The organism is Pseudomonas flavocrustae, from assembly GCF_029872515.1.
GTDB classification, from domain to species: domain Bacteria; phylum Pseudomonadota; class Gammaproteobacteria; order Pseudomonadales; family Pseudomonadaceae; genus Chryseomonas; species Chryseomonas aestiva.
In genome coordinates, this window is record NZ_JAPDIQ010000001.1 from 113,221 (window position 1) to 564,817 (window position 451,597).

The window sequence follows — 451,597 nt, forward strand, 5'->3', positions numbered from 1 at the left end:
GTAGTTGGAGGCGCCGATCACCCGTACCTTGCCTTGCTCCACCAGCCGGGCGAAAGCGTCCAGGGTTTCCTCCAGCGGGGTATCCTCGTCATCGCAATGCGCCTGATAGAGATCGATGCGATCGGTCTGCAGGCGCTTGAGCGAAGCCTCCACCGCCTGCTGCACATAGCTGGCCTTGAGGCCCTTGCGGCCTTCGCCCATGTCCATGCCCAACTTGGTGGCCAGGATCACCTGGTCGCGCTTGCCGCTGCGGGCGAACCATTTGCCCAGCAGGGTCTCGGATTCGCCACCGCTGTTGCCCGGTGCCCAGCGCGAATAGACGTCGGCGGTGTCGATGAAGGTCAGGCCTGCCTCGAGCAGGGCGTCCAGCATGCGAAAGGACTGGGCTTCGTCCAGCGTCCAGCCGAAGACGTTGCCACCGAAGCAGAGTGGCGGCACCTGGAGGTCTGAGTGGCCAAGGGTACGAGTGTGCATGGAATCCTCATCCGGTTGGGGGCGTCATGCAGGTTACGACCGATGGCCGCGGCTCAAGGTTCGAGGCGTGATGACCCCGGCCACTCCCGCAGGGGGAGGGGTTTGCCGAGGGCGTAGCCCTGGGCGTAGTCGACGCCGATGGTGCCGAGCAATTCGAAGGTGGCCTGGGATTCGACGAATTCGGCGATGGTCTCGGCGCCCAGGTGATGGGCGACCTGGTTGATGGACTCGACGATGGCGCGATCCAGCGGATCCTGATCGAGGGTGCGGATGAAGCTGCCGTCGATCTTCACGTAGTCGACGCGGAAGTGCTTGAGGTAGGCGAAGGAGCTGAGGCCGGCGCCGAAGTCGTCCAGGGCGATGCGGCAGCCGCGTTCGCGGACCTGGCTGATGAGCGCGGAGGCCACCGAGAGCTTGTTGATCACCGCGGTCTCGGTCAGCTCGAAGAGCAGGCGCTGCGGATCCAGCGGCGAGGCGGCGATCAGCTCCAGCAATTCGGGCAGAAAGTCGGGATCGCTCAGGCTGTTGCCCGAGAGGTTGATGCCCACGTGCAGCTCGGGTCGTTCCTGCAGCCAGGGCACCAGCTCGACCAGCACCTGACGCACCACCCAGCGGTCGATGCTGCTCATCAGGCCGAAGCGCTCGGCGGCCGGGATGAAGGTGGCCGGCGAGATCAGCTGACCCTGGACATCGCGCAGGCGCAGCAGCAGCTCGACGTGCTGCGCGGTGCTGCCGGTGGCGCGAGTGGGGACGATGGTCTGGGCGTGGAGCTCGAAGCGGTGCTGCTCCAGGGCCTCGCGCAGGCCGCTGGCCATGAGGATCTCGCGGTGCTGGCGCTCCACGTCCTCGCTGCCGGCGCGATAGAGCGCCGCGCGATTGCGCCCGGCGTGCTTGGCGGTGTAGCAGGCCACGTCGGCCTGGCTCATCAATTCGGCCGGGCTGCGGGTCTCGGCGGTGATGGCGACGATGCCGGCACTGGCGCCGACGTCGTAGATCCGGTTCTGCCAGTTGAAGCGCACGGCACCTATGCTGGCGATGAGTTTTTCGGCGACGGCCTCGGCCTGTACCAGGTCGCAGTCGCGCAGCAGCAGCGCGAATTCGTCGCCACCGATGCGCGCCACCGCGTCCGAGCCACGCAGGGAATCGCGCAGCAGGGTGCCCAGTTCGCGCAGCAGCAGGTCGCCGGCGGCATGGCCGGCGGAGTCGTTGACCACCTTGAAGCGGTCCAGGTCGATGAAGCACAGGGCATGCTGGGTGGTGCCGGCCTGGGCCTGCTGCCAGGCGGCGTCCAGCTCCTGCTCGAACTTCAGGCGGTTGTAGAGACCGGTAAGGGCGTCGTGGGAGGCGTTGTAGCTCAGCTCGCGCTGCAGGTTGCGGGCATGGGTGACGTTCTGGAACACCAGCACCGCGCCGATGATGTGGCCATCCACCGTGCGTACCGGTGCGGCGGAGTCCTGCACCTCGTGTCTTTCGCCCTGGCGGCTGAGCAGCACCGCGCCTTCGTCCAGGGAGGTGATGGTCTGCTCGCGCAGGCAGCGGGTCACCGGACTGGGCAGCACCTCGTCGCTCTGGCTGTCGTGGATACGGAAGACCTCTTCGTGGGGTCGACCCTGGGCATCCGCCAGCGACCAGCCGGTCAGCTGTTCGGCGACCGGATTGAGAAAGAGGATGCGGCCGTCCATGTCGGTGGTCAGCACGGCGTCGGCGATGGAGGCCAGGGTGACCTGCAGCCGTTCCTTTTCCTCGTAGAGCGCCGTGGTCAGCTGGTGGTGCTCGGTGACGTCGCGGTTGCTGCCGACCAGGCGTACATGACCGTCGGCCTCGACCACCGAGATCAACTCGGAACGGATATGGCGGACCTCGCCGCCGGGACCGCCACGGTTGATGCGAAAGTTGAAGGTGTAGAACATCGACTCGCTGACGACCTTCTCGAACACCTCCAGCGAGCGCGCCTTGTCGTCCGGGTGGATGAAGGTGAGCCAGAAGTCCATGTCCCGGCTGAGATTGTCGGGGGCGATGCCATAGAGATCGCGCAGCCGGGCGTCGGCATTGAAGCCCGGACTGCGGGTGTCCCATTCCCATATCCCCACGTTGCTGGCACGGATGGCCAGTTGCAGCCGCTCGCGCAGCCTGGCGTTGGTCGCCTCTGCGCGGCGCTGGGCGTCGATGTCGCGGGCCTGCAGCAGATAGCCGGTGAGCAGGTCGCCGTCGTCATGGTCGGGCGACAGTGCCAGTTGCATCCACAGCCCCTGGCCGTCGCGGTGCAGCAGACGGCGGGTCTGTTCGCCTTCCTCGATCGTCAGGGACTCTTCGGCGTCGGCGCTCAACTCCTTGAGCAAGCGGCCGTCGAGACTGTGGCGCGGATAGCCGAGCATGGCCTCCAGGGCCAGGTTCACCTGGCTCAGGCGGCCCTCCACCGACAGCAGCGCCATGCCATAGGGCGCGGCGCTCAGGGCATGGCGAAAGCGCGCCTCGTTGCGCGCCAGGCGCTGGTTGTGATGACGGCTCTGCTGCACGGCGGCGGCCAGCAGCAGCGGTGGAATCTGCATCAGGGCCACGGGAATGTAGGTCAGGGCTTCCTGTACCAGGGAGGCGCCGCGGACACCGAGCAGATAACCGTGGGCCACCAGGTAGGTGAAGATCAGGATGTTCAGGCCGCCCACCACTGCGGTACCCGCGGCGCTGAGCCTCAGGGTCATCAGCAGCAGCAGGGTGGAGACGTAGACGAAGGGATAGGGCACGTAGGCCAGCAGGGCGAGCACCAGCCCGGGGCTGATCAGCAGCAGGACGACGAATTCGCGGGCGCCCTGGCGGCTGAACTGCTGCCACTGCAGCGGACGGCGGAGAAAGGCCAGGGGCATCACCACCAGCAGGCCGAGGGCGTCGCCGAGGTACCAGTGCAAGGCGACCCGCAGCAGCTCGGGATTGCCCTGCTGGGCGGCGATCAGCGTTCCCAGAGCGGTGCCGGCCAGGGGTGTCACCAGTACCCCGTAGAACAGCAGGCGGCCCATGGCCGCGACATTGCGTTCGGGATGGAGGATGCGATCGTGCAGCAGCCAGGTGCCGAACAGGATCTCGGCCAGATTGGGTAGGGAATAGAGCGCGCCGATGGCCGGCTGGCCACTGAAGGGCAGCTCGGCCAGGGTGCCGGCCAGCCAGATCGCCAGCAGTTGCAGCGGCCAGCGGCGGGGCGCCGAGCGCAGCAGCCAGGCGATCGCCAGGCCATTGGGCAGCCAGAGGGTGGCCACGGTGGTGGACGCCTGGCGGGTGAAGAGGATGCACAGGACCGAGCTGAGCAGGAACAGCAGTGCCAGCGCGGTGGCGTCACGCAGCGGAGAGGTATTTCGCGACAGAGTGGAAGTCATTGCCTATCCAGACACACTGCTCGGCCGGCAGGTGCCGGGCAGACGAGACGATCCCGAGGAAGTGGGGAGTATCTCCGCTGGTTGGCCATAAAAAAAGGGAATACCGGTCGGTATTCCCTTGGGCTTGACCAACGTCAGCGTCAGGCGGCCTTGGCCTGGGCCTGAGTGACCGCGCGGTTCAGGGCGCTGAGCAGGGCGCGGAAGCTGGCGGTGGTGATGTTCTCGTCGATGCCGATGCCATGCAGCGGACGCTGGCCTTCCAGGCGGACCTCGATGTAGGAGGCGGCCTTGGCGTTGGCGCCGGCGCCGATGGAGTGCTCGTGGTAGTCCATGATCTCCACCGCCTGGGGCAGGCTGGCGACCAGGGCTTCCAGCGGGCCTTTGGCGGTGCCGTGCCAATGCTCGGTACGACCCTCGACGGCGACTTTGATGTCGACGGTGGAGGTACCATCTTCCTCGCGCAGCTTGTGGCTGACCAGAGCGTAGGGGCTCTTGGCCTGCAGGTATTCCTGTTCGAGCAGGGCATGGATCTGCGCCGCGCTCATCTCCAGGCCCAGGCGATCGGTCTCGCGCTGCACCACCTGGCTGAATTCGATCTGCATGCGACGCGGCAGGCTGATGCCGTATTCCTGCTCCAGCAGGAAGGCGATGCCGCCCTTGCCCGACTGGCTGTTGACGCGGATGACCGCCTCGTAGTCGCGGCCGATGTCGGCCGGGTCGATGGGCAGGTAGGGGACCTCCCAGAGGGCGTCCGGCTTCTGCTGGGCGAAGCCCTTGCGGATGGCGTCCTGGTGGGAGCCGGAGAAGGCGGTATGGACCAGGTCGCCGACATAGGGGTGACGCGGGTGCACCGGCAGCTGGTTGCACTCCTCGACGGTCTTGCGCACGGCGTCGATGTCGGAGAAGTCCAGCTCGGGATCGACGCCCTGGGTGTAGAGGTTGAGCGCCAGGGTCACCAGGCAGACGTTGCCGGTGCGCTCGCCGTTGCCGAACAGGCAGCCTTCGACGCGATCGGCGCCGGCCATCACCGCCAGTTCCGAGGCGGCCACGCCGGTACCGCGATCGTTATGGGTGTGGACGCTGATCAGCACGCTGTCGCGGCGGTCGATGTGGCGACCGAACCACTCGATCTGGTCGGCGTAGTTGTTGGGCGTGGCGCACTCGATGGTGGCCGGGAGGTTGAGGATCAGCTTGTTGGCTGGGGTCGGTGCGAACACCGCGATCACCGCGTTGCACACCTCGACGGCGAAGTCGGTCTCGGTGGAGCTGAACACCTCGGGGGAATACTCGAAGCCCCACTGGGTCTCCGGCCGCTCGGCGGCCAGGCGCACGATGGTCTGGCCGGCGGCCACGGCGATGGCCTTGACACCGGCCTTGTCCTGGCCGAAGACGATGCGGCGGAAGCTCGGCGCGCAGGCGTTGTAGTAGTGGACGATGGCGCGCTTGGCGCCCTTGAGCGATTCGAAGGTGCGCTCGATGAGGTCGTCACGGGCCTGGGTCAGCACCTGGATGGTGACGTCGTCGGGGATATGACCGCCCTCGATCAGCTCGCGGACGAAGTCGAAGTCGGTCTGGGAGGCGGAGGGAAAGCCCACCTCGATCTCCTTCAGGCCCACGGCGACCAGGCACTTGAAGAAGGCCATCTTCTTCTCGGCATCCATCGGCTCGATCAGCGACTGGTTGCCGTCGCGCAGGTCGGTGGACAGCCAGATCGGCGCCTTGTCGATGACCTTGTCCGGCCAGGTACGGTCGGGCAGGGCGACGGGCGTGAAGGGACGGTACTTCTGCGAGGGATCTTTGAGCATGGTCATGGGGATTCTTTCCTTGGGCGGGGTCGGGACTTACGAAGCGAACGCGGTCGAGCTTCGCAGTCGTGGACTGACCAGTCGCAGGCAGCGGTGCTGCCGGAGGAGGATGAGGGTATGGGCGTTGTGCATGGCGCTAACGTTAGTCCGCCCAGGGCAGGTCTCGCAATGTTCTTTTTAAAATTGGCAGGAATGTTCGCATAAGGGGTTTTGGTGGAGATTTATTGCCGGTTGTGGCTGTGTATTGGTGATTTATAAATGGGAGGAGAGGTGTTTTTTGTGTAACCCGAGATCGCCGAAGCGACCCCTGGCGCCGGGCCGGGGTCAATGCTGGACGATTCCCGGCAACCGAACGAAAGGAAGGCGTCCATGAAGACTCTCGCACTGGTAGGCCTGGCGACCACCCTGGTCGCCGGTCTGGCCTCAACGGCCCAGGCGGCCGACAACCCTCTGGAGGCGGAACGCTGGAAGACGCGACCACTGATCCTGGTCGCGCCGACGGCCAATGATCCCCAGGTCGCGAAGCTCCGCGAGGAACTGGCGCAGCCGGCCAACCGCGAAGCCTTCGTCGAGCGCGAGATGGTGCTCTATACGGTGGTGGGCGACGCTGGTAGTCGCAACGACGAGCCGCTGCGGCCGGAGCAGACCCGGGCGCTGCTCAAGGCGCTGGACGCCCGTACCGGCCAGCCGGCGACGCTCTATCTGGTCGGCAAGGACGGCGGGGTCAAGGTGCGAGAGCAGCAGGGGTGGTCGCTCAAGGCGCTGTTCGGCACGGTCGACCGGATGCCGATGCGGCGGTAGGGCAGGACCCTCACCCCAGCCCTCTCCCGGGGGGAGAGGGGGTTTTCCGAGACCAGCCGGACGCCGTGTAGGGTGGACAACGGCGCAGCCTTGTCCACGCGGCTAAGGCACCGGGCCGTCAGTGGAAAACGCTGGCGCGGTTTTCCACGCTACGGGGCTGGAGTTTCCCCTCACCCCAGCCTTTCCCCGAGGGAGAGGAGGCGCAGGACCCTAGGTTGGGTTGAGCGTTTAGCGCGGCCCAACAGACCCAGCTTCAAGCGTAGACGTAGGGCCCGCCCTGTTCCAGCGCGCGCTGGTAGGCCGGACGGGCATGGATGCGCTTGAGGAAGTCCACCAGCTTGGGGCGCTTGCCGTTGTCCAGACCGGCGCGGCTGGCGGCGGCTTCCAGCGGGAAGCTGAGCTGGATGTCGGCCGCGGTGAAGCGGTCGCCGACGAACCAGCCGCTGGCGCCCAGCTGGCTTTCCAGGTAGTCCAGGTGCAGGTCCAGTTGCGGCTGGATGAAGCTCGCGGTGGCCTTGGCGGCGATGCCCTTGGCGATGGGCCTGGCGAAGAAGGGCATGGGCGAGGTGGCGATGCGGTCGAACACCAGCTTGAGCAGCAGCGGCGTCATGGCCGAGCCTTCGGCGTAGTGCAGCCAGTAGGTGTAGCGCACGAACTCCGGACTGTCCTGGGCGGGCAGCAGTTGCGGCCCGTAGCGCCGTGCCAGGTAGTCGACGATGGCGCCGGATTCGGCCAGGGTCAGCTCACCGTCGACGATCACCGGCGACTTGCCCAGCGGATGCACCTTGCGCAACTCCGGCGGGGCGAACAGGCCGCCCGCCGCTCGCTCGTAGCGTTGCACCCGATACTCGATGCCGAGTTCTTCGAGCAGCCAGAGCACCCGCTGGGAGCGGGAGTTGTTCAGGTGGTGGACGACGATCATGGTCTTTCCTTAGGCCGGGGCGGGCGATCAGGGCGCCGGGGTGCCCGGTTCGCCGAGGGAGGTCATGGCCTCGCGCGGTTCCAGCCGCCCGCGGAAGTCGCGTCCGCTCGGGTGCTGGAACACATGAAGGCCGAATTCCGGGAGGATGGAGAGCAGGTGATCGAAGATGTCCCCCTGGATGCCCTCATATTGCGCCCACACCGTGGTGTTGGTGAAGCAGTAGATCTCCACCGGCAGACCCTCGCCGGAGAGCGGCATCTGGCGGACCAGCAGGGTCATGCCTTGATGCACCCCGGGATGGGCGCGCAGGTAGCGTTCGACATAGGCGCGAAAGGTCCCCAGGTTGGTGACCCGGCGGGTGTTGACCGGCTCCTGGCCGCGCTTTTCCAGCTTGCGATTCCAGTCCGCCAGTTCCTGCTCCTTGGCGGTGAGGTAGTCGTCCAGCAGGTTGAAGCGGTGCAGGTGCTCGCGCTCGGCGTCGCTGAGGAAGTGCACGCTGTTCTGGTCGATGTTGAGCGCGCGCTTGATCCGGCGGCCACCGGCTTCCTGCATGCCGCGGTAGTTGCGGAAGGAGTCGGTGATGAATCTCTTGGTGGGGATGGTGGTGATGGTCTTGTCGAAGTTCTGCACCTTGACCGTGTGCAGGGCGATGTCGATGACGTCGCCATCGGCGTTGAGCTGGGGCATCTCGATCCAGTCGCCGACGCGGATGATGTCGTTGCTGGAGATCTGCACGCTGGCCACCAGGGAGAGCAGGGTGTCCTGGAAGATCAGCAGCAGCACCGCGGCCATGGCGCCGAGGCCGGAGAGCAGGATCAGCGGCGAGCGATCGATCAGGGTGGCGATCATCAGGATGACCGCGATGGCGTAGATGACGATCTTGCTGACCTGGACATAGCCCTTGATCGGCTTGAGCCGCGCCGAGGGCCGGCGCGAATAGAGCACGTTGACCACGTTCAGGGCGCTGCCCAGGGCCAGGGCGATGGTCAGCACGATGAAGGCGCTGCAGACGTTCTGCACCACGGTGACCAGGGCCTCGGGACGCCCGGGCACCAGTTCGATGCCGATCGACAGCACCAGGGCCGGGACGATATTGGCCAGCCTACCGATGACGCGATGGTGATTGAGTTCGTGATCCTGGCCGAAGGAGGTGCTGCGCAGCAGGCGATAGAAGCCGCGCACCAGGATGCGCTTGACGATCCAGTTGAGCACCCAGGCCGCCAGCAACAGGCCGAGGCAGGCGACCAGGGTGAGCAGTTGCGGGTGTTTTTCGAGGTCGTCGATCAGTCGGGTCAGGGCCGTGGGCATAGGGGGTCTCTTGACGGGATACTACGGACGCCACGTTAGCAAAGCTGCGCCCCGCTTGCCGTATTCGGCGCCCGGGGTCGGTCCAAGGTTCAGCCCTTCCAGGAAAATTTCCATGCGCGTCCTCCCTGCCTTTTTTACCCTCGTCGCCGTGCTGCTGCTCGCCGGTTGCGCCGGACGTCCCTTCGGACCGCCGACCCTGGACGATCGCCTGGCCGAACTCGGCTATCGGCAGGGTGCGGCCATGGACACCATACTGGGCTTCGACCTCTCCGGCTGGCACTACCTGGATACCCGGCACCTGGCGCTGGGGACGGGATTGGGCCGCGCTTACCTGGTGGACTTCGCCGTGCCCTGTCGCAACCTGGCCGCCGGCAATCGCCTCGGCTATCGCTCGCGCGCCGCCGGCCTGCGTCCGGGCGACTTCCTGGTGTCCACCGATGCCCGGGGCAGCCGGATGGAGTGCCCCATCGGCGGCCTGTATCGCCTCGATCCCGTGCGCTGAGTGGCGCAGGGCTGACCAGCTCGCACAGCCCGGAATCCGGTTGTGGCCGGCGATCCGTCTTGCCTGCGAGCGGCCTAGCGCTCCACCGGCTCGCGCTTCTTCCACCAGCCGGCGAACAGGCCGACCGGATAGATCGTCACCATGACGGCGAACACCACCCAGGTGCGCCAGGACCAGGCCGACAGCACGAAGCCCTGGGAGAAGCCTACCAGCAGGTAGCAGGCCGCGGTGACCAGCAGGATGCTGCCGAGGGCGCTGCCGAAGCTAGGTCTTGGGGTCATGGCGGCGGTTCCAAGTCGGGCCAGAGGAGGGCGTCCCTTTTAAGCCAGCGCCGGACGCCTGGCAATGCCCCCGACTGCAACCAATTGTTTGCTGCCGGTCAGGGCTTGAAGGCGCCGATGAAGATGCTCGGGTCGACCCGCACGTCATTGAGACTGACGTTCCAGTGCAGATGCGGACCCGTGGCGCGGCCGGTGCTGCCGACGCGGCCGACCACGCCGCCGCGCGGGACCTCCTGGCCGATCTGGACATCGATGCGCGAGAGGTGGCAGAACATGCTGATCAGGCCCTGGCCGTGATCGACGAACACCGTCTTGCCATTGAAGAAGTAGTCACCCACCAGTACCACCTTGCCAGCGGCCGGGGCCTTGACCGGCGTGCCGGCGGGCACGGCGAAGTCCAGCCCTGAATGCGGGTTGCGTTCCTGGCCGTTGAAGAAGCGGCGCAGGCCGAAGGGGCTGGAGAGCGGACCCTCCACCGGCTTGTCCAGCAGCAGGTTGCTGGGCTGGTTCGGCGAGAACAGCCGGTAGGCGGCCTGCTGTTCGGCCAGTTCGCGCTCGAAGCGCTTGAGGTCCTCCGGGTTGGGCGTGACCTGGCGCTGGTTCTTCAGGGTGATGCGCTGCTCGGCGTAGTGCCGGCTGCCGACCGTGAAGGCCTGGGGCGCGGCGCCGGCGACCTCCAGCGGCTGGCGACCCGCGGCGGTGCCCAGGGGGATGCCGACGATGGCCACCCAGCCGTTGCCATCCTTGACCACCAGCACCGGCTTGCCCTGGTAGCGCACCCGCGGCGCGGCGTCACCCGGAATGGGGACCACGGCGACGCCGCCCGGCACGGGCTTGTCCAGCAGGCGTTGCAGGTAGGTGCCCGCATGGGCGGGCAGGGTCAGCAGCAGGCAGCAGAGCAGGGCGAACAGGCGGGGCATGGGCGCATCCGGTGGCGAAAACGCCCATGCTGGAGCAGGCGAGGGCCCCGGGGCAAGGTGCCCCAGGCCCCCTTGGTCAGTTGGGGACGATCTTGTAGAGCACGGTTTCCAGCGCCGGCTTCTGCTTGGGATCGAAGAAGCTCATCTCGGGGATACGCGAATCCGTGACATAGACGGTGCCATCCGGACCACGGCCGAAGGTGTCCGGCCAGACCAGTTTCTTGTCCTGCACCAGGGTGGTGAGCTGGCCGTTCTCGCGGATCTTCACCGCATGCTCTTCCACCGCGCTGACATAGAGGCGCCCTTGCGGGTCCATCAGCAGGCCATCGGCCGGACCGTTCTCGCCGACCTTTTCCACCTTGGCCGGCAGGCTGCCGAGTTCGTCGCCCTGCAACGCCGCGGTAGGAATGCGGTAGAGGGTATTGCCCTTGACCGCCTGCCAGTAGAGGTAGTCGCCGGCCGGGGAGAGGGCGATACCGTCGGCGGAGAATTCCACGCCACGGCCATCCGGACGCACCAGCGGCTCGCCATCGGCCTTGACCTTGACGCCCTTCTCGGCCTGGGTGCTCGGATCGCCATCCAGGGCGCGGCGGGCCTTGCCGCTCTCCAGATCCAGCACCACCAGGGCGCCGCGGGCACCGGAGTCGGTGATATAGGCGTGGCGGCCATCCGGGCTGAATCTGACGTCATTGAGGTAGCTGCCCTGGGGTGCCACGCTCTCGTCCAGTGCATAGACCTTGCTCACCTGATTGCTGGCCAGGTCGATCTTGACCAGCTTGGGTGCGCCGGGCACCACCAGCGCCTGGGCGGGAGCGCCCGGGTCGATCACCCAGAGACTGCCACGACCGTCGGCCACCACGGATTGCACGCAGACCCAGTGATTGCCCGGGGTCAGCTCGTCGCGCTTGGCATTGCGCCAGCCGTTCCAGGCCGGGTCCGGATAGGGCACCAGGCTGCCGTCGGGCCTGAGTTCGGCCACCGAGACCTCGCTGTCTTCGGTCCAGCGCGGGAAGTTGACGAAGATCCGTCCGCTCTCGCTGACGGTCACGCCGGTGACCTGGTGATCGAAGCTGGCGACCTTTTCCAGTTTGGCGCCGGATTCGGCGGCCAGGGCGACGGGTGCCAGGGGCAGGGCACTCAGCAGGGTGGCCAGGGCGAGGCGGGAAAGGGCAGGTCTGGGCATGGCGGATTCCTGATAGGTGACCGGAGAAGCCGGTCCTGCAGGTAAGACTGCGCCATCCACCTGGAAGATCGCCAGGGCCGACCGCCGGCTTGGCGGTGACCTGGGCGGGAACGCCCGGGGAAATCCCGGGGTCCTTCTTCAAACCCCAGGGAGAAGACCATGCCTCGTACTCTTGCCAGCAGCTTGGCGCTGCTGACCCTTGGTGCCCTGCTCGCCGGTTGCGACAAGTCACCGGAAACGCCTTCACCCCAGCGCAGCGAGGTGGTACAGAAAAGCGCGCCGGGTAGCGATCCGGCCGCCCAGTCACCCGAGCGGACCGTGGAGCAGCCCCGCCGGTAGGGCTCAGAGTCTCAGCTCGCCGGCACGCCCTTTTCCCAGACGTCCCAATGTTCGACGATCTCCTGCACCAGCGGATTGCCGGTGCGATAGAGATTTTCCAGGGCCGGAGCGAAACCGCCCTGCTTGGCGTAATCGAGCAGATTGGCCACCTCGGAGGCGCCCTTGGCCGGGCGGTCGAAGTCGGAGCCGGCGCGGACCACCGCCAGACGTTGCAGGTCGACCTTGCCCAGGCGGCTAGCGCGCAGCAGCGCTTCGTAGGTGGCGTTGTCTTCCTGCTGGGTGGTGCAGTAGCGGCCCTGGCCGTCGGTGACCAGGCGGGTCCATTCCTCGGCCCGTTCGGAGAGGCGGGTGCCGGAATACCAGGTATCGCCGGCCAGGGTGTCGCAACGGGTCACCACCGGCGGCTGGTTGGCCGGGGCGTAGTCGTAGGTCTGGCGCCAGGCCTTGGATTCCGCACTTTCCGTCAGCTCGGCCTGGCGGGACAGGGCATAGGCCTTGTCTCTCAGCTGCACATTGAGTTCGAACACCTCAGTCTTGTAGTCCAGCGGCGGTTTCTCGCCAGGCCCGCGGGTATTGATGCCCAGGTAACCGGTGGGCCAGTCCTTGGGTACGTCACGGGGATCGAGCTCCCACTGGATGCCGAAGTCGACCAGGTAGCGCGCCCAGGCGGTGGTGCCCAGGGTGCCTTCCTTGGGACTGATCCCGGCGATACCGGCGACCAGGAAGTAGGTGTGCTTGAGGTCGAATTTGGGCGACAGGGTCAGCGCCAGGGTCGAGGCGGCGGCGTTGGCATGCCCCATTCCGGTGGTCATCAGGCACACCCGTGCCTCATTGCAGAGCACATCGGGATAGTCGGCGGACAGCCCGTCGACGGCGACCTTGTGGGTGAGCTTGAGGCGATCGATCCAGGTCTGGGCCTCGGGGGCGAACATCGCCACGAGCATGACCTTGGGTTGCAGCGGCGCGGCGGGCGGGGTCGTGGCCTGGGCCGCGCCGGCCAGCAGGGCGGTGGTGAGGGGAAGCAGGGAAGCGCGCAGAAGGGAATGCATGGAGGGCCTCGGTAGGGGAAATCCTGACCGAGGGTTCAAGATGCATGCCACCATCGGTCCGGGTTGGACCGATTAGTCCAACAGAGACAGAGTGGTGGGTTCCTGGTGATTGTCCAGTACCCGCACCGCCAATTCACCCTCGGCGAGCCGGGCAGTGAGCTTCTGCCCATTGGCGACCTCGGCGGCGGCACGCACGGCGTGACCGTGTTCGTCGAGCAGGATGCTGTAGCCGCGACCCAGGGTGGCCAGGGGGCTGACGATCTGCAGGGTCTGGACGGTACCGGCCAGGCGCTGCTGGCGCTCCTTCAGCTGCCGCTGCATGACCCGCGGCAGGCGTTCGGCCAGTTGCTCCAGCCGTTGGCGCAGCAGGGCCAGCTGGCGCCCGGGATGCTGGCCGGCCAGGCGGGTGTCCAGGTGCGCCAGGCGATCGCGGCGGCGATTCTGGGCGATGACATAGGCGCGGCGCAGGCGCAGATCCAGGTCGTCCAGCCGTTGGGCCTGCTGGCGCAACCGCTCGCCGGGGTGACGCAGGCGCCGGCTGCAGGCGTCCAGGCGCAGCCGTTCGCGGGCCAGCCGTTCGCGCATGCGCAAGAGCAGTTGGCGATGCAGGCCGTCCAGGCGCTGGCGCAGGTCGGCGCTATGAGGCGCGAGCAATTCCGCCGCCGCCGACGGGGTAGGGGCGCGGACATCGGCGACGAAGTCGGCGATGGAGACATCGGTCTCGTGCCCCACGGCGCTCACCACCGGGGTCTGGCAGGCGGCCAGGGCGCGGGCCACGGGTTCTTCGTTGAAGCACCAGAGGTCTTCCAGGGAGCCGCCGCCGCGCGCCAGGATCAGCGCATCGAAGCCCTGGCGATCGGCCAGTTGCAGGGCGCGGACGATCTGGGCAGTGGCCTCGCGGCCCTGCACCGCGGTGGGGATCAGCGTCAGTTCGACCTGGGGCGCCCGTCGCTTGAACACGCTGACGATGTCGCGGATCACCGCGCCGGTGGGCGAGGAGACGATGCCGATGCGCTGCGGATGGGCGGGCAGTGCGCGCTTGCGTTCGGCGGCGAACAGTCCTTCGGCGGCGAGGCGCTCCTTCAGCGCCTCGAAGGCCAGGCGCAGGGCGCCGTCGCCGGCCGGCTCGACGCTGTCGAGAATCAGCTGGTAGTCACCGCGGCCTTCGAACAGCGAGACCTTGCCGCGCACCTTGACCGCCAGGCCGTCGCGTAGCGCCTGGCGCACCCGGCTGGCGTGCTGGCGGAACAGCGCGCAACGCACCTGGGCCTGGCCGTCCTTCAAGGTGAAATAGAGGTGGCCCGAGGCGGGCTTGGCCAGGTTGGAGATCTCGCCCTCGACCCAGACCTGGGCGAAGACATCTTCCAGCAGCACCCGGGCGCGGCTGTTGAGCTGGCTGACGCTGAGCACCTCGCGATCGAGACCGAGGCGGGCGAAGGGATCCTTGAACATGGGGCGCTTTCTGTGGCTTTCGTCGGCCTCACCTTAGCAGCTCTGGGCGCGCGGCGAGCAGCCCATTAAGCTGCGCGCCCCTTCCTTCGAGACGCGTGTTCCATGACCCTGCGCCAGACCATCCTCGCTCCCCGCATTTCCAGCCATCCGCGGGTGGAGCGCACCGCCGTGGAGATTCTTGGCTGGCTCGCCGCCAGCGGCGTGGTCAGGGCCGAGGCCTCGCCCTGCCTGCCCAGTCGCGGCCGGCGTGGCCATGCGCCGGGGCCGCGACTGACCGAGGTGCTGCGCCTGGCGCCAGGCATGGACGATCCGCGCGACTTCGCCGACGGCGGCCTGGAGATCGTCACCGAACGCTGCATCTTCACCCCGCTGGCCGGCTTCGAGGGTCGCGCCCGCTGCCCCGCCTGCCGCCGCGAGATTGGCGAGGCGCTGTTCGAGCACCTGGAAGTCTGGATGCCGGCGGAAAGCGACAACTTCGCCTGCCCGGAATGCGCTCACGAAGACGACATCAACGGCTTCGATTTCCCCCAGCCCTGCGCCTTTTCCGACCTGGGCTTCATCTTCAACCACTGGCCGGCGCGGGCCTTCGCCCCGGCCTTCCTGGAGGAATTCCGCCGACGCCTGGGGCAGCCGTTGGCGGTGGTGGAGGTGTAGGGGCGAGCGTTTTTAGCGCGGCCATGGCGGTCCGCGATAGCCCCGTAGGGTGGAAAACCGCACAGCGTTTTCCACCGGGCCTAGGTGCCTGACGGTGGACAAGGCTGCGCCGTTGTCCACCCTACAAACCTAATCGTAGGTTGGGCTGAGACGGCTCTATCGTCGAAGCCCAACAGGGACTCAGGCCTTGAGCTTGCGCAACCACTCCAGCCCGGCCGAGGTGTCGCCGCGGGGGCGATACTCACAGCCGATCCAGCCGTCGTAGCCGAGGGCGTCGAAGCGCTCGAACAGATAGGGATAGTGCAGCTCGCCCAGATCCGGTTCGTGGCGATCGGGTACCCCGGCGATCTGCACGTGGCCGATGCCGGCGAAGTCGCGCTCGAAGGTCTTGCTGACGTCGCCCTCGACGATCTGGCAGTGGTAGCAGTCGAACTGCACCTTCAGATTGTCAGAGCCTATGGCCTGGCGGATGGCCTGGGCGTCATCCTGGCGATTGAGGAAATAGCCGGGCATGTCGCGCGGGTTGATCGGCTCGATGAGAATCGTCACCCCGGCCTTGGCCGCCTGTTCGGCAGCATGGGCCAGGTTGCCCAGGTAGGTGTCGCGGGCTCGGGCCCGGTCGACTCCGGCGGGCAGCAGGCCGGCCATCACATGCACCAGGCGATTGCCCAGCACGGCGGCGTAGTCCAGGGCGCGGTCGATGCCGGCGCGGCATTCGGCTTCGCGACCGGGCAGGGCGGCCAGGCCACGTTCACCCGCGGCCCAGTCACCGGGCGGGGCGTTGAACAGCACCTGGGTCAGGCCCGCGGCGTCCAGGCGTGTCTTGATCTCGGCGGCGGTGTGCTCATAAGGAAAGAGGTATTCCACGGCCTGGAAGCCATCCGCCGCGGCGGCGGCGAAGCGGTCGAGGAAGGCATGCTCGGGGTAGAGCATGCTGAGGTTGGCGGCGAAACGGGGCATGGCTTGTCTCCCAGATCAGACGAAGGGCCAGAGCAGCAGGGTGATGGCGAAGCCCAGGCACCCCAGCAGGGTGGTCAGGACGGTCCAGGTACGCAAGCCGTCGGCGACGCTCAGGCCGACCAGCTTGGTGAAGATCCAGTAGCCGGCGTCGTTGATGTGCGACACGGCCAGACCACCGGCGCCCATGGCCAGGCAGAGCAGGGCCATGTGGTTGGCCGAGAGGTCCAGGGTGGCGATCAGCGGGCCGAGGATGCCGGCGGTGGTGACCAGGGCCACGGTGGTGGAACCCTGGACCGCGCGCAGCAGCAGGGTCAGCACGAAGCCCAGCGCCAGCACCGGCAGGCCGGTAGCGCGCAGCAGCTCCGAGACCACCGCGCCGATACCGGTGTCCACCAGCACCTTGCCGAAGACGCCGCCGGCACCGGCGATGAGGATGACCATGGCTACGCCGGGCAGCGCCGAGCCGATGACGTCCGAGACCTGTTCGCGCGACCAGCCGCGGCGGAAACCCAGCACATAGGCGCACAGCAGGGTGTCGATCAGCAGCGCCACCAGGGGCGCGCCAATCACGGTGAAGATGTCGCGCAGCAGGTTGCCGGCCGGTAGCCAGCTGGTGGCCAGGGTGCCCAGCAGGATCAGCACGATGGGCAGCAGGATCAGGGTCACCACCAGGCCGAAGCCAGGGGCCGGGGCGGGCGGCAGGCCGGCGGCGAGGCCGGCCGGGGTCTCGTCGACCTTGACCGCGGCGGCGCCGAGGCTGGGCAGGCCGGGGGCCATGTCCTGACCGCGGCCCCACTGCTGCAGGTGGGTGTCGGTGATCTGCGGACCATAGACGTCGCTGCGGATGTCGTCGGTCATGGGGTAGTGACGACGGGTCATGCGCCCGGCCACCCACCAGCCGATCAGGGCCAGCACGGCGGTGATCGGCAGGCCGAGCAGCAGCACCCGACCCAGGTCGGCGCCCAGCTGGCCGGCGGCGGCCACGGCGCCCGGGTGGGGCGGCAGCATGGCGTGCACGGTGAGCATGGTGGCGCACATCGGCAGGGCGAAGACGATCAGCGGCTTGCGCGCGGTGCGGGCGATGCCATAGGCCAGCGGCATCAGCACGATCACGCCGACTTCGAAGAACACCGGGATGCCGACCAGGAAGCCGGCCAGGGTCAGGGCCAGCGGCGTGCGTCTGTTGCCGAAGCGCTCGATCAGCGTCTTGGCCAGGGCCTCGGCACCGCCGGAGAGTTCGATGATGCGGCCGATCATGGCGCCCAGGGCGATGATGATGGCGATGTGGCCGAGGATCTTGCCCATGCCGCCTTCGATGGTGGCGACCAGCTTGGACGGTTCCACGCCAGCGGCCAGGGCCACCAGGATGCTCACCAGCATCAGCGCCACGAAGGGCTGGAATTTGTACTTGAGAACGAGGAACAGCAGCAGGGCGATGCCCGCCGCGGCGATGAGGACCAGCAGCAACGGACTCATGAGCGGGACTCCGGGCGGGTAGGGCTGACGACGTGGGACATGGCACTTTCCTCGCTATTGTTGTTTTTCCAGGGCAAGCCGATCCCGCGACGGCCGGCGAGGGCCATCGTGGGGTGTTGCGGTAGCGCGGGCTTTAGGTCACCAGACGGCGCCGAAGGTCTCCGCCAGTTCGGCCAGGGCGGCGGCATCGAGCGGCGCCGGGCGTGGCTCGCTGAGCAGCCACAGCCGCGCGGTTTCTTCCAGCTCCTCAAGGGCGAAGCTGGCCTTGCTCACACTGCTTTCCCAGACCACCGGACCGAGGCGTTCGAGCATCACGCCCCTTACCCGGTTGGCCAGTTGCGCCACCTGCTCGGCGACGCTGGCGGCGCCGGGGCGGGCATAGGGGATCAGCGGGATATGGCCGACCTTCATCACCTGGTAGGGGGTGATGGGCGGCAGGATGTCGTCCGGGCGCCAGACCCCGGTCAGGGTCAGGGCCACCAGGTGGGTGGAGTGGGTGTGCACCACGCCGCCCACGCCGGGATTGCGGTCGTAGACCTGGCGATGCAGGGCCAGGGTCTTGGATGGCTTGTCCCCAGAGACCCAGTCGCCTTCCAGGCCGACCTTGGCGATGGCCGCCGGATCGAGGCGACCCAGGCAGGCGTCGGTAGGGGTGATCAGCCAGCCGTCTTCCAGGCGGGCGCTGATGTTGCCGGCGCTGCCCACGGTGTAGCCGCGGGCATAGAGGCTGGCGCCGACGGTGCAGATCTCTTCGCGCAGACGGGCTTCGACGCTCATGCCTGCTCTCCTGCCAGCTGGCGCAACGCCTTGGCGAAGAAGTCGCGGCTGCCGAAGTTGCCGGACTTGAGCGCCAGGGCCAGGGGTTCGCCCTGCACCTGGCCGAGGGTGGCCGGCACGCCCGGATCGATCTGGGCGCCGATGCGCAGGGCCTGTACGCCCAGGGCCTGGACCACGGCGCCGGAGGTTTCGCCACCGGCCACCACCAGACAGCGTACGCCTTGGTCGAACAGGCCGCGGGCGATCAGGCCGAGGGCGCGCTCCACCAGTTCACCGGCGCGCGCCACGCCCAGCTCGCGCTGGATGGCCTTGACCTCGTCGGCGGGACTGGTGGCATAGATGAGCACGGCCTGGCCCTGCTCGCGCGCCCAGGCGAGGGCGGCGTCGATACTGTCGTCACCCCGGGCCAGGGCCAGCGGGTCCAGGCGCAGGGCCGGGCGACCGGCTTCCAGCCAGGCGGCGACCTGGCCATTGGTGGCCTGGGAAGCGCTGCCGGCCAGCACGGCTTCGCCACCGGCGGGCAGCGCCAGGGCGGCAGCGTCATGGGCCTGGAGCAGGCCGGCGCGGCGGAAATTCTCCGGCAGGCCCTGGGCGATGCCCGAACCACCGGTGACCAGGGGCAGCTCGGCACAGGCCGCGCCCAGGGTATGCAGATCGGCGTCGGACAGGGCATCGGCGATGGCCAGGCGATGACCCGAAGTACGCAGTTCGGCGATGGCCGCGCGCACGGCCTCGGGGCCCTTGGCGACCTGATCGTAGCGCAGCAGCCCTACCTTGCCACGGCTCTGCGCCTGCAGCACCCGCACCAGGTTGGCGTCGCCCATGGGCGTCAGCGGGTGGTGCTGCATGCCGGACTCGCTGAGCAGCTGGTCCTGCACGAACAGGTGGCCGCGGAACAGGGTACGCCCGGTTTCCGGGAAGGCCGGGCAGGCCAGGGTGAAATCGCAGTCCAGTGCCTCCTGCAGGGCCTCGGCTACCGGGCCGATGTTGCCTGCGGCGGTGGAATCGAAGGTCGAGCAGTACTTGAAGAAGAATTGCCGGCAGCCGCGCTGGCGCAGCCAGGCGAGGGCGGCCAGGGATTCGCTCACCGCCTCGGCGGCCGGCGTGGTGCGGGATTTCAACGCCACTACCACGGCGTCGGCCGCTTCGAGTTCGGCGTCGGCCGCGGGCACGCCAATCACCTGCACGGTGCGCATGCCGCCACGTACCAGCATGTTGGCGAGATCGGTGGCGCCGGTGAAGTCGTCGGCGATGCAGCCCAGCAGCGGGCGGGTCTCGGTCTGGCTCATGGGTTTCACTCCGCCGCCTTGGGCAACTCGATGCCCGGGAAGATCTTGATCACTGCCGAGTCGTCTTCACGACCGAAGCCTGCGGTGGAGGCCTGCATGAACATCTGGTGGGCGGTGGCCGACAGCGGCAGCGGGAATTTCGAGGTGCGCGCGGTATCCAGCACCAGGCCCAGGTCCTTGACGAAGATGTCCACGGCGGACAGCGGGGTGTAGTCGGCCTTGAGGATGTGCGGTACGCGATTCTCGAACATCCAGGAATTGCCGGCGCTGTGGGTGATGACCTCGTAGAGGGCGTCCGGATCGACGCCTTCGCGCAGGCCCAGGGCCATGGCCTCGGCGGAGGCGGCGATATGCACCCCGGCCAGCAGCTGGTTGATGATCTTGACCTTGGAACCCTGGCCGGGTGCATCGCCCAGGCGATAGACCTTGCCGGCCATGGCGGCCAGTACCGCCTCGCCCTTGGCATAGGCTTCCGCAGTGCCGGAGGTCATCATGGTCATCTCGCCACTGGCGGCCTTGGCGGCGCCCCCGGAGAGCGGGGCGTCCAGCAGCAGGATGCCGCGCTCGGCCAGGCGCTCGCCCAGCTCGACGGCGTAGGCCGGGGCCACGGTGGCGCAGGCGATCACCAGGCTGCCCGGACGCAGGGCAGAGGCGGCGCCGCCTTCACCGAACAGCACGGCTTCGGTCTGCTCGGCATTGACCACCACGGTGATGAGGATGTCGCAGCTGTCGGCCAGGGCCGCAGGCGAGGTGCAGGCTACGCCGCCTTCGCTGGCGAAGCTTTCCAGCACGCTGGCGCGCACGTCACAGGCATGCACGGCGAAACCCGCACGCAGCAGCGAACGGGCGACGCCCAGACCCATGGCCCCGAGACCGATGACACCGACGTTGTCTTGCATCTTGTTGTTCTCCGTAAAAAGGTCAGGCGAAGCCGGCCTGCCGCAGGCGGCGGGCGGCGTTGTAGATGTGCTGGCGGGCGGCGTTGGCGGCGGCCAGGGGATCGCCGAGGCGGATGGCGGCGACGATGGCCTGGTGTTCTTCATGCACCTGGCGGGAGAAGTCCTCGCGCCGCGCCTCGTTGGTGCGGGTGATGCGCGTGGCCGTCTCCAGGTACTGGCTGACGAATTCCAGGGTCCTGATGAAGTAGGGATTGCCGGTGGCCTGGGCGATGGTGCGATGGAAGGCCACGTCGGCCCGTACCCCGTCATGGCCGTCGGCGACCTCTTCGTCGATGGCGGCCAGGGCCTCGTCGATGGCCACCAGATCGGTCTCGCTGCGATTGATGGCGGCTTCGGAGGCGATCTCGGCCTCGATGGCGCGGCGCAGGTCCAGCAGGTGGAAGACGCTGCCGGGCAGGCTGGCTTCGTCGGCGTCGATGCGCAGCGGGCGGATGCTGGCGTGGGCCGTGACGAAGATGCCGCGCCCCTGCTGGGGCTGCAGCACGCCTTCGTTCTTCAGCCGCGAGATGGCCTCGCGCACCACGGTGCGGCTGACACCGAAGGCTTCGGAGAGCAGGGCTTCGCTGGGAATCTTGCTGCCGGGGGCGAAGACGCCGGCTTCGATCTTGTCCAGCAGCTGCTGAGCGACGCTGTCGCTCAGCACATTGGCGGGAACCTTGGCGAACATGGAGACCTGCTTATGTGGTTGTAAGGTTGTCATACAGGTTGTGACGCTACTTTCGCACAGGCTTTTGCCGTTGTGTAGTGGTTTTGGCGGAGGCACTACGGAATTTTTGTGATGGGTTCTACGACTGGCAGATGCAAGCTAGAGCCACTGATAAGTGTTATAATATAACATTTACCGGTTGAGGGCTGCCTCATGACTTCTGAAGAACTCCTGGCACAACCTGCCGCGGACTACATGAACGAGGTCCAGCGGGAATTCTTTCGTCGACTGCTGCTGACCCAGCGTGGCGACCTGCAACGCCTGATCGACGAGCAGGTGGAGGACCTGCGCGGCCTGGACACCCACGGCGATCCGGCCGATGTCGGCAATGCCGAGCGGGAACGCCAGTGGCAACTGCGCCAGCTGGAACGGGAAAAGAAGCTGCTGGACAAGATCGACGAAGCCATGGAGCGCCTGGCCCGCGACGACTACGGCTGGTGCGAGGAGACCGGCGAACCCATAGGCCTTGCCCGCCTGCTGTTGCGGCCTACTGCGACCCTCAGCGTAGAAGCCAAGGAGCGCCAGGAGCAGCGCGAGCGGCATCTGCAGTCGTCGTGAGCAGCGGTAGCCGGGCTTTCCCTCACCCCAACCCTCTCCCAGGGGGAGAGGGGGCAAAGCGGACCCGCAGGTTGGGTTGAGACAGCCCCATCGTCGAAGCCCAACAGAGCGGGTAGGGTGGAAAACCGCGCAGCGTTTGCCACGCGCTCAGGAGTTACCCTCACCCAACCCTCTCCCAGGGGAAGAGGGGGCAAAGCACACCCGTAGGTTGGGTTGAGACAGCTCCATCGTCAAAGCCCAACAGGCGGGTAGGGTGGAAAACCGCGCAGCGTTTGCCACGCGTTCAGGGGTTACCCTCACCCCAGCCCTCTCCCAGGGGGAGAGGGGGCAAAGCGCACCCGTAGGTTGGGTTGAGACAGCTCCACCGTCGAAGCCCAACAGGCGGGTAGGGTGGAAAACCGCGCAGCGTTTTCCACGCGTTCAGGGGTTACCCTCACCCCAGCCCTCTCCCAGGGGAAGAAGAGGCAAAGCGAACCCGTAGGTTGGGTTGAAACAGCCCCATCGTCGAAGCCCAACAGCGCCCGGCACCCTTGGGCTTCGCTGGCGCTCGACCCGACCTACGAAAGCCGCTGCGCTTCGAACAATTCGCCTGGCCGCACGATCTGCTCGCGGGCGGCGATCAGCGGCAGGTCGCGGCTGCCGGGGCCGGTGCGGGCGACCAGGGCGTAGAGGGCGCTGACCGCATGGGACGCCGCGGCGGGTGTGGACTGGCCGTTGAGCAGCTGGCCCAGCAGCACCGCGGAGAAGACGTCGCCCATGCCATTGGGCAGCGGCTGCAGGTCCAGGTAGGGCGTCTGCACCAGCCAGGCATCCGCCGCCTCCACCACCAGGGTGCTGAGGACGTCGGTGGGCAGGTCCGGGGTGCGCAGGCTGGTGATGACGATGGTCGTGGGGCCCGGTTGGCCGCGGCGACCGAGCAGCAGCCGGGCGGCGTTCACGGCGTCGGCGGTGTCGGCCAGTGGCTGGCCGTGCAGCAGCTCGAATTCGTACTGGTTGGGAGTGATCAGGCTGGCCTGTTCGATGGCGCGGCGGCGCAGGAAGTCGGGGATGCCGGGGCGCACGAAGATGCCGCGGCCGACGTCGCCCATCACCGGATCGCAGAGATACTGCAGGTCGCCGCGCTGACGGCGGATCTCCTGCACCACGCCGAGGATCACCTCGCCGATGGCGGCGTCGCCCAGGTAGCCGGAGAGCACGGCCACGCAGCGTTCCAGCACGCCGCGGGCGCGCAGGCCGTCGAGCACGTCGTGGATGTGTTCGGGCGGAAAGACCTGGCCCTTGAATTCGCCGTAGCCGGTGTGATTGGAGAATTGCACCGTGTTGACCACCACCGGCTGCAGGCCGAGCAGTTGCAGCGGCAGGGTGGCGGCGGCATTGCCGACGTGGCCGTAGGCGACATGGGACTGGATGGACAGCACCAGCGGCGGCTGGGCGGGCAGGGCGGCGGGCATGGCGATCTCTCGGGCGGCGGGCTCGGGGCAGGAGCCGGAAGGGTGGAGGCCTGCAGCTTACCCCAGCCCTTCCGGCGAACCCTAACCCGCCTGCGGCGGTCTGCATCGGCAGTGCAGATCGCTCCCGGCGCTGGCTACACTGGAGCGGCTGTCATTCGTCTCTAGCCCCAAGGAGAAACGGGGAATGTCCGAGCTTCGCTTCGCACGTCTGGTGTTGGGTCTGCAGGCCCTGGTCTGGTTTGGCCTCGCCCTGGCGCATTGGTTCTATCCCTACGAGATGGCCAATGCCCGCGGCATGGTACTGATGGATTCGGCGTCGGTGGCCGAGGCGCGGGTCTGGTACGGCGGCATGCAATTCGCCCTGGCGCTGTTCGCCGTGCTGGCCTTTCGCCGAGCGGAATGGCTGTCGGCCGGCCTGCTGCTGGTGGCCTTCGTGCAGCTGACGCTGTTCGTGGTGCGGCTGATCAGCGGCGTACTGGGCGAGTCGGCCACCGCCGAGCTGGATCTCTATTCCCAGGGCTATCGCCTGGTGATCGGCATCCTGGCGCTGCTGGCGCTGCGCGCCCACCGTCGCCACGAGCAGCGGGAGCTGGAGAATCGCCGCCTCTACCAGGGCCAGTAGGCGGACCGGCGCCAGCCGCTAGCGTCCGGGGCGGGGCCGCGCGGTGTCGATCTGATCGCTGCGGCTCAGGCCCAGGGTCAGTTGGCGACAGAGGTCGAGAAATTCGACCATGGCCCCGGTCTGGTACTTCTGCTTGTGCCAGATGAAGCAGAACTGGCGACGCAGATCCAGGGTCGGCGTCGCGATGGGCACCAGGGTGCCGCGGGCGAAGGCATCGCGCAGCGCCAGCCGCGACAGGCAGCCGATGCCCAGCCCCGACTCCACCGCGCGCAGGATGGCCTCGGTGTGTTCCAGTTCCAGGCGCACATCCAATGGCTGGGCATGGTGCCGCATGGCCTGGTCGAAGGTCAGGCGGGTGCCGGAGCCCTGTTCGCGCAGGATCCAGGCCTGGGCTTCCAGCTCGGCCTGGGCGGCCTGTCTGCCTGCCAGGGCGTGTCCGGGCGCGCAGAACGCCACCAGTTCGTCCTCGATCCAGGGTTGCACCTCCAGATCCGGATGCTGGCAGTCGCCCTCGATCAGGCCGAGGTCGATGTCATGGTTGGCGATGCGCTGCACCACGCTGGCGGTGTTGTGCACGTGCAGCCGCACCCGGCAGTCGGGATGGCGCTGCATGAAGTCGCCCAGCAGCAGGGTGGCCAGGTAGTTGCCGATGGTAAGGGTCGCGCCGACCTCCAGGGAGCCGAAGCCGGTCTTGCCGCGCAGCAGATTTTCCACCTCGGCGCTGCGATCAAGCAGGGCCACTGCCTTGGGCAGCAACTGGCGGCCCAGGGCGTTGAGCGTCAAACGCTTGCCGGCGCGGTCGAACACCCGGCAGTCGAATTGCCGTTCCAGTTCGCCGAGGGCGGTACTGGTGGCCGACTGCGACAGACTGAGCGCCTCGGCCGCCCGGGAAACGCTTTCCTGGCGGGCCACGGCGACGAAGACCTCGAGTTGACGCAACGTAAATCTCATATCTGGCTTTTGGATAACCTATATTCGAATTATTCATTTCACGGATATTTTCCCCCTCTATAAACTGTCGCGCAATTTCTATCCAGCCCCGGGCTGTACCGATTTTTCCTGGAGTCATCGATGAGCAACCTGTACACCGAGCGCGTCCTGAGCGTTCATCACTGGAACGAAACCCTGTTCAGCTTCAAGACCACCCGCAATGCGGGCCTGCGTTTCGAGAACGGTCAGTTCGTGATGATCGGCCTGGAGACCGAAGGCGGTCGTCCGCTGATGCGTGCCTACAGCATCGCCAGCCCCAACTATGAAGAGCACCTGGAGTTCTTCAGCATCAAGGTACCGGACGGCCCCCTGACCTCGCGCCTGCAGCACCTCAAGGAAGGCGACAACCTGATGGTCAGCCGCAAGCCCACCGGCACCCTGATCCTCAGTGACTTGAAGCCCGCCAAGCACCTCTACCTGCTGAGCACCGGCACCGGCATGGCGCCCTTCCTGAGCACCATCCAGGATCCGGAGACCTACGAGCGCTTCGAGAAGGTGATCCTGGTCCACGGCGTGCGCTACGTGAACGAACTGGCCTACGCCGACTTCATCACCAAGACCCTGCCGGAGCACGAATTCATCGGCGACCTGGTCCGCGAGAAGCTGGTCTACTACCCCCTGGTCACCCGCGAAGAATTCCGCAACCAGGGTCGTCAGACCGACCTGATGCGCAGCGGCAAGCTGTTCGCGGACATCGGCCTGCCGCCGATCAATCCGCAGGACGACCGCGCCATGATCTGCGGCAGCCCGAGCATGCTGGACGAGACCAGCGCCGTGCTGAACGAATTCGGCCTGACCATCTCGCCGCGCATGGGCGATCCGGGCGACTACTTGATCGAGCGCGCCTTCGTCGAGAAGTAACGCGACCCGGCTCCCCGAAAACCCGCCCTCCGGCGGGTTTTTCGTTTCCGCGGCCCGGTGGGCTGAACTCCCCCGGCGCCGGACCGGTCGGTTGCTGCAAGGCGTGTCATGGCGACACGCCATTGCCGGGAGCCCCCATGAAGCCCTATGTGATCTGCCATATGATGTCGTCGGTCGACGGTCACGCCCTCACCGACGGCTGGGACCGCGCTGTCAAGAAACAGGCCGATGCCACCTACGAGCGCCTGGCCGAGCGCTTCGCCTTCGATGCCTGGGCCTGTGGCCGGGTGACCATGGAAGAGATCGCCCACGGCGAGGGTTATCCCACCGGCGTCGCCCAGGCGCCCATCCCGCGTACCCACCATTTCGCCCGGCGCGACGCCGCGAAGTACGCCATCGCCATCGATCCCCAGGGCAAGGTGGCCTGGAAGAAGAACGAGGCCCTGGATTCCCATGTGGTGGCAGTGCTCACCGAAGGGGTCAGCGACGACTACCTGACGCACCTGCAGAACATCGGCGCCTCCTATGTCTTCGGCGGCAAGGACGAACTGGATCTGAGCGCCGTGCTGGAGCTGCTGAACGCCGAACTGGGCATCGAGCGCCTGGTGGTGGAGGGCGGCCCCCACGTCAGCGGCTCCTTTGTCGCCGCCGGCCTGGTGGACGAGATCAGCGTGCTGATCATCCCGCTGGTGGACGGCCGCGGTGCCCATCCGGCCTCCTTCGAGATCGCCGAGCAGGCCTGGCAGCAGCCGCTTTACCTCAAACTGGACGCGGCCGAAGCCCAGGACGACGGCAGCGTCTGGCTGCGTTATCGCCGCGGCTAGCCGAGCGCCTTGGCCAGGGCCAGGGCGTCGGCATCCGCTTCCGCCTGGGCTTCTGCCTGGGCCTGCAACGGACAGACCCCGCTGGCATAGCGGGCGATCACCTCGGGCACCTGGGCCAGGGGCACCGGGTGGCTGATGTGGTAGCCCTGGATGAAGTCGCAGCCCAGGGCGCACAGCAGCCGTAGCTGCTCCAGGTGTTCGACGCCCTCGGCGGTGACCTTGAGCTTGAGCGGTCGGGCCATGCCGATGATGGCCTGGACGATCTGGTGATCGGCATTGCCCTCGGCCAGCCCGGTGACGAAGGAGCGATCGATCTTCACCGTGTCGATCGGCAGGCGCTTGAGATAGGCCAGCGAGGAGTAACCGGTGCCGAAGTCGTCGATGGACACCGTCACGCCCAGGTCGCGGATGCGCTGCAGCAATTCGGCGGTGGGCTGGACGTTCTTGACCAGGGCGTTCTCGGTGACCTCCAGCTCCAGCCGTCGCGGCGATAGCTGGTGGTCGTCCAGGCGCCAGGCGATCTGCCCGGGCAGGGCGTCGTTGCTCAGGCTGAGCGCCGAGCAATTCACCGCGATGCGCAGGTCCGCCAGGCCGGCGGCGCTCAGCTCGGCCAGGTCTTGGCAGGCGCGCTTGAGCACCCAGGCGTCCAGCTCCTCGATGAAGCCGTTGGCCTCGGCCACGCCGAGAAAGCAGTTGGGCGCCAGCATGCCCAGGCGCGGATGATCCCAGCGGATCAGGGCTTCGGCCTTGTCCAGCTGGCCGCTGGCGACGTCGAGGATCGGTTGGTAGTAGAGCTGCAGGCCGCGTTCCTCGACCAGCGCCTCGCGCAATTCGGCTTCCAGCTCCAGTTGCAGCGAGATCTTCTCGCGCAGGGTCTCGTCGAAGAAGCTGTAGGTGTTGCGGCCATTGCCCTTGGACAGATAGAGCGCGAGATCCGCGCTCTTGAGCAGTTCTTCGCAGCAGCCGCCGTCGCGGGGATAGAGGCTGATGCCGATGCTGGTGGTCATCACCAGGGTGCGGTTGCCGATGGTGACCGGATTGCGCAGCCGCTCCAGGATGCGCTGGGCCAGGTGGCGGGCCTCGTCGGGGCCGGCGAGGCTGGCGAGGATGCAGAATTCGTCGCCGCCGAAGCGGGCCACCAGATCGCCTTCGCGCACCGCGTCGCGAATGATCCTGGCCATGGCCACCAGCAGCTGGTCGCCAGCGTCGTGGCCGAGGCTGTCGTTGATGCGCTTGAAGTGATCGATGTCGAGAAACATCACCCCCAGGCTGCGCCCCTGCTGGGCGTGGCGTTCGAGGATCTCGGCGAAGGCCTGGTTGAAGGCGCGGCGATTGTGCAGGTCGGTGAGGGGATCGTAGTGCGCCGCCTGTTGCAGCGAGGCGCGGGCTTCGTCGAGCTGGCCGACCAGGGAATTGACCCGCTCCAGGTCGTTTTCCTTGCGCTGCAGCTGGCGATCCGCCCAGGCCGCGCCAAGGCCGCCGATCCCCAGGAGCAGGGCGATGATGGCGATGCCGACGCCGAGCTGCCAGGAATTGCTGGCGCCCTGCAGGGTGCTTTCGGTCTCGGCGGGGGCGATCAGCACCATGGACCACATGCCGGTGAAATGCATGGCGGCGATGGCCAGGCCCATCACCAGGGCGGTGGCAATGCGCAGCCAGCGATAGATGCCGGTGTAGTGGCGGCGAAAGATCTGGATCAGTTGCAGGGCGGCGAAGCTGGCCCCTACGGCGATGCCGATCGACAACAGGAAGGGTAGCGGGCGATAGAGCACCACCGCCTCGGTGTGTACCGCGGCCATGCCGGTGTAGTGCATGAGCACGATGCCCAGGCTCAGCACCGTGCCGGCCTTGAGCCGCTGACCCAGGGTGAGGTCGGGCTGACTGAGGGCGGGCATGGCCATGAGTCCGGCCAGCACCACGATCAGTAGCGAGGCCACGGTGATGAAGAGGTCGTAGTGCACCCGGGTGGGCACGTTGAAGGCCAGCATGGCGATGAAGTGCATGCCCCAGACGCCAAAGCCAAAGCTCAGGGCGCCCATCAGACTCCAGGCACGGCGCCGCGCCAGGGTACGGGTCTGGCCGATGCGCTCGGCGAACACCAGGGTGACGTAGCAGGCACTGACCGCGACGAGATAGGCGAGCGTCACCAGCCAGCCATCATGCTGGCCGTGCAGGTGCACCTGCTCCTGGGCAAGAGGGGCGACAAGGAAGTCGAGTCCCAGCCAATTGTTCATTCCGTGGCCTCGGCAGGAAGTCTGGCGCGGCTGGAGGAAGACGGCCCGGCGGGATCTCCGTCCGGGTAGGTTTCACCACGGCAACCTGCGCTCTGAGGTTAGCTTGCCTTGCCCTATCGGCGTGGTGAAGAGGGGCTTGAGGCCAGCGTCATGCAGTTAGCGCGCGAGGTGTTTTTGGAGCGGAAAAGTCACTTCGCCACCCAGAAGACGCAGGTCAGCGAAGCGCTCTGGATAGCTAGCTAGGGACTTTTTGATATCACCTGGCTAGCATAATGACCGTTCGTCGAACAGGGTGCTGACGAACGGTCATGGAAGCGGAAAACCGGCCAGAAAGAGTCGACGTGAAAGGATTCAGCTGACCACGCGGTAGCAGGGCTCGTAGGCCGCGCCACCCGGCAGCTTCATGCGGTGCTGCTCGACGAAGGCCTGCAACAGCCGATCCAGCGGACGCATGATGTCGGGATCGCCATGGATCTCGTAGGGCCCGCGCTCCTCGATCAGCTGGATGCCCTTGGCCTTGACGTTGCCGGCAACAATGCCGGAAAAGGCGCGGCGCAGGTTGGCGGCCAGCTCATGGGGCGGCACGGCATGGGTCAGCTGCAGCGCGGCCATGTTCGCGTGGGTGGGATCGAAGGGGCGCTGGAAGCTTTCCTCGATACGGAGCAGCCAGTTGAAGTGGAAGGCGTCGTGGCGCTCGCGACGGAATTGCTTGACCGCCTTGAGGCCCTGGGCCATCTGCCGGGCCACCTCGACCGGATCGTTGACCACGATCTGGTAGTGGCGCTGGGCGGCTTCGCCCAGGGTGGCGCCGATAAAGGCGTGCAGCTGCTCCAGGTAGGGCGCGGCGCTCTGCGGCCCGGTGAGCACCACCGGGAAGGGGATGTCCTGGTTGTCCGGGTGCATGAGGATGCCCAGCAGGTAGAGGAACTCCTCCGCTGTGCCGGCGCCGCCCGGGAAGATGATGATGCCGTGACCCGCGCGGACGAAGGCCTCCAGGCGCTTCTCGATGTCGGGCAGGATCACCAGTTCGTTGACGATGGGATTGGGCGCCTCGGCGGCGATGATGCCCGGCTCGGTAAGGCCCAGGTAGCGACCGCCCTGCAGGCGCTGCTTGGCGTGGGCGATGGTGGCGCCCTTCATCGGCCCCTTCATCACGCCCGGGCCGCAGCCGGTGCAGATGTCCAGGCTGCGCAGGCCGAGTTCGTGACCGACCTTCTTGGTGTACTTGTATTCCTCGGTGCTGATGGAGTGACCACCCCAGCACACCACCATCTTCGGCTCGACGCCCGCGCGCAGGGTGCGGGCGTTGCGCAGCAGGTGGAAGACGTAGTCGGTGATGCCTTCGGAGCTTTCCAGATCGATGCGCAGGCTGCTCTGTTCGCTCTCGGTGTAGACGATGTCGCGCAGGGCGCTGAACAGCATCTCGCGGGTGCTGGCGATCATCTCGCCGTCGACGAAGGCGTCGGCCGGGGCGTTGATCAGTTCCAGGCGTACGCCGCGGTCCTGCTGATGGATGCGGATCTCGAAGTCCTGGTAGGCCTCGAGGATGGTCTTGGCGTTGTCGCTGTGGGCGCCGGTGTTGAGGATGGCCAGGGCGCACTGGCGAAAGAGCTGGTAGAGGTTGCCCGAGCCGGCGGCGCTGAGCTGCTGGACCTCGCGCTGGGAAAGGGTCTCCAGGCTGCCCTTGGGGCTGACCTGAGCGTTGATGACCTGTCTGCTTGGAGCCATAGATGCTTCCCTATCGGTGATACGGCCGAACGGCGGCCGTAGCCGGGTGCGGATCGCCTCATGCGATCCGGCAATGTCATTGTTGGGGCCTTGGCCGCCGGAATGCAAACCGGGCGGCGTCAGGACGCCGCGGTCACATCCAGCACCCGGATCTGATGCGCGGTCGGATAGTGCCAGTGCACCTCCACATCCCAGAGGCGCACCCCGTAGCGGCGCTCGGGCGCCGGCATCTGGTAGGCCGGCCGGGGGTCCTGGGCCAGGCACTGCTCGATCAGCTCGGCCAGGGGCTCGCCCAGGCGCTGGCCGTGGGCCTCGGCCTGGACCCGCGCCGCATCCGCCCAGCCCACCGCCAGGGCTGGCGGCGGCGCCTCGGCGATGGCGTTGCGGGCGCCCGGCGGGCTGTCGGCGTAGGGGACATAGGGCTTGATGTCCAGCACCGGGGTGCCGTCGAGCAGATCGATCCCCGAGAGCAGCAGCCGCCCCGGTTCCAGGCCGTCGAGGCGGACTACCGACTGGCCGATGCCGTTGGGCCTGTGGGTGGCGCGGGTGGCGAAGACGCCCAGGTAGCGATTGCCCCCCAGGCGCGGTGGCCGCACCCGCAGGCGCGGCTGGCTTTCCAGCGCCTGGTGGAAGAGGAACAGCAGCCAGACATGGCTGACGCCTGCCAGGCCCTCCACCGCCTCGGGCCGGTCGAAGGGCGGCAGCAGTTCCAGCACGCCACGGGCGGCCGGGGCCAGCGCGGGTTGCCGGGGAATGGCGAATTTCTCCTTGAAGCAGGAGCGGACGTGGCCGATGGGGGTGACGCTGTACTGCATGGGGCGGGGCCGTCTGACGCAGGGCCGGTCATTATGCCCTGCCCGAAGCCTCCGCGACCGCCGCGGCCGACGCCTCGCCGGCGTTGCGGCGCACCCCACGCAGATTCATCGCCGCCAGGCCCAGCTGCAGCACGATCAGGGCATAGGCCTCGGCCTGCAGGCCCCAGGCGATCCACAGGCCGTTGCTCAGCAGGAAGACCCAGAAGCCGAGGTTGCGCCGGCCCTGGCGCTGGGAGGCCACCAGCCAGGCGGCGAGCAGGGTGATGGCCATGGCCGGCCATTGCAGCAGATCGAGCGCTTCCATGGAGAACCTTCAAAAGAATGACTAATGAAGGTGAGCCTTGGAAAGCGTTCCGAGTTCCGGGCGCCGGATTCAGGGCGCCGGGTGGCGCGCTCGGGCGTAGGCGATGAAGCCGTCGATATCGGCGCTGCACAGGTGTTCGCCGGCAGCCAGGATCTCGGCTTCGGGCCAGTCCCACCAGGCGATGTCGAGCAGCGCCTGGCAGGTGGCCTCGGCAAAGCGCCACTTGATGAAGCGCGCCGGATTGCCGCCCACCACCGCATAGGGCGGTACGTCGCGGGTGACCACGGCACCGGCGGCCACCACGGCGCCATGGCCGATGGTGACGCCGGAGAGGATCAGCGCATCGGTGCAGATCCAGCAATCGCTGCCGATCACCACGTCGCCGCGGGTGCCGCCGTAGTCCCTGATGTGGGCCAGATCGTCGACGAAGGCGGGGAAGGGATAGGTGGTCACCCAGTCCAGCCGGTGCAGGCCGCCGAGAAGGATGCGCACGCCCTCGGCGATGGAGGTGTAGCGACCCAGGCGCAGGGTAGCGCCTTCCTTGAGATCGAATACCTTTGGCGCACCATAGGTGCCGGCGCCGATCTCGTAGTCGGGCAACTCGCGGCGCAGGCGCGCCGTGCGCTGATGCAGGCGGGGCAGGGCGGCCAGGGCCTGGCGTTCACGTTTCTTGCGCAGCTTGTCGAGAAAACTCATGGCGATGCCCTGGCGAAAAGTATCCGGCAGGATACCGAAGCGCCCGGGCCGCGCTCAATCGTCGGGGTCAGGTTGATCGCCCGCGAGCACCGGTAGGCCCAGCTGGTCGGCGAGATCCTGGAGATCACTGGCTTCCAGATCCCAGCCGCCGCTGGACACCTCGCCACCGGCCGGGCCCTTTTCCCGGGGGCGCTGGATGAAGGCGGTGGCCAGCCCAAGCTCCTTGGCCGCCTGCAGGTCGCCGTTGTGGGCGGCGCAGAGCATCACCTGTTCCGGTTGCAGGTCGAGCAGGGCGCAGGCACCCAGGTAGACCTCAGCGGCCGGTTTGTAGCGCTGGAAGAGGTCGGCGCCAAACAGCATGTCCCAGGGCAGTCCGGCATGACGGGCCATGTCCAGCAGCAGGCTGACGTTGCCATTGGAGAGGGCGCAGACCGGATAGCCCTGGCGCAGCCGCGCGAGACCCGGCACGGCATCGGGCCAGGGGGTCAGCTGGTGCCAGAGGCGATTGATCCAGGCCACCTCGGCGGTGGTCAGGCCGACCAGCCCATGGCGTGGCAGCAATTCGTCCAGCGCCAGGCGATGGACCTCGTCGAGGGGCAGCCAGGGCAGGCTGCGCGCGGCGATCTGCGGCAGGATGGCCTCGTAGGCTTCGGCGCGCCAGGCATCGGCCAGCCGCTCCCAGTCGCCCCGGACGCCATGCTTGGCCGACAGCCCCTGCAGGCCCTCGACCAGGCTGCCGCGCCAGTCCACCACGGTGCCGAAGACATCGAAAAGTAGCGCCCGAACGGTCGTCGTCATGGGTAGACTCCTGCGGAAGGTTGTCTCCACCAGACGGAGCACGCATGACCGGGGTTCCCCCGGAGTGCCCGAAGGTCACCTCTCGCCAAAGGATCCCTGCATGACACTGCGTCACCTCAGCCACTGGGTGTTCGACCTGGACGGCACCCTGACCCTGGCGGTACACGACTTCGCCGCCATTCGCCGGCACCTGGGCATTCCCGAGCAGGCCGACATCCTCCACCACCTGGCCGAGCTGCCGGCCACCGAGCGCGAGGCCAAGCACGCCTGGCTGTTCGAGCACGAACGCGAACTGGCCGTCGCCGCCCGCCCGGCACCGGGTGCGGTGGCCCTGATCCGTCGCCTGCACGAAGAGGGTCGCCCGCTGGGCATCCTCACCCGCAATGCCCGCGACCTGGCGCTGCTGACCCTGGCCGCCATCGGCCTGGAGGACTGCTTCGATCCGCCAGCCGTGCTGGGGCGCGACGAGGCGGCGCCCAAGCCCGATCCGGGTGGCCTGCTGCGGCTGGCCGACCTCTGGCAGGTGGCGCCGGCCCGCCTGGTGATGGTCGGCGATCACCGCTACGACCTGGAGTGCGGACGGGCCGTGGGCTGCCACACCCTGCAGGTCAATCAGCCGGGCGATCCCTGGCCGGCGGCGCGTGACCAGCGCTTCGACACCTGCGCGGAGATCCTGGCGGCGCTCTGACGCTGGAAATCTGCCCGTTAGGCGTAAATAGTCTGTTGTTTGCCGGGTCGCTGGCTAAGATGCCGACTTCGGGTCCAGGTCGTGCCAGCCGTATGAGCCTCCACACGCTTTCGAGCGATCAGCCGTTCTCCGGCGATCTGCGCCAGTACGAGCGCCAGACGCTGGAAAGCCTTGCCACCGGGCTGCCCCTGACCCAGGTGCTGCACGCGCTGCTGCAGCGGGTGGAGGCCCTGGCCCAGGTCCGCCTGCATGCCTGCATTTTGTTGCTCAGCGAGGATGGTCGCTATCTGCAGGACGGCATCGCGCCGAGTCTGCCGGACGCCTACAGCCGCGATCTCGGTCGCCTGGAGATCGGCCCGCTGGCAGGCTCCTGTGGCACCGCCGCCTATCGCCGCGAAGCCGTCTATGTCGAGGACATCGCCTGCGATCCGCTATGGGCTGGCGCTCGCGACCTGGCGCTGCGCTATGGCCTGCGCGCCTGCTGGTCGATGCCGCTGCTGGCCCTGGATGGTCGGTTGCTGGGCACCTTCGCCAACTATTTCCTCGAGCCGCGACGCCCCCTGGCCGCCGAACGCGACGCCTTCCGCCTGGTCACCGAGACCGCCGCCCTGGCCATCGAGCGCCATCAGGCGGATCTGCTGCTGCGCGAGAGTGAAGACCACTATCGGCACCTGGTGGAACTCAATCCCCAATACACCTGGACCTGCGATCCCGGTGGTCGGCGCATGGTTTTCTCGCCGCGCTGGCAGCAGCTGACCGGCCAGCCGGTACTGGAAGCCGAGAGCTTCTGGGCGCTGCTGCATCCGGACGACCGCCGGCCGACCCGGCAGGCCTGGGACGCCGCGCGCAGCGCCGGTCAGGCCTACGACCGGGAGCACCGGGTACGGGTGGCGGACGGCAGCCACTGCTGGCTGCGCACCCGTGCCTATCCGCGGCGCGATGATGCGGGCGCCGTGATCCGCTGGTATGGCACCAGCGAAGACATCGATGACCGCCGCGAGGCCGAGGAAGCCCTGCGCCGCGAACGCGCCACCCTGGAGCTCCAGGTGCGGGCACGAACCGCCGAACTGGAGGAGCGCAATCGCCAACTGCGCGAAGAGATGCAGAATCGCGCCCAGGCCGAGGAGCTGCTGCGCCAGGCGCAGAAGATGGAAGCCGTGGGCCAGCTCACCGGCGGCATCGCCCATGACTTCAACAACCTGCTGGCCGGCATCCAGGCCAGCCTGGATCTCATGCGCCGCCGCCTGGCGCCGGAGGCGCTGAGCGGGGTCGGCGGTCTGCTCGATACCGCCACCCAGTCGGTGGGCCGGGGCGCCAGTCTGACCCATCGGTTGCTGGCCTTTTCCCGCCGCCAGACGCTCAATCCCCAGGCGGTGGATGTCACCCGGCTGATCGGCGATTTCCAGGAGTTGCTGCGGCACAGCCTGGGGCCGCAGATCCGCTGCCAGCTCGAACTGGACGCCGAACTCTGGCTGGTCGATGCCGATCCGCACCAGCTGGAAAATGCCCTGCTCAACCTGGCCATCAACAGCCGCGATGCCATGCCGGCGGGGGGCAACCTGACCATCCGCGCGCGCAACTGGGTGCAGCCCGACGCCGATCCGGCGCTGCCGGCGGGCGACTACCTGCTGATCGAGGTGGGCGACGATGGCGTGGGCATGACGCCAGCGGTGCTGGAACGGGTCTTCGAGCCCTTCTTCACCACCAAGCCGGTGGGCCAGGGCTCGGGCCTGGGGCTGTCCATGATCTATGGCTTCGTGCGCCAGTCCCGCGGCCAGGTCAGCGTGACCAGCGCGCCGGGGCAGGGCTGCCGGGTGAGGCTGCTGCTGCCGCGCCACCCGGCCCTGGCCGTCCAGACGTCCCTTGCCATGGCCAGCGCCCCGACCGCCCGTGCGCTGCCCGATGTGCGGGTGCTGCTGGTGGAAGACGATGCGGTCATTCGCCAGTTGCTGGTGCAGGTGTGCGTCGACCTCGGCTGGCGCTATCGCGACGCCGTCGATGCCGAAGCGGCGCTGGCGGCGCTGCGCGAAGGCGAGGGCTTCGACCTGCTGATCACCGATGTCGGATTGCCGGGGTTGAACGGCCGCTTGCTGGCCGGGGCGGCCCGTACCCTCAGACCCCACCTGCCGATTCTCTTCATCACCGGTTATGCGGCGGGCAACGAACCGCCCGTGCCCCTGGTCGGCGAGCGCATGGCGCTGCTGGGCAAACCCTTCACCCTGGAGGCCCTGGTCGCCCAGGTGCAGGAGCTGCTGGACGCGCCTGCGGCCCTGGAGCGCTGAGGCTAGTCGTCGGCGCCGAACAGCGCCCGGCGTCCGGCGGGCGAGGTGAAGATGGCGTCGCCGTTGTGGCCGACGCCGGGGACCTCGACCAGCCGCTGGCGCAGCCCCGGATGACGGCCTTGCAGGTAACGGTAGTAATTCAGCCCGCGGGCCAGGCGATAGGGACCCTGGGCCTCGGCGGCGCAGCCCTTGTCCAGCGCCGGATGGTTGGGATTGGTGTCCTCGGCGCCCAGCAGATAGGTGAGGTCGAGTCCCGCATAGTGCTGCTCCAGGCTCGCCGCCGGGCGTCCTTCGGCATAGGCCGGCAGGCCCTGCATGCCGTATTTCCAGGTGTCGAAATCCGGGCAGCTGGCGGCGTCGGCGAAGGGCCCGGGCTGGCCCTGGGCATCCGGACGGCGGGCATCGAAATAGGCATAGGACGACGGATTGGCCACCACGTATCTCAGGCGGATGCCGCGGGCGGCGAGGGCGCGCTCGCCCTGACCGAGCACGGCATAGCGCTGCACCACCTGGCCACCGCCGGAATGCCCGGCGATCACCACCTCCTGCAGATTGGGCAGCAACCGGCGCTCCGCCAGCCGTGCGAGCAGGGCGTCGAACACGGCGAAGCTGCTCAGCGGCTGCGGACCCAGGGCGGGTTCGCCACCCATCCAGGCATTGCCCTGCCAGCGCAGCAGGGTGTCCGGCAGCTGATGCCGCTGGACATCCGTTTCGTTGAGGAACTGTGGGGCGATCACCAGGGTGTCCGCCGCGGCGCCGGCCGCCGCCGTGGCCGTCTCGCCGGAACGGAAATAGGTCGCGGCATTGCGCAGACGGCCATGCACGATCACCAGGGCGCGGCGGATTTCCGGATGGGGCTGGCTCCAGTCCGCCGACAGCTGCAGGGTAGCCTGCGCCTGGCCGATCGGTAGCCGGTCGCTGACGATGCGGGCGACCCCCTCACGAGGCGCCGCCAGGGCGGAGCCCCAGGCCAGGGCCAGGCACAGCGCGAGCAGGCGACGCATCGAGGGCTCCCGGTAGAGGTCAGAGCGTCTTGGCGGCGAAGGTGTCGCAGCTCTCCACCTTGCCACTGTCGAAGCCCGCGCGGAACCACTTGACCCGTTGCGCGGAGCTGCCATGGGTGAAGGAATCCGGTACCACGCGGCCCTGGGACTGGCGTTGCAGGCGGTCGTCGCCAATGGCGTTGGCGGCGTTCAGCGCCTTCTCCAGGTCACCCGGCTCCAGCCAGTTCAGCCGCTTCTGGGCATCGTTGGCCCAGACCCCGGCATAGCAGTCGGCTTGCAATTCCAGGCGCACCGACAATCCGGTGGCACCCTCGGTGGGAATGCCGCGACGGCGCGCCGCTTCCATCTTGCTGGTGGTGCCGGTGAGGTTCTGCACATGGTGGCCGACCTCGTGGGCGATCACGTAGGCACGGGCGAAATCGCCATCGGCGCCGAAGCGCTGCTGCAGTTCCTGGAAGAAGGTGAGGTCCAGGTAGACCTTGCTGTCGACCGGGCAATAGAAGGGACCGCTGGCCGCGGTGGCGCCACCGCAACCGGACTGCACCTGGCCGTTGAACAGCACCAGCTTGGGCGGCTGATACTGCTCGCCATGGGCCTGGAAGATGCGCGTCCAGGTGTTTTCGGTCTCGCCCAGCACCACGCGGACGAAGTCCACCTGGCGATTGTCGGCCGGCGCGGTGGTCTCCTGCTGGCTCGGCGCGCTCTGGCCGCTGAGGCTGATCAGGTTGCCGAGGATCTGCGTCGGACTCTGGCCGCTGAGCAGGCCGAACACCACCACCAGGGCCACGCCACCCAGCCCGAGGCCGCCGCCGATCTTCATGCCGCGTCCACCGCTGGCCTGTTGCACGTTGTCGCTACGTTGTCCCTTGTCCCACTGCATGGCGGCCGCCTCGTGATTGTCGTCATCGCTAGGACCGCAGGGCACGCCAAAAATGCGTTACCGGAAATGACAACGCCCGCGACGGGCGCGGGCGTTGACTGCGGAGCGGAGCGCGGGATCAGGCCGCGGTCTGGCCCTGCTTGAGGCTTTGCATGTCGATCACGAAGCGGTACTTCACATCGCTCTTGAGCATGCGCTCATAGGCTTCGTTGATGTCCTGGATGGCGATCTGCTCGATATCCGAGACGATGCCGTGCTTGGCGCAGAAGTCCAGCATCTCCTGGGTCTCGCGGATGCCACCGATGAGCGAACCGGCCAGCTGGCGGCGCTTCATCACCAGGTTGAACACGCTGGGCGCCGGGTGCGGCTCGGCGGGTACGCCGACCAGGGTCATGGTGCCGTCCCACTTGAGCAGGGTGAGGAAGGCGTCCAGGTTGTGCGGCGCGGCCACGGTGTTGAGGATGAAGTCGAAGCTGTTCGCGTGGGCGGCCATCTCGTCTTCGTTCTTCGACACCACCACCTCGTCGGCGCCCAGGCGCAGGGCGTCGTCCTTCTTGTTGGCGCTGGTGGTGAAGAGCACCACGTGGGCACCCATGGCATGGGCGATCTTCACGCCCATGTGGCCCAGGCCACCCAGGCCGACGATGCCGACCTTCTTGCCCGGACCGACCTTCCAGTGGGCCAGCGGCGAATAGGTGGTGATGCCGGCGCACAGCAGCGGCGCCACGGCGGCCAGGTTCTCGGTGTGGCTCACCTTGAGCACGAACTTCTCGTTGACCACGATGTGGTCGGAGTAGCCGCCCTGGGTGTTCTCGCTGCCGCCGTAGAGGTTGCCGTTGTAGGTGCCGGTGAAGCCGTTCTCGCAATAGGATTCTTCGCCGGCATCACAGGGGGCGCAGTGCTGGCAGCTGTCGACCATGCAGCCGACGCCGACGCTGTCGCCGACCTTGAAGTTCTTCACGTGGGCACCGACCGCCGTCACCTTGCCGACGATCTCGTGGCCGGGCACGGAGGGGAAGAGGGTGTTGTTCCACTCGTTGCGTGCGGTGTGCAGGTCCGAATGGCAGACGCCGCAGAAGAGGATGTCGATCTGCACGTCGTGGGCGCCGGGTTCGCGCCGCTCGAAGGAGTAGGGCGCCAGGGGCTGGTCGGCGGACTGGGCAGCGTAGCCTTGGGCTTGGCTCATGAGATACCTCATCTAGGTGGTGGAACCGGGGGGTGGAACGTCGCGGCCAGGCGGACCTGGCCAGGTGACAAACCGCCGATCCTGCTGAGCCAGAGCCGACGGCGCCAATCGATCGTCTCGATAATCGTCATGCCGCCCATCGATGGAACTCATGGACGGGCGGTGGTGCGAGAGTTTACGACCGGGGTGCCCGCGCGGATGTTCCCGCTCCCGGCGCGGCAGCCGGGGCCGGTCGTCGCGCGGTCGTGGCTAGTGCGCAAGCTTTGGTGCCACGGTAGGCAGCAGGCGACTGGCCAGATGCTCCAGCAACAGCCGGACCCGCGGCAGGGTCTCGCGACTGCGCGGCCACACCAGGTTGATCGGCGAGCCCTCGACGCCGTGCTCGGGCAGCACGTCCACCAGGGCGCCGCTGGCCAGGTGCGTGGCGATCAGCCAGGTCGGCAACTGGGCGATGCCATGCCCGGCCAGGGCGGCCAGCACCTCGCCTTCGCCATCACCCACCACCAGGCGCGGCTGGAACACCCAGCGTTCGCTGTCGCCCGGCTGCTCGCCGCGCAACTGCCAGGGGCTGATCAGGCCGTCGGCCTGGCGAAAGCCGATGCACTGGTGATCGACCAGCTCCGCCGGGGTCCGGGGTCGGCCATGCTGGGCGAGATAGGCCGGAGCGGCGCAGAAGACCTGGCGCTGGGTGCCGAGGAACCGATGCCCCAGGCTGGCCGGCCAGGCGTCGGAGCCGCCGATGCGCACCAGGATGTCGATGCCCTCGTGGACCGGATCGACGAAGCGATCCGACAGCGACAGATCCGGTTGCAACAGCGGATAGCGATGCAGCAGCTCCAGGATCAGTGGCAGCACATGCAGGCGGCCATAGGAGGCGGGCAGGTCGATGCGCACCCGGCCATGGGGCTCGCCCTCCTGAGCGGTCAGCCCCAGCTCGGCCTGTTCCAGCTCGGCCAGCACCCCGGTGCAGGTGCGATAGAAACTGGCGCCGGCCTCGGTCAGGGTCAGGCGGCGGGTGGTGCGCTGGAACAGCCGCACGCCCAGGCGGCTTTCCAGGCGGGCCACGCTCTTGCCGATGGCCGAGCCGGTGAGATTGAGGCGCTCGCCGGCCGCGGTGAAGCTGCCGAGGTCGGCCACGGTGACGAAGACGTCGAGGCCCTTGAGGCGTTCGGAGGAATACAAGGCTGGCTCCCGATTGCGGAATCTGATTCCTGTTAAACAGGAATTTATACCCAGGATACGCCGTTAATTCTCCAATAGGCTGGAATCAACCCTGAGACAAGGCACTCCCTTATCTACAGCGCCTGCGACCGTCGCAGGCCGTCTCTCACCCCTATCTGGAGGTTTCATGCGCAAGGGCACCGCTCTCATCGTCGGCGTGACCGGCATTTCCGGCTACAACCTGGCCAACACCCTGGTCGCCTCAGGCTGGACCGTCTACGGTCTGGCACGCAAGCCGGTGGCGCAGGAAGGCGTCATCCCGGTCGCCGCCGACCTGCTCGACGCCGCGTCCACCCGCCAGGCCCTGGCCGGTCTGCCGATCAGCCATGTGTTCTTCTGCACCTGGACCCGGCGTGCCACCGAGAAGGAAAACGTCGAGGCCAATGGCGCCATGATGGACAACCTCTGCCAGGCCCTGGCCGGCGCGCCGCTGCAGCACCTGGCGCTGGTCACCGGTACCAAGCACTACCTGGGTTCCTTCGAGGAATACGGCAGTGGCAAGGCCGAGACGCCTTTCCGTGAAAGCGAACCGCGCCAGGCCGGCGCCAACTTCTACTACACCCTGGAAGACATCCTCTTCGCCGCCGCCGAGCGGCACGGCTTCGGCTGGAGCGTGCACCGCTCCCACAGCATGATCGGCCAGGCCAAGGGCACCAACGCCATGAACATGGGCCTGACCCTGGCGGTCTATGCCTCCCTGTGCAAGGCCACTGGCCAGCCCTTCGTCTTCCCCGGTTCCCGTACCCAGTGGGACGGCATCACCGACGTCACCGACGCCGGTCTGCTCGCCGAGCAGCTGGAATGGGCCGCCCTGGCGCCGGCCGCGCGCAACCAGGCGTTCAACACCGTCAACGGCGACGTCTTTCGCTGGCGCTGGCTGTGGGGCGAGATCGCCGCCTTCTTCGACCTGGAGCCGGCACCCTATCCCGAGCAGCCCATGCCGCTGGAAGCGCGGCTGAAGGACGTGGCGCCGGCGCAGTGGCGCAAGCTCGCCGAGGAGCACGACCTGGTGGAAGCCGACGTCGACAAGCTGGCCTCCTGGTGGCACAGCGACGCCGACCTGGGCCGCGAGATCGAGTGCCTCAACGACATGACCAAGAGTCGTGACCTGGGCTTCTTCGGCTATCGCGACACCCGGGCGAGCTTTCTCGACCTCTTCACCCGGCTGCGGGCCCAGCGCCTGATTCCCTGAGGCGCTCTAGATCGCCGGTTGCCGTGAACGCGGGCAGCCGGCGGTTTTCACCGGCTGTTTCCGGGGCGCAGAATGAGCTTTCTGTCGCAGGATGCGCCCCATGCTCGAAACCCTCGCTGCCCTGATTCCCGCCTTCAGCCCCATCGACTGGCTGTTCATCGAAGCCATCGTGGTCCTGGCCTATCTGATCTTTGGCGTCGCCGGCTTTGGCAGCGCCCTGGTCGCCGGTCCCTTGCTCACCAGCTGGATGCCCCTGTCGCGCATCGTGCCCTTGCTGGTGATGCTGGATTTCCTCGCCTCCTTCCACAACTGGCTGCCGGATCGCCGCGCCATCGCCGGCCGCGAACTCGGACGGCTGCTGCCGATGCTGCTGCTCGGCGCGGCCCTGGGCACCTACCTGCTGATGCGCACCGATGCCCGGCTGCTGATGCTCTGGCTGGGCCTCTTCGTGGTCGTCTATTCCACCTACAGCCTGCTCACCCCCAAAGGCTTTCGCCAACTGGCGCCGGCCTGGTCGATCCCGGCGGGCGGGGTCGGGGGCCTCTGTGGCGCCCTGTTCGGCAGCGGCGGCTTTCTCTATGCGCTCTATCTCAACGGTCGCTTGGAAGACAAGAACGCCATCCGCGGCACCCAGAGTTTTCTCATCGGCTGCAGCGCCTCCATCCGCATCGTCCTGCTGCTGATCGCCGGCGCCTACAGCGACGGCCGCCTGCTGCTCCTCGCGGTCTGCCTGCTGCCCGCCATGCTGCTCGGTGGCTGGATCGGTCGCCACCTGCAACGGCGCCTGTCCCGCGAACGCTTCACCCGCCTGGTGACCTGGCTGGTGCTGGTCTCCGGCGTGACCCTGATCGGGCGGTATCTGGCGGGGTAGCGGACCTGTCATGGTCATGTCGATCGCGGCCATGGGCCGCTCCTACGGAGTCACCCTTCGCTGTAGGAGCGGCCCATGGCCGCGATGCTCTCAGACGCCGTAGCCCGGTAGGGTGGAAAACCGCGCAGCGTTTTCCACGCGAAGTGGCCACCTTGGGAACTCCCAGGCCCACCCACCTCTCCGCTCTACAACACCCTTTGCGGAGAACTCTGATGCTCATCTCCATCCAGGCCGGCGTCTTGGACGTGGCCTATCAGGTCCAGGGACCGGACGGCGGCGCGCCGGTCCTGCTGCTACATGGCTTTCCCTACGACATCCACGCCTACGCCGAGGTGACCGATGAACTGGCCGCCGCTGGCTGCCGGGTCTATGTGCCCTATTTGCGCGGCTACGGCGCCACTCGCTACCTGAGCGCCGATACCCCGCGCTCCGGCCAGCAGGCGGCCCTGGCCCATGACGTCCTGGCGCTGCTCGATGCCCTGGGCCTGGAGCGGGCGACCCTGGCCGGTTACGACTGGGGTGGCCGCGCCGCCGGCATCGTCGCCGCCCTCTGGCCCGAACGGGTCGCGGGGCTGGTGCTGGGCGACGGCTATCCGATCCAGGACATCGCCGCCGCGGCGACCCAGCCGGCCGAGCCGGCGGCGGAGCTGCGCTATTGGTACCAGTACTATTTCCACGGTGAACGAGGGCGCGCCGGCCTGGCGGAACATCGCCGCGACTTCTGTCGACTGCTCTGGTCGCTGTGGTCACCCAGCTGGCGCTTCAGCGACGCCACCTATGCGCTTACCGCCGCGGCCTTCGACAATCCCGATTTCGTCGACACCGTGATCCACTCCTATCGCCACCGCTACGGCCTGGCCCCGGATGCTCCGGCCTATGCCGAGACCGAGCGCCGGCTCGCCGCGCAGCCACCCATCCCCGTGCCCACCACGGTATTGGCGGGCGCCGACGATGGGGTCACCAAGGTGCAGGGTGAAGCCAGGGTGGCGCAGCACTTCAGCGGACCCTTCCGCTACGAGGTGCTACCCGGCTGCGGCCACAACATCCCCCAGGAAGCCCCCGCCGCCTTCGCCGCCGCGGTAAGGGAGCGGTTGTCGTAGGTTGGGTTGAGACGGCTTCATCGTCGAAACCCAACAGCGCTCAAGCCTGGACAATGGTGGGCTTCGCTGCGCTCAACCCAACCTGCGAGGTGTACACCGCTTTTCCCCCTCTCTTTCTGGGAGAGGGCTGGGGTGAGGGTGCAGTTGTCAGGCCTCGCTGCGCCCAACAGAGCGCTGCGTAGAGTGGATAACGGCGCAGCCTTATCCACGCGCCCCCAAGCCTACCGCCCCAACACCTCCGGATTGGCCAGTCCCGTCGGTTCGCCGGCGAAGAAGCCCACCAGGTTGGCGAAGGCCTCGCCGAAATAGAGTTCGTAGCTGTGCTTTTCCACGTACCCCAGGTGCGGGGTGCAGAGCACCTGGGGATGGGCGAGCAGGGGATCGTCCGGCGCCACCGGCTCCTGCTCGAAGACATCCAGCGCCGCCTGGCCGGGATGACCCTGTTCCAGCGCCGTGAGCAGGGCGCCGGGTTCGATCAGGCCGGCGCGGGCGGTGTTGACCAGCAGGGCGCTCTTCTTCATCCGCGCCAGGTCTTCGGCCCGCACGCAGCCGCGGCTGCGCTCGCTGTATCTCAGATGCAGGCTGATGACATCGGCCTCGGCGAAGAAAGACGCCTGGCTGGTCGCCGCGCGATGGCCGTCGGCTTCGGCGCGGGCGCGCGAGGCCTCGCTGCCCCAGACCAGCACCGGCATGCCGAAGGCCTGCCCGTAGCGCGCCAGGCGCTGGCCGATCTTGCCGTAGCCCCAGATGCCGAGGAGCTGCCCGTCCAGCCGTTCGCCCAGGTTGACCTGCCAGCGCCCGGCATAGAGGGCGTCGATGGCCGGCTTGAGCTTGCGCCGGGCCATGAGGATCAGCGTCCAGGTCAGCTCGGCGGTGGAGACCGGCGAACCACTGCCTTCGCAGACGGCTATTCCCCGGTGGGTGCAGGCGGCCACATCGAGGTGGGCGGTGGCCTTGCCGGTCTGGCTGATCAATTTGAGGCGTGGCAGATGCGCCAGCAGCTCGGCGTCGATACGGGTGCGCTCGCGGGTCAGCACCAGGGCATCGGCATCGCGGAAGCGCTCCACCAGCACCTTGGGATCACGCTCGGCGTCGTGATAGAGCGTCACCTGATGCCCGGCGCGCTGGAGCAGGGGGTAGCAATCCAGGGTTTCGACGACGTGCTGGTAGTCGTCCGGGATGACGATATGCATGGCGGGCTCCGTTGTTGTTCTGGATCGCCAGTGGAGCACCTGCGGGGTCGTCCGACAAGATGGGGTGCAACGGTGGACGAGGCGGCGCCCTTGTCCACCCTAGCGGTAGCCTGGAAAACCGCGCAGCGTTTTCCGGGGCCTGCGGCTAATAGGGAATCACCAGCGGCGTGCCCGCCAGGGGATTCTCGATCACCGCGCACCTGAGGCCGTACAGCGCCTCGATCAGCTCGGGGGTGATGATCTCCGCGGGTGGCCCTTCGGCGAGGATGCGGCCGGCGCGCAGGGCGATGATGTGGTCGGCGTAGCGACAGGCCTGGTTGAGGTCGTGCAGTACCGCCACCAGGGTGCGGCCACCCTCCCGATTGAGCCGGCAGAGCAGCTCCATCAGCTCCACCTGGTGGGCGATGTCGAGAAAGGTGGTGGGCTCGTCGAGCAGCAGCAGCGGGGTCTCCTGGGCCAGCGCCAGGGCGATCCACACCCGCTGGCGCTGGCCGCCGGAAAGGCTGTCCACCGCGCGCTCGGCCAGTGCCAGGGTATTGGTAGCTTCCAGGGCGTGCTGCACCGCGCGCTCGTCGGCCTCCGTCCAGCCGGCGAAGGCCTGGCGATGGGGATGGCGCCCGCGGGCCACCAGGTCGCTGACCAGGATGTCGTCCGGCGCCACCGCGCTCTGCGGCAGCAGGCCGATACGGCGGGCCACCTCGCGGGTCGGCAGGTCCTGGATCAGCCGGCCGTCCAGGCGCACCTCGCCGGCGCTGGGGCGGATCAGCCGCGCCAGGCTGCGCAGCAGGGTCGACTTGCCGCAGCCGTTGGGGCCGATGATGACGGTGAAGCGGCCATCGGGCAGGCGCACATCGAGGTCGGCGCAGATCGGCTGGCCGCCGTAGCCCACGGTGAGGCGGTGGGCGGCGAGGCGACTGGAGGGGGCGTCTTGGCTCATGGGGTCCGCCGCCATTCGCGGCTCAGCAGGAAGATCAGATAGAGGCCGCCCAGGGCGCCGGTCAGCAGCCCGACCGGAATCTGGAAGGGCGCCAGCAGCCGCTGGGCCAGCAGGTCGGCCAGGGCGGTGAGGCAGGCGCCGAGCAGGGCGGGGGCGAGGATGCCGAGATCGGCGCTGCGGGTCAGGCGGCGGGCCAGCTGGGGCGCCGCCAGGGCGACGAAGCCGATGGGGCCGGCGGTGGCGATGGCCAGGGCGGCCAGGGCCACGGCGACCGCCAGCAGCAGATTCTGGCTGGGCAGCACGGCCAGGCCCAGGGCGCGGGCCAGGTCGTCGCCCAGCTCCAGCAGGCGCAGCCGCCGCGCCAGCCAGGCGGCCAGCGGCAGGAGCAGCAGGCAGCCGGCGAGCAGGGTCAGGGTGCGACTCCAGGTCAGCATGTCGAGGCTGCCGAACAGCCAGAGCCGGGCCTCCTGGGCTTCATCCAGCTCGGCGCGGGTCAGCAGGTATTCGTTGAGCGAGGCGAGCAGGGCGCTGACGGCGATGCCCAGCAGGATCATCCGCTCGCCACGGATACCCGCCAGAGCCGCCAGGCCGGCGACCAGTGCCGCGGCCAGCAGCCCGCCGCTGAGGGCGCCCAGCATCAGCGCCGCGCCGCCCAGTTGCAGCCAGAGCAGGGTGATCAGCGCACCGCTGGCCGATCCGACGGTGAAGCCCACCAGATCCGGACTGGCCAGGGGATTGCGCGCCAGCCGCTGGAAGATGGCGCCACTGGCACCCAGGGCCGCGCCGACGCCAAAGGCCGCCAGCAGTCGCGGCAGGCGCAGCTCCAGCAGGATCAGACTGGCCAGGGCGTCGCCCCGACCGAGCAGGGTGGCCGCCACCCGGTGCGGCGCCGGAGCGAAGGCACCGCCGCTGAGGGTCAGGGCACAGATGCCGATGGCCGCCAGCAGGAGCAGCAACAGGCAGGCCTTGAAGCGCGCCGAGCGGCGGGGGGCGAAGCGATGACGACTCAAGGGCGCACCCGCCGGGCGGAACGGATGATCAGCGCGAGGAGCACCGGGGTGCCGAGTAGGGCGCAGACGATTCCGGCCTCCAGTTCACCTGGCAGGGCCACGCGGCGGCCCAGGGTGTCGGCCAGCAACAGCAGATTGGCCCCGGCCAGGGGCGCCAGGGCCAGAATCCAGCGCCAGTCGGCGCCCACCAGCAGGCGCAGGGCGTGGGGCACCACCAGGCCGAGAAAGCCGATGGGTCCGGCCACCGCGGTGGCGGCGCCGCACAGCAGCACGATGGCGACGAAAGCCAGCAGCCGCAGTTGCCCGGGGCGGGCGCCCAGGGCGCGACCGAGGTCGTCGCCCAGGGCCAGGGCGTTGAGGCGGCTGCCCAGGGGCAGACCCAGCAGCAGGCCGATCAGCAGCAACGGCAGGATGCCGAGGGCGCCGCCCGGCGTCTGGCCGCTCAGGGCGCCCACCGCCCAGAAGCGGTAGCTGTCGAACACCGCGCTATCGAACAGGGTAATGATGCCGGTGCAGGCGTTGAGGCTGGCGCTGAGGGCGATACCGGCCAGGATCAGTCGCAGCGGCTGGCCACGGGCCGGGGCGCTGCCACCGAGCAGATAGACCAGGCCGGCGGCCAGGGCCGCCCCCAGCAGGGCACAGGCCAGGCGCGTCGGGGCGTCGTCAAGCCCTGCCAGCGACAACCCGGCCACCACGGCGAAGGCCGCCCCGGCATTGATGCCCAGCAGTCCGGGGTCGGCCAGGGGATTGCGCGTCAACGCCTGCATCAGGGCGCCGGCCAGGCCGAGGGCCGCGCCCACCAGCAGCCCGAGCAGGGTACGCGGCAGACGCAGCTCCCAGAGCACCACGGCCTCGGTGGAGTCATCGGGCGCAACCAGCAGGTGCAGGATCTGCGCCGCCGACAGCGACCGTGCGCCTATGCCCAGACTCGCCACCACCGCCAGCGCCAGGACGCTCAGCAGCAGGACCAGCACCAGGCCACCGCGGGCGGCGGATGCCCGTTGCGCAAGAGGCGCGGGGCGGGCCGGCGGGGTCATGTCATCCCCAGGGCGCCGGCGACCGTGCCGATCACCTGGCGGGCGGCGAGGGGCCCGGCGTTGAGATAGAAGGCGTCGGTATCCACGCGAACGGCCCGGGACTGACTCACCGCAGTCAGCCGCGGCCACAGCGGTTGCCGCGCCAGGCTGGCCAGGGCGGTGCCCTGCTCGGCGTAGAACAGCCAGTCGGCGTCCGCCAGATCCAGCAACTCGGCGCTGACATCCCGCGAGGTGCCCTTGAAGCGCTGCGCCGCCGGGCGGGTCACGCCCATGGCCTGCAGCAGGCCGCCGGCAAAGGAATCCGCGCCCATCAGCCGCAGCCGGGCGCCACTGGAAAACAGCAGCGAGGCGGAGGGTGGCTGAGCGCCGAAGCGCTGCGCCAGGGCGGCGAGATCCCGATCCAGCTCCGCCAGCAGGCGCTCGGCCTGTTGGCGCCGCCCCAGGGCATCGGCCAGCACGAGGAAGTCCGGCCGCCAGTTGCCACCGGTGCCGCGCGCCACCACCGTGGGGGCGATGCGCGAAAACAGCTCCAGGCCACCGGCCTTGAGCACGGTGCGGTTGAGCACGATCAGATCCGGCGCCAGGCGCGCCAGGGCTTCCAGATCCGGCGCCTGGCGACTGCCCAGATCGACCATGGCGTCCAGCTCGCCGGCGCGGCTGGCGAGGGCGCTGCGCAGATAGCCGGGGGCCAGTTCGCGATTGTCCACCCGGGTGGTGCCCGCCGGGATCACGCCCAGGCTCAGGGCGGCGTCCAGCTGGCCGGTGGAGATCACGGCCACCCGTTGGGGCTGGCGGGGGATGAGGGTGCTGCCCACCACATGCTCCACCTGCCGCGGGAACTCGCCATCGACGACCGCTGCACGCGCGAATACCCGACCGGACAGGCCGGCGAGCAGGACGGTACCGGTGGCGAGCTGGAGAAAGGCGCGACGATCGAGCATGAAGGCGACTGGCTGAAGACTGAAAGAGCCCCGTCAGGCGGGCCGAGGCCCCGAGCGGGGCGGCTAGGATAGAGCATCGCTACGGGCCTGGCATCCGCTAAGGACGCCGGGCCGGTCCCTCTCCCTTTGGTGTGAGCGCAGGCTGCTAGCGGATCGCGGCCATGGGCCGCTCCTACAGGTGATGCAAACTTGGGCGTAGCGTGGAAAACCGCGAAGCGTTTTCCACTGTGTTGCACGTTTCGATCCGCCCCCTCTCCCCCTGGGAGAGGGCTGGGGTGAGGGTAGGCCGCTGGCTTAGAAGCTCACCGTGGCACTCAGCCGCGCCGTCCGCGGCTCGCCCACCGCCACCTGCAGCGGACTGTTGGCGCTCGACGGGTAGTACTGCTTGTCGAACAGGTTGTCGACGTTGAGCTGCAGGCGGGTCTGGTAGCCGGTCACCGGCAGGTCCCAGCGCAGGAAGGCGTCGGCCACGGTGTAGCTGCTCATGTAGAAGCTGTTGGCCGCATCGCCGGCCCGCTCGCCGACGTAGCGCGCGCCGCCGCCGAGGTGCCAGCCACCGAGGTTGGAGGGGACCAGCAGGTGGTGGGTCAGGTAGAGACTGCCGCTGTGCTTGGGTGCCTGGGGCAGGCGCTTGCCCTCGTTGCTGGGATCATCGAGCACCTCGGTGTGATCGTAGGCATAGGTGGCAATCATGTCCCAGCGCTCGGCCAGATGGCCGGTGAGGTCCACTTCGAGGCCCCGCGAGCCGACCTTGCCGGCGGCTTCGCTCACGCTCACACCCGCCACGTTGCTGGTGGTCACCACGTTCTTCTTCTGGATGTCGTACAGCGCCACGTTCAGATTCAGACCAGGCGTCAGGTCGTACTTGGCACCCACCTCGAAGCTGCGGCCTTCTTCGGGATCGAAGGTGTTGCCGCGGTCGTCGACGGTGGTGTTCGGCACGAAGGATCGACTGTAGTTACCGTATAGCGACAGGGTATCGGTGGCCTGGAACACCACACCGGCCAGCGGCAGGGCCGCGTGATCGCGCTTGTCCAGATTGACGACGTAATCCCGGCCCAGGCCTTGATTGCTGTACTGCTTGAAACTTTGGTAGCGGCCGCCCAGCACCAGGATCCAGCGATCGTTCAGGTGCCAGTTGTCCTTGAAGTACAGCGAAGTGGATTCCAGGCTGCTGTCCTGATCGCTCTGGGTCGTGCTCAGGAGGCTGGGTGCTGCCAGGCTGCCGTACACCGGCGCGTTGATATTGATGTTGCGGCGCGAGGCATTGTTGTTGCGGTAGGTGTTGCCACGGTATTGGTCGTTATCCTCGTGATCGAGGCCCACTAGCAGATCATGGCGTTGGCCCAGCAGATCCTGCCGGCCGATGAAGTCCCAACTGGCGTACGTCGTCTCGTAATCGTAATGGGCGCCATTGGCCGTCCGCAGCAGATTGCCATTCGCGGCCAACGAGACCGGCTGGGCGAAGTCCAGGCTGTACCTGTCGTTGTTCCAGGCGTAGATCAGCCGCGTCTTCCAGTCATCACTGAGCTGGTACTCGTAGCGAGCGCTAGCCGTCTCGGTGATGCCTTTGCTCTCGGACCATTTCTCGTCGAGGCGCTTGTCGTAGCTGGCGCTGCTGGGATGCCCATTGACGAACACCGTCCCGCGATCCACCGGGCCGGTGTAATCGTTATAGGAATAGGCCAGGGTCAGGCTGGCGCGCTCGCCGGTCCAGGACAGCGACGGCGCCACCAGGCTGTGCTGATCCACGCCATAGTTGCGCCAATAGTCTTCGCTCTGGCGCTCGGCGATCAGCCGATAGGCGAAGCCGCTGTCACCCAGGGGGCCGGTGGTGTCGATGCCGAGATTGCCGCCGCCTTCGCTATAGGCCGAGCCGCTCAGGGTGGTGCGTTGCTGGTACTGCGGCTGCTTGCTGACCACGTTGATCAGACCGCCGGGCTCCAGGGCGCCATAGAGCAGCGAGGCGGGGCCCTTCAGGACTTCCACGCGCTCGCCGGTGGCGTCGAAGTTGTGCGACAGATTCGAGCGCACCCCATCGCGAAAGATGGAGCCATCGGCGTTGCTGCCGAAGCCGCGTTTGACGAAGGCATCCTTGGCCCCGGCCAGGGTGTTGCCCTGGGTCACGCCGCTCACGAATTTCGAGGCGTCGTCCAGGGTCCGCACCTCGTAGTCCTGGATCAGCTGCGGGGTCACGGTCTGCACCGATTGCGCCTCTTCCCTGATCGGCACATCGCTCTTGCTCGCCGTGGAAGCGGTAGCCGCCCGATAGCTGTCGTCCGCCTCGCTGGCCGTGGCGGAAATGTCCATGGGGGCGAGACTGGCGTTTTCCGCGGCCAGCAGGCCTGAACTGGTTGCCAGGGCCAGGGTGCTGAAGGCGAAGGGCGCGAAACGGCGAAGGGCTCTGGGCGGCGTGTTCAAGGGCGTTCTCGGCAGGGGCGGGTAAAGTGGCGGCGATTCTATGTTGATAGTCATTCTCACGTAAATCGAATCCTCTTACCGTTGGTGTCCGAGTGCGTTGCCGCCCATCCCCAAGCGCAGGTATAATGTCGCGCTCCTAAATTTTCCCGCCCGGGAGCGCCCGCCATGCTGCGCATCAGCCAAGAAGCCCTGACGTTCGACGATGTTCTCCTCATCCCCGGCTATTCGGATGTCCTGCCGAAAGACGTCAGTCTCAAGACCCGCCTGACCCGTGGCATCGAGCTGAACATTCCCCTGGTGTCCGCCGCCATGGACACCGTGACCGAGTCCCGTCTGGCCATCGCCATGGCCCAGGAAGGCGGCATCGGCATCATCCACAAGAACATGACCGTCGAGCAGCAGGCCGCGGAAGTCCGCAAGGTCAAGCGCTTCGAGGCTGGCGTGGTGAAGGACCCCATCACCATCGACGCCGACGCCAGCGTGCGCGATCTGTTCGACCTGACCCGCCTGCACAACATCTCCGGTGTCCCGGTGATCTCCGGCCGTGACCTGGTGGGTATCGTCACCTCCCGCGACGTGCGCTTCGAGACCCGTCTCGACGTGCCGGTGCGCGAAGTCATGACCCCCAAGGATCGCCTGGTCACCGTGCGCGAAGGCGCCGACAAGCAGGAAGTCCGCGAGCTGCTGCACAAGCACCGCATCGAGAAGGTGCTGATCGTCGACGAAGCCTTCGCCCTCAAGGGCATGATGACCGTCAAGGACATCGAGAAGGCCAAGGCCTACCCCAACGCCAGCAAGGACGACGCCGGTAGCCTGCGCGTCGGTGCCGCCGTCGGTACCGGTTCCGAGACCCCCGAGCGCGTGGCCGCCCTGGTCGCCGCTGGCGTCGACGTCATCGTCGTCGACACCGCCCACGGCCACTCCAAGGGCGTGATCGAGCGCGTGCGCTGGGTCAAGGAAACCTATCCGCAGGTGCAGGTGATCGGCGGCAACATCGCCACCGCCGAAGCCGCCAAGGCCCTGGCTGACGCCGGCGCCGACGCGGTCAAGGTCGGCATCGGCCCGGGCTCCATCTGCACCACCCGCATCGTTGCCGGTGTCGGCGTGCCGCAGATCTCCGCCATCGCCAACGTCGCCGCCGCCCTCGAAGGCACCGGCGTGCCGCTGATCGCAGACGGCGGCATCCGCTTCTCCGGTGACCTGTCCAAGGCCATCGTCGCCGGTGGCTACTGCGTGATGATGGGCTCCATGTTCGCCGGTACCGAAGAGGCCCCGGGCGAGGTCGAGCTGTTCCAGGGCCGCTCCTACAAGTCCTATCGCGGCATGGGCTCCCTGGGCGCCATGTCCCAGACCCAGGGCTCCAGCGACCGCTACTTCCAGGACTCCGCCTCCGGCGCCGAGAAGCTTGTCCCGGAAGGCATCGAAGGCCGCGTCCCCTACAAGGGCCCGCTGGCGGCGATCATCCACCAGCTGATGGGCGGCCTGCGTGCCTCCATGGGCTACACCGGTTGCGCCACCGTCGAGCAGATGCGTACCAAACCGCAGTTCGTGCGCATCACCGGCGCCGGCATGGCCGAATCCCACGTCCACGACGTGCAGATCACTAAGGAAGCGCCTAACTACCGCGTTAGCTGATTCCTGATTCAAGAGCCTGTTAAAAGCGCCGCGAGCTAGTGACAAACAAGGCGAAAATGGCTGAGGAAGCGAAGTTTACAAAGGGTAAATGAGCATTCCGAAGCCATTTTCAACGCGGTTTGGCCGACGCGCAGCGGACTTCTAACAGGCTCTTAGTTCTTACGTTGCGATTCGGGGCTGTCTTACAGCCCCGAATCGTCTGAACCTAGCGCTATCGAGACCTGGCCATGTCCCAAGACATCCACGCCCACCGCATCCTCATCCTCGACTTCGGCTCCCAGTACACCCAGCTCATCGCCCGCCGCGTGCGCGAACTGGGCGTCTATTGCGAGCTGCACCCCTTCGACATGGACGACGCCGACATCCGCGCCTTCGCTCCGCGCGGCATCATCCTCGCCGGCGGGCCCGAGTCGGTCCATGAGGCCGGCAGCCCGCGCGCACCCAAGGCGGTGTTCGACCTGGGCGTACCCCTGTTCGGCATCTGCTACGGCATGCAGACCATGGCCGAGCAGCTCGGCGGCAAGGTCGAAGGCTCCAACATCCGTGAATTCGGCTATGCCAAGGTCGACGTGGTCGGCAAGAGCCGCCTGCTCGAAGGCATCCAGGACCACCTCGACGACGACGGCGTGCTCGGCCTGGACGTCTGGATGAGCCATGGCGACAAGGTCGGCAAGCTGCCGGAAGGCTTCCACATCGTCGCCAGCACCCCGAGCTGCGCCATCGCCGCCATGGGCGACGACGAGCGCGGCTGGTACGGCGTGCAGTTCCACCCCGAGGTGACCCACACCAAGCAGGGCGGGCGCATCCTCTCGCGCTTCCTGAAGGACATCTGCGGCTGCGAAGCCCTCTGGACCCCGGCCAACATCGTCGAGGACGCCATCGCCCAGGTGCGCGCCCAGGTCGGCAGCGCCAACGTGCTGCTGGGCCTCTCCGGCGGAGTCGACTCCTCTGTGGTCGCGGCCCTGCTGCACAAGGCCATCGGCGAGCAGCTGACCTGCGTCTTCGTCGACAACGGCCTGCTGCGCCTGCACGAGGGTGACCAGGTGATGGCCATGTTCGCCGAGAACATGGGCGTCAAGGTGATCCGCTCCAACTCCGAGCAGCGCTTCCTGACCAACCTGGAAGGCGAAGCCGACCCGGAGAAGAAGCGCAAGATCATCGGCCGCACCTTCATCGACGTCTTCGACGCCGAAGCCAGCAAGCTCGACAACATCAAGTTCCTGGCCCAGGGCACCATCTACCCCGACGTCATCGAGTCGGCCGGCGCCAAGACCGGCAAGGCCCACGTCATCAAGTCCCACCACAATGTCGGCGGCCTGCCCGAGGAGATGAACCTCAAGCTGGTCGAGCCGCTGCGCGAACTGTTCAAGGACGAGGTGCGCAAGATCGGCCTGGAACTGGGGCTGCCCTACGACATGGTCTACCGCCACCCCTTCCCGGGTCCGGGCCTGGGCGTGCGCATCCTCGGCGAAGTGAAGAAGGAATACGCCGACCTGCTGCGTCGCGCCGACGATATCTTCATCAGTGAACTGCGCAAGGCCGACTGGTACCACAAGGTCAGCCAGGCTTTCGTCGTCTTCCAGCCGGTGAAATCCGTCGGCGTGGTCGGCGACGGCCGCCGCTACGCCTGGGTCGTCGCCCTGCGCGCGGTGGAAACCATCGACTTCATGACCGCCCGCTGGGCCCATCTGCCCTACGAGCTGCTGGAAAAGGTCTCCAACCGCATCATCAACGAAATCGACGGCATCTCCCGCGTCACCTACGACGTCTCGAGCAAGCCGCCGGCGACGATTGAGTGGGAATGATCCCGCGTCCGGCACTGCCCGGCACGATCTAGCAAAAAATGCCCTGAAGCCCGCATAATTGCGGGCTTTTGGCTTTTTGGGTCTGGCAAGTTCAGGTAGCGTTCTGCATCGCCAAGCATGGTTTTTTTATGGCATGGTACGGGGTACCAACTGCATCCGATGCCATGCATGACGCTTGATACCATGTCCCTTGTTTCAGGATGGGCATGGTATCGGGATAGCCAGGAGGCCCGGTTTTACTGGGGTTAAGCCCCATTCTTCTGCGCTTTTCAGAGCATGGTATTTTTTCATGGAATAAACGGAAGCCATGCTCACTGATACCAAGCTTCGAAACCTCAAGCCGCAAGACAAGCTCTACAAGGTGATTGACCGTGATGGCTTGTACGTGGCGGTTACACCGGCCGGCTCAATTTCCTTCCGCTACAACTACTCCATCAATGGCCGGCAGGAGACCGTCACCTTCGGTCGTTATGGCTTGGGCGGGATCACCCTGGCAGAGGCGCGTGAGAGGCTAGGGGAGGCGAAGAAGATGATCGCCGCAGGTAAGTCGCCAGCTAAGGAAAAGGCGCGTGCGAAGGCTCGCACCAAAGGTGCTGAGACCTTTGATGATTGGGCTGGAAAATGGCTGCGCGGCTATCAGATGGCGGACTCGACACGAGACATGCGCCGTTCAGTCTACGAGCGCGAATTGAAGCCGAAGTTTGGCAATCAGAAGCTGGCTGAAATTACTCACGAGGATCTGCGGGCGCTGACTGATGCGATAGTGGAGCGGGGTGCACCTGCAACTGCTGTCCACTCCCGTGAGATCGTGCTGCAGGTCTACCGTTGGGCTATTGAACGTGGTCAGAAGGTTGAAAACCCGGCGGATCTGGTGAGGTCTGCCAGCATCGCCAAATTTGAGCCGCGTGATCGGGCGCTGACACCTGATGAAATTGCGCTGATGTACCAGTACATGGATCGGATCGGGACAGCGACGTCGGTTCGTGCCGCAGCCAAACTCCTTCTGCTTACGATGGTACGCAAAAGCGAGCTGACCAATGCGACGTGGAGTGAAATCAATTTTAGCGAGGCGCTATGGACGATCCCTAAAGAGCGGATGAAGCGCCGAAACCCTCATTTGGTGTTTCTGTCCCGTCAGGCATTGGATTTCTTCATTGCGCTGAAAACTTTGGCTGGAGGTTCTGAGTACATCCTGCCGTCACGCTACGACTCCGATTTGCCAATGAGTGCCGCCACGATCAACCAGGTACTGACACTCACCTATCGCCTTGCCCAAAAGGAGGGGGTGCCGCTAGTAAAATTCGGCCCCCATGACCTACGCCGCACAGCTAGCACGCTGCTGCACGAGGCGGGTTACAACTCTGACTGGATCGAGAAGTGTTTAGCGCACGAACAGAAGGGCGTGCGAGCCGTTTACAACAAGGCCGAGTATCGGGATCAGCGTCGTGCAATGTTGCAGGATTGGGCTGATATGATTGATGAATGGACGCTTAAGAAACCTCGGAAAACAAATGGGTAGGCGCTGCCCAGACACCCGTGGTCAGCCATGCTCCACGCCCGCACCTTCACATCACGCTCATCACAAAAAATTCAAGAAATTGGAAAATCAGTCGAAGCAGGTATGACCAACTATACCCAGAGGTGATCGCAAGTGAATGTAATCAATCTTCCTAGTGAAGACGAGACCCTTGGGCCATTAGTGCTTGATCACATTTACGTGACAGAAGATGCTCTAGTCGAACACGTAGAGGGCTCGCTTAGCCCAATTGCACCAGATGAGAAAAGCTGGGATAAGCTGGCGTTGAGCGGATTGAGCCTTGCCGCTATCGCTACGATGCGGACCACTCCGATTGGACTTTTAGCCTCTGCAGTCGGCGCAGCGGCAGTAAGCCCGTTTTTTGTTCAGTTGTTATCCCGCTATTCAGTAGCGAATGCGGAAGAACAAAAACAGTTGAACGAAGCTCAGGCGCTAGAAGCTGCTCGATTTGCAGCGTATATGCGTAAGCACTCTATGACTCCCGTCCAGGCCGAGAAGGCGGGGTTCCGATTCGAGCCAGGGCACCCGCTGGTTGGAAAGGTTTATAAGCGTCATCCGCTGGCAGGTGCCGCATCCCATGACAAGCATAACCTGTACATTCCAAGCGAGCGGTATGACCAAATTTTGCTCGCTGAGCGTGAAGCAGAGCTGATCAAAATGCTGGTCGACATGGGGGCGACCAGAATCCAGATCTCAAAAAAATCCGCTGAGGTGGCTCGTAGCTCAATCGACGGATCTGCATCCACTGACGTTGCTGGTTACGGCGGTGGTAGTGCGTCCTACTCCAGCAAGAACGATCATTCCAGGAATGCGATGGACTCCAGGGAGTTTCGGCTCAGGGGTAAGCAGTGGCATGAGGGCGACCGCCTGACTAGGGCGGATTATTTCTGGCTGGCCTTTGAACCATCTTGGGCGGCGGTGGTGATGGCTCGTGAAATCGGTGCGTGTGAAGCAGCGTCGCTCGTAATCAAAGAGACCACGTCGTTCTCGAACGACCGCAACATAGAGTTCCAAATCCAAGCTCAAATGCTGCAAGCAGGCGCAAATGCGCAGATCACCGCAAACACGAAGGAGGAGACTGAGTACTTTATTACGGTGGAATTCGCCTCCGCTAAAGAGCCTCGAAATCAGGATGCATAGCCCTGGTCACCATTTGCTAATCAGGTTGAATGGGGAGCAGAAAAGCATTTTGAATTACGATGGAGCGCCTCGGGGGTAAGCCTCCACCTTTGAGCGAGATTCTGCTTTGGTAGTTATCTACCGAGCGTTGATGGCTGCTGTCGTTCCTCAGTCATGCGACAGACTGATTGCGTCGAATACAGTCGCGTGGCCACGTGTATGCAATTACCCCGTTCAATGCTCTCACGGCGTCGAAAGTCGAAAGCAATCAGGAACTGAGCGAAGAGCTTTAGATACTGCTTGGCGCTCGATCGCTAACCTGCGAGCAATGTCTGACTGGTTGAAGCCAAGTTTTTGAAGTGCGAGGATTTGTTTTTTTCGGTCTGTCAGCTTCATGTCTACCATCAGGCGAGCAAGGTTTCTTAGCTGCGATTCGTCCGCTAGGTGCAAGGTTTGGCCAAGCATGTATCGAAAGATATACGCGTCGACGAGCTCGTCGCCTGACTTCGCTAGAGGCTCTGTTCGTATTGCGCACTGCCTACTGAGTCTGGCCAGCTCTATATCGAACTGCGTTACAGATCTCATTGCTTGCCTGTATGCCGGATTCCAGATCCCATCTGGCGTCCTTGGACGATGAGCACTGCAGTACAGGTTGCTCAGGCGTAAGTGTTCGTCGATATCACGCTGGCTCTCACCTTCAGCGAACAATGCAAGTTCCGCTCGCGCGCCGCAGAACCTACAGAATCCTTTCAAACGCTGACCGTTTAGACCGCCCATATCTTTTGTCGACGGCTGCTTGCGTCTACATGCCATCACCAATTCTATCAACGTCTCAAGCGTTGCAATGAAGCAACGATCAACCCCTGACTGCTTGTCATGCGTCAGAACAAAAGCTCGCAGCAATTGGCGCTGTAGGCGAACCATGGCGGCATTACCAACCAGCTGCATAATCGTGCTGAACGCTACGTTCGTTCCCGCTCCGGGGATGTGGCCCTGATAGCTCGATGGAAGGGTTTTGGCGTATGCCGCTACGGCAGGATCGATAAGCTCTTCGACCAGGCGAAAGATCGAATAACGTTTAGATGCTGTGGAGTAGGGCTGCCAGCGATCGAGGAATCTGTGTAGGGCCTCTTTGACGGAGGCGTCACACCCCTCCCAAATAGCGATGGTCGACTGTTTCTTCATGTCAACCATTTTAGCCAATTATTCCGTCGAAGCAATAGGCACCTACAGGCACGATCAGGCACACATTCGTTGTGACTGATAGGGCCTCGCTATGCATTCATCGAGCAAAAAACTGATCGACAAAAAGACTCTCCTGGCGATGATCCCGCTGTGTGAGCGCACGATCTATAACTTTGAAATGAAGGGTAAATTCCCGCGCCGCATTGCGGTGAGTAGTCGCAAGGTTGTGTGGGATTTGGCCGAGGTAGAGGAGTGGATTGATTCGTGTAGGGAGGCTGGCCCCGCTCCAAGGCCAGGAATGGCAGTCTGAACGGTGCGGATCGGGCCTGAGACAAGGTCGATATCGATTCCTCGTTCAGACACTGCCAACGCTCTGGTAGAGCTGACGGGCGCAAGCTCACAGCTCGCCCTTTTCGGGTCTCAGTACGAAGCGGAGATGTACCACGACAGCAAGAGACCCGGCTTTTTTTCCTTGCTCGTAGATTCCCGAGGTGAAAAGCGCCAGTCTTCTCATCGCTTGGCTGATATGCCGAAGGTGCTCACGTTGTTGGACAAAGAACGTGACACATGGATGTCCCAAGCTGAGTTCATTCGGCCTAGTAGGCGAGTCGTCAACCTTCTGCGGCTAGGCCTGCTGTTTGTCGACCTCGACACCTACCGAGTGCCAGCACTGACTGGACGCAACCCAGAGGCATTAGCGGCATCTGTACTGTATTTTTGCGGCGAGGAGGGCTTGCCGTTGCCATCCGTGCTGATTTACAGCGGCCGGGGCATACAGGCCAAATGGCTGCTGGATGGCACGATTCCGCGTCAGGCTCTGCCTCGTTGGAATGCTTGTCAACAATACCTTGTGGATCGCCTTGCGCACGTTGGCGCTGACCCAATGGCCAAGGACGCCAGCCGTGTGCTGCGCATCGTGGAGACGGTCAACAGCAAGAGCGGGGAAGTCTGCCGCGTTGTTCATATCCAGAGAGGCGCAGACAGCGAACCGATTCGCTACAACTTTGAATATCTGACCGAGGCGCTGCTACCAGCGGCACGCTGGACGATCGAGCAGCAGCGGCAGGAGGTTGCCGAGCAGCGCGCCAGGAAAAAGCCTTTCCTTTTGGTGTCCGGCGGCAAAGACAGCAATTTGCGTGGATTCTCCGGTAGACAGCTGGCATGGGATCGCCTCGAAGACCTGCGCAAGCTCGCCGAGCTGCGAGGCGGCGTTAGCGAAGGCAGCCGGATGCAGCATCTGTTTTGGCGGCTGAATTTCCTGTTGCTGTCAGGGGCGACTAACAGCAAGCAGATGTACCACGAGGCGGCCGCGCTAGCCCGCGAGCTCGATCCGCAATGGAACAGCCGCTCGAAGGAGCTTATGACGCTGTTCAGTAAGGCCAAAGCCTACGAAGCTGGGGAAAAGATCAGCTTCGGTGGCAAGGACTACACACCGCTTTACACGCCGCGAAACGACACGCTTATCAACCTGTTCGGGATCACCACCGACGAGCAGCGTCAGCTTAAAACCATCGTCAGCCAGGCCGAAGCCGCGGAACGGCACAGGAAGCGCGAGGAAGGTCGCAGACGCGCCTCCGGTGCGGTAGACCGGGAAACCTACCTTGAAGCCGCGAACTCCAAGCAGGCGAAGGCACAGTCCCTCAGGCGCGAGGGCTTGAGCGTACGGGCCATCGCTAAGCAAATGGCTGTATCAGTCATGGCGGTTTCTAGATACATAAACGCACCGGCGATTCAGTGTACCAAGTCCGTGCGTATTACTAATGGCGAAGCCCCTGCGCATTAGACCGTATGCTGTACGAGCTGAGGGTCGAGGTGTTTAAAGTCCGTGCGTGCTACTAACGGCAGAGTCCTCCGCGCTTTTGATCAAGGCTGTCTGGGGGCGTCGCTCTGATGGAGTACCGGTAGGGGGCTTGTCCGAAAGGGTGAGTTGAGACAGGTCCGTGCGTACTACTAAGATTTGGTATCTCCGGAAAACAACACCCCGCACTCTGGCGGGGAATTGGAGGGTCAGCGGTTACCGGGGGAGTCAAGCCTTTAGGCTTCCTGCGCCCCTCGGATCGCCACCAGGATTTGCTGGGCTTGATCAGCATTGCTCTTGCTACCAAGCAGTGGGAGGCGATTCAGGTGTTGCACCCCGGAAAACATGTGATTGGAAGCCGAAAGGGCCAGCGGGCTAACTCGAAGCCGCAAGGCGGCGCATTGTCGATCCAGTCTATCGAGCAATGGCCCGTAGCCTTCGCTTCGTAGCCTAAGGCCGAACGCCTACATGGCAATAGCCAGGGTGGAGGCGAGTAAGACGAATCCAGCGAACATCAGAATGCTATTCATGGTTCTCCGGTTGGTCATTGCTTGAGATTGTGCTCGGAACATCGGTGCGTCCGGAATTCGAGCTCGTGTTCGTATCTGGTCGAATGACATTGGTTTCCATGTCTGGGGCTTCCGCAGCGGCGCTGCGGATTTGAGCGAGCTGGAGTCACCGTAAGCTGGTTGTGGAAGACCAGCACCAAGCGTCGCTGAGTAAGCATCTTCCATGCCCAATACTGTCAGTGATGCAATGATGCCAAGCGCTTTTGCGCCACCATTGGCCGCTTGGGACAGTGCGTTGCCGGAAATAACAGCTCCGCCTTTCGGCGTTGCCTTCTGACCATTGTCACCGCTGCTCTTCGCGGCCTTCCCGGTCTACTTAGCGATCTGCTGGTCGTCGTTGCTGGACGTAGCCGATGGGGTAGCTGTACCGCCATCAGTGCTGGCCCCTACGGCCGGGGACGTAGCGCCACCTACTGGCGAGGCAGCACCAGCGGAGCTTGCACTGGTAATACTAGAGTTGATCGCTCCTGCCAGACCGCCGCCGCTGATGCCTCCGGCATCCGCCGCACCTGCAGCAGCAGGGGCTGCCGCAACCAATGGCTGATCCGCCACCCTCGCCACCAATCAGTCTGTTTTGGTGCCCGGCGTTAGATAATTCAGTCGACCTCGTTCGCTGTGACGGCTTTATGCGATTCTGCGCGACTCTATGCGATTGAGGCCGTTTATCAATGCGACGCTATGCGAATGTATGCGAATGTATGCGAATGTATGCGAACTTGCGCGAATCTACGGGATTAGATGAGATGCAAATGGCATCTCTGCTGCAGTTGCATAGAATCGCATAGGAATAGACGGCAAGATGTGTGTTGTACGGGTACGGGCAAGCCCGTCCCCATCTAACACCGCCCCTTATTCGCCAGCGGCTCAATGGCATCGGGCTCTGCGAGGCGTACAGCCGCTACCGCGTCTAAAGGCAAAACATCGCTATAAATGGAGCGCCTATGAAAAGCAGCGCTAAAGAGAAAACGACGATTTTACGACGCGGCAAGCCAATCGAAGTTTGGGTTACTGACGAGGAAAAGGCGGCGATTACTAATGAGGTCAGAGAAGCCGGCATGTCCCCTTCGGGTTACCTTTGCACCATAGGCATGAGCACGCCTATTCGGTCGGTCGTTGACCTGACCACTGTGGGTGATTTAGCTAAGGCGCGAACGCGATTGATGTAGGAGGTGTAATGATGGAATTCAGAAGGTTACAGGTGGCCATCGAAATGAAGATGGGAAACATTGTCGAAACTCGCAAATAAACTCCCAGGTCTGATCGGTTCTGGTATCTAGAACCTCTAAAAATTGGTGGCTGATTTGCTGCCTTCCGTTCGACTCCTAGGCTCGATGCCATCCTGCCTTGCTCACTGTATGCTGGGTTGCCTTGGTTCATTTGTTTCGAAGCGAGAAGGCAAGACCGAATGAGAGATCGATCGCACGACGAGGCGATGGCCGAGCAGCTCAGAGCAGACCCTGCATATGCATTTGAATTGCTCGCTCATGTAATGCGCGATGGCGACCCAGCAGAGCTGGATATTTTGTTGCGACAGCTAGCCCTCGCGGTTGGAGCGCACGACCAGGCCAGGCACGAATAGTGTTTGTACACCATCCTCTTATTTTTTCAAAAAAACGCTCATTCCAAACTTCCTGCTGCCTCCTCGAGCGACCTCGGTGCGCTTGCAGGTCGTAGCGGGAGCCTCAAGAGGGCCAGGTGTTCACAAAACGGTAGTTTTCTGAACACCTGTGGCCAGTACTCGGTCGTCTGTCCAGACTGCCATTAGGTTGTTAATATTTCCGTCAATTTTTCAAAGTCCGCCAAACATGCGTTTGCTGGACATCTTCCTGTACGACGGAACCGAACGGCATGGGGCAACGCATCGGGTACGCCCGAGTTTCGACAGATGACCAGAACCTTGACTTGCAGGTTGACGCGCTGCATCGGGCTGGCATTGCCGACGGCTGCTTGTACTCCGACACCGCCAGCGGTAAAGATGCCGAGCGCAGAGAACTGGCAGCGTGCCTGAAAACCCTGCGCGAGAGTGACACCCTTGTGGTTTGGCGTCTTGACAGGCTGGGGCGCAGCTTGCCCGACCTTGTGCGCATCATCGGTGAGCTAGAGAAGAAGGGCGTCGGTTTTGAAAGCCTAACCGAAAAAATCGAAACAAATAGCGCAGCGGGCAAGCTGGTTTTCCATGTTTTCGCCGCACTCGCCGAGTTCGAGCGGAACCTGATCCGAGAACGCACTCGAGCAGGGCTTGTAGCTGCACGTGCCCGTGGCCGGTCGGGTGGCCGCAGGCCAAAGCTGACACCTCAGCAGGTCAAAGAGATTAAGCGACTCATGTCTGATCCGACCATTCCGGTCAGCCAGATCGCTGAACGCTACAACGTATCCAGAACGACAGTCTACAAGGCCGCACCACGCCGGGAGCTTGGAGTGGTCGAGGCCCAACCAGTGAAGAAAACACCATGATCCGTGACATCCTCCAGCAATACAGGAATGAATCCGCTTTCAACCGTGACCTAGGCGACCGCTTCGAGCGGCTGATGCGTACCTACCTCAAACTTGACCCGCAGTACCTTGCATTGTTTGAAGACGTCTGGTTCTGGAAGGACTGGCCTCAGCGGGAAGCCCTTGGTTATAAACTGCCGGACACCGGTATCGACTTGGTGGCGAAGCTGCGCGATGAGGATGGTTACTGCGCGATCCAGTGCAAGTTTTACGACTCCCAGATTCCAATGGGCGATCTGGGTAACTTCTTCACACTCTCTGGCAAGGGGGGCTTTACCCAGCGACTTATCGTGGCAACTGCGCCGCTCTCCAAGCACGCGGCGGATGCATTGGAAGGCCAGACCATACCGGTCGAACTGATGACCTTGGAGGACCTGGAAGCCTCCCCGATTGACTGGTCACAGTTCTCGCTGGACAAGCCCGATCAACTGCGCAAACTGCCCAAGAAAGACCCTCGCCTACATCAGAGCGAAGCCCTGCTCAATGTCACCAAAGGCTTCCAGGCCCACGACCGTGGCAAGCTCATCATGGCCTGCGGCACAGGTAAAACCTACACCTCGCTCATCATCGCCGAGCAGATGGTTAAGCCGGGCCAGAACATACTGTTCCTAGTGCCATCCATCGCGCTGCTGTCGCAGACGTTGCGGGCGTGGACAGCCGATGCCAGTGTACCGTTGCGCTGCTTTGCTGTGTGCTCGGATAGCAAGGCCAGCCGGAATGAAGAGGACATGCGCATCTACGAACTGGCTTATCCGGCCACGACGAATGCAAACAAGCTGGCGGCCTCCCTCACCGCAACGCAGGACGAGAGCGCCATCACGGTGATCTTTTCGACCTATCAGTCCATCGAAGTGGTACATCAGGCGCAGCAGAAAACCGGCATGGCGTTCGACCTGGTGGTGTGCGATGAGGCTCACCGCACTGCGGGCTATACCGCTCCCGGCGAAGACCATTCTGCATTCGTGCGCGTCCATGACAACGCCTACATCAAGGCTGGCAAGCGGCTTTACATGACAGCCACGCCGCGCATCTATGCCGAAGCCAGTAAGAGCAAGGCTGAAGAAAACGATGTGCAAGTTTTCTCGATGGACGATACGACCACCTTCGGCCCTGTGTTCCATCAGCTTCGCTTCGATGAAGCTGTCCGTCGCGATCTGCTGTCCGACTACAAAGTGCTGGTGATCGCTGTTGATGAATTGCACGTCAGCAGAGTGCTCAACAGGCGCATCGCCGACAGCGGCGACGAACTCAAGCTGGATGACGCGGTGAAGATCGTCGGCTGCTGGAATGGCTTGGGTAAGCACGTCGCCGCCGAGGATGGCATGGATGTCAGTGTCGATCCGCAACCAATGCGCACTGCCATCGCTTTCGCGCAGTCGATCAAGCATTCCAAGCTGCTGACCGCCGAGTTCGAGCGCATTTCCGACGACCTGGGCAACCAGATCGACTACCTGCCCGCACTGGAGGCGAAACACGTCGATGGCACCATGAACGTGGTCGAGCGCAACCAGAAGCTCTCCTGGCTCAAGGACAACATCGGCAAGGAAGAGCCGCTATGCCGCATCCTGACCAACGCCCGCTGTCTTTCCGAAGGCGTGGATGTCCCGGCACTGGACGCTGCCATTTTCCTGAACCCCCGCGATTCCGTGGTGGACGTGGTGCAGTCGGTCGGTCGTGTGATGCGTAAAGACCCGACTGGTCGTAAGAAGTACGGTTATGTGATTCTGCCCATCGGTATCCGCAAGGACACCTCACCCGAGACGGCACTTGATGACAATAAGAAGTACCGCGTGGTTTGGCAGGTGCTCAACGCCTTGCGTGCCCACGATGACCGGCTGGACAAGCAGTTCGCCACCATCGACCTGACCGGCAAAGGTAATGGTGTGGTGAACGTCATTGGCGTGGGCGGCGGCAACGAGAAAGCCGATGCCTTTGGCGGGGAACAGCTTGGCTTTGCCTTCGATCCAGAGGAGCTCGGCAAGTGGCAGGACGCCATGTTTGCCAAGATCGTCAACAAGTGCGGCAACCGCCGCTACTGGGAAGACTGGGCCAAAGACATTGCCGAGATTGCCGACCGTCACCAGATGCGCATTCGCGCCCTGCTGGAGAAACCGTATTCCAAGGGCAAAAAAGCATTCGATGAGTTCCTCAAGGGGGTCAGGAAGAACCTAAACCCTAGTGTTAGCCAGAACGACGCCATCGAGATGCTGGCGCAGCACATCATCACCAAGCCGGTGTTCGATGCGCTGTTCGAGGGCTACGCTTTCACCAGCAAGAATCCCGTGTCGCAGTCCATGCAGAAAATCATGGACGTCCTCGACGCGCAGGCGCTGGACAAGGAACATGAGACGCTGGAGGGCTTCTATGCCAGTGTGCGCGAGCGGGCATCCGGCATCACCGACCCGAAGGGGCGGCAAAAGATCATCGTCGAGCTGTACGACAAGTTCTTCAAGAGCGCTTTCCCGCGCATGGTCGAACGGCTGGGCATTGTGTACACGCCGGTCGAGATCGTGGACTTCATCCTGCAAAGTGCCGATGCCGCCCTCCAGGCGCACTTCGGCACCCGGCTGGCTGACCAGAACGTTCACATCCTTGACCCCTTCACCGGCACAGGTACCTTCCCCGTGCGGCTGATCGAAACGGGGCTGATTCCGCCTGACAAGCTGGCCTACAAGTACCGCCATGAGATGCACGCCAACGAGATCGTGCTGCTGGCCTACTACATCGCGGCAATCAACATCGAGGAAGCCTTCCATCGCGTCACAGGGCAGGAATACGAGCCGTTCCCCGGCATCGTGCTGACTGATACCTTCCAGATGAGCGAGCCCCAGAACGGCGACATCGACGAGGGCCTGCCGGAGAACCACGAGCGGGCCGACCGCCAGAAGGCACGTGACATCCGTGTGATTGTGGGCAATCCGCCCTACTCTGTTGGACAGGATGGCGGGAACGACAACAACCAGAACCTCAAGTATTCACGGCTTGACGGGCGCATTGCGGTGACCTACGCCGCGCACTCGACCGCGACGCTCAAGAACAGCCTGTACGACTCCTATATCCGTGCGTTCCGTTGGGCGACCGACCGAATCAAGGATGAAGGCATCGTTTGCTTCGTCACCAATGGCGGCTGGATCGACGGCAACACGATGGATGGGTTCCGCAAGACCGTTCAGGACGAGTTCTCGGATGTCTATGTGTTCAACCTGCGAGGCAATGGTCGAACCCAAGGTGAGCTTCGCCGCAAGGAGGCGGGCAACGTCTTTGGCTCTGGTTCCCGCACGCCGGTCGCCATCACCCTGCTCGTCAAGCGCAAGGCGCACACAGGCAAGGCGACGGTTCGCTATCACGACATCGGTGACTACCTTACTCGCGAACAGAAACTGGACATCATCACCGGCTTCGGCAGTCACCAAAGCGTGCCGTGGCAGACACTTGAGCCGAACGAGCACCACGATTGGATCAACCAGCGCAGCGGTGACTTCAACGCCTTCGTGCCCTTCAATGACGCGCCGGATGCCATTTTTGTGATGCGCTCAAGCGGCGTGAAAACCAACCGCGACACATGGGTCTACAACCCGAGCCGAGCGGCCCTCGAAGGCAACGTCAAGCGGATGATCGACCGCTACAACGAGCAGGTGGCGCTACATAGCGAGCGCTGCAAGGCGGCTGGCATCGATGCCTATAAGATGGCGATGGACTTGGCTGACCCGAACCCGCGAAACATCAAGTGGACGCGCGAGCTCTACACCGATCTCAGTCGTGGGAAGCTGTGCGAGTTCGACCCGGACGGAATTCGCGTGGCCGAGTACCGCCCTTTCTGCAAGCAGTGGGTGTACTTCAACCGGCGACTCAACAACTGCGTTTACCAGCAGCCGAAGCTGTATCCCACGGCGAAGCACCGGAACTTGGCCATCCAGCTCACCGGCAATGGAGCGAGTAAGGATTTCTCATGCCTGATGGGGAACATCCTGCCTGATCTTGAGGTGATCTCGAAGGGCCTGTGCTTCCCTCTCTACTGGTATGAGCCTGCCACTGAGAAGGCCGCGCAGTCTGGATTCAGCTTCGATGGTGACGATGCCGATGACGCCGAGGCCCACGGGTATGTAAAGCGTGATGGCATCACCGACGTGGCTTTGGCCAACTTCCGCAAGCACTATGCGGACGCGACCATCACCAAGGAAGCCATCTTCTACTACTGCTACGGAGTGCTGCACTCTCCCGAGTACCGGGAGCAGTACGCATCCGATCTCAAGAAGGTGCTGCCACGGATTCCCTACACCCCTGACTTCCGGGCATTTGAGCAGGCCGGGCGTGCTCTTGCCGCGCTGCATCTCGACTATGAGGTAATCGAGCCGTGGCCGGTGATCGAAGAGGCCAAGGAAAAGGGCGACCTCAACGACTTCGCGTACTACCGGGTTGAGAAAATGCGCTTTGCCTCGGCAGGTGGCCGGGAGAAGGACAAGAGCGTGCTGATCTTCAACGGCCGCATCACTCTCAAGAATATCCCGCCAGAGACGCACGAATACGTGGTCAACGGCAAGAGTGCGCTTGAGTGGGTGATGGAACGCTACGAGCCTTACACCGACAAGGACAGCAGCATCAAGAACGACCCGAACGACTGGTGCCGCGAGCACGACGATCCGACTTACATCCTGAATCTGGTCAAGCGCGTGATTCGCGTCAGCGTGGAGACGGTCAAGATAGTCGGAGGCCTGCCTTCGATCCGGTGATGTCAGTTATTCATAGGGGGAAGGCTGCATAGATAGCTGCGCCATGTCGAGCAACTCAGGGATGAATAGGCGCATGGTATTTTTCATGGTCTTGAGCGATTTGTCTCGCCAGAGGTTCAGTTTTGAAAGATGTTTATATGATTATTGATAATAGAGTGGGAGTGATCCCGCGTCCGGCATAGACCGGTACGTCTAGCAGAAGAAACCAAAAGCCCGCGTAATTGCGGGCTTTTGGTTTTTGGTTTTTGGCTTTTGGCTTTTTGATGAGGGTGAATCCTGGCAGGCTCTACGAATTGCGCCGCACGGCCAGCAATCATACGTCGAGCGCGCCACAGGAGTGTCTAGACTCTTAGGTGGAAAGTTGCATCTGACTTGACCAGCCATTTGCATCGGATGTGACTAACCCCGCGGGTAGGTCTTGACCGGCAGGAATCGACCCAAAGCAGCCGTTAGCGTAGGGCGGCTAGCGGCCAGAAGCGGACGTCGACCAGCGCCCGCTACCGAGCCGTAGCTTCCGTACAGGTGGATGCTCGCCTGAGGTGTGCGAGGTAAAATCGGAAGCCACATCCAGTAGGCCTGAAAGATCGTAACGCATGCCTTCCTACTACCTGCGGTTGAGTCGTATACAAGACACGGCGGATTTATGTCGTATCTCAGCTGAGGCACGCTTGCGCTACAGGGCTTTTCCGTCTCTTGCGCACATCGCTGAGACACCTGCATTGTCACCTGCAAGGCTTGAAGCCTGTCGTGTCGTGGTTGCGCTCGATAGCGAGAGCCAGAAGATACTTGGATTTGTCGCAATGCGGGTGCTGGACGAGCTTTTGTATCTAGACAACATATCCGTTGAATCGAGTGCTTCAGGGATGGGCATTGGGGCAACGCTGCTTTCGGTAGTCATAGAGCATGCTAAAAGCCTTGGGGTTCGCGCGGTAAGTTTGACGACCTTTCGTGAGCCTCCTTGGAATGGGCCTTGGTTCCGAAAGCACGGATTTTTTACGATGCCCGCTGCTTGCATAGGTGAAGGATTAAAACAGGTTATGGCTCGCCAACGGCTAACCCTGGATGCCACAACCCGAGAAACGTTATGGCGCATCCTATGCGATTGATAAGCGAATCATTCCAGGCACCCTAGGACTTATTTGCCATCCGCTCAACGCACTCAGGAGAGCGGCAGCCTGTCATCACTAGCTGTAGAGCGCCAAAGCTGTTATTGCCTTAGGGCGGCTAGCGGCCAAAAGCGGACATTCTCGCCCGCTTCTGACATTGCTATTAAGCCAAAGTCAGCTCGCTACTCTTGATGTTCGCGATAGGCCCCAAGATCGAGGCGTCAAACTCATCTAGAGGTTCTTTTCTGGCTAGCCGCTGCGGCAGATCCGGGTTTGCAAGCGCAGCCTTTCCGATTGCAATGATATCGGCACCTTCCTCCATCACGGATGACGCATGCTCAGGCGTATGCAAGCCACCATTTGCAATCAACGTCACCTGCGGGGCATAGCGACGAGAGAGAGAGACAAGGGTGCTCTGGCCGGAAGGAAATGCCGGTTTCCAGGCTTCGTGTTCCGTGACGTGAACGAAGTCCACTCCAGCATCGTTGAGTGAGCCAAAGATCACATCAGCAGCCTGCTCTCCCTCGGCCCATTTGTGCTCGTAATCATTGACCTTGCTCTGCGAGATTCGAACGCCCACAGGCACAGTGCCTACCGCCTTCCTCACCGCTTTTATCACTTCGAGGGTCAGGGAGATTCGAGCCTGTACGGAGCCGCCCCAACGGTCGTTACGTTGATTTGTGTAGTCAGTGAGGAATTGATCAAGCAGGTATCCGTTCGCTCCGTGGATTTCGATGCCATCGAAATTAGCGGATTCGATGGCCAGGGTTGCAGCCCGAGCAAAGCCCTCGATGGCGTCGGCAATATCTTCTTCTTTCATGGCGCGGGGTAGGGGGTACTGACCCTCGCCGTAGTAAAACTTCATCTGTTCTCCTTTCGGGCGCAGTGCCGAGGGTGCAGCCGGAGCGTCGACGAAGCGGTTGCCCTGGCTGAGGGCCCCTGCGTGCATGATCTGCGCGAAGACTGCACCGTGGTGAGCGTGGATACTGTCGGTAACTGCTCGCCAAGCCTGTGCCTGCTGATCATCGGTAATGCCGGGCTGGAAGGGGTAACCCTGCGAGTGCTTTTGATCGGTATAGATGCCTTCCGTAATGACCAGGCCAAAGCCTCCTCGGGCAAAACGCTCGTAGTACCGAGCCATTTCCTGGGTTACGTGACCTGTCTCGGTGGCGCTGACGCGCGTCATTGGAGCTACCGCCAAGCGGTTCCTCAACAAGCGGCCTGCAATATCATATGGAGTTAGAGTTTGTGGGTTAGGCATCGTCGTATCCTCTCTGTGCTTTTTTGCCGATCAAGGCAAGGTGAAAAGGCTAGACATTGATGACGGTAATGGGAATCGGGCGAACCGGATAAGGCGCTTTAACAGAAAGCGATACAAACATGCAGATTTCAGACGTTGAAGTGTTTGCGGCTATTGCTGAAAGCTACAGTCTTTCTGGTGCGGCTCGGCGACTTGGGCTGTCTCCCATGACCGTGTCACGGCGGCTTGCTTCTCTTGAGCAAGATTTGGGTGTGCGATTGGTGCACCGCACCACTCGCTCAGTTTCGCTCACGCCTGAAGGGGAGGTTTTTCTGCCATTTTCAAAGACGCTTGTCAGCGCGAGCGAGGCGGCGAGAGTCGCCCTGAAGACAAACGCAGGAACTGCCAGCGGCGTGTTGAAGGTGACTGCGCCGACAGTGTTCGGCCAGGCCGTCGTCATGCCGCTTATCTCGTCATTGCTGGCCGAACATCCTGCGCTGCAAGTCGACCTGCACCTTTCGGACAGCATCGTGGATATTGTTAGCCTGGGAATCGACGTGGCCATTCGTATCGCGACCCTGCGCGATTCCGCTTTGGTTGCTCGCCCGCTGGCTCCCAATCCCCGCGTGCTGTGCGCAAGCCCCGCTTACCTAGAGCAGCACGGCGTGCCTAGGACGTACGACGACTTGTACCGCCATCGCTGCATAGCGCTTCACGGTATGCCGCATTGGCCTTTCGTACGGGAAGGGAAAATAGTCGGCTTCAAAGGTGAAAGCGTATTTTCTGCGAATAGCGTCGAAGCAGTACGCACCGCGAGCAAACAGGGGCTGGGGTTAGCAATGCTCACCTATTGGGATGTTCGTGACGATATTGAGACGAGCAGCTTGCGGCTAGTGGAGCTGGACGACGCTACTCCCGAGCAACTCTTTATCACTGCTGTGCTTCCAACCCGGCAACAGGTACCGCATCGTGTACGTATTTTCCTCGACCAGCTAGAGGCATCCCTGAGCCGTCCGAAGTGACCGCTATTGGCCGGTAGCTGCTCACCGCCAACGTCCGCTATGGATCGATAGCGGTCGCTTGTCGACGTCCGCTTCTTGTCGCCAGCAGCCATGGGCTGATCACATCACGGTATTCATGTTCTAGGCCCGGCGGGCCAAGTGTGTCGCGTAAGCGAGTATGTCTCTATCGGCTTTCCGGGGGCTTCAGGATTGCAGGGTTAAGCCCATGCTCAACGGCCTAACCTAAACTTCTTGAAGATTCTGAATGAAGTGGCATGAGTGCCTAAGTAACCCAAGCAGAGCAAGGTGTTGAGGGGTACGGTTGTGAACGGGCGTGGCTGAACCAGAGGTCGCTGCCTGGACAAGAGCTCGCGTCGCACCTGATACCTTTGCGAATCAAACCGCCAACACCTCAGCCAAATGCTCCCCTTCCAACCAACCCCTGATATCACTCGCGCGCATAGGCTTGGCGAACAGATAGCCCTGGGCCCAAGTACAGCCTAGATTCTTCAGCGCCCCCAGTTCCGCAGCGGTCTCCACCCCTTCCACGATGCATTCCAGCTGCATGTCCTGGCACAGGGCGATCAGGGATTTGACGATCTTAAAGCTGGCCGGGTCGAGGTGAAGGTCGGTGACGAAGGTGCGGTCCACCTTCAGTTTGGTCAGCGGCAGGGCGTGGATCTGGCTGAGGCTGGAATAGCCGGTGCCGAAGTCGTCGAGGGAGATGCCGCAGCCCAGTTCGCGAAAGCGGCTGATGGCGCGCTGGGTCTGGGGCAGGTCCTGGATAGCGGCGGTTTCGGTGATTTCCAGGTCGAGGCAGGCCGGGTCGAAGCCGCTGTGCTTGATCAGTTCGACGATCTGCTGGGCCGCCTCTTCCGAGCCGCAGTCGTGGGCGGAGAGGTTGAAGGCCAGGCGGATGCCCGTGGGCCAGCGCACGGCCGCGTTCAGGGCCTTGCTCAGCAGGGGTAGGGTGAGGCGATTGACCATGCCGACGCGCTCGGCGGTGGCGATGAAATCACCCGGTGGCACGTTGCCCAGCTCCGGGCTTTCCCAGCGCGCCAGGGCCTCGAAGGCCACCGTCTGCTTGCTGTGGATGTCCACGATGGGCTGGAAGACCATGTAGAACTCGCGCTCCAGGTCGGCCCGGCGCAGGGCCTGTTCGGTCAGGCCTTCACGATTGAGTTGCTGGCGATGGGCGGTGCTGAACAGGCAGGCCGTGCCGGGGCGGTGGCGCTTGCTCTGGTACAGGGCGTAGTCGGCGTGTTCATAGACGTCCGTGGCGGTAAAGGCCTGGTCGGGAAAGGTCGCGATGCCCAGCGAGCCCCCGATCTGGATGGGCATGTCCACCAGCAGGAACGGCTCGCGCAGGCTCGCGCAGACCTTTTCGCCAAACGCCCGCAACTGCTCGTCGTTCAAGACCCGGGTGATGATCAGGCTGAATTCGTCGCCGCCCAGGCGGGCCAGGTGGACGTCCTCGTCGAGCAGTCCGCTCAGGCGCTGGCCGACCTGATAGAGCAGCCGGTCGCCCACGCTATGGCCATAGATATCGTTGACCGGCTTGAAGCCGTCCAGGTCGATCAGGCCCACGGCGAGACGGGTTCCCTGCGCGCGCGCATCGGCCAGCAGGCTATCGAGGCGGGCAAAGAACTGCCGCCGATTGGCGAGGCCGGTCAGGCTGTCCTGATTGGCGAGCTTGAGATTTTCCTCGCTGAGCTTGGCTGTTTGCGCCTGCATGTTCACCAGGCGGGTGAAGTCACCGTATTGCGCCTTGAGGATGACCAGCATGGCGATGGACACCAGCAGGACGTCGATCGCCGTGGCCACGAAGGTGCTGATGGTGGTGGAGGCGAAGAACACCACGAAGGCGGTGTTGACCACGGCGGTGGTGGCCAGGGCCGCGGGCAGCAGGTGCATCATGCAGAAGATGCAGCCGATCACGGTGATCGCCATGTAGAAGCCCACATGCGCCTGGGTATAGCTGTCGCCATAGGGAAACAGTGCCAGCGCCCAGGCGGTGAAGGCCGAGGCCACGATGGGCGCGAGCCTGTTGGTGCGCTTCAGGGCCGTCAGCATCTGCGCCGGACTGCGTGGCTGGTTGCGCGTGCGGAACCATTCGGCCGCCCGGATCACGCCGAACAGCGTCATGATCAACGGGCAATACAGCACCAGCCAGCGTGGCGCCACGGCATAGTGGGTGCCGGCCAGCATCAGGGTGTTGGTCAGCAGGATGAAGTACATCATCGGCAGCTGGCGCGACAGCGCGAGGTATTGCGCCTTGACCAGGCCGGGATTGTCCTTGGGCACGGACATCAGGACGCGCACGCCGAGCAGGATTCTCTTCATCGGGCAATGCTCTGAAAATACGACCAGGTAACCAACTGCACGGATATCCTTTCCAGCCTGGGCGGAGCAGGGTTGAAGGCTGCGCTCATGGGAGGATGTCGGCTGGCGCTTGGATTTCTGCAACCTTGGCGACTAATGGCACTTTGATCTTGTTCGAATTGCCAATCGTCATAGTTATAGGCGAGGCGAGCGCTGGTGAACAGCCTCGACGGTTGCCGGCGATCAAACGCTTGGCGTAGACCTCCAGTTGTCGTTCAGCGATGAAGACAGGGGCACCTGGCCGGTCCGCCTGAGTAGTCGGGAACGGGACGCAGCCTTGTGCTCAGCTCTCCCGCGCAGGAGCGGCCAGGTTGGTGGTGATGGACCACAACGAAAAGCCCGCCATTAGGCGGGCTTTTTCAGGTTCGGGTTGCTCAGCCCAGCTTGGTCAACAGGGCATCCGCCGCCGCTTCCGAACTGGCCGGATTCTGGCCGGTGACCAGGTTGCCGTCCTCCACTACGAACTCGCCCCAGTCCGGGCCTTTTTCGTAGCGGGCGCCAAGCTTCTTCAGCTCGTCCTCCACCAGGAAGGGCACCACGTCGGTGAGTTGCACGCCGGCTTCTTCGCTGTTGGTGAAGCCGGTGACGGTGCGGCCCTTGACCAGCGGCGTGCCGTCGGCGGCCTTGACGTGGCGCAGCACGCCGGGGGCGTGGCAGACCAGGCCGAAGGGCTTGTTGGCCTGGGCGAAGGCTTCGAGCAGGGCGATGGAGTCGCGGGACTCGGCGAGGTCCCAGAGCGGGCCGTGGCCGCCGGGATAGAAGACGCTGTCGTAGTCCTCGGCCTCTACCTCGGCGAGCTTGACGGTATTGGCCAGGGCCTGCTGCGCTTCGGGATCGTTCTTGAAGCGTTCGGTGGACTCGGTCTGGGCGTCGGGGGCGTCGCTTTTGGGGTCCAGCGGCGGTTGACCACCGGCGGGGGAGGCCAGGGTGATCTCGGCACCGGCATCCTTGAAGACGTAGTAGGGGGCAGCAAATTCTTCCAGCCAGAAACCGGTTTTCTTGCCGGTGTCGCCGAGCTGGTCGTGGGAGGTCAGGACCATCAGGATCTTCATCGCGCGCTCCTCGTGTTCGGAAGGGTATCGCTAGACAGACCCTGGGTTCCTGCCGTGAGTGCCCGGCTCTTGTGGTAAGACACGAGTACCTCACAGAAGCGGCCGGCGAGCCGCCCGGTTGGGGCGGCCGTGGCATTCAGGGGCGATCAACCCCAGCCAAGCGTGCCGCCCGGCTCATAGCGCTCACGAGCGGAGACGGTGCTGGCGACGTCATCGAGGTTATGAACGCCTACCAGTTTGATCAGCGAGTCCAGGTTGTCGACCTGGCCTTCGTAGCCTGCGTCCCGGAAGACATAGGTGTCCTGGCCGTAGTGGAAGACGGCGGCATTAACCAGGCCGGTGGTGGACTGGGTCACGGTGTTGAGCGCGGCGAACAGGCTGGTCGCCTTCGCCAGGGCGGCGTCCTGGATGGTGACCACGGCTTTCTCGTCGTACACCGCGAAGCCGAAGATGATGTGGTCATCGTTCGCGTTGTAGTCGGTGACCGTCACATGGTTGGCGGCCAGGGAACGGTTGGCGGCGGCGCTGCTACTGCCATCGAAGTTGACCAGACTGGGTTCGAGGCTCAGGTAATCGGGCCCTTCGCCCAGGGTAATGGTGGCCCCGTGACCGTAGCTGCCGCTCAGGTTGGCGTTGTGGGCGGCCACGCCTTTGGTGAACAGCAGGTCCACGTAATCGTTGCCAGCGCCGGCGTTGATGGTGACATCAGCCTGCTGGATATGGGCGCTGATCTGATCGCTACCGGCGCCGGTATCGACGGTGATGGCCTTGACCCGCGAGTGGGCGAGGGAGGCGACGCTATCCAGTTCCGCGGCGGCGATGGTGCTGACACTCACCGAGTCCTTGCCGCTGCCGGTGATCACGCTCTTCAGGAAGGCGCTCTGGCTGGCATAGGTGTAGTCATGGCCTTCGGTGTAGCCATGCAGGAAGTCAATCGACAGGCCGGCAGTGGAAGTAGAGCCGTCGAAGGTCTGCAGGCCATCGAAGTTGTCCAGGGTGATGATGTCGCCTTCATTGAACTGATTGGTCGGCACGTCGGTGAGGCTGACGGTCAGCTTGGCGATGCTCGAATCCAGGGTGCTGTCGCTGGTGGTGGCGCCGCGAGTATGGCCTTCGAGGCGGGTGATCTGGTCTTCCCAATGACCGGTCAGGGTCAGTTCGTTCAGGGTCGAGCCGGCCGCATAGTGCGGGCCCTTGGCGTCGAAGGTCTTGGCGAAGCCGACGTATTCGGGCGCGGCATTGATATCCAGGGTAAGGCGCGGCTGGCTCTGGAAGGCGTAGTAGGTAACACCATCAAAGGTGCCGGCCGGCTTGGCGGGCGCGGCGGCCAGGGGCGCCTTGGCAAGGGCAGCGGTGAACAGGGGGGCGGTGGTGTCCAGGGGATTCTTGTAGGTCATGGCGGTCATCCTTAATGCAGGTCAGGCCGAGCGCTCGCTGGACACGTTCTCGCGCAGGGCAAGACGTTTCATACAGCTGAACGTCACGCCGACAGTGCCTAGCTTTCCACGGAGCTACAGCGAACCACGCCGCAATTTCATCGGGCCACTAGTGGCACGCCGCTAAACGGTAGTGCGCTAAAAGTTCAACAACCAGGCGGCCAGAACGACCAATAGCGCGATCAGCACGGGCGACCAGCGGGTGCTCAGGAGCAGCACCAGGGCCAGCGCGGCCAGCGCGACGTCCAGCGGGCCGCGGATGCCTCCCGTCCAGACCGGATCGTAGAGGGCCGCCAGCAGCAGGCCGACCACCCCCGCGTTGAGTCCGGTCAGGGCGCGTTGCCAGCCGGGGTGCTGGCGCAGGGTCTGCCAGAAGGGCAGGGCGGCGAGCAGGATGAGCGCGCCGGGCAGAAAGATCAGCAGGGTCCAGAGCAGGCCATTGAGCCAGGCGGGCAGGGTGGCGGGCACCAGGGCACCCAGGTAGGCGGCAAAGGTGAACAGCGGTCCGGGCACCGCCTGGGCCAGGCCGTAGCCGGCCATGACCTGACCATCGCTGACCAGGCCGACGGGCACCACCACCGCCTGCAGCAGCGGCAGCACCACATGGCCGCCGCCGAAGACCAGGGCCCCCGCTCGATAGACACCCTCGGCCAGGTGGCTCCAGGCGGGCAATAGCAGCAGCGGCAGCAGGAACAGCAGCAGGGCGACGACCCCAAGGTGCCGGGAGAGTCCGGTTCGCAGGACCAGGGCCGGCGGCGTGGCGGTCGGCGCCAGTGCCAGGCGACCGACCAGGGCGGCCAGGCCCAGCCCCAGCAGTTGCCCCGCCGAACCGGGCAGCCAGAGCGCCAGGCCGGCGGCGACCAGCGCCAGGACGCGACGCGGCGTATCCGGGCACAGGCTGCGGCCCATACTCCAGACCGCCTGGGCCACCACGGCCACGGCGAAGACCTTGAGGCCATGCACCGCGCCCGAGTCGGCCAATCCTGGAAAGTGGCCAAGGCCTAGGGCGAACAGGATCAGCAGCAGGGCGGAGGGCAGGGTGAAGCCGAGCCAGGCTGCCAGCAGACCCCAGCCGCCGGCGCGCCCCAGTCCCAGGGCCATGCCGACCTGGCTGCTGGTCGGACCGGGCAGCAGCTGGCAGAGCGCGACCAGCTCGGCATAGGCGGCTTCATCCAGCCATTGGCGGCGGGTGACGAAGGCCTGGCGGAAATAGCCCAGGTGGGCGATGGGCCCGCCAAAGCTGGTGCAGCCCAGGCGCAGAAAGATCATGAAGACCTGCCAGGCGCTGTCCTTATCGCGGGCGATGTCGCGCATGGCGGCCCGATCAGCCGCGCGGCGTCGCAGAAGGAGCCACCACCTCGCCGTCTTCCTTGACGAAGGGTCCGCGCTGCGGCTCGGGCAGGATCTCCAGCACCCGTTCCGAGGGGCGGCAGAGCCGCGTACCCAAGGCGGTCACCACGATGGGCCGATTGATCAGGATAGGGTGCTGGAGCATGGCGGCGATCAGGGCCGCGTCATCCAGCCGCGGATCGTCCAGGCCCAACTCGGCGTAGGGCGTACCCTGCTGGCGCAGCAGCTCCCGTACCGGCATGCCCAGGTCGGCGATCAGCCGCTCCAGCCGCTCCAGCTGCGCCTGGTTGGGCGGTGTCTCCAGGTAGTGGATGACCGTCGGCTCGACGCCGCTGTTGCGAATCAGGCCCAGCACGTTGCGCGAGGTGCCGCAGGCGGGGTTGTGGTAGATCGTGACGGCGTCGTTCATGGGCGATCTCGACGGGAGGAAAGGGCGCCGCGTTCGTACCAGCCGCGCGAGCCGTTCACCAGGCGCACGACCAGCAGCATCAGCGGTACCTCGATAAGGACCCCCACCACGGTAGCCAGGGCGGCGCCCGAGTGGAAGCCGAACAGGCTGATGGCGGCGGCCACCGCCAGTTCGAAGAAGTTGCTGGCGCCGATCAGCGCCGACGGACAGGCGACGCTGTGGCTCTCGCCCACCAGGCGATTGAGCCAGTAGGCCAGGGCCGAATTGAACAGCACCTGGATCAGGATGGGCACGGCCAGCAGGGCGATCACCAGCGGCTGCGCCAGGATCGCCTCGCCCTGGAAGGCGAACAGCAGCACCAGGGTGGCCAGCAGGGCACCCATCGAGAAGGGCCCCAGGCGGGCCAGGGTGCTGTCGAAGGCGGCCTGGCCCTGGCGCAGCAGCGTGCGCCGCCAGAGCTGGGCGAGGATCACCGGCAGCACCAGGTAGAGGATCACCGAAAGCAGCAGGGTGGCCCAGGGCACGGCGATCGACGACAGACCCAGCAACAGACCGACGATGGGGGCGAAGGCGAACACCATGAGGGTGTCGTTCAGTGCGACCTGGGACAGGGTGAACAGCGGATCGCCCTGGGTGAGGCGACTCCAGACGAAGACCATGGCCGTGCAGGGCGCCGCCGCCAGCAGGATGAGCCCGGCGATGTAGCTGTCCAGCTGCTCGGTCGGCAGCCAGGGCGCGAAGAGTTCCCGAATGAACAGCCAGGCGAGCAGCGCCATGGAGAAGGGCTTGACCGCCCAGTTGACGAACAGGGTGACGCCGATCCCGCGCCAGTGCTGGCGGACCTGACCGAGGGCGCTGAAATCCACTTTGAGCAGCATCGGCACGATCATGATCCAGATCAGCAGGCCGACCGGCAGATTGACCTGGGCCAGCTCGATCCGGCCGATGAAGCGGAACAGGCCCGGTGCCAGCTGGCCGAGGGCGATGCCGGCGACGATGCAGAGCGCCACCCAGAGGCTGAGGTAACGCTCGAAGGTGTTCATGGCGGGTGCTGCCGGTGGGCAGGCGTGGGGACTGTGCATGGCGGGCCTGGTCGGATGATCGGTGGATGGGTGCGGGTCAGCGGATCAGCAGGCACAGCGCGGCGATTCGCTGACCACGCAGTCGCCGCCGGCGCAACAGTGCTCGGTCAGATAGCCGAGCAGCGCATTCATGTGCTCGTAGGCCGCCCGATAGATCAGGTTGCGTCCCTGGGACTCCACCGTGACGAGACCGGCGTTGGCCAGTTCCTTGAGGTGGAAGGAGAGGTTGCTGCGGGCCACCTCGAGCTGGTCGGCCAACTGGCTGGGCATGAGGCCGGCCGTGCCGGCGACCACCAGGGCGCGGAAGACCCTCAGGCGCTGGGCATGGGCCAGGGCGGCGAGGGCGGATACGGCGAGTTCTTCCTGCATGATTCGATAATTCAATGATCGTTAAATTATCGAATCATAAGCCGTGGCGGCCGCGCGGTCGAGCCCTGCTCAGCGACGCAACCGCCGGAGCGCTTCCAGCACCTGCTGCAGCGGGCGGCTCAGGGGTTTGTCGCGGCGCAGCACCAGGGCCAGGGTGCGGGTCAGGGGCGGCGCCAGTGGCTGGACCCTCAGGCCGTGGCGATGGTGCTCGGTGGCCACGGCGATGCCGGGCACCAGGCTGTAGCCGAGGCCGGCGGCCACCAGTTCCTTGAGCGCCTCGATGCTGCCCAGCTCCATCACCGGCCGGCTGGCCTGGCCGGCGCGGCGAAACCAGTCGTCGATCAGCAACCGGGTGCTGCTGCCGGTCTCGAAGGCCAGCAGCGGCGCCTCGGCCAGTTCCGCCGGGGCCAGCGCACCTGTCGGTAACGGACTGGCAGGCGGGAGCAGGGCGACGAAGGCATCCTCCAGCAGCGGTTCCACCTGCAGGTTGCGGCCACTGGCGGGCAGGGTGACCAGGCCCAGGTCGAGGCGGTTGTCTTCCACCGCCCGCAAGACGTCCAGGGTGTTGCCGGTGCTGACCCGCACATCCAGCTGGGGAAAGCGCTGGCGCAACTGGCCCAGCAGCAGCGGCAGGAGATGGATGCAGGCGGTGGCGCCGGTGCCGATGGCGACCCGACCGCTGACCGTCTCGCCATGGCTGGCCAGGGCCTGCAGGGCCTGGTCCACCGCCGTCTGGATCCGTTCGGCGTGGTCCAGCAGCAGACTGCCCGCGGCGGTGGGCTTGAGTCCGCGCCCCAGGCGTTCCAGCAGCTTGAGACCCAGGCGCCGTTCCAGCTGGCGGATCTGCAGGCTGACCGCCGGCTGGCTCAGCCCCAGGCGATCGGCCGCGGCGGAAAAGCTGCCGGTGGCGACGACCTGGACGAAGGTCTGCAGCTGGGTGAGATTGAGGTCGGCCATGCCAAGGTTTCGCTTATACCGGTGATAACCGAGCATAGCTTTATCTTTGGCTGGCCGTCCCGGCATGATCGCTTCATCGACCCCGCGAATGGACCTCTCCCGTGAACACCGCTCTGCAGTTGCGCGATGCCACCCCCGCCGATCTGCCGGCCATCCAGGCCATCTATGCTGAACACGTGCTGCGCAGCTGCGCCAGTTTCGAGCTGGAGCCGCCGGACCTGGCCGAGCTGGAGCGCCGGCTGGCAGCGGTGCGCCAGGCCGGGCTGCCTTACCGGGTGGCCGAACGGGACGGCGCGGTGGTGGGCTATGCCTATGCGGTGCTCTATCGCCCGCGACCGGCCTATCGCCATACCGCGGAAGACTCGGTGTATGTGCGCGACGGCCTGGGTGGCCAGGGTATCGGCCGGCGGCTGCTGGAAGAGATCGTCGCGGCCTGCACGGCGGCGGGCTTTCGCCAGTTGGTGGCGGTGATCGGTGACAGCGCCAACCAGGGCTCCATCGCCCTGCACCAGCGCCTGGGGTTTCGCACCGTTGGCACCTTCGAGGCGGTGGGTTTCAAGCATGGGCGCTGGGTGGATACGGTCCTCATGCAACGTAGCCTGGGTGAGGGCGAGCGGACCCCGGGTACGCGCTGATGACGCCGATGCCGAGCGATCGCGCCATCTGGCAGCTGGGGCTGATGCAGTTGCTGGCCTGGGGGCTGGCCTTCTATCTGCCGGGTGTCTACGGCCCGGCGATGGCCGCGGGACTGGGCTGGGACGCGCGCTGGGTCTATGGCGGCTTTTCCCTGGCGATGCTGACCATGGGGCTGGTCTCGCCCTTCAGCGGCGCGGTGATCGAACGCCTGGGCGGCTGTCGCACCCTGCAACTCGGCCTGGTGCTCGATGCCCTGGGTTGCCTGGGCCTGGCGGCGGCCCAGTCGGCGCCGCTGTTCTACCTGGCCTGGGTGACCCTGGGCGTGGGCATGCGCCTGTCGCTGTACGACGCCGCCTTCGCCACCCTGGCGCGCCTGGCCGGCGAGCGCTCGCGGGCGGTGATGGTGCGCATCACCCTGCTCGGCGGGCTGGCCTCGGCGGTGTTCTGGCCGCTGGGGCACTGGCTGCTGGAGGTGCTGGGCTGGCGCCTGGGGCTGGTGGTCTATGCCGGCATCGCCCTGGCCGGCGTGCTGCTGCTCTTGCCGCTGCCCAATGTGCGTGGGCGCCTGCCCTACGCCGAATTGCCGCCCGCGGCAGGGGGCGGCTCGCCGCGCCTGGCCGGCGTGCTGTTCGCCACCGGGATGGCGTTGATCGGCTTTCTGTCGGCGGGACTGTCGGCCCATCTGCCGGCGCTGCTGGCCGAGCGTGGGGTGCCGGTGGGGGTGGCGGCGCTGTGGGGGATCGGCCAGGTCTGCGCGCGGCTGGCGGAACTGGCTTCCGGCCAGCGGCTTTCGGCGCGTCAGCTCAATCTGGTGCTGGGCCTCGGCCTGCCGCTGAGTTTCGCCCTGGCGCTGGCGAGCGAAGGCCATCTCGGTCTCACCGCCGGCTTCGTCTTTCTCTATGGCGCCCTCAACGGCCTGGTGGCGGTGCTGCGGGCCAGCCTGCCGCTGGAGTTGTTCGATCGGGCGCTCTATGCGCGCCTGACCGGCAAGTTGCTGGCGCCGAGCTTCCTGCTCTCGGCGGCCGCGCCCTGGTGCTATGCCCTGGCACGGGAGAGCTGGGGTGACCGTGGCCTGCTCGGGCTGTGCCTGCTGGTCAGCCTGGGGGTAACCCTGGCGGCGCTGGGGCTGCTCGGGTGGCGGCGTCCGGCGCCGGCCTGAGGCGGGCGCCGGTCCGTGGGCTAGTTCAGGCGGCGGGCGAACTGCCCCACCGCCCCGACCACGCGCTGGGCCCCGTCCTGGATCTCGGTGATGCGGGTGCCCGCGGCGTTGGCCAGTTGCAGGCCCTGTTCCGCCTGGTGCTTGCTCGCCGCCATGTTGGCCACGGCGGTCTGCGCCAGTTGCTGGTTCTGCTGCACCACCCCGACGATCTCCTCGGTGGCCTTGCTGGTGCGGCCGGCCAGTTGGCGTACCTCGTCGGCCACCACGGCGAAACCGCGGCCCTGTTCGCCGGCCCGTGCCGCCTCGATAGCGGCGTTGAGTGCCAGCAGGTTGGTCTGTTCGGCGATCCCGCTGATGGTCTTGACGATGGTGCTGATCACCAGCGACTGCTCGCCCAGGGCCTCGATGCCGTTGGACGCGACCTGCAATTCCTCGGCGATCTTGCGCATCACCGCGACGGTGTCCTGCACCACCTCGGCGCCTTCACGGGCGCTTTCATCGGTCTGCTGGGAGATGTCGAAGGCGACCTTGGCGGCTTCAGCCACCGCCTGTTCCTGTTCCACCTGGGCGGTGATGACGGTGGCGAATTTCACCACCTTGTACAGCTCGCCACGGGTGTTGAGCACCGGGTTGTAGGAGGCTTCCAGCCAGACGGTGCGACCGTGGCTGTCGATGCGCTTGAAGCGGCTGGCGATGAATTCGCCGCGATTCAGCCGTGCCCAGAACGCCTGGTAGTCGGCGGAGTGACTCTCTTCGCTGGTGCAGAACATGCGGTGGTGCTTGCCCTGGATCTGCTTGAGCGAATAGCCCATGCCCTGCAGGAAGCGGTCGTTGGCGGTGAGCACCTCGCCGGCCAGGTTGAATTCGATGACCGCGGTGGATCTCAGCAGGGCGTTGATCAGGCCGGAGTGCTCGGTGGAGGTCTCCACCTGTTCGGTACGGTCGTTGCCGTAGCAGATGGTCTTGTGGATGCAGCCATCGGCGTCACGCAGCGGCTGCCAGGTGGCATAGAGCCAGGCTTCCTGGCCGTTGGCCCGCAGCAGGCGATACATGCCGCTGGTCTGCTGGCCCTGGCTGAGCGCGCTCTTGAGATCGCGATAGCAGGGCAGTTGTTTGACGTATTCGGGAATGAAGGCATCCAGCGGACGCCCCACCACGTTCTCGGCGCGATAGCCCATCTCGCGGCAGAAGCGCTCGTTGACCTTCTCGATGTTGCCACGGTCATCCACGGTAAGACTGAGCGCCTGGCTTTCGAAGCCCGCGTGCAACTGACGCAATTCGGCGACTTCGGCACGCAGTTGGGCGAGTTCGGTCTTGAGGGGGCGATTGAACATGGCAGGGCACCGAGAGGAGTGAAAGTATGACTTCCACTACTTCGACGGTGCCGGGATTTTCTTAAGGGAAGCTGAGCGACTTTCGACTAAAGCCGCAGGCGTCAGGCCTGACGGCTGGCGATGAAACGGCGGAAGACGGCCAGGGTGGCCTCGCTGACATGGTGCTCCATGCCCTCGGCATCGCGCCGTGCGGTATCGGCGTCCACGCCCAGGGTCAGTAGGAAGGTCTCCACCACGTGGTGGCGCGCGCGACTGGCTTCGGCCAGGGCTTCGCCTTCGGGGGTGAGGAAGACGCCGCGATAGGGACGCTGCACGATCAGGCCGGCGGCGGCCAGGCGCTTGAGCATCTTGGCCACGGTCGGCTGGGCGACGCCGATGCGCGCGGCGATATCCACCTGACGGGCTTCACCGCCGTCCCGGATGAGGTCGGAAATGAGCTCGACATAGTCTTCGATCAGCTCCTGACGATGGGCTTCGCGGACCTGTTGAAAACCTTCCATATGAATGGATGGATCGACCAACCGATTCAGCAGTTCGTCGTCCTTTGTCATGTTGCCCACCTGAATGACCTTCTCCGCAAAGACCTGAGGCGCGTCGAGAGGACGCGTGCGGGCGCCATTTTGACCGAGTTGCGAGCGAATACCAAAGATTCCTTCGCCAATGGGCGTTATCGACGGATGAGATAGAGATTTTTTATTGCTGGATGTGTGAATTTTAGCCTAGGCTAAATTCTCCAAAGGGTAGTCCTACCTTGCCGCACGAGTCCGCCATGAAAGAGTCCGCCAGCTACGTCGAGCCTGCCTGGCAGGAGCCTGCGCCGTCCGCCCGGCCCAGCCTGGGGCGGATGAATGCCAGCGTGCCGGTGCCCGAAGGCGGCAGCTGGCTGCGCCGGCTGCTGGCCTTTATCGGCCCCGGCTACATGGTCTCGGTGGGCTACATGGATCCGGGCAACTGGGCCACGGACCTGGCCGGTGGCTCGCAATTCGGCTACCTGCTGCTGTCGGTGATCCTGCTCTCCAATCTCATGGCCATCCTGCTGCAGGCCCTGGCCGCACGCCTGGGCATCGCTACCGGGCTGGACCTGGCCCAGGCCTGCCGCGCGCGCTATTCGCGGCCGGTGAGCCTGCTGTTGTGGATCGCCTGCGAGATCGCCATCATCGCCTGCGACCTGGCCGAGGTGATCGGCACCGCCATCGCGCTGAATCTGCTGTTCGGCATCCCGCTGATGTGGGGCGCCATCCTCACGGCGCTGGACGTCTTTCTCATCCTGTTGCTGATGAATCGCGGCTTTCGCTGGCTGGAAGCCTTCGTCATCGCCCTGCTGACGCTGATCTTCGTCTGCTTCGGCGTGCAGATGGTGCTGGCCCAGCCGTCACTGGCGGCGATTGCCGACGGCTTCCTGCCCAAGGCGGAGATCGTCACCAATCCGGCCGCGCTGTACCTGGCCATCGGCATCATCGGTGCCACCGTGATGCCCCATAACCTCTATCTGCATTCGTCCATCGTGCAGACCCGCGCCTATCCGCGCACCGAGGCCGGGCGGCGAATGGGCCTGCGCTGGGCGGTGGCCGACAGTACCCTGGCGCTGATGCTGGCGCTGTTCGTCAACGCCGCCATCCTGATCACCGCCGCGGCGGTGTTCCACAGCGCCGGGCGCACCGACGTGGCCGAGATCCAGGACGCCTACCACCTGCTGTCGCCGATGCTGGGCGTCGGCATCGCCTCGCTGCTGTTCGCGGTGGCGCTGCTGGCGTCGGGCATCAACTCCACCGTCACCGCGACCCTGGCCGGCCAGATCGTCATGGAGGGCTTCCTGTCGCTGCGCATTCCCGACTGGGCGCGGCGGCTGATCACCCGGGGCATCGCCGTGATCCCGGTGGTGGTGGTGACCGGCCTCTATGGCGAGAGCGGTACGGCCAAGCTGCTGGTGCTGAGCCAGGTGGTGCTGTCCATGCAACTGCCCTTCGCGGTGATCCCGCTGGTACGCTTCGTCTCGGACCGCCAGCTGATGGGCAGCTTCGTGATCGGTCGGGTCACGCAGGTGCTGGCCTGGGCGATCGCCGGGCTGATCGTGGTGCTCAATGTGAAGCTGCTGGCCGACATCCTGCTCGGATAGCGGACAACTGAGGTCCTACGACCTCTGAGGGCTCTGGAACAAGGGTCTTGGAACTTCCGAAAGCGTGACGGTATCAATCCGTTACCACAATAAGTTCTTCCCATAACCACCCGGAGCACTTGCCATGTCCTATGACGCCCGTCACACCCCAGCCTATGCAGCCACCACGGCCACCGCCACCGCGCCTCTGCTGAAGCGCATTTCCTGGAGTTCGATCATCGCCGGCGTGGTCATCGCCCTGACCGTTTCGCTGCTGCTGAGCCTGCTCGGCACCGCCATCGGCTCGGCTTCCATCGATCCGCAACAGGAAGCCAATCCGCTGTCCGGCCTGGGCAAGGGCACCGGTATCTGGGTCGGCGTCAGCGCCGTGGTCTCGGTCTTCGTCGGCGCCTGGATCGCCGGTCGCCTGGCGCAGCGCGAAGGCGCCCTGCACGGCATCCTGGTCTGGGCCAGCGTGACCCTGGTCAGCGTCTATCTGGTGTCCAGTGCCGTGAGCGGCGTGGTGCGTACCGGTCTGAACGTGGCGGGCAGTGGCCTGTCGATGGTCGGCAGCGGCCTGTCCCAGGCGGCACCGGCCCTGACCAACCAGGTTCAGGACCAACTGCGTCAGCAGGGCATCCAGCTCGACCTGGGTGATCTGCAGAACGAACTGGAAACCGCGCTGCGCCAGACCGGCAAGACCGAGCTGCAGCCGGAGAATCTGCAGCAGCAGGCTCAGGGCGCCGAACAGGATGCCAAGAACACTGCCCAGAACAGCGCCAACAATCCGCAGCAGACCGATGACCAGCTGGGTGCCCTGCTGGATCGTCTGAAGCAGCGTGGCGACCAGGCCTGGAACGCCGCTGACCGTCAGGCTCTGGTGAACCTGATCAAGGCCCGCACCGGCAAGAGCGACGCCGAGGCCAATGCCATCGTCGACAAGGCCCAGCAGACCTACCAGCAGGCCTATGCCAAGTACCAGGAGCTCAAGGCCCAGGCCGAGCAGAAGGCCCGCGAAGCGGCTGACGTGGCTGCCCGCAAGGTCTCCCAGGCCAGCTGGGTCCTGCTGATCAGCCTGGTGATCGGTGGCATCGTCGGTGCCATCGGTGGTGCCCTGGGTCGTCGTACCCAGCCGGCCAACAAGGTGGTCGCCGCCTAAGCGCAACCTCTGGCGGATCCCCTGGGACCCGCTGACAAGGCACGAGGCCCGGACTGGCGACAGTCCGGGCCTCGTCGTTTAGGGGCCGGTGCTTTTCCTAGCGGTCTGGCCGCAGTACCCGGGCGAGCAGCTGCAGGCACAGCGCCAGGTCGGGGCGTTCGGCGCCGAACAGGGTGCGATAGATCAGCGGAGCGACCAGGCCGTCGAGCAGGGCGTCCAGGGGCGGTGCCGGCTCGCCACGTCGGTGGGCGCGTTCGAGCAGCAGCTCCAGGCGCTCTCGGGTCGGCTCGGTGCAGCGCACCGCGCATCCCGGATCGGTGGCGGCCAAGGCGTCCCTGAGCATGGCCTGGCCAGGGGTGGAGGCAAGGTCGTCGACATAGTGTTCCAGCCAGCGTTCGAGATCGCCTTTCAGGCTACCGGTGTCTTCCGGCGGCTGGTCCGGGCGCAGGCGCTGTAGGTCGACGTCGGCCAGCAGGCTGGGCAGGTTGCCCCAGCGACGATAGAGGGTCGAAGGCGTGACCCCGGCGCGCGCGGCGATCAGGGGGACGGTGAGGGCTTCCCGGGGCTGCTCCTGCAGGAGCGCCAGGACGGCCTCGTGGATGGCTTGCTGAACGCGGGCACTGCGGCCGCCGGGGCGGGCTTGCTTGTTGGTCATCCTGACAGGATACCCGGCTCTTAACGCAAACGCATTGCTTTTGCTGCAGGAAGGGTTCAGGCTTTAAAGCAATTAATTAGCTTTAAGGTGTGGGCATGTCTTCACTGAACGGCTCTTCCTCCGCACGCCTGGCGCTGCTGGGCTCGGTGCTGCTGACCTTCCTCGCCGCGTCCAGCGCGCCGACCCCCCTTTATGCCAGCTACCAGCAGGCCTGGGACTTTTCCACCTTCTGGCTGACGCTGGTGTTCGCCGTCTATGCCTTTGCCCTGCTGGCCGCCTTGCTGGTGGGCGGGCGGCTGTCCGATCACCTGGGGCGCCAGCCGGTGATCCTGGCGGCGCTGGTGCTGGAAGCGGGCTCCATGCTGCTGTTCCATCAGGCCCACGGTCTGGCTGATCTGGTCCTTGCCCGCGCCCTGCAGGGCCTGGCGACCGGGATCGCCACCAGTGCCCTGGGTGCGGCGCTGCTGGACGTGGATGCCGAGCGCGGCCCCTGGTTGAACAGCCTGACGCCCCTGCTCGGCATGGCGGTCGGCGCGCTGGGTTGCGGTCTGCTGGTGGAATTCGCGCCGGCGCCGCTGCAACTGGTCTATCGGCTGTTCCTGCTGCTGTTCGTGTTGCAGGGCCTGGCGCTGCTGCGCCTGCCCGATCGCGTACCGCGCCGGCCGGGCCTGCTCGCCGCCTTGCGTCCCCAGCTGGTGGTGCCGCCCCAGGCTCGCGTCATGCTCTGGCGGGTATTGCCGCTGGAACTGGCGGTCTGGGCGGTGGGCGGCTTTTATCTGTCGTTGATGCCGGGGCTGGTCAAGGCGGCGACCGGTACGACGTCGATCCTGGTCGGCGGGGTGGTGGTGGCCGGTCTGACGCTCACCGGTGCGGCCTGTCTGCACGGCCTGCGTGGCTGGCCGCCCATGCGCCTGCTGCGCCTGGGCGCGGTCACCCTGGTGGCCGGTCCGGCCGTGCTCTGGTTGGCGGTGGCCAGCGGTCAGCTGGGTTTCTTCGCCCTAGGTACCCTGGTGACTGGCGTCGGCTTTGGCAGCGGTTTTCTCGGCGCCACCCGCAGTCTGCTGCCGCTGGCCGAACCGACCCAGCGCGCCGGGTTGCTGGCCGCCTTCTATGTGCTCAGTTACCTGGCGTTCTGCCTGCCCGCCCTGGCGGTCAGCGCCCTGGTGCCGCTGCTGGGCCTGGCCGGCGCCGCCGAACTCTATCTGGGCGGGGTGATCCTGCTGGCGGCGCTGGGCGTGCGCAACAGCCTGCCGCGCGCCTGCGTGCAGCCGGGATAGGCTTTGTCTGAAAAGTGCCTGCGCTTGGTCATGCGGCGTTAAAAATCCGTTCGGAATGCTCATTTACCATTCGTAAACTCCGCTTCCTCACGGATTTTTGCCTTGCCTGACCTTCGCTCGGCGACTTTACAGACAAGCCTTAGAGCAGGATGTCGGTAGGACCGAAAATGGCCCGCTCGACGGGGCTGCCGGTGGCCCGCTCTTCATTGGAAAAGCCGTCGTGGTCGCGCAGCGGGCCGAAGTCGATGCCGGTCAGCTGCTCGATACGCAGGACGCTGCATTGATAGGTGCGCAGGCGGCCGAAGGTGATGGACAGCTCGTCGAGTTCGCGGCGCTGATCGATCAGATAGGCGCTGGCGGAGGGCTTGCCGTCGTCACCGAGAAAGGCCACCACCTTCCAGAAGGCCTCGGGAATCCGGGCCTCGCGGTAGGAGCGGTCATCCGCGCGCAGGACCGGGCCGCTGAAGACGGTGATGCACGCCTGCCAGCGCTGGGTGTTTTCGAGCAGATAGTCCTCCAGCTCCAGCCAGGTCCGTTGGTTGAAGGCGGCCATCTGTGGTGCGCAGTTGGTGAAGTGGAAGGTGTCGCGGTTGGCCTGGGTGGCGGCGGCGCCCCAGTTGGGGTCCTGGCGGCGCACCAGGTGGCCGCGGTCGAGCAGGTTGTCGGCATAGAGCGCCTCGCCGAGCTGAGCCTCTAGCGGCACCCGGCCGTCGTAGGCCCAGGCATCGCGGCTACGGGGCACCTCGACGTGCTGGTCGCCGTCGATATTGACGCCGACCCAGAGCGCCATTCGCCGGCTGCGCGAGAGCGTGACCGAGAAGTGGGTGTAGTCCAGGCGATCGCCGGAGGCGGGCAGCGGATAGACGTCGCCGGCCAGGGCCGCGCTCGGACGGGGCCAGGGGACCTGGAAGGCGCCCAGGAAGTCGGCCTGGTAACCCTGGCGATCCGCCAGGCTGGCGGCGGGGGTGATGCGCGGCTCGGTGCTTCTCAAACCGGCGGGTTGCGCCGGCAACAGGGGACGCAGGTCGGCGAGGCGCGGGCGATAGGCGAGATCGACGGCAAAGGGCTGGCTGGGCATGAGTTATCTCGGGCGCAGAGGGCGAACCGTCAGCGCAGCACAGGAAGGTGACCGGACGATGACCACGGTCAGCGAAGTGGTATGCGCCGGCGCTAGCTGGCAAACTCGTTCGCGACCTAACGATTCCCACCGAGATCCCCGAGTGAACCGCCCATGAAGCTATCGCTGTTTTCCCCCCTTGCCCGTCGGCGTACCTGGCTGCTCGGCGTGCCCGGCCTGCTCCTCAGCGGCGCCGCCCTGGCCAGTCAGCAGTCCGATGCCAAGGGCTTCGTCGAAGACGGTGACCTGACCCTGCTGCTGCGCAACTACTACTACCTGCGCCAGAACGAAGGCGACGGTCATGGCGCCGCCGCGCGCAACAGTCGCGATCCGCGCAGCTGGACCCAGGCCTTCCTGCTCAATTACACCTCGGGCTTCACCCAGGGCACCGTGGGCGTGGGCGTGGATGCCTATGGCTACCTGGGCCTCAAGCTGGATGGCGGTGATGGCCACGCCAATACCCCGAACATGCCGGTGGACGGCGACGGCAGCCAGCGCAGCGAATTCAGCAAGGGCGGGGCGGCGGTCAAGCTGCGCGTCTCCAACACCGTGCTCAAGTACGGTGACCAGCAACCCACAGCGCCGGTGCTGGCGGCGGGCGGCAACTGGCTGTTTCCCCAGACCGCCCGTGGCTGGAGCCTGGTGAGTCAGGAAGTCGATCATCTGATGCTCGAAGGTGGTCACTTCACCGCCGCCACGGCGCCGCGCACCACTGGCTCGGACGGTGGCATCTTCGCCGGCTACGCGGGTGTCGAGGCGGCCTCGGCCAGCTATGCCGGGGGCGTCTACAAGTTCAGCGATCACCTCAGCGCCTCGCTCTACGCCGGGCACTTCGAAGACGTCTGGGACCAGTACTACGGCAACCTCAACTATGTTGTACCGCTGGCGGCCGAGCAGAGCCTGACCTTCGACGCCAACCTCTATCGCACCCTGGACGCCGGCAGCGCCAAGGCCGGCAGCATCGCCAACACCGCCGGCTCGCTGGCCGCCGCCTTCCAGACCGGCGGCCACACCTTCACCCTGATCCACCAGCGTATCCATGGCGACCAGCCTTTCGACTACGCGGTCTTCGGCGCGCCGGTGCCGGGGTCCTTCGGTGACTCCATCCTGCTCGGCAACTCGATGCAGTTCTCCGACTTCAACGGTCCGGGCGAGCGCAGCTGGCAGGCCCGCTATGACCTGGACATGGAAAGCTACGGCGTGCCGGGCCTGAGCCTGATGGTGCGGCATACCCGCGGCAGCGGCATCGACGGCAGCCACGTGGCCGCCGATTCGGCCTATGCCGGCCTCTATGGCGACGGCGACAAGGAACACGAGACCGATCTGGAGGCCAAGTACGTGCTGCAGAACGGCCCGGCCAAGGACTTGAGCTTCCGCCTGCGCCAGGCCTGGCATTCCGGCAGCCAGAGCACCGGCGGCACCGTGGCCGAGACCCGGCTGATCACCGAGTACCCGCTGAATATCCTGTAATTGATCGCGCTCCGTAGGTTGGGCCTTTTAGGTTGGGTTGAGCGTCGCGAAGCCGAACAGTCCATTGGCCATCGGCATGCCCGGGAATGCCCTCACCCCAGCCCTCTCCCAAGGGGAGAGGGGGTAGTTCGGTGTGAGCAGGTGCCTGGTAGGTTGGGTTGAGCGCAGCGAAGCCCAACAGTCCATTGGCCATCGGCATGTCCGGGATACCCTCACTCCAGCCCTCTCCCAAGGGGAGAGGGGGGTTAGTTCGGTGTGAGCAGGTATCTCGTAGGTTGGTTGAGCGCAGCGAAGCCCAACAGTCCTTTGGCTATCGGCATGTCCGGGAATACCCTTACCCCAGCCCTCTCTTAAGGGGAGAGGGGGTAGTCGCGTAGAGTCGATAACGGCGCAGCCTTATCCACGTTCAGGTGCGTTGATCAGTGGAAAACGCGGCGCGGTTTTCCACGCTACGGACGCCCTGGCAGCGTGATACCAGGGGGCAAGCCACCACCTGCGCCGGACCCAATCGCCCCCTCTCCCTCCGGGAGAGGGCTGGGGTGAGGGTTGCCCCCACCAACGGCGCCAGGGTCGAGCGCGGATCGTTGGGCTTCGGCGATAAGGCCGCCTCAACCCAACCTACGGGTGTGGGCCTGGTAGGTTGGGTTGAGCGCAGCGAAGCCCAACAGACCTCACCCTCAACCCTTCGTCCGCGACGCCTCCAGCAGCTTCTCGATCTCCCCATGCAATCGTTCGGTCGCCCCGGGGCGGTCGATCCACCATTCGGTGGACCAGACGCGCAGGAGGGTCCAGCCGAGGCCCTGGAGGATGGCGCTGCGGGTCTTGTCGCGGTCACGGGCGGTGGCGGCGCTGTGGTAGGTGGCGCCGTCGCATTCGATACCGACCAGGTAGTCGCCCGGGCGGTCGGGATGGACGATGCCCAGGTCGATGCGGAAACGCGACACGCCGATCTGCGGCACCACCTGCCAGCCCTTGGCCTGCAGCGCCTGGGCCACGGCTTCCTCGAACGGCGAGTCATGGCCACCCAGGGAGCCCTTTACCGCCGCCGCCAGGGCCTGGGGGCCGCGCTGGGCGAATTCCAGGAACAGCTTGAGATCGCGCACGGCGCGGGCATTGGTGCGATTGAGGTCGATCAGCCCCGGATCGAAGGAGGAGAACACCAGCATTTCCCGCCGCGCCCGGGTCACGGCGACGTTGAGGCGCCGCCAGCCACCGTCCTTGTTCAGCGGACCGAAATTCATCGACATCGTATTGGCGCCGGGCTCGGTGGGACCGAAGCCGATGCCGAGCATGATCAGGTCGCGCTCGTCGCCCTGGACCGTTTCCAGGTTCTTCACCACCACCGGCTCGGCCAGGTCTTCGGCGAAGTGCGCCTCGATCTCCGGGTGCTGCTGGCGCGCGCGGTCGAGCAGGTCGGTGACCAGCCGCTGCTGTTCGCTGTTGAGGGTGATGATACCCAGGCTGAGGCCGGCAAAGGCCGGATCGAGCAGGCGCTTGACCGCTTCGGCGACCATGGCCTGGGCCTCGATGGCATTGTGGCGGCCCTTGCCCTTGGCGTAGACGCCATCGACCCGCCGCCATTCCACCGCGCTCGGACGGATCTCCGGGGCGGGGAAGGTGATGAGCTTGCCGTCGTAGTAGTGGTGGTTGGAAAAGGCGATCAGGCTTTCATGGCGACTGCGGTAGTGCCAGTTGAGGCTGTGGCTGTAGATGCCGGCGCCCAGGCATTCGTCGAGGATGCTTTCCAGGTCCTCGGCGGTGTCGTCCTCGCCGGCGGCGCGGTCGAAGAAGCGCGTTGGCGGCATCTGCCGGGGGTCGCCGGCGATCACCACCTGCACGCCGCGGGCGATGGCGCCCACCGCGTCCCAGGGCGCGATCTGCGAGGCTTCGTCGAAGATCACCAGGTCGAACAGACCGCCATCGGGCGGCAGGTACTGGGCGATGGACAGCGGACTCATCAGCATGCAGGGCGCCAGTCGCGCCAGGGCGTCGCCCATTTCCAGGGCCAGCTGGCGCAGCGGCTTGTGTCGGCGCTGCTTCTGCAGTTCGTGCTTGAGCACGGCGAAGCCGCCACCCTGACGCGCCGCGTCGTTCTTCGCTGGCAGGCCGTGGCAGAGCAGGGCGCGGATATGGCGCACGGCCAGGGTCTGCAGGCGATCGTCCAGCCGGCGATAGGCCTGGATATCGCTCTCGTGCTCGGCCGGGACGAAATCGCGCAGCAGCGGCTCGGCGTCCAGCGCGGTGGCGGCGAACCAGCGGGCATAGGCGGTCTCGAACAGGGCTGCCAGGTCCTCGACCGGGGCGGCCGTGGCACGCGCGATCAGAGTTGCCAGGCCGAGGGCGTCGGCTTCTTCGCGGACGCGCTGCCAGTCGCACCAGGCCTTGAGCCGACCCGGCTGACGCAGCAGCGCGGCAGCGGTACGCACCAGCTCGGCGGCGGCGGTGTCACCGGCCAATCCCGCCTGAGTGGCGAATGCCTGGCGGGCGGCTTCGGCCGCGTCGAGGGCCTCGGCGAAGGCACCGCTGGCCGGGGCCAGGGTGGTGTCCACCGGCTGATCCTCGGGATGCTGCAACCGGCGCGCTGCCGCCTGGCGCAGGGCCAGCAGCTGCTCGGGCGTTTCCGCCAGGGTCGGCAGCGCCGCGCTCAGTCTTTCCGCCAGGACGCGGCGCGCGAGCAGGGCGTCGAGATCGCTGGTGACACCCTGCCAGCCACTGATGCCGGCCAGGGTGGGCGTCAACTCGTCCAGTTCGGTGAGCAGGGTGCGCTGACGCCGCAGCCGCGGCAGATCGGCAGCCACATCGGGCTGACCCTGGGTTTCGCCCTGGCGGGCGAGATCCTGGGTGACCTGTCGCTGGGCGCGGCTGGCGAAGATCCAGAAGCGCTGCCCGGCGGCGTCCCACGTGGTTTCCAGCTGGGTCAGGGCGACACGGCGACAGGCTTCGGCGGCATAGGGCACCGACAGCTCGCGCTCCAGTATCTGGTAGTCGCGCAGCAACTCCAGGGCGCGCCCCAGCTGGCGCTGACGCTCGGCAGCGCCAGGCCCGAAGGCGAAGGCCAGGTCCTGGCCAGCGGCGTTCTGCAGCAACTCGGCGAAGTCCAGCAGGCGACGGGGCGCCACCTGGTCCGCCAGTGGCAGACCGAGGACATCACGCAGGCGTTGCCGCGCCTGCTGCAGTGCCTGTTGGGTGTCGCGTAGCCGTTCGGCGGCGCTGACCAGGGCATCCTGCCAGGCGTTGGACCAGGGATGGGCCGGCAAGAGCGCGAAATCCGCCGCCAGGCTGCGGCCGGTCTCGGCGTGCAGGGCCAGGCGCCGCACGGCGTTGCGCAACTCGGCCAGGCCCTCGGCGTCGTGGGCGTCGGCCTGGGACCAGGCGAGGCGCGGGGTATCGGGGGCGGCGTCGCGCAGTACCCGACCGATGCTCTGTTGCAGGGTCAGGCCGTTGGGCCAGCGTCGGTGCAGGCGCTCGACCACGGCATTGAGACGATCGCGCAGGCGTTCCACCTCGGCGGCCTCGACCAGCCATTCCTCTTCGTCGAGGCCGTCGCGGGTATCCCAGGCGCGCTCCAGCTGCTTGAGCACCTCGGCCTTGGAGGCCTTGCTCGAATGCAGTTCCAGGCAGAACTCGCCAAGCCCCTGGGCCTCCAGGCGGCGATATACCACGTCCAGCGCCGCGCGCTTCTCGGCGACGAACAGCACCCGCCGACCGAGCGCCAGATTGTGGGCGATCATATTGGCGATGGTCTGGGACTTGCCGGTGCCGGGCGGGCCGTCGAGCACGAAATCCTGGCCACCGGCCGAGGCCAGTACCGCCGCCAGCTGCGAGGAATCCGCCGGCAGCGGGGTGAAGAGTTCGGCCGGGGTCACCTGGCGATCAAGCTCGCGCTCGCGAGGAAAGCTGCCGCCGCCCAGGTAGGCGCCGGATTCCGCGGTACGTTCCAGCAGGTGGCGCACCAGTGGGCTTTCCAGCAGCTGGTCGCTGCGTTCGGTGAGGTCCTTCCACATCAGGTACTTGGCGAAGGAGAACTGGCCCAGCAGCAATTCGCTGCTGACCTCGAAGCCGGGCAGGTCGCGCACCGCACGCCGCATCCTGGTCCAGATGCCGTCCACGTCGATGCCGTTGCCATCGCCGGGCAGCGGGCCGTCGAGCCCGGGGATGTCCAGGTCGAAGTCGTGGCGCAGGAGCTCCAGCAGGGTCAGGTTGAAGCGCGGCTCGTCCTCGAACAGGTGCAGGGTAATGCCGCTGGCGGCGCTCTGCCGTTCCAGGCGCACCGGCAGCAGGATCAGCGGCGCGCGGTAGTGCTTGGGATCGTCGGCGGCCTTTTTCCAGCGCAGGAAGCCCAGCGCCAGGTAGAGGGTGTTGGCGCCGCCCTCGTCGAGATCGCTGCGGGCGCGGCGATAGAGTTCCACCAGCGCCGCGTCCAGCTTGGTCGCATCCAGGGGGGCGACCACCTCGCCGCGGGCCAGGGCGCCGCGGGCGTATTCGTCGTCGAGATTCTCGTGTTCGCGGGCCTCGTGCAGCACGGCGTCGCGGCCGCTCACCGCCAGGTCCGGCAGCGGCACCAGGCGCAGCGCCCGGCCCTCGGCCAGGCGATCTTCCAGCGCGGCCGGCTCGGGGCAGAGCAGGGGCACGCTGCGGGCGTTGTCCGGCACGTGCAGCAGGCGATTGCGGGTGGTGAGGTCGAGCAGCTTGCGCTGCCACAGCGCCAGGCGCCCGACCGGGGTGGTCGGCGCCGCCTCGACGTCCACGTCGAAGGCCGGCAGCGGCGGGGCCTCTTCCAGGGTCTCGCCCGGCAGCAGCAGACCGTCCGCGTTGCTGGCCGGCTGGCCGGGCACCGCCAGCGGGCGGATGCGTTGCAGGCGGGCACGGCGGACGTCCAGGGCCAGTACGAAGGTCTCGTCGTCCAGCTGCCGCTCGGCCAGTTGCATGGCCTGACTGAAGGACGGCGGCGGCGAAGCGGTGGCCTGGGTGGTCTCGAAGACCAGCAGGTCCTTGAGCGCCACCCGCTTGCGCACCGGCTCGGCGTCGTCGGTGAGCAGCTGGGCGAATTCCTGGGGTTGCAGCCAGACCCCGGCGAAGGCATGGCCGCGGGTGATGACCAGCAGTGGATTGAGGCCGGCCTGTTCCAGCGCCGCGCACGCGAGCAGTGCGAGATCCAGGCAGGTGGCCAGGCCACCGTCGAGGATGCTGCCCGGCGTGCGGATCTTCTGGCCCTGGCGCTCGAAGCTGGCGGGCGGCACCGCATAGGTCAGCTGCAGACCGCACAGCGCCGACCAGAGCGCCGAGCCCAGTTCCCAGACGCGCCGCCGCGAGCCGCTCTCGTACCCGTCCAGCGCCGTGGACTTGCCGGCGCGACGCAAGACCTCGGCGGCTGCGCCCAGCAGGCGATCCACCGCCGGATCATTGGGCATGACGAAGGCCGCCGCCAGTTCCGGCATGCTGTCCACGCCACCCCATTGGTTGCGTGCCAGCAACTCGACCGGATAGCGCCGCGTCTGCAGGATCGTCTCGCCCTGGCGCACCGTGAAGGTCAGCTGGGCGACCAGGCTCTCCTGCAGGCTGCCAAGCAGCGCGGCGTCGAATTCGAGGTCGCGATCATCGAGGTAGAGGGTGCCCTGGGGATCGAGGCGCTCCAGGTGCCAGGTGCGCGGGACCACGAAGGCCGGCTCGGCCGTGACCGTCAGACTGAGGTCGGCGAGGGCTTCCTGGCCACTGTGGGTGAGGCGCAATTCGCGCAGCACGGGCACCGCGTTCTGGTGCGCCGCGAAGCCGATCTTGCCGGCCAGCACCAGTTCGACATCCACGCTCATCGCCTACCACCCTTGCTTATTGCCTAAGGTAGATGAATGTACAGTAGTGGGCGGGTCGATGCAGCCCATAGCCCGCCTGGGCAAGCGGAAAAAGTCCTTTGGTGACGGGCGGTTGCGTGGTTTGAGCGATAGGTCGCGGTTCAGGCTGCCGGGGTCGGGAAGACCAGGCTGAAATGGATGCCCCGTTCATTCTGCTCGACCTCGGCACGACCGCCATGCAGACGCATGATCGCCGCGACGATGGCCAGGCCCAGGCCGTTGGAATCATGGGGTTGATGGCGGGAGGGATCGGCGCGATAGAAGCGGTCGAACAGCCGTTGCAGATGCGCCGGCGCCAGGGCGGGGCCGGTGTTGCTGACGCGAATACGCTCGCCCTCCGCCTGCAGGCGGATCTCGCCATCCGGTTCGGCGTAGCGGATGGCGTTGGCCACCAGGTTGCTCAGGGCGCGGCGCAGCATCAGCGGATCGGCGACCACCTGGCCGCCACCGGCCACCACCAGGCGCAGGCCGCGCTCGTCGGCCGGGCCTTCGAAATAGTCGGCGATGCGCGCCAGTTCTTCGTCCAGTTGCAGCGGCTGCGGGGTCAGCACCGCCTGGGCGTCGTCGGCGCGGGCGAGGAAGAGGATGCTCTCCACCAGCCGCGAAATGCGCTCCAGCTCTTCCAGGTTGGATGCCAGCAGCGTCTGGTAGTCCTCGCTGCTGCGCACCTGACGCAGGGCGACCTCGGTATGGCCCATGAGGGCATTGATCGGGGTGCGGATCTCGTGGGCGAGGTCGGCGGAAAACTGCACCAGCCGGCCATAGCCGTCGGCCAGCCGCGCCAGCATGGCATTGTAGTTTTCCACCAGCGGCTGCAGTTCACGCGGAGCATCGGCCAGCTCCAGGGGCGCGGCCAGTCGGGTCGGGGTGATGCCGCCGGCATGGCGGGCGATGCGCCGCAGCGGCGCCAGGCCGCGCCGCAGCAGCAGATAGCCGAGCCCGGCGGTGGCGAGGAAGGCCAGGGTCACGGCGCCGAGCAGCCCCAGCCGGAAATCGGCCAGGGTGGTGTCCTCGTTGCGCAGCACATGGGCGGCGGTCAGTTCCACCGGGCCTTCGGGGGTGTTGACCGCGACCCGCGCCGCGCGCCAGCGGGTCCCGTCGGCCAGCTGGCCTTCGCGCAGATCGGCCCGTGTCGGTCGTCGTGTCTGTGGCACCACGGCCAGGTCGGGGAGGGCGATCTGCAGCGGATTGGAGGCGATCACCGGCTTGGCGCCCGGCGTGCCGATGAGAAAGACGTCCTGCTCGTTGCCCAGCATGTTGGCGAACAGCTGCGGACTGCGGCCCAGGGTTTCCAGCGACAGGTCGGCGCTGAGCAGGCTGCGAAAATGCGCGAGCCGGCCGAGCAGGGCGTAGTCGGCGCGCTCCAGCACGGTACGTTCCAGGCTTTGGTAGAGAAAGGCCCCCGCGCCGCCCACGGCGAGCAGCGCCACCAGGGCGAAACCCAGGGTGGCGCGCAGGATCAGCGAGGGTGACCGCGCGCTCAAGGCCGCACCTCGCAGACGTAGCCGATGCCGCGCACGGTATGGATCAGCTTGACCGGGTAGGGGTTGTCGACCTTGGCGCGCAGCCGCTTGATGGCCACGTCCACCACATTGGTGTCGCTGTCGAAATTCATGTCCCAGACCTCGGCGGCGATCAGGGTGCGCGACAGCACCTCGCCTTCACGGCGCAGCAGCAGGTGCAGCAGGGCGAATTCCTTGTTGGTCAGCACGATGAGGTCGTCACCGCGGGTCACCCGTCGCCGCAGGAGGTCCAGCTGCAGGTCGGCCAGGTGGAAGTGCTCGGGCTCGCGCACCACGCCACGGCGCAGCAGGGTGCGGATGCGCAGCAGCAGCTCGACGAAGGAGAAGGGTTTGACCAGGTAGTCGTCCGCGCCCAGCTCCAGGCCGCGGATGCGATCCTGCAGACCGTCGCGGGCGGTGAGAAAGAGCACTGGCACGTCGAGCTTCTTGCGCAGGACTTCCATGATCTGCCAACCGTCGATGCCGGGCAGCATCACATCGAGGATGACCAGGTCGTAACGGCCGTCCAGCGCCAGGTGCAGGCCGTCGGCGCCGTGCTGGGTCCAGTCGACCGCGTAGCCGGATTCGCCGAGGCCCTTTTTCAGGTACTCGCCGGTCTTCTGGTCGTCTTCGATGAGGAGAATATGCATGACGTCATGGTAGGGCCTCCGGTCGCTTCGCTGGGTGACATTTTTGTCATTCGCCGGTCATCTTGCTGACCCCCCACGCGTCGCACTGTGGCGGGGCGATTCCCTATCCCAGGAGGTTTCATGCGTACCCAGACTCTGCTCCGCGGTTCCCTTGCCCTGCTGCTCGCCAGCAGCGCCCTGTTGGCCCAGGCCGCGCCCATGCCCACCGTCAAGCCCATGCGTGGCACCGTGGACAGCGTCCAGGGCGACACCCTGGCCTACACCACCCGCAACGGTGCCCACCAGACCCTGATGCTGGATGACAAGACCAGCTACCGCGCCGTGTCCAAGGCCAATCTGGACCGCATCGAAGCCAACAGCTTCATCGGTTCGGCCGCCACGCCGCAGCCGGACGGCACCCTCAAGGCGCTGGAAGTGACGGTGTTCGAGGCCAGTCTGCGCGGCTCCGGCGAAGGCCACTACGGCTGGGAAAACGCCGATGGCAGCACCGGCACCATGACCAACGGCACCGTGGGCGAACTCAAGAAGGCCAACGGCCGCACCCTTACCGTGCAGTACAAGGGCGGCGAGAAGCAGCTGGTGGTGCCGGAAGACGTGCCCATCGCCTATGTCGAGAAGGGCGACCGCAGCCTGCTCAAGCCCGGCGCCAAGGTGGTGCTGTTCCCCGCCGAAGACGGCAAGCACGCCAAGGGCGTGGCTGTCGGTAAAGACGGTTTCACCCCGCCCATGTAAGCCCCACGCGGTCGCCTGGTTTGACGGCGACCGCCTCCATCTCGCGGTGAAGAGGGAAATGTCATGACCACCTCGCGACGGCGTCTGGTGCACCGCTGGCCGGTGCGCCTCACCCATTGGCTCAACGCCCTGGCGATGCCCTGCATGTTCATGAGCGGCTGGGCGATCTACAACGCCTCGCCGCTTTTCCCCTTCACCTTTCCCGCCTGGGCAACCCTTGGCGGCTGGCTGGGCGGCGCCATCGCCTGGCACCTGGCGGTCTTTTGGCTGCTGCTGGTGAATGGCCTGATCTATCTGCTCTATGGCCTTTTCAGCGGCCACTTCCGGCGCGATTTCCTGCCGCTGTCGCCACGCGCCATCGGCCGCGATTTCGTCGCCGCCGCACGGCTGCGCCTGGGTCATCGGCTGGGCACCTACAACGCCGTGCAACGCCTGCTCTACTTGGGCGTGCTGGCGCTCGGTGTGCTGGTAGTGCTCTCGGGCCTGGCCATCTGGAAACCCGTGCAGCTGCAGGGATTGGCCGCTCTGCTCGGCGGTTTCGACGCCGCCCGCTACGTGCACTTCTTCGCCATGGCCGGCATCGGCGCCTTCGTCGTCGTGCACCTGGCCCTGGTCATCCTGGTACCCCGCACCCTGCCGCCGATGATCACCGGTCGGGCGCACGAGGAGGTTAACGATGAGTCGGCGTGAACGTCTGCGCCTGGAGCCGGCGCAACAGCGGCAGGTGGAAAATCTGCAACGACGCCTGCTGCTCAAGCAGGGTTTGACGGTGGGCGCCCTGGCCATGCTCAGCGGCTGCAACCTGCAGGACGGCGACAGCGTCGACAAGGTGCTCTGGTCGATGTCGCGCTTCAACGACCGGGTGCAGGCCTGGCTGTTCGGCCGCGAGCGCCTGGCGCCGACCTATGCCGCTAGCCAGATCACCAATCCCTTTCCCTTTAACGCCTTCTACCCCGAATACAACGTTCCGGAAGTGGACCTCAGCGACTATCGCCTGGAGGTCTCCGGCCTGGTCGCCAACAAGCAGGCCTGGACCCTGGAAGACCTGCGCCGCCTGCCGCAACGCGCCGACATCACCCGCTTCATCTGCATCGAAGGCTGGAGCGCCATCGGCCAGTGGGGCGGGGTGCCGCTGCGCACCTTCCTCGAACGCATCGGCGCCGACACCAGCGCCAAGTACGTCGGCTTCAAGTGCGCCGACCGCTATTACTCCAGCATCGACATGGCTTCGGCGCTGCATCCGCAGACCGTGCTGGCGCTGGACTTCGGCGAGGTGGCCCTGCCGCCGGACTACGGCTATCCGCTGCGGCTGCGGGTACCCACCAAGCTCGGCTTCAAGAATCCCAAGCACATCCAGGCACTGTTCGTGACCAACGACTATCCCGGTGGCTACTGGGAAGACCAGGGCTACAACTGGTTCAGCGGGATCTAGGGACAACCTCTGCTGCGCGTCGGCCAAACTGCGTTGAAAAGACCCTGGGTCGCCAGCCCGGCCTAGGCGGTCCCTGCAGAAGGCTCATTTACCACTCTCAAACTGCGCTTCCTCAGATCTTCTCGCCTGGTCTGGCTCTAGCTCGCGAGACGTTGACTAAGCTTCTGGTGGCGGAACCCCGGCCTGGAGGTAGAGTCGAGATACCACCATCCTCTACCGGGAGCTCCCCTCATGTCCGCTCATCCTTCGATCGGTTTCATCGGCTTCGGCGCCATGGCCCAGCGCATGGGCGCCAACCTGCGCGAGGCCGGTTATACGGTCAGCGCCTATGCCGAACACCAGCAGGACGGCGAGCGCCATGGCACGCCGATGGAATCCCTGGCGACCCTGCTGCCCCAGGCCGAGGCAGTGATCGTCTCCCTGCCCAACGACGCCATTCTCGAACAGGTGCTGCTCGGCCCCGACGGCGTCCTCGCCCGTCTGGAAAGCGGTCGGCTGCTGATCAACACCAGCACCAATTCACCCGCGCTGTCGCTGCGTCTGGAAGCGGCCGGCCGGGCCCGCGGTATCGCCGTGGTCGAGGCGCCGGTGTCCGGTAGCACACCCGAAGCGGAAAAGGCGCAGCTGGTGGTCCTGGCCGCCGGCGAGCCCGAAGCGGTGGAGCGGGCGCGGCCGATCCTCGAAGTCCTGGGCAAGACCGTGCACCACGTCGGTCCGACCGGGCAGGGCGCGGCCATCAAGCTGGCCATCAACGGCCTGATGGGCGCCGGGCTCGCCGCCCTGGCCGAGGCGCTGGCCTATGCCACCCGCGCCGGCCTGGATGCCGAGGTGCTGTTCGAGGTGTTCGGCGACCTGGCGGTGCTCTCGCCTCATCACCAGCGCAAGCTGGCGGCGCTGCGCGACGGCGACTTCGCCCCGCAATTCCCGGCGGCGCTGATGCACAAGGACATGGGCCTCCTGCTGGCCGAGCTCAACGCCACTTTCCAGGGTGCGCCGACCCTGGCCGCTGCGGCGCAGCAACTGGCGCTGGGCGCCGAGCTGCATCCGGATGCCGATTACCTGATCACCGCCGACATCCTGCTGGAAGAAGCCGAAGACGCCGCCACCCGCTGACGCCTGGCTTTCCCCCTCTCGGGACGACGTCTAGACTGATCCGGTCCGTCGTCCCGGAATCCCTCCCACATGACCGCTAGCGGTGCCGTCCCCCAATTCTGGCGCGATCCCGCGCTGCCTTTCCTCGAAGCCCGTTCGATCCAGGATGGCCGCGCGCTGTGCTATGCCCCGCATTCCCACGAAACCTTCTCCATAGGTACCGTGCTGGGTGGTCGCAGTCGCTATCACAACGGCTCGACCCGCGAACTGGTGGGGGCGGGCACCCTGGTGCTGATGAATCCCGGTGACGTCCATGCCTGCAATCCGCAGGGCGAGGACGCCTGGCGCTATCGCATGCTGCACGTGGACGCCGGCTGGCTGGCCGAGCTGCAGCGCCCGGGTGCCGACGACTTCCAAGCGCTGGGCGTACAGCTGTCCCGTGACCCCTAGCTGTACGCCGGGCTGGAAGCCCTGCATGCCTGCCTGATCGACCCGGATAGCTTTACCCTGCAGCGCCAGAGTCAGGCGCTGCTGTATTTCGAGGCCGTACTGGCGCGCCTGGGGCGTACCCCGGTCGCGGCAGCGCGGGCCCGCGAGGATCGCCGCCTGAGGCGCGCCGCCGAATTTCTCGATGCCCACTGCAGCGAGGGTGTCAGCCTGGACCAGCTCAGCCAGGTGGCGGATCTCTCGCCCACCCAGTTGATTCGCAGCTTTCGCCGGCGCTATGGCCTGACGCCCCATGCCTACCTTATCGACCGGCGCATTCGCCTGGCACGGCAACACCTGCGTCAGGGCGATGGCCTGGCCGAGGTCGCCCTGGCCACCGGCTTCGCTGACCAGGCCCATCTGCAGCGCACCTTCAAGCGCCTGGTGGCGGCCACCCCCGGTCAGTACCGCGCCGCGTCAGCCCTCCCATAGCAGCGAAGCGGCGCACAGCACCAGCAGCGCCGCGAGGGCGCGATTGAGCAGGCGCAGGCGGGCCGCCGACGGTGAATGGCCGCGCAGCCATTGGCCGGCCATGGCCCAGCAGGCCAGGGAGGCGAAGCAGATCACCAGGTAAAGACCGGCGAACAGCATCAGGCGCCCGCGATCTTCGGCGACGAACAGCGCCACCCCGGCCGCGGCGGCGAGCCAGGCCTTGGGATTGAGCCACTGCAGCAGGGCGCCGTCGCGAAAGCCCGGGCAGGCGGCCACCGCGCCACTGCCCAGGTCTCCCGCGGCCCGTGCCAGTTTCCACGCCAGGTACAGCAGGAAGAGCGCGCCGGCCACGCGCAGGATCCAGAGCAGCGCCGGCCAGGCGGCCAGTATCTGGTGCAGGCCGAGGCCGACCGCCAGCAGCAGGACGACGAAGCCCAGGGTGGCGCCGGCGACATGCCACAGGGCCGGTCGCCAGCCATGGACAAGGCCGGTATTGAAGCCCACCAGATTGACCGGGCCAGGAGAAAGGGATGCCACCAGGGCAAAGGCGGCCATGGACAGGATCAGGGTCATCGCAAGGTCTCGACAGTTGTGGAGACCTGAACCTAGCGAGGGTGACCCCTGGCGGTATTGAAGAAAATGACCCTTCCGACCCGACGAAAGGCGGGAATTCGCAGCGTTTCGCTGACGTCCATTACAGCGAGCTTAGCGCTCCCCCGGTGGTTTCAACGTCGCTGTCGGCCACCGGGGCTTTCTCTTCTCGGATCCTGGCGCGCTAGGGTGCGATAGGCAGGGTAAATCTGAAGGTGCTGCCCTGACCCAGGGCGCTGGTGACGCTCAAATCACCGCCGTGGGCCTCGACGATGCCCTTGGCGATGTACAGTCCCAGGCCGTGACCGGTGGGATTGTCTTCCTGCACGTGCCAGAAGCGCTCGAATACCCGTGCCTGTTGCGCCTGATTCATGCCGCGGCCGTTGTCGGTCACGCTGATCTCGGCCAGGTTGCCGATCTGGCGCATGCTGAGTTGCACCAGACCACCTGGCGCGGTGAACTTGATGGCATTGCCCAGCAGGTTCATCAGCACCTGGAAGATGCGCTCGGCTTCCACCAGCACCTGGAGATCCGGATCGGCGGCGTATTCCAGACTGATGTTCTTGATCTCCGCCAGTGGCCGCGACAGCAGGATGGGTTGCGCGCAGACGTCCGCCAGGCGCGCCGGGTTGAGGTTCAGTGCCAGGCGATCCGACTCGATCTTCGACAGGTCCAGCAGGTCGCTGATCAGGGCGTTCATGCGGTTGGCCGCGGTCTCTATCACCTGCAGCGAACTGGGCAGGCGGTCATCGCCCAGCGCCAGCTTTTCCAGTTGGCGCTGCAGCATCCCGACCTTCATCAGGATGATGGTGATGGGGCTGCGCAGGTCATGGGAAACCGCCGCGACGATCTCGTCGCGCAGGCGCACCGCCTGGCGTTCGCGTTCGACCTGGCGCGCCAGGTCCAGCTCGATGGCCGAGCGGCGCAGGTCCTTGGCGGCAAACAGATCGGCCGGGCGCCAGCGCTCCGAGCGCAGGCGGACCAGTTCCTTCCAGGCATCGAAGGAACGCCGCGGATGCGGATAGTTGAGCCCCGGTCCCGGCGTGGGCGACGTGGCTTCAAGCTTGGCCGGATTACCACTCCAGACCACGGTTGTGACGATCTCCGGGCGGAACCAGAGCACCAGATTGCGCACCGGCTTGGGCAGCGCCAGTGCCAGGACGCCGCTGACCCGATCGCTGTAGCGACGGGCCTCGGGCAGTTCGTCGGCCAGGCAGCGGGTCGCATAGATGCCCGAGGCATCCATCTCGGCCGTCACCCAGGCGGCGAGGATGCGAATGTCTTCCGCGCTCGGGCATTCGCCCAGGGTGCTGAGCTCATCCTCCACCAGCACCGCGACACCGGCGGCATTCACCAGCTCCAGGAGATCGGTGGGTCTTTCGCTGAGGCCACTGAGTACCTCGCCACGGCTGTCGCACATGCCCTGGATCAGCGCCGCCAGTTGCGCCTCGCGCGCATCGATCTCGCGTTGCACCTGGCGGTTTTCCAGCGCGCGAATCATCAGCGACACCAGCACCCCGACCGAGCGGCAGGCCATCCGGGTACGGAAGGGCAGATAGAGCGGTTCGCGATGGCCACAGCTGATCAGTCCCCAGAGCTTGTCGTCGCTGATCAGCGATACGCTCATGGACGCACGCAGGCCCTGGTTGCGCACGTACTGACAATGGATGGGCGATACGCTGCGCAGCACGGCGTGGGTGAGGTCGATCGGATCCCGCCCGGTGCCATGCAGAAAGGCCGGTACCAGCGGGACCGCCTCGTACTGAGCGTCGGGGATGTTGCGAATCCAGTTCTCGTGATAGAGCGCGCGGGCCTGGGCAGGAATATCGGCCGCCGGAAAGTGCATGCCCAGATAGCTGTCGATGTCGTCGACCCGGTCCTCGGTCACCACCTGGCCATCGCCGCCGTCATCGAAGCGATAGACCACCACCCGATCAAAGCCGGTGAGGGCACGCACCTCGCGCACCGCACCTTCGCACAGCTCAGGCAGGGTGCGAGCCTGCTGCAGGCGGGCCAGGGCGCGCGCCAGCCCGGCGGGCTCGACACCGCCATGGTCGTCCGGCTCGAATTCCAGAAACACCAGGCCGCGGCTGCGATGCAGGATCACGTCCATGTCGCGGACCGGACGTGTCCAGCTCAGCGGATTGGCTTCTTCCAGATGCTCCAGGGTCAACGCCTGCCGCACCTGCTCGAACAGCTCGAGCGGCAGCACCTGCTGCAGTGGCCGACCCAGCAGCTCGACCTGCGGCTTGCCCAGCAACTCGGGCAGATTGCGGCTGACATGCTTGGTCAGCCACTCCGCCTCATCGAAGGCGATGAGGTAACCGTGTGCCTGGATGGCGCCTGGAATGCGGATCGGCTCGCTTTCGCAGCTTTGCAGCGACTGACCGGAAGGTGCAGCAATCATGCGACTGTCTCAGATGAACTCTTGAATAGGACCGCACCAAGGCGGTCCTGTTAAAGCTTTAGCACCGAATGGCTGTGAATGTGATGCCGATCACGCACGGCTCCCAGACCTCGCACCAGTTTCGCATCGGCTGTATCCAATAACCATTATTGCGATCATTTTTTGCCGAAGGATTCATTCTTGGTGTCGGATCCCATGGCTGGCCTCCCGGGCTGACGGCGGTATCATGGCGCTTTGCGCAGAGTTCAGTCATGGCCCGCTTCCGCCCCTTGCCCATCATCGATCGCAGCCGGGATGACCTGTTCATGCGCGAGGCCCTGGTCCTGGCAGAGCAGGGCGCCGGGCAGGGCGAGGTGCCGGTCGGAGCCGTGGTGGTGCTCGACGGAGAGGTCATCGGCCGCGGTTTCAATCGGCCCATCGGTGCTCACGATCCCAGCGCCCATGCCGAGATGGAGGCCATCCGCGATGCCGCCACGCGTCTGGCCAATTACCGGCTGCCCGGCGCGACGCTCTATGTGACGCTTGAGCCCTGCAGCATGTGCGCCGGCCTCATCGTCCACAGTCGCATCCAGCGGCTGGTCTATGGCGCCAGCGAGCCACGCGCCGGCATGGCCCAGAGTCGCGGGCGCTTCTTCGAGCAGGACTTTCTCAATCACCGGGTCCTGGTGGACGGCGGGGTACTGGCCGAGGCCTGTGGCCAGGTACTGACCGAATTCTTCCGCGCGCGGCGCAATCCCGCGGCCAGCGAAGGCTAGGCCGCCAGTTCGCGCATCCGCGTGAGCACGGCGTTCAGGCCGTTGCTGCGCGATTGCGACAGCTGCCGTTCCAGCCCGAGTTCGCTCAGCCAGCCGTGGATGTCGAGGCGGCCCAGCTCTTCGCGGGTCAGGCCATTGGCGCGCACCAGCACCACGGCGAGCAGTCCCTTGAGCACCCGGGATTCGCTGCTGGCGCGAAAGAAATGACGATCACCCTGGGCTTCATGGGTCAGGCGCACCCGACTCTCGCAGCCTTGCACCAGATCCTCGTCGCGTTCCGCGAGCACCGCCGGCAGGCGCTCGGCCCACTGCAGCAGCAGTCGCGAGCGCGCTTCCCAGCCCTTGGCGATGATGAAGGCGCGGCGGGCTTCCGCCGCATCGGGAAGCAGATTCATCGCAGCAGCTCCAGGGCGTTGTCGAGGGCAGTGAAAAAGCGCTGCAGGTCCTCGGCATCGTTGTACAGGCCAAGGGAGACCCGCAGCGCACCGGGGGTCTGCAGGGTCTGGAACAGCGGCATGGCGCAGTGCTGACCGGCGCGCACCGCTATGCCCTGTTCACCCAGCAGGTGAGAGAGGTCGCCGACATCGATGCCCGCGACCTGGAAGCTGGCCAGGGCGATCTGGGGTTCACCCAGCACCTGGACGCCGTCGCGGGCGGCCAGCCCGGCCAGGAGCTTCAGACTGAGCGCCTGCTCGTGACCGCGGATCAGCGTCTCGTCCTGACCCTGTAGCCAGTCGACCGCGGCGCCCAGGGCGATGGCCGCGCCTATGGGCGGCGTCCCGGCTTCGAAGCCCATGGGCGCGGCATGGAAGCGGGCGTCGGTGAAGGTGGTGTGCTGCACCATCTCGCCGCCGAACTGCCAGGGCTTGAGCCGCGCCAGGCCAGCGGCCTTGCCCCAGAGCACGCCAATGGCCTCGGGGGCATAGAGCTTGTGCCCGGAAAAGACATAGAAGTCGGCGTCGAAGTCGCCCGGGCGATGACGGCCATGGACCGCGCCCTGGGCGCCGTCCACCACCAGCCAGGCCGGCGAGCGCGCCCGTACCAGGGCCGCGAGTTCCGCCAGTGGCTGCCAGGTGCCGAGCACATTGGACAGCTGGCTGACCGCGACCACGCGCGTTCGTGGGCCCAGCAGCCGCTCGGCGGCTTCCAGGTCCAGATGACCGCTCGGGGTCAGCGGGATGACCCTGAGTTCAAGGCCCCGACGCCGGGCCAGCTGCTGCCAGGGCAGCAGATTGGCATGGTGCTCAAGGGCGCTGATGAGAATCTCGTCACCCGCCGCGCAGGCGTCTTCCAGCCCATAGGCCAGCAGATTGAGGGCTTCGGTCGCGCCGCGGGTCAGCACCACCTCGTGCGGCGCGGCCGCGCCCAGCCAGGCGGCGATCCGTCCACGGGCGCCTTCGTAGGCAGCGGTGGTCCGCTCGGCGGCCCAGTGCTGGGCGCGGTGCACATTGGCTGCACCCAGACTGTAGCTGGCCAGCAGGGCATCCAGCACCACCTGGGGCTTCTGCGCCGTGGCGGCGCTGTCGAGGTAGGTGATGCCGTCGGCGGCGAAGGCGGTGAAAGCCGGAAACTCGGCTCTCCAGGGAGAGGGTAGCGACATGGCGACAGCTCCGGGGTAGCCCGCGTGAGGCAGGCTGCCCGGTTGTGGACTCAGTTGTGCGCGTGCAGCGCTTCGTTGAGTTCGATGGCGGTCTTGTTGGTCTTGCACTCGACCGCGCCGGTTTCCGAATTGCGGCGCAGCAGCAGGTCGCTCTGACCGGCCAGTTCGCGCGCCTTGACCACCCGTACCAGCTGGTTCTGGTCATCCAGTACGGCGACCTTGGTACCCGCGGTCACATAGAGGCCGGATTCCACGGTGCAGCGATCGCCCAGCGGGATGCCAATGCCGGCGTTGGCCCCGATCAGGCAGCCTTCGCCGACGCTGATGATGATGTTGCCTCCGCCCGACAGGGTGCCCATGGTCGAGCAGCCGCCGCCCAGGTCCGAGCCCTTGCCGACGAAGACGCCCGCGGAGACGCGGCCTTCGATCATGCCCGGGCCGGCGGTACCGGCGTTGAAGTTGACGAAGCCTTCGTGCATCACCGTGGTGCCTTCACCCACATAGGCACCCAGGCGCACGCGGGCGGTATCGGCGATACGCACGCCGGCCGGCACCACGTAGTCGGTCATCTTGGGGAATTTGTCCACCGAGAAGACTTCCAGCAGCTTGCCGCGCAGACGGGCTTCCAGCTGCTCGGCCGGCAGCTCGGCCAGGTCCACGGCGCCCTGGTTGGTCCAGGCCACGTTGGGCAGCAGGGCGAAGATGCCGGTCAGGTTCAGCCCATGGGGCTTGACCAGGCGATGGGACAGCAGATGCAGCTTCAGGTAGGCCTCGGGGGTAGAAGCGGGTGCGGCGTCTTCGGCCAGCAGGGTGGCCACCAGCGGCTTGTTGCTTTCCGCCAGGCGGGTCAGCAGCGCCGACTGCACGGCATCGATGCCCTTGAGGGCTTCGGCCAGACCGCGGGCCTGGGCCGGAGCGAAGGCGATGGCCTGGTTGCCACCCTGGTACTCCAGCAGTGGCGCGACCGCCTCGACCAGCGCTGCCGGGGGATTCAGCAGAGGCTGTGCATAGAAGACTTCCAGCCAGGCGTCCTGGCGATTCTGGGTGCCGACACCGAAGGCGATACTGAAGAGGGCATTCGACATGTGACTGTTCCTTTGCAAAGGCACCGATCCGGTCGGTGCGAGATGTGCGGTAGTGGGGGCGGTGGCCGCGGAGTCAGTTCAGGGCCGCGGCATAGAGCTCGGGCTTGAAGCCCAGCAGGGTACGGTCGCCGAGATCGAGCACGGGTCGCTTGATCATCGAAGGCTGCGCCAGCATCAGGTCGATGGCCCTGGCGGTATCGAGGTCGGCCTTCTGGGCGTCGTCGAGCTTGCGGAAGGTGGTGCCGGCGCGATTGAGCACCTTGTCCCAGCCATGTTCCGCGCACCAGGCCGCCAGCCGTTCGCGGTCGATGCCGCTCTGCTTGTAGTCATGGAAGTGATAGGCCTGGCCATGCTCATCAAGCCATTGGCGGGCCTTCTTCATGGTGTCACAGGCCTTGATGCCGTAGAGGCTCAGGCCACTGGCCGCTGCGGGCATGGCGTTCTCCTGCGAAAGACTGCAACCGCAGATTATGCCATGACGGGCCGGAAAAGGGCCGGGCGTCGCGCCCCGAGTGAAGAGGGCAGGCGCCGGAAAGCAGAAGGCCGGGGAGTCCCCGGCCTTGGCGATCAACCGCGGCTTTTCACGCCGTAGGTTTCGTCGAGGGTGCCCGGGGTGCCGTCACCCTTGGGCGCATAGTCCCGCGGCGCTTCGGTCGGACCGTCGATGCGCTCGCGACTGGAGGGGTAACGCTGCTCGGCGCTGTGCAGCGAGGCCAGCAGGTGCTGACGGGTCAGCTCGTCCTGGGCCAGACGCTCGGCGCCTTCGGACAGGTGCGACTGCATGTCCTGGTAGGTCTGGGTGAGCTTGCGCACCAGGCCGGCGGTGGTGCTGAAGTGGCTGGTGACCTCGTGCTGGTAGTCGTCGAACTTCTTCTGCAGGTCATCCAGCTGGCGCTGCACGCGGCTCGGCGCGGCACCCGGCACCAGGCGCGCCAGCAGAAAACCTATCCCGACCCCGATCAGCAGCGCGATCAGGGGCAACAACCAGGTAGTGAGCGACTGTTCCACGAAACTTCCTCTATGAGCGGCTTTGCTTTACGGTAACGGCAGACCGGCGAGCCTGTACACTGGGTTGCGTCATCTGCCATTCGCTGGGCGTCATCATACCCCGCAGTCAGGCATCGCGCAGGATCGACCCTATCAAAATCAACTCCTTGGATGAGCACTGTTCGTCCGGGATCACGGAGTCAAGCGTGTCAGCCCGTGAACAAACCCTGCTGCTGGAGGGCCCCGCCGGCACTCTGGAAGCGCTGTACCAGAGCCCGGATGCCGCCACCGGCGCGGTCCTGCTCTGTCATCCCCATCCGCTCCATGGCGGCGCCATGCAGAACAAGGTGGTCGCCACCCTGCAGCGCATCGCCCGGGACGCCGGCCAGGCGACCCTCAGATTCAACTTTCGTGGCGTCGGCGCCAGCACCGGCGTGCATGCCGGCGGTGAAGGCGAGATCGACGATGCCGCGGCCGCTGTGGCCTGGTTGCGCGACCGCCACCCCGACCTGCCGCTGACCCTCTGCGGTTTCTCCTTCGGTTCCTGTGTCGCCGCCTGCCTGGGCGGCCGCCTGGAAGGCGAAGGCGTGGCGGTGGAACGGCTGTTCATGCTGGCGCCGCCGGTGGAGCGTTTCGCGGTCGACGGTCGCCTGCCACAGCGGGCGCGCCTCACGGTGATCCAGCCCGAAGCCGACGAGGTGGTGACCCCCGAGCGGGTCTACGCCTGGTCCGCCGCGCTCGAACAGCCGCACGAATTGCTTCGCGTCGCCGAGTGCAGTCATTTCTTCCATGGCAAACTCGTCGAACTCAAAGATCTGGTCCTGCCGCGCCTGCAGGCCTGACCCTCGTTAGTCTCTCGGATTCCCAGCGCCTCCATGACCACTCGCATTCTCACTGGCATCACCACCACCGGCACCCCGCACCTGGGCAACTACGCCGGGGCCATCCGTCCCGCCATCCGCGCCAGTCTGGCCGCCGATGCCGACTCCTTCTATTTCCTCGCCGACTACCATGCCCTGATCAAGTGCGACGACCCCGCGCGCATCCAGCGTTCGCGCCTGGAGATCGCCGCCACCTGGCTGGCCAGCGGCCTGGATCCGGAGCGGGTGACCTTCTATCGCCAGTCCGACATCCCGGAGATCCCCGAACTGACCTGGCTGCTCACCTGCGTCGCCGGCAAAGGCCTGCTCAATCGCGCCCATGCCTACAAGGCCGCGGTCGACCGCAACCTGGAACAGGGCGAAGACCCCGACGCGGGCGTGACCATGGGCCTCTACAGCTACCCGGTGCTGATGGCCGCGGACATCCTCATTTTCAATGCCCTGCGCGTGCCGGTCGGGCGTGACCAGATCCAGCACGTGGAGATGGCCCGCGACATCGGTCAGCGCTTCAATCACCTGTTCGGCAACGGGCGCGACTATTTCGCCCTGCCCGAGGCGGTCATCGAGGAAAGCGTCTCCACCTTGCCCGGTCTCGATGGCCGCAAGATGTCGAAGAGCTACGACAACACCATCCCGCTGTTCGGCAGCGCCAAGCAGCTCAAGGACGCCATCGCCCGGATCGTCACCGACTCGCGCCTGCCCGGCGAGCCCAAGGATCCTGACAGCGCCCATCTCTTCGCCCTCTACCAGGCCTTCGCTACCCCCGAGCAGAGCGCGGCCTTCCGCGCGGCCCTGCAGGATGGCCTGGCCTGGGGCGAAGCCAAAGGTCAGCTGTTCGAGGTACTGGATGCCGAGCTGGGCGAAGCCCGCGAGCGCTATGCGGCGCTGATCGCCCGTCCCGACGATCTGGAAGACATCCTGCTGGCTGGCGCCGCCAAGGCCCGCCGCGATGCCACGCCCTTCCTCGGCGAACTGCGCGAAGCCGTGGGCCTGCGCTCGCTCAAGACCCAGGTCGCTGCCGGCAGCACCAAGAAGAAGGCCAGCAAGACCGCCCGCTTCGTCAGCTTCCGTGAAGGCGATAGCTTCCGGTTCCGCCTGCTCGACGCCGACGGCACTGAATTGGCGCTGTCGATCCCCTTCGCCGAAGCCAAGACCGCCGGCATCACCAGCAAGCAGCTGGTCGCGACGCCGGCCAGTGTCGTGGCAGGCGAGGGCAACGGCTTCCAGCTGCTGCTGGACGATCAGGTGATGGCTGAGGGCGTCGCCAGCGATTCCCCCGCCGCGCGCGATGCCCTGATCGAGCGCACTCGGGCCGCCCTCGCACAACTGGCCGAGTCCTAAAGGGCACCCGTGGTCCCCGGCGTTGTCAACGCCAGGGACCGCCATTACAGTGACCCCCCTTTTTTCCCACCCGACCAGAAGCCGCCATGACCCCCCTCGAGCGTTACCAGGCCGACCTCAAGCGCCCGGAGTTTTTCTACGATGCTGCCCAGGAAGAGGCCGTCCGCCATCTGCAGCGCCTCTATGACGAATTGCTCGTCGAGCCCGCGTCCAAGGGTGGCCTGTTCGGCAAGCTGCTCGGGCGCAAGACGGTCACGCCGGTCAAGGGGCTGTATTTCTGGGGTGGGGTAGGGCGTGGCAAGACCTACCTGGTCGATACCTTCTATGACGCCCTGCCGTTCAAGCAGAAGATGCGCACCCACTTCCACCGCTTCATGAAGCGCGTGCATGAAGAGCTGCGCACCCTCAAGGGCGAGAAGAATCCCCTGACCATCATCGCCCGGCGCTTCGCCGACGAGGCGCGGGTGATCTGCTTCGACGAATTCTTCGTTTCCGACATCACCGACGCCATGATCCTGGCGACCCTGCTCGAAGAGCTGTTCAAGAACGGTGTAAGTCTGGTCGCCACCTCGAACATCGTACCCGACGGCCTCTACAAGGACGGCCTGCAGCGCGCGCGCTTCCTGCCGGCCATCGCGCTGCTCAAGGAACATACCGAGATCGTCAACGTCGACAGCGGCGTGGACTATCGCCTGCGCGCCCTGGAGCAGGCCCAGCTGTTTCACTATCCGCTGAGCGAAGCCGTCGAGGCGGCGATGGCCAAGAGCTTCCGTTCGCTCACCGTCGAGTGCAACGACCTCTGCGAAGACGTGCCGCTGATGATCGAGAATCGCGAGATCCGCGCTCGCCGCACCTGCGAAGACGTCGCCTGGTTTGATTTCCGCGCCCTTTGCGACGGTCCGCGCAGCCAGAACGACTACATCGAGCTGGGCAAGATCTTCCAGACGGTGCTGGTCAGCAATGTCGAGCAGATGGATGCGCTCAAGGACGACATGGCACGACGCTTCATCAACTTGGTCGATGAGTTCTACGATCGCCAGGTCAAGCTGATCCTGTCTGCCGAGGTCGAGCTCAAGGACCTCTATTCCGGTGGCCGCCTGGAGTTCGAATTCCAGCGCACCCTCAGTCGCCTGCTGGAAATGCAGTCCCACGAATACCTGGCGCGTCCGCACAAGCCGTGAACCCTGCCTGGGTTGAGGGATCAACCCCTTGACCCAGGTTTTCGGGAGGTACGCGTGAATTCCGATCCCTTCGCCGATTGGGATGGCTCGCCCACTCAGGCGCGCATCCTGCAAAGGCAACTCGCCAGGCAGGTCCTGCTGCACGACGACTTCGGCTCGCCGCGGCGTTACGCCGGTGTCGATGTAGGTTTCGAAGAGGGCGGCGAGATCACCCGTGCGGTGGCCGTCCTGCTGGATGCCGAGACCCTCCAGCCGCTGGCCCATGCCGTCGCGCGCATCCCCACGGTGATGCCCTATGTCCCGGGACTGCTGTCCTTTCGGGAACTCCCTGCACTGCTCCAGGCGCTGGCGGAATTGCCGGAGACTCCCGATCTGGTGTTCTGCGATGGCCACGGCATCGCCCACCCGCGCCGGCTGGGCATCGCCGCTCATCTGGGTGTGGTCACCGGTCTGCCGACGATCGGTGTGGCCAAGAAAATCCTTACCGGCCACCACGGCGAACTCGCCGAGACGCGCGGCAGCCAGGTCGACTTGCTGGATCGCGAGGGTGGGGTGATAGGTACGGTGCTGCGCAGCAAGGATCGGGTCAGGCCGCTGATCGTGTCGCCCGGGCACCGGGTCGGTCTGGCCACTGCACCCGCGCTGGTCATGGCCTGCGTAAGGCGTCACCGCCTGCCGGAACCCACGCGACTGGCAGACCACCTGGCCTCACGCCGTCAGGGTTCGGCGGCTACCCAGGCGCTATTTCCCTTCTGATTCTCTGCTTGCTTTTTTACCCTGAGCGGGTATCATGCCGCAGCTTTCTTGGCGGGGGATGCCTAAGCCTGCCGAGATCGCCGTAGCGGACGCCGACCCGAGCCCCCGAAGAGCGTCTGTTTCCGGCTGCCCCCGACTTGTCTGGGGTTGCACTGTTGTGTAGAATTTGCCGTCTTTTTACCAGGGCGGCCTCTGAGGCCATAGAGAATGAAAACTTTCACCGCAAAACCGGAAACCGTTAAGCGCGACTGGTACGTCGTCGACGCTGCTGGCCAGACTCTGGGTCGTCTGGCTACTGAAATTGCCACTCGCCTGCGTGGCAAGCACAAGCCCGAATACACCCCTCACGTTGACACCGGCGACTACATCGTCGTCATCAACGCCGAGCAGGTTCGTGTGACCGGTGCCAAGACTACCGACAAGATGTACTACCATCACTCCGGTTTCCCGGGTGGCATCAAGTCGATCAACTTCGAAAAGCTGATCGCCCGTGCTCCCGAGCGCGTCATCGAGACCGCCGTCAAGGGTATGCTGCCGAAGAACCCGCTGGGCCGCGACATGTATCGCAAGCTCAAGGTGTACAAGGGTGCGAACCATCCGCACACCGCTCAGCAGCCCCAAGAACTCAAGTTTTAATCGGGATAGTACAACATGTCGGCAACTCAAAATTACGGTACCGGCCGTCGTAAGACTGCCACCGCTCGTGTCTTCCTCCGTCCGGGCACTGGCAAGATCTCCATCAACGATCGCGCTCTGGACACCTTCTTCGGCCGCGAAACCGCGCGCATGGTCGTGCGTCAGCCCCTAGAGCTGACCGAGACCCTGGAGAAGTTCGACATCTACGTTACCGTCGCTGGCGGTGGTGTGAGCGGTCAGGCCGGTGCTATCCGTCACGGCATTACCCGCGCTCTGATCGAGTACGACGAAGGCTACCGCAGCTCCCTGCGCAAAGCCGGTTACGTCACTCGTGACGCCCGTGAAGTCGAACGTAAGAAAGTCGGTCTGCGCAAAGCGCGTAAGCGTCCGCAGTACTCCAAGCGTTAATCCTTCGGGATACGCTCGAAAAACCCAGCCAATGGCTGGGTTTTTTTATGCCCAGGATTTTTCCCGCATGGGCGCTGGAGCCTTCGGCAGACAGGCTATCTCGCCCGGCGTTGGGCTTCGCTGCGCTCAATGCCAGCCTACCCGGTATGCTGAGGCATGGTAGGTTGGGCTGAGGCAGCTCCACCGCCGAAGCCCAACAGTCCGGCCATTCCTCCCAGCGATGGGCTTCGCCGCACTCAGCGCCAACCTACCGGCTATGTCGGAGCACCGTAGGTTGGGTTGAGGCGGCTCCATCGCCGAAGCCCAACAGTCCTGCTATCGCGCCAGCGTTGGGCTTCGCCGCGCTCAGTGCCAACTTACACAGTATGCAGGGCACCGTAGGCGGGTTGAGGCAGTCCCACCGTGGGGTTTGGCACGAAGGTCATCTTCCCCTGCTGCTGGCTAAGTGCTCGCCTTCGCGAGGCTGCTATGGCATGTCCAGGGTGGCGTCGAGCGCGTACCGGCGCCTGTACGGATTCCAGGCATAAAAAAAGAGGCGCCTAGGCGCCCCTTTTCATGGGTGGCTGAGATCAGCCGGGATGATTTTCCCGGGAGTCCTTGAGCTTGCGATCGAGTTCGGCCTGAGTGGCCTCGTCCTCTTTCACGGCATCGGCCTTGGGCGCTTCGTCAGTGACACTGTCCTGACCGGTCAGGGCGACACTGGCCGCTTCTTCCTGGGCAGGGCTGGGTACGACCTCGACGGGCTCTTCCATCACGATCGGTGCCGACTCGGCCTCGGCTGCGGGCAGCTCCTCGGTCGCCTGGGCGGGCTGGACCTCGGGCGCCTGCTGCGGCTCCACGGTGCCTACCGCTGCGGTAGCGAAGGTTTCCTCGGTTTCGGCTATGGCGCCCAGCGCGGGTGCCTCGGCCTGCTGCTCGGGCTGGCTGGCGCGAGCGGCTTCAGCTTCACGAGCCATGCGCTCACGGCGACGACGCTCGCGCGGGTCGTTGGAGGCGCGGCCTGCGGCCGACTCTGCGGTTTCAGCTTCGACCGGTGCGGTAGGAATGGCGGCAGGGGTCGCGACCGGGGCGATCTGCTCGGCGGCAGGTGCGGCAATTTCCACTTCCTGGTGCGGCGCACGCTCGTCCTGCAGCTGGCTCACGTCGGGCGTGAGGATCTCCGGCTGGGCCGGCGCTTCGGCGGCAGGCTGCTCCACCGCGGTTTCCCGGGTGACTTCAGCGACAGGGGTGTCGGCAGCAGCCACTGGCTCCTGCTGATGAGCCTCACGAGCCGCTTCCTGGGTGGCGACGGCAGTCACGCTCTCGCTCACCACGACAGCGGTGCCCAGAGCTATGGCGGCGGGCGCTACAGGGGCATCGGTACCCGGCTCTTCGTCTTCGATGAAGTTGCCATTGGCATCGCGCTGACGCTCACGACGGTTGCTGCGGCGACGCTGACCGCGGGAACGGCGACGCGGACGCTCTTCGCCTTCTTCCAGCTCGTCATTGCCTTCCAGGACTTCTTCTTCGTTCAGCTCTTCGGCACTGGCCGCTTCCTGACGCTCTTCGCGAGCCTTGCGCTCCTCGCGGGGCTGACGCTCTTCACGTGGCTTGCGTTCCTCGCGAGGCTGACGCTCCTCACGCGGCTGGCGCTCTTCGCGAGCCGGACGCTCTTCGGCACTCACGCGCTCTTCGCGCGGCTGGCGCTCTTCACGGGGTTGACGCTCTTCACGCGGCTGACGCTCTTCGCGAGAGGCGCGCTCCTCACGGGGCTGACGCTCTTCGCGAGCCGGGCGGTCTTCGCGCGGCTGGCGTTCTTCACGCGGTTGACGCTCTTCGCGAGTGGCGCGCTCTTCGCGGGGCTGACGCTCTTCGCGAGCCGGGCGGTCTTCACGGGCCTGACGCTCCTCGCGGGGCTGACGCTCTTCCCGCGGCTTGCGCTCTTCACGGGCCGGGCGCTCGCTGCGCTCGCCACGATCGGCGCGGGGCTGACGCTCTTCGCGCGGCTTGCGCTCGTCGTCACGACGACCTTCGCGGCGGCGATTCTGCTGACGGCCGTTGCGGCGCTCATCCTGGCTGCGCTGCTCGTCGCTGCTCTTGGCGGCGACCGGCGCGGCAACGGCCTTGTCGGCCATGGGCTGCTCTTCGGTCTTGCCGGCGAACAGGCTGACCAGGGACTTGACCAGGCCCTTGAACAGATTGGGCTCGGCGGTGGCCTTGGCTGCAGGGGCGACGGACGCCACGACTTCGGCCGTGACCGGGGTGGGGGCCGGTGCGCGCTCGGGCGCAACCTTCACCGCCGCTTCCTGGCGCACCAGGGTGCGGGTGGAGCTGACCGGCTGCACCTCTTCGGCTTCGGTGTTGGCCATCTCGTAGCTGGACTGGCTGTTCAGCAGCTCGGGATTGTCGTCACGCAGACGCTGCACTTCGAAGTGCGGGGTCTCGATGTGATCGTCCGGCAGGATGATGATGCGCACGCGGGTGCGCAGCTCGATCTTGGTGATGCTGTTGCGCTTCTCGTTGAGCAGGAAGGACGCGACCTGGATGGGTACGTGGGCACGAACCTCGGCGGTGCGATCCTTGAGGGCTTCTTCCTCGATCAGGCGCAGGATGGCCAGCGACAGGGATTCCACGTCGCGGATGATGCCCTGGCCGTTGCAGCGGGGGCAGACGATGCCGCTGGTTTCGCGCAGGGAAGGGCGCAGGCGCTGGCGGGACATTTCCAGTAGGCCGAAGCGGGAGATGCGACCGATCTGCACGCGGGCGCGGTCGGCTTCCAGGGCTTCGCGGACACGATCTTCCACGGCGCGCTGGTTCTTGACCGGGGTCATGTCGATGAAGTCGATGACGATCAGGCCGCCGATGTCGCGCAGGCGCAGCTGGCGGGCGATTTCCTCAGCCGCTTCCAGGTTGGTCTGCAGGGCGGTTTCTTCGATGTCGCCGCCCTTGGTGGCGCGCGCCGAGTTGATGTCGATGGACACCAGGGCTTCGGTGGGGTCGATGACGATGGAGCCGCCCGAGGGCAGCTTCACTTCACGCTGGAAGGCGGTCTCGATCTGGCTTTCGATCTGGAAGCGATTGAACAGCGGGACGCTGTCCTGGTACAGCTTGATCTTGCTGGCGTACTGCGGCATCACCTGGCGGATGAAGCTCAGGGCTTCTTCCTGGGCTTCGACGCTGTCGACCAGCACCTCGCCGATGTCCTGGCGCAGGTAGTCGCGGATGGCGCGAATGATGACGTTGCTTTCCTGATAGATCAGGAAGGGACCCTTGCGCTCGCCCGAGGCTTCGTTGATGGCGGACCAGAGTTGCAGCAGGTAGTCGAGGTCCCACTGCAGTTCTTCGGTGCTGCGACCGAGACCGGCGGTGCGCACGATCAGACCCATGTCGCCCGGGGCGTTCAGGCCGTTCAGGGCTTCGCGCAGTTCGTTGCGCTCTTCACCCTCGATGCGACGGGAGATGCCGCCCGCGCGGGGATTGTTGGGCATCAGCACCAGGTAGCGACCGGCGAGGCTGATGAAGGTGGTCAGGGCGGCGCCCTTGTTGCCGCGCTCTTCCTTTTCGACCTGGACGACTACTTCCTGGCCTTCGGAGAGCACTTCCTTGATGTTGACGCGGCCTTCCGGGTTCTTCTTGAAGTATTCCCGGGAGATTTCCTTCAGCGGGAGGAAGCCGTGGCGGTCGGCGCCGAAGTCGACGAAGGCGGCTTCCAGGCTGGGCTCGATGCGGGTGATGCGGCCTTTGTAGATGTTGGCCTTTTTCTGTTCGCGGGCTCCGGACTCGATGTCCAGATCGAACAGACGTTGACCGTCGACCAGGGCAACCCGCAATTCCTCGGGCTGGGTCGCGTTGATGAGCATTCTTTTCATGTAATACCACTACGTTCCAGGCTCTCGGCCCACGTGGTGGCAACAGGATTCAGGAGAAGGGTGCACGGGGTCGTATCGAAGCCGGTCCAAGCCGGCCTTCGTGTCCAGCAGCAGGCCCGGGGGCGTGCCGCGACTACGTCTCCTGCAGGCGCTTGAGCGACTGCCGTTGCAGCTCCACAAGAGGAGGAATCAACCAGGCATGGTGCGGGCGTGACAGCCGAAAGGCTCAGGCAGCCGGGTCGTCGCGGGATTCGTGTCAGGTGTCGCGGTTGGAGCATCGGCCGTTGGCCTTGAGGCTTCCACCTGCGATCGTCACCTTGGCCGAAGCTGGGCGCGAAGCGGGCTGCAGGCGTACTGTCAGGCTACGCGATACGCTGGTTGTGCATCTCCATCCTGCACACAATCTTCAGGAATCTGGTGCCGCCCGCAAGGTCCGGAGCGGTTGTCGTTTTACAGCTGACACCCTGGGTGCCGCTGCCTTGGTTACCAGGCGGATCGCAGCTCGCCACTCACCCCCTTGGGCAGAGTCGGCGGTCTGCTGGACGGCCAGACGTCCAGTGACTATTGCATTTGCAGCCTATTATTCGCGGGCGGAATCTACGGCCTCGCGAGCGGTGCCATCCAGACAGGACTGATAACCGCCTCCGGACTATAGCAGCAAGCTTTAAGTGCTTCAAATAAGGGAAAATTGCTATCATCTGTCGATGACTAAGCCTCCTTCTCCCAGCACCGGCGTTCAACTGCTCGATGTGCCCGCCGACTATGCCGGCCAGCGTATCGACAACTTCCTGCGTACCCAGCTCAAGGGCGCGCCCAAGACCCTCATCTATCGCATCCTGCGCAAGGGCGAAGTACGGGTGAACAAGGGGCGCATCAAGCCCGACTATCGTCTGCAGGCCGGCGACCAGATCCGCGTACCGCCACTGCGCCTGTCCGAGCCCGACGAGCCAGCACCCCTGGCCAAGGGACTGCTCGAGCGCCTGGAAGACTCCATCGTCCACGAGGACAAGACCCTCATCGTCATCAACAAGCCGGCCGGCATCGCCGTGCACGGCGGCAGTGGCCTGTCCGGCGGGGTCATCGAGGTCTTTCGCCAGCTGCGTCCCGACGCCCGCGACATCGAGCTGGTCCATCGTCTCGATCGGGATACCTCGGGCCTGCTGATGATCGCCAAGAAGCGCAGCATGCTGCGCTTCCTGCACGAAGCCTTGCGCGGCGACGGCGTGGACAAGCGCTATCACGCCCTGGTGCGCGGCCATTGGCCGGCGGCCAAGAAGAAGATCAGCGCGCCGCTGCTGAAGAACACCCTCAGGTCCGGCGAGCGCATGGTCGAGGTCAACGACGAGGGCAAGGAGGCGCTCACCGAATTCCGGGTGCTGCGGCGCTATGGCGAATTCGCCACCCTGGTCGAGGCGCGGCCGGTGACCGGGCGGACCCATCAGATCCGAGTCCATGCGCGCCATGCGGGGCACGCCATCGCCGGCGATCCCAAGTACGGCGACGAAGCCTTTTCCCAGGAGATCCGCGAACTCGGCGGCAAGCGACTGTTCCTGCACTCGGCGAGTCTGGTGATCCCCTTGCCCGAAGGCGGTGAGCTGCGCCTGGAAGCGCCGGTCGACAGCACCTGGAGTCAGACGCTGGAGCGTCTGGATGCCTGACTACCAGCTGCTGATCTTCGACTGGGACGGCACCCTGGCGGATTCCATCGGCCGGATCGTCGAGGTCATGCACGTGGCGGCCGAGCAGTTGGGGTTGCCGCCGCGCAGCGACGTGGCCATCAAGGGCATCATCGGCCTGGAGCTGGTCGCGGCGATCCAGACCCTCTATCCGCAGCTGGTGACCCCGGCGCAGATCGAGGGCTTTCGCGATGCCTACAGCGCCGAATTCGTCCGTCGCGAGCAGGCGGCCTCGCCGCTGTTTCCCGATGTGCTGAGCGGGCTGCAGCGCTTTCGCGCCCAGGGTTATCAGCTGGCCGTAGCGACGGGCAAGAGCCGGCGCGGGCTGGCGCGTTCGCTGCAGCAGCATGGCCTGAGCGATTTCTTCGACATCACCCGCTGCGCCGACGAGGCCGCCGGCAAGCCCGATCCGCAGATGGTGCAGGAGATTCTTGCCCACTGTGGCGTGGCGCCGGAGCGGGCCCTCCTGGTAGGAGATGCGGTCTTCGACCTGGAAATGGCACGGCGCGCCGGGGTCGCGGCGGTCGGGGTCGCCTATGGTGCCCAGCCGGCCGAGGTCCTCAGGGATTTCGGACCGCGCCTGGTGATCGAAGCTTTCGCGGACCTGGCGCTATGGCTGGGTGACAATGTGGTGTGCAGGAGTGATAGCGGGCATGGCTGACGAGTGGAAGGAAGACAGCGGACGTACGCGTCCGGCGGACGACAAGACCTGGGCCCTGATCGAGAAGACCATGCTCGCCAGCGTGCGCGAGCAACGGCGAGCGCGGCGCTGGGGCATCTTTTTCAAGTTTCTGACCTTCGCCTATCTGATTGTCATGCTGGTGCTGTTCACGCCCCTGCTGTCCCTGGGCAAGAAGGGCGGGGTGACCGAGTCCGGCGCCCATACCGCGCTCATCGAACTCAAGGGCGTGATCGCCGACGACGAGAAGGCCAGTGCCGACAATGTCGTGACGGCGCTGCGCAAGGCCTTTGACGACAGCAACACCCGCGGTGTGGTGCTGCGTATAAACAGCCCAGGCGGCAGTCCGGTGCAATCCGGCTACATCTATGACGAGATCAAGCGTCTGCGCGGTCTGCACCCGGACATCAAGCTGTACGCGGTGATCACCGACCTGGGTGCCTCGGGCGCCTACTATGTGGCCAGTGCGGCCGATGCCATCTATGCCGACAAGGCCAGCCTGGTCGGCTCCATCGGCGTGACCGCGGCTTCCTTCGGTTTCGTCGGCACCATGGAAAAGCTGGGCGTGGAGCGGCGGGTCTATACCTCCGGCGAACACAAGGCCTTCCTGGATCCCTTCCAGCCGCAGAAGCCCGAAGAGACCCGCTTCTGGCAGCAGGTGCTGGATACCACCCATCAGCAGTTCATCGACAGCGTCAAGAAAGGCCGCGGCGATCGACTCAAGGTCGAGGGTCATCCCGAGTTGTTCTCCGGACTGGTGTGGTCCGGCGAGCAGGCGCTTTCCCTGGGGTTGATCGATGGCCTCGGCAGTGCCAGCTACGTGGCACGGGATGTGGTCAAGGAGGAGCGCCTGGTGGACTTTACCCAGGAGGACTCGCCCTTTGATCGCTTCGCCAAGCGCTTGGGTGCCAGCGTTGCCGAGCGTCTGGCGCTCTATATGGGCTGGCAGGGTCCGGCGCTGCGTTAATTGGTGCCAGCTGCAGGTGGCCTAGGGCACCTGCACTCCTGCCTGGCGCAGCAATGCGGCCAGGCGGATCAGCGGGAGGCCGATCAGACTGGTCGGATCCTCTCCCTGCATGGCTTCGAACAGGGCGATGCCGAGGCCTTCGGCCTTGAAGCTGCCGGCGCAATCATAGGGTTGCTCCGCCCGCAGATAGCGATCGATCGTCGCAGCATCCAGCGGGCGAAAGCGCACCTGGAAATCCACCACCTCGCTGCTGCACTCGCCGGTTCGACTGTCCAGTACGGCCAGGCCGGTATGGAACACCAGGGCGCGACCGCTGGCCCGGGCCAGTTGCTGATGAGCCCGTTCATGAGTCAGGGGCTTGCCAAGAATCTCGCCGTCGATGGCGGTCGCCTGATCCGAGCCGATGATAAGTGTCGGCTCCCGCTGATCGGCCAGGGCGGCGGCCTTGGCGCGGGCCAGGCGTTCTACCAGCGCCCGCGGGCTCTCGCCGGGTAGCGGCGTCTCGTCGATGTCCGGCGACTGGTGGGCGAAGGGCAGCTGCAGCCTTTCCAGCAATTGGCGGCGGTAAGGCGAGCTGGAAGCGAGTAGAATGAGAGGCATCAGTTTGTTCTCGGGCGAGATCGACCAAAGGTCGGTCGGAGTCGCTTCGGGGTTAATTTCCTTTGACAGCCGTAAGGCCGTCCCTATAATGGCGCGCTTATGTTGAATGGGCCAATTCCACCTCAGGTCGATCCTCGCAAATTGGCGGATCGCGGCGTAACCCTCAAGGGTGAGCTGCCTCTCGCGAACATGCGGCGTGTCGGCGAGCAGCTCGTGAAGTCCGAAGGCGCGGTTGCCGTCGTCCTCGACTTCGGGCGTGATCAACAAAAGCAATTCGTCATCCATGGTGTCCTGGATACCAAGGTCGAGATGATTTGCCAGCGTTGTCTGGAGCCGGCAGTGCTTCCCATTAGCAGCGAATTCGATTTCGCCGTGCTCTGGGAAGGGAAGTCGGCCGATGCCTTGCCACAGGGTTACGATGCCCTGGAGGTTGGTGAAGAGCCCCTGGATCTGCATAGTCTGATCGAAGAAGAGCTGCTGCTCGCGCTGCCGATCATTCCCGTGCATCCAGAAGGTGCTTGCCAGCATCCGGAAGGTTTCGAGGCGCCCGAAGAGCCGGCGGACGAGGAAAAGCGACCCAACCCGTTCAGTGTACTTGCGCAGTTGAAGCGTGACCCAAACGTTTAGGAGTTAAATCATGGCTGTTCAGCAGAACAAAAAATCCCGTTCCGCTCGCGACATGCGTCGTTCGCACGACGCCCTCGAAGCGAACGCTCTATCCGTGGAAAAGAGCACCGGTGAAGTTCACCTGCGCCACCACGTGTCGCCCGACGGTTTCTACCGCGGTCGCAAAGTGATCGACAAAGGTTCCGACGAGTAATCCTCGATCGAAATCGTCATCGCGATCGATGCAATGGGCGGGGACTTCGGTCCCCGCTGCATTGTTCCTGCTTCATTCGACGCTCTCGAGCGTTTCCCCGCCTTACACCTCCTTCTCTGTGGTCAGCGCGACGCCCTGTCGGCCTGGTCACCGCCTGCCTCTCTTGCCGCTCGCCTGCAGTTCGAATACGTCGATGGCCTCGTCGGGCCCGATGAGCGACCCGCCAGTGTGGTGCGCAGTCGCACCCGTACGTCCATGCACGCTGCGCTCGAAGCGGTGCAGCAAGGCCGCGCCCAGGGCTGCCTGAGCGCCGGCAATACCGGGGCCTGGATGGCGCTTGCGCGCCTGCTGCTCGGGACGCTGCCGGGCATCGATCGCCCGGCCATGATGTCGGCACTGCCCGGGCAGGGCGGGCATCAGACGCTGCTGCTGGATCTTGGCGCCAATCTCGACACCACCGCCGAACAGCTGGTGCAATTCGCCTATCTGGGGGCAGGTGCGGCCCAGGCCCGGGGCCTGGCGCGGCCAAGGGTCGCGCTGCTGAATGTCGGTCGCGAACCGGGCAAGGGCACGCCGGTGATCCAGGACGCCGCACGGCGCCTCGCCGAGAGTCAGGCTTTCGACTTCATCGGCTTCGTCGAGGGCAGCGATCTCTATGCGGCGGTGGCGGATGTGGTTGTCTGCGATGGCTTCACCGGCAATGCCGTGCTCAAGTCCGGAGAGGCGCTGCTGCGCCTGCTGGTCGAGCGCAGCGGCACGGCTTCCTGGCTCGAGCGTCAGTTGCTGCAGCCCTGGCTGGCCCGGCGTTTCCGCCACTGGGATCCGGAGTTGCGCAATGGCGCGAGCTTTCTCGGCCTGAATGCGGTGGTGGTGAAAAGCCATGGCGCGGCAGGCGAAGTTGGTCTCGTTCAGGCCATCGAGCGTGCCCTGCGCGATGTGGAGACTGATCTCCCCGGGCGGATCCGGTTAAACTTGGCGGTTCTGAAAGCGGTGTGACCGACCGGTCGACACCGACATCTCAGTCTGTCAGTGGCGGAACCGCGGTTTCGCCGGCAATGGACCTACAAGAGACCTGCCTATGTCCGCCTCTCTCGCTTTCGTCTTTCCCGGTCAGGGTTCCCAGGCCCTGGGCATGCTGGGTGAGCTGGCCACGCACCACGCGCTGATCGGCGAAACCTTCGCCGAAGCGTCCGCTGTCCTCGGCTATGACCTCTGGGCGCTGACCCAGCAGGGCCCGCAGGAGTCGCTCAACCAGACCGACCGCACCCAGCCCGCCATCCTGGCCGCCTCCATCGCATTGTGGCGTCTGTGGCTGGCCGAAGGCGGCGCCAAGCCGGCCTATGTCGCCGGTCACAGCCTGGGCGAATATTCGGCGCTGGTCGCCGCGGGCAGCCTGCCGTTCGCCGAGGCGGTACGCCTGGTGGCGCGCCGCGGTGAGCTGATGCAGGAAGCCGTCCCCGCCGGGCAGGGCGGTATGGCCGCCATCCTGGGTCTGGAAGATGCCCAGGTGCTGGCCGCCTGTGCCGAAGCCGCCCAGGGTGAAGTGGTGAGCGCGGTCAACTTCAACGCTCCGGGCCAGGTGGTGATCGCCGGTGCCGCCGCTGCGGTGGAGCGCGCCATCGAGGCCTGCAAGGCCCTGGGTGCCAAGCGCGCCGTGGCGCTGCCGGTCAGCGTGCCCTCTCACTGCGACCTGATGCGTCCGGCGGCCGAGCGCTTCGCCGAGGACGTGCGTGGCTGCACCTGGAGCCAGCCGGAAATTCCGGTGGTGCAGAACGTCAATGCCGGCGTCAACACCGATCTGGCCAGCCTCCAGCAGGATCTGCTGGCCCAGCTGTACAGTCCGGTGCGCTGGGTCGAGTCCGTGCAGTACCTGGCTGCCCAGGGCGTCACCCACCTAATGGAGTGCGGCCCCGGCAAGGTACTGGCCGGTCTGAACAAGAGATGCGTCAAGGGCGTGGAAACACTGGCCCTGGACACCCCCGACGCCTTCGCCGCCGCGCGCGCGGCTTTTTGAATCGAGGAAAACGAGATGAGTCTGCAAGGTAAGGTCGCCCTGGTCACGGGCGCCACGCGTGGTATCGGTCAAGCCATCGCCCTGGAACTGGGTCGGCTCGGCGCCACCGTGATCGGCACCGCGACCAGCGAGGCGGGTGCCCAGCGCATCGCCGAGTCGCTCAAGGCCAATGGCATCGAAGGTACCGGTCTGGTGCTCAACGTGTCCGACAACGCCTCCGTCGCGGCTGCCCTCGAGCAGGTCCAGACGCAATTCGGCGCGCCGTCGATCCTGGTCAACAACGCCGGTATCACCCGCGACAACCTGATGCTGCGGATGAAGGACGATGAGTGGTTCGACGTGATCGATACCAACCTCAACAGCCTGTTCCGTCTCTCCAAGGCCGTGCTCAAGGGCATGACCAAGGGTCGCTGGGGTCGTATCATCAGCATCGGCTCGGTGGTCGGCGCCATGGGCAACGCCGGTCAGGCTAACTATGCCGCCGCCAAGGCCGGCCTCGAGGGCTTTACCCGGGCGCTGGCCCGCGAGGTGGGTTCGCGCAACATCACCGTCAATGCCGTGGCCCCGGGGTTCATCGATACCGACATGACCCGTGAGCTGCCCGAAGCCCAGCGCACCGCGCTGCTGACCCAGATCCCGGCCGGCCGCCTCGGTCAGGCCGACGAGATCGCCAAGGTGGTCGGCTTCCTGGCGGGCGAGGGCGCGGCCTATGTGACCGGCGCCACGATCCCCGTGAATGGCGGAATGTACATGAGCTGACCGACGTTACCCCCCGCGCGGCTATTGCGCTAAGCTGGTAAACTGTCGGACCAGCAATGGCCGCGCATACGTCTTGATGTCGCGTCAGCTTGAAATACGGAAATCCCTTTCTATACACTTACGCGCAATCCGTTGTGCGGATTTTTCCTTTAGGAGTGAGAACACGGTATGAGCACCATCGAAGAACGCGTTAAGAAGATCGTCGCTGAGCAGCTCGGCGTGAAGGAAGAGGAAGTTACCAACAGCGCTTCCTTCGTCGAGGATCTGGGCGCCGACTCCCTTGACACCGTCGAACTGGTGATGGCTCTGGAAGAGGAATTCGAGACCGAAATCCCGGACGAGCAGGCTGAGAAGATCACCACCGTCCAGGAAGCTATCGACTACATCGTTGCTCACCAGCAATAAGTAGTCGCCAGTTTCGGACAAAAGAAGCCGCACGTCCTGTAGGGCGTGCGGCTTTTCTTTAGGTCCTGGGTCAAGATCGATGCAATCGGCTGTTTTTAAGAGGGGTGGCCGCCCCGGAAGGACAAGAGGAGTTGGGTGTGTCGCGTAGACGTGTCGTGATCACGGGTATGGGCATGGTATCGCCGCTTGGCGCCGATGTGGCGAGCAGCTGGGAAGGCATCCTGGCCGGTCGCAGCGGTATCGCGCCGATCGAGCATATGGACGTCTCTGCCTTCAGCACGCGGATCGGCGGATCGGTCAAGGGATTCGACGTGGAGCAGTACCTGTCCGCGAAGGAAGCCCGCAAGCTGGATCTGTTCATCCAATACGGTCTCGCCGCCAGCTTCCAGGCCATGCGTGACAGCGGTCTCGAGGTCAACGATGGCAATCGCGAGCGCATGGGTGTCGCCATGGGTTCCGGCATCGGTGGACTGACCAATATCGAGGCGAATTGCCAGTCGCTGCTCGCCCAGGGTCCCCGCCGTATTTCCCCCTTTTTCGTACCGGGCTCCATCATCAACATGGTGTCCGGCTTCCTGTCGATCCACTTGGGTCTGCAGGGCCCCAATTACGCCATCGCCACTGCCTGTACCACGGCAACGCACTGCATCGGCATGGCGGCGCGCAACATCGCCTATGGCGAAGCCGACGTCATGGTCGCCGGCGGTTCGGAGATGGCGACCTCGGGTCTGGGTCTGGGTGGCTTCGGCGCGGCGCGTGCCCTGTCGACCCGCAATGACGATCCGACCCGCGCCAGCCGTCCCTGGGATCGCGATCGCGATGGCTTCGTGCTGTCCGACGGTGCCGGCGCCCTGGTGCTGGAAGACTACGAGCACGCCAAGGCGCGGGGCGCCCGCATCTATGCCGAGCTGATCGGCTTCGGCATGAGCGCGGACGCCTTCCACATGACCGCCCCGCCGGAAGATGGCGCGGGTGCTGCTCGCTGCATGAGAGCGACGCTCAAGGATGCCGGTATCGCGCCGGAAGCGGTCGACTACGTCAACGCCCATGGCACCTCCACGCCAGCCGGCGACCTGGCCGAAGTGGCGGCCTTGAAGCAGGTGTTCGGCGAGCAGGCCAAGCGTCTGAGTGTGAGCTCCACCAAGTCCATGACCGGTCACCTGCTGGGCGCCGCGGGCGCGGTGGAAGCCATCTTCACGGTGCTCGCCCTGCGCGACCAGGTGGCGCCGCCCACCATCAATCTGGACAATCCCAGCGACGGCTGCGATCTGGACTTCGTGCCCCACGAGGCACGGCAGCGGCCCATCGAAGTGGCCCTGTCCAATTCGTTCGGCTTCGGTGGCACCAACGGCAGTCTGGTGTTCCGGCGCTTCGACGCTTGATCCAGGACTGGCTCAACGGCCAACCGCTGGACCCCGGTCTGCAACGCGATCGGGGTCTGGCCTATGGCGATGGGCTGTTCGAGACCATCGCCGTACGCCGGGGCCAGCCGCGTCTGCTCGACCGTCATCTGCAGCGGCTGGCCACCGGTTGCCAGCGGCTGCGTATTCCCTGCGACATCGCCCAGCTGGACGCCGAGATTCGCGCCTATGCGGCGCTGCTGGGGGAGGGCGTGGCCAAGCTGCTGCTCACCCGCGGCGATGGCCTGCGCGGTTACGCCCCGCCGGCCGAACCCGAGGTGCGGCGCCTGCTGCTGGGATCGCCCACGCCGGCCTATCCACCGGCTCACGCGACCGAGGGTATCGCCCTCTATCCCTGCACGACGCGTCTGGCTACCCAGCCGTTGCTGGCCGGGCTCAAGCACCTGAATCGACTCGAGCAGGTCCTGGCGCGCGGGGAATGGACCAGCACCGACTATGCCGAAGGCCTGATGCTGGATCAGGACGGCCGGCCGATCGAAGGGGTGTTCAGCAACCTGTTCCTGGTCTGCGCGGGGCGGCTGCAGACCCCCGCGCTCGATCGCTGTGGCGTGGCCGGGGTATTGCGCGGTCTGTTGCTCGACCTCGCCGCCCAGGCAGGCATCCCGAGCGAGATCCGGCCGCTGGCGCTGGACGAACTGCTCGGTGCCGACGAAGTTTTCCTCTGCAACAGCCAATACGGTATCTGGCCCGTGCGCCGGTACGCAGCCGCGAACTGGTCCGTGGGGCCGGTGACCCGTAAACTGCAAGGTTCGATAAACGAGATTCTGGAATAGCCGATGCGCAAGGCGAGAGCTCTGCTTACGGCGGTCTTGGCCGCCGGTGGCCTGCTGCTGGTCCTGGCCGGTTGGCGCCAGCACCAGGCACTGATTCAGCCGTTGAAAGTCGATGGCGAGCAACTGATCGAGATCCCCAAGGGCGGGACCCCGGGCGGCAGTCTGCTGCGCCTGGAAGAGCAGGGCGTGCTCGATGGCGCCTTCTGGCTGCGCCTGTACTGGCGCTTCAATCTGGCCGGGCAGACGCTGCACAGTGGCGAATACCGCCTGACCCCGGGCATGACGGTGGAGCAATTGTTCAGCCTCTGGCGCAAGGGCGAGGTGGTGCAATACGGCCTCACCCTGGTGGAAGGCTGGAATATCCACCAGGTCCGCGCTGCCCTGGCGCGCCAGCCCAAGCTCGAGCACGACACCGCCGAGCTGGACGATGCCGCCCTGATGAAACGCCTGGGGCTGGACGGCCAGCACCCCGAGGGGTGCTTCTTCCCCGATACCTATCGCTATGTGAAGGGCCAGCGCGAATCCGACCTGTTGCGCCAGGCCAACCAGCGCCTGCAGTCCGTGCTCGATCAGGAATGGCAGGCGCGGGATCCCGCGGTGCCCTACAAGGACGCCTACCAGGCGCTGATCATGGCCTCGCTGGTGGAAAAGGAAACGGGCGTCCCCGAGGAGCGCGACGAAATCGCCGGGGTCTTTGTCCGGCGCCTGGCGGCCGGCATGCTGCTGCAGACCGATCCCACGGTGATCTACGGCATGGGCGAGCGCTATAACGGCCGGATAACCCGCGCCGATCTGCGCGAGCCTTCGCCCTACAACACCTATCTCAACGCGGGACTGCCCCCCACGCCGATCGCCATGCCCGGTCGCGAGGCCATCCATGCGGCGCTGCATCCCAAGGACGGCGACAGCCTGTATTTCGTCGCCCGTGGTGATGGCAGCCATGTCTTTTCCAGGGACCTGGAAGCGCACAACCAGGCGGTCCGCGACTTCCAGCTCAAGCGGCGCTCCGACTATCGCTCCAGTCCCGCTCCGCAGACGCCCGAAACCAAGGAAACCCCATGACGGCAAACGGCCTGTTCATCACCCTCGAAGGCCCCGAGGGCGCGGGCAAGAGCACCAACCGCGACTATCTCGCCGAACTTTTCGGCGCCAGCGGGCGTGAGGTGGTGCTGACCCGCGAGCCGGGTGGCACGCCGCTGGCCGAGCGCATCCGCGAGATCCTGCTGGAGCCGGCGGCCGAGCCCATGGCCGTGGATACCGAATTGCTGCTGATGTTCGCCGCCCGCGCCCAGCACCTGGCCCAGGTCATCCGGCCCGCCCTGGCGCGTGGCGCCCTGGTGCTCTGCGATCGCTTCGTCGATGCGACCTATGCCTACCAGGGCGGCGGCCGCGGCGTACCCGTCGAGCGCATCGCCACCCTGGAAGCCTTTGTGCTGGGCGATCTGCAACCCGATCTGACCCTGGTGTTCGACCTGCCGGTGGACATCGGCCTGGCCCGTGCCGCCCGCCGTGGTGCCCTGGACAGATTCGAGCAGGAGCAGCGCGCCTTCTTCGAGGCAGTGCGCCAGACCTATCTGGATCGCGCCCGGGCCGTGCCGGCGCGCTATCGCCTGATCGATGCCTCGCGCAGCCTCGCCGAGGTGCAGACGGATCTGCGCGCCCTGGTCGCCACCCTGGAGTCAACGTTTGGTGGCTGACGTCTATCCCTGGCAGCAGGACCTCTGGGCGCGGATCTCGCCCCGGCGGCAGCATCCCCATGCCTATCTGCTGCATGGCCCGCGCGGCATCGGCAAGCGTGATCTGGCCGAACGCCTGGCCGCCCTGCTGCTGTGCCAGGCGCCCCAGGGGGATGCCGCCTGCGGCCAGTGCAAGGCCTGTTCCCTGCTCAGGGCCGGGACCCACCCCGATTACTGCGTGATCCAGCCGGAAGAGGCCGAGAAGCCTATCCGCGTCGACCAGATCCGCGGGCTGGTGGACTTCGTTACCCAGACCGCCCAGATGGGCGGGCGCAAGCTGATCCTGCTGGAGCCGGTCGAGGCGATGAACCTCAATGCCGCCAACGCCCTGCTCAAGAGTCTGGAGGAGCCCTCGGGCGCAACGGTGCTGCTGCTGGTGAGTCACCAGCCGAGTCGCCTGCTGCCCACCGTGCGCAGCCGCTGCGTGCAGCAGGCCTCTCCGGTGCCCTCGCGCGCCGAGAGTCTCGCCTGGCTGGGCGAGCGCCTGCCGGAGCTTGAGGAAGAGATCCGCATCCAGTTGCTGGTGCTGGCTGGCGGCTCGCCGCTGGCGGCCCTGCGCCTGCATGGCGAGGACGTGCTCGTCCGCCGGGCCCTGGTGGTGGAGGGGGTGAAGCGCCTGCTCAAGCGCCAGGCGGCGCCCAGTCAGCTGGCCGAGAGCTGGAACGCCGTGCCGCTGCCGTTGCTGCTCGACTGGTTCTGCGAGTGGACCCATGGCGTCCTGCGTCAGCAGTGGGGTGGCGCCGATGCCGAAGCCGCACCGGACATGGCCAAGGTGCTGGGTTATCTGGCCGAGAAGAGCGCGCCGCAGGCAGTGCTGACCCTGCAGGAATGGCTGCATGCCGAGCGGCAGAAGGTGCTGGGCAAAGCCAACCTCAACCGCGTATTGTTGCTGGAATCGTTGTTGATCCGCTGGGCCGGCCTGGTGCCCGGACGCTAGCGATCCGCGCGTTCGTCTTGCCTGTCTCGAGAGAATCTCATGAGTTTGCCGCAGAACCTGGGCCCCCGTAATGGCATCCTGTCCCTCACCATCAAGGACAAGTCGGTGCTCTACGCCGCCTACATGCCCTTCATCCGCAACGGTGGCCTGTTCATTCCGACGGGCAAGACCTACAAGCTCGGCGACGAGGTCTTCATGCTGCTCAACCTGATGGACGAGCCGGACAAGATCCCGGTCGCCGGCAAGGTGGTCTGGATCACCCCCAAGGGCGCCCAGGGCAATAGAGCCGCCGGGGTCGGCGTGCAGTTCAACGAAGGCGACAATACCGCGCGCAACAAGATTGAAACCTATCTGGCCGGCTCGCTGAAGTCGGACCGTCCCACCCATACCATGTGATGCCTGCGCCGTCCCGCTGGGGCGGGGCGTCGCTGCTGATTCAAGGCTATTTCTCGTGCACTTCGTCGACTCCCACTGTCACCTGGATCGACTCGATCTTTCCCTTCACGACGGCTCCCTGGACGCGGCGCTGGATGCCGCGCGCGCCCGGGGTGTCAGCCAGTTCCTCTGCATCGGCGTCGATGCCGGCAACGCCCCCACGGTGCAGGCCCTGGCCGAACGCTATGCCGACGTCCACTGCGCCGTGGGTATCCACCCGCTGGATGCGGCCCAGGGCAGTGCCATCGATCTCGACTGGCTGCTCGCGCGGCTGGCCCATCCCCGCGTCGCCGCCATCGGCGAGACCGGGCTGGACTATCACTATCAGCCGGACACCGCCGAGATCCAGCAGCGGTCCTTCGCCCTGCACCTGGAGGCGGCCCGCCGCACGGCGCTGCCCCTGGTGATTCATACCCGCGAGGCGCGGGCCGACACCCTGGCCATGCTGGGCGCCGCCGACCTGCCAGGCGCCGGGGTGCTGCACTGCTTCACCGAGGATTGGGCGACGGCCAAGGCGGCGCTGGACCTGGGCTTCTACATTTCCTTTTCCGGCATCCTGACCTTCCGCAATGCCGCCGACCTGCGCGACGTCGCGCGCCAGGTGCCGGCCGATCGCCTGCTGGTAGAAACCGATTCGCCCTATCTGGCTCCGGTGCCCCACCGCGGCAAGGCCAATCTGCCGCAATTCGTGGTCGAGGTCGCCCAGTGCCTGGCCGACGTGCGAAGCGTCAGTCTGGAGACCCTGGCCGAGCAGACCACGGCCAACTTCCGGCGGCTGTTTCCCCGCGCCACCCTCTAGGCAAAAAAATGGCCCGGGTATCCAGGGATACCCGGGCCGGACCAGCGGTTCGCCTGGACGGAGAGCCGCCTCCCTGGCCCGCGCCGCGGGGGTCGACGCGGCCAGTCACTTGAGTATTGGTCAGCTCGGAGAAAGGTCCAGTCGGGATTGGACGTTTTTTAAACAGTTTTGGAATAGCGCTGCCCCGACACTGGCTATCCCGGGCCTTTCAGGCCATCAGAAGCGCGCCAGCGCCCCGACCAGATCCAGCGTCTGTTCCAGGACGTGCTCGCTGGTATAGAAGTGTGGCGACAGGCGGATGCCCGGACCCCGCTGGGCGCAGACCACGTCGGCGGTCTTGAGACGTTCGAACAGTTGGCGGTTGTCCCAGCCTTCGAGCGAGAAGGTGAGGATGCCCGAGCGCCGCTCGACGTTGGCCGGCGAATGCAGGACGGCACCGGGTAAGCGGCGGATATGACTGTCGAGCAGCTCGATCCGCGCCAGCAGGTCCTTGCCCACCTGTTCCATGCCGGCATCCTCCAGCAGCGACAGACTCGCCTCCAGGGCCACCGCACCGAGCATGTTGGGGCTGCCGCACTCGAAGCGCATCGCCGTCCTGGCCGGTTGCCATTCGCGCTGGCTGTAGTCGCCGGCGTTGTCCAGCATGTGCCAGCCGTACTCGTGCAGCTTCAGCTGCTCGCGCAGATCGGCGCGGCAATAGAACACCCCCAGGCCTTCCGGGCCGAGCATCCACTTGTGACCGTCGGCCATGGCGAAGGCGCAGTTGCAGGCCTGGGCATCGAAGGGCAGGGCGCCCAGTTGCTGGATGGCGTCGACGCACAGCAGCACGCCCTTGGCGTCGCAGCCCTGGCCCAGCTGGGGCAGGTCCAGGCGCAGGCCGCTGGCGTATTGCACGGCGCTGATGGCCATGAGTCGGGTGCGCGGGCCGCAGGCCGCTAGCAGATTGGCCTCGGGGGTGTCACCCAGGCTGACTTCCACCACCTCGACGCCAAAGCGGGCCAGGGCTTCCCAGACCACCCGGTTGGAGGGGAACTCCTCGTCGCTGATCACTACCTGGTCGCCGCTCTGCCAATCCAGGCCGAAGGCAACGAAGGAGAGCGCTTCCGAGGTGTTCTTCACCAGGGCGATGTCGCTGCTGGACGGCGCATTGAGCAGGCGGGTCAGGCGATCGCGCAGGCGCTGTTCCATGACCAGCCAGGTCGGATAGTTGCGCGCACCGTATTGGCAGTTTTCGGCGGCGAATTCGGTGACGGCCTGCGCAGCGCGCTTGGGCCACGGGGCCACGGCCGCGTGGTTGAGGTATCTCATGGCGTAGGCCTGAGGGAATTCGTGCTTCCAGGAAGACATTGACTCGATCCGTACAATCTGGGTGTGATGGGGCATAATAAGGGGCGCGCCCGCGCGGTTCACCGATGCTTTCGGTGCAGCTCGCCCAAGGTGTGACGAAGTGCCGGTATGCCGAGGGGTGACTGGCGATTCGAAGGCCCTATCCCTTTTCAAAACAACAAGTGGGCTGCCATGCAGAAAGAATCCCGCAAAGTCCGCGAGTTCCGTCGCCGCGAACAGGAAATCCTCGATACCGCCCTGCAGCTGTTTCTCTCCGAAGGAGAAGACAGCGTCACCGTCGAGATGATCGCCGAGGCGGTCGGTATCGGCAAAGGCACCATCTACAAGCACTTCAATTCCAAGGCCGAGATCTATCTGCGGCTGATGCTGGATTACGAGCGGGACCTGGCCGAGCTGTTCCAGTCGGACAACGTCGCCCGCGACCGCGAAGCGCTCTCCCGCGCCTATTTCGAATTCCGCATGAGCGATCCGCAGCGCTACCGCCTGTTCGATCGACTCGAGGAGAAGGTGGTCAAAACGCGTCAGGTGCCCGAGCTGGTCGAGCAGCTGCACAGCATCCGCACTTCCAACTTCCAGCGGCTGACCAGCCTGATCGAAGGCCGGATCGACGAAGGCAAGCTCGAGGACGTCCCGCCCTATTTCCATTACTGCGCCGCCTGGGCGCTGGTGCACGGGGCCGTGGCCCTTTACCATTCGCCCTTCTGGCGCGACGTGCTGGAGGATCAGGAAGGTTTCTTCCAGTTCCTCATGGAGATCGGCGTGCGCATGGGCAACCGCCGCAAGCGAGACGTCGAAACGCCTGTCCGATCCTAGGGTCCGATAGAGGCAAGGGATGCCGCGCCATCCCTTTTCTCTTGTCCCACTGGAGTACCCCCAAGATGATCGTTGACCGCCAGGGTAGGGCGTTTCGCAACTTGCGGATCAGCCTCACGGCGGCCTGCAACTATGCCTGTACGTACTGCGTGCCCGATGGCAAGCGGCTCGTGGCGGCGCAGGACGAACTCAGTGCCGAAACCATGGCCCGGGGTGTGGAATACCTCATCGATGCCGCCGGTATCGAACGGCTGCGCATCACCGGGGGCGAACCCCTGGTCACGCCGCGGCTGGAGCCCTTTCTCGCCCGTGTCTCCCAGCTCGGCCTCAAGGACATCAGCCTGACCACCAACGGTCAGCTGCTGCCGCGCAAGCTGGACTTCCTCATCGACCACGGTATCCGTCGCCTCAACGTTTCCCTCGACACCCTCGATGCCGAAGCCTTCCCGCGTCTGGCGCGGGGGGGCGATCTGGCCACGGTGCTGGCCGGACTGGAAGCGGCGCGGGCCGCTGGTCTCAAGATCAAGCTCAACATGGTGCCCCTGCGCGGCCAGAATCTCGACCAGGTGCTGCCGCTGCTGGACTATTGCCTGGAGCGGGGTTTCGAGCTCAGATTCATCGAGCTGATGCGCATGGGGCACCTGGCCAAGAATCCCGCGACCTTCAACAACCAGTTGGTACCCTTGGCCGAATTGCTGGAGATCATAGGTTCGCGCCATGCCTATGTGCAGGCCGATGCCCCGGTGGATTCCACGGCGCTGCGCTATCGCGTCGAGTCGGGCGGCCACTTCGGTGTCATCGCCAACGAAAGCGTGCCCTTCTGCCGGACCTGCTCGCGACTGCGCCTGTCGTCCACCGGCTGGCTGCATGGCTGCCTGTCGTCGAGCAACCGCCACTATGTCGGCGATCTGCTGGACAAGCCGCGTCACCTGGCATTGCCAGCGCTGCAGCGGCTGCTGGTCAAGGCATTGGGCGACAAGCAGGAGGTGGCCTTCTCGGGGGGCGTGACCGTCATGAAGATCATCGGCGGCTGATCTAGCAGCTGCGCCTCGAACTGGCGCGAAAGCTGCTAAGGCCCCTGTATCGACGACAACTTGGCGCCGGACAGGGGTCTGCTCTTCATGGTCAAACTGCGTTTTCTCTTCATTTCCGTGCTGCTGGCCTGCCTGGGTGGCTGCATGAACGTCAGCGACATGGCGTCCGGTGTCGAGTACCACCTGCGCGACGCGGGGCTGCTCGACTACAGCAGGACCCAGCGGCTGAACAACTTTCGGCTACAGGCCGACTCCTACATCTACATAGCCCAGGGGGCCTTCGTGCCGGTGGGCCATCCCTATGCCCGTCCGAACGTGGTAGCGGAAGAGGCCTTCAAAGGCTTTGTGGAATACTTCCCGCGGGTAAGGCGGGCAGACAAACCTGAGGGTTTCGACGAGGCCATGGCCAAGGCCCGGCAGCTGGGTGCTCACTATGTGCTCTATACCCGCTTCGCCGGCGCGGACGATCGCATCGGCACCTGGGAGGAATGGGAAGATCAGGACGACATCGGGAGGGTCGGGCGCGATCGCAGCGTCGTGCAGATGATGCTGGTGGAGACCGCTACCTTCCGCCTGGTGGACACGGCGCGGATTCGCAGTCGTGGCGGCTTCCTGACGTTCTATGACGAGCGCCCGGAAGACCTGCTCGGGCCGGCGCTCAATGAATATGCCCAACGCCTACTCGGTTTGGGCTCCCGATAGAGGAGAAGGGCGTGACCCAGGTTGACGTGACGAGGAATCTGCTGGCGCAGCTGCCAGCCGCCGAGGACGGCAAGCTGCCGCCCGTGGAGCTCTGGTACCCGCCGTACTGCGGCGACATCGACATGCGCATCGCCCGGGACGGTACCTGGTATCACCAGGGCACGCCCATCACCCGCCCGGCCATGGTCCGGCTGTTCTCCACCATCGTGAGGCGCGACCCCGAGCGCTATGTACTGGTGACGCCGGTGGAGTGCGTGGGCATCCAGGTCGAGGATGTGCCCTTTCTGGCAGTGGATGTCGAATGGAGCGGCAGCGGCAGGGAGCAAGCCCTGGATTTCCTCACTAACGTCGGGGATCGAGTCGCCGCGGGCGCCGAGCACCCGCTGCGATTCGAAGAACAGGATGACCAGCCTGCACCTTATGTCCGGGTACGTGGCGGGCTGGAGGCGCGGCTCAATCGGGCGGTGTTCTATCGGCTGATGGAGAGGGTCGAGGAGGGCACCCACGAGGGCCGCTCCTGGCTCGGCCTCTGGAGTCGCGGCAGCTTCTTTCCCGTCGCGCCCGCTGAATAGCGAAAGGGCCCCGCAGGGCCCTTTTTTACGCTTACATGTTGGGGTAGTTGGGACCACCGCTGCCTTCCGGCGCTACCCAGGTGATGTTCTGCGCCGGGTCCTTGATGTCGCAGGTCTTGCAGTGGACGCAGTTCTGGGCATTGATCTGGAAGCGCGGCTCGCCGCCATCGCGGACCACCTCGTAGACCCCGGCCGGGCAGTAGCGCTGGGCGGGTTCGTCGTACAGCGGCAGGTTCTGCGCGATGGGAATCGAGGGATCCCTGAGTTTCAGGTGAACCGGCTGGTCTTCCTCGTGGTTGGTGTTGGAGAGGAACACCGAGGACAGCTTGTCGAAGCTCAGCTTGCCATCCGGCTTGGGATAGCTGATGCGCGGCGCCTCGTCGGCCTTCTTCAGGCAGGTGTGGTCCATGCGCCGATCGTGCAGGGTGAAGGGCAGGGCGCCACCCAGCAGGTTATGTTCGACGAAGGCGAAGGCCGGGCCCAGTAGCGGACCGAACTTGTGCATGGCCGGACCGAAGTTGCGGCTGGCGTGCAGCTCTTCCTGCACCCAGCTGCCCTTGAAGCCGTCGACGTAACCCTGGAGTTCGTCGCCTTCGCGACCGGCCGCCAGGGCGGCGACGATGGCGTCGGCGGCGAGCATGCCGGACTTCATGGCGGTGTGGCTGCCCTTGATCTTGGCCGGATTGAGGGTGCCCAGGTCGCAGCCGATCAGGGCGCCACCGGGGAAGACCATCTTCGGCAGGGAATTCAGGCCGCCCTTGACCAGGGCACGGGCGCCGTAGGAGACGCGCTTGCCGCCTTCCAGGTACTGGGCCACCACCGGGTGGTGCTTGTAGCGCTGGAATTCATCATAGGGCGAGAGGTGCGGATTGCTGTAGGCCAGGTCGACGATCAGGCCGACCACCACCTGGTTGTCTTCCAGGTGATAGAGGAAGGAACCGCCCGGGTTTTCCTTGTCCAGCGGCCAGCCGGAGGTGTGGATCACCAGACCCTGCTCGTGCTTGGCCGGATCGATCTCCCATAGCTCCTTGATGCCGATGCCGTAGTGCTGCGGATCGGCGCCTTCGCCGAGCTTGAATCTCTGGCCCAGCTGCTTGCCCAGATGGCCACGGCAGCCTTCGGCGAACAGGGTGTACTTGCCGCGTAGCTCCATGCCGGGGGTGTAGACCCCCTCCTTGGGCTGACCTTCGCGATCCACGCCCAGATCGCCGGTGATGATACCGCGCACCACGCCCTGCTCATCGATCAGCGGCTCCTGGGCGGCGAAGCCCGGATAGATCTCCACGCCCAGGGCTTCGGCCTGCTGGCCGAGCCAGCGGCAGAGATTGCCCAGGGAGATGATGTAGTTGCCCTCGTTGTGCATGGGCTTGGGCACGAAGAAATTCGGCACCTTGGTCGCCTGGCGATCATCCTTGAGCAGGTAGATGTCGTCGCGTTTGACCGGGGTGTTCAGGGGCGCGCCGAGTTCCTTCCAGTTGGGAAAGAGCTCGTCCAGGGCGCGGGGTTCGAAGACCGCGCCGGAGAGAATGTGGGCACCGACCTCGGAGCCTTTCTCGACCACGCAGACACTGATCTCCTGGCCGTTTTCGGCCGCCTGCTGCTTGAGGCGACAGGCCGCGGACAGGCCCGCGGGGCCGGCCCCGACGATCACCACGTCGAATTCCATGTATTCGCGTTCCACGGCTCACTCTCCTCAGGCAAAACTCACGATCTGGTTATTTATGTAAGGGTGCAACAAAAGACTTCATTATATCCGGCGTGCTCCCTGGCACCCATTCAAACGTTTGTTTAAATTTTCTGCAAGCCTGTTAGACTCGGGAGTTACCAGCCCCTGACGGACTGTCGCGTTGACCCCTGCTGCCGTGGAGGTCAACATAAGAAGAATTTGCAACAAGTTTGGAGCGGCAGGGGTCGTGTCCAACGCAAGGTCGCCTTGGCGTCCTGTTTATTCACCAGAATAAATCGAGGGATTCATGAAGGTTCTCGTAGCTGTCAAACGCGTGGTGGACTACAACGTCAAGGTCCGCGTCAAGGCCGACCAGACCGGTGTTGACCTGGCCAACGTCAAGATGTCCATGAACCCCTTCTGCGAGATCGCCGTGGAAGAAGCGGTGCGCCTGAAGGAAAAGGGTATCGCCAGCGAGATCGTGGTCGTGACCGCGGGTCCCGCCCAGGCGCAGGAACAACTGCGTACCGCCCTGGCACTGGGCGCCGATCGCGCCGTGCTGATCGACACCGGTACCGCCGAGCTGTCGTCGCTGACCACCGCCAAGCTGCTCAAGGCCGTGGTGGACAAGGAACAGCCGCAGCTGGTGATCCTCGGCAAGCAGGCCATCGACAGCGACAACAACCAGACCGGCCAGATGCTGGCCGCTCTGACCGGCTTCGCCCAGGGCACCTTCGCCTCCAAGGTGGAGCAGGCCGCTGACGGCCTCAGCGTGACCCGCGAGATCGATGGCGGTCTGCAGACCGTGGCGCTCAAGCTGCCGGCGGTGGTGACCACCGACCTGCGCCTCAACGAGCCGCGCTACGCCTCGCTGCCCAACATCATGAAGGCCAAGAAGAAGCCGCTGGAAACCCTGACCCCGGATGCCCTGGGCGTGGCGGTGAAAGCCTCCTACGAGGTGGTCAAGGTGGAAGCCCCGGCGGGTCGTCAGGCGGGCATCAAGGTCAAGTCCGTGGCCGAGCTGGTCGAAAAACTCAAGAACGAAGCTAAGGTGATCTGATGGCCATTCTCGTCATTGCCGACCACGACAACGCCAACCTCTTCGGCGCTACCCTGAACACCGTTGCCGCGGCCCAGGCCATCGGCGGCGACATCCATGTGCTGGTCGCCGGGCAGAATGCCCAGCCGGTCGCCGACGCCGCCGCCAAGCTTGCCGGCGTCGGCAAGGTGCTGCTGGCCGACAACGCCGCCTACGCGCACCAGTTGCCGGAAAACGTCGCGCCGCTGGTTGCCGAGCTGGCCGCCAACTACAGCCACGTACTGGCCGCTGCCAGCACCAATGGCAAGAATTTCCTGCCGCGCGTCGCCGCGCTGCTGGACGTCGACCAGATCTCCGAGATCATCGCCGTCGAATCCGCCGACACCTTCAAGCGGCCGATCTATGCCGGCAACGCCATCGCCACCGTGCGCTCCACGGCGCCGGTCAAGGTGATCACCGTGCGCGCCACCGGTTTCGATCCGGTCGCCGCCGAGGGCGGTTCCGCCGCCATCGAAGCCGTGAGCCTGGTCAAGGATGCCGGCATCTCCAGCTTTGTCGGCGAAGAGCTGGCCAAGTCCGACCGTCCCGAGCTGGGCGCCGCCAAGGTGGTGGTCTCCGGTGGTCGCGGTCTGCAGAACGGTGACAACTTCAAGATCCTCTACGCCCTGGCCGACAAGCTGGGCGCGGCGGTGGGTGCCTCGCGCGCCGCGGTGGACGCCGGCTTCGTGCCCAACGACATGCAGGTCGGCCAGACCGGCAAGATCGTCGCGCCGCAGCTGTACATCGCCGTCGGCATCTCCGGGGCCATCCAGCACCTGGCGGGCATGAAGGATTCCAAGGTGATCGTCGCCATCAACAAGGACGAGGAGGCGCCGATCTTCCAGGTGGCCGACTACGGTCTGGTGGGTGACCTGTTCGAATTGATCCCCGAGCTGGAAAAGGCCATCTGAGGCCCACGCCCGTGCAAGAGCCCGCCCTTTGGCGGGCTTTTTCATGGGCGCGGCAAGGCCTCTGGCAGAGCCGCTGGCGTCAAGGTGGGGTGCGCCGGTTCCTTGTCGTTTTTGGACATTGCCGCCCCGGGAAGGGAAGGGTTAAGGTCAGGCCTAGCTGTACCGGTATACCTTCAGGGTAGCCTGCTACTGTTCCGCTTTCGTCCAGGAAGACGCCATGACCAATCTGTTGCTCTATCAGCGTATCGCCCAGCAACTGGCGAACGACATCCGCACGGGGGTCTACAAGCCCGGCGAACGGGTGCCTTCGGTGCGCAAGCTGAGTCAGCAGTTGGGCGTCAGCCATGCCAGCGTGCTGCAGGCCTATGCCACCCTGGAAGACCAGGGGCTGATCCGGGCCCGGCCGCAATCGGGCTTCTATGTGCACCAGACCCCGGCGCTGACCGCGCCGACGCCGGACATCGCCACGGTGGAACGGCCCAGCCTGGTGACCCGCGCCGGCATCATCAACCAGGTGCTGGCGGAATCGCGGCGGGAAGGCGTGGTGCCCCTCGGCATGGCGGTCCCCCAGCCCGACTACCTGCCCTTGCGGGCCCTGCACCAGCAGCTGTCCAAGGTGACCCGTTTCCAGGCCCGCGCGGCCTTTTCCTATCTGCACAGTCCGGGCTACGAGCCACTGCGCCGCCAGGTGGCCATCCGCCTGCGCGATGCGGGGGTGGTAGTGGGTCCGGAAGAGGTGGTGATCACCCATGGCTGCGTGGATGCGCTGCAGATGTCGCTGCGGGTGCTGACCAAGCCGGGCGACCTGATCGCCACCGAATCGCCGTCCTACTACGGGCTGCTGCAGCTGGCCGAGGTGCTGGGCCTCAAGGTGATTGAGATTCCCTGCGATCCCGAGACCGGGCTCAGCGTGGAGGCGCTGCAGCTGGCCGCGAGCCAGTGGCCGGTCAAGGCCCTGGTGGTGGCCGCGCGGCTGAGCAATCCCCTGGGGGGCAGCATGCCGGAGGCGCGGCAGAAGCAGCTGCTGAGGCTGGCGGCCGAGCGCAACATCGCCATCGTCGAGGACGATATCTATGGCGAGCTGACCTACGACAGCGGCTCCAAGGCGCTCAAGGCGCTCGACAAGCAGGGTCGGGTCATCTACTGCTCGAGCTTTTCCAAGACCCTTTCGCCCGGTGTTCGCATCGGCTGGGTGGTGGCCGGGCCCTACCAGGAAGACATCTGCCGCCTGCAGACCTTTACCACCCATTCCGCCTGCAGCGTGACCCAGATGGGGGTCTCCGCCTATCTGGAGAACGGCGGCTATGACCGCCACCTGCGAGCCATCCGCCAGGAATACCGGCGCAACATGACCGCCTTCCAGCTGGCGATCCAGGAGCACTTTCCCGAAGGCACCCAGATGAGTCGGCCCAATGGCGGCTTCATCCTCTGGGTCAGCCTGCCGGTGCGGGTGGACACCCGCCTGCTGCACCAGCGTGCCCTGGATCAGGGGGTGAGCATCGCGCCGGGCATGATCTTCAGCAACACTGACCAGTTCAATCACTGCATCCGTCTCAATTGCGGTCTGCCCTGGGGGCGCGACGCTCAACGGGCGCTGATGATCCTCGGGTTGCTCGCCCGTCAGCTCTGCCAGGAAAGCCTGGCCGCCTAGCGGCACGCCTGGAACCCGCCACGGGACAGCGGAGTCGGTTGTAGAGACTGCGCCCTGTCGCGCCTGGTGCCTCGCTCCGGGGGCGATATCCTGAGTGTGGTGAGCCTATGCGTGGATACCTGGCAACGACGGTGCTGGCCGTGACCCTGCTGCTGGCGGGCTGCGATAACGAGTCACCGCCCGCCACCGCCAAGGCGCCTTCGGCAGCGGCGCCAGCGCCAGAGGCGCCGAAGTCATCGGTGGCAACCGAGCCCCAGGGCAGCGCCGCCGATCTGCGCGCCTACCGCCTGGACCCGCTCCCGACCAGGGCCTTCGTGCTGCCTGCACCGCCACCCAAGAAACAGGACCTGGCCAGGAACAGCCAGCTCAAGAAGCCTGCCGTGTCCAAGCCGGCGCCGGCCGTCGTCCATCCGCTCGACCTCAGTGTGCCCGGCGAAGCGGCGGCGTCCCCGTCGGTGAGCGCTCGCCGCCTGGGCTCGGGCAAGGCCGACAACAACGTCGCCGAGGCGGGTCTGCTGCCCCAGCTGTTTCGCAAGGAAGGCGACCCCGGTCGTTTTGAACTCGGTGGTCGGGTAATCAGTCGCGATCGCAGCGACGACTTCGAAGGGGCGGAGGTCGAATTGCGCTTTCGGCGCTAGTCCCTGGGTGCCAGGTAGTCGGTGCTGAACATCGGCCCGGAACTTCATCGCCGCAACGCTTGCCGACAGTTCAGGTGGCGGACACAACGTCTGCCCGGATTCGGGAGCGTTCCATGCCCAGTGCGACAGGCAAGATTCGTTATGCGGTGGTAGGCGGTGGCTGGATTTCCCAGGGCGCCTTCATGCCCGGGGTCGGCCAGACCCGCAATTCCGAGATGACCGCCCTGGTCACCGGCGATCCCGTCAAGGCGCGGGATCTGGCCGCCAAGTACGGTCTCAAGAGCTATACCTACGAGGAATTCCCGGCGCTGCTGGCTTCTGGCGAGATCGATGCGATCTACCTTGCCACGCCCAATTTCCGCCATCTGGAATTCGCCGTACCGGCGTTGGACGCCGGCATTCACGTCCTGCTGGAAAAGCCCATGGCGATCAGCGAGGAAGAATGCCAGGCGATCAACGCGGCGGCTGCGCGCTCCGGCGCCAAGCTGATGATCGCCTATCGACTGCACTGCGAGCCGGGCACGGTGGAGATGATCGAGCGGGTGCGCAACGGCGAGATCGGCGATCCGCGCCTGTTTACCTCGACCTTCACCCAGCCGGTCGACACGGCCAACCACCGTGCCCAGAGCGGCTTCTGGGCCGGTCCCGTCACCGACATGGGGCCCTATCCACTCAACGCCGTGCGGGCGCTGTTTGGTGACGAGCCCATCGAGGTCAGTGCCGTCGGGGTGCAGACACCCGGGCGCGACATCACCACCTGGGATGCCGTGACCGTGACCCTGCGCTTTCCCGAGGAGCGGCTGGCGACGTTCTCCGTCAGCTTCAGCGGCCCCAATACCGAGCGCTTCCAGCTGGTGGGCCGCAAGGGCGAGATCGAGGCGTCGCCGTGCTTCGGTTTCGGCGAAGGCGTCGCCATCGGCTATCGCCTGACCGTGGACGGGGAGACGGAGGAATTCAAGGCGCCGGTGGTGGATCACTTCGGCGGTGAGACGGCCTATTTCTCCGATTGCATCCTCGAGGATCGCCAGCCGGAGATGGACGGGGAGGAGGGCTGGCGCGACGTGCGCGTGCTGGCGGCCATCGAGCGCGCCCTGCAGAGCGGTCAGCCGCAGTCCCTGGAGCCGCTACCCAAGCGCCAGGGACCGACCCGCGAGCAGGTGCGCAGCCTGCCACTGGCGGAAGTGCCGGAATACGTCAACACCAAGGTCCCGCTGGAGTCTTGAGACCACGAAGCCCTGCCGCACGGGACGCGGCAGGGCTTCGTCTGGACAACCCGGAGCGCGATCAGCGGTCCTGGGCCTCCTTGGCATCCATCTCGGCATTGCGCTGCCGGATCTTGGTTTTCTGTTCGTCGGTCAAGGGCACCTTGCGCGCCGTGTCCTTGAGCATGAGCAGGCTGCCGACCACCGAGCCGATGGCAACCAGCAGGATCAACCAGGCATACCAGGGCATCTTTCTTCTCCTTGAATGGCTATATCGCTTCGACCACGGGAGAGGCCGTCAGTGCGCCCGGCAGCTCGCATTCGTGCGCCTGACCCAGGCGGCGTAACCCAGGTCGTAGAGCCAGTTGAACGCCAGGGTATAGGGCAGGAAGAACAGGATCAGTCCCAGGTCCAGCAGCAGCGCCTGCCAGAGACCGATGGACAGCCACCAGGCGGCCAGTGGCACCAGCACGACGATCAATCCCCCTTCGAAGCCGAGGGCGTGCAACAGCCGGACACCCAGGCCACGGGTGAAGCCCAGGCGCTCCTGCAGGCGATCAAAGCCCAGGTTGAAGACCAGATTCCAGAGCATGGCGATGGCGGAAAAGGCGGCGGTGAGCAGGCCCATATGGCCCAGGGAACGATCCAGCAGCCAGGCCAGGGTCGGGGTGGCGAGCAGCACGGCGATGCCCTCGAAGAGCAGGGCGTGCAGCACGCGGGCACTGGCGGGACGCTGGTTGAGCGAATTGGACATGAGACGACTCCACACTGGACAGGCCCTCAGTCTCATCGGTTAAGCTGGGGAGATAAAAGTGGAATCCATAGGCTGAGCCGATATGTATCCCAACGCCGAAGCTCTCGAGGCCTTCGTCGAGGCGGCCGCCGCCGGCTCCTTCAGTGCCGCAGCGCGGGTGCTGGGCAAGCGACAGTCCAGTATCAGCGAAAGCATCGCCCGGTTGGAGGACGATCTGGGGGTGCCGCTGTTCGATCGTCAGGGTCGCTACCCCGTGCTGACGGCAGCCGGCGAGCAACTGCTCGACCAGGCCCGCGCCGTACTCTCGGCCCATGACCGCCTGGCCAATCGCGCCACTCAGCTGGCGGCCGGGGTGGAGCCACGCCTGACCCTGGTGATCTCCGATACCTACCAGCCCACCCGCTATGAGGCGCTCCTGGCCGAGCTGGACCAGCGCTATCCGGATCTGGAATTCGAATGCCTGATCGCCGAAGACGCCGATGTGCTCAGCCTGGTGCAGGGGCGCGCTGATCTGGGCTTGCTGGCGGGCCAGCCGCCTTATCCGGCGGACATCGAGGCGGCGACCCTGGATGGCCTGGTCACCTTTGGCCTGTACGTGGCTGCCGATCACCCGCTGGCGGCGCTGGAAAGGGTTACACCCGCCGACCTGGCGCCCTATCGCCTGCTGCGCCTGAGCACCGTGACCGAAGCCTCCCAGCAGGTCAGTCGCCTGCCGGACACCCGCGGTCGCTGCTGGTCGGCGCCCGACTATCTGCTGCTGCTGGACATGGCGGTGCAGGGGTTCGGCTGGGCCGAGCTGCCGCTGTGGCTGGTGGCGACCTTCGGCCAGGGACGGCTGGTGGAACTGGCCGTTCCCGGCTGGCCGCAGCGGGTGGCGGTGGATGTGGTCTGGTCGCGGCGGCGGCCGCTGGGTCCGGCGGGCAACTGGCTGCGCGAGCGATTACTCAGGCCGAGTTGAAGGAGGGGGACGCGGGCAGACCGCGGCCAAGTGCCGGCGCGGCGCTTTTCTGCGAAAATGCCGGCCTTTGCCGTTTTGCCGAGAGCTCCCATGTCCGCCTGCCAGTCTCCCATCATCGTCGCCCTGGATTTCCCTTCATCGTCCGCCGCCCTGGCGCTGGCCGACCGCCTCGACCCCGCCACCTGCCGGGTCAAGGTCGGCAAGGAGCTGTTCACCGCCAGCGCCGCCGGGGTGGTGGAAGCCCTGCGCACGCGCGGCTTCGAAGTCTTCCTCGACCTGAAATTCCACGACATCCCCAACACCACCGCCATGGCGGTCAAGGCCGCGGCGGAGATGGGCGTCTGGATGGTCAATGTCCACTGCTCGGGCGGCCTGCGCATGATGACCGCCTGCCGCGAGACCCTGGAGGCCATGAGCGGTCCCAAGCCGCTGCTGATCGGTGTCACCGTGCTGACCAGCATGGAGCGCGAGGACCTGGCCGACATCGGCCTGGACGTGGATCCCCAGGAGCAGGTCCTGCGCCTGGCCGGTCTGGCCGCTCGCGCCGGCCTGGACGGGCTGGTCTGCTCGGCCCAGGAGGCCTCGGCGCTCAAGGCCGCGCAGCCGGCGCTGCAACTGGTCACCCCCGGCATCCGTCCGGCCGGCAGTGCCCTGGACGACCAGCGCCGCATCCTCACCCCGCGCGAAGCCCTGGATGCCGGCTCCGACTACCTGGTGATCGGTCGGCCCATCGCCCGCGCCGCCGATCCGGCCCGCGCCGTGGAAGAGATCCTCGCCACCCTGAAATAAGCGGTAAACCTCCGGGGCGGCGGTCGCCGGCAAAAGGTGCTGCTATTCTCGTTCTGCAGGCCGACCCCTTCTCGGGTCGGCGCAAGGCAAGAGACCTCAGGGCATGCACGATAGGTTGAACGCCTGTCTCAAGGCGGTAGACGGCGTTTTGTTGGGCAAGGAAACCCAGGTCAGGCTGGCGCTGGCCTGCCTGCTGGCGCGGGGTCACCTGCTGATCGAGGACCTGCCCGGCATGGGCAAGACCACCCTCAGCCATGCCCTGGCCAAGGTGCTGGGGCTGTCCTTCCAGCGCATCCAGTTCACCTCGGACCTGCTGCCCGGCGATATCCTCGGCACCTCGGTGTTCGATCGCGACAGCGGGCAGTTCGTCTTCCATCCCGGGCCGGTGTTCGCCGAGTTGCTGCTGGCCGACGAGATCAATCGCGCCACGCCCAAGAGCCAGAGCGCGCTGCTGGAAGCCATGGAGGAGGGGCAGGTGACTATCGAGGGCGCCACCCGGCCCTTGCCCGACCCCTTCTTTGTCATCGCCACCCAGAATCCCATCTCCCAGGGCGGCACCTTCGCCCTGCCGGAATCCCAGCTCGATCGCTTCCTGATGCGCCTGTCGCTCGGCTATCCCGGCCGCGCCGCCGAGCGGGCGCTGCTGCTCGGCGGTTCCGGACGCGAGCAGCTGCCGCGGCTGGAGCCCCTGCTGGATCACGCCCAGCTGCGGCTGATGCAGGCCGAGGTGCCGCGCATCCACGCCAGCGAGGCGGTGGTGGACTATGTGCTGCGCCTGGTGGAGGCCACCCGCACCCAGACCTCCTTCGCCCTCGGCCTGTCGCCACGCGGCAGCCTGGCGCTGCTGGCCGCGGCGCGGGCCTGGGCGCTGCTGGCGGGGCGCGACCACGTGCTGCCCGAGGACGTCCAGACGGTGCTGCCGGCGGTAGCCGGCCATCGCCTGCGCGACATCGCCGATCCTGCCGGGCACGGTGGCGGCGCCCTGGTGCAGTGGCTGCTGCGCGAAGTCCCGGCGCTGTGACCGGCGGCGCTTGGCAGCGCTATCGAGATGGCTGGCTGACACGGCGGATTCCGCCAGCCAATCGCATCACCCTCGATCAGCGACGCATCTTCATCCTGCCCACCCGCCAGGGCGGCGCCTTCGCCATCGCCCTGCTGCTGATGCTGCTGGCCGGCATCAACTACCAGAACAGCCTGGCCTATGGCCTGACCTTCCTGCTGTTTTCCCTGGCGCTGGTGGCCATGTTGCACACCTATCGCAACCTGGCCGGCCTGCAACTGGTCGGCGGCGGCGCCAGCCCGGTGTTCGCCGGGGAGGTCGCCGGATTTCGCCTGCGCCTGGAGAGCAGTGGCCGCGCGCACCAGGGCATCGCCCTGGGCTGGCGTAACGAGCCGCTGGTGCTCAGCGACGTACCGGCGGAGGAGAGCGTCGCCCTGCAGATCTTTCACCCGGCGCTGAGCCGCGGCTGGCTGAGACCCGGACGGCTCCGGGTGGAGAGCCGCTTTCCCCTCGGCCTGTTCGTCGCCTGGAGCTGGCTGGACCTGGACGTGCGCGCCCTGGTCTATCCGCAGCCCCTGGCGACCACGACGCCACTGCGCAGCGGCCAGGATGCCGGCGGCGAGGAGGTCCAGCGCCAGGCCGGACAGGGCGCCGACGACTTCCAGGGTCTGCGGCCCTATCAGCCCGGCGATTCACGCCGGCGGCTGGACTGGAAGGCCTTTTCCCGCGGGCAGGGCCTGCTGGTCAAGGACTTCACCGCCCTGGCCGGCAGCGAACTCTGGCTGGATTTCAGCGTGCTCGATGGCGACACCGAGACCCGGCTGTCCTGGCTGTGCCAGGCAGTGCTGGACTGCAGCGCCCGCCAGCTGCGCTTCGGCCTGCGCCTGCCCGGGGTGGAGCTGGCGCCGGCCACCGGCGAGAGCCAGCGTGACGCGGCGCTGCAGGCCCTGGCCCTGTTCGGACGGCCGACATGAGCACCGCCGTGCCGCAACCCATTCCGCGCATCGCCCTGATCTGGCTGCTGGTGGCCCAGGCCCTGGTGATCCTGCCGCACCTCACCCATCTGCCGCCCTGGGTCGGATTGCTCTGGGCCTTGTGCGCTGGCTGGAGGGTGCTGCTGTTCCGCATGCAGGTGCGGGCGCCGACGCGGATCGAGAAGGGCGGCCTGCTGCTCTTGACCATGGGCGGCATCTGGCTGTCGCGCGGCTCCTTCATCGGCCTGGACGCCGGTGCCGTGCTGCTGCTGGTGACCTTCGCCCTCAAGCTGATCGAGATGCACAGTCGCCGCGATGCCCTGGTGGTGATCTACCTGGGTTTCTTCGCGGTGGTGATCGCCTACCTGTTCGAGGACGGCCTGCTCGCCGCGCTCTACAGCCTGCTGCCGGTGACCGCCCTGGTGGCGGCGCTGATCGGTCTGCAGCAGAGCGCCCTGGCCAGTCGGCCGCTGGCGACGCTGAAGGTCGCCGGTACCCTGCTGCTGCAGGCGGTGCCCCTGATGCTGCTGCTGTTCCTGGTGTTTCCGCGCATCGGTCCACTGTGGTCGCTGCCGCAACCGGGCGACCAGGCGCGCACCGGACTGGGCGACAGCATGGCGCCCGGCGAGATCGCCCAGCTGTCGCAATCCGCCGAGCGGGTGTTCCGGGTCAGCTTCGCCGGCGACCGGCCCGCGCAGCGTGATCTCTACTGGCGGGCCACCACCTACGAACGCTTCGATGGCGCGCGCTGGTCGGTCGATCCCGACACGGCCTGGAGTCCGGAACCGGCCTGGACGCCGCGCGGACTCCAACTGGATTATCAGGTGGTCATGGAGCCGAGCGGTCGGCCCTGGCTCTATGGCCTGGACGTGGCGCGCAGCGATCAGCGCGACGTGCGCCTGGCCAGCGACTTCCACCTGCAGCGCCGCCGCCCGGTGGACCAGGCGCTGCTCTACCGGGTTTCCAGCTGGCCGCAGGCCATCCGCGAGCCGGAGCGGCTGTCCGCCTCCAGCCAGCGGCGCGCGCTGCAGCTGCCCAGTGGCGGCGAACCGCGTACCCGTGCCTGGGTAGCCCAGCTCAAGACCCAGGCGTCGACGCCCGAGGCCCTGGCCCAGGCGATCCTGGCCTATTTCCGCCAGCAGCCCTTCGTTTACACCCTGCAGCCGCCTACGGCGAGCGTCGATGCCATCGACGCCTTTCTCTTCGACAACCGTCGCGGTTTCTGCGCCCACTATGCCGGCGCCATGACCTTTGCCCTGCGGGTGGCGGGCATCCCCGCGCGGGTGGTGGCGGGCTACCAGGGCGGCGAATTCAACGCGGCGGGTGGCTATCTGCTGGTGCAGCAATTCGATGCCCATGCCTGGGTGGAATACTGGCTGCCAGGGCGCGGCTGGATCAGCGTCGATCCCACCGCCCAGGTAGCGCCCGAGCGGATCGAGCGCGGCTTGCAGGAGGCCCTGGCGGCCCAGGGCGCGGCCAGTGAATTCCTCGCCGACAATCCCTTCGCCGCCAATCGCTATCGCAACCTGGCCTGGCTCAATGAACTGCGTCTGGGCTGGGACCGCGTCAACTACGGCTGGCAGCGCTGGGTGCTCAACTACCAGGAAGACACCCAGGGCGAACTGTTCAAGCGACTGCTCGGCGAGGGCTCGCTGCAACGGCTGGGACTGCTGTTGGCAGTGGTGGTGCTGGGCGTTCTCGGAGTGATGGCGCTGCTGGTGCTCAAGCCCTGGCAGCGGACCCGCGATCCCCTGCTGACGCGCTTCGGCCAGTTCGAGCGCCTGCTGGCGCGCCAGGGGATAAAACGGCAAGGCGGGGAGCCTGCCGGCAGCTTCGCCGGGCGCGCCATGGCCGAATTGCCGGCGGCACGCGCGGCGATAATGGCGTTCTCCGCGGAGTTCCAGGCACAGCGCTATGCTGGTCGACCTGCGGATCCGGCGGCGCTATCGAGGGCGCTTAAAGCCTTGAAACGCCAGCTGCGTGAGCGTCAGACGCGCAACGACTGAGGCACGGGGAGGGCGTCGGGTTCCTGCAGGGCGAAGGCCACCAGACAGACGACGGCCGCCAGGATCAGCGGTTGCGGATGCGGATTGCCGAGTGCCTGGGCGATGCAGCCCAGGCCCAGTAACAACAGAACGGCAGAAATGAGGGTGGTGACCGAGCGCATGGCGGTTCTCCAAAAACGTGCGGGCATCTTGCCGCCTGTCGGGCAACCGCGCGAATGCGCTCTCGCTATGGAGGCTATAGGCGCAACTGGCGGATCGCCTGATTCAGGGTTCCTGCGAGGGCGGCCAGTTCGGTGCTGGTGCTGGCCGACTCCTGCGTCAGCAGCATGGTCCTTTCCGTGACATCGCGGATGCCTACAACCGACCTGCTCATCTCTTCCGCCACCTGGGCCTGCTGCTCCGCTGCCACGGCGATCTGGGTGTTGCTGTCGCGCATCAGGGTCACGGCGGCGGTGATGTCGGCCAGGGCCTGCCCGGCGGCGCCGGCCTGGACCACGCAATCGTCGGCCTTGAGCGAACTCTCGCGCATGAATTCCACGGCATCGCGGGTGCCGGCCTGGAGGCTGTCGACCATGCGCGTGATCTCGTCGGTGGAGCCCTGGACACGCTTGGCCAGGTTGCGGACCTCGTCGGCCACCACGGCGAAGCCACGGCCGGCCTCGCCGGCGCGGGCCGCCTCGATGGCGGCGTTGAGCGCCAGCAGGTTGGTCTGCTCGGCGATGCCGTGGATGACGTTGACCACGCTGGTGATACGCTCGCTGTTCTCGGCCAGCTCCTGGATCATCACCGCGGTCTGCTGCACGCCTTGGGACAGGTCGGCGATGGAATGGCCGACGCGCTCCACCGCCTGCTGGCCGGCGCCCGCCAGGCGATCGGCCTCCTGGGACTGGTCGCGGGTGCCGGCAGCGTGCTCGGCGATCTGCTGCACGGTGGCGCTCATCTCGTTGATCGCGGTGGCGGCCTGGTCGGTCTCGTGCTGCTGATCGTGCATGCCGCCACGGACGCCCTGCATGCCGCTGGCCAGGCGCCCGGCGCCTTCGTCCAGGCGCGAGGCGCTGGCGGCCACGGTACCGACGACGCGGGTGTAGCTGTCCTGCATGGCGTTGAAGGCCTGGGTCATCTGCCCGACCTCGTCACGCCCGCGCACCTCGACCCGGGCGGTGAGATCGCCGTCGCGCTCCACCCGCAGCATGGTGTCCTTGAGGCGCTGCAGATTGCCGAGGATGAAACGGATCAGCAGCTGCGAGGCCACCAGCAGCACCAGCATCAACACGCCCACGGCCAGAGCGTATTCCGGCGCCCGGGCGATAAAGATGTCGCCGAAGGTCGGGGCGCTCAGCCTGGCCGCCGCGTCGCCCACGGCGGCCTTGACCGCCTTGAGCTGTTCGGCGCGACCGGAGACTTCCAGCTGCATGGCGAACAGCACCAGCAAGAGGCTGGTGACGAAGGCGACGGCGTTGACCGCCCAGAATTTGTACTTGAGGGAAATATCGCGCAGCCAGGCAAACATAGGGGGCATCCAGTCGGCGGGGCCGCACAGCCTGGCAGGCCGGCGCGCCCCGGATCTTGACTGGCGTCAACGTCCTGTAGGGAGGAGGGTGACGCCGCGGAACAAGCCCTGAGGTTAACGGCTCCGGCCTGCGCGACTTTAGCGCAGCGGCGTCCTGCGCCTAGTCGTAGTCCTCCACCCGCTCTGGCTCGGCGATCTCCGGCAGATCGAAGAAGGCACGAGCGGTGGCGGTGGTGTGCAGGGCGGTCTGCTCCGGCGTTTCGTTGCGCAGGCGCGCCACGGTGCGCAGGATCTCCGGCAGGAAGGCCGGTTCGTTGTGGCCATGGCGCGGCTTGGGTCTGAGGGTACGCGGCAGCAGGTAGGGGGCATCGGTTTCCAGCATCAGCCGACCGACCGGAATCTGCCCGACCAGCTCGTGCAGGTGCAGGCCACGGCGCTCGTCGCAGATCCAGCCGGTGATGCCCAGGTGCAGGTCGAGATCCAGATAGCCGTAGAGCGCCTTGCGCTCGCCGGTGAAGCAGTGCACCACGGCGGCCGGCAGATGGTCGCGATAGTCGCGCAGGATCGCCAGCATCCGCTCGCTGGCGTCGCGTTCGTGGAGAAACACCGGGCGGCGCAATTCGGCGGCCAGGGCCAGCTGTTCCTCGAAGCAGCGCTCCTGCTGCGGTCGCGGGGTGAAGTCGCGATTGAAGTCCAGGCCGCATTCGCCCAGGGCCCGTACCTTGGGCTGGCCGGCCAGTTCACGCAGGGTCCTGGCCGCGGCTGCGTTCCAGGTCGAGGCTTCGTGGGGATGGACGCCCGCGGTGCTGAACAGGGCTTCGCCGGCGTCCAGGCGCAGGCAGAGATTGAGGGCGTTCTCGCTGTCTTCCAGGGTGGTACCGGTCAGCACCAGTTGCATCACACCGGCGGCCTGGGCCCGCTCGATCACCGCATCCACCTCCTTGAGCAGGCTGGGGTGGGTAAGGTTGACGCCGATGTCGATCAATTGCATGGTGCGGACCTTCTACAGACTTGGTCCATCATTCTATCCGTAGTCCGGGTGCTATCGGCGCTGTCCCGGCCAGGTCAGGAGTCCTGGATGCCGTTTCGATTCACCCTTGTCATCCTCGGCTGCCTGCTCGCCGGTTCCGCCCAGGCACGGCTCGGCGCGCTGCCACCCGAAGCACCGCGGCATGTCGCGGCCCGCGACCTGACTGCCATCGAGCGTACCGGCGAGTTGCGCGTCCTGGTCAACCAGAGTCGGCACAGCTCCGGCGAATGGAACGGCCAGGCGCTGGGCATCGAGTATCGGCGCCTGGAGGCCTTCGCCCGCTACCTGCGGCAGCAGCCCGGCGGCCGGCCGCTGCGCCTGGTCTTCGTGCCCAAGGCCAAGGACGACCTCCTGGCGGCGCTGCAAAGAGGCGAGGGCGATCTGGTGGCGCCGGGCGAAACCCTGCTGCCACCGCCGCATTCGGCCCTGATCGCCGCGTCGGTGGCGGCGCCTGCCAGCCTGGTGGTAGTGGGCGGACGTGGTCAGCGCCTGCCACGGCATCTGGAACAACTGGCCGGGCGCCGGGTGGTGCTGCCCCAGGGCAGCGCCGCCGGCCCGGCCCTGGAACGGCTCAATGCCCAGCTGGAGAAGCGCAGGCTGCGGCCGGTACAGGTCGAGTGGGCCGATCCGAGCCTGGCGGTGGAAGATGTACTGGAGCTGACCCAGGCCGGCATCTATCCGCTCAGTGTCGTCGAATCCGGCCTGGCGCATCGCTGGACACGGGTGCTGTCGCGCCTGCGGGTCGCCGATCGGGTAGTGGTGGCCCATGACCAGGCGCAGCTCTGGTATCTGCGTGCCCCTGCGCACCAGCTCGCCGAGCGGATACGGGCCTTCGCCCGGCAACCCCAGGCGCGCGACGACGACAAGGCCTTTCGCCAGGGCTATGCGCGCCGCTATCAGGTGCGCGATCCGCTACAGGCCCATGACCGCAAGCGCCTGGCCCAGGTGCGGCCGCTGCTGCAGCGCTATGCCAATGCCTACGACTTCGACTGGCTGACCCTGGCCGCCATGGCCTACAAGGAGTCCGGCCTCGATCCCCATGCCCGCGGTGCCGGCCGCGCCGCGGGGCTGCTGCAGATCACCCCGCGGGCGGCGCGCAGCGTCGGAGTGCGCAACCTGCATTCCGCCGAGGACAACGTCAAGGCCGCCACCCGCTATCTGGCGCGCCTGCGGCGAGAATTCTTCTCCAGTCCGCGGCTTGCCGAGCGCGAGCGCCGCGCCTTTACCCTGGCGGCCTACAACCTGGGCCCGGAGCGCGTTCAGGCGCTGCGGGCCAAGGCGCGCAAACAGGGCCTGGACGGCGATCGCTGGTTCTTCCAGGTCGAACGCATCGCCGCCGAGGAGGTGGGTATCGGGGTGGTCAACTACGTCGCCAGCGTCAACAAGTACCGGGTGGCCTTCAGTCGTGAACGGGCGCGCCTGGAAGCACCGGCCGTGGCGGCGACGAGCGCCAGGGCGATCCGCCGCGAAGACGGGTGAAGCCCGCTTGACAGGGCAGTCTGGCCCTCCCTAGGATGATCCTGCGCCGATTTAAACAGCAACTTGCGGGGCGCTTACAAATACCGCTAAAGCGTTGGACGGAGCAGGCCTCGTACTACCGCCCAGCTGGATCCACGAGGCGGAATTTCGTCCATGCTACCTCTCCCGCTACGCCTTACCCCCCTGACCCAGGGCAAGCTCGCCAGTCATCCCGCCATCCTGCTCGGCGGTCCCGATCAGCCCACCCTGCTGCGCTATCTCGAAGGCTGGCCGAGGCGCTGGCCCCACAGCCGTACCCTGCAGATCCGCTTCGCCGACCGCGCCGAACAGTTGCGTGGCTTTGCCGACGGCAGCTTCGACTTCGCCGTGGTGCAGTCGCCCGGCCAGGCCGGTCTTGCACCCCTGGTGCGGGAATTGACGCGGGTGGCGCGTCAGGGCGTGATTACCCGGCGGCGCTAGCGCGGGCATCAGCCAGACTGAAGCCTCCCTTGCCGGCAAGCTTGGCGGTGTAGAGCGCCTGGTCCGCCCGCGCCAGCAAGGCCGGACTGTCCTCCGTGGTCCGCTGCAGGGCGATGCCGATGCTCACGCTCGTACCCTGAGGCACCAGACGGCCGAGGATACGCCGGGCCAGATCCTGAGCCCCGTTTTCGGTGGCGTCCTGCACCACCAGCAGGAACTCGTCGCCGCCCAGGCGTCCGGCGAAATCACTTTGCCGCACGCTCAGAGTCAATACCTCGCCGCAGGTTTGCAGCAAACGATCGCCGGCGGCATGGCCCTGGACGTCGTTAACACCCTTGAAGTCGTCCAGATCGATATAGAAGACCGCCACGCGCCCAGACCCTGAACGAGGTCGGTGCAGGGCGCCCTCGAGCAGCGCGAGGATGCCCGCACGGTTGTAGAGTCCGGTCAGGCTGTCGTGAGTGGCATGCCAGCGGCTATCGAGTTCGGCCGTCAGTGCGCGGACCAGGGTGCGATTGAGCCTGTCCAGCAGTATCCAGTTGGCCGTGAGATAGAGCGGTGCCTGCAGCAGGAACAGCCGCAGCATGGGCTCGGGCTGGAACAGGGTGGCCAGTTTCATCGGGACGTCGGTGAGCAGGATCTGCAGGAAGGCATAGCGTGGAATGCCCTGGTTGCGCATGGTGATGGCCCCGTTCATGGCCACTGCCGAGGTGCAGCCCAGCACCTGCAGCACCCCATCGCCGCTGAGAACGCAGGCGGCCGTGCCCACACCCAGGATAGCCGTCCAGAGCAGCCCGAGTACCAGTGAAACCTCGCTGAGCCATGGCGGCGCCAGGCCGTCCATCAGCTGGATGCAGTGCAGCAGCACCAGGCGGGTGAGCCAGATCAGGGTATCGAGAATCATCCAGCCGAGGAACAAGGGCGTGGGATGCAAGAAGGCGCAGGTCCAGCTGATCAACAGACTGTTCAGAGCGCCGACGAACATGGCGCTCCGTGAGGAAAACGGGCCGGCCAGCAGCTGCTGTTGCAGATTTTCGTCGAGCGAGTCCCGCGTGGTCACGAGCCAACGTAGTGCAGGCTGATTGGGCAAAGCGTAAAGCGTCGGCGCTCTCATGCCGCGAATCCTTGCTTGAGAAGGGGGCGGTCCTCCGCCGTATGCGCCGTGGATGTTGCCTTATTTTTGTGATGTAAATCACGTTTTTCGGACGGAAGTATCTGCCGACTCGATCAGTTATCGAGGTATTCGATGTCGACGATGTACCAGCGCTGTTCGCCAGCCGGCGTCTGCAGGCGGACTTCCGCGTCCAGCGCCTTGCCGACCAGCGCCCGCGCCAGGGGCGAGTCGATGCTGATGAGGTTCTGCCGGAGGTCCAGTTCGTCCGGGCCGACGATGCGATAGCGCTTCTCGGCGCCGTCATCGTCTTCCAGGGTGACCCAGGCGCCGAAATAGACCTTGCCCGGATCCGCCGGGCGCTCGCGGATCACCTTGAGATTCTCCAGCCGCTTGCGCAGGAAGCGCACTCGGCTGTCGATCTCGCGCAGCATCTTCTTGCCATAGATGTACTCGGCGTTCTCCGAGCGATCGCCCAGGGCGGCCGCCTCGCTCACCGCCTGGGTGACCTGGGGCCGGCGCACGTTCCACAGTTCGTGGAGTTCGGCGCGCAGCCGGGCTTCGCCGGCGGCGGTGATCAGGGGCGTGCCGGCGGTGCGCGGCGGACGGTAGCGACTCATGGATCAGCTTTCTCTCAGGATCAGTAACGGACTGGCGGTGAGGGCCCGCCGCGTGCCCAGCAGCCCCGCCGTGCCGACCAGCAGGGCGCCCAGCACCGGCAGGAGCAACAGCCAGGGGTGGGGTTGCCAGTCCAGCTCGAAGGCCAGCCGGTAGAGCAGGGCGCTGACGATCTCGCAACCGAGCGCCGCGAGCAAGCCACTGGCACCGCCGAGCAGGATGAATTCGGTGCGCCGCGCCCGTTGCAGCAATTCGCGCCGGGCACCCAGGGCGCGCAGCAGGGCGCCCTGGCGGATGCGTTCGTCGAGGGTCGCCTGCAGGCCGGCCAGCAGCACGGCGATACCGGCGGCCAGCACGAACAGCAGCACGAATTCCACGGCCACGCTGACCTGGCGCAGGATGCTGCGCAGCTGGTCGAGCAGGGCATCGATGGGCAGCAGGGTCACCGCCGGGAATTGCCGGGCCAGGTTCAGCAATTCGCGGTCGTGGCCGGGCGGCAGGTAGAAGCTGCCCAGGTAGGTGAAGGGCACGTCCTGCAGGGTGCCCGGGGCGAAGATGACGAAGAAGTTCGGCTGAAAGTTGTCCCAGCTGACCTGCCGCAGGCTGGTGATCCGCGCTTCGATCTGGCGGTCACCGATGATGAAGCCCAGGGTGTCGCCCAGGCCGACGCCAAGGCTGCGGGCCAGCTCGCTTTCCAGCGAGACGCCGGGCAGCTCGCCGGCGGGCAGCGCATCCCACCACTGACCGGCTTCCAGGCGGTTGCCGTCCGGCAACCCAGCCGACCAGGTCAGATTGAGATCGCGCCGGGTGGCACGGCCACCGCGGGAGTCGTCTTCCAGGCCTTCCTGGGCCGGATGCCCCTTCACGCTGACTAGCCGCCCCTGCACGATGGGATAGAGCGGACTGGCGTGGGGCGAGAGATTGCCCACTGCCGTGGCGAAGGCCTGGCGCTCGTCCGGCAGGACATTGAGGGCGAAGTGATTGGGTGCCTCGGGCGGCAATTGCGCCTGCCAGCGTTCCAGCAACTCGCCCCGCAGCAGCACCACCAGACTCATGGCCAGCAGGATCAGGCCGAAGGCCAGGGTCTGGCCCACCGCCGCCAGCGGATGGCGCAGCAGTTGGCCCAGCCCCAGCCGCCAGGCCAGTGGCGCACCCTGCATCCCCCGGCGCAGGCCACGCAGGGCCAGGTACAGCAGGCTGCCGAACAGCAGCCCGGCGAGCAGGCCGCCCACCAGCAGCGCCAGGGTCAGGCGCAGGTCCAGCGACAGTCGCCACATGATCAGCCCCAGGGCCAACAGGGCGCAGCCATAGACCAGCCAGGTGCGCAGGGGCACCGGCTGCAGGTCGCTGCGCAGGACCCGCAGTGGCGGGACCCGCCCCAGGGCGGCCAGTGGTGGCAGGGCGAAGCCGACCAGGGCGACCATCCCGGTGCCCATGCCGGCCAGCGCCGGACCGATCCCGGCGGCCGGCAGGCGCGCCGGCAAGAGTCCGTGCAGCAGCTCGAACAGCACCAGCTGCGCCAGCCAGCCGAGCAGGGCGCCGAGCAGACTCGCCGCCAGGCCCAGCAGTCCCAGTTGCAGGCCGTAGAGCATCAGGGCGTCGCGCCGGGTCAGGCCCAGGCAGCGCAGCAGGGCGCTGGCGTCGAAGCGCCGCGCGGCGAAGCGATTGGCCGACAGCGCCACCGCTACACCGGCCAGCACCACCGCCACCAGACTGGCCAGGCCGAGATAGCGCTGGGCGCGCTCCAGGGCGTTGCCCAGTTGCCGATTGCCGTCGCCCGGTCCCTCGAAGCGCTGGTTGGCGGCCAGGGCCGGGGTGAGGGCCTGGCGATAGGCGGCCAGTGCCTGGGATTCGCCGCGCCAAAGTTCGCGATAGCGCACCCGACTGCCGGGTTGGATGACCCCGGTGGCGGCCACGTCGTCGAGATTGATCAGCACTCGTGGCGTCAGGCTGTAGAAGTCACCGGCACGGTCGGGTTCATAGGTGAGCACCCGGGTAATGGTGAGGGCCTTGCGGCCGATGTCCAGGCGATCGCCGACCTTGGCATCCAGCGCCAGCAGCAGGCGCGGCTCGACCCAGGCCTCCCCGGGCGCCGGAGCGCCGCCCGGCTGTTCGGGACCGTCCGGTACCGCGGCGCTGCGCACCTCGCCGCGCAGGGGGAAGTTGGCCTGGACCGCCTTGACGCTGGCCAGTTGCAGGGCCTCGGCACCTGCCGCCATGGTGCTGAAGTTGAGCGAGCGGCTGTGTTCGAGGCCGAGCTGCAGGCCGGCGTCCACCTGTTCCGGACGGGGCGGTTCGCTGCCCAGCAGCACCAGGTCGGCGGCGAGGAATTCGCTGGCGCGATTTGCCATGCCCGCGCCGAGGCGGGCGGTGAAGTAGCCGATGGCGACGCTGGCCGCGACGGCGATCACCAGCGCCAGGCAGAGCATGCGGATCTCGCCGGCGCGGAGTTCTCTCAGACTCTGGCGCCAGGCCAGGCCGAACAGCCGGGCGAAGGGTAGACCGGTGCGCCTCATGCCGCGACCTGCCGACCGCCTTCCAGGCGCAGTTGGCGGGCGCAGCGCGCGGCCAGGCGTTCGTCATGGGTCACCAGCACCAGCGTGGTGCCCCGCTCACGGTTGAGTTCGAACAGCAGATCGCTGATATGGGCGCCGGTGCGGCTGTCGAGATTGCCGGTGGGTTCGTCGGCGAAGAGGATGCTGGGTCGCGGCGCGAAGGCGCGGGCCAGGGCCACCCGTTGCTGCTCGCCACCGGAGAGCTGGCGCGGATAGTGCCGCAGTCGCTCGCCCAGGCCGACCCGTTCCAGCAGGGCTACCGCCTGTTCCCGGGCCTGGCGCACGCCCTCCAGTTCCAGCGGCAGCATGACGTTTTCCAGCGCCGTGAGGCTGTCCAGCAACTGGAAGGACTGGAAGACGAAGCCCACCCGTTCCGCGCGCAGGCGGGCGCGGGCGTCTTCATCGAGGGTGTCTAGCCGCTGACCGGCGAGATGGACCTCGCCGCCGCTGGGCAGGTCGAGACCGGCCAGCAGGCCGAGCAGGGTGGACTTGCCGGAACCCGAGCTGCCGACGATGGCCAAACTGTCGCCGGCCTCCAGTTGCAGATCCAGCGCCTGGAGGATCGGCAGCGCGCCTTCCGCGCCCGTGACGACCTTGCTAAGGTCGCGTGCCAGCAGTATGACTTCGCTCATGAGGATTCCGATGCCGTATTCGAAGGGCCCGCACGCGGGCGGCTGTGGCGAGTTAGAGTCAAAAAGCCGGGCGAAGTCCAGTGCGCCTTTGCGCCAAGGCATTGCCTGGCTGCTGGCCGTGCTTTGCCTGACCCTGGCGCCCCTGGCCATGGCGCGCACCCTGCTGGTGGTGGGTGACAGCATCAGCGCCGGCTACGGCCTCGCCGAAGGCCAGGGCTGGGTGCGGCTGCTGGAGCGGCGCCTGCAGGAGCAGAAGCTCGATTATCAGGTGGTGAATGCGTCCATCAGTGGCGATACCACCGCCGGTGGCCTGGCGCGCCTGCCAAAGCTGCTGGCCGATCATCAGCCCACGGTGGTGGCCATCGAGTTGGGCGGCAACGACGGCCTGCGGGGCCAGCCGCTGGCCCAGTTCGAGCGCAACCTCACCGCCCTGGTGGAGCAGGCCAAGGCCAGGGGCGCCCGTGTCCTGCTGCTGGGCATGCGCCTGCCGCCCAACTACGGACCGCGCTATACCGACGGCTTCGCCCAGGTGTATACCGACGTGGCCAAGGCCCAGCAGGTGGCCCTGGTGCCCTTCCTGCTCGAAGGAGTGGGCGGCGATCCCGCCTTCATGCAGCCGGATGGCATTCATCCTCAGGCCAATGCCCAGCAACGTCTGCTGGACAACGCCTGGCCCCAGTTGCAGCCGCTGCTGCGCGACTGAACGTCGGACTTTTCCCCGGCGGGGCTTTCCGCTAAGGTTGCGCGCCCCGCCGGTCCGGCCAATCTACCGCCCGGCGGATCCGCCCCTGGAGTATCCCGATGTCCCGCCTTTCCCGGTCCATGCACGGCTATCAGCTGATCCAGCCCGATGCCCAGCTCGACCTGTTCGCCTGCCGCGAGGGGCGGGTGCATATCGTCGCCCGGCAGCTGGAGCTGGGCTCGCCCACCGACCGGACCCTGTGCGGCACCCTGTTGCCGGCGCGGCCCCGCTTGCATCCGCTGAATCGCCGGTCGCTCGGTCTCAAGACCCTCTGTCCGGCCTGCATGCAGCGGCTGCAGGGTGCCAAACGAGGCCTGCCGAATCCATTACAGGTCTTTTGAGGCCCTGCCGGACGCCGATCGAGGCGTGTACAATTCGCGCCGTCACCTTTTTGCTTCTTGCAAGGATTCATCCCATGCCCGCGCGCGTTTCGACCCTGGTCGGTTCCCTCTCGCTGTTTGGTCTGTTGAGCGCGGGTACGGCGCAGGCACTGGAGTTGCCGCTGCCGCCACCCGGTGAAGACGTGGTCGGCGAGGTTCAGGTCATCAAGGCCGCCTACGAAGACACCTTCGCCGATCTCGGCCAGAAGTACGATCTGGGCTACACCGAGATGGTGGCCGCCAATCCGGGCGTGGACGCCTGGCTGCCGGGCGCCGGCACCGAGATCGTGCTGCCGACGCGCTTCATCCTGCCGCCCGGGCCGCGCGAAGGCATCGTCATCAACATCGCCGAATACCGCATGTACTACTACCCCAAGGGTGGTCATTCGGTGTTCACCTACCCGTTGGGCATCGGTCGTGATGGCTGGGGCTCGCCGGTCGGCGTGGCCAAGGTGGTGGACAAGATCAAGGATCCGGCCTGGTATCCGCCGGAATCCATCCGTGCCGAGCACGCCGCCGAAGGCGATCCGCTGCCCAAGGTGGTGCCGCCCGGTCCGGATAATCCCCTTGGCCCCTATAAGATCCGTCTGACCCTGCCGGGCTATCTCATCCACGGCTCGGACAAGAAGTTCGGTATCGGCATGCAGGTCAGCCATGGCTGCTTCCGCATGTACAACTTCAACGTCACCGAACTGGTTGGCATGCTGCCAATCGGCACGCCGGTGCGCATCATCGACGAGCCCTACAAGTTCGGCGTGAGCCAGGGCAAGCTCTATCTGGAAGCTCATCAGCCGGTCAACCTCAAGGGCGACCCGACCGATATCGACCGTCAGGCCGCGGTGGTCAATGCGCTGATCAAGCGTGACGACCTGCTGCAGGCCAACAGCGCGGTGAACTGGAACACGGTACGGGACGTGGTCCAGGGCCAGGACGGCCTGCCGGTGGAAATCGCCGACCTGCCTGCCGGCATGGTTACCGGTACGGTGGCCAAGGCGCCCGCCAAGACCCTGTGATCGCGACCGGCCGAGCGCACTCGGCCGGTTAGACAAACAAAAAGCCCGCCATCTGAGATGGCGGGCTTTTTGTTTGCTCCGGGAAAGGCGACTGTTGCCACTCGCCTTTCCAGCCGAGGCGCTTACTTGCGGCTGGCTTTTTCCAGCATACGCAGGGCGCGCTCGTTGGCTTCGTCAGCGGTCTGCTGAGCTTTCTGAGCGGCGGCCAGGGCCTCGTCAGCGTGACGGTAGGCTTCGTCAGCACGAGCCTGAGCGCGGGCAGCGGCGTCTTCGGTAGCGGTCAGGCGAGCTTCGCTTTCCTTGTTAGCGGTGCTGCAACCAGTGGCCATAGCAGCGGCCAGAGCCAGGGCGGCGAATTTCAGAGCGTTGTTCATCGTAAACCCCTTGAGGTAGACATCCTGTTTTAAGATCAATTTCCCAGGTGGAAAATTGCGGCTACATACTACTCATTACCGGTCGTAAGTAAACTGAGCTAAACCCGTTGAAGAAAGATTTTTTGCGGAAATCCTGCTTCGCTCCCCGAGTTCGTCCCCGAATGCCCGCACCCGGTACCAGCAACTGCTTGGATGGCTGAAAGCCACGAACGTTTCAAAACGTTAGAGGATGACCGGAAGTTGTCAAGGTCAAAGCCGCGCCTGCTCCCGCGTGAACAGCCCTGATATAGTGTGATTTCTCGGTGCGACGGCTGGTCAGAACCTGCTTCTTCCGGAGGGGTCTGACGCGCTGTGGCTCAGTCCCGCACAGGAAGGGTGCGTTCTCGTCTTCGGGTATCATCGATAACAATGGATAAGGCGGAGCCAAACCGCCAAGGAGTAGTCATGAACGAATCCCTGCACGTGGAACACGATGAGGCCAATCATCAATTCCAGCTTTCTGTCGACGGTCAACGCGCCTATCTCGCCTACATGGATCTGGGTAAGCAGACGATGGATTTCTATCGCACCTTCGTCCCCGATGCCCTGCGTGGGCGCGGCCTGGCCGCCAGGCTGGCCGAGCACGCCTTGAACTACGCCGAGAGCCGCGGCTACAGCGTCATACCGTCCTGTTCCTATGTGGAGCACTATCTGGAGCGGCGTGGCCAGGTGACGCCGCTGGCCTGAGAGCCTGTCCTAAGTCTGCTGCGCGTCGGCCAAACGGCGTTGAAACTGGCCTGGGTCGCCAGCCCGGCCAAGGTGGCCCCGTCGCAATGCTCATTTACCATTCGTAAACCCGAGCGCGGGTCCGATCCGCTTCCTCAGCCAGCTTCGCCTTGTTTGTCTCTAGCTCGCGAGACTTTGAACAGGCTCTGGTGCGGAAGAAAAACGCCGGGCTGAGCCCGGCGTTTTCGTATCCGCTGGCGGATCAGCTGCGCGCGCGGCGCGGCAGCACATCCTTGAGCTTGCGGTGCATGTCGAGAATGCTCTTCTCGGTCATCGCCCAGTCGATGCAGGCGTCGGTCACCGAGACGCCGTACTCCAGTTGCGACAGATCCGCCGGAATCGGCTGGCTGCCGAAGCCCAGGTGGCTTTCCACCATCAGGCCGACGATGGAGTTGTTGCCCTCGACGATCTGGTTGGCGACGTTGTCCATCACCAGCGGCTGCAGGGCGGCATCCTTGTTGGAGTTGGCGTGGCTGCAGTCGACCATGATGTTCGGCTTGACCTTGGCCTTGACCAGCGCCTGCTCGCACAGGGTGACGCTGACCGAGTCGTAGTTGGGCTTGCCGTTGCCGCCGCGCAGGACCACATGACCATAGGCATTGCCCTTGGTCATCACCACCGAGACCTGGCCGCGCTGGTCGATACCCAGGAAGCGGTGCGGACTGGAGACCGACTGCAGAGCATTGATGGCCACCGTCAGGCTGCCATCGGTGCCGTTCTTGAAGCCGACCGCGGAAGAGAGGCCCGAAGCCATTTCCCGGTGGGTCTGGGATTCGGTGGTGCGGGCACCGATCGCCGACCAGCTGATCAGGTCCTGCAGGTACTGCGGGGAGATGGGGTCCAGTGCCTCGGTGGCGGTGGGCAGGCCCATTTCCGCCAGGTCCAGCAGCAGCTGGCGACCGATGTGCAGGCCGTCCTGGATCTTGAAGGAGTCATCCAGGTAGGGATCGTTGATCAGGCCCTTCCAGCCCACGGTAGTGCGGGGCTTTTCGAAATAGACGCGCATGACCAGATAGAGGCTGTCGCTGACCTGGGCGGCCAGTGCCCTGAGCCGCTCGGCGTATTCGTGGGCAGCCTTGATGTCATGGATCGAGCAGGGGCCGATCACCACGAACAGGCGATGGTCCTTGCCGTCGAGGATATCGCGGATGACCTGGCGGCCCTGGGCGACGGTGTCGGCGGCGAGATCGCTCAGCGGGATCTCCTGCTTGAGCTGCTCGGGCGTGATGAGCGGCTCGTTGGCTTCGATGTTGAGGTCGTTAAGGCGGGGCTGTGCGGCCATGGTGCTACTCGTCGGTCACGGCGCTGCGACAGGACGGGGCCCGTGCAGGCAAAATACGGTGGAGAGGGTGGGGCACCTTAACGCGTGTCCCGCCCGGTCACAATGGTTACGACGCTATTGGCGAGCCTGAGGGCGCGCCTTGGCGATGAGCGTGGCGAGGAAGCGATGGAATTGGACGATGGGACGGCGGATGCCGTCCTGCTGGCGGCGCCCGGGCGCTCGCTGCTGATCTTCACCAGCGTCGGTTGCGCCACCTGCCGGTTGGCGCGCCAGGTGCTACCTGCGGCGAGGCTGCCGGTCGACCGACTGTACTGGGTGGACGCCGAGCGCAGCGGCGGCCTGGTGCAGCGCTATGGCGTCTTTCATCTGCCGGCGCTGTTTCTGGTCCGGGACGGCGAGCTGCTCGGCCCGGTACAGGCGCCGCTACGCGAGCCGGCCCTGGTGGCAGCGATCCAGGCGGCGGATGGGCGCGCGTCCGAGGAACTGCCCTGAGCGTCCTGAGCAGGCTCTAAGGCGCGGGTTGCAGCGCAATCGGTGATCCCCTGCTACGCTGGTGAGGCTATCCCGCGTCGTACCGGCCTGATCGGCTGATCTGGCCAGGAGGAATCGTGATCCGCTCGCTGCTTTACGCCACGGACCTGGGCCTGTGTTCGCCCTATGTCTTTCAGCATGCCTTGAATCTCGCCCGTATCCATCAGGCCCAGCTGTATGTCGTCCATGTGGTGGAGCCGCTCGGCCTGCTGGCGTCTACCCTGTTGCAACAGCATCTGGACGGTGAATCCCTGGACCGCCTGCGCAATGGCGGTCTGGATCTGGTGCTGGAGACCATCGAGCAGCAGGTGTTCGAATCCCTGCGCGAGGACCTGCTGGAAACTCCCGCCACCGTGGGGCTGGTGCGTGCCGTGCGGGTGGTGCAGGGCGATCCGCCAGCGGCCATCCTCAGGCAGGCCCAGGAGTTCGCCGCGGATCTGCTGGTAATCGGCAGTCGCAGCCAGGGCGACGCCCAGGTGACACCTCTGGGGCGGACCGCCAGCTGCCTGCTGCAGACCGCGCGCATCCCGGTGTACCTGGTTCCGCTGCGTCAGGGCTGATCCATGAGCGTCAGCCTTGCCCCTTCGCGACTTAATTCGATTTCGGTCTAGAAAAAGCTTAAGGGCTGCATTACTGTTATATGCTTGCGCACGGGGTCAGCGAGGAGCCGGCATGAAGCTGCAACAGTTGAGATATATCTGGGAAGTCGCCCACCACGATCTGAACGTATCCGCCACGGCCCAGAGTCTCTATACCTCGCAGCCCGGCATCAGCAAGCAGATCCGCCTGCTCGAGGACGAGTTGGGCGTCGAGGTCTTTGCCCGCAGTGGCAAGCACCTGACCCGGGTGACCCCGGCCGGCGAGCGGATCATCCAGACCGCGGGCGAGATCCTGCGCAAGTGCGAGAGCATCAAGCAGATCGCCCAGGAATTCTCCAACGAGCGCAAGGGCACCCTGTCCATCGCTACCACCCACACCCAGGCGCGCTATGCGCTGCCGGACGTGATCAGCGAATTCATCAAGCAGTATCCGGACGTGGCCCTGCACATGCACCAGGGTTCGCCGACCCAGATCGCCGAGATGGCCGCCGACGGCACCGTCGACTTCGCCATCGCCACCGAGGGTCTAGAGCGCTTCAACGACCTGGTGATGATGCCCTGCTATCGCTGGAACCGCTGCGTCATCGTGCCCCAGGGCCATCCCCTGGCCAAGGTGGAGCACCTGACCCTGGAGCATCTGGCGGAACAGCCGCTGGTGACCTACGTCTTCGGTTTCACCGGGCGCTCCAAACTCGACGAGGCCTTTGCCCGCCAGGGCCTGGAGCCCAATGTGGTGCTGACCGCGGCGGACGCCGACGTCATCAAGACCTATGTCCGCCTCGGCCTGGGCGTGGGCATCGTCGCCGACATGGCGGTGGACCACAAAGCCGATGCCGACCTGGTCTGCCTGGACGCCAGCCACCTCTTCGAGGCCAGCGTGACCAAGATCGGCCTGCGCCGCGGCACCTTCCTGCGTGGCTTCATGTGCGACTTCATCGGCCGCTTCGCGCCGCACCTGACCCGCGATGTCCTCACCGAAGCGATGCAGACGCCCTCGCGACAGGAGCTGGAGACCCTCTTCCACGGGGTGACGTTGCCGACGTATTGAGGTTGGTTTTTTTGATGGTTTATCGCGGCCATGGCGGTCCGCCGATGCATTTCAGGCCGCAGCAGTACGTAGCGTGGAAAACGGCGTAGCCTTTCCACTGGAGACTGCGCTGAAGGGGACAACCCTCACCCCAACCCTCTCCCGAGGGGAGAGGGGGCTATCCGAGTAGGCGTTTAGTCGCGTCAGACTCGGCGAAATCGCAACAAGCCGTAGTGCTTTCATCTATAGGAGCGGCAGCATCGGCGGACCGCCATGGCCGCGATAGATGTTTCACGCTTCCAGCCGCCACTGCTCCAGCAGCAGCTGCGCGGCCGCCGACAATCCCGCGCCCTGGCGCACCAGAATGGAATAGGGCTCGTTGCGGGTGCGCTGGACCACCGGCAGGCGGCGCAGCAGGCCGTGTCTTTCGCCGAACTGGGCGATGTCGCTGGGCAGCATGGCCACCTGATTGGCGTCTTCCTGCAGCAGGCCGAGCAGGGTGAAGGTGGAGGAGGTTTCCACCGGATAGCGGGGAAACTCCAGTTCCGCGGCGCGAAATTCCCGTTCCAGGGTCAGGCGCATGGGCAGGTTGGCCGGATAGACGATCCAGCGACTGTCGACCAGTTCGGCCAGCCCCAGCGTCTCCGACTCCGCCAGTGGATGGCGGGGATGGCAGACGATCTCCAGCCGCTCTTCGCGCACCTCCAGACAGTCATAGGCATCCGGCCGGCGGCTGACGCTGCTGCGGCAGATGGCCACTTCGATGCGGCCGGCGTCGAGCAGGTCGAGCAGACGCACACTGGTGTCCTCGATGATCTCGATCCCCAGCTGGGGTTGCGCCGCACCCAGGCGCGACACCGCGGCGATCAGGCGGGGCACGGCGCCCATGATCACCCCTACCGCCAGCCGGCCCCCTTCGCCCTGGAGAATGCCGAGCATCTCTTCGCGCAGATGGGCCAGGTCGCTCTCGATCAGCCGCGCATAGCGAATCACGCAGCGGCCCAGGTCGTTGGGCTGCAGGCCCTGGTGGGTGCGCAGGAAGAGGGTGGCGCCCAGGGTGCTCTCGATTTCGTGCAGCGCCTTGGTGGCCCCGGGCTGGGAGATGGCGATGCGTTCGGCGGCCTTGTGCAGCGAGCCTTCCTCGTCGAGGGCGATCAGCAGGCGCAGTTGCCGCAGGCGCAGACGGGAGGCGATGGAGCCTAGGGATGGCAGCATGGGAATAACCGTTGGTTATCGCGGGATAGGGAGCTCTCATTAGGCAGGCCCCGTAGCGCCGAGTAAAGTCTCCTTCAGGCGATAACCAACAAGGAGAATGCCATGCACCTGATTCAGTTCGAAGACCAACAGGGCCAGCGCCGCGTCGGCGTGGTCGAGCGCGGCGAAGTCCAGCAGGTCCGGGGTGCGACCAGCACCCGGACCCTGGCGCTGCAGGCCATCCGCGCTGGCGTGTCGCTGGAGTCTCAGGTGCAGACCCTGGGCCTGGAGCCCGGACCGGCCTATGCCGAGCTGCTCGATGGCGGCCGCCTGTTGCCGCCGCTGGACCACGAGGACCCCGCACACTGCCTGGTCACCGGGACCGGTCTGACCCACCTGGGCAGCGCCGCCACCCGCGACAAGATGCACCAGCAGAACAGCCAGGAGGAGGCCAAGCTGACCGACTCCATGCGCATGTTCAAATGGGGCGTGGAGGGCGGTCGGCCTGCAGCGGGTAGCGCGGGTGCCCAGCCGGAATGGTTCTACAAGGGCGACGGCGGCATCCTGGTGCGTCCCGGTGCCGATATCCCGCTGCCGGAATTCGCCGAGGACGCCGGTGAAGAGCCCGAGCTGACCGGTCTCTACGTGATCGGCGACGACGGCATGCCCTATCGCCTGGGTTATGCGGTGGGCAACGAATTCTCCGACCACGTGATGGAACGCAAGAACTATCTCTATCTGGCCCATTCCAAACTACGCTACTGCAGCTTCGGTCCGGCGCTGCGTACCGGTGAGCTGCCGCGTCATCTGGCGGGCACCAGCCGGATCCGTCGCGGCGAGCAGGTGATCTGGGAGAAGGAGTTCCTCTCCGGCGAGGACAACATGTGCCACAGCCTGGAGAACCTCGAGTATCACCACTTCAAGTATGCGCAGTTCCTGCGGCCGGGCGATGTCCATGTGCATTTCTTCGGCACGGCGACGCTGTCCTTCGCCGACGGTGTGCGCGTCGAGCCGGGCGACAGATTCGAGATCGCGGTGCCGGAATTCGGCGAGCCGCTGAGCAATGGCGTCAAGGCCGGCACGGCAGCCTTCCAGCCCGGGCAGGTCCAGCCGCTCTGATAGTTGTATGATGACTGCTGACTATGCGAATGCTAGAGTGGGTATCGCACAGGCTGGCCCGGCCGCTCTGAGACTGAGCGTGCCACCCCTTCGAAGACTACCCCAGTCGGGTGGTCTTCCCTGAACCCCTAGGTATAAGGAGTCGAGAACAATGCAGATCCAAGGCAAGAACTACATCGGTGGCGCTCGCAGCGGCGAGGGCGAGGTGCGGGTCTACAGCATCGACGCCACGACTGGCGAAAAGCTGCCCTACGAATTCTTCCAGGCGTCCGCGGCCGAGGTCGATGCCGCCGCCCGTGCCGCCGAGCAGGCCGCGCCCCTGTACCGCAAGCTGAGCGCCGAGCAGCGCGCGGCCTTCCTCGATGCCATCGCCGACGAACTGGACGGCCTGGGCGATGATTTCGTCCAGCTGGTCTGCCAGGAAACCGCACTGCCGGCTGGCCGTATCCAGGGCGAGCGCGGCCGTACCAGCGGCCAGATGCGCCTGTTCGCCAAGGTGCTGCGCCGCGGTGACTTCCACGGTGCACGCATCGACACCGCGCTGCCCGAGCGCAAGCCGCTGCCGCGTCCTGACCTGCGTCAGTACCGCATCGGCCTGGGTCCGGTGGCCGTGTTCGGTGCCAGCAACTTCCCGCTGGCCTTCTCCACTGCCGGTGGCGACACCGCCGCGGCCCTGGCCGCCGGTTGCCCGGTGGTGTTCAAGGCCCACAGCGGCCACATGGTCACCGCCGAATACGTGGCCGATGCCATCCTGCGCGCCGCGGAGAAGACCGGCATGCCCAAGGGCGTGTTCAACATGATCTATGGCGGTGGCGTGGGCGAGCAGCTGGTCAAGCACCCGGCCATCCAGGCAGTGGGCTTCACCGGCTCGCTGCGCGGCGGTCGCGCCCTGTGCGACATGGCCGCGGCCCGTCCGCAGCCGATCCCGGTGTTCGCCGAGATGTCCAGCATCAACCCCGTGGTGATCCTGCCCGAGGCACTCAAGGCCCGCGGCGAGGCCATCACCGGTGAACTCGCGGCCTCCGTGGTCCTGGGCTGCGGCCAGTTCTGCACCAATCCGGGCCTGGTCATCGGCGTGCGTTCGCCCGAGTTCAGCAGCTTCCTCGAGCGCCTGGCCGGTGCCATGAACGAGCAGGCGCCCCAGACCATGCTCAATCCGGGCACCCTGAAGAGCTACGAGAAGGGCGTTGCGGCGCTGCTGGCCCATTCCGGTGTGCAGCACCTGGCCGGTGCCAGCCAGGAAGGCAATCAGGCGCGTCCGCAGCTGTTCAAGGCTGATGTGAGCCTGCTGCTGGAAAACGACGAGCTGCTGCAGGAAGAAGTCTTCGGTCCCACCACGGTGGTGGTGGAGGTGGCTGACGAAGCTCAGCTGCACCAGGCGCTGCAAGGCCTGCACGGCCAGCTGACCGCCACCTTGCTGGCGGAACCGGCCGATCTGCAGCGTTTCGAGGCTATCATCGGCCTGCTGGAGCAGAAAGCCGGTCGCCTGTTGCTCAACGGCTATCCCACCGGCGTGGAAGTCAGCGATGCCATGGTCCATGGCGGTCCCTATCCGGCGACCTCCGATGCCCGCGGCACCTCCGTCGGTACCCTGGCCATCGATCGCTTCCTGCGTCCGGTGTGCTACCAGAACTATCCGGATGCCTTCCTCCCGGAAGCCCTGCAGAACGCCAATCCGCTGGGTATCCAGCGTCTGGTGAACGGCGAGAACACCAAGGCCGCGATCTGATCCTAGTGCTTTGAGGTGGTAAGAAACCCGGCGTCGCGAGGCGCCGGGTTTTTTATTGGGGGTGGGAAGGGGAGTGGCAGGACAGTGGAAAAGGCTGCGCCGTTTTCCACGCTACGGAACACGGAACACGGAGCACGGAGGCGAAAGGCGCTCCGCTCCTGCCCCCTCTCCCTCTGGGAGAGGGTTGGGGTGAGGGGAGCACCAAAGCAAAGGCCGCTCCCGGGAGCGGCCTTTGCTTGAGTCAGAGCAGGCCCTACTTGCCGGCGAACTTGAAGATCGTCGTCTGGGTGTAGGTCTGGCCGGGATCCAGGCGGGTGGTGGGGAAGTTCGGCTGGTTGGGGGCGTCCGGGTAGTGCTGGGTTTCCAGGGTGAAGGCGCCCCAGTGGCCGTAGGTCTTGCCGGCCTTGCCCTTGATGTTCCCTTCCAGGAAGTTGCCGGTATAGAACTGCACGCCCGGTTCGGTGGTGTAGAGGGTCAGGGTGCGACCGGAGCCGGGGTCGGTCACCACGGCAGCGGCTTTCTGCAGATCGCCAGCGGTGTTGAGCACCCAGTTGAAGTCATAGCCACCCTGCTTGGGTTCGGCGTACTTCAGTTGCTGATTTTTGTCGGCGATGTGCTTGCCGATGGCGGTCGGCTTGCGGAAGTCCATCGGCGTGCCGGCCACGGGCGGCAATTCGCCGGTGGGGATCAGCTTGGCGGTCACCGGCGTGTATTTGTCGGCATTGAGCATCGCCACCTGCTTGAGCACGGTGCCACTGCCGGCGCCGGCCAGGTTGAAGTAGCTGTGGTTGGTCAGGTTGAGCACCGTCGGCTTGTCGGTGGTGGCGCGGTACTTGAGGGTCAGCTGGTTGTGCTCGTCCAGCTGGTAGGTCACCTGGGTGGTGAGGGTGCCGGGAAAGCCCATCTCGCCATCGGGGGAGACATAGCTCAGGGTCACGCCGACCCAGCCGTCACCCTTGGCCGGCTCGGCCTTCCATACCTTGGTATTGAAGCCCTGGGGGCCGCCGTGCAGGGCGTTGGTCTTGTCGTTCTGGGGGATCTGGTAGCTCTTGCCGTCAAGACTGAAGCGGCCCTCGGCGATGCGGTTGCCGAAGCGGCCGATGGTGGCGCCAAAGAATACGGTGGGGTTGTCGAGATAACCCTGGACGTCATCGAAGCCCAGGACCACGTCTTCGCTGTGGCCCTTGCGGTCGGGCACCTTGAGCGCCTGCAGCACGCCGCCGTAGGTGATGACGGTGGCCTGCATGCCGTGGCTGTTGGTCAGGACGAACTTCTCGATGGGGGTGCCATCGGGCAGCTTGCCAAAGCTCGACTGCTGGCTGCTGAGGCCGGCCGCCTGGGCGGTAAGGGTGCTGATCATGAGTGACAGTCCAAGTCCGGTGAGGGCTAACGTGCGTTTCATCTCGACCACCTTTTCGGTTTGTTGTTGTGCAAGAGTGGGGCAGAGGGCCCCGAGTTCCGGAAAGAGAGGCTGCGCCAGCCCCTCACCCCGACCCTCTCCCGGTGGGAGAGGGGGTAGAGCCGGTCAATGGGAGTGGCGAGGCACCTCGGCGCCGCGGCAACCGACTAGGAAGTCGAAGTCGCAGCCTTCGTCGGCCTGCAGCACATGGTTGACGTAGAGGCGGCGATAACCGCCGGCCAGCAGCTGGTCGGCCGGCGGTTGCCAGTCGGCCAGGCGCGCGGCCAGTTCTTCGTCGGGGATATCCAGGTGCAGGCGCCCGGAAGCGCAGTCCAGTTCGATCATGTCGCCTTCGCGGACCACTGCCAGAGGGCCACCGGCCGAGGCCTCGGGTGCCACGTGCAGGACCACGGTGCCGTAGGCGGTGCCGCTCATGCGGGCGTCGGAGATGCGCACCATGTCGGTGATGCCCTTGGCCAGCAGCTTGGCCGGCAGGCCCATGTTGCCCACCTCGGCCATGCCCGGATACCCCTTGGGTCCGCAGTTCTTCAGCACCATCACGCAGGTCTCGTCGATATCCAGGTCCGGGTCGACGATGCGCGCCTTGTAGTCTTCCAGGTTCTCGAACACCACGGCGCGACCGCGATGCTGCATGAGTGCCGGGGTCGCGGCCGAGGGCTTGAGCACCGCGCCCTTGGGCGCCAGGTTGCCGCGCAGCACGCAGATGCCGCCGTCGGCGCGCAGCGGGTTGTCCAGGGCGCGGATGACCTCGTCGTCGCCGTAGATGGGCGCCTCGGCGCAGTTGGCCCAGAGGCTCTTGCCGTTGGCGGTCAGCGCCTCGGGGTGGGGCAGCAGCTTGGCTTCGCCCATGCGGCGGATCACCGCCGGCAGGCCGCCGGCATAGTAGAACTCTTCCATCAGGAAGCGTCCGGAGGGCTGCAGGTCGACGATGGTGGGGGTGCCGCGGCCGACCCGGGTCCAGTCGTCCAGCTCCAGGTCCACGCCGATGCGGCCGGCGATGGCCTTGAGGTGGATCACCGCGTTGGTGGAACCGCCGATGGCGGCGTTGACGCGAATGGCGTTCTCGAAGGCTTCCTTGGTGAGGATCTTCGATAGCCGCAGGTCTTCTTCCACCATCTCGACGATGCGCATGCCGGACAGGTGCGCCAGCACGTAGCGCCGCGAATCCACCGCCGGAATGGCGGCGTTGTGCGGCAGCGAGGTGCCCAGGGCTTCGGCCATGCAGGCCATGGTGGAGGCGGTGCCCATGGTGTTGCAGGTACCGGCCGAACGCGACATCCCGGCTTCGGCGGAGAGGAATTCGTTGAGGTCGATGGCACCGGCCTTGTAGGCCTCGTGCATCTGCCAGACGATGGTGCCGGCGCCGATGTCGCGGCCGTGGTGCTTGCCGTTGAGCATGGGGCCGCCGGTGACGACGATGGCCGGCACGTCGCAGCTGGCGGCGCCCATCAGCAGCGCCGGCGTGGTCTTGTCGCAGCCGGTGAGCAGCACCACGGCGTCCACCGGATTGCCGCGAATGGCTTCTTCGACGTCCATGCTGGCCAGGTTGCGGGTCAGCATGGCGGTGGGTCTGAGGTTGGATTCGCCGTTGGAGAACACCGGGAATTCCACCGGGAAGCCGCCGGCTTCATAGATGCCGCGCTTGACGTGTTCGGCGATCTTGCGGAAGTGGGCGTTGCAGGGGGTCAGCTCGGACCAGGTGTTGCAGATGCCGATGACGGGCTTGCCCTGGAATTCGTGGTCCGGGATGCCCTGATTCTTCATCCAGCTGCGGTACATGAAGCCGTTCTTGTCGTTGCTGCCAAACCACTGGGCGGAGCGGAGCGGGCGTTTGGGCGTGGTCATTGTCTTGTCCTCGGGCATTTCACGGGCAAAGCGGTCCCCGGCACGGCGCCCGTGGCGCCGCGGGGGGAGGGCACAGTCTGGGTTTAGCGCTGCTTGAAGCGGTCGATGACCACGGCCAGCAGCAGGATGGTTCCGCGGATGACGTACTGGTAGAAGGTGTCGATGTTCTTCAGGTTCATGGCGTTTTCGATGATCGCCAGGATCAGCACGCCGGCGATCACGTGGCGGATCATGCCGATGCCGCCGGCCAGGGAAACCCCGCCCAGCACGCAGGCGGAGATCACCGTGAGTTCGAAGCCCTGGCCGATCATCGGCTGGCCGGAGGTCATGCGCGAGGCCAGCACCACGCCCGCCAGGGCGCCGATCACCCCGTGCATGGCGAAGATGATGATCTTGGTGCGATCGACGTGGACGCCGGCCAGCAGCGCGGCTTCCTCGTTACCGCCGATGGCCATGGTGTTGCGGCCGAAGGTGGTGTAGTTGAGCAGCCAGCCAAAGAACAGGATGCACAGCAGGGTGATGACGATGGGCACCGGCAGACCGAACAGCTGGCCGTTGCCGAACACGAAGAACTGCTCCTGAGAGACGCCCACGGCCTTGCCGTCGGAGAAGATGTAGCCCAGGCCGCGCACGATCTGCATGGTCGCCAAGGTCGTGATCAAGGCGTTGATCTTGAGCTTGGCGATCACCAGGCCGTTGATCAGGCCGACCACCAGGCCCATGGCCAGGGCGGCGGCGACGCCGAGAAAGACGCTGTCGAGTTCGCGCATCACCACTGCGGCGACCACCCCGGCACAGGCGATGACCGAACCCACCGAGAGGTCGAAGTGGCCGGAGGCCAGGCAGAACAGCATGGTGCAGGCGGCGATGCCCACGGTGGAGATCGCCAGGCCCAGACCGCGCATGTTCAGCGGCGAGAGGAAGTTCTGCACGAACAGCGCGCAGAGGGTGAAGATGACGACGGCGGCCAGCATCATGGCCCAGTCGTCGAGGAAGCGACGCATGTCGAAGCCGCGGCGCGGCGGGGTCAGGCTTTGGGGTTGGGCGGACATGGACTGAACCTCTTTTCTTGTTTTCATCAGGCCCGGGTACGGGGCAGGGCGAGCTGCAGCAGGCGCTCGTCGTTGAATTCGGCGCGGGTCACCTCGCCGGTGATGGCGCCTTCGCTCATCACCAGGATGCGATCGGCCACGCCCATGACTTCCATCAGGTCGCTGGACACCACCACCACGGCGATGCCGCGGGCGGCGAGGTCATGGATGATGGCGTAGATCTCCGACTTGGCGCCCACGTCGATGCCGCGGGTGGGTTCGTCGAGCAGGAGCACCTGCATGGGCATCGACAGCCAGCGACCGAGGATGGCCTTCTGCTGGTTGCCGCCGGAAAGGTTCTTGATCTTCTGCCCGGCGTGGGGCGTCTTCACGTTCAGCGCGCGAATCTGCTTTTCGGCGTTGGCCTTTTCCCAGCGCCCCTGGATCAGGCAGCCGAGACTGGCGTGATGGGCGCGGGCGCTGATGTTGATGTTCTCGGCCACGCTGGCCAGCGGCACGATGCCTTCCTTCTTGCGATCTTCCGGGCAGAGCAGGATGCCGGCGGCGATGGCGTCACGCGGCGACCTGAGGCTGATCGGGGCGCCCTTGAGGCTCAGGCTGCCAGCCTTGTGCTTTTCCAGGCCCGCCAGTAGGCGCAGCAGCTCGGTGCGACCGGCACCGACCAGGCCGAACAGGCCGAGAATCTCGCCCTGGCAGACCTCGAAGCCCACCGGCTGCTGCAGGCCCTGGCCGAGCAGGCCCTCGACCTTGAGGCAGCCGCCGCCGATTTCGCGCGGGCGGTAGTCGTAGATGTCGGCGAGGTCGCGGCCGACCATCAGGGTGATCAACTGGTCGGGGGTGATGTCGGCCAGACGCTCGATGGTGCGCACGTGGCGACCGTCCTTGAACACCGTCACCGCGTCGCAGATGCGGAAGACCTCTTCCATGCGGTGGGAGACATAGAGCACCACCCGGCCTTCGTCGCGCAGCCGGGCGATGATGGTCATCAGCCGATCGGTCTCGCGGGCGGACAGCGAGCTGGTCGGCTCGTCGAAGGCGATGACGCGGGCGCCACGGGAGAGCGCCTTGGCGATCTCGACCAGCTGGCGCTGCCCGAGCGACAGGCGCCCGACCTTGGTGTTGGGGTCGATCTCTTCGGCTAGACCCTTGAGCAGGTCCAGGGCCTGGCGGCGCAGGTGGCCGCGATTGACGATGCCGTAGCGCGCCGGCAGGTGCCCGAGAAAGAGATTTTCGGCGACGGTCATCTCCGGCACCAGCTGCAGTTCCTGCTGGATCACGGCGACGCCGGCGCGGATGGCTTCGGCGGTGCTCTTGAACACCAGTTCCTGGCCGTCGATGTTGAGGTGGCCAGTGGTGGGGGCGTGGTAGCCGCTGAGGATCTTCAGCAGGGTCGACTTGCCGGCGCCGTTCTCGCCCATGAGGGCGTGCACCGAGCCGGGACGCACGTTGAAGGAGATGTCGGCGAGCGCCTTGACGCCGGGAAAGGTCTTGCCGATGCCGACGAAACCGAGGCTGTCGGCGCTCTGGGCGGTGGTGTGTTCCAGGGCTGCCATGAAGCACTCCTGTCAGACGAAAGAGGAGGGCGGCGCCAGGACCGGCGCCGCCGGGGTCATCACTTCCAGAGGCCGATCTTTTCCAGCTCTTGCTGGAAATTGGCGCGGGTGATGAGGGTGACCTTGTCCATCGCGGTGTACTTGGGCGGTTCCTTACCGGTAGTCACCCACTCGTACATCATGCTGGCGGTCTGGTAGCCCTCTTCGTGGGGGCTGGGCAGCATGGAGCCGAAGAAGCCGCTGTTGGCTTTCTTCAGTTCGCCGATGGCATCGGTGCCGTTGATGCCGATGCCGATCACCTGCTCGGCCTTGAAGCCGGCGCTTTCGGTGGCGCGGACGCCGCCCAGCACGGTGTTGTCGTTCATGCCGCCGATGATCAGGTGCTTGGCGCCCGAAGGCAGCTTGACCAGCGCGGAGGTGGTGGAGTCCATGCTGCCGGGCACGTCCAGGGTCTTCTGCGGCGCGAAGATGATGTGGTCGGCGGGCAGGCCGGCCTTCTTCAGGGCTTCCACCGAACCGTCGGTGCGCTTCTTGCCGGTATCCAGCTCGTTGTAGGTGTTGATCACCGCATAGGTGTCGTCCCACTTCCAGCCACGCTTCTCGGCTTCGGCGGCCATGGCGGCGCCCTGCTGCTGACCGACCTCGAAGGCGGCCATGCCCAGGTAGGGCACGTCTTCCATGAATTTGCCCTTGGCGTCGACGAAGCGGTCGTCCACGGCCATGACCTTGAGGTCGTTGAGCTTGGCCTTGGCCACGATGGCCGGGCCGAGGGAGACGTCGGGCGGGCAGATCACGAAGCCCTTGGCGCCGTTGGCGGCCAGGCTGTCGATGGCGGCGAGGGTCTTCTCGCCATCCGGCACGGCGATCTTGAGCAGGGTGAAGCCCTTGTCCTTGGCGGCTTTCTCGGCGAAGGCCCACTCGGTCTGGAACCAGGGTTCCTCGGGTTGCTTGACCAGGAAACCGATCTTGACCGGATCGGCAGCGAAAGCGGAAAGGGACAGGCTGACAGCGCCGGCGGCGAGGGCGGCACGCAGCAGAGAACGAACTCCCGGAACACGGAACATAGCTGGAACTCCTTGTTTTTATTGGTGTGGCCAGGCAATGCGAGGCGGCGGGCTGCCGTCGTGGAGGTCAGACGACGCCGCTCTGCATTGATATTATGATTGGATGGATGCGGGCGCAAGAAAAAGGTGACGAGATTTTTCGTCACCTCTGTCACCAAGCTGTTACATAGGGCCCGAAGCGGAAAGGCGCCGCGGAAGGGCGCCTGGGTCGGTAGGATGAATCAGCCGGCGAACCTGTGGCAGGGCATGCCGGCGACCGGCGCGGTCGCCTTGAGCAGGGCGCCGTCGAGGGTACCGTCGGCGGCGGCGCTGGTGACGTAGAGGGTGCGCAGATCCGCTCCGCCAAAGACGCAGCTGGTGGGCCGCTGCACTGGCAGCTCGACGATCTCCAGCAGCTCGCCCTCCGGCGAGAAACGCAGCAGGCAGTTGCCGTCCCAGCGCGCGTTCCATACGCAGCCTTCGCTGTCGATGGCCGAGCCGTCCGGCGAGCCGCGCTCGTGGGGACCGGCCCAGACGGTGGGTGCACCCAGGTTGCCGCTGGCATCCAGCGGATAGCGATAGAGGGTGTCCTTGAGGGTGTCGGCGCTGATGACGTGGTTGTCCGCCGCGCTCCATACCAGGGTGTTGGCGATACCGAGGTCGCTGGCGTGCCGGCTGACGCTGCCGTCGGGATCGATGCGGAACAGGCCGCCCGAGTGTCGGTCGATGGCCACGTCGCGGCCCTGGGCATCGAGGTTGTTCTGCATGGTGCCCAGCCACAGACGCCCCTGGGCGTCACAGCGGGCCTCGTTGCCGCGATTGCCCGGATCGGGATCGGCGACGCAGAAGAGTTCCAGCGCGGGACGCTCTGGCGGGGAATCGAGATCCAGGCGGAAGACGCCGTTCGGCAGGGTCACCAGGGCATCGCCGCGGACCGTGGGCACGAAGGCGGAGCAGGGACGATCCAGCTGCCATTCCTGATACTGCTCGCCGCGCAGGCGGCAGGCCTTGAAGCCGGCGATGTCTACCCAGTAGAGCGCCTGGGTCTCCTGGTCCCAGAAGGGGCCCTCGGCCAGTTTGAAGCGCTGGGGAAGCAGCGGCTGCCAGTCCATCGTTCACCTCTCTTGTTGTGGCAGGACGAAAAGCTTAGGCATGGGAACCCGAAAGGCTGCGCAGGTTGCGCCAGGCACGACGTCAGTCGGTATAGCGCGCCAGGGTCACCGCCGCGCTGTCGATCAGCATCATGCAGGCCCAGACGGCACGCGCCGCATCGCGCGAGGCGATGCCGTCGGCCAGGGTCTTGTGCAGGGGGAGGGTACGCCGCAATTCGTCGGGATCGGCCGACGACAGGGTGAAGGAGGCTGCCAGCAGCGCGCCCAGGGCGGGTACCATCTGCTCGATGAACTGATTGTGGCTGGCCGCCAGGACGCATTCGTGGAAGCGCTGGTCGGCGGTGTTGTAATCGCCGCCATCGAGCGACGCTTCCAGGTGCTGGTAGGCGACCTGGATCGCCTGGACCTGCTCGGGGGTGGCCCTTTCACAGGCCCAGCGCACTGCTGCCGGCTCGATGGCGTGACGCAGATCCAGCAGGTCCTTGACGAAATGGGCGGGCAGACCGCCCGTGGCCAGCCAGCCCACCACCTGGGTATCGAACAGATTCCAGCGACTGAGCGGCAGGACCCGGGTACCGACCTTGGGGCCGACTTCCAGCATGCCCTTGGCCGCCAGGGTCTTGATCGCTTCGCGCAGGATGGTGCGACTGACACCCAGTTCCTGGCAGAGATCCGCCTCTACCTTGAGGGCGCTACCGGGTGGAAATTGCCCGGCCGCGAGTCGCTGGCCGAGTTGTTCTACGGTAGAGGCATGGTAGCTGCTGGACATGAGGGCATACCGCGAGTGGGTTCTTGCCCTCAATGATCATACGAAATTTCACCTTCAGACAAGGGCTGCGGCCGGAAGGCTTCGGCGACCATGTCATCGACACCGGCCAACTGGGCGATGGCGGCGTGGCGGGCGGTCAGCGGATCACGGTGCTGGATCGCGGTGAGGATCGCCTTGTGCCGGGAGACCAGCAGGTTGAGGCTGTCTCCGGCGGCGAACAGCGCCGAGGAGCGTTCCAGATAGTCCCGCACCGGCAGCAGCATGATGCTGTAGAGGTGAGTCAGCAATTCGTTGTGGGTGGCCGTGGCGATGGACAGATGGAAGGCCATGTCCGGCTCGGCCATGTTGGCGATGTCCGCCGCCTGCTCCATCCGCTGGTAGGCGTCCTCGATGGCCTTGACGTCTTCGGGCTGGGCGTTGGCAGCCGCCATGGCAGCGACCTCCGGCTCGATGATGTTGCGCACCTTGACCAGGGTCTCGTAGAAGCTGTGCCGCGAATCGCTCTCCAGCAGCCAATGGAGCACGTCCGGATCGAGCAGATGCCACTCGTTGCGTGGTTTGACTACGGTTCCGACCTTGGGCTTGGACCTGACCAGACCCTTGGCCACGAGCACCCGGGTGGCCTCACGCAGGACGGGGCGGCTCACTTCGTACTCTTCGCACAGCTGCGCCTCGGGGGGCAGGCGCTGTTCTGGCAGGAAGTGCCCGGACACGATCTGGGTGCCGAGCTCATGAACGATGCGAGCGTGTCTGCTTTTGCGCGGCAGCGGTGTCTTGTAATTCATCGAAAGGCATCCGAAGTCGTCGTGCCATCACTATAACACCATCAGCGCGATAACCGATGTTATCGCGGGCCAAGCGGCTCTGTAACGGGGATCAGCGGAAATCAAGAGGTAAGATCTCCCACTTCGTAACAATATTTTAGTATTATCAAAATAACCTTAAGAGCCGATTAATGGCCTGATCAGGGTATTTAACGATTCAATGATAGTACGTTAGAATTTTGAGCGATCTGCGCTTCAACCGCACAACAACAACAAGTCGGAGAACGCCATGCACCCTGAATCCGCCCTCATCCGTCGGATCACGCTCAAGCTGGTCCCCTTTCTCGTATTGCTCTATCTGGTCGCCTACATCGACCGCTCTGCCGTGGGCTTTGCCAAGCTGCACATGGGCGCCGACATCGGCATCGGCGATGCCGCCTATGGCCTCGGTGCCGGACTGTTCTTCATCGGTTATTTCCTCTGCGAGGTGCCCAGCAACCTGCTGCTGGAGCGCTTCGGTGCGCGCCGCTGGTTCGCCCGCATCCTGGTGACCTGGGGGGCGATCACCATGGGCATGGCCTTCGTCCAGGGACCGAACAGCTTCTATGTCATGCGCTTCCTGCTGGGTGCAGCCGAGGCCGGCTTCTTTCCCGGCGTGCTCTACTACCTCACCCAGTGGTTCCCGGTACGCCATCGCGGCAAGATTATGGGGCTGTTCATCCTCTCCCAGCCCATCGCCATGCTGGTGACGGGACCGCTGTCGGGCATGCTCCTGCAACTGGATGGCGCACTCGGTCTGCACGGCTGGCAGTGGCTGTTCCTCTGCATCGGCGCGCCGGCGGTGCTGCTGGCCTGGCCGACTCTGACCCGGTTGCCGGATGGTCCGCAACAGGTCGCCTGGCTGGACGTCGATGAAAAGCGCTGGCTGGCAACGGAGCTGGAAAAGGACCTGCACCTCTTCGACCAGACCCGCCATGGCAATCCCCTGCATGCGCTCAAGGATCGCCGCGTGCTGCTCTTGGCGCTCTATTATCTGCCGGTGACCCTGAGCATCTATGGCCTGGGGCTGTGGCTGCCGACGCTGATCCACCAGTTCGGCGGCAGCGATCTCACCACGGGCTTCATTTCCGCCATTCCCTACGCCTTCGGCATTCTCGGCCTGCTCATCGTGCCGCGCAGTTCCGATCGCCTGGGCGATCGCTATGGCCACCTGGCCGTGCTCTATGGGGTGGGTGCCCTGGCCATGGCCGGCAGCGCCTGGTTCGGCACTGCCGTGCTGCAACTGGCGGCGCTGTCGGTGGTGGCCTTCTGTCTGTTTTCCCTCACCGCGCTGTTCTGGACCCTGCCGGGGCGCTTCTTCGCCGGGGCCAGCGCCGCCGCCGGTATCGCCCTGATCAACTCGGTGGGCAATCTCGGCGGTTATCTCGGCCCCTATGGTATCGGCGCGCTCAAGGCGGCCACCGGCACCCTGGCCTCGGGGCTCTATCTGCTGGCCGCGGTGCTGCTGTTTGGCCTCTTGCTCACCGGCCTCGTCTACGCCCGCCTGGAGCGCAAGAATCGGCGGGAAGAGGGTTATGCCGCGGAGCGTTCCGCCGGCTGACGCCCCGGACAGGTCTCGGCGGCGAACCAGGCGGCGCCGAGACACACCAGGTTGGCCACCAGCAGGTAGGCGGCCGGCGCCATACGGTCGCCGGTGGCGCCGATCAGCCAGGTCACCACGATCTGGGCGGTGCCGCCGAAGGCCGCCACCCCCAGCGCATAGACCAGCGAGAAGCCGGTCGCCCGCACCCGCTGCGGAAAGCTTTCCACCAGCAGCACGATCAGGGCGGCGCCACTCATGCCGTGCAGGCCGGAGAGCACCGCCAGGGTCAGCAGGAAGGTGCCCGGCCCGGGTGCCTGGGTGATGAGCTGCAGCGCCGGATAGAGCAGCACCAGCAACAGCAGTCGCGGCAGGATCAGTACGATGCGCCGGCCATAGCGATCGCTGAGCACCCCGCCCAGGATCGAGCAGACCGCCATGGCCGCGCCCATCACCAGGGTGGCGAGCATGGCGGTCCCGGTCGGCAGCTTCAGTTCCACCAGGGCGAAGGTGGTCATGTAGTTGAGGAAGTACTGGGTGATGGTGCTGCCGGAGAGGATCAGCAGCCCCAGCAGCAGTGGCCGCCGCTGGGTGGCCAGCACCTCGCCCAGCACCGCGCCGGCGCCCCGGCTTTCGCCGACGTGGGTATCCACCAGGCCCCGGCGGATATAGAGGCCGATGGGCAGGATCGCCAGGCCCAGCAGGAAGGGCAGGCGCCAGCCCCAGGCCAGCAGTTGCTCCGGCGTCAGCCAGAGGGTCAGGCCATAGCCGATCAGCCCGGCCGCTACCGCGGCCAGCCCCTGGGCCACGACCTGCCAGCAGGCGTAGGTGCCTCTCTTGTGCAGCGGCGCCGCCTCCAGGATGTAGGTGGTGGCCGGGCCGGCCTCGCCACCCCAGGCCAGGCCCTGCAACAGCCGCGTCAGCACCAGCAGGATGGGGGCGGCGATGCCGATCTGCTCGTAGCCCGGCAGCACGGCGATGCCACCGGTGCCCAGGGCCATCAGCACCATGGTCAGCAGCATCGCCGGCTTGCGCCCGACGCGGTCGGCCCAGGCGCCGATGAGAATGGCGCCCAGCGGCCGGACGACGAAGCCGACGCCAAAGGTGATGACGCTGGCCATCAGGCTGGCGAAGGCATTCTGCGAAGGAAAGAACACCTGGCCGATCAGCACGGCGAAGGTGGCGTAGACGCCGAAGTCGAAAAACTCCACGGCGTTGCCGAGCACCACGGCAAAGACGCCCTTGCGGGAGTGGATAGGGCGGGAAGCAGTCATGGGCGATGGTTCAGCAGGAGCAGAGCGCGCGCCCGGAACCGAGCGCGCGGGAGGTATCGACTCAGTGGGCGAGGTGCAGGCCGCACTCGCGGTTTTCGTCACCCTTGGTGGGGTCGAAGTAGTCGAATTCGTTGGGCAGGTCGTGGGCGGTGAGGTACTGGTAGAGGTCCTTGGAGGTCCAGTGCAGCAGCGGCGCGACCTTGATCAGGCCGTCCGGATTGACGCTGACCGGGTCCATCTGGGCGCGTACCGCGGTGTCGGTGGCGCGCAGGGCGGTGAACCAGACTTCAGGCGCCGTCTCGCGCAGGGCGCGGGCGAAGGGTTCCAGCTTGACCTCTTCGGTGAAGGCGGTGTGGCGCGGATCGTCCAGCCCCGGCACCGGGCCGTCGATGGCCTCGCGATGGGCGCGGGAGCGCCTGGGCAGGTAGGTCACCAGGTTGAGATCGAGCTTGCGCACGATCTCGTCGGCGCAGCGGTAGGTGGCGGGGGTGTTGTAGCCGCTATCCATCCAGACCACCGGGATATCCGGCTTGACCTGGCTGACCAGGTGCAGGATCACCGCCTCGAAGGGGCGGAAGTTGGTGGTGACGATGGCGCTCTTACCCAGGCCCAGGGCCCAGGCGACGAGCTTTTCGGGATCGCGGCCGAGGTCGGCGTTGATGCGGGCGAGATCGAGAGACATGGCGGGCTCCAGCCGGGGAAGGGATGCCGCCATGGTAGCAAAGCCGGATCAGCTGTGGGTCTCCAGCGTCTCCAGCAGCACCCGCACCTTGGCCAGGGATTCGGCGTATTCGTCGGCCCAGTGGGAATCCATGACGATGCCGCCGCCGCCCCAGCAGCTAAGCATGCCGTCTTCGGCCAGCAGGCTGCGGATCAGGATGGAGCTGTCGCTCTCGCCGCGCACGTCCAGATAGAGCAGCGAGCCGCAGTAGGGGCCGCGGCGGGTTTCCTCCAGCTCGTCGATGATCTGCATGGCGCGGATCTTCGGCGCGCCGGTGATGGAGCCACCGGGAAAGCTGCCGGCCAGGAGGTCGAGGGCGTCCAGGTCCGTGGCCAATTCGCCGGTGACGGCGCTGACCAGGTGATGGACGTTGGGATAGCTCTCCAGGGCGAACAACTCGGGCACCCGCACCGAGCCGATGCGGCAACTGCGCCCCAGGTCGTTGCGCAGCAGGTCGACGATCATCAGGTTCTCGGCGCGATCCTTGGGGCTGGCCAGCAGCGCGCGGGCTTCGCCGGCATCGGCGGCCGGGTCGGCGCGGCGCGGGCGAGTACCCTTGATCGGGCGGGTTTCCACCTGGCCACGGCTCACCCGCAGGAAACGCTCTGGCGAATGGCTGAGCAGGGCGCCGCGCTCCAGTGCCAGATAGCCGGAGAAGGGCGTCGGGCAGGCCGCGCGCAGGGCCTGGTAGGCGGTCCAGGGCGAACCCTGGAAGGGCGCGCGAAAGCGCTGGGCGAAGTTGACCTGATAGCAGTCGCCGGCGGCGATATAGGCCTGGATGGCCTCGATGCGCTGGCGATAGGTGGGCTGGTCGATCTCGGCGGCGAAGGGGGCGGTCAGCCGGAAGCCCTCGGCCCTGGGCGCCGCCCCGGTGTCGAACAGGGCGATCAGTCGCTGGCGTTCCCCGGCGTCCAGCGCCGGATGGCAGACCAGTTGGCTGGTGCGGGCCTGGTGATCACTGACCAGCGCCCAGGCATGGAGGCCCAGGTGCGCATCGGGTAGTGCCAGGTCGGCGCGGGCGCCCGCGGGCAGGCGCTCCAGGCGCCGGCCGAAGTCATAGCCGAGATAGCCCAGCAGGCCACCGGCGAAGGGCAGGTCCGCACCAGCCGGCAGGTCGGCGCGACCCAGGCTGGCCAGGGCCGCGCGCGTCCGCGTGAAGAAGGCCTGGCCCGTTTCACCGGCAGCGGGCTGCAGCACCTGCAGCGGCCAGGCCGCCATGAGGTCGTAGCGACCCCGCTCGGCAAGCGGCCGCCCTGAATCCAGCAGCACCGCGCCGGGTTCGCCCTGCAGCAGGGTGAAACGCACCGTGGGATCGGCGTGGTAGGGCAAGGGATGCAGGTGGCAGAGGGGCATGGCGAAATCGGCTGGGAGGGACGGCGCGCTAGTGTAGCGAACCGCCTCTGGCGGAGCGAGATACAGGCTGTCACAGCCGGATTGTCGACAAATATTGACTGATAAGGCGTTAAGGCGTAGTTATTCAGCCCATAAACACAAAAGGTGTCGACAATGATCGATAGCCCCCTCCCGGCCGAAGCGCCCGAGACCGACAGCGGGACCCTCTCCGAGCAGGTGTTCCGGCGGATCCGCGAGGCCATCGTCCGTGGCGACGTGGCGCCGGGTAGCAAGATTTCCGAGCCGGAGCTGGCCCGCACCTATGGCATCAGCCGCGGACCGCTGCGCGAAGCCATCCACCGGCTGGAAGGCCAGCGCCTGGTGGTGCGGGTGCCCCATGCCGGCGCCCGGGTCGCCGCCCTGAGCCTGGCCGAACTGGTCGAACTCTACGAAATCCGCGAATCCCTCGAAGGCATGGCCTGCCGCCTGGCGGCCGAACGCCTCACGCCCCAGGGCATCGACGAATTGCGCCAGTTGCTGGACACCCACGAGCGCGACCCGGCGTTCCAGGCCGGCACCGGCTACTACCTGCAGGAAGGCGACCACGACTTCCACTACCGCATCATCCAGGCCAGCGGCAACGGCATGCTGGTGCGGCTGCTCTGCGGCGAGCTCTATCATCTGGTGCGCATGTATCGGCTCAAGGTCTCCGCCACTCCCAATCGACCGCGCCAGGCCTTCGCCGAGCACCATCGCATCCTCGATGCCCTGGCCGAGGGCGATGGCGAACTGGCCGAGCTGCTGATGCGCCGCCACATCGCCGCCTCCAAGCACAATCTGCAGCACCATCCCCTAGTCCAAGATCAGTCGAGGTAACGCCATGCCTGCCGTCAGTCCCGGCCAGAAATTCCGCGCCGCCGTCGCCGCCGAACGCCCGCTGCAGGTGGTCGGCACCCTCAACGCCAATCATGCGCTGCTGGCCAGGCGCGCCGGCTTCCAGGCCGTCTACCTGTCCGGCGGCGGCGTCGCGGCCGGCTCCCTGGGGCTGCCGGACCTAGGCATCAGCGGCCTGGAAGACGTGCTGATCGACGTCCGCCGCATCACCGATGTCTGCGACCTGCCATTGCTGGTGGATGTCGACACCGGCTTCGGTGCCTCGGCCTTCAACGTGGCGCGCACCACCCGCGCCCTGATCAAGGCCGGCGCGGCGGCCATGCACATCGAGGATCAGGTGGGCGCCAAGCGTTGCGGCCATCGGCCGGGCAAGGAAATCGTCAGCCAGCAGGAGATGGTCGATCGCATCAAGGCGGCGGTGGATGCCCGCACCGATCCCGACTTCGTCATCATGGCGCGCACCGACGCCCTGGCGGTGGAGGGCCTGCAGGCCGCCATCGACCGCGCCTGCGCATGCGTCGAGGCCGGCGCCGACATGATCTTTCCCGAGGCCATCACCGAGCTGCCCATGTACCGCCAGTTCGCCCAGGCGGTAGAGGTGCCGATCCTGGCCAACATCACAGAGTTCGGTGCTACGCCGCTGTTCACCACCGAGCAACTGGCCGGCGCCGACGTGAGCCTGGTGCTCTATCCGCTGTCGGCCTTCCGCGCGGCCAATCGCGCCGCCGAGAACGTCTATACGGCGATCCGCCGCGACGGCAGCCAGCAGGCAGTGGTCGACACCATGCAGACCCGCGCCGAGCTCTATGACCGCATCGACTATCACAGGTATGAGGACCAGTTGGATCGCCTGTTCCAGCAGCAGAAATCCTAACGATCTGCTGCGCGTCGGCCAAACTGCGTTGGAAGTGGCCTGGGTCGCCAGCCCGGTCGGAATGCTCATTTACCACTCGTAAACTCGAGCGCGAGTCCGATCCGCTTCCTCAGCCACTTCCGCCTTGTTTGTCGCTAGCTCGCGAGATCGTAAAGAAAGCTTTGAACGCCCGCTTTTTCGCACAACAACTCCAAGAGGAGCGAGACGATGGCAGACAGCAAAACCCTCGGCGGCGCCGGCCTGCGTGGCCAGGTCGCCGGCCGCACCGCGCTTTGCACCGTCGGCAAGACCGGCGCCGGCCTCACCTACCGGGGCTATGACATCCGTGAACTGGCGGCAGGAGCCGACTTCGAGGAAGTCGCCCACCTGTTGCTCTATGGCGAATTGCCCACTCAGGCGCAACTGGACGCCTATCGCCAGCGCCTGGCGGCGTTGCGCGACCTGCCGCAGCCGCTCAAGGAAGGCCTGGAGCGCATTCCCGCCGGTGCCCACCCCATGGATGTGATGCGCACCGGCGCCTCCTTGCTCGGCACCCTGGAGCCGGAGCACAGCTTCGCCGACCAGCAGCAGGTGGCCGATCGCCTGCTCGGCGCCTTTCCGGCGATCCTGCTCTACTGGTATCACTTCAGTCAGCGCGGCACTCGTATCGACTGCAGCAGTGACGCCCCGGACATCGCCAGCCACTTCCTCACCCTGCTGCACGGCAAGGCACCCAGCGATCTGCATGCCCGGGTGATGAACGTCTCGCTGATCCTCTATGCCGAGCACGAATTCAACGCCTCCACCTTTACCGCCCGGGTCTGCGCCTCGACGCTGTCCGACCTCTATTCCTGCGTCACCGGCGCCATCGGCTCCCTGCGCGGCCCACTGCATGGCGGCGCCAACGAGGCAGCCATGGCGCTGATCGAGCGCTTCGCCTCGCCCGAGGAAGCGGTCACCGGCCTCAAGCAGATGCTCGAACGCAAGGAAAAGGTGATGGGCTTCGGCCACGCCATCTACCGCGACAGCGATCCGCGCAACGAGGTGATCAAGGACTACGCCCGGCAACTGGCGGCGGAGGTGGGCGACAGCGTGCTGTTCCCGGTCTCGGAGGCCATCGACCGCACCATGAAGGAAGAGAAGGGGCTGTTCCCCAACGCCGACTTCTACCATGCCTCGGCCTATCACTTCCTCGGTATCCCGACGCCGCTGTTCACGCCGATCTTCGTCTGCTCGCGCACGGCCGGCTGGTGCGCCCACGTCTTCGAGCAGCGCGCCGACAACCGCATCATCCGCCCCAGCGCGGACTACATCGGTGTCGAGCAGCGGGCCTTCACGCCCATCGCCAATCGCTGAATATCTCTGATCGCGGCCATGGGCCGCTCCTGCGGGAGCGCCTACGGCTGCCAATCCCCTGTACGAGCGGTCCATGGCCGCGATAGACGCGATATAAGGAAAATTCATGAGCGCCAACGTCGATCTCAACAACCGACCCGATTACGACCAGGTCATCCAGGACCTGGCCGATTACGTGCTGACCTACCAGGTCACCTCCCGCGAGGCCCTGGACACCGCCCGCAACTGCCTGATGGACACCCTCGGCTGCGGCCTGCTGTCCCTGCGCTTCCCCGAGTGCACCAAGCTGCTCGGCCCGCAGGTGGAGGGCACCGTGGTGCCCCAGGGCGCGCGGGTGCCGGGCACCAGCTATCGCCTGGACCCGGTCAAGGCGGCCTGGGACATCGGCTGCATCATTCGCTGGCTGGACTACAACGACACCTGGCTGGCCGCCGAATGGGGCCATCCTTCCGACAACCTCGGTGCCATCCTGGCGGTGGCCGACCACCTCTCCCAGCGCCGCGTGGCCCAGGGCGAAGCGCCCCTGACCATGCGCCAGGTGCTGGAAGCCATGGTCATGGCCCACGAGATCCAGGGCGTCTTCGCCTTGGAAAACTCCTTCAACCGTGTCGGTCTCGACCACGTCTTCCTGGTCAAGCTGGCTTCCACCGCGGTCAGCGCCAAGCTGATGGGCGCCAACCGCGAGCAACTGCTGGCGGCGCTGTCCCACGCCTTCGTCGATGGCCAGGCGCTGCGCACCTATCGCCATGCGCCCAATGCCGGCAGCCGCAAGTCCTGGGCCGCCGGTGACGCCTCCAGCCGCGGCGTGCGCCTGGCCGACATCGCCCTGCGCGGCGAGATGGGCATTCCCGGCGTGCTCAGCGCACCCCAGTGGGGCTTCTACGACGTGCTCTTCAGCCACACCAACAAGGACCTGGCCACCAAGCCGGCCGACCAGCGCCAGTTCAGCTTTCCCCAGGCCTTTGGCAGCTACGTGATGGAACACGTGCTGTTCAAGATCAGCTTCCCGGCGGAATTCCATGCCCAGACCGCCGCCGAAGCCGCAGTGATCCTGCATCCCCAGGTGCGCGATCGCGTCGATCAGATCGAGAAGATCGTGGTGACCACCCACGAATCGGCCATCCGTATCATCTCCAAGCAGGGCCCCATGGCCAATGCCGCCGACCGCGACCACTGCCTGCAGTACATGATCGCCATACCGCTGCTGTTCGGCGACCTGGTCGCCGAGCATTACGAGGATGCCTTCCATCAGGCCCATCCGCGCATCGACCAGCTGCGCGAGAAGATGGAGATCGTCGAGGACGAGCGCTACAGCCGCGAGTACCTGGAAGCCGACAAGCGTTCCATCGCCAACGCCCTGCAGGTGTTCTTCACCGACGGCAGCAGCACCGAGAAGATCGCCGTGGAATATCCCATCGGTCATCGCCGTCGCCGCGAGGAGGGCATTCCGCTGCTGGAGCGCAAATTCCAGAGCAACCTGGCGACGCGCTTCCCGGCCGCTCGCTGCGCCCAGATCTTCGAGCTGTGCAAGGACCAGGCGGGACTGGAAGCCACTCCGGTGCATCGCTTCGTCGATCTGTTCGTTCTATGAAGAGAAGAGGTGACTCGCATGGCCCTGCAGGGCCATGCAGGACCAGGCGAGTCACCTCATAGGTGGGGCAGGGCGCGCCGGGTGGTCAATCACCCGGCGCGCCCTTTTTCCATGGCTAGCAGTAGCGATCCACATAGGCCGGCTGTTGCTGCCGACCGGCCAGGCGCCAGTGCTCCTGCAGGGCGGCGTGGACGCTCCTGATGAAGTTGTCGTCCGCCGCGGCCGACTTGCCGACGTAGCCGCCGCCCTTGTTGTAGGTCTTGAAGCGGATGCGCAGGCTGGGATGGCGCTCCTCGAACTGCTCGGGCGTCTCGCCGCCGGGCAGGCGGTCGACGTGCACCGCGCCGCTCTCGCAGACCCAGAGGATGTGGGTGTGGTTCTTGTCCTTGAGCCGGCCGAACAGTTGCTTGAGATCGTCCAGGCTGGGGTTGTCGTTCAGGTTCATGAGCGTGTCCTCCGCAGTGGCCGTGATCAATGGAACTGGTTCATGGTGTTGTCCTTGCCCGCCGCCTTGAGCGCGGCCTCCCCGGCAAAGTATTCCTTGTGGTCGTCGCCCATGTCCGAGCCGGCCATGTTCTGGTGCTTGACGCAGGCGATGCCCTGGCGGATCTCCTGGCGCTGCACGCCCTTGACGTAGGCCAGCATGCCTTCCTCGGCGAAGTAGCCCTTGGCCAGGTTGTCGGTGGACAGGGCCGCGGTGTGGTAGGTGGGCAGGGTGATCAGGTGGTGGAAGATGCCCGCTTCCCGCGCCGCATCGCGCTGGAAGCTCTGGATCCGCGCATCGGCTAGACGCCCCAGTTCGGTGTCGTCGTAGTCCACGCTCATCAGCTTGGCGCGGTCGTAGGCGGACACGTCCTTGCCTTCGGCCTGCAGGGCGTCGAATACCTGCTGACGGAAACTCAGGGTCCAGTTGAAGGAGGGGCTGTTGTTGTAGACCAGCTTGGCGTTGGGCACGACTTCGCGGATGCGGTCGACCATGGCCTTGATCTGGCCGACGTGGGGCTTCTCGGTCTCGATCCACAGCAGGTCGGCGCCGTTCTGCAGCGAGGTGATGCAGTCCAGCACCACCCGGTCCACGCCGCTGCCGGCACGGAACTGGAACAGGCCGCTGGCCAGACGCTTGGGCCGCAGCAGCTTGCCGTCGCGGCTGATCAGCACCTCGCCGTTGCTCAGCTGGCTGGCATCCACCTCATCGCAGTCGAGGAAGCCGTTGTACTGGTCGCCCAGGTCGCCCGGCTGCTTGCTCACGGCGATCTGCTTGGTCAGGCCGGCGCCCAGGGAATCGGTACGGGCGACGATGACGCCCTCGTCCACGCCCAGCTCCAGAAAGGCGTAGCGCACCGCGTTGATCTTGGCCAGGAAGTCCTCGTGGGGCACCGTGACCTTGCCGTCCTGGTGGCCGCACTGCTTCTCGTCGGAGACCTGGTTTTCCAGCTGGATGCAGCAGGCGCCGGCTTCGATCATCTTCTTGGCCAGCAGGTAGGTGGCCTCGGCGTTGCCAAAGCCGGCGTCGATGTCGGCGATGATCGGCACCACGTGGGTCTCGTAGTTGTCGATCTTCGCCTGGATGGCGGCGGCCTTGGCGTTCTCGTCGGCGGCGCGGGCGGCGTCCAGGTCGCGGAACAGCATGGCCAGCTCGCGGGCGTCGGCCTGGCGCAGGAAGGTGTAGAGCTCTTCGATCAGCGCCGGCACGCTGGTCTTCTCGTGCATGGACTGATCGGGCAGCGGGCCGAATTCCGAACGCAGCGCGGCGATCATCCAGCCCGACAGGTAGAGGTAGCGACCTTTCGTGCTGCCCAGGTGCTTCTTGATGGCGATCAGCTTCTGCTGCCCGATGAAACCGTGCCAGCAGCCCAGCGACTGGGTGTAGGCGCTGCTGTCGGCGTCGTAGGCGGCCATGTCCCGGCGCATGATGGCCGCGCAGTGGCGGGCGATGTCGAGACCGGTCTTGAAGCGATTCTGCAGGCGCATCCGGGCGGCGTATTCCGGATTGATGGCGCTCCAGTGATTGCCGGTGCTGTTCTTGAGGGCGGCGATGGCCTGAACGTCGTTCTCGTAAGCGGACATGAGTCGATCCTTCTCGATGAGGTTGGCTTGGGTACCAGTCTTTTCCCAACGTCCGGCAGCGGGATGGCGGTTGCCATCCGGATGCCGGTCGCGAAGGCGAAAGGTCAGCCCAGCTGTCGAGTCATGTCGCCGTACGTACCTGCATGGATCCGGACGTCACCTCTGGCGACGCTGCCTCGAGCAGCGCGGCATTTCAGTCGTCTTCTTTTGTAGTGCCTCTTGAGCATCACTACGCAAGACGGCCCGAGGGTCACCCGGAGCCCAGGCGCGACCCGCATGGATAGGGGGTTCGCGTCCGGTGCAGCTAGAGATTTGCAGGAGATCAGGCCGTCGTCAATCGGGTTTTGTAGTGCTTTCGTATAGTAACTACAAAAGTCGTAGACGCGGCCGTGAGTGGGTTTGGGGCGTCTATTGCTGACTCATGGGTCGCTGGCAGGGGCAAAATGGGGGTGCAAGCCACGGCGCTGGCCGTGACCCTGCGGTCACTCGGAAGGTGATCCGACGCCCACCGGTATCTGCCCCTGGTGAGGGGCAGCTACGGGGGCGGCGGGTGCGACTTGCCGGTCAGTGCCGACGAACGGTAAGTCCTTGCGGCCTAGGACGACGTGGCGGCGGTAAGGCCGGTGAGGGTATCGGCGATGTCCTTGGTGCGATGGGAGGTCTGGGCGGTGAGCCGACCGGATTCGCGCAGGACGGCGAGGAGCTCCTGCAGCGAGCCCACGTCCTCGGCCTGGCCGGCGATATGGGCACCGACCTCGCTGATGGCGCGGGACAGCTGGTCGATGTCGGCGCCGATCTCGGCGGCGTTCTTGTGAGTGATGGCCGCCAGGTTGCGCACCTCGTCGGCCACCACTGCGAAGCCGCGACCGCTCTCGCCAGCGCGCGCCGCCTCGATGGCCGCGTTGAGCGCCAGCAGGTTGGTCTGGCCGGCGATCTGCTGGATCACCTGGACGATGGACTGGATGCGCAGACTCGACTGGCTCAGTTCGTTGGCGCTGCGCACCACGTCCTCGGCCTGTTCGGTGAGGTGCTGCACGGTGCTGTCGGCCTGGCGGGTGACCTCGCCCTGCTGCAGGATGTTGCCCGCCAGATCGTCCATGCTGCTGTGCAATTCGCCCGAGTAGTGCCGCAGCTGTTCGCCGATCTCCTGGCGACTCTGGTGGGCCTGGCGCAGGACCTGACCCAGATCGGCGAGTCCGCCGAACACCGCCTGGATGGAGTCGTCGAGGCCCTGAGCATCCACCACGCCGGTGAAGTTCTGCCGCTTAAATTCGTTGATCTGATTGACCACCACCTGGCTCAGGCCGGCCAGCTTCTTGATCTGTCGACGCAGGAAGAAGGCCTTGAACTCGCCATAGTGGGCGGCGAAGTTGTCGACGTAGTCGTCGCGGAAGGGCGCGCCTTCGGGGGTGCGGAAAAAGAACACCGCGGTGAGCGTCTGGTTGAGATTCAGGCCAAGGATCTCGCCAAAGGTGGAGAAGCCCACCACCGGCGTCTGGCCGAACACCTCGCCCATGCGCGGCAGCTCGGCGCCGTTGTTGGCGCGGCGCAGGATGCAGTCGTTGAGCACGCCCACCAGCGGGGTGCCGCTCTTGCCCTGCAGGAAGCGCGCGAAGTCCTGGCGGGTGGTGTCCACCAGCGAGGTGCGCTTAACCATCACCAGCTCTTCGCCGGGCGCCACGTCGCAGAACAGATGGATGCGCTCGCGCGCGTAGTCGATGCGGGCGATGGAGCGGACGAACAGCTCCTCGCCCACGCGGATGGCGAAGGAATAATCCGCCAGGCGCTGCTCCAGCTGTTCGGCGCGGCAGCTCAGGGCCTCGCAGAGGGCCGCCACCATGCTCTTGATCTGGCCGCGGCTGTCGACCACCTGGCTGATGTAGCGCTCTTCCAGGGAGGCGGTGAGGACACTGAGGCTGAGCGGCGTGGCGCTGAAATTCTGGCTCTTGAACACCCCGAAGCGGGTGTTCCTGGCCATCTTCAGAAAGACCAGCTGGGCATGGTTTTCATAGGCCTGGCGGCCATCGTGCAGCAGCGTCTGACGGAAGTCGCCCTTGCCGCCGGCGGAGCCGCCGACGAACAGGCAGGGGAAGCGGCCGGACTCGTACAGTGCCTCCATGAAGAAGGATTCCGAGGCGGACAGGCCGTCGAACAGCACGAAGGCCAGGGTATCGCGGTGATCGATGGGCGTGCGCACCTGCAGGCGCTTGAGCGACTCGGTCAGGCGGGCAAGGCGTTCCTTCATGCTGCGCCGCGGTCCGCCGCGGCGGATGTCTTCGCTGTCCAGCGGGACGTGCACCACCTCGGCCGAGGCGATGACCGAGGCGTCGAAGAATTGCAGCACCAGCCGGTCCCAGGCGCCGTCGGCGGCGCAATACAGGCGCTGCTCGCTGCCACAGAGTTCGCCGGAGGTGGTGCACAGGCTGATGGACGCCGCGGGGAAGCGTCCGGCCAGTTGCCGGGCGATGGCGTCCAGGTCCAGGTGCGGCGAGACGAAGCCGGCGATGTAGGTGGGCTTGAGGGCGACGCCGCCGAGGCGGTCGCCTAATTCGCGAGCGGAGCAGGTCAGGCTGAACACGCCGCTACCGCCCTGGCGGGCACGCGCGCCGAAGCGTTGCAGAAACCCCATGATTGTTCCTCTTGTCTGGCAGGCTGGGAAAGGGAGCTCACCCAGGCATCGGCGCGTTTGGCGGCGGCTTGATAGGGGTGTGCGCCCAGGCCGCAGGCACGCGGGCAAGATGGCTCAGGGGTGGGAAAGGGAAGGGGGCTCTGGCACGAGCCATGGCGCGCTAAGCGCCTTGCCCGGAGGCGCCCGGGGTCAGCCGACCAGCGGTCATGGCTGGCGCCCGGGGGCGAACCCGGGCCGCGAGTCCCGGTTGTCGTGCTCGGCCAAGGCTTCGGTCCCGGTCAGCTGGCGGCGCGAGTGCGTGAAGCAGTACCAGGCCGGCTGTTCCTCGATGAAGATTTCGCTGTCCAGCAACCAGTCCGCGCCTTCGAGCAGGCCGACCGGGATGGCGTAGTGCGGTTCGGCCTTGAGGCGGTAGAACAGGTGGGTGCCGCAGTGGCGACAGAAGCCGCGCTCGGCCCAGGCGGACGAGGCATGGACGGTCAGGGCGTCGCCGCCACCGATCACCGGCGGCTGGGCGCATTCCACCGCCAGCAGCGGGCCGCCGCCCCAGCGGCGACAGGTCCGGCAATGGCAGGCCGAAACGGCGAGGGTGTCGAGGCGACAATCCAGCTGAACAGCACCGCACAGGCACTGGCCGTGACGTTCGAGGGGCAGGGGCATGGCGCTATCCTCGGGAGGCAGGAAGTCTGCAGGATAGTCGTTTGGAGGCAGGGCGGGGAGGGTACTCCCGCCTTCAGCGGGAGCACCGGCGCGATCAATCCTCGCGGCTGGTGACTTCCACCAGGTGATAGCCGAACTGGGTCTTTACCGGACCCTGGACCTGGTGCAGCGGCGCGCTGAACACCACGGTGTCGAATTCCTTGACCATCTGGCCCGGGCGGAAGGTGCCCAGGTCGCCGCCCTGGCGGCTGGAGGGGCAGCTGGAATTGTCCTTGGCCACCTGGGCGAAGTCGGCGCCCCCTTCGATGGCGGCTTTGAGTTCGTTGCACTTGGCTTCGTCGGAAACCAGGATGTGGCGGGCAGAGGCTTTGGCCATGGGAGAGACTCCTGTTGAATGAGCCGGCGAGCCTACCCCAATCACCCCTGCAAGCAAACTGCCATCCGTTCCTCGGTTGGCCAGGCGGCTGGCTTGCGCCTCGGGTTCAGGCCGGGTACATAGCGCTTCCCTGTTTTCCGGATCCGCTCGCGCATGCCTCGTCTATCTGTCTTTTCCCTGTTGCTGACTACCAGCCTGCTGGCCCAGGCCGCCCTGGCCGCGACGCCCGAGGAGGCGCGGCTGGTCAGCCTGATCAACGCCTATCGCGCCGCGCCCCAGGGCTGCCCCGGCACCCGCGCCGCGGCGCCCCTCGCCGCCGACGGTCGCCTGGCGGCGGTGCGCCTGACCGGTCGTGATCGGCTGCAGAGCGATCTGCGCGCCGCGGGTTATCAGGCGTCCGCGGTGCAGGTGATCATGCTGGCAGGCGCGCCGACTGCCAAGGCGGCCATGGCCGGGCTGCGCCAGCAGTATTGCCGACCGCTGGCCAGCAGTGACTATGCGCAGATCGGGGTGAGTCAGCAGGGACCGCGCTGGCAACTGGTGCTGGCGCGGCCGGTGGTGAGCGCCGGCCTGGGCGACTGGCAGACCGCCGGCAAGGCGGTGCTCGCCGAGGTCAATCGCGCCCGGGCCCAGGCGCGCACCTGCGGCACCCGCCGCTTCGCCGCGACCACGCCGTTGCGCTGGAATCCGGCGCTGGCCAATGCCGCCCTGGCCCACAGCCAGGACATGGCCGGGCGCGACTACTTCTCCCACACCGCCCCCGGTGGCGGCACCGTGGCCGAGCGGGTAGCCAGGCAGGGTTACGGCTGGACCCGCATCGGCGAGAACATCGCCGCTGGCGCCGGTTCGGTCACCCAGGCGATGCAGGGCTGGCTGGCGAGTCCGGGCCACTGCGCCAATCTGATGAATCCGGAATTCACCGAAATGGGCGCGGCCTATGCCCTGAATCCGCGCAGCACCCACAGCCTCTACTGGACCCAGGTGTTTGGCCGGCCGCGCTAGGCGCTGTACGAAAAGTGCCTGCACTCGGTGATGCGTCGTTGAAAAAGCCTTCGGAATGCTCGTTTACCATTCGTAAACTCGGTCGCGAGCCCGGTCCGCTTCCTCAGGCTTCTTTTCGCCTCGCCTGACCTTCGCTCGGCGACCTTTCGCGCAGCGCCTAGGTCGGGTATTCGGCGATCTCGATCAGGTTGAGGTCGGGATCGCGTACATAGACCGAGCGAATCGGTCCGGTGGCGCCGGTGCGCGCCACCGGGCCTTCGATGATCGGCCAGCCTTCGTGCCGCAGATGGGCGATCACTCGCTCCAGCGGCTCACGGGCGATGAAGCAGAGGTCGAGGGCGCCCGGCACCGGCAGGTGGGCCTTGGGTTCGAATTCGTGCCCCCGCTCGTGCAGATTGATCTTCTGGTCGCCATAGCGCAGCGCCTTGCGCCCCGCGCCGAATGTCTCCAGGCGCATACCCAGCACCCGGGTGTAGAAATCCTCGCAGGCGACGAGGTCCGTGGTGGTCAGGACCAGATGATCCAGATGGTCGATCAGCATGGTGGTCTCCGTGTCGGGACTGGCAGCTCACTGTGCCAGTCCCAGACGCGGCGCACCATCACTTGGCGTGGGCCTTGATCCAGCGGTTGAGCTGGTCGATTTCCTTCTGCTGGGCCTGGATGATGTCTTCGGCCAGCTTGCGCATCTCCGGGTCCTTGCCGTACTGGAGCTGGTAGCGGGCCATGTCCACGGCGCCCTCGTGGTGGGCCAGCATGCCCTTGGCGAAGGCCAGGTCCGGGTCCTTGGCCTTGAGCCCTTCTTCCATGCCCTGGTGCATGGTCTCCATGCTCTTCTGCATGTCCTGGTGGGCCGGGTGCTGGGTCTCGGCGGCCTGGGCGACGCCGCCCGCCAGCAAGGTGAGGGCGAGCAGGGTGGAGGTAAGGGTAATACGCATGTTCAAAGCTCCTGCCTGGGCTGATGACGCGAGGCTAGAGCTTGCCCCTGGGGCAAGGTCAATGACCCGCTGCCTTTCGCCAACAGCTTGAGCCGGGCAAAAGGTTTCGCGATGTTTTGTCGCAGCGACGGGCAGCTGCCAGGCCGGTTACCAGGCGAAAAAGCGCCGCCGATCAGCCAGTTGGGTACTCTGGACCGCCAATTGCGGCAGCCGGGCGCAACTGCGGGTGGTTGTGAGGGTCCGAATCGACAGCGTAGAATTTTTACCACATCCAATTCCAATCCCTACCTACAGCAGACTTCTCGCTCGCGAACAGGCGTCGCAGGCGGGCCAAGCCTTTGCTCGTGGGTTTTCGTCGTCGGCTTTCCGCCTGGAAGTCGCTGTCCACCCTTTCGCTCTGGAGTAGAAGACCCCCCATGGATGCTACCACCGAAGCCCGGAAATCCAGCTGGTCCGGTGTCATCGCCCTGGCCCTGGCCGCCTTCATCTTCAACACCACGGAATTCGTCCCGGTGGCGCTGCTCAGCGACATCGGCCGCAGTTTCGACATGCGTCCCTCGCAGGTCGGGTTGATGCTGACCATCTATGCCTGGGTGGTCGCCCTGATGTCGCTGCCGATGATGCTCGCCACCCGCTCCATCGAGCGGCGCCGCCTGCTGATGTTCGTCTTCGTCGTTTTCATCGCCTGCCACGGCCTCTCCGGGGTGGCCTGGAGCTTCGAGGTGCTGGTGGCCAGCCGCATCGGCATCGCCTTTGCCCATGCGGTGTTCTGGTCGATCACCGCCTCGCTGGCGGTGCGCATCGCCCCGGCCGGCAAGCAGACCCAGGCGCTCGGCCTGCTGGCCACCGGCACCTGCCTGGCCATGGTGCTGGGCATTCCACTGGGTCGGGTACTGGGCGAGTTGCTGGGCTGGCGCTACACCTTCGTCGCCATCGCGGCGTTGGCGGTGGGTACGGTCCTGTGGCTGGCGCGCAACCTGCCGCTGCTGCCCAGCGAGAACTCCGGTTCCCTGGCCAGCCTGCCGGTGCTGTTCAAGCGCCCGGCGCTGCTGTGCATCTACCTGCTCACCACCCTGGTGGTGACCGCCCACTTCACCGGCTACAGCTACATCGAGCCCTTCGCCGTGGAAGTGGCGGGCATGGGCGGCATGCAGATCACCGCCTTGCTGCTGCTGTTCGGCGGTTCCGGCGTCATAGGTTCGCTGCTGTTCAGCCGCTACAGCCTGAGATTCCCCAATGGCTTCCTGGTCGCGGCCATCGCCGGCATCGCCCTGTCGCTGCTGTTGCTGCTGCCCTTCGCCTGGAAGAGCTTCATGCTGGAAGGGCTGAGCGTGGTCTGGGGCATCGCCATCATGAGTTTCGGCCTGGCGCTGCAATCCAAGGTGCTGGCGCTGGCCAAGGACGCTACCGACGTCGCCATGGCGCTGTTCTCCGGCATCTACAACGTCGGCATCGGCGGCGGCGCCCTGCTCGGCAGCGTGGTGGGGACCCATGTCGGCATGCCCTACATCGGCCTGGTGGGTGGCAGCCTGGCGGTGGCCGGCCTGCTGTTCGCGATCTTCATGACGCGGCGCTACACCGAGCAGCTCAACGCCAATCCGCTGTAAGGCCCGCGGGCGCCTCCTCGACGAGGCGCCCCGGCCACGCGACCCGGGGGTCGCGAACTGTCTGCCGGGCCGCGTCCGCCAGTCGTGGAGCAGCCCGGGACGAAGCGCTAAGCTGCGGACACCTGGCGCTCCGGCCAGGCTGCCGGATGCGCTCGCCATGAATCGACTGCTGTTCAATCTCTTCGTCTGGACCAAGGTGCCCATCGCCAAGATCGCCGGCCTGCGCCTGCGGCACCTGGACGATGCCGGCTGCCAGATGCAGGTCACCCATGGCTGGCTGAACCAGAATCCCTTCAAGAGCATGTTCTGGGCGGTGGAGGGCATGGCGGCGGAATTTTCCACCGGCATCCTCGCCGACCGGCACATTCGCCGTTCCGGCAGCCGCTACGCCATGCTGGTGGTGGCCATGAGCGCGACCTTCAGCAAGAAGGCCGTGGGCACCCTCGTCTTTCGCTGCGACCAGGGCGCGGCCATCGCCGCAGCGCTGGTGCGCGCCCGGGAGACCGGCGAGCCGCAGCAGGTCGAGCTGCGAAGCGTAGGCACCGACGAAAGCGGTGAGCAGGTGTCGGAGTTCTTCTTTACCTGGAGCTTCAAGGCGCGGGTGCCGCTAGGGACGTCCCGGTAGGAGCGACTGTCTTTATCGCGGCCACTCCTATAGGAATATCCGTTTCACGTAGGAGCGGCCCATGGCCGCGATCGGCAGCGTGATCCACGGGCAGGATGCTTCGAGGGGTGGATAAGGCTTCGCCGTTATCCACCCTACGCGGTTGATCGCGGCCATGGGCCGCTCCTACGGTTACCATGGTACCTGTGGCAGGCGGACCGCCATGGCCGCGATTGGTAGCGTGACCCCCGGTGGCTTTCCGCGCCGCCTAACGCCCGAAGCGCCCACTGCGCCGCTCGCCCCGTCCCTGGCGGCGCTCGCCCTTGCCTTTGCCCTGACCCTTTTCCTGGCCGCGTGGCCGCCGCCGGCGCGACAACTCCCGGGTGATGGCGTCGTTGAGCAGGTCGCGATGGTCCTGGCCGCGTTCCAGCGCCGGAAACAGCTCGGGCAGGCTGCGCGACAGGTGCAGATAGGTCTCCACCACGTGCAGGGCGCTTTCCAGCCCGGCGAGATCGGTGCCCATGGGGATGCGCGGCAGGTCCACCGGCTCGCCACGGGCGACGCTGCGCAGCCAGCGCTGGGCCTGGCCGCTGGCCGGGCCTTCCAGGCCGCCGCGGATCGGCGTGCAGGCGAAGATCCAGCGCAGCTGGAAATCGATGCCGGGCAGGTCGATCAGCTTGATCCACTCGGCCAGCTCGTCGGGCAGTACCGAGACGAAGGCGTCGCCATAGTTGATGTTGCGATTGAAGGTCAGCCAGGTGCGCAGCAGGCTGGGCTCTTCCATGAACTCGGACAGCGCGCGCAGGTGCTCCAGACTCGGCCGCACCTGGAACTGGTGCAGGTCAACCGGATCGTCCGGACTGTGGAACAGCCGCTTGATGTTGCGCAGCACATGGGGTTCCAGCGCGGTGATCTCGCCTTCGGCATGGTGACCGAAGCGCCCGGCGCGCCCGCCGATCTGCTTGACCTCCTGCACCCGCAGTGGACGATTCTCCACCCCGTCAAATTTCTCGTCGGTGTAGAAGCACAGGGTGTGGGCCGGCAGGTTGAGGCCCATGCCCACCGCATCGGTGGCGACCATGATCTCGGTCTCGCCTTCGCGGAAGCGGCGTGCCTGCTCCCGGCGCACTTCCGGCGAGAGGGCGCCGTAGACCACCGAGACCCGGCGGCCGGCCATCTCCAGCAGTCCCTTGAGTTCCAGCACCACCCGCCGGCTGAAGGCCACCAGCAGCGAACCCGGTTCCAGGCGTTCCAGGGTGGTGGCGTGGCGCGCCACCGTGACCGGTGACAGGCGCTTGGTGGGCTTGATCTCCAGACGGTCCTCGCAGAGGGCGCTGAGGGTGCGCAGCGAAGGTTCGATCAGCGCCGGACCGGTCATCAGCAGGCGTTTGGTGTGGGCACTGACCAGGGCATCGACCCAGGCCCAGCCGCGCTGCGGATCGGCCAGCATCTGCACCTCGTCGACCACCACCACCTCCCACTGCTGGCGGCGGAAGCGGGCGAATTCCTCGACGGTGCAGCAGAAGTGGGTGGCGCCCGGACGGATGATCTCCTCCTCGCCGGTGACCAGCGAGCAGGGTACGCCGAGGGATTCCAGGCGCTCCTGGTTTTCCAGGGCCATCAGCCGCAGCGGCGAGAGGTAGATGGCATGGGTCACCGCCGCCATGGCCTCGATGGATCTGTGGGTCTTGCCGCTGTTGGTGGGGCCGAGCAGGGCGGTCCAGGTGCGGGTCAGCCGCCGGGCCGGATAGTTCTGGTGGTACTGGCCGAAGCGCGGGTTGTTTTCCAGCAGCACGGCGAAGGCCATCTTCTCGCGCTGCTGGGCCACCGCATGGCGCAGGGCGCGGCGCAGCTTGTCGGCTTCCAGGCGCATCAGCTCCTGCAGACGCGGCGTGCCCAGCTGGTGCAGGTCGAAGTCCAGGGCGTCGGCTTCGCCCACCAGCACGGCGAAACGCTCGCGCAGGTCCCTCTCGGCTTCGGCCCTGAGCGCGGCGACATCGGCAGCGCCGAGCAGGCGGCCCTGGTTGGCCGCCAGCCGCCGGGGGATCTCCAGGCGAATGTCGTCGTGGGTCAGGACCACGTTGAATCTCAGTTCGTGGCGCGTCTCGTTGAGCACCTCCACCGCCCGCGGCAGGAAGTCGTCCAGACGGATCAGCGCCTGGGGCACCCGCTCCAGCACCCGCTGGCGATCCTCGTCGGCCATCTCGGCGAAGGGCACCGCCAGGAGGCCCAGACGCTCGCGCACAGCGTCACCCAGGCGCTCGCCGACCGCGGCGGCGAAGGCTTCGGCGCAAGCGCTGTCAGCCAGATTGAGCGCCCAGTGGGGTTCGAGCAGTTCGCTTGCCGCGCCGCCGGTAAAGAGCTTTTCACTGCCGAAGACATCCACCGGATAGCCGAAGGTCTTGCCGGCATTGAGCAGCGCCTGGCCCAGCAGGCTGTCGGGATCGGGCGCGCTGCCTGCAGCCACCGCGGCGGCTTCGTCCAGACCCAGCCAGAAGGCCTTGGCGATCCGCCCCAGGTGCGGCAGGGGATAACCCGAATAGGGCTTGAACCAGAGTTCCTGGTGCTGTTGCCTGGCGACGAAGTCGGAATGGGTGCGGCCGGCCCAGTCGAGGAAGCGCTGCAGGCGTTCGAGGCGGCGTTGCTTGCGGAGGCGGTGATCGCTCATGCGAGGAGAGATTTTCCTTGGGGACTATAGGGCATGGGACCCCGGCGATGGGCACGGGGTCACGGCTGCACGCGCCATTCGGCAGATAGGGGGCACCGTGGCTGCGTTTGCGCAGTCTCCATCACAAGGGTGGCGTTCGCTACCCGCTCTCCTTCTTCTGTTCTGGATCACGCTACCCACATGACATTTCTCGTCTGGGTCGGGGTATTGGGATCGCTGTTGATGATCCTGGCCCTGACATCCGCCTATCTGCGCTGGCTGCCGGTCACCACCTCGGTGGTCTGTCTGGCCTTCGGCATGCTGATCAGTCCCATCGGCCTGGGCCTCGCCGAGGTCAATTTCCAGGAGTCGGCGACCTGGATCGGTCACCTCACCGAGGTGGCCGTGCTCTTTTCGCTGTTCGTCAGCGGCCTCAAGCTGCGCCTGTCCTTTCATCGCTCCTCCTGGCACGGCGCCTACCTGCTGGCCGGGCCGGTGATGATCCTCAGCATCGCCGGGGTCTGCCTGGTGGCCCACTATCTGCTCGGCCTGCCCTGGGGCGTGGCCCTGCTGATCGGCGCCATCCTCGCGCCCACCGATCCGGTGTTGGCCGGGCTGGTGCAGGTCAACCATGCCCAGGATTTCGACCGGGTGCGCTTCGGTCTCTCCGGCGAGGCGGGCCTCAACGACGGCACCGCCTTTCCCTTCGTGCTGCTCGGCCTGCTGCTCCTGCAGCACGGCGAACTGCAGTGGGGTTGGACCCTGGAGTGGTTCCTCAAGAATGTGGTCTGGGGCGTGCCGGCGGGCCTGCTGCTGGGCTATTTCATGGGCAAGGGGGTCGGACGGCTGATGATCTTCCTGCGCACCCGGCACGGCGACAGCACCATCTCGCCCAATGACTTTCTCGCCCTGGCGTTGATCGCCCTGTCCTATGTGCTGGCCGACGAGATCGGCGCCTTCGGCTTTCTCGCGGTGTTCGCCGCCGGCCTGGGCCTGCGCCAGGCCGAGGTGCAGACCTCCGGCCATGCGGAAGTGCCTTCCGAGCACCTGGCGCAGCCGGTGATCGGTCATCTCACCGGCGCGCCGGAGCGCGCCACCGTCGCCAGCGCCGAGGACATCGAAGAGCCGCGGATGGCGGCCGGGGTGATGATGGGTGACATGCTCGCCTTCGGCAGCCTGGTGGAGCGCTCCTTCGAGGTGCTGCTGGTGACCCTGCTCGGAGTGGTGCTGATCACCCACTGGGACAGCCGCGCGCTGCTGCTGGGCGCCTTGCTGTTCGTGGTTATCCGCCCGCTGGGCGTGGCCACCATGCTGCCCTTCACGCGCATCGATCGCCACCAGGGTGCGCTGATCGGCTGGTTCGGCATCCGTGGCATCGGTAGCCTGTATTATCTGTGCTACGCGCTCACGCATCACGTCACGGCCGACTGGGCCGGGACCATCGTCGACCTGACCCTGTCGGTGGTGGCCTTGAGCATCGCGGTCCACGGGATTTCCATCCAGCCGCTGCTCGACCGCTACGAGCGCCTCACTGCCCGTCGCGAGGGCTCGGCGAGACCCTGAGCCCGTTTGCGACCCATACCGGAGGACGCATGTATCACGGCGAACGTCTCAATGCCTGGACCCATCTGGTCGGCGCCCTGCTGGCCCTGGCCGGCGCCATCACCCTGGTGGTGCTGGCCAGCCTGCAGGGCGATCCCTGGCGCATCGTCAGCGTGGCCATCTACGGAGTCGCGCTGGTGATCCTCTACAGCGTCTCGACCCTCTACCACAGCGTGAAGGGGCGCGCGAAACGCCTGCTGCAGAAGCTCGATCACCTGTCGATCTATCTGCTGATCGCCGGCAGCTACACGCCGTTCTGCCTGGTCACCCTGCGAGGGCCCTGGGGCTGGACGCTGTTCGGCATCGTCTGGGGCCTGGCGCTGATCGGCATGGCGCAGGAGCTCAAGCCGCGCTCGGAGGCGCGCATCCTGTCGCTGGTGATCTACGCCGTCATGGGCTGGATCGTGCTGGTGGCGGTGGGACCGCTGCTGGATCGCCTGGGCGGTGAAGGCTTCGCCTGGCTGGCGGCCGGCGGCGTGCTCTATACCGTGGGCATCCTGTTCTTCGTCTTCGACGATCGCTTCCGCCACTGGCATGGCATCTGGCATGGCTTCGTCATGGCCGGCAGCGCGCTGCACTTCGTCGCCATTCTCAGGTACGTGCTACCGGCGCCCTAGGGCGGTCTTGAGGCGCTCGTCACAGATAGGATGGCCGCTGGCCATCCCTGGCGAACCTCCGGGGGACGCCCGGGTTCAGAGCTAGCTGAACCCGATCCCCGAGCGTTGCTTTCCCGAAAACGAAGAAAAAGAGGAAGGTGAAACGTGTTCATCCGTCCCAGATCCCTCGTATTGCTCCTGTTGCTCGCCTGCAGCGCCTGCCAGGAAAAGGATGCCAAGACCGTCGCCGCGCCAATCAAGAAGGAAGCCAGCTTCGAACAGCGCGGCAAGGCCTCCTTCTATGCGCGCAAATTCCATGGCAAGGAAACCGCCAGTGGCGAGACCTTCAACAACAACGAGCTGGTCGCCGCTCACAAGACCCTGCCGCTTGGCACCCGGGTCAAGGTGACCAACCTGGAAAACGATCGCGCCGTGGTGGTGCGCATCAACGACCGCGGCCCCTATATCCGCGGCCGCATCATCGATCTTTCGCGCGCCGCTGCCCGGCGGGTGGACATGGTCGACGACGGCACCACCGCGGTGAAGGTGGAAAAGCTGGAGTAGCGACCCTCAACGGATCCAGACGGTCTGGTCCTTGCCCTGACGCTTGGCCCGATAGAGCCCTTCGTCCGCCTGGCGCAGCAATTCGTTCAGCGACAGCTCCGGCGTGAGCCGTAGCGCCCCGGCACTGAAGCGGATACCCAGGGGCTCGGCTTCAGCCAGGCGCCTGCGCAGGGTTTCCAGCAGCTGACTGACCCGCGCCTCGTCGAGGTCGCGGATCAGCAGCCCGAATTCCTCGCCGCCCAGCCGGCCGCCTTGCAACCGCGGATCGAGTTGATCGAGTTGCCGCGCCGTGGCGAACAGCACCTGGTCACCGACCTGATGGCCGTGGCGGTCGTTGATCTCCTTGAAGTTGTCGATGTCGAGCATGACGAAATGCCTGGGCGCCTGCCCGCTCTCGCCGCGGGCCGCGTCGACCCGCTCGAGGAGCTTGCGGCGGTTGGCGATTCCGGTGAGTTCATCGGTCTCCGCGAGAATCCGATAGCGCTCCTTGAGAATGAAGGTCCGCCGCATCCACTGGCTGTTGGCGTGGTTGTAGGCGATGCCGATGGCCAGGGTGGCGCCTACCAGCAAACCGACCAGTTGCACCGGCATGGCGGCGGGTATCAGCTGGGCCTGACCGGCGAAGAGGATGAAGGCGGCGCCGGCGAGGGTGGTCAGGTAGTGGGAGAGGCGATAGGTCAGGCCGCAGGTGCCCAGCACGACGACGATGGCGATGGGGAGATTCCAGTAGTGACCCACGGCGCCGCCATCCTGGATCTGGATGCGAAAGGCGAGGATGAGCGCCCAGATGTTGCCCGTGAAGGTCAGACTCATCATGCGCGCGCTGCGCGCCACGCTGAGCAGGGCGCTGATCCCCAGCAACAGCAGCATCAGCGCGAAATAGCGCGCCTTGTAGGGACTGCCGATCAGCGGATTGCTCCACAGGCTCAGCGGCCACATCGCCAGCATCAGGGGCTGCAACACCAGCAGGGGCGTGCGCAGCACCCGGCGGACATGCTGTTCATAGCGAATATCGTCGTCCATCGACATCTCGGAAAGGGGTAGGGCCGCTGGACGATGGCAAATCGGCCGATGGCTCGGCCAGGGTGCGTCACTGTAATGGCTAAGTGCTAGCGCTTCCAAGTAGGGCAGGGGTGCTATTGCCCGCCTTAGAGCGGTTTATCGATGGCCGGCCTGACTGTATGGCCAGCCTGGCGCGGCACTGTATCTGGCCGACGCCCGCCCGTGAGGCCGAGACTCTCGCTTCACCCCGCGCCTCTGGTAGCCCCATGCACCTCGCCATCCTCACCTTCGACGGCTTCAACGAACTGGACTCCCTGATCGCCCTGGGCCTCCTCAATCGCATCAAGCGTCCGGACTGGCGGGTCTCGCTGATGGCGCCGACCCCCTGCGTGACCTCCATGAACGGCGTTCGCCTGGAGCGTCAGGCCGGCTTCGACGAACTGGCGGACTGCACCGCCGTGCTGGTGGGCAGTGGCAGCCGTACCCGGGAACTGGCGCGAGACGCCGCCCTGCTGGAACAGCTGGCGGTGCTCGACCCCGGACACCAGCTGATCGGCGCCCAGTGCTCCGGCACCCTGTTGCTGGCGCGCCTCGGCCTGCTCGACGGTGTACCCGGCTGCACCGATCTCACCACCAGGCCCTGGGTGCAGGAAGCCGGCATCGAGGTGCTGGCGCAACCCTTCTTCGCCCGCGGCAACCTGGCCACCGCCGGCGGCTGCCTGGCCTCCAGCTACCTGGCGGCCTGGGCCATCGCCCGGCTGCTGGGCCGCGAGGCCGCGGCCGAGGCGTTGCATTAAGTGGCACCGGTGGGCGAGAAGGAGGACTATGTGCAGCGCGCGCTCGGCAATATCGAGCCCTATCTCAGCCATCCATCCCGGGAGGTCGCCTCGGCATGCTGAAAATTCTCGGTCGCGTCTCTTCGATCAACGTCCGCAAGGCGCTCTGGTGCCTCGACGAACTGGGCCTGGGCTATGAGCGCGAGGACTGGGGCGCCGGCTTTCGCTCGGCGCAATCCGCCGAGTACCTGCAGTGGAATCCCAATGGCCAGATCCCGGTCCTGCTGGACGGCGACTTCGTGCTCTGGGAATCCAACAGCATCCTGCGCTACCTGGCCAATGCCCATGGTGGCGAAGCGTTGTATCCCACCGCGCCGCGCGCCCGGGCGCGGGTCGATCAGTGGCTGGACTGGCAGGCCTGCGAACTCAATCCGGCCTGGAGCTACGCCTATCTGGCCCTGGTGAAGCAGCAGCCGCCGCAGCCCGATCCGCAGCGCCTGGCGCAAGGTGTCGCCGCCTGGAACGGGCGCATCGCCATTCTGGAAGCGCACCTGGCGCAGCACGGCCCCTATGTGGCCGGCGAACACTTCAGCCTGGCCGACATCGCCCTCGGCCTGTCGCTGCACCGCTGGCGGTGCACTCCGATCGAGCGCTTCGCGACGCCGGCAATCGCGGCCTATCTCGAACGTCTGGCCACGCGCCCGGCCTGGGCCTGCTATGCCAGCGACGCCACGCCCTGAGACGCAGCGTCCGGCCTAGTGGGCCGACTCCTCCGGCTGGCTCTTCTCAGTAGGAGGGAACAGCGGATTGCCGCAGCGATTGCAAAAGGAGGAGTCGGGCTCGTGGGTAGGCTTCTGGCAGCGTGGACAGTCGCGCTGTAGCGTGGCGCTGCGCATGGCGTTGGCCAGCTCCGCGGTAAAGATGCCGGTGGGCACGGCGATGATCGAATAACCGGTGATCATGATCATGCCCGCCAGGGTCTGGCCCAGTGCCGTCTTGGGCACCATGTCGCCGAAGCCCACGGTGGTCAGGGTCACCACCGCCCAGTAGATGCTGCGCGGGATGCTGGTAAAGCCGTTGGCCGGTCCTTCGATGACGTACATGAAGGTGCCGAACATGGTCACCAGGGTGCAGATGGCCAGCAGGAAGACGGTGATCTTCTGCCGGCTGCTGCTCAGCGCCACCATCAGGAAATCTGCCTGGCTCAGGTAGGGCGTCAGCTTGAGCACGCGGAACACCCGCATCATCCGCAGCACCCGGATGACGAGGAAATACTGGGCATCGGGCATCAGCAGGGCGATAAAGGCCGGCAGCACGGCCAGCAAATCGATGAAGCCATAGAAACTGGTGACGTACTGGCGCGGCCGGGGCGCGCAGATCACCCGCAGCAGGTATTCGATCGCGAAGAGACCGGTAAAGATCCATTCCAGCCCATAGAGCCAGCTGCCGTAGCGCAGATGGATGGCCTGGATGCTGTCCAGCATCACCACGCCCAGGCTGGCCATGATGACCGCCAGCAGCAGGGTGTCGAAGAGTCTTCCGGCCGGGGTGTAGGTGTGGAAGATGATGATGTACAGGCGCTCGCGCCAGGTGCCTGGGCGAGGGTAGGGATCCATGGGAGCTCCTTAGCAGGGATATCCAACGGATCAGCATAGCAAGACCCTTCCCGTGGACCGAGTGAAAGCGCCCTAGAGCCGCGCGGTTACCTCGGTGGTCGCCAGCAGATGCTGGAAGCCTTCCAGCAGCGCCGTTTCCGCCTGGGTCATGCGCTGCTCGCGGTGCCAGAGCAGGTGCACGTCGACATCGGCCACGCCTTCGCCGGGCGGCAGTCGCCAGAGTTCGCCGGCGGCCACGTCATCGGTCACTACATGCTGGGGCAGACAGCCGATGCCGTAACCGGCGCCGACCAGACGGCGGATTTCTTCGAGGCTGGGTGAGGAAGCGACGATCCGTCCGGTGAAGCCCTGCTGATCGCGAAAGATGGTGAGCGGCGAGAGGCTGCCGCCAATCTGGTCGCTGGTGAAACTGACGAAGTTCTCGCCCTGCAGATCGGCCAGCGACAGGTCACTGCGCCCGAACAGGGGATGGCGACGTCCGCAGAAAAAGGCATAGCGCTGCTGCAACAGCACCCGTTGCTCCAGTTTTGGCTGAGGAATACGGCAGAGGGCGAGGCCCAGGGTCGCGGTCTTCTGCAGCAGGGAGCTGATGATGTCCGAGCTGCGCATCACGTCGATCTCCAGTTCCACCCGCGGAAAGCGGCGGTGGAAGTCGGCGAGGAAGTCGTCGTAGCAGCGCGACTGGATGCGGCTGATGGTGAGCATCCGCACCTTGCCCACCACGGTTTCCGTTGAGCGCTCCAGCGCAGCGCCGAGACGGGAGACGTTGCCATAAAGGTCGCTGGCGATGCGGGCCACCTCTTCGCCGGCCTCGGTGAGGGCGAAGCGCGGCCCCCGGCGAATGATCAGCCCGCGATCGAGTTGTTCCTCCAGCCGCTTGAGGGCTTGGCTGACGGCTGGCTGAGTCAGGTGCAGCCGCGCGGCCGCACGACTCACGCTGCCCTCCTGAACGATCACCAGATAGGTGCGCAGGAGATTCCAGTCCAGCCGATCGTTGAGAAAGCGGCGGCCGTCTGGCAAGGGCGCGGGGGAGAGCGGTTCATCCTGATTATTAGCCATGCTTATAGATAGGTATAAGAATTAGAAAATTGACTAATCTTAGCCTGCCAAGGGATAACGACGTCAAGGCGCCCTAGAACGCTCCTGCATTCTTCATCCTCTCCTGCCCAACAAGAACGATATCCCCAGGAGTGCTGCGTCCATGTCTCCCTGATCGCCCCTGCCCATCGCTCTCCGTGCGTCCGGCCTTTGATCCGCCGCGCCGCGTCCTTTTCCGGCAGTCGATAGGAGCACCCTGCATGCCGTCCACCTCACCGCGTCGCCAACCCAGGCGCGCCGCCGCCGCTGCCTTCGTGGGCACCACCATCGAGTGGTACGACTACTACATCTTCGCCACCGCCGCCGCGCTGGTCTTCGGCCAGCTGTTCTTTCCCTCCGAAGACCGCTTGCTGAGCACCCTGGCCGCCTTCGGCACCTTCGCCGTGGGGTTCTTCGCCCGGCCATTGGGTGGCCTGGTCTTCGGCCATATCGGCGACCGCATCGGCCGCAAGAAATCCCTGATCGTCACCCTGCTGATGATGGGCGTGGTCACCGTGCTCATCGGCGTGCTACCCACCTACAGCCAGGCCGGCGTCTGGGCGCCGATCCTGCTGATCCTGCTGCGGGTGGTGCAGGGCATCGCCGTGGGTGGCGAATGGGGCGGCGCCGTGCTGATGGCCGGCGAGCATGCACCGGCCGGTCGACGGACCTTTTTCGCCTCCTTCGCCCAGTGGGGCAGCCCGGCCGGCCTGATCCTGTCGATCATCGCCTTTCGTAGCGTCACCAGCCTGCCGGAAGAGGATCTGCTCGACTGGGGCTGGCGCCTGCCGTTCCTGGCCAGCGCGCTGCTGCTGGTGGTCGGCCTGGCCATCCGCCTGGGCGTGGACGAGTCCCCCGAATTCGCCGAGATGAAGGAGCGCCAGGAAACGGCCAAGGCGCCGGCGGCCGAAGTGCTGCGCACCGCCTGGCGTCCGCTGCTGCTGTGCATCGGCGCCAATACCCTGGGCATCGCCGGAGTCTATTTCACCAACACCTTCATGCTCAGCTACACCACCCAGGTGCTGGAGTTGTCGCGCTCGCTGATCCTTGATTGCCTGCTGTTCGTCGCCCTCATCCAGTTCCTGGTCCAGCCGCTGGCCGCGCTGCTCGCCGAGCGTATGGGCAGCGCACGTTTCCTGCTGTTGATCGCGGCCCTGGCCATGGCCTCGCCCTATCCGATGTTCGTGCTGGTCAAGACCGGCTCGGCGCCGCTGATCGTGCTGGGAATCGCCCTGGCGGCCGCCTGCATGGCGTCCTTCTATGCGGTGATCGCCGGCTTCGTCAGTGGCGTCTTCGCTACCCGGGTGCGCTACACCGCCATCTCCATGGCCTACCAGGTCTGTGGCGCCATTGCCGGTGGCCTGACCCCCATGGTCGGCACCCTGTTGGCCCATCGCTTCACGGGCGAGTGGTGGCCGCTGGCGGTCTTCTACTCCCTGCTGGCCGGCCTGTCGCTGCTGTGCGTGGCGGCTCTGGCGCGCCGTCGGGAGGCCACTGCCCATGTCTCTCCCGCCTGATTACAAGGAATCCAGCATGTATCGAATTGATGGCGAGCGCCTCTGGCAGAGTCTGGCCGCCATGGCCGAGATCGGTCCGGGCGAGGCCGGGGGCAGCAGTCGCCTGGCCCTGAGCGAAGAAGATCGCCAGGGGCGGGCGCTGTTCAGCCAGTGGTGCGGGGCCGCCGGCCTCAGCCTGGCGGTGGACCCCATCGGCAACCTGTTCGCCCGTCGTCCGGGGCTTGATGACCAGGCCGCGCCGGTGGTCATGGGCAGCCATCTGGACACCCAACCCAAGGGCGGGCGCTTCGATGGCGTCTATGGCGTGCTCGCCGGGCTGGAGGTGATGCGCAGCCTGAACGACGCGGACATCCAGACCGACCGACCCCTGGAACTCGCCGTCTGGACCAACGAGGAGGGTGCGCGCTTCACGCCGGCCATGCTGGGTTCCGCAGTCTTCACCGGGCAGTTGCCCCTGGCCGAGGCCCTGGCGACCTGCGACCGTGACGGCATCTCCGTGGCCACGAGTCTGGAACGCACCGGCTATGCCGGCGACCAGCCGTTGGGGCGGGCCTTCGATAGCTATTTCGAGGCCCATATCGAGCAGGGCCCGGTGCTCGAAGACGAAGGCCTGGCCGTCGGCGTGGTCACCGGGGGCCAGGCGATCTGCTGGCTCGACGTGTGCGTCCGCGGCACCGCGGCCCACGCCGGCACCACCCCCATGGCCAGGCGCCGGGATGCCCTGTTCGGCGTCGGCCGGATGCTGGCGGCGCTGGAGGATCTGGCTTCTCGCTTCGGTGACGGACTGGTCACCGTGGGGCAACTGGACGTGGCGCGCTCCTCGCGCAACACCATCGCCGGCGAGGTGCGCTTCACCCTGGACCTGCGTCACCCCCAGGACCAGACCCTGGCAGCGCTGGAAACCGCCGCACGCGATTGCCTGGCCGCCGTGGCCGACGAGCGCGGCTTGTCGCTGGACGTCCAGCGGCACTGGCTGAGCCCTGCCACCCCCTTTGCCGCCGACTGCGTCGGCGCCGTGCGCGAGGCGGTCCAGGCGCTGGGCTATCCCCACCGCGACATCATCAGCGGCGCCGGTCACGACGCCATCCACCTGGCCAGGCACTGCTCCACGGCGATGATCTTCATCCCCTGTGCCGGCGGCCTGAGCCACAACGAGGCCGAATCGGCCAGTTTCGATGACGTCCGCCGCGGCGCCGACGTCCTGTTCAATGCCGTGCTGGCCCGCGCGGGCCGTCAGGAGAGATGACATGAAGACCTTTTTCCATCCCGATCAGCGCCTGCATCATCCGCGCAGCTACCTGTCCCGTGGCCAGATGCGCACCCCCCAGGAAGTGCCGGCCCGCCTCGACGCCCTGCTGGCCGCGGTGGAGCGGCTGGGCTATCCCCTCGAACAGCCGGCGGATCACGGCCGCGCGCCGCTGCATGCCGTGCACGGCGAGGCCTATGTGACCTACCTGGAGAATGCCTATCGCGACTGGCACCAGGTGCCCGAGGACTGGGGTGACGAGGTGATGTCGAACATCTATGTCCGCGAGAACAACCCATTGCGTGGCATCCTTGGCCAGACCGCCCGCTACCTGGCGGACGGCAGTTGCCCGATCGGCGCCCAGACCTGGGCCGCCGTCTATGGCTCCGCCCAGAGCGCGGTGGCGGCGGCGCGCTGCGTACGTGACGGCGAGCCGGCCGCCTATGCGCTGTGTCGCCCGCCAGGCCACCATGCCCGGGCCGAGGCGGCTGGTGGTTTCTGCTACCTGAACGGAGCGGCCATCGCCGCCCAGGAGCTACGGACGCGCTTTGCCCGAGTCGCCATCCTGGATACCGACATGCACCACGGTCAGGGCATCCAGGAAATCTTCTACGAGCGCGACGACGTCTTTTACCTGTCGATCCACGGCGATCCGACCAACTTCTATCCGGTGGTGGCCGGCTTCGCCGACGAGCATGGCAGTGGGCAGGGCGAAGGCTGCAACCTCAACCTGCCGATGCCCCATGGCGCTTCCGAGGCCGACTTCTTCGCCCGGCTTGAGGAAGCCGAGGCGGCGCTACGGCAGTGGGCGCCGGACGTGCTGGTGCTGTCCCTCGGCTTCGACATCTACGAAAACGATCCGCAGTCCAAGGTGGCGGTGAGTCAGGCGGGATTCGGCGTGCTGGGCGACAGGATCAAGGCCCTGGGACTGCCCACGGTGATCGTGCAGGAAGGGGGGTACGACCTGGACACCCTGAGCGACAACGCCGAGCGCTTCTTCCGCGGCTTCGACGGTCGCTGAAGCCTGGGCCGCCGGCAGCGGTGCCGGGGCCTGGCGGGATCAGGCGAAGACGAAATACTTGCGCACCGTCTCGACCACTTCCCAGGTGCCCTTCATGCCGGGTTCGACGACGAAGATGTCGCCGGCCTTGAGGTGAATGGGTTGCTGGCCATCGGGGGTGATGATGCAGTACCCCTCCTGGAAGTGGCAGTACTCCCACTTCACGTAGTCGACGCGCCACTTGCCGGGGGTGCAGATCCAGGTGCCCATGATCTTGCTGCCGTCATCGGAGGTGTAGGCATTGAGGTTGACGGTATGGGGCTCACCTTCGATGCGCTCCCATTTGCAGGCATCGACCACGGGCAGGGGTTGGGTGTCGCGCAGAACGGTGATGGGCGGGTTGGCCATGGCGGCTCTCCTGGTGATGGAAGCCGTCAAGGGTGAGGGGTCGCCCCGGACCGGAGTTGTCCAGGGTCGACATCCAGCGGTGCGTTTGCGCTGTTCGAGCGACTAGCGCTCCACCTGCCGGTTCCAGCGGGCGTTCCACTGCGGCCGCACCTTGTTGACCTCGTCCCAGTCGATGGTCACGGCGGTCTTCAGGTAGTTCTGCATGGCGTCCACCTGGCCGCGGGTCTTGTCGGTGGTGGGGGTGTTGGGGTTGGACGGGATCTGGTCGCCCAGTTCCAGCGCCGGCGCCTGGGCTTCGGGCGTCAGCAGGTATTCCGCCAGCTGCTGGGCCAGCTCCGGCTGGTCGTTGTTGGCGGTCACGCATTCGGCGACGTTGAGCACCACGGCGCCTTCCTTGGGCGGCGCGTATTCCACCGGGATGCCCTTGAGCTTGAGCGCGGTGACCTGGGTGGGCGTGAGCGGGAACAGCGCCGCCTCGTCGGTCTGCACCATCTCCGAGAGCTTGGCCGAACTGGGGATGTACTCCAGCACATTGGGGCCGACGGTGGTGGGCCAGGCCTTGAAGCCGGGGTCGACGTCCTGCTCGGTGCCGCCCTTGAGGCGGTTGAACATCAGGAAACCGTGCAGCCCGAAGGTCGACGAGGACAGCGACTGGAACACCACCTTGCCCTTGTACTTGGGATCGGCGAGGTCCGCCCAGGAGGTCGGCGCTGCCCAGCCCTTGTCCTTGAACAGCCGGCTGTTGTAGGCCAGACCGGTCACGCCCAGGCTGACGGCGGCCGCCTGGTCCTTGATCTTGGCCTTGTCGGGGATCTGCGCCAGGCTCGCGCTGGGCTTGAGCGTGCTGCACAGATTCATGCCGATGGCGCGGTACATGATGCCGTCGTCGAGAAACATCACGTGGATCGGCGGCTTCTGCGGACTGGCCTGGACCTTGGCGAGGATGTCCGCCGAGGTGCCGGGCACGATCACCACCTTGACGTTGTGCGCCTTTTCGAAGGCGGGCAGCACGCTGTCGGCATAGAGGCGCTCCATGGTGCCGCCGTTCATGCCGAGGTAGAGCGTCGGTTCGGCCACGGCGGCCAGGGGCAGGCCGGCGAGGGCCACGAGCAGGGCGGGGGTCAGGCGCATGATTGGGAACTCCTGGGCTGGGAAGGGAAACGGGCGATGGAAAAGGCCTGCAGGCTGTGCCGGGGCGCGCCCTGCAGGATGCACTCGGCCAGGGCTTCGCCAGCCGCCGGCCCGATCTGGAAGCCCGCGCCGGCAAAGCCGAAGCCGTGCAGCAGGCCGGGGGTGGTAAGACTGGGGCCGAGCACCGGCTGGTGATCCGGTAGATAGCCCTCGACGCCGCTCCAGGTGCGGATGGCCTGGGCACCGGTGAGAGCCGGATAGAGTTCGGCGGCGTTTCTGAGGATGTCGAGGATGGCCAGCTGGCCGGGGCGGGCGCGATCGGCGTCGAGGGCGAAACCGCGCCCGCCGCCCAGCACGCAATTGCCGCGCGCCACCTGGCGGGCATAGATGCCGCCGCCTTCCACGCCGGTGCTGGCGGTCATGAAGGGCGGCAGCGGTTCGGTCACCAGCATGGCCGGATGGGCCGCGGTGAGGGGGACCGGCTCGCCGAAGCGGGCGGCCAGCTCCGCGGCCCAGGCGCCGGCGCAATTCAGCAGCCAGGGCGCGCTCAAGGTCAGGCCGCTGTCGGTACGGAGCTGGAAGCGCTGGCCGTCGTGCTCGACGGCGGTCACGGCGGTACGCTCGAAAATCTGCGCGCCGGCACGCGCGGCTGCCCGGGCGAAGGCCGGCGAGACCAGCCGTGGATTGGCGTGGCCGTCCTCCGGGCAGAAGGAGGCGCCCACCGCGATGTCGCCGACCCAGGGAAAGCGCCGGCGCAATTCGCTCCGGTCGAGCAGTTGCAGATCGAGGTCGAAGCCCTGGCTGGCCTGGGCATAGGCCTGCAGGGACGCGAAGTCGGTGTCGCTGCGGGCCAGCTTGAGGTGGCCGGATCTGAGGTATTCGCCATCGGTACCTAGCAGGTCCCGCAGACCGCCCCAGAGCTGATGGGCGCGACTGGACAGTGGCAACTGCACCAGCGGGCGGCCCTGGCGGCGTACCCCGCCGTAGTTGACGCCACTGGCCTGGGCGCCGCAGAAGTTGCGCTCCAGCAGGGCGACGCGCTGGCCGCCCTGGGCCAGGAACAGCGCCGCGCTGCTGCCGACGATGCCGCCGCCGATGATCAGGACATCCACGTCCAGCCGGCTCATGGCGCCAGCTCCACACCGAAGGGCAGCGGCTTGATCGGCGCCTGGGCGCGCAACCGGCCGATCTGGTCCAGCGGGCGACCACTGGCGCAGGCGATCAGCTCGGCCGCCGCCGCGCCGCAGATGCGGCCCTGGCAGCGGCCCATGCCGACCCGGCAGGTGGCCTTGACTCTGTTGATCTCCCAGTGCCCCTGATCCACCGCGGCGCGGATCTCGCCGGCGCTGACCTGTTCGCAGCGACAGACCATGAGTTCGTCCGGCGCCTTGGCCGCCCAGTCCGCGGGGAAGGGGAAGGCCCGCTCCAGACCCTGGCGAAAGACCTCGAAGCGCGCCAGGCGTGCCTGCAGGGCCTGGATACGCGCCCTGTCCACCGGCACGCCACGATCATCCAGCAGACTCAGGGCCGCCAGTTCGCCCGCCAGTTCGGCAGCATCGGCGCCCTGGATGCCGGCGCCGTCGCCGGCCAGGTAGACCCCGGTCTGACTGCTGCGTCCACCACTGTCCCGTACCGGCAACCAGGCCCGGTTGAGAACACTCCAGGCGAAGTCGCACCCCAGCAGGTCGGCCAGCTGGGTCTCGCTGCGCAGCGTCTGGCCGAAGCCCAGCGCATCGCACTCCAGCCGGTGCGCTTCGCCGTCGGCGGCGCGCCAGCGCACGGCTTCCACCCGGCGCTCGCCTTCGACGGCAAGGAGTTCAGCGCCCTGATGCACGGGCACGCCATGCAGCGCCAGCCAGCTGCGGTAATAGAGCCCTTTGGCGAAGGTGGCCGGCTGGCCGAGCAGCGCCGGGGTAGCCGCGGCCTGGTCGCGGAAGGGCGCGCTGTCCAGCACCGCCAGTGGCTTGGCCCCGGCCTTGGCGTATTGATAGGCGACGAGATAGAGCAGCGGACCGGTACCGGCCAGCACCGGGCGGCTGCCGATGGCGCAGCCCTGGAACTTGAGCGCCACCTGGGTGGCGCCCAGGCTGTAGACGCCCGGCAGGGTCCAGCCCGGCACCGGCAGGATGCGGTCGGTGGCACCGGTGGCGACGATCACCTGGTCGAAGGCCAGGCGATCGACATAGCGGCCCTGGCTGAGGGTATCCAGGGCGCGCGCTTCGGCATTCCACACCAGGGTGTCGGGTCGATAGTCCAGCTTTGCCTGCGCGGCCTCCAGCGCGCCGTGCAGCGCCTGGGCCTTGCCCGCTTCGAAGCCGTACAGCGCCTTGCTCGGACGCTGGAAATTGCCCGGTTGCTGGCGATAGATCTGGCCACCGCCGCGGGCGCTTTCGTCCAGCAGCACCGGCTCCAGGCCATGGGCGACCAGGGTCTGGGACGCGCGAATGCCCGCCGGCCCGGCGCCCACCACCACGACGGCGCTCACAGCGGCCGCCCTGGATCGCGGCTGACCTGCTGGCCCGCTTCGAGAAAGGTGGCGCAGGCACGCACCCGGCGGCCGTCGGCCAGGCGTACCCAGCAGTCCTGGCAGGCGCCCATCAGGCAGAAGCCGGCGCGGGGTTCGCCGCCGAAGTCGCTGCCGCGCAGGTGATCGCTCTGGGTGAGGATGGCGGTGAGCAGGGTGTCGCCCTGCAGGCCCTCGGCCGGCTGGCCGTCGAGGGTGAAGGCCAGGGTCGGGCGGTCGCGTTCGGCCACCCGCTTGAGCAGTGCCATGGACGGGTCTCGGCTGTTCATTGTTTGCCCACCAGCACGCGATCCAGGCCATAGATGCGGTCGAGCAGGATCATGGTGGCCGCGGTCAGGGCGATCACCAGGGCCGACACCGCCGCCATCATCGGATCGATGGATTCGGTGGCGTAGACGTACATCCGCACCGGCAGGGTCTGGGTCGCCGGAGAGGTGACGAAGATCGACAGGGTGACCTCGTCGAAGCTGTTGATGAAGGCCAGCAGCCAGCCGCCGGCCACCCCGGGCAGGATCATCGGCAGGGTGATGCGGCAGAACAGCGTGGTGCGACTGGCGCCCAGGCTCTCGGCGGCCTGCTCGGCGCTGCGGTCGATGCCGATGGCGGCGGCGATCACTAGGCGCAGCACATAGGGGGTGATCACCACCACGTGGGCCAGCACCAGCCAGCTGAAGCTGCCATTCACCCCCAGCAGGGCGAACAGCCGCAGCATGGCCACGCCCAGCACCAGGTGCGGGATGATGATCGGCGAGAGGAACAGGCCATTGAGAAAGCCCTGGCCGGGAAAGCGGTAGCGGGTGATGGCCAGCCCCGCCGGCACCGCGATCAGCGTTGCCAGGGTGGCCGACAGCGCCGCCAGCTGCAGGCTGTTGTAGAAGGCGGTGAGGAAATCCGCCCGCTCGAACACGGCGGCGAACCAGCGCAGCGAGAAGCCGGAAGTGGGCAGGCTGAGGGTGTTTTCCGGGGTGAAGGCCACCAGGCAGACCACCACCAGCGGCGCTAGCATGAAGACCATCACCAGGGTATGGAAGGCGAGCCCGAGCGGGCCGTTGCGGGTCATGAGGTCAGACTCCCAGGGCACGTTTGTAGCGGCGTTCCACCAGGCGATTCCAGCCCAGCATCACCAGCAGGTTGAGCAGCAGCAGGGCCACCGCGAGGGTGGCGCCCATCGGCCAGTTGAGTTCCGCCAGGTACTGGTCGTAGATCAGGGTGGCGACCATCTTCAAGCGGCGTCCGCCGAGCAGGCCGGGAATGGCGAAGGAGCTGGCGGCCAGGCCGAAGACGATCAGCGTTCCGGACAGCACCCCGGGCATCACCTGGGGCAGCACGATGCGCCGCAGCACCGTCAGGTGACTGGCGCCCAGGGACAGCGCGGCCTGCTCGGCGGAGGGATCGAGCTTCTGCAGGGAGGTCCATACCGGGATGATCATGAAGGGCAGCATCACGTGGACCAGGCCGACGATCACCGCGAAGGGGGTGTAGAGCAGCTTCAGCGGCCGCCCGCCCAGGGCCACGATGGCCTGGTTGACCAGGCCGTCGGCGCCCAGCAGCAGACTCCAGCCAAAGGCGCGCACCACCACCGAGATCAACAGCGGCGTCAGTACCAGGATCAGGAAGATAGAGCGCCAGGGCGCGCCCATGCGACTGAGGACGATGGCCTCCGGCACCCCGATCAGCACGCAGAGCAGGGTGACCAGGGCGCTGATCCAGAAGGTGCGCAGGAAGATCTCGTAGAAGTAGGGATCGCCCAGCAGGCTCAGGTAGTGCGCCAGGGTGTAGCTGCCTTCCTTGATCCCGGTTTCGTAGTCGAAGACGTTGAACGACAGCGCCAGGGTCAGCGCCAGGGGCGCCAGCAGCAGTCCGGCGAACAGCACCAGGGCCGGGGCGCTGAGCAGATAGGCGCGACCGGTGCCGCGCAGCAGGGTGCTCATGCGGCGGCCTCCGCGGCTTCCAGTCGGCGCAGCAGACCGTCGTCCCAGTGCAGCCCGACGCGCTGGCCCTCGTCCAGCGGCGGCAGCCCATCGTTGCTGCGCAGCACCGACACCTCGCCCAGCGCCGTCTCCAGCCGATACAGCCACTGGCTGCCGAGGAAGAAGCGGGTCAGCACCCGTCCTTGCAGACGCCCCTCACCGGCGGGGCGCAACTCGATCTTTTCCGGCCGCAGCGAGATCGCCAGGGCGCCGCCCGCGGTGATCTGTGGCCGACCCTGGGCATCCAGGCTGCCGGGCAGCAGATTGGCCTTGCCGACGAAGTCGGAGATGAATCTGTTGCGCGGGTGTTCGTAGAGGCGATAGGGCGCGTCCACCTGGGTGATGCGCCCGGCCTCCATCACCACCACCCGGTCGCTGATGGACAGCGCCTCGGACTGGTCGTGGGTGACCATCAGGGTGGTGATGCCCACCTCGCGCTGGATGCGGCGGATCTCGAACTGCATCTCTTCGCGCAGATGGGCGTCCAGGTTGGACAGCGGCTCGTCCAGCAGCAGCACCGGGGGGGCTATCACCAGCGCTCTGGCCAGTGCGACCCGCTGGCGCTGGCCACCGGAAAGTTCGCGCGGATAGCGCTCGGCGTGCTGGCCCAGGTGCACCAGGCCCAGGGCTTCCTCGACGCGGCGCGCCAGCTCGGCGCCCGCCACCTTGCGCATGCGCAGGCCGAAGGCGACGTTGTCGCGCACCGTCATGTGGGGGAACAGCGCATAGCTCTGGAAGACCACCCCGAGGCCGCGACTGGCCGGCTTGGCGTGGGTGATGTCCTGGCCGTCGAGCAGGATGCGCCCGCTGCTGACGTCGACGAAGCCGGCGATCATCTGCAGGGTGGTGGTCTTGCCGCAGCCGGAGGGGCCGAGCAGGGAGACGAATTCGCCGCGCTCGATGGCCAGGGTCGAACCGGCCACCGCGTAGCTGTCGCCGTAGCGCTTGCTGAGATTGTCGAGAGTCAGGAAAGCCATGGCCGCAATGCTCCTCCGGTCGCGCCCACCGGAGAGGTGGGCAAGGTTTTGGCAGGGCGAAAGACAGCCTGGATCTGGGACGTTGGCGCTCGCTCGATTGGCGGCGTCCGGTGATTGTGAGTATCGCCCTATGGACCTGAAGGTAAGGGCGACCTAGGATGCGGGACAAGCAGGTTTTTCACTGAATGAACTCTTTTTTCAGATTTATTCACTCAGTGGAATATTTTGGAGTGCGGTAGATGGAAGATTCCAGTGAAAGAAAGACAGCGGCAGGTGAGGTAGGTGTTGGCGCCATCAGCCGGGTGTTCGCCTTGGTGCGCGCCCTGGGTGAGGGTGATCCCGAGGGGGAAAAGGTCACCCGCCTGGCCGAGCGCGTCGGCCTGTCGCAACCCACCACCCACCGGCTGCTGCGTGGCCTGGTGGAAGAGGGCATGGTCGAGCAGTGCGCCCGTAGCAAGAGATACCGCCTGAGCCTGGATTTCTTCGCCCTGGCGGCCCGCGCCGGCCAGGTCGGCAACCTGCGCGACCTGGCGCGGCCGAGTCTGCTGCGGCTGTCGGCGTCCCTGGGCGATTCGCTGTTCCTGCTGGCGCGCAGCGGCTTCGACGCCATGTGCCTGGACCGCAGCGAGGGGCCCTATCCGATCCGTACCTTCACCGGCGACATCGGCGGTCGCGTGCCGCTGGGCGGCGGCCAGGGCGCCCTGGCGATCCTGGCCTTCCTGCCCGAGGAAGAGCGCGACGAGGTGATCCGCTACAACCTGCCGCGGCTGCGCGATGCCCATCATTACGACGAGGTGCTGCTGCGCGCCGAGATCGACAACGTCCGCCAGCAGGGCTACGCCGCGCGCAACACCGGGGTGCTGGCCGGCATGGCGGGCCTCGCCGTGCCCATCCTCGACCGCAATGGCCGGGCGGTGGCGGCCCTGAGCGTGGGCACCCTGAGCGAACGCCTCAACCCCCAGCGCCTGCCCACGGTGATCGAACTGCTCCGCCGCGAAGCCGGGGTGATCGCCGCGCGCATCAACCCCTTCGATCCGGTCTTGCGCCGGCCGACCCAGGGGTTTGGCTGAAAGGGGTTAGAGCCTGTTCAAAGTCTCGCGAGCTAGAGACAAACAAAGCCTGGGCGGCCCCACGAAAATAGCTGAGGAAGCGGACCGGGCTCGCGCGCGAGTTTACGAATGGTAAATGAGCATTCCGAAGCCATTTTCAACGCAGTTTGGCCGACGCGCAGCAGGCTTTGAATAGGCTCTTAGAACAGCGGACCGGAGCGGGTGTTATTACCCTTCGCCAGGCGGTCATAGAGCACCACATTGACCGTGGCCGCCAGATTCATGCAGCCCTGGGTGGGGATGTACACCACGTCCTCGCACCAGTCGCGCAGCTCCTGGCTCAGCGAACCGTCCTCCGAGCCGAACAGATAGAGTGCGCGATCGGGATGGGTGTATTCGGGCAGCGGCCGGGCGCCCTCCACCAGCTCAACCGCCACCGGTACGCACCCCAGCGGCAGGATGCGGCGCAGGTCGTCGATGTTGATCAGCGGGATGTCCTGATGGACTTTCTTGGTGTCGGTGACGAAGTCCTTGGCGCGGTCGTAGCGGGTGCCGGTATAGAACACCGAGGCCACCCCGTAGCAACCCGCCGCCCTCATGATGGACCCGACGTTGGACGGCGACTTGGGGTTGCTCAGGCCGATGCAGGCGTATCTCTTGTTGCTCACGTCAGAGGACTCTCGGGAAAACCGCCAGTATAAGGCGTCGAAGCGTGCAGAAACCGACTAAGATGCGCGCCCGCGTCTCCAGCCCCGAGCCCCTGCGATGTCCGCCACCGCCCTCTACACCGACCTGTCGGCCTACTACGACCTGCTCTGCGCCGACATCGACTACCGGGCCCAGAGCCAGGCGGTGCTGCGCCTGCAGCGACTGTTCGGCAACGGTGGCAGCCGTCATCTCGACCTCGCCTGCGGCACCGGTCCCCATGTGCGGCACTTTCTCGATGCCGGCTTCCAGAGCAGCGGGCTGGACCTCAATCCACCCATGCTGGCCCAGGCCGCGCTGCGCTGCCCCGAGGCCGAATTCTCCTGCCAGGACATGTGCGCCTTCGAGCTGGAGCAGCCGGTCGATCTGATCACCTGCTTTCTCTACTCCCTGCACTACAGCGGCAGCCTTGCACACCTCCAGGCGTGCCTGACGCAGGTCCGGGCGGCCCTGACCCCCGGTGGCCTGTTCTGCTTCAACGCCGTCGACAAGCGCCGTATCGACAATGCCTCCAGCGTCGGCCACAGCGTCGAACGGGCCGATGGCCACTTCAGCTTCGCCTCCGCCTGGCACTACCCGGGCGAGGGCGAACACCAGCAACTCCGCCTGCGCATCGAACGCCGCCACGCCGGCGCGCAGCAGACCTGGCAGGACGAGCACCCCATGGTGGCGGTGGACTTCCCCGAACTGCTGGCCCTGCTGGAGCCGCACTTCGAGGTGCAGATGCTGGAGCACGACTACCAGCGCATCGAACCCTGGGCCGGCGAGGCGGGCAATGCGCTGTTCGTCTGCGTCAAACGCTAGAGGGTGTTAGTGGGCATGGGCATGCATCCCGCCATCCACCGCGATCACATCGCCGGTGAGGTAGCGCGCCAGCGGTGAGGCGAGAAAGGCCACCACCTGGCCCACGTCTTCCGGCTCGCCGAAATAGCCGATGGGAATGTGCCGGGCGATAAAGGCCTGGCGCGCCTCGGGCGTCGGATGCAGCCGCTGCAGGATCTGCTCGGAATTGATCCGCCCCGGGGCGATGGTGTTGACGGTGATGCCCTCGGCCGCCAGCTGACTCGCCAGCCCCTTGGACCAGAACTGGATCGCCGCCTTGGCCGTCCCGGCGCCGTTCACGTCCCGTGGCTCCATGCTGCCGCTGAAATTGACGATGCGTCCCCAACGCCTTTCGCGCATTCCACCCAGCAGCGCCTGGGTCAGGCGGCGCGTGGCGGTGAAGTTGAGATTCCAGGCTTCGTCCCAGGCCGCATCGTCCGCCGTCACTGAAAGCGGTCGTGTGCCGCCGGCATTGTTAATCAGGATGTCCACCCGGCCCAGCCCTGCCTCCGCTTCCCGCGCCAGGCGCTGGACGTCTTCGGCGTCGGTGATATCCGCCGCGATCACCAGCGGCCGGGCATGACCCGCCGCGGCAATCTCCTCGGCCAGGTCCTCCAGGGCGTCCCGCCGCCGCGCGGTGATCGCCAGCCGAACGCCTTCGGCCGCCAGGATGCGGGCGATACCAGTGCCTATGCCCATGCTGGCGCCGGTCACTAGGGCAGTACGGTCGTGTAGTTGCAGATCCATGATCGATTCTCCACTTCAGGGTCGTAGGGTGGAAAACGGCGCAGCCTTTTCCACGCGGTTGGCTGAGCGCAGCGAAGCCCAACACTCTGCCACCTCATCCACGCCACTAGCCTCACCCACCACCCAAATGAGATAAACGCCGTCTCAGTGCGAGGATTCCTTAACAGGAGTGTGGAATGGATCTGCTCGATAGCATGCAGGTGTTCGTCGCCGTGGTGGAGCGCGGCAGCCTGGCCGCGGCGGCCCAGGCCCAGGGCATCTCGCCGACCATGGCCGGCAATCACCTGCGCGGCCTGGAAAAGCGCCTGGGCCTGCAACTGCTGGTACGCACCACCCGGCGTCAGCGGCTGACCGCCTTTGGCGAGGGCTACTACGCCCGCTGCCGCGAGATCCTCGTCCTGATCGCCGACACCGACCGCCAGGCCGAAACCCAGCGCCTGGCGCCCGCCGGCATCCTGCGCGTGTCGGCGCCGGTGTCCTTCGGCACCTACGGCCTCACGCCTCGGCTGGGCGACTATCTGGCGCGGCAGCCCCAGGTCACCCTCGATCTGGTGCTGAGCGACCGGGTCCAGGATCTGGTGGAGGAGAGCATCGACATCGCCATCCGCATCGGTGAACTGGCCGATTCTTCCCTGGTGGCGCGACCCCTGGCGCCCTATGTGATGTGGTGCTGCGCCGCGCCCGGCTATCTCGCCCAGCGCGGCACGCCCGAGCGACTGGCCGATTTGGAGGCCCATGACTGCCTCGGCATGGACCCTCGCGCCCTGCACCAATGGCGCACCCAGACCGGCACCAACTTCGGCCCGCTGCCACCCGGCCGCCTGCACCTCGCCAACGGCCCCGCCCTGCGCCTGGCTGCCTTGCAGGGCCTCGGCATCATCCTGCAGCCGGCGTTCCTGCTGCAGGACGACGTCGCCGCCGGCAATCTGGTCCGCCTCTTCCAAGGCCAGGAACTCACCCGCCCCTTGACCGCGCTCTATCCCCAGACAAGATGGCGCTCGGTGACGGTTAGGAGCTTCGTGGAATTCCTGTTAGCGGAGTTCACTCCGTAGCGTGGAAAACGGCGCCAGCCTTTTCCACTGGCGCCACCAACGCACGACCCAAAACTTCCGCGTGGACAAGCTGCGCGTCGTCCCCCTACGGCGCTATTCCCCCCAACCTCCTGTCTCTACCGCGAAGTCTCCACCCCAATCCTGCGGATAGAGCCCCTCCCGCACCGCTCGGTGGAAACTCGAATAAGGCCAGTCCTTCACTGCGCCAACGTGGCCATGCTTGACCGGATTGAAGTGAATGTATTCCACATGACGCTGGTAATCCTGCTCGTCTCTTATCAGGTGCTCCCAATATCGACGCTGCCATATCCCACGTTCACCCCGGGCCCTTTGCGTCGCCGTACGCACTTCGCCTACCGGCAGCCGCTTGGAGAAACCGAACTTGATCACCTTCCAGCGCAAGGCGAAATTCGCATCGCCCTCCGGTAGGGTCCAGATGCAATGCAGATGATCGGGGAGGGTGACCCAGGCATTGATATGAAAGGGATGGCGCAACTGCGTTGCCCGCACGGTCTCGCGGAGCAGATCAATATGGCGCGTAAGCAGATCGCTACGCCGATCCGCCAGGACAACGGTGAAAAAATAGGAAGCCGCCGGAACACGGGCACGACGAAATCGAGACATGGCAGCTCTTCCTTGAGCAGAGACAGAAACGATAACTCAACCCGTAGCGTGGAAAACGGCGCAGCCTTTTCCACCGGCGCCACCAACGTACGCCCCCAAAACTCCCGCGTGGACAAGCTTCGCGTTGTCCACCCTTGTATCTCGACGACAGCCTCCTCAGGGGGCATAGTCCCCGACTGATCATCGGGGGAGGATGGCAGGCCGTGTCCACCCTTAAGCCTTTGAGCTTGCAACGTAGATAGGCTGCCTCCTCCACACCCATCCCCGAGTCCGAACGGTATCTAGAGCCTCCAGAGCTCGTATTGCACAAGGTTGGACGGGATGACGTGATCGTGTCGCATCTGAAGGAGGAGACATCATGGCCGTAATCGGTGTTGATATCGCCAAGCGCAGCTTCGATCTGGCGGTCCTGCAATCCAATGGCAAGCACCGGACGAAGGGCAGGCTGAGCAACGATCCGTCAGGCTTCGCGGTCTTTGCCGACTGGCTGCAACAGCATGCCGAGCCAGGCGCTTGGATCGTGATGGAGGCCACGGGCACCTATCACGAAGCGCTCGCCGAGCATTTCCATGCGCTGGGCTACCGAATCGCCGTGCTCAATCCGGCACAGATCGCTCGCTATGCGCAAAGCCAGTTGCAGCGCAGCAAGACGGACAAACTCGACGCCAAGCTGATCGCCACCTATGGCCAGCGGCATGAAGACAGCCTGCGGGCCTGGCACCCGGAGCCTGTGTCCATCCGCACGCTTCGCGCGCTGACCCGGCGCCTGGAGGATCTCCAATCGCTACGGCAGATGGAGCTCAATCGGCTCGAGGTCAGCCCGGAAAAAGTCCAAAACTCGATCCAGGCGGTCGTGCAGCGGCTCGATGAGCAGATCGCCTGGACGCTCGAACAGATCAAACGGCATATCGACGATGACCCGGACCTGAGCGGCAAACGTGATCTGCTGGTGAGCATAGACGGCATCGCCGACAAGACCGCCGCCCTGATCCTGGCGGAGCTCGGTGATATCGGTCGCTTCGCCGATGCCCGCGCCGTGACCGCCTTTGCCGGTTTGAACCCACGCCTACAGGAATCAGGTCTTTACCGCGGCCATATCGGCATCTCGTGCATGGGATCGGTCCGCTTACGAAGTGCGCTATACCTACCCGCCGTCGTGGCGCTGACCTACAACCCGGCTATCAAGGCGCAAGCCGAGCGTCTGAAAACCAGAGGGAAGAAAGGTAAACAAACCGTCTGCGCCGCCATGCGCAAGCTGCTGACCATCGCCTATGGCGTGCTCAAATCGGGCAAGCCTTTCGACCCTGCTTTAGCGATTGCACACTGAGGGGCGAAGACGGTATCTACGCCTCCAGCCGCTTCTCCATGAAGACACTCAACGGATCGTCCCGATACGCTCCAAAAGGACCACGCCGCTGGTAACCCGCCGTCTCATAGAGCCGCAAGGCCTCTGGCTGATAGGGCCCTGTTTCCAGTCGCGCCAACTCACACCCGCGGCCTGCCGCTTCACGCTCCAGCTCCGCCAGCAGGCGACCACCCAGCCCCTGCCCGCGACCCCTGGGGCTCACATACATCCGCTTGATCTCGCCATAGTCGTCCTGCAACACCATGGCCCCACAGCCCAGGGCACTGCCGCTGTCATCCCGGGCGACCAGGAACAGCACGTTCGGCTGCATGAGCGACGTCAGATCCAGGGCATGACGACTCTCGGGCGGATAGAGGTCGTCCTGATAGGCATCCAGTTCGGCGATCAGGGCGGTCACCTCGGGTTGGTCGGGGGATTCGAGGGCGATGGGCATGGTGGCTCCGGTCAGGCAATCGCCCAAGCCTAAGCCATTAGCGCGGCCTCATCCCAGGCTCATCCGCAAGCCATCCCGCCCGCCGCGCTTGGCGGCGTAGAGGGCACCGTCCCCGCGCTCCAGCAAGGCCGCCAGACTTTCCGGCGGTTGATCGAACAGTACGGCGCCGATACTCAGGGTGACGGGCTCTGGCGTCCGCAGGCGCTGCGCCGCCAGCTGGTTGAAGCGCTGGCGCAGTGTGTCTGCCAAACGCACGACATCCGCATCGGCCGCCTCACCCAGCAGCACCACGAATTCATCGCCCCCCAGCCGGGCGGCCAGCGCCTGGCGGGGCAGGGAGCTGCGCAGCAGCTCGCTCAGGGCGATCAGCAGGCTGTCGCCCGCCGCGTGGCCATGGAGGTCGTTCACCAGCTTGAAGTTGTCCAGATCGATCAGCAGCAGGGCGCCGGGTCGGGCCGGGGTCGCCTGGCCGAACAGTCGCGGCGCCTCGGCTTCCAGGGCGCGGCGATTATGCAGACCGGTCAGGGGATCGCTGCCGGCCAGGCGCTCGATATGCTGCTCGCGGCGATAACGCACCGTGCCGGTCATCGACAGGGCGATCAGCATCACCGCCATCACCCCCTCCACCAGCGAGACCTGGATGATGACGCCGCGATAGACCGCCAGATCGATCAGGGCGCCGGGGGTGAGTGGCGGAATCATCTTGATCAGGTAGAAGAGTCCATGGATCAGCAGCACCGCGCGCAGCTGCCGCTCTCCGGCATTGCGCCGCCGCAGCAGCAGGCTCGCCCGTATCGCCAGGATGCCGATCATGAGCGACTGCACCACCAGCAGCACCTTGGACCACCAAGGCTCATTGGGCAGCAGCAACATCCCTAGCCAGATCGCAGCGAAGGCCCACCAGCCCAGACTCAGGCGCCGCCCGGTAAAGCGCGCCACGCCAAGCAGAAAGAGGCCATGCACGAAGATCAGCAGCCCGTTGGCGAACCAGATGCCCACCAGCAGCAGCCCCTGGCTACGCAGCAGCGCCAGGGTGCTCCCCACGCAAATGAGGGCGAAACCCGAGCTCCAGTACAGCAGCGCCGACTCGCGGACCGACCGCCACTCGATGGCCAGATAGCCCGCCGCGGCAGCCGCCAGGGCGATGGTAAGGGTCAGCATGGTGGGGGCATCGAGTGCCATGGGCGAATCGGACCTGTCTGGATACGAGAAGGGCGCTCCCTGCCGGGGGCGAGCACACACCAAGGCGGAGCCGCACCGCAGTCTTATCGACACGGCAGGCGCGGGCTTGAGGCAGAGGATTGCGCGCCATGATGACGGGCCGATAAAGCTAATTCAAACCTGACCTGAGGCTGGCCAGGCGGACCGTCCGTTACTGGGGTTTCACCAGCGCCCGAATCGCCATGGCCGGCAACCGCGCCGTGCTGCCATCCGCCAGCCGCAGTACGAAGGCCTCGCCCAGCGACCAAACCACCTGCACGTCCTTGAGCACGCACTGGTCATCGGTAGGCAGCACCCTAGCCTGCTCCTTGGCGCAATAGGAGGTATCGAGCACGATGGCCCTGGCCTGGTAGTTACCCAGGCCGAGCATCCTGACCATGGTCTCGGGAAGGGTGGTGAGCACACCGCTATAGCCGGCCAGAAAAAGGGCGAAGAACAGCGAAAACATCATCGCCGCCTTCCAGCCAGCGATGAACAGCATGGAAGTCATGGTCGTGACGAAGGCGATGATGAAGGGGGCGATGGCCAGAGCGCCCCACTTGAGCAGCGGCTGCCAATCGCTCACCAGCGGATAGGCCTGGGCCAGCATCCAGACGATGAACAGACCGACCACCATCGTCGACAGGTAAGCCTCCCAGACGAACTTCAGGAAGCTGAAGCGGCGCAAGTCGAACAGCCCCTGAATGGCCATGCCCGCCAGTAGCGTGATGGGGATGGGCGCAAGCAAGGCAACGCTGACGAATAGCTCAGGATCGACGAAGAGAATGGCCGCATTACTGAACCCCGCCAGCAGATAGGGCACGAAGAACACCAGCGCCATCAACAGCATGATCTTGCGAAAGCGCCCCTCGCCGCGATAGGGCAGGGCGTAGGTGATGTCCTCCTTGATCGCCGCCGTATTGATGAAGCGGTAATAGACCCAGGCACCTGGCAGAAAGAGCGCGGCAACGAAGGCGCCGATGGTCAGGAGCCCCAGACAGGCAGCGGCCAGCAGCAGCGACGAGAATTGGAAGAGATCGAAGCTGGGATAGAAGTGATTACGCGCGAAATGGCCAGGAACATCCCGAAGCCAAGGGTCGGCGGCAGCCCCTTGGCCAGCAGCGAGGCATGGCGCCGCAGGAAGGTGCCGGAGAACTTGAGGATGAAATCGAAGACGGCATCCGTGTCGGTGGCGGGTTGGTCGGTCCAACGGGGCATGGGTCGTCCTTGATTACAAAAGCACTGTGCCGCTATACGCCAGGCTCTCTTAAAATGTAAAGAGCGCAGTTATTTTCACGCTACGGCATGCCCTAGCGTGATGATTAAGATAAGGTCTAGGTACGCGCAAAGGAAATTTTAATAGCTATGTATTAGTCAGAATATATTAAGGAGGATTTTCTGATTAGCTCGTCCTTGTCTGGTGCATTCAAGTCTATAATCTGAAAGCGATGGACTTTTCGAGATGCAGTGTACTGACTAAGGTCTAGCATATATGCTTCGTAAAGCTCTCCAGCAGCACCTTTTTTGAGTGTTACTCTTGATTTTACAGGGTGGATGAGTCTTAGATCGATAAGTTGATCGATAGATTCTCTAGTGTTGCCAGTAAGTTTTTGTGATACTAAAAATATGTTGCACTTGGATTTTTCTGTACAAAAGGCAACTAGCCTTTGGAATGCGGACTCTAGCGATTCTCTATCTCCCGCAGTGTCAAGTTTGAATTCTTCACGCTTTATTGGGTCGTAGTCGCCTGTGGCCAAGTTTACATCTTCTGCGCCGATTTTAGGACCTCGATGACTTTTTTCGCCACGCTCTCTTGCTTGATTTATGGCATTGGAAAATATGCCAATGAAATCCCTTACGACACCGCCAGATGCAAGAATCAATCTATCTACAGCTGTCGGGTTCATAAGCTCCTTGATAGATAATGGTTTGGTTTCTTCCATTAATCCTGAAAGGATTTTTTTTAAAAATTCTCTTAGAGTTTCAAATCTTTCAAGTGATATATCTAGATTTATTTATTTGGCATCGTCGCCTAGCTTCATTCCTATTGGAGGCTCGGAATGCTCATACCATTGACTTCTGTGTTTTATAGTGCCTACCTTGAGCCATACGCCATTACCTTTTGCCACTCTATGAAAATAGTCCAGAACTTTTGATTGATCTGATTTTTTGATGTGATATAGGTCGTCAAGTATTAGAAAGGAAGAGCCGTCAGAGATTTTAGAAAGCTCTTGGAAAAAATTTTGGAATTTAATTATATTTTGATGCAGATATTCGATTTTTTGAGATGTATAGGTAGTCTGCTCTTGTATGGAGTCTTCAAGCTGTGAAGAGTTTTCAGTTGATGCTTTAAGAGGTATTTTTTTATTTTCTAGGCCAAAGTCTAATTTGCTGTTTTTTTGGTTTTTTTGTAGAACGATGATCTGTTTTGAAGCCTGTTCTGGAGCGCAAAGCTGATCTTCGAGGTCCTTTATTAGTGATGAAAGTGAAAGGGATATTTCTAGTGTCTTTGATTTATTGAATGGAGGGCGGCGAGGAAGTGAGCCGAATAGTTTTTGCCAAAATCTTTTCTTCGTGGCAGGTGTTGTAGCGGCAGTATCTATCCATTTTTTGAATTCATAGAGGCTTTTTATTAGAACGCTTATCAATACATCGGGATAGGTATGTCCTTTGAATGTCTCCATATCAACAAAAGCGATAGGGCGCCTATCGACAGTCAAGTCGGCAGCAGTCTTTCTTAGTAGGCTGGATTTTCCCGATCCGCGCCTTCCAAAAATAATATTGTGCTGCTTGGATTTTGCCCTTGAGAGGACGCTTGGTGCGGGCTCTATAAACCGTTTCGATCCTTCTGGAGTCGCACGCATCACTTCCTCACACAGGATTAGAAGTTCATCTACCTGTTCTAGATCTAGTTGTGAGGATTGTATATGTGGTGCTGTAGGCTGGCTGGGGAGTAGCTCGAGTTGATGTTCGCTATTTTTGCCATTTTCTACTTCCTTGTGAAATACAGCTATGAAAAAGCCCCGCATAGGCGGGGCTTTTTCATCCCAACATCCATGGCAGGTGTCAGGTCAATTTACTCTGTGAATTGCTTCACATCAATCCCAGCTCAACGCTCCACCTGTCTGATACTCGATCACGCGGGTCTCGAAGAAGTTCTTCTCCTTCTTGAGGTCCATGATCTCGCTCATCCAGGGGAAGGGGTTGGTGGCGCCCGGGTACTCTTCCTTGAGGCCGATCTGGGTCAGACGGCGGTTGGCGATGAACTTGAGGTAGTCCTCCATCATCGCCGCGTTCATGCCCAGCACGCCGCGGGGCATGGTGTCGCGGGCGTATTCGATCTCCAGCTGGGTGCCCTGGAGGATCATCTGGGTGGCTTCGTCCTTCATCTGGGCATCCCACAGCTGCGGGTTCTCGATCTTGATCTGGTTGATCATGTCGATGCCGAAGTTCAGGTGCATGGACTCGTCACGCAGGATGTACTGGAACTGCTCGGCGGTGCCGGTCATCTTGTTGCGGCGACCCATGGAGAGGATCTGGGTGAAGCCGCAATAGAAGAAGATGCCTTCCAGCACGCAGTAGTAGGCGATCAGGTTCTTGAGGAACTGGCGATCGGTCTCCGGGGTGCCGGTCTTGAACTCGGGGTCGGAGATGGAGCGGGTGTACTTCAGGCCCCAGCTCGCCTTTTTCGCGACGCTCGGGATCTCGTGGTACATGTTGAAGATCTCGCCTTCATCCATGCCCAGCGACTCGATGCAGTACTGGTAGGCGTGGGTGTGGATCGCCTCTTCGAAGGCCTGGCGCAGGATGTACTGGCGGCATTCGGGGTTGGTGATCAGGCGGTAGACGGCCAGCACCAGGTTGTTGGCGACCAGCGAGTCGGCGGTGGAGAAGAAGCCGAGGTTGCGCTTGACGATGCGGCGCTCGTCCTCGGTGAGGCCGTCCGCGCTCTTCCAGGTCGCGATGTCGGCGTTCATGTTCACTTCCTGGGGCATCCAGTGGTTGGCGCAACCATCCAGATACTTCTGCCAGGCCCAGTCGTACTTGAAGGGCACGAGCTGGTTGAGGTCGGCGCGGGCGTTGATCATCTGCTTGTCGCCGACGTGCACGCGCGCGGATGAGCCTTCCAGGTCGTCCAGGCCTTCCTGGATGTCCAGGTCGTTCAGCGCGGCCTTGGCGCGGGCGACGGCATCAGAGTCGTCAGCGGAAGGGGCACGGGCGTCGTGGACCAGGGCGTCGCCCTCGGAGTCCAGGCGTTCGGTCTGGGCGGGCGCCTGCTGGCCGGCGGCCTGCGCGGGCTTGGCGGTGGCGGTGTCGTCGTCTTTGTCGAATTCTTCCCAGTTCAGCATAGGGTGTCTCCTGGGTGGCTGTGCGGTGGGGGCGGGGCGGCAGGCCCTCACCCTAGCCCTCTCCCGGAGGGAGAGGGGATAAGAGCGGTGCGCGGGTGGGGGATTCGGCCCTCACCCTGGCCCTCTCCCGGGGGAGAGGGGATAAAGAGCAGCCCTCTACTGGGAGAGGGCTTGGGGTGTTACTGGCAGGCTTCGCACTCGGGATCGTCGAGGCTGCAGGCCTTGGGCACCGGAGCCGGTGCCGCGGCGGGCGCCGCTTCGAACTTCTGCGCCGGGGCGGGAGCCGCGCTGGCCTGGACGCCGGTGATGGGATCGGCGCTCACGGCGTTCAGCTTGCCGGTGTTGATGGTGGACTTCTCGGTGCTGGTGGCAGCCAGGGCACGGAGGTAGTAGGTGGTCTTCAGACCGCGGAACCAGGCCATGCGGTAGGTCACGTCGAGCTTCTTGCCCGAGGCGCCGGCGATGTACAGGTTCAGCGACTGGGCCTGGTCGATCCACTTCTGGCGACGGCTGGCGGCCTCGACGATCCACTTGGTCTCCACTTCGAAGGCGGTGGCGTAGAGGTCCTTCAGATCCTGCGGGATGCGCTCGATCTGCTGCACGGAGCCGTCGTAGTACTTGAGGTCGTTGACCATCACCGAATCCCACAGGCCGCGCGCCTTGAGGTCGCGTACCAGATAGGGGTTGATGACGGTGAATTCGCCCGAGAGGTTCGACTTCACATAGAGGTTCTGGTAGGTCGGCTCGATCGACTGGGATACGCCGGTGATGTTGGCGATGGTCGCGGTCGGCGCGATGGCCATGATGTTGGAGTTGCGGATGCCTTTCTTGGCACGCTCGCGCAGCGGGGCCCAGTCCAGGGTCTCGGACAGGTCGACCTCGATGTACTTGGCGCCGCGCTCTTCGATCAGGCGCTTCTCGGAGTCGATCGGCAGGATGCCCTGGGACCACAGCGAACCCTGGAAGCTGGAGTAGCTGCCACGCTCTTCGGCCAGGTCACAGGAGGCCTGGATCGCGTAGTAGCTGATCACTTCCATGGAGGTGTCGGCGAACTGCACGGCGGCATCCGAGCCGTAGGCGATGTGCTGCAGGTACAGCGCATCCTGGAAGCCCATGATGCCCATGCCGACCGGACGGTGCTTGAGGTTGGAATTCTCCGCCTGGGGCACCGAGTAGTAGTTGATGTCGATGACGTTGTCGAGCATGCGCACGGCGGTCTTGACGGTACGGGCGACCTTGGCCACGTCCAGCTTGCCGTCGACGATGTGGTTCACCAGGTTCACCGAACCCAGGTTGCACACGGCGATCTCGTCCTTGTTGGTGTTCAGGGTGATCTCGGTGCAGAGGTTGGAGCTGTGCACCACGCCCACGTGCTGCTGCGGGCTGCGCAGGTTGCACGGGTCCTTGAAGGTCAGCCACGGGTGGCCGGTCTCGAACAGCATGGACAGCATCTTGCGCCAGAGGTCCTTGGCCTTGATGGTCTTGTGCAGCTTGAGCTTGCCGTACTCGGTCAGGGCTTCGTAGTACTCGTAGCGCTCTTCGAAGGCCTTGCCATAGAGGTCGTGCAGGTCGGGCACGTCGGCGGGGGAGAACAGGGTCCAGTTGCCGTCCTCGAAGACGCGCTTCATGAACAGGTCGGGGATCCAGTTGGCGGTGTTCATGTCGTGGGTACGCCGACGGTCGTCACCGGTGTTCTTGCGCAGTTCGAGGAATTCCTCGATGTCCAGGTGCCAGGTTTCCAGGTAGGCGCAGACCGCGCCCTTGCGCTTGCCGCCCTGGTTGACCGCCACGGCGGTGTCGTTGACCACCTTGAGGAAGGGCACGACGCCCTGGCTCTTGCCGTTGGTGCCCTTGATGTAGGAGCCCAGGGCGCGCACCGGGGTCCAGTCGTTGCCTAGGCCGCCGGCGAACTTCGACAGCATGGCGTTATCGTGGATGGCGCCATAGATGCCGGACAGGTCGTCGGGCACGGTGGTCAGGTAGCAGCTGGACAGCTGCGGACGCAGGGTGCCGGCGTTGAACAGGGTCGGGGTGGACGCCATGTAGTCGAAGCTGGCCAGCAGGTTGTAGAACTCGATGGCGCGGGCTTCTTTATCTTTCTCCATGTGCGCCAGGCCCATGGCCACGCGCATGAAGAACAGCTGCGGCAGCTCGAAGCGGGTGCCGTGGCTGTGCAGGAAGTAGCGGTCGTACAGGGTCTGCAGACCCAGGTAGGTGAACTGCTGGTCGCGCTCGTGATTGATGGCGGCGCCCAGGCGCTCCAGGTCGAAGCTGGCCAGTTTCGGGTCCAGCAGCTCCAGCTCCACGCCCTTGGCGACGTAGGCGGGCAGGGCCTTGGCGTAGAGGTCGGCCATCTCGTGGTGGGTGGCGGACTCGGCGACACCGAGGAAGCTCAGGCCTTCGGCGCGCAGGCTGTCCAGCAGCAGGCGGGCGGTGACATAGGAATAGTTCGGCTCACGCTCGACCAGGGTGCGGGAGGTCATCACCAGGGCGGTGTTGACGTCCTTCTCGGCCACGCCGTCGTACAGGTTCTTCAGCGTCTCCTTCTGGATCAGCTCGCCGTTCACCTCTTCGAGACCTTCGCAGGCTTCGGTGATGATGGTGTTCAGGCGGCCCATGTCCAGCGGCTGGGTGGTGCCGTCGGCCTTGGTCACGCGGATGCTCGGGTGCGGCTCGGCGATGTCGCTGACGGCGCCCTGCTTGCGCTCCTGGCTGCGGGCTTCACGGTAGATCACGTAGCTGCGGGCGACCTTCTGCTCGCCGGCGCGCATCAGGGCCAGTTCGACCTGGTCCTGGATTTCCTCGATGTGGATGGTGCCACCGGAGGGCATGCGACGCTTGAAGGTGCTGCTGACCTGGTCGGTGAGCTGCTTGACGGTGGTGTGGATGCGCGAAGAAGCCGCGGCGTTACCGCCTTCCACGGCGAGGAAAGCCTTGCTGATGGCCACGGTGATCTTGTCGTCGGTATAGGGGACGACGGTACCGTTGCGCTTGATGACGCGCAGTTGACCGGGGGCGGTGGCGCCCAGGTCCTGGCTGTCATCTTGCGCCGGGCGGCCCTGCTGGGCTTGCTCGCGGGTCAGGTCGGTGTGCATGCGGAACTCCCTTGATCGGAAAGAGGGAATCGTCGGCGAGCCGGCGATCCGGAAAAGTGTTGGTCTGGGCCTGCGCGACGACTGCCGATCGCGTCCTTACCCCTGAAGATTCCAACGAAAAGCCGTACTGTCGCCGATTCCCGAGGGAATCGGCGTTCGGGGTCAGGGACCCTGGAAATTCATGATTCGGGCAACAGGATAAGCCCTCCTCGCTAGGGAAGACAGTCTTGACAGAGGGGTGTTTCGCCGTCCCGGGTCATACCGACGAACTGCTATATATGGTGGTGCAGGGGTGCAAGGGCCACTAGATGTCGCGTTTGTCACGTTTCCGGCTGTGGATAAGACGTGGATAAGCTGTTCGGGACTGGGGGGTATCCTGGGGTGGTACCTAGCCAACGCGCGTGAAGGCTGGGCTCAGAGCGCAGTGGTCAAATAACGTACAACACGACGGGTGTGGTGAGACGCAAGCGGCAAGGGATATACCGGTTCGCTATGAGCACCTTCTCCACCATAAGAAAACGTTCGATGCCCGCTGCGACGTTCTGCCCCGGCCGGCGTCCGTGCGCCTGATCGACCAGCGCAGGCTTCCTCTATATAGCGTCACTCAGTGACGAGGCGCGACCAGCGTCAACAGCCGATCTTCTTCGTCCAGGCGGAAGTGACCGCGTAGCGCGGTCCCGGCGGACCAGCGCGGCGACAGCTTGATCAGCAGCCGGAGATCGAAGCTGCCGCCGGGATCCATGGCGAGGATCTCGGCGTCCTGGAAGAAGAACATCTGTCCGACCTGGGGATGCAGCGCCTTGAACAGACTCTCCTTGGCGGAAAAGGCCAGGGTGATGGCAAAGGCCTGCTGCCTATCGTCCAGCGGCTGCAGCCGTTCCCGTTCGGTCGGGGTGAGGATCTGCTCGGCCAGGCGCTGGGCCTTGTCCGGTTCGAGCAGGGTTTCCACGTCCAGGCCAAGGCCCAGGTAGTCCCCTGCCTTGCCCACCGCGGCGGCCGCCCAGCCATGGCTATGGGTGATGGCACCGACCCAGCCGGAAGGCCAGGCGGGGCCGCGGTCCGTAGTGCGATGGCCGGGGACGGCGGCGGTACCGCCCAACTGGCGCAGGGCCTCGCGGGCGCAGAGACGACCGGCCAGGTATTCGGCCTGGCGCTTGGCCACGGCGCGACGGATGTTGTCCGGCGGCAGGACGCCGAGGCGCAGGGCGTCACGCTCGAAGCTCACCTGGGCGGGATCGAAGCGGCATTGCCGCAGCGCCAGGGCGCCGAGTTCCCCAGCCAGGGGCGGCAGCGGCTCGGGTGGCGTGCAGCAGCCGGGCAGGTCGGTGATGGGGAGGGCGGGCATCTCAGCCGACCACTCGGGGAGGGCAGCAACGGATCACGACGGGCTCCGATGAAAAGGCGCGCAAAGAATAGCCGACTACCGACTCTGGCTGGCGGAAAACCGCCTCGGGCCCGGGGGATTTCCGCCGGTTTCCGTCGGATGGCGGGGTTCCGCCCGCTTCTGGCAACTAGACTTTCGACTGAAAGGTGCATGAAAGCTGGCCCTTTGATTGCGCACCAAGAAGTGGAACGGCGATTGCTTATATCTCGCCAGATGCTGGTGTCACCGTCGCACGGCCACCGGATCCACAACAAAAAGCTCTCAGGATGAGAGAGCCACTTTCAGCAGTGCCCACTCAGACAGGACGTCAGGCAGTGGCCACAAGGGATCGAGCCATGACAGCAACCGTCGACACAACAACAACTACCACAGCTCCCGCGCCCAAGGTGCCCGTCAAGCAGCCGCTCTACAAGAGTCTCTACTTCCAGGTGATCCTGGCGATCGTCCTGGGCATCTTGCTCGGCCACTTCTATCCCCAGACCGGCGCTGCCATGAAGCCCCTGGGTGACGGTTTCATCAAGCTGATCAAGATGGTCATCGCACCCATCATCTTCTGCACCGTGGTGACCGGTATCGCCGGCATGCAGAACATGAAGGCCGTGGGCAAGACCGGCGGCATGGCGCTGCTGTACTTCGAGATCTTCTCCACCATCGCGCTGCTGATCGGTCTGATCGTGGTCAACATCGTCCAGCCGGGCGCCGGCATGAACGTCGACGTCAGCACCCTGGACACCAAGGGCATCGCGGCCTATGCCGCTGCCGCGGAAAAGCAGACCACCATCGATTTCCTGCTGAACATCATCCCCTCGACGGTCGTCAACGCCTTCGCTACTGGTGAGATCCTGCAGGTCCTGTTCTTCGCCGTGCTGTTCGGCTACGCCCTGCATCGCCTGGGCGAGACCGGTCAACTGGTGTTCAACTTCATCGACCGCATCTCCCACGTCTTCTTCAACATCATCAACGTCATCATGAAGCTCGCCCCCATCGGCGCCTTCGGTGCCATGGCGTTCACCATCGGCAAATACGGCGTCGGCACCCTGGTGCAGCTGGGCTACCTGATGGCCTGCTTCTACATCACCTGCCTGCTGTTCGTGCTGCTGGTGCTGGGCACCGTGACGCGCCTACACGGCTTCAGCATCCTCAAGTTCATCAAGTACATCCGTGAAGAACTGCTGATCGTGCTGGGTACCTCGTCCTCCGAGTCCGCCCTGCCGCGCATGCTGACCAAGATGCAGAAGCTGGGTGCCGAGAAGTCGGTGGTTGGCCTGGTGATCCCCACCGGCTACTCCTTCAACCTCGACGGTACCGCCATCTACCTGACCATGGCTGCGGTGTTCATCGCCCAGGCCACCAATACCCAGATGGACATCACCCACCAGATCACCCTGCTGCTGGTGCTGCTGATCTCCTCCAAGGGCGCTGCGGGCGTCACCGGTAGCGGCTTCATCGTGCTGGCCGCCACCCTGTCCGCCGTCGGTCACGTACCGGTCGCCGGCCTGGCGCTGATCCTGGGTATCGACCGCTTCATGTCCGAAGCCCGCGCCCTGACCAACCTGGTCGGCAACGGCGTGGCCTCCATCGTGGTCGCCAAGTGGTGCGGCCAGCTGGACGAGCAGACCCTGAAGACCGAACTCGCTCGCGGCCCGAACGCCGTCGAAGTCGAGGAAGCCCGCCAGACTGCCTGAGCCTGACGCAAGGCCGTTCCTGGAGCGGTCCTGCGGTAACTACCAAACGCCCGTATCGAAAGATACGGGCGTTTTCTTTTGTGCAGGATTCAGTGGGGGGGGGCGGCGGTGGCGTGCCTGGCTGAGAGTGCCGAGCGGTCAGTCGACGGGGCTCAGGGTGACGGCCAGGGTGTCAGGGCGGCAGCTCCGTCACGAGCGGAGCGGCAGCCGGGCTGGGCGAAGGGCAGCAGCGCGTCCTGGGCGGGTCTTGCGAGCGCCCTCTTGCCGAGGGTTTGGTAGGGGCTGAGGGAATGACCCGCGAGCTTAGGGCCGGCGCGTACGACCCGCCAGGCAGCCTGGTCGCAGCCGGGTTGTCGAGGCAGAGGGATAGGGGGTAGGAACGGGTAGCGGCAGGAGGGGCGAAGCGCTGGCAGGCCGCCAGCGCTTCGGGGGAGGATCAGCGACGCAGGGTGGGGCGATAGCCCATCACGCCGTAGAACAGGATGTAGAGGTAGCAGACCAGCGGGATCAGGAAGGAGGGTAGCAGGCCGATGGTGTCAGCGAAGTAGCCCTGGATGGCCGGCACCAGCGCGCCACCCACGATACCCATGCACAGCAGGCCCGAACCCTTGGAGGTGAACTTGCCCAGGCCCTTGAGTGCCAGGGAGAAGATCGTCGGGAACATGATGGAGTTGAAGAAACCGATGGCCAGCAGGGACCACATGGCGACCTTGCCACCCTGCAGCACGGCGATGGCCAGCAGTACGCCAATGGCGATGGCGTTGAAGGTCAGCACCAGATTCGGCCGTACCTTGGTCATGATCACGCCGCCGATGAAGCGACCGATCATGGCGCCACCCCAGTACAACGACAGGTACTTGGCGGCGGTGGCGGCGTTCAGGCCGGCTACGTCCGGGCTTTCCATCAGGCTCACCAGGTAGCTGCCGATGGAGACTTCCGCACCCACGTACATGAAGATGCCGACCACGCCGAGCAGCAGGTGGCGATAGGCCCAGACGCTGCTGGCGGTCAGGGCGTTTTCGTCAGTGGTGTTGTCCTGTTCGGTGTCCTTGATCTGCGGCAGGCGGAAGAGGCCGATGATCACCGCCAGGGCCACCAGCATGCCGGCCAGGATCAGGTAGGGCAGCTGCACCGAGTGGGCGGCGGAGTCTTCGCCGACGAGTGCCAGGATGGTCACCGCGCCCACCAGCGGGCCGACGGTGGTACCCAGGGAGTTGAAGGCCTGGGTCAGGTTGAGGCGCGAGGCTGCGGTTTCCGGCTTGCCGAGGATGGTGACATAGGGATTTGCTGCCACCTGCAGCACGGTGATACCGGCCGCCAGCACGAACAGGGCGGTCAGGAAGAAGCCGTAGGACTGGGCTCCGGCTGCCGGGTAGAACAGCACGCAACCGACGCCGGCGGTGAGCAGGCCAACGATGATGCCCTTCTTGTAGCCCAGGCTTTCCACCAGGCGACCTGCCGGGAAGGACACGATGAAGTAGGCGGTGAAGAAGCAGAACTGGATCAGCGAGGCCTGCAGATAGCTGAGGGTGAAGACCGCCTTGAGGTGGGGAATGAGGATGTCGTTCAGTGAGGTGATCAGACCCCACATGAAGAACAGCATGGTGAGGACGATCAAGGGTCCGCGGTAGCTCTGGTTTTGATTGTGCATTGGGGCTCCATGGGTACTACAGTTTCTTGTTTCTGCCCGGCATGGCCAGACAGCGCTGTCTAGGGCGGCTGCGCAGACACAGCGAAGCGGCGCGAGATTAAGCTATTCACGCTGCTGAATCCATTCTTCCTGGAGGTTCGCAGGCGAAGTGCCGGCGCCTTCGACCGCGGGGCCTGTGACCGGTTCAGCCGGGCAGGGGCGGAAATGAAAAACGGCGCCAGAGGCGCCGTTTGGGTCACACAAGCGAGGGCTGTCAGCCCTGCCAGCGCTTCAGGACCAGGGTGGCGTTGGTGCCGCCGAAGCCGAAGCTGTTGCTCATGATGAGGTCCAGCTTGGCGTCTTCCTTGGTCTCGCGCAGGATCGGCAGATCGGCGACCTCCGGATCCAGTTCGTCGATGTTGGCCGAGCCGGCGATGAAGTTGCCTTCCATCATCAGCATGCAGTAGATGGCCTCGTGCACACCGGCCGCGCCCAGGGAGTGGCCGGACAGGCTCTTGGTCGAGCTGATGGCCGGAGCCTTGTCGCCGAACACAGCGCGCACGCCCTTGATCTCGGCCACGTCGCCCACCGGGGTGGAGGTGCCGTGGGTGTTCAGGTAATCGATCTCGCCATCGACGGTGGACAGCGCCTGCTGCATGCAGCGAATGGCGCCTTCGCCGCTCGGGGCGACCATGTCGTAGCCATCGGAGGTCGCGCCGTAGCCGACAATCTCGGCGTAGATCTTGGCGCCACGGGCCAGGGCGTGTTCGAGTTCCTCGACCACCACCATGCCGCCGCCGCCGGCGATGACGAAACCGTCACGCTTGCTGTCGTAGGCACGGGAGGCCTTTTCCGGCGTCTCGTTGTAGTCGCTGGAGAGCGCGCCCATGGCATCGAATAGCATGCTCTGGGTCCAGTGCTCTTCCTCGCCGCCGCCGGCGAAGACGACGTCCTGCTTGCCGAGCTGGATCTGCTCCATGGCCAGGCCGATGCAGTGGGCGCTGGTGGCGCAGGCCGAGGCTACGGAGTAGTTCAGGCCCTTGATCTTGAAGGGGGTGGCCAGACAGGCGGAAACCGTGCTGCTCATGGTCCGGGTCACGCGGTAGGGACCGACGCGCTTGACGCCCTTCTCGCGCAGGATGTCCAGGGCTTCCATCTGGTTGAAGGTGGAAGCGCCACCGGAACCGGCGATCAGGCCGGTACGGGGGTTGGAAACCTGGTCTTCGGCCAGACCGGAGTCCTTGATCGCCTGCTCCATCGCCAGATAGGCGTAGGCAGCGGCATCGCCGACGAAGCGCTTGACCTTGCGGTCAATCAATTCTTCGAGGTTCAGGTCGATGGAACCGGAAACCTGACTGCGCAGACCCATTTCGGCATATTCCGGATTGTGACGGATGCCGGCACGGCCTGCGCGCAGGTTGGCGGAAACGGTGTCTTTATCATTGCCCAGGCACGAAACGATACCCAGACCGGTAATGACGACGCGACGCATGCGAAAAGCCCTTAGAAGCTATCGGTGGAAGTGAACAGGCCGACGCGCAGACCTTCGGCGGAGTAGATCTCGCGGCCGTCCACGCTTACGGTGCCATCGGCGATGGCGAGAATCAGCGACCTGTTGATGGTGCGTTTGATATGGATATTGTAGGTGACCTTCTTGGCGGTCGGCAGTACCTGGCCGAAGAACTTCACTTCACCAGAGCCCAGGGCGCGACCGCGACCCGGATTGCCCTGCCAGCCAAGGTAGAAACCAACCAGCTGCCACATGGCATCCAGGCCCAGACAGCCCGGCATCACCGGATCACCTTCGAAATGGCAGCCGAAGAACCAGAGGTCGGGACGGATATCGAGTTCCGCTACCAGTTCGCCCTTGCCGTATTTCCCGCCTACCTCACTGATATGCACGATCCGATCGATCATCAGCATGTTCGGTGCGGGCAATTGGGCATTGCCCGGACCGAAGAGCTCGCCACGGCTGCAGCGCAGCAAGTCTTCGTAGGTAAAGGCGTGTTGTTTGGTCATGCAAGCTCCTGTAGCTGGCCTAGGTCCAGGCTCTGGCGACTCCAATGGTCGCTCTGGGTATGGCTTCGTGTAGCAGTAGACTGCCGGGGCATGGGGAAAGTCACAGGCCAGCGCCCCGCTCGTTAACGGACCATTGTGCACTTTCCGCAGTCAATTCTCCATCCTGGGCCGCGCGAGCGGCTACCGTATACTGGCGACGAGGCCGCGCGATCGCGGTGAAGCCGAGAGTTTCGATGACAGTCCAATCCCCCATCGCCGTCCTGGGCGGCGGCAGTTTCGGTACCGCCCTGGCCAATCTGGTCGCCGAGAACGGGCTGCCGGTGCGCCTGTGGATGCGTGATCCGCAACAGGCCGAGACCATCCGTCGCGAGCGCGAGAATCCGCGCTATCTGAAGGGCATCAAGGTGCACGCCGCGGTCGAGGCCACCAGCGACCTGCAGGGCGCCATCCAGGGCTGCGAACTGATCCTGGTGGCGCTGCCGTCCAGCGCGCTGCGCCAGGCGCTGGCGCCCATTGCCCCGCAACTGGAAGGGCGTTTTCTGGTCAGCACCACCAAGGGCATCGAGGCGCATTCCTTCATGCTGATGAGTGAGATCCTCGCGGAAATCGTGCCGCGGGCGCGCATCGGCATCATCTCCGGGCCCAACCTCGCCCGCGAGATCGCCGAGCATCAGCTCACCGCCACGGTGGTGGCCAGCGAAGACGAAGAGGTCTGCCGGCGGGTCCAGGCGGCGCTGCACGGTCGCACCTTCCGTGTCTATGCCAGCGCCGACCGCCTCGGCGTGGAGCTGGCCGGTGCCCTGAAAAACGTCTACGCCATCATCGCCGGCATGGCCGCGGCCCTGGCAATGGGTGAAAACACCCGCAGCATGCTGATCACCCGCGCCTTGGCCGAGATGACCCGCTTCGCCGTGCAGCGTGGCGCCAATCCCATCACCTACCTGGGCCTGGCCGGGGTGGGGGACCTGATCGTGACCTGCTCGTCGGAGAAGAGCCGCAACTACCGAGTGGGCCATGCCCTCGGTCGGGGACAGACCCTGGACGAGGCGGTGGCGCAGATCGGCGAGACCGCCGAGGGCGTCAACACCCTGCGCGTGCTCAAGGAAAAAGCGGATGAGCTGGGCGTCTACATGCCCCTGGTCAACGGCCTCTATGCGATCCTGTTCGAGGGTCGCAGTCTGGGCCAGGTGATCGAGGCCCTGATGGGCGGCGAACCCAAGACCGATGTCGATGTGGCGGACGCCCTTTTTACTTGAGCCGCTACACTGTCTGAAAAGAGGAATTCCCATGTCTCAACCCGAGCATTCCCGCGAGCTGCTGGGCCTGCGCCTGATCTGGATGCTGCTGTTCCTGTTCGTCTGGCTGGGTGCGCAGTACGTGCTGGCGGTGGTGGTACTGGTGCAACTGGTGGTGCGCCTGATCAAGGGCGAGGCCAATCCCGGGCTGATCGCCTTCGGCGCCGCCCTGGGCACCTATCTGGCGCAGATCGTCCGCTTCGGCACCTTCGCCAGCGAAGTGAAGCCCTGGCCCTTCGCCGACTGGCCGGCCACCGCGCAACCCGACGACCGCTCCGCCACCGCGCCATGAGGCTCTGGCTGCTGCGCCATGGCGAAGCCGAAGCGCGGGCGCCGAGCGACGAGGTGCGCGAGCTCACCGCGGCCGGTCGCGCCGAGGTGTTGCGCAGCGCCCTGCAGCTGCAGGAAGCAAAGCTGCAGCTCATCCTCGCCAGTCCCTATGTCAGGGCGCAGCAGACGGCGGCCCTGGTCCGGCAACAACTGGGCTGGTCGGGCGAGGTGCGCAACGTCTCCTGGGCCACGCCCGACGGCGCGCCGGAACATGCCCTGCAGGAACTGGCGCTGCTGGAGGTGGAGGAGCTGTTGCTGGTCACCCACAACCCCTTCGTCGGTGAACTGGCCGGCTGGTTGCTGCACGGTCATCGGCAGGCGCCGGTGGCCATGGGCACCGCCTCCCTGCTGTGCCTGGAAGCGCCACTGCCACTGGCCGGCGGTTTCGATCTGGTCAGTCGCTTCCACGGCTGACGCCCTTGCAAGGAAAGTACATGAGCATCTGGCAGACTCTTCCGGATCCCGCGGACCTCGAGCGTGCGCTCGAGAACACCCTGGCCGAACACCTGGACATGCGCATCGAGGCCTGGGACGACAGCAGCCTGACCGCCAGCATGGTGGTCGACCGCCGTACTCATCAGCCGATGGGGCTGCTGCATGGCGGCGCCTCGGTGGCCCTGGCGGAAACCGTGGGCTCGATCGCCAGCATGCTCTGCGTGGATCGCTCGCGCTTCTATTGCGTGGGTCAGGAAATCAATGCCAACCACCTGCGCGGCGTCCGGTCCGGGCGGGTGACGGCGGTGGCCCGGCCCCTGCATCTGGGGCGCAGCAGCCATGTCTGGGATATCCGTCTGAGCGATGAGGAGGGACGCCTGACCTGCGTCTCGCGCCTGACCGTGGCCGTGGTGCCGTTGCAACGGGACGCCTCCTAGCCATGACCAGCGTCTGGCTGGCAGGGGAGGCCAGCGCATGACCGCCCAGGTGCAGGAGTTGCGCCTGGAGCTGCCCCATATCGAGCTGAGCGCCCGGGTGTTCGGTCCGGAAAACGGCTATCCGGTGCTGGCGCTGCATGGCTGGCTCGACAATGCCATGACCTTCGCCCAGCTCGCCCCGCGGCTGCACGGTCTGCGCATCGTCGCGCTGGACCTGCCCGGACATGGCCTGTCGGCACATCGCCCCGCGGGCGTCGGCTATGCCATTCAGGACTATGGGCTGGATGTGCTCGCCGCCGCCCGGCAACTGGGCTGGGACCGCTTCGGCCTGCTCGGGCATTCCATGGGGGCCATCGTTGGCGTCATCGCCGCCGCCGCCCTGCCGGAGCATATCGAGCGCCTGGCGCTGATCGATGGCCTGCTGCCCTACACCACGCCGGCGGAGGAGGTCGCCGAGAAGCTGGGCAGGGCCCTGCTCGCCGAACTGGAAGTGCCCAATCGGCGCAAGCCGGTCTACGCCACGGTGGAAGACGCCGTGGCGGCGCGGTTGAAGGGCGCCCTGACGGTCAGTCGCGATGCCGCCGAGTTGCTTGCCGAGCGCGGCCTGATGGCGGTGCCCGGCGGCTACACCTGGCGCTCCGATCCGCGCTTGCGCCTGCCCAGCCGTATCCGCTTCACGCCGGAACAGGCCGCCGCCTGCCTGGGCGCCGTCCGCTGCCCGACGGCGCTGGTGGTGGCCGCGGGCGGCCTGGTGGCGCCCCATGCCGAGGCCATGCGCCTGGCGCGGCAGCAGCCGAATGTCCGTCTCCATGAACTGCCGGGCGGGCACCATCTGCATCTGGACGATGCCGCGGGCGCCCAGGCCGTCGCAGATTGTTTCAATGCCTTCTTTGCCGCCGGCACCGGGCGCGACGAATAATGCGGCATGCCTAGCCGTCCGTTTTACCCGCGCTTTTCCTCCGTTCGACGCTCTCTGCTGATCGGCCTGCTGTTGTCCACCGGGATGGCGCAGGCGGAGGTATTGCCGGAGATCGCGCCCATGGATCATGCCCAGCTCGTGCGCGAAAGCGGACCGGCCAGCGCCGAACGCCTCTATCCACTGGGACCGGTCAGTCGCATTGGCGGTCGTCTGCGCCTGGAGGACTCGCTGCAGCTGGAAGGCCAGTTGCTGACCCAGACTTTCGAACTGGCCAGCGGTCATCCGCCGCTGGCACGGTTGGACAGCGAACGGCAGCGCCTGCAGCAGCAGGGCGCGACGCTGCTCTACTGGTGCGAAGGGCGTGATTGCGGCGCCAGCAGTGTCATCGCCAACAGCCTGTTGGGCGAGGCCATGCTCTATGGGCCGGATGATCAGCAGGGGCTGCTGGTGCTGCAACTGGCGGAGCCGCAGACGGTGCTGACCCTCTATGGCATCACCCGAGGCAATCGTCGCGGCTACCTGCATGCCGAACGGCTGCAGGCCGACCAGCCCCTGCCTGAACTGTTGCCGAGCGCCGCCACCCTGCTCAAGGAATTGCAGCGCGACGGCCAGCTGCTCTTGTCCGCCCTGGAGCGGGCGCCAGAGCAACCCTGGATCGCCCGCCTCGCGGCGGCCCTGGCGCTCAATGGCGATGTGGCGGTGACCCTCGGCGGCGACCAGGCCACAGCCTGGCAGAGCGCCCTGCGCGAGGCGGGAATCCGCGCGCCGCGGCTGCAGACCGAAGCCGGTCGGGCCGCCGGGCTCTATCGCCGCTAGACGTCGTTGACGTAGCGGGTCCGCCCGGCGCCCAGGCCGAACAGCGTGGCCAGCACGGCGATCAGGGTGAAGAGCACGCCCATGGGCGCCCAGCCGTGGGTGGCGTCGTGGATGATGCCCACCAGCAGTGGACCGAGCGAGGCCAGGCTGTAGCCCGCGCCCTGAGCCATGCCCGACAGCCGCCCGGCGGTTTCCGCATCCCGCGAGCGCAGCACCAGCAGGGCGAGGGCCAGGCTGAAGGTGCCGCCCTGGCCCAGGCCGAGGATCACCGCCCACAGCCAGAGACTGCCGACGGGGGCGTACAGGCAGCCGAGCAAGCCGGCGAGGGTCAGACTCATCACCACGACGATGGCCAGGCGCTGGTCCTGGCCGCGGGTCGCCAGCCAGGGGGCGGTGAGGGCGCTGACCAGCTGGGTCATCACCGAGCCCGACAGCATCAGGCCGGCCTGCACCATGCCCAGGCCGCGATCCATCAGCAGGGTCGGCAGCCAGCCGAAGACGATATAGGCCAGCGACGACTGCAAGCCCATGTAGAGGGTGATCTGCCAGGCCAGCCGATTGCGCCACAGCGAGCCGCCAGCACCCCGCGTTGGCGCGGTCATGGGCGCCTGGCGCAGTTGTGGCAGCCACACCAGCAGCGCGATCACGGCGACCAGGGCCCAGGAGGCGAGGGCGGGCTGCCAGTGGCCGTCGAAGGCTTCGGCAAGGGGCGCGGTGGCCCCGGCGGCCACGGCGGCGCCAATGCACAGCATCATGGTGTAGAGCCCCATCAACTGGCCGGCCTGGGCGGGAAAGTCGCGCTTGACCAGGGCCGGCAGCAGTACGCCAAGGATGCCGATGCAGGCGCCGGCGATCAGGCTGCCGAGAAACAGCCCAAGGGGCGGCAGCAGGCTGCGCAGGACGATGCCACAGGCGAGCAGCGCCAGGATGGCGCCCAGGGTGCGTTCGCTGCCCCAGCGGCGCGCCAGGCGCGGAGCCAGGGGCGCGAACAGCCCCAGGCAGAGCACCGGCAAGGTGGTGAGCAGGCCGATGGCACTGCTGGACAGGCCCGTGCTGGCCTCGATCTGCCGCAGCAGGGGCGCCAGGCTGGAGAGGGCCGGGCGCAGGTTGAGGGCGATGAGCATGAGGCTGGCGAGCAGCAGGCCGCGTTGCCAGGACGTGAGATGGGAAGTCGCTGAGGAAGACATGAGCACTGCTATGACCGGGGAAACCGCCAATGCTAGCGCACCCTGGCCATAACGCACGGCGCTTCCATTCGCTACCCTGCAGCGGGAAAAAATAGTTGGCGGACCGGCTAAAAAATCGCCAGTTCGTCAATCGCCGCACCGCCGCTCGCTTGTCCGGGGTCAGCTGGAGGTTTTCCACGAGGTTATCCACAGCAACTGTGGATTACCCTCGGAAAACAGCCCTTTTGCTTTGGCGGGCGATCTGTTAAGCGCGGCCGGTGCCCGCCAGCAGACGGGCATTTGCTACTATTACGCCCCTTAGCGCTGCCTGTCGAACCAGCGCCACCGCTGAACCGGAGTAACGATGACCGATCCCATTCGCCTCACCCAATACAGCCACGGTGCCGGTTGCGGCTGCAAGATCGCCCCCAAGACCCTGGAGACCATCCTGGCCGGCAGCGGCGCCCAGCACCTGGATCCACGGCTGTGGGTGGGCAATGCCTCGCGCGACGACGCGGCGGTCTATGGCCTGGACGACGAGCGCGGGGTGGTCTCCACCACCGATTTCTTCATGCCCATCGTCGATGACCCCTTCGATTTCGGCCGCATCGCCGCCACCAATGCCATCAGCGACATCTACGCCATGGGGGGCGATCCGCTGCTGGCCATCGCCATCCTCGGCTGGCCGGTCAACGTGCTGCCGCCGGAAGTGGCGCGCGAGGTCATCGCCGGTGGTCGGCGGGTCTGCGACGAGGCCGGCATTCCCCTGGCTGGCGGTCATTCCATCGACGCCCCCGAGCCGATCTTCGGCCTGGCCGTCACTGGGATCGTGGAAAAGCGCCATCTCAAGCGTAACGACACCGCGACCCTGGGCAGCCGCCTCTATCTGACCAAGCCGCTGGGCATCGGCATCCTCACCACCGCCGAGAAACGCGCCCTGCTGCGGCCCGAGGATCGCCATCTGGCGCGCGACACCATGTGCCAGCTCAATCGTCCGGGCAGTCGCTTCGGCCGCCTGGCCGGGGTCACGGCGATGACCGACGTCACCGGCTTCGGCCTGCTCGGCCACCTGGTGGAGATGGCCGACGGCAGTGGCCTCACCGCCGAACTCGACTTCGCTGCCATCCCCCGCCTCGAAGGGGTGGAGTTCTACCTCCAGCAGGGCTGCGTGCCCGGCGGTACCGAGCGCAATTTCGACAGCTACGGCAGCCGTATCGCCCCGCTGGCCGAAGACCGCCGCCAACTGCTGTGCGATCCCCAGACCAGCGGCGGCCTGCTGGTGGCCGTGGCGCCCGAGGGCGAGGCGGAATTTCTCGCCGTCGCTGCGGAACTGGGCCTGGCCCTGCAACCCATAGGGCAACTGGTGGACCGGCGCGCCCATACGGTCGAGGTGGCCTGATGAGCCAGCGTGAGGATGCCCGCGACCTGCAGGCGCTGTTCCTGAGCGATATTCCCCTGGTCGATGTCCGCGCCCCCGTGGAGTTCGGCAAGGGCGCCTTTCCCCAGGCGACCAATCTGCCGCTGATGAATGACCTGGAACGCCAGCGCGTCGGTACCCGCTACAAGCAGCAGGGTCAGCAGGCGGCGTTGCAACTGGGTCATCAGCTGGTGTCCGGGACAGTGAAGGAGGCGCGCATCCAGGCCTGGGCCGACTTCGCCCAGGCGCATCCCGAGGGCTATCTCTATTGCTTCCGTGGCGGCTTGCGCTCGCAGATCAGCCAGGAATGGCTGCGCAGCGAAGCCGGTATCGCCTATCCGCGGGTGGTAGGGGGCTACAAGGCCATGCGCACCTTCCTCATCGACACGCTGCAGCAGGCGCTCGCCGAGTGCGGCTTCGTGGTGGTGGGCGGCATGACCGGCACCGGCAAGACCGAAGTGGTGGCCCAGCTCGCTAATGCCGTCGATCTGGAGGGGCATGCCAACCACCGGGGCTCCAGTTTCGGCAAGCGCGCTACGCCGCAGCCGGGGCAGATCGATTTCGAGAACAGCCTGGCCATCGACCTGCTGCGGCGTCGCCATGCAGGGCAGGCGCAATTCGTGCTGGAAGACGAGTCGCGCCTGGTCGGTCGCTGCTCCCTGCCGCTGGAATTGCACCAGGGCATGCAGCAGTACCCCTTGGTCTGGCTGGAGGACAGCCGGGAAAACCGCATCGAGCGCATCCTGCGCGACTATGTCATCGACCTGGCAGCGGAATTCATCGGCCTGCACGGCCCCGAGCAGGGCTTCGCGCTGTTCGCCGAGCAGTTGCGCAAGAGTCTTTCCGGTATCGCCAAGCGTCTGGGCGGGGAACGCTTCCAGCGCCTCTCGGCCATTCTTGAAGAGGCCCTGGCGGAGCAGGCGCGCTCGGGCGACGTCGCGGTCCATCGTGGCTGGATCGAGGGACTGCTGGTGGAATACTACGATCCCATGTACGCCTATCAGCGCGAGAGCAAGGCCTCCCGGGTGATCTTCAGCGGCGATCAGGCCGCCGTGGTCGAATTTCTGCGCGACCGACGCTGAACAGCCTCCGCGCTTGGCGGTCTACGCTGCGGTTATCCGGCCGTTCCGGCCGGCTGCAGGTCGCAAGGAGACAAAGAGATGAACGCGAAACTGGTTCCTGTTCTGGCCGCCACCCTGGCTGCCGTGGTACTCGCAGGGTGCTCGGGCAAGGTGGTCAATCGCGATAGCTGCGCCGCCCAGACCCGTTCCGCCTGGCAGGAGCTCGACCTGGCCAAGGCCGAAGGCTTTTCCGGTACGGTGAGCTATTCCAAGGCGCTGGCGCTGCTGTCCACCGCCAAGACGCAACAGCAGGTCGAGGCCTACACCGGCTGTGTGAAGAATGCGGAAAAGGCGAGCTTCTATATTCGCGAGTCCCGCGCCGGTCGTTGAGTGGTCGTACGGATGGCAAACGGCCACCATTCAAAGCGACGTCGGCATAACCGCGTGCGACGGATAACGGCCCGTTAGCCCCCAACCCCTCAAGAATAGGCTTCTGCGGACGACAGCGTCGGTAGAACTCATTCCGTTGGGGTGCCGTATGAAAGGGATTGCCCGCTATCGCCTGGCCAATTGGCGAACCGCGACCAAACTGGCCGTGGGCTTTGGCCTGGTGCTGCTGCTGACCCTGGTGGTGGCCTTGCAGGGCGGGCTCGCGCTCAAGGACGTGGAACATCGCTTCGGTTCCCTGCGCGACATGGCCGCGGTCAACCGGCAGGTGATGCAGCTCCGCGCCCTGGAGCAGGGTTTTCGCCTCAGCGGCGAGGCCACCCAGGCCGAGCACCTGCGGCAGGCGCTGCCGGCGGTACTCGATCACCTGGGGCAGCTCGCGGCCGAGGTGGGCAGTGCCAACGCGGCCGATATCGACGCCGTCCGCGCGGTCACCCAGGCCTACGGCGCCGCCTTCGCCGACTATGAACGCCTCAACACCTCACGCCGTCTGGCCATGGAGGGGGCGGCCTTCCTCGTGGAAGGCGCGGCCAACAGCCTGGACATCCTCCAGTCCGGCCTGCTGGATGACGGCGCCTATGCCCTCAAGGACTCCGGCGGCAAGCAGGGCGCCGAACTCCTGACCCTGTCGCAGCAGGTCGGCGAACTCTATCGCCTGATGCTCAAGAGCCTCGACGAAGCCCAGGCGCGGGCCAGCAAGAGCACGGTGGACGACCAGCCGCTGCCTTCGGCCAGCGCCGCCCTCGAATTGCTGGCCAAGGTGGAGCCGCAACTGAGCGATCCGACCTATTCCTCGGTCATCCAGGACGTCTCCACCAATATCAAGGAATTCATCCGCCGCCTGGGCGACTATGCCGCCGCCCTGGCTCAGGAGCAGGCCGCCGGCGCACGCATGACCAGCCTGGCCGAGACCGCCGTGCAGCGGGTCGATGCCCTCTATGGCCAACAGGAAGTCGAACTGCAGGCGATGATGACCAAGCGCCTGCTGACCATCGGTGGCGTGGCCCTGCTGGCGTTGATCGTCGGCGCCCTGGCCGCGCTGATCATCACCCTGGCCATCGTTCGGCCGCTGCGCAAGGTGATCGCCGCTGCCGAACGCATCGCTCAGGGCCAGCTGGATGTCGAATTGACGGTTGATCGGGGCGACGAGATCGGCCAGTTGCAGAGATCCAGCGCCAGCATGGTGGCGGCGCTGCGCGGCATGGTCTTGCAGTTGCAGAGCGGTATCGGCCGACTCGGCCAGTCCGCGGCCGCCCTGGCCGAGCAGGCGCGCGAGGCGCAGCTGGGCGTGACCCGCCAGCGGGAGGAAACCGATCAGGTGGCCGCGGCCATGGCCGAACTGGCCGCCACGGCCCAGGGGGTCGCCGCGGACGCCGAGGCCGCTGCCGGTGCCGGCGATCAGGCCGAACGCCAGGTCAGCGATGGCCAGGCGGTGATCGGCCGCAGCCTGGCCGGTATCGAGACCCTGGGGGTGGACGTTCGCGCCGCTGCCGAGCGGCTCCAGGGCGTGTCCCACGACAGCCAGGCGATCAGCAGCGTGCTCGACGTGATCAAGGCGGTGGCCGAGCAGACCAATCTGCTGGCGCTCAACGCGGCCATCGAGGCGGCGCGCGCCGGGGAACAGGGTCGCGGCTTCGCCGTGGTCGCCGACGAGGTCCGCGCCCTGGCGCGCCGTACCCAGCAGTCGAGCGTCGAGATCGAACAACTCATCGTGGTGCTGCAGAAGGGCAGTGGCGAGGCGGTCGCGCGGATGCAGCAGAGCGAGACCCTGCTGGCCGGGACCCTGGGCAGTGCCGGTGACACGCGGCGCGCCTTTGCCGGTATCGCCACGGCGGTGGCCAGCATCCAGCAGAAGAATCAGCAGATCGCCGCGGCGGCGGTCCAGCAGCGTGGGGTGGCCGAAGAGGTCGCGGTCAATGTGACGCGCATTCGCGACGGCGCCGATCAATCCAGTCAGGCGATGGCGGCGACGGCCTCGGCCAGCCGCGAGCTGGCCGAGCTGGGTGACGAACTCTCGCGCCTGGTGCAGCGCTTCCACGTCTGACCGGCGCTGTTACTGAGCGTTGAGCGCCTGGCCGGTAGTGCCCTGGCTGGCCGGGCCAAGCAGATAGAGATAGACCGGCAGGATGGCGTCCGCCGCAGGCACCCGGGCCGGGTCCTCCTCGGGATAGGCCGCCGCGCGCATGGCGGTACGGGTACCGCCCGGGTTGACGCTGTTGACCCGGATACCGGCTTCTCCAAGCTCCTCGGCCCAGACCTGCATCAGGCCCTCGGTGGCGAATTTGGACACCGAATAGGCGCCCCAGCCAGCCCGGCCCTTGCGACCGACACTGCTGGAGGTGAAGATCACCGAGGCCTCACCGGCCGCCTTGAGCAGGGGCAGCAGGGTCTGGGTCAGGGCGAAGCCGGCCTGGACATTGACCTGCAGCACCTGCGCCAGGGCCGTGGCGGGCGTCTGCTCCAGCAGTACCCGCGGCCCCAGCAGGCCGGCGTTGTGCACCAGTCCATTCAGACGACCATGACGTCGCTGCAAGCGCTCAGCGACGGCAGCATAGGCCGCCGCATCGGCCTGTTCGAGATCCAGCACCAGGGGCTCGGCCCGGCCGCCGCCGGCCTGGATCTCCTGGCACACCTGATCCAGCGCCGCGGCATCGCGGCCCTGGAGAATGAGGGTCGCGCCCAGGGCGGCGCAGCCCTTGGCCAGGGCGGCGCCGATGCCGCGACTGGCGCCGGTGACGAGGATGATACGGTCTTTGAGCAGCTCGGCCGGAGCCTGGTAGTCGAACATCTGAACCCCTAGCAGCCGCACAGTGCGCGATCGAGCAGCGCACGCAATTCCAGCGGATGGTCGATGATGGCGTCGGCACCCCAGTGCTCGGGGTGGTCGTCCGGATGGATGTAGCCGTAGCGCGCCGCCACCGTCTTGCTGCCGGCGGCGCGGCCCGACTCGATGTCGCGCAGGTCGTCGCCGATGAACAGGGCGGTCTGGGGATCGACATCCAGTTGCCGGCAGGCCAGCACCACCATCTCCGGGTCCGGCTTGCTGTGCGTGACGTGGTCCGGGCAGACCAGGCAGGCCGAGCGCTCGGCCAGGCCCAGGCGCTGCATGATGGGCTCGGCGAAGCGCACCGGCTTGTTGGTCACCACGCCCCAGCGCAGCCGGGCGGCGTCGAGATCGCGCAGGATCTCCTGCATGCCGTCGAACAGCCGGGTATGGACCGCGCACTGCGTCTGGTAGCGCTCGAGGAATTCCAGGCGCAGCGGTTCGAGTTCGGCGCCCAGCGGATCGACCTCGAAGCCGGCCAGGATCATCGCCTTGGCACCGCCGGAAATGACGCCACGCAGGCGGGCCTCGTCGGCCGCTGCCAGGCCCTGGTCCTGGCGCATGGCCTGGATGATGGCGATGAAATCCGGCGCCGTGTCCAGCAGGGTGCCGTCCATGTCGAAAAGGACCGCTTGCAGACGCATGGCCTAGTCCTCGCGCTGGGTGCGCACCATGTAGTTCACCGTCACGTCGCCTTCCAGCTTGTATCTCTTGGTCAGCGGGTTGTAGGTGAGGCCGATGACGTCACGCAGATTGAGGCCGGCCGCACGCGCCCAGGCCCCCAACTCCGAGGGGCGGATGAACTTGCGAAAATCGTGGGTACCGCGCGGCAGCAGGCGCAGCACGTATTCGGCGCCGACGATGGCGAACAGATAGGCCTTGGGATTGCGGTTGATGGTGGAAAAGAACACCTGACCGCCCGGCTTGACCAGGTCGTGGCAGGCCTTGATCACCGACGAGGGATCCGGCACGTGTTCGAGCATCTCCAGACAGGTCACCACGTCGTAGGTGCCGGCGTGCTTGCGCGCGTGGTCCTCGGTGGTCTCCTGGATGTATTCCACCGGCACGCCGGATTCCAGCTGGTGCAGCCGGGCCACCGCCAGGGGCGCCTCGGCCATGTCGATGCCGGTCACCTGGGCACCACGTTGGGCCATGGCTTCGCTGAGGATGCCGCCACCGCAGCCGACGTCCAGCACCTTCTTGCCGGCTAGGCCGGCGTGCTGGTCTATCCAGTTGACGCGCAGCGGGTTGATGTCGTGCAGCGGCTTGAATTCGCTCTCGCGGTCCCACCAGCGGTAGGCGAGGGCCTCGAACTTGGCGATCTCGGCGTTATCGACATTGGACATGGTGTTCTCCAGAGGCAAGGGAGCGGGGCGCGTCAGGCGCCCTGCTGGATACGGGTGGCCCACTGCTGCGCATTGGCTATGAGTTCGGCCTCGTCCAGGCGCACGAGTTCGCTCTGGCGCAGCAGCGGCACGCCGCCGACCCAGACGTCGCTGACGCGATCGCGGCCGGTGGCGTAGATGAGTTGCGAGACGGGATCATAGAGCGGCTGCTGGGCGAGGCCGCTGAGGTCGACGGCGGTCAGGTCGGCCGCCTTGCCGATCTCCAGCGAGCCCAGGCAGCGCTCCAGGCCCAGGGCGCGGGCGCCGTTCAGGGTGGCCATGCGCAACGCGCGATGGGCATCCAGGGCGGTAGCCGAGCCGGCGACGGCCTTGGCCAGCAGGGCCGCGGTACGGGTCTCGCCGAGCAGATCGAGGTCGTTGTTGCTGGCCGCGCCGTCGGTGCCGATGGCGACATTGACGCCGGCCTGCCAGAGGCGCTCCACCGGGCAGAAGCCGCTGGCCAGCTTGAGGTTGGACTCGGGACTGTGGATGACGTGGCTGTTGGTTTCGACCAGGTTTTCCAGGTCCTCGTCGTCCACCTGGGTCATATGCACGGCCTGGAAACGCGGGCCGAGCAGACCCAGACGGCGCAGCCGGCTGAGCGGCCGTTCGCCGGTCTGCTCCAGCGCCTGCTCCACCTCGAAGGCCGTCTCGTGGACGTGCATCTGGATCGGTGCCTGCAACTGCTCGGCCAGCACCAGGATCTCTTCGAGCTTGGCGTCGGCCACGGTGTAGGGCGCATGGGGGCCGAAGGCCACGCTGATGCGCTCGTGCAGCTTCATGTCGTCGAACAGTTCCAGGCCGCGGCGGATCATGTCGTCGGCGGTACGGGCGCCGGGAATCGGGAAATCGAGGATTGGCAGGCAGACCTGGGCGCGTACGCCGGTGCGATGGATCGCCTCGCAAGCCACCTGGGGATAGAAGTACATGTCCGAGAAGCAGGTGATGCCGCCACGGATCTGCTCGGCGATGGCCAGGGTGGTGCCGTCACGGACGAAATCCTCGTCGACCCAGCGGCCTTCGGCGGGCCAGATGTGATCCTGCAGCCAGGTCTGCAGCGGCAGGTCGTCCGCCATGCCGCGAAACAGCGTCATGGCGGCGTGGCCGTGGGCATTGATCAGTCCGGGGATCAGCACCTTGCCCGGCAGCTCCAGGGTCTCCTTGGCCGGATGGCGCAAGGCCTCGCTGCGCGGGGCGAGCAGGGCGATGCAGCCGTCGCGCACACCCAGCGCGTAATCGCGCAGGACCACCCCGGCCGGCTCCACCGGCACGATCCAGCTGGGGAGCAACAAGAGGTCCAGGGGCGCGGGGGTGGGCATCTGCGGCGGTTCCAAGAGGGGCGAGCCGGCAGTATAGCGGTCCTTGCGGCGCTACCGCTAAATCCGCACGCCGATGCCGGTATACTGGCGGGCTACAGATTCAGGTCGAGGAAAGATCATGCGAGAGCGTCTGCTGGCGGCGGAAAAGATCAAGGCGATCGAGTGGCGGGACGGTGCCCTGCACCTGCTCGACCAGCGCCTGTTGCCGCTGCGCGAACACTGGGTCGCCTGTCACGGCGCCGCCGAGGTGGCCCAGGCCATCCGCGACATGCTGGTGCGAGGCGCGCCGGCCATCGGCATCAGCGCCGCCTATGGCGTGGTGCTGGGTGCCCGCCAGCGCGCCGCGGCGGGCGAGGACTGGCAAGCGACCGTCAACGCCGACTTCGAACTGCTGGCGGCCTCGCGGCCCACCGCGGTCAACCTGTTCTGGGCGCTCAACCGGATGCGCGAGCGCTTGGCGCGCACCGCGGGGGAGGGTGCCCTGGCGGCGCTGGAAGCCGAGGCGATAGCCATCCACCTGAGCGATCGCGAAGCCAACCTGACCATGGCCCAGCTGGGTGTCGAGCTGATCCGCAAGCACGACGCCAGCAAGCAGACCTTCCTGACCCACTGCAATACCGGCGCCCTGGCCACCGGCGGCTTCGGCACTGCCCTGGGCGTGTTGCGCGCGGCGCACCTGGATGGTCTGGTGGAATGCGTCCACGCCGACGAGACCCGTCCCTGGCTGCAGGGCTCGCGCCTGACCGCCTGGGAACTGGCCGGGGAGGGCATCCCGGTCAGCCTCAACGCCGATGCCGCCGCGGCGCACCTGATGAAGACGCGCAACGTCGCCTGGGTGATCGTCGGCGCCGATCGCATCACCGCCAATGGCGACGTGGCCAACAAGATCGGCACCTACAACCTGGCGGTCATTGCCATGCACCACGGGGTGCGCTTCATGGTGGTGGCGCCCAGTTCCACCATCGACATGAAGCTCGCGTCCGGTGACGACATCCCCATCGAGGAACGCGCCGGTCACGAGTTGCTGGAAGTGGGCGGGCAGCGCATCGCCGCCGGCGTGGAGGCCTTCAATCCGGTGTTCGACGTCACCCCGGCCGATCTCATCGACGCCATCGTCACCGAGCGCGGTGTGGTGGAGCGTCCGGACGCCAAGAAGATGGCCGAGCTGATGAATCGTCGACGCCTGCATTGAGGTGATCGCCAGGGGCGGATACATCCCTGAATGTGTTAGAATTTCGCTCTTTGCACAGGCTTTGTCCGAAAGCCCTCGGCAGGCGGTGATGCAGTACCGAAAACCGGTTGGAGCGCCCCTTGCGCCGCCGGTGGCAGGCACCGCCAGACGGGCTTTCGCCTCTCCTATATCAGGCTCGGCCGACGTGCGGACGAGCCCTAGCGCTTTTCAGATCAGAAGGAACCAGGCTTCTCATGGGTGAACTGGCCAAAGAAATCCTCCCGGTCAATATCGAAGACGAATTGCGGCAGTCGTATCTCGACTACGCGATGAGCGTCATCGTCGGCCGGGCCCTGCCGGATGTGCGCGACGGCCTCAAGCCGGTGCACCGGCGCGTGCTCTACGCCATGAGCGAGCTGGGCAACGACTGGAACAAGCCGTACAAGAAATCCGCCCGTGTGGTGGGTGACGTCATCGGTAAGTACCACCCCCACGGCGACACCGCCGTCTACGACACCATCGTGCGGATGGCCCAGCCCTTCTCGCTGCGCTACATGCTGGTGGACGGCCAGGGCAACTTCGGTTCGGTGGACGGCGACAACGCCGCGGCCATGCGTTACACCGAAGTGCGGATGTCCAAGCTCGCCCACGAACTGCTGGCCGACCTGGACAAGGAAACCGTCGACTGGGTGCCCAACTACGACGGCACCGAGCAGATCCCGGCGGTGATGCCCACGCGCATCCCCAACCTGCTGGTCAATGGTTCCAGCGGCATCGCGGTCGGCATGGCCACCAACATCCCGCCGCACAACCTCGGCGAAGTGATCGATGGCTGCCTGGCGCTGATCGAGAACAGCGAGCTGACCGTCGACGACCTGATGCAGTACATCCCCGGTCCGGACTTCCCGACCGCGGGCATCATCAACGGTCGTGCCGGCATCATCGAGGCCTATCGCACCGGTCGTGGGCGCATCTATGTGCGGGCCCGCGCCGAGGTCGAGGACATCGATAAGAGCGCCAATCGCCAGCAGATCGTCATCACCGAGCTGCCCTACCAGCTCAACAAGGCACGGCTGATCGAGAAGATCGCCGAGCTGGTGAAAGAGAAGAAGATCGAAGGCATCACCGAGCTGCGCGACGAGTCCGACAAGGACGGCATGCGCGTGGTCATCGAGCTGCGTCGCGGCGAAACCCCCGAGGTGGTGCTCAACAACCTCTACGCTCAGACCCAGCTGCAGACGGTGTTCGGCATCAACGTGGTGGCCCTGCTCGACGGCCAGCCGCGGACCCTGAACCTCAAGGAACTGCTGGAAGCCTTCATCCGTCACCGCCGTGAAGTGGTGACCCGGCGGACCGTCTACGAACTGCGCAAGGCGCGCGAGCGTGGCCACATCCTCGAAGGCCAGGCGGTCGCCCTGTCCAACATCGATCCGGTCATCGAGTTGATCAAGAGCTCGCCGACCCCGGCCGAAGCCAAGGAGCGCCTGATTGCCACGCCCTGGGAATCCAGCGCGGTACGCGAGATGGTCGAGCGCGCCGGCGCCGATTCCTGCCGTCCGGACGAACTGCCGGAGCAGTATGGTCTGCACGAAGGCAGGTACCACCTCTCGCCGGAACAGGCCCAGGCGATCCTCGACCTGCGCCTGCACCGCCTGACCGGCCTGGAGCACGAGAAGCTCATCGCCGAGTACCAGGAAATCCTGCTGCAGATCGGCGAGCTGATCCGCATCCTGACCAACCCCGAGCGGCTGATGGAAGTCATCCGCGAGGAGCTGGAAAAGGTCAAGGCCGAGTTCGGCGACAAGCGTCGCACCGAGATCATCGCCTCCCAGGTGGACCTGACCATCGCCGACCTCATCACCGAGGAAGACCGCGTCGTCACCATCTCCCATGGCGGCTACGCCAAGTCCCAGCCGCTGCACGCCTACCAGGCCCAGCGCCGGGGCGGTCGCGGCCGTTCGGCCTCGGCGGTCAAGGAAGAGGACTACATCGAGCACCTGCTGGTCGCCAACAGCCATACCACCCTGCTGCTGTTCTCCAGTCTGGGCAAGGTGTACTGGAAGCGTACCTACGAGATACCCGAAGCCTCCCGCGCCGCCCGTGGCCGGCCGCTGGTCAACCTGCTGCCGCTGGCCGAAGGCGAGCGCATCACCGCCATGCTGCCGGTCGATCTGGAAGCCGTGCGCCAGCAGGCGCCGATCGGTGAAGAAGACCTGGGCGAGCAGGACGACAACCTGGACATCGAAGACGCCGTGCTGGTGGAAGACGATGTCGAGAGCGAAGGTGAAGGCGAAGAGGGCGAGCTCCTCGATGCCGGCCAGGACGAGCCCACCGGCGCCTACATCTTCATGGCCACCCGCAACGGCACCGTGAAGAAGACCCCGCTGGTGCAGTTCAGCCGTCCGCGCAGCAATGGCCTGATCGCGCTGAAGCTGGAGGAGGGCGACAGCCTGATCGCCGCCGCCATCACCGACGGTGCCCGCGAAGTCATGCTGTTCTCCGACGGTGGCAAGGTCATCCGCTTCAAGGAGCGCCATGTGCGCACCATGGGCCGTACCGCCCGCGGCGTGCGCGGCATGCGCCTGGCCGAAAGCCAGCGCCTGATTTCCATGCTGATCCCCGAGCCGGGCGCCGAGATCCTCACCGCCAGCCTCAACGGCTTCGGCAAGCGCACCGCCATGGCCGAATACCCGCAGCGCGGCCGCGGTGGCCAGGGCGTGATCGCCATGGTCATCAACGAGCGCAACGGTCCCCTGATCGGCGCCATCCAGGTGCTGGACGGCGAAGAGATCATGCTGATCTCCGACCAGGGCACCCTGGTACGGACCCCGGTGGAAGGCATTTCCCGGACCAGCCGGAATACCCAGGGCGTTACCCTGATCAAGCTCGGCAAGGGCGAGAAGCTGGTGGGGCTGGAGCGGGTGCAGGAGCCTTCGGTGGACGAAGAGCTGCTGGATCACGAAGCCGAACTGGACGACGAGGTGCTCGACAAGGAGTTGCCGGTCGACAGCCACGAGCCGGACCAGGACGATGTGCTGCCCGGTGCCAGCGATGTACCGAGCGATGACCTTCCCGACGAGGATGACGAGTGATGAGCAAGCGTGCCTACAACTTCTGCGCCGGCCCGGCGGCCCTGCCTGAAGCTGTGCTGCGCCAGGCCCAGGCCGATCTGCTGGATTGGCAGGGCCGTGGCCTGTCGGTAATGGAGATGAGCCATCGCGGTGAAGATTTCACCGCCATCTCTAGCCAGGCCGAGGCCGATCTGCGCGAGTTGCTGGGTGTCCCCGGCAACTACAAGGTGCTGTTCCTGCAGGGCGGCGCCAGTCTGCAATTCGCCCAGCTGGCGATGAACCTGATGCCCGAGGGCGGCAAGGCCGACTACATCGACACGGGCATCTGGTCGCGCAAGGCCATCGAGCAGGCGCAGCACTATGGCACCGTCAATGTCGCCGCCAGCGCCAAGGGCTACGACTACTTCGCCATCCCGGGGCAGCACGAGTGGCAGCTGTCCAAGGATGCCGCCTACGTTCACTACACCCCCAACGAAACCATCGGCGGCCTGGAGTTCGACTGGATTCCGGACGTGGGCGATGTGCCCCTGGTGGCGGATGCTTCTTCCGACATCCTCTCGCGTCCGCTGGACGTCTCGCGCTTCGGGCTGATCTACGCCGGTGCGCAGAAGAACATCGGGCCCAGCGGCCTGGTGGTGGTGATCGTCCGCGAAGACCTGCTGGGTCGCGCCCGCGCCGCCTGCCCGACGCTGCTGGACTACAAGGTCGAGGCCGACAACGGCTCCATGTACAACACGCCGGCGACCTTCTCCTGGTACCTCTCGGGGCTGGTGTTCAAGTGGCTGAAGGAGCAGGGCGGTCTGCCCGCCATGGAGCGCCTGAATCGCCAGAAGAAAGAGCTGCTGTACGGCTTCATCGATGCCAGCGACTTCTACAGCAACCCCATCGCCCAGGACGACCGCTCCTGGATGAACGTACCCTTCCGCCTGGCGGACGAGCGCCTCGACAAGGCGTTCCTCCAGGGCGCCGAAGCGCGCGGCCTCCTGTATCTGCAGGGGCATCGTTCGGTGGGCGGCATGCGCGCCTCCATCTACAATGCCGTCACCCTGGAAGCCGTCCAGGTGCTGGTGAATTATCTGGCCGAATTCGAGAAGGAGCACGGCTGATCATGTCGGAACACGAGCTCAAGGCGCTGCGCCTGCGTATCGACAGTCTGGACGAGCGCATCCAGGACTTGATCAGCGAACGCGCTCGCTGCGCCCAGGACGTGGCGCGGGTCAAGATGGGAACGCTGGCGGAAGGCGAAAAGCCCGTGTTCTACCGGCCCGAGCGCGAAGCCCAGGTCCTCAAGCGGGTGATGGAGCGCAACGGCGGTCCGGTCCGTGACGAAGACATGGCGCGACTGTTCCGCGAGATCATGTCCTGCTGCCTGGCCCTGGAAGAGCCGCTGCACGTGGCCTATCTCGGCCCGGAAGGTACCTTTTCCCAGGCCGCGGCGCTCAAGCACTTCGGCAAGGCCGTGGTGACCCGGCCCATGGCGGCCATCGACGAAGTCTTTCGCGAGGTCGCCGCCGGTGCCTCCCAGTTCGGCGTGGTGCCGGTGGAGAATTCCACCGAGGGTGCGGTCAACCACACCCTGGACAGCTTTCTCGAGCACAACCTGTCGATCTGCGGCGAGGTGGAACTGCGTATCCACCATCATCTGCTGATCGGCGAAAACACCAAGGCCGACAGCATCACCCGCATCTATTCCCACGCCCAGTCGCTGGCTCAATGCCGCAAGTGGCTGGACTCCTATTACCCGAGCGTCGAGCGGGTGGCGGTGGCCAGCAACGCCGAAGCGGCGCGGCGGGTGAAAGGGGAATGGAACAGCGCGGCCATCGCCGGCGACATGGCGGCCTCGCTCTACGGCCTGACTCCGGTTCAGCAGAAGATCGAGGATCGCCCGGACAACTCCACGCGCTTCCTCATCATCGGCAACCAGGACGTGCCGCCCAGTGGCGACGACAAGACTTCCATCATCGTTTCCATGCAGAACAAGCCGGGCGCCTTGCACGAGCTGCTGCTGCCGTTCCACACCAACAACATCGACCTCAGCCGGATCGAGACGCGGCCTTCGCGCAGCGGCAAGTGGACCTATGTCTTCTTCATCGACTTCCTTGGCCACCAGGCTGATCCGCTGATCCGCGATGTCCTGGAGCGTCTGTCCACCGGCGCCGTGGCGCTCAAGGTCCTCGGTTCCTATCCCCGCGCCGTACTTTGACGGAGCAGGCGTTGGTTGCGGGCGTCAGCGGCGACGCACGCAGCCGTGTTCGTCGAAGGTCACCAGCCGCGTGCGGTCCTTGCGCTGGCGCGCCTCGTAGTGATAACGGGTCAGGGCATCCAGCTGGGAAATCCGCTGCGGTGGCCCCAGGGCGCTCTCCACGTCCGCCCGGCTCATGCCGACCTTGACCTGTCCGCGGATGATCGCCTGGCGCCTTGCGCTGGCGCTGAGCAGATCGCCACAGCCGTCCGTCTTGGCTGCCACCACCGTGGGTGTGCGCGCGACTTCCTTGCGGGGAGCGGCCTTGGGTTTCGCCATCAGCGTGGGTTTGGCGCCGCCCGGACGGGGATTGTCCGCGCGCTGCAGACGGCTGTCGCTGTCCGAGGCGCAACCGCTGGCGGAAAAGGTGAGGTGGCCGCTGGCATCTTCGCAGCGATACACCGTGGCCGCCTGGGCGCTGGTGCAACCCAGCAGCAGGCCGAGCACGAGCAGCTTCTTCATGGGACGTCCTCCTTGACGTAGGGGCTCAAGCTTAGCGAAGGCGGGGAGGTTCGGCGAGGGTCGGAAGCGTGCCCTCGGGGCCTTGCGGAAGCCTTGCAAATAGCTGTTTTGAAACCCTTTTGCCTTCGCACCCGCCAGCGGTCCGGTGTATCATCCCCGCCGTCAGCCCCGCCGGGGCAGTGGTTATCCCCCCCTTATGGACTTACCCAGTCAATACTCAATCGCCTTTTTCGTCCCGTTGTTGAGTTAGGGTTCGTCGGTGCGCTCCGCCGGCGGGCCGGAGTGCGCTATGACCGTAGTGAACGAAGCAGAAATCAGAAAGCCCCACGAGACGCTGCAGGAGCGGCTCGCCCAGGTCGTGGAGTTGTTGGAGCGCTACGACCTCGCTGTCGAGGCGCGTGAAGACCACGATCGCGCCCCCGTATCCCCCGCCGATATTCCCGAAGAAGGCCTCGAAGAGCTGCGTGCCCGCCTGGACGAGCTGCACCCGGCTGACGTCGCCTTCATCCTCGAAGCCTTGCCACGGGAAGACCGCCTGACCGTCTGGGGTCTGGTCAAGACCGAGCGCGATGGCGAGATCCTGCTCGAAGTCTCGGACGCGGTCCGCGAGACCCTGATCGCCGACATGGACGACCAGGAAATTCTCGCGGTAGCCGGCCAGCTCGACGCCGACGAACTCGCCGACCTGGCGCCGGATCTGCCGCGCGATGTCGTTCACGAGCTCATGGACGCCCTCGACGCCCAGCAGCGCGAGCGGGTGCGCTCCGCGCTGTCCTACGAAGAGGATCAGGTCGGCGCGCTGATGGACTTCGAGATGGTGACCATCCGTGATGACGTGGCCCTGGAAGTGGTATTGCGCTACCTGCGGCGGCTGAAAGAGCTGCCCGACCATACCGACAAGCTGTTCGTGGTCGATAACGACAGCATCCTCAAGGGTGTGCTGCCGATCAAGCGCCTGCTGGTCAACGATCCGGAAAAGCTGGTGGTCGAGGTCATGGCCAAGGAGGCGGTGGCCTTCCATCCCGACGGCGATGCCTATGACGCGGCCCAGGCGTTCGAGCGCTATGACCTGGTTTCGGCACCGGTGGTGGACAAGAACGGCAAGCTGATCGGTCGTCTCACCATCGATGAGATGGTCGACCTGATCCGTGAGGAAAGCGAAAGCGAAGTCCTCAACATGGCCGGTCTGCGCGAAGACGAAGACGTCTTCGCCTCGGTGTGGAAATCGGTGGGCAACCGCTGGACCTGGCTGGCCACCAACCTCATCACGGCCTTCATCGCTTCGCGGGTCATCGGTCTGTTCGAGGGTTCGATCGAGAAGCTGGTGGCTCTGGCCGCACTCATGCCCATCGTGGCCGGTATCGGCGGCAACTCGGGCAACCAGGCCATCACCATGATCGTCCGCGCCATGGCGCTGGGGCAGATCAGTGTCACCAGCACCGCACGGCTGCTGCGCAAGGAAATGGGCGTCGCCCTGTGCAATGGCGTTATCTGGGGTGGGGTGATAGGGCTGGTGGCCTTCTATCTCTATAGCAGCTGGTCATTGGGCCTGGTGATGATGGGCGCCATGACCCTCAATCTGCTGCTGGCTGCATTCATGGGGGTGTTGATTCCCATGACCCTGCAGCGCTTCGGCCGTGATCCGGCCATGGGGTCGAGCGTGCTGATCACCGCGGTGACCGACAGCGGCGGCTTCTTCATCTTCTTGGGACTCGCCACCCTCTTCCTGATGTAGGACAGGGTAGGGGGCAAAGGGCTACCCAGGGGCAGGGCAGCCCGGACGCCGTCAGGATGCGGCGTCGATGTCGTGGGCGATCAGCGAGATCAGGGCGTTCTGCTGCCGACCCGACAGCTGGCGAAAGCGCTGCAGCAACTCCCGCTCGCTGGCGGTGATCTCCGGACTGTCCAGGCGAAGCCCGGGTTCGTCGCCAAGGGCGCCCTCTTGCTGCAAGCTCTGCTCGAGACGCGCGATGATTTCGGAGTTCATGCTGCGATGATGGTTGCGGGCCACATCCGCGATGCGCTCTCGCATGCCCTCGGGCAGACGCACGACGAATTTGTCAGCGGTACGGCTTGAGTAGGATCTAATGGCCTGGGTCATTGAGGTACTTCATCTGGAGTCAAAAATCAGTGAAGGCGTTAGCCCTCGTCTCGTTCCGCTAGCACTCACGGCACCTTGGACTCTGTAACCACCTGTCCCTAGGTATCTGTTTTTATTGACGTCAATTTACCGACGTACGCAACAAATTGCAAAGCTGCCGAAGAACTTCCTGCCGTTGTCCGTCCTCGCGCACTGCGGCGCTGCCGAACCGGAACATGACAAACCTTCCACTGCTCGTTACCATGAGCGCCCTTTCCTGTCCCAGTAGCTCAATTGGATAGAGCATCCCCCTCCTAAGGGGAAGGTTGGTGGTTCGACCCCACTCTGGGACACCAGATTCCTTTCCAGTACCTCTCCTCGCGATCCGACGCCTTCGGGTGCCCTTGCCGAACCGTTACAGCAGTTTGGAGGATAGGGCAAAAACGGCGACCTTGTCCGACTTCCAGGCTCTTCCAGTAGCGATTTGTGGCTGTGATCACAGCATAGAGCAGCAGACGAAAACCTGCCGAATTTATCTGTACTCTCCGTTGGCTAACCGTCTGCATTGCTTGTATCTGGAGCGCCTCTGGAGGTTCGCGTCATGGCCTTTTATCCCGTCCTACTTTCAGTCGTGTTCGTCGTTCGTAATCAGGCTGCCGAGTTGCAGAGCGTCCTCGAACGCGCGGCAACTGTTATCGGTCCCTTGGTAAGTGACTACGAACTTATCATTGTCGATAACGCCTCCGCTGATGACAGCGTAGCGCGACTCAAACAACTCACCAGTATCACCGGCCTGCCCAATCTGCAGGTATATGCCCTGACCAAGGAAGTGGATTCCGATACCGCTGCCTGGGTGGGTCTGGAAAATGCGCTTGGTGACTTCGCGGTCGTCATAGATCCGGAAACCGATGACATCGCCTTCTTGCCTGACATGTTGCAACAGGCGGCCGGCGGCATCGACGTGGTGTTCGCCAACAATCAGCAGAAAGTTCGCCAGACCCTGTCCTACAGTCTTTGCTCCAGAGGTTTCAACAGCCTCTACCGGCAATTCAACGGGGTCGATCTGGCCAAGGATGCGCCCCAGTACCGGATGCTCAGCAAGAAGGTCATCAATTATATCCTGCGCCATCCCGCGCCGGCCTTGACCTATCGGCACCTGCCGGCGACGGCGGGCTTCTCCCGTACCAATCTCGAATACAGCATGCCGCCGCGCAGTAGCAAGCCCAAGCGGCTGTCCGGCAGCTTTGATCGCGGTGCCCGCCTGCTGGTGTCCTCCACCCGCAAGCCGATGCGCATGGTCAGCTTCCTGTCCATCGTGGGTGCCCTGTCCAATCTGCTCTATTCCATCTACGTCATTGCCATCGGCCTGTTCAAGGATGACGTCGCACCGGGTTGGGTGACGATTTCATTACAGCAGTCCGGCATGTTCTTTCTCATTTCGCTGGTCCTGCTCGTCCTTGGCGAATATGTCCTGCAGTTGACCCACAGAGTCAACGAAGGGCCGCTCTATCATGTCGCCCAGGAGTTCACGAGCGCCGTCATGACGCGCCGTGACAAGCTCAATGTCGAAGTAGTGCAGGGCGGTAATGCCGCAGGACCGGCTACTCAATTTGGCATGGCCTGACGATCATGAAAGATGCGATCGTCATCGGTGGTGGATTTTACGGGGCCATGACGGCCCTGTATCTCATGCGCGTGAGGGGCTTTGCGAAAGTCACCCTGATCGAGCGGGAAGACGGGCTGTTGAAGCGTGCCTCTTACAACAATCAGGCACGTGTTCATAACGGTTATCACTATCCGCGCAGTTTCGTCACGGCCTTTCGCAGCCGGGTCAACTTGCCGCGCTTCTTGCGCGACTATCCCGATGTGGTAGTGCGGGATTTCACCAAGTTGTATGCCATTGCCCGCAACAACTCCAAGGTAACGGCCAAGCAGTTCGAACGTTTCTGTCAGGGGATCGAGGCTTCCCTGCAGCCGGCATCCGAAGAATTAAGTCGATTGTTCGACGATCGATTGATCGAGGCGGTGTATCTGACGGAGGAATATGCCTTCAACTCCGCCGTACTTGCCGCCGAAGTGAGTCGCGAGCTCGATGCCGTCGGCGTCGAGGTGCGCCTCAAGAGTCGCGTGATGGCGATCCGCGGTGAAGCGGGGGGACTGGGTGCCGAGGTCGTGGATGAAGCCGGACGACAGGAGGAGCTGCACTGCCGCTACCTCTTCAACTGTACCTACAGCGGGCTCAACCAGTACGGCGGCGATTTTCCCGGCACCGCTACCCGGTTGCGCCATGAGATCACCGAGATGGCCCTGGTGGAGATGCCTCCGGAGCTGCGCAACCTCGGCGTGACGGTCATGGACGGTCCGTTCTTTTCCATGATGCCGTTCCCAGCGCGCGGTCTGCACACCCTGTCCCATGTGCGTTACACCCCGCACCTGAACTGGGAAGACGCCAATGGCACCGATCCCTATGCCCTGCTCGACGACTACGACCGTGCTTCGCGAGCGGACTGGATGGTGCGCGACGTGGCCCGCTACATGTCGGCTGCGGCACGGGTGGAGTACCGGGATTCGCTGTTCGAGGTGAAGACCATCCTGATGAAGAACGAAGGTGACGACGGCCGTCCCATCCTCTTCGAACAACATTCCCAGCTGCCCGGCTGCTATTCGATGCTGGGCGGCAAGATCGACAACATTTTCGATGCCCTGGAGCGCCTCGATGCCGAACCCTTCCACTGAAGCGACACCCAGGGGGGTGTCCGGCGTCGCCGGCTTCATCAGCGTTCTGATCTTTTCCATCATCAATTTCTTTCTGTTCGGCAAGGGCGTCATCCTCGACCCCTTCCACCAGGGGGAATATTTCGCCACGCTGCCGACGCTGCTGCACAGTCAGCCAGGCGCCCATGCCTTCACCATCCATGGCGGGCTGGATTTCATCCCGGTGTGGCTGGCGGAGACCTGGTTCGGTGCCCAGCACACCTTCCTGGTGACCCAGATCCTCTATGGACTGTGCAACACCGGCGCGGCCCTATTGCTGTGGGGAACGGCCGTTTTGCTGTGCCCCGTGCCCAAGGGCCGCGCTCGCCTGATCCTGCTGGTCGCCGTGGGCGCCGTGGCGACCCAGGTGGTGGGCTATCGCGATCTCTTTCTGCTGCTGTCGCTGTTCCTCTTCTGTCTGCATCGCAAGGTGGAGACCACGCCGCGGCGATTGGTCTGCGAGGTGCTGCTCGGCCTGGCGGCCGGCTTCAATCTGTTCTGGTCCTATGACCGCGGGATCGCCGGGGTGCTGGCCATCGGCTCGGCGGTACTGCTCACGCTGCTTCTGCATCGGCGCCATTTCCTGTCGCTGCTGACCTTCGTGGCAACGGTTGGCTGGCTTGGCTTTGGTACCGATTTCTTCGCCCTGACCGATTACGTCAAGAACCTGACCTTCCTTCTGGAAACCTCGTCCCAGTGGGGCTATGGCCTGAATGCCCGGCCGCTGGCGCTGAGCCTGCTGCTGGCAGTGCCTACGGCGCTGGCCGGTTTCGCCCTGATCCGCTGTCTGCCCTGGCCGTGGCGCTGGAGCGAGGATCTGCCGCTGATTGGTGCCCTGGCAGTGCTGCTCGCGATCTTCTTCAAGATCGGGGTCAATCGCGCGGACTTCCAGCATATCCAGATGGGCTTCTGGGTACCCCTGCTGAGCCTGCTCTATGCCGCCCGCCGGCAGCGGCTGGCCCGCAACGGCGGCTGGGACATCTCGGCGCATCCGCGCGCGGCGGCCGCGGCCATTGCCGCTGCCGTACTGATGGGGCTGGTCGGACTTAATCCCTCGCCGTTCTTTGCGGTGCTGCTGGCGGGTGCGCTGCTGGCCTTCAGCCGGCGTCTGCTGGTACCGGCCCTGGCGGCGCTGCTGGTGCTGCTCGCCGCCTTCAATCTCTACAAGTCGCCGGTCGAGCGCGTGTGGGCCCAGGGGCTCGCCTGGGTGCCGGCGCTGACCGCCTTGCCGGATGACGCCGCCTTGGCCACGCCCGGGGTGCAATGGGCCTCGCGGCGCCTGCTGGAAAGCGGCGCCCACTGTGTGTTCGATCTGGCCAACAACGGGGTCATCAACGGCGTGACCGATCTGCCGGCCTGTACCAAGTACATCTATCCGGTCTATGCCACGCCACCCTACGAGGCCGATCTGCTCAGCGATCTGCAGCAGGCCGATCCGCCGGCGGTGGTGTATTCGACGACCTTCTGGTCATTCAAGCTGAACAACATTTCCATGCACGACAAGTTTCCACGACTCAAGGCCTACCTGGACGAGCGTTATCCCGTCGAGGAGTGCCAACCGGACTATTGCCTGAGATTCAAGACCAAGGGGTGAGCTACATGAAGACCGACGCATTGATAGGGTACAGCGGCTTCGTGGGGTCGACGCTGCTCAAGCAGAAGGCCTTCGGCGCGCTGTTTCGCTCCACCAATATCGACCAGATCGGCGATCAGCCCTATGGCCAGGTCATCTGCGCCGGAGCGCCGGCGCAGAAGTGGATCGCCAATCGCGATCCTGCGGCCGATCGCGAGAAGATCGATGGCCTGATCAGTCATCTGTCGCGGATCCAGTGCGATTCCTTCGTGCTGATCAGCACCGTGGATGTCTTCAAGCAGCCGCTTGGCGTTGATGAGACCACCGCGGTGGACGCAGAGGGATTGCACGCCTATGGCGCCAATCGCTATCGACTGGAGCAATTCGTCCGAGAGCATTTCGCCAACGCCCTGATCGTCCGCCTGCCGGGCCTGGTCGGGCCCGGGCTGCGCAAGAACGTGATCTACGACCTGCTCAACGACAACAACCTGCACGCGGTGGAAAGTCGCGGCGTCTTCCAGTTCTATCCGATGGTCAATCTCGGCTATGACATCCAGACCGCCCAGGCTGCCGGGCTGGACTTGGTGCACCTGACCGCCGAGCCCATCAGCGTGGCTGACATCGCCAGCCAGGGTTTCGGACGCGACTTCGGCAATACCCTGGAGGGTACGCCAGCGCGCTACGATTTCCGCAGCGTGCATGCCGAGGTCTTCGGCGGGCGTGACGGCTACCAGTACAGCGCGCGCGACACCCTGCTCGCGGTCCGCGCCTATGCGCAGTCGGAACCCCCGGTCATCAAGGCGGAGGGTCAGTGATGCGCATCGCCATCTCCAATATCGCCTGGGATCCGACCGATGACGCCATGGTCGCCGAGATCCTGCAGCAATACCGGGTGGATGCCATCGACATCGCCCCCGGCAAGTATTTCGCCGATCCCAAGACGGCCACCGCCCAGGAAATCCAGGTCGTGCGTCAGCAGTGGCAGGCCCGCGGCATCGAGATCACCGGCATGCAGGCGTTACTGTTCGGCACCAGCGGTCTCAACGTTTTCGGCGCCGACGACGTGCAGCGCGCGCTGCTGGCGCAGCTGGAGGGCGTCTGCCGGGTCGCCGAGGGGCTGGGCGCGACGCGCCTGGTGTTCGGCTCGCCGCGCAATCGCGATCGCTCGGGGCTGAGTGACGACCAGGCCCTGGCGCAGGCACGGGACTTCTTCCGCCGCCTGGGTGATGTAGCCGCGGCGCACCGGGTGCAGATCTGCCTGGAGCCGAATCCGCTTCGCTATGGCGCCAACTTCATGATCGACAGCGATTCCACCGCCGCCGTGGTACGGGCCGTGGAGCATCCGGCGATCCTCATGCAACTCGATACCGGCGCCCTGACCATCAACGAGGAAGATGCCGCCCGCGTCCTCGAAGAGCATGCCGAACTGATCGGCCACGTCCATGCCAGCGAACCGGATCTGGTGACCCTGGGGGAGGGCGGTACCAATCACGAGGGCATCGCCTTCGCCCTGACCCGGCGGCTGCCGGAGCAGGTAGTCAGCATCGAGATGCTGCCGGCCAAGCAGGGCTCCAACCTGGCCGCGCTGGAGCGTGGCGTTCAGGTCGCGGTCAAGGCCTATCGCGACCTGCCGGAGGCCGCCGCATGAAGTGGCTGATCCTGATCCTGGGCATTGCCTCCAACGCCTCGGCGAGCGTGCTGGTGAAGCTGGCCATGCTGCCGCCGCGACGCTTTCCCAGTCTGAGCGATCCCATGGCCGCGCTGGCCAACTGGCCATTCTGGCTGGGACTGTTCATGTATGGCCTGGCCTTTCTGCTGTATGCCGCCGCCCTTGCCAAGCTGCCGCTGAACGTGGCGCATCCGGTGCTGACGGCCGGGGCCATCGCCAGCGTCGCCTTGTTGTCGGTGGTGATCTTTCGCGAAGCCTTTCCCTGGACCACGGCGGCAGGCATCGTCCTGATCATCGCCGGCGTCGCCCTCATCACGGCCCGTGTCGGTTGAACCTGGAGGACCTATGACTACTGCAATTCCCGCCACCGAGCGCGCCCTCTGGCAGGTGCCCAGCTATTCGACGACCTTCTGGAACGGTCGCAGCCGTCCGCATTGCGTGGTGATCCCGGTCATCAACGAAGGCGAGCGGATTCTCAACCTTTTGCGGCGCATGGCGGCGGTCAGGATCGCCGACATCGCCGATGTCATCATCGTCGACGGTGGCAGTACCGACGGCTCGCTGGAGCCGCAGCGGCTGCAGGAGCTGGGCGTGCGTGGGCTGCTGGTCAAGACCGCACCGGGCAAGCTCAGCTCCCAGCTGCGCTGCGCCTATGCCTTCGTGCTCGACGAGGGCTACACCGGCATCGTGACCATCGACGGCAATGACAAGGACGATCCGGACGCCATCCCGCGCTTCATCGACGCCATCGAGCAGGGCTACGACTTCGTCCAGGCCTCGCGCTTCCTGGCCGGCGGCGTGGCGGAAAACACCCCCAAGTCCCGTGACTTCGCCATTCGCTTCATCCATGCGCCCATGCTGAGCCTGGCCTCGGGTTTCCATTGGACCGACACCACCCAGGGTTTCCGCGCCTACAGCCGGGCCATGCTGCTGGATCCGCGCGTGGCACCGTTCCGCGACGAGTTCACTACCTACGAGTTGCTGGCCTATCTTTCCTATCGGGTACCGAAATTGGGCTATCGCTGCGTGGAACTCCCCACCGTGCGGCGCTATCCGAAGGGCGAGGTACCCACCAAGATCAGCAGCGTCAGAGGTAATCTGTCGGTGCTGCAGGTACTGATGAAGGCCTGTGCAGGCCAATACAACCCACGCCTGGGCGAGGACGCCCAGCTGCCGGCGCAACGACGAAGCTGATTCCGTCGCGCTTGCCGGGTGTGCAAGAGACGATGGAGTAGGCAATGGTGCGTGTGCTGTCGGCGTTTCGCGGGCTCTATTTCGCGACGCTGTTGATGTTGATCGGGACCGGTCTGCTGAGTACCTATCTCGGTCTGCGACTGGCCGCCGATCAGGTGCAGGGACTCTGGGTCGGCGCCCTGACCGCTGCCTATTACGCGGGCCTGGTGATAGGCGGCAAGTTGGGGCATCGACTGATCGCCAAGGTCGGCCATATCCGTGCCTATGTGACCTGCGCCGGCGTAGTCGGCGCAGCGGTGCTGGGGATCGGCCTGCTGCCCTGGCTGCCGATGTGGTTGGCACTCAGGGTGCTGATCGGCATGGGCATGATGTGCCAGTACATGGTGCTGGAGAGCTGGCTCAACGAGCAGGCCGGCCCAGGCGAGCGCGGCAAGGTCTTTTCCGGCTACATGACCGCTTCCTACCTCGGCCTGGCGCTGGGGCAGGTGGTGCTGGTGCTCTCGCCGGATCTCGGCGTCGACAAGCTGATGCTGGTCGCCATCTGTTACGCCCTGTGCCTGGTGCCGGTGGCGGTCACCGGCAAGATCCACCCGGCACCGCTCAAGCCGGCGCCGCTGGAACCCACATTTTTTATCCAGCGGATTCCGCAGTCGTTGACCACGACCCTGGTCGCCGGACTGGTAATCGGCTCCTTCTACGGCCTGGCGCCCCTCTATGCCAGCGCCCAGGGCCTGCCCACCGAGCGCATCGGCCTGTTCATGGCCTGCTGCATCTTCGCCGGCCTGATCGCCCAGTGGCCAATCGGCTGGCTGTCGGATCGGCATGATCGCAGCTGGCTGATCCGGGTGGTTGCCATCGCCCTGACGCTGGCTGCCCTGCCACTGGCCGTGCTGCCCCATGTGCCGCCGGTGGTGCTGCTGCCGCTCGGCCTCATTGCCAGCCTGTTGCAATTCGTGCTCTATCCCCTGGCGGTGGCGCTGTCCAATGACCATATCGAAGGAGAGCGGCGGGTATCCCTGAGCGCCATGCTACTGGTGACCTTTGGCATCGGTGCCTGTATCGGTCCGCTGGTGGTGGGTGCGCTGATGAATCTGGTCGGACCCAACATGCTCTATGCCTTTGTCGTGCTCTGCGGTGCCATCCTGATCTGGCGTATCCGCCCGGATGCGGTCACCGGCAAGCACCTGGTCGACGAGGCGCCGCTGAGCCACGTACAGATGCCCGAAGGGTCGACCAGTTCGCCGCTGGCAGCGGCCCTGGATCCACGGGTCGATAGCCAGGTGGTGCATGACCAGATGCACACTGAGCCGGTCGTAGAGGAGGAGCCTGTCGAGGAGGGAGCACCGCTGCAGGAAGAGATCGAGTTCCTGCAGAACCCGCCTGAATCCAGGGCGCCCTGAGCGGTGGAGGAGGGCGTCCAGCAGTCGTGGACGCCCGGTCGGTCACTCGAACCGGCGGTTTTCCCGCTGCAACTGGTAGATGAAGCGCTCGATCTGGCGCTGGGCTGCGCCGGTCAGGCTGTTGAAGCAGACGCCGACGTCGCTGTATTCCATACGCTCCGGACAGGCCACGTGGCGAATGGTCACCGGGGTGTTGATCGTTCCGATGGGCAACTCCGCGCTGAAGCTCTGTACCTGCTGCCCCGGTTGCAGCAGATGAGTGACGTTGCCAGGGAAACGCAGCTTGCAGCCCGTGGCCGACAGGTCGATCAACTGGCCTCGCAGCTGGATCGGGCTGTTGCCCTGGCTCAGCTCCGCCGTCGCCGGCTGGGTCAGCAGCAACTTGACCCGATAGGCATTGCGCCGCTGGTGATAGGTGAGTTCGGTGGGCAGGCCGATCCAGTAGCAGCGATTGCCATCCAGCTCGCTGAACTCGACCGGATGATTGATCTGCCAGGTGACCTTGATGCCTTCGTGAAAACTGTCCACCCGGAACGACTGGCCCTGTTCGAGCAGGCGTTCGGCTTCGCGCGGAATGAATTCGTCCAGTGCGATCCGCCCCTTGGCCTCGTCAATCTCGACGACAAAGCTCTGGAATTGCTGCCCCTGGCGACTGAAGGTGATCCGCAACGGAATATGCTGCTGTTGCGCCGGCCGCAGGCAGGCCAGGATCTCGCCCTTGGAGCGGTAGACCTGGGGTGGCTGAGCGGCATTGTCGCTAGCGGAAGAGCCTTGCACCTGGAAACTCCTGTAGACAGCGGTCAGCAAGAATACTGGCTAAACGCCATCTGTACAGCGAAAAAAGCTGGCATGAGAATGTCCGTGATCAAGCCGAGCTCAGCGGACGCTGATAGCCGCTGCGGGTTTGGCTGCCGCGACTGTTGTAGAGCGCGGGCGCCGAACTGCTGCCTTGCAGGAGGTTGAGCACCCGCGAAGTGCCTATCTGGCTGGCCTGGATGATCTGGCCATTACGGACATTGCGCTGCTTGCAGGCCTCGATCAACTCGCTCAGGCGCGCGGAAGCCGCCAGTAGCGCCTGACCTTCGTCCTGGCCGGCGGCGTACTGCTGCAAGCCGGCGAGATCATTGCTCAAGCTGGCCGAGCGAAGCAGAGCAGAGCGATGCTGGGCATGCTGATCGAGTTGTTTGAGCAGGATCTGCTTGCCACCGAGCAGACTTTCCAGCGCGACGAGGTCGCGTTGTGCGAGGGCTTGGAACTCCTCTTCGAGGAGCGCCAGCAACTGGTCGGCAAGCTCGACATCGTTAAGGGTAATGGCGAGGAGCGGCGTGACGGGCATGGCTCGGAATCTCTTGGTTAATGTTTCTCACCAGGTCCGCCCGACGTCATAGCCTCAGGACTCGAAGGCGAGCAGCTTATCGGCGACCTTTTGGTTATCGACTTTGTAGGAGCCATCGGCGATAGCCTGCTTAAGGCGACTGACCTTGTCGCTGTCGACCACCGGCAGATCCTTCAACCCGGCAGTCAAGGAATTCAGCTGCTGAGCCGCGGGACTCAGGTTCACCGATTCGCCTAACTTCTGGCTGGTGGCTGTGGAGGTGACATCCTTGCTTTCCAGGCTGACACCGTCTTTCGGGGCCGAGGCGCTACGGGTGCTGATGCCTGACGTCGATGTTGAGTTCAGGCGATTGATGTCTATAGCCATTCGTGAAATTCCTCGGGATGTATCGCTCACATGTCCGGTTTATCGGCCCGCTGGGCGGAAACTTTAGCCGTAGACCTGTGCAGCGGTTCACATCTTTGGACAGGGTCTCTTCTAGTCGTTCGAAGCGCTTGGATGACTAGAAGTTACTCCTTTATCACGTCGAGCTAAAGAGCAACCTCGACTTGCCCCTGATCGACCACGCGCCCACGTATCACCCGGTTGGAGCTTAAATTACGGATGCGGATCTCCTCGTCCTTGGCACCGTCGGCGAGGGCCTCGCCCTGCATGCGAATGCTGAAAGACGAGGTGCGGGCATTGATTACCACCTGTTCGCCTTTGTGAACGAGTTCGGCCTGTTCGAGATAGGCCGGTGCCAGGGGCTGATCGGTCATCACCTGGCGCTTGAGCTTAGCACCAAGCACCGTCTCTAGGCTGGTCAGGTAGCCCTGGCCAAGGTTACCAACGTCACGCTCCACGAGCGCCACGTTGCTGTTGTCCAGTAGGGCTCCGCGCATCAGGGGCTGGAGGGCGACAACTATCGGTCGGTATAGCTTGACCTGGGCGGGCACGAATACGGTCCACGGACTGGAGCCCTCGCAGCGAACCTTGATGTTGATACGACCGACGGGAGTCGGTTCGCCCTGCTGGGTAAGCGTCAGAGGTTTGTCGCACTCTGCCAAACGCAAGCGTGGGTCGATCGTCTTAACCTGGGTTTCATGGCGAGCGTTGAGGCTGGTATCCAGTAAATATTCCTGTACCCGTTCCTCAAGAAAACTTTCGACAGCGCCGATAAGTTCGTCAGGTGAAGTGTAGGCGTCTTCCGCAAAGGCTCTGCTTTGCAGACAGCAGAGTAGGGTCAGGAGGCCAAGGGTCAGTCTTCGAGCTAGAGTCATGGTCGGAAACACGTCGCTGCGATCTTTGTGATAAACCCATAAGCAAGCCCCGTGCCGCGTTGTGATAACCCGCTCGTGGGCATTTAAAGGAGTCATCTAATGGCTGGTGTATTGGACGCAGTCAACCAACGTACCCAACTGGTGGGCCAGAACCGTCTGGAACTGCTCCTGTTCCGCCTGGACGGCTCGCAGCTCTACGGCATCAACGTTTTCAAGGTGAAGGAGGTGCTGCAGTGCCCCAAACTCACCGTGATGCCCAAATCGAGTCCGGTGGTACGGGGCGTGGCCAGCATTCGTGGCGGCACCTTTCCCATCATCGACCTGGCCATGGCCACCGGTCGTCGTGGGCTGGAAGACATCAACAACTGCTTCGTGATCATCACTGAGTACAATACCAAGGTGCAGGGCTTCCTGGTGCGCTCGGTGGAGCGAATCGTCAACATGAACTGGGAAGGCATTAACCCGCCGCCCAAGGGCACCGGTCGTGATCACTACCTGACCGCCGTCACTCGGGTCGACAACCAGCTCGTCGAGATCATCGACGTGGAAAAGATCCTCTCCGAAGTCGCACCGTCGGTCGAGACCGTGTCAGCTGGTGTCATCAGCGAAGTGGTACAGGCCAAGGCCGTCACCAAGCGCGTCCTGATCGTCGACGACTCGTCGGTGGCCCGCAAGCAGGTGAGCCGCTGCCTGGAAACCGTCGGGGTTGAGGTCATCTCCCTCAACGACGGTCGCCAGGCCTTGAATTTCCTTCAGGCGATGGTGGCTGAAGGTAAGCGTCCGGAAGAAGAATTGCTGATGATCATTTCCGACATCGAGATGCCGGAAATGGATGGCTACACTCTGACGGCAGAAATCCGTCATGATTCGCGGATGCAGAAAGTGCATATACTGCTGCATACCTCCTTGTCCGGCGTCTTCAACCAGGCGATGGTCAAGAAGGTCGGTGCGGACGACTTCCTGGCCAAGTTCCGTCCCGATGATCTTGCCTCCCGGGTAGCCGAGCGCATCAATGCGGTCGATAGTCACTAGGTGAAGGCGTCTCTATCCCGGTATCCAGAAGGCGGAGCGGCAGTGTCAGCAGTCAACGCGGATTTTGTGCTTTTTCGTGATTTCCTCGAGAAATCCAGCGGGATCCTGCTCGGTGACAACAAGCAGTACCTCGTCTCCAGTCGGCTCAACAAGCTGATGGAGACCGAGGGGATCAAGACGTTGTCGGAGCTGGTGCAGCGCATCCAGATGCAGCCCCGTGGCGGTCTGCGGGAAAAGGTCATCGATGCGATGACGACCAATGAAACCCTTTGGTTTCGCGACACCTATCCCTTCGAGGTGCTCAAGAACCGCCTCTTGCCGGAGTTGATCAAGAACACCTTCGGCCAGCGCCTACGGGTCTGGTCGGCGGCCTGCTCCTCGGGTCAGGAACCCTATTCGCTGTCCATGACCATGGACGAATTCGAGCGGAGCGCGGCAGGGCAGGGGCGTGGCGGCATGCAGATCGTGGCGACCGATCTGTCTGGCGCCATTCTCACCGCTGCCAAGTCCGGCGAGTACGATTCGCTGGCGATCGGCCGGGGGCTATCCCAGGAGCGCTTGCAGCGCTACTTCGACGTGCTCCAGCCGAATCGCTGGGCGGTCAAGCCGGCGATTCGCAGCCGTATCGAATTCCGTGCGCTGAATCTGCTGGACAGCTACGCCAGCCTCGGCAAGTTCGACATGGTGTTCTGCCGCAATGTGCTGATCTACTTCTCCGCCGAGGTGAAGAAAGACATTCTCACGCGCATCCATGGCACCCTCAAGCCGGGCGGCTATCTGTTCCTAGGTGCCTCCGAGGCCCTCAACGGCCTGCCGGATCTCTACCAGATGGTGCAGTGCAATCCGGGCATCATTTACAAGGCCAAATAAGCGGTTGTTGATGGGCGGCCGCAAAAGCTGAAGTGTAGCATGGGCAAAGTAGCGCCATGCCATAGAACTATGGCATGGCGCTCTAGCATTGATCTGGTGGCTTTGTTGCTTCAAGAACCCCTAGCCACCCAGCCTCAAACGTAGCCTCAAAATCTTCACGCGGGCTGGACATTGGTTGCCGATGTCACGAAGGGTGAGGAACTGACGCAATTTAAACGGCGGGGATTGGTAGCGCTAAAATTATCTAACTGCGATGAGCAGGTTTGAGCGTCTCGCTTATGCACTGTATTGCTGGCATCCAGTTACAAAAGTCGGGCTTGTTCTAGGGCTGCACGCTCGCAGGCAGAAGTGCGGAACGCGCGTATTAGGCCATGGTGTCAAAATCAGAGAACTCTGTCGCTCACTCAACCGCGTCCCAGTCGCTGAATCAGACTTTCAAGCAATTCCATGACCAGTTGGCGATCCTCGGCGCTGAGGGTAGCCAGGCGTGTTTCGAGATGTCGCGCTTGATCCTGTGGCCGGGCACTTGCCTCGGTCAGCAGGTCCGCTGCTTCACAGCCGAATACCTCCGCCAGGGACAATAAGCGCTCGATGTTAGGCATGACCAAACCGCGCTCGATGCGCGATACCGCCTCGTTGCCTATCCCCAATCGTTCGGCGATCTGCTCTTGGGTGAACCCGCAGCGAATGCGCTGCCGAGCAATAGCTCGCCCCACCAGACCTGCCAATGCCGCCGTATCGTACTCAGCCATGACGCTCTCCCTTCAACCTCAATGGTCGAGCGACACCCTGTTGACATGAAGAGCTATCTAGGTTGAATATCAACCTTATAGGTTGTCTTGCTGAAGCTTGCCTAGCCGCTCTTGGGCAGTTAGTTGGGGAGTCCGGAATTCTCCTGGTCACCCAGGACAAGGCTGGTCCGGCACCTTGGGCGGCAGCGCTTTTAAGGCTGCCGCTTAGGCTGAAGTCCCTCCAAGCCATCGAGTGCAGGCTGAAGTGCTGAGCGACCTGCCCGGACAGGATTGATTAATCGCCCCCAAACGGACGTCAGGAAAATCGAGGTATACGCATCATGATGCACACCAAGAACACCCGTATCTATTCGCTTCCTCGGAAAGGTATCGACGCCAGCCACCTCGCAAGCGACCTGTCGGGCCTTTCAGATGACATCGAACTGCGCTTTTCCATACTGAAGGACCTACTCGATCAGCTTGACGCCAGCACCCTGGAAACAGATTCGCTTCGCGCCACGATTATCAAGATGACTGCGCAAGATCTGTTGGATGAGACGGTCATCATCCATCGCCGCAGCAAAAGCATTACGAACGCCTCCGCACTGGGCCTATGAGCAGTCCAAGCCCGCAGCGTGGCTCAATCATTCTAAACACCGCCACTGGCTTCTTCGCCGCGCTGCTCGGACCCAGCTTTGATGTCGGCGAGCACACGCGACACCCTGACAGGCATGTTGAGCATCTTGCGAAGCGTCGCAATGTGGTTTTCAGCGACTTCGGGCGTTGAGTGCTTTGCGGGGGCTACTCGATGTGCCGGGCGTGGACAATGGTCCATGCTGGAGGCTTTGTTCGCCACGGTCTGCACTGCCGGCCTGTCCCGGAGTGCATAAGGCCGGAAACCTCCCGACTGCACGCGTCTGATCAAGCCAAAGGCATAGGCCACCACATTGCGTACACCGCCGTTACGGTGTCTGGCGTCAAGCTCTGCCAATACCTGCTGACGCTGCTCCAGGGACAACTCCTCAAGTGCCGTCAGCAGCTCCTGCAACTGCCCGTCATCAACTCCCGTGAGACAGGGTGGAAGCGGAGCACTGCCGCTTGTGCTTTCGACCTCTGTAGAGAACGTACGTACTTTATACGTCTTACTACTGTACGTACTGTATTGGCCAATTGGTTCGTCGTGGACCTCGTTGGTCTGTGGCAGACCGGTATGGCCTATACCAGACCCCACAGGCACTGCCTCAGAGATAGAGCCCATAAAGTCACCAGGGCTCGGAGCTCCATTAGTCTCTGCATCGTCGCTGCGCTGCCCTTGTTCGAACACCTGACTTAGATGCTGCGCGATCCGCTGGATCGGATGGCCTGTCTCGTAAAGGCACGCCTGCAATAGACGGGTAAGCGTGTGGTCGGCATTGCATGCCTGATCAAACGCTAAGGCACGCTCATGCACCCTGTAGCGCTCGCTCATCACCTTGCCCGTCATAGGGTCACGCTGCACACCGACCAGCGTGATCCATCCCGTCAGACGCAGCACTTTCAGAACGCGGCGCGCCGTCTCATAGCCCGCCCGCTGTCCTAATGGTGTGGTGGTGAGATAGCGCCGTAGCTGGCTCAGGCTCGTAAGCGAACTGATGCCATCAGGGCCGCTGAGCATGCGCAAGACCTGCCAGCCGTTGCGCTCCAAGGGCGTCAGCCGCGGATCTACCAGCAGCAAGGTTGGCGTAGTGAACCAATCAGTCGATGCGTAGCGCTCGTGTGCGGAATAGCTTGCCATTTCCTCTCCCCTACCAAGGCCTTTCGGCTGCCAGGCAAGTCTCTTTGGCACCAACTGGTCTGTCCCGGATAAATCCGGTTTGGCCCGTTACCGTATTTCTGTTGCATACCAAATGGTCTGCCGTAGACCAACCAAGATAAGTCTTAGGTAGCTAGCGTTGCCCCGGGTTGCTAGGGCGCGTTCCAAAGCATTAAATTTGCATCGTCGTGGTCAATCCCACGACCGGGTGTGACAACCCGATTCGTTCGAGACGCGGTAGCGCTGTAGCTAGACCACATCTGTGGTTTTCTATGGCGGGCCGTGTGGGGCAGGCTTTTGCCTGGCCGGTTCCCTCGGACGCCGGTTTGTCACCCCCTCACGGTCCGCCTCCCATCACCGAGTGACAACGGCGGGTGGCGGCTCCTTAATCGTCTGAGGAGCAGTTATAATGCCTGTATCTCCTTTTAAGCCCGAGCTCCGCCTCGGCGCTACCTGCATGCCATGTACTCCTCCAACGGAGGTGTGCCATGGCTGAGAAGAGGCCCTCTGTTTTTCCGTTCCCAAGCAAGCCAATCGCGCTTAACCAAATGTATCTTTCCACTCGGTCCATCGAAGCAGATGCAAATCTTCGTGCGTCAATGCTAGGTGATCTACTGGTTCAGTTGGCAGAGTGTGGTTCTGGCCACCCTGAAGAGCTCCGACTAAAGATTGCTTGTAATGTTGCTCAAGAGTTGCTGGACGAAATGGTCACGCTCTACCGTCGGGCACTATCTGATGTACGCCACAATAGCCCCTAGCAAATACGTAATGTTCGATTGCTCGCGGTCTTTGGTCTAAGTTCTTCTTTGCAATGGTGGGCAGTAGTCTGCCATCGCATTGATAGAAACTGCCCGCAGTCAAAGAGTTCTTTTGTTACTCTCCCAGTTCTCGTGGCGGCGCGGAGCACTCATAGTCGATGAGTATTTTTTTTGAGGCCATAGATCGGGCGCTCTATTAGGTGATTTTCCAAGAATTTACTTGGACTGCTCACGCTCTGTTTATGGCCGTTTTCGAGTGCAGTTGGCGGAAACATTGAATTTTATTTTAGCTACCCGCTTATCATGAAAGGGCGTCTCTTAGAGGCTGTCGTGTTGCTCGTGTGCTCTATTAGATACCTAGGAGTGCCTAGAGCACACTAAGTGTCTCCAATGAGTATTATAAAGAGACATGCTCGAAAATCACGGCCTAAATATCGATCGTTACGAGAGTTTTTGCGCTTGTGTCAGGCAGTTAGACATTTGGCAGCTGTCTGGGGGAATCCGAGTAACCCTACGGCGTTCAGAGCTGAACTATTCGCGTTTTTTGCGCCAAAGTTTTGCCGCGCCCGATCCCAAGGCTGGCAAAGGCGGCGGAAAAACCTTGCCGCTTGCCGTCGTTCTAACTGCCGCGCTGCGCTAAGCCCTTGATTTATATGGATTCTGGAAGCTGGCACGGGCCTTGCTAAATCGGTTGCAAGCCACGTCAAAGGTCTCTCGACATGAGCATCAATTTCGACAAAGCACTCGGGTTGCATGAGCAGGCGCTGAATTTCCGTTCGCAGCGCGCCGAGGTGTTGGGCAACAACCTGGCCAATGCTGATACCCCCGGCTACAAGGCGCGGGATCTGGACTTCAGTGCGGTGCTGGCCGAACAGGCGGCCAAGGGTACTGCCGGATCCACCAGGCACTATCAGCTCGAGACCACCAACAGCCGGCACATCGCCGCCGAAGGCTTCGACATGGGCATGGGCGACGCGGCGCTGAAGTACCGCATTCCTAGCCAGCCATCGGTCGACCAGAACACCGTGGATGCCCAGGTCGAGCAGGCCAACTACGCCGAGAACTCCATGAACTTTCAGGCCAGCTTCACGCTGCTCAATAGCAAGTTCAAGGGGCTGATGTCAGCCATCAAGGGGGAATAACCATGTCCTTGAGTTCGTTGTTCAACATCGCCGGTAGCGCGATGAGCGCCCAGAACGTCCGTCTCAACACCGTGGCCAGCAACATGGCCAACGCCGAGTCGGTTGCTTCCAGCGTCGACCAGACCTACAAGGCTCGCCATCCCGTGTTCGCTGCCCAGCTCAGCGAGGCCCAGGGCGGTTCCTCGCTGTTCGATGACCAGAGCCAGGCCGGGGTCGGGGTGGAAGTGAAGGGCATCGTCGAGGATAAGAGCGAAGTGCAGAAGCGCTACGAACCCAACCACCCCATGGCGGACAAGGACGGCTACGTGTACTACCCGAACGTGAACGTGGTGGAGGAAATGGCCGACATGATCTCGGCCAGTCGCGCCTTCCAGACCAACGCGGAAATGATGAATACCGCCAAACAGATGATGCAGAAGGTGCTGACCCTGGGTCAGTAATCGCTAGGGAATTGAAATGACCACCACCTCTTCCACCACGAGTTCCAGCTCGCTGCTGTCGTCGGCGCTGGCCAACAGCAAGGTATCGAGCAGCTCGGCGACGTCCAGCGGTGCGACCACCTCGGGTAGTACCACAAGCAGCCTCGGGAAGAACGACTTCCTGAAGCTGCTGGTCACCCAGCTCAACAACCAGAACCCGTTGAATCCCCAGGACAATACCGAGTTCGTCGCGCAGTTGGCGCAGTTCAGCAGCGTCGAGTCGCTGCAGAACCTCAACACCTCGGTGGACTCCATTGTCAGCAACTACAACTCGTCCCAGGCGCTCCAGGCTTCCTCCCTGGTAGGGCGCTCGGTGATTTCCGCCGGCAGCTCGGCAGTGGTCGATACCACCGCCGGCATGACCGGCAGCGTGGTGCTGCCGTCGTCCGGCAGTGATCTCTCGGTGGGTGTCTACAACAGCGCCGGTTCCCTGGTCGACACCATACCCCTGGACGCCAAGAGTGCCGGCACCCATTCCTTCAGCTGGGATGGCAAGGACAGCTCCGGCCAGACACTGGCCTCCGGAACCTACACCTTCAAAGCCACGGCCGCCATCGGCGGTACCTCCACCGCGTTGACGACCTACCTGCCGAATACCGTGAGCAGCGTGACGCTGGGCACCAGCGGCGGCGACATGACCCTCAACCTCGCCGACGGCACCAACGTCGCCTTGGCGAATGTCAAGACCATAGGCCAGTGAGCCGGCACCGCCGGACAGGAGTAACACCATGAGCTTCAATGTCGGCCTCAGTGGCCTGAATGCCGCCGCAACCGATCTCAGCGTGACCGGCAACAACATCGCCAACGTAGGCACCACGGGCTTCAAGTCGTCGCGCGCCGAGTTCGCCGATGTTTATTCTAGTTCCATGTACCTGGGGTCCAGCGCCAATCAGCCGGGTGCCGGCGTGCGTACCGCGGCCGTCGCTCAGCAGTTCACTCAGGGCAACGTGACCAGCACGGGCAATGCCCTGGACCTGGCGATCAACGGCGGCGGCTTCTTCGTGATGAACAACAACGGCTCGAATCTCTATTCGCGAGACGGGACGTTCAAGACCGATGCCAACGGTTTCGTCGTGAACAACTCCGGCTACAACCTGCGTGGCTACGCCGCGGACAGTGATGGCAACGTGATCAGCGGCATCGCGTCAAACTTGAAGATCGACACCACCAACCAGGCGCCCAAGGCGACAACCAAGGACACCGAGGTATTGAGCCTCAACTCCTCGGCTACGGTCCCTACCACCACGACCTTCAGTCCCAGCGATGCCACGAGTTTCAACAACTCGACGTCCACCAGCATCTACGATTCCCAGGGCAACGCCCATACCTTGACGTACTACTTCGCCAAGACCGACACCAATACCTGGAACATGTACAGCCTGGTCGACGGTCGCAACCCGGCCGACCCGACGTCCACCACGCCGCTGAGCAACACCCTGACGTTCGACAGCACCGGCAAGCTCGGCGCCAGCGGTGGCACAGGCCTCACTGTCACCAGCACCGGCAAGTTCGCGCTGAACAACTGGGTGCCGGCCACCGTGACCAACAGCTCGACGACGCCCGCGACCTATGGCGCCAACGGCGCGTCCGCGTCCACTACCGGCATCGCCATCGACCTGAGCAGCACCACGCAGACGGCGACTCCCTTTGCGGTGACCAGCAAATCCCAGGACGGCTACACCACCGGCCAACTGTCGGGCCTGTCCATCGATACCGAAGGCAAGCTCTACGCCAGCTTCACCAATAGCCAGTCCAAGGTGATCGGCCAGGTGATCCTGGCCAGTTTCACCAACAACCAGGGCCTGACCCCGATGGGCAGCAACAACTTCGCCCAGTCGTCCACCTCCGGCCAGGCCGTGGTCGGCACGCCGGCCTCCGGTACGCTGGGAACCCTGACCTCCGGTTCGCTGGAAGCCTCCAACGTCGACCTCAGTACCCAGTTGGTCAATCTGATCGTGGCCCAGCGTAACTACCAGGCCAACGCCAAGACCATCGAGACGGAAAACACACTGTCGCAGACGATCATTCAGATCCGTTAACGGTTCTTTGACGGTATTTCTGGAAAAGCCCTCCTTGCGAGGGCTTTTTTTTAACTAAATCAAGGGATTGGCAAGAGTGGCACGTGCCTTGCTCAGCGGGTCTGGACAGTTTCAGGCCTGTGGCGATGTTGATCGCCTCGCGAGGACGATATGGACCGATTGCTTTATCTCGCCATGACTGGCGCCAGCCAGAACACCATGGCCATCCAGGCGCATTCCAACAACCTGGCCAACATCTCCACCAGTGGTTTCCGCCGTGATTTCGAGCAGGCGCGCTCGATGCAGACCTTCGGCGAGAGCTATCCCTCGCGGGTGTACTCCATGAGCGAGCGACCGGGGACCGACTTCACCCCGGGCACCCTGCAGGAAACCGGTCGGGACCTCGACGTGGCCATTCAGGGCAATGGCTGGATCGCGGTGCAGGGCGCCGACGGCAAAGAGGCCTATGTGCGTACCAGCAGCCTCAAGGTGGATGCCCTAGGGATGCTGCGCACCGGCAATGATTTGCCGGTACTCGGCAATGGCGGGCCGATCGCCGTGCCGCCCAACCAGCAGATCGAGATCGGTCAGGACGGCTCCATCACCGTCCGTGGCGCCGGAGAAAACACCAACGCCCTGGCGGTCGTCGACCGCATCAAGCTGGTCAAGCCGGATCCGAAGACACTCGAGAAGGGCCTGGACGGCACCATCCGCACCAAGGATGGCAAGCCCGCTGCGGCGGATGCCAGCGTGCAGGTGGTGTCCGGTTTCACCGAGTCGAGCAACGTCAGTGCGGTGGAGGAGATGACCTCGATTCTCTCCCTGTCGAAGCAGTTCGAACTGCAGATCAAGATGATGAAATCCGCCGAGGACAACGATGCGTCCATGGCAAAGGTTTTGCAATTCAGCTGATTGAACGCTGTTGACGCCTGATTCCCGGCGCCGAAGGAGAAAAACGATGATATCCGCCCTTTATGTCGCCAAGACCGGCCTGGCCGCTCAGGACACCAACCTGACGACCATCTCCAACAACCTGGCCAACGTCTCGACGACCGGTTTCAAGCGCGACCGCGCCGAATTCCAGGACCTGCTCTATCAGATCCGTCGCCAACCCGGCGCGCAGTCCACCCAGGACAGCGAGCTGCCCTCGGGTCTGCAGCTGGGTACCGGCGTGCGGATCGTCGGCACGCAGAAAACCTTTACCCAAGGCACGCTGCAGACCACCGAGCAGCCTCTGGACATGGCCATCAACGGCCACGGTTTCTTCCAGGTCCAGATGCCCGATGGCACCACCAACTACACCCGTGATGGCACCTTCCACCTGAACGCCGATGGCCAGATCGTCACCGCCAACGGCTTTCCGGTGCAGCCGGCAATCACGGTGCCGGCCGATACCCAGACGTTCACCGTGGGCCAGGACGGTACCGTCTCCGTGACCCAGGCCGGCGCCTCGACGGTGACCACCATTGGCACCATCCAGACCGCCCAGTTCGTCAACCCGGGTGGCCTGCAGGCCATGGGCAACAACCTGTTCGCCGAGACCACTAGCAGCGGCGCGCCCCAGGTCGGCACGCCGGGCAACAACGGCTTGGGCACCATCCAGCAGAACACCCTGGAAACCTCCAACGTAAGCACCGTGGAAGAGATGGTGAACATGATCACCACCCAGCGCGCCTACGAGATGAACTCCAAGGTCATTTCCACCGCCGATCAGATGCTCGGCTTCATCACCCAGAACCTGTAATCGCTTTCCCTGCGAGGTAGCGCTCCATGAATCGTCTCTTTGCCGTCGCGCCGCTGTTCGGAGCGCTCGTTCTCGCAGGATGCGTAGCCCCGGCCGCCAAGCCGGACGACCCCTACTACTCTCCCGTGCTGCCACGCACCCCGGTGCCGGCGGCGCAGAACAACGGCGCCATCTTCCAGTCGGGCTTCGAGCAGAATCTCTACACCGATCGCAAGGCCTTCCGCATCGGCGACATCATCACCATCTCCTTGCAGGAGAAGACCCAGGCCAGCAAGAACGCCAGTTCCGACATCGCCAAGAACAGCAAGGCGACCCTCGGCCTCACGTCGCTGTTCGGCGCCAAGCCGTCGATTCCCAATCCGCTATCCGATGGTGACCTCAGCCTGGACGCCGGCTATTCGGGGGCGCGCTCCAACACTGGCAAGTCGACCGCGGCCCAGGGCAACAGCCTGACCGGCTCCCTGACCGTGACCATCGCCGAGGTGCTGCCCAACGGCATCCTGGTGGTGCGAGGCGAGAAATGGCTGACGCTCAATACCGGCAACGAGCTGATGCGTATCCAGGGCATGGTGCGCGCCGACGACATCGCTACCGACAACACCGTGCTTTCCACCCGGGTGGCCGATGCACGGATCACCTACTCGGGGACCGGCTCCTTCGCCGATGCGAGCCAGCCGGGCTGGTTGAGCCAGTTCTTCGGCAGCGCCCTGATGCCGTTCTGAGGATGATCGTCATGCGCAAGACTCTGTTCGGCGTGTTCGCCCTGCTGCTGGCAATGCCCTTCGCCCAGGCTGAACGTCTCAAGGACATCGCCAATATCCAAGGCGTGCGGACCAACCAGCTGATCGGCTACGGCCTGGTGGTTGGCCTGCCTGGGACGGGCGACCAGACCACCCAGACGCCTTTCACCATCCAGACCTTCAATAACATGCTGGCGCAGTTCGGCATCAAGGTGCCGGCAGGAACGAGCTCGGCCCAGCTCAAGAACGTGGCGGCGGTATCCATCCATGCAGACCTGCCGGCCTTCGCCAAGCCTGGCCAGACCATCGATATCACCGTGGCCTCCATCGGCAACTCCAAGAGCCTGAGAGGCGGCAGCCTGCTGCTGTCTCCGCTGAAGGGGATCGATGGCCAGATCTATGCCATCGCCCAGGGCAACCTGGTCGTCGGTGGTTTTGACGCCGAAGGCCGCGATGGCTCGAAGATTACCGTCAACGTTCCGTCGGCGGGTCGCATTCCCAACGGCGCCACTGTCGAGCGGCCGGTACCGAGCGGCTTCGACCAGGGCAACAGCATCACGCTGGACCTGAAGCGCAGCGACTTCACCACGGCCAAGCGAGTGGTCGACAAGATCAACGAGACACTTGGCGCGGGTGTTGCATCAGCTGTTGATGCCGGATCGATTCGTGTCACGGCACCGGTCGATCCTGGCCAGCGCGTGGACTACCTGTCGATCTTGGAGAACATGGAGGTGGATCCGGGGCAGGCGGTGGCGAAGGTCATCGTCAACTCGCGAACCGGGACCATCGTCATCGGCCAGAACGTCAAGGTTTCGCCGGCGGCGGTGACCCAGGGCAGCCTGACCGTGACCATCAGCGAGGACCCCCAGGTGAGCCAGCCCAATCCCTTGTCGGGTGGGCAGACGGTGGTGACTCCCCAGTCGACCGTCAAGGCCAAGCAGGAGGCCAAGCCAATGTTCAAGTTCGGTCCGGGCACCACGCTGGACGAGATCGTGAGGGCGGTGAATCAGGTGGGCGCTGCGCCCAGCGACCTGGTGGCCATTCTCGAAGCGTTGAAACAGGCCGGCGCGCTGCAGGCCGACCTGATCGTAATCTGATGGAGTAATGGCGATGACGGCACGCCTGGGCGGGACCTTCGATTCGGTGGATTCCGGTGCCTATACCGACCTGAATCGACTGAACAATCTCAAGAACGGGGCTGATCGCGATGGCGAAGGCAACGTGCGCAAGGTCGCTCAGGAATTCGAGTCGGTGTTCCTGAACCAGATGCTCAAGTCGATGCGCTCGGCCAATGAGGTACTCGCCCAGGACAGCCCGTTCAACAGCCAGACCACCAAGCAGTTCCAGGACATGTACGACCAGCAGCTGTCGGTCAACCTCGCCAAGAACGGCGGCGGCATCGGCCTGGCCGACATGATGACCCGGAGCATGCTCAAGGATGCCGGCAAGACCCCGTCGACCGAGGTCGCGGCCACCAAGACCGCCACCCCGGCGATGGCCGCCACCGCCCAGTCCGGTACCGGCATCGCCATGGACATGCGTCGCGCCCTCTGGGATGGCAAGGCCTCGCAAGCAGCGGCGGTTGCCAGCGCAAACGGTAGTGCCGGTACCAGCGAGCGCAAGGACGTATCGGCGCTGCTGAACTCCCGGCGCCTGGCCATGCCCAGCAAGGCCAGCGCGGCCCAGAGTCAGGAAGCCCTGCTGGCAGCGGCGGCCAACACCGCCAAAGCCACGGGCAATAGCGCCACCGCTGCCAACGCCACCAACTGGAAGGCCGTGCAGCAGCTAGGCAAGCCTGCCGTAGCCAGCGTGAGCGGCAGTGCGCAGCTCAACGGCGGCGGTGCCGTCTCGCTAGGCCAGACCACCGGGAAGTCGGTATTCCGCTCGCGTCAGGAATTCGTCGACGCCATGCTACCCATGGCCCAGGAAGCCGCCAAAAAAATCGGTGTGGATGCCCACTATCTGGTTGCGCAGGCCGCCCTGGAGACCGGCTGGGGCAAGTCCATCATCCGCGAGCGGGACGGCAGCACCAGCAACAACCTGTTCGGCATCAAGGCTCATTCGAGCTGGGACGGTGACGTCGCCACCACCCTGACCACCGAATACCGCAATGGCAAGGCGAGCAAGGAAGCCGCGGATTTTCGCTCCTACGATTCCTTCAAGCAGAGCTTCGACGACTACGTGAGCTTCCTGCAGAGCAACGACCGTTACGGCAAAGCCCTGGCCAAGGGTGGCGATTCCAGCCAGTTCATGCACGAGCTGCAGCGGGCCGGCTATGCGAGCGATCCGCAGTACGCCCGCAAGGTCACCCAGATCGCCCGCCAGATGAAGAGCACCTACGAAAACATCGCTGCGGTCGATACCTCGGTAAAGCGTACCTAAGGACAATCCATGGCCAGTCTCATTTCCATCGGGCTTTCGGGTATCCAGGCCAGCCAGTCGGCGCTCAGCACGACCGGCAACAACATCACCAACGTCGATACCGCCGGCTATTCCCGACAGACGACGGAGCAGTACGCGGCTCCGGCGCAGAGCGTCGGCGTCGCCTACATCGGCAACGGCACGACCCTGGCGGACGTGCGTCGCTCCTACAGCCAGTACCTGACGACTCAGCTGCAGACCAGCACCGCGCTGGACAACGAGGCCCAGACCTTCTCCACGGCGGCCAGCTCGGTGGATTCACTGTTGGCCGACAGCACCACCGGGATCAGCACTGCCCTGAGCAAATTCTTCTCGGCGTTGCAGACGGCCTCGGCCACGCCCACCGATAGCGCCTCGCGTTCCCTGGTGCTGACCAGCAGCTCCACGCTCAGCCAGAGATTCAATTCGCTCTCCAGCCAGCTTTCCGACCAGAGCAGCTACATCAATACCCAGCTGAGTGCCTCGGCGACCCAGGTCAATACGCTGGCGAACAAGATCGCCCAGTACAACCAGGCCATCACCGTGGCCTCTGCCGGCGGCACCACCCCCAACTCGTTGCTGGACGCGCGGGACCAGGCCATCAACGATATGTCCAAGCTGGTCGGGGTGAGCGTGGTCAACCAGGATGGCAACTACAACGTCTACATCGGCTCCGGTCAGCCGCTGGTGGTGGGTGGCTCGGTGAGCTCGCTCAGCGCCCAGTCCAGTACCCTGGATCCCTCGCAATATGCCCTGACGCTGAAAATGCCCAGCGGGATCTCGGTGAATGTCACCCAGTCGATTTCCGGCGGCTCCATGACCGGGCTGGTGCGCTATCGCGACGAGGTGGTGAATCCATCGCTCAACAGCCTGGGCCGGCTGGCCCTGGTGGCTTCGGACTCGATTAACAAGCAGCAGGCCCAGGGGCTGGACCTGAAGGGAAATTTCGGCTCCAAGGTGTTGAATGACATCAACAGCGCCACGGCCATCGCCTCGCGCAGTATCGGGCGCTCCACCAACAGCGACGTCAACGCCAACCTCAATGTCACCATCGCCAACAGCAGCGACCTGACCGTCAGCGACTATCGCGTGGTCTTCACCAGTGCCACCCAGTACAGTGTCACGCGCCTGTCCGACGGCCAGGACCTGGGCAGCCACAACCTCGGCGCCTCGCCCGCAGATGAGATCGATGGCCTGCAGTTGGGTCTCAGGACCGGCAGCGTGGCCGTCGGTGACACCTTCACCGTCCAGCCCACGCGCCTGGCTGCCAGCCAGGCGGCGGTCACCATGACCGATGCCCAGGACCTGGCGTTCGCCTCGCCGCTGAAAGCGGCGAGCAGCGCCGCCAACACCGGGACCGGCACCGTGAGCGCGCCGTCCCTGGTCACCCAGCGCAGCATCTACGACAGCGCCTCGGCCAGCAGCCTGGCGACCAGCGTGCAGAACGCCATGCCGGTGAAACTCCAGTTCGCGGCCGCGGCGAGCGATGGCAGCCAGGGCTACATGATCTACGACGCGGGCGGCAATAGTCTCGGTGCCGGCTCCATCGTCGCCGGCCAGAGCAACACGGTGAACGTCAACATCGCGGCCAACGGCTCGACGATACCCAGCGCCTTCACCTTCCAGCTGACCCTGGCGGGCAAGCCTTCCAGTGGGGATACCTTCAGTGTTTCCTTCGGCGCCGCTGGCAGCACCGACAACACCAACGCCCTGGGTCTGTTGAACCTGCAGACGTCGGCCACCGTCGGCAACGCGAGCATGAACAACACCTACAGCAGCCTGGTGGAAACGGTCGGCGCCAAGACCAACCAGGCCAGCCTGGATGCCAGTGCGACGTCGGCGATCCTCAAGCAGGCGCAGGCGAGCCAATCCTCGCTGTCGGGCGTCAACCTAGACGAGGAGGCGGCCAACCTGATCAAGTATCAGCAGTACTACAGTGCCTCGGCGAAGATCATCGAAATCTCGCAGACCGTCTTCAATACATTGATTCAAGCCTTCTAAGGGACGTCGGCCATGCGTATCTCCACCCCCCAGATGTTCTCGTCCAGCACCCAGGGCTACTCCGACGGCTATTCCAACATGACCAAGACCCTGGAGCAGATCTCCAGTGGGGTGCGCATCCAGACGCCGGCGGACGACCCGGTCGGCTCGGCGCGTCTGCTGCAGCTGGATCAGCAGAAGACGCTGTTGACCCAGTACAGCGGCAACATGACCACCGCCAACAATGCGCTGACCAATGAAGAGTCGGTACTGACCACCATCACCAACGTGCTGCAGAATGCGCGCGCCCTGGCCGTGCAGGCCGGCAACGGGTCCTACACCGACGCCAACCGGAGCGCCATCAGCGACCAGTTGGGCGACATCCAGGATCAGCTGTTCTCGCTGATGAACAGCAAGGATGCCAACGGCAACTACCTCTTCGCCGGCAGCAATGGCACGGTGCAGCCCTTCGTCAAGAATCCCGATGGCAGCTACAGCTACAAAGGTGACCAGAGCTCCCTGTCGGTACAGGTTTCCGACACCCTCAACCTGGCCATCAGCGACAACGGCTGGAGTACGTTCCAGAGCGCCCAGAACGCCGACCTGACCACCTCGAGCCTGACCACCAACCCCAATGCCGACGGGACCCAGCGCGTCTTCCTGTCCCAGGGCACGGTAACCGACGACAACAGCTTCAACAGCAGCTTCCGTAGCGGCGCGCCCTACAAGCTGCAAGTCCTCAGCAGCACCCAGTTTAAGATATTCGATGCCAACAACACCGACGTGACCAGCGAGGTCAGTGGCAACGGCTCCTACCAAACGACCACGGGCGATGCGGTAACCGTCAATTTCCGTGGCGCGCAGCTGGCCCTGGACGTGTCCCTGAAGTCCACTGACGACAGTACCGCCACCAGTTCGCTGGTAGCGGGGTACAGCTTCAGTTTCGGGGTCAAGCCGGAGACCTTCGACATCACCCGGACCGCGTCCAACACATCGACCGCCCAGCTCAGCGGTGGCAGCGTTACCAACGCCACCACCTACAGCACTACTTTCCCCAACAACGGCGTGCTGTTGAAATTCAGCTCGGCGACCGACTATTCGGTGTATGCGCTGCCGACCACCACCAGCAGCACCCCGTTGTCCACGGGTACCCTGGGCGGTACCTATCCGGCGTCCATCACCATCAATGGCGCCCAGTTCAGCATCAATTCGGCGGCGGCCAGCGGTGACCAGTTCACCGTGGCCGGCAGCAGCAACCAGACGCAGAACATCCTCGACACCATCAAGAACCTGCGGACCGCCCTGGATACGCCCACCACCAACGATCCCCAGGCCGAACTGAATATCCGCAACGCCGTGGCCTCGGCCATCACCAACCTCGACAACGGCATGAACCAGGTCTACAAGGTCACCTCGTCGCTGGGCGCGCGGCAGCAGACCATCGACACCCTGACCACCGAGAGCCAGAGTCTGTCGTTGTCCAACGCCACCACTCAGTCGTCCATTCGCGACACCGACATGTCCGAGGCCACGTCGAAGCTCACCTTGCAGCAGACCATGTTGCAGGCCGCCCAGGCCGCCTTCGCCAAGGTTTCCCAGCTAAGCTTGTTCGACAAGATCTGAAGGGGACGCCCGGCGCCATGAGCCAGCCATTCGATACCGCCAACATCGAGATCAAGAAACTCTTCGTCACGCCCTTGGCGCAGCTGGTGCATCCCGACGCCGAGCGGCTCAATGCCGAGCTCAGGGCCGTGATCCTGGCGCGTCGCGCGCAGGATGCTGGGACTCGACACAGCAATGAGGGGGGCTGGCAATCGAGCCATGACTTCGATAGCTGGTCCGGCGCACCCGGAGCGGAACTCACGGCCTTCGCCCAAGCCTTCGCGACCCAGCTCACCGCCGTCCACTCCGCGGAGCACGGCCTCATCGAGCCGTCCTTCCAATGGCGGTACAACGCCTGGGCCAACGTCAACGAAGCGGGGCAGGGCAATGCGCTGCATGGCCATCCCGGAGCCTTCTGGTCGGGCGTCTATTGGGTGGACGACGGCGGCGCTCAGTCCGCCGACTGTGCCGGCGAGCTGGAATTCGTCGATCCGCGCGGCCTGATGCCTTCGGTCTACAATCCCGAATTGCGCATGCGCATCGAAGGCTGCCTGAGCGCGGGCTACTCGACTACCATCAGCCCATCCAGCGGCACCTTCGTGATATTCCCCTCGTGGCTGATGCACGCGGTACGCCGGTTCACTGGCCAACGGCCACGCATTTCGGTGGCGTTCAACTTCGGTATTTAGGATCGGCTCGATGATGGAACGCCGATCATGGAGGATGACATATGAAGGCAGTTATCTTGGCCGGAGGCCTTGGTACGCGAATCAGTGAAGAATCCCATCTGCGGCCCAAGCCAATGATCGAGATCGGAGGCAAGCCGATCCTCTGGCATATCATGAAGCAATACGCCTTTCACGGCGTGAACGACTTCATCATTTGTCTGGGCTACCGGGGCTATGTCATCAAGGACTTCTTCGCCAACTACTTCCTGCATACTTCCGACGTTACCTTCGACATGCGCGAAAACCGCATGGAGGTGCATCAGAACTACAGTGAGCCTTGGCAGGTAACGCTGGTCGATACCGGAGAGGCGTCCATGACCGGTGGTCGGCTAAAGCGAGTCCGCCGTTATCTGCAGGACGATTCAGCCTTTTGCCTTACCTACGGCGATGGCGTGTCGGATCTGAATATCACTCAACTGATCGATTTCCACCACAGTCATGGTCGCCTAGCTACCGTGACGGCCGTGCAGCCCCTGGGCCGTTACGGATCGCTGGACTGTGTCGGTGATACGGTGCGGGGGTTTATCGAGAAGCCTCGCGGAGACGGCGGCTGGGTCAATGGTGGCTTCTTCGTCCTTTCCCCGGCTGTGCTCGACTTCATCGAGGGTGACGATACGATTTGGGAGGACACTCCCTTGTCTCGCCTGGCAGCCGAGCAGCAACTCCACGCCTTCCAACACCAGGGGTTCTGGCATCCGATGGATACGCTAAGGGACAAGAACTATCTCGAGCAGCTCTGGCAGGAGGGCGTAGCGCCTTGGCGGGTCTGGCAATGAACCCAGCCTTCTGGGTAGGCAAACGTGTGCTGGTCACCGGGCATACGGGGTTCAAGGGAACCTGGTTGCTTTGGTTGTTGCATCGGCTCGGCGCGAAGGTGGCCGGGTTGGCGTTGCCAGCGACTTCGCCTAGCATGTTCGAGCTGACCGGCGCACGCTCCGTCCTTGATCATCATGAAGGCGATATCCGTGATCTCTCCACTGTGCGCCGGGTCATGGGAGATGTGCGTCCCGAGATCGTTCTCCATCTCGCTGCCCAGGCGTTGGTCCGCGAGAGCTACCATGACCCGGTAAGTACCTATGGCAGTAACGTCATGGGTACGCTCCATGTGCTGGAAGCGATCAGATCCGTTGGCGGTGTCAGTGCCTGCGTAGTGGTGACTACTGACAAGATCTATGCAAACCGCGAGTGGCAATGGCCTTACCGTGAGAACGAGGCGCTGGGTGGACATGATCCCTATAGCGCCAGCAAGGCTTGCTGCGAACTCTTGGCGGAGTCCTATGCAGCGTCGTTCTTCGCTCCGGAGCGTTACGCTGAGCATGGTGTGGCGATTGCCACCGCGCGTGCCGGTAACGTACTGGGTGGTGGTGACTTCGCAACCAATCGACTGATTCCCGACGTGCTTGCCGCCTGGAGCAAAGGGATTTCGGTCACCCTGCGTTACCCGGCGGCTGTCCGTCCCTGGCAACACGTCCTGGAACCACTGTCGGGGTATCTCCTGCTGGCCGAACGTTTGACCGCCACCGCCGAGCGTGCCCGCGGCGCCTGGAATTTCGGCCCCGCCGAAGACGCCACCTGTACTGTCGAGCGGCTGGTCCAGTTGCTCGCCCGCGACTGGCCCCAAGCGCCCGGCGTGCGAGTCGATCCGGCCGGATTGCACGAAGCCGGGTTGCTCAAGCTTGATAGCAGTCGCGCGCGTGAGTACCTGGGTTGGCGGCCCCGTTGGTCGCTGGAGACGTGCCTCTCTCAGACCCTCGCTTGGCATCGAGCGTGGCACGCCGGACTGGATCCGCGGCACACCACTCAAGCCCAGATCGATAGCTATTTGGGCGCGTCATGACGGACATGGCCCTGCGCGATCTTCCGCTCCCTGGCCTCCGGCTTTTAACGCACCGGACGCATCAGGACGCGCGGGGGCGCTTTTCACGTCTCTACTGCCTCACCTGGCTGAATCAGGCGACAACCCCATTCACCGTACGGCAGATCAATCTGTCGCAGACGTCACGTTGTGGCAGCGTTCGCGGGTTGCATTATCAACTCCCGCCCTTCAGCGAAGATAAGTTGATTACCTGTCTACGGGGCAGCGTTTGGGATGTCGCGGTGGATGTTCGCCAGGATTCGCCTACCTTTCTGAAATGGCACGCCGAGCGTCTGGAGGCGGGAGATGGTCGCAGCCTGTGGCTACCACCCGGCTTCGCGCATGGCTTTCAGGCGCTCAGCGACGACGTCGAGTTGCTCTACCTGCACAGTGCCGACTACGTACCCGATCAGGAGTTCGGGCTTGCACCCGGCGATTCGCGGCTGGCGATCTCGTGGCCGTTGCCAGTCGTCAACCTGTCATCTCGGGATGCGGCACATCCGCCGCTAACGGACGCTTTTCGAGGAATAGTTGTATGAATTGCCGTGCCTGCCAGTCACCCCTGAGGCTACCGCTGATCGACTTGGGAACGGCACCGCCATCCAACGCCTTCCTGGTCCAATCAGCCCTGAACCAGGTCGAGAACTGGGTGCCGTTGAAAGTGATGGTCTGCGAGCATTGCTGGCTCGTGCAGACCGTGGATTATCGCAGCGCCGAGACGCTCTTCGATGCGGATTATGTCTATTTCAGCTCCTACTCGTCGTCCTGGTTGGCTCATGCGCGACGCTATGTAGAGGGCGTCATCGAGCGCTTTAGCCTGGATGAGCGCCATCGGGTGGTCGAGATAGCCGCCAACGATGGTTATCTGCTGCAATACTTCGCCGCCGCGGGTATTCCATGCTGGGGCGTGGAGCCCACGGCGAGTACTGCCCGAGCTGCTCGCGCCAAGGGCCTGGAGATACGCGAAGCGTTCTTTGGTGCTGGCAGCGCCGGGGAACTAAGCGCCGAGTTGGGTAGAGCCGACTTGATCATCGCCAACAATGTCTTGGCTCACGTCCCAGACATCAACGACTTTCTCGCCGGGTTCTCCTTGCTGCTGGCCCCTACGGGAGTGATCACTTTCGAGTTTCCGCATCTCCTCCGACTGCTGGAGGCACACCAGTTCGATACGCTGTACCACGAGCACTACTCCTATCTTTCCCTGAGCGTGGTCGAGCGCCTGGCATTGACGCAAGGCCTGGAGGTGTTTGACGTCGAACAGCTGGCGACTCATGGTGGTTCGTTGCGTCTCTACCTCCAGCATCGGGACGACGGTCGCCAGCAGGTGACCGCAGCGGTGGCGCGACTGCGGCAGGAAGAGCAACTCGCAGGGCTCGATAGCGCCGCTCGGTATGCCACCCTGGCACCTGCTGCGGAGCGGATCAAACACGACTTTCTGCGCTTTTTGCTCGAGGCCAAGGCCACTGGCAAGCGGGTCGTTGGCTACGGTGCCGCGGCCAAGGGTAATACCCTGCTGAACTATGCCGGTGTCCGTCAGGACCTCTTGGCCTGGGTGGCTGATGCCAGTCCGCACAAGCAGGGGCGCTACCTGCCAGGTAGTCGTATTCCCGTGGTGTCGCCCGCTCGGCTACTCGAGGAGCGTCCGGATTATGTGGTGGTGTTGCCCTGGAATCTGGTCGATGAGATTTCAGCCGAATGGGCGTCCATCCAGACATGGGGCGGACGCTTCGTGACGGTTGTTCCAGAGCTAACCATCCGATGAGCGTTGTGCTGCTGACAGGAGCCAGTGGTTTCATTGGTAGCCCCTTGGTCAGGCAGCTCCTTGAGCAAGGACATCAGGTTCATGCCACCACGACAAGAACGCCGGAGTTTTGCACAACACAACCCGGATTGTACTGGCATCGGATCGATCTGCTTGCAGGAGAGGCTGGTATTCAGTCGCTCTGCCGTCGGGTGGGCGCCGACCACCTGATCCATCTGGCCTGGTGCGTTGCGCCGAGCAACTACTGGACGACACCGGACAATCTCAAGTGGATAGTTGCCACTCAACAACTGGTGAGCGCCTTTCATGCCCAAGGCGGACGCCATGCGGTACTGGCAGGAACGTGCGCCGAGTACGACTGGCGCCAGGGTCTTTGTCGCGAGGATGTCACGCCGCTAACGCCGGCGACGCCCTATGGACGCAGTAAACGATTGGTCCAGGAATGGACGATGCTGTTCGGCGAAATGCATGGGCTGAGCGTTGCCTGGGCGCGCATCTTTCACTTGTTCGGGCCTTGGGAAGCGGAGACGCGCCTGGTGCCCTCGGTCATCCGGGCCCTGCTCAGGGGAGAAGCCGCCCAGTGTTCTTCGGGTGAGCAGTGGCGTGATTTCCTGCACGTGGAAGACGTTGCTGCGGCACTCGTCCATCTGAGTGAGCAGCAGGCAACCGGCGTATTCAACGTGGGCAGCGGAGAGCCGGTACAGCTTAAGACCGTCATTGGATACCTGGCCCGGTCCCTGCAGGCGGAAGGTCTCGTACGACTGGGCGCCAGAAAAGCGTCGGAGAACGATCCGGCCTTTCTGGTCTCCGACTCGCGACGTCTGTACGCGTTGGGCTGGCGACCGTCATTTTCTCTGCATGAAGGCTTGGACGATGCGATGTCGTGGTGGCGCTCAAGGCTTCTGACCCACTGAATCTTGCACGTCCGTCGTGCGAAGGAAGGCTATGCAGCTGCAAGGTATGGATCGAGTAGGGCTACGTGATTACGTGACGCGCCAGCTAGAACACTTCTTTCCCGACGGCCAAGCGCCGGGACCGAGCGTGGACATAGCCCTAGATAAGGCCCTGCAACGGCTGCAGCATTGCATAGCCCACGTCAAAGCCTGGCACCCGGATCGCTTCGATTACTTGCACTCCAGCCAATATGCGACGTTTCTGTACTTCCTCGCGAACAGCCTTTGGCAAGTCGACCCGGATGCGCGCGCCTGTACCAAGCTCTTCCTGCTCAACAAGGCACTCAACGGTATCGATCTCTTCTACGAGATCGAGCTGCCACCCGTATTCTTCATTGGTCATTCGGTGGGGATCGTGCTTTCCAAGGCTCGCTATGGAAACTTCCTCGTGCTCTATCAGAATACCACCGTAGGCCGAAACCACGGCATCTATCCCGAGCTGGGAGAAGGTGTCGTCCTCTATCCCAACAGCGCTGTCATCGGTCGTTGCAACGTCGGGCCGCGCAGTTACATCGGTCAGGGGGTGAGCGTGATCAACCGGGATTTACCCGGGCACAGCTGCGTCTTCCAAGCCGAGGCTGGTGACCTACTCTGTCGTGAGCCGAAGCACGACATCCTCGACGATTTCTTTCGCTTCTGATTGCGCGTCAGGTTTCGCGCTTTCTTCCCATATTTGCCAGAGTGTCCACCATGAACGATCTCCTGACACTGGTCTTGCTCACCCACAACCGTCCCGCCTTTCTGGAACGTGCCTTGCGGTACTACGCGCGATTTCCCTGTCGCTTGTTTGTACTGGACTCTTCCGCCGTTCCTCAGCAAGCCTTGGTAGAGAGTTTCTCACGGGCTGAATACCGGCATTTTCCAGGTGATACGTTCACCTTCCTGGACAAGCTCAAGGCTGGCGTTCCGCATATCCAGACGCCACTGATGGCTTTCGTGCCAGACGATGATTTCATCCTGGGTGATGCATTGCAGGCGAGCGTGGAGTTTCTGACCGCTCATCCGGACTATTCGACGTGCCACGGCTATTGCCTGATGTATCTTGCCGAAGCAGCTTGTACCGTATATCTGCGGCGCGATAAGAAGGTTTGCGAGGACCACTCTGCGTCACGGATTGCACAGCGATTGCACACGGGCTTCGGTGAGTACATTCCGCCGTTCTATTCGGTGGTCCGCACTCAGGTCGTTCAAGACTGGTACCGGTTGGTTCCGCAAGACACCACGCTCGAGTACCAGGAGATCGGCCACGCGTTCTATCTGCTGGCGCGAGGCAAAGTGAGGATCCTGCCGCAGCCTTATGTGATTCGCGAACTCAACTACCCGGTTTCGGACCACAACACCGATGTCCGGCTGGCACTGCAGGACAGTACGCCTGCGGGACTTCAACGCAAGCGGCAGTTCGCCGACCTCTTCGGCCAGTTGCTGGCGGCACTGGAAGGAGGCGGCACGTCGCCGGGTCAGGCGCGCGATATCCTGTTGGGCGCCTTCCAGCGACTTGCCGATTGCCTGCAGCAGGAGCGCTCCCTCACTGCCGAACGGCTGTTTCGGTCGCAGTGGGTGGCGCCCGTGGCCGAGCCGCAGTGGCTGTTCGAGCCCCGCCAAGTGCCGGAGATGCCCTTTTACCGGCCTGAGTTCTTCGCGTTTCTGGCACGCCTGGATTTCATGGTGCAGGGTTTGCCGGCTGGCAAGCTGCAACTGCAGCAGCGCGCTGAAATGCAGGCGTTGTTGGCTCCTCTGCTAGATGCCGTACAGCACGACGGATTCGCGCAAGCCACCGTGGAGCAGCACCAAGGCGATATCCGTAAAGCCGTGGCCGCCTTGCCTTTCCATTCGGTCCTGGTGAAATGCATGACCCTTCTGGGATCCGCCGAGGAGCGCCAACGGTGGCTGGAATGGCAGCAGGCTATCGCCGAATTGCAGCAGGAAGCACCGCAGGCCATCGAAAAGGGTACCGGCTTGCCGGCCGAGGTGACGACTGGGCGGCTATCCATCGACTTGGACGATGTACTGGTACTCAATAGGCCCGTCAAAGACGGCGAGCGCGACCCGGTAGCGGTAGTGATTCACGCGTTCTATCCGGACGTCTTGGCGAGCATTCTCGACCGGCTCGTCCGACTCCAGCAGCCCTTGCATCTTTATGTGACGTGTCCGCCAGAGGCGGCGGAGGCTGTGCAGCTCCTGCTGGCCCAGAGCGGCTATCCGCACAGCCTGCTACGCACCGAGAATCGTGGCCGCGACGTCTTGCCTTTCCTGCGCATCCTGCATCTGGTACGGAAGGATGGGCTGCCGGTCGTGTTGAAGCTGCACACCAAGAAGTCGTTGCATCTGGAGCTGGGTGCCGAGTGGGCGGATGCACTGTTTGACGATTTGCTGGCGCCTGCCCGTTTCGAGAAGAGTGTCGCTCAGCTGGAAAGCGGGCAGGGCGTCCTGATGGTAGGGCCGGAAAACGGTCTTCTGCCAGTTTCGCAGTTCCTCAAAGGTAACAATCTGCCCAACCTCCAGCGGCTTGCCCAACGGGCGGGATTGGCCGAAGACCAGATCCTCAATGGCGAGTTCTTCGCCGGTACCATGTTCTTCGCCCACCTTGATGTACTTCAACGCGTCCTGGATCTGGGCCTGGTGGCGGCGGATTTCGAGGCGGAGGCCGGTCAGACGGAAGGTACCCTGGCGCATGCCCTAGAGCGCTTTTTCTATCCTCTTGCCTGTGCGAGCGGCGGTGACCGCCAAGGCCAGGATTATCGTAATTGGTTGAAGACGCGGGTACTTGCAGACGTCGAGTACGAGCGTGTTCCGGCGCGCATCCAGCGCTGGGCGTTCCAGCCGAGCTTGCTGGCGGTGATAGTCGACGAGGTCGGCGACCCGGCCTGTGTTCAGCAGACGCTGGATAGTCTTGCCGCGCAGCTCTATGACTGCGCCGCGATCCTGGTGCTATCGGATGCTGAACCCAGCGGCATAGCCGCGGCAGACAACCTAGTCTGGCAATCGCTCGGTGCCGGATGGGCGGCGCAGCTCAACGGCCTGCTGCCGCAAATCGAAGTGGACTGGTTCTTCGTCGTACGTAGCGGTGACCACCTTGATCGCCACGCGTTGTTAGCTGTGGGCGATCGGATCGATAGCCATCCTCAGGCGCTCTGCTATTACACCGACGAGGACGAGATCAGCGGCGATCTCTATCGCGAGCCCGTGTTCAAGCCGAGATTCAATCTCGACCTTCTGCGTAGCTACCCCTATGTCGGGCCCGTGTTCTTCATGCAGCGTCAAGCCTTGATCGAGATAGGAGGTTTTACCGAGGTACACGGCGCACTGGCCGGAGTGGACGTCATGTTCCGCTTGGTGGAGCAATGTGGGCTGGACAGCGTCGGGCATATCGCCGACGTTCTGCTGCACGCTCGTCTTCACCTGGGTCGCTGGTTGTCGAACGATCGGATACCAGAACTATCGCGCCAGGTAGTGGGCGCCCATCTGGATCGACTAGGCGTGTCCCACCAATTCATGGTGGGTGCCATGCCGTTGATCAACCGTATAGCCTATCTGAGAGAGAGCTCCCCGCTCGTTTCCATAGTCATCCCGACGAAGAATCAACTCCCCATGCTGCGGCGCTGTGTGGAGTCGCTTCTCGAGCGTACCCAGTACCAGAACTACGAGATCCTCGTGGTGGATAACGACAGCCAAGAGGCGGATGCCCGCCAGTGGTTGGCTGGCATGGAAGAGATGGGTAGCTCCAAGGTACGCATCTTGCGCTATCCCTATCCGTTCAACTACTCGGCTATCAATAACTTCGCGATTACCCAGGCACTGGGCGACTATGTCGTTCTGCTGAACAACGATACCGCGATCTTCGACGGGGGCTGGCTCAGCGCCTTGCTCAATCATGCCCAGCGACCCGAGGTGGGTGCCGTGGGCGCCAAGCTCTATTATCCCGATGGCCGCATCCAGCACGGTGGCGTGGTCCTGGGCCTGCGTGGCGTGGCGGACCATCCCTTTATCGGTGAGCCCGGCCAGGCGCCCGGCTACATGCACCGCCTTCAGGTCGATCAGAACTACAGCGTGGTAACGGCTGCCTGTCTGATGATACGGAAAGCTACCTATCTCGAAGTAGGAGGAATGGACGAGCAGGCCCTTAAAGTCTCGTTCAACGACGTGGACTTCTGCCTCAAGCTCACCGCGGCGGGCTATCTGAATGTCTGGACGCCGTACGCCGTGGTTATGCACGAAGCGAACGTGAGTCAAAACCTGGTCGATACCACGGCCATGGAAGCCAAGATCAAGCGTTTCCAGGGCGAGCAGGCGGTCATGTATCAGCGCTGGCTGCCGCGCATCGCTCGTGATCCGGCCTACAACCCCAACCTGAGCCTGGACGGTAGCGGCTTTGCCCTGGACCACCGCGGCGAAACCGGGTGGAATCCCTTCGCCGTTCGCCAGCTACCCTATGTGCTCTGCCATCCTGCCGATCCCTATGGATGCGGCCACTACCGGATACGCAAGCCCTTCGAGGCGATGCAACGCTCCGGATTGCTAGAAGGCGGACTTAGCGAACGCCTCCTGACACCCGTGGAAAAGGAGCGGCTAGCACCGACCAGCATCGTCTTCCAACGCCAGATCATGCCTTTGCAGATCGAATCGATCCGAGAGGCCAAGCGCTTTTCCCAGGCCTTCAGGATCTACGAGCTCGACGACTATATCGTCGATCTGCCAATCAAGAATCGCCACCGGGCCCATATGCCCAAGGATGTCGCCAAGCAGCTTCGGCGCGGTGTTGCGCTGTGCGATCGATTCGTCGTCTCGACGGCTCCGCTGGCCGAGGCGTTCAAGGATCTGCATCCAGATATCCGTGTCGCCGAAAACCTGTTGCCGGTGGACTGGTGGCAAGGCGTCAAGGGGCAACGCCGCGACACTCGCAAGCCGCGTGTAGGCTGGGGCGGTGGCGTCAGTCACGATGGTGATCTGGAGCTGATCCGCGACGTGGTGAAGGACTTGGCGGACGAGGTGGATTGGATCTTCTTCGGCATGTGTCCCGACGAGCTCCGGCCCTATATCAAAGAATTCCACGCTGGCGTCCCCATTGACCGCTACGCTGCAAAGTTGGCGAGCCTGGATCTGGATCTGGCGTTGGCCCCGCTGGAAGAAAATCTGTTTAACGACTGCAAGAGCAATCTGCGGCTGCTCGAATACGGGGCCTGTGGCTTCCCCGTGGTCTGCTCGGACTTGGTCTGCTATCGGGGCGACTTGCCGGTGACCCGAGTGAAAAACCGCTATCGCGACTGGATAGACGCTATTCGCATGCACCTCACCGACCGGGAGGCCAGTCATAAATCCGGTGAGGCGCTTCGCGAGGCCGTGCAGCGTGACTGGATGCTGACCGGCCCGCGCCTGGAGCGATGGGGTTCTGTCTGGCTGCCGGATTGAGCCAGCCCCCGTACCGAAACCAACGGCCAGAGAAATCTGGCCGTTCGCGTTTGCGGAGCCATCAAGTTTCTCGCCTTCCGCCCGATAACAAGAGGGAGTGAAGACATACGCCTTCGCTGTCTCGTCCAGAGTCAAGGTTTTTCCAAAAAAACCTAAAGAAATCTCCAGGCAAGACGATAACCATATCGAAGGTTCTCCAGGTCACATCGGGCGGTCCCCTTGGCCGGGAGCTAAAGCAGTATCCTAATCCACGAGGTTCTCCATCATGATGACCGTCAATACCAACATCGCTTCCTTGACCGTTCAGAAGAACCTGAACAACGCATCGGGCAACCTGACCACCGCCATGACCCGTCTGTCCACCGGCCTGAAGATCAACAGCGCCAAGGACGATGCCGCCGGCCTGCAGATCTCCAACCGCCTGACCAGCCAGGTCAAGGGTCTGGACCAAGCCGTCTCCAACGCCAACGATGCCAACGCCATCGCCCAGACCGCCGAAGGCGCCCTGCAGGAATCCACCAACATCCTGCAGCGTATGCGTGTCCTCGCCGTCCAGTCCTCCAGCGGCAGCAACAGCACCGAAGACCGTACCTCGCTGAACCAGGAATTCGAGTCGCTGACCTCGGAACTGACCCGTATCTCCAGCACCACCACCTACGGTGGCGGCAGCAGCGGCATCAACCTGCTGGACGGTACCGCCGGCACCAACGGCACCCTGACCTTCCAGGTCGGCGCCAACGCCAACCAGACCGTCAGCTTCACCCTGAGCAACATGAGCGCCAGCAGCCTGTCCGGCTCCTCGTCGGTAGCCACCGGCGGCCTGGACCTGAGCAGCCTGGGCGTCTCGGCTTCGGGCGGCACCACCAGCTCCAGCGGTACCCTGAGCATCGCCGGCCAGACCGTGACCTACGCCTCCGGCGCCAGCTTCAACGACATCGTCAGCTCCATCAACAACAACATCAGTGGTGTCTCGGCTACTGCGGCCAGCTCGGGTAGCTCGACCATCAACCTCAGCTCCGCCAAGACCATCGACATCGGCGCGGGTACCGGTGGCGCCACCGGCGTATCCAGTGGTTCCTATGCCTCGGTTACCACCACCGGCAGCGTCCAGTCGCTGGACATCACCACGGCGGCCAACGCCCAGAGCGCCATGCAAGTCATCGACGGCGCCCTGAAGCAGATCGATACCCAGCGTTCCACGCTCGGTGCCGTGCAGAACCGTCTGGACTCCACCATCTCCAACCTGCAGAACATCTCGGAAAACGCCACGGCAGCCCGCAGTACCATCCAGGATGCGGACTTCGCGGCGGAGACCGCCGAGATGACCAAGCAGCAGACCCTGCAGTCGGCAGCGACCTCGGTACTGGCCCAGGCCAACCAGCAGCCCGCCTCCGTACTGAAACTGCTCCAGTAATTCTTATCAGGGAAAGGGGAGGGCGCTGCGGCGCCCTTTCCGCGTTGTTAGGTTTTTTGGGAGGGTTGCACCATGAGCATCAACGTGAATTCGGTCGTTACGGGAACTGCCACGACGACCAGCGCGGCAGGGACGCCATCAGGCAACGTCGTTGGCGCCCCTTCTGCTACGGCCAACGCCAGCGGTAACGGAGCGACACCGGCCGACCAGGCCAAGACCGCCCCTGTATCGCCTAGTCGGGAAGAGCTGGAAAAGGCCGTTAAGGATTTAAGTTCCAGCGCCCAAGACTTGCATCGCAACCTTGAGTTTTCCTTAGATCAGGATTCCGGCGTTACCGTGGTCAAGGTGGTGAACAGCGCCAATGGCGAGTTGATCCGGCAGATCCCGTCGGAGGTCGTGGTCAAGTTGGCTGCGGACTTCAAGGAGTCCCGTCACCTGCTCAGCGAGAAAGCCTAGTTGGTGTGTCTTTTGCTTTAGTGATGCTACAGCAGCTGGACCGTCAATGTTTTGAGGACAGATCATGACCACTATCTCGTCAACTTCTTCGACTAGTTCGACCACTTCAAGCAGTTCGACTAGCTCGACGACGAGCAATTCTGCGTCCAGTGCCTCCGCCACTTCCGGGGCGATCAAGTCATCCACCGGTCTCGGTTCCGGGATCAACATCGGTTCGATCGTCGAGGTGCTGGTCAACGCGCAAACTGCTGGCAAGCAACAACAGATCACGACCCTGCAAAATTCGGCGCAGAATCGCCTGACTGCAGTAGGTACCCTGACCTCGGCGTTGAACGATTTCCAGTTGGCCGTGGCCAACCTGAATACCACGACTTCCTTTGCCGGATTGACCACGACTTCCAGTACCCCCGCAACGGCGACGGCAACGGTGGATGCCACCGCGGTAGCGGGTACCTATGCGTTGGATGTATCAAATCTTGCGACCGCGTCGAAGGTCGGCACCCAGTACATCTCGTCCGGGACCACCTTCGGCTCAGGCAGCCTGACGCTGAGCCAGAATGGCAAGAGCTACAATATCAGCGTGAGTGACGGTGCCAGTCTGTCCAACATCCGCGACAGCATCAACAAGCAGAGCGCCACCTCGGGCATCTCGGCGAACGTCGTCACCGACTCCACGGGATCACGGTTAGTCCTGAGCTCCACCACTACGGGCGCCAACTCTACGATCGGCGTGTCCACCACCGGTAGCAGCTCTCTGGCGTCTTTAGCTATCGATGGCACTAAGGCCTATTCGACGTCGGGCGGCGGTTATCTGGTGCAGGGTACCGACGCCAAGTACACCCTAGACGGTTTGAGCATGACTAGCTCCAGCAATACCCTGGATACCGCCGTCACCGGAGTGACCTTTACGCTGGCGGCGCCAGGAAAGACCGACGTTACCGTGGGAGCAAATACCTCTGGGTTGCAGACCAACATCCAGACGTTCGTTGACGCCTACAATACGCTGGTTAATACCATCGGTACCCTTACCAAGGTCAGTACCACGACCGGAGAAGACGGCGCTTCCAGCACGAGCTCCGGGGCCCTGACTAGTGACGCCATGACCCGCACACTCATGCGCAGCCTGCAGAGTACGGTTTTCGGTACGTCCGCCGGCAGCGGCAATCTAAAGAACCTTACACAGCTTGGGATTTCCATGACTAACTCGGGAAACCTGACGCTGAACTCTTCAGCCCTGTCCACGGCCCTCGCGACTAACGCCAGCGATGTGCAGAACTTCTTCTCGGCTAAGTCGGGGCTGCTGAACAACATGAACAAGCTGGTCAATACCTATACCCAGAGTGGTACGGGGCTGATCGCTCAAGAGAAGTCGACGATCCAGACCAACCTGACGGATCTCAAGACGCAGCAGACCACGCTCACCGCGCGTCAGGCCAAGCTTACCGATATCCTCACCGCGAAATACAATGCGATGGATAGCCTGGTCGCCAAGCTGAACAGCACCAGCAGTAGTGTGCTGACTACCCTGAACGTGCTGAACAAGAACTCGTCTTCAAGTTGATCCTAGCTGTTTATTAAGGCTAAAGATTGCAGGGCGCGAGCCGATAGCTTGGATATCCAACACAGCATCATCTGTTGAATCCAAGGTAGCCAAGTCATGTACGCACAATCTGCAGCGCTGCGCCAATATCAGAATATTGGTGTTCAATCCGGGGTCTTCGAGGCTTCACCGCATCGCCTGATCCAGATGTTGCTGGAGGGTGGTTTGAGCCGCATCGCCCAGGCCAAGGGCGCCATGCAAAACCAGAGGTACCTTTTGAAAGGCCAGTTGATCGGCAAGGCCCTGGCCATCATCGCCGGCCTTCGTGATGCCTTGAACTTCGATGCGGGCGAACTGGCGTATCGCCTCGACGCCCTGTACGGTTACATGGCTACCCGCTTGGCCGAGGCCAACCGTACCAACAATGCTCGCATCCTGGACGAGGTTGCCCAGCTGCTGCGTAATATCAAAGAAGGTTGGGATGGCATAACCGCTGCCTGACCGGGAGGGTGAGAGCCATGGCTACCATCGTTGTTCGTATCAATCAGCTTCGCGGTCAGCTGGAGCAGGCCCTCGTCGAACAGGACTGGGAGGCCATCGGCCGTCTTGATCTGGATTGCCGCCTGGCGGTCGATGTCGCCATGCAGGAAGCGCCGGGTGGTGAGACCGAGCTGACGTTCGCCTTGCAAAATCTTCTCAAGACTTACAAGGCCTTGATCGCCGCCACCACGGCCGAACGTTCTGCCATCGCGGTCGAGCTGACGCAGGCGCAACGCGCCGACAAGGCCGCCAAGGTCTATCAGCTGTTCGGTTGACTGTCATCTGTTGGACAGTAATTCAAAGTTTGAATATTTCGCCGCCATAAAATTGACCCCGCATCACAATTTGTCTTAACTTGCGCAAGATGCCGACCAGTTGGCACTTGGATGCAGGCGACACCTGCGCGTAGCGAACCGACAAGCCGAATTGGGGCAGGGACATGTGGCGTGAAACCAAGATCCTTCTGATCGACGATGAAGCCGAGCGGCGCAAGGCGGTATCGGTCATTCTCGATTTTCTCGGCGAAGATCACCTCGCCTGTACCAGTTCCGATTGGCAACCCTCCCTCGAAGCGCTCGACAGCAGTCGCCAGGTCAGCTGTGTGCTGGTCGGCCGCGTCGACAGCCGCGGCAACAGCGTCGAGCTGCTCAAGCAGGTCGTCGCCTGGGACGAGATGGTCCCGCTGCTGCTGCTGGGCGAATCAGCGCAGCCGGAGTGGCCAGATGACGTTCGCCGCCGCGTGCTGGTTTCTCTCCAGTATCCGCTGGCCTACAACAAGCTGCTGGACTCCCTGCACCGCGCCCAGGTCTATCGCGAGATGTACGACCAGGCCCGGGATCGCGGGCGTCAGCGCGAGCCCGAGTTGTTCCGCAGCCTGGTGGGTACCAGCCGCGCCATTCAAGGGGTGCGCAAGATGATGCAGCAGGTGGCCGATACCGAGGCCACGGTGCTCATCCTCGGCGAATCGGGTACCGGCAAGGAGGTGGTGGCGCGTAACCTGCACTTCCACTCCAAGCGGCGCGAAGCGCCCTTCGTACCGGTCAATTGCGGTGCCATCCCGGCGGAGTTGCTGGAGAGCGAGTTGTTCGGCCACGAGAAGGGCGCCTTTACCGGTGCCATCACCAGTCGCGCCGGGCGTTTCGAACTGGCCAACACCGGCACCCTGTTCCTCGACGAGATCGGCGACATGCCGCTGCCCATGCAGGTCAAGCTGCTGCGGGTACTGCAGGAGCGGACCTACGAGCGGGTGGGCAGCAACAAGACCCAGAGCGTGGACGTGCGCATCATCGCCGCGACCCACAAGAACCTCGAGCAGATGATCGCTGCGGGCACCTTCCGCGAGGATCTCTACTACCGCCTCAACGTCTTTCCAATCGACATGGCGCCGCTGCGCGAGCGGGGCGAAGACATCCCGCTGCTGATCAACGAACTGATCGCCCGGATGGAGCACGAGAAGCGTGGTTCCATCCGCTTCAACTCGGCGGCGATCATGTCGCTGTGCCGCCACGAGTGGCCGGGCAACGTCCGCGAACTGGCCAACCTGGTGGAACGCATGGCGATCATGCATCCCTATGGCGTCATCGGCGTGGCCGAATTGCCGCTCAAGTTCCGCTACGTGGAAGACGAAGCCGATCCCATGGTGGAATCCCTGCGCGAGGAACTGCAGGAACGCGAAGCCATGGCCGGCATTGGGACGCTCGAGGTGTCTTCCTCGGCGCTGTTGCCCAGTGAAGGCCTGGATCTCAAGGACTACCTGGCAAATCTGGAAAAGAGCTTCATCCAGCAGGCGCTGGATGATGCCGGTGGCGTAGTGGCGCGTGCCGCTGAGCGGCTGCGCATCCGTCGCACCACGCTGGTCGAGAAGATGCGCAAGTACGGCATGGGGCGCCGCGACGACGAGTTTGAAGAAGAGATCTAAGGTTCGCCTGAAAATTCGTATTAGGTAGGCTAAGTCTGTGATTGCAGCAGAGGCAAGCAATAACACCAGCTAGCGTTACGGCCTTTTGAATGAGTGCTGGCGTTGAGCGAGGAGATCGTTTCCCCGCCCGAAGGATGGGACGCCCACGTCGTGATGATCGGCAAATGCTCAATGGCATCCTCTGGATCCTACGCTCGGTCGCAAAATGGCGTGACCTACGCAATCACTATGGTCCTGAAAAATGGTCTGCCAGGGCTGCCAACAAGTGCGATGACGGTACCTTCGAGTCCCTTCTGGCGCCCGCTGCATCTGAAGCTGCGTCAGGATTGTTATGTAGACCTGGACATCTAAATGATCGATGCCAGTACAATCCCCGTACCTCACGAGCCCTCATGTTAGGCAGAAAAAGCCTACCCAGACGAACCGCTAGATCATGCGCTAGGCAGTAACTGTGGCGGACTAGGTACCGCTCCATCTGCTCTGATAAGTCCAGAGGTATCCGCTGACCTCAAGGTTTTGCTCGGGCAGCAGGCCGACTCGCAGCGCGCTTCTTTCCCTGCTCGAAAATGTGCGGTGGCGAGGTACCAAAGATGGACCATGCGAATGCTGCCGACGTGTCTTGGTCAACGCGGGATATGATAGCGAAGCGCTTTGGCATCATTGGGACTGCGTGGGTATTAATCTGTCGTTGCCCAACGCAAGAGGCGTCGTAAGCCTTGTTTCAATCAATTCATGTACCACCAGCGCAATGCGGTCGAACGCCTACTCAGCCAGCCAACGGAAAAACGCTGCCTCTCCACTCGGTTCGAGAAGCCAGCTAGCAGCTTCAAGGCAATGGTCATTCTGGCCTGTATGGACTGCTACTGGCACACCGACTTTTCGAAAAAAGCTTAGGTTCTTTGAGTCAAGCATCGACTTGACGGGGCGTCGTTACCCAGCTTGACAAGAGCCAGTTCAGAATTACGGTTCTGCCTACTCCGGAGCCGGCGAGGCTTAGTCTCATGCTGCGCTCAAAGCGATGAATCCATAGTCCGTTTGCGTCAAGGCCGAAGCGATCAGCGCGCCGGTCGCCTTGAGCTGCTCCGCTAATTCGCGGTGCGATACATGAAGCGTCCAGTCCGTGGCCGCATCCATCGGTGGGTTGGTCATCACCTGCTCGGTCGCTGCCAAAAAATCTGGACCGTAAGGTCGGTAGGCGGTGAAGCCATCGCCTTTGAGTGCCGATGTGCGAATGCCTAAGGCGGCGCAAATCGCCGCCTTCTGACTTATTTCATCCTGATCAGCCTGTCGTGACCGCTCGATGAGCGTAATCAGCTCCACGTCCTGCAAACGCCCACCATGAATCAACGTCGGCCCCTGTTCCCAGGCATGCGGCGGACAATCTTTCATATGAGGCCTCAAGGGAAGATGCGGATTAATCTCCATTGGATAGATACGGCAGACCAGGGGTCGCTCGTCATAAATCGAGCAGCGGTTGTCTGCATCTAGTCGCATGCAACGCCCTGGATTATAGGCGGCGAAGGTGATAGCGACATAGGCGCGCGTCTCCCCGCACCACACCGGCAGAGAGCGCTGCTCAGCATGCTCGCGCTGCACCGGCGAGATCCCTTGACCGTCCTCAAGAAACGCTTCGACCAGGACGAGCAACTCACCCTGCTGCTGAACCCAGCGGATCGCCTCGCTCAACGTTAGCGGGATATGGTGCGATGTGCAGCATTTGCCGCATCCTACGCAAGAAAAGTGAGTGGACATCAGCGTAGCCTCTGGTGTGCAGGTAGATTAATGATCGGCAGAAAAATGTCGCCTTCGGTCTGGAGTGTGATCCAAAGCAAGTCTTGCGCCAGCTGAGCTCGGCGCGAAGGGCCATGCGGCTTCGCTAACTAACAGTACGACGCTTTAGCCAAACTCAAGGCTGGTAGGTAAAGCTGAGCGCAGCGAAGCCAAGCCCAACTTTTCCAGCGCCGACCTCCTGTGTTGGGCTTCGACTGTAGAAGGCTTCCGGTCCAACGTGTGCCTGGTAGCTCCCTGCCGGACCTCCCTCATCTACTTCTGCCTATGTGGCGCTCCAAAAGTGGAAAAGGCCATGCCGTTTTCCACGCTAAGGCGCCTTCGCCAGGCCGGCATGGGTCTTGCTCCGGCCTGGATGATGTCAATTGTCCGTCGCGAGTCCTAGCCGATGCCTGCGCAAGCCCTTTCTTCCTCTGTCTCCATAGACGCTGCCGTGGAGGCTTCCGCCTCCGCGCAAGCCCGTGAAGCCCTGGGGCAGATGTCGCGCCAGCTGAGCGAATCCTTCCAGTTGCTCGAAGCCCGGATGATTTCGCTGCAGGGCGAACTGGAGTGGGTGTCTGCCCAGCGCCTGCAGGAGCTAGCGGAAAAGGAACGCCTGGCCAGCCGGCTGCAGAATCTGCTCGATGTGCTGCCCGCCGGCATCGTGGTGGTGGATGGTGCCGGACGCGTGCGCGACGCCAACCCGGTGGCGGAGGCGCTGCTCGGCAAACCCTTGGCCGGCGAGCTGTGGCGAACTGTGATCGCGAGGGCCTTTGCGCCGCGTCATGACGACGGCCACGAGGTATCCCTGCGCAACGGCCGACGCCTGTCCATCGCTACCCGCTCCCTGGATGGCGAACCGGGGCAACTGGTGCTGCTCAACGACCTTACCGAAACCCGCCATCTGCAAGGCGAACTGGCGCGGCACGAGCGGCTTTCAGCGCTGGGGCGAACCATGGCCTCGCTGGCGCATCAGATACGGACCCCGCTGACCGCGGCGCTGCTCTATGCCAGCCATCTGGAGGAGGGCGGGCTGGCGCTGGCGCAACAGCAGCGTTTCGCCGGCCGTCTCAAGGAACGGCTGCACGAACTGGAAAACCAGGTCCGCGACATGCTGGTGTTCGCCCGGGGCGAATTGCCGCTGGCGGATCGGCTGACGCCGGCCGCTTTGTTCACTGCCCTGCGCGAGGCCGCTAACCCGCATCTCGGCGACTGCCCGGTGCGCTGGCAACTCGATGTCCAGGCTGGGCTGCTCGCCTGCAACCGCGACATGCTGGTGGGCGCCGCCTTGAACCTCATTCACAACGCCTTGCAGGCCATGGCCGGCAGTGGCCGCCCGGGACGACTCAAGGTGCATCTCCATCGTCGTGACGGGGAGCTGCGCCTGGCGATCAGTGACAGCGGTCCCGGCATTCCGCAGGCGGTCCGGCAACGGCTGGGCGAACCCTTTCTCAGCACCAAGACCACCGGCACCGGTCTCGGCCTGCCGGTCGCCCTGGCGATGGCCAAGGCCCATGGCGGGCGGCTGAACGTGCGCTCCCGGGTGGGGCGCGGCACGCTGGTGACCTTCATCCTGCCGCTGCTGGCGAGCGAGGAGACCCCGGCATGACCCTGCCCATCCTGCTGGTGGAAGACGACCGTGCCCTGCGCGAAGCCCTGGCCGACACCCTGGAACTTGGCGGCTATCGCTATCGCGCCGTCGACAGCGGCGAGGCGGCGCTGCTGGCGCTGGCCGAGGAGTCCTTTGGCTTGGTGATCAGCGACGTCAACATGCCAGGTATCGACGGGCATCAATTGCTGGCCAGTATCCGACTGCGCGATCCGGCGCTACCGGTACTGCTGATGACCGCGTTCGGCAGCATCGAGCGCGCCGTCGAGGCCATGCGCGGTGGGGCGGCGGATTATCTGGTAAAGCCCTTCGAACCGCGCCTGTTGCTGGAGACCCTGGCGCGCTGCTGCCCCCAGGGACGGCGGGCGCCCGGTGGTCGTCAGCCGGTGGCGGCCGATCCCCAGAGTCGGCAACTGTTGGAGCTGGCCAGCCGGGTGGCCCGGAGCGAGGCCACGGTGCTCATCACCGGTGAGTCCGGTACCGGCAAGGAGGTGCTGGCGCGCTTTATCCACGATCAATCGGCGCGGGCGGATGGCCCCTTTGTGGCGGTCAATTGCGCGGCCATTCCCGATCACCTGCTCGAGGCCATCCTCTTCGGGCATGAGAAGGGCGCCTTCACCGGGGCCATCGCCGCCCAGCCCGGCAAGTTCGAACTGGCCCAGGGCGGTACCCTGCTGCTGGACGAGATCTCCGAGATGCCGCAGGGCCTGCAGGCCAAGCTGTTACGCGTCTTGCAGGAGCGGGAGGTGGAGCGGGTTGGGGCGCGCAAGCCACTGGCGCTGGACATCCGCGTGGTAGCCACCAGCAGCCGCAAGCTGGCGGAGGAGGTGGCCGCCGGGCGCTTCCGCGAAGACCTCTTCTATCGCCTGTCGGTGTTTCCGCTGGCTTGGCTGCCATTGCGCGAGCGACCGGCCGATATCGTGCCCCTGGCCGAACGACTGCTGGCGGTCCAGGCCGCACGGATGAATCGTCCGATACCGGTCCTGAGCCCTGCCGCGCGCCAGGCCCTGGCCGAGCACCCCTGGCCGGGCAACGTGCGCGAACTGGACAACGCCGTGCAGCGGGCGTTGATCCTGCAACCGGGTCAGCAGATCCAGGCCGAGGACTTCGGGCTGCACTGGTTGGCGACCGGGGTATCCCTGACGCCTGCCGCCGCGCCTGTGCCAGCGACAGGCACGGGTGATGACGTACGGCCACTGGACGCCGATCTGCGCGATCGGGAATTCCAGGTGATCCTCGATACCCTCAGGGCCGAGCGTGGTCGGCGCAAGGAGACCGCCGAGCGCCTCGGTATCAGTGCCCGTACCCTCAGGTACAAGTTGGCGCAGATGCGCGACGCCGGCCTGGACGTCGAGTTGGCCCTCGCCGCCGGATACTGAGCGCGCAAGTCGATAGCCGGCTATCTACCCGTGCGGAACCAACCCTCTGGCGTGCTGTTCTAGAGAAAGGATCGCGACTGCGGCGTGGGGTCGCAGAGGATGCATGCCCCCCGCCCTCCCGGACCTCGTCCGGCCGCTTTGCTCTCTTCTCCTAGGCGCTGCCTTTGCTGAAAACGGTTTCACGGACGGTGTTTGCCGTTTTCGCCGCGGGTGGCGCGCCTGCCAGCACGAGGACGCTTGCCATGGGTTCCACCGCACCTTCCAGCTCCAACGCCGACCAGCTTGTCATCAATACCATCCGGACCCTGTCCATGGACGCGGTGCAGAAGGCCAACTCCGGCCACCCCGGTACGCCGATGGCCCTGGCCCCGGTCGGCCACACGCTGTGGAGCCGCTTCCTCCGCTATCACCCCGAGCATCCGGACTGGCCCAACCGCGACCGCTTCGTGCTGTCGGTCGGCCATGCCTCCATGCTGCTCTATTCGCTGCTGCACCTGGCGGGCGTCAAGGAAATCGACGAGCACGGCACCGCCACCGGCAAGGAAGCGGTCAGCCTCGACGACATCAAGCAATTCCGCCAGCTGGATTCCAAGACCCCGGGTCATCCCGAGTACCGCATGACCACCGGCATCGAGACCACCACCGGTCCGCTGGGGCAGGGCTGCGGCAACAGCGTCGGCATGGCGCTGGCGCAGAAGTGGCTGGCCGCCCGTTTCAACCAGCCGGGCGTGACCTTGTTCGACTATGACGTCTATGTGCTCTGCGGCGATGGCGACATGATGGAAGGCGTCACCGGCGAGGCGGCCTCCATGGCCGGCCACCTGGGGCTGGACAACCTCTGCTGGATTTACGATAACAACACCATCAGCATCGAAGGCCACACCGAGCTAGCTTTTAGCGAGGACGTGGCCGAGCGCTTCCGCGGCTATGGCTGGCATACCCTGCACGTCAAGGATGCTAATGACGCCGAAGCCCTGGCCGCTGCCCTGCATCGCTTCAAGGGCAACACCGGCAAACCGACCCTGATCGTGGTCGACAGCCTCATCGGCTACGGCGCACCCAACAAGCAGAACACCGCGGCAGCCCACGGCGAGCCCCTGGGTGCGGACGAGATCAAGCTGGCGAAGAAGGCCTATGGCTGGCCCGAGGATGCTGACTTCCTGGTGCCCGACGACGCCCGTCACCACCTACGCGACGCCCTGCTGGAGCGTGCCAGCGGTCTTTACGAAGACTGGAACCGTGCCTTCGATCGCCTGCGTCAGGACGATCCGACCCGCGCCGATGAACTCCAGCGCATGCGGGCCGGTGAGATGCCGGAAGGGTGGGACGCCAAGCTGCCCAGCTTCGATACCGATGCCAAGGGTGTGGCGTCCCGCGAGTCCGGTGGCAAGGCGCTCAATGCCTTTGCCCAGAACATTCCCTGGTTGGTGGGCGGGGCGGCGGATCTGGCGCCGTCCACCAAGACCAATCTCAAGTTCGATGGCGCGGGCAGCTTCTCCGCCCGTGAGCCGTCGGGGCGCAACATGCACTTCGGCATCCGCGAGCACGCCATGGGCTCCATCGCCAACGGCATGGCGCTCTGCTACCTGCGCAGCTTCACTGCCACCTTCCTGGTGTTCAGCGACTACATGAAGCCGCCGATCCGCCTGGCGTCCATCATGGAATTGCCGGTGGTATTCGTCTTCACCCACGACTCCATCGGCGTCGGCGAAGATGGCCCGACCCACCAGCCCATCGAGCACCTGGCGCAGCTGCGCGCCACCCCGGGTCTGCTGACCCTGCGTCCGGGCGATGCCAATGAAACGGTGCAGGCCTGGAAGATCGCGCTGCAGCAGACCAATCGACCCTCCTGCATGGTGCTGTCGCGGCAACCGCTGCCGACCCTGGATCGCGCCAAGTACGCCAGCGCCGAGGGCGTCGCCCAGGGTGCCTATGTGGTGGCCGATGCCGAAGGCGGCAAGCCCCAGGTGATCCTCATGGCCACCGGCAGCGAGCTGGGCCTGGCGATGCAGGCCTATGAGCAGCTCCAGGGCGAAGGGGTGAAGGCACGAGTCGTCTCCATGCCCTGCTGGGAGCTGTTCGAGGAGCAGGACGAGGCCTACAAGCAGTCGGTGCTGCCGGACGAGGTCCTGGGCCGCGTTGCCATCGAGCAGGCCGGTCCAATGGGTTGGGAGCGCTATATCGGTCGCAAGGGTGCCTCGGTGACCATGAGCACCTTTGGTGCCTCCGCGCCCATCGGCAAGCTGCAGGCGAAATACGGCTACACCGTGGAAAATGTGGTCAAGCTGGCCAAGGAGCAGGCGCAACGCAAAGGGAGCGCCACATGAGCAATCCACTCAAACAGCTGACGGAGCAGGGCCAGGCGGTCTGGCTCGACTTCGTCAGCCGCGAGTTCCTCGCCAAGGGTGAGCTGCAAAAGCTGATCGAGCGTGACGGCCTGACGGGCGTTACCTCCAACCCCTCGATCTTCGAGAAGGCCATGGGCCACGGCAGCGACTACGATGCCAGCCTCAAGGCCTTCCTGGAACGGGCCGATGCCGAGCCGGTGGATGTCTACGAGCATCTGGCCATCGAGGACATCCAGCAGGCGGCCGACATCCTGCGGCCGGTCTATGACCGGCTTGAAGGACGCGATGGTTATGTGAGCCTGGAAGTTTCGCCCTATCTGGCGCTGGATACCCGTGCCACCCTGGACGAGGCGCGCCGCCTCTGGCAGGCGGTGAATCGGCCCAACCTCATGGTCAAGGTGCCCGGCACGCCCGAAGGGGCGGTGGCCATCCGCAAGCTGATCGAGGAGGGGATCAACGTCAACGTGACCCTGCTGTTCGATCGCAATGCCTACATGGCCGTGGCGGAGGCCTATATCGCGGGTCTGGAAGCCCGGCTGCATCAGGGCAAGGACATCAGTCGGCTCGCCAGTGTCGCCAGCTTCTTCATCAGCCGGGTCGACGGCGTGCTGGACAAGCTGATCGACGAGCGCAAGGGTAACGACGGCGAACTGACCGAGCTGCGCGGCAAGGTCGCCATCGCCAACGCCAAGCTGGCCTATCAGGATTACCTGCGTCTCATCCAGTCGCCACGCTGGAAGGTGCTGGCAGTTAAGGGCGCTCATCCGCAGCGTCTGCTGTGGGCCTCCACCGGGTCCAAGGATCCCGCCTATCCCGATACCCTGTATGTCGATCAACTGATCGGCCCGGACACCGTCAACACCATGCCGCCCAAGACCATGGACGCCTTCCGCGACCATGGCACGGCAGCCCCCATGCTGAGCACCGCTATCGACGCTGCGCAGCGGGTGGTGGATGCGACGGTCCGTTTCGGGCTGGATCTCGATGGCGTGGCCAAGCGGCTGGTCAAGGATGGCGCCCGGCAATTCGAAGATGCCGCCGATGTCCTGTTGGGCGCGGTTGGGCAGAAGCGCCTCGAATTTCTTGGCGAGCGTCTGAATGCCGCGGACTATCGACTGCCAGACGATCTGAATGAAGCCGTCGAGGCCCGCCTGGACGAGGCGCGGCGTGAAGGCTGGTCGCGCCGGCTCTGGCAGGGCGACGCCTCGCTCTGGACCGGTCGTGACGAAGACCAGTGGGTCGGCTGGCTGGCCGCGGCCCAGGGGCGTCAGGCCGATCCGGTTGCCCTCGGGGTCTTGACCGAGGCCGTTCGCAAGGAAGGCCTGGATACCGTGGTGCTACTGGGCATGGGTGGTTCGAGCCTGGGCCCGGAAGTGCTGGCCAATACCCTGGGTACCGCCACGGGCGGACTCACCCTCAAGGTGCTGGATTCCACCGACCCGGCGCAAATCGCCGCGTTGGAAGAACAGTTGGACCTGCGCAAGACGCTGTTCCTGGTATCGAGCAAATCCGGCTCGACCCTGGAGCCGGAAATCCTGCGGGCCTACTTCCACAAGGCCGTCGAGCAGGCGCTGGGGGCGGAAGAGGTGCGGCGGCGCTTCGTCGCCATCACCGATCCGGGGTCCAAACTCGAAGCCAGTGCCACGGCCGAAGGCTACCGCGCCATCTTCCAGGGCGATCCCCATATCGGCGGGCGCTACTCGGTGCTGTCGGTGTTCGGCATGGTGCCCCTGGCGCTGCTTGGCCACTCGGTAGCCGACTTCTTCCAGGTGACCCAGCCCATGGTACTGGCCTGCAGCCCCAGTGCGCCCCCTGCCATCAATCCCGGCATTCGCCTGGGCGTGGTCCTGGGCGAGGCGGTGCGTGCCGGACGCGACAAGGTCACTCTGATCGCTTCACCGGGTGTCGCCAGTCTGGGCGCCTGGCTGGAGCAGCTGCTCGCCGAGAGCACCGGCAAGCAGGGCAAGGGCATCATCCCGGTGGACCTGGAGCCCCTCGGCGAGCCAGGCGTCTACGGCAGGGACCGGGTGTTCGTCAGCTTGGTGCTGGCCGGCGAGGAAGACGCCGAGCGCGACAGTCGCCTGCAGGCCCTGGCCGCCGCCGGGCATCCGGTGGTGGACATCCGTCTGGCGCGCGCCGAATTGATCGGCCAGGAATTCTTCCGCTGGGAGGTGGCCACCGAAGTGGCAGGTGCCGTTATCGGTATCAATCCCTTCGACCAGCCGGATGTGGAAGCCAGCAAGATCAAGACCCGTGCCCTTACCGATGGCTACGAGCGCGAGGGTCGTCTGGCCGGTGATGAGCCGCTGCTGGAGGAGGGCACGCTGACACTGTTCGGCGATGCCGACCTGCAGGGGCAGGACACCGCCCGCGCGGCGATCAAGGCGCACCTGGCACGCCTGCAGCCCGGCGACTATCTCGCCGTGCTGGCCTATCTCGAGCGCAATGCCGTGCACGAGGAGGCCTTGGGCGCCATGCGTGATAGCATTCGCGACAGCAAGCGCGTAGCGACCGTCGGCGGCTTCGGCCCCCGTTTCCTGCACTCCACCGGACAGGCCTACAAGGGCGGTCCCAACTCGGGTGTGTTCATTCAGATTACCGCCGATGCCCAGAACGACCTGCAGATTCCAGGGCGGAGTCTGAGCTTTGGTGTCGTCGAGGCCGCCCAGGCCAAAGGCGACCTCGAGGTACTGGCCGAACGGGGACGGCGCTATCTGCGCGTGCATATCAAGGGCGGCGACATCGACGCCGGCCTGCAACAAATCGTCGAACTGGTCGAGGCGGCGGTCGCCTGACCTCAAGGAGTCATCAGCATGCAATTGGGAATCATCGGACTGGGCCGCATGGGCGGCAACATCGCACGGCGTTTGATGAAGCATGGGCATGAAGTCGCGGTCTATGACCGCAGTGCCGAAACCGTGGCCGGCCTCGGCAAGGAAGGCGCCATCACCGCCGATAGCTTGGATGGCGTCATCGCCGCCCTGGCACAGCCGCGGGCCATCTGGGTCATGCTGCCGGCGGGCGCGCCGACCGAACAGACCATCGCCGAGCTGGCCGACCGCCTGGCTCCCGGTGACGTCATCATCGATGGCGGCAACACCTACTACAAGGACGACATCCGTCGCGCCAAGACCCTGGCCGAGAAGGGCATCGACTATGTCGACGTCGGTACCTCTGGTGGCGTCTGGGGCCTGGAGCGCGGCTACTGCATGATGATCGGCGGCAAGTCCGCGGCTGTGGAGCGCCTGGAGCCCATCTTCGAGGCCCTGGCTCCCGGCTACGGCAGCATCGAACGGACCCGTGGCCGCAACGCCCCGGACGAGCGTGCCGAGCGCGGCTTCATCTTCACCGGTCCGGCCGGTTCGGGTCACTTCGTCAAGATGGTACACAACGGCATCGAGTACGGCCTGATGCAGGCCTACGCCGAGGGCTTCGACATCCTCAAGATGAAGAACAGCGACAAGCTGCCGGAAGACGAGCGTTTCGAGCTGGACCTGGCCGACATCGCCGAAGTCTGGCGCCGTGGCAGCGTGGTGTCCTCCTGGCTGCTGGACCTGACCGCCCAGGCCCTGGCCGGCGACGTCGAGCTGGAGAAGTTCTCCGGTTCGGTGGCCGACAGCGGCGAAGGCCGCTGGACCATCGAGGCGGCCATCGAGGAGGCGGTGCCGGTCAACGTCCTGTCCGCTGCCCTCTATGCGCGCTTCCGTTCCCGCCAGCAAGCCACCTACGCCGACAAGCTGCTGTCGGCCATGCGCTTCGGCTTTGGCGGCCACGTCGAAATCCCGCAATAAAACCCCGGCCGTTCCCCTGTGGAGCGGCCACGGGCCGCGTCCCGGGGGACGGCATCAGCCGCCCTCGTGGATAAGGCCCTGTCATGACCGATTCTCCTGCCGTTACCCCCAGCACCGCCGCCCAGGAGCGCCGCTCCTGTACCAAGGCGCCCACCGCGCCGCCCGCCACGCTCTTTCTGTTCGGCGCCAATGGCGATCTGGTCAAGCGACTGCTGATCCCCTCGCTGTACAACCTGCTGCGTGACGGCCTGCTCGACGACCGCACCCAGATCATCGGCGTCGATCACAATCCCAACACCGACGAAGGTTTCGCCGACCGGCTGGAAGCCTTCATCCGCGACCAGGCCGAAGCCAAGGGCAAGTCCCGGGACGAGGCGCTGGATGCCGATCTCTGGGGCCAGTTGCGCGGGCGCATCCGCTATCTGCAGGGTGACTTCCTCGAAGATGCCACCTATCAGGCGGTGGGCGAGCGCATCGCCCAGGCCGACACCGACAACGCGGTCTTCTACCTGGCCACCGCCGCCCGCTTCTTTGGCGACGTCGCCGAGCGCCTGGGCAAGACAGGCCTGCTGGAAGAACGCGAAGACGCCTATCGCCGACTGGTGGTGGAAAAGCCCTTCGGCGCCGACCTGGCCAGTGCCCAGGCGCTCAACCAGCGCCTGCTGGCGAACATGGACGAAAAGCAGATCTATCGGATCGACCACTACCTGGGCAAGGAGACGGTGCAGAACATCCTGGTCAGCCGGTTCTCCAATGCGCTGTTCGAGTCGTTCTGGAACAACCACTACATCGACCATGTGCAGATCACGGCGGCCGAGACCGTCGGCGTGGAGTCGCGCGGCGATTTCTACGAGAAGACCGGCACCCTGAGGGACATGGTGCCCAACCACCTGTTCCAGCTGCTGGCCATGGTCGCCATGGAGCCGCCGGCGTCCTTCAATGCCACCTCAGTGCGTGACGAGAAGGCCAAGGTGGTCGGCGCCATCCGCCCCCAGACCACCGAAGAGGCCCTGGCCAACTCGGTCCGTGGCCAGTATGCCGCCGGGACGATGAACGACAAGCCCGTCAAAGGCTATCGCGAGGAAGAGCGGGTCGATCCGCAAAGCCAGACCGAGACCTATGTGGCACTCAAGCTGTTCGTAGACAACTGGCGCTGGGCGGGTGTGCCCTTCTACCTGCGCACCGGCAAGCGCCTGACCGCGCGCGATACCGAGATCGCCATCTGCTTCAAGCACGCGCCCTATGCACAATTCCGCGATACCAAGATCGACCGGATGCGGCCCAATTACCTGATCATCCAGATCCAGCCCGACGAAGGCATGTGGTTCGACTTCCACGCCAAGCGCCCGGGGCCCCTGGTGGAGCTGGAGAACATCCGCATGGGCTTCGCCTACAGCGACTTCTTCGAGATGCAGCCGTCCACCGGCTATGAAACCCTGATCTACGATTCCCTGATCGGCGACCAGACCCTGTTCCAGCGCGCCGACAACATCGAGAACGGCTGGCGCGCCGTGCAACCCATCCTCGACGCTTGGCAGCAGGGCGGCGCGGTGGAAAGCTACGCCGCGGGCAGTGCCGGTCCCGCCGGTGCCGATGAACTCCTGCAGAAGGACGGCCGCTCATGGCATCCGCTGACCTGATCCCCATCGACCTGCTGGTGTCGGATATCGACGGCACCCTGGTGCGCGACGACAAGAGCCTGAGCGAGGCGGTGATCGCCGCCGTCAAGCGGCTGCAGGCGGCCGGCAAGGCCATTACCCTGGTCAGCAGCCGCCCACCGCGGGCGCTGTTGCCGCTGGTACGGCAACTGGGCATTCATCAGGCGGTGGCCGGTTTCAACGGCGGCAATCTGGTGGAGGCGGACGGTACCCTGATCCGCGCCCATCGCCTGGCGGAGCCGGTGACGCGCCAGGTGCTGGAGCGGCTGGACAATGAAACCTTCGAGGTCTGGCTGTTCGCCGATGACCTCTGGCTGACGCGCGATGGACAGGGTGCCTACGTTCCGCGTGAAACTCGGGCGCTGGGATATGGGCCGACTGTGGTGAAATCCTTCGAACCCTATCTGGATCGGGTCGACAAGATCGTCGCCGCCGGTAGCGATCATGCCGGCCTCGAAGCCCTGGAAGGCGAGTTGGGCGAGCGGCTGGGGGAGGGCGCCACGGTGCTGCGCTCCCAGCTCTATTATCTCGACATCACCCATCCCAAGGCCAACAAGGGCGATGCCCTGATCGAACTGGCCCAGGCCGCGGGCGTACCGGTGGCGCGCACGGCGGCTATTGGCGATGGCAGCAATGACGTGCCCATGTTCCGCCAGGCTGGCCTGGCCATCGCCATGGGCCAGGCCAGCGCAGGGGTACGGGAAGCGGCTGACCGGGTAACGGCCAGTAACCAGGAAGATGGCCTGGCCCAGGCCATCGATCGGTGGATTCTGGAAAGCTGATATCGGTCGGTCGATGTTGGCTTCGCTTGCCCTCAGCCCAACCTACAGGATGCCTAGGTTGGTTTGAGGCGGTTCCACCGCCCAAGCCCAACAGGGCCTGCCTTCGCACCAGGTGGAAAAGGCTGCGCCGTTTTCCACCCTACGCGGGGTCAGGCGGGCGCTCCCTCTCCCTCCGGGAGAGGGCCGGGGTGAGGGCCGCCCCAACCCGCGCTACCCCGCCTTCTCCTCCCGATACCCCCGCACATGCTCCACCAGCGCCCGCAGCTTGGGCGCCAGGTTGTGGCGGTTCGGATAGTAGAGGTAGAAGCCGGGAAAGGGCGGCAGATAGTCTTCCAGCACGCGCTCCAGTTCACCCCGCGCCAGATAGGGGCGGAAGGTGTCCTCCATGCCAAAGGTGATGCCGCCTCCGGCCAGGGCGGTGCGTACCATCAGCAACATGTCGTTGGTGGTGATGAGCGGCGCGACGGCCACATCGAAGGCGCGACCGTTCTCGCTGAATTCCCAGCGCCAGGGCGCCACCTCCGGGGCCGGGCGCCAGCCGATGCAGCGGTGGTCCGCCAGTTCGCGTGGGTGCCGGGGTCGCCCATGACGGGCGAAATAGCCCGGGGTCGCCACGGCCACTTCGCGCTGCGGTCCGGTCACCGGAATGGCGATCATGTCCTGCTCGATCACCTCGCCCAGCCGTACGCCGGCATCGAAACCACGCGCGACGATATCGAATTCCTCGTCGGTGACGGTGACGTCCAGGGTCACCTCCGGATAGGCCTCGACGAAGCTGGCCAGCAGCGGCCCATCGAGAAAGCGCTCGGCGATGGAGGTGACCGCGACCCGTAACAATCCGCGCGGCGGGCCGGCGTGACTGGCGTCTTCCAGGGCGCCCAGCAGACCGGCCAGGGGCCCGGCAATCTGCCGCTGCAGGCGTTCGCCAGCCTCGGTCAGGCGCACGCTGCGGGTGGTGCGCTGCACCAGCGAACTGCCCAGTTCGTCTTCCAGACGGCGGATGGCCTGGCTCACCGCGGAGCGGCTGACGCCCAGGCGATCCGCCGCCACGCGGAAATTCTCCGCCGTGGCCACCACGACGAAGACCTTGAGCAGATTCAGATCGGTGTGCATTGGTGAGTCTGGCTAACCATGGCAGTCAGGAGCGGGGGAATTATCACGACAATGAGCCTTCGCTAAGGTGGTGGCAAGCCTGGAAGGGCGCAGTGCCGGAAGGGCACGCAGCCGGCCAGCAGGCCGTCCTGGCAAACCACCCCATTTCGAGAGGAACACTTCATGGCTATCGACAAGGTCGTACTCATCACAGGCGCGTCCAGTGGCATAGGCGCGGGCATCGCGCGCGAACTGGGCGCGGCCGGCTGCAAGCTGCTGCTCGGCGCGCGCCGCAGCGAGCGGCTGGAGGCCCTGGCGGCCGAGATCAACGCCGCGGGTGGCGAGGCCGCCTGCCGCCGGCTGGACGTCACCGACAGCGCCGAGGTGACCGCCTTCGCCCAGGCGGCTCGCGAGCGCTGGGGGCGGGTGGACGTCATCGTCAACAACGCCGGGATCATGCCGCTGTCGCCCATGGCCTCCCTCAAGACCGCAGAATGGATGCAGATGGTCGACGTCAACATCAAGGGCGTGCTCAACGGCATCGCCGCGGTGCTGCCGGAATTCACCGCCCGTGGCGCCGGACACATCATCAACCTGGGCTCCATCGGCGCGCTGTCGGTGGTGCCCACGGCGGCGGTCTATTGCGCCACCAAGCACGCGGTACGGGCGATCTCCGAGGGACTGCGTCAGGAGCGCGACGATCTGCGGGTCACCTGCATCCATCCGGGTGTGGTGGAAAGCGAACTGGCTGGCACCATCACCGATCCCGCAGCGCGGGCGATGATGGACGACTATCGCGCCATTGCCCTGCAACCCGACGCCATCGGCCGCGCGGTACGCTATGCCATCGAGCAGCCGGACGACGTGGACGTCAACGAGATCGTCGTGCGCCCGACCCGCAGCGCCAACTAGACGGTCTCGGCCAGGGCTTCGAGAAAGCGCTCCAGCACCAGATTCGGTCGCCGGCCCTTGCGGGTGACGGCGGCCAGGGTGGTGTCGAAGTGAAAGCGCTCGGGATCGAGGGCGCGCAACTGGCCCTGGGCCACCCAAGGCTGCGCGACGTGGTCGGGCAGGTAGCCGATGTAGCAGCCGGTGAGGATGAGAAAGGCCACGCCTTCGCGATCCGAGGCGCGTGCCGTGCAGTTCAGCGCGGCATGGCGTTCGTGGCCGTCCTGGTTGAGGAGGTGATTGGGGCCGACGGCGTCCTGAGCGGCCAGGAGGGCGTCGTCCAGCGCCGCGTCGGCCACCGCGAACAGCGGATGGCTGCGGCTGCAATAGAGCAGGGCGCGCTCTTCGTAGAGCGGCAGGTAGTCGAGCCCGGCCAGGGCATTGATCAGCGGCAGCACGCCCAGGTGCAGGTGGCCGTCGAGCACGCCGGTCTCGATCTCGCCGGGCAGGGTCATGCCGATGTTGACCACCACCCCCGGCGCGGCGCGCTTGAGCGCGGCCAGGGCATGGGTGATGCGCATGCGCGGCTGGGTCACCAGGTTGTTGATGATGCCCAGGTTCAGCTCGCCACGCAGGTGCTGGTGCAGCTGGTTGACCTCGCTGCGAAAGCCTTCCAGGGCGGCGAACAACGACTGGCTGGCCTTGAGCACCTCGCGGCCTTCGTCGGTCAGGGAAAAACCGGCGCGCCCGCGCTGGCAGAGGCGCATGCCCAGGCGTTTTTCCAGGTCGTTCATGTGCAGGCTGATGGCCGAGCGGGTGATGCCCAGCCGGCCTTCGGCGGCGGTGAAGCTGCCGCATTCCACCACCGTCTTGAACAGTCTCAGCAGGCGGATCTCGAAATCGCCGACCTGGGCGAGCAGAGCCTTGCGCGTCGTCTTCATGGCTGCCACCGCAAATGCGGGACAGCATAAGGCGCCGTCGGGAGCGGCGCCAGCGACCGGTTTCAGGCGCCGATCAGGACCCGGCTGCGCTGCCGGGTGACCTGCTTGACCACCCAGACCGCGGCGATGCAGCAGAGCAGGGTGATCAGTGTCAGGCACAGGCGGGTGCCCAGGTACTGGGCGAAGTTCTGCTCACCCAGCAGGCGACCCAGCACGCGATAGGCGCCGGCGAGATAGCCGTGCAGGAAGTAGATGGCGAAGCTGTAGGCGCCCAGCAGGGCCATGCCCTTGGTCAGGCGGCTCTCGGCGTATCCCGGCGCCTTGACCTTCTGGCTGAAAACGGCGAACAGCAACAGGCACAGTGCCAGTTTCTGTAGCCCGTAGAAGGCGCTGTCGAGCACTGCCGCGCCACTTAGCAGCAGCAGGGCCGCCAGCAGCCAGTAACGCGCCTGGGGCCGTTGCAGCCGCTCGCGCTGTTCGCAGGCCAGCATGCCGCAGAGGTAGATCGGCAGGAAGTGCAGGGCCGCCAGCAGCGGATCGGCGTCATTGATCGGGCGATCGGACACCAGGAAATACAGCAGGCCGACCATGGTCGCCGCCGGCAGCAGGCCACGCTTGACGATCCACTCCAGGGCCGGCGCCAGCAGGAAGATCAGCGTCAGCGCCGGAATGAACCACAGCGGACCCAGGTGGGCGCCAGTAGCCAGCAGCAGCGCGGTCTGGGCGAAGGGGGGCCAGTCGTGGAAGGCGTTCATGTCGATCCACTCGTGTTCCTGCTTGAGTCCGGAGACATAGAGCAGCACGGCGGGGATCGAGATCAGCAGATAGGGGAGGATGACGTTCTGCAGCTTCTTGCCCAGATAGACCTGGTAGCTGTATTTGCCGAGGTTGTAGCGAAAGAAGAAGCCCGAGAGCGCGACGAAGATGCAGGTGGTTTCCAGCGACAGCAGATTCAGGGCGATCTGCTGATGTTCGGTGGTCTGGTAGCTGCCCACAGTCATGTGGTGGAAAACGATGAGAACGGCCGCCAGGCCGCGGATCCAGTTGAGCTGAATCAGCATGGGGGAGGTTTCCTTGAGGAATAGCTGAACCGCGCGCTCTGCCTCGGAAGAGGGGCACGGGTTGGCAAAAGCGGAAAGTTGGGTACGCGGCAGAGACGGCGGACAGGCTACCGCGCCCGGCTGGACTACGCGCCGGGAAGAGAGGTGAGGCGAGGGTGCCTCGGCGCCACGGGACTACGGTGGCAGGCGGCCAGCTTAAAGTGTTTCAGGCAATTTACTGAATACTAATCAAATTTGTTGATTTCAAGATGTTTCTTGGGTGTCGAGTTGGCACGGATAATCGCGTCTATGAAAGGCTATTAAGCCCATCCGTGACTGCAGGAAGCGGCGTCGTTCTCCCCGTCAGCCTCTTTTGATTTAGCGAGTTAGAACCGGTGATTGGGTGAGTTATAAGATGTTTAGGCGCGAGAAGAAAACCATTTAACTCACGCAAGACTGGGCGCACTCTGCAGGCTCAATGTCACCGCCCGAGGCCCCGTCATGAACCAGCCGCTGACCGTTTCGCCACCTGTCGCCGCCCAGCTCAACCTGCGTGCCCACTGGATGCCCTTTACCGCCAATCGCGCCTTTCAGAAGGATCCGCGCATCGTGGTGGCCGCCGAAGGCAGCTGGCTGATCGACGACCAGGGGCGGCGCATCTATGACAGCCTCTCCGGACTCTGGACCTGCGGCGCCGGTCACTCGCGCAAGGAGATCCAGGAGGCCGTGGCGCGCCAGCTGGGCACCCTCGACTATTCGCCGGGCTTCCAGTACGGCCATCCGCGGTCCTTCCAGCTGGCCGAAAAGATGGCCGAGCTGACCCCGGCGGGTCTGGACCATGTCTTCTTCACCGGCTCGGGTTCCGAGAGCGCCGACACCTCGGTCAAGCTGGCGCGGGCCTACTGGCGCATCAAGGGTCAACCGGCCAAGACCAAGCTGATCGGCCGGGCCCGCGGCTACCACGGCGTCAACATTGCCGGCACCAGCCTGGGCGGCATCGGCGGCAACCGGAAGATGTATGGCTCCTTCATGGACGTCGACCATCTGCCCCATACCCTGCAACCGGGCATGGCCTTCACCAAGGGCATGGCCGAGACCGGCGGCGTCGAGCTGGCCAACGAGCTGCTCAAGCTGATCGAGCTGCACGATGCGTCCAATATCGCGGCCGTCATCGTCGAGCCCATGTCCGGCTCGGCCGGGGTGATCGTGCCGCCGGTGGGCTATCTGCAGCGCCTGCGCGAGATCTGCACCCAGCACGACATCCTGCTGATCTTCGACGAGGTCATCACCGCCTTTGGCCGCATGGGCCGTCATACCGGCGCCGAATTCTTCGGCGTGACGCCGGACATCATGAACGTGGCCAAGCAGGTCACCAACGGCGCCGTGCCCCTGGGCGCGGTGATCGCCAGCAGCGCCATCTACGACACCTTCATGAACCAGGCCACGCCTGAGCACATGGTCGAGTTTCCCCATGGCTACACCTATTCGGCCCATCCGGTGGCCTGTGCCGCGGGTCTGGCGGCGCTGGAACTCATGGAACGTGAGAATCTGGTGCAGCAGGCCGCCGAGCTGGCACCCAAGTTCGAAGCCTCGCTGCATGGCCTCAAGGGCGCCAAGCATGTGGTGGACATCCGCAATTGCGGCCTGGCCGGTGCCCTGCAGCTCGCCCCGCGTGACGGCGATGCGGTAATCCGCCCGTTCGAGGCCGGCATCGCTCTGTGGAAGGCCGGCTTCTACGTCCGCTTCGGCGGCGACACCCTGCAGTTCGGACCTACCTTCAATGCCAGGATCGAAGACCTGGATCGCGTCTTCGCCGCGGTCGGTGACGTCCTCAATCGCCTCGACTGACCCTCTTTCCGGCGCTTCCCCGAGGAAGCGCCCATCCCTCGTACAAGGAGTCCCTTCATGAGTCCCAAGCATCTCATCGGCGGCCAGCTGGTCGACGGTGGCAGCCGCCGCGCACCGATCTACAACCCCTCCACCGGCGCGGTCATCCGCGAAGTGCCCCTGGCCGATGCGGCCACCCTGCAGCAGGCCGTTGACGCCGCCCAGGCCGCCTTTCCGGCCTGGCGCAATACCCCGCCGGCCAAGCGCGCCCAGGTGCTGTTCCGCTTCAAGCAGCTGCTGGAGAGCAACGAAGAGCGCCTGGTGCAGCTGATCAGCGAAGAACACGGCAAGACCCTGGAAGACGCCGCCGGCGAATTGCGTCGCGGCATCGAGAACGTGGAATACGCCACCGCGGCACCCGAGTTGCTCAAGGGCGAATACAACCGCAACGCCGGTCCGAGCATCGACACCTGGTCCGACTTCCAGCCCCTGGGCGTGGTGGCCGGCATCACCCCCTTCAACTTCCCGGCCATGGTGCCGCTGTGGATGTATCCGCTGGCCATCGCCTGCGGCAACACCTTCATCCTCAAGCCCAGCGAGCGTGACCCCAGTTCCACCCTGGCCATCGCCCAGCTGTTCGAGGAAGCCGGCCTGCCCAAGGGCGTGTTGAACGTGGTGCATGGGGACAAGGAAGCCGTGGACGGCCTGATCGACGCCCCCGAGGTCAAGGCGCTGAGCTTTGTCGGCTCCACCCCCATCGCCGAATACATCTATGCCCGCGGCACCGCCAAGGGCAAGCGCGTCCAGGCCCTGGGCGGCGCCAAGAACCATGCGGTGGTCATGCCCGATGCCGACCTCGGCAACACCGTCAATGCCCTGATGGGCGCTGCCTATGGCTCCTGCGGCGAGCGCTGCATGGCCATCTCGGTGGCGGTCTGCGTCGGTGACCAGGTCGCCGATGCCCTGATCGCCCGGCTCGTGCCGGAGATCGAGAAGCTCAAGGTCGGCCCGGGCACCCAGTGCGGCCTGGACATGGGCCCGCTGGTTACCGGCGCGCACCTGGACAAGGTCACCGGCTATGTCGTCGATGGCGTGGCGGCGGGCGCCAAGCTGGTGGTGGACGGCCGCAGTCTCAAGGTCGCCGATCATGAAGAGGGCTTCTTCCTCGGTGGCTGCCTGTTCGATCAGGTCACCCCGGAGATGCGCATCTACAAGGAAGAGATCTTTGGTCCGGTGCTCTGCGTGGTGCGGGTCAAGAGCCTGGCAGAGGGCATCGCCCTGATCAATGCCCACGAGTACGGCAACGGCACCTGCATCTTCACCCGCGACGGCGAAGCGGCGCGGCTGTTCGCCGATCAGATCGAGGTGGGCATGGTCGGCATCAACGTGCCGCTGCCGGTGCCGGTGGCCTACCACAGCTTCGGCGGCTGGAAGAGATCGCTGTTCGGCGACCTTCACGCCTACGGCCCGGACGGTGTGCGCTTCTACACCCGCCGCAAGACCATCACCCAGCGCTGGCCGCAACGCGAGGCCCAGGAGGCTTCGCAGTTTGCCTTCCCCAGCAACGGCTGAGCCTGTTCAAAAGCTGCTACGCGTCGGTCGAACGGCGTTGAAAATGCCCTGGGTCGCCAGCCCGGTCGGAATGCTCATTTACTACTTGTAAACCCGAGCGCAGGTCCGATCCGCTTCCTCAGCCATTTTCGCGGGCCACCTAGGCCGTGTTTGTCGCTAGCTCGCGAGCCTTTGAATAGGCTCGAAAAGGCCCATTCCTTGGCCTGCCGCACAGCAGGCCGGCCAGGGAAGGCCTTACCCTTCGGCTGCCCTTAGCCGCCGAAGCCCCCATGCCTGCCCTTACCTTCACAGCCGTCGCCCGTCTCGGGTGTGTGATTGGCCTCCTGCTCGCGAGCCTGGCCGGCTGTAGCAGCCAGTCCGCCCAGGACATTGCCCGGCAATTCGGCAAGACCCGCCCCAGCGAATTCCTGCAGACCAGCTCCGACCGCATGGCTACCCTCGCCATGCAGGCCAATCTGCAAAGTCTCTACCGGCTGATGAACAAGCTCTACCTGCGCAATCCGGCCGAATGGAAGAAGACCGGCCTGCCCGATGCCGCCAGCGCCGAGCGCGAGATCCGCATGGCCATCGAGCAGCAGCGCAGCCTGCCTGCGCTGGGCGGACGCAAGGACGTGGCGGCCCTGAGCTACGTGCTCGGCGACGACTACCGCGGCGACCGCGTCGGCGCCTTCATCTATGCCATCGGCAGCATGATCATCGCGGCCCACGGCAATCGCACCGAGTTCTACATCACCGATGTGGTGAATGCGCGCTTCGTCAACAACGCGGCCCGCAACATTGAGAAAGCCACCTGGCTGCTCGGCCAGCGCAAGAACGCCGAGGGCGAACCGCTGCTGTTCGCCAACGAGATCTCGGAGGAGGGCAGCAACCTCAGCTTCGCCACCGAGTTCGGCAAGATCGTCGCCCGCCTGGACCTGCTCGCCCAGTTGCTCGACGAGCGCTATCGGCGCATCGGCGTCAACTACGCCCAGAGTCTGCTGTTCATCAATTTCCTGCCGGTGCAGTAGCGCCTTCGACCGGGCGTCCCTTAGAGTCGAGCGACCTCGACAACCACAACAAGGGGTTCTCTCATGGTCGCTGCCTTGCGCATCGCCCTCATCGGCGCCGGCAACATGGGCCGCCAGCACCTGCATCATCTTCAAGCCGTGCCGAGCGCCCGGCTGTGCGCCCTGGCCGATCCCGATCCGAGGGCGGCCGAGCTCGCCGCGCAGTGGGCCGTGCCGCATTTCCGCGATCATCGGCAGCTGCTGGAAAGCGTGCGCCCGGAAGCGGTGATCGTCGCCAATCCCAATGCGCTGCATGTGGCCACCGCCCTGGATTGTCTGGATCTGGGCATCCCGCTGCTGCTGGAGAAGCCCGTGGGGACCACGTCAGCAGAGGTGGCTCAGCTGCTGCACGCCCAGCGCGACCAGCGCGTGCCACTGCTGGTCGGGCATCATCGTCGCCACAATCCGCTGATCGCCAGGGCTCATGAATTGTTGCGCCAGGGCGCGCTTGGCCGCCTGGTCACCGTCACCGCGCTGTGGCAACTGCAGAAGCCTGAGAGCTATTTCGAGAGTGCCTGGCGCCGCGAAGCGGGGGCCGGGATGCTGCTTACCAATCTGATCCACGACCTCGACCTGCTGCGTCATCTCTGCGGGGAGGTGCGCCAGGTCCAGGCCTTCGCCGACAACGCCCTGCGCGGCTACGCCAATGCCGACAGCGCCGTGATCAATCTGCATTTCGAGAGCGGCGCCCTGGGCAGTCTCACCGCCAGTGACGGCGCCGTCGCGCCCTGGAGCTGGGAGCTCACCAGTGGCGAGAATCCGGTCTATCCCCACCAGCCTGACCAGTCCTGCTACCTCTTCGCCGGCACCGAAGGCGCCATGAGCGTGCCGCAGCTGCGCCTCTGGCGCTATGCCGAGCCGGGCGCCGGCTGGCACCAGCCGCTTGCGACAGAGGTGCGGGCAACGGTCCCGGACGAGGCCTTGCGGCTACAGCTGGAGCACTTCGTGCGGGTCGCGCGGGGAGAGGAGGCTCCCCTGGTCAGCACTGAGGATGCCGCCCGTACCCTGGCGCTGGTGGCCGCCGTGGAGCGTGCCGCCGCCAGCGGCACGGCACAGCACCCGGCAGCGCCCTTGCCAGACTAGCGGTCCTTACAGCGGCTTGGTCAGTTCCTTGGCGCGGTCATAGGCCTTGGAAAAACCCTTGAGCGACAGGCTTTCGCTGGCGGTCTCGCCATTGGCGACCGGAGTGGTCACGGTCAGGCGACCGCCGCGCTGCAGCTGCTTGAAGACGTCACCGACGAATTCCACCGGCACCACGCAGCCCTGGGGGATGCAGGTGTGGAAGGGCCGACTCTCCAGGCTGCGCTTGTCGATCTGCAGCGAGATCGGCTTGGTCACCGCCACGCCAAAGGGCAGCACCAGGATGCCGTCCACACCTTCCCGATTGGGGCGCAACTCGGTGACCAGCATGCGCTGGCCCTTGGCGCTGTCCTTCTGCTGGGTGATGGCGCACAGCTGCGCGGAGCGGTCCGCGTTGCGGGCGATGCGGCAGATCACCTGCCAGTCGCCATACTTCTCCGTGACTGACGGCTGAGGTTCCTGGGCGTTGGCAGGCGCCGACTGGGCGAAGGCCTGGCCGGCGAGCAGCAGGGGCGCGAGGAACAGGGCCGAGCGGATGAAGCGCTGAGACATGGAGAGTCCTTGGCAGGAGGGAAAGAGCCTCAAGGGTAGGGCATCGCTCCGCCAGGGAACACCCCGGCACGACGATCAGACCTTTTTGACGAACTCGGATTTGAGCTTCATCGCACCTATGCCATCGATCTTGCAGTCGATGTCGTGATCGCCGTCGACCAGGCGGATGTTCTTGACCTTGGTGCCGACCTTGACCACCAGCGACGAGCCCTTGACCTTGAGGTCCTTGATCACGCTGACGGTATCGCCGTCCTGCAGGGGATTGCCGACCGCATCGCGGATCACCTTGGCTTCAGCCGCGGTACCGACGTCCCCGGGCGTCCATTCATGGGCGCATTCCGGGCAGATCAGCTGATCGCCATCGGCGTAGGTGTATTCGGATGCGCAGAGGGGACAGGGTGGCAAAGCGGTCATGGCGGGGCACCTGGCTGGAAAAGCCGCGCATTGTATAGGGTTTTAGCCCGGCGCGGGTGGGGGCCATGCCCTAGGCTGCCAGCTGTACCTCGACCACGGTACCGTGGTCGTTGCGGTAGTGCGCCTCGCCACCGAGCTGTTCGGCCAGGCTCTTGATGATCTTGAAGCCCAGGCGCTGGCTGGTACGCGGATTGAATTGCGGCGGCATGCCCCGACCGTTGTCGGCGATCCGCAACAGCAGTCGCTGATCGTCGCCGCGCTGCAGGCTGATGCTGATCAGGCCACGCTGGCCGGCGTCGAAGGCGTGCTTGAGGGAATTGGTCACCACCTCCGCCACCAGCATCGACAGGGTGGTCAGACGGGGCAGGTCGAAATTGAGCGGTTCGGCGGTGATGGCGCAGGAGACATTGGCCTGGCCCGCGGCGGCCAGCAGATCACTGGTCAGCAACTGCAGGTGATGGGCCACTGGCTGATCGGCATCGGCGGGGTCGTGCAGGCGCCGGTGGATGCGCGAGATGCTCTCCAGCCGCGAACGGGCTTCTTCCAGGGCCTGGGACGCCTGGCTGTCGCCGGGCAACTTGAGTTGCTGCAGCATGAGCAGCGAGGCGATGAACTGGATGTTGTTGGCGACCCGGTGCTGCAACTCCTGGAACATCGTCGTCTGGACGTTGTAGAGGTCGTGGATCACCTGCTGTTCGGCGCGCAGCCGGGCGCTGGCCGTGTGCATGTAATGGATCAGCACGATGTCGACGCTGACGATGACCACATAGAAGGCCAGGGCCAGGGCACCCTGGGGCCCTACGTCGAAGGTCCAGCCCGGCGGAATGAAGAAGTACCAGGCGGCCAGTCCGGACAGCACGGCGCAGAGGGTGCCGGCGCGGCTGCCGCAGAAGAAGGCGGTCAGGATGACGGCGGGAAAGAAGGTCAGGTAGGGAAAGCCCTGCATCAGGACGTCCACCAGGGCGAAGCGTGCCGCCAGGGCCAGGGCGAATGCCAGCAAGGCGAGGCTGTAGGCCAGTGCCGGGCGAGCGCGGATCCTGCTGCTGAGATCGCTGATCCAGTGACGACGAGACGACGGATCCAAGGCTCTGACCTGCGGGGTAGACGGCGGCGGCGCAAGCTTAACGCAAAGCCGTCTCGCTTGGGCGGATGGTGGCACCAAAGGTGGCTCTGTCCGGCTCGACGGCGATTTCCTGTACAAGGCCTGCACCTTCCCGAGCGAAATGGCTGGCTCTGGGCGGGACGAGGGTTTTTTCTTGTACAGAGTGCCCTTGGTCGTACAAGTCAGGACGGCAGCGAAACGTTATGGTCAAACGATTACGTCTTTAACCATCACAGGATTCGCTCATGAGTTGCCAGCGCGTATTGGTCGCCGAAGATGAGCCCGTCCTATTGGATCTGCTGCAGGAGCTGTTCGAGGGCTGGGGTTATCAGGTGCATGCCTTCGGCAGTGCCGATGCGGCCTGTGCCTTTCTGCAGGACGAGCAGCCGCAGCTGGATCTGCTCTTCACCGATGTGCGCATGCCGGGAATCCTGAGCGGCGTCGACTTGGCACTGCAGGCCCGTGGGCGGCAGGCCAATCTGCCCATCGTCATCACCTCGGGCTATTGCGACGACAATCCCGCTCGCGCGGCACGAGCGACCTTTCTGCCCAAGCCCTGGGATCTGGAGGCGTTGCACCGCAGTTGCCCGCCGCCCGGGCGCCAGGGGCGCTATGCCTAGACCCTTTGCAGGGGCCGGTGACAGGTAAGTTGCGCCCATGAAAAAGCCCGTAGCGGTCGCCCGCTACGGGCTTTTCAGATTTTGGCTCCGCGACCTGGACTCGAACCAGGGACCCAATGATTAACAGTCATTTGCTCTACCGACTGAGCTATCGCGGAACAACGGAGCGTATCTTACTGATAGATAACGGGAAGTCAAGCCTTGGCAGCGCCTTGAAAAGACGCTGCCGGAAGTGCCATCTTAGCCCTTCAGGACGGCGGCGATGGCCTGGACGGTCGGTGGCAGATTGCGCTCGTTCAACGCCGCCACACAGATGCGTCCGGTGCTGACCGCATAGATGCCGAATTCGCTTTTCAGCCGCTCGACCTGCTCGGCGGTGAGGCCGGAGTAGGAGAACATGCCGCGCTGGGCGTTGACGAAGGCGAAGTCGCGAGTGGCGCCAGCCGCGGCCAGGCCTTCCACCAGGGCGTTGCGCATGGTGCGGATGCGCTGGCGCATCCCGCCCAGTTCGGCTTCCCACAGGGCGCGCAGCTCGGGATTGCTCAGCACACTGGCGACGATGGTGGCGCCATGGGTCGGCGGGTTGGAGTAGTTGGTGCGGATCACCCGCTTGACCTGGGACAGCACCCGGGCGCTTTCCTCGCGGCTCTCGCTGACCAGGGTCAGCGCGCCGACCCGCTCACCGTACAGCGAGAAGGATTTGGAGAAGGAGCTGGAGACCAGGAAGGTCAGGCCGGAGTCGGCGAACAGGCGTACCGCCTGGGCGTCTTCCTCAATGCCGTCGCCAAAGCCCTGGTAGGCGATGTCGAGGAAGGGCACCAGGTTGCGCGCCTTGACCACGTCCAGCACCGCCTGCCAGTCGGCCGGCTGCAGATCGACGCCGGTGGGGTTGTGGCAGCAGGCGTGCAGCACCACCACCGAGCGCTCCGGCAGCGCCTGGAGATCGGCCAGGAAACCTGCGCGATTTAGGCCGTTGCTGGCAGCGTCGTAATAGCGATAGTTCTGCACGGGAAAGCCGGCGCCCTCGAACAGCGCGCGGTGGTTTTCCCAGCTCGGGTCACTGATGGCGACCACGGTATCCGGCAGCAGCCGCTTGAGGAAGTCGGCGCCGATCTTCAGCGCACCGGTGCCGCCAACGGCCTGCACGGTGATGGCACGGCCTTCGCGCACCAGGCTCGACTCGGCGCCGAACAGCAGGTGCTGGACGGCCTGGTCATAGGCGGTGATGCCCTCGATGGGCAGGTAGCCACGCGGTGCCTGGGCGGCCACGCGCTGCTGCTCGGCCTCGGCCACGGCGCGCAACAGCGGAATGCGGCCCTGCTCGTCGTAGTAGACCCCCACGCCCAGATTGACCTTGTGCGGACGGGAATCGGCGTTATAGGCCTCGTTCAGGCCAAGGATGGGGTCGCGGGGTGCCATTTCGACGGCGGAGAACAAACTCATGGGGCAGGGGCTCGAATGAGGGGTGAAGGGAAGGGCGGAACGCTTAGGAACCAGGAGTATAGCCCCCTGCAGGCACCATCGCGACCCGACCTCGGTAGGAGATTTCCTGACGTGCGGCGCCGCAGGCGGATTGCAAAGGGGTGCATGCGACCTCATCTAGGGCCTTCCAGCTTTTTCCTCGTCCACACCGCCCTGACCTTGCGTCGGCGCGGTGGTGTCCGTGCATTTCCGCGCTCTTGAGGCAGCCATGTCCGCATTCCAGCTCTCCACTCGCTACACCCCGGCCGGCGACCAGCCCGAAGCCATTCGCCAGATGGTGGAAGGCCTGGAGGCGGGCCTGTCGCACCAGACCCTGCTCGGCGTGACCGGCTCGGGCAAGACCTTCAGCATCGCCAACGTCATCGCTCAGGTGCAGCGCCCGACCATGGTGCTGGCGCCGAACAAGACCCTGGCCGCCCAGCTCTATGGTGAATTCAAGGCCTTCTTCCCGAACAACTCGGTGGAGTACTTCGTCTCCTACTACGACTACTACCAGCCGGAAGCCTATGTGCCCTCGTCGGACACCTTCATCGAGAAGGACTCGTCCATCAACGACCATATCGAGCAGATGCGTCTGTCCGCCACCAAGGCGCTGCTGGAGCGCAAGGACGCCATCATCGTCGCCTCGGTGTCCTCGATCTACGGCCTGGGCAGTCCCGAGGCCTACCTGAAGATGGTCCTGCACCTGGATCGCGGCGACCGCATCGACCAGCGCACCATCCTGCGTCGCCTGGCCGAGTTGCAGTACAGCCGCAACGACATGGAATTCGCCCGCGCGACCTTCCGGGTGCGCGGCGACGTCATCGACATCTTCCCTGCGGAATCCGACCTGGAAGCGGTACGCATCGAGCTGTTCGACGATGAGGTGGAAAGCCTGTCGGCCTTCGATCCGTTGACTGGCGAGGTGATCCGCAAGCTGCCGCGCTTCACCTTCTATCCCAAGACCCACTACGCCACGCCACGCGAGACCCTGCTGGGCGCCATCGAGAACATCAAGCGGGAGCTCGCCGAACGCCTGGAATGGCTGCGCAGCCAGAATCGCCTGCTCGAAGCCCAGCGGCTGGAGCAGCGCACTCGCTTCGACCTGGAAATGATCCTCGAACTGGGCTATTGCAACGGTATCGAGAACTACAGTCGCTACCTGTCCGGGCGGGGTCCGGGCGAGCCGCCACCCACTCTCTATGACTATCTGCCGAGCAATGCCCTGCTGGTGATCGACGAATCCCACGTCACCGTTCCGCAGATTGGCGCCATGTTCAAGGGCGACCGCTCGCGCAAGGAAACCTTGGTGGAATACGGATTCCGCCTGCCCTCGGCGCTGGACAACCGTCCCCTGAAATTCGAGGAGTGGGAGGCCGGTGCGCCCCAGACCATCTTCGTTTCGGCTACCCCCGGTCCCTATGAGGAAGAGCACGCCGGCCGCGTGGTCGAGCAGGTGGTGCGCCCCACCGGCCTGGTCGACCCCATCATCGAGATCCGTCCGGCCACCACCCAGGTGGACGATCTGCTCTCCGAGATCCGCCTGCGCGTGGCCCAGGAGGAGCGGGTGCTCTGCACCACCCTGACCAAGCGCATGGCCGAGGACCTCACCGACTACCTGGCCGACCACGACGTACGGGTGCGCTACCTGCACTCGGACATCGACACCGTGGAACGAGTGGAGATCATCCGCGACCTGCGCCTGGGTACCTTCGACGTCCTGGTAGGCATCAACCTGCTGCGCGAAGGCCTGGACATGCCGGAAGTCTCCCTGGTGGCGGTGCTCGACGCCGACAAGGAAGGCTTCCTGCGTTCCGAGCGTTCGCTGATCCAGACCATCGGCCGGGCGGCGCGCAACCTCAACGGCAAGGCCATCCTCTATGCCGACAACATGACCGGCTCCATGCAGCGCGCCATCGACGAGACCGAACGGCGGCGCAACAGGCAGCTGGCCTTCAACGAAGAACACGGCATCGTGCCCCAGGGCATCAAGAAGGACATCCGCGACATCATGGAAGGCGCCGCGGCCCCGGGTGCCAAGGGCAAGCGCCGGGTGGCCAAGGCCGCCGAGGACCAGGGCGAATACGCCGCCGAACTGCGCTCGCCGAGCGAGATCGGCAAGCGCATCCGTCAGCTCGAAGAGAAGATGCTGCAACTGGCGCGCGACCTGCAGTTCGAATCCGCCGCCCAGCTGCGCGATGAGATCCAGGCACTGCGCGAGCGCCTGGTCCAGGTCTAGGAGCCTGTACCTGTTCTGCTGCGCGTCGGCCAAGCTGCGTTGAAAATAGCTTCGGAATGCTCATTTACCCTTCGTAAACTCCGCTTCCTCAGCTATTTTCGCCTTGCTTGGCTCTAGCTCGCGAGAACATGAACAGGCTCGGGCTTTCCGCCAACTGGCAGCGCCAGGGCTGGCGCTGCTACCATTCCGCCTTTGTCCCTTCGCGTTTTTCGAGAAAGCCGATGACCACCGTTCGCACGCGCATCGCGCCGTCGCCCACCGGCGACCCGCATGTCGGTACCGCCTATATCGCCCTGTTCAACCTCTGCTTCGCCCGTCAGCACGGCGGTCAGTTCATCCTGCGCATCGAGGATACCGACCAGGTCCGCTCGACCCGCGAATCCGAACAGCAGATCTACGACGCCCTGCGCTGGCTGGGCATCGAATGGGACGAAGGCCCCGACGTCGGCGGCCCCCATGGCCCCTATCGGCAGAGCGAGCGCGGCGAGATCTACTGGAAGTACGCCCGGGAGCTGGTGGAGAAAGGGCATGCCTTCCTCTGCTTCGCCACCCCGGAAGAACTCGACCAGATGCGCGCCGAACAGCAGGCACGGGGCGAGACCCCGCGCTACGACGGTCGCGGCCTGCGGCTGACCCCGGATGAGGTGCAGCAGCGCCTGGACGCCGGCCAGCCCTATGTGATCCGCATGAAGGTCCCGGAGGAGGGCGTCTGCGTCGTCCCCGACCTGCTGCGTGGCGAGGTCGAGATCCCCTGGGATCGCATGGACATGCAGGTGCTGATGAAGGCCGACGGCCTGCCCACCTACTTCCTCGCCAACGTGGTCGATGACCACCTGATGGGTATCACCCACGTCCTGCGCGGTGAAGAGTGGCTGCCCTCGGCGCCCAAGCTGATCAAGCTCTACGAATACTTCGGCTGGGAGCAGCCGCAGCTCTGCTACATGCCGCTGCTGCGAAATCCCGACAAGAGCAAGCTTTCCAAGCGCAAGAATCCCACCTCGGTGACCTTCTATCAGCGCATGGGCTATCTGCCCGAGGCCATGCTCAACTACCTCGGCCGCATGGGCTGGTCCATGCCCGACGAGCGCGAGAAATTCACCCTGGACGAGATGGTCGAGCATTTCGACCTCCAGCGCGTCTCCCTGGGCGGTCCGATCTTCGATGTCGAGAAGCTCTCCTGGCTCAACGGCCAGTGGCTGCGCGAGCTGAGCCCCGAGCGCTTCGCCGCCGAGGTGCAGCAGTGGGCGCTCAATCCCGAGTACCTGCTCAAGATCGCCCCGCTGGTGCAACAGCGGGTCGAGACCTTCAGCCAGATCGCCCCGCTGGCCGGCTTCTTCTTCAGCGGCGCCCTGAATCTGGATCCGGCGCTGTTCCAGCACAAGAAGCTGTCCGCCGACCAGGTCCGCCTGGTCATGCAACTGCTGCTGTGGAAGCTCGAAGCCCTGCGCCAGTGGGACAAGGAACGCATTACTGCGGTGATCCAGGCGGTCGCCGAGCACCAGCAGCTCAAGTTGCGCGACGTCATGCCGCTGCTGTTCGCCGCCATCACCGGTCAGGCCAGTTCGGTCTCGGTGCTGGATGCCATGGAGATCCTCGGTCCGGACCTCACCCGCTTCCGCCTGCGCCAGGCGGTCGAGCTGCTGGGTGCGCCTTCCAAGAAGGAAACCAAGGAGTGGGAGAAGCTGCTGGCCGAACTCGGCTGACAGTCTCCCGGCCGACCCCGACGTCGGGGTCGGCTTCCCCTCGCGCCAGGATGGCCCCATGACCTCCGTGACTCCCCAACGGCACAATCTGCTCGAAGATGTGCTGGCCTTGCTCAGCGCGACCCTGATGATCGCCCTGGCGGTCAACCTCTATCGCCAGGCCGGCCTGCTCACAGGCGGTACCGCAGGCCTGGCCTTTCTCGCCCAGTACGGCACGCGCCTCTCCTTCGGTCAGGCGTTCTTTCTCATCAACCTGTCGTTCTACTGGCTGGCCGTGCGGCGCATGGGCTGGGCCTTTACCCTGCGGACCCTGGCGGCCGTGACCCTGGTGTCGCTGCTGACCGAGTTGACCCCGCACTTCATCGCTTTCAGCGCACTGCAACCCCTCTATGCCGCGGTGATGGGCGGCGTCCTGATGGGCGTGGGGCTGCTGATCCTCTTCCGTCACCAGGCCAGCCTCGGCGGCATCAACATTGCCGTGCTCAATCTGCAGCAGCGCTATGGCTGGCGAGCGGGCAAGGTGCAGATGGGCATCGATTGCCTGATCGTCCTGTTGGCGCTGTGGGTCGTCGAGCCCGTTGCCATCCTCGTCTCGATCCTGGGCGCCGTGATCCTCAATCTGACCCTGGCGATCAACCATCGGCCCGGGCGTTACAGCGCCATCAGCTAGGGGCTTTCCGTCGCGCAGGCGCAACTTCGATTGGTCCGCGACCCGCCTTGGCTTTAAGATGGCGCCCATTTTCGGCGGCCCGACCGTCGTCATTGCAAGTTGAAGAGGTCTCCATGAGCTGCGATTTCCTGGCACAAGCCCTTCCCGGCGTACAGAAACTCTCGCCCTACGTGCCTGGCAAGCCCGTCGATGAACTGGCCCGTGAACTGGGCATGGCGCCGGCCAGCATCGTCAAGCTCGCCAGCAACGAGAACCCGCTCGGCCCCAGCGCCAAGGCCCTCGAAGCCATTCGTGCCGAACTGGCCGAGCTGACCCGCTATCCGGATGGCGGCGGCTTCGACCTCAAGCAGGCCCTCAGCCAGAGATTCGGTGTGGCCGCCCCTGGCATCACCCTGGGCAACGGCTCCAACGACATCCTCGAACTGGTCGCCCGGGCCTATCTGGCGCCCGGCTACAACGCCGTGTTCAGCGAGCATGCCTTCGCCGTCTATCCGCTGGTGACCCTGGCCATCGGCGCCGAAGGCCGCAGCGTCCCGGCCAAGGACTACGGGCATGACCTCGACGCCATGCTCGCCGCCATCGATGCCGAAACCCGGGTGGTCTTCATCGCCAATCCCAACAACCCTACCGGCACCTGGTTCGACAGCGAGGCCCTGGCACTCTTCCTCGCCCGCGTACCCGAGCACGTCCTGGTGGTACTGGACGAGGCCTATATCGAATACGCCGAGGGCGACGAGCTGCCGGACGGCCTGGCATTCCTTGCCCAGTACCCCAACCTCGTCGTCTCGCGTACCTTCTCCAAGGCCTATGGCCTGGCCGCCCTGCGCGTCGGCTATGCCTTCTCCTCGCCGATCGTGGCCGACGTCCTCAATCGGGTGCGCCAGCCGTTCAACGTCAATAGCTTGGCCCAGGCCGCGGCCTGTGCGGCCCTGGCCGACAGCGACTACCTGGCCCGCAGTCGGGCCCTCAACGATGCGGGCATGGCCCAGCTGGAAGCCGGTTTCCGCGACCTCGGCCTGGCGTGGATTCCTTCCCGTGGCAATTTCATCGCCGTGGACCTGGGGCGCGACGCCGCGCCGATCAACCAGGGGCTGCTGCAGGAGGGCGTCATCGTGCGGCCCGTCGCCGGCTATGGCATGCCGACCTTCCTGCGCGTCTCCATCGGCACCGAAGCGGAAAATGCCCGTTTTCTGACGGCGCTGAGCAAGGTCCTGGGTCGTGGCTGAAGTGGCCACCCTTCTGATCGACCGTCTCGTCGTTGTCGGCCTGGGCCTGATCGGCGGCTCCTTCGCCAAGGGCGCTCGCGCCAGTGGTCTCTGTCGTGAGGTGGTCGGGGTCGATCGCGATCCCGAGACCCGCCGGCTGGCGGTCGAACTGGGTGTGGTCGACCGCTGCGTCGCCGAGCTGGACGATGCCTGCCCGGGTGCCGACGTCATCCAGCTCGCCGTGCCCATCCTGGCCATGGAGCGGGTGCTGGCCGATCTCGCGGCCTTGCCGCTGCAGGGTGCCATCCTCACCGACGTCGGCAGCGCCAAGGGCAACGTGGTGCGCGCCGCTCGCCAGGCCTTCGCCGACCAGTCGCTGCGCTTCGTGCCGGGTCATCCCATCGCCGGCTCCGAGCGCAGCGGCGTCACGGCAGCCAACGCGGCGCTGTTCAATCGGCACAAGGTCATCCTCACGCCACTGGAAGAGACCCTGCCGTCCGATCTGGACAAGGTCGACCGGCTCTGGCGCGCCATAGGGGCCGATGTCGAACACATGACCGTCGAGCATCATGACCAGGTCCTCGCTGCCACCAGCCACCTGCCGCACCTGCTGGCCTTCAATCTGGTGGATTCCCTGGCCAAGCGCAGCGAGAACCGCGAGATCTTCCATTACGCTGCTGGCGGTTTCCGCGACTTCACCCGCATCGCCGGCAGCGATCCGACCATGTGGCACGACATCTTCATCGCCAATCGTGAAGCCGTGCTGCAGGCCCTGGACACCTATCGCGCCGATCTCGACGAGCTGCGCGGCGCCATCCAGGCCGGCGATGGTCAGTTCCTCATGGAGGTGCTGACCCATGCCCGCGGCGCGCGCGAATATTTCGGGCGCATCCTCGCCAGTCGTACCCAGGCCGGCGCTCAGGTCGCCGTCCATCAATCTCTTACGGAGGGGCACTCATGAGCAGTACCGCACCCGTCATCACCCTCGATGGCCCTGGCGGTTCGGGGAAGGGCACCCTCGCGGCGCTGGTCGCCCGTCAGCTGGGCTGGAATCTGCTGGATTCCGGCGCCCTCTACCGCTTGCTGGCCTTCGCCGCCCGCAACCATGGCGTGGACTACACCAACGAGGAGTCGCTCAAGTTGCTGGCGGCCCACCTGGACGTCCAGTTTCTTGCCGGGCATGAGCACGGCCAGCGCATCATCCTCGAAGGCGAGGACGTCACCGACGTCATCCGTACCGAGGAAGTCGGCGCCGGCGCCTCCCAGGTGGCGACCCTGCCCGCCGTGCGCGATGCCCTGTTGCAGCGCCAGCAGGCGTTCCGCGAGGCGCCCGGGCTGGTCGCCGATGGTCGCGACATGGGCACCGTGGTGTTTCCGGACGCCGAGCTGAAGATCTTTCTGACCGCCGGTGCCGAGGAACGGGCACAGCGGCGTTATCTTCAGTTGAAGCAGAAGGGCGAAAATGTTAGCTTGCCTGCCCTCCTGGAAGAGATCCGTGAGCGGGACGCCCGCGATAGTCAGCGTAGCGTTGCTCCGCTCAAGCCGGCCGACGATGCCGTCGAGCTGGATTCCACGCATCTCTCCATACAACAGGTATTGGAACGCATCCTGACCCTGGCCGCTGAACGCGACCTGGCTGGATGAAGGCCGAGACTCATCCGAGTCGTCGGTGAAAGCTGCCGGGAACCAGTCGCATCCCGGCAGCCGGATGGTAACCACTCACCCCGCATGGGCTGGTCATGCGGTAGCCGGATACATCGGGTATCCATACAACAGGTATGAACATGAGCGAAAGCTTCGCAGAACTCTTTGAAGAAAGTCTGAAATCCCTCGACATGCAGCCGGGCGCCATCATCGTCGGCACTGTGGTGTCGATCGATGGCGACTGGGTTGTGGTCGATACCGGCCTGAAATCCGAAGGCCTGGTTCCGCTCGAGCAGTTCTACAACGAACAGGGCGAGCTGACCATCAACGTGGGTGACGAAGTCCACGTAGCCCTGGATGCCGTCGAAGACGGTTTCGGCGAAACCAAAGTGTCTCGCGAAAAGGCCAAGCGCGCCGAATCCTGGCTGGTCCTGGAAGCCGCGTTCAGCGCCGACGAAGTGGTCAAGGGTGTCATCAACGGCAAGGTCAAGGGCGGTTTCACCGTCGACGTCAGCGGCATCCGCGCGTTCCTGCCGGGCTCCCTGGTCGATGTCCGTCCGGTGCGTGACACCACTCACCTGGAAGGCAAGGAACTCGAGTTCAAGGTCATCAAGCTGGACCAGAAGCGCAACAACGTTGTCGTTTCCCGTCGCAGCGTCCTGGAAGCCGAGAACAGCGCCGAGCGTGAAGCTCTGCTGGAATCCCTGCAGGAAGGCCAGCAAGTCAAGGGTATCGTCAAGAACCTCACCGACTACGGTGCGTTCGTCGACCTGGGCGGCGTAGACGGCCTGCTGCACATCACCGACATGGCCTGGAAGCGCATCAAGCATCCGTCGGAAATCGTCAATGTCGGCGACGAGATCGACGTCAAGGTGCTGAAATTCGACCGCGAGCGCAACCGCGTCTCCCTGGGTCTGAAGCAGCTGGGCGAAGATCCGTGGGTCGCCATCAAGGCCCGCTACCCGGAAGGCACCCGCGTTCAGGCGCGCGTCACCAACCTCACCGACTACGGCTGCTTCGCCGAGCTGGAAGAGGGCGTGGAAGGCCTGGTGCACGTGTCCGAAATGGATTGGACCAACAAGAACATCCACCCGTCCAAGGTCGTTCAGGTCGGCGACGAAGTGGAAGTCATGGTCCTGGATATCGACGAAGAGCGTCGTCGTATCTCCCTGGGCATCAAGCAGTGCCGCGCCAACCCGTGGGAAGAGTTCTCGGGTCAGTTCAACAAGGGCGACCGCATCTCCGGCACCATCAAGTCGATCACCGATTTCGGTATCTTCATTGGTCTGGAAGGCGGCATCGACGGCCTGGTACACCTGTCCGACATCTCCTGGAACGAAACCGGCGAAGAAGCCGTGCGTCGCTTCAAGAAGGGTGACGAGCTCGACACCGTGATCCTGTCCGTTGACCCGGAGCGCGAGCGCATCTCCCTGGGCATCAAGCAGCTGGAAGACGATCCGTTCTCCAACTACGCCTCCCTGAACGAGAAAGGCACCATCGTGCGCGGTACCGTCAAGGAAGTCGATGCCAAGGGCGCTGTCATCACCCTGGCCAACGAGATCGAAGGCGTCCTGAAGGCGTCCGAAATCAGCCGTGACCGCGTCGAAGACGCCCGTAACGTGCTGAAGGAAGGCGACGAAGTCGAAGCCAAGATCATCAGCATCGATCGCAAGAGCCGCGTGATCAGCCTCTCCGTCAAGTCCAAGGACGTTGACGACGAGAAGGAGGCCATGAGCTCCCTGCGTAGCAAGCAAGAGCCTGCTGCTGGCCCCACCACCATCGGCGACCTGATCAAGGCGCAGATGGAAAGCCAGAACTAAGTTCGAGCTTGAATAAAAGGCGACCCTTCGGGGTCGCTTTTTTTTGGCTGGCGAAAAGTGGGCAGGGTGGTCATGACCCGTAAAAAGTTGCCGGGACCAAAGTCGTCCGCTTGACTTTTCAAAAATCCGTCGGCGTGCTAAAAGTCCTTGGAGGTGATCTAGCCGCTTGATAACGAAGGAAAAAATCCATGACCAAGTCGGAGTTGATCGAGCGCATCGTTTCCTATCAGGGGCAGTTGTCGTCCAGGGATGTCGAACTGGCGATCAAGACCATGCTGGAGCAGATGGCCCAGGCACTTTCCACTGGAGACCGTATCGAGATCCGCGGCTTCGGCAGCTTTTCGCTGCACTATCGCGAACCCCGTACGGGGCGCAATCCCAAGACCGGCGAGTCGGTACTGCTGGACGGCAAGTTCGTTCCGCACTTCAAGCCAGGTAAGGAGCTGCGGGACAGGGTTAACGAGCTGGAGCCATAAAGCCGTCGCCCACTGCCGGTCTTTTCTCTGTCTGCCCGACAAGAGTTTGATTTTCCTTGTTTTTTTGGCTAGCTCGGAGCCGTCAAAAAAGCGTTATTCATAAGGCTGGTATCGGTATTTTGACGTTTACAAAAAAAGTCAAGCCGTTTTGATATTTTTGTAGACGGGTTCCGATTTTTGTATGAGACTTCCTTCACATAAGGTCTTGGGTGACCTCGTAGTCCACGCCGAGTGAGGAAGTTGTCATGCGCCACTATCTTTTCATCTGGATCGGTATCGCCGCCTGCTTCACCAGCATGCACCTCGGTCATCCCTTCCTCGCTGTAGCCGCTCTGGCCGGTAGCTGGATGGTTGCCCTGTTTCTGCAGCCCGCTCAGCGCGTCGAGAGCTTCTCGCGCCACTACGTTGGCCAGCCGACCGCTCGCTTCCAGGCCGTCGAAGTCCAGGCTTCCGCCAAGACCTTCTAATGTTCTCAAGTTTTTCGGCCCGCCGAGCTCAGGTTCGGCGGGCTTTTTTATGCCTGCGTTCTGCGTGGCTAGGCCCTTGCGGGGCAATGTCATACCATAAGCGCCCTTTCCTGGCTGACTGGCACGGCGCAACGCATTGATGGAACGCAAGATTCTGGTGACTGGGGCGGGGGGCTTCGTCGGCGCAGCCCTGGTTCGGCAGCTACAGGCCAAGGGGTATCCGGTGGTCGCCGCGCAGCGCCAGCCGGCAGCTGCCTCGATCGCGAGCGAGGTGATTCCGGTGATCCGTGAGATGTCCGCCGATACCGACTGGTCCGCGCCCCTGGCAGGGGTGGATGCCGTCATTCATCTCGCCGCCCGGGTCCATCAGCTGGGCGAGCAGCCAGGCGTGGTCAGCGAGGCTCGCTACGATGAGGTGAACCGGGCGGCAACCCTCAAGCTGGCACGGGACGCCCAGGCTGCTGGCGTCCGTCGCTTCATCTTTGTCAGCAGCATCAAGGTCAATGGTGACTGGACCCTTCCCGGCAAGCCCTTTCGCGCTGACGATCTGCCCGCACCCACCGATGCCTACGCGCGTTCCAAGGCCGCTGCCGAACAGCAGCTGCTGGCGCTGATGGCCGAGACCGGGCTGGAAGTGGTCATCGTGCGTCCACCACTGATCTACGGGCCTGGGGTAAAGGCCAATGTGGCCCGTCTGCTGGACACCCTGGCGCGGGGCGTACCGCTGCCACTGGGGGGCGTTCGGCACAACAGGCGCAGTCTGCTTGCCCTGGAGAATCTGCTCGATCTGTTGATCCTGTGCATCGCGGCGCCCAAGGCGGCCGGGGCCATCCTGCTGGTCAGCGACGATGAAGATCTCTCCACCGCCGAGCTGCTCGAATCGCTGGCCGAAGGCCTGGGTCAGAAACCCCGGCTGATCGCCGTTCCGTCCGCCTGGCTCGAATGGGGCGCCAGATTGCTGGGGCGGGGCGAGGTGGCGCAACGTCTCTGTGGGTCGCTGCAGGTCGACATCCAGCCCACCAAGACCTTGCTGGGCTGGCAGCCCCCGCTGTCGGCACGCGCCGCCTTGCGTGCGCTGGGCGCGCAACGGGCCGGTGCGGAGGGTCGGAAATGATGTTGCTCCTGTTGCTCCTGGCTGGCGGCTGCAGCTGGCTCGGCACGGCGGCGCTGCGCCGCTATGCCCTGTCCGGAGGCCTGCTCGACGAACCCAACGCGCGCAGTTCGCACCAGGTGGCGACGCCTCGAGGCGGCGGCCTGGCGATCGTCGTGGTGTTCGTGCTCGGCTGTGTGGTGCTGGAGCTGCTGGGGCAGCTTGATCCGGCTTCCTGCGGCGTCCTGATAGGAGCGGGGCTGCTGGTGGCAGTGCTCGGCTTCGTCGACGATCATCGGCACGTGGGCGCCGGCTGGCGTCTGCTGGGTCACTTCCTGGCGGCGCTCGCTGCCCTGCTGTGGCTGGGCGGCTATGGCGCACTTCCTGCGCAGCTGTCCGCTGTTCTGGGGCTGCCCGGCTGGCTGGTGATGACCCTTGGCGTGCTCTATCTGGTCTGGCTGCTGAATCTCTACAATTTCATGGATGGCATCGATGGGATCGCCGGCGTCGAGGCGCTCGTCGTCTGTCTGGGCATGGCGCTGATCTATGCCGTGACCGAGCATGGCGCCTTGCTGGGCGCACCCCTGCTCCTGGCGGCGGCCGTGGGTGGCTTCCTATGCTGGAATTTTCCGCCAGCGCGCATTTTCATGGGTGATGTCGGCAGTGGCTTTCTCGGTCTGATTCTCGGCATGCTGTCGTTGCAGGCGGCACTGGTGGAGCTGTCGCTGTTCTGGGCCTGGCTGATCCTGCTCGGCGTCTTCGTGGTCGATGCGACCTGGACCCTGTTGCGGCGGCTGAGCCGGGGCAAGAAGCCCTACGAGGCTCATCGCACCCACGCCTATCAGTGGGCCTCCCGTCAGCATGGCGCCCATCGCCCGGTGACCCTGACGGTACTCGCCATCAACCTGTTCTGGTTGCTGCCTATCGCTTTGCTGGTGGGGCTGGGGCTTTTAAGTGCCATACTGGGGCTCTTGCTTGCCTATGGGCCTTTGCTTTGCCTGGCCCTTCGATACCATGCTGGGACCGATGAGGTAGCCATGGCTGCGCAGTCCACCGGATTCAGGGATTAGGGACACTGACATGTTGCGTGACCATCTGGTCAAGCTGAACCGGCGTACCAAGAGAGTCATCCAGGTCGCGGTCGATCTGTTGCTGATCTGGCTCTCGCTATGGTTGGCCTTCTATCTGCGCCTGGGTTCCGTGCAGATGATCGAGCCCTTCAGTGGGCATGCCTGGCTGTTCATCACTGCGCCGGCCATCGCCATTCCCCTGTTCATCCGCTTCGGCATGTACCGCGCGGTCATGCGCTACCTGGGCAACGACGCCCTGATCGCCATCGCCAAGGCGGTGACGCTGTCGACGCTGCTGCTGTCGGTAGTCATCTACTGGTATCGCGACCTGCCGGAGATCGTCCCGCGTTCGATGATCTTCAACTACTGGATCGTCAGCCTGATCCTGATCGGCGGCCTGCGTCTCGCGCTGCGCCAGTATTTCCTGGGCGACTGGTATCGCGCCATTACCGTGCCCTTCATCAAGCAGCCGGACGAACTGCCACGGGTCGCCATCTACGGCGCCGGCTCGGCGGGCAATCAGCTGGTCGCGGCGCTGCGCATGGGCCGGGCCATGCGTCCGGTGGCCTTCATCGACGATGACAAGAGCATCGCCAATCGCATCATTGCCGGTCTCAAGGTCTACACCCCCAAACACATCCAGCAGATGATCGATGAAACGGGCGCCGAGGAGATCCTTCTGGCGATCCCGTCCGCTACTCGCGCACGGCGACGTGAGGTTCTCGGTCTGCTGGAACCCTATCCGCTGCACGTCAGAACCGTGCCGCGGATCAGCGACCTGGCCTGCGGCAAGGTACAGGTGGACGACCTCCAGGAGGTCGATATCGCCGATCTGCTGGGACGGGATCCGGTGACGCCCCGGCCCGAGCTGTTCGCCCGTTGCATCACCGCCCAGGTGGTGATGGTGACCGGGGCAGGGGGATCCATCGGCGCCGAGCTGTGCCGGCAGATCATTGGCCAGAAACCGCGCACCCTGATCCTGCTCGACCACGCCGAATTCAACCTCTACAGCATCCACCGTGAGCTGGAGACCTATATCCAGCGCGAAGCGCTGCCGGTCACCCTGGTGCCGGTGCTGGGCTCCATTCGCAACGCGCCGTTGCTCCTGCAGGTGATGCGGCACTGGAAGGTGGCCACCCTCTACCATGCGGCAGCCTACAAGCACGTGCCCATGGTCGAGCACAACATTGCCGAGGGTTTCGGCAACAACGTTTTGGGCACCCTCAATGCCGCCCAGGCGGCCATCCAGGCTGGCGTGACCAGTTTCGTGCTGATCTCCACCGACAAGGCGGTACGGCCCACCAACATCATGGGCAGTACCAAGCGCCTGGCCGAGATGATCTTGCAGGCCCTTAGTCGCGAGGCGGCGCCCGTGCTGCACGGGCAAACGGATGGTATCCATCAGGTCAATCGCACCCGCTTCACCATGGTGAGATTCGGCAACGTGCTGGGCTCGTCCGGTTCGGTCATCCCGTTGTTCAGGACCCAGATCCGCAAGGGTGGGCCGGTCACCGTCACCCATCCCAAGATCACGCGTTTCTTCATGACCATCACCGAGGCCGCTCAACTGGTCATCCAGGCGGGCGCCATGGGCGAAGGCGGAGACGTCTTCGTGCTCGACATGGGCGAGCCGGTACGCATCGTCGAACTGGCCGAGCAGATGATCAAGCTATCGGGCCTGAGCGTCCGCTCGCCGGCCAATCCCCATGGCGATGTCGCCATCGAGTTCACCGGGCTGCGACCCGGTGAAAAACTCTATGAAGAGTTGCTCATCGGTGACGACGTGAGTCCGACTTCCCATCCGAAGATCATGCGTGCCAGCGAAGACTTCCTGGCCTGGGATGCCTTCCGGGCAGCCCTCGTCGAGCTGAGTCGCGCGATCGATGCGGGTGATTATCTCCGCGTCCGGCAACTGTTGCGCGACACCGTCGCCGGCTATTCGCCAGAGGGCGACATCGTCGACTGGCTGCACGGCAAGAGATCCATCGAGTGATCCCGTCCACGCTTTCTTTCAGCCTGGATTTGAAGCCGAGCACAGAAGCGGCAGCCGCCCAGCGCTAGGCTGAACTTTCTTTTCCTGCCACTGTTTAACTCAGGTCTTTGGGTACATAGCCGCGGCTGTGACCCAAGCCAGGGATGGCTGCGCCGTCCTCCGATGTCTCGTCCGCAGCGCCGGGCGCGATGATGTACAAATCGATATAGGCAGGATTCAGGATGAAGGTACTGGTAACAGGTGGCGCGGGTTTCATTGGTTCCGCCGTGGTACGTTTTCTTATCAACGAGACCCAATGCAAGGTTGCCAACGTCGACATGCTGACGTACGCCGGTAACGTGGATTCCCTGGCCGAAGTCGCCGACTCCGACCGCTATGAATTCCACCAGGTGGACATCTGCGACTTCGCCGCCCTGCAGCAGGTCTTCGCGTCCTTCCAGCCCGACGTGGTCATGCACCTGGCTGCCGAGTCCCACGTGGACCGCTCCATCGAGGGCCCTGCCGCCTTCATCCAGACCAACGTGGTCGGCACCGGCGTCATCCTCGAGGTGACCCGTGCGTACTGGAACGACCTGGCGCCGGAAGCCAAGGCAGCCTTCCGTTTCCACCACATCTCCACCGACGAGGTCTACGGCGACCTGCACGGTACCGACGACCTCTTCACCGAAACCACGCCCTATTCTCCGAGCTCGCCCTATTCGGCCAGCAAGGCCGGCAGCGACCATCTGGTACGTGCCTGGGGTCGGACCTACGGGCTGCCGGTACTGGTGACCAACTGCTCGAACAACTATGGCCCCTATCACTTCCCCGAGAAGCTGATCCCCCACGTCATTCTCAATGCCATCCATGGCAAGCCGCTGCCGATCTATGGTGACGGCTCCCAGGTACGTGACTGGCTGTTCGTCGAAGATCATGCCCGCGCCCTCTATACCGTGGTGACCCAGGGCGAGGTCGGCGAGACCTACAACATCGGTGGTCACAACGAGAAACGCAACCTGCAGGTCGTCGAGACCATCTGTGACCTGCTCGAAGAACTGGCTCCGCAGAAGCCCGAGGGTGTCGAGCGCTATCGCGACCTGATCACCTTCGTCAAGGATCGTCCGGGTCACGACATGAGATACGCGATCGACGCCAGCAAGATCGGCCGCGAGCTGGGCTGGACGCCGGCAGAGACCTTCGAGACCGGCATGCGCAAGACCGTAACCTGGTACCTGAACAATCGTGAGTGGTGGCAGCGGGTACTGTCCGGCGCCTACCGCCTCGAGCGTCTCGGCGAAGCCGTTTAACGATCCTATCGCGGACACGCCCGCGGGCGTGTTCGACCGACAGCAACAGTCAATTTTCAGAGGACGATTGCCATGAGCAAATACAAGGGAATTCTGCTGGCCGGTGGCTCCGGTACCCGTTTGCACCCCATTACCCTGGGCGTGTCCAAGCAGTCGCTGCCGATCTACGACAAGCCCATGATCTACTATCCGCTGTCCGTGCTGATGCTGGCCGGTATCCAGGAAGTCCTGATCATCTCGACGCCGGCCGACCTGCCCGGCTTCCAGCGCATGCTCGGCGACGGCAGCCACTTCGGCATGCAGCTGAGCTACGCGGAGCAGCCCAGCCCGGACGGCCTGGCCCAGGCCTTCATCATCGGTCGCGAATTCGTCGGCGATGACAACGTCTGCCTGGTCCTCGGCGACAACATCTTCTACGGCCAGCACTTCAGCGAGACGCTGCTCAAGGCTGCCAGCGTGGACAAGGGCGCCACCGTCTTCGGCTACTACGTCGCCGACCCCGAGCGTTTCGGTGTGGTCGAGTTCGACGAGCAGGGCAAGGCCCTGAGCATCGAAGAAAAGCCCAAGAAGCCGAAGTCCAACTATGCCGTCACCGGTCTGTATTTCTACGACAACGACGTGCTGGACATCGCCGCCAACATCAAGCCGTCGCCCCGGGGCGAGCTGGAAATCACCGACGTCAACAACGAGTACCTGCGCCGTGGCTCGCTGAACGTTTCCCTGCTGGGCCGCGGTTTCGCCTGGCTGGACACCGGTACCCACGACGCCCTGCTGGAAGCCGGCCACTTCGTCCAGACCATCGAGAAGCGTCAGGGTCTGAAGGTCGCCTGCCTCGAAGAGATCGCCTTCCAGAAGGGCTGGATCACCTGCGAGCAGATGGCCATGCAGGCCGAAGCGCTGAGCAAGACCGGTTACGGCCAGTACCTGGCGCGGCTGTGCAAGGAGCAGGACTGATGCAGGTCTTCGACACCGCGATCCCGGACGTCAAGCTGATCGAACCCAAGGTCTTCGGTGACGACCGCGGCTTCTTCCTGGAGTCCTTCCAGGCGGAGCGCTATGCCCAGCAGGCGGGGATCACCCTGCCGTTCGTGCAGGACAACCATTCGCGCTCCGCCCGGAACGTGCTGCGTGGCCTGCATTTCCAGCGCAGCAAGCCGCAAGGCAAGCTGGTGCGCGTGGTGCGCGGCGAGGTGCTGGACGTGGCCGTCGACATCCGTTGCGGTTCGCCCACCTTCGGCAACGTGGTCGCCGAGATCCTCTCGGAAGACAACAAGCGCCAGCTCTGGATACCGCCGGGCCTGGCCCACGGCTTCGTGGTGCTGTCGGAAACCGCTGATTTTGAATACAAGTGCACAGATTATTACGATCCCTCTGATGAAGGGTCTTTGATCTGGAATGATCCGGATCTGAATATCGACTGGCGGGTAACGGATCCCATCCTGTCCGCCAAAGATGCACAAGGCCTTCGATTGGCGGAGCTGTATAGATGAAGATACTGGTTACCGGAGCTAACGGTCAGGTCGGACGCTGTCTGACCGATCGTCTTCAGCGTTCAGAACTGGCATGGGAGGCCCATGGACGTGCCACTCTGGATATCGCTGACGAAGGCTCGGTAACCAGCCATCTCGAGCGGTTCGCTCCGGACGTCGTGATCAATGCGGCCGCCTACACGGCGGTCGACAAGGCCGAGCAGGAACCCGAGATCGCCGCCCGCGGCAATATCGAAGGTCCTGCGGTGCTTGCCCAGGCCTGCGGCGCCGCCGGCATCGCCCTGCTGCACCTGTCCACCGACTATGTGTTCGACGGTACCGCCACCGAACCCTATCAGGTCGAGGATCCGGTCAGTCCGTCCGGGGTCTACGGCATGACCAAGCTGGAAGGGGAGAACCGCGTGCTCTCCGCCTGCCCGCGCTCGGTGGTGCTGAGAACCGCCTGGGTGTTCAGCGAACACTGCAACAACTTCCTCAAGACCATGCTGCGGCTCGCTGCCGATCGTGACGAACTGCGGGTGGTGAGCGACCAGGTGGGTTGCCCGACCTACGCCGGCCACATCGCCGATGCGCTGTTGCAGATCGCCGTCCAGGCCGAAGCCCGGCCTGAGCAGACGGCCTATGGCCTCTATCACTTCGGCGGCGACAGCGGCCTGAGCTGGTGCGACTTCGCGCGCTACATCATCGATGCCGGCGAGGAGCTGGGCATGCTGGAACGGGCGCCGCTCATCACCGGCATCGCCACGTCCGAATTTCCCACCCTGGCCAAGCGCCCGGCCTATTCCATGCTGGATTCCAGCGCGCTGGAGCAGCACTTCGGCATCCCGCCGAGCGACTGGCGCCAGGGCGTTCGCCAGACCCTGCTGGCGCTCCAGACCGAGCGTGCCCAGGCAGGGTCTCTGGTGAGTTGACCGTCTGACCCTTTGCGTTAAGCTCTCTGGATCAAACAGCGGAACAGGGAGGTTCCTCTATGAGATTCATCTGGATAGTGACGTTGCTGGCCCTGTTCGGTCCCTGGGCCAATGCCTGTGAGCCTGGCACGGGTGCTGCACCCAAACCTGCCGCGAATGCCAGCCTGGCACCCCTGAACATCAATGTCGCCGACGTCACCGCGCTGCAACGGCTGCGGGGAATAGGGGCCGTCAAGGCGCAGGCGATCGTCGACCATCGCCAAGCCCATGGCGCCTTTGCCTCGGTGGACGAACTGCTCGAGGTGAAGGGCATCGGCAAGGCCCTGCTGCAGCGCAGCCGCGAACTGCTCAGCGTCGACTGATTTTCGGCAAACTTTAACCGGCTCTTTGCACCTTTTTCCCAAACCATTGTTTTGGCTGGATTTTTAGGATCTGGCACAAGCATTGCTCTATCTCTGACACGAGTGGGTACGGCGTCAATTTCCCGTGCCAGAGGAGCAGAGCAAATGGTTCAAGGTGTCGAGTTCAATCGGTTAATGCTGGAAATGCGTTCCATGCAGACCGAAGCCATGGCCCGGTCGAAAGCCGTGGTAGCTCCGGCTGCCGGCGCGGAGCAGGTCCAGGGTCCGAGCTTCGCCGACATGCTCAGCAAGGCCGTGGGCTCCGTCAACGAGACCCAGCAGACCGCTGGCGAGATGGCCAAGGCCTTCGAGCTGGGGCAGGGCGGCGTCGACCTCACTCAAGTCATGATCGCTTCGCAGAAGGCCAGCGTCTCCGTGCAGGCCTTGACCCAGGTGCGCAACAAGTTTGTTCAGGCGTACCAAGACATCATGCAAATGTCGATTTGAGGACGGTCTAGAAAATGGCTGAAGCTCTCACCAACGCACCCGTCCCGACGACCAAGCCCGAGGCTGAAGACAAGCCCAAGAAGTCGCTGCTGGGGCTCAGCTTTCTCGACAACCTGTCCGACATGCCGCTGCTGCGGCAGATGGGGCTGCTGATCGGCCTGGCCGCCAGCGTCGCCCTGGGCTTTGCCGTGGTGCTCTGGACCCAGCAGCCGGACTATCGGCCGCTGTACACCAGCATGAATGGTCTCGACGCCAATCAGGTGCTGCAGGCCCTGGGCGCGGCCGACATCGGCTACAAGGTCGATCCGAATTCCGGCGCCCTGCTGGTCAAGTCCGACGACCTCGGCCGGGCGCGCATGAAGATGGCCGCAGCCGGCATCACCCCCTCCGATGGCAATGTTGGCTTCGAGCTGCTGGACAAGGAGCAGCCGCTGGGCACCAGCCAGTTCATGGAGGCGGCCAACTATCGGCGCAGCCTGGAAGGCGAACTGGCCCGGACCATCTCCAGCCTCAACGGCATCAAGGGCGCCCGGGTGCACCTGGCGATCCCGAAGAGTTCGGTGTTCGTCCGTGACGAGCGCAAGCCGAGCGCCTCGGTACTGGTCGAGATGTATCCCGGCCGTACCCTGGATGCCGGTCAGGTCATGGCCATCATCAATCTGGTCGCCACCAGCGTGCCGGAACTGGACAAGTCCCAGGTCACCATCGTCGACCAGAAGGGGCAGCTGCTGTCCGACCAGCAGAACATGTCCGAGCTGTCGATCGCCGGCAAGCAACTGGACTACACCCACAAGATGGAAAGCTCCCTGACCCAGCGTGTGCAGAACATCATGCAGCCGGTGGTGGGCAACGGTCGTTTCAAGGCCGAAGTGGCCGCGGATGTGGATTTCAACGCCGTGGAATCGACTGCCGAGCAATTCAATCCCGATCAACCGGCACTGCGCAGCGAGCAGCAGAACAGCGAGCAGCGCCAGACGTCCGGCGGCGGCGCCCAGGGCGTGCCCGGTGCCCTGTCCAACCAGCCGCCCGGTCCGTCTTCGACCCCGGAGAAGGCCGGTGCCCAGGGTGGCGGCGCCAACTACATCGCTCCCGGCCAGCCGCTGCGGGACGCCAACGACCAGTACATCTACGACAGCAAGACCAGCCTGCCGGCAACCCTGCCGTACCCGACCGACAAGCGTGAGCAGAACACCCGTAACTACGAGCTGGACCGCAGCATCAGCTACACCCGTCAGCAGCAGGGCCGTCTGCGTCGACTTTCCGTCGCGGTGGTGCTGGACGATCAGGTCAAGGTCGATGCGGCCGGCAAGGTCAGCCACCAGCCCTGGACCCCCGAAGACCTGGCTCGCTTCACCCGTCTGGTGCAGGATGCCGTGGGCTTCGACGCCAGCCGTGGCGACAGCGTGAGCGTGATCAACGCGCCCTTCGCCCCGGTGCAGCAGGAAGAGATCGAGAGCATTCCCTTCTACCAGCAGCCCTGGTTCTGGGGCGTGGTCAAGCAGGCCCTCGGCGTCCTCTTCATCCTGGTGCTAGTCTTTGGGGTGCTGCGTCCGGTGCTGAAGAATCTGTCCGGTGGCAACACCAAGGACGCCGCTGCCCTGGCCGCTGCCGGTGGTGCCGGTGCCCTGGGTGCCGGTGGTCTGGATGGCCTGTCGGACGATCTGGCCGACGACAAGGTGAGCCTGGCCGGTCCGGCGCCGCTGTTGCTGCCGAGCCCGAGCGAGGGCTATGACGCTCAACTGACCGCCATCAAGCAGCTGGTCAACGATGATCCGGGCCGTGTCGCCCAGGTAGTGAAGGATTGGATCAATGGCGACGAATGAAGCGCAACTTTCCAAGGTAGAGAAGGCCGCGATCTTCCTCCTGTCGCTGGGCGAAGCCGACGCCGCGCAGATCCTGCGCCACATGGGGCCCAAGGAGGTGCAGAAGGTCGGTACCGCCATGGCCCAGATGCGCAACGTCAACCGCGAACAGGTCGAGCGGGTGCTGGGCGACTTCATCGAGGTGGTGGGCGACCAGACCAGTCTGGGCGTGGGCGCCGACGGCTACATCCGCAAGATGCTCACCCAGGCCCTGGGCGAGGACAAGGCCAGCGGCCTGATCGACCGCATCCTGCTGGGTGGCAACACCAGCGGTCTGGACAGCCTGAAGTGGATGGAGCCGCGGGCGGTGGCGGATGTGATTCGCTACGAGCACCCGCAGATCCAGGCCATCGTGGTGGCCTACCTGGATCCCGACCAGGCGGCCGAAGTCCTTGGCCACTTCGATCACAAGGTGCGCCTGGACATCGTCCTGCGCGTCTCCTCGCTGAACACCGTGCAGCCGGCGGCGCTCAAGGAGCTGAACCTGATCCTCGAGAAGCAGTTCTCCGGCAGCGCCAGCACCACCCGTACCGCCCTGGGCGGCGTCAAACGTGCCGCCGACATCATGAACTACCTGGACAGTTCGGTCGAAGGCCCGCTGATGGACGCGATCCGCGACGCGGATCAGGATCTGTCGGGGCAGATCGAGGACCTGATGTTCGTCTTCGACAACCTGTCCGATGTCGACGATCGCGGCATCCAGGCGCTCCTGCGCGAGGTGTCCTCGGATGTGCTGGTGCTGGCGCTCAAGGGCGCCGACGATGGCATCAAGGAGAAATTCTTCCGCAATATGTCCAAGCGCGCGGCCGAGCTGCTGCGCGACGACTTGGAAGCCAAGGGGCCGGTGCGACTGTCCGAGGTGGAGGGGGCGCAGAAAGAGGTGCTCGCCGTGGCCCGCCGCATGGCCGACGCCGGCGAGATCGTCCTCGGCGGCAAGGGTGGCGAGGAAATGGTCTGACGGCTTGCCGGGATTGGCCTGTGCTTTGCTAAGGTCTGGTCAGTAGCGGTTTTCTGACGGACAGGTAATGAGCAAAGAAGCGGCGAGCGAACTGATCAGGGCGCGGGATCTGGAAGCCTTCGACGTCTGGCGACTGCCAGCCTTCGACAGCTTCGATGCGCCTGCAGAAATCCCTGTGCCCGCGGCAGCCGAGCCCGAGCCCCAGCCGGAGCCCCAGATCGAAGAGGTCCCGGTCGAAGAGGTCCAGCCGATCACTCTCGAAGAGCTGGAGGCGATCCGCCAGGAGGCTTACAACGAGGGCTTCGGCACCGGCGAGCGCGACGGCTACCACGCCGGCCAGCTCAAGGCGCGCCAGGAAGCCGAGGCGGCGCTGATCGCTCGCCTCGCCAGCCTGGAAACTCTGATGAGCCATCTGCTCGATCCCATCGGCGAGCAGGACCAGGCCCTGGAGGCCGGCATGGTGCAGCTGGTCCGGCATATCACCCGCGAAGTCATCCAGCGCGAACTCACGCTAGACTCCAGTCAGTTGGTTCAGGTGGTGCGCACGGCGCTGAAGCTGCTGCCCATGGGTGCCGAGAACATCCGCATCCAGGTCAGCCCCCAGGACTTCGAGCTGATGAAGGCCTTGCGTGACCGCCACGAAGAAAAATGGCGCATCCTCGAGGACGAGACCCTGATGCCTGGCGGTTGCCGGATCGAGACCGAGAGCAGCGTCATCGACGCCAGCATCGAGACCCGTCTGACCCAGGCGCTGACCCAGCTGGCCGAACAGCAGCGCCACCAGGCGACCCAGCCCCAGGAAGCCGATCTGCACATCGACATCGAGGATGCCTCCCATGCGTCTTGAGCGTCTGAGTTTCGAACGCCGCCTCAGCGGCTACGATGAAGCCATCCGGGTGGAGCAGCAGCCGGTGATCGAAGGCCGTCTGCTGCGCATGGTCGGTCTGACACTGGAGGCCGAAGGCCTGCGCGCCGCCGTCGGCAGTCGCTGCCGGCTGATCAATGGCGGTGGCTATCAGCCGGTGGAGGTCGAGGCCGAGGTGATGGGCTTCAACGGCAACAAGACCTTTCTCATGCCGGTGGGCAGCCTGGCCGGCATCGCGCCCGGCGCCCGGGTGGTGCCGGTGCCGGATACCGGTCGCCTGCCGATGGGCATGTCGATGTTGGGGCGCGTCCTGGATGGCCTGGGCAATGCCCTGGACGGCAAGGGCCGCATGCGCGCCGAAGACTGGGTGCCGATGGACGGCCCCACCATCAACCCGCTCAAGCGCGAACCCATCAGCGAGCCCCTGGACGTTGGCATCCGCAGCATCAACGGTTTGTTGACGGTAGGTCGCGGCCAGCGTCTCGGCCTGTTCGCCGGTACCGGCGTGGGCAAGAGCGTGCTGCTCGGCATGATGACCCGGCTGACCAAGGCCGAGATCATCGTGGTCGGGCTGATCGGCGAGCGGGGCCGCGAGGTGAAGGAATTCATCGAGCACATCTTGGGCGAGGAGGGCATCAAGCGGGCGGTGGTCGTGGCCTCGCCGGCGGACGATGCGCCCCTGCTGCGCCTGCGCGCGGCCATGTACTGCACCCGCATCGCCGAATACTTTCGCGACAAGGGCAAGAACGTGCTCCTGCTGATGGATTCCCTGACCCGCTATGCCCAGGCGCAGCGGGAGATCGCCCTGGCCATCGGCGAGCCGCCGGCGACCAAGGGCTACCCGCCGTCGGTGTTCGCCAAGCTGCCGCGCCTGGTGGAACGGGCCGGCAACGCAGAAAAAGGTGGGGGTTCGATCACGGCGTTTTATACTGTGCTCTCGGAAGGCGACGACCAGCAGGATCCCATCGCCGACTCGGCGCGTGGCGTGCTGGATGGTCACTTCGTGCTGTCGCGGCGGCTGGCCGAGGAAGGGCACTATCCGGCGATCGACATCGAGGCGTCCATCAGCCGGGTCATGCCCCAGGTGGTCAGCCCGGAGCATCTGCGCAACGCCCAGCGCGTCAAGCAGCTCTGGTCGCTCTATCAGCAGGCCAAGGACCTGCTCAGCGTCGGTGCCTATGTGCCCGGCGGGAATGCCGAAACCGATCTAGCGATCGCCCGCTATGCGCCCATGCAGCAGTTCCTGCGCCAGGGCCTGCGCGAAAGCGAATCGCTGGAGCAGAGTTCCGCCAATCTCCAAGCCGTATTGGGAGGCTGATAGATCATGAAAGGCAGAGCCGAGCGTCTGGGTCCGGTGGTGGAGATGAGCGAGCGCGACGAGCGCGACGCCGCCCAGCGCCTGGGGCAATGCCAGCAGCAACTGGCCCAGGCCGAGTTCAAGCTGGGTGAATTGCAGCGCTATCGCGAAGATTACCAGCAGCGCCTGGTGGTCAACGGCAGCCGTGGGGTCACCGGGCAGTGGCTGATCGGCTATCAGCGCTTTCTCAGCCAGCTGGAAGAAGCGATCGGCCAGCAGGAGCGCAACGCCCAGTGGCACCGGGACGTGGTGGCCAAGGCGCGTACCCAGTGGCAGGAGCGCTATGCCCGCCTCGAAGGCCTGCGCAAACTGGTCGAGCGCTATCGCCAGGAGCAGCGCCAGGTCGAGGACAAGCGCGAACAGAAACAGATGGACGAATACGCCCAGCGGGCGCGCTCGACCTATATCTAGGCCGGGCCCCGCCTTCGTTCCTTTTCTTGTCAGTGAGAATGCCGATGTTTTCCTCCCATCTTGATCCGGAAACGCTTGCCGCCCTGCGCGACTGCATGGAGGAAGAGTACGTCGATCTCATCGAAACCTTTCTGCTCGATTGCGAAGAGCGCATCGCCGAACTCAAGCGCAGCGTGATCGGTGGCGATGCCGAGCAGGTCCGCCAGCTGGCGCACAGCTTCAAGGGTAGCGCCGGCAACATGGGCGCCGCGCCCCTGGCGCAGCTGTGTCGGGACGTGGAGGAGGGCGCGCGGCGCCGGGCGACCACCGCGGAACTGGCCATGGGCGTTTCCGCCATGGAGCGCGAATTCGCCATCGTCCGCATCCTGTTCAAGGTCGAGCGGCAACGCTACGCGGGCTGACCTCGTCAAAGCGCTGGCGTTTCCAGCTGGCGCGCAACTTGCTAGATACCCGGAAACCCGTCGTTCGGAGCTCTCCATGGCCGTCGTGCCCGATTTCCTTTTGAATACCGCCACCTCTCCAGCCGGCACCGGCCGGGCGGCGGCCAAGACCCCTTCCCAGGATCGCCCGGCAGCCCAGGAGCGCTTCGCCGATGTCTTCGCCCAGGAGCAGCCGCGTGAGCCGGTGCGCAGCGAAAAGCCGCGCGACACCAGCGACAGCAAGGCCCCGACCCAGGCACGCAAGAACGAACCTGGGCGAGCCCGGGAGGGTGATGACCGGGTGAAGCGCTCCAGCGATGACGACCGCACGGCGGACGCCAAGCCCGAGGTCGACAGCACCGCCAAAAGCGACGCGCCGTCGGCAGCCGCTACCGACGACAGCGGCAAGACCTTGCCGGTGGCCCAGGGTGAAGACGCCAAGACGCCCGTCGATGCGCTGCTGGATCCGCTGTTCATGTTCGGCATGACCGGTCAGTTCCCGCAGCCGGTAGCCACACCTGTGGCAACGCCTCAGCTTCCGACCGGGACGGCCGCGGACGCCGCAGCCACCGCCACTGCCCAGGCCCTGGATCCGGCGGCTCTGCTGGGTGCTGCCGTGGCTACCGCCGCCCAGGCGACCGCCACGGGGGTCGGGACCGGCGCAACGGCGACCCCGACCAAGGCTGGCGAGCAGCAGGCCGCGGACGATGGTCTGGCGCAACTGCTGGGCCAGGTACCCCAGACCCAGGGTGACGCCGCCAAGGCCGCCACCAACGCCAACAACCTGGCGGCCACCCAGCTGCAAGGCTTGCTGCCGGCTGATGGCGCTCCCGCTCAGGTGGCGGATCAGGCGGCCAGCGCGGCCCTGGCTGCGACCCTGGACAAGGGCGATGGGCAGGACGCGGCGGTACCGAGCAAGAGCGATGCCTTCGCCGACAAACTCACCGCCCTGTCCCAGGCCCTCAGCACGCCCGCTGCGACAGCTCGCCCGGTCACGGCCACGGTACCCGGCCAGCCGCTCAGCCCGCAGGCAGGCAACTTCAGCGAGGCGGTGGTCGACAAGGTCATGTGGATGTCCAGCCAGAATCTCAAGACCGCCGACATCCAGATGGAGCCGGCGCAACTGGGCAAGCTGGAGGTGCGCATCGACATGACCCAAGACCAGACCCAGGTCACCTTCGCCAGTCCCCACGCCGACGTGCGCGAAGCGCTGGACAACGGCAGCCAGCGCCTGCGCGAACTTTTCGCCCAGCAGGGCATGAACCTCGCCAACGTCAATGTTTCCGATCAGTCGTCCGGTCAGGCCTGGCAGCAGTCGCAGCAGGGTGGCCAGAGCGATAATTCGCGTCGCGGCAGCCGCGGCGCGGGCGGGGGCGAGGACGAAGCGGTGGCGAATGTCGCCGAAACCCGTGGCGCGGCGACGCTCGCGGCGCGCAGTCTGGTCGACTACTACGCGTGACGGGCCGCCGGCTGCCAGGTGACAGCCTCGGCCGCACCTGCTATATCCCCTTCGTATCAATAGGTTAGCTGCGTCACCCAGCAGGGGTGACGCGCAGCACAGGATTCGGTCGAGCACTTATGGCGAAGAAGCAGGCCCCTGCGGCAGAGGGTGCAGCCGCGGAAGGCAAGGGCAAGGGCAAGCTCAAACTTATCATCATCATCGTCGTGGCCCTGCTGCTGGTCATTGGCGCCTCGGTGGGCGCGACCTGGTTCCTGCTCGGCAAGAAGAGCGCCGAGCCCGAGCACGCCGCGTCGGCCGCTCCGGCGGCACCCGTGCACCTGGCGGCGGTCTACCAGGCGCTGGTGCCGGCCTTCGTGGTCAACTACAACGCCGACGGTCGCCAGCGCTACATGCAGGTCACGGTGACCCTGATGGGGCGTGACCAGGCGCAGATGGATGCGCTCAAGGCGCAATTGCCGCAGGTCCGCAACCAGCTGGTGATGCTGTTTTCCGGCCAGGACTTCAACAGCCTCCTGACCCCGGTGGGCAAGGAGATGCTGCGCCAGCAGGCCACCAGCAAGGTTCAGGAGCTGGCGAAGAAACTGACCGGCCAGACTGCCATCGAACAGGTATTGTTCACCAATCTCGTCCTGCAATAGGTAACGCCATGGCCGTGCAAGATCTGCTCTCTCAGGATGAAATCGATGCCCTGCTGCACGGGGTCGACGATGGCATCGTCGAGACCGAGACCGATGCCGAGCCGGGCACCATCAAGGGCTATGACCTCACCAGCCAGGATCGCATCGTCCGCGGACGCATGCCGACCCTGGAGATGATCAACGAACGCTTCGCCCGCTATACCCGGGTCAGCATGTTCAACCTCCTGCGGCGTTCGGCCGACGTCTCCGTGGGCGGGGTGCAGGTCACCAAGTTCGGTGAGTACATCCATTCGCTGTACGTCCCCACCAGCCTCAACATGGTCAAGATGAAGCCGCTGCGTGGTACCGCGCTGTTCATCCTTGATGCCCGGCTGGTGTTCAAACTGGTGGACAACTTCTTTGGCGGTGACGGCCGCCACGCCAAGATCGAGGGCCGGGAATTCACCCCCACCGAACTGCGCGTGGTGCGCATGGTGCTCGACCAGTGCTTCGTCGATCTCAAGGAAGCCTGGGGCGCCATGCTCGACTGCCAGTTCGAATACATGAACTCCGAGGTCAACCCGGCGCTGGCCAATATCGTCAGTCCCAGCGAAGTGGTGGTGGTGAGCACCTTCAACATCGAGCTGGATGGCGGTGGCGGCGAACTGCACGTGACCATGCCCTATTCGATGATCGAGCCGATCCGCGAAATGCTCGATGCCGGTTTCCAGTCGGACGTGGATGACCAGGATGAACGCTGGGTCAAGGCCCTGCGCGAGGACCTGCTCGATGTGCGCGTGCCGCTGGAGGCGACGGTTGTCCGGCGCCAACTCAAACTCCGCGATATCCTCAACATGCAGCCAGGCGACGTGATTCCGGTGGAAATGCCGGAGGAGATGCTCATGCGAGCCAACGGCATGCCCACCTTCAAGGTCAAGATGGGCGCACGCAAGGGCAACCTGGCCCTGCAGATTCTCGAACCGGTCAGCCGCGGCCGCTGAGCGAAAACCGTTTTTCCGTCCGGGCCGCGGCCCGGCGTAGCACGAGACCCACACGATGGCAGACAACCCCGAAGAACAAGCCCTGGCGGACGAGTGGGCCGCAGCCCTGGCCGAAGCCGGCGATGCCAGTCAGGACGATATCGATGCCCTGATGGCTCAGGGTACCCAGGTCGAAGCCCCCAAGCCGCCCAAGGCGCCGGTGGAAGAATTTGGTCAGAGCAGTGGGGGTTTGGCAGTGACTGGCATGGAAGGGCCCAACCTGGATGTGATCCTGGACATCCCGGTGACCATCTCCATGGAGGTCGGCCACACCGACATCTCCATTCGCAACCTGCTGCAACTCAACCAGGGCTCGGTCATCGAGCTCGACCGTCTGGCTGGCGAGCCGCTGGACGTGCTGGTGAATGGTACGCTGATCGCCCACGGTGAAGTGGTGGTGGTGAACGAGAAGTTCGGGATCCGCCTGACCGACGTCATCAGCCCCACGGAACGTATCAAGAAGCTGCGGTGATCCATGAAGAGTCTGCTCCTGCCGCTGGGTCTCCTGCCCCTGACCGCGCGTGCCGCCGAAGCCACCTCGCCGGGGCTGGATGTGGGGGCGCAGGTCGGTCAGCTGCTGCTCGGCCTGCTGCTGGTGATCGCGCTGATCCTCGGTCTGGCCTGGCTGGTGCGTCGGGTGCAGCAGCAGGGGCCGCGTGGCCAGCAGGTGATCAAGGTGATCTCCACCCAGCACCTGGGGCCGCGCGAGCGGCTGGTGCTGGTGCAGGTCGGCCAGGAGCAGCTGCTGATCGGCGTCGCTGGCGGACGGATCACGCCGCTGCACAGCCTGCGCGAGCCGGTGCGACTCGGCGAGACCGAGGCGCCGGCGCCGGAATTCGCCCAGCGCCTGCTGGAACTCATCAGCCGCGATCCCAAGGCGAAACCATGATTCCTTCGCGTCTACCGGTCGGTCTGGGGCGCACCCTGGGCTGGCTGCTGGGCCTGGCCGTGCTGCTGTTCGCGCCCCTGGCACTGGCGCAGCAGGCCGGGCAGGCCAATCCACTGTCGATTCCGGCCATTACCCTGAGTACCAACGGCCAGGGTCAGCAGGAGTACTCGGTCAGCCTGCAGATCCTGCTGATCATGACCGCGCTGAGCTTCATTCCAGCATTCGTCATGTTGATGACCAGCTTCACCCGCATCGTCATCGTCTTCGCCATTCTGCGTCAGGCGCTGGGTCTGCAGACCACGCCGTCCAACCAGGTACTGGTGGGCATGGCGCTGTTTCTCTCGCTGTTCATCATGGCGCCGGTGTTCGACCGCATCAATACCACTGCCGTGCAGCCCTACCTGAACGAACAACTCAGTGCCCAGGATGCCATCGCCCGCGCCCAGGTGCCGATGAAGGACTTCATGCTGGGGCAGACCCGGCAATCGGACCTGGACCTGTTCATGCGGCTGTCCAAGCGCACCGACATTGCCAGTGCCGATCAGGCGCCCTTGTCGATCCTGGTGCCGGCTTTCGTCACCTCCGAACTCAAGACCGCCTTCCAGATCGGCTTCATGATCTTCATTCCCTTCCTGGTCATCGACCTGGTGATTGCCAGCGTGCTGATGGCCATGGGCATGATGATGCTGTCACCCATGATCATCTCGCTGCCGTTCAAGCTGATGCTGTTCGTGCTGGTGGATGGCTGGGCGCTGATCATGGGTACCCTGGCCAGCAGCTTCGGCACCGTCTAGCGGTGCCCCCTTTTTGCGGAGAAGCGAAATGACCCCTGAAGTCGCCGTCGATCTGTTTCGCCAGGGCCTCTGGCTAACCGCGCTGCTGGTGGCCGTGCTCGTGGTACCCAGCCTGATCGTTGGCCTGATCGTGGCGGTGTTCCAGGCGGCGACCCAGATCAACGAGCAGACCCTGAGCTTTCTGCCGCGGCTGATCGTCACCCTGTTGACGCTGATCGTGCTGGGACCCTGGATGGTCAGACAGCTGATGGAGTTCATCCAGACCTCGGTTGCCAACATCCCGCGGCTGATCGGCTAGCCCATGCTCGCCCTCAGCGACGCCCAGATCGGCGGCTGGGTCGGCAGCTTCCTGTTTCCGCTGTTTCGCATCGCCGCGCTGCTGATGACCATGCCGATCATCGGTACCACGCTGGTCCCGGTGCGGGTGCGGATGTATCTGGCCCTGGCCTTGAGCCTGGTGCTGGTACCGACCCTGCCGCCGATGCCGCAGGTGGATGCCATCAGCCCCCAGGCTCTGCCGCTGATCGTCGAGCAGATCCTCATCGGCGCGGTGATGGGCTTCAGCCTGCAGCTGTTCTTCCACGTCTTCGTGGTGGCGGGGCAGATCATCTCGACCCAGGCGGGCCTGAGCTTCGCGTCCATGATCGACCCGGTCAACGGCGCCTCGGCGCCGGTGATGGGCCAGTTCTTCACCATGCTGGTGACGCTGCTGTTCCTGGCCATGAACGGCCACCTAGTGGTGTTCGAGATCCTTGCCGAAAGCTTCGTCACCCTGCCGGTGGGGGATACCCTGAGCGTCGAGCACTTCTGGCAGGTCGCCGGGCGGCTGGGCTGGGTATTGGGCGCCGGTATCCTGCTGGTGCTGCCGGCCATCACCGCGCTGCTGGTGGTCAACATCGCCTTCGGCATCATGACCCGCGCAGCACCGCAGCTGAACATCTTTTCCGTCGGCATGCCGCTGATCGTGGTGCTGGGCATGGTCATCGTCTGGCTCGGCACTGCCGACATCCTCTCCCACTATGAAAGTCTCGCCAGCGAGGCGCTGCAGTGGCTGCGCGAACTCGCCCGAGCCCGCTAGGAGATATGCCGCATGGCTGAATCCGATGGCGAAGACCGTACAGAAGACCCCACGGAGAAACGCAAGCGTGATTCCCGGGAAGAGGGTCAGCTCCCGCGATCACGCGAACTCGGTACGGTGGCGGTCATGCTCTCGGGGGTCGGCGGCCTGCTGATGTATGGCGCCTTTCTCGGCGGCAAGCTGCTGGAGGTGATGCGCAGCAACTTCTCCCTGCGTCGGGAAGAGGTCATGGACGAGCGCTTCATGGGCACCTTTCTGCTGGCCTCGGGCAAGGCGGCGATGATCGGCATGCTGCCGATGATCGCCCTGGTGGTGATCGCCGCCATCATTGGTCATATCGCCCTGGGTGGCTTCCTGTTTTCCGGCAAGGTACTGGCGCCCAAGCCGAGCCGGATGAATCCGCTGTCCGGCATCACACGCATGTTCTCCAAGAACTCTCTGGTGGAGCTGCTCAAAGCGCTGGGCAAGTTCTTCATCATCCTGGGCGTGTCGGTGATGGTGCTGATGAGCGAACGCACGGCGCTGCTGCAGATCGCCAAGCTGCCGACCGAGCAGGCGCTGCTGCACAGCATGCAGGTGGTGGGGCATGCCACCCTGCTGCTGGCCCTGGGGCTGCTGATCATCGCTGCGGTGGACGTGCCCTTCCAGATCCTCAGCAATCGCAAGAAGCTGATGATGACCAAGCAGGAGATCAAGGACGAGTACAAGGACAGCGAGGGCAAGCCCGAGGTCAAGGGCAAGATTCGCCAGATGCAGCGGCAGATGGCGCAGCGGCGGATGATGGCCGAGGTGCCCAACGCCGATGTGGTCATCACCAACCCGACCCACTTCGCCGTGGCGCTCAAGTATGATGCGGCCAAGGGAGGGGCGCCGGTGCTGGTGGCCAAGGGCAGCGATTTCACCGCGTTGAAGATCCGCGAGATCGCCCAGCAGCATCAGGTCTCGCTGCTGGAGTCGCCGGGGCTGGCGCGGGCGGTGTACTTCTCCACCGAAGTGGACCAGGAGATTCCGGCCGGTCTCTACGTCGCCGTGGCCCAGGTCCTGGCCTATGTCTATCAGCTCAGGCAATTCCGCGCCGGACGCGGGCGCAAGCCCAAGCTGTCCGATCTGCCCATCCCGCCGGATCTGCGGCGGGATGAGGAGGGGAAGGCGCCTACTTGATGACGCCGCAGGCGACACGCGCGCCGCCACCGCCCAGCGGCTTGGGCTGGTCGGCATAGTTGTCGCCACCGGCATGCACCATCAGTGCATGGCCCTTGAGCTCTTCGAGGCGCTTCAGGCGCGGTGCCAGCACCGGCTGGGTGGCCTGGCCGTCGGCGGTCACATAGAGCGCCGGCAATTCGCCCAGGTGGCCGTCGTCCGACCAGGGCGCGCTGTGCTTGCCGGTGTTGCGCGGATCCAGATGGCCGCCCGCAGCGCCACCCGCGGTCAGGGTGCCATTCACCTCGGCCGCGCCGCAGTTGGGCTTGGTATGGACATGGAAGCCATGGATGCCAGGCTCCAGGCCCTTGAGATCCGGCGTGAAGACCAGACCGTACTTGGAGCGGGTCACCTGCACGCTGCCGACGCTTTCGCCCACACCGTCGGTCGTGACCTTGTTCAGCGGGATCGTCAGGGATTCGGCTGCCTGGGCGGTGCCGACCAGGCAGGTGGCCAACAGCGTCGCGGTCCAGATTTTCATGGCGATGTTCCTCGGATAGGCGCGCTAGCGCGGGTCCCTAGACAGACTCATGGCCGCCGCCCACGGTTCAGCCGACGCGTCCGGCGATCCGTAACCAGTCCTGTATCACTCCTCGGAAAACCTCGCTGATTCAAGGTCTTGAGCAGTTGGCCCGGAGCTTGCTCAAGCCCTTGCGAACAGTGCGCTGCGTCAACTTTCCGTGACGCCGGCACCGGCAAGCGAGGAATGGGTGTGAAAGTCGACAAATCCATGATGATGGGCAACATGCGCGGTCTGGCTCGCGGCAACCTGGGCGTGCCGCTGGCCGTCCTGGCGATGCTCGCCATGATGACGCTGCCGATGCCGCCGTTCCTGCTGGACGTGCTGTTCACCTTCAACATCGCCCTGTCGATCGTGGTCCTGCTGGTCAGCGTCTACGCCCTGCGGCCGCTGGACTTCGCGGTCTTCCCGACCATCCTGCTGGTGTCGACCCTGCTGCGCCTGGCGCTGAACGTGGCCTCGAGCCGCGTCGTGCTGCTGCACGGCCAGGACGGCCACGACGCTGCGGGCAAGGTCATCCAGGCCTTCGGCGAGGTGGTGGTCGGCGGCAACTACGTGGTCGGTGCGGTGGTGTTCGCCATCCTCATGATCATCAACTTCGTGGTGGTGACCAAGGGTGCCGGCCGTATCTCCGAGGTGTCGGCGCGTTTCACCCTGGACGCCATGCCCGGCAAGCAGATGGCCATCGACGCCGACCTCAATGCCGGCATCATCGATCAGGTCGAAGCCAAGAAGCGTCGGACCGAAGTGGGCCAGGAGGCCGACTTCTACGGTTCGATGGACGGTGCCAGCAAGTTCGTCCGCGGTGACGCCGTCGCCGGTCTGCTGATCCTCTTCATCAACCTCATCGGCGGCATGGCCATCGGCATGGCCCAGCACGGTCTGCCGTTCGGCGAAGCGGCGCGCATCTACGCCCTGCTGACCATCGGTGACGGCCTGGTCGCCCAGGTCCCTTCGCTGCTGCTGTCGGTCGCCGCTGCCATCATGGTGACCCGGGTGTCCTCGGCCGAAGACATGGGCCAGCAGGTCAATCGTCAGATGTTCGCCTCGCCCAAGGCGCTGGCAGTCTCGGCCTTCATCATCATCGCCATGGGCCTGGTCCCGGGCATGCCGCACCTGCCGTTCCTCGGCCTGGGCGGTGGCGCCGCAGCCGGTGCCTGGCTGATCTACAAGCGCCAGCGCCAGGCCAAGCAGACCGCCGAGGTGGAAGCCAAGAAGCAGCAGGACCTGGCCCCCGTACAGCGTCCGGCCGAGGCCAAGGAGCTGGGCTGGGATGACGTGACCCCGGTGGACATGGTCGGTCTGGAAGTCGGCTACCGGCTGATCCCCATGGTCGATCGCAACCAGGGTGGCCAGCTGCTGGCGCGGATCAAGGGCGTGCGCAAGAAGCTGTCCCAGGACCTCGGCTTCCTCATGCCGTCGGTGCACATCCGCGACAACCTTGACCTGCTGCCCAACGCCTATCGTCTGACTTTGATGGGCGTCAGTGTGGCCGAGGCCGAGATCTATCCGGATCGCGAACTGGCCATCAACCCCGGTCAGGTCTACGGCTCCCTCAACGGCGTCGCCGCCAAGGATCCGGCATTCGGTCTGGAGGCCGTCTGGATCGACGTCACCCAGCGCGACCAGGCCCAATCCCTCGGCTACACCGTGGTCGATGCCAGCACGGTGGTCGCCACGCACCTCAACCAGGTGCTCTTCAAGCACGCCCACGAGCTGATCGGTCACGAGGAAGTCCAGCAATTGCTGCAGGTGCTGGCCAAGAGTTCGCCCAAGCTGGCCGAGGAGCTGGTGCCCGGCATCGTCTCCCTGTCGACCCTGCTCAAGATCCTCCAGCAGTTGCTGCAGGAGCAGGTGCCGGTCCGTGACATCCGTACCATCGCCGAAGCCATCGCCAACGTCGGGCCGCGGAGTCAAGATCCCGCCGCCATCGCTGGTGCCGTGCGGGTCGCCCTGTCGCGCGCTATCGTCCAGAACATCGTGGGAATGGAGCCTGAGCTGCCTGTTATCACCCTTGAGCCAAGGTTGGAACAGATGTTGCTAAGTAGTATGCAGAAGGCCGGTCAAGGCGCTGAGGACGGCATGTTCCTCGAGCCTGGCATGGCTGAAAAACTGCAGCGTTCCCTTATCGAGGCAGCGCAGCGTCAGGAAATGATGGGTAAGCCAGTGGTGCTGCTGGTGGCCGGTGCGATCCGCGGGATGATGTCCCGCTTCGCCCGGATGGCGGCACCGAACATGAGTGTTCTGGCCTACCAGGAAATTCCGGACAACAAGCAGGTCACCATCGTCGCTACCGTTGGCCAGAATGGCTGAGGTCTAGATCATGCAAGTCAAACGTTTCTTCGCTGCCGATATGCGTCAAGCCATGAAGCTGGTACGCGACGAGCTGGGCCCGGATGCCGCCATCCTCAGCAACCGCCGGGTCGCCGGCGGGGTCGAGCTGACCGCGGCGCTGGACTACCAGGCTCCGGCACCGGCCGCGCCCAACGCGGAGCTGCAGGCGGAGTTGCGCAAGACCCATGCGAAGATCGCCCAGGCCCATGCCGACCTCAGCATCCGCGCGCCGGGCGTGCCCTCGGCCGCACCCAAGGACAAGCAGCTGCTCGGCGCCATCAGCGCCGCCGACAGCCGTCGCGAGCCGGTAATCGCCCCGCCACGTGCCCCTCAGCCGGCCGCCGCCGCCCCTGCCGCCAGCGCCGCGCCGGAAGACCGCCGCGCCCTGGAAGCCATGCGCAGCGAACTCAGCGGCCTGCGTGAACTGCTGGAAGTCCAGCTCGGTTCCATGGCCTGGACCCAGGTGCAGTCCACCCGTCCGCAACAGGCCGGCCTCTGGCGCCGTCTGCAGCGCATGGGCCTGCCCGCCGATCTGGCTCGCCACCTGCTCGACAGCGTCGCCAAGATCCAGGACCCGCGGCATGCCTGGCGCATGCTGCTGGCCAATTTCGCCCAGCTGGCCAAGACCACCGACGCCAAGATCCTGGAGGAGGGCGGTGTCGTCGCCTTCGTCGGTCCGGCCGGCATGGGCAAGACCACCACCCTGGCCAAGCTCGCCGCCAACTACGTGCTCAAGTACGGCCCCCAGAGTCTGGCGCTGGTCAGCATGGACAGCTTCCGCATCGGTGCCCAGGAGCAGATCAAGACCCTCGGCCGCATTCTCGACGTGCCGGTCACCCTGGTCGATCCCGGCCAGTCCCTGGCCCAGGCGCTGGCACCCCTGGCGCGCAAGCGCCTGGTACTGATCGACACCGCGGGCATGCCCGCCAATGATCCGGCGCTCAAGGTGCAGCTCGAAGCCCTGGCCAACCGCCAGTTGAAGATTCGCAATTATCTGGTACTGGGTGTCACCAGCCAGAGCCAGGTGCTCAAGGCGGCCTACCACAGCTATCGGCGCTGCGGCCTGAGTGGCTGCGTGCTGACCAAGCTGGACGAAGCCGCCAGCCTCGGCGAAGCCCTGGGCCTGGCCATCAGCCAGCGTCTGCCGGTGGCCTATATCGCCGACGGCCCGCGTATCCCGGACGACCTGCATCCGGCCCGCAGCCACCAGCTGGTGAGCCGTGCGGTGAGCCTACAGGCCTCCGAGGAGCCGAGCGAAGAAACCATGGCCGGCATGCTTGCCGGCCTGTATCAAGGCAATGCCCGCCGCGCCGGTTAGCGCAGACGAACGGTAGTGGTGCATTGCATGCCTGGGCACGCCAAATGCACTTAGTCTAAAGTGTGACGGATTTCAATCAAAGGTATCAGGCAATGGGTAGCATGCATCCCGTCCAAGTCATAGCGGTCACGGGCGGTAAAGGCGGTGTCGGCAAGACCAATGTGTCGGTCAACCTGGCCTTGGCCCTGGCCGATATCGGGCGGCGCGTCATGCTGCTCGACGCCGACCTGGGCCTCGCCAACATCGACGTTCTGCTCGGCCTGTCGCCCAAGCGCACCCTGGCCGACGTCATCTCCGGCGAGTGCGAGCTGCGCGACGTGCTGCTGCACGGCCCGGGCGGCATCCGCATCGTTCCGGCGGCCTCGGGCACCCAGGCGATGGTCAATCTGACGCCGGCCCAGCACGCCGGTCTGATCCAGGCCTTCAGCGACATCAGCGAGAACCTCGATGTGCTCATCGTCGATACCGCTGCCGGCATCGGCGACCAGGTGGTCAGCTTCGTTCGCGCCGCCCAGGAAGTCCTGGTGGTGGTGTGCGACGAGCCCACCTCCATCACCGATGCCTACGCCCTGATCAAGCTGCTCAATCGCGACCATGGCGTCACCCGTTTCCGGGTTCTGGCGAACATGGCGCTGACGCCCCAGGAAGGTCGCAATCTCTTTGCTAAGCTGACCAAGGTGACCGACAGATTCCTGGATGTCGCCCTGCAGTATGTGGGCGCCATTCCGTTCGACGAGGCGGTGCGCAAAGCCGTACAGAAACAGCGCCCCGTGTTCGAAGCCTTTCCGCGTGCCAAGGCCTCGCTGGCCTTCCGTGCGGTAGCTCAGAGAGTCGATGGCTGGCCGTTGCCCGCCAATCCGCGCGGCCATCTCGAGTTCTTTGTCGAGCGCCTTGTGCAACCAGCCATCGGTACCCACGCATGACAGCATCTAGCGGGCTTCGCATGTACAGCAAAACCTCGGAACGTACCCAGCAGGAGCAACTCATCAACCGCTACGCGCCGTTGGTGAAACGCATCGCCTACCACCTCCTGGCGCGTCTGCCGGCCAGTGTGCAGGTCGAGGACCTGATGCAGGCCGGCATGATCGGTCTGCTGGAGGCCTCGCGCAAATATGACGCCGGCAAGGGCGCTAGCTTCGAGACCTACGCCGGCATCCGCATCCGCGGCGCCATGCTCGACGAGGTCCGCAAGGGCGACTGGGCGCCGCGCTCGGTGCACCGCAACACGCGCATGGTCACCGACGCCATTCGCGCCGTGGAAGCGCGCACGGGTCGCGACGCTAAAGATTCCGAAGTCGCGGCCGAACTTAAATTGAGTCTGGATGAGTACTACGGCATCCTTGGCGACACCATGGGGAGTCGCCTGTTCAGTTTCGACGACCTCATGGAGGGTGGTGAGCATGGGCTCGAGGAGAGCGGTTCGCATGAACTCGAACCCGGTCGCGGTCTGGAAGACGAGCGCTTCCGCAAGGCCCTGGCCGACGCCATCGCCAATCTTCCGGAGCGTGAACGTCTGGTGCTCTCGCTGTATTACGACGAGGAACTCAACCTCAAGGAAATCGGCGAGGTGCTGGGCGTGAGCGAGTCACGCGTCTGCCAACTTCACAGTCAATGCGCGGCACGCCTGCGGGCGCGGCTGGCGGAATGGCGTTCGCGTTAACCGGCTGGTACTCAGGCTACTACGATTGCTTAGGCGCGCCTTGCGGCGTGTGTGCGGATTAGGACGGAGGTCGACTTGGACAAGAACATGAAAATCCTCATCGTGGATGATTTTTCCACGATGAGACGCATCATCAAGAATTTGCTGCGCGATCTGGGATTCACCAATACCGCCGAAGCAGACGACGGCAACACCGCCCTGCCGATGTTGCAGAGCGGCAACTTCGATTTTCTCGTCACCGACTGGAACATGCCCGGCATGACCGGCATCGACCTGCTGCGCCAGGTACGCGCCGACGCGCGCCTGAAGACTCTGCCGGTGCTGATGGTGACCGCCGAGGCCAAGCGTGAGCAGATCATCGAAGCCGCTCAGGCCGGCGTGAATGGCTATGTGGTCAAGCCTTTCACCGCCCAGGTGCTGAAAGAAAAGATCGACAAGATCTTCGAGCGGGTGAACGGCTGAAGAAAGCCGCGGGGACGTTATGGATCAGCTTGGCACCAACAGCTTCAGCGACTTCGAGTCGAATCTAAAACAGCACGCCCAGGAGCTGGTGAAATGCCTGGAAAGTGGCGACTTCACCCAGGCGGTGCATGTCATCAATGAACTCAACCAGTTGCGTGACCGGGGGCTCTACCAGGAAGTCGGCAAGCTGACCCGCGAGTTGCACAACGCCATCGTCAACTTCGAGATCGATCCGCGCGGCATGGCCGGCGAAGAGGTTTCCCAGATCAGCGATGCCACCGATCGTCTCTCCTACGTGGTGAAGATGACCGAGAACGCCGCCAATCGGACCATGGATCTGGTGGAGGAGAGCGCGCCCCTGGTGGGCAACTTCGGCGACGAAGCCCGTGCCGTGCATGCCGACTGGAAGAAGTTCATGCGCCGGGAAATGGGCGCGGACGAATTCCGCGAGCTGGCCAAGCGCGTCGATGCCTTCCTCAGCCACAGCGAGAGCAGCGCCGAACAACTGTCGGCCAAGCTCAACGACATCCTCCTGGCGCAGGACTACCAGGACCTTACCGGTCAGGTGATCAAGCGCGTGGTCAATCTCGTCGGGCAGATCGAGAAAGACCTCGTCAAGCTGGTGATGATGGCCAGCCAGGTCGATCGCTATACCGGCTTCAGTCACGATCACAGCGCGCTGATCGAACAGAATCGAAAAGAAAAGACGATGAAGGGTGAAGGTCCGCAGATTCATGCCGATAAGCGTGAAGACGTCGTGGCCGCTCAGGTCGACGTCGACGATCTTCTATCCAGTCTGGGCTTCTGACCCAGACCCTCTTGGGGAGTGCAGGAATGAGCTTCGACGCCGATGAAGAGATCCTCCAGGATTTCCTGGTAGAGGCCGGCGAGATTCTCGAACAGTTGTCGGAACAATTGGTCGAGCTGGAAAGCCGTCCGGATGACATGGATCTGCTGAACGCCATTTTTCGTGGCTTCCATACCGTAAAGGGCGGTGCCGGTTTCCTGCAGCTCCATACCCTGGTCGAGTGCTGTCATATCGCGGAAAACGTTTTCGACATCCTGCGCAAGGGCGAACGCCGCGTGGATGCCGAACTGATGGATGTGGTGCTGCAGGCACTGGATTCCGTCAACGAGATGTTTGGTCAGGTTCGGGAACGCGAAGAGCCGACCCCGGCCTCGCCCGAGTTGCTGGCGGCGCTGGCCCGCCTGGCCGACCCGGCCGGCAGCGAACCGGCGCCGGTAGCGGCTGCGCCCGTAGCTGCCACTCCGGTGGTCGCGGCACCGGCGCCCGCCGCTGCCGCTGCAGCTGCCGAGCCGGAATTGAGCGATGCCGATTTCCAGAATCTGCTCGATGCCCTGGGTAGCGAGCCGAGTGCGGCAGCGGCAGCGCCTGCGACCGCCAGTGGTGACGACATCACCGATGACGAATTCGAAGCCCTGCTTGATCAGTTGCACGGCAAGGGCAAGTTCCATGACGCGCCGGCCGCAGCGCCGGTTGCTGCCGCAGCGCCTGCTGCCGTTGCCGCAAGCGGTGATGACATCACCGACGATGAATTCGAGGCCCTGCTGGACGAATTGCACGGCAAGGGCAAGTTCGTCGCGAGCGAGGCCGCGGCACCGGCCGGAGCCGCCCCGGCTGCAGCGGCTCCGGCGGCGGCGGGTGGTGACGAGATCACCGACGACGAATTCGAATCCCTGCTCGACGAATTGCACGGCAAGGGCAGATTCAGTGGTCCCGCGGCAGCTGCCGACACTGTAGCCGCACCTGCTGCTGCTGCTGCTGCTGCGCCGGCACCGGTAGCTGCGCCTCAGCCTGCACCTGCACCCGTGCCGAAATCGGCTCCGGTTGCCGAGGCCGCGTTGCCCAAGCCGGCAGCGGCAGCGCCCGCCGAACGTCCCACCAGCGAGGCGGAGACCACCGTGCGGGTCGATACCGCACGGCTGGACGAGATCATGAATATGGTCGGCGAGCTGGTACTGGTGCGTAACCGCCTGGTGCGTCTGGGCCTGAACAGCGGCGACGAGGCCATGGCCAAGGCCGTGTCCAATCTCGACGTAGTCACCGCCGATCTACAGACCTCGGTCATGAAGACCCGGATGCAGCCGATCAAGAAGGTCTTCGGCCGCTTCCCGCGCCTGGTCCGCGATCTGGCGCGCAGCCTGAAGAAAGAGATCAATCTGGAGCTGGTCGGCGAAGAAACCGACCTGGACAAGAACCTGGTCGAGGCCCTGGCCGATCCGCTGGTGCACTTGGTGCGCAACGCGGTCGACCACGGCATCGAAGGGCCAGCCGAGCGTGAAGAGAACGGCAAGTCCCGCGCGGGGCGTGTAGTGCTCTCCGCCGAACAGGAAGGCGACCATATCCTCCTGTCGATCTCTGATGACGGCAAGGGCATGGACGCGGATCTGCTGCGCAACAAGGCCGTGGAAAAAGGCCTGCTCGACCGCGACGCGGCCGATCGCCTGACCGAGACCGAGTGCTTCAACCTGATCTTCGCCCCGGGTTTCTCCACCAAGGCCGAGATCTCCGACATCTCCGGTCGTGGCGTGGGCATGGACGTGGTCAAGACCAAGATCAGCCAGCTCAACGGTACCCTGAACGTCTACTCGACCAAGGGCCAGGGCTCCAAGATCGTCATCAAGGTGCCCCTGACCCTGGCGATCATGCCGACGCTGATGGTGATGCTGGGCAACCAGGCCTTCGCCTTCCCGCTGGTCAACGTCAACGAGATCTTCCACCTCGACCTGTCCCGCACCAACGTGGTGGACGGCCAGGAAGTGGTGGTGGTGCGCGACAAGGCGCTGCCGCTGTTCTACCTCAAGCGCTGGCTGGTGCCCAATGCGGCCCATGTGGAGCAGGGGGAAGGGCATGTGGTGATCCTCTCGGTGGGCACCCAGCGCATCGGCTTCGTGGTCGATCAACTGGTGGGCCAGGAAGAGGTGGTCATCAAGCCACTCGGCAAGATGCTGCAGGGAACGCCCGGCATGTCCGGAGCGACTATCACCGGCGACGGGCGCATCGCGCTCATCCTTGATGTGCCCAGCATGCTCAAGCGCTACGCCCGTCGCGGACTCTGAGTCGGCCCGATACGAGCGGCGTCGGGCCCTGGGCCTGGCGCCATCGGGCGGCCTGCGCCGCCCCAGTTAGGAGTTTCAACGTATGCCGGTAAAAGTACTGGTGGTGGACGATTCCGGCTTCTTCCGGCGTCGGCTCAAGGAAATCCTGGCGGCCGATCCCAACATCTCGGTGGTGGGCACGGCCAGCAACGGGCGCGAAGGGGTCGACCAGGCCCTGGCGCTGCGACCCGATGTCATCACCATGGACTACGAGATGCCGATGATGGACGGCATTACCGCGGTCCGCCACATCATGCAGAAGTGCCCGACTCCGGTGCTGATGTTCTCCTCGCTCACCCATGAAGGCGCCCGGGTCACCCTGGATGCCCTGGATGCTGGCGCGGTCGACTTCCTGCCGAAGAATTTCGAGGACATCTCGCGCAATCCCGCCAGTGTGCAAAAGCTGCTGTGCGAGAAGATCCACCATATCGCTCGTTCCAACCGGCGCTTCGCCGTGGCCCCCAGCGTCGCGCCGGCTACGCCCGCGAGTGCCGCGACCGCGCCGGCCACCGCTCGCCCGGCGGCGCGTCCGGTGGCGCCCAGCAGCGCTCCTGCCAGTCATGTAGCCACGGCTCCGGCTTCGCCGCCGCCCAAGCGCAAGCACTATCGCCTGGTGGCCATCGGCACCTCCACCGGCGGCCCGGTCGCTCTGCAGCGGGTGCTTACCCAGCTGCCAGCCAATTTCCCGGCACCATTGGTGCTGATCCAGCACATGCCGGCGGCCTTCACCAAGGCCTTCGCCGAGCGCCTGGACAAGCTCTGTCGCATCAGCGTCAAGGAAGCCGAGGACGGCGACCAGTTGCGTCCGGGACTGGCTCTGCTGGCACCCGGTGGCAAGCAAATGATGGTGGACGGCCGCGGCACAGTAAAGATCCTGCCCGGCGACGAGCGCCTCAACTACAAACCCTGCGTCGACGTGACCTTTGGCTCCGCGGCCAAGGCCTATGCCGACAAGGTGCTGGCGGTGGTCCTGACCGGCATGGGCGCCGACGGCCGCGAAGGCGCGCGGATGCTCAAGCAGGTCGGCAGCCAGGTGTGGGCCCAGGACGAAGCCAGCTGCGTCATCTACGGCATGCCCATGGCCATCGCCAAGGCCAATCTGGCCGACGCCATCTATGGCCTGGACGACATCGGCAGACACCTGACCGAGGCCTGTTCGTGACGGCAGGCGTTCTCTGGCCAGAAGGGCATTGAGCGTGGACGTTCTCAGTCTCATCGGCATCCTGCTGGCCTTTACCGCCATCATGGGTGGCAACCTGCTGGAGGGCGGTTCCTTTACCGCCCTGGCCAACGCCCCGGCGGCGCTGATCGTGGTCGGCGGCACTCTCGGTGCCGTCCTGTTGCAGACCCGCCTGCCGGTACTGCGCCGGGCCCTCACCATGCTGGCCTGGGTGTTCGTACCGCCACGGCTGGACCTCGTTGGCGGCATCCGCAAGGTGGTCAACTGGAGCAACGTTGCGCGCAAGGAAGGCTTGCTGGGTCTCGAACCCCTGGTCGCCCGCGAAGCCGATCCCTATGCCGCCAAGGGCCTGCAGCTGCTGGTGGACGGCACCGAGCCCGAGGCCCTGCGCAGCATCCTCGAGGTGGATCTCTACGGTCAGGAAGATCGCGACATCGCTGCCGCCAAGGTCTATGAAGCCATGGGTGGCTATGCACCCACGGTCGGGATCATCGGCGCGGTGATGGGCCTGATCCATGTCATGCAGAATCTCGCCGATCCCTCCCAGCTGGGCAGCGGCATCGCCGTGGCCTTCGTCGCCACCATCTATGGTGTCGGCTTCGCCAACCTACTGTTGCTGCCGGTCGGCAACAAGCTCAAGGCGCTGGCCCAGCAACAGTCCAGCTACCGGGAAATGCTGCTGGAAGGGCTGATGTCCATCGGCGAGGGTGAGAATCCCCGCTCCATCGAAATGAAGCTGCAAGGTTTTCTGGACTAGGAGGACGCCGCATGCCTCGTCGCCGCCGCCGTCCCGAAGAACACGAGAACCACGAACGCTGGCTGGTCTCCTACGCGGACTTCATTACTCTGCTGTTCGCCTTTTTCGTGGTGATGTATTCCATCTCTTCCTTGAACGAAAGCAAGTACAAGGTGCTTTCGGACAGCCTGTCGGGCATCTTCAGTCAGCCGGAGCGCTCGCTCAAACCCATTCCCCTCGGCGATCAGCGTCCCGCGGGCGTGACACCCACGGTGATGGACGCCAGTGCCGCTCAGCCGGCCAGGGGCACCCCCAGTGACCCGCTGCAGCAGATCGCCGACAGCGTGCGCGCCACCTTCGGCGATCTCATCGCCGGCGACCAGTTGAACATCAAGGCCAGTGAGATGTGGCTGGAGATCGAACTCAGCTCCAATCTGCTGTTCGCCAGCGGCGACTCCCTGCCGAGCAATCCCGCCTTCGGCCTCATGGAGAAGGTGGCCAAGATTCTGGCGCCGTTCAAGAATCCGATCCAGGTACAGGGCTATACGGACGACCGCCCCATCAGCACGGCGCTGTATCCCACCAACTGGGAACTGTCTGCGGCGCGGGCGGCCAGTATCGTGCGGCTGCTGATCGGCAACGGCATCGCGCCGCAGCGCCTGGCCGTGGTGGGCTATGGCGCCTATCAGCCGGTGGTCGACAACACCAGCGACGTCAATCGCGCCCGCAATCGGCGCGTGGTTCTGCTGATCTCGCGCAATCTCGACCTGTTTCGGCCACAGAGCACCTTGCAAAATTCGTCGACTGGCACACAATCTGCAGCATCGCCTGGAGAACCGGCGCCCGGGGTGGCGCCTGTCAAATCTTCGTCGCCGGCCACCAAGCCGGCACCTTGACCCGGCTGGTCGTGTCGTCGGGAGGAAGTCTGCACATGAGAGTCTGGGCTGTCGCCAATCAGAAGGGTGGGGTGGGCAAGACCACCACCACCGTTGCCCTCGCCGGGTTGCTTGGCGATGAAGGCAAGCGCGTCCTGCTGGTGGATCTCGATCCCCACGGCTCCCTGACGAGCTATTTCGGTCAGGATCCGGACAGCCTCGAACACAGCGCGTTCGACCTGTTCCAGCACGGTGGTCAGGTTCCGGAGGGCCTGCCGAAGCGGCTGCTGCTGCCCACCAGTCATCCGCAGCTGTCGATGCTGCCGTCCAGCACGGCGCTGGCTACCCTGGAACGTCAGTCGCCCGGCCAGAGCGGCCTGGGCCTGGTGATCTCCAAAAGCCTGGCACAGCTGTGGAACGACTTCGATCATGTGCTGATCGACAGTCCGCCGTTGCTCGGCGTGCTGATGGTCAATGCCCTGGCGGCCAGTCAGCATCTGGTGATTCCGACCCAGACCGAGTTCCTCGCGCTCAAGGGGCTCGAGCGCATGGTCAACACCCTGACCATGATCAACCGCTCGCGCAAGCAGGCGCTGCCCTACACCATAGTGCCGACCCTGTTCGACCGCCGTACCCAGGCCTCCATCGGTACGCTCAAGGTGCTGCGCAGCACCTATCCGGCGCAGCTGTGGCAGGCCTTCATTCCCATCGATACGCGGCTGCGCGACGCCAGTCGTTCCGGGCAGGTGCCGTCGCGCCACGAGGTGAACAGCCGCGGCGTCATTGCCTACCGGGCGCTGCTGCGGCATCTGCTCGACGGCGCGCCCAGCAGCCAGGTCGCCTGATTCAAGTTTTCCACCCTGCCGGCCGATAGGCTGGACAACTCACCCACGTAGATCGCCATGAGCCAACCGACGTCTCTCGACAATCGTCCTCAGCGTGTCCTCCAGGGCTATCTCGATGCCCTGTTGCTGGACGCGTTCCTGGAACTGCCGACCGCCGAATCCACGCCGGTCGTGGCTTCCGTGGTGGCACCGGCGGCGCCGATCGCCAGCGTGAGCGAAGACGAATTCGCCGCCGCGGTGCGCGAGGAGCTCGAACGGGATGCCGCGTGGCAACCCCGGGTCGTGCCGCTGGCAGCCCGCCGTGCCGGCGTCGCCCTGCCCGAGGTGCTGCAGCCTGCAACCCAGGTGCCGTTGCCGCCGGAAACCGACATCGAGCTGGACTGGCGTGTCCCCGAACTGGCCCCCGCCGCCGAGCCGGCGCGTCCGATGGTGGAGGGCATTGCTCTCGGTACCCCGGCGGTGCAGCCCGCCGCCGCGGCTGGCGTACCGCCCGGCGCCGTGCACCTGGAAGGTCGCCCCGAGTGGGGCGAAGAACCCTTCGAATGCCTGCTGTTCGACGTGGCCGGCCTGACCCTGGCCGCGCCCCTGGTGTGCCTGGGCTCCATCTACCCGCTGACCGACGAAGAGTTGACGCCGCTGTTTGGTCAGCCAGACTGGTTCCTGGGCCTGCTACCCTGCCAGGCAGGCAACCTGCGCGTGCTCGACGCGGCGCGTTGGGTAATGCCCGAGCGCTACCGCGACGACTATCGCGAAGGCCTGAAATTCGTTATATCGCTGCAAGGCCTGGACTGGGGCCTGGCCGTGCATGGCGTCAGCCATTCGGTACGGCTGGATCCCGCCGAGGTCAAATGGCGGAATCAGCGCGCTACCCGGCCGTGGCTGGCCGGTACGGTGATCGATCAGATGTGTGCGCTGCTGGATGTGGCGGCGCTCGCTGAACAGGTGGTGGGTGGCCGTCGCTAGGGCTGCCCGCTGCAACTAACCGGCGGGTTCGCCCGCTTCGCCGCACGTGCGGTATTTGACGAGGCTAGGGAACATGAAAAAAACGTCCGCACAGGGTTCCGAAGATCCGGTCCTGCAATGGGTCACCTTCCGCCTGGATAACGAGACCTACGGCATCAACGTGATGCAGGTCCAGGAAGTCCTGCGCTACACCGAAATCGCTCCGGTCCCGGGTGCGCCGAGCTACGTGCTGGGCATCATCAACCTGCGCGGCAACGTGGTGACGGTGATCGACACCCGTCAACGCTTCGGTCTGCTGCCTACCGAGGTCACCGACAACACCCGTATCGTCATCATCGAGGCCGACAAGCAGGTCGTCGGCATCCTGGTCGACAGCGTGGCCGAGGTGGTCTATCTGCGGCAGTCGGAGATCGAAACCGCACCGAACGTCGGCAATGACGAGTCCGCCAAGTTCATCCAGGGCGTGTGCAACAAGAACGGCGAGCTGCTGATCCTGGTCGAGCTTGACAAGCTGATGACCGAAGAAGAGTGGTCGGAGCTGGAAAGCATCTGATGCTCGTCGGGCTGATCCTGCTCAGCGTTGCCCTAGGGCTGGCCTGTGCCGGCCTCGGTGGTTGCTGCTGGTTGCTCTGGCAGCGCCAGCAGCAACAGGCGGCCAAGCTGGCCGAGCGGGAGGCCCTGGTCGACAAGCGCATGCAGATCCTGCTCAAACGCCTGGAAACCTACCAGGCCGGGCAGGTACGCATGGGCGAACAGGTGCAGGGGCTGGCCCAGGTGGTGGCACCCTTGCCCGATCGCCTGACCCAGATCGAGCAGAGCGATCCCACCAGTCTGTCGTTTTCCCAGGCGGCACGCCTGGTGGGGCTGGGCGCCAGCGCCGACGATCTCACTCAGGCCTGTGGTCTGTCACAGGCCGAAGCTGAGCTGGTGGCGCGGCTGCATCGGCAGCGCCAGCAGCGTTCCGGCTGATCAGGCCGGTGGCGCAGGATCGCTGCCTCAGCTGACGATCCAGTGGTAGAGCGCAATCACTACCAGTACCGCCAGCACTGGCTTGGCGATGCGGTAGGCCTTGGGATGGCGCCGCTTGAACTTCTTCACGCCACCCCCGATGCGATCCCCGAACCTCTTGCTGAAGGCATAGGCCTGGTTGATGCCGCCGACGCGCTCCCCTTCGACGTTCTGCGGCGCCGTGGCTCTGCCGAGGAAACGGCTGACCGCCTGATTGACGCGGGTCAGCAGACGGTTGCGCAGCGGACGCTCGACGTCGCAGAAGAGGATGACCCGGGTCTGATCGGTCTCGTTCTTGACCCAGTGCACGTAGGTTTCGTCGAACATCACGTCTTCGCCGTCGCGCCAGGCATAGGGCTGGCCGTCGACATAGATGCGACAGGCGTCCGAGTTCGGCGTGGCCAGGCCCAGGTGGTAGCGCAGCGAGCCGCCGAAGGGATCGCGATGGGGGTTCAGATGGCTTCCACCCGGCAGCAGGGCGAACATGGCGCCCTTGACGTTGGGGATCTGCCGCACCAGTTCGACGGTCCGCGGGCAGAGCGTCTGGGCGGAAGGTAGCGGCTCGCCGTACCAGGTCAGGTAAAAACGCTTCCAGCCCTTCTTGAAGAAGGAACCGAAGCCGGCGTCATTGTCCTTTTCCGCGGCGCGGATATAGCCCTCGTCGAACAGCCGCAGGGCTTCGACGCGAATCTCCTGCCAGTTGTCCTTGAGCACGTCCAGCTCGGGAAAGCGGCTGCGATCCAGATAGGGCTTGGACGGCACGCTGGAGAACAGGTACATCAGGGCGTTGTAGGGGGCGAACACCGCCGAGTGGTTGACCAGCTGGCGCAGGAAAGGCAGCCGAGCGCGTCCGCGAAGGTGGACGAAGAGCACGCTGGCGACGAAGAGCAGGACGATCGCGAAGGTAATCATGGGCGAATTGTGATCGGCAGCGCCCGAACCAGGGGCGGATAGGTAATGACCGCATTATTTCACCCCAGAGAAAGGCTTGCACTCGCTTCGTCGGCTGCGCAGGATGGACACCCTGGCGCGCGGCCGCTTTCGAGTCGCGCCCCCTTGGATGATCTAGACGAGTCGTATCGATGAGCATGTCCCTACGCGACCAGCTGCTGAAAGCTGGATTGGTCAATGAAAAGCAGGCCAAGCAGGCCGTCAAGCAGAAGCAGAAGCAGACCCGCATGGAGCATCGCGGGCAGACGGAAAAGGACCGCTCCCAGGAGCTGGCTGTCCAGCAGGCCCAGGCGGAGAAGCTGGCCAAGGACCAGGAGCTCAATCGCGCTCAGGAAGACAAGAAGAAGCGCAAGGCCGAGCAGGCACAGATCAAGCAGTTGATCGAGACCAGCCGCCTGCCCAAGCTGAGCACCGAGGACTACTACAACTTCGTCGACGACAAGAAGGTCAAGCGCCTGTCGGTCAACGTCATGATGAGAGACAAGCTCAGCAAGGGCAGTCTGGCCATCGTGCGCTACGAAGGCCGCTACGAGGTGGTGCCCCGGGCTACCGCCGAGCGCATCCAGGAGCGCGATCCCAAGCGGGTGGTGCTGCTCAACGTGCAGAGCGGCGAGCCGGATCCGGACGATCCCTATGCCGCCTATCAGGTTCCGGATGACCTGATGTGGTAAGTGGCCAGGTCAGGCGTTCTGCCTGACCAGCATGTAGATGCGGTAGACGGCGATGCTGGGGATCAGCTGCAGGAAGCCCGAGAAGGTCTGCAGTGCGATCTCCGTTACCGCGGCCTCGGCGAAATGCCGGGTGATCCAGGCGTCGAGCAGCCAGGCCGGCAGGACCGTGGCCAGGATGCACGCCAGCAGGGTGAAGAAGTGCCCGCGGCTCAGCCGGAAGCTGCCACGCAGGGCGTCCAGCGGCGCCCGTCCCTCCAGCACCAGCAGATTCTCGGCGAAAGCCAGCTTGGCCATGATCAGAAAGCCCGGCACGATCAACAGCGAGAAGCCCAGCATCACCAGCCCCGAGGTCAAGGCCGCGAGGAGGGCGAAGCGTGGCCAGAGCAGCAGGGCGGCGCCCCACACGCCGCTCAGGCGCGGGGTATTACCCTGGGTGCGTGCCTCCAGAAAGATCAGCAGGGCGGCGGTGTACAGCGGATAGCAGAGCAGGCTCACCAGCATGTCCCACAGGCCGCCACTGGCGCCGAAGCGTTCCAGCACCTGATAGCGCAGCAGGGCTTCGAGCAGCAGCCAGGGCAGGGTGAGGACGGCCAGGGGCCGCAGATTGCGGGCAAAGAAAGACAGCGAGTCGCGCAGGATATCGACAGGGTTCATGCAGCTCTTCCAGACGGGCAGGAGGGCAGTCTAGCAGGGCGACCCGTTCGTCCGCAGACGTTCGAGCATGGCCGCGCTGGAGGTGACGGTGGCGTATTCGCCGTGCAGATTGGCCATGGCCATCGCATGGACCTCCTCGGCGCTGCGCGGCCGACCGGCGAAGTCGGTCTTGGCGAAGGTGTAGCAGGCGTCTTCGGCGACCCAGGTGGTGAAATCCAGATTGCCGGCGCTGCGCGCGGTGGCCTCCACCGAGTTCTCGCTAGCCACGCCGCAGATCAGCAGTGAGGCTATGCCGCGCTGGTGCAGCCAGCGCTCCAGGCCGCTGTTGGCGAAGGCGTCGGGGACCTGCTTGTCGAACACCGTCTCGCCGGGCAGCGGCGCCAGCGCCGGCTGGAATTGCACGCCGGGCTGTCCCGGCCAGAACACCGAAGTCGGACTGCGCGACAGGTGCCGGACGTGCAGCAAGGGCGCTCCGGCCTGGCGCCAGGCCGCCAGCAGGTCGCCCATGCGCAGCTCGGCGTCCGGGTGGTTGCGTGGGCCCAGATGGGGCGCGCGGATCCCCTGTTGCTGGTCGATGAGGATAAGCAGCGGCTGCATGGGCGAGTCTCGCGGGCAAAGCGGCAGACTCCCCCAGCACAGGCCGGTTGTCCAGTCACCGGCGCGGCGCTGGAACTCGTCACCCCGCTGTCCCTTCAGAAGAGTGATGCCAAGGCGGGGAGGGCTGGCTGAATCCGCGCTGAACATAGCGCGTGTCCTGCTTGAAAAGCTGCTACAACGCCTCTATCTGGCATAGCAGCGCAGGCTGCTGCGCCTTTCGATATCCAGGCCGTTCCCAGGGGAAGGCCGCCAGTAGACCGTCTGCGGGAGGGTCATCATGCAACGCGAAGAAAGCCAGCTGATCGAAGGTCTGTTCGACCGTCTCAAGACCACGGAAGCCCAGACCGCACCCCGTGACCGGGAAGCCGAGGCGCTGATCCAGCAGCGCCTGCGCGAGCAGCCCGCGGCTCCCTATTACATGGCCCAGGCGATGCTGATCCAGGAGGCCGCCATCAAGCGGCTGGACCAGCGCGTCAAGGAGCTGGAAAGCCAGATGGCCCAGGTCCAGCAGAATCGTCCAAGCAGCGGTGGCTTCCTCTCCAGCCTGTTCGGCGGTGGCAGCAGCCAGGCAACGGGCGGTCAGGCACCGGCCAACGCCGCGCCGTCGCGCGGCTGGAATGACCCGGGTCCGGCAGCGCCGCGTCCCGCCAATCCGGGTTATGCCCAGTCCAATCCCGGCTATGCCCAGCCCGCACCCGGCTATGGCGCGCCCCAGGCCGCGCCTTCCCGCATGGGCGGCTTCATGGGCGGTGCGCTGCAGACCGCGGCCGGGGTCGCCGGTGGCGTGCTGGCGGCCCAGGCTATCTCGGGCCTGTTCCATCACTCGCAACCCGAGGAGATCGTCAACGTCATCAACGAGACCCCGACCGCCGACCAGGGCCTGGCCGATGCCGGCTCCCAGGGAGGCTGGGCGGACAACGCCAGCTACGACAATGGCGGGGGTTTCCAGGATGCCGGTGGTTTCCAGGATAACGCCGGCTTCCAAGACGCCGCCGACTATGGCGATACCGGCGGTGGTAGCGGCTTCTTCGACGACAGTGGCGACGACGATTCCTTCATCTAGGGGGTCGTACTCCGCCAGCCCTGGTGCCGTGAGGCGCCGGGCTTTTTTATGCGCGTCTTCAGCTGGGCATGAGCGGCAGCGGGCGCTCGAAGGGCGTCGACAGCACCACCACGGTCCGGCTCATGCCGAATCGGGTCAGCTGATCGATGAGGCTCTCCAGTTCGCCCATGTCGCGTACGGCGACCCGCAGCATCAGGCAGTCTTCGCCCGTGACCCGGTGACAGGCGAGCAGCTGGGGGAGGGCCTCAAGCTTCTTCAATACCGGGCCCTGACTGGTGCTGTGCAGGCGCAGGGAGATCAGGCATTCGGTGCCGTAGCCCAGGGCGCGGCGGTCGATACGGGCGCCATAGCCGGTGATGATGCCGGTGTCTTCCAGCTTGGCGACTCGTTCGGCGATGGCCGGGGCGGAGAGGTTCAGCCGGCGCCCCAGCTCCGCGTAGCTGGCGCGGCCGTCCACCAGCAGCAGGTCGATGAGCCGACGATCAATATGGTCCATGTCCGTTTCCCTGCCTTCGAATCGAAGGTCTCCATCCCTAAAGTATGCTGAATCAAAGGCTGGTCGGCCGTTTCTCTCTTGACTGTATCTTAGCCGGCGCCTCACGCGCTTCTACAATGGCAGCCTGACCCCTCAGGAAGCTCTCGCGCATGGACACCTCCGCCTCGCCCTGCCTCGCGCCGCCACGCCTGCCCAGCTGGCTGCCGCTGCTGGCAGCCTTCTTCGCGCTCTATGTGGTCTGGGGTTCCACCTATCTGGTGATTCGCATCGGCGTGGCCCATTGGCCACCGCTGTTGATGGCGGGGCTGAGGTTTCTCATCGCCGGGAGTCTCCTGCTGGGCTGGTTGCGCTGGCGCGGGGCGCCCTGGCCAACGGCGCGCGAGACCGCCGCGGCCGCGGTGATCGGCATCCTGCTCCTGGGCGTCGGCAACGGCGGGGTGACCCTGGCCGAGCATTGGGGCGTGACTTCCGGTATCGCCGCCTTGTCGATCGCCACGGTCCCCTGTTCACCCTGCTGTTCGGTCTGCTCTGGGGGCAGCGCAATACCCTGCTGGAATGGGCCGGCATCGCCCTGGGCCTGGTGGGGATCGCCCTGCTCAATCTGGGCGATACCATGAGCGCCACGCCGCTCGGGGCCGCGGTGATCCTGCTCGCCGCGGCGGCCTGGGCCTTCGGCTCGATCTGGAGTCGCTACCTGCCATTGCCGCGTGGCGCCATGGCCAGCGCGGTGGAGATGCTGGTGGCGGGCGCGGTGCTGCTCGGCGCCAGCTACCTCAGCGGCGAGCGCCTGCAGCACTGGCCGGCCCTGGGTGGCTGGCTGGCGCTGGGCTATCTGGTGGTGTTCGGCTCGCTGATCGCCTTCAGTGCCTATCTTTATTTGCTGGGGCGGGTACGGCCGGCGGCCGCCACCAGCTACGCCTACGTCAATCCGGTGGTGGCGGTGCTGCTGGGTACCCTGTTCGCCGGAGAACGGATCGGTGCGGCCGAAGCGCTGGCCATGCTGGTCATCGTGGGCGCGGTGGTGCTGATCGGGCTGCCGCAGTGGCGACGGCTTTGAGAGCAGGCTAGGCTGGCGAGTCATCCAAGCGGAGTCCGCCATGAGCCAAGCAGTCACCCCCGCCTTTGCCGAAGAGCCGCTGGAGGCTACCGAGATCCGCGTCCTCGGCAGTCTCATCGAGAAGCAGCTGACCACCCCGGAAAGCTATCCCCTGACCCTCAATGCCCTGGTGCTGGCCTGCAACCAGAAGACCAGCCGCGAGCCGGTGCTCAACCTCACCCCGGGCGAAGTGGGGCAGGGGCTGCGACGTCTGGAGGAACGCGGCCTGGCCCGCCTGGTCATGGGCAGCCGGGCGGATCGCTGGGAACAGCGGCTGGACAGGGCCCTGGAACTCCCTCCACCCCAGTGGGTGCTCTGCGCCCTGCTGTTCCTGCGCGGGCCCCAGACCCTGGGCGAATTGCTGGCCCGCAGCGGCCGGATGCACGCCTTCGATGATATTGAGCAGGTGCGCCACCATCTGGAGCGGCTGATCGCCCGCGGCCTGGCCACCGGCCTGGGGCGACAGCCTGGCCAGCGCGAAGAGCGTTATCTGCATCTGTTCGGCAACGCGGCAGAGCGCGATGCCCAGGTCGCGCAGCTGGGTAGTGCCGCCGAGAGCGCTACCCCTGCCGGCGGACGCGAAGGCCGGCTGGAGGCGCTGGAAGACCGCATCGCCGCCCTCGAAGAGCGGCTGGCGCAGTTGGAAGAAGCCGCTCAGCGCGGATAGAGCGGTGGCAGGGTGTCGTGCACGGCTGCCGGCGTCAGCGGCGGCAGGGCATTGATCGCCTGCCAGAGCGTTTCGCCCTGCCAGCGCTGACCGGCTTCGCTATAGAGCGCCCCATTGAGGTCGTCGAGCGCGGCGGCCAGGGGCTCGAAACGTGCCCCCATGGCCGCCAGGGTTTCCGGTTGCTGTCGGGCCCAGGCGTCCAGGGCGTGACGGGTGACGTGGGGATCGTTGCTCTGGCAGGCGCGGCGCAGCTCTTCGCGCTGCAGGCGGCTGTCGAGATCGGGCACGGTCGGCAACACCGCCGGCTGACGCCGGGCGCGCCACCAGAGGCCGAAGCCGAGCAGGGTGGTCAGGGCGAAGAAGGCCGTCGCCAGCTGCCAGCGCCAGAGTCCCCGGTCACTGCCGGTGATCTTGGCCGCCGCTGATGCCACCGGTTGCAGCGTCGGATCCTCGGCGACCACCAGGGGCTGGGCGGGCAGGGTGGCGCGTTCGAGGGTATCGGTCTCGGTGTTCCACCAGACCACCTCCACCGGCGGCAGGACCTTGTCACCCGTGGATGTGGGAATCAGGGCGACCCGTTCCTCGCGTTGCCCGACCAGCCCGCGCGCCTGGGTCTGCAGCGACAGCCGCGGTTGCTCGGCATAGCGCTTAACGCCCTCGATCTCGGGCAGCACCAGCGGGGGGAGCTGACCGGGTGCCAGGCCTTCGGCACGCAGCTGCAGCGTGCGGGTCAGGGCGCTGCCCTCGCGGGCGTCTTCCGGCGCGGGATTCCATTGTTGCGTCAGGGTTAGGCTGCGCGCCGGCACCCAGGGCGTCTGCGCCGGATAACTGGCCGGTTGTGGCAGAACCTCCAGGGTCAGCGCCGGGGTGCGCAGCTGGATCGGCTGGCCAGCGCGCGAGCTGTCGTCGAGGCCACCGGCGAGGGTGGCGCTGAAGGTCTGGGGCGGCAGCACCAGGGTACCGCTCTGCAGCGGATGGATGGCGTAGCGCCATTCGATCACGCCATGCCGTACCCCCTCGACGTCGCGCTCGTAGACCTGGGGGGTGCCGAGCAGATCCACCCGCGCATCGCTGGGATTGGGCGGGGTGAGCACATGGTCGTCATAGAGCGCCACCGCGTGGTAGAGGCGGATGGTCAGGATGGTCTCCGCCTGCACATAGAGCCGGGTGCGCTCCACCGCGGCTTCCAGATAGACAGGGTCGCGGGTCTGGCGCCTGGCGGCGGTGGCCTCCACGGTAACGGTCAGTGGCTGGCTGCGGGCGCCGTCCAGGGTCAGGGCGGGAATGGTCAGGGCGCCACTGGCTTTGGGTTGCAGGGTCACGTTCCAGCGCGTGGTCACCCGCTCACCGGGCGGCAGGCTGTTCTGCCGCACCCCGAGCACGCGGAAGTCCTGCTCGAGCGGGCCGAGATCGGGCTTGCCGAACTGGGCGGGGTCGGTGGTCTCGAGGATGAGCTCCAGCGTCTCGTTCTGACTGAGCTGGTTGCGCTCCAGACGGGCGCTGAGATCCGCCGCCTGAAGCAGGGGCGCGAGCAGCGCGAGGGGCAGCAGCAACGGATAGGACTTCATTGCAGCGCGTTCTCCTCGCGTTGTTGTTGCTGGTACCAGAACTTGCGGCGCAGCAGCTCGGCCGGGTTGTCGGGGATCTCCCGCAGCCACTGTTCGGCCGCCTGACGCTGTTCTTCCGCCAGGGGATCTTCGGCATAGGCGGGACTGACGAGCCAGTCCGCGCCGGCCTGGGCCTGCTGCTGCGGGCTGGCCGCGGCGGTTGCAGCGGACGGCGGGGTACCGCTATTGGCCGGTTCGTCCGCCTGGGTGCTGCTCTGGCTGGCGTTCTGCGCCTTGCGACTGCGGGCGGCGGCCTCGGCCTGGGCTGCGGCGCGTTGGGCGAGCAGACGTTCGAGGCGATTGCGATTGCGCAGGGCGGGGGTCAGATCCGGGCGCAGCACCAGTGCCGCCCGGTAGGCGCGCAGGGCCTCTTCCAGGCGTCCGGCCATGGCCAGGGCGTTGCCGCGATTGTAGTGGCCGTCCGCCGACGGATCCCGGGCGAACGCCGCGGCGGCGCCGCTGAAGTCGCCGGCGCGATAGAGCGCCACGCCGCGCCAGCGCTCGTCGCTGAAGAGCTCGGCGGCCGCGCCAGCCTGGTCGTCGGTCAGCAGCTGCAGGGCCTGCTGGTCGCGCCGCAGCCAGAGGTCGTCCCAACTGCCGGCCTGCGCCGGAGGGGGCGTCAGCAGCAGACAGAAGGGCAGGCTCAGCAGCCAGCCGCGGCGCGCGCCGCAGGCGACCAGGAGCAGCAGAGGCAGCAGCAACAGGTAACCCTGGTCGCGCCAGTCCGCGGGGGCCCGGCCGTCGCTGGCTCGCACAGCGCCGGGACGCTCCAGCAGGCCGAGACGGCGCAGGTCGCCGTCGTCACGCTGCAAGCGCTGATAGTGCCCGCCCAGTGCCTGGGCGACGCCCTGCAGGTGGCCTTCGTCCAGTCGAGCGATGCGGATGCCGCCGGCGGCGTCGCTCAGGTAGTTGCCGGTCTCGGCGGCCACCGGCGCGCCCTGGGGCGTACCCGGGCCGAGGATCGCCAGCTGGCGCAGTCGACCCTGCAGCTGGCGCTCGATACCCAGGCGCTCGCGGTCGTCCAGGTCGCTGGCGATGAGCAGCAACCGGGCACTGGCGCTGGGCGCCGGACCGAGCAGCTCCAGGGCCTGGGCGATCCCCAGGTCGGCGCGCCGCCCGGGCACCGGCATGATCGACGGCCGCAGCGCCTTGAGCAGGTTGTCCATGGTCGGCAGGTCGTCGGTCAGGGGCACCAGGGTGTGGGCGCTGCCGGCATAGACGACGATGGCGGTCTCGCCGTCCTGGCGCGCCTTGAGCAGATCCTGCAGCTTGCGCTGCACGGCCAGCAGGCGGTTCGGGGTGACGTCGGTGGCGAGCAGGTCGGGCGTCAGCGCCAGCACCACCACCAGCGGATCGTTGCGGCGAAAGCTCTGCGCTTCGCCCTGCTGCCAGCTGGGGCCGGCCAGCGCCAGACAGGCCAGCACCCCGGCCAGGCCCAGCAGCACCAGGCCAAGGGGCGAGCGCTGGCGATCGCTGTCACTGAGCAGCCAGGGTTGCAGCGCCGGAGGCAGCAGCGCCTGCCAGTGCCCGTGGCGATGCCGGCGTCGGCGCAGCGAGCCGATCACCAGGGCGACCGGCACCAGGGCCAGTAGCCAACCGGGACGCAGGAACAGCGGCAGCCAGTCGTTCATCGGGCCTTGCCTCCACGCTGCCAGCGCTGCGGCCACGGCAGGCGGCCGAGCGCCAGGGCCAGGCCGAGCAGCAGCGCCCCGGCCAGCGGCCAGGGATAGAGTTCACGGGTGGGACGGGCCTGGTCCGGCTGCTGGCGGATGGGTTCGAGCCGATCAAGCTGGCGCGACACGGCGGCCAGTTCGATGCTGGATCTCACCCGGAAATAGGCGCCGTTGGTGACCTCGGCGAGGTGACGCAGCATGGGTTCGTCGAGATCGCTGGGTGTCGCGCCGGCGCCCAGGGTGTCCGGATCGGCACCGATACCGAGGGTATAGACGCGTACCCGCTCGCTGGCCGCCAGGCTGGCCGCCACCTCGGGCGTCACCACGCCGCCGTTGCTGGCGCCATCGGTGACCAGGATCAGGGTGCGGCTGTTGTCCGGCCGCTTGCGCAGGTGCTTGACCGCCAGGCCCACGGCGTCGCCCACCGCCGTGTTGCGCCCGGCCAGGCCGATCTGGGCTTCTTCGAGGAGGGCATGCACGGTGCGTCGGTCGGCGGTCAGGGGCGCCTGCAGATAGGCCTGGGAGCCGAACAGGATCAGGCCGACACGATCGCCCTGGCGACTGTCGATGAAGCGGCCGAGCAGTTGCTTGACCAGCGTCAGGCGGCTGACATTCTCGTCGCCCAGCGGCATGTCCGGGGTGTCCATGGACCCGGAGACGTCCACCGCCAGCAAGAGGTCGCGCCCGCTTACGTCCAGCGGCTGGGGTGGTCCCACCCATTGCGGGCGCGCCGCGGCGGCCAGGATCAGTAGCCAGCCCAGCAGAAAGGGCAGCAGGCGGCGAGTGCCGCTCAGGCCGCCGGTGTGACGGATGCGTCCGCCCAGGTGTTCGAGTTCACCGAGGAATTCCACGCGCAGGGCCGCCTGGCCGCTGTCGGCCGCGGGCAACAGCACGCGCAGCGCCCAGGGCAGCGGCAACAGCAGCCACAGCCAGGGCCAGGCGAATTCAAACATGCTTGCGGATCCAGGTGGCGACGGCGTCCTGCAGGCCGTCGATGACGCGGTCATTCAGGCGGCAGTCCGGGCGATAGCCGCCGTCCACCAGAATCATGTAGCGCGTCAGGCCGGCCGCCGGGCAGCGCGAATCGAGAAAGGCCAGCCAGTCGCGGCCGCTCAGGGTCTGGCTGAGCTGATCCGGATAGCTGGCGCGGCAGAGGCGCTTGAGCAGCGCATTCAGCGCCTGCAGCCAGGGTCCGGCCGGCGCGCCATAGGGACGCGGCAGGCGGGCCAGTTCGGCCAGGGCGGTGGTACGCAGATCCTCTTCGGTGGTCGCCTCGACGGGGAGCGCGCTGTCCAGCGGCCGCCGGCCGCGACGGTGGCGCAGAAAGAAACCCAGGGCCACCACGACCAGCAGCAGCAACCACCAGCCCGGCGCCGGTGGCCACCAGGCCGGTTCCGCTGGCAGCCGCAGCGGCTCCAGCGTCGGCAGGCCGGAGGTCACGAGGTGTACCCCGGGCGATGTTGCCGCAACAGGTGCCGCAGCTGTTCGACCAGATCGTCCGCCGTGGACAGCGGCAGCAGCGGAATGCCCAGGCGCAGGCTGAGTTCGGTCCAGCGTTCACGACGCTGCGCGGCCTGCTCGGCATAGCCCTGGCGGACGTCGGCGCGATCGGTATCCAGCTCCACCTCGGCCTGGCCGCTGGTGAAACGCAGCAGGCCGGCCTGGGGCAATGCATGATCCAGCGGATCGGAGAGCGGCAGCAGGACCAGGTCACTGTGCCGCGAAAGCAGGGTGAGGTGCTGCTCGGTGGCCACGTCCAGGCTGCGCTCGTCGCAGATCACCAGCGCCAGGCTGCCGGGACGCAGCACCTCGCGAGCACGGCGCAGGACCTGGTTGAAGGTGATGCGCGGCACCTGGGCCAGGGCCGGGTCCTGCAGCGCCCGATTGGCGTTGACCAGGTGATCGAAGAAGCGCAGCAGATTCTGCTTGCTGCGCCGTGGGCGCACCTCGTGCAGGCGTTCGCCGCCGAAGATCATGCCGCCGATACGGTCGTTGTGCTCCAGTACCGCCCAGCCGATCAGCGCGGCCAGCCGCCCGGCCAGCACCGACTTGAATTGCTGGCGGGTGCCGAAGAAGGTGCGCGGACTCTGCTCCAGCAGGAGATAGACCGGGCGCTCGCGCTCTTCATGGAACAGCTTGGTATGGGGTTCGCGGGTGCGGGCGGTGACGCGCCAGTCGATGGCCCGGACGTCGTCGCCGGGCTGATAGGCGCGCACCTGGTCGAAATCCACCCCGCGGCCGCGCAGGCGCGAGTGGTGCAGGCCGATCAGCGGGCTGCGGCGTCCGGCGGCGGAAAACAGCTGCACTTCGACCACCCGGTGGCGCATTTCGATGAGCTCGGCCAGGCTCAGGGTCACGCCGTTGCGCTCGGCCATCTCAGGCCACGGCCACCAGATCGAGGATGCGCTGCACCACCCGGTCGTGATCGATACCGGCGGCTTCCGCCTCGAAGGACAGGATGACGCGGTGGCGCAGGACGTCGAAGACCACCGCCTGGATATCCTCCGGGCTGACGAAGTCCCGCCCGGCCAGCCATGCATGGGCGCGGGCGCAGCGATCCAGGGCGATGGAGCCACGCGGGCTGGCGCCATAGGTGATCCAGTGCGCCAGGTCCTGGTCGAAGCGCCCCGGGGTGCGGGTCGCCATGATCAGCTGGACCAGGTATTCCTCCACGGCATCGGCCATGTACAGCCCGAGCACCTCGCGACGAGCCGCATTGATCTCCGCCTGGGTGACGCGCTCGGTTGGCAGGGTCTCGCCGTCCAGCGCTTCGCCACGGGCCTGGGCCAGGATGCGACGCTCCACGGAGGCGTCGGGGTAGCCGATCTTGACGTGCATCAGGAAGCGATCGAGCTGGGCCTCGGGCAGCGGATAGGTGCCTTCCTGCTCGATGGGATTCTGGGTGGCCATCACCAGGAAGAGGTCGGGCAGGGCATAGGAGGTGCGGCCGATGCTCACCTGGCGTTCGGCCATGGCTTCCAGCAGCGCGGACTGCACCTTGGCCGGCGCCCGGTTGATCTCGTCGGCCAGCACCAGATTGTGAAAGATCGGCCCCTGCTGAAAGGAGAAGGTCGCCGTGTCCGGGCGATAGATCTCGGTGCCGGTGATGTCGGCCGGCAGCAGGTCGGGCGTGAACTGGATGCGGTGGAAATCGGCCTCCAGGCCTTCCGCCAGGTCCTTGATGGCCTTGGTCTTGGCCAGCCCCGGGGCACCTTCCACCAGCAGATGACCATCCGCCAGCACCGCGATGAGCAGGCGCTCCACCAGGGTTTCCTGGCCAAGGATCTGGCTGGTCAGGTAGGTGCGAAGCATCTGCAGAGCGTCACGGTGAGCCATGGGACATCCTGAATACGGCACTGGAGCGGTCAAGGGTGCTGGATTTTACTGCAAGCGGCGGCTGCCGCCCATGCCTGTGCTGACGTCGCAACCAGAGCAGTCCTTGACGAAATTTTGACGAGCTCCTGCTCAGGCTGGGCGATCGACGGCGCGGTGGAGGTCTCGCTTCGGCCAAGCCCGAGCGGCCAAGACTGGCGCGATCGCGCCGGAGGGTTAAACTCCCACGCCTGCCGACCGCGCCCGAGGCCTCTGCGTGGCCGATCCCGAGCCGCTGGCCACGCGCCGCGAATCCCTGCTGCTTTTGACAAGGTGTTTTCATGTCGCAAACGGAAGTCCCCCAATCCCCGCGCACCCCCGGCATCCGCCCGGTGCCGACGCTGGGCAGCCACCTGAGCTTCGTCCTGGGCTGCGGCCTGGCGCTGCTGGTCATGTTCACCCTGCTGCGCCTGGCATTGCTGGCCTACAACACCGACCTGATCGGTGATTCGCCCTTCGCCACCTTCGCCGAGGCCTTCTTCAACGGCGCCCGCTTCGACCTGCGCCTGGTGGTCTATATCTGCGTGCCCTCGCTGCTCTGCCTGTTGAGCGCCAGAGCCATGGCCGCGCGCCGGTTGCAGGCCGGCTGGTTCACCCTGGCCGCCAGCCTCTGCCTGCTGCTGGGCGTCGGCGAGCTGAATTTCTATCGCGAATTCCACCAGCGCCTGAACAGCCTGGTGTTCCAGTACATGCAGGAAGACCTGCACACCGTCACCAGCATGATCTGGAACGGCTTCCCGGTGGTGCGCCTGCTGCTGGCCTGGGCCGTGGCGACCCTGCTGCTGGGCCTGGTGTTCTTTGGCGTCGAGCGGGCCACACGGCGTCATGTCGCGGCGCGACCGGCCGCCTGGTATCGCCGGGGCGCGGTCTTCATGCTCTGCCTGGTGGTAGCCGTCATCGCCGCCCGTGGCACCCTGAGGTCCGGGCCGCCGCTGCGCTGGGGCGACGCCTATACCACCGATTCGATGTTCGCCAACCATCTGGGTCTGAACGGCACCCTGACGCTGATCAATGCCGCCGAGAACAGCTTCTCCGATCATCGCGACAACAGCTGGAAGGCCACCATGCCGGCCGCCGAGGCGCTGGCCACCACCCGGCAGCTGCTGCTGACCCCGCGTGACGAACTGATCGATGCCGACAAGGCTGCCGTCCGCCGGATCTACACCCCGCCCACCGACGGCCAACTGCCCAAGGTGCGCAACGTGGTGGTGATCCTCATGGAAAGCATGGCCGGTCGCTATATCGGCGCCCTGGGCAACGAAGACGGCATCACCCCCAACTTCGACGCCCTGGCCAAGCAGGGCACGCTGTTCACCCGCTTCTTTTCCAACGGCACCCATACCCACCAGGGCATGTTCGCCACCATGGCCTGCTTCCCCAATCTGCCGGCCTTCGAGTACCTGATGCGCATGCCCGAGGGCGCCCACCAGTTCTCCGGTCTGCCGCAACTGCTCAGCACCCGCGGTTTCGACGATGTCTACGTCTACAACGGCAACTTCCAGTGGGACAACCAGTCCGGCTTCTTCAGCAACCAGGGCATGACCCGCTTCGTCGGTCGCGAAGACTTCGTCAATCCGGTGTTCATGGACCCGACCTGGGGTGTCTCCGACCAGGACATGTTCGACCGCTCCGTGCAGGAACTGGACGCCCTGGCCAAGGCGCCGGACGGCAAGCCCTTCTATGCGCTGCTGCAGACCCTGTCCAACCACACCCCCTATGCACTGCCCAAGGACCTGCCGGTCACGCCGGTCACCGGCCACGGCTCGCTCGACGAGCACCTCACCGCCATGCGCTATGCCGACTGGTCGCTGGGGCAGTTCTTCGCCAAGGTCAAGCAGGAACCCTGGTACCAGGACACCCTGTTCGTCATTGTTGGTGACCATGGCTTCGGCAACAACGAGCAGATCACCGAGATGGACCTGTCGCGCTTCAACGTGCCGCTGCTGCTGATCGGTCCGGGCGTGCAGGAAACCTTTGGCGCCCGTCGCGACACCGTGGGCAGCCAGATCGACGTGGTACCCACGGTACTGGCCCGCTTCGGCAAGCCGACCCAGCACCAGTGCTGGGGCCGCGACCTGCTGGGCCTGCCCCAGGGCGATCCGGGTGTGGCGGTGATCAAGCCCTCGGGCAGTGACCAGACCGTGGCCCTGGTCACCGGCGATCGCATCCTGGTCAAGCCGCGTGATCGCGATGCCGTGCTCTATCGCTATCACCTGGGCACCCAGGCCGGTGGCGAGGTGCTCAAGGGCGACGCCAGCGCGCCCGAGCTGCAGAAGCGCCTGGAGGCCTTCATCCAGATCGCCACGGCAAGCCTGCTCGGCAACACCACTGGCATGAACGACAGCAAGGCAGCGGCCGCCCAGCGGCAGTAGCCTCGCGCGCCCATGAAAAAGGCCGCCCATGGGCGGCCTTTCTTTTGGCTGGTACGGATCAGGCCGCGATGATCACGTCCTCGGCCTGCAGACCCTTGTCGCGCTGGATCACCGAGAACTCCACGCGCTGGCCTTCCATCAGCACCCGATGGCCTTCGCCACGGATCGCGCGGAAGTGCACGAAGATATCGTCGCCGGTATCGCGGGAGATGAAGCCGAAGCCCTTGGAGGTGTTGAACCACTTCACCGTGCCGCGCTCGCGGTCATCGGCCAGCGGGCGTGCCGGGGCGGCCGCAACGGGCGCCGGACGCGCCGCCTGGCGCGGGCGTGGCTCGGCATCGACCACCGGCGCGCTGCCGGCCTGGCCGCGAAACTTCTCCGGCAGGCTGGCCAGGGCGGCGACCAGGGTCAGCGCCAGCGGCAGCAGCTCGGCCGGCAGGCCGCCGATCTGCTCGAGGGGCGCCAGCAGGATGAAGGTCTGGGCCACGACGGCGAGCACCAGCAGGACACTGGCGAGTTTCTGGGCGCCGCTGCTGCGGCTACGGGAGAAGGGTGTGAAGAGGAGGGTGGCAAGACCCAGCAGGGCCAGGTGGATGGACTCGGGTTGATCGAAGGACGAGGTATCGGACTGCAGTCCGGGAATCGCCGATAACAGGAGCGCAGCAGCGCCCACCACGACATGGACAGTAGATAACGTGTTCAATGTGAAATCACCTTGGGATAGATAACACGGGTCTGCCGAAACTGCCGGAGCGGTGCCCGACAGCGGAATGACCCGGCGCGAAAAGCGCGTCCTTATTAAACCCAAAAGGTGAGGGCCGCTCAATCATGGCACCGTCGCGGGCCGTGGCCCGCGACGGTAGCCGGACTCAGGCGGCCAGCAGGCTGCGCAGCATCCAGGCGGTCTTTTCGTGGGTCTGCATGCGCTGGGTCAGCAGATCGGCGGTGGGCTCGTCGCTGACCTTGTCCAGCAGCGGGAAGATGCCCCGGGCGGTCCGCACCACGGCTTCCTGGCCCTGCACCAGCAGCCGGATCATCTCCTGGGCGTCCGGTACGCCTTCCTCTTCCTTGATGCTCGACAGCCGGGCGTAGGCGGCATAGGTGCCCGGCGCCGGGAAGCCGAGGGCGCGAATGCGCTCGGCGATGTCGTCCACGGCGACCGCCAGCTCGGTGTACTGGGTCTCGAACATCAGGTGCAGGGTGTTGAACATCGGCCCGGTCACGTTCCAGTGGAAGTTGTGGGTCTTCAGATACAGGGTGTAGGTGTCGGCCAGGAGGCGCGACAGGCCCTCGGCGATCTGGGCACGATCCTGTTCGGCGATTCCGATGTTGATTTCCATGCTGACGGCTCCTGTGCGTCGGTTGCGAAGGGCTCCGAGGCTATCACAGAACTGCTGGCCGTTTAGCCAGTGTTCGCGTGTCGAGCTGCGCGCCCGGCTACGGTAAAATCGTGACGGATGATATAGAATCTCCCGTTCAGTCGAGCACCCGGCCCTGGCGGCCCGGTGCCTCCACGCATTCAGCCTGTTCTAGAGAAGCGAAACCACGACCATGATGCGCAGCCACTATTGCGGCCAGTTGAACGAGAGCCTGGACGGCCAGGAAATCACCCTCTGCGGTTGGGTCCACCGCCGCCGTGACCACGGCGGGGTCATCTTCCTCGACATCCGCGATCGCGAAGGCCTGGCCCAGGTGGTGTTCGATCCGGATCGCGCCGAAACCTTCGCCAAGGCCGACCGCGTGCGCAGCGAATATGTCGTCAGGCTCACCGGCAAGGTGCGCCTGCGTCCCGAAGGCGCGCGCAATGCCAACATGGCCTCCGGCGCCATCGAGGTGCTGGGCTACGAGCTGGAAGTGCTCAACGAAGCGGAGACCCCGCCGTTCCCGCTCAACGAGTACACCGACGTCGGTGAAGAGACCCGCCTGCGCTATCGCTTCATCGACCTGCGCCGTCCGGAGATGGCCGAGAAGCTCAAGCTGCGCTCGCGCATCACCTCCAGCATCCGCCGCTACCTGGACGAAAACGGTTTCCTCGACGTGGAAACCCCGATCCTGACCCGCGCCACCCCCGAGGGTGCCCGCGACTACCTGGTGCCCAGCCGCACCCATCCCGGCAGCTTCTTCGCCCTGCCGCAGTCGCCCCAGCTGTTCAAGCAGCTGCTGATGGTCGCCGGCTTCGATCGCTACTACCAGATCGCCAAGTGCTTCCGTGACGAAGACCTGCGTGCCGACCGCCAGCCGGAATTCACCCAGATCGACATCGAGACCAGCTTCCTCGATGAAAAAGACATCATGGACATCACCGAGACCATGGTGCGCAACCTGTTCAAGGAAGTGCTGGACGTCGAATTCGGTGAGCTGCCGCACATGACCCTGGCCGAAGCCATGCGTCGCTTCGGTTCCGACAAGCCGGACCTGCGCATCCCGCTGGAGCTGGTGGACGTGGAAGACCAGCTCAAGGACGTCGACTTCAAGGTCTTCGCCGGTCCGGCCAACGATCCCAAGTGCCGCGTCGCCGCCCTGCGGGTACCGGGCGGGGCGAGCATGCCGCGCAAGCAGATCGACGACTACACCAAGTTCGTCGGCATCTATGGCGCCAAGGGCCTGGCCTACATCAAGGTCAACGAGCGCGCCGCCGGCGTCGAGGGCCTGCAGTCGCCCATCGTCAAGAACATCCCGCTGGACAACATCAACGTCATCCTCGACCGCGTCGGTGCGGTGGATGGCGACATCGTGTTCTTTGGCGCGGACAAGACCAAGGTCGTCTCCGAAGCCCTGGGCGCGCTGCGCATCAAGCTCGGCCACGACCTCAACCTGCTGACCTGCCAGTGGGCGCCGCTGTGGGTGGTCGACTTCCCGATGTTCGAGGAAAACGACGATGGCAGCCTGACCGCCATGCACCACCCCTTCACCTCGCCCAAGTGCGACCCGCAGGCGCTCAAGGCCAATCCGGGCGCAGCCCTGTCGCGGGCCTACGACATGGTGCTCAACGGCACCGAGCTGGGTGGCGGTTCCATCCGTATCCACGACAAGAAGATGCAGCAGGCGGTCTTCGAGGTTCTCGGCATCAGCGCCGAGGAACAGGAAGAGAAGTTCGGCTTCCTGCTGGACGCCCTCAAGTTCGGTGCACCGCCCCACGGTGGCCTGGCCTTCGGTCTGGATCGCCTGGTGATGCTGATGACCGGCGCCTCCTCGATTCGCGAAGTCATCGCCTTCCCGAAGACCCAGAGCGCGGCCGACGTCATGACTCAGGCGCCCGGCGCCGTGGATGCCAAGGCCCTGCGCGAGCTGCACATCCGCCTGCGCGAGCAGCCCAAGGCGGAATAGGTCCTATCGGAGGAGGGCGCCCAGGTGGATGCCCTCCGTTTCCCTTTTCAGTGCGCCGCGGCCCTCGCCGCCGGTGCCGTCATCGTCAAGAGATTGGAGTAGCTTATGGCCGGTCATTCCAAGTGGGCCAACATCAAGCATCGCAAAGAACGCCAGGATGCCAAGAAAGGCAAGATCTTCACCAAGATCATCCGTGAGCTGACCGTGGCCGCGCGCCAGGGCGGCGGCGTTCCTGCCGACAATCCCCGCCTGCGTCTGGCGGTGGACAAGGCGCTGACCGCCAACATGACCCGCGACACCATCGACCGGGCCATCGCCCGTGGCGTGGGTGCCGGCGAAGGCGAGAACGTCGAGGAACTGACCTATGAAGGCTACGCCCCGAGCGGTGTCGCCATCATCGTCGAAGCCATGACCGACAACCGCAACCGTACCGCGGCCGAAGTCCGCCACGCCTTCAACAAGTGCGGTGGCAACCTGGGTACCGACGGTTCGGTGGCCTATCTGTTCGAGCGCAAGGGCCAGATCAGCTATGCCCCCGGCCTGGACGAAGACGCCCTGATGGAAGCGGCCCTGGAAGCCGGTGCCGACGACGTGGTGGCCAACGACGATGGCTCCATCGACGTCTTCACCAGCTTCGCCGACTTCATCGCCGTCAACGAAGCCCTGACCGCCGCCGGCTATAAGGCCGACGAAGCCGAGGTGACCATGATCCCCTCGACCTCTGCGACCCTGGATCTGGACACCGCGCAGAAGGTGCTCAAGCTGATCGACATGCTCGAAGACTTGGATGACGTGCAGAACGTCTATTCCAACGCCGACATCCCCGAGGATGTCATGGAGCAGCTCGGCTGATGTCCCTCTACGAGCGCCTGCCGCCCGATGCGCCCGGCACCCTGGTGCTGGGCATCGACCCGGGCTCGCGGCTGACCGGCTTTGGCGTGGTGCGCGACACCGGGCGGGGCTGCGAATACGTGGCCTCCGGCTGCATCCGTACGGGAAACGGTCCGTTGCCCGAGCGGTTGCAGATCGTCTATCGCGGGGTGCGCGACGTCATCGCCCAGTACGGGCCGGTCACCATGGGCATCGAGCAGGTGTTCATGGCGCGCAACGCCGATTCGGCGCTCAAGTTGGGTCAGGCCCGGGGGGCGGCCATCGTCGCCGGTGCCGAGGGTGGCCTGGAGATCTCCGAGTACACCGCGAGCCAGGTCAAGCAGGCCGTGGTCGGCAACGGCGGGGCGGACAAGCAGCAGGTAATGCTGATGGTCATGCACCTGCTGCGGCTGACCGAAAAGCCGCAGATCGACGCCTCCGATGCCCTGGCCATCGCCCTGTGCCATGCCCATACCCGGCAGAGCCTGGTGCCTCATGGCCTGCTGGCCACCCGCCGCCGCGGCGGTCGTCTGCGGCTCTAGTCCTATTCGCTCAACCCTCTCGCTCCAACGTTAGGAAGGTAACCCTGTGATCGGTCGTCTACGTGGCACCCTGGCGGAAAAGCAGCCGCCGCATCTCCTGCTCGACGTGGGCGGAGTCGGCTACGAGGTCGAAGTGCCCATGACGACCCTTTATCGGCTGCCGGCCCAGGGTGAAATCGTCACATTGCATACCCACCTCGTGGTACGGGAAGATGCGCACCTGCTGTATGGGTTCGGGGAAAAGCGCGAGCGTGAGCTGTTTCGCGAGCTGATCCGGCTCAATGGTGTCGGCCCCAAGCTGGCCCTGGCGTTGATGTCCAGTCTCGAGGTGGATGAATTGGTTCGCTGCGTGCAAGCCCAGGACACGGCCGCCCTGGTCAAGGTACCAGGGGTGGGCAAGAAGACTGCCGAGCGCCTGCTGGTCGAGCTGAAGGACCGCTTCAAGGCCTGGGAAAGCCTGCCCGGCATCGCTCCCTTGGTCCTGCCGAACCAGGCCGCCGTCGTGGCCAGCGCCGAGGCCGATGCGGTCAGCGCCCTGGTCGCCCTGGGCTTCAAGCCCCAGGAAGCCAGCCGCGCCGTCGCCGCCGTGGAGGGGGAAGACCTTTCCAGCGAGGAACTCATCCGTCGCGCCCTGAAGGGCATGGTCTGATCCCATGATAGAAACCGATCGCCTCATCTCGGGCACTGGCCGCGACCGTGAGGAATTCCAGGATCGCGCCATCCGTCCGGTGCGTCTGGCCGACTACATCGGCCAGCCGGTGGTGCGCGACCAGATGGGGCTGTTCATCCAGGCCGCGAAGGGCAGGGGCGAGGCCCTCGACCACACCCTGATCTTCGGCCCACCCGGCCTGGGCAAGACCACTCTGGCCAACATCATCGCCCAGGAAATGCAGGTTTCCCTGAAGAGCACCTCGGGCCCCGTGCTGGAACGCCCGGGCGATCTCGCCGCGCTGTTGACCAACCTGGAAGCCGGTGATGTGCTCTTCATCGACGAGATCCATCGACTCTCACCCATCGTCGAGGAGGTGCTCTATCCGGCGATGGAGGACTACCAGCTCGACATCATGATCGGTGAGGGTCCGGCGGCTCGCTCCATCAAGCTGGATCTGCCGCCCTTCACCCTGGTCGGCGCGACCACCCGCGCCGGCATGCTGACCAATCCGCTGCGCGACCGCTTCGGGATCGTCCAGCGTCTGGAGTTCTACGGCACCGCGGATCTGGCCACCATCGTCACCCGCTCGGCCGGCATTCTCGGTCTCGCCATCGAGGCCGAGGGGGCCATGGAAATCGCCCGCCGGGCGCGTGGCACGCCGCGGATCGCCAATCGCCTGCTGCGGCGGGTGCGGGACTTCGCCGAGGTGCGCGGGCAGGGTCACATCAGCCACGACATCGCCAGTCGTGCCCTCGATCTGCTGGACGTCGACGCCCAGGGTTTCGATCACCAGGATCGCCGTCTGCTGCTGACCATGATCGACAAGTTCGACGGTGGTCCGGTGGGCGTCGACAGTCTCGCTGCCGCCATCAGCGAAGAGCGTCACACCATCGAAGATGTGCTGGAACCCTATTTGATCCAGCAAGGCTATATCATGCGCACGCCGCGCGGACGGGTGGTGACCCGCCATGCCTATCTGCACTTCGGGCTCAATCTGCCGACGCGTCTGGCCCAGGGTGGTACACCCGATCTGTTCGAGGTCAATGGTAATTAAATGCAGTTGCGAACATTTCTGATTGGCAACGGCGAGGCTAGGTTCTAGAGTATGCACGCGCAATCGCGGAGCCCGTCGCCGTCCGTCCTCAGGTGTCGTGTCTACTACGAAGATACCGATGCCGGCGGCATCGTCTATTACGTCAACTACCTCAAGTTCATGGAACGCGCCCGCACCGAGCGACTGCGCGCGCTGGGCTATGCCCAGTCCGAACTCGCCCGGGATGGTCTGCTGTTCGTCGTCCATAGCAGCGAAGCGCGCTACCATGCGCCCGCGCGACTGGATGACGAGTTGCTGATCGGTGCCGAGGTGGTCGAGGCGAAGCGCGCCAGCCTCAGGTTTCACCAGGAGGTCCGGCGCGCCAGGGACGCTGTCCTGCTCTGTGAAGGGTGGGTGACGGTCGCCTGCGTGCGTGCTGACAGCTTCAGGCCCAGGGCTATCCCTGCAGCCATGCGAACGGTTCTTGCCGGAAATCCGGCGTCAATTCAATCAGGAGATTAAGCGTGCAACCCAACGTCGACCATACGTCCATGTGGAGCCTCATTGCCAACGCCAGCTTGGTGGTGCAACTGGTGATGCTCATCCTGGTCGCAGCCTCTGTCACGTCCTGGATCATGATCATCCAGCGCGGCAATGCCATGCGCGCCGCCAAGCGTTCCCTGGATGCCTTCGAAGAGAAATTCTGGTCGGGCATCGATCTGTCCAAGCTGTATCGCCAGGCCGGCAGCAACCCCGATCCGGACTCCGGCGTCGAGCAGATCTTCCGCGCCGGCTTCAAGGAATTCTCCCGCCTGCGTCAGCAGCCCGGAGTGGATCCCGATGCCGTGATGGAAGGCGTCTCGCGCGCCATGCGCGTCGCCATCTCCCGTGAGGAAGAAAAACTCGATCAGGCCTTGCCGTTCCTGGCCACCGTCGGTTCCACCAGCCCCTATGTGGGTCTGTTCGGTACCGTCTGGGGCATCATGAACTCCTTCCGCGGCCTGTCCACCGCCCAGCAGGCGACCCTGGCCACCGTGGCTCCCGGCATCGCCGAAGCCCTGATCGCCACCGCCATCGGTCTGTTCGCCGCCATTCCCGCCGTCGTGGCCTACAACCGCTTCGCTGCCCGCTCGGAAATGCTGATCAACCGCTACTACACCTTTGCGGACGAATTCCAGGCCATCCTGCACCGCAAAGTCCACACCAGCGACGAATAAAGAGGTATCCCATGGTCCCTCGCCGCAAGAAACGCAAGCCCGTCGCCGAGATGAACGTGGTGCCCTACATCGACGTGATGTTGGTGCTCCTCGTCATCTTCATGGTGACGGCGCCCATGCTCAACCAGGGCGTCAAGGTCGACCTGCCCAAGGTCGACAGTCAGGCCCTGCCGCAAGACAACGACAAGCAGATCCTCACCGTCTCGGTGAAGGCCAACGGCACCTACTACTGGAACGTCGGTTCCGAGGTGGATACCGATCAGAAGGCCAAGTCCGAGACCGCGGTGTCGCTGCCCCAACTGAGTCAGCAGGTCGGTGCCATCATGCGTCAGCGGGCGGACACCCAGGTGTTCATCCGGGGTGACAAGGCTGCCAACTACGGTGTCGTGGCCGGCGCCATGGGTGCCTTGCAACAGGCCGGCGTGCCCAACGTCGGGTTGATTACCGAGGCGCCTTGATGCGACACCGCGAGCGTTCGTCGTCCGAAAGTTATTTCTGGCCGGTCATCTGGGCAGTCGCCCTGCATGTGCTGATTTTCGGCCTGCTGTTTGTCAGCTTCGCCTTCACCCCTGAATTGCCCCAGTCGCGCCCGGTCGTCCAGGCCACCCTGGTCCAGCTCAAGTCCAAGAGTTCCGCGCAGGTGCAGACCGAGCAGAAACTGGCGGGGGAGGCGAAGAAGACGGCGGCCAAACAGTACGAGCAGGAGCAGCTGGAGCAGCGCCGCGAGCAACAGGAAGCCCAGCGCGAAGCGGCGGCGGCCAAGGCGGCTCAGCAACAGAAGGAAGCCCAGCAACAGGCCGCGGAACAAAAGAAAGCCGACGACGCTCGAAAGGCGCAGCAAGCGGAAGCGGCGGCCAAAGCCGCCGAAGCCAAGGCTGAGGCCGAGAAACAGTCCGAGGCCGCCAAGGCGGCTGCGGAAGCCAAACAGGCTGTCGAGCAGAAGAAGCAGGCGGATATCGCCAAGAAGAAGGCCGACGAAGCCGCCAAGCAGAAGGCAGCCGACGAAGCGGCCAAGAAGGCGGCGGCCGAAGCAGCCAAGCAGAAGTCGGCGGAAGAGGCCAAGCAGAAGGCGGCGGCAGAAGCGGCCAAGAAAGAGGCTGCAGCCGAGGCTGCCAAGAAGAAAGCGGCAGACGACGCCAAGAAGAAGGCTGCCCAGGCAGCTGCACGCAAGGCGGCGGAAGACAAGAAGGCGCAGGCGTTGGCCGAATTGCTGTCCGATGATACCCAGCGGCAGCAGGCACTGGCCGAAGAGCAGGGTGACGAGGTGGCATCGAGCTTCGATGACCTGATCGTGCGTCTGGTCAGCGAGCAGTGGACGCGTCCGCAGTCGGCGCGCAATGGTATGAGCGTCGAGGTGCAGATCAACATGCTGCCAGACGGCACCATTACCAGCGCGACGGTTACCCGCTCCAGTGGCAACAAGGAATTCGATAATTCAGCGGTATCGGCCGTGCGTAACGTCGGTCGTATCCGTGAGCTGCAGCAGCTGGATCGCAAGACCTTCGATCAGCTGTACCGTCAGCGCCGCATGATCTTCAAACCGGAGGACCTGAGTCTGTGAACACCCTGATCCGTTACATCCTGCTGGGCCTGGTCCTGGTGGTGGGCTCCGCCCAGGCGGCCGATCCGCTGGTGATCTCCAGCGGTAGTGATCGTGCCATTCCGATCGCCGTCGTGCCCTTCGGCTGGCAGGGTGGTCAGCCGCTGCCGGAAGACCTGGGCAATATCGTCAGCGACGACCTGCGCAACTCCGGGGTGTTCTCGCCGATTCCACGCCAGAACATGCTGAGTCAGCCGAGCCAGGCCAGCGAAGTCATCTTCCGTGACTGGAAGGCGCTGGGCGCCAATTACGTGCTGGTAGGCAATGTCGTGCCCAACGGTGGCCGCCTGCAGATCAGCTACGCCCTCTTCAACGTCTCCACCGAACAGCAGGTCCTGACCGGCAACGTCGGCGGCAGCACCGATCAGCTGCGCGACATGGCGCACTTCATTTCGGACCAGGCCTATGAAAAGCTGACCGGGGTGAAAGGTGCCTTCTCGACGCGCATCCTCTATGTGACCGCCGAGCGCTTCTCCGCCACCAACACCCGTTACACCCTGCAGCGCGCCGACTATGACGGTGCGCGTGCCGTTACCCTGCTGCAGTCGCGTGAGCCGATCCTGTCGCCGCGTTTCGCGCCGGATGGCAAGCGCATCGCCTACGTCTCCTTCGAGCAGCAGCGCCCGCGCATCTTCATGCAGTACATCGACACCGGTCGCCGCGAGCAGCTGACCAACTTCGAAGGCCTGAATGGTGCGCCGGCGTTTTCGCCCGATGGCAATCGCCTGGCCTTCGTGCTGTCCAAGGATGGCAACCCCGAGATCTATGTGATGGATCTCGGTTCGCGTGCCATTCGTCGTGTGACGAATGACTCCGCCATCGATACCGAGCCCTTCTGGGGCAAGGATGGCCAGACCATCTATTTCACCTCTGACCGTTCCGGCAAGCCGCAGATCTACAAGACCAGCGCCAATGGCGGGGGTGCTGAGCGCGTGACTTTCGTCGGTAACTACAATGCCAACCCGAAACTTTCGGCGGATGAAAAGACCCTGGTCATGGTGCATCGTCAGGAAGGTTTCACCAACTTCCAGATCGCTGCGCAGGACCTCCAGCGCGGCTCTGTGCGGGTACTTTCCAACACCAGCCTCAACGATTCGCCCACTGTTGCGCCCAATGGCACCATGCTAATCTACGCCACCCGCCAGCAGGACCGAGGCGTACTGATGCTTGTCTCCATCAATGGTCGCGTCCGGATTCCTATTCCCACCGCCCAGGGTGACGTGCGCGAGCCTTCCTGGTCTCCTTACCTGAACTGACGGCTAATTAGAAAAGTCCTTAGTTACACCAACATTGCGGTTCTTTTAGGAGTTACATGATGGAAATGCTGAAATTCGGCAAGTTCGCTGCGCTGGCTCTGGCCATGGCCGTGGCCGTAGGCTGTTCCTCCAAGGGCGGCGACGCCTCCGGTGAAGGCGCTGGTGCTGGCGCTGGCGCCGGTGCTGTCGACCCGAACGCTGGCTACGGCGCCAACTCGGGTGCCGTCGACGGCAGCATGGGTGACGAAGCCGCTCTGCGCGCCATCACCACCTTCTACTTCGAGTACGACAGCTCCGACCTGAAGCCGGAAGCCATGCGCGCTCTGGACGTTCACGCCCGTGACCTGAAGGCCAGCGGCCAGCGCGTCGTTCTGGAAGGCAACACCGACGAACGCGGTACCCGCGAGTACAACCTGGCGCTGGGCGAGCGTCGTGCCAAGGCCGTTCAGCGCTACCTGGTGCTGCAGGGCGTGTCCCCGGCTCAGCTGGAGCTGGTGTCCTACGGTAAAGAGCGTCCGGTTGCCGTCGGTCACGACGAGGCTTCCTGGGCTCAGAACCGTCGCGTCGAGCTGAAGAAGTAATAAACGATGTCCAAGCGCCTGCAGTTCTTGATCGCCCTGACCCTTGGTGTACCGGTTGTCGCCGGGGCTCAGGTTCCCGTACAGGATGGTAGTTATGGCGTTGCCCAGTCCGCTGGGCAAGGCTATGGCAACGCAGGCGCGGCCAGTGCCGGAAACGGGGCTCCCGTTTCCGGCATGGGTCAACTGTTCATGCAGTTGCAGCAGATGCAGGACGATATCGCGCGCCTGCGTGGCCAGGTCGAGGTTCAGGAAAACGAGATCCGCCAGCTCAAGCAGGAAGGATTGGATCGTTACCAGGATCTGGATGGCCGTATTTCCCAGCTTTCTTCCGCTCCTGCCAATGCAGGTGCCGGAGCCGCTGCGGGTGCCGCCCAGGGGGGTGCCATCGCGGCCAACAATACGCCGACCCCGCCTGCTTCCGCAGGGGCACCTGCCGCCAGTAGCGAACCGGGCGATCCAGCGAAGGAAAAGCTGTACTACGACGCTGCCTTCGATCTGATCAAAGCCAAGGATTTCGACAAGGCCAGTCAGGCGTTCAATGCCTTTCTGCGCAAATATCCCAACAGTCAGTACGCCGGCAACGCCCAATACTGGCTGGGTGAAGTGAATCTGGCCAAGGGCGATCTGCAGGCCGCAGGCCAGGCTTTCGCCAAGGTCAGTCAGGCCTATCCCACCAGCAACAAGGTGCCGGATTCGCTCTACAAACTGGGTGGGGTCGAGCAGAAGCTCGGCCGCACCGATCGGGCCAAGGGCATGTACCAGCAGGTCATCAGCCAGTATCCCGGAACCTCCGCTGCGCAACTGGCGCAGCGGGATCTGAAAAGCCTGCCCTAGCGCAGGCTTTTTTCTTCTATCTACCGCAACGGAGGCGGATGGCCTGTGTAGCCGTCACGCCCGTGGCTTTCATGCAAAAAGATACCCTACGTCTTACCGAAATCTTCTATTCGCTCCAGGGTGAAGCCCGCACCGCCGGTCTTCCCACCGTCTTTGTCCGCCTCACCGGCTGTCCCCTGCGCTGCCACTATTGCGACACGGCCTATGCCTTCACCGGCGGCGAGATCCATCACCTGGATGCCATCCTGGAGCAGGTCGCGAGCTACCGGCCGCGGCACATCTGCGTGACCGGTGGCGAGCCACTGGCCCAGCCCAATTGCCTCAAGCTGCTCGAACAACTGTGCGATGCCGGCTACCAGGTGTCCCTGGAAACCAGTGGCGCCCTGGATGTCAGTGGCGTGGATGTGCGCGTGAGCAAGGTCGTCGACCTCAAGACGCCAGGGTCGGGGGAGGTGGGGCGCAACCTGTACGCCAACCTTGACCACCTGACGCCCAACGATCAGATCAAGTTCGTCATCTGTTCCCGCGAGGACTATGACTGGGCGGTTTCCAAGCTGATCGAGTATCGCCTGGAACAGCGTGCGGGCGAGGTACTGTTCTCGCCCAGCCATGGCCAGGTGGTGCCGCGTGAGTTGGCGGAGTGGATCGTGACGGACAATCTGCCGGTGCGCTTCCAGCTGCAGTTGCACAAGATTCTCTGGAACGACGAGCCAGGACACTGAGCATGAATCAGCCTAAAGCGGTCATCCTTCTCTCTGGCGGCCTGGATTCCGCCACCATCGTCGCCATGGCCAAGGCTCAGGGCTTCGCCTGCTACACCATGAGTTTCGACTACGGCCAGCGCCATAGAGCCGAGCTGCAGGCCGCCGAGCGCGTGGCGCGCCAGCTGGGGGTCGTCGAGCACAAGGTGATCGGCCTGGATCTCAACGGCATCGGCGGCTCGGCACTTACCGATCCGGATATCGCCGTCCCGGAGACCCCTGGCGAGGGCATCCCCATCACCTACGTGCCGGCGCGCAACACCGTGTTCCTGTCGCTGGCCCTGGGTTGGGCCGAGGTGCTTGGCGCCCGTCATCTCTTCATCGGGGTGAACGCGGTGGACTACTCCGGTTATCCGGATTGTCGGCCGGAATTCGTCGAAGCCTTCGAGCGCCTGGCCAATCTCGCCACCAAGGCCGGTGTGGAAGGGGATAGCTTCAAGATCGAAGCCCCGCTGCAATTCCTCTCCAAGGCGCAGATTGTCCAGGCCGGTAGCCAGCTGGGCGTGGACTATGGCCAGACCGTCTCCTGCTACCAGGCCGACGACGAAGGTAAGGCCTGCGGGCGCTGTGACAGCTGCCGCCTGCGCGCCGACGGCTTCAAGGCGGCGGGAATTTCGGACCCTACGCGCTACCAGAAAAAAAATTTCATCTAGGGTGTTGATTCTCCTGAGAAAATCGCTAGAATGGCGCCCACTAACGGGTCGTTAGCTCAGTCGGTAGAGCAGTTGGCTTTTAACCAATTGGTCGTAGGTTCGAATCCCACACGACCCACCATCTTCACCAGAAAACCCTCCGCAAGGAGGGTTTCTGCGTTTCAGGCCCAGGCAGCGGCGATCCACGTAAGGTCCAGCGCGGTCCTCTGATGTTGTCGGAGGGCGTCGATATCGGCTTGAAAAACGCTGCGTCCCTGGCTGCACGGTTTGGCGTTGCGCGGTGGATGCACCTGATTCCAAATAGGCCGGGTCTAGCCACCTCTGAAACGCCTATGCAGGTCCATGCACAGGTGCGTCTGGATAGGACCTTAGCCTTTACCTACCTGAAAATCGGCAGGTGCCTTTGCATGTCGACAGGGTAGGTCATCCTCCCAATGGCATCGTCGAATCCACAACCAGCTGCCGCCAGGATAAGGCTCGCTCGGGCTGCGAGGAGCTGTTGCCCTGGGGTTTAACCACCAAGTCAGACATGGGAGCAACCTGAGCTGTACGCTGGAAGGCCTTGTCTACTTCCGGCGCCGAGGCGTATTCCGCGCCCCTGACCTGCAGATGTGGCCGCTCTCGCCTGGGGCAGAACGGCTACCGGCACAATAGCTGACGAAAAGGTGCCCGGCGCCTGAGGGACGGTTGGGAGATTGCCGGACAGGCAGCGTCACCCCGGGCGACTGGACCAGCGTGGATGTCAGCGCCACGCCGGTGGGCACGGATTCGACTGCGACAAGGGGGAGGTGTTCGGTTTGAGCGTCTTGCGTCCTGGCGTCGCGAGCGGTTGACTTAATCGTGGCCAAAAAAAGCCCCCGCACAGGGCGGGGGCAGATTCAGTTCGAAGCCTTCAGATATGCCAACCTGAAAGAAGAGCTGGAGCACTCTCTCAAGCTGACTGCACCGCCAATTGGCGATTCAGGCCAGGCCGCCAGGACGTGAGCAACGTCACTGTTGAATCATGTTGGCCGCTCGCTGCGTCGCTTCGGACGTGCGCGTAGCCAGCTTTCGAACCTCGTCGGCTACCACCGCAAAGCCTCGACCGGCCTCTCCGGCTCGTGCCGCTTCGATCGCGGCATTGAGCGCCAGCAGGTTGGTCTGGGCGGCGATGCCCTGGATCGAGCTGACGATGTCGGTGACGTTCTTCAGGCTCTCTTCCATCTCGCGATGCTGGGCTTGCTGCGCGTCCCGAAGCGCATTCTGCTCATGGGTGGCATGGATATCGGTCAGGGCGCCCACTACCCGCAGCGGCGTTCCGTCGTTGGCGCGCCTGGTCTGACCCCGTGCCCTGAACCAACGGTAGCTTCCATCCTTCAGTTTCAGACGGTAGGTGATATCGAAGCCGGTCTTGCCGCTACGGTCATTGAGGTGGGCGCCAAAGGCCTCGATGCTGCGTTGCTTGTCCTCGGGATGCAAACGGGACGCCCAGCTGTCGAGAACATCGGGAAATTCTTCGACTGTCTCGAATCCCAGCAGGCGGCGGAACTGGGGCGACCACCAGAAAGGATTCTGCGCATTGACCGGATCGCCCGCTATCACCTCCATGTCCCACAGGCCATCGTTGAGCATTGCACGCGCAAGCTCGAAACGTGTCAGGGTCACCTCGAGTTCAGCATCGCGCTGGCGCTGATCATGGATGTCTCTGAGAGAGCCAGCCACCCGCAGCGGCGTACCCCGGGCGTCGCGGAGAGTCTCGCCGCTCGCGCGAAACCAGCGATATTCGCCGCTTTTGGTCGCCACCCGGTATTCGATGTCATAGGGGGTGTTACCGCTGCGATCATTCAGGTGCCGGGCGAATGCGTCCAGGGTAGGTTTGCTGTCCTCAGGGTGTAGCCGATTGGCCCAGCTTCCGAGTTCGTTCGGAAAGTCCTGTTCGCTGCGAAAGCCCAGGAGGGCACGAAACTGATCCGACCACCAGAACGCATTACGCGGGTTCACCGGATCTCCGGCGACCACTTCCATATCCCACAGGCCTTCACTGGTAGCACGATTGACCAGGTTGAAGCGGGTAGCCAAACGGTCAACCGCGGCCTCGCGCTCGGCGAGGCGAGCAGTCAGCTGTTCGATCTCACTCTGCATCTCGTGCAACTGAGCGTCGAGAGTCCCTTGGCGAGCCAGCAGTCCCTTCAAGCCTTCAGCTACCTTTCGCACCGGCGCTGGGCCGGTCAGCGAGTCGAGCCTGGCTGCGGCCTCGGGTTGTTCCACAGCGGCAGCGATTACGTCGAGACCACGCATGATGGACAGGTACCGAAGGATGGACATAAGGCGATTCCGAGAAGGTGATATGGCCAGACATGTGATGTCTGTTTGATATCAGCTGTCGGCACAGGCGCGATTATCTTTAACGCGATATTCGAGCTGCGTTTGCCTAGCGGACGTGCGGTCACCCTATAGCACGGGCGCAAAGACTCGCTGAGGCCAATGGCTGAGAGGCATACGACTAGACGGTTTCAAACGGCTCTAGCACGCTCACTGTGTGATCGGCCGATTGCATCTGCGCCTATCTGCCCCGAGCACTTCACCGCATCTCCTGCAGCACCTGTTACAGCTGCAAGTTGAGGCTGTTCTCCACCAGCGGGATCTTGCCTCTCACCAAGCGACGCTTCCGTCTTGGTAGGCCCGGTCTTCCGCTTGGTCCTGCGATCCAGGCGTCCAGGGCAGCCCCAGCAAGAACAGCTAGTTGGCAACAGTCAGGTTATTGCCGGTTCCGGCCGCTGACGTCGGGCCGATAAAGATCCGACAATCGGCGTCCTGCTGGAAACGATCGACTGCCTGCTGACGCGTCGCGAGGCTGTCTGTGGGCACCAGGGAGACACATCGTCCTCGAGGTCGAGCTACCCCAGCACCTATCAAGGAAAAGCACTCGGGAAATTCATGCTCTAGACGGGACAAGACATCCAAGTATCCCTGTTCAGCATGGTGGGGGCTGAAATGGAGTATGCCCCCATTCCAGGCGTTCGGCCTTGTGTTCAACTGTGCGTCGCGGCGGATCTTGTTCATCTCGACGGATCACACCGCAACCAGCGGGTACCACTGGAGTTCGTGCGTGAGTAGCCGTCAGTGCGGCGATATGAAGGCGCGGCCTGAGGTGTGGGCAGCGCGCAGCTTCCAGCTGCCTTCCGCGGGCCAGCGGTTAAACGTGGAGGAGGGCGAACGCTGCTCAAGATCCCCTCGACCTACTGGCTTGGCGGCATCGCTTAGGTAGCCCCTGAGATGTGGTTTGGACAGAGGAACGCTGACCCAAGAACCAATCAGCTCACAGCGTACGGATGATCGCTCGGCGGAAGTCATCGATGTGATGATGGATGGCATGGATAGCCGCCTCGCTGTCACGGTTCTCCATGGCATTGAGGATCTGCAGATGCTCTTCGTAGATGCGCTCGCTATGGTGCATCTCCGACATGGTCAGGAACCAGAAGCGGGCCTGCTTTTCATGCAGGTTGCGCAGTAGGCCGGCGAGTACCCGGTTACGCGCAGCCGCTGAAATGGCCAGGTGGAATTGCAGGTCCACGTCCATCAACCCGGGTACATCCCGTTGTTTGAGCAGTGCTGGCGACCGCTCCAGGATAGTGCGCATGGCGATGAAATCGCTCTCCTGCGCCCGTTCAAGTGCCAGCTTCACGCACAGCTGTTCGTTGCAGACGCGCACATCGATCATGTCGAGAACGTCGTTGAGCGAGATCGCGGTGACTATCACCCCCTTGCGCGGCAGGATAGTCACCATTCCCTCCATTTCCAGCCGGTGCAAGGCCTGATGCACTGGTGTCCGGCCCAAACCGAGCAGCTGCGTGAGCTGAGCTTCATTGATCGCGTCGCCTGGACGTAGCTGACAGGTAATGATGCGCTGCTTGATCTGCGCATAAGCGAGCTCTCGCAGGCTGGCACTGCCTTTGACGGAGTTGGAGGTGTCGGTGGTATCGAGCAAGAAACTGTCCTCGAGGCACTACTGATATATCACTGTATGGAAAAAGGCTGCCTCTGTCGCCTCTTGCCGGGTCAATCAATAGGCCGCTCTGAACCGGAGTTGCACAGGAATGCGCTGAAACGGTGCAGATAGGTAACAGCTTGCCTCCTTTCCGCTCCTCCTTGCGTATCCATCAGCTACGCAATCCACTGATTTGATGGGACTTTCCTTGGCGTGGGCCGAGCTGGCACAGGCGTTGCTCTGTGAAAATACTGTGATATATCAGACGATCATCAGTAACAGAGCTGGTGCCGTTATTCCCTGTCCAAGGAGCGAAAGATGACGCAACTCAACCTCAACGTGATCGGCCATGGTGAAGTCCGTGTCGATATCGACCATCTGATCATTGCCGGCTGGGCTGGGCGCGACAGCGCTGCGGTCGAGCATCACATTGCCGAACTGGAAGCCCTGGGCGTACGCCGTCCCACTCAGATTCCCTGTTTCTACCGCGTCGCGGCAAGCCTGCTTAACCCTGCGCCCAGCATCCAGGTGCCCGGCAAACACTCGTCCGGCGAGACTGAGATCGTGCTGATACCCAGTCCTGAAGGATTACTGGTGGGCCTCGGTTCTGACCATACCGACCGCAAGGTCGAAGCCTTCGACGTTACGGTTTCCAAGCAAATGTGTGACAAGCCCATTGCCTCCATGGCCTGGCGCTTCGCCGAGGTGGAAGGGCACTGGGATCAACTGGTGATGCGCACCTGGCGAGATCGCGACGGCGTCCGCGCCCTTTATCAGGACGGCCCTGTGACCTCGCTGCTGGCGCCCGCGACCTTGTTGGCCAAGCTCGATGACAGCGCTGCGCTACCCGCGGGTACCGCGATGTTCTGTGGCACCCAGCCGGTGATCGGCGAGTTGGGGTATGGCGAATCCTTCGAAATGGAGCTGTTCGACCCGGTGCTTGGCCGCAGCTTGAGCCATACCTACCGCGTCGAGCCACTGCCGGTAGCGGAGTGACCCTGATGAAAGCGATCAGTGAGTTGGCGCTTGAGCTTGCCCAGGGCACGACCACCAGCGAGGCGCTGGTAACGCAAGCGCTGGAGCGCATCGAAGTCCATCGCGCTGCGGGTGGCCACTCCTACATCAGCGTCGATACCCAGGCTGCGCTATTGGCGGCACGAGCCAGCGACCAGGCTCGCGCTGCTGGCTACGCCCCGTCGCCCCTGGCGGGCCTGCCGGTATCGATCAAAGACCTTTTCGACGTGCGCGGGCAAGTCACCGCCGCCGGGTCCAAGGTATTGGCCCGGGCAGCGCCCGCCGGCTGCGATGCCGCCATCGTGGCTCGCCTGCGCGCCGCTGGCGCCGTTCTGCTCGGGCGGACCAATATGAGCGAATTCGCCTTTTCCGGCCTGGGCCTGAATCCCCACTACGGTTCGCCGACCAGCCCGGTAGCTGCTGGGCGCATCGCAGGCGGTTCCAGCTCCGGTGCAGCGGTGAGCGTAGCCGGCGGCATGGCCGTGGCTGGCCTGGGAACAGATACCGGTGGATCGCTGCGTATCCCGGCCGCCTTTTGTGGTCTGGTGGGCTTCAAGCCCAGCGCACAACGGGTGTCGACTCAAGGCACCATGCCCCTGGCCAGCAGCCTGGACTCGGTTGGTGCCCTCACCAGAACGGTGGCCGATAGCATCCTGCTTGACGAAATTCTTTCAGGCGAAACATTCGACTCTCGCCCTGCCTCCCTTGCCGGCTTACGCCTCGCAGTGACCCGTGATTTCGTTCTGGATGGCCTGGATGACACCGTGGCTCGCGCCTTCGAGCGCAGCCTGGAGCGTCTGCGGGAAGCCGGTGCTGTGATCAGCTGGTTCGACTTCCCTGAGTTGCATCAGCTGCCGACGATCAATGCCGCAGGCGGCCTCACCGCTGCCGAGGCGTGGTATCTGCATCATCCCTGGTTGAGCGGTAGCCAGGCCGGCGACTACGACCCGCGCGTGGCCCAACGAATTCGCCGTGGCCAGTCCCTGAGCGCGGCCGACTACCTGCACCTGCAAGCCCAGCGCAAGGTCATGATCGCCGCTGCAAAGGCACGTCTGGGTGACGCCGATGCCTGGCTGCTGCCCAGCGTAGCTGTCGTTCCGCCGCTGTTATCCGCCCTGGAGCAGGACGATGAGCAGTTCTTTGCCACCAACGGCCTGGTACTGCGCAACACCAGCGTCATCAACTTCCTGGACGGCTGCGCGCTGAGTCTGCCCTGTCACTGCGGCGACGAATTGCCTGTGGGCCTATCGATCGCCGGGCTGAACGGCCAGGACGCGCGCGTGCTGCAAGTGGCCCGTAGCGTTGAGTCGCTGTTGCGCAACAGTTGAAGCAGTGCCGTTCTCGCAGGGCAACGCCAGCGGTACCCCCTTGAACCCTTGATGCTCCGACGTCCCCTCAGGGTCTTCCTCGGCGCTGAATCGATGGAGATGCAGTATGAACCAGAACCCCGTCCTGATCGCCGATTCCCAAGGCGCGAACCCGGACAGTACCGCTACCGCCGCGACCTATCGCAAGATCGCCTGGCGTCTGCTGCCATTCCTGGTGTTCCTCTTCGTTCTGGCATGGATTGATCGAGTAAACGTCGGCTTCGCCAAGCTGGCGATGCTTGATGACCTGGGTTTCAGTGAAGCGGTCTACGGTCTCGGCGCAGGCATCTTCTTCATCGGCTACTTCCTCTTCGAAGTGCCGAGCAACCTGCTCCTGGAAAAGATTGGCGCACGGCGCACGTTGGCGCGTATCACGATCCTTTGGGGACTGACCTCGGTGGCAATGGCCTATGTGGAAAGTCCAATGTCGTTCTACGTCCTGCGCTTTCTGCTCGGTGCATTCGAAGCCGGCTTCTTCCCTGGCGTGGTGTTGTACCTCACCTACTGGTTTCCCGCGGCGCAGCGCGCACGCATCAATGGGATGTTCATGACGTCGTTCGCCATCGCCGGAGTGGTAGGCGGTCCTATCGCAGGCTTCATCATGAGCCGCATGGTCGGGGTTGGCAGTCTGGCCAACTGGCAATGGCTGTTCATCATCGAGGGCATTCCCTCGGTACTGGCCGGTATCGCGGTGCTGCGCTACCTGCCTGAAAAACCGGCCCAGGCCAAGTGGCTGACGCAGGCAGAGCGCGATCACGTCAGCCAGGTCATTGCTCGAGAAGATGCCGCCCCCGAAAAACACAGCGATCTGAGAAGCCTGGTTCGCAATCCCAAGGTATGGCTATGCGCACTGGTGTACTTCTGCATCGTCTCGGGCAACGCCACCATCGCGTTCTGGACCCCGTCGGTGATCAAGTCGTTGGGCATCGATAACAACATGACCATCGGCTTGCTGGCCGCCATTCCGTTCATCATTGGAACGCTGGCAATGGTGTGGAACGGCCACCATTCCGACCAGACCGGCGAGCGACGCGCCCATTGCGCCATCGCTGCACTCCTGGCGGGTCTGGGCTTGATAGCGACTGGCCTGTGCCTGGGCAGCGCCACCCTGGCGCTGATCGCCCTGACCGTGGCGGCGGCCGGCATCCTGGCCGCCTTCCCGGTGTTCTGGTCGATCCCCGGCGCATTCCTGGCGGGTACCGCCGCCGCAGGTGGAATCGCTCTGATCAACTGCATCGGCAATCTGGCGGGCTTCGTCGCGCCCTACATGATCGGTTTCCTGCGCACCCTGACCGGCAGTCTCTCCGCGGGCCTGTACTTTGTTGCGGCGCTGGAGATTCTGGCGGCCGTAATGGTGTTCCTGCTGTTCAAGGACGTCAGGGTCAGCGAAAGCGCCTAGTCTGTGAAAACCATAGGCAAGCCCTGGGGCTTGGGTGTCAGGTGGCTCTGACGGATGCAACTTGTGAACATCCCCGCCGCCTGCTTCCAGCCCTTGAGGCCGCTCGCTGACGTCCTCCAGCCGACCCGCCATCACCTGTAGTAGCCCGTCTCGCATTTCGGTGGTGCCATCCACGCGCAGCTGTGACGCCGACCGTTCACGTTGTTGGCGGTCCGCCAGGATTCGCCATACCCCCCCATTGACGATTTCGTACCGCAGCAGGGTAAGCAGGTACGTGCCGGGAGGGTCCGTAAAAAGGCATAGTCCGATCAGAGGTCTTAAGTAACGGTCGGTACGACGAGCTTCTGGATATCCTCCTCGATCACGGCCTCCTAGAGCCCCTCTCTCTCTGAAAACTGGCCTGGACAGAGCGATGAGTGGTCGTCTGCCAGATTGTTTTTACCACCAGAGCGAGAGGGGATATCGGCTTATCTCAATGCGCAGCTGATGTCACTGAAACAAGGGTGATCATGGATTCATAGCCGTTAGCCAAGCGCTCGCGTCGATTCTTCAGGGTTTCTGAACAGCCAGGGCTGACGTGCCCGGTGCTTGATTTCGAACGCCGTGATCGCATCGGCTTCCAACAAGGTCAGGCCAATATCGTCCAGCCCCTGGAGCAGGCAGTGTTTGCGGAAGGCGTCGATCTCGAAGTTCAGGATTTTGCCATCCGGACGGGTCACGGTCTGGGCCTCCAGGTCGATGTGCAGCTGGTAGCCCGGCTCGGCTTCAACCTGCCGGAACAGCTCGTCCACCTCGCTATCGCGCAAGACGATCGGTAGCAGGCCGTTCTTGAAACTGTTGTTGAAGAAGATATCGGCGAAGCTCGGCGCGATGATGCTGCGGAAACCGTACTCCTCCAACGCCCAGGGCGCATGCTCGCGACTGGAACCACAACCGAAGTTCTCCCGGGCCAGCAAGACGCTGCTGCCCTGATAGCGCGTGGCGTTGAGGACGAAATCCTGGTTCAGCGGCCGCTTGGAATTGTCCTGGTATGGCTGTCCCTCATCCAGGTAGCGCCATTCATCAAACAGATTGGGGCCGAAACCCGTTCGGTAGATCGACTTCAGGAATTGCTTGGGAATGATCTGGTCGGTGTCGACGTTGGCGCGATCCAGAGGGGCGACAAGTCCTATGTGCTGGGTAAAGGCTTTCATGCTTGGCTCCTTCAGATCAGATCAGGTCACGGACGTCGACCAAGCGACCGTTCACCGCCGCAGCGGCGGCCATGGCCGGGCTGACCAGGTGGGTACGACCACCGGCTCCCTGGCGTCCGGCAAAATTGCGGTTGGACGTAGAGGCGCAGTGCTCGCCGGACTCCAGGCGGTCCGGATTCATCGCCAGGCACATCGAGCAGCCTGGTTCGCGCCATTCGAAACCGGCGTCGAGGAAAATCTTGTCCAGGCCTTCCGCTTCGGCCTGGGCCTTCACCAGACCCGATCCCGGCACGACGAGGGCCTGCTTGATGGTCGAAGCCACCTTGCGGCCCTTGGCAATCACGGCCGCAGCCCGCAGGTCTTCGATCCGCGAGTTGGTGCATGAGCCGATGAACACGCGGTCGAGCGGGATGTTGGTGATCGCCTGATTGGCGGTCAGACCCATGTATTTCAGGGCACGGACGATGGAGTCGCGCTTGATCGGGTCCGTCTCCTGGGCCGGATCGGGAACGTTCTGGTCTACGGCCAGGACCATTTCCGGCGAAGTGCCCCAGCTGACTTGCGGCTTGATCTGCGCGGCGTCGAGTTCGACCACCTTGTCGAAGCGAGCGCCGGCATCAGATACCAGGTCTTTCCAGGCTTCGACGGCCATATCCCACTCCGCGCCTTTCGGGGCGAACGGGCGGCCCTTGATATAGGCGATGGTTTTTTCGTCCGTCGCTACCAGACCTACGCGGGCGCCGGCCTCGATCGCCATGTTGCAGATGGTCATGCGGCCTTCGATGGACAAGGCCCGAATGGCGCTGCCCGCGAACTCGATGGCGTGGCCATTACCCCCGGCGGTACCGATCCTGCCGATTATTGCGAGGATGATGTCCTTGGCGGTCACCCCGAATGGCAATTGGCCATCGACGGAAACCAGCATGTTTTTCATCTTCTTGGCGATCAGGCACTGGGTCGCCAGCACATGCTCGACTTCGGAGGTGCCGATACCGTGTGCCAGTGCCCCGAACGCGCCGTGGGTAGCGGTGTGGGAATCGCCGCAGACCACGGTCATGCCCGGCAGGGTGGCGCCCTGTTCCGGAGCGATGACATGAACGATACCGTGGCGAACGTCGTTCATCTTGAATTCGGTGATGCCGTACTGGTCGCAGTTGTCATCGAGGGTCTGCACTTGCAGACGCGAAACCGGATCGGCAATGGCGGCGATGCCACCCTTGCGCTCAGCTGTCGTTGGCACGTTGTGGTCCGGGGTCGCGATGTTGGCATCGACACGCCAGGGCGCGCGGCCGCTCAGCCGCAAGCCTTCGAAGGCTTGGGGCGAGGTCACTTCGTGAATGATGTGACGGTCGATGTAGAGCAGCGCCGAGCCGTCGTCGCGCTGTTTCACCAGATGCGAATCCCAGAGTTTGTCGTAAAGCGTTCGGCTAACCATTGCATTATCCTGCCTTGAGTTTTTTGTATGCCAGAAAACTGGCTCTTAGATCGAATCGAACAACAAGAACGTGTTTTTCATCGACAAGTAATGAACACAATCTTTGTGCGGAGCAGACGCCGACGTGAGGCTGCTTAATAAAGGGCAGTCAGATCTTTATTGATGTTTGAGCGCCCGACTTGTAACATCGGGTAGTTGAACAAGCGTCTCGCTCGATGACGTCGCCGATCTGGCGGTCTCGGAGCGCGCATCATCACGAGTTTCTTCCAGGTCTTCGCCATCAAGCGCTCTATTCATTTTGGCCGTGTCCAAAGCGCCCACCCATTTGGCGATGGCCATCGTTCCGACCCCATTGCCGATCGTATTGGTAATGCCCCGCGCCTCGGACATGAAGCGATCCACACCCAACAGCAGCACCATGCCGGCCACCGGGATGGTGTCGAGCGAAGCCAGGGTCGCCGTGAGGATGATGAAGCCTGCCCCGGCCACGCCCGCGGACCCCTTGGAGGTAAACATCAGAACGGTCAGCACGATCAGCTGATCGGTCAAGGTCAGCGGGGTATTGGTCGCCTGGGCGATGAAGATGGCGGCAATGGTGTAGTAAATGGCTTGCCCATCAGGGTTGAAGGTCAGCCCTGAGGGAATGACAAGTCCTGCCACCGGCTTGGATACACCGGCCTTCTCCATTTTCGAGATCATCTGCGGCAACACCGATTCGGATGAGCAGGTCCCCAGCACGGTGAACAGTTCTTCCTTGATGTACTTCAGGAACTTCCAGAGGCTGAAGCCACTGTATCGGCAGATCGGACCCAGTACGAAAATCACGAACACCGCGCAGGTCAGATAGACGCAAGCCACCAGCTTGCCCAACGAAAACAGCGAGCCGAAGCCGTATTTGCCGATGGTGAAGGCGATCGCGCCGAAGGCTCCGATAGGCGCCAGGCGCATTATCATGCTGACGATCCGAAACATGCCTTGCGTCAGGCTGTCGAGCGTGTCCACGAAGAGTTTCGCCCGCGGCCCGGCATTGGCCAGGGCCACCCCTAGCAAGACTGAAAACAGGAGTATCTGCAGCACGTTGCCCTTCGCGAAGGCATCGACGATGGTGTTGGGAATGATGCCCATCAGGAAGTCCATGGCCGACGTATGCTTGGCGGCCGTGGCGTAGCTGCTGAGACTTGCAGTATCCAGGGTCGTGACGTCGACATTCATTCCACTGCCGGGCCTCAATACATTGGCGACCACCAGGCCGACGACAAGCGCCAGGGTGGAAACCACTTCGAAATAGATCAGGGCACGGAAGCCGACCCGTCCCAGTTCCTTCATGTTTTCCATTCCGGCGATGCCGGTCACTACCGTCAGGAAGATGACCGGCGCCAACAGCATCTTGATGAGCTTGATGAAGGCATCGCCCAGGGGTTTCAGTGCCGCCCCTGTTTCAGGAAACAGCACGCCGACAAGAGCACCGGCTATTACTGCGATCAACACCTGTACGTAGAGTTTTCCGAGCGCTTTTTTCATTGTTAACCCCTGAATTTTTATTTTTGTCAGGAGACATCGGGTAATCGGCTTTCGACCGATCGCGAGATGTCTGAGGTATTGCCTCGCGCGATTGAAGGCGGTCAGCGATCAATCAGTACCAGCGCGCACATCTCCTCTATCGAAGTTAAAGCCCCGGTGCGAGCCGCTTTCAATAGGGTGAAGTTCAACGTCGAACGTCTTCGGCAGTCGTTACTGGTCTTGGATCCCATTGTCTGGCTCAGTCCAATACACTTCGCTGAAACTGCGGGAGTTTTGATGGCGCTTTTAACTGGCTCAACTAAGCCGATTGGTGCGGGATGGTTGACCGCAGGCTGTTCAGCAGTGTGTGAGAGGAGTATATGTAGTGATCGCGACCCTGTGAGTGCTTCAAAATCACTACTTAATTAACTTTGAGTTACCAATGAGTCAGACCCTCGATCTCGCTTTTTTCCATCTGCTTGCCGAGAAAGGCAGCCTGGCAGCGACCGCCCGGGAACTGGGGGTGACCCCGCCGGCGGTGAGCAAGCGTCTGAGTGCCCTCGAAGCACGCCTGGGCATTCGCTTGGTCACCCGGACAACCCGGTCCATGAGCCTGACGGCCGAGGGGGAGATGTACTTCAACCACGCCGAGCGCATCCTCACGCAGATCAATGAGGTGGAGCAGCTGGTCAGCAGCTGTCGCGCGACCCCCAAGGGCCTGATACGAGTCAATGCGACCCTGGGTTTCGGCCGCCGCTATATCGGCCCGGCCCTCGCTGCCTTTCATACCCGCTATCCCGAGGTCAAGGTGCAGCTGGAGATCAGCGATCATCCGCTGGATCTTGCCGCCCATGGTTTCGATCTGGCCATCCGGATCGGCAACCTCCCCGACGCGGCGTTCCATGCCCGCAAGATCGCCTCCAATCGCCGACTGCTATGCGCCTCCCCCCTCTATCTGGAAAAGCATGGCAGCCCCTCCCGGCTCACGGACCTGCAAGACCATAGCTGCATTTTCCTGCGGCAGAACGAAGCGACCTACGGCGTCTGGAATTTCAACAACGGCGGGCGCACCCAGAATATCAAGATCCACGGTGCCCTGAGCTGCAACGACGGGGAAGTGGCCTTGAACTGGGCCCTGGAGGGCTATGGGATTCTACAGCGCTCCGAATGGGATATCGCCCGCTATGTACGCAGCGGTCGCCTGAGGGTGGTGTTGGAAGACCAGACCGAGCAGGCGGATATCTACGCGGTTTATCCGCAACAGCTGCACCTTTCGGCCAGGGTGCGCAGCCTGATCGACTTTCTGGTCGAGCGCTTTTCCAATATCAACGCCATGGGTGAAGACACCGGCGATTCCGACGCCTGAGCGGTGGGCGATCGCTGCACACGGGCGGGGAGGTTGACGCCTTTTGAGGGGGCAGAGCCGTTCTTTCGGGATCTGTATGTTTTCGCGCCATCGCGAACAGCCCCTGAAAGGATGACAGGATTGTAATGCGCGGCTCATCCTGGCGTTGGCCGCGCACTTCTAGAGTGGCGCTCATACCCACGCTGCACTCTAGAAGGAGAAACACCATGACATTCCTCAAGACGGCCCTGTTTGCTGCCACCCTCGTAGTTGCGAACCTCGGCTATGCCGCAGACGGCAGCGAACGCTCGATCTCACACAATGAGGATTTCCGCGATAGCCAGGCGGCGCTCCTGCAGCATCGGCAGCTGCATGAAACGCTGGCCCAGCAAGGGCAGCGGGCCGACAAGGCCTCCAAGGTCGAGGCGACCAACTGACAAACCGGTGGCCTTGGGTGATCGGAAGTCCACCCAGGGCTACTTTCCAAGGGACGCCAGCTCACAAGGCCACCAAGTGGCAGGCGGCAGGTGAAGAAAATCCCGCCGCACGGGCAGTTCAAATTCATCCGCGGAGCAACTGCGTGGCCAGCGCCATTCGACCAGGGCACCTGCCTGGTTCAACGCATCAGACCCTGATTGCGGACCACTCCCCACCTTGCGCTGAGCCAGCGCGGTCTTTCCGGTCACCGACTGCGATGAGCTGCGAGTAGTCGGCCCGGCCGCAGAGCAATACCCGTGCTACCTGTTACTGGAACGATCCGCCAAGACCGGCGCGCGGTCTGCTTCCCAGCGAAGAGGGCAGCGAGCCTGGCCGGGGTGTTTGAGTACGGCAGTGTCTGACCCGCGCCCGCAGGAAGGGGCAGTTCGGTGAAACCAGAAGCCCATCGCGTATCACCCGGATCGGGTGATACGCGACCTGTCGTAGCTCAGCGGTCAGTCTGCCGGCTGGTTGCCGACAGGCCCGGGCAGGGGGGCAGCAGCTAGGGGGGCAGGGACGTCTACACGCGGAATCGACGAATCTGCCCGTTCAGCTGCACCGCCAGTTCAGACAGCTGCTGGCTGGCGACGCGGGTCTGGTGGGCGCCGGCGGCCGTCTGGACCGACAGGTCGCGGATCCGCACCAGGTTACGGTCGACCTCGCGGGCCACCTGAGCCTGTTCCTCCGCAGCACTGGCGATCACCAGATTGCGCTCGTCAATACCTGACACCGACTGGGCGATGGTTTCCAGGGCGCCGCTGGCGGCCTGCGCCTGTTCACGGGTCTGGCGCGCCTGGTCGGCACTGGTCAGCAAGGCATTCACGGTCTGGCCGGTGCCGTGCTGGATGCTGCCGATCATCTTCTCGATTTCGCGCGTGCTGTCGCCGGTCCGCTGGGCCAGCCCCCGTACCTCGTCCGCCACGACCGCGAAGCCGCGACCGGCATCGCCGGCCCGCGCGGCCTCGATGGCCGCATTGAGCGCCAGCAGGTTGGTCTGCTCGGCTACCGAGCGGATGACGTCGAGGACCTGGCTGATGTTGCGGGTCTGTTCGGCCAGCTCACGGGCGCGATCGCTGGCACTCAGCACATTGTCGGTCAGGGTCTCGATCGCAACCAGGGTGTTGCCCAGCTGCTGTTGGCCGTCACGCGCGCTGGCCGCGGCCTGGCGCGAATCGGTAGAGGTGGAGGTAGCATTGCCGGCCACTTCCTCGACCGCCTGGCTCATCTCTGTCACGGCGGTGGCCGCCATTTCGATTTCGCTGTTCTGCTGCTGCAGGCCGGTAGCGCTCTCCTGCATGACGGCGGTCATTTCCTCGGCGGCGGAGGCCAGTTGGGTGGCGGACTGGCCCAGATGACCCAGGGTGTCACGCAGATTGGTCTGCATCTGCTGCATGGCCTGCAGCAGTTGGGCGGCCTCGTCGTGACCACGGGCATCCAGGGTCTGGGTCAGGTCGCCAGCGGCAATGACCCTGGCCGCGGCTACCGCGTTGGCTATGGGGTAGGTCAGGCTGACCGTCATGCGCCAGGCGAGCAGGAGCGTCAGCCCCAGCGCGAGGCCGATGGACAGCCAGGTGATCGTCTTGGAGTTGCTGTAGGTGACACCCGCGTTCTCCGCGGCGGCCTTGACGCCCTCCTGGTTCACCTTGCGCAGGGCCTCGGTGCTCTCGTTCATCCTGGCGCCCAGCTGGGCCATGCCCGACTGCACCAGGGCCCGGCCTTCTTCCACCTTGCCGGCGACGACCAGATCGGCCAGCTGGTTGACGTTATTGAGGTAGTCCCGGTGGACCTGGCGCAGGCTCTCGAAGGCCTGGCGTTCACGATCGGAGCTGACCAGCTTGGCATAGCGACCGAAGGCCTCCGCGACCTCGCCGCTGATGCTGTCGATCTTCCTGCGGGTATTGGCGACGGTCGAGGCGTCAGGAATGGCCAGCAGGCGCAGCACCTCGATGCGGGTACGGGCCAGCTGCAAAGCGAGGTTGTCGGCCTCCACGATGCTCGGAACGCTGTTGTTTTCGATCACCAGGCTCTGGCCCCTGATCTGCGACATCTGGGTGATGCCGAAAATACCCAGGCCGGCTACCAACGCGGCGAGTAGACCGAAACACAACAGGCTGCGGGTGGCGATGTTGAACGCGCGAAGGGTCATATCCATGTACCGGTTGGGGGTGTGATGAACATAACGGCAATGGCCCAGATAACTTGAGCGGATGCCTTCAAGGACGCGGGTTTCGGCCTGTTTTTCGAAGTCGTGACCGCTTGAATTGAAGCAGACGCTCATGCGATCGATACGGACTTCCGCCATGAGTGACGGCCGTCTGCTGAGCGTTGATGCGAGCGATGTCGTCCTGGCCGAGACCGGATCAAGGCTGCCCTCGGCATCCCCGGAGGATTGGGGCGGAGCCCGCGAGGTCAGGCGTCCGGGGCAGCCCCGGAAAAGCGCGGCTAGGCCTCGGAGCACTGCTGCTGTTAGTTTGCCTTTTCTACGACCGCGGACGCGAAGACAATGACAGACCGCCAGTTGATCATCCCCGACAGCATGAAAGGGCTTGTCGAACGTGCGGGTTATGTACCGGCGGTGAAGGTCGGCAAGACGCTCTATTGCGCAGGGCAGGTGGGCCGTACGCCGGAGCTGGAGGTTATCCAGGATCCCGAGCAGCAATTCCGGGCGGCCTGGGACAATCTTCGCACTGTCTTGGCAGCGGGTGGCTGTACGTTCGAGGATGTGGTGGAGTTGACGACCTTCCACGTCGACCTGCATAGGCACATGCCGGTCTTCAGGCGCGTGAAGGATGCCGTCTTTCCCAGAGGGACGTGCGCCTGGACCTGCATCGGCGTCGCCGAACTGGCCCGTGCCGGACTGCTCGCGGAAATCAAGTGCATCGCCGTGCAGCGATAGACCCTGCCGCCCCGGCTGTTCGGCCTGATGGCGCTGCCTGTGCGTAACGCTCGCTCAGCGTCCGGGTTGCGAAAACAGCTGAAGGGCTGCGGCCCTCAGGATCGGATAGCCAGATGAGCGGTCCTTCATTCGCCTCCGCGAACCCTGGAGGCGATCGTTCCAACCCATTCAGGAAGCACTGTGATGAATAAAGATGGCAGCGAAACCTCGGCGGGCTATCTGTTGCTGGGCTACGTCGATGCCCGCCTGTTGGCGCTGTACCAGGCCGGGGTAGTGCCCAGGCTCGAACTCGCGCGTACCCCGGCTGCGCTGACCGCAACGGGGCAGGCCGCCGAAGCGGCGGTCCCGCTGTATATCCAGCAGGGCGCTGCACACGACTTCCTGCCCGGGTCGGGCCCGAGCGAGTCCGCTCAGCCGGTTGAAGCGGATGAACCGGGGTCTGTCCCTGCGCAGGACAGCCTGGCCCGCCCTGTGGCGGAGGATGCCGAATGGCATTCCTTCAATGCGCTTGAACAACAACTGGAGCTGCCGGACGAGGACGCGGAGGACTACTCCCTGGAAGAGCGGCGCGAAGCCACCCGCCTGGCGTTGGCGGCGCTCGAAGCGGGGGAGGAGGTCAGCGTTCCGCTGCTCAGGCAGGCGCCCGAGAAATAGTGGCAATTAGCTATATATAGGGCTAAGGTTAATAGCCTTAACCTCAGACTGTGTCATCCTAAGCACCTTCTCCGCCGTTTCTTGCACTATGACCGCCTCACGAAGACCTCCTCGCGGTGCAGGCCGCACGGCCAAGCCCGATTCCCTCCGCGCTGCTCATGAGCAGATCACCCGCAACAGCGGGACCCTCGCCGATATCGCCGATCTGATCGAGATGGAAGGCAAGGCCAGGCCAGGACGTCAGCCGCCCGGGCAGCCCACCCGCGCCCGGTCCGAAGCCGCCAATCCGGCAGAGACGTCCAAGGCAAAAGCCGCGGGGGATAGCAGCGGCGGCCATTTCCTGGTGCAGCCCGTGTTCGGGATACCGCTGGTGGCGCTGCTGGTCTGCGCCCTGATCCTGGGCGCTGCGGTAGGGGTACCGCTAGGCGTGGTCACCTATGGAAGCGCGCTCTGCACGGCGGTGCTGGATAGCCTGGCGATCTTCTAGACGAACCGTAGGCAGGGCATCGCCGCCGGCCCCCGGCAGGGCGCCGGAAGTCGGTTAGCGCTAGGCGTCAGGCTTCCAGCGACGCCGTAAGCTGGAATTCCTGACCGCTAGGAGCCGCCGCGGGTCTGCCCAGCAGATACCCCTGGGCGAGCCGGACGCCCAGCTGCTGCAGCTGCGCCAGTTGTTCAGGGGTTTCCACGCCTTCGCAGAGCACCTCGAGTTTCATGGCCTTGCCCAGCAGCAACAGGGAGGTCAGGACCTGGCCACGCTGTTCCTCGTCCTCGATCGCCAGGATCCGGCGATCGAGCTTGATCAGCTGGAAGGGCAGTTCGAGGATGGGGCCGAGGCCGGCAAAGCCGCTGCCGAAGTCGTCCAGGGCCATGCGGATGCCCAGCAGCTGGAGCAGGGCGAAGGACTGGCGGGTCTTGGTATCTATGACCAGTTCCACCCCTTCGGTGACCTCCAGGACCAGGCGGTTGGGCGCCAGGCGCGAGAGCCTGAGGGCCGCGGATACCCGCTCATGCAGGATGGGATCGGCGAATTGCAGCGGCGACAGGTTGATGGAGATGCTCAGGTGTGGAGGCCACTGACTGGCCGCGAGACAGGCCTCCTTCACCACCCACTCGCCCAGGGCGATGATGAAATTGCCCTGTTCCGCGAGCGGGATGAAAACCTCCGGCGAGACCATGCCCAGGGTCGGATGCTGCCAGCGCAGCAGCGCTTCGTAACCCGTCACCTGCCGGGGATCGACGCGATAGATGGGTTGGTAGTGCAGCAGGAATTCGTTGCTCGCGAGTCCCTTGCGGACATCCTCCGGGGTGAGCAGCGCGGCATGGTCGAGCGGTGCGCCCAGGATGGCATCGACGCCCCCTTCGAAGACCCGGTCCCGGCCCTCGCGCTTGGCGCGATAGAGCGCGCGGTCGGCACAGTCCAGCAGGTCGTCGGCGCTGCTCAGACCGGCCAGGCCACTGCGGGCGATGCCGATGCTGACGGTGACCCGGGTCTTGTCGTCCTGACGCCCCTGGTGCGGGATCTGCAGGTCGCGAACGCGTTCCAGGATGGCCTCCGCCACGTCCAGCGCCTCGGCCGGGCCGACCCGGTCCAGGAGGACGACGAACTCCTCGCCACCATAGCGACCGATCCTGTCACCCGGGCCCAGCCCGACCGCCAGGGCCTTGGCCACGGAGCGCAGGCAGTCATCCCCGGCGAGGTGGCCGTAGTAGTCGTTGTAGCGCTTGAAGTGATCCACGTCGATCAGCAGCACGGCGCCTTGCTCTCCGGCCAGGCGGCGTTGCCAGAAGTCTTCGAGGAGCGGGCGGAGCTGACGACGATTGGCCAGCCCGGTGAGGGAGTCGGTTTCCGAAAGGATCTGCAGATCCTGATTGGCCGAATTGAGAGACGCCAGGCGGACTTCTTCGCGCAGCTTGTAGAGGTAGGAGCGGCGCCCTTCGACGTTGAGCCAGTAACTGGCCAATAGCGAAAAGAACGCCATCACGATGGCGTTGGTCATCATCAGCCCGCCGACGATTGGTGACACCGGCGCTTCATGGACGGCAAGGGCGATCACCGACAGGGCGAAGCCGTTGAACAGCAGGGCCGGCAGCAGCGGACTCTTCATGCAGGTGTTGACGAAGGCCAGCATCAGCGGCCAGGTGAAGATGAACAGTGTCTGATTCATCTCCCTGCCCGGTGGGCCGTTGATCACCATGTTGTAGACCACCACCAGGCCGACATAGAACGGCAGCGAGGCCAGGGTTTCGCGCCAACGTGTCGGCACCACCTGCAGCAGCACCACGACCAGCAGCGCGAAGGGGGTGGCGATCCCCAGCATCTGGGCGGCCGCCCAGGGCAGGGCGTCTTGCAGCAGGAGCCACCACCAGATCAGAAAGCTGTCGTAGCTCAGGGTGCCGATCAGCAGGCAGCGAGTGAGGTGCCGCGTGCGCTGCTTGTGGATATCCAGCTGAAACAGGCGCTCCAGCACCGAGACGAAGGCAAAGGGCCCGACCGGCACAGCAAGCGTCTGATCGACAAGCCGACCCAGTTCTGGTGAGGTTTTCATGCGTGACCTGGACTGACAGAAGAGATATCAATGTGCGATAAGTGACATTGATAATATCAATATGATGGCACCTAGTGACCGGCCGCTGGTGCAGGGATTCAGCCGAAATGACCGGCGGTTGAGTTGGAGAACCTGACGGTGCGAGCCCCTGCCGCAGGCTGCTGCGGCAGGGGCTCGGGCTGTTGTCAGACCTGGAAGCGGCGGGTCATTTCCTGCAGCCGGACACCGATGCGCGCCAGCTCCGTGCTCGAGGAGGCGGTCTCCTCGCTGGCGGCGGCGGTCTGCTCGGAGATGTCGCGGACGTTGGTCACGCTGCGGCTGATTTCTTCACCCGCCGTGCCCTGCTGCTCCGCGGCGCAGGCGATCTGCTCGTTCATCGACTCGATGTCCTTGACCGAGCGGGTGATGCGCTTGAGCAGCTCGCCCGCTTCGCGCGACAGGCCGACGCTGCTGTCGGTCAACTGCACGTTATGGTCGAGCACCGCCGCCATGCGGTCGGTGCTCTGGTGCAGACCGGTGATGAGCTGGGCGATCTCGTCCGTCGAGGAGCGGGTGCGCTGCGCCAGGCCGCGGACCTCGTCGGCGACCACGGCGAAGCCGCGTCCCGCCTCGCCGGCGCGGGCGGCTTCGATGGCGGCATTGAGCGCCAGCAGATTGGTCTGCTCGGAAACCGCCTTGATCACGTCGAGCACGCCACCGATGCTGTCGGCATGATCGCGCAGGGCGGCCATGGCGATCTTGGTCGACGCCATTTCGCCGGCCAGCAGTTCGATCTGGGCGACGGCCTTGTTGACGGCCTGGTCTCCCTGCTGGGCCTGCTGACTGGCCTCCAGCGCCGAGCGCGCGGCGGCCCCGGCGTTGCGCGCCACTTCGTGGGTGGTCGCCGTCATTTCCTGCATCGCGGTGGCGATCTGATCGGTCTCGACCTTCTGGGATTGCACCCCGGCACTGGTCTGCTCGGTTACCGCCGACAGCTGCTCGGCGGCACTGGCGACCTGGACGACGCCATCCTTCACTTCGCCGATGAGTCCGCGGAGGTTGGTGGTCATCTGCTGCATGCTGATCTGCAGCGCGCCCAGTTCATCCTTGCGGGTCACCTCCAGCTGACGGGTGAAGTCGCCGTTGGCGACCGTCTGTGCCAGGAGAACGGTGTCCTTCAGCGGGCGGACGATGGAGCGGGTGATCAGCCAGGCGCCCAGGAGGCCCAGAGCGATCGCGATGGTCAGCCACACCAGCAGCAGCTGGCGTGCACCGCTCACATCCGTCAGCTGGAATTCCTTCTGGATCGCGGTGAGCTTGTCGGCGACCGACAGCAGCGTGGTGATGGTGGTAGTGATACCGGCCTGACCCTGGTCCACCTGGGCCTGGGTGGTGATCAGCTGTTGCAGGCGCTGCTGGTAGCCGTCGAGTTCGCTGCCAAGCTTCTGCAACGCCTCGGTCGGCAGGGTGCTGGTCGTAGCGAGTTGTTTGACCTTTGCCTGGATACCGTCCAGGGCGCCATGGGCAGCGGCCTCGTTGTCCTTGGTGGGCGTGGTGGCATAGCTACGCAGGGCAATGCGCATCCGCTGCAGGTCGATGAAGAGGGCCGCTACCTGCTGACGGTCTTCGACTCGCCCTTCCTGGGCATTGGCCGCCGTGGCCAGGGCCAGCAGATAGGTGTTGGCCGCTTCCGCCGTGGCGGTCGCTGCCTGCTGGACGGTCGCACGCTCCCGCGTGGCCGTCACTACCTGGGTGTAGAAGTCCCGATAGCGCTTGAGTGCGGCCTGGGCTTCGCTCAGCAAAGCCTCGTTGGCCTTCGAGTTGAAGTTGGGAATGATGCTCTGCAGTTGGGCTTCGAGCTTGTCGAGCGCGGCCAGCCATTTGGCCGCCTGGGCCTCGTCGGCCTTGACGATGTAGACGAGTCGCTCGATGCGCATATCGCGCGCCAAGGTGCTGAATCCGGAGATGTCGCCGATTCTTTCGCTCCGATCGCGCAGGGCGTCGGTAGCCTGCCATCCGGTGTAGGCCACCAGCAGGATCATGCCGATGAGCAGGGAGAAGCCGAGTGCCAGCTTGGCCCGGACGCTGATGTTGCTGAGGAAATTCCAGCCATTGTGCTGCATGTGGACTACCTGGAGAGGAGGGCCGGGTGGAAGCACCTCAGCCGGATTAACGGTGATTTGTTATCACGATAGCTTTAAGCCCTTGGACGGGCTCTGAATACCTGACGCCATGGAGGTGCCGTCAGTCGCTGCTCGCGGGGGGCGCGGCGCGCATCAAGAGCGCCCTGAGCGTTGTGGATGGGTCTGACCCTAGCCAAGAAAAAGTGATCCATGTCACACCTTTTCCAGAGATGGCTGGTGGCTATTCCTGGATGGACGGCGTGTCGCCATCATGGGGAACCCGGGTTTCCTCGCGGGCGGACACTGGGCAAAAAGGGTCCTCCGGCGTAGACCTCCAGGGGCTGCCGGCGGATCAGGGAGCCGGGCGACTTGCCAATCGCCTCGGTCGAGAACTACTGTATAAAAGAACAGTTATGGAGCCCGCGCCCATGGCCCAGAGCCAGCCATCCCAGCTGACCTCCTATGATCGCCTGACGATGCGGGTGTCGCGGCTGGTGAACAACGCGCGCGGGGTCATCGACAAGCACGTGCATGTGGAGCGCCTGGAAGCGAGCAGCGAGGACTGGGAATTGTTGCTTGAAGCCTTTGGCGAGACCGAAGGCCTGATCGTGGCCCATCGCGATGACGGCAGCATCGACCTGTTCTGGAAGGTCAGCTACGACGATTTCTGAGCGGTCATGACAGAGCGCCGGCTTCGCAAGCGGCTTGGCGCTGGAAGGAGGTTGACCATGAATATCCAGCGCCTGGGGCCTGCCTGGGCCCCCGTCTACCGGCAACTGATGCTGGACGCCTATGCCCGACATCCGGAAGCCTTCACCTCCAGCCCCGAGGAGCGGGCGGCGCTGCCGCTCGACTGGTGGGAGCGTCGGCTGCAAGAGGATGACCAGGCACAAGAGCTCGTCTGGGGCGCAACCCGGGGCGCGGAGCTGCTGGGCGTTGTCGGTCTTGGCCGCGAGACGCGGGAAAAGGTCCGGCACAAGGCGACCCTGTTCGGGCTGTACGTCCCTGATCGTTACCGGCGTCTGGGAATCGCCAAGGGCCTGCTGGACGAACTCCTGACCCATGCGCAGGGGTTGCCCGGGCTCAGGGTCGTTCAGCTCACGGTGACCGAGGGTAATGATGCCGCGCTGGCGCTGTACCGGCAGGCGGGCTTCAACCTCTTCGGCAGCGAGCCGCTGGCGATCGCCGTGGGGGATGGCTTGCTTACCAAGCTGCACCTCTGGTGCGATCTGGACAGGTTGCGCCGCGGCTAGCGCGTCCCTGCCATCCACCACACCGCGATCCTTTCCCGGCCGGGCGCCAGATCGCGGTCCCGATGGTCATGAGATGTTGTGAAACTGCCTCCAAATCGCCGCCACACCGTCACATCACCGCTCTAGGCTCGCCGCCCCAAGACAGCTTGTAACAAGTTGTATCCACAGGGCCAAGGAGAAGAGCTGGTGAAACGTTCAGGTAACAAACCCGCGGTGTTGACGGTCGCGTTCGCGGCCTCGCTGTTGGCGCTTTCGGTGCAGGCGGCCAGCCGTTCGGGCAACAACGCCATCAATGGCGTCGACCTGCTGTCAGGCTACAACAGGCTCTGGACCCCCGGCGCCACCTGGAACACCGGCACGCCCACCGCCTTCGGGGCGCCCATCCTGCAGCGCAATATCCAATACGTGGTCGACCTCGCGAAAGCCCGCACCCAGGCCCAGGAGATAGCGGCCTACTACGACGACCGCCGTGACCAGAGCTACAGCCTGATCAGCGGCCTGGGTTCCCTGGCCAATGGCTACCTGGCCGGCTCCGGCGCCTTCACCACCATCCCGGTGTTCGACGCCTCCACCCAGACCACCAAGTACAACGACAACGGCAACGGTGCCGGCGACGCCAACACGCAACTGGGCAAGGTGGTGCAGCTGGTCCAGGCGATCCGCAACGATGCCTCCACCACTCCGGCGAAGAACGCCTACCAGTATCCGCGGCCCTGGCGGCAAGCCAGCGTGGACATCGTGCCGCTGTCGTTGCGTCCGGCGCTCAGCACCACACCGCAGAGCGACGGCGGCTTTCCCAGCGGCCATACCAACGCGGCCTACCTGGCGGCCATGGGCTTCGGCTACGCCGTACCCCAGCGCCTGGGTGAAGAACTCTTCCGCGCCTCGGAGCTGGGCAACAACCGCATCGTCGCCGGCATGCACTCGCCGCTGGACGTGATAGGTGGCCGCATCACCGCCACCTATTTCGCCATCGACAACCTGGTCAACAACGCCCAGCTGCGCAGCGATGCCTTCGCCCAGGCCCAGGCCTACTTCGCCCAGCAGTGCGGCGGCGACATCAACACCTGCGTGGACGGCATCGATCCGGCCACCGACCAGCAGTCCCAGCACGCCCAGGACAAGGCGCTGTACACCGCCCGTATGACCTACGGCTTCGCTCCCGTCGGTCCGACCAACCTGGCGCCGGTGGTGCCGATCAACGCCGAGGTGCTGCTGGAGACGCGCTTTCCCTATCTCACCGCCAGTCAGCGCCGCGACATCCTGGCCAGCACCGAGCTGTCTTCCGGCTATGTGGTCATCGACGAATCCAACGGCTACGGTCGCCTCAACCTGATGGCCGCGGCCGACGGCTACGCGGCCTTCACCGGCAATGTCAGCGTCAACATGGAGGCCAGCCAGGGTGGCTTCAACGCCCGCGACGCCTGGCGCAATAACATCGCTGGCAGCGGCAGCCTGACCAAGAACGGCAGCGGCGAACTCACCCTCAGCGGCGTCAACACCTACAGCGGCGGGACGGTGATCAATGGCGGCACCCTGCGTGGCCATGCCCAGGCCTTCGGCAGCGGCGACATCACCGACAACGCCACCCTGGTGCTGGATCAGTCGGTCAACAGCAGCCTGGTCAACAACCTGCACGGTAGCGGTAGCCTGGTGAAGACCGGGGACGGCTCCCTGAGCCTGACCGGCAACAGCGACTTTTCCGGTACCACCCGCGTCAACCGGGGTCGCCTGGCCATTAACGGCAACCTCGGTAATTCGGCGGTCACCGTCAACACGGGCGCCATCCTTGGCGGCACCGGCAGTCTCGCCAGCCTGCGCGTGGCCGAGGGCGGCATCCTCGCGCCCGGCAACTCGGTGGGGCAACTCAACGTTAACGGCAACGCCGTCCTCGACCAGGGCTCGATCTATCAGGTCGAGACCGATGCCAGCGGCCGCGCCGATCGCCTGGTGGCCAGTGGCAGCATCACCGTCGACGGCGCCACCCTGGCGCTGGTTTCCAGCCCCTCCTGGCAGCCGCTGGGCAGCTATCAGCTGCTGAGCGCGGGCAATGGCCTGAGCGGCCGCTTCGGCCAGATCCAGTCCGACTTCGCCTTCCTCACCCCGACCCTGAGCTATGGCGCCAACCAGGCGACCCTGAGCCTGGCGCGCAATGGCGTGGCCTTCGCCGAGCTGGCCGAGGGCCGCAACGCCCGCGCCGCCGCAATGGGCCTGGATAACGCCGGTGCCGGCAATGCCTTGTGGAATCAGGTGGCCGCGACCAACGCCGCCGGCGCCCGGAGCACCTTCCAGAGCCTGGGCAACGAGCTGCACGCCTCGACCAAGACCGTACTGGTGGAAAACAGCCGGCTGGTACGCAATGCCATGAGCGATCGCCTGAGCGACGCCCAGGACGAGCTGCCGTCCGGCTCCGGCATCCAGGGGCTGGCCGGCAGTCGCGAGCGCGGTCTGGTCTGGACCCAGGCCCTTGGCGCCTGGGGTCGCAACGACGGCAGTCACGACGCCAGCAGCCTGGGCAGCCACAGCCGTGGCCTGCTGATCGGCAGCGACGTACCCCTGGACAGCGGTTGGCGCGTCGGCGGGTTGGTGGGCTTCGGTCACACCGATCTCGACCTGCGCGGCGAGTCCGGTTCGGCGGACAGCACCGACTACCACCTGGGCCTCTATGCTGGCCAGCAGTGGGACGCCCTCAGCCTCAAGCTGGGCCTGGCCCACAGTTGGCACTCGGTGGAAGCGCGGCGCAACCTGGCGATCCTCGGTAACGACCAGCGCCTGGCGCCGGACTACGATGCCGGTACCAGCCAGGCCTTCGGCGAACTGGCCTATCGGATCGAGCAGGGCGGCCTGAGTCTGGAGCCCTTCGCCAATCTGGCCCGGGTGCATCTGCAGACCGATGCCTTTCGCGAGCGCAGCGGTGCGCTGGAACTGGACAGTCGGCGGCAAACCACCGATGCGACCTTCAGCACCCTGGGCCTGCGCCTGGCGGCCAAGCCACTCGGTGGGCTGAAGGTGGTGCCGAGCGCAACCCTGGGCTGGCGCCATGCCTTTGGCGACACCACCCCCGAGCACGAGTCGGCCTTTGCCGGTGGCCCGGACTTCAAGCTGGTGGGGGCACCCATTGCGCGGGACGCGGCGGTGGTGCGTGGCGCCCTGGACCTGGCGCTGAGCGAGACGGTGTCGCTCGGATTGGGCTATGAGGGTCAGCTGAGCAGCCATACCAAGGACCAGGACCTCAACGCCCGGCTCAGCTGGCGCTTCTGAGGAAAGGCGTCCTGGCTGTCCGAAAGGGCAGGGCGCCTGGCCCGGGCAGGAGGCTGCCGGAAACGGACAGCCTCCTGCCGTGAGGGCTAGAAGGACGCCAGATTGTCCGGCGTGATCAGCTGGAAGGGGACCTGGGTGAGATTGCTGCTGGTGGAGCCGTTGGCCAGCCGCAGGGCCATGTCCACCACGCCCTGGCCCTGGCCCTTGGCGTCCTGCAGCACGCTGACCGCCAGCTTGCCCTCGCGCATCTCCTGCAGCCCGTCGGGGGTGCCGTCGATGCCGCCCACCAGGTATTTCGAAAGCGGCTTGCCGGCCTTTTCCAGACCGCGGATCGCGCCGATGGCCATCTCGTCGTTGTTGGCGGCGACGATATCGAAGGCCACGCCCTTGTCGACCCACTGCAGAACGCGTTCGGTCGCCTCACTGCGCTGCCAGTTGGCCGAGGCCTTCACCACCACCTGCATGTCGGGGTACTTGGCGACGACCTTCTCGACGCTTTCGGTGCGCAGCTTGGTCGCCGGGTGGGCCGGTTCGCCCATCAGGATGGCCACCTTGCCCTTGTAGCCGGCACGGCGAGCCAGCTCCTCCATCTGCATCGTCGCGGCCTCTACCTCGTCCGAGCCGACGAAGCCGGCATAGGCGGGCAGGGGAGAGACGCTGGGACGATAGTTGATGAACACCAGCGGCACCTTGCTGCTCATCGCCAGCGACAGCATCTCCTGGGTATGGCTGTCGTCGATGAGATTGACGATGACCGCATCGACATGGGCCGCGATCAGGTTGCGGTACTGGCGCAACTGCAGGGCGCTGTCACTGTTGGCGTTTTCCAGGAAGACGTCGGCGTCCAGGGTATGGGCGCGTTCCTCGACATTGTTGATCAGCAGGGTGCGGAAGTTGTCGCGCTTGGAGGTCAGGACGCCGATCAGCGGGGCGCTGGCGTGGGCCAGGTTGGCGCAGGTGGCGGCCAGCACGAGACCGGCGAGAAGGCGAAGCTTTGGCTTGAACATGAGTCGGTCCCCGGTCAGACACTGAAACGTTGCAGCAGCTCGCGCTGCCGGCTGGCCATGCGCGAGAGGTCCTCGCTGCTCTGCGCGGCGCTGTCGGCACCTTCTGCAGCCCTGAGCGCGGCGTCGTTGATCTGCACCATCATGCGGCTGGTTTCCTGCACGGTGGCGCTCTGCTCTTCGGTGGCGGCGGCGATCTGGGTATTCATCTCGCGGATGGTGCCGACCGCCTGGCTCATGCTCTGCAGGGCTTCCCGGGCGGAGGAGGCCAGTTGCACGCACTCCCCGGACTGGGCGCGGCTCACCCCCATGATTTCCACCACCGAATGGATCTTCTGCTGCATCTGTTCGATCTGTTGCTGGATCTCGCTGGTGGAGGCCTGGGTTCGACTGGCGAGGGAACGTACCTCGTCGGCGACCACGGCGAAGCCGCGCCCCTGCTCACCGGCGCGAGCGGCTTCGATGGCGGCGTTGAGGGCGAGCAGATTGGTCTGCTCGGCGATATTGCGGATGGCGTCGACGATGCCGTCGATGCTCTGGCCATAGCCCTGCAATTCATCGGTGGCCTGGGCGGCGACCTGGATCTGCCGTGCCTGGCGCTGGATGCTGTCGATGGTCTCGGCGACGGTGGTGCCGGTCGCCGTGCTCAGTTCGAAGGTGTGGTCGACCGCATCCTTGGTGTCGATGGCGCGCTGAGCCACCTCGGCCACGGTGCTTTCCATCTGGGTCATCGCCGAGGCGGCGGAGCCGAGCCGCTCGGTCTGCTCCTCCACGGCGCGGGTGGTACTGGCACTGATGTCGGCATTGGCCAGGGCGGTATGCCGGAGGTCGTCGGCCGACTGGGTGAGGGTCTGCACCGTGGTCTGCAGCGAACGGATCAACTCGTTGAGATAGCCGCCCAGTTCGCTGAATTCGTCCTTGCGGCGCACATCGAACTGGACCCGCAGATCGCCGGCCGTGACCTGGCGCAGCGAGTCGCGGAACGCCTGCAGCGGTCGCCGCAGACCGCGGGCGACCCACAGGCCGATGATCACGGCGGCGCAGATCGCCAGCAGGGCAACGATCGCCAGGACCTGGCGGCTGGTGGCCACGCTGGCATCGGTATCGCCCTTGGCTTGTTGCGCCACGGCGACGGCACCGGCGCTGAGGGTGCGCAGCGCATCCAGGGTCGCCTGCAGGGCGGTGCCGGTGCGCTGGCGCTGGGCGTCGAACTGGGCCTCGGCCGCGGCCTGCCGCTCATAGCCCTGGCGCAGGCCGTCGGGCGCGGTCATCTCGTGCAGCAGACGGGTGACCATCACCCCCACGATGCGCGCGCTGCGCTCGTCGATGGCGGCCAGGGCGCGCAGCCGATCGGTGATGACATCCTGCTGCTGGTTGAGCGTCACCGCCAGACCTGGCAGATCCAGGCGGGCCGCCTGAGCGGCGAAGGCGGCATAGGTCTTGTCCGTCTCGATCAGCAGCATCTGGGCGGCGCGAACCGCCGCGCTGGCACCTTCCGCCTTCTGTTGCGCACTGTAGGCCTGCAGGTAGCTGGACAGTCGATTGGCCTCCGGCGTGGCATAGCCCTGCAGGGTCCGGGTGGCACGGCGCACCTCGACCAGCTGGCGATAGCTGTCGATGAGGATTTTTGCCTGGTCGCCATAGGCGTTGCCCAGCTTCTGCTCCTGAGCGAGCGCCTGGATCAGCGGGTCGTGGCCGCGCAACAGCGCCGGCAAACGCTGGTGCAGCTGAAGGTAGTCGGCGAACTGCTGCTGGAATTGCTGCTCGTGCGTGGCGATCGGCGCGGAATCGGTCTCGGCCAGCAGGCTGAGCAGGGTCTGGTTGGCGCCCAGCAGCTGCACGTTGATTTCGCCGACGGCCTGGCCGAGCGGCGCGGATTGCTCGGTGATGACCGCCAGCCGCTCATGGATGGACTGGGTACTGGTGAAGCTTACGGCGACGATACCCAGCAGCAGCAGCACCAGAAGAGCGATGCCGCCGACTACCCGTTGAAGAAGCGTCATGGTTGTTCCCTGCTTTGTTATCGGTGTAGAGGCAGGAGGCCATTGGCGGCAGGTGTCATCGTGCGTCTCGATGCCTGTCCATGGCCAACATCCCCGCAGCCTAGTCTTATCGCCTGACCTTTCCGCAGGGTCTGCAGACGTGCGGCCTGCGCCGGGCGATCAGCTGTCGTCGACACCCGCCAGCGCTCGTGCCAGAGCCTGGCGTGCCGTTTCGCGTGCTGGACGGGCAGCTGCATCCCCTGACGGCCAGGCACGGGTCGGGGGCTCGAATAGCGCCACCGTGCGACGGACACCTCAGGTTGCGATCCTGAAGTGCTCGGCCAGAAACCAATCCGGGCTTCGCCAGGTCCCTGAAAGGTCTCTTTTCTCAGGATTACCCGATGTCCAAAGCTCTGCTGTGCTCCCTCGTACTGGCTACCGCCGCAACCCTGACGGCGTGCGACAAGACCTCCGAAGACCACGCCCAGGACGCTCAGACCCATAGCCAGAAGGCCCAGGAGAAGGCGGCCGAAGGCAAGGTCGAGCGCGCCTCCAAGGAGCAGGCCAAGGCGCAGGAAGACCGGGCCCAGGCCAATGAAGCCGCGGCCACCGAGGGGCGCAACACGCCTCCCGATTCCGCCGTGCCCGGCTATATCAAGACGCCCGGCAAGGAAAATCCCTGAGTCTCGACCCCGGTCGGCGGTCGGTTCAGGACCGGCCGTCGAGGGGGCGAAGCGAGAGGCAAGGCCTGCCGCAAGAGGGCTTAGCGCCTTCTTTGCTGTCCCGCGAAATCAGGTCGTGACGCTCTCGTTGGCGGAACATCCGGAGAGCAGGAGGACGAGGGCCAGGGCAAGGCTCTGATCGGCGGCGCGGTGAACGGGCCTCGGCGTGCCGACGACAGCCATCATCGAGGCGAGCAACGGCTGTTTACATCCGGGCCAGGACGATTAGAGTAGGGGCCACTTCGCCATCATTCGTCCAGCCTCCGGAGCCGCCATGAGCCTTTCGCGACCGATCCACTGGTATCGTGCCCGCAGCACGCTCGAAATCGTCGCCCTGGGCCTGGGCGTCATCGCGTTGGTGATCGCTGTCGATCAGGGCCTGCGCAACTCGCCCTCGGAACACCTCGCCGACTATCACGCCTGCAAGGGTGACGGTGGCCTGGCGCGAATGAACGCCATCGGCGAAATCGTCTGCCGGCTGCCCAGTCCGGTGATCGGCCAGGTGGCAGCCAAGACCCCGGCGGTCTCCGGCCTCTAAACCACCGTCAGGCTTCGCACTGCGCGGCCCGTTCAGGATCAGCCCGATCCTGTGACCGGACCTTTTCGGCCCGGTGATGCCTCTTTCCTGCATTCCTTCCTGATGCCGTCCTGACCTCTGGACGTGGATCACGGCTGCCTGGCATTCGCGATGCGAACAGCTATTGCTTACCGTAACATTTGATAATGAGAGTTTTTATCATTTAAAGTGCTGGCCCTCGCGGGATCCCGCGAAGAGCAGCCTTCAAGTGCACGGCGTCGGCTGCAACGCCACGGTCACAAGGATCACCATGAACACCCAAGGAACCCTCTGCCAGCCCGTCCGCCTTCGCCGCGGGGCTCTCCGTCAGCTGCTCCTGATCGGCGCGCTGATTCCCTTTCCGCTGACGGCCCTGGCCGCCACGGTGGCCGAGCAGAACGCCACGGAACTGGACACCCTGACCATCGAAGGCAACCGCCTCTACGACATGGCGCCCTCGGAACAGACCGGCGGCTATACCGTGGATTCGGCGACCGTGGGCACCAAGACGCCGGCTGCCCTGCGTGACATTCCCCAGTCGATCACCTCTTACACCAGCGACTACATCAAGGACCGCAACTTCAACACCCTGGACGAGCTGGCCAAGTCCACCGCCGGCCTGCGGGTGCTGACCAACGACAGCGGGCGTTCCTCCATCTATTCGCGTGGTTACGAGTACGACGAATACAACATCGACGGCCTGCCGGCGCCCATGACCAGCATCTTCGGCACCGTGCCCATCCTTTCGCCCTTCGACCGGGTCGAGATCATGCGCGGGCCCTCGGGGCTGTTCAACAGCACCAGCGAGCTGGGCGGCATCGTCAACATGGTGCGCAAGCGCGGCACCGAGGACTTCCAGGGCCATATCACCGGGCGCTACGGCTCCTGGGACACCAACTACCAGGAGATCGACCTGGCCGGTCCGCTCACCGAGAGCAAGAATGTCCGCGGTCGCTTCGTCGCCTCTCGCGCCGACACCAATGGCGAGGTGGACTACAACGCCAACACCGACCAGAGCTACTACGGCGACCTGGACATCGACCTGTCCGACGCCACCCAAATCTCCTTCGGCCTGATCCATCAGGTCAAGAACCTCACCCCGCACAACGGCTATCCCACCGACGCCCAGGGCAATCTGCTGGACTTCAGCCAATCGCGCTTCCTGGGAGCGGACTGGAACTACTTCGACGGCAAGACCACCGACGGCATCTTCGAGCTGACCCACAGGTTCGATAACGGCGGCTATGGGCGCATCGCCGCGCGGGCGTCGCACCGGGAGGCGGATTACCTCTATGCCTTCACCGGCGGGGCGGTGCAGGCCAACGGCAATACCAGCATTCGTGCCAGCACCCGGGACTTCGAGCAGGACGCCTATTCCCTCGACGCCAGCTACAGCCAGCCATTCGAGGCGCTGGGTCAGGTCAGCGAATTCGTCGTGGGTACCGACTACAAGCACTACGACACCGATTACCAGAACGGCAACAGCGTCCTGGGTACGGTCAATGTGAACAGCTATTCGCCGACCCGCTTCGCCAAGCCGGCGCGCGCCTACCAGACCGACTTCAGCAGCGAGGATCGCGAATTCGGCCTCTATTCCAAGGTCACCTTCCGCCCCATCGAACGCCTGGCGCTGATCGGTGGCGCCCGTGTTTCCTGGTACAGGGGCGATGCCTACACCACCACCCTGGCCAGCGGTGCCGAGGCGGGGGAGAGCCAGAAGCACAGCGGTTTCGTCACCCCCTATCTGGGTACCGTCTACGACCTGGACGACTACCATTCCCTCTATGCCAGTTATTCCAAGGTGTACAAGCCGCAGAGCGAGCTGGATGCCCAGGGCAAGGCCATCGATCCTCGCGAGGGCGACCAGTACGAAGTCGGCATCAAGGGCAGCTACTTCAATGGCGACATGAATGCGCGCCTGTCGATCTTCCAGCTGACCGACGAGAATCGCGCGTCCACGCCTTTCGATGCCAATGGTCTTGCGATCACCACCTATTCCGAAGCGTCCGGCAAGACGCGGGTGAAGGGGGCCGAGATCGAGGTCAGCGGCAAGCTCACCGAGCAGTGGGAAATGCTCGCCGGCTACACCTACATGGATACCCAGAACCTCAGCGGTGATGGCAACACCCTGTTCGAAGCCATGCCCAAGCACATGGCCTCGCTGTGGACCAAATACACCCTGGCGGGTGGTCCGCTGACCGGGCTGAGCATCGGTGGCGGGGTGACCGCCATGAGCGATTTCTCCCAGACCAACCAGACCTCCGGGGTCACCGTGTCCGCCCCCGGCTATGCCACGGTGGATGCCAAGTTCTCCTATCCGGTCACCAAGCAGCTCACCGCGACCCTGGACGTGAACAACCTCCTCGACAAGGAATACTGGTCGCGCGTAGGTTCGGTTTCCACCTTCAACTTCCAGGGCCCCTCGCGCAGCGTGATGGTCGGCGCGCGTTACGACTTCTGAGGTTCAGGCCGACCTGAGTCGGGCTCAGGTCGGCCAAGGCGCTGCACGCCGTGACGATCTCTTCCACGATGTACCGAGATGCGATGAAAGATTCACTCTTCCAGCGGGACGATGTCGGCAGCGAGCCCTGGTGGCAGGCCGTGGCCTGCCGCGGCACGCCGCTGATCGAACCCACTGTGGCCGGGCGCTATCGCCTGACCTTTGTCTGGCGCGATCCCGAAGGGCTGGCCGAGCGTTCCAGCACTCAGCGGGTCTGGCTCAATGTCACCGGGGTCACCGACCATCATCAACCGGGCCTGCCGCAGAGCCTGCGGCGCCTGCCAGGCAGCGATGTCTGGGCCTGGGAGACCGAGCTGGAGGGCGGCTGGCGCGGCAGCTATTGCCTGATCCCCAGCGCGGAGCCGGCGCCCTTCGAAGGCGAGGCCCAGCCCGATCTCCAGGGCATCCGCCTCTGGTGGCGCAGCGTCTTTCCCCTGGCCCAGGCCGACCCGCTCAACCCCCGGCGTGCCTGGCAGGGTGGGCGCGGGCTGGCGGTGTCGGGCGTGCACCTGCCGGAGGCGCCTGCGCAGCCGGCCTGGGCGGCCTTCGATGCCGACCGCAGCCTGGCGCCAGCGGCCTGGCCGAGTCTGCAACAGTACGAGTGGCAGAGTGCACGGCTCGGCAACAGCCGCCCGGTATGGGTCTTCGCCACCGGTACTACCACCCCTTTGGAGCGGCCGCTGGCCATCCTGCTGGATGGACAGTTCTGGGCGCAGACGATGTCCATCGGCGCGCCTCTGCAGCAGCTAACCGCTGCCGGGCAACTGCCGGAGGCGGTCTATCTGCTGATCGACAACAGCGACCGCGCCCTGCGTGGCAGCGAGTTGCCCTGCAATCCCGAATTCTGGCTGGCGGTGCAGGAAGAGCTGCTGCCGCAGGTGCGCGACTGGGCGCCTCATGCGCAGTCACCGTCCTCGACGGTCGCCGCCGGGCAGAGCTTCGGCGGTCTGGCGGCGCTCTATGCCGCGCTGCACTGGCCGGAGCGCTTCGGCTGCGCCCTGAGCCAGTCCGGTTCCTTCTGGTGGCCGCAGCGCGGTGCGCCGGGACGGCTGTTCGAGGCACTGGCGAGCGGGCAGGGGAGCACGCATCCCTTGCGGCTGTTCATCGAGGCCGGGTTGCGCGAGCCGGCCATCCTCGAAGCCTCCCGCGCCCTGGTCCCACGCCTGCGCGAGCAGGGTCACGACCTCGACTATCGCGAGATCGATGGGGGCCATGATGCCCTCTGGTGGCGCGGCGGGCTGCTCGACGGTCTGGTCCGCCTCTGGCAACCCCTGCTCGCCGACGCCCCTCGCTAATCCCCCTTTTCCAGGAGCTCCGATGGACGCCCCCAATCCCTTCGACGATCCCGCCCAGGTGCTGTTGATCCTGCGCAATGCCCGCGGCCAATGCAGCCTCTGGCCAGAGGCCATGGCCGTGCCCACCGGTTGGGAACCGGTGTTCGGGCCGGCGCCGCGCCTGGCCTGCGACGACTGGCTCGCCAGCCACTGGCGCGATGTCCGCCCGGTCGCCTCCCTGCCTTCCTGACTGGAGTTCCTGTGTCTTCCATGCCCCGTTCACGCTTTCCCGAGCTGCCGCTGGTCGCTGCCCAGCCCGGCATCTGGCTGGCCGATCAGCTGTCGCCCCATGCCAACGCCTTCGCCGTGGCCCACCTGGTCGAGCTGCGCGGGCCGATCGACGCCCAGGCGCTGATGGCGGCCATCGTCCAGGGCCTGGGGGAACTGGACAGTCTGCGGCTGACGTTCGCCGAGCGCGAGGGCGAGCTGGTGCAGTGGATCGACAGCGACATGGCCATCCCTGCGCCCGAGTGGCTGGACCTGCGTGGGGCAGCCGATCCGGAAGTCGTAGCGCGCGCGGCCATCCGCGCCGATCTCGACGGTGACCTGCGCGCCACCAGTGGCGGTCCGCTGTGGCTCAACCGGATCTACCAGCTGGGCGACGATCACCTGTTCTGGTACCAGCGCTATCACCACCTCTTGATCGATGGCTATGGCTTCGCGGCCCTGGCCAAGCGGGTAGCGGCCCTGTACAGCGCCATGGTGCGGGGCGAGACGACCGAGGCCTCGCCGTTCGTGTCCTTTGCCGAGGTGGTGCGCGAATATCAGGACTATAAGCAGTCGGCCGTCCGCGAGCGCGACAAAGCCTTCTGGCGCGAGCGTGGCGCGGCCTTGCCGCCGGCGGCGTCCCTGGCGCCGGGTGGTCTGGCAGGGCAGGTGCCGACCCCACGCGTGGTGGAAGCCCGCGCCCGGGTGCCTGCCGCGGTCTTCACCAGGCTGGCCGAGCAGGGCAGGGCCCAGGGCGTGACGCCGGCCGATCTGGCTGTGGCCCTGGCCGCTACCTGGTTCGCGCGCCTCAGTGGCCAGCCGGCCTTCAGCGCCGGCTTCATCTTCATGAGACGCATGGGTTCGGTGGCGCTCAAATCCGGAGGCGCGACGCTCAACGTTCTGCCCCTGGGCGTGCGCACCGACTCGATCCAGACGCTGCCGCAACTCGCCGCCATGCTGGCCGCCGAGCTGAAGAAGGTGCGCCGTCACCAGCGCTACGACGCCGAGCAGATCGCCCGCGATCTTGGCCGTCCGGGCGATGCCGAGCCGCTGACCGGACCGGTCATCAACCTCAAGCTGTTCGATTTCGCCCTGGATTTCGCCGGGGTGCCGGGCGTCACCCACGAACTGGCCTCGGGGCCGGTGCGCGACCTGGAGATCGCCCTCTACCTGGAGGCCAGCGGCGCCCTTGATATCAAGCTGCTGGGCAACGCCGAGCGCTACGCCGCCGATCTGTTGCAGGGGCACGTGGAGCGGTTCGGCCTGCTGGCCGGGCAGTTCGCCGAGCAGCCCGGTCTGGCCCTGGGCGCTGGAGACCTGCTGGCCCCGGCGGATCGCGCCTGGCTGGCCGAAATCAATGCGACCAGGCAGTCGCTGCCCGAGGCTACCTTGGCGACCCTGCTCGCCGACCAGGCGGCGCGCAGCCCTGCTGCGCCGGCACTGGCCGATCTGCAGCGTGCCTTCAGCTATCGAGAGACGCGCCAGCAGGTGCTGGCGCTGGCCCAGCGGCTGAGCCATGCCGGGGTAGGGCGGGGCGACATCGTCGCGGTGGCCCTGCCGCGTTCGGTGTTCCTGTCCCTGGCGCTGCTGGCGACGCTCGAACTGGGCGCCGCCTACCTGCCGCTGGACAGCGGCTATCCCGACGAGCGCCTGCAGCTGATGCTCGACGACGCGCGACCCCGGGTGCTGGTAACCGATGCCAGCCAGCGCGAGCGCTTCCCGGGGCTGGGCGAGGATCGGGTGCTGATTCTGGATGCGCCGTTGGAGGCGCTGGACCACGAGCCGGTGTTCGCCGGACCGCGTCCAGGCGATCCGGCCTATCTGCTCTATACCTCCGGCTCCACCGGCCGCCCCAAGGGCGTAATGGTCGGCCATGCCGCCATCGTCAATCGCCTGCTGTGGATGCAGGACAGCTATCCCATTGGCGCCGGCGACACGGTCTTGCAGAAGACGCCGAGCAGCTTCGATGTGTCGGTCTGGGAATTCTTCTGGCCGCTGCTGGTGGGCGCCCGGCTGTACCTGGCGCCGCCCGAGGCCCATCGCGATCCCCTGGCGCTGCAGGAATTGTTCACCCGCGAACGGGTGACCACGGTGCACTTCGTGCCCTCGATGCTGGCGGCCTTCGTCGCCAGCCTGGACGAGTCGGCCGCGGTAGCCCGCTGCGCCAGCCTGCGCCAGGTGTTCTGCAGCGGCGAGGCGCTGCCCACCGAGCTGGCTCGTACCTGGGAGCGCCGCGTCGGCGCGCCCCTGCACAACCTCTATGGCCCCACCGAAGCCGCGGTGGACGTCTCCTATCATCCGGCCCACGGCGCCGCCCTGGCGGCCGTCACCGGCAGCAGCGTGCCCATCGGCAAGCCGGTGTGGAACACCGGGCTGCACGTCCTCGACGAACGCTTGCGACCGGTCCCGCCGGGTGTGGCGGGAGAACTCTATCTGAGCGGGGTGCAGCTGGCCGATGGCTATCTGGGTCGCCCCGAACTGACCGCGGCGCGTTTCATCGCCGCACCGGGCGGGCAGGGCGAGCGGCTGTATCGCACCGGCGACGTGGCGCGCTGGCTGCCGGAGGGCGTCG

At 65.0% G+C, this 451,597-nt stretch carries 410 protein-coding genes, 3 tRNA genes and 12 pseudogenes (2 of these 425 running past the window's edge); 255 read left to right on the plus strand and 170 right to left on the minus strand.

From position 1 onward, the window contains the following. The 3 genes from OMP44_RS00550 to leuA form a co-directional block, all read right to left on the minus strand. A protein-coding gene (locus OMP44_RS00550) for an aldo/keto reductase (protein WP_280305895.1) crosses the window boundary here: on the minus strand, positions 1–474 show its 5' end (the start). It extends 477 nt beyond the left edge of the window; 474 of the gene's 951 nt are visible here — the first part of the coding sequence; it begins with the start codon at positions 472–474; its stop codon lies beyond the left edge, outside the window. A 53-nt stretch (positions 475–527) separates the two neighbouring features. Further along, positions 528–3,839 carry an EAL domain-containing protein gene (locus tag OMP44_RS00555; RefSeq protein ID WP_280305897.1) on the minus strand — a complete coding sequence of 1,104 codons (3,312 nt, stop codon included), beginning with the start codon at positions 3,837–3,839 and terminating at the stop codon, positions 528–530. Positions 3,840–3,979: 140 nt separating this feature from the next. Continuing rightward, entirely contained in the window at positions 3,980–5,650 is a 1,671-nt protein-coding gene (leuA, locus tag OMP44_RS00560; protein ID WP_133862752.1) for a 2-isopropylmalate synthase, read from the minus strand. A gap of 363 nt (positions 5,651–6,013) precedes the next feature. Between leuA and OMP44_RS00565 the strand changes: the two genes are divergently transcribed. After that, positions 6,014–6,445: a DUF4174 domain-containing protein gene (locus tag OMP44_RS00565; protein WP_133862751.1), complete on the plus strand. Its 432-nt coding sequence runs from the start codon at positions 6,014–6,016 to the stop codon at positions 6,443–6,445. Positions 6,446–6,698: 253 nt separating this feature from the next. Here the strand turns inward: OMP44_RS00565 and OMP44_RS00570 are convergent, their stop codons facing one another. Beyond that, a complete protein-coding gene (locus tag OMP44_RS00570) occupies positions 6,699–7,367 on the minus strand; it encodes a glutathione S-transferase family protein (RefSeq protein ID WP_133863197.1) in 669 nt (222 codons plus the stop codon). A gap of 27 nt (positions 7,368–7,394) precedes the next feature. Then, entirely contained in the window at positions 7,395–8,675 is a 1,281-nt protein-coding gene (locus OMP44_RS00575; RefSeq protein ID WP_187980089.1) for a mechanosensitive ion channel family protein, read from the minus strand. 112 nt (positions 8,676–8,787) lie between these two features. Between OMP44_RS00575 and OMP44_RS00580 the strand changes: the two genes are divergently transcribed. After that, the gene (locus OMP44_RS00580; RefSeq protein ID WP_133863195.1) at positions 8,788–9,177 is read left to right on the plus strand and encodes a DUF6491 family protein; all 390 of its coding nucleotides are present in this window, start codon (positions 8,788–8,790) and stop codon (positions 9,175–9,177) included. A gap of 74 nt (positions 9,178–9,251) precedes the next feature. Here OMP44_RS00580 and OMP44_RS00585 read toward each other — a convergent pair whose 3' ends face one another. The 3 genes from OMP44_RS00585 to OMP44_RS00595 all read right to left on the minus strand — a co-directional run bounded on the left by OMP44_RS00585 (position 9,252) and on the right by OMP44_RS00595 (position 11,561). After that, positions 9,252–9,458, minus strand: a complete 207-nt coding sequence (locus tag OMP44_RS00585) for a hypothetical protein (protein WP_280305901.1) — start codon at positions 9,456–9,458, stop codon at positions 9,252–9,254. A 98-nt stretch (positions 9,459–9,556) separates the two neighbouring features. Next, complete coding sequence (locus tag OMP44_RS00590) at positions 9,557–10,378, minus strand: peptidoglycan DD-metalloendopeptidase family protein (RefSeq protein ID WP_273862343.1); 822 nt, start codon at positions 10,376–10,378, stop codon at positions 9,557–9,559. A 76-nt stretch (positions 10,379–10,454) separates the two neighbouring features. Beyond that, positions 10,455–11,561 carry an L-dopachrome tautomerase-related protein gene (locus tag OMP44_RS00595; RefSeq protein ID WP_273862344.1) on the minus strand — a complete coding sequence of 369 codons (1,107 nt, stop codon included), beginning with the start codon at positions 11,559–11,561 and terminating at the stop codon, positions 10,455–10,457. 159 nt (positions 11,562–11,720) lie between these two features. Here OMP44_RS00595 and OMP44_RS00600 point away from each other — a divergent pair, with 159 nt between their 5' ends. After that, a complete protein-coding gene (locus tag OMP44_RS00600; RefSeq protein WP_273862346.1) occupies positions 11,721–11,900 on the plus strand; it encodes a hypothetical protein in 180 nt (59 codons plus the stop codon). Between the two features lie 11 nt (positions 11,901–11,911). Here the strand turns inward: OMP44_RS00600 and OMP44_RS00605 are convergent, their stop codons facing one another. Further along, positions 11,912–12,949 carry a purine-nucleoside phosphorylase gene (locus tag OMP44_RS00605; RefSeq protein WP_280305905.1) on the minus strand — a complete coding sequence of 346 codons (1,038 nt, stop codon included), beginning with the start codon at positions 12,947–12,949 and terminating at the stop codon, positions 11,912–11,914. Between the two features lie 72 nt (positions 12,950–13,021). Next, positions 13,022–14,401 carry an exodeoxyribonuclease VII large subunit gene (xseA, locus tag OMP44_RS00610; RefSeq protein ID WP_280305907.1) on the minus strand — a complete coding sequence of 460 codons (1,380 nt, stop codon included), beginning with the start codon at positions 14,399–14,401 and terminating at the stop codon, positions 13,022–13,024. 102 nt (positions 14,402–14,503) lie between these two features. Here xseA and OMP44_RS00615 point away from each other — a divergent pair, with 102 nt between their 5' ends. Further along, complete coding sequence (locus OMP44_RS00615; RefSeq protein ID WP_158892809.1) at positions 14,504–15,055, plus strand: sugar ABC transporter ATPase; 552 nt, start codon at positions 14,504–14,506, stop codon at positions 15,053–15,055. Positions 15,056–15,235: 180 nt separating this feature from the next. Here OMP44_RS00615 and otnI read toward each other — a convergent pair whose 3' ends face one another. The 6 genes from otnI to OMP44_RS00645 form a co-directional block, all read right to left on the minus strand. After that, entirely contained in the window at positions 15,236–16,015 is a 780-nt protein-coding gene (gene otnI / locus OMP44_RS00620) for a 2-oxo-tetronate isomerase (RefSeq protein ID WP_280305909.1), read from the minus strand. Between the two features lie 15 nt (positions 16,016–16,030). Continuing rightward, complete coding sequence (locus OMP44_RS00625) at positions 16,031–17,491, minus strand: GntT/GntP/DsdX family permease (protein WP_280305910.1); 1,461 nt, start codon at positions 17,489–17,491, stop codon at positions 16,031–16,033. Between the two features lie 138 nt (positions 17,492–17,629). Then, positions 17,630–18,268, minus strand: a complete 639-nt coding sequence (gene otnC, locus OMP44_RS00630; RefSeq protein WP_280305911.1) for a 3-oxo-tetronate 4-phosphate decarboxylase — start codon at positions 18,266–18,268, stop codon at positions 17,630–17,632. Then, positions 18,265–19,557: a 3-oxo-tetronate kinase gene (gene otnK, locus OMP44_RS00635; RefSeq protein WP_280305912.1), complete on the minus strand. Its 1,293-nt coding sequence runs from the start codon at positions 19,555–19,557 to the stop codon at positions 18,265–18,267. Before otnK ends, otnC begins: the two co-directional genes overlap by 4 nt. Before the next feature lie 5 nt (positions 19,558–19,562). Next, the gene (ltnD, locus tag OMP44_RS00640) at positions 19,563–20,456 is read right to left on the minus strand and encodes an L-threonate dehydrogenase (RefSeq protein WP_158892799.1); all 894 of its coding nucleotides are present in this window, start codon (positions 20,454–20,456) and stop codon (positions 19,563–19,565) included. Between the two features lie 22 nt (positions 20,457–20,478). Then, positions 20,479–21,183 (minus strand): FadR/GntR family transcriptional regulator, encoded by a 705-nt coding sequence (locus OMP44_RS00645; RefSeq protein ID WP_044341678.1) that lies wholly within the window; start codon positions 21,181–21,183, stop codon positions 20,479–20,481. 192 nt (positions 21,184–21,375) lie between these two features. Between OMP44_RS00645 and dksA the strand changes: the two genes are divergently transcribed. Continuing rightward, complete coding sequence (gene dksA / locus OMP44_RS00650; protein WP_280305917.1) at positions 21,376–21,780, plus strand: RNA polymerase-binding protein DksA; 405 nt, start codon at positions 21,376–21,378, stop codon at positions 21,778–21,780. 557 nt (positions 21,781–22,337) lie between these two features. Here the strand turns inward: dksA and pdxY are convergent. After that, positions 22,338–23,231: a pyridoxal kinase PdxY gene (gene pdxY, locus OMP44_RS00655; protein WP_273861331.1), complete on the minus strand. Its 894-nt coding sequence runs from the start codon at positions 23,229–23,231 to the stop codon at positions 22,338–22,340. A gap of 184 nt (positions 23,232–23,415) precedes the next feature. Here pdxY and OMP44_RS00660 point away from each other — a divergent pair, with 184 nt between their 5' ends. Continuing rightward, positions 23,416–23,853, plus strand: a complete 438-nt coding sequence (locus tag OMP44_RS00660) for a DUF4345 family protein (protein ID WP_133863180.1) — start codon at positions 23,416–23,418, stop codon at positions 23,851–23,853. Positions 23,854–23,871: 18 nt separating this feature from the next. Here the strand turns inward: OMP44_RS00660 and OMP44_RS00665 are convergent, their stop codons facing one another. Beyond that, entirely contained in the window at positions 23,872–24,804 is a 933-nt protein-coding gene (locus OMP44_RS00665) for a LysR family transcriptional regulator (RefSeq protein ID WP_187980075.1), read from the minus strand. 120 nt (positions 24,805–24,924) lie between these two features. On the opposite strand from OMP44_RS00665, the gene fpr reads away from it, so the two are divergent. Next, positions 24,925–25,704 (plus strand): ferredoxin-NADP reductase, encoded by a 780-nt coding sequence (fpr, locus tag OMP44_RS00670; RefSeq protein WP_187980074.1) that lies wholly within the window; start codon positions 24,925–24,927, stop codon positions 25,702–25,704. 137 nt (positions 25,705–25,841) lie between these two features. After that, positions 25,842–26,528: a dihydrofolate reductase family protein gene (locus OMP44_RS00675; RefSeq protein WP_208692260.1), complete on the plus strand. Its 687-nt coding sequence runs from the start codon at positions 25,842–25,844 to the stop codon at positions 26,526–26,528. Here the strand turns inward: OMP44_RS00675 and OMP44_RS00680 are convergent. The 6 genes from OMP44_RS00680 to OMP44_RS00705 all read right to left on the minus strand — a co-directional run bounded on the left by OMP44_RS00680 (position 26,525) and on the right by OMP44_RS00705 (position 33,103). After that, a complete protein-coding gene (locus tag OMP44_RS00680) occupies positions 26,525–28,762 on the minus strand; it encodes a putative bifunctional diguanylate cyclase/phosphodiesterase (RefSeq protein WP_280305922.1) in 2,238 nt (745 codons plus the stop codon). The genes OMP44_RS00675 and OMP44_RS00680 overlap by 4 nt on opposite strands. Before the next feature lie 351 nt (positions 28,763–29,113). Next, positions 29,114–30,490, minus strand: a complete 1,377-nt coding sequence (gene ppnN / locus OMP44_RS00685) for a nucleotide 5'-monophosphate nucleosidase PpnN (protein WP_280305924.1) — start codon at positions 30,488–30,490, stop codon at positions 29,114–29,116. A 119-nt stretch (positions 30,491–30,609) separates the two neighbouring features. Continuing rightward, positions 30,610–31,305, minus strand: a complete 696-nt coding sequence (gene tsaA / locus OMP44_RS00690) for a tRNA (N6-threonylcarbamoyladenosine(37)-N6)-methyltransferase TrmO (protein WP_280305926.1) — start codon at positions 31,303–31,305, stop codon at positions 30,610–30,612. A 31-nt stretch (positions 31,306–31,336) separates the two neighbouring features. Next, positions 31,337–31,609 carry a hypothetical protein gene (locus tag OMP44_RS00695; RefSeq protein ID WP_158896490.1) on the minus strand — a complete coding sequence of 91 codons (273 nt, stop codon included), beginning with the start codon at positions 31,607–31,609 and terminating at the stop codon, positions 31,337–31,339. A 69-nt stretch (positions 31,610–31,678) separates the two neighbouring features. Next, on the minus strand, positions 31,679–32,305 hold the full coding sequence (locus tag OMP44_RS00700; protein ID WP_280305928.1) for a CatB-related O-acetyltransferase: 627 nt from the start codon (positions 32,303–32,305) through the stop codon (positions 31,679–31,681). Between the two features lie 54 nt (positions 32,306–32,359). Beyond that, positions 32,360–33,103 (minus strand): haloacid dehalogenase type II, encoded by a 744-nt coding sequence (locus OMP44_RS00705; RefSeq protein WP_280305930.1) that lies wholly within the window; start codon positions 33,101–33,103, stop codon positions 32,360–32,362. Positions 33,104–33,203: 100 nt separating this feature from the next. Between OMP44_RS00705 and OMP44_RS00710 the strand changes: the two genes are divergently transcribed. Together OMP44_RS00710 and OMP44_RS00715 are read left to right on the plus strand one after the other, a co-directional pair. After that, positions 33,204–33,791: an HAD family hydrolase gene (locus OMP44_RS00710; RefSeq protein WP_133863171.1), complete on the plus strand. Its 588-nt coding sequence runs from the start codon at positions 33,204–33,206 to the stop codon at positions 33,789–33,791. Between the two features lie 92 nt (positions 33,792–33,883). Then, the gene (locus OMP44_RS00715; protein ID WP_280305931.1) at positions 33,884–36,073 is read left to right on the plus strand and encodes a hybrid sensor histidine kinase/response regulator; all 2,190 of its coding nucleotides are present in this window, start codon (positions 33,884–33,886) and stop codon (positions 36,071–36,073) included. Between the two features lie 2 nt (positions 36,074–36,075). Here the strand turns inward: OMP44_RS00715 and OMP44_RS00720 are convergent, their stop codons facing one another. From OMP44_RS00720 to OMP44_RS00735, 4 genes are all read right to left on the minus strand, one after another. After that, positions 36,076–37,077, minus strand: coding sequence for an alpha/beta hydrolase (locus OMP44_RS00720; protein ID WP_187980066.1), 1,002 nt, complete (start codon positions 37,075–37,077; stop codon positions 36,076–36,078). A 19-nt stretch (positions 37,078–37,096) separates the two neighbouring features. After that, positions 37,097–37,957: a KPN_02809 family neutral zinc metallopeptidase gene (ypfJ, locus tag OMP44_RS00725; protein WP_133863168.1), complete on the minus strand. Its 861-nt coding sequence runs from the start codon at positions 37,955–37,957 to the stop codon at positions 37,097–37,099. Between the two features lie 118 nt (positions 37,958–38,075). After that, a complete protein-coding gene (locus tag OMP44_RS00730; RefSeq protein ID WP_133863167.1) occupies positions 38,076–39,143 on the minus strand; it encodes an NAD(P)-dependent alcohol dehydrogenase in 1,068 nt (355 codons plus the stop codon). Between the two features lie 249 nt (positions 39,144–39,392). Continuing rightward, positions 39,393–40,325, minus strand: coding sequence for a LysR family transcriptional regulator (locus tag OMP44_RS00735; RefSeq protein ID WP_280305935.1), 933 nt, complete (start codon positions 40,323–40,325; stop codon positions 39,393–39,395). A gap of 166 nt (positions 40,326–40,491) precedes the next feature. Between OMP44_RS00735 and OMP44_RS00740 the strand changes: the two genes are divergently transcribed. The 3 genes from OMP44_RS00740 to OMP44_RS00750 all read left to right on the plus strand — a co-directional run bounded on the left by OMP44_RS00740 (position 40,492) and on the right by OMP44_RS00750 (position 43,527). Next, positions 40,492–41,556, plus strand: coding sequence for an SDR family oxidoreductase (locus tag OMP44_RS00740; protein ID WP_280305936.1), 1,065 nt, complete (start codon positions 40,492–40,494; stop codon positions 41,554–41,556). Positions 41,557–41,656: 100 nt separating this feature from the next. Beyond that, positions 41,657–42,427 carry a sulfite exporter TauE/SafE family protein gene (locus OMP44_RS00745; protein ID WP_133863164.1) on the plus strand — a complete coding sequence of 257 codons (771 nt, stop codon included), beginning with the start codon at positions 41,657–41,659 and terminating at the stop codon, positions 42,425–42,427. Positions 42,428–42,639: 212 nt separating this feature from the next. After that, a complete protein-coding gene (locus OMP44_RS00750) occupies positions 42,640–43,527 on the plus strand; it encodes an alpha/beta fold hydrolase (RefSeq protein WP_187980064.1) in 888 nt (295 codons plus the stop codon). A gap of 221 nt (positions 43,528–43,748) precedes the next feature. On the opposite strand, the gene OMP44_RS00755 is transcribed toward OMP44_RS00750, so the two are convergent. From OMP44_RS00755 to OMP44_RS00780, 6 genes are all read right to left on the minus strand, one after another. After that, positions 43,749–44,720, minus strand: coding sequence for a D-2-hydroxyacid dehydrogenase family protein (locus OMP44_RS00755; protein ID WP_187980063.1), 972 nt, complete (start codon positions 44,718–44,720; stop codon positions 43,749–43,751). A 145-nt stretch (positions 44,721–44,865) separates the two neighbouring features. Further along, the gene (locus OMP44_RS00760; RefSeq protein ID WP_187980062.1) at positions 44,866–45,672 is read right to left on the minus strand and encodes an ABC transporter ATP-binding protein; all 807 of its coding nucleotides are present in this window, start codon (positions 45,670–45,672) and stop codon (positions 44,866–44,868) included. Further along, complete coding sequence (locus OMP44_RS00765; protein ID WP_187980061.1) at positions 45,654–46,667, minus strand: FecCD family ABC transporter permease; 1,014 nt, start codon at positions 46,665–46,667, stop codon at positions 45,654–45,656. The genes OMP44_RS00760 and OMP44_RS00765 overlap by 19 nt, the downstream gene beginning before the upstream one ends. After that, positions 46,664–47,641 carry a FecCD family ABC transporter permease gene (locus OMP44_RS00770; RefSeq protein ID WP_187981247.1) on the minus strand — a complete coding sequence of 326 codons (978 nt, stop codon included), beginning with the start codon at positions 47,639–47,641 and terminating at the stop codon, positions 46,664–46,666. The genes OMP44_RS00765 and OMP44_RS00770 overlap by 4 nt, the downstream gene beginning before the upstream one ends. 59 nt (positions 47,642–47,700) lie before the next feature. After that, positions 47,701–48,645 (minus strand): iron-siderophore ABC transporter substrate-binding protein, encoded by a 945-nt coding sequence (locus OMP44_RS00775; RefSeq protein WP_280305941.1) that lies wholly within the window; start codon positions 48,643–48,645, stop codon positions 47,701–47,703. A gap of 294 nt (positions 48,646–48,939) precedes the next feature. Further along, positions 48,940–51,066, minus strand: coding sequence for a TonB-dependent siderophore receptor (locus OMP44_RS00780; RefSeq protein ID WP_280305942.1), 2,127 nt, complete (start codon positions 51,064–51,066; stop codon positions 48,940–48,942). Between the two features lie 165 nt (positions 51,067–51,231). Here OMP44_RS00780 and guaB point away from each other — a divergent pair, with 165 nt between their 5' ends. From guaB to OMP44_RS00800, 4 genes are all read left to right on the plus strand, one after another. Next, the gene (gene guaB, locus OMP44_RS00785; RefSeq protein ID WP_059315777.1) at positions 51,232–52,701 is read left to right on the plus strand and encodes an IMP dehydrogenase; all 1,470 of its coding nucleotides are present in this window, start codon (positions 51,232–51,234) and stop codon (positions 52,699–52,701) included. Between the two features lie 227 nt (positions 52,702–52,928). Beyond that, on the plus strand, positions 52,929–54,506 hold the full coding sequence (gene guaA, locus OMP44_RS00790; protein ID WP_263259443.1) for a glutamine-hydrolyzing GMP synthase: 1,578 nt from the start codon (positions 52,929–52,931) through the stop codon (positions 54,504–54,506). A 307-nt stretch (positions 54,507–54,813) separates the two neighbouring features. Next, positions 54,814–56,025, plus strand: a complete 1,212-nt coding sequence (locus OMP44_RS00795; RefSeq protein ID WP_280305944.1) for a tyrosine-type recombinase/integrase — start codon at positions 54,814–54,816, stop codon at positions 56,023–56,025. A gap of 132 nt (positions 56,026–56,157) precedes the next feature. Beyond that, on the plus strand, positions 56,158–57,183 hold the full coding sequence (locus OMP44_RS00800; protein ID WP_280305946.1) for a hypothetical protein: 1,026 nt from the start codon (positions 56,158–56,160) through the stop codon (positions 57,181–57,183). Positions 57,184–57,405: 222 nt separating this feature from the next. On the opposite strand, the gene OMP44_RS00805 is transcribed toward OMP44_RS00800, so the two are convergent. Beyond that, on the minus strand, positions 57,406–58,356 hold the full coding sequence (locus OMP44_RS00805; RefSeq protein ID WP_280305947.1) for a LuxR family transcriptional regulator: 951 nt from the start codon (positions 58,354–58,356) through the stop codon (positions 57,406–57,408). A gap of 82 nt (positions 58,357–58,438) precedes the next feature. Here OMP44_RS00805 and OMP44_RS00810 point away from each other — a divergent pair, with 82 nt between their 5' ends. Together OMP44_RS00810 and OMP44_RS00815 are read left to right on the plus strand one after the other, a co-directional pair. Continuing rightward, on the plus strand, positions 58,439–58,657 hold the full coding sequence (locus OMP44_RS00810) for a helix-turn-helix transcriptional regulator (RefSeq protein ID WP_280305948.1): 219 nt from the start codon (positions 58,439–58,441) through the stop codon (positions 58,655–58,657). Between the two features lie 126 nt (positions 58,658–58,783). After that, a complete protein-coding gene (locus OMP44_RS00815) occupies positions 58,784–60,130 on the plus strand; it encodes a lysis system spanin subunit (RefSeq protein ID WP_183628782.1) in 1,347 nt (448 codons plus the stop codon). Between the two features lie 251 nt (positions 60,131–60,381). On the opposite strand, the pseudogene OMP44_RS00820 reads toward OMP44_RS00815, so the two are convergent. Continuing rightward, positions 60,382–60,675 (minus strand): annotated as a pseudogene (locus OMP44_RS00820) (hypothetical protein). Between the two features lie 980 nt (positions 60,676–61,655). On the opposite strand from OMP44_RS00820, the gene OMP44_RS00825 reads away from it, so the two are divergent. The 4 genes from OMP44_RS00825 (at position 61,656) to OMP44_RS00845 (ending at position 69,043) form a co-directional block, all read left to right on the plus strand. After that, a complete protein-coding gene (locus OMP44_RS00825) occupies positions 61,656–61,880 on the plus strand; it encodes a plasmid mobilization protein (RefSeq protein ID WP_280305949.1) in 225 nt (74 codons plus the stop codon). 682 nt (positions 61,881–62,562) lie between these two features. Then, on the plus strand, positions 62,563–63,168 hold the full coding sequence (locus tag OMP44_RS00835; protein ID WP_280305953.1) for a recombinase family protein: 606 nt from the start codon (positions 62,563–62,565) through the stop codon (positions 63,166–63,168). Beyond that, the gene (locus OMP44_RS00840; RefSeq protein WP_280305954.1) at positions 63,165–67,937 is read left to right on the plus strand and encodes a DEAD/DEAH box helicase; all 4,773 of its coding nucleotides are present in this window, start codon (positions 63,165–63,167) and stop codon (positions 67,935–67,937) included. The genes OMP44_RS00835 and OMP44_RS00840 overlap by 4 nt, the downstream gene beginning before the upstream one ends. 593 nt (positions 67,938–68,530) lie before the next feature. Continuing rightward, positions 68,531–69,043 (plus strand): GNAT family N-acetyltransferase, encoded by a 513-nt coding sequence (locus OMP44_RS00845; protein ID WP_187980057.1) that lies wholly within the window; start codon positions 68,531–68,533, stop codon positions 69,041–69,043. Positions 69,044–69,206: 163 nt separating this feature from the next. On the opposite strand, the gene OMP44_RS00850 is transcribed toward OMP44_RS00845, so the two are convergent. Further along, positions 69,207–70,304, minus strand: a complete 1,098-nt coding sequence (locus OMP44_RS00850; protein WP_280305955.1) for an oxidoreductase — start codon at positions 70,302–70,304, stop codon at positions 69,207–69,209. A gap of 119 nt (positions 70,305–70,423) precedes the next feature. Here OMP44_RS00850 and OMP44_RS00855 point away from each other — a divergent pair, with 119 nt between their 5' ends. After that, positions 70,424–71,305, plus strand: coding sequence for a LysR family transcriptional regulator (locus OMP44_RS00855; protein WP_280305957.1), 882 nt, complete (start codon positions 70,424–70,426; stop codon positions 71,303–71,305). A 375-nt stretch (positions 71,306–71,680) separates the two neighbouring features. Here OMP44_RS00855 and OMP44_RS00860 read toward each other — a convergent pair whose 3' ends face one another. From OMP44_RS00860 to OMP44_RS00895, 8 genes are all read right to left on the minus strand, one after another. Then, positions 71,681–73,627: a putative bifunctional diguanylate cyclase/phosphodiesterase gene (locus OMP44_RS00860; protein WP_280305958.1), complete on the minus strand. Its 1,947-nt coding sequence runs from the start codon at positions 73,625–73,627 to the stop codon at positions 71,681–71,683. A 413-nt stretch (positions 73,628–74,040) separates the two neighbouring features. Continuing rightward, positions 74,041–74,718, minus strand: a complete 678-nt coding sequence (locus OMP44_RS00865) for a type 1 glutamine amidotransferase domain-containing protein (protein WP_280305960.1) — start codon at positions 74,716–74,718, stop codon at positions 74,041–74,043. A gap of 146 nt (positions 74,719–74,864) precedes the next feature. Next, a complete protein-coding gene (locus OMP44_RS00870; RefSeq protein ID WP_187980054.1) occupies positions 74,865–76,115 on the minus strand; it encodes a hypothetical protein in 1,251 nt (416 codons plus the stop codon). Positions 76,116–76,292: 177 nt separating this feature from the next. Then, on the minus strand, positions 76,293–77,468 hold the full coding sequence (chrA, locus tag OMP44_RS00875) for a chromate efflux transporter (protein WP_273861347.1): 1,176 nt from the start codon (positions 77,466–77,468) through the stop codon (positions 76,293–76,295). Positions 77,469–77,478: 10 nt separating this feature from the next. Beyond that, positions 77,479–77,913, minus strand: a complete 435-nt coding sequence (gene arsC, locus OMP44_RS00880) for an arsenate reductase (glutaredoxin) (RefSeq protein WP_280305963.1) — start codon at positions 77,911–77,913, stop codon at positions 77,479–77,481. Beyond that, on the minus strand, positions 77,910–78,956 hold the full coding sequence (gene arsB / locus OMP44_RS00885; RefSeq protein WP_431312619.1) for an ACR3 family arsenite efflux transporter: 1,047 nt from the start codon (positions 78,954–78,956) through the stop codon (positions 77,910–77,912). The genes arsC and arsB overlap by 4 nt, the downstream gene beginning before the upstream one ends. 84 nt (positions 78,957–79,040) lie before the next feature. Then, positions 79,041–79,364 (minus strand): ArsR/SmtB family transcription factor, encoded by a 324-nt coding sequence (locus tag OMP44_RS00890; RefSeq protein WP_280305967.1) that lies wholly within the window; start codon positions 79,362–79,364, stop codon positions 79,041–79,043. 69 nt (positions 79,365–79,433) lie between these two features. Then, positions 79,434–80,357: a LysR family transcriptional regulator gene (locus OMP44_RS00895; protein WP_280305969.1), complete on the minus strand. Its 924-nt coding sequence runs from the start codon at positions 80,355–80,357 to the stop codon at positions 79,434–79,436. A 65-nt stretch (positions 80,358–80,422) separates the two neighbouring features. On the opposite strand from OMP44_RS00895, the gene OMP44_RS00900 reads away from it, so the two are divergent. Together OMP44_RS00900 and OMP44_RS00905 are read left to right on the plus strand one after the other, a co-directional pair. Next, positions 80,423–80,956: a GNAT family N-acetyltransferase gene (locus OMP44_RS00900; protein ID WP_280305970.1), complete on the plus strand. Its 534-nt coding sequence runs from the start codon at positions 80,423–80,425 to the stop codon at positions 80,954–80,956. Next, a complete protein-coding gene (locus OMP44_RS00905) occupies positions 80,956–82,116 on the plus strand; it encodes an MFS transporter (RefSeq protein WP_280305972.1) in 1,161 nt (386 codons plus the stop codon). Before OMP44_RS00900 ends, OMP44_RS00905 begins: the two co-directional genes overlap by 1 nt. Positions 82,117–82,136: 20 nt before the next feature. Here the strand turns inward: OMP44_RS00905 and OMP44_RS24815 are convergent, their stop codons facing one another. The 3 genes and pseudogenes from OMP44_RS24815 to mntR all read right to left on the minus strand — a co-directional run bounded on the left by OMP44_RS24815 (position 82,137) and on the right by mntR (position 84,001). Beyond that, the gene (locus OMP44_RS24815; RefSeq protein ID WP_431312620.1) at positions 82,137–82,679 is read right to left on the minus strand and encodes a methyl-accepting chemotaxis protein; all 543 of its coding nucleotides are present in this window, start codon (positions 82,677–82,679) and stop codon (positions 82,137–82,139) included. Continuing rightward, positions 82,674–83,450 (minus strand): annotated as a pseudogene (locus OMP44_RS24820) (PAS domain-containing protein); the annotation flags it as partial. The pseudogene OMP44_RS24820 and the gene OMP44_RS24815, both read right to left, overlap by 6 nt. A 101-nt stretch (positions 83,451–83,551) precedes the next feature. After that, positions 83,552–84,001, minus strand: coding sequence for a manganese-binding transcriptional regulator MntR (mntR, locus tag OMP44_RS00915; protein WP_017640022.1), 450 nt, complete (start codon positions 83,999–84,001; stop codon positions 83,552–83,554). Positions 84,002–84,219: 218 nt separating this feature from the next. On the opposite strand from mntR, the gene OMP44_RS00920 reads away from it, so the two are divergent. Next, complete coding sequence (locus OMP44_RS00920) at positions 84,220–85,566, plus strand: Nramp family divalent metal transporter (protein ID WP_187980046.1); 1,347 nt, start codon at positions 84,220–84,222, stop codon at positions 85,564–85,566. Positions 85,567–85,690: 124 nt separating this feature from the next. After that, complete coding sequence (locus OMP44_RS00925; protein WP_133862652.1) at positions 85,691–86,704, plus strand: YrzE family protein; 1,014 nt, start codon at positions 85,691–85,693, stop codon at positions 86,702–86,704. Positions 86,705–86,801: 97 nt separating this feature from the next. On the opposite strand, the gene OMP44_RS00930 is transcribed toward OMP44_RS00925, so the two are convergent. After that, positions 86,802–87,359, minus strand: a complete 558-nt coding sequence (locus tag OMP44_RS00930; RefSeq protein ID WP_187980045.1) for a TetR/AcrR family transcriptional regulator — start codon at positions 87,357–87,359, stop codon at positions 86,802–86,804. 95 nt (positions 87,360–87,454) lie between these two features. Here OMP44_RS00930 and OMP44_RS00935 point away from each other — a divergent pair, with 95 nt between their 5' ends. Then, entirely contained in the window at positions 87,455–88,636 is a 1,182-nt protein-coding gene (locus OMP44_RS00935; RefSeq protein WP_280305977.1) for an MFS transporter, read from the plus strand. A 139-nt stretch (positions 88,637–88,775) separates the two neighbouring features. On the opposite strand, the gene OMP44_RS00940 is transcribed toward OMP44_RS00935, so the two are convergent. Further along, on the minus strand, positions 88,776–89,714 hold the full coding sequence (locus tag OMP44_RS00940) for a DNA/RNA non-specific endonuclease (protein ID WP_187980043.1): 939 nt from the start codon (positions 89,712–89,714) through the stop codon (positions 88,776–88,778). 153 nt (positions 89,715–89,867) lie between these two features. On the opposite strand from OMP44_RS00940, the gene OMP44_RS00945 reads away from it, so the two are divergent. Continuing rightward, on the plus strand, positions 89,868–91,223 hold the full coding sequence (locus OMP44_RS00945) for an OprD family porin (protein ID WP_280305980.1): 1,356 nt from the start codon (positions 89,868–89,870) through the stop codon (positions 91,221–91,223). A gap of 677 nt (positions 91,224–91,900) precedes the next feature. Here the strand turns inward: OMP44_RS00945 and proA are convergent. The 3 genes from proA to OMP44_RS00960 form a co-directional block, all read right to left on the minus strand. Beyond that, entirely contained in the window at positions 91,901–97,033 is a 5,133-nt protein-coding gene (gene proA / locus OMP44_RS00950) for an anti-phage protein ProA (protein ID WP_280305981.1), read from the minus strand. A gap of 140 nt (positions 97,034–97,173) precedes the next feature. After that, positions 97,174–98,556, minus strand: a complete 1,383-nt coding sequence (locus OMP44_RS00955) for a heavy metal sensor histidine kinase (RefSeq protein WP_280305982.1) — start codon at positions 98,554–98,556, stop codon at positions 97,174–97,176. Beyond that, positions 98,553–99,224, minus strand: coding sequence for a heavy metal response regulator transcription factor (locus OMP44_RS00960; protein ID WP_093254533.1), 672 nt, complete (start codon positions 99,222–99,224; stop codon positions 98,553–98,555). Before OMP44_RS00960 ends, OMP44_RS00955 begins: the two co-directional genes overlap by 4 nt. Positions 99,225–99,344: 120 nt before the next feature. Between OMP44_RS00960 and OMP44_RS00965 the strand changes: the two genes are divergently transcribed. The 5 genes and pseudogenes from OMP44_RS00965 (at position 99,345) to OMP44_RS00985 (ending at position 103,398) form a co-directional block, all read left to right on the plus strand. Beyond that, complete coding sequence (locus tag OMP44_RS00965; protein ID WP_187980040.1) at positions 99,345–99,956, plus strand: hypothetical protein; 612 nt, start codon at positions 99,345–99,347, stop codon at positions 99,954–99,956. Positions 99,957–100,019: 63 nt separating this feature from the next. Beyond that, complete coding sequence (locus tag OMP44_RS00970; protein ID WP_280305988.1) at positions 100,020–100,646, plus strand: cytochrome b/b6 domain-containing protein; 627 nt, start codon at positions 100,020–100,022, stop codon at positions 100,644–100,646. Continuing rightward, entirely contained in the window at positions 100,633–101,388 is a 756-nt protein-coding gene (locus OMP44_RS00975) for a molybdopterin-dependent oxidoreductase (protein ID WP_280305989.1), read from the plus strand. Before OMP44_RS00970 ends, OMP44_RS00975 begins: the two co-directional genes overlap by 14 nt. A gap of 231 nt (positions 101,389–101,619) precedes the next feature. After that, the gene (locus OMP44_RS00980) at positions 101,620–102,501 is read left to right on the plus strand and encodes an NAD(P)-dependent oxidoreductase (protein ID WP_280305992.1); all 882 of its coding nucleotides are present in this window, start codon (positions 101,620–101,622) and stop codon (positions 102,499–102,501) included. A 69-nt stretch (positions 102,502–102,570) separates the two neighbouring features. Further along, a pseudogene (locus OMP44_RS00985) lies at positions 102,571–103,398 on the plus strand (AraC family transcriptional regulator). Here the strand turns inward: OMP44_RS00985 and OMP44_RS00990 are convergent. Together OMP44_RS00990 and OMP44_RS00995 are read right to left on the minus strand one after the other, a co-directional pair. After that, the gene (locus tag OMP44_RS00990; RefSeq protein ID WP_280305994.1) at positions 103,384–103,971 is read right to left on the minus strand and encodes a LysE family translocator; all 588 of its coding nucleotides are present in this window, start codon (positions 103,969–103,971) and stop codon (positions 103,384–103,386) included. The pseudogene OMP44_RS00985 and the gene OMP44_RS00990 sit on opposite strands and share 15 nt — an antisense overlap. Positions 103,972–104,173: 202 nt before the next feature. Then, a complete protein-coding gene (locus OMP44_RS00995; protein ID WP_280305996.1) occupies positions 104,174–106,396 on the minus strand; it encodes an ATP-binding protein in 2,223 nt (740 codons plus the stop codon). Between the two features lie 251 nt (positions 106,397–106,647). Here OMP44_RS00995 and tadA point away from each other — a divergent pair, with 251 nt between their 5' ends. Continuing rightward, positions 106,648–107,151 (plus strand): tRNA adenosine(34) deaminase TadA, encoded by a 504-nt coding sequence (gene tadA / locus OMP44_RS01000; RefSeq protein ID WP_187980033.1) that lies wholly within the window; start codon positions 106,648–106,650, stop codon positions 107,149–107,151. Here the strand turns inward: tadA and OMP44_RS01005 are convergent. The 5 genes from OMP44_RS01005 to OMP44_RS01025 all read right to left on the minus strand — a co-directional run bounded on the left by OMP44_RS01005 (position 107,148) and on the right by OMP44_RS01025 (position 110,844). Then, on the minus strand, positions 107,148–107,546 hold the full coding sequence (locus tag OMP44_RS01005) for a SufE family protein (RefSeq protein WP_187980032.1): 399 nt from the start codon (positions 107,544–107,546) through the stop codon (positions 107,148–107,150). The genes tadA and OMP44_RS01005 overlap by 4 nt on opposite strands. Next, positions 107,543–108,751: an aminotransferase class V-fold PLP-dependent enzyme gene (locus OMP44_RS01010; RefSeq protein WP_133862668.1), complete on the minus strand. Its 1,209-nt coding sequence runs from the start codon at positions 108,749–108,751 to the stop codon at positions 107,543–107,545. Before OMP44_RS01010 ends, OMP44_RS01005 begins: the two co-directional genes overlap by 4 nt. A 50-nt stretch (positions 108,752–108,801) precedes the next feature. Beyond that, positions 108,802–109,836 carry a 2,3,4,5-tetrahydropyridine-2,6-dicarboxylate N-succinyltransferase gene (gene dapD / locus OMP44_RS01015; RefSeq protein WP_158892591.1) on the minus strand — a complete coding sequence of 345 codons (1,035 nt, stop codon included), beginning with the start codon at positions 109,834–109,836 and terminating at the stop codon, positions 108,802–108,804. 73 nt (positions 109,837–109,909) lie between these two features. After that, on the minus strand, positions 109,910–110,272 hold the full coding sequence (locus tag OMP44_RS01020; RefSeq protein ID WP_133862670.1) for an ArsC family reductase: 363 nt from the start codon (positions 110,270–110,272) through the stop codon (positions 109,910–109,912). 131 nt (positions 110,273–110,403) lie between these two features. Continuing rightward, positions 110,404–110,844, minus strand: coding sequence for a Z-ring associated ZapG family protein (locus OMP44_RS01025; protein ID WP_064307427.1), 441 nt, complete (start codon positions 110,842–110,844; stop codon positions 110,404–110,406). A gap of 185 nt (positions 110,845–111,029) precedes the next feature. Here OMP44_RS01025 and OMP44_RS01030 point away from each other — a divergent pair, with 185 nt between their 5' ends. The 6 genes from OMP44_RS01030 to rpsI all read left to right on the plus strand — a co-directional run bounded on the left by OMP44_RS01030 (position 111,030) and on the right by rpsI (position 116,026). Then, complete coding sequence (locus OMP44_RS01030) at positions 111,030–111,665, plus strand: alpha/beta hydrolase (RefSeq protein WP_280305999.1); 636 nt, start codon at positions 111,030–111,032, stop codon at positions 111,663–111,665. A gap of 33 nt (positions 111,666–111,698) precedes the next feature. Next, positions 111,699–113,045, plus strand: coding sequence for a tryptophan--tRNA ligase (locus OMP44_RS01035; protein ID WP_280306000.1), 1,347 nt, complete (start codon positions 111,699–111,701; stop codon positions 113,043–113,045). Positions 113,046–113,131: 86 nt separating this feature from the next. After that, positions 113,132–114,226, plus strand: coding sequence for a cell division protein ZapE (gene zapE, locus OMP44_RS01040; protein ID WP_133862673.1), 1,095 nt, complete (start codon positions 113,132–113,134; stop codon positions 114,224–114,226). Between the two features lie 54 nt (positions 114,227–114,280). After that, on the plus strand, positions 114,281–114,982 hold the full coding sequence (nfi, locus tag OMP44_RS01045; RefSeq protein WP_273861363.1) for a deoxyribonuclease V: 702 nt from the start codon (positions 114,281–114,283) through the stop codon (positions 114,980–114,982). 207 nt (positions 114,983–115,189) lie between these two features. After that, positions 115,190–115,618 carry a 50S ribosomal protein L13 gene (gene rplM / locus OMP44_RS01050; RefSeq protein ID WP_007160609.1) on the plus strand — a complete coding sequence of 143 codons (429 nt, stop codon included), beginning with the start codon at positions 115,190–115,192 and terminating at the stop codon, positions 115,616–115,618. A 15-nt stretch (positions 115,619–115,633) separates the two neighbouring features. Beyond that, positions 115,634–116,026 (plus strand): 30S ribosomal protein S9, encoded by a 393-nt coding sequence (rpsI, locus tag OMP44_RS01055; RefSeq protein ID WP_017640910.1) that lies wholly within the window; start codon positions 115,634–115,636, stop codon positions 116,024–116,026. A 569-nt stretch (positions 116,027–116,595) separates the two neighbouring features. Here the strand turns inward: rpsI and rne are convergent. Beyond that, positions 116,596–119,874 (minus strand): ribonuclease E, encoded by a 3,279-nt coding sequence (gene rne, locus OMP44_RS01060; protein ID WP_280306004.1) that lies wholly within the window; start codon positions 119,872–119,874, stop codon positions 116,596–116,598. A gap of 704 nt (positions 119,875–120,578) precedes the next feature. Between rne and rluC the strand changes: the two genes are divergently transcribed. From rluC to sppA, 3 genes are read left to right on the plus strand one after another with little or no spacing between them, the layout of a single operon-like run. Then, positions 120,579–121,532 (plus strand): 23S rRNA pseudouridine(955/2504/2580) synthase RluC, encoded by a 954-nt coding sequence (gene rluC, locus OMP44_RS01065; RefSeq protein WP_133862675.1) that lies wholly within the window; start codon positions 120,579–120,581, stop codon positions 121,530–121,532. Then, on the plus strand, positions 121,525–122,211 hold the full coding sequence (locus tag OMP44_RS01070; protein ID WP_133862676.1) for an HAD-IA family hydrolase: 687 nt from the start codon (positions 121,525–121,527) through the stop codon (positions 122,209–122,211). The genes rluC and OMP44_RS01070 overlap by 8 nt, the downstream gene beginning before the upstream one ends. Then, positions 122,204–123,196 carry a signal peptide peptidase SppA gene (gene sppA / locus OMP44_RS01075; RefSeq protein WP_280306006.1) on the plus strand — a complete coding sequence of 331 codons (993 nt, stop codon included), beginning with the start codon at positions 122,204–122,206 and terminating at the stop codon, positions 123,194–123,196. The genes OMP44_RS01070 and sppA overlap by 8 nt, the downstream gene beginning before the upstream one ends. A gap of 21 nt (positions 123,197–123,217) precedes the next feature. Here sppA and OMP44_RS01080 read toward each other — a convergent pair whose 3' ends face one another. Next, the gene (locus tag OMP44_RS01080; protein ID WP_280306008.1) at positions 123,218–123,796 is read right to left on the minus strand and encodes a Maf family protein; all 579 of its coding nucleotides are present in this window, start codon (positions 123,794–123,796) and stop codon (positions 123,218–123,220) included. 99 nt (positions 123,797–123,895) lie between these two features. Between OMP44_RS01080 and OMP44_RS01085 the strand changes: the two genes are divergently transcribed. The 13 genes from OMP44_RS01085 (at position 123,896) to OMP44_RS01145 (ending at position 133,895) form a co-directional block, all read left to right on the plus strand. Next, the gene (locus OMP44_RS01085; protein WP_133862679.1) at positions 123,896–124,423 is read left to right on the plus strand and encodes a YceD family protein; all 528 of its coding nucleotides are present in this window, start codon (positions 123,896–123,898) and stop codon (positions 124,421–124,423) included. Between the two features lie 10 nt (positions 124,424–124,433). Further along, positions 124,434–124,616, plus strand: coding sequence for a 50S ribosomal protein L32 (rpmF, locus tag OMP44_RS01090; RefSeq protein ID WP_007160601.1), 183 nt, complete (start codon positions 124,434–124,436; stop codon positions 124,614–124,616). 6 nt (positions 124,617–124,622) lie between these two features. Further along, a complete protein-coding gene (plsX, locus tag OMP44_RS01095; protein ID WP_405046484.1) occupies positions 124,623–125,612 on the plus strand; it encodes a phosphate acyltransferase PlsX in 990 nt (329 codons plus the stop codon). 82 nt (positions 125,613–125,694) lie between these two features. Then, positions 125,695–126,630: an ACP S-malonyltransferase gene (gene fabD / locus OMP44_RS01100; RefSeq protein WP_187980024.1), complete on the plus strand. Its 936-nt coding sequence runs from the start codon at positions 125,695–125,697 to the stop codon at positions 126,628–126,630. Positions 126,631–126,645: 15 nt separating this feature from the next. Further along, complete coding sequence (fabG, locus tag OMP44_RS01105; RefSeq protein WP_133862682.1) at positions 126,646–127,389, plus strand: 3-oxoacyl-ACP reductase FabG; 744 nt, start codon at positions 126,646–126,648, stop codon at positions 127,387–127,389. Positions 127,390–127,557: 168 nt separating this feature from the next. Beyond that, positions 127,558–127,794 carry an acyl carrier protein gene (gene acpP, locus OMP44_RS01110; protein ID WP_007160597.1) on the plus strand — a complete coding sequence of 79 codons (237 nt, stop codon included), beginning with the start codon at positions 127,558–127,560 and terminating at the stop codon, positions 127,792–127,794. A 137-nt stretch (positions 127,795–127,931) separates the two neighbouring features. Further along, positions 127,932–129,176 (plus strand): beta-ketoacyl-ACP synthase II, encoded by a 1,245-nt coding sequence (gene fabF / locus OMP44_RS01115; protein ID WP_183628885.1) that lies wholly within the window; start codon positions 127,932–127,934, stop codon positions 129,174–129,176. Further along, positions 129,176–129,988: an aminodeoxychorismate lyase gene (pabC, locus tag OMP44_RS01120; protein ID WP_273861496.1), complete on the plus strand. Its 813-nt coding sequence runs from the start codon at positions 129,176–129,178 to the stop codon at positions 129,986–129,988. Before fabF ends, pabC begins: the two co-directional genes overlap by 1 nt. Before the next feature lie 3 nt (positions 129,989–129,991). Beyond that, entirely contained in the window at positions 129,992–131,050 is a 1,059-nt protein-coding gene (gene mltG / locus OMP44_RS01125) for an endolytic transglycosylase MltG (protein WP_280306019.1), read from the plus strand. After that, positions 131,047–131,685, plus strand: coding sequence for a dTMP kinase (gene tmk / locus OMP44_RS01130; RefSeq protein WP_280306020.1), 639 nt, complete (start codon positions 131,047–131,049; stop codon positions 131,683–131,685). The genes mltG and tmk overlap by 4 nt, the downstream gene beginning before the upstream one ends. After that, on the plus strand, positions 131,678–132,661 hold the full coding sequence (locus OMP44_RS01135; RefSeq protein WP_280306022.1) for a DNA polymerase III subunit delta': 984 nt from the start codon (positions 131,678–131,680) through the stop codon (positions 132,659–132,661). The genes tmk and OMP44_RS01135 overlap by 8 nt, the downstream gene beginning before the upstream one ends. Before the next feature lie 39 nt (positions 132,662–132,700). Then, positions 132,701–133,057, plus strand: a complete 357-nt coding sequence (locus OMP44_RS01140) for a PilZ domain-containing protein (RefSeq protein WP_017641886.1) — start codon at positions 132,701–132,703, stop codon at positions 133,055–133,057. Between the two features lie 55 nt (positions 133,058–133,112). Next, positions 133,113–133,895 carry a TatD family hydrolase gene (locus OMP44_RS01145; RefSeq protein WP_187980021.1) on the plus strand — a complete coding sequence of 261 codons (783 nt, stop codon included), beginning with the start codon at positions 133,113–133,115 and terminating at the stop codon, positions 133,893–133,895. A gap of 216 nt (positions 133,896–134,111) precedes the next feature. Here the strand turns inward: OMP44_RS01145 and OMP44_RS01150 are convergent, their stop codons facing one another. Further along, the gene (locus tag OMP44_RS01150) at positions 134,112–135,242 is read right to left on the minus strand and encodes an aminotransferase class V-fold PLP-dependent enzyme (RefSeq protein WP_158892633.1); all 1,131 of its coding nucleotides are present in this window, start codon (positions 135,240–135,242) and stop codon (positions 134,112–134,114) included. A gap of 171 nt (positions 135,243–135,413) precedes the next feature. Between OMP44_RS01150 and OMP44_RS01155 the strand changes: the two genes are divergently transcribed. The 4 genes from OMP44_RS01155 (at position 135,414) to OMP44_RS01170 (ending at position 138,363) form a co-directional block, all read left to right on the plus strand. Continuing rightward, positions 135,414–136,055 carry a TetR/AcrR family transcriptional regulator gene (locus OMP44_RS01155; protein WP_007160588.1) on the plus strand — a complete coding sequence of 214 codons (642 nt, stop codon included), beginning with the start codon at positions 135,414–135,416 and terminating at the stop codon, positions 136,053–136,055. A gap of 65 nt (positions 136,056–136,120) precedes the next feature. After that, on the plus strand, positions 136,121–137,089 hold the full coding sequence (locus OMP44_RS01160) for a GTP 3',8-cyclase MoaA (protein WP_133862690.1): 969 nt from the start codon (positions 136,121–136,123) through the stop codon (positions 137,087–137,089). Between the two features lie 87 nt (positions 137,090–137,176). Next, entirely contained in the window at positions 137,177–137,791 is a 615-nt protein-coding gene (locus OMP44_RS01165) for a DUF4823 domain-containing protein (RefSeq protein WP_133862691.1), read from the plus strand. Between the two features lie 11 nt (positions 137,792–137,802). After that, complete coding sequence (locus tag OMP44_RS01170) at positions 137,803–138,363, plus strand: DUF1285 domain-containing protein (protein WP_280306026.1); 561 nt, start codon at positions 137,803–137,805, stop codon at positions 138,361–138,363. A 31-nt stretch (positions 138,364–138,394) separates the two neighbouring features. Here the strand turns inward: OMP44_RS01170 and OMP44_RS01175 are convergent, their stop codons facing one another. After that, positions 138,395–140,044, minus strand: a complete 1,650-nt coding sequence (locus OMP44_RS01175) for an electron transfer flavoprotein-ubiquinone oxidoreductase (RefSeq protein WP_133862693.1) — start codon at positions 140,042–140,044, stop codon at positions 138,395–138,397. Positions 140,045–140,336: 292 nt separating this feature from the next. Between OMP44_RS01175 and OMP44_RS01180 the strand changes: the two genes are divergently transcribed. The 5 genes from OMP44_RS01180 (at position 140,337) to OMP44_RS01200 (ending at position 145,530) form a co-directional block, all read left to right on the plus strand. Beyond that, positions 140,337–141,089 carry an electron transfer flavoprotein subunit beta/FixA family protein gene (locus tag OMP44_RS01180; protein WP_273807812.1) on the plus strand — a complete coding sequence of 251 codons (753 nt, stop codon included), beginning with the start codon at positions 140,337–140,339 and terminating at the stop codon, positions 141,087–141,089. After that, the gene (locus OMP44_RS01185; protein WP_280306030.1) at positions 141,089–142,018 is read left to right on the plus strand and encodes an electron transfer flavoprotein subunit alpha/FixB family protein; all 930 of its coding nucleotides are present in this window, start codon (positions 141,089–141,091) and stop codon (positions 142,016–142,018) included. Before OMP44_RS01180 ends, OMP44_RS01185 begins: the two co-directional genes overlap by 1 nt. Before the next feature lie 217 nt (positions 142,019–142,235). Beyond that, entirely contained in the window at positions 142,236–143,669 is a 1,434-nt protein-coding gene (locus OMP44_RS01190) for an aminotransferase-like domain-containing protein (protein WP_133862696.1), read from the plus strand. A gap of 107 nt (positions 143,670–143,776) precedes the next feature. Next, positions 143,777–144,307 carry a hypothetical protein gene (locus tag OMP44_RS01195; protein WP_280306033.1) on the plus strand — a complete coding sequence of 177 codons (531 nt, stop codon included), beginning with the start codon at positions 143,777–143,779 and terminating at the stop codon, positions 144,305–144,307. 113 nt (positions 144,308–144,420) lie between these two features. Next, positions 144,421–145,530: a Gfo/Idh/MocA family protein gene (locus tag OMP44_RS01200; protein ID WP_280306034.1), complete on the plus strand. Its 1,110-nt coding sequence runs from the start codon at positions 144,421–144,423 to the stop codon at positions 145,528–145,530. Between the two features lie 61 nt (positions 145,531–145,591). Here the strand turns inward: OMP44_RS01200 and OMP44_RS01205 are convergent, their stop codons facing one another. Both OMP44_RS01205 and OMP44_RS01210 read right to left on the minus strand, forming a co-directional pair. Then, positions 145,592–145,759, minus strand: coding sequence for a DUF2897 family protein (locus OMP44_RS01205; RefSeq protein ID WP_007160578.1), 168 nt, complete (start codon positions 145,757–145,759; stop codon positions 145,592–145,594). Positions 145,760–145,807: 48 nt separating this feature from the next. Next, on the minus strand, positions 145,808–146,263 hold the full coding sequence (locus OMP44_RS01210; protein ID WP_208692169.1) for a multidrug/biocide efflux PACE transporter: 456 nt from the start codon (positions 146,261–146,263) through the stop codon (positions 145,808–145,810). A gap of 82 nt (positions 146,264–146,345) precedes the next feature. Here OMP44_RS01210 and OMP44_RS01215 point away from each other — a divergent pair, with 82 nt between their 5' ends. From OMP44_RS01215 to OMP44_RS01235, 5 genes are all read left to right on the plus strand, one after another. Further along, a complete protein-coding gene (locus OMP44_RS01215) occupies positions 146,346–147,221 on the plus strand; it encodes a LysR family transcriptional regulator (protein ID WP_280306038.1) in 876 nt (291 codons plus the stop codon). A gap of 90 nt (positions 147,222–147,311) precedes the next feature. Continuing rightward, complete coding sequence (pyrF, locus tag OMP44_RS01220) at positions 147,312–148,010, plus strand: orotidine-5'-phosphate decarboxylase (protein ID WP_187980013.1); 699 nt, start codon at positions 147,312–147,314, stop codon at positions 148,008–148,010. A gap of 103 nt (positions 148,011–148,113) precedes the next feature. Then, complete coding sequence (locus tag OMP44_RS01225) at positions 148,114–149,031, plus strand: AAA family ATPase (protein ID WP_280306040.1); 918 nt, start codon at positions 148,114–148,116, stop codon at positions 149,029–149,031. Further along, entirely contained in the window at positions 149,028–149,984 is a 957-nt protein-coding gene (locus tag OMP44_RS01230; protein ID WP_280306042.1) for a DUF58 domain-containing protein, read from the plus strand. The genes OMP44_RS01225 and OMP44_RS01230 overlap by 4 nt, the downstream gene beginning before the upstream one ends. Continuing rightward, complete coding sequence (locus tag OMP44_RS01235) at positions 149,981–151,990, plus strand: transglutaminase TgpA family protein (RefSeq protein ID WP_280306043.1); 2,010 nt, start codon at positions 149,981–149,983, stop codon at positions 151,988–151,990. The genes OMP44_RS01230 and OMP44_RS01235 overlap by 4 nt, the downstream gene beginning before the upstream one ends. Here OMP44_RS01235 and OMP44_RS01240 read toward each other — a convergent pair. The 3 genes from OMP44_RS01240 to OMP44_RS01250 form a co-directional block, all read right to left on the minus strand. Further along, positions 151,972–152,151 carry a hypothetical protein gene (locus OMP44_RS01240; RefSeq protein ID WP_280306045.1) on the minus strand — a complete coding sequence of 60 codons (180 nt, stop codon included), beginning with the start codon at positions 152,149–152,151 and terminating at the stop codon, positions 151,972–151,974. The genes OMP44_RS01235 and OMP44_RS01240 overlap by 19 nt on opposite strands. A 74-nt stretch (positions 152,152–152,225) precedes the next feature. Further along, positions 152,226–153,500 (minus strand): methyl-accepting chemotaxis protein, encoded by a 1,275-nt coding sequence (locus OMP44_RS01245; RefSeq protein WP_187980010.1) that lies wholly within the window; start codon positions 153,498–153,500, stop codon positions 152,226–152,228. Positions 153,501–153,660: 160 nt separating this feature from the next. After that, positions 153,661–154,491, minus strand: coding sequence for a TatD family hydrolase (locus tag OMP44_RS01250; RefSeq protein ID WP_280306047.1), 831 nt, complete (start codon positions 154,489–154,491; stop codon positions 153,661–153,663). Positions 154,492–154,578: 87 nt separating this feature from the next. Between OMP44_RS01250 and OMP44_RS01255 the strand changes: the two genes are divergently transcribed. After that, positions 154,579–156,009, plus strand: coding sequence for an MltF family protein (locus OMP44_RS01255; protein WP_280306048.1), 1,431 nt, complete (start codon positions 154,579–154,581; stop codon positions 156,007–156,009). 153 nt (positions 156,010–156,162) lie between these two features. Continuing rightward, positions 156,163–156,468 carry a hypothetical protein gene (locus OMP44_RS01260; protein WP_280306049.1) on the plus strand — a complete coding sequence of 102 codons (306 nt, stop codon included), beginning with the start codon at positions 156,163–156,165 and terminating at the stop codon, positions 156,466–156,468. Here the strand turns inward: OMP44_RS01260 and OMP44_RS01265 are convergent. From OMP44_RS01265 to OMP44_RS01280, 4 genes are all read right to left on the minus strand, one after another. Continuing rightward, positions 156,452–157,528 carry a GGDEF domain-containing protein gene (locus tag OMP44_RS01265; RefSeq protein WP_280306050.1) on the minus strand — a complete coding sequence of 359 codons (1,077 nt, stop codon included), beginning with the start codon at positions 157,526–157,528 and terminating at the stop codon, positions 156,452–156,454. The two genes, OMP44_RS01260 and OMP44_RS01265, sit on opposite strands and share 17 nt — an antisense overlap. A gap of 167 nt (positions 157,529–157,695) precedes the next feature. Beyond that, a complete protein-coding gene (gene greB, locus OMP44_RS01270) occupies positions 157,696–158,199 on the minus strand; it encodes a transcription elongation factor GreB (RefSeq protein WP_273861381.1) in 504 nt (167 codons plus the stop codon). A gap of 3 nt (positions 158,200–158,202) precedes the next feature. Further along, positions 158,203–160,713, minus strand: coding sequence for an ABC transporter permease (locus OMP44_RS01275; protein WP_280306052.1), 2,511 nt, complete (start codon positions 160,711–160,713; stop codon positions 158,203–158,205). Then, positions 160,710–161,384 carry an ABC transporter ATP-binding protein gene (locus OMP44_RS01280; protein ID WP_133862712.1) on the minus strand — a complete coding sequence of 225 codons (675 nt, stop codon included), beginning with the start codon at positions 161,382–161,384 and terminating at the stop codon, positions 160,710–160,712. The genes OMP44_RS01275 and OMP44_RS01280 overlap by 4 nt, the downstream gene beginning before the upstream one ends. 148 nt (positions 161,385–161,532) lie before the next feature. Between OMP44_RS01280 and OMP44_RS01285 the strand changes: the two genes are divergently transcribed. From OMP44_RS01285 to OMP44_RS01295, 3 genes are all read left to right on the plus strand, one after another. Continuing rightward, the gene (locus OMP44_RS01285) at positions 161,533–162,087 is read left to right on the plus strand and encodes an arylesterase (RefSeq protein WP_178083933.1); all 555 of its coding nucleotides are present in this window, start codon (positions 161,533–161,535) and stop codon (positions 162,085–162,087) included. A 98-nt stretch (positions 162,088–162,185) separates the two neighbouring features. Continuing rightward, complete coding sequence (locus OMP44_RS01290) at positions 162,186–162,467, plus strand: hypothetical protein (RefSeq protein ID WP_280306053.1); 282 nt, start codon at positions 162,186–162,188, stop codon at positions 162,465–162,467. A gap of 74 nt (positions 162,468–162,541) precedes the next feature. Further along, the gene (locus OMP44_RS01295) at positions 162,542–163,519 is read left to right on the plus strand and encodes a L,D-transpeptidase family protein (protein ID WP_133862714.1); all 978 of its coding nucleotides are present in this window, start codon (positions 162,542–162,544) and stop codon (positions 163,517–163,519) included. A gap of 122 nt (positions 163,520–163,641) precedes the next feature. Here OMP44_RS01295 and OMP44_RS01300 read toward each other — a convergent pair whose 3' ends face one another. Next, a complete protein-coding gene (locus OMP44_RS01300) occupies positions 163,642–163,893 on the minus strand; it encodes an Lpp/OprI family alanine-zipper lipoprotein (protein ID WP_059315705.1) in 252 nt (83 codons plus the stop codon). 444 nt (positions 163,894–164,337) lie between these two features. Here OMP44_RS01300 and OMP44_RS01305 point away from each other — a divergent pair, with 444 nt between their 5' ends. Next, on the plus strand, positions 164,338–164,619 hold the full coding sequence (locus OMP44_RS01305; RefSeq protein WP_187980002.1) for a GNAT family N-acetyltransferase: 282 nt from the start codon (positions 164,338–164,340) through the stop codon (positions 164,617–164,619). A 241-nt stretch (positions 164,620–164,860) separates the two neighbouring features. Here OMP44_RS01305 and OMP44_RS01310 read toward each other — a convergent pair whose 3' ends face one another. Continuing rightward, positions 164,861–165,940 (minus strand): 3-deoxy-7-phosphoheptulonate synthase, encoded by a 1,080-nt coding sequence (locus tag OMP44_RS01310; RefSeq protein WP_187980001.1) that lies wholly within the window; start codon positions 165,938–165,940, stop codon positions 164,861–164,863. A gap of 165 nt (positions 165,941–166,105) precedes the next feature. Between OMP44_RS01310 and OMP44_RS01315 the strand changes: the two genes are divergently transcribed. From OMP44_RS01315 to cysB, 3 genes are all read left to right on the plus strand, one after another. Continuing rightward, on the plus strand, positions 166,106–166,432 hold the full coding sequence (locus OMP44_RS01315; RefSeq protein ID WP_187980000.1) for a thioredoxin family protein: 327 nt from the start codon (positions 166,106–166,108) through the stop codon (positions 166,430–166,432). A 116-nt stretch (positions 166,433–166,548) separates the two neighbouring features. Then, the gene (locus tag OMP44_RS01320) at positions 166,549–167,031 is read left to right on the plus strand and encodes a universal stress protein (RefSeq protein ID WP_133862718.1); all 483 of its coding nucleotides are present in this window, start codon (positions 166,549–166,551) and stop codon (positions 167,029–167,031) included. Between the two features lie 112 nt (positions 167,032–167,143). Then, entirely contained in the window at positions 167,144–168,118 is a 975-nt protein-coding gene (cysB, locus tag OMP44_RS01325; RefSeq protein ID WP_007160555.1) for an HTH-type transcriptional regulator CysB, read from the plus strand. 270 nt (positions 168,119–168,388) lie between these two features. On the opposite strand, the gene OMP44_RS01330 is transcribed toward cysB, so the two are convergent. Continuing rightward, complete coding sequence (locus tag OMP44_RS01330) at positions 168,389–169,312, minus strand: LysR family transcriptional regulator (RefSeq protein ID WP_187979999.1); 924 nt, start codon at positions 169,310–169,312, stop codon at positions 168,389–168,391. A gap of 102 nt (positions 169,313–169,414) precedes the next feature. Between OMP44_RS01330 and araD1 the strand changes: the two genes are divergently transcribed. Together araD1 and OMP44_RS01340 are read left to right on the plus strand one after the other, a co-directional pair. Continuing rightward, positions 169,415–170,410, plus strand: a complete 996-nt coding sequence (gene araD1, locus OMP44_RS01335; RefSeq protein ID WP_280306062.1) for an AraD1 family protein — start codon at positions 169,415–169,417, stop codon at positions 170,408–170,410. Between the two features lie 151 nt (positions 170,411–170,561). Next, positions 170,562–172,139 (plus strand): aldehyde dehydrogenase (NADP(+)), encoded by a 1,578-nt coding sequence (locus OMP44_RS01340; protein WP_273861386.1) that lies wholly within the window; start codon positions 170,562–170,564, stop codon positions 172,137–172,139. 253 nt (positions 172,140–172,392) lie between these two features. On the opposite strand, the gene OMP44_RS01345 is transcribed toward OMP44_RS01340, so the two are convergent. The 8 genes from OMP44_RS01345 to OMP44_RS01380 all read right to left on the minus strand — a co-directional run bounded on the left by OMP44_RS01345 (position 172,393) and on the right by OMP44_RS01380 (position 181,718). Beyond that, entirely contained in the window at positions 172,393–173,541 is a 1,149-nt protein-coding gene (locus tag OMP44_RS01345; protein ID WP_280306065.1) for an aldose epimerase family protein, read from the minus strand. A gap of 123 nt (positions 173,542–173,664) precedes the next feature. Further along, entirely contained in the window at positions 173,665–175,404 is a 1,740-nt protein-coding gene (locus OMP44_RS01350; protein ID WP_158892690.1) for an IlvD/Edd family dehydratase, read from the minus strand. Positions 175,405–175,487: 83 nt separating this feature from the next. Next, positions 175,488–176,456, minus strand: coding sequence for an L-arabinose ABC transporter permease AraH (gene araH / locus OMP44_RS01355; RefSeq protein WP_280306067.1), 969 nt, complete (start codon positions 176,454–176,456; stop codon positions 175,488–175,490). Between the two features lie 26 nt (positions 176,457–176,482). Further along, a complete protein-coding gene (gene araG, locus OMP44_RS01360; RefSeq protein ID WP_133862725.1) occupies positions 176,483–178,009 on the minus strand; it encodes an L-arabinose ABC transporter ATP-binding protein AraG in 1,527 nt (508 codons plus the stop codon). A gap of 59 nt (positions 178,010–178,068) precedes the next feature. Continuing rightward, positions 178,069–179,073 carry a substrate-binding domain-containing protein gene (locus OMP44_RS01365; RefSeq protein WP_133862726.1) on the minus strand — a complete coding sequence of 335 codons (1,005 nt, stop codon included), beginning with the start codon at positions 179,071–179,073 and terminating at the stop codon, positions 178,069–178,071. 221 nt (positions 179,074–179,294) lie between these two features. Next, positions 179,295–180,164, minus strand: a complete 870-nt coding sequence (locus OMP44_RS01370) for an SMP-30/gluconolactonase/LRE family protein (RefSeq protein ID WP_280306070.1) — start codon at positions 180,162–180,164, stop codon at positions 179,295–179,297. Positions 180,165–180,246: 82 nt separating this feature from the next. Next, a complete protein-coding gene (locus OMP44_RS01375; protein WP_133862728.1) occupies positions 180,247–180,933 on the minus strand; it encodes a FadR/GntR family transcriptional regulator in 687 nt (228 codons plus the stop codon). 29 nt (positions 180,934–180,962) lie between these two features. After that, positions 180,963–181,718 carry a FadR/GntR family transcriptional regulator gene (locus OMP44_RS01380; RefSeq protein WP_133862729.1) on the minus strand — a complete coding sequence of 252 codons (756 nt, stop codon included), beginning with the start codon at positions 181,716–181,718 and terminating at the stop codon, positions 180,963–180,965. Between the two features lie 268 nt (positions 181,719–181,986). On the opposite strand from OMP44_RS01380, the gene OMP44_RS01385 reads away from it, so the two are divergent. Continuing rightward, positions 181,987–183,297 carry an MFS transporter gene (locus OMP44_RS01385; protein WP_273861390.1) on the plus strand — a complete coding sequence of 437 codons (1,311 nt, stop codon included), beginning with the start codon at positions 181,987–181,989 and terminating at the stop codon, positions 183,295–183,297. Here OMP44_RS01385 and OMP44_RS01390 read toward each other — a convergent pair. The 3 genes from OMP44_RS01390 to pabB form a co-directional block, all read right to left on the minus strand. Beyond that, positions 183,270–184,550: an MFS transporter gene (locus tag OMP44_RS01390; protein WP_263259485.1), complete on the minus strand. Its 1,281-nt coding sequence runs from the start codon at positions 184,548–184,550 to the stop codon at positions 183,270–183,272. The two genes, OMP44_RS01385 and OMP44_RS01390, sit on opposite strands and share 28 nt — an antisense overlap. A 61-nt stretch (positions 184,551–184,611) precedes the next feature. Further along, a complete protein-coding gene (locus OMP44_RS01395; protein WP_263259486.1) occupies positions 184,612–185,232 on the minus strand; it encodes a phosphoadenosine phosphosulfate reductase domain-containing protein in 621 nt (206 codons plus the stop codon). Positions 185,233–185,280: 48 nt separating this feature from the next. Further along, positions 185,281–186,624, minus strand: a complete 1,344-nt coding sequence (pabB, locus tag OMP44_RS01400; RefSeq protein WP_273861393.1) for an aminodeoxychorismate synthase component I — start codon at positions 186,622–186,624, stop codon at positions 185,281–185,283. A 153-nt stretch (positions 186,625–186,777) separates the two neighbouring features. Between pabB and OMP44_RS01405 the strand changes: the two genes are divergently transcribed. The 4 genes from OMP44_RS01405 to prpD all read left to right on the plus strand — a co-directional run bounded on the left by OMP44_RS01405 (position 186,778) and on the right by prpD (position 191,297). Next, the gene (locus OMP44_RS01405; RefSeq protein ID WP_280306074.1) at positions 186,778–187,479 is read left to right on the plus strand and encodes a GntR family transcriptional regulator; all 702 of its coding nucleotides are present in this window, start codon (positions 186,778–186,780) and stop codon (positions 187,477–187,479) included. A 4-nt stretch (positions 187,480–187,483) separates the two neighbouring features. After that, positions 187,484–188,371 (plus strand): methylisocitrate lyase, encoded by an 888-nt coding sequence (prpB, locus tag OMP44_RS01410; protein ID WP_273861395.1) that lies wholly within the window; start codon positions 187,484–187,486, stop codon positions 188,369–188,371. 207 nt (positions 188,372–188,578) lie between these two features. Further along, a complete protein-coding gene (prpC, locus tag OMP44_RS01415) occupies positions 188,579–189,706 on the plus strand; it encodes a bifunctional 2-methylcitrate synthase/citrate synthase (protein ID WP_280306077.1) in 1,128 nt (375 codons plus the stop codon). 106 nt (positions 189,707–189,812) lie between these two features. Beyond that, a complete protein-coding gene (gene prpD, locus OMP44_RS01420; RefSeq protein WP_280306079.1) occupies positions 189,813–191,297 on the plus strand; it encodes a 2-methylcitrate dehydratase in 1,485 nt (494 codons plus the stop codon). Positions 191,298–191,412: 115 nt separating this feature from the next. On the opposite strand, the gene OMP44_RS01425 is transcribed toward prpD, so the two are convergent. From OMP44_RS01425 to OMP44_RS01445, 5 genes are all read right to left on the minus strand, one after another. Next, complete coding sequence (locus OMP44_RS01425) at positions 191,413–191,742, minus strand: hypothetical protein (protein ID WP_187979988.1); 330 nt, start codon at positions 191,740–191,742, stop codon at positions 191,413–191,415. 26 nt (positions 191,743–191,768) lie between these two features. After that, positions 191,769–193,364 (minus strand): isocitrate lyase, encoded by a 1,596-nt coding sequence (locus tag OMP44_RS01430; protein WP_280306081.1) that lies wholly within the window; start codon positions 193,362–193,364, stop codon positions 191,769–191,771. Between the two features lie 595 nt (positions 193,365–193,959). After that, positions 193,960–195,993: a methyl-accepting chemotaxis protein gene (locus OMP44_RS01435; protein ID WP_133862740.1), complete on the minus strand. Its 2,034-nt coding sequence runs from the start codon at positions 195,991–195,993 to the stop codon at positions 193,960–193,962. 204 nt (positions 195,994–196,197) lie between these two features. After that, complete coding sequence (locus OMP44_RS01440; RefSeq protein ID WP_280306084.1) at positions 196,198–196,653, minus strand: GFA family protein; 456 nt, start codon at positions 196,651–196,653, stop codon at positions 196,198–196,200. A gap of 94 nt (positions 196,654–196,747) precedes the next feature. Beyond that, on the minus strand, positions 196,748–197,029 hold the full coding sequence (locus tag OMP44_RS01445) for a peptidylprolyl isomerase (protein WP_133862742.1): 282 nt from the start codon (positions 197,027–197,029) through the stop codon (positions 196,748–196,750). Between the two features lie 153 nt (positions 197,030–197,182). Here OMP44_RS01445 and OMP44_RS01450 point away from each other — a divergent pair, with 153 nt between their 5' ends. Next, positions 197,183–198,031 (plus strand): CAP domain-containing protein, encoded by an 849-nt coding sequence (locus tag OMP44_RS01450; protein WP_280306087.1) that lies wholly within the window; start codon positions 197,183–197,185, stop codon positions 198,029–198,031. Positions 198,032–198,188: 157 nt separating this feature from the next. Here OMP44_RS01450 and OMP44_RS01455 read toward each other — a convergent pair whose 3' ends face one another. Further along, positions 198,189–198,569, minus strand: coding sequence for a VOC family protein (locus tag OMP44_RS01455; protein ID WP_280306750.1), 381 nt, complete (start codon positions 198,567–198,569; stop codon positions 198,189–198,191). Between the two features lie 61 nt (positions 198,570–198,630). Beyond that, positions 198,631–198,966: a CopM family metallochaperone gene (copM, locus tag OMP44_RS01460; protein ID WP_280306089.1), complete on the minus strand. Its 336-nt coding sequence runs from the start codon at positions 198,964–198,966 to the stop codon at positions 198,631–198,633. Between the two features lie 416 nt (positions 198,967–199,382). On the opposite strand from copM, the gene OMP44_RS01465 reads away from it, so the two are divergent. Both OMP44_RS01465 and OMP44_RS01470 read left to right on the plus strand, forming a co-directional pair. Continuing rightward, positions 199,383–200,573 (plus strand): sugar transporter, encoded by a 1,191-nt coding sequence (locus OMP44_RS01465; RefSeq protein WP_280306090.1) that lies wholly within the window; start codon positions 199,383–199,385, stop codon positions 200,571–200,573. A 157-nt stretch (positions 200,574–200,730) separates the two neighbouring features. Next, complete coding sequence (locus OMP44_RS01470) at positions 200,731–201,198, plus strand: DUF4442 domain-containing protein (protein ID WP_187979981.1); 468 nt, start codon at positions 200,731–200,733, stop codon at positions 201,196–201,198. Between the two features lie 247 nt (positions 201,199–201,445). Here OMP44_RS01470 and OMP44_RS01475 read toward each other — a convergent pair whose 3' ends face one another. After that, the gene (locus tag OMP44_RS01475; RefSeq protein WP_280306091.1) at positions 201,446–203,845 is read right to left on the minus strand and encodes a DEAD/DEAH box helicase; all 2,400 of its coding nucleotides are present in this window, start codon (positions 203,843–203,845) and stop codon (positions 201,446–201,448) included. A 180-nt stretch (positions 203,846–204,025) separates the two neighbouring features. Between OMP44_RS01475 and OMP44_RS01480 the strand changes: the two genes are divergently transcribed. The 3 genes from OMP44_RS01480 to OMP44_RS01490 all read left to right on the plus strand — a co-directional run bounded on the left by OMP44_RS01480 (position 204,026) and on the right by OMP44_RS01490 (position 206,586). After that, entirely contained in the window at positions 204,026–205,387 is a 1,362-nt protein-coding gene (locus OMP44_RS01480; RefSeq protein ID WP_263259789.1) for a cation:proton antiporter, read from the plus strand. Positions 205,388–205,416: 29 nt separating this feature from the next. Continuing rightward, positions 205,417–206,043 carry a PAQR family membrane homeostasis protein TrhA gene (trhA, locus tag OMP44_RS01485; RefSeq protein WP_133863286.1) on the plus strand — a complete coding sequence of 209 codons (627 nt, stop codon included), beginning with the start codon at positions 205,417–205,419 and terminating at the stop codon, positions 206,041–206,043. A gap of 144 nt (positions 206,044–206,187) precedes the next feature. Continuing rightward, positions 206,188–206,586, plus strand: a complete 399-nt coding sequence (locus OMP44_RS01490; protein WP_187979979.1) for a septal ring lytic transglycosylase RlpA family protein — start codon at positions 206,188–206,190, stop codon at positions 206,584–206,586. 6 nt (positions 206,587–206,592) lie between these two features. On the opposite strand, the gene OMP44_RS01495 is transcribed toward OMP44_RS01490, so the two are convergent. Further along, on the minus strand, positions 206,593–207,609 hold the full coding sequence (locus tag OMP44_RS01495; protein ID WP_280306092.1) for a GGDEF domain-containing protein: 1,017 nt from the start codon (positions 207,607–207,609) through the stop codon (positions 206,593–206,595). Between the two features lie 245 nt (positions 207,610–207,854). Here OMP44_RS01495 and OMP44_RS01500 point away from each other — a divergent pair. Together OMP44_RS01500 and OMP44_RS01505 are read left to right on the plus strand one after the other, a co-directional pair. Beyond that, positions 207,855–208,487 (plus strand): annotated as a pseudogene (locus OMP44_RS01500) (DJ-1/PfpI family protein). Continuing rightward, complete coding sequence (locus OMP44_RS01505) at positions 208,481–209,104, plus strand: glutathione S-transferase family protein (protein ID WP_187979976.1); 624 nt, start codon at positions 208,481–208,483, stop codon at positions 209,102–209,104. The pseudogene OMP44_RS01500 and the gene OMP44_RS01505 overlap by 7 nt, the downstream one beginning before the upstream one ends. Before the next feature lie 15 nt (positions 209,105–209,119). Here the strand turns inward: OMP44_RS01505 and OMP44_RS01510 are convergent, their stop codons facing one another. Further along, positions 209,120–209,980, minus strand: a complete 861-nt coding sequence (locus tag OMP44_RS01510) for an ion transporter (RefSeq protein ID WP_187979975.1) — start codon at positions 209,978–209,980, stop codon at positions 209,120–209,122. A gap of 72 nt (positions 209,981–210,052) precedes the next feature. Continuing rightward, positions 210,053–211,039, minus strand: a complete 987-nt coding sequence (locus OMP44_RS01515) for a LysR family transcriptional regulator (protein ID WP_280306093.1) — start codon at positions 211,037–211,039, stop codon at positions 210,053–210,055. 239 nt (positions 211,040–211,278) lie between these two features. Here OMP44_RS01515 and OMP44_RS01520 point away from each other — a divergent pair, with 239 nt between their 5' ends. The 3 genes from OMP44_RS01520 to OMP44_RS01530 are packed head-to-tail and all read left to right on the plus strand — an operon-like array spanning position 211,279 to position 214,841. Then, on the plus strand, positions 211,279–212,574 hold the full coding sequence (locus tag OMP44_RS01520; RefSeq protein ID WP_158892754.1) for an MFS transporter: 1,296 nt from the start codon (positions 211,279–211,281) through the stop codon (positions 212,572–212,574). A 16-nt stretch (positions 212,575–212,590) separates the two neighbouring features. Continuing rightward, a complete protein-coding gene (locus OMP44_RS01525) occupies positions 212,591–213,820 on the plus strand; it encodes a Zn-dependent hydrolase (protein WP_280306094.1) in 1,230 nt (409 codons plus the stop codon). A 1-nt stretch (position 213,821) separates the two neighbouring features. Next, positions 213,822–214,841 carry a histone deacetylase family protein gene (locus tag OMP44_RS01530; protein WP_280306095.1) on the plus strand — a complete coding sequence of 340 codons (1,020 nt, stop codon included), beginning with the start codon at positions 213,822–213,824 and terminating at the stop codon, positions 214,839–214,841. A gap of 39 nt (positions 214,842–214,880) precedes the next feature. Here the strand turns inward: OMP44_RS01530 and OMP44_RS01535 are convergent, their stop codons facing one another. From OMP44_RS01535 to OMP44_RS01570, 8 genes are all read right to left on the minus strand, one after another. Continuing rightward, on the minus strand, positions 214,881–215,228 hold the full coding sequence (locus OMP44_RS01535; RefSeq protein WP_263259811.1) for a cupin domain-containing protein: 348 nt from the start codon (positions 215,226–215,228) through the stop codon (positions 214,881–214,883). A 102-nt stretch (positions 215,229–215,330) separates the two neighbouring features. After that, positions 215,331–216,359 carry an ABC transporter substrate-binding protein gene (locus tag OMP44_RS01540; protein ID WP_280306096.1) on the minus strand — a complete coding sequence of 343 codons (1,029 nt, stop codon included), beginning with the start codon at positions 216,357–216,359 and terminating at the stop codon, positions 215,331–215,333. Then, the gene (locus OMP44_RS01545; protein WP_280306097.1) at positions 216,350–217,486 is read right to left on the minus strand and encodes an NAD(P)/FAD-dependent oxidoreductase; all 1,137 of its coding nucleotides are present in this window, start codon (positions 217,484–217,486) and stop codon (positions 216,350–216,352) included. Before OMP44_RS01545 ends, OMP44_RS01540 begins: the two co-directional genes overlap by 10 nt. Continuing rightward, positions 217,483–218,844: an FAD/NAD(P)-dependent oxidoreductase gene (locus OMP44_RS01550; protein ID WP_280306098.1), complete on the minus strand. Its 1,362-nt coding sequence runs from the start codon at positions 218,842–218,844 to the stop codon at positions 217,483–217,485. Before OMP44_RS01550 ends, OMP44_RS01545 begins: the two co-directional genes overlap by 4 nt. After that, positions 218,841–219,131: a (2Fe-2S)-binding protein gene (locus OMP44_RS01555; protein WP_007160508.1), complete on the minus strand. Its 291-nt coding sequence runs from the start codon at positions 219,129–219,131 to the stop codon at positions 218,841–218,843. The genes OMP44_RS01550 and OMP44_RS01555 overlap by 4 nt, the downstream gene beginning before the upstream one ends. Positions 219,132–219,148: 17 nt before the next feature. Beyond that, complete coding sequence (locus tag OMP44_RS01560) at positions 219,149–219,943, minus strand: ABC transporter permease (RefSeq protein WP_133863274.1); 795 nt, start codon at positions 219,941–219,943, stop codon at positions 219,149–219,151. A gap of 4 nt (positions 219,944–219,947) precedes the next feature. Next, positions 219,948–220,814, minus strand: a complete 867-nt coding sequence (locus OMP44_RS01565; protein WP_273861411.1) for an ABC transporter permease — start codon at positions 220,812–220,814, stop codon at positions 219,948–219,950. Continuing rightward, positions 220,811–221,830, minus strand: a complete 1,020-nt coding sequence (locus OMP44_RS01570; protein WP_273861412.1) for an ABC transporter ATP-binding protein — start codon at positions 221,828–221,830, stop codon at positions 220,811–220,813. The genes OMP44_RS01565 and OMP44_RS01570 overlap by 4 nt, the downstream gene beginning before the upstream one ends. A 239-nt stretch (positions 221,831–222,069) precedes the next feature. On the opposite strand from OMP44_RS01570, the gene OMP44_RS01575 reads away from it, so the two are divergent. Further along, a complete protein-coding gene (locus OMP44_RS01575) occupies positions 222,070–222,900 on the plus strand; it encodes an IclR family transcriptional regulator (protein ID WP_280306099.1) in 831 nt (276 codons plus the stop codon). A 179-nt stretch (positions 222,901–223,079) separates the two neighbouring features. On the opposite strand, the gene OMP44_RS01580 is transcribed toward OMP44_RS01575, so the two are convergent. Continuing rightward, a complete protein-coding gene (locus tag OMP44_RS01580) occupies positions 223,080–223,547 on the minus strand; it encodes an RNA methyltransferase (protein WP_208692104.1) in 468 nt (155 codons plus the stop codon). Between the two features lie 97 nt (positions 223,548–223,644). Here OMP44_RS01580 and OMP44_RS01585 point away from each other — a divergent pair, with 97 nt between their 5' ends. Beyond that, positions 223,645–224,388, plus strand: coding sequence for a class I SAM-dependent DNA methyltransferase (locus tag OMP44_RS01585; RefSeq protein WP_280306100.1), 744 nt, complete (start codon positions 223,645–223,647; stop codon positions 224,386–224,388). Between the two features lie 6 nt (positions 224,389–224,394). Here OMP44_RS01585 and OMP44_RS01590 read toward each other — a convergent pair whose 3' ends face one another. Then, positions 224,395–225,153, minus strand: coding sequence for an SDR family NAD(P)-dependent oxidoreductase (locus tag OMP44_RS01590; protein ID WP_280306101.1), 759 nt, complete (start codon positions 225,151–225,153; stop codon positions 224,395–224,397). A gap of 176 nt (positions 225,154–225,329) precedes the next feature. Here OMP44_RS01590 and OMP44_RS01595 point away from each other — a divergent pair, with 176 nt between their 5' ends. Then, positions 225,330–226,205: a LysR family transcriptional regulator gene (locus OMP44_RS01595; protein WP_280306103.1), complete on the plus strand. Its 876-nt coding sequence runs from the start codon at positions 225,330–225,332 to the stop codon at positions 226,203–226,205. Between the two features lie 93 nt (positions 226,206–226,298). On the opposite strand, the gene OMP44_RS01600 is transcribed toward OMP44_RS01595, so the two are convergent. Further along, the gene (locus OMP44_RS01600) at positions 226,299–226,829 is read right to left on the minus strand and encodes an REP-associated tyrosine transposase (protein ID WP_280306105.1); all 531 of its coding nucleotides are present in this window, start codon (positions 226,827–226,829) and stop codon (positions 226,299–226,301) included. 358 nt (positions 226,830–227,187) lie between these two features. On the opposite strand from OMP44_RS01600, the gene OMP44_RS01605 reads away from it, so the two are divergent. Further along, complete coding sequence (locus tag OMP44_RS01605; RefSeq protein ID WP_280306107.1) at positions 227,188–228,156, plus strand: IS110 family RNA-guided transposase; 969 nt, start codon at positions 227,188–227,190, stop codon at positions 228,154–228,156. Between the two features lie 16 nt (positions 228,157–228,172). Here OMP44_RS01605 and OMP44_RS01610 read toward each other — a convergent pair whose 3' ends face one another. The 9 genes from OMP44_RS01610 to OMP44_RS01650 form a co-directional block, all read right to left on the minus strand. After that, entirely contained in the window at positions 228,173–228,628 is a 456-nt protein-coding gene (locus tag OMP44_RS01610; RefSeq protein ID WP_280306108.1) for a GNAT family N-acetyltransferase, read from the minus strand. Positions 228,629–228,676: 48 nt separating this feature from the next. Further along, positions 228,677–229,810, minus strand: coding sequence for a GGDEF domain-containing protein (locus OMP44_RS01615; RefSeq protein ID WP_280306110.1), 1,134 nt, complete (start codon positions 229,808–229,810; stop codon positions 228,677–228,679). 190 nt (positions 229,811–230,000) lie between these two features. Continuing rightward, a complete protein-coding gene (locus OMP44_RS01620) occupies positions 230,001–230,669 on the minus strand; it encodes a hypothetical protein (RefSeq protein ID WP_280306112.1) in 669 nt (222 codons plus the stop codon). Positions 230,670–230,812: 143 nt separating this feature from the next. Continuing rightward, on the minus strand, positions 230,813–231,046 hold the full coding sequence (locus OMP44_RS01625; RefSeq protein ID WP_280306113.1) for a hypothetical protein: 234 nt from the start codon (positions 231,044–231,046) through the stop codon (positions 230,813–230,815). A gap of 152 nt (positions 231,047–231,198) precedes the next feature. Continuing rightward, positions 231,199–231,771, minus strand: a complete 573-nt coding sequence (locus OMP44_RS01630; RefSeq protein ID WP_280306115.1) for a hypothetical protein — start codon at positions 231,769–231,771, stop codon at positions 231,199–231,201. A 72-nt stretch (positions 231,772–231,843) separates the two neighbouring features. Further along, positions 231,844–232,857, minus strand: a complete 1,014-nt coding sequence (locus tag OMP44_RS01635; RefSeq protein WP_280306116.1) for an ATP-binding protein — start codon at positions 232,855–232,857, stop codon at positions 231,844–231,846. Between the two features lie 69 nt (positions 232,858–232,926). Further along, the gene (locus tag OMP44_RS01640; RefSeq protein ID WP_280306118.1) at positions 232,927–234,177 is read right to left on the minus strand and encodes a ribonucleotide-diphosphate reductase subunit beta; all 1,251 of its coding nucleotides are present in this window, start codon (positions 234,175–234,177) and stop codon (positions 232,927–232,929) included. Between the two features lie 179 nt (positions 234,178–234,356). Beyond that, on the minus strand, positions 234,357–237,272 hold the full coding sequence (locus OMP44_RS01645; RefSeq protein WP_280306119.1) for a ribonucleoside-diphosphate reductase subunit alpha: 2,916 nt from the start codon (positions 237,270–237,272) through the stop codon (positions 234,357–234,359). Between the two features lie 604 nt (positions 237,273–237,876). Continuing rightward, positions 237,877–238,617 (minus strand): 4'-phosphopantetheinyl transferase family protein, encoded by a 741-nt coding sequence (locus OMP44_RS01650; RefSeq protein ID WP_280306120.1) that lies wholly within the window; start codon positions 238,615–238,617, stop codon positions 237,877–237,879. Between the two features lie 374 nt (positions 238,618–238,991). Between OMP44_RS01650 and OMP44_RS01655 the strand changes: the two genes are divergently transcribed. Beyond that, the gene (locus tag OMP44_RS01655; RefSeq protein WP_133862492.1) at positions 238,992–240,341 is read left to right on the plus strand and encodes a dicarboxylate/amino acid:cation symporter; all 1,350 of its coding nucleotides are present in this window, start codon (positions 238,992–238,994) and stop codon (positions 240,339–240,341) included. 436 nt (positions 240,342–240,777) lie between these two features. On the opposite strand, the gene OMP44_RS01660 is transcribed toward OMP44_RS01655, so the two are convergent. The 3 genes from OMP44_RS01660 to fabA all read right to left on the minus strand — a co-directional run bounded on the left by OMP44_RS01660 (position 240,778) and on the right by fabA (position 243,990). Further along, on the minus strand, positions 240,778–241,992 hold the full coding sequence (locus tag OMP44_RS01660) for a sugar MFS transporter (RefSeq protein WP_133862491.1): 1,215 nt from the start codon (positions 241,990–241,992) through the stop codon (positions 240,778–240,780). A gap of 253 nt (positions 241,993–242,245) precedes the next feature. Next, positions 242,246–243,463 carry a beta-ketoacyl-ACP synthase I gene (gene fabB, locus OMP44_RS01665; RefSeq protein WP_133862490.1) on the minus strand — a complete coding sequence of 406 codons (1,218 nt, stop codon included), beginning with the start codon at positions 243,461–243,463 and terminating at the stop codon, positions 242,246–242,248. Between the two features lie 11 nt (positions 243,464–243,474). Next, positions 243,475–243,990: a 3-hydroxyacyl-[acyl-carrier-protein] dehydratase FabA gene (fabA, locus tag OMP44_RS01670; RefSeq protein ID WP_058761548.1), complete on the minus strand. Its 516-nt coding sequence runs from the start codon at positions 243,988–243,990 to the stop codon at positions 243,475–243,477. A 233-nt stretch (positions 243,991–244,223) separates the two neighbouring features. On the opposite strand from fabA, the gene OMP44_RS01675 reads away from it, so the two are divergent. Genes OMP44_RS01675 through OMP44_RS01700 form a run of 6 tightly spaced genes read left to right on the plus strand, consistent with a single transcriptional unit; the run spans position 244,224 to position 248,222 of the window. Then, positions 244,224–245,246 carry an NAD(P)H-dependent glycerol-3-phosphate dehydrogenase gene (locus OMP44_RS01675; RefSeq protein WP_133862489.1) on the plus strand — a complete coding sequence of 341 codons (1,023 nt, stop codon included), beginning with the start codon at positions 244,224–244,226 and terminating at the stop codon, positions 245,244–245,246. A 31-nt stretch (positions 245,247–245,277) separates the two neighbouring features. Next, on the plus strand, positions 245,278–245,577 hold the full coding sequence (locus tag OMP44_RS01680) for a DUF4389 domain-containing protein (protein ID WP_405046448.1): 300 nt from the start codon (positions 245,278–245,280) through the stop codon (positions 245,575–245,577). Further along, positions 245,574–246,029 carry a phosphohistidine phosphatase SixA gene (gene sixA / locus OMP44_RS01685; RefSeq protein ID WP_280306128.1) on the plus strand — a complete coding sequence of 152 codons (456 nt, stop codon included), beginning with the start codon at positions 245,574–245,576 and terminating at the stop codon, positions 246,027–246,029. Before OMP44_RS01680 ends, sixA begins: the two co-directional genes overlap by 4 nt. Before the next feature lie 20 nt (positions 246,030–246,049). After that, entirely contained in the window at positions 246,050–246,487 is a 438-nt protein-coding gene (locus OMP44_RS01690; protein ID WP_187979950.1) for a hotdog fold thioesterase, read from the plus strand. 37 nt (positions 246,488–246,524) lie between these two features. Next, positions 246,525–247,406 (plus strand): alpha/beta fold hydrolase, encoded by an 882-nt coding sequence (locus tag OMP44_RS01695; protein ID WP_280306130.1) that lies wholly within the window; start codon positions 246,525–246,527, stop codon positions 247,404–247,406. Between the two features lie 6 nt (positions 247,407–247,412). After that, positions 247,413–248,222 (plus strand): DUF4892 domain-containing protein, encoded by an 810-nt coding sequence (locus tag OMP44_RS01700; RefSeq protein WP_280306132.1) that lies wholly within the window; start codon positions 247,413–247,415, stop codon positions 248,220–248,222. Here the strand turns inward: OMP44_RS01700 and OMP44_RS01705 are convergent. Further along, positions 248,219–249,409: a CynX/NimT family MFS transporter gene (locus OMP44_RS01705; RefSeq protein WP_273861424.1), complete on the minus strand. Its 1,191-nt coding sequence runs from the start codon at positions 249,407–249,409 to the stop codon at positions 248,219–248,221. The two genes, OMP44_RS01700 and OMP44_RS01705, sit on opposite strands and share 4 nt — an antisense overlap. Before the next feature lie 343 nt (positions 249,410–249,752). Here OMP44_RS01705 and selD point away from each other — a divergent pair, with 343 nt between their 5' ends. From selD to OMP44_RS24830, 5 genes and pseudogenes are all read left to right on the plus strand, one after another. Then, positions 249,753–250,787, plus strand: coding sequence for a selenide, water dikinase SelD (selD, locus tag OMP44_RS01710; RefSeq protein ID WP_273861425.1), 1,035 nt, complete (start codon positions 249,753–249,755; stop codon positions 250,785–250,787). Further along, positions 250,787–251,887, plus strand: a complete 1,101-nt coding sequence (gene mnmH / locus OMP44_RS01715) for a tRNA 2-selenouridine(34) synthase MnmH (protein WP_273861426.1) — start codon at positions 250,787–250,789, stop codon at positions 251,885–251,887. Before selD ends, mnmH begins: the two co-directional genes overlap by 1 nt. A 78-nt stretch (positions 251,888–251,965) precedes the next feature. Further along, a complete protein-coding gene (locus OMP44_RS01720; protein WP_273861427.1) occupies positions 251,966–252,256 on the plus strand; it encodes a hypothetical protein in 291 nt (96 codons plus the stop codon). A 1,027-nt stretch (positions 252,257–253,283) separates the two neighbouring features. Beyond that, positions 253,284–253,472: pseudogene (locus OMP44_RS24825) on the plus strand (HAMP domain-containing protein); the annotation flags it as partial. A 42-nt stretch (positions 253,473–253,514) separates the two neighbouring features. Next, positions 253,515–254,357, plus strand: coding sequence for a methyl-accepting chemotaxis protein (locus OMP44_RS24830; RefSeq protein ID WP_372240053.1), 843 nt, complete (start codon positions 253,515–253,517; stop codon positions 254,355–254,357). Positions 254,358–254,366: 9 nt separating this feature from the next. On the opposite strand, the gene OMP44_RS01730 is transcribed toward OMP44_RS24830, so the two are convergent. From OMP44_RS01730 to OMP44_RS01745, 4 genes are read right to left on the minus strand one after another with little or no spacing between them, the layout of a single operon-like run. Further along, entirely contained in the window at positions 254,367–255,101 is a 735-nt protein-coding gene (locus OMP44_RS01730; protein ID WP_187979944.1) for a YciK family oxidoreductase, read from the minus strand. 8 nt (positions 255,102–255,109) lie between these two features. Continuing rightward, entirely contained in the window at positions 255,110–255,781 is a 672-nt protein-coding gene (gene mupP / locus OMP44_RS01735) for an N-acetylmuramic acid 6-phosphate phosphatase MupP (RefSeq protein WP_187979943.1), read from the minus strand. A 3-nt stretch (positions 255,782–255,784) separates the two neighbouring features. After that, complete coding sequence (gene ubiG / locus OMP44_RS01740; RefSeq protein ID WP_007160470.1) at positions 255,785–256,483, minus strand: bifunctional 2-polyprenyl-6-hydroxyphenol methylase/3-demethylubiquinol 3-O-methyltransferase UbiG; 699 nt, start codon at positions 256,481–256,483, stop codon at positions 255,785–255,787. Between the two features lie 32 nt (positions 256,484–256,515). Next, positions 256,516–257,841, minus strand: coding sequence for a TRZ/ATZ family hydrolase (locus OMP44_RS01745; RefSeq protein ID WP_133862477.1), 1,326 nt, complete (start codon positions 257,839–257,841; stop codon positions 256,516–256,518). 118 nt (positions 257,842–257,959) lie between these two features. Here OMP44_RS01745 and mtnA point away from each other — a divergent pair, with 118 nt between their 5' ends. The 4 genes from mtnA (at position 257,960) to pheA (ending at position 264,286) form a co-directional block, all read left to right on the plus strand. Then, the gene (gene mtnA, locus OMP44_RS01750) at positions 257,960–259,033 is read left to right on the plus strand and encodes an S-methyl-5-thioribose-1-phosphate isomerase (RefSeq protein ID WP_158891754.1); all 1,074 of its coding nucleotides are present in this window, start codon (positions 257,960–257,962) and stop codon (positions 259,031–259,033) included. Positions 259,034–259,266: 233 nt separating this feature from the next. Then, a complete protein-coding gene (gene gyrA, locus OMP44_RS01755) occupies positions 259,267–262,104 on the plus strand; it encodes a DNA gyrase subunit A (protein ID WP_280306140.1) in 2,838 nt (945 codons plus the stop codon). Further along, positions 262,104–263,189, plus strand: a complete 1,086-nt coding sequence (gene serC, locus OMP44_RS01760; protein WP_280306142.1) for a 3-phosphoserine/phosphohydroxythreonine transaminase — start codon at positions 262,104–262,106, stop codon at positions 263,187–263,189. Before gyrA ends, serC begins: the two co-directional genes overlap by 1 nt. 2 nt (positions 263,190–263,191) lie before the next feature. Then, positions 263,192–264,286 (plus strand): prephenate dehydratase, encoded by a 1,095-nt coding sequence (gene pheA, locus OMP44_RS01765; protein ID WP_158892948.1) that lies wholly within the window; start codon positions 263,192–263,194, stop codon positions 264,284–264,286. 24 nt (positions 264,287–264,310) lie between these two features. On the opposite strand, the gene OMP44_RS01770 is transcribed toward pheA, so the two are convergent. Next, positions 264,311–264,787, minus strand: a complete 477-nt coding sequence (locus tag OMP44_RS01770; RefSeq protein WP_187979939.1) for a DUF4124 domain-containing protein — start codon at positions 264,785–264,787, stop codon at positions 264,311–264,313. Positions 264,788–265,076: 289 nt separating this feature from the next. Between OMP44_RS01770 and mgtE the strand changes: the two genes are divergently transcribed. Next, positions 265,077–266,522, plus strand: coding sequence for a magnesium transporter (mgtE, locus tag OMP44_RS01775; RefSeq protein WP_405046447.1), 1,446 nt, complete (start codon positions 265,077–265,079; stop codon positions 266,520–266,522). 51 nt (positions 266,523–266,573) lie between these two features. Here the strand turns inward: mgtE and OMP44_RS01780 are convergent, their stop codons facing one another. Beyond that, positions 266,574–266,888, minus strand: coding sequence for an Arc family DNA-binding protein (locus OMP44_RS01780; RefSeq protein WP_007160462.1), 315 nt, complete (start codon positions 266,886–266,888; stop codon positions 266,574–266,576). A 258-nt stretch (positions 266,889–267,146) separates the two neighbouring features. Here OMP44_RS01780 and OMP44_RS01785 point away from each other — a divergent pair. The 9 genes from OMP44_RS01785 to OMP44_RS01825 all read left to right on the plus strand — a co-directional run bounded on the left by OMP44_RS01785 (position 267,147) and on the right by OMP44_RS01825 (position 275,457). Then, positions 267,147–267,223, plus strand: a tRNA-Arg gene (locus OMP44_RS01785). A 245-nt stretch (positions 267,224–267,468) separates the two neighbouring features. Continuing rightward, the gene (locus OMP44_RS01790) at positions 267,469–268,491 is read left to right on the plus strand and encodes a glycosyltransferase (RefSeq protein ID WP_133862472.1); all 1,023 of its coding nucleotides are present in this window, start codon (positions 267,469–267,471) and stop codon (positions 268,489–268,491) included. Positions 268,492–268,538: 47 nt separating this feature from the next. Beyond that, positions 268,539–269,603, plus strand: coding sequence for an FAD-dependent oxidoreductase (locus tag OMP44_RS01795; protein ID WP_405046482.1), 1,065 nt, complete (start codon positions 268,539–268,541; stop codon positions 269,601–269,603). Further along, the gene (locus OMP44_RS01800) at positions 269,584–271,215 is read left to right on the plus strand and encodes a hypothetical protein (protein ID WP_261793883.1); all 1,632 of its coding nucleotides are present in this window, start codon (positions 269,584–269,586) and stop codon (positions 271,213–271,215) included. The genes OMP44_RS01795 and OMP44_RS01800 overlap by 20 nt, the downstream gene beginning before the upstream one ends. Before the next feature lie 5 nt (positions 271,216–271,220). Beyond that, positions 271,221–272,009: an NAD-dependent epimerase/dehydratase family protein gene (locus OMP44_RS01805; protein ID WP_208692074.1), complete on the plus strand. Its 789-nt coding sequence runs from the start codon at positions 271,221–271,223 to the stop codon at positions 272,007–272,009. Further along, on the plus strand, positions 272,009–272,842 hold the full coding sequence (locus OMP44_RS01810; protein ID WP_208692073.1) for a sugar phosphate isomerase/epimerase family protein: 834 nt from the start codon (positions 272,009–272,011) through the stop codon (positions 272,840–272,842). Before OMP44_RS01805 ends, OMP44_RS01810 begins: the two co-directional genes overlap by 1 nt. Further along, on the plus strand, positions 272,839–273,195 hold the full coding sequence (locus tag OMP44_RS01815) for an SMR family transporter (RefSeq protein ID WP_027598043.1): 357 nt from the start codon (positions 272,839–272,841) through the stop codon (positions 273,193–273,195). Before OMP44_RS01810 ends, OMP44_RS01815 begins: the two co-directional genes overlap by 4 nt. Before the next feature lie 13 nt (positions 273,196–273,208). Continuing rightward, the gene (locus OMP44_RS01820) at positions 273,209–274,057 is read left to right on the plus strand and encodes a glycosyltransferase family 2 protein (RefSeq protein ID WP_208692072.1); all 849 of its coding nucleotides are present in this window, start codon (positions 273,209–273,211) and stop codon (positions 274,055–274,057) included. Positions 274,058–274,101: 44 nt separating this feature from the next. Continuing rightward, positions 274,102–275,457, plus strand: coding sequence for an MFS transporter (locus OMP44_RS01825; RefSeq protein ID WP_208692071.1), 1,356 nt, complete (start codon positions 274,102–274,104; stop codon positions 275,455–275,457). Positions 275,458–275,499: 42 nt separating this feature from the next. On the opposite strand, the gene OMP44_RS01830 is transcribed toward OMP44_RS01825, so the two are convergent. From OMP44_RS01830 to flgA, 4 genes are all read right to left on the minus strand, one after another. Beyond that, complete coding sequence (locus OMP44_RS01830; protein ID WP_280306154.1) at positions 275,500–276,234, minus strand: flagellar brake protein; 735 nt, start codon at positions 276,232–276,234, stop codon at positions 275,500–275,502. A gap of 88 nt (positions 276,235–276,322) precedes the next feature. Beyond that, complete coding sequence (locus tag OMP44_RS01835) at positions 276,323–276,793, minus strand: flagella synthesis protein FlgN (protein ID WP_208692069.1); 471 nt, start codon at positions 276,791–276,793, stop codon at positions 276,323–276,325. Positions 276,794–276,847: 54 nt separating this feature from the next. Beyond that, positions 276,848–277,159: a flagellar biosynthesis anti-sigma factor FlgM gene (flgM, locus tag OMP44_RS01840; RefSeq protein ID WP_273807693.1), complete on the minus strand. Its 312-nt coding sequence runs from the start codon at positions 277,157–277,159 to the stop codon at positions 276,848–276,850. Between the two features lie 164 nt (positions 277,160–277,323). Continuing rightward, on the minus strand, positions 277,324–278,052 hold the full coding sequence (gene flgA, locus OMP44_RS01845) for a flagellar basal body P-ring formation chaperone FlgA (RefSeq protein ID WP_208695021.1): 729 nt from the start codon (positions 278,050–278,052) through the stop codon (positions 277,324–277,326). A 99-nt stretch (positions 278,053–278,151) separates the two neighbouring features. Here flgA and OMP44_RS01850 point away from each other — a divergent pair, with 99 nt between their 5' ends. Further along, positions 278,152–279,084, plus strand: a complete 933-nt coding sequence (locus OMP44_RS01850; protein WP_044340938.1) for a chemotaxis protein CheV — start codon at positions 278,152–278,154, stop codon at positions 279,082–279,084. A 42-nt stretch (positions 279,085–279,126) separates the two neighbouring features. Next, entirely contained in the window at positions 279,127–279,954 is an 828-nt protein-coding gene (gene cheR, locus OMP44_RS01855) for a protein-glutamate O-methyltransferase CheR (RefSeq protein ID WP_280306160.1), read from the plus strand. A 404-nt stretch (positions 279,955–280,358) separates the two neighbouring features. Here the strand turns inward: cheR and OMP44_RS01860 are convergent, their stop codons facing one another. Next, positions 280,359–280,706, minus strand: a complete 348-nt coding sequence (locus OMP44_RS01860) for a helix-turn-helix domain-containing protein (protein WP_007159148.1) — start codon at positions 280,704–280,706, stop codon at positions 280,359–280,361. A gap of 320 nt (positions 280,707–281,026) precedes the next feature. On the opposite strand from OMP44_RS01860, the gene OMP44_RS01865 reads away from it, so the two are divergent. Then, positions 281,027–281,302 carry a hypothetical protein gene (locus OMP44_RS01865; RefSeq protein WP_280306170.1) on the plus strand — a complete coding sequence of 92 codons (276 nt, stop codon included), beginning with the start codon at positions 281,027–281,029 and terminating at the stop codon, positions 281,300–281,302. 32 nt (positions 281,303–281,334) lie between these two features. Here the strand turns inward: OMP44_RS01865 and OMP44_RS01870 are convergent, their stop codons facing one another. Next, a complete protein-coding gene (locus OMP44_RS01870) occupies positions 281,335–282,459 on the minus strand; it encodes an STY4528 family pathogenicity island replication protein (protein WP_280306172.1) in 1,125 nt (374 codons plus the stop codon). 1,495 nt (positions 282,460–283,954) lie between these two features. On the opposite strand from OMP44_RS01870, the gene flgB reads away from it, so the two are divergent. The 26 genes and pseudogenes from flgB to OMP44_RS24835 form a co-directional block, all read left to right on the plus strand. Then, on the plus strand, positions 283,955–284,377 hold the full coding sequence (gene flgB / locus OMP44_RS01875; protein WP_208692064.1) for a flagellar basal body rod protein FlgB: 423 nt from the start codon (positions 283,955–283,957) through the stop codon (positions 284,375–284,377). Positions 284,378–284,379: 2 nt separating this feature from the next. Next, positions 284,380–284,817 (plus strand): flagellar basal body rod protein FlgC, encoded by a 438-nt coding sequence (flgC, locus tag OMP44_RS01880; protein ID WP_208692063.1) that lies wholly within the window; start codon positions 284,380–284,382, stop codon positions 284,815–284,817. A gap of 16 nt (positions 284,818–284,833) precedes the next feature. Further along, complete coding sequence (locus OMP44_RS01885) at positions 284,834–285,556, plus strand: flagellar hook assembly protein FlgD (protein WP_208692062.1); 723 nt, start codon at positions 284,834–284,836, stop codon at positions 285,554–285,556. Between the two features lie 28 nt (positions 285,557–285,584). Further along, complete coding sequence (flgE, locus tag OMP44_RS01890) at positions 285,585–286,895, plus strand: flagellar hook protein FlgE (RefSeq protein WP_208692061.1); 1,311 nt, start codon at positions 285,585–285,587, stop codon at positions 286,893–286,895. A gap of 150 nt (positions 286,896–287,045) precedes the next feature. Next, on the plus strand, positions 287,046–287,786 hold the full coding sequence (locus OMP44_RS01895; protein ID WP_208692060.1) for a flagellar basal body rod protein FlgF: 741 nt from the start codon (positions 287,046–287,048) through the stop codon (positions 287,784–287,786). A gap of 46 nt (positions 287,787–287,832) precedes the next feature. Continuing rightward, positions 287,833–288,618 (plus strand): flagellar basal-body rod protein FlgG, encoded by a 786-nt coding sequence (gene flgG, locus OMP44_RS01900; protein WP_208692059.1) that lies wholly within the window; start codon positions 287,833–287,835, stop codon positions 288,616–288,618. A 26-nt stretch (positions 288,619–288,644) separates the two neighbouring features. Beyond that, positions 288,645–289,340 (plus strand): flagellar basal body L-ring protein FlgH, encoded by a 696-nt coding sequence (flgH, locus tag OMP44_RS01905; protein WP_208692058.1) that lies wholly within the window; start codon positions 288,645–288,647, stop codon positions 289,338–289,340. A gap of 11 nt (positions 289,341–289,351) precedes the next feature. Next, positions 289,352–290,455, plus strand: coding sequence for a flagellar basal body P-ring protein FlgI (locus OMP44_RS01910; protein WP_208692057.1), 1,104 nt, complete (start codon positions 289,352–289,354; stop codon positions 290,453–290,455). A 13-nt stretch (positions 290,456–290,468) separates the two neighbouring features. Further along, a complete protein-coding gene (gene flgJ, locus OMP44_RS01915; RefSeq protein WP_208692056.1) occupies positions 290,469–291,740 on the plus strand; it encodes a flagellar assembly peptidoglycan hydrolase FlgJ in 1,272 nt (423 codons plus the stop codon). A 9-nt stretch (positions 291,741–291,749) separates the two neighbouring features. Beyond that, entirely contained in the window at positions 291,750–293,759 is a 2,010-nt protein-coding gene (gene flgK, locus OMP44_RS01920) for a flagellar hook-associated protein FlgK (protein WP_208692055.1), read from the plus strand. A gap of 12 nt (positions 293,760–293,771) precedes the next feature. Beyond that, positions 293,772–295,361, plus strand: a complete 1,590-nt coding sequence (locus OMP44_RS01925) for a flagellar hook-associated protein 3 (protein WP_208692054.1) — start codon at positions 293,772–293,774, stop codon at positions 295,359–295,361. Positions 295,362–295,378: 17 nt separating this feature from the next. Then, entirely contained in the window at positions 295,379–296,029 is a 651-nt protein-coding gene (locus OMP44_RS01930) for a TIGR02466 family protein (protein ID WP_208692053.1), read from the plus strand. Positions 296,030–296,070: 41 nt separating this feature from the next. Further along, the gene (rfbF, locus tag OMP44_RS01935; protein WP_208692052.1) at positions 296,071–296,844 is read left to right on the plus strand and encodes a glucose-1-phosphate cytidylyltransferase; all 774 of its coding nucleotides are present in this window, start codon (positions 296,071–296,073) and stop codon (positions 296,842–296,844) included. Beyond that, the gene (gene rfbG / locus OMP44_RS01940; protein ID WP_280306184.1) at positions 296,826–297,905 is read left to right on the plus strand and encodes a CDP-glucose 4,6-dehydratase; all 1,080 of its coding nucleotides are present in this window, start codon (positions 296,826–296,828) and stop codon (positions 297,903–297,905) included. The genes rfbF and rfbG overlap by 19 nt, the downstream gene beginning before the upstream one ends. Next, complete coding sequence (locus OMP44_RS01945; RefSeq protein ID WP_208692050.1) at positions 297,902–298,462, plus strand: dTDP-4-dehydrorhamnose 3,5-epimerase family protein; 561 nt, start codon at positions 297,902–297,904, stop codon at positions 298,460–298,462. The genes rfbG and OMP44_RS01945 overlap by 4 nt, the downstream gene beginning before the upstream one ends. Further along, positions 298,459–299,685, plus strand: a complete 1,227-nt coding sequence (locus tag OMP44_RS01950) for a methyltransferase domain-containing protein (protein ID WP_280306186.1) — start codon at positions 298,459–298,461, stop codon at positions 299,683–299,685. The genes OMP44_RS01945 and OMP44_RS01950 overlap by 4 nt, the downstream gene beginning before the upstream one ends. Then, on the plus strand, positions 299,682–300,599 hold the full coding sequence (locus tag OMP44_RS01955) for an NAD-dependent epimerase/dehydratase family protein (RefSeq protein WP_208692048.1): 918 nt from the start codon (positions 299,682–299,684) through the stop codon (positions 300,597–300,599). Before OMP44_RS01950 ends, OMP44_RS01955 begins: the two co-directional genes overlap by 4 nt. A 31-nt stretch (positions 300,600–300,630) precedes the next feature. Beyond that, positions 300,631–301,278, plus strand: a complete 648-nt coding sequence (locus OMP44_RS01960; protein WP_208692047.1) for an LbetaH domain-containing protein — start codon at positions 300,631–300,633, stop codon at positions 301,276–301,278. 50 nt (positions 301,279–301,328) lie between these two features. Further along, a complete protein-coding gene (locus tag OMP44_RS01965; RefSeq protein WP_208692046.1) occupies positions 301,329–306,044 on the plus strand; it encodes a TIGR00180 family glycosyltransferase in 4,716 nt (1,571 codons plus the stop codon). Between the two features lie 262 nt (positions 306,045–306,306). Continuing rightward, positions 306,307–307,458: a flagellin N-terminal helical domain-containing protein gene (locus OMP44_RS01970; protein WP_145008926.1), complete on the plus strand. Its 1,152-nt coding sequence runs from the start codon at positions 306,307–306,309 to the stop codon at positions 307,456–307,458. Positions 307,459–307,530: 72 nt separating this feature from the next. After that, complete coding sequence (locus OMP44_RS01975; RefSeq protein ID WP_208692045.1) at positions 307,531–307,914, plus strand: flagellar protein FlaG; 384 nt, start codon at positions 307,531–307,533, stop codon at positions 307,912–307,914. A 64-nt stretch (positions 307,915–307,978) separates the two neighbouring features. Continuing rightward, positions 307,979–309,475 (plus strand): flagellar filament capping protein FliD, encoded by a 1,497-nt coding sequence (gene fliD / locus OMP44_RS01980; protein ID WP_280306188.1) that lies wholly within the window; start codon positions 307,979–307,981, stop codon positions 309,473–309,475. A 96-nt stretch (positions 309,476–309,571) separates the two neighbouring features. Beyond that, entirely contained in the window at positions 309,572–309,955 is a 384-nt protein-coding gene (gene fliS, locus OMP44_RS01985) for a flagellar export chaperone FliS (RefSeq protein ID WP_280306190.1), read from the plus strand. 17 nt (positions 309,956–309,972) lie between these two features. Continuing rightward, complete coding sequence (locus OMP44_RS01990) at positions 309,973–310,269, plus strand: flagellar protein FliT (RefSeq protein ID WP_208692043.1); 297 nt, start codon at positions 309,973–309,975, stop codon at positions 310,267–310,269. Positions 310,270–310,433: 164 nt separating this feature from the next. Continuing rightward, positions 310,434–311,912, plus strand: a complete 1,479-nt coding sequence (locus tag OMP44_RS01995) for a sigma-54 dependent transcriptional regulator (protein ID WP_280306192.1) — start codon at positions 310,434–310,436, stop codon at positions 311,910–311,912. A gap of 137 nt (positions 311,913–312,049) precedes the next feature. Beyond that, positions 312,050–312,361: pseudogene (locus OMP44_RS24835) on the plus strand (transposase); the annotation flags it as partial. Between the two features lie 550 nt (positions 312,362–312,911). Here OMP44_RS24835 and OMP44_RS02005 read toward each other — a convergent pair. Then, positions 312,912–313,664 carry a YkgJ family cysteine cluster protein gene (locus OMP44_RS02005; protein WP_280306194.1) on the minus strand — a complete coding sequence of 251 codons (753 nt, stop codon included), beginning with the start codon at positions 313,662–313,664 and terminating at the stop codon, positions 312,912–312,914. A gap of 424 nt (positions 313,665–314,088) precedes the next feature. On the opposite strand from OMP44_RS02005, the gene OMP44_RS02010 reads away from it, so the two are divergent. The 7 genes from OMP44_RS02010 to OMP44_RS02040 all read left to right on the plus strand — a co-directional run bounded on the left by OMP44_RS02010 (position 314,089) and on the right by OMP44_RS02040 (position 325,246). Further along, entirely contained in the window at positions 314,089–315,288 is a 1,200-nt protein-coding gene (locus tag OMP44_RS02010; protein WP_280306196.1) for a sensor histidine kinase, read from the plus strand. After that, complete coding sequence (locus OMP44_RS02015; protein ID WP_280306197.1) at positions 315,285–316,667, plus strand: sigma-54-dependent transcriptional regulator; 1,383 nt, start codon at positions 315,285–315,287, stop codon at positions 316,665–316,667. The genes OMP44_RS02010 and OMP44_RS02015 overlap by 4 nt, the downstream gene beginning before the upstream one ends. A gap of 242 nt (positions 316,668–316,909) precedes the next feature. Further along, complete coding sequence (gene tkt, locus OMP44_RS02020) at positions 316,910–318,994, plus strand: transketolase (RefSeq protein WP_280306200.1); 2,085 nt, start codon at positions 316,910–316,912, stop codon at positions 318,992–318,994. Further along, complete coding sequence (locus tag OMP44_RS02025; protein WP_280306201.1) at positions 318,991–321,810, plus strand: bifunctional transaldolase/phosoglucose isomerase; 2,820 nt, start codon at positions 318,991–318,993, stop codon at positions 321,808–321,810. The genes tkt and OMP44_RS02025 overlap by 4 nt, the downstream gene beginning before the upstream one ends. An 18-nt stretch (positions 321,811–321,828) precedes the next feature. Then, positions 321,829–322,806 carry a phosphogluconate dehydrogenase (NAD(+)-dependent, decarboxylating) gene (gene gnd / locus OMP44_RS02030; protein WP_133862430.1) on the plus strand — a complete coding sequence of 326 codons (978 nt, stop codon included), beginning with the start codon at positions 321,829–321,831 and terminating at the stop codon, positions 322,804–322,806. Between the two features lie 83 nt (positions 322,807–322,889). After that, positions 322,890–324,446: a glucose-6-phosphate dehydrogenase gene (zwf, locus tag OMP44_RS02035; protein WP_280306204.1), complete on the plus strand. Its 1,557-nt coding sequence runs from the start codon at positions 322,890–322,892 to the stop codon at positions 324,444–324,446. Then, a complete protein-coding gene (locus OMP44_RS02040) occupies positions 324,428–325,246 on the plus strand; it encodes an HAD family hydrolase (protein WP_280306205.1) in 819 nt (272 codons plus the stop codon). Before zwf ends, OMP44_RS02040 begins: the two co-directional genes overlap by 19 nt. Positions 325,247–325,456: 210 nt before the next feature. Here the strand turns inward: OMP44_RS02040 and OMP44_RS02045 are convergent, their stop codons facing one another. Continuing rightward, on the minus strand, positions 325,457–326,359 hold the full coding sequence (locus tag OMP44_RS02045) for a LysR family transcriptional regulator (RefSeq protein WP_280306207.1): 903 nt from the start codon (positions 326,357–326,359) through the stop codon (positions 325,457–325,459). A 162-nt stretch (positions 326,360–326,521) separates the two neighbouring features. Here OMP44_RS02045 and OMP44_RS02050 point away from each other — a divergent pair, with 162 nt between their 5' ends. Continuing rightward, positions 326,522–327,250, plus strand: coding sequence for an SDR family oxidoreductase (locus OMP44_RS02050; protein ID WP_280306208.1), 729 nt, complete (start codon positions 326,522–326,524; stop codon positions 327,248–327,250). On the opposite strand, the gene OMP44_RS02055 is transcribed toward OMP44_RS02050, so the two are convergent. Then, complete coding sequence (locus tag OMP44_RS02055; protein WP_280306210.1) at positions 327,247–328,167, minus strand: LysR family transcriptional regulator; 921 nt, start codon at positions 328,165–328,167, stop codon at positions 327,247–327,249. The genes OMP44_RS02050 and OMP44_RS02055 overlap by 4 nt on opposite strands. Before the next feature lie 62 nt (positions 328,168–328,229). Beyond that, the gene (locus tag OMP44_RS02060; protein ID WP_133862424.1) at positions 328,230–329,228 is read right to left on the minus strand and encodes an acyltransferase family protein; all 999 of its coding nucleotides are present in this window, start codon (positions 329,226–329,228) and stop codon (positions 328,230–328,232) included. Between the two features lie 480 nt (positions 329,229–329,708). Between OMP44_RS02060 and aptA the strand changes: the two genes are divergently transcribed. The 4 genes from aptA to OMP44_RS02080 all read left to right on the plus strand — a co-directional run bounded on the left by aptA (position 329,709) and on the right by OMP44_RS02080 (position 334,735). Further along, complete coding sequence (aptA, locus tag OMP44_RS02065; protein ID WP_280306211.1) at positions 329,709–331,055, plus strand: omega-aminotransferase AptA; 1,347 nt, start codon at positions 329,709–329,711, stop codon at positions 331,053–331,055. 57 nt (positions 331,056–331,112) lie between these two features. Continuing rightward, entirely contained in the window at positions 331,113–332,606 is a 1,494-nt protein-coding gene (locus tag OMP44_RS02070) for a CoA-acylating methylmalonate-semialdehyde dehydrogenase (protein WP_280306213.1), read from the plus strand. A 269-nt stretch (positions 332,607–332,875) separates the two neighbouring features. Continuing rightward, entirely contained in the window at positions 332,876–333,613 is a 738-nt protein-coding gene (locus OMP44_RS02075; protein WP_187979902.1) for a hypothetical protein, read from the plus strand. A 63-nt stretch (positions 333,614–333,676) separates the two neighbouring features. Then, on the plus strand, positions 333,677–334,735 hold the full coding sequence (locus OMP44_RS02080) for a Gfo/Idh/MocA family protein (RefSeq protein ID WP_280306216.1): 1,059 nt from the start codon (positions 333,677–333,679) through the stop codon (positions 334,733–334,735). Between the two features lie 6 nt (positions 334,736–334,741). On the opposite strand, the gene OMP44_RS02085 is transcribed toward OMP44_RS02080, so the two are convergent. The 3 genes from OMP44_RS02085 to OMP44_RS02095 all read right to left on the minus strand — a co-directional run bounded on the left by OMP44_RS02085 (position 334,742) and on the right by OMP44_RS02095 (position 336,782). Next, positions 334,742–335,284 (minus strand): invasion associated locus B family protein, encoded by a 543-nt coding sequence (locus OMP44_RS02085; protein WP_280306218.1) that lies wholly within the window; start codon positions 335,282–335,284, stop codon positions 334,742–334,744. Between the two features lie 75 nt (positions 335,285–335,359). Then, the gene (locus OMP44_RS02090; protein WP_158894478.1) at positions 335,360–335,698 is read right to left on the minus strand and encodes a zinc ribbon domain-containing protein YjdM; all 339 of its coding nucleotides are present in this window, start codon (positions 335,696–335,698) and stop codon (positions 335,360–335,362) included. 70 nt (positions 335,699–335,768) lie between these two features. Beyond that, positions 335,769–336,782 carry a sensor histidine kinase gene (locus tag OMP44_RS02095; RefSeq protein ID WP_252977173.1) on the minus strand — a complete coding sequence of 338 codons (1,014 nt, stop codon included), beginning with the start codon at positions 336,780–336,782 and terminating at the stop codon, positions 335,769–335,771. A 263-nt stretch (positions 336,783–337,045) separates the two neighbouring features. Here OMP44_RS02095 and OMP44_RS02100 point away from each other — a divergent pair, with 263 nt between their 5' ends. Continuing rightward, entirely contained in the window at positions 337,046–337,420 is a 375-nt protein-coding gene (locus OMP44_RS02100; RefSeq protein ID WP_273861460.1) for a response regulator, read from the plus strand. Positions 337,421–337,502: 82 nt separating this feature from the next. Here OMP44_RS02100 and OMP44_RS02105 read toward each other — a convergent pair. Both OMP44_RS02105 and OMP44_RS02110 read right to left on the minus strand, forming a co-directional pair. Continuing rightward, positions 337,503–337,578: transfer RNA gene (locus OMP44_RS02105), tRNA-Asn, on the minus strand. A gap of 82 nt (positions 337,579–337,660) precedes the next feature. Further along, positions 337,661–338,863, minus strand: a complete 1,203-nt coding sequence (locus OMP44_RS02110) for an amino acid aminotransferase (protein WP_280306222.1) — start codon at positions 338,861–338,863, stop codon at positions 337,661–337,663. Positions 338,864–339,110: 247 nt separating this feature from the next. On the opposite strand from OMP44_RS02110, the gene uvrB reads away from it, so the two are divergent. From uvrB to flhB, 33 genes and pseudogenes are all read left to right on the plus strand, one after another. Next, on the plus strand, positions 339,111–341,120 hold the full coding sequence (uvrB, locus tag OMP44_RS02115) for an excinuclease ABC subunit UvrB (RefSeq protein WP_187979897.1): 2,010 nt from the start codon (positions 339,111–339,113) through the stop codon (positions 341,118–341,120). Positions 341,121–341,341: 221 nt separating this feature from the next. Beyond that, entirely contained in the window at positions 341,342–342,823 is a 1,482-nt protein-coding gene (gltX, locus tag OMP44_RS02120; RefSeq protein WP_280306224.1) for a glutamate--tRNA ligase, read from the plus strand. 58 nt (positions 342,824–342,881) lie between these two features. Next, positions 342,882–343,493 carry a YitT family protein gene (locus OMP44_RS02125; protein ID WP_280306226.1) on the plus strand — a complete coding sequence of 204 codons (612 nt, stop codon included), beginning with the start codon at positions 342,882–342,884 and terminating at the stop codon, positions 343,491–343,493. Positions 343,494–343,606: 113 nt separating this feature from the next. Further along, the gene (gene hisC / locus OMP44_RS02130; RefSeq protein ID WP_280306227.1) at positions 343,607–344,719 is read left to right on the plus strand and encodes a histidinol-phosphate transaminase; all 1,113 of its coding nucleotides are present in this window, start codon (positions 343,607–343,609) and stop codon (positions 344,717–344,719) included. A 13-nt stretch (positions 344,720–344,732) separates the two neighbouring features. Next, positions 344,733–345,617 (plus strand): annotated as a pseudogene (locus OMP44_RS02135) (prephenate dehydrogenase/arogenate dehydrogenase family protein); the annotation flags it as partial. A gap of 38 nt (positions 345,618–345,655) precedes the next feature. Further along, a complete protein-coding gene (gene cmk, locus OMP44_RS02140; RefSeq protein ID WP_007160398.1) occupies positions 345,656–346,342 on the plus strand; it encodes a (d)CMP kinase in 687 nt (228 codons plus the stop codon). A gap of 140 nt (positions 346,343–346,482) precedes the next feature. Then, the gene (gene rpsA, locus OMP44_RS02145) at positions 346,483–348,162 is read left to right on the plus strand and encodes a 30S ribosomal protein S1 (RefSeq protein ID WP_007160397.1); all 1,680 of its coding nucleotides are present in this window, start codon (positions 346,483–346,485) and stop codon (positions 348,160–348,162) included. Positions 348,163–348,350: 188 nt separating this feature from the next. Further along, positions 348,351–348,638 (plus strand): integration host factor subunit beta, encoded by a 288-nt coding sequence (ihfB, locus tag OMP44_RS02150; RefSeq protein WP_133862410.1) that lies wholly within the window; start codon positions 348,351–348,353, stop codon positions 348,636–348,638. Between the two features lie 245 nt (positions 348,639–348,883). After that, positions 348,884–349,105: a hypothetical protein gene (locus OMP44_RS02155; protein WP_133862409.1), complete on the plus strand. Its 222-nt coding sequence runs from the start codon at positions 348,884–348,886 to the stop codon at positions 349,103–349,105. A 139-nt stretch (positions 349,106–349,244) separates the two neighbouring features. Further along, on the plus strand, positions 349,245–350,219 hold the full coding sequence (locus OMP44_RS02160) for an NAD-dependent epimerase/dehydratase family protein (protein WP_280306228.1): 975 nt from the start codon (positions 349,245–349,247) through the stop codon (positions 350,217–350,219). Beyond that, positions 350,219–351,265, plus strand: coding sequence for an MraY family glycosyltransferase (locus tag OMP44_RS02165; RefSeq protein ID WP_431312621.1), 1,047 nt, complete (start codon positions 350,219–350,221; stop codon positions 351,263–351,265). The genes OMP44_RS02160 and OMP44_RS02165 overlap by 1 nt, the downstream gene beginning before the upstream one ends. A gap of 10 nt (positions 351,266–351,275) precedes the next feature. Next, on the plus strand, positions 351,276–353,258 hold the full coding sequence (locus tag OMP44_RS02170) for a polysaccharide biosynthesis protein (RefSeq protein WP_187979891.1): 1,983 nt from the start codon (positions 351,276–351,278) through the stop codon (positions 353,256–353,258). Positions 353,259–353,479: 221 nt separating this feature from the next. Continuing rightward, on the plus strand, positions 353,480–354,544 hold the full coding sequence (gene rfbB / locus OMP44_RS02175) for a dTDP-glucose 4,6-dehydratase (RefSeq protein ID WP_280306229.1): 1,065 nt from the start codon (positions 353,480–353,482) through the stop codon (positions 354,542–354,544). Between the two features lie 72 nt (positions 354,545–354,616). Beyond that, positions 354,617–355,498: a glucose-1-phosphate thymidylyltransferase RfbA gene (gene rfbA / locus OMP44_RS02180; RefSeq protein WP_133862404.1), complete on the plus strand. Its 882-nt coding sequence runs from the start codon at positions 354,617–354,619 to the stop codon at positions 355,496–355,498. Beyond that, entirely contained in the window at positions 355,498–356,034 is a 537-nt protein-coding gene (gene rfbC / locus OMP44_RS02185; RefSeq protein ID WP_280306230.1) for a dTDP-4-dehydrorhamnose 3,5-epimerase, read from the plus strand. Before rfbA ends, rfbC begins: the two co-directional genes overlap by 1 nt. Beyond that, on the plus strand, positions 356,031–356,945 hold the full coding sequence (gene rfbD, locus OMP44_RS02190) for a dTDP-4-dehydrorhamnose reductase (RefSeq protein ID WP_187979889.1): 915 nt from the start codon (positions 356,031–356,033) through the stop codon (positions 356,943–356,945). The genes rfbC and rfbD overlap by 4 nt, the downstream gene beginning before the upstream one ends. Before the next feature lie 59 nt (positions 356,946–357,004). Beyond that, positions 357,005–357,307: a ComEA family DNA-binding protein gene (locus tag OMP44_RS02195; protein ID WP_280306232.1), complete on the plus strand. Its 303-nt coding sequence runs from the start codon at positions 357,005–357,007 to the stop codon at positions 357,305–357,307. A gap of 144 nt (positions 357,308–357,451) precedes the next feature. Further along, a complete protein-coding gene (gene fliE, locus OMP44_RS02200) occupies positions 357,452–357,793 on the plus strand; it encodes a flagellar hook-basal body complex protein FliE (protein WP_132832054.1) in 342 nt (113 codons plus the stop codon). A 14-nt stretch (positions 357,794–357,807) separates the two neighbouring features. Then, positions 357,808–359,616 carry a flagellar basal-body MS-ring/collar protein FliF gene (fliF, locus tag OMP44_RS02205; protein ID WP_187979888.1) on the plus strand — a complete coding sequence of 603 codons (1,809 nt, stop codon included), beginning with the start codon at positions 357,808–357,810 and terminating at the stop codon, positions 359,614–359,616. Further along, positions 359,603–360,613 (plus strand): flagellar motor switch protein FliG, encoded by a 1,011-nt coding sequence (gene fliG / locus OMP44_RS02210; protein WP_133862399.1) that lies wholly within the window; start codon positions 359,603–359,605, stop codon positions 360,611–360,613. The genes fliF and fliG overlap by 14 nt, the downstream gene beginning before the upstream one ends. 67 nt (positions 360,614–360,680) lie before the next feature. Continuing rightward, complete coding sequence (gene fliH / locus OMP44_RS02215; RefSeq protein ID WP_273861469.1) at positions 360,681–361,460, plus strand: flagellar assembly protein FliH; 780 nt, start codon at positions 360,681–360,683, stop codon at positions 361,458–361,460. Next, complete coding sequence (gene fliI / locus OMP44_RS02220) at positions 361,450–362,796, plus strand: flagellar protein export ATPase FliI (protein WP_017642072.1); 1,347 nt, start codon at positions 361,450–361,452, stop codon at positions 362,794–362,796. The genes fliH and fliI overlap by 11 nt, the downstream gene beginning before the upstream one ends. Positions 362,797–362,802: 6 nt before the next feature. Then, positions 362,803–363,246 (plus strand): flagellar export protein FliJ, encoded by a 444-nt coding sequence (fliJ, locus tag OMP44_RS02225; protein ID WP_133862397.1) that lies wholly within the window; start codon positions 362,803–362,805, stop codon positions 363,244–363,246. Positions 363,247–363,290: 44 nt separating this feature from the next. Next, positions 363,291–363,647 carry an Hpt domain-containing protein gene (locus OMP44_RS02230; RefSeq protein WP_158889348.1) on the plus strand — a complete coding sequence of 119 codons (357 nt, stop codon included), beginning with the start codon at positions 363,291–363,293 and terminating at the stop codon, positions 363,645–363,647. A gap of 76 nt (positions 363,648–363,723) precedes the next feature. Next, positions 363,724–365,124 (plus strand): flagellar hook-length control protein FliK, encoded by a 1,401-nt coding sequence (locus tag OMP44_RS02235; RefSeq protein ID WP_280306234.1) that lies wholly within the window; start codon positions 363,724–363,726, stop codon positions 365,122–365,124. Positions 365,125–365,243: 119 nt separating this feature from the next. After that, entirely contained in the window at positions 365,244–365,765 is a 522-nt protein-coding gene (gene fliL / locus OMP44_RS02240) for a flagellar basal body-associated protein FliL (protein ID WP_280306235.1), read from the plus strand. 8 nt (positions 365,766–365,773) lie between these two features. Beyond that, positions 365,774–366,745, plus strand: coding sequence for a flagellar motor switch protein FliM (fliM, locus tag OMP44_RS02245; protein ID WP_017642077.1), 972 nt, complete (start codon positions 365,774–365,776; stop codon positions 366,743–366,745). Between the two features lie 55 nt (positions 366,746–366,800). Continuing rightward, entirely contained in the window at positions 366,801–367,256 is a 456-nt protein-coding gene (gene fliN, locus OMP44_RS02250; RefSeq protein ID WP_133862393.1) for a flagellar motor switch protein FliN, read from the plus strand. 3 nt (positions 367,257–367,259) lie between these two features. Further along, positions 367,260–367,673, plus strand: a complete 414-nt coding sequence (gene fliO, locus OMP44_RS02255) for a flagellar biosynthetic protein FliO (RefSeq protein WP_133862392.1) — start codon at positions 367,260–367,262, stop codon at positions 367,671–367,673. Continuing rightward, complete coding sequence (gene fliP, locus OMP44_RS02260; RefSeq protein WP_280306236.1) at positions 367,670–368,467, plus strand: flagellar type III secretion system pore protein FliP; 798 nt, start codon at positions 367,670–367,672, stop codon at positions 368,465–368,467. Before fliO ends, fliP begins: the two co-directional genes overlap by 4 nt. A 28-nt stretch (positions 368,468–368,495) precedes the next feature. Next, the gene (fliQ, locus tag OMP44_RS02265) at positions 368,496–368,765 is read left to right on the plus strand and encodes a flagellar biosynthesis protein FliQ (protein WP_027597972.1); all 270 of its coding nucleotides are present in this window, start codon (positions 368,496–368,498) and stop codon (positions 368,763–368,765) included. Between the two features lie 3 nt (positions 368,766–368,768). Beyond that, positions 368,769–369,545: a flagellar biosynthetic protein FliR gene (fliR, locus tag OMP44_RS02270; RefSeq protein ID WP_158889354.1), complete on the plus strand. Its 777-nt coding sequence runs from the start codon at positions 368,769–368,771 to the stop codon at positions 369,543–369,545. Positions 369,546–369,557: 12 nt separating this feature from the next. Then, positions 369,558–370,706 (plus strand): flagellar biosynthesis protein FlhB, encoded by a 1,149-nt coding sequence (gene flhB / locus OMP44_RS02275; protein ID WP_273861473.1) that lies wholly within the window; start codon positions 369,558–369,560, stop codon positions 370,704–370,706. Here the strand turns inward: flhB and sodC are convergent. After that, positions 370,699–371,226 carry a superoxide dismutase family protein gene (gene sodC, locus OMP44_RS02280; protein WP_007160370.1) on the minus strand — a complete coding sequence of 176 codons (528 nt, stop codon included), beginning with the start codon at positions 371,224–371,226 and terminating at the stop codon, positions 370,699–370,701. The two genes, flhB and sodC, sit on opposite strands and share 8 nt — an antisense overlap. Before the next feature lie 225 nt (positions 371,227–371,451). Between sodC and flhA the strand changes: the two genes are divergently transcribed. From flhA to OMP44_RS02350, 14 genes are all read left to right on the plus strand, one after another. Beyond that, positions 371,452–373,578 (plus strand): flagellar biosynthesis protein FlhA, encoded by a 2,127-nt coding sequence (gene flhA / locus OMP44_RS02285; RefSeq protein ID WP_133862387.1) that lies wholly within the window; start codon positions 371,452–371,454, stop codon positions 373,576–373,578. Positions 373,579–373,588: 10 nt separating this feature from the next. Then, positions 373,589–374,917: a flagellar biosynthesis GTPase FlhF gene (gene flhF, locus OMP44_RS02290; RefSeq protein ID WP_273861474.1), complete on the plus strand. Its 1,329-nt coding sequence runs from the start codon at positions 373,589–373,591 to the stop codon at positions 374,915–374,917. Between the two features lie 92 nt (positions 374,918–375,009). Beyond that, entirely contained in the window at positions 375,010–375,840 is an 831-nt protein-coding gene (gene fleN, locus OMP44_RS02295) for a flagellar synthesis regulator FleN (RefSeq protein WP_133862385.1), read from the plus strand. Then, on the plus strand, positions 375,837–376,577 hold the full coding sequence (fliA, locus tag OMP44_RS02300) for an RNA polymerase sigma factor FliA (RefSeq protein ID WP_027597968.1): 741 nt from the start codon (positions 375,837–375,839) through the stop codon (positions 376,575–376,577). The genes fleN and fliA overlap by 4 nt, the downstream gene beginning before the upstream one ends. A gap of 87 nt (positions 376,578–376,664) precedes the next feature. Then, positions 376,665–377,039, plus strand: coding sequence for a chemotaxis response regulator CheY (locus OMP44_RS02305; protein WP_169853335.1), 375 nt, complete (start codon positions 376,665–376,667; stop codon positions 377,037–377,039). Positions 377,040–377,058: 19 nt separating this feature from the next. Next, a complete protein-coding gene (locus OMP44_RS02310; RefSeq protein ID WP_133862384.1) occupies positions 377,059–377,847 on the plus strand; it encodes a protein phosphatase CheZ in 789 nt (262 codons plus the stop codon). A 26-nt stretch (positions 377,848–377,873) separates the two neighbouring features. Continuing rightward, positions 377,874–380,120 (plus strand): chemotaxis protein CheA, encoded by a 2,247-nt coding sequence (locus tag OMP44_RS02315; protein ID WP_280306237.1) that lies wholly within the window; start codon positions 377,874–377,876, stop codon positions 380,118–380,120. A gap of 82 nt (positions 380,121–380,202) precedes the next feature. Then, positions 380,203–381,321, plus strand: a complete 1,119-nt coding sequence (locus tag OMP44_RS02320) for a protein-glutamate methylesterase/protein-glutamine glutaminase (RefSeq protein ID WP_280306238.1) — start codon at positions 380,203–380,205, stop codon at positions 381,319–381,321. 34 nt (positions 381,322–381,355) lie between these two features. Continuing rightward, positions 381,356–382,096 (plus strand): flagellar motor protein, encoded by a 741-nt coding sequence (locus OMP44_RS02325; protein WP_280306239.1) that lies wholly within the window; start codon positions 381,356–381,358, stop codon positions 382,094–382,096. 11 nt (positions 382,097–382,107) lie between these two features. Beyond that, positions 382,108–382,971: a flagellar motor protein MotD gene (gene motD, locus OMP44_RS02330; protein ID WP_273861477.1), complete on the plus strand. Its 864-nt coding sequence runs from the start codon at positions 382,108–382,110 to the stop codon at positions 382,969–382,971. 35 nt (positions 382,972–383,006) lie between these two features. Beyond that, positions 383,007–383,795, plus strand: coding sequence for a ParA family protein (locus tag OMP44_RS02335; RefSeq protein ID WP_208691981.1), 789 nt, complete (start codon positions 383,007–383,009; stop codon positions 383,793–383,795). 57 nt (positions 383,796–383,852) lie between these two features. Next, complete coding sequence (locus OMP44_RS02340; RefSeq protein ID WP_280306240.1) at positions 383,853–384,758, plus strand: chemotaxis protein CheW; 906 nt, start codon at positions 383,853–383,855, stop codon at positions 384,756–384,758. A 73-nt stretch (positions 384,759–384,831) separates the two neighbouring features. Then, positions 384,832–385,311 (plus strand): chemotaxis protein CheW, encoded by a 480-nt coding sequence (locus tag OMP44_RS02345; protein WP_007160357.1) that lies wholly within the window; start codon positions 384,832–384,834, stop codon positions 385,309–385,311. Further along, positions 385,311–385,727 (plus strand): DUF2802 domain-containing protein, encoded by a 417-nt coding sequence (locus OMP44_RS02350; RefSeq protein ID WP_133862377.1) that lies wholly within the window; start codon positions 385,311–385,313, stop codon positions 385,725–385,727. The genes OMP44_RS02345 and OMP44_RS02350 overlap by 1 nt, the downstream gene beginning before the upstream one ends. Positions 385,728–385,754: 27 nt before the next feature. Here the strand turns inward: OMP44_RS02350 and OMP44_RS02355 are convergent, their stop codons facing one another. After that, positions 385,755–386,678, minus strand: coding sequence for an aspartyl/asparaginyl beta-hydroxylase domain-containing protein (locus tag OMP44_RS02355; protein ID WP_280306241.1), 924 nt, complete (start codon positions 386,676–386,678; stop codon positions 385,755–385,757). A 170-nt stretch (positions 386,679–386,848) separates the two neighbouring features. On the opposite strand from OMP44_RS02355, the gene OMP44_RS02360 reads away from it, so the two are divergent. Beyond that, positions 386,849–387,388 carry a DUF2058 domain-containing protein gene (locus tag OMP44_RS02360; protein ID WP_133862375.1) on the plus strand — a complete coding sequence of 180 codons (540 nt, stop codon included), beginning with the start codon at positions 386,849–386,851 and terminating at the stop codon, positions 387,386–387,388. Between the two features lie 9 nt (positions 387,389–387,397). On the opposite strand, the gene OMP44_RS02365 is transcribed toward OMP44_RS02360, so the two are convergent. Together OMP44_RS02365 and OMP44_RS02370 are read right to left on the minus strand one after the other, a co-directional pair. Next, positions 387,398–388,042 (minus strand): YciC family protein, encoded by a 645-nt coding sequence (locus OMP44_RS02365; RefSeq protein ID WP_280306242.1) that lies wholly within the window; start codon positions 388,040–388,042, stop codon positions 387,398–387,400. Between the two features lie 30 nt (positions 388,043–388,072). Further along, entirely contained in the window at positions 388,073–388,639 is a 567-nt protein-coding gene (locus OMP44_RS02370; protein ID WP_280306243.1) for a cysteine hydrolase family protein, read from the minus strand. 277 nt (positions 388,640–388,916) lie between these two features. Between OMP44_RS02370 and OMP44_RS02375 the strand changes: the two genes are divergently transcribed. Continuing rightward, complete coding sequence (locus tag OMP44_RS02375) at positions 388,917–389,702, plus strand: DUF2076 domain-containing protein (RefSeq protein WP_273861481.1); 786 nt, start codon at positions 388,917–388,919, stop codon at positions 389,700–389,702. 58 nt (positions 389,703–389,760) lie between these two features. On the opposite strand, the gene OMP44_RS02380 is transcribed toward OMP44_RS02375, so the two are convergent. Then, the gene (locus OMP44_RS02380) at positions 389,761–390,198 is read right to left on the minus strand and encodes an Lrp/AsnC family transcriptional regulator (protein ID WP_280306244.1); all 438 of its coding nucleotides are present in this window, start codon (positions 390,196–390,198) and stop codon (positions 389,761–389,763) included. Positions 390,199–390,347: 149 nt separating this feature from the next. On the opposite strand from OMP44_RS02380, the pseudogene yedA reads away from it, so the two are divergent. Together yedA and OMP44_RS02390 are read left to right on the plus strand one after the other, a co-directional pair. Then, positions 390,348–391,255, plus strand: a pseudogene (yedA, locus tag OMP44_RS02385) (drug/metabolite exporter YedA). Between the two features lie 40 nt (positions 391,256–391,295). Next, a complete protein-coding gene (locus OMP44_RS02390; protein WP_280306245.1) occupies positions 391,296–391,961 on the plus strand; it encodes a YceH family protein in 666 nt (221 codons plus the stop codon). Here OMP44_RS02390 and OMP44_RS02395 read toward each other — a convergent pair. The 6 genes from OMP44_RS02395 to OMP44_RS02420 are packed head-to-tail and all read right to left on the minus strand — an operon-like array spanning position 391,949 to position 398,577. After that, positions 391,949–393,529 carry a BatD family protein gene (locus tag OMP44_RS02395; protein WP_280306246.1) on the minus strand — a complete coding sequence of 527 codons (1,581 nt, stop codon included), beginning with the start codon at positions 393,527–393,529 and terminating at the stop codon, positions 391,949–391,951. The two genes, OMP44_RS02390 and OMP44_RS02395, sit on opposite strands and share 13 nt — an antisense overlap. After that, complete coding sequence (locus OMP44_RS02400; RefSeq protein ID WP_273861485.1) at positions 393,526–395,199, minus strand: tetratricopeptide repeat protein; 1,674 nt, start codon at positions 395,197–395,199, stop codon at positions 393,526–393,528. The genes OMP44_RS02395 and OMP44_RS02400 overlap by 4 nt, the downstream gene beginning before the upstream one ends. After that, positions 395,196–396,194, minus strand: a complete 999-nt coding sequence (locus tag OMP44_RS02405) for a VWA domain-containing protein (RefSeq protein WP_273861486.1) — start codon at positions 396,192–396,194, stop codon at positions 395,196–395,198. The genes OMP44_RS02400 and OMP44_RS02405 overlap by 4 nt, the downstream gene beginning before the upstream one ends. Further along, positions 396,187–396,681: a DUF4381 domain-containing protein gene (locus tag OMP44_RS02410; RefSeq protein ID WP_158896749.1), complete on the minus strand. Its 495-nt coding sequence runs from the start codon at positions 396,679–396,681 to the stop codon at positions 396,187–396,189. The genes OMP44_RS02405 and OMP44_RS02410 overlap by 8 nt, the downstream gene beginning before the upstream one ends. Then, positions 396,678–397,616, minus strand: a complete 939-nt coding sequence (locus OMP44_RS02415; protein WP_133862364.1) for a DUF58 domain-containing protein — start codon at positions 397,614–397,616, stop codon at positions 396,678–396,680. Before OMP44_RS02415 ends, OMP44_RS02410 begins: the two co-directional genes overlap by 4 nt. 1 nt (position 397,617) lies before the next feature. Next, complete coding sequence (locus OMP44_RS02420) at positions 397,618–398,577, minus strand: AAA family ATPase (protein WP_133862363.1); 960 nt, start codon at positions 398,575–398,577, stop codon at positions 397,618–397,620. A 317-nt stretch (positions 398,578–398,894) separates the two neighbouring features. On the opposite strand from OMP44_RS02420, the gene OMP44_RS02425 reads away from it, so the two are divergent. Beyond that, entirely contained in the window at positions 398,895–400,985 is a 2,091-nt protein-coding gene (locus tag OMP44_RS02425; protein ID WP_280306249.1) for an LTA synthase family protein, read from the plus strand. Between the two features lie 58 nt (positions 400,986–401,043). On the opposite strand, the gene OMP44_RS02430 is transcribed toward OMP44_RS02425, so the two are convergent. The 3 genes and pseudogenes from OMP44_RS02430 to OMP44_RS02440 all read right to left on the minus strand — a co-directional run bounded on the left by OMP44_RS02430 (position 401,044) and on the right by OMP44_RS02440 (position 402,325). Continuing rightward, positions 401,044–401,259 carry a cold shock domain-containing protein gene (locus tag OMP44_RS02430; RefSeq protein WP_166655908.1) on the minus strand — a complete coding sequence of 72 codons (216 nt, stop codon included), beginning with the start codon at positions 401,257–401,259 and terminating at the stop codon, positions 401,044–401,046. A 120-nt stretch (positions 401,260–401,379) separates the two neighbouring features. Further along, positions 401,380–401,811 (minus strand): annotated as a pseudogene (locus tag OMP44_RS02435) (cold shock domain-containing protein membrane protein); the annotation flags it as partial. Positions 401,812–401,854: 43 nt separating this feature from the next. Further along, on the minus strand, positions 401,855–402,325 hold the full coding sequence (locus OMP44_RS02440) for a Dps family protein (protein ID WP_132832088.1): 471 nt from the start codon (positions 402,323–402,325) through the stop codon (positions 401,855–401,857). Between the two features lie 211 nt (positions 402,326–402,536). Between OMP44_RS02440 and aspS the strand changes: the two genes are divergently transcribed. The 15 genes from aspS to OMP44_RS02515 all read left to right on the plus strand — a co-directional run bounded on the left by aspS (position 402,537) and on the right by OMP44_RS02515 (position 414,432). Beyond that, on the plus strand, positions 402,537–404,312 hold the full coding sequence (aspS, locus tag OMP44_RS02445; RefSeq protein WP_133861231.1) for an aspartate--tRNA ligase: 1,776 nt from the start codon (positions 402,537–402,539) through the stop codon (positions 404,310–404,312). A 105-nt stretch (positions 404,313–404,417) separates the two neighbouring features. Next, entirely contained in the window at positions 404,418–405,164 is a 747-nt protein-coding gene (locus OMP44_RS02450; RefSeq protein ID WP_133861230.1) for a YebC/PmpR family DNA-binding transcriptional regulator, read from the plus strand. After that, positions 405,164–405,724 (plus strand): crossover junction endodeoxyribonuclease RuvC, encoded by a 561-nt coding sequence (gene ruvC, locus OMP44_RS02455; protein WP_007160336.1) that lies wholly within the window; start codon positions 405,164–405,166, stop codon positions 405,722–405,724. The genes OMP44_RS02450 and ruvC overlap by 1 nt, the downstream gene beginning before the upstream one ends. Before the next feature lie 46 nt (positions 405,725–405,770). Further along, a complete protein-coding gene (gene ruvA / locus OMP44_RS02460; RefSeq protein ID WP_133861229.1) occupies positions 405,771–406,373 on the plus strand; it encodes a Holliday junction branch migration protein RuvA in 603 nt (200 codons plus the stop codon). A gap of 4 nt (positions 406,374–406,377) precedes the next feature. Next, the gene (gene ruvB / locus OMP44_RS02465) at positions 406,378–407,430 is read left to right on the plus strand and encodes a Holliday junction branch migration DNA helicase RuvB (RefSeq protein ID WP_133861228.1); all 1,053 of its coding nucleotides are present in this window, start codon (positions 406,378–406,380) and stop codon (positions 407,428–407,430) included. A 51-nt stretch (positions 407,431–407,481) separates the two neighbouring features. After that, positions 407,482–407,931, plus strand: a complete 450-nt coding sequence (ybgC, locus tag OMP44_RS02470; RefSeq protein ID WP_133861227.1) for a tol-pal system-associated acyl-CoA thioesterase — start codon at positions 407,482–407,484, stop codon at positions 407,929–407,931. Between the two features lie 2 nt (positions 407,932–407,933). Then, positions 407,934–408,626, plus strand: coding sequence for a protein TolQ (gene tolQ, locus OMP44_RS02475; RefSeq protein ID WP_133861226.1), 693 nt, complete (start codon positions 407,934–407,936; stop codon positions 408,624–408,626). A gap of 11 nt (positions 408,627–408,637) precedes the next feature. Then, positions 408,638–409,084: a protein TolR gene (tolR, locus tag OMP44_RS02480; RefSeq protein ID WP_133861225.1), complete on the plus strand. Its 447-nt coding sequence runs from the start codon at positions 408,638–408,640 to the stop codon at positions 409,082–409,084. Then, complete coding sequence (tolA, locus tag OMP44_RS02485; protein WP_252977172.1) at positions 409,081–410,187, plus strand: cell envelope integrity protein TolA; 1,107 nt, start codon at positions 409,081–409,083, stop codon at positions 410,185–410,187. Before tolR ends, tolA begins: the two co-directional genes overlap by 4 nt. Beyond that, a complete protein-coding gene (gene tolB, locus OMP44_RS02490; RefSeq protein ID WP_133861224.1) occupies positions 410,184–411,482 on the plus strand; it encodes a Tol-Pal system beta propeller repeat protein TolB in 1,299 nt (432 codons plus the stop codon). The genes tolA and tolB overlap by 4 nt, the downstream gene beginning before the upstream one ends. Before the next feature lie 59 nt (positions 411,483–411,541). Next, positions 411,542–412,063 carry a peptidoglycan-associated lipoprotein Pal gene (gene pal / locus OMP44_RS02495; RefSeq protein ID WP_007160328.1) on the plus strand — a complete coding sequence of 174 codons (522 nt, stop codon included), beginning with the start codon at positions 411,542–411,544 and terminating at the stop codon, positions 412,061–412,063. A 6-nt stretch (positions 412,064–412,069) separates the two neighbouring features. Continuing rightward, on the plus strand, positions 412,070–412,897 hold the full coding sequence (gene ybgF / locus OMP44_RS02500) for a tol-pal system protein YbgF (RefSeq protein WP_133861223.1): 828 nt from the start codon (positions 412,070–412,072) through the stop codon (positions 412,895–412,897). A gap of 71 nt (positions 412,898–412,968) precedes the next feature. Continuing rightward, positions 412,969–413,619, plus strand: coding sequence for a 7-carboxy-7-deazaguanine synthase QueE (queE, locus tag OMP44_RS02505; protein WP_133861222.1), 651 nt, complete (start codon positions 412,969–412,971; stop codon positions 413,617–413,619). Between the two features lie 2 nt (positions 413,620–413,621). Beyond that, on the plus strand, positions 413,622–414,311 hold the full coding sequence (gene queC, locus OMP44_RS02510) for a 7-cyano-7-deazaguanine synthase QueC (RefSeq protein ID WP_280306262.1): 690 nt from the start codon (positions 413,622–413,624) through the stop codon (positions 414,309–414,311). A 45-nt stretch (positions 414,312–414,356) separates the two neighbouring features. Then, positions 414,357–414,432: transfer RNA gene (locus OMP44_RS02515), tRNA-Lys, on the plus strand. 869 nt (positions 414,433–415,301) lie between these two features. Here the strand turns inward: OMP44_RS02515 and OMP44_RS02520 are convergent. From OMP44_RS02520 to OMP44_RS02530, 3 genes and pseudogenes are all read right to left on the minus strand, one after another. Further along, on the minus strand, positions 415,302–416,615 hold the full coding sequence (locus tag OMP44_RS02520; protein ID WP_280306264.1) for a methyl-accepting chemotaxis protein: 1,314 nt from the start codon (positions 416,613–416,615) through the stop codon (positions 415,302–415,304). Positions 416,616–416,898: 283 nt separating this feature from the next. Beyond that, positions 416,899–417,170, minus strand: a pseudogene (locus OMP44_RS02525) (C-terminal helicase domain-containing protein); the annotation flags it as partial. Between the two features lie 439 nt (positions 417,171–417,609). Then, a complete protein-coding gene (locus OMP44_RS02530) occupies positions 417,610–418,278 on the minus strand; it encodes a GntR family transcriptional regulator (protein ID WP_280306265.1) in 669 nt (222 codons plus the stop codon). Positions 418,279–418,596: 318 nt separating this feature from the next. On the opposite strand from OMP44_RS02530, the gene OMP44_RS02535 reads away from it, so the two are divergent. The 3 genes from OMP44_RS02535 (at position 418,597) to OMP44_RS02545 (ending at position 422,058) form a co-directional block, all read left to right on the plus strand. Beyond that, complete coding sequence (locus tag OMP44_RS02535; RefSeq protein ID WP_187979774.1) at positions 418,597–419,274, plus strand: DUF2848 domain-containing protein; 678 nt, start codon at positions 418,597–418,599, stop codon at positions 419,272–419,274. Between the two features lie 5 nt (positions 419,275–419,279). Next, complete coding sequence (locus OMP44_RS02540; protein ID WP_280306268.1) at positions 419,280–420,620, plus strand: amidase; 1,341 nt, start codon at positions 419,280–419,282, stop codon at positions 420,618–420,620. A 106-nt stretch (positions 420,621–420,726) separates the two neighbouring features. After that, entirely contained in the window at positions 420,727–422,058 is a 1,332-nt protein-coding gene (locus OMP44_RS02545; RefSeq protein WP_280306269.1) for an MFS transporter, read from the plus strand. A 524-nt stretch (positions 422,059–422,582) separates the two neighbouring features. Here the strand turns inward: OMP44_RS02545 and leuD are convergent. The 3 genes from leuD to OMP44_RS02560 all read right to left on the minus strand — a co-directional run bounded on the left by leuD (position 422,583) and on the right by OMP44_RS02560 (position 426,207). Beyond that, complete coding sequence (gene leuD / locus OMP44_RS02550; RefSeq protein WP_280306271.1) at positions 422,583–423,251, minus strand: 3-isopropylmalate dehydratase small subunit; 669 nt, start codon at positions 423,249–423,251, stop codon at positions 422,583–422,585. A gap of 16 nt (positions 423,252–423,267) precedes the next feature. Further along, positions 423,268–424,686: a 3-isopropylmalate dehydratase large subunit gene (leuC, locus tag OMP44_RS02555; RefSeq protein ID WP_280306273.1), complete on the minus strand. Its 1,419-nt coding sequence runs from the start codon at positions 424,684–424,686 to the stop codon at positions 423,268–423,270. A 156-nt stretch (positions 424,687–424,842) separates the two neighbouring features. Next, positions 424,843–426,207, minus strand: a complete 1,365-nt coding sequence (locus tag OMP44_RS02560; protein ID WP_280306274.1) for a dicarboxylate/amino acid:cation symporter — start codon at positions 426,205–426,207, stop codon at positions 424,843–424,845. 421 nt (positions 426,208–426,628) lie between these two features. On the opposite strand from OMP44_RS02560, the gene OMP44_RS02565 reads away from it, so the two are divergent. Together OMP44_RS02565 and OMP44_RS02570 are read left to right on the plus strand one after the other, a co-directional pair. Continuing rightward, positions 426,629–427,552, plus strand: coding sequence for a LysR family transcriptional regulator (locus tag OMP44_RS02565; protein WP_280306276.1), 924 nt, complete (start codon positions 426,629–426,631; stop codon positions 427,550–427,552). Positions 427,553–427,758: 206 nt separating this feature from the next. After that, on the plus strand, positions 427,759–427,968 hold the full coding sequence (locus tag OMP44_RS02570) for a hypothetical protein (RefSeq protein ID WP_280306277.1): 210 nt from the start codon (positions 427,759–427,761) through the stop codon (positions 427,966–427,968). A gap of 560 nt (positions 427,969–428,528) precedes the next feature. On the opposite strand, the gene OMP44_RS02575 is transcribed toward OMP44_RS02570, so the two are convergent. After that, complete coding sequence (locus OMP44_RS02575) at positions 428,529–430,154, minus strand: methyl-accepting chemotaxis protein (RefSeq protein ID WP_280306278.1); 1,626 nt, start codon at positions 430,152–430,154, stop codon at positions 428,529–428,531. A gap of 357 nt (positions 430,155–430,511) precedes the next feature. Between OMP44_RS02575 and OMP44_RS02580 the strand changes: the two genes are divergently transcribed. From OMP44_RS02580 to OMP44_RS02590, 3 genes are all read left to right on the plus strand, one after another. Beyond that, complete coding sequence (locus OMP44_RS02580; RefSeq protein ID WP_280306279.1) at positions 430,512–430,904, plus strand: RidA family protein; 393 nt, start codon at positions 430,512–430,514, stop codon at positions 430,902–430,904. Between the two features lie 183 nt (positions 430,905–431,087). Then, positions 431,088–431,558: a hypothetical protein gene (locus tag OMP44_RS02585; RefSeq protein WP_280306281.1), complete on the plus strand. Its 471-nt coding sequence runs from the start codon at positions 431,088–431,090 to the stop codon at positions 431,556–431,558. 88 nt (positions 431,559–431,646) lie between these two features. Continuing rightward, the gene (locus OMP44_RS02590) at positions 431,647–432,045 is read left to right on the plus strand and encodes a hypothetical protein (RefSeq protein ID WP_280306282.1); all 399 of its coding nucleotides are present in this window, start codon (positions 431,647–431,649) and stop codon (positions 432,043–432,045) included. A 67-nt stretch (positions 432,046–432,112) separates the two neighbouring features. Here the strand turns inward: OMP44_RS02590 and OMP44_RS02595 are convergent, their stop codons facing one another. The 3 genes and pseudogenes from OMP44_RS02595 to OMP44_RS24845 form a co-directional block, all read right to left on the minus strand. Beyond that, the gene (locus tag OMP44_RS02595) at positions 432,113–434,104 is read right to left on the minus strand and encodes a putative bifunctional diguanylate cyclase/phosphodiesterase (protein ID WP_280306283.1); all 1,992 of its coding nucleotides are present in this window, start codon (positions 434,102–434,104) and stop codon (positions 432,113–432,115) included. 185 nt (positions 434,105–434,289) lie between these two features. Further along, positions 434,290–435,162 carry a methyl-accepting chemotaxis protein gene (locus OMP44_RS24840; RefSeq protein WP_431312622.1) on the minus strand — a complete coding sequence of 291 codons (873 nt, stop codon included), beginning with the start codon at positions 435,160–435,162 and terminating at the stop codon, positions 434,290–434,292. Continuing rightward, a pseudogene (locus OMP44_RS24845) lies at positions 435,148–436,206 on the minus strand (methyl-accepting chemotaxis protein); the annotation flags it as partial. The pseudogene OMP44_RS24845 and the gene OMP44_RS24840, both read right to left, overlap by 15 nt. Positions 436,207–436,634: 428 nt before the next feature. On the opposite strand from OMP44_RS24845, the gene OMP44_RS02605 reads away from it, so the two are divergent. The 3 genes from OMP44_RS02605 to OMP44_RS02615 all read left to right on the plus strand — a co-directional run bounded on the left by OMP44_RS02605 (position 436,635) and on the right by OMP44_RS02615 (position 440,720). Beyond that, positions 436,635–436,877 carry a DUF1654 domain-containing protein gene (locus tag OMP44_RS02605; protein ID WP_252977162.1) on the plus strand — a complete coding sequence of 81 codons (243 nt, stop codon included), beginning with the start codon at positions 436,635–436,637 and terminating at the stop codon, positions 436,875–436,877. A 57-nt stretch (positions 436,878–436,934) separates the two neighbouring features. Further along, positions 436,935–437,459 (plus strand): GNAT family N-acetyltransferase, encoded by a 525-nt coding sequence (locus tag OMP44_RS02610; RefSeq protein WP_348529674.1) that lies wholly within the window; start codon positions 436,935–436,937, stop codon positions 437,457–437,459. Positions 437,460–437,675: 216 nt separating this feature from the next. After that, positions 437,676–440,720 carry an autotransporter domain-containing protein gene (locus tag OMP44_RS02615; protein WP_431312623.1) on the plus strand — a complete coding sequence of 1,015 codons (3,045 nt, stop codon included), beginning with the start codon at positions 437,676–437,678 and terminating at the stop codon, positions 440,718–440,720. Positions 440,721–440,806: 86 nt separating this feature from the next. On the opposite strand, the gene OMP44_RS02620 is transcribed toward OMP44_RS02615, so the two are convergent. From OMP44_RS02620 to OMP44_RS24855, 3 genes and pseudogenes are all read right to left on the minus strand, one after another. After that, positions 440,807–441,727 carry a substrate-binding domain-containing protein gene (locus OMP44_RS02620; protein WP_280306288.1) on the minus strand — a complete coding sequence of 307 codons (921 nt, stop codon included), beginning with the start codon at positions 441,725–441,727 and terminating at the stop codon, positions 440,807–440,809. 14 nt (positions 441,728–441,741) lie between these two features. Further along, positions 441,742–442,455 (minus strand): methyl-accepting chemotaxis protein, encoded by a 714-nt coding sequence (locus tag OMP44_RS24850; protein ID WP_431312624.1) that lies wholly within the window; start codon positions 442,453–442,455, stop codon positions 441,742–441,744. A 144-nt stretch (positions 442,456–442,599) separates the two neighbouring features. Further along, positions 442,600–443,727, minus strand: a pseudogene (locus tag OMP44_RS24855) (HAMP domain-containing protein); the annotation flags it as partial. A gap of 380 nt (positions 443,728–444,107) precedes the next feature. Between OMP44_RS24855 and OMP44_RS02630 the strand changes: the two are divergent. The 6 genes from OMP44_RS02630 to OMP44_RS02655 all read left to right on the plus strand — a co-directional run. Beyond that, positions 444,108–444,389 (plus strand): hypothetical protein, encoded by a 282-nt coding sequence (locus tag OMP44_RS02630; protein WP_133861192.1) that lies wholly within the window; start codon positions 444,108–444,110, stop codon positions 444,387–444,389. Positions 444,390–444,702: 313 nt separating this feature from the next. Further along, positions 444,703–444,966, plus strand: a complete 264-nt coding sequence (locus OMP44_RS02635) for a hypothetical protein (RefSeq protein ID WP_133861191.1) — start codon at positions 444,703–444,705, stop codon at positions 444,964–444,966. Between the two features lie 289 nt (positions 444,967–445,255). Further along, entirely contained in the window at positions 445,256–447,445 is a 2,190-nt protein-coding gene (locus OMP44_RS02640; RefSeq protein ID WP_187979754.1) for a TonB-dependent siderophore receptor, read from the plus strand. Positions 447,446–447,528: 83 nt separating this feature from the next. Then, entirely contained in the window at positions 447,529–448,779 is a 1,251-nt protein-coding gene (fes, locus tag OMP44_RS02645; protein WP_280306293.1) for an enterochelin esterase, read from the plus strand. 22 nt (positions 448,780–448,801) lie between these two features. Continuing rightward, positions 448,802–449,008 (plus strand): MbtH family protein, encoded by a 207-nt coding sequence (locus tag OMP44_RS02650; RefSeq protein WP_280306295.1) that lies wholly within the window; start codon positions 448,802–448,804, stop codon positions 449,006–449,008. A 20-nt stretch (positions 449,009–449,028) separates the two neighbouring features. Beyond that, positions 449,029–451,597 carry the 5' portion of an enterobactin synthase subunit F gene (locus OMP44_RS02655; RefSeq protein ID WP_280306296.1) on the plus strand. The gene runs 1,361 nt beyond the window's last position, so only the first 2,569 of its 3,930 coding nucleotides appear in the window; the start codon lies at positions 449,029–449,031; its stop codon lies off the right edge, out of view.

What these genes read in the sequence shown, in the direction of transcription:
- OMP44_RS01185 (WP_280306030.1), top strand. Translation starts at nt 141,089, where the DNA reads ATGGCCATTCTCGTCATTGCCGACCACGACAACGCCAACCTCTTCGGC.
- OMP44_RS02090 (WP_158894478.1), bottom strand. Translation starts at nt 335,698, where the DNA reads ATGACCGCTTTGCCACCCTGTCCCCTCTGCGCATCCGAATACACCTAC.
- OMP44_RS01300 (WP_059315705.1), bottom strand. Translation starts at nt 163,893, where the DNA reads ATGAACAACGCTCTGAAATTCGCCGCCCTGGCTCTGGCCGCTGCTATG.
- OMP44_RS01250 (WP_280306047.1), bottom strand. Translation starts at nt 154,491, where the DNA reads ATGCAATTGATCGACATCGGCGTCAACCTTACCCACCCCAGCCTGCTC.
- OMP44_RS02610 (WP_348529674.1), top strand. Translation starts at nt 436,935, where the DNA reads ATGAATATCCAGCGCCTGGGGCCTGCCTGGGCCCCCGTCTACCGGCAA.
- OMP44_RS01505 (WP_187979976.1), top strand. Translation starts at nt 208,481, where the DNA reads ATGCTGAAAATTCTCGGTCGCGTCTCTTCGATCAACGTCCGCAAGGCG.
- OMP44_RS02195 (WP_280306232.1), top strand. Translation starts at nt 357,005, where the DNA reads ATGAGATTCATCTGGATAGTGACGTTGCTGGCCCTGTTCGGTCCCTGG.
- OMP44_RS02155 (WP_133862409.1), top strand. Translation starts at nt 348,884, where the DNA reads ATGCGCCACTATCTTTTCATCTGGATCGGTATCGCCGCCTGCTTCACC.
- OMP44_RS01595 (WP_280306103.1), top strand. Translation starts at nt 225,330, where the DNA reads ATGGATCTGCTCGATAGCATGCAGGTGTTCGTCGCCGTGGTGGAGCGC.
- pabB (WP_273861393.1), bottom strand. Translation starts at nt 186,624, where the DNA reads ATGCCCCTCTGCCACCTGCATCCCTTGCCCTACCACGCCGATCCCACG.
- OMP44_RS01990 (WP_208692043.1), top strand. Translation starts at nt 309,973, where the DNA reads ATGGCTACCATCGTTGTTCGTATCAATCAGCTTCGCGGTCAGCTGGAG.
- otnK (WP_280305912.1), bottom strand. Translation starts at nt 19,557, where the DNA reads ATGAGCCAGACCGAGACCCGCCCGCTGCTGGGCTGCATCGCCGACGAC.
- OMP44_RS02355 (WP_280306241.1), bottom strand. Translation starts at nt 386,678, where the DNA reads ATGATTACCTTCGCGATCGTCCTGCTCTTCGTCGCCAGCGTGCTCTTC.
- OMP44_RS02360 (WP_133862375.1), top strand. Translation starts at nt 386,849, where the DNA reads ATGAGCATGTCCCTACGCGACCAGCTGCTGAAAGCTGGATTGGTCAAT.
- OMP44_RS02585 (WP_280306281.1), top strand. Translation starts at nt 431,088, where the DNA reads ATGAATAAAGATGGCAGCGAAACCTCGGCGGGCTATCTGTTGCTGGGC.
- OMP44_RS02590 (WP_280306282.1), top strand. Translation starts at nt 431,647, where the DNA reads ATGACCGCCTCACGAAGACCTCCTCGCGGTGCAGGCCGCACGGCCAAG.
- OMP44_RS01600 (WP_280306105.1), bottom strand. Translation starts at nt 226,829, where the DNA reads ATGTCTCGATTTCGTCGTGCCCGTGTTCCGGCGGCTTCCTATTTTTTC.
- OMP44_RS01480 (WP_263259789.1), top strand. Translation starts at nt 204,026, where the DNA reads ATGACATTTCTCGTCTGGGTCGGGGTATTGGGATCGCTGTTGATGATC.
- OMP44_RS01820 (WP_208692072.1), top strand. Translation starts at nt 273,209, where the DNA reads ATGACTACTGCAATTCCCGCCACCGAGCGCGCCCTCTGGCAGGTGCCC.
- OMP44_RS01525 (WP_280306094.1), top strand. Translation starts at nt 212,591, where the DNA reads ATGTATCGAATTGATGGCGAGCGCCTCTGGCAGAGTCTGGCCGCCATG.
- OMP44_RS01645 (WP_280306119.1), bottom strand. Translation starts at nt 237,272, where the DNA reads ATGCACACCGACCTGACCCGCGAGCAAGCCCAGCAGGGCCGCCCGGCG.
- OMP44_RS02425 (WP_280306249.1), top strand. Translation starts at nt 398,895, where the DNA reads ATGTCGCAAACGGAAGTCCCCCAATCCCCGCGCACCCCCGGCATCCGC.
- OMP44_RS01605 (WP_280306107.1), top strand. Translation starts at nt 227,188, where the DNA reads ATGGCCGTAATCGGTGTTGATATCGCCAAGCGCAGCTTCGATCTGGCG.
- ruvC (WP_007160336.1), top strand. Translation starts at nt 405,164, where the DNA reads ATGTCCCTCTACGAGCGCCTGCCGCCCGATGCGCCCGGCACCCTGGTG.
- OMP44_RS01445 (WP_133862742.1), bottom strand. Translation starts at nt 197,029, where the DNA reads ATGGCCAAAGCCTCTGCCCGCCACATCCTGGTTTCCGACGAAGCCAAG.
- sixA (WP_280306128.1), top strand. Translation starts at nt 245,574, where the DNA reads ATGAGGCTCTGGCTGCTGCGCCATGGCGAAGCCGAAGCGCGGGCGCCG.
- OMP44_RS00895 (WP_280305969.1), bottom strand. Translation starts at nt 80,357, where the DNA reads ATGCTCGGTTATCACCGGTATAAGCGAAACCTTGGCATGGCCGACCTC.
- OMP44_RS01590 (WP_280306101.1), bottom strand. Translation starts at nt 225,153, where the DNA reads ATGGATCTGCAACTACACGACCGTACTGCCCTAGTGACCGGCGCCAGC.
- OMP44_RS00705 (WP_280305930.1), bottom strand. Translation starts at nt 33,103, where the DNA reads ATGACGACGACCGTTCGGGCGCTACTTTTCGATGTCTTCGGCACCGTG.
- OMP44_RS01745 (WP_133862477.1), bottom strand. Translation starts at nt 257,841, where the DNA reads ATGCCCACCCCCGCGCCCCTGGACCTCTTGTTGCTCCCCAGCTGGATC.
- OMP44_RS00575 (WP_187980089.1), bottom strand. Translation starts at nt 8,675, where the DNA reads ATGCCCACGGCCCTGACCCGACTGATCGACGACCTCGAAAAACACCCG.
- fliM (WP_017642077.1), top strand. Translation starts at nt 365,774, where the DNA reads ATGGCCGTGCAAGATCTGCTCTCTCAGGATGAAATCGATGCCCTGCTG.
- OMP44_RS01280 (WP_133862712.1), bottom strand. Translation starts at nt 161,384, where the DNA reads ATGAGCGAAGTCATACTGCTGGCACGCGACCTTAGCAAGGTCGTCACG.
- OMP44_RS02575 (WP_280306278.1), bottom strand. Translation starts at nt 430,154, where the DNA reads ATGACCCTTCGCGCGTTCAACATCGCCACCCGCAGCCTGTTGTGTTTC.
- mntR (WP_017640022.1), bottom strand. Translation starts at nt 84,001, where the DNA reads ATGACAAAGGACGACGAACTGCTGAATCGGTTGGTCGATCCATCCATT.
- OMP44_RS02055 (WP_280306210.1), bottom strand. Translation starts at nt 328,167, where the DNA reads ATGAAGACGACGCGCAAGGCTCTGCTCGCCCAGGTCGGCGATTTCGAG.
- OMP44_RS00590 (WP_273862343.1), bottom strand. Translation starts at nt 10,378, where the DNA reads ATGCCCCGCCTGTTCGCCCTGCTCTGCTGCCTGCTGCTGACCCTGCCC.
- guaA (WP_263259443.1), top strand. Translation starts at nt 52,929, where the DNA reads ATGTCCCAAGACATCCACGCCCACCGCATCCTCATCCTCGACTTCGGC.
- fliQ (WP_027597972.1), top strand. Translation starts at nt 368,496, where the DNA reads ATGACCCCTGAAGTCGCCGTCGATCTGTTTCGCCAGGGCCTCTGGCTA.
- OMP44_RS01635 (WP_280306116.1), bottom strand. Translation starts at nt 232,857, where the DNA reads ATGCGGGGCTTTTTCATAGCTGTATTTCACAAGGAAGTAGAAAATGGC.
- OMP44_RS02320 (WP_280306238.1), top strand. Translation starts at nt 380,203, where the DNA reads ATGCCGGTAAAAGTACTGGTGGTGGACGATTCCGGCTTCTTCCGGCGT.
- OMP44_RS01870 (WP_280306172.1), bottom strand. Translation starts at nt 282,459, where the DNA reads ATGGCAAGCTATTCCGCACACGAGCGCTACGCATCGACTGATTGGTTC.
- mltG (WP_280306019.1), top strand. Translation starts at nt 129,992, where the DNA reads ATGCGCAAGGCGAGAGCTCTGCTTACGGCGGTCTTGGCCGCCGGTGGC.
- rplM (WP_007160609.1), top strand. Translation starts at nt 115,190, where the DNA reads ATGAAAACTTTCACCGCAAAACCGGAAACCGTTAAGCGCGACTGGTAC.
- OMP44_RS02160 (WP_280306228.1), top strand. Translation starts at nt 349,245, where the DNA reads ATGGAACGCAAGATTCTGGTGACTGGGGCGGGGGGCTTCGTCGGCGCA.
- fleN (WP_133862385.1), top strand. Translation starts at nt 375,010, where the DNA reads ATGGGTAGCATGCATCCCGTCCAAGTCATAGCGGTCACGGGCGGTAAA.
- OMP44_RS00925 (WP_133862652.1), top strand. Translation starts at nt 85,691, where the DNA reads ATGTCCTATGACGCCCGTCACACCCCAGCCTATGCAGCCACCACGGCC.
- OMP44_RS01345 (WP_280306065.1), bottom strand. Translation starts at nt 173,541, where the DNA reads ATGAAACGCACGTTAGCCCTCACCGGACTTGGACTGTCACTCATGATC.
- araD1 (WP_280306062.1), top strand. Translation starts at nt 169,415, where the DNA reads ATGCACCTGATTCAGTTCGAAGACCAACAGGGCCAGCGCCGCGTCGGC.
- OMP44_RS02440 (WP_132832088.1), bottom strand. Translation starts at nt 402,325, where the DNA reads ATGGAAATCAACATCGGAATCGCCGAACAGGATCGTGCCCAGATCGCC.
- xseA (WP_280305907.1), bottom strand. Translation starts at nt 14,401, where the DNA reads ATGTTCAAGGATCCCTTCGCCCGCCTCGGTCTCGATCGCGAGGTGCTC.
- OMP44_RS01925 (WP_208692054.1), top strand. Translation starts at nt 293,772, where the DNA reads ATGCGTATCTCCACCCCCCAGATGTTCTCGTCCAGCACCCAGGGCTAC.
- OMP44_RS02060 (WP_133862424.1), bottom strand. Translation starts at nt 329,228, where the DNA reads ATGCTGATTCAGCTCAACTGGATCCGCGGCCTGGCGGCCGTTCTCATC.
- OMP44_RS02070 (WP_280306213.1), top strand. Translation starts at nt 331,113, where the DNA reads ATGAGTCCCAAGCATCTCATCGGCGGCCAGCTGGTCGACGGTGGCAGC.
- OMP44_RS00595 (WP_273862344.1), bottom strand. Translation starts at nt 11,561, where the DNA reads ATGCCCAGACCTGCCCTTTCCCGCCTCGCCCTGGCCACCCTGCTGAGT.
- OMP44_RS01700 (WP_280306132.1), top strand. Translation starts at nt 247,413, where the DNA reads ATGCCTAGCCGTCCGTTTTACCCGCGCTTTTCCTCCGTTCGACGCTCT.
- hisC (WP_280306227.1), top strand. Translation starts at nt 343,607, where the DNA reads ATGAGCTGCGATTTCCTGGCACAAGCCCTTCCCGGCGTACAGAAACTC.
- tsaA (WP_280305926.1), bottom strand. Translation starts at nt 31,305, where the DNA reads ATGCAGTACAGCGTCACCCCCATCGGCCACGTCCGCTCCTGCTTCAAG.
- OMP44_RS01705 (WP_273861424.1), bottom strand. Translation starts at nt 249,409, where the DNA reads ATGTCTTCCTCAGCGACTTCCCATCTCACGTCCTGGCAACGCGGCCTG.
- OMP44_RS00945 (WP_280305980.1), top strand. Translation starts at nt 89,868, where the DNA reads ATGAAGCTATCGCTGTTTTCCCCCCTTGCCCGTCGGCGTACCTGGCTG.
- OMP44_RS01945 (WP_208692050.1), top strand. Translation starts at nt 297,902, where the DNA reads ATGACGGACATGGCCCTGCGCGATCTTCCGCTCCCTGGCCTCCGGCTT.
- zwf (WP_280306204.1), top strand. Translation starts at nt 322,890, where the DNA reads ATGACCGATTCTCCTGCCGTTACCCCCAGCACCGCCGCCCAGGAGCGC.
- OMP44_RS01255 (WP_280306048.1), top strand. Translation starts at nt 154,579, where the DNA reads ATGCCGTTTCGATTCACCCTTGTCATCCTCGGCTGCCTGCTCGCCGGT.
- mnmH (WP_273861426.1), top strand. Translation starts at nt 250,787, where the DNA reads ATGAGCCAGCGTGAGGATGCCCGCGACCTGCAGGCGCTGTTCCTGAGC.
- OMP44_RS02040 (WP_280306205.1), top strand. Translation starts at nt 324,428, where the DNA reads ATGGCATCCGCTGACCTGATCCCCATCGACCTGCTGGTGTCGGATATC.
- OMP44_RS02630 (WP_133861192.1), top strand. Translation starts at nt 444,108, where the DNA reads ATGTCCAAAGCTCTGCTGTGCTCCCTCGTACTGGCTACCGCCGCAACC.
- OMP44_RS01575 (WP_280306099.1), top strand. Translation starts at nt 222,070, where the DNA reads ATGGAAGATTCCAGTGAAAGAAAGACAGCGGCAGGTGAGGTAGGTGTT.
- OMP44_RS01330 (WP_187979999.1), bottom strand. Translation starts at nt 169,312, where the DNA reads ATGCTGCCATCCCTAGGCTCCATCGCCTCCCGTCTGCGCCTGCGGCAA.
- OMP44_RS02085 (WP_280306218.1), bottom strand. Translation starts at nt 335,284, where the DNA reads ATGTCTCAGCGCTTCATCCGCTCGGCCCTGTTCCTCGCGCCCCTGCTG.
- OMP44_RS02535 (WP_187979774.1), top strand. Translation starts at nt 418,597, where the DNA reads ATGACGCAACTCAACCTCAACGTGATCGGCCATGGTGAAGTCCGTGTC.
- araG (WP_133862725.1), bottom strand. Translation starts at nt 178,009, where the DNA reads ATGGCAGCCCTGGAACACACCACCGCCCAGAGCGCCGACAGCCTCGGT.
- OMP44_RS01930 (WP_208692053.1), top strand. Translation starts at nt 295,379, where the DNA reads ATGAGCCAGCCATTCGATACCGCCAACATCGAGATCAAGAAACTCTTC.
- OMP44_RS01315 (WP_187980000.1), top strand. Translation starts at nt 166,106, where the DNA reads ATGGAATTGGACGATGGGACGGCGGATGCCGTCCTGCTGGCGGCGCCC.
- rpsA (WP_007160397.1), top strand. Translation starts at nt 346,483, where the DNA reads ATGAGCGAAAGCTTCGCAGAACTCTTTGAAGAAAGTCTGAAATCCCTC.
- leuD (WP_280306271.1), bottom strand. Translation starts at nt 423,251, where the DNA reads ATGAAAGCCTTTACCCAGCACATAGGACTTGTCGCCCCTCTGGATCGC.
- flhB (WP_273861473.1), top strand. Translation starts at nt 369,558, where the DNA reads ATGGCTGAATCCGATGGCGAAGACCGTACAGAAGACCCCACGGAGAAA.
- OMP44_RS02340 (WP_280306240.1), top strand. Translation starts at nt 383,853, where the DNA reads ATGAGCCAACCGACGTCTCTCGACAATCGTCCTCAGCGTGTCCTCCAG.
- zapE (WP_133862673.1), top strand. Translation starts at nt 113,132, where the DNA reads ATGACCCCCCTCGAGCGTTACCAGGCCGACCTCAAGCGCCCGGAGTTT.
- rfbA (WP_133862404.1), top strand. Translation starts at nt 354,617, where the DNA reads ATGAGCAAATACAAGGGAATTCTGCTGGCCGGTGGCTCCGGTACCCGT.
- OMP44_RS01885 (WP_208692062.1), top strand. Translation starts at nt 284,834, where the DNA reads ATGACCACCACCTCTTCCACCACGAGTTCCAGCTCGCTGCTGTCGTCG.
- OMP44_RS02110 (WP_280306222.1), bottom strand. Translation starts at nt 338,863, where the DNA reads ATGAGTTTGTTCTCCGCCGTCGAAATGGCACCCCGCGACCCCATCCTT.
- OMP44_RS01630 (WP_280306115.1), bottom strand. Translation starts at nt 231,771, where the DNA reads ATGGAAGAAACCAAACCATTATCTATCAAGGAGCTTATGAACCCGACA.
- OMP44_RS01405 (WP_280306074.1), top strand. Translation starts at nt 186,778, where the DNA reads ATGATCGATAGCCCCCTCCCGGCCGAAGCGCCCGAGACCGACAGCGGG.
- OMP44_RS02390 (WP_280306245.1), top strand. Translation starts at nt 391,296, where the DNA reads ATGAGCCAAGCAGTCACCCCCGCCTTTGCCGAAGAGCCGCTGGAGGCT.
- fliL (WP_280306235.1), top strand. Translation starts at nt 365,244, where the DNA reads ATGGCGAAGAAGCAGGCCCCTGCGGCAGAGGGTGCAGCCGCGGAAGGC.
- OMP44_RS01865 (WP_280306170.1), top strand. Translation starts at nt 281,027, where the DNA reads ATGATGCACACCAAGAACACCCGTATCTATTCGCTTCCTCGGAAAGGT.
- guaB (WP_059315777.1), top strand. Translation starts at nt 51,232, where the DNA reads ATGCTGCGCATCAGCCAAGAAGCCCTGACGTTCGACGATGTTCTCCTC.
- OMP44_RS02315 (WP_280306237.1), top strand. Translation starts at nt 377,874, where the DNA reads ATGAGCTTCGACGCCGATGAAGAGATCCTCCAGGATTTCCTGGTAGAG.
- OMP44_RS02125 (WP_280306226.1), top strand. Translation starts at nt 342,882, where the DNA reads ATGACCTCCGTGACTCCCCAACGGCACAATCTGCTCGAAGATGTGCTG.
- OMP44_RS02380 (WP_280306244.1), bottom strand. Translation starts at nt 390,198, where the DNA reads ATGGACCATATTGATCGTCGGCTCATCGACCTGCTGCTGGTGGACGGC.
- OMP44_RS01850 (WP_044340938.1), top strand. Translation starts at nt 278,152, where the DNA reads ATGGCTGGTGTATTGGACGCAGTCAACCAACGTACCCAACTGGTGGGC.
- OMP44_RS00795 (WP_280305944.1), top strand. Translation starts at nt 54,814, where the DNA reads ATGCTCACTGATACCAAGCTTCGAAACCTCAAGCCGCAAGACAAGCTC.
- OMP44_RS01010 (WP_133862668.1), bottom strand. Translation starts at nt 108,751, where the DNA reads ATGTCGCTACCCTCTCCCTGGAGAGCCGAGTTTCCGGCTTTCACCGCC.
- OMP44_RS00720 (WP_187980066.1), bottom strand. Translation starts at nt 37,077, where the DNA reads ATGCGTCGCCTGCTCGCGCTGTGCCTGGCCCTGGCCTGGGGCTCCGCC.
- rfbF (WP_208692052.1), top strand. Translation starts at nt 296,071, where the DNA reads ATGAAGGCAGTTATCTTGGCCGGAGGCCTTGGTACGCGAATCAGTGAA.
- OMP44_RS00995 (WP_280305996.1), bottom strand. Translation starts at nt 106,396, where the DNA reads ATGATTGCTGCACCTTCCGGTCAGTCGCTGCAAAGCTGCGAAAGCGAG.
- OMP44_RS02230 (WP_158889348.1), top strand. Translation starts at nt 363,291, where the DNA reads ATGTTTTCCTCCCATCTTGATCCGGAAACGCTTGCCGCCCTGCGCGAC.
- rfbB (WP_280306229.1), top strand. Translation starts at nt 353,480, where the DNA reads ATGAAGGTACTGGTAACAGGTGGCGCGGGTTTCATTGGTTCCGCCGTG.
- OMP44_RS01660 (WP_133862491.1), bottom strand. Translation starts at nt 241,992, where the DNA reads ATGCACAATCAAAACCAGAGCTACCGCGGACCCTTGATCGTCCTCACC.
- OMP44_RS01165 (WP_133862691.1), top strand. Translation starts at nt 137,177, where the DNA reads ATGGTCAAACTGCGTTTTCTCTTCATTTCCGTGCTGCTGGCCTGCCTG.
- OMP44_RS01515 (WP_280306093.1), bottom strand. Translation starts at nt 211,039, where the DNA reads ATGGCTAATAATCAGGATGAACCGCTCTCCCCCGCGCCCTTGCCAGAC.
- OMP44_RS02350 (WP_133862377.1), top strand. Translation starts at nt 385,311, where the DNA reads ATGCTCGTCGGGCTGATCCTGCTCAGCGTTGCCCTAGGGCTGGCCTGT.
- OMP44_RS02050 (WP_280306208.1), top strand. Translation starts at nt 326,522, where the DNA reads ATGGCTATCGACAAGGTCGTACTCATCACAGGCGCGTCCAGTGGCATA.
- fliE (WP_132832054.1), top strand. Translation starts at nt 357,452, where the DNA reads ATGGTTCAAGGTGTCGAGTTCAATCGGTTAATGCTGGAAATGCGTTCC.
- OMP44_RS01720 (WP_273861427.1), top strand. Translation starts at nt 251,966, where the DNA reads ATGAACGCGAAACTGGTTCCTGTTCTGGCCGCCACCCTGGCTGCCGTG.
- OMP44_RS01800 (WP_261793883.1), top strand. Translation starts at nt 269,584, where the DNA reads ATGCCGAACCCTTCCACTGAAGCGACACCCAGGGGGGTGTCCGGCGTC.
- OMP44_RS00805 (WP_280305947.1), bottom strand. Translation starts at nt 58,356, where the DNA reads ATGGTTGACATGAAGAAACAGTCGACCATCGCTATTTGGGAGGGGTGT.
- OMP44_RS01815 (WP_027598043.1), top strand. Translation starts at nt 272,839, where the DNA reads ATGAAGTGGCTGATCCTGATCCTGGGCATTGCCTCCAACGCCTCGGCG.
- fliI (WP_017642072.1), top strand. Translation starts at nt 361,450, where the DNA reads ATGCGTCTTGAGCGTCTGAGTTTCGAACGCCGCCTCAGCGGCTACGAT.
- arsC (WP_280305963.1), bottom strand. Translation starts at nt 77,913, where the DNA reads ATGAACGACGCCGTCACGATCTACCACAACCCCGCCTGCGGCACCTCG.
- tkt (WP_280306200.1), top strand. Translation starts at nt 316,910, where the DNA reads ATGGGTTCCACCGCACCTTCCAGCTCCAACGCCGACCAGCTTGTCATC.
- OMP44_RS01070 (WP_133862676.1), top strand. Translation starts at nt 121,525, where the DNA reads ATGCCTGACTACCAGCTGCTGATCTTCGACTGGGACGGCACCCTGGCG.
- serC (WP_280306142.1), top strand. Translation starts at nt 262,104, where the DNA reads ATGAGCAAGCGTGCCTACAACTTCTGCGCCGGCCCGGCGGCCCTGCCT.
- OMP44_RS01380 (WP_133862729.1), bottom strand. Translation starts at nt 181,718, where the DNA reads ATGAATTACAAGACACCGCTGCCGCGCAAAAGCAGACACGCTCGCATC.
- proA (WP_280305981.1), bottom strand. Translation starts at nt 97,033, where the DNA reads ATGAGCGTGGATGTCGAACTGGTGCTGGCCGGCAAGATCGGCTTCGCG.
- OMP44_RS01555 (WP_007160508.1), bottom strand. Translation starts at nt 219,131, where the DNA reads ATGGCACTGCTCAAGCGGGTGGCCGAACGCGACCGCCCGACCCTGGCC.
- chrA (WP_273861347.1), bottom strand. Translation starts at nt 77,468, where the DNA reads ATGCGCGACATCGCCCGCGATAAGGACAGCGCCTGGCAGGTCTTCATG.
- OMP44_RS00600 (WP_273862346.1), top strand. Translation starts at nt 11,721, where the DNA reads ATGCCTCGTACTCTTGCCAGCAGCTTGGCGCTGCTGACCCTTGGTGCC.
- fabA (WP_058761548.1), bottom strand. Translation starts at nt 243,990, where the DNA reads ATGACCAAACAACACGCCTTTACCTACGAAGACTTGCTGCGCTGCAGC.
- araH (WP_280306067.1), bottom strand. Translation starts at nt 176,456, where the DNA reads ATGTCCGCCCAACCCCAAAGCCTGACCCCGCCGCGCCGCGGCTTCGAC.
- cysB (WP_007160555.1), top strand. Translation starts at nt 167,144, where the DNA reads ATGAAGCTGCAACAGTTGAGATATATCTGGGAAGTCGCCCACCACGAT.
- OMP44_RS02420 (WP_133862363.1), bottom strand. Translation starts at nt 398,577, where the DNA reads ATGGCTCACCGTGACGCTCTGCAGATGCTTCGCACCTACCTGACCAGC.
- OMP44_RS01305 (WP_187980002.1), top strand. Translation starts at nt 164,338, where the DNA reads ATGAACGAATCCCTGCACGTGGAACACGATGAGGCCAATCATCAATTC.
- OMP44_RS00700 (WP_280305928.1), bottom strand. Translation starts at nt 32,305, where the DNA reads ATGAGTTTTCTCGACAAGCTGCGCAAGAAACGTGAACGCCAGGCCCTG.
- OMP44_RS01835 (WP_208692069.1), bottom strand. Translation starts at nt 276,793, where the DNA reads ATGCCCGTCACGCCGCTCCTCGCCATTACCCTTAACGATGTCGAGCTT.
- OMP44_RS00625 (WP_280305910.1), bottom strand. Translation starts at nt 17,491, where the DNA reads ATGAGTCCGTTGCTGCTGGTCCTCATCGCCGCGGCGGGCATCGCCCTG.
- OMP44_RS01625 (WP_280306113.1), bottom strand. Translation starts at nt 231,046, where the DNA reads ATGCCCCGTTGGACCGACCAACCCGCCACCGACACGGATGCCGTCTTC.
- OMP44_RS01385 (WP_273861390.1), top strand. Translation starts at nt 181,987, where the DNA reads ATGCACCCTGAATCCGCCCTCATCCGTCGGATCACGCTCAAGCTGGTC.
- sodC (WP_007160370.1), bottom strand. Translation starts at nt 371,226, where the DNA reads ATGAAAATCTGGACCGCGACGCTGTTGGCCACCTGCCTGGTCGGCACC.
- OMP44_RS00975 (WP_280305989.1), top strand. Translation starts at nt 100,633, where the DNA reads ATGAGTCGGCGTGAACGTCTGCGCCTGGAGCCGGCGCAACAGCGGCAG.
- OMP44_RS01825 (WP_208692071.1), top strand. Translation starts at nt 274,102, where the DNA reads ATGGTGCGTGTGCTGTCGGCGTTTCGCGGGCTCTATTTCGCGACGCTG.
- OMP44_RS02365 (WP_280306242.1), bottom strand. Translation starts at nt 388,042, where the DNA reads ATGAACCCTGTCGATATCCTGCGCGACTCGCTGTCTTTCTTTGCCCGC.
- OMP44_RS00855 (WP_280305957.1), top strand. Translation starts at nt 70,424, where the DNA reads ATGCAGATTTCAGACGTTGAAGTGTTTGCGGCTATTGCTGAAAGCTAC.
- OMP44_RS00740 (WP_280305936.1), top strand. Translation starts at nt 40,492, where the DNA reads ATGCGCAAGGGCACCGCTCTCATCGTCGGCGTGACCGGCATTTCCGGC.
- OMP44_RS01240 (WP_280306045.1), bottom strand. Translation starts at nt 152,151, where the DNA reads ATGCGCTCGGTCACCACCCTCATTTCTGCCGTTCTGTTGTTACTGGGC.
- OMP44_RS02580 (WP_280306279.1), top strand. Translation starts at nt 430,512, where the DNA reads ATGACAGACCGCCAGTTGATCATCCCCGACAGCATGAAAGGGCTTGTC.
- OMP44_RS02560 (WP_280306274.1), bottom strand. Translation starts at nt 426,207, where the DNA reads ATGAAAAAAGCGCTCGGAAAACTCTACGTACAGGTGTTGATCGCAGTA.
- OMP44_RS00615 (WP_158892809.1), top strand. Translation starts at nt 14,504, where the DNA reads ATGACCCTGCGCCAGACCATCCTCGCTCCCCGCATTTCCAGCCATCCG.
- fliA (WP_027597968.1), top strand. Translation starts at nt 375,837, where the DNA reads ATGACAGCATCTAGCGGGCTTCGCATGTACAGCAAAACCTCGGAACGT.
- OMP44_RS01200 (WP_280306034.1), top strand. Translation starts at nt 144,421, where the DNA reads ATGCCCAGTGCGACAGGCAAGATTCGTTATGCGGTGGTAGGCGGTGGC.
- flgM (WP_273807693.1), bottom strand. Translation starts at nt 277,159, where the DNA reads ATGGCTATAGACATCAATCGCCTGAACTCAACATCGACGTCAGGCATC.
- flgA (WP_208695021.1), bottom strand. Translation starts at nt 278,052, where the DNA reads ATGACTCTAGCTCGAAGACTGACCCTTGGCCTCCTGACCCTACTCTGC.
- OMP44_RS24830 (WP_372240053.1), top strand. Translation starts at nt 253,515, where the DNA reads ATGGTCTTGCAGTTGCAGAGCGGTATCGGCCGACTCGGCCAGTCCGCG.
- flhF (WP_273861474.1), top strand. Translation starts at nt 373,589, where the DNA reads ATGCAAGTCAAACGTTTCTTCGCTGCCGATATGCGTCAAGCCATGAAG.
- gltX (WP_280306224.1), top strand. Translation starts at nt 341,342, where the DNA reads ATGACCACCGTTCGCACGCGCATCGCGCCGTCGCCCACCGGCGACCCG.
- flgG (WP_208692059.1), top strand. Translation starts at nt 287,833, where the DNA reads ATGATATCCGCCCTTTATGTCGCCAAGACCGGCCTGGCCGCTCAGGAC.
- OMP44_RS00835 (WP_280305953.1), top strand. Translation starts at nt 62,563, where the DNA reads ATGGGGCAACGCATCGGGTACGCCCGAGTTTCGACAGATGACCAGAAC.
- OMP44_RS01275 (WP_280306052.1), bottom strand. Translation starts at nt 160,713, where the DNA reads ATGAGGCGCACCGGTCTACCCTTCGCCCGGCTGTTCGGCCTGGCCTGG.
- flgJ (WP_208692056.1), top strand. Translation starts at nt 290,469, where the DNA reads ATGACGGCACGCCTGGGCGGGACCTTCGATTCGGTGGATTCCGGTGCC.
- OMP44_RS01690 (WP_187979950.1), top strand. Translation starts at nt 246,050, where the DNA reads ATGAGCATCTGGCAGACTCTTCCGGATCCCGCGGACCTCGAGCGTGCG.
- OMP44_RS00940 (WP_187980043.1), bottom strand. Translation starts at nt 89,714, where the DNA reads ATGCCCAGCCAGCCCTTTGCCGTCGATCTCGCCTATCGCCCGCGCCTC.
- pdxY (WP_273861331.1), bottom strand. Translation starts at nt 23,231, where the DNA reads ATGCCCGCCGCCCTGCCCGCCCAGCCGCCGCTGGTGCTGTCCATCCAG.
- OMP44_RS00930 (WP_187980045.1), bottom strand. Translation starts at nt 87,359, where the DNA reads ATGACCAACAAGCAAGCCCGCCCCGGCGGCCGCAGTGCCCGCGTTCAG.
- OMP44_RS01860 (WP_007159148.1), bottom strand. Translation starts at nt 280,706, where the DNA reads ATGGCTGAGTACGATACGGCGGCATTGGCAGGTCTGGTGGGGCGAGCT.
- OMP44_RS01245 (WP_187980010.1), bottom strand. Translation starts at nt 153,500, where the DNA reads ATGTTTGCCTGGCTGCGCGATATTTCCCTCAAGTACAAATTCTGGGCG.
- OMP44_RS01495 (WP_280306092.1), bottom strand. Translation starts at nt 207,609, where the DNA reads ATGGACGACGATATTCGCTATGAACAGCATGTCCGCCGGGTGCTGCGC.
- OMP44_RS01370 (WP_280306070.1), bottom strand. Translation starts at nt 180,164, where the DNA reads ATGGACTGGCAGCCGCTGCTTCCCCAGCGCTTCAAACTGGCCGAGGGC.
- OMP44_RS02605 (WP_252977162.1), top strand. Translation starts at nt 436,635, where the DNA reads ATGGCCCAGAGCCAGCCATCCCAGCTGACCTCCTATGATCGCCTGACG.
- greB (WP_273861381.1), bottom strand. Translation starts at nt 158,199, where the DNA reads ATGAGTCGCTACCGTCCGCCGCGCACCGCCGGCACGCCCCTGATCACC.
- OMP44_RS00710 (WP_133863171.1), top strand. Translation starts at nt 33,204, where the DNA reads ATGACACTGCGTCACCTCAGCCACTGGGTGTTCGACCTGGACGGCACC.
- OMP44_RS00695 (WP_158896490.1), bottom strand. Translation starts at nt 31,609, where the DNA reads ATGGAAGCGCTCGATCTGCTGCAATGGCCGGCCATGGCCATCACCCTG.
- acpP (WP_007160597.1), top strand. Translation starts at nt 127,558, where the DNA reads ATGAGCACCATCGAAGAACGCGTTAAGAAGATCGTCGCTGAGCAGCTC.
- rpsI (WP_017640910.1), top strand. Translation starts at nt 115,634, where the DNA reads ATGTCGGCAACTCAAAATTACGGTACCGGCCGTCGTAAGACTGCCACC.
- OMP44_RS02450 (WP_133861230.1), top strand. Translation starts at nt 404,418, where the DNA reads ATGGCCGGTCATTCCAAGTGGGCCAACATCAAGCATCGCAAAGAACGC.
- prpB (WP_273861395.1), top strand. Translation starts at nt 187,484, where the DNA reads ATGCCTGCCGTCAGTCCCGGCCAGAAATTCCGCGCCGCCGTCGCCGCC.
- OMP44_RS00680 (WP_280305922.1), bottom strand. Translation starts at nt 28,762, where the DNA reads ATGAACAATTGGCTGGGACTCGACTTCCTTGTCGCCCCTCTTGCCCAG.
- OMP44_RS01395 (WP_263259486.1), bottom strand. Translation starts at nt 185,232, where the DNA reads ATGTCTCTCGATCTCGCCCGCATCAACGCCGACCTCGGCCGCGATCCC.
- selD (WP_273861425.1), top strand. Translation starts at nt 249,753, where the DNA reads ATGACCGATCCCATTCGCCTCACCCAATACAGCCACGGTGCCGGTTGC.
- OMP44_RS00565 (WP_133862751.1), top strand. Translation starts at nt 6,014, where the DNA reads ATGAAGACTCTCGCACTGGTAGGCCTGGCGACCACCCTGGTCGCCGGT.
- ltnD (WP_158892799.1), bottom strand. Translation starts at nt 20,456, where the DNA reads ATGCAAGACAACGTCGGTGTCATCGGTCTCGGGGCCATGGGTCTGGGC.
- fliH (WP_273861469.1), top strand. Translation starts at nt 360,681, where the DNA reads ATGAGCAAAGAAGCGGCGAGCGAACTGATCAGGGCGCGGGATCTGGAA.
- flgH (WP_208692058.1), top strand. Translation starts at nt 288,645, where the DNA reads ATGAATCGTCTCTTTGCCGTCGCGCCGCTGTTCGGAGCGCTCGTTCTC.
- OMP44_RS00870 (WP_187980054.1), bottom strand. Translation starts at nt 76,115, where the DNA reads ATGACCTACAAGAATCCCCTGGACACCACCGCCCCCCTGTTCACCGCT.
- OMP44_RS01530 (WP_280306095.1), top strand. Translation starts at nt 213,822, where the DNA reads ATGAAGACCTTTTTCCATCCCGATCAGCGCCTGCATCATCCGCGCAGC.
- arsB (WP_431312619.1), bottom strand. Translation starts at nt 78,956, where the DNA reads ATGAACACCTTCGAGCGTTACCTCAGCCTCTGGGTGGCGCTCTGCATC.
- mgtE (WP_405046447.1), top strand. Translation starts at nt 265,077, where the DNA reads ATGACCGTAGTGAACGAAGCAGAAATCAGAAAGCCCCACGAGACGCTG.
- OMP44_RS01205 (WP_007160578.1), bottom strand. Translation starts at nt 145,759, where the DNA reads ATGCCCTGGTATGCCTGGTTGATCCTGCTGGTTGCCATCGGCTCGGTG.
- OMP44_RS01655 (WP_133862492.1), top strand. Translation starts at nt 238,992, where the DNA reads ATGACAGCAACCGTCGACACAACAACAACTACCACAGCTCCCGCGCCC.
- OMP44_RS00990 (WP_280305994.1), bottom strand. Translation starts at nt 103,971, where the DNA reads ATGACCCTGATCCTGTCCATGGCCGCCTTTGCCCTGGTGGCATCCCTT.
- OMP44_RS00580 (WP_133863195.1), top strand. Translation starts at nt 8,788, where the DNA reads ATGCGCGTCCTCCCTGCCTTTTTTACCCTCGTCGCCGTGCTGCTGCTC.
- ypfJ (WP_133863168.1), bottom strand. Translation starts at nt 37,957, where the DNA reads ATGCAGTGGGACAAGGGACAACGTAGCGACAACGTGCAACAGGCCAGC.
- OMP44_RS00935 (WP_280305977.1), top strand. Translation starts at nt 87,455, where the DNA reads ATGTCTTCACTGAACGGCTCTTCCTCCGCACGCCTGGCGCTGCTGGGC.
- OMP44_RS02545 (WP_280306269.1), top strand. Translation starts at nt 420,727, where the DNA reads ATGAACCAGAACCCCGTCCTGATCGCCGATTCCCAAGGCGCGAACCCG.
- OMP44_RS01615 (WP_280306110.1), bottom strand. Translation starts at nt 229,810, where the DNA reads ATGGCACTCGATGCCCCCACCATGCTGACCCTTACCATCGCCCTGGCG.
- OMP44_RS01450 (WP_280306087.1), top strand. Translation starts at nt 197,183, where the DNA reads ATGCCTCGTCTATCTGTCTTTTCCCTGTTGCTGACTACCAGCCTGCTG.
- OMP44_RS01680 (WP_405046448.1), top strand. Translation starts at nt 245,278, where the DNA reads ATGTCTCAACCCGAGCATTCCCGCGAGCTGCTGGGCCTGCGCCTGATC.
- OMP44_RS01805 (WP_208692074.1), top strand. Translation starts at nt 271,221, where the DNA reads ATGAAGACCGACGCATTGATAGGGTACAGCGGCTTCGTGGGGTCGACG.
- OMP44_RS24850 (WP_431312624.1), bottom strand. Translation starts at nt 442,455, where the DNA reads ATGACCCAGATGGAAAGCACCGTGGCCGAGGTGGCTCAGCGCGCCATC.
- rluC (WP_133862675.1), top strand. Translation starts at nt 120,579, where the DNA reads ATGACTAAGCCTCCTTCTCCCAGCACCGGCGTTCAACTGCTCGATGTG.
- fliF (WP_187979888.1), top strand. Translation starts at nt 357,808, where the DNA reads ATGGCTGAAGCTCTCACCAACGCACCCGTCCCGACGACCAAGCCCGAG.
- OMP44_RS01770 (WP_187979939.1), bottom strand. Translation starts at nt 264,787, where the DNA reads ATGAAGAAGCTGCTCGTGCTCGGCCTGCTGCTGGGTTGCACCAGCGCC.
- OMP44_RS01005 (WP_187980032.1), bottom strand. Translation starts at nt 107,546, where the DNA reads ATGAATCTGCTTCCCGATGCGGCGGAAGCCCGCCGCGCCTTCATCATC.
- OMP44_RS00890 (WP_280305967.1), bottom strand. Translation starts at nt 79,364, where the DNA reads ATGCAGGAAGAACTCGCCGTATCCGCCCTCGCCGCCCTGGCCCATGCC.
- OMP44_RS02025 (WP_280306201.1), top strand. Translation starts at nt 318,991, where the DNA reads ATGAGCAATCCACTCAAACAGCTGACGGAGCAGGGCCAGGCGGTCTGG.
- fliJ (WP_133862397.1), top strand. Translation starts at nt 362,803, where the DNA reads ATGAAAGGCAGAGCCGAGCGTCTGGGTCCGGTGGTGGAGATGAGCGAG.
- mtnA (WP_158891754.1), top strand. Translation starts at nt 257,960, where the DNA reads ATGCGAGAGCGTCTGCTGGCGGCGGAAAAGATCAAGGCGATCGAGTGG.
- OMP44_RS00920 (WP_187980046.1), top strand. Translation starts at nt 84,220, where the DNA reads ATGAAAGAGTCCGCCAGCTACGTCGAGCCTGCCTGGCAGGAGCCTGCG.
- OMP44_RS01150 (WP_158892633.1), bottom strand. Translation starts at nt 135,242, where the DNA reads ATGTCTTCCTGGAAGCACGAATTCCCTCAGGCCTACGCCATGAGATAC.
- OMP44_RS00570 (WP_133863197.1), bottom strand. Translation starts at nt 7,367, where the DNA reads ATGATCGTCGTCCACCACCTGAACAACTCCCGCTCCCAGCGGGTGCTC.
- OMP44_RS02620 (WP_280306288.1), bottom strand. Translation starts at nt 441,727, where the DNA reads ATGTTCAAGCCAAAGCTTCGCCTTCTCGCCGGTCTCGTGCTGGCCGCC.
- OMP44_RS02640 (WP_187979754.1), top strand. Translation starts at nt 445,256, where the DNA reads ATGAACACCCAAGGAACCCTCTGCCAGCCCGTCCGCCTTCGCCGCGGG.
- OMP44_RS01475 (WP_280306091.1), bottom strand. Translation starts at nt 203,845, where the DNA reads ATGAGCGATCACCGCCTCCGCAAGCAACGCCGCCTCGAACGCCTGCAG.
- aptA (WP_280306211.1), top strand. Translation starts at nt 329,709, where the DNA reads ATGAACCAGCCGCTGACCGTTTCGCCACCTGTCGCCGCCCAGCTCAAC.
- OMP44_RS01560 (WP_133863274.1), bottom strand. Translation starts at nt 219,943, where the DNA reads ATGACCCGCAACGGCCCGCTCGGGCTCGCCTTCCATACCCTGGTGATG.
- prpD (WP_280306079.1), top strand. Translation starts at nt 189,813, where the DNA reads ATGAGCGCCAACGTCGATCTCAACAACCGACCCGATTACGACCAGGTC.
- OMP44_RS01085 (WP_133862679.1), top strand. Translation starts at nt 123,896, where the DNA reads ATGTTGAATGGGCCAATTCCACCTCAGGTCGATCCTCGCAAATTGGCG.
- fabB (WP_133862490.1), bottom strand. Translation starts at nt 243,463, where the DNA reads ATGCGTCGCGTCGTCATTACCGGTCTGGGTATCGTTTCGTGCCTGGGC.
- OMP44_RS01190 (WP_133862696.1), top strand. Translation starts at nt 142,236, where the DNA reads ATGACCAATCTGTTGCTCTATCAGCGTATCGCCCAGCAACTGGCGAAC.
- OMP44_RS00905 (WP_280305972.1), top strand. Translation starts at nt 80,956, where the DNA reads ATGACGCCGATGCCGAGCGATCGCGCCATCTGGCAGCTGGGGCTGATG.
- OMP44_RS01215 (WP_280306038.1), top strand. Translation starts at nt 146,346, where the DNA reads ATGTATCCCAACGCCGAAGCTCTCGAGGCCTTCGTCGAGGCGGCCGCC.
- OMP44_RS00645 (WP_044341678.1), bottom strand. Translation starts at nt 21,183, where the DNA reads ATGTTCGCCAAGGTTCCCGCCAATGTGCTGAGCGACAGCGTCGCTCAG.
- pal (WP_007160328.1), top strand. Translation starts at nt 411,542, where the DNA reads ATGGAAATGCTGAAATTCGGCAAGTTCGCTGCGCTGGCTCTGGCCATG.
- OMP44_RS01285 (WP_178083933.1), top strand. Translation starts at nt 161,533, where the DNA reads ATGGCGCGCACCCTGCTGGTGGTGGGTGACAGCATCAGCGCCGGCTAC.
- tadA (WP_187980033.1), top strand. Translation starts at nt 106,648, where the DNA reads ATGGCCCGCTTCCGCCCCTTGCCCATCATCGATCGCAGCCGGGATGAC.
- OMP44_RS01510 (WP_187979975.1), bottom strand. Translation starts at nt 209,980, where the DNA reads ATGGATCCCTACCCTCGCCCAGGCACCTGGCGCGAGCGCCTGTACATC.
- OMP44_RS02305 (WP_169853335.1), top strand. Translation starts at nt 376,665, where the DNA reads ATGAAAATCCTCATCGTGGATGATTTTTCCACGATGAGACGCATCATC.
- OMP44_RS01195 (WP_280306033.1), top strand. Translation starts at nt 143,777, where the DNA reads ATGCGTGGATACCTGGCAACGACGGTGCTGGCCGTGACCCTGCTGCTG.
- OMP44_RS01440 (WP_280306084.1), bottom strand. Translation starts at nt 196,653, where the DNA reads ATGCCCCTGCCCCTCGAACGTCACGGCCAGTGCCTGTGCGGTGCTGTT.
- fpr (WP_187980074.1), top strand. Translation starts at nt 24,925, where the DNA reads ATGAGCAACCTGTACACCGAGCGCGTCCTGAGCGTTCATCACTGGAAC.
- OMP44_RS02395 (WP_280306246.1), bottom strand. Translation starts at nt 393,529, where the DNA reads ATGAAGTCCTATCCGTTGCTGCTGCCCCTCGCGCTGCTCGCGCCCCTG.
- OMP44_RS01140 (WP_017641886.1), top strand. Translation starts at nt 132,701, where the DNA reads ATGAGTTTGCCGCAGAACCTGGGCCCCCGTAATGGCATCCTGTCCCTC.
- fliS (WP_280306190.1), top strand. Translation starts at nt 309,572, where the DNA reads ATGTACGCACAATCTGCAGCGCTGCGCCAATATCAGAATATTGGTGTT.
- OMP44_RS00760 (WP_187980062.1), bottom strand. Translation starts at nt 45,672, where the DNA reads ATGGCGGCGGACCCCATGAGCCAAGACGCCCCCTCCAGTCGCCTCGCC.
- OMP44_RS02010 (WP_280306196.1), top strand. Translation starts at nt 314,089, where the DNA reads ATGCCTGCGCAAGCCCTTTCTTCCTCTGTCTCCATAGACGCTGCCGTG.
- OMP44_RS00675 (WP_208692260.1), top strand. Translation starts at nt 25,842, where the DNA reads ATGAAGCCCTATGTGATCTGCCATATGATGTCGTCGGTCGACGGTCAC.
- flgB (WP_208692064.1), top strand. Translation starts at nt 283,955, where the DNA reads ATGAGCATCAATTTCGACAAAGCACTCGGGTTGCATGAGCAGGCGCTG.
- OMP44_RS01910 (WP_208692057.1), top strand. Translation starts at nt 289,352, where the DNA reads ATGCGCAAGACTCTGTTCGGCGTGTTCGCCCTGCTGCTGGCAATGCCC.
- OMP44_RS01565 (WP_273861411.1), bottom strand. Translation starts at nt 220,814, where the DNA reads ATGAGCACCCTGCTGCGCGGCACCGGTCGCGCCTATCTGCTCAGCGCC.
- OMP44_RS00845 (WP_187980057.1), top strand. Translation starts at nt 68,531, where the DNA reads ATGCCTTCCTACTACCTGCGGTTGAGTCGTATACAAGACACGGCGGAT.
- OMP44_RS01650 (WP_280306120.1), bottom strand. Translation starts at nt 238,617, where the DNA reads ATGCCCGCCCTCCCCATCACCGACCTGCCCGGCTGCTGCACGCCACCC.
- ruvB (WP_133861228.1), top strand. Translation starts at nt 406,378, where the DNA reads ATGATAGAAACCGATCGCCTCATCTCGGGCACTGGCCGCGACCGTGAG.
- fabD (WP_187980024.1), top strand. Translation starts at nt 125,695, where the DNA reads ATGTCCGCCTCTCTCGCTTTCGTCTTTCCCGGTCAGGGTTCCCAGGCC.
- fliD (WP_280306188.1), top strand. Translation starts at nt 307,979, where the DNA reads ATGACCACTATCTCGTCAACTTCTTCGACTAGTTCGACCACTTCAAGC.
- OMP44_RS00865 (WP_280305960.1), bottom strand. Translation starts at nt 74,718, where the DNA reads ATGAAGATCCTGATGGTCCTGACCTCCCACGACCAGCTCGGCGACACC.
- OMP44_RS02520 (WP_280306264.1), bottom strand. Translation starts at nt 416,615, where the DNA reads ATGTCCATCCTTCGGTACCTGTCCATCATGCGTGGTCTCGACGTAATC.
- copM (WP_280306089.1), bottom strand. Translation starts at nt 198,966, where the DNA reads ATGCGTATTACCCTTACCTCCACCCTGCTCGCCCTCACCTTGCTGGCG.
- OMP44_RS01520 (WP_158892754.1), top strand. Translation starts at nt 211,279, where the DNA reads ATGCCGTCCACCTCACCGCGTCGCCAACCCAGGCGCGCCGCCGCCGCT.
- OMP44_RS01950 (WP_280306186.1), top strand. Translation starts at nt 298,459, where the DNA reads ATGAATTGCCGTGCCTGCCAGTCACCCCTGAGGCTACCGCTGATCGAC.
- rpmF (WP_007160601.1), top strand. Translation starts at nt 124,434, where the DNA reads ATGGCTGTTCAGCAGAACAAAAAATCCCGTTCCGCTCGCGACATGCGT.
- OMP44_RS01310 (WP_187980001.1), bottom strand. Translation starts at nt 165,940, where the DNA reads ATGGCCGCACAGCCCCGCCTTAACGACCTCAACATCGAAGCCAACGAG.
- OMP44_RS00715 (WP_280305931.1), top strand. Translation starts at nt 33,884, where the DNA reads ATGAGCCTCCACACGCTTTCGAGCGATCAGCCGTTCTCCGGCGATCTG.
- OMP44_RS01375 (WP_133862728.1), bottom strand. Translation starts at nt 180,933, where the DNA reads ATGTCCAGCAGCTACCATGCCTCTACCGTAGAACAACTCGGCCAGCGA.
- OMP44_RS00750 (WP_187980064.1), top strand. Translation starts at nt 42,640, where the DNA reads ATGCTCATCTCCATCCAGGCCGGCGTCTTGGACGTGGCCTATCAGGTC.
- OMP44_RS02415 (WP_133862364.1), bottom strand. Translation starts at nt 397,616, where the DNA reads ATGGCCGAGCGCAACGGCGTGACCCTGAGCCTGGCCGAGCTCATCGAA.
- OMP44_RS01675 (WP_133862489.1), top strand. Translation starts at nt 244,224, where the DNA reads ATGACAGTCCAATCCCCCATCGCCGTCCTGGGCGGCGGCAGTTTCGGT.
- queE (WP_133861222.1), top strand. Translation starts at nt 412,969, where the DNA reads ATGCAAAAAGATACCCTACGTCTTACCGAAATCTTCTATTCGCTCCAG.
- OMP44_RS01365 (WP_133862726.1), bottom strand. Translation starts at nt 179,073, where the DNA reads ATGTTCCGTGTTCCGGGAGTTCGTTCTCTGCTGCGTGCCGCCCTCGCC.
- sppA (WP_280306006.1), top strand. Translation starts at nt 122,204, where the DNA reads ATGGCTGACGAGTGGAAGGAAGACAGCGGACGTACGCGTCCGGCGGAC.
- OMP44_RS02045 (WP_280306207.1), bottom strand. Translation starts at nt 326,359, where the DNA reads ATGCACACCGATCTGAATCTGCTCAAGGTCTTCGTCGTGGTGGCCACG.
- fliO (WP_133862392.1), top strand. Translation starts at nt 367,260, where the DNA reads ATGAAGAGTCTGCTCCTGCCGCTGGGTCTCCTGCCCCTGACCGCGCGT.
- OMP44_RS01425 (WP_187979988.1), bottom strand. Translation starts at nt 191,742, where the DNA reads ATGAACCTGAACGACAACCCCAGCCTGGACGATCTCAAGCAACTGTTC.
- OMP44_RS24840 (WP_431312622.1), bottom strand. Translation starts at nt 435,162, where the DNA reads ATGCAGCAGATGACCACCAACCTCCGCGGACTCATCGGCGAAGTGAAG.
- dksA (WP_280305917.1), top strand. Translation starts at nt 21,376, where the DNA reads ATGACTTCTGAAGAACTCCTGGCACAACCTGCCGCGGACTACATGAAC.
- OMP44_RS01465 (WP_280306090.1), top strand. Translation starts at nt 199,383, where the DNA reads ATGGATGCTACCACCGAAGCCCGGAAATCCAGCTGGTCCGGTGTCATC.
- OMP44_RS02635 (WP_133861191.1), top strand. Translation starts at nt 444,703, where the DNA reads ATGAGCCTTTCGCGACCGATCCACTGGTATCGTGCCCGCAGCACGCTC.
- fliP (WP_280306236.1), top strand. Translation starts at nt 367,670, where the DNA reads ATGATTCCTTCGCGTCTACCGGTCGGTCTGGGGCGCACCCTGGGCTGG.
- tmk (WP_280306020.1), top strand. Translation starts at nt 131,047, where the DNA reads ATGACGGCAAACGGCCTGTTCATCACCCTCGAAGGCCCCGAGGGCGCG.
- OMP44_RS01225 (WP_280306040.1), top strand. Translation starts at nt 148,114, where the DNA reads ATGCACGATAGGTTGAACGCCTGTCTCAAGGCGGTAGACGGCGTTTTG.
- OMP44_RS01350 (WP_158892690.1), bottom strand. Translation starts at nt 175,404, where the DNA reads ATGACCACGCCCAAACGCCCGCTCCGCTCCGCCCAGTGGTTTGGCAGC.
- leuA (WP_133862752.1), bottom strand. Translation starts at nt 5,650, where the DNA reads ATGACCATGCTCAAAGATCCCTCGCAGAAGTACCGTCCCTTCACGCCC.
- OMP44_RS01160 (WP_133862690.1), top strand. Translation starts at nt 136,121, where the DNA reads ATGATCGTTGACCGCCAGGGTAGGGCGTTTCGCAACTTGCGGATCAGC.
- OMP44_RS01790 (WP_133862472.1), top strand. Translation starts at nt 267,469, where the DNA reads ATGGCCTTTTATCCCGTCCTACTTTCAGTCGTGTTCGTCGTTCGTAAT.
- OMP44_RS00815 (WP_183628782.1), top strand. Translation starts at nt 58,784, where the DNA reads ATGTACCACGACAGCAAGAGACCCGGCTTTTTTTCCTTGCTCGTAGAT.
- flgE (WP_208692061.1), top strand. Translation starts at nt 285,585, where the DNA reads ATGAGCTTCAATGTCGGCCTCAGTGGCCTGAATGCCGCCGCAACCGAT.
- OMP44_RS01535 (WP_263259811.1), bottom strand. Translation starts at nt 215,228, where the DNA reads ATGGCCAACCCGCCCATCACCGTTCTGCGCGACACCCAACCCCTGCCC.
- pyrF (WP_187980013.1), top strand. Translation starts at nt 147,312, where the DNA reads ATGTCCGCCTGCCAGTCTCCCATCATCGTCGCCCTGGATTTCCCTTCA.
- tolR (WP_133861225.1), top strand. Translation starts at nt 408,638, where the DNA reads ATGGTCCCTCGCCGCAAGAAACGCAAGCCCGTCGCCGAGATGAACGTG.
- OMP44_RS00585 (WP_280305901.1), bottom strand. Translation starts at nt 9,458, where the DNA reads ATGACCCCAAGACCTAGCTTCGGCAGCGCCCTCGGCAGCATCCTGCTG.
- OMP44_RS00605 (WP_280305905.1), bottom strand. Translation starts at nt 12,949, where the DNA reads ATGCATTCCCTTCTGCGCGCTTCCCTGCTTCCCCTCACCACCGCCCTG.
- OMP44_RS02080 (WP_280306216.1), top strand. Translation starts at nt 333,677, where the DNA reads ATGGTCGCTGCCTTGCGCATCGCCCTCATCGGCGCCGGCAACATGGGC.
- OMP44_RS01620 (WP_280306112.1), bottom strand. Translation starts at nt 230,669, where the DNA reads ATGGCGCTGGTGTTCTTCGTGCCCTATCTGCTGGCGGGGTTCAGTAAT.
- rne (WP_280306004.1), bottom strand. Translation starts at nt 119,874, where the DNA reads ATGAAAAGAATGCTCATCAACGCGACCCAGCCCGAGGAATTGCGGGTT.
- OMP44_RS00745 (WP_133863164.1), top strand. Translation starts at nt 41,657, where the DNA reads ATGCTCGAAACCCTCGCTGCCCTGATTCCCGCCTTCAGCCCCATCGAC.
- OMP44_RS00960 (WP_093254533.1), bottom strand. Translation starts at nt 99,224, where the DNA reads ATGCATATTCTCCTCATCGAAGACGACCAGAAGACCGGCGAGTACCTG.
- OMP44_RS01695 (WP_280306130.1), top strand. Translation starts at nt 246,525, where the DNA reads ATGACCGCCCAGGTGCAGGAGTTGCGCCTGGAGCTGCCCCATATCGAG.
- OMP44_RS02335 (WP_208691981.1), top strand. Translation starts at nt 383,007, where the DNA reads ATGAGAGTCTGGGCTGTCGCCAATCAGAAGGGTGGGGTGGGCAAGACC.
- OMP44_RS01235 (WP_280306043.1), top strand. Translation starts at nt 149,981, where the DNA reads ATGAGCACCGCCGTGCCGCAACCCATTCCGCGCATCGCCCTGATCTGG.
- fliN (WP_133862393.1), top strand. Translation starts at nt 366,801, where the DNA reads ATGGCAGACAACCCCGAAGAACAAGCCCTGGCGGACGAGTGGGCCGCA.
- OMP44_RS02540 (WP_280306268.1), top strand. Translation starts at nt 419,280, where the DNA reads ATGAAAGCGATCAGTGAGTTGGCGCTTGAGCTTGCCCAGGGCACGACC.
- OMP44_RS02570 (WP_280306277.1), top strand. Translation starts at nt 427,759, where the DNA reads ATGACATTCCTCAAGACGGCCCTGTTTGCTGCCACCCTCGTAGTTGCG.
- OMP44_RS00775 (WP_280305941.1), bottom strand. Translation starts at nt 48,645, where the DNA reads ATGCTCGATCGTCGCGCCTTTCTCCAGCTCGCCACCGGTACCGTCCTG.
- OMP44_RS01585 (WP_280306100.1), top strand. Translation starts at nt 223,645, where the DNA reads ATGTCCGCCACCGCCCTCTACACCGACCTGTCGGCCTACTACGACCTG.
- OMP44_RS01435 (WP_133862740.1), bottom strand. Translation starts at nt 195,993, where the DNA reads ATGGGGTTTCTGCAACGCTTCGGCGCGCGTGCCCGCCAGGGCGGTAGC.
- OMP44_RS02400 (WP_273861485.1), bottom strand. Translation starts at nt 395,199, where the DNA reads ATGAACGACTGGCTGCCGCTGTTCCTGCGTCCCGGTTGGCTACTGGCC.
- flgK (WP_208692055.1), top strand. Translation starts at nt 291,750, where the DNA reads ATGGCCAGTCTCATTTCCATCGGGCTTTCGGGTATCCAGGCCAGCCAG.
- OMP44_RS02345 (WP_007160357.1), top strand. Translation starts at nt 384,832, where the DNA reads ATGAAAAAAACGTCCGCACAGGGTTCCGAAGATCCGGTCCTGCAATGG.
- OMP44_RS02075 (WP_187979902.1), top strand. Translation starts at nt 332,876, where the DNA reads ATGCCTGCCCTTACCTTCACAGCCGTCGCCCGTCTCGGGTGTGTGATT.
- OMP44_RS02005 (WP_280306194.1), bottom strand. Translation starts at nt 313,664, where the DNA reads ATGTCCACTCACTTTTCTTGCGTAGGATGCGGCAAATGCTGCACATCG.
- OMP44_RS01340 (WP_273861386.1), top strand. Translation starts at nt 170,562, where the DNA reads ATGCAGATCCAAGGCAAGAACTACATCGGTGGCGCTCGCAGCGGCGAG.
- OMP44_RS01895 (WP_208692060.1), top strand. Translation starts at nt 287,046, where the DNA reads ATGGACCGATTGCTTTATCTCGCCATGACTGGCGCCAGCCAGAACACC.
- OMP44_RS01610 (WP_280306108.1), bottom strand. Translation starts at nt 228,628, where the DNA reads ATGCCCATCGCCCTCGAATCCCCCGACCAACCCGAGGTGACCGCCCTG.
- cmk (WP_007160398.1), top strand. Translation starts at nt 345,656, where the DNA reads ATGAGCAGTACCGCACCCGTCATCACCCTCGATGGCCCTGGCGGTTCG.
- OMP44_RS01035 (WP_280306000.1), top strand. Translation starts at nt 111,699, where the DNA reads ATGACCACTCGCATTCTCACTGGCATCACCACCACCGGCACCCCGCAC.
- OMP44_RS01390 (WP_263259485.1), bottom strand. Translation starts at nt 184,550, where the DNA reads ATGACTGCTTCCCGCCCTATCCACTCCCGCAAGGGCGTCTTTGCCGTG.
- OMP44_RS00825 (WP_280305949.1), top strand. Translation starts at nt 61,656, where the DNA reads ATGAAAAGCAGCGCTAAAGAGAAAACGACGATTTTACGACGCGGCAAG.
- ubiG (WP_007160470.1), bottom strand. Translation starts at nt 256,483, where the DNA reads ATGTCCAATGTCGATAACGCCGAGATCGCCAAGTTCGAGGCCCTCGCC.
- OMP44_RS02165 (WP_431312621.1), top strand. Translation starts at nt 350,219, where the DNA reads ATGTTGCTCCTGTTGCTCCTGGCTGGCGGCTGCAGCTGGCTCGGCACG.
- trhA (WP_133863286.1), top strand. Translation starts at nt 205,417, where the DNA reads ATGTATCACGGCGAACGTCTCAATGCCTGGACCCATCTGGTCGGCGCC.
- OMP44_RS00860 (WP_280305958.1), bottom strand. Translation starts at nt 73,627, where the DNA reads ATGAAGAGAATCCTGCTCGGCGTGCGCGTCCTGATGTCCGTGCCCAAG.
- OMP44_RS01290 (WP_280306053.1), top strand. Translation starts at nt 162,186, where the DNA reads ATGTCCCGCCTTTCCCGGTCCATGCACGGCTATCAGCTGATCCAGCCC.
- pheA (WP_158892948.1), top strand. Translation starts at nt 263,192, where the DNA reads ATGTCGGAACACGAGCTCAAGGCGCTGCGCCTGCGTATCGACAGTCTG.
- OMP44_RS00965 (WP_187980040.1), top strand. Translation starts at nt 99,345, where the DNA reads ATGCGTACCCAGACTCTGCTCCGCGGTTCCCTTGCCCTGCTGCTCGCC.
- mupP (WP_187979943.1), bottom strand. Translation starts at nt 255,781, where the DNA reads ATGCGTCTGCAAGCGGTCCTTTTCGACATGGACGGCACCCTGCTGGAC.
- OMP44_RS01545 (WP_280306097.1), bottom strand. Translation starts at nt 217,486, where the DNA reads ATGAGCCGGCTGGACGTGGATGTCCTGATCATCGGCGGCGGCATCGTC.
- aspS (WP_133861231.1), top strand. Translation starts at nt 402,537, where the DNA reads ATGATGCGCAGCCACTATTGCGGCCAGTTGAACGAGAGCCTGGACGGC.
- OMP44_RS00730 (WP_133863167.1), bottom strand. Translation starts at nt 39,143, where the DNA reads ATGAGCCAAGCCCAAGGCTACGCTGCCCAGTCCGCCGACCAGCCCCTG.
- OMP44_RS01640 (WP_280306118.1), bottom strand. Translation starts at nt 234,177, where the DNA reads ATGCTGAACTGGGAAGAATTCGACAAAGACGACGACACCGCCACCGCC.
- flhA (WP_133862387.1), top strand. Translation starts at nt 371,452, where the DNA reads ATGGGTGTGAAAGTCGACAAATCCATGATGATGGGCAACATGCGCGGT.
- OMP44_RS00850 (WP_280305955.1), bottom strand. Translation starts at nt 70,304, where the DNA reads ATGCCTAACCCACAAACTCTAACTCCATATGATATTGCAGGCCGCTTG.
- OMP44_RS00555 (WP_280305897.1), bottom strand. Translation starts at nt 3,839, where the DNA reads ATGACTTCCACTCTGTCGCGAAATACCTCTCCGCTGCGTGACGCCACC.
- ybgF (WP_133861223.1), top strand. Translation starts at nt 412,070, where the DNA reads ATGTCCAAGCGCCTGCAGTTCTTGATCGCCCTGACCCTTGGTGTACCG.
- OMP44_RS01730 (WP_187979944.1), bottom strand. Translation starts at nt 255,101, where the DNA reads ATGTTCGACTACCAGGCTCCGGCCGAGCTGCTCAAAGACCGTATCATC.
- rfbC (WP_280306230.1), top strand. Translation starts at nt 355,498, where the DNA reads ATGCAGGTCTTCGACACCGCGATCCCGGACGTCAAGCTGATCGAACCC.
- motD (WP_273861477.1), top strand. Translation starts at nt 382,108, where the DNA reads ATGCCTCGTCGCCGCCGCCGTCCCGAAGAACACGAGAACCACGAACGC.
- OMP44_RS00660 (WP_133863180.1), top strand. Translation starts at nt 23,416, where the DNA reads ATGTCCGAGCTTCGCTTCGCACGTCTGGTGTTGGGTCTGCAGGCCCTG.
- OMP44_RS01295 (WP_133862714.1), top strand. Translation starts at nt 162,542, where the DNA reads ATGCCCGCGCGCGTTTCGACCCTGGTCGGTTCCCTCTCGCTGTTTGGT.
- OMP44_RS02375 (WP_273861481.1), top strand. Translation starts at nt 388,917, where the DNA reads ATGCAACGCGAAGAAAGCCAGCTGATCGAAGGTCTGTTCGACCGTCTC.
- OMP44_RS02595 (WP_280306283.1), bottom strand. Translation starts at nt 434,104, where the DNA reads ATGAAAACCTCACCAGAACTGGGTCGGCTTGTCGATCAGACGCTTGCT.
- OMP44_RS02015 (WP_280306197.1), top strand. Translation starts at nt 315,285, where the DNA reads ATGACCCTGCCCATCCTGCTGGTGGAAGACGACCGTGCCCTGCGCGAA.
- OMP44_RS00665 (WP_187980075.1), bottom strand. Translation starts at nt 24,804, where the DNA reads ATGAGATTTACGTTGCGTCAACTCGAGGTCTTCGTCGCCGTGGCCCGC.
- flgC (WP_208692063.1), top strand. Translation starts at nt 284,380, where the DNA reads ATGTCCTTGAGTTCGTTGTTCAACATCGCCGGTAGCGCGATGAGCGCC.
- OMP44_RS02370 (WP_280306243.1), bottom strand. Translation starts at nt 388,639, where the DNA reads ATGCAGCCGCTGCTTATCCTCATCGACCAGCAACAGGGGATCCGCGCG.
- dapD (WP_158892591.1), bottom strand. Translation starts at nt 109,836, where the DNA reads ATGTCGAATGCCCTCTTCAGTATCGCCTTCGGTGTCGGCACCCAGAAT.
- OMP44_RS00980 (WP_280305992.1), top strand. Translation starts at nt 101,620, where the DNA reads ATGTCCGCTCATCCTTCGATCGGTTTCATCGGCTTCGGCGCCATGGCC.
- ihfB (WP_133862410.1), top strand. Translation starts at nt 348,351, where the DNA reads ATGACCAAGTCGGAGTTGATCGAGCGCATCGTTTCCTATCAGGGGCAG.
- OMP44_RS01965 (WP_208692046.1), top strand. Translation starts at nt 301,329, where the DNA reads ATGAACGATCTCCTGACACTGGTCTTGCTCACCCACAACCGTCCCGCC.
- OMP44_RS01955 (WP_208692048.1), top strand. Translation starts at nt 299,682, where the DNA reads ATGAGCGTTGTGCTGCTGACAGGAGCCAGTGGTTTCATTGGTAGCCCC.
- prpC (WP_280306077.1), top strand. Translation starts at nt 188,579, where the DNA reads ATGGCAGACAGCAAAACCCTCGGCGGCGCCGGCCTGCGTGGCCAGGTC.
- OMP44_RS01260 (WP_280306049.1), top strand. Translation starts at nt 156,163, where the DNA reads ATGCTACCTCTCCCGCTACGCCTTACCCCCCTGACCCAGGGCAAGCTC.
- ybgC (WP_133861227.1), top strand. Translation starts at nt 407,482, where the DNA reads ATGCACGCGCAATCGCGGAGCCCGTCGCCGTCCGTCCTCAGGTGTCGT.
- OMP44_RS00970 (WP_280305988.1), top strand. Translation starts at nt 100,020, where the DNA reads ATGACCACCTCGCGACGGCGTCTGGTGCACCGCTGGCCGGTGCGCCTC.
- OMP44_RS02310 (WP_133862384.1), top strand. Translation starts at nt 377,059, where the DNA reads ATGGATCAGCTTGGCACCAACAGCTTCAGCGACTTCGAGTCGAATCTA.
- uvrB (WP_187979897.1), top strand. Translation starts at nt 339,111, where the DNA reads ATGTCCGCATTCCAGCTCTCCACTCGCTACACCCCGGCCGGCGACCAG.
- OMP44_RS02565 (WP_280306276.1), top strand. Translation starts at nt 426,629, where the DNA reads ATGAGTCAGACCCTCGATCTCGCTTTTTTCCATCTGCTTGCCGAGAAA.
- OMP44_RS01020 (WP_133862670.1), bottom strand. Translation starts at nt 110,272, where the DNA reads ATGCCCGCAGCGGCCAGTGGCCTGAGCCTCTACGGCATCAAGGCCTGT.
- fliR (WP_158889354.1), top strand. Translation starts at nt 368,769, where the DNA reads ATGCTCGCCCTCAGCGACGCCCAGATCGGCGGCTGGGTCGGCAGCTTC.
- OMP44_RS02405 (WP_273861486.1), bottom strand. Translation starts at nt 396,194, where the DNA reads ATGTTTGAATTCGCCTGGCCCTGGCTGTGGCTGCTGTTGCCGCTGCCC.
- leuC (WP_280306273.1), bottom strand. Translation starts at nt 424,686, where the DNA reads ATGGTTAGCCGAACGCTTTACGACAAACTCTGGGATTCGCATCTGGTG.
- OMP44_RS02650 (WP_280306295.1), top strand. Translation starts at nt 448,802, where the DNA reads ATGGACGCCCCCAATCCCTTCGACGATCCCGCCCAGGTGCTGTTGATC.
- OMP44_RS01180 (WP_273807812.1), top strand. Translation starts at nt 140,337, where the DNA reads ATGAAGGTTCTCGTAGCTGTCAAACGCGTGGTGGACTACAACGTCAAG.
- OMP44_RS01155 (WP_007160588.1), top strand. Translation starts at nt 135,414, where the DNA reads ATGCAGAAAGAATCCCGCAAAGTCCGCGAGTTCCGTCGCCGCGAACAG.
- OMP44_RS01780 (WP_007160462.1), bottom strand. Translation starts at nt 266,888, where the DNA reads ATGACCCAGGCCATTAGATCCTACTCAAGCCGTACCGCTGACAAATTC.
- OMP44_RS00840 (WP_280305954.1), top strand. Translation starts at nt 63,165, where the DNA reads ATGATCCGTGACATCCTCCAGCAATACAGGAATGAATCCGCTTTCAAC.
- ppnN (WP_280305924.1), bottom strand. Translation starts at nt 30,490, where the DNA reads ATGGCTCCAAGCAGACAGGTCATCAACGCTCAGGTCAGCCCCAAGGGC.
- OMP44_RS01540 (WP_280306096.1), bottom strand. Translation starts at nt 216,359, where the DNA reads ATGCGCCTGACCCCCGCCCTGCTCGTGGCCCTCGCCGGCCTGCCCCTG.
- OMP44_RS01570 (WP_273861412.1), bottom strand. Translation starts at nt 221,830, where the DNA reads ATGGCTTTCCTGACTCTCGACAATCTCAGCAAGCGCTACGGCGACAGC.
- OMP44_RS01470 (WP_187979981.1), top strand. Translation starts at nt 200,731, where the DNA reads ATGAATCGACTGCTGTTCAATCTCTTCGTCTGGACCAAGGTGCCCATC.
- OMP44_RS02170 (WP_187979891.1), top strand. Translation starts at nt 351,276, where the DNA reads ATGTTGCGTGACCATCTGGTCAAGCTGAACCGGCGTACCAAGAGAGTC.
- queC (WP_280306262.1), top strand. Translation starts at nt 413,622, where the DNA reads ATGAATCAGCCTAAAGCGGTCATCCTTCTCTCTGGCGGCCTGGATTCC.
- otnI (WP_280305909.1), bottom strand. Translation starts at nt 16,015, where the DNA reads ATGCCCCGTTTCGCCGCCAACCTCAGCATGCTCTACCCCGAGCATGCC.
- OMP44_RS01810 (WP_208692073.1), top strand. Translation starts at nt 272,009, where the DNA reads ATGCGCATCGCCATCTCCAATATCGCCTGGGATCCGACCGATGACGCC.
- OMP44_RS01795 (WP_405046482.1), top strand. Translation starts at nt 268,539, where the DNA reads ATGACGGCCCTGTATCTCATGCGCGTGAGGGGCTTTGCGAAAGTCACC.
- OMP44_RS02100 (WP_273861460.1), top strand. Translation starts at nt 337,046, where the DNA reads ATGAGTTGCCAGCGCGTATTGGTCGCCGAAGATGAGCCCGTCCTATTG.
- OMP44_RS01080 (WP_280306008.1), bottom strand. Translation starts at nt 123,796, where the DNA reads ATGCCTCTCATTCTACTCGCTTCCAGCTCGCCTTACCGCCGCCAATTG.
- OMP44_RS01975 (WP_208692045.1), top strand. Translation starts at nt 307,531, where the DNA reads ATGAGCATCAACGTGAATTCGGTCGTTACGGGAACTGCCACGACGACC.
- fes (WP_280306293.1), top strand. Translation starts at nt 447,529, where the DNA reads ATGAAAGATTCACTCTTCCAGCGGGACGATGTCGGCAGCGAGCCCTGG.
- fabG (WP_133862682.1), top strand. Translation starts at nt 126,646, where the DNA reads ATGAGTCTGCAAGGTAAGGTCGCCCTGGTCACGGGCGCCACGCGTGGT.
- OMP44_RS01995 (WP_280306192.1), top strand. Translation starts at nt 310,434, where the DNA reads ATGTGGCGTGAAACCAAGATCCTTCTGATCGACGATGAAGCCGAGCGG.
- OMP44_RS00810 (WP_280305948.1), top strand. Translation starts at nt 58,439, where the DNA reads ATGCATTCATCGAGCAAAAAACTGATCGACAAAAAGACTCTCCTGGCG.
- OMP44_RS02235 (WP_280306234.1), top strand. Translation starts at nt 363,724, where the DNA reads ATGGCCGTCGTGCCCGATTTCCTTTTGAATACCGCCACCTCTCCAGCC.
- rfbD (WP_187979889.1), top strand. Translation starts at nt 356,031, where the DNA reads ATGAAGATACTGGTTACCGGAGCTAACGGTCAGGTCGGACGCTGTCTG.
- OMP44_RS01210 (WP_208692169.1), bottom strand. Translation starts at nt 146,263, where the DNA reads ATGTCCAATTCGCTCAACCAGCGTCCCGCCAGTGCCCGCGTGCTGCAC.
- OMP44_RS01430 (WP_280306081.1), bottom strand. Translation starts at nt 193,364, where the DNA reads ATGTCCGCTTACGAGAACGACGTTCAGGCCATCGCCGCCCTCAAGAAC.
- fliG (WP_133862399.1), top strand. Translation starts at nt 359,603, where the DNA reads ATGGCGACGAATGAAGCGCAACTTTCCAAGGTAGAGAAGGCCGCGATC.
- otnC (WP_280305911.1), bottom strand. Translation starts at nt 18,268, where the DNA reads ATGAGCGTCGAAGCCCGTCTGCGCGAAGAGATCTGCACCGTCGGCGCC.
- gyrA (WP_280306140.1), top strand. Translation starts at nt 259,267, where the DNA reads ATGGGTGAACTGGCCAAAGAAATCCTCCCGGTCAATATCGAAGACGAA.
- OMP44_RS01960 (WP_208692047.1), top strand. Translation starts at nt 300,631, where the DNA reads ATGCAGCTGCAAGGTATGGATCGAGTAGGGCTACGTGATTACGTGACG.
- gnd (WP_133862430.1), top strand. Translation starts at nt 321,829, where the DNA reads ATGCAATTGGGAATCATCGGACTGGGCCGCATGGGCGGCAACATCGCA.
- OMP44_RS00755 (WP_187980063.1), bottom strand. Translation starts at nt 44,720, where the DNA reads ATGCATATCGTCATCCCGGACGACTACCAGCACGTCGTCGAAACCCTG.